Origin of the sequence: Pseudomonas sp. B35(2017), from assembly GCF_002113645.1 — a bacterium.
Classification (GTDB): domain Bacteria; phylum Pseudomonadota; class Gammaproteobacteria; order Pseudomonadales; family Pseudomonadaceae; genus Aquipseudomonas; species Aquipseudomonas ekonensis.
Window position 1 is genome coordinate 226,276 of the sequence record NZ_NEIZ01000001.1, and the last position, 451,235, is coordinate 677,510.

General features: G+C 64.8%; 422 protein-coding genes, 1 other RNA gene, 5 pseudogenes and 1 riboswitch (2 of these 429 only partly in view). Of the genes and pseudogenes, 247 read left to right on the plus strand and 181 right to left on the minus strand.

The genetic code is table 11. The annotated features are described in order from the left end of the window. Positions 1-1,053, minus strand: partial view of a sodium:alanine symporter family protein gene (locus CAG41_RS01040; RefSeq protein ID WP_085579121.1) — the 5' portion only. It extends 387 nt beyond the left edge of the window; the window shows 1,053 of its 1,440 coding nt (coding positions 1-1,053); the start codon lies at positions 1,051-1,053; its stop codon lies beyond the left edge, outside the window. Positions 1,054-1,505: 452 nt separating this feature from the next. Continuing rightward, positions 1,506-2,930, minus strand: coding sequence for an aspartate ammonia-lyase (gene aspA, locus CAG41_RS01045; protein ID WP_085579118.1), 1,425 nt, complete (start codon positions 2,928-2,930; stop codon positions 1,506-1,508). Positions 2,931-3,108: 178 nt separating this feature from the next. On the opposite strand from aspA, the gene CAG41_RS01050 reads away from it, so the two are divergent. The 5 genes from CAG41_RS01050 to CAG41_RS01070 all read left to right on the plus strand — a co-directional run bounded on the left by CAG41_RS01050 (position 3,109) and on the right by CAG41_RS01070 (position 6,959). Beyond that, positions 3,109-4,017 (plus strand): LysR substrate-binding domain-containing protein, encoded by a 909-nt coding sequence (locus tag CAG41_RS01050; protein ID WP_085579116.1) that lies wholly within the window; start codon positions 3,109-3,111, stop codon positions 4,015-4,017. Positions 4,018-4,386: 369 nt separating this feature from the next. Next, positions 4,387-4,878 (plus strand): 5-(carboxyamino)imidazole ribonucleotide mutase, encoded by a 492-nt coding sequence (gene purE / locus CAG41_RS01055; RefSeq protein ID WP_085579114.1) that lies wholly within the window; start codon positions 4,387-4,389, stop codon positions 4,876-4,878. A gap of 10 nt (positions 4,879-4,888) precedes the next feature. After that, positions 4,889-5,971 carry a 5-(carboxyamino)imidazole ribonucleotide synthase gene (locus CAG41_RS01060; protein WP_085579111.1) on the plus strand — a complete coding sequence of 361 codons (1,083 nt, stop codon included), beginning with the start codon at positions 4,889-4,891 and terminating at the stop codon, positions 5,969-5,971. 106 nt (positions 5,972-6,077) lie between these two features. Next, the gene (locus tag CAG41_RS01065) at positions 6,078-6,323 is read left to right on the plus strand and encodes a GlsB/YeaQ/YmgE family stress response membrane protein (RefSeq protein WP_085579109.1); all 246 of its coding nucleotides are present in this window, start codon (positions 6,078-6,080) and stop codon (positions 6,321-6,323) included. Between the two features lie 99 nt (positions 6,324-6,422). Beyond that, positions 6,423-6,959 (plus strand): DUF3299 domain-containing protein, encoded by a 537-nt coding sequence (locus CAG41_RS01070; RefSeq protein WP_085630281.1) that lies wholly within the window; start codon positions 6,423-6,425, stop codon positions 6,957-6,959. Between the two features lie 118 nt (positions 6,960-7,077). On the opposite strand, the gene CAG41_RS01075 is transcribed toward CAG41_RS01070, so the two are convergent. After that, positions 7,078-7,977 carry a D-hexose-6-phosphate mutarotase gene (locus CAG41_RS01075; RefSeq protein WP_085630279.1) on the minus strand — a complete coding sequence of 300 codons (900 nt, stop codon included), beginning with the start codon at positions 7,975-7,977 and terminating at the stop codon, positions 7,078-7,080. Between the two features lie 58 nt (positions 7,978-8,035). Further along, entirely contained in the window at positions 8,036-8,440 is a 405-nt protein-coding gene (locus tag CAG41_RS01080; protein WP_003229628.1) for an acyl-CoA thioesterase, read from the minus strand. A gap of 375 nt (positions 8,441-8,815) precedes the next feature. Between CAG41_RS01080 and CAG41_RS01085 the strand changes: the two genes are divergently transcribed. The 8 genes from CAG41_RS01085 (at position 8,816) to CAG41_RS01120 (ending at position 19,571) form a co-directional block, all read left to right on the plus strand. Beyond that, positions 8,816-10,114 (plus strand): MFS transporter, encoded by a 1,299-nt coding sequence (locus CAG41_RS01085; RefSeq protein WP_085579103.1) that lies wholly within the window; start codon positions 8,816-8,818, stop codon positions 10,112-10,114. 174 nt (positions 10,115-10,288) lie between these two features. Further along, entirely contained in the window at positions 10,289-11,290 is a 1,002-nt protein-coding gene (locus CAG41_RS01090; protein ID WP_085579101.1) for a phosphate ABC transporter substrate-binding protein PstS, read from the plus strand. Between the two features lie 424 nt (positions 11,291-11,714). Continuing rightward, a complete protein-coding gene (locus tag CAG41_RS01095; protein WP_170929993.1) occupies positions 11,715-13,748 on the plus strand; it encodes an ABC transporter permease subunit in 2,034 nt (677 codons plus the stop codon). Between the two features lie 15 nt (positions 13,749-13,763). After that, complete coding sequence (gene pstA / locus CAG41_RS01100) at positions 13,764-15,434, plus strand: phosphate ABC transporter permease PstA (protein ID WP_085630273.1); 1,671 nt, start codon at positions 13,764-13,766, stop codon at positions 15,432-15,434. Between the two features lie 190 nt (positions 15,435-15,624). Next, complete coding sequence (gene pstB / locus CAG41_RS01105; protein ID WP_085579095.1) at positions 15,625-16,458, plus strand: phosphate ABC transporter ATP-binding protein PstB; 834 nt, start codon at positions 15,625-15,627, stop codon at positions 16,456-16,458. 111 nt (positions 16,459-16,569) lie between these two features. Then, the gene (phoU, locus tag CAG41_RS01110) at positions 16,570-17,331 is read left to right on the plus strand and encodes a phosphate signaling complex protein PhoU (RefSeq protein WP_085579093.1); all 762 of its coding nucleotides are present in this window, start codon (positions 16,570-16,572) and stop codon (positions 17,329-17,331) included. Positions 17,332-17,497: 166 nt separating this feature from the next. Next, complete coding sequence (locus CAG41_RS01115; RefSeq protein WP_085579091.1) at positions 17,498-18,460, plus strand: response regulator; 963 nt, start codon at positions 17,498-17,500, stop codon at positions 18,458-18,460. 214 nt (positions 18,461-18,674) lie between these two features. Beyond that, on the plus strand, positions 18,675-19,571 hold the full coding sequence (locus tag CAG41_RS01120; protein WP_085579089.1) for a M23 family metallopeptidase: 897 nt from the start codon (positions 18,675-18,677) through the stop codon (positions 19,569-19,571). 60 nt (positions 19,572-19,631) lie between these two features. On the opposite strand, the gene CAG41_RS01125 is transcribed toward CAG41_RS01120, so the two are convergent. The 3 genes from CAG41_RS01125 to phoB form a co-directional block, all read right to left on the minus strand. Beyond that, positions 19,632-20,972, minus strand: coding sequence for a hemolysin family protein (locus tag CAG41_RS01125; RefSeq protein WP_085579087.1), 1,341 nt, complete (start codon positions 20,970-20,972; stop codon positions 19,632-19,634). A gap of 112 nt (positions 20,973-21,084) precedes the next feature. Then, positions 21,085-22,371 (minus strand): phosphate regulon sensor histidine kinase PhoR, encoded by a 1,287-nt coding sequence (gene phoR / locus CAG41_RS01130; protein ID WP_256576738.1) that lies wholly within the window; start codon positions 22,369-22,371, stop codon positions 21,085-21,087. Between the two features lie 74 nt (positions 22,372-22,445). Next, positions 22,446-23,135 carry a phosphate regulon transcriptional regulator PhoB gene (gene phoB / locus CAG41_RS01135; protein WP_085579082.1) on the minus strand — a complete coding sequence of 230 codons (690 nt, stop codon included), beginning with the start codon at positions 23,133-23,135 and terminating at the stop codon, positions 22,446-22,448. Between the two features lie 149 nt (positions 23,136-23,284). Between phoB and CAG41_RS01140 the strand changes: the two genes are divergently transcribed. Beyond that, entirely contained in the window at positions 23,285-23,668 is a 384-nt protein-coding gene (locus CAG41_RS01140; RefSeq protein WP_085706623.1) for a hypothetical protein, read from the plus strand. A gap of 137 nt (positions 23,669-23,805) precedes the next feature. On the opposite strand, the gene ubiA is transcribed toward CAG41_RS01140, so the two are convergent. Then, positions 23,806-24,696: a 4-hydroxybenzoate octaprenyltransferase gene (gene ubiA, locus CAG41_RS01145; RefSeq protein WP_085638616.1), complete on the minus strand. Its 891-nt coding sequence runs from the start codon at positions 24,694-24,696 to the stop codon at positions 23,806-23,808. Continuing rightward, positions 24,696-25,256, minus strand: a complete 561-nt coding sequence (locus tag CAG41_RS01150) for a chorismate lyase (protein ID WP_085638613.1) — start codon at positions 25,254-25,256, stop codon at positions 24,696-24,698. The genes ubiA and CAG41_RS01150 overlap by 1 nt, the downstream gene beginning before the upstream one ends. A gap of 200 nt (positions 25,257-25,456) precedes the next feature. Here CAG41_RS01150 and CAG41_RS01155 point away from each other — a divergent pair, with 200 nt between their 5' ends. The 3 genes from CAG41_RS01155 (at position 25,457) to CAG41_RS01165 (ending at position 27,259) form a co-directional block, all read left to right on the plus strand. Continuing rightward, positions 25,457-25,624: a rubredoxin gene (locus CAG41_RS01155; RefSeq protein WP_085579074.1), complete on the plus strand. Its 168-nt coding sequence runs from the start codon at positions 25,457-25,459 to the stop codon at positions 25,622-25,624. Positions 25,625-25,644: 20 nt separating this feature from the next. Beyond that, complete coding sequence (locus CAG41_RS01160; protein WP_085706624.1) at positions 25,645-26,793, plus strand: NAD(P)/FAD-dependent oxidoreductase; 1,149 nt, start codon at positions 25,645-25,647, stop codon at positions 26,791-26,793. Positions 26,794-26,983: 190 nt separating this feature from the next. After that, positions 26,984-27,259, plus strand: coding sequence for an HU family DNA-binding protein (locus tag CAG41_RS01165; RefSeq protein ID WP_003213368.1), 276 nt, complete (start codon positions 26,984-26,986; stop codon positions 27,257-27,259). Between the two features lie 103 nt (positions 27,260-27,362). On the opposite strand, the gene CAG41_RS01170 is transcribed toward CAG41_RS01165, so the two are convergent. From CAG41_RS01170 to tssI (CAG41_RS01190), 5 genes are all read right to left on the minus strand, one after another. After that, complete coding sequence (locus CAG41_RS01170) at positions 27,363-28,307, minus strand: phosphatidate cytidylyltransferase (RefSeq protein WP_085706625.1); 945 nt, start codon at positions 28,305-28,307, stop codon at positions 27,363-27,365. Next, positions 28,304-28,903: a 1-acyl-sn-glycerol-3-phosphate acyltransferase gene (locus CAG41_RS01175; protein WP_085579068.1), complete on the minus strand. Its 600-nt coding sequence runs from the start codon at positions 28,901-28,903 to the stop codon at positions 28,304-28,306. The genes CAG41_RS01170 and CAG41_RS01175 overlap by 4 nt, the downstream gene beginning before the upstream one ends. Then, on the minus strand, positions 28,890-29,522 hold the full coding sequence (locus CAG41_RS01180; protein ID WP_085706626.1) for a CDP-alcohol phosphatidyltransferase family protein: 633 nt from the start codon (positions 29,520-29,522) through the stop codon (positions 28,890-28,892). The genes CAG41_RS01175 and CAG41_RS01180 overlap by 14 nt, the downstream gene beginning before the upstream one ends. A gap of 75 nt (positions 29,523-29,597) precedes the next feature. Then, positions 29,598-30,287 carry a DUF2931 family protein gene (locus tag CAG41_RS01185; protein ID WP_085579064.1) on the minus strand — a complete coding sequence of 230 codons (690 nt, stop codon included), beginning with the start codon at positions 30,285-30,287 and terminating at the stop codon, positions 29,598-29,600. Further along, complete coding sequence (gene tssI / locus CAG41_RS01190; protein WP_085706627.1) at positions 30,280-33,609, minus strand: type VI secretion system tip protein TssI/VgrG; 3,330 nt, start codon at positions 33,607-33,609, stop codon at positions 30,280-30,282. Before tssI (CAG41_RS01190) ends, CAG41_RS01185 begins: the two co-directional genes overlap by 8 nt. A 718-nt stretch (positions 33,610-34,327) precedes the next feature. Here tssI (CAG41_RS01190) and tssA point away from each other — a divergent pair. From tssA to CAG41_RS01375, 42 genes are all read left to right on the plus strand, one after another. Then, positions 34,328-35,887, plus strand: a complete 1,560-nt coding sequence (gene tssA, locus CAG41_RS01195; protein ID WP_085579060.1) for a type VI secretion system protein TssA — start codon at positions 34,328-34,330, stop codon at positions 35,885-35,887. Positions 35,888-35,919: 32 nt separating this feature from the next. Beyond that, positions 35,920-36,423: a type VI secretion system contractile sheath small subunit gene (gene tssB, locus CAG41_RS01200; protein WP_008007671.1), complete on the plus strand. Its 504-nt coding sequence runs from the start codon at positions 35,920-35,922 to the stop codon at positions 36,421-36,423. Between the two features lie 28 nt (positions 36,424-36,451). Beyond that, positions 36,452-37,927, plus strand: a complete 1,476-nt coding sequence (gene tssC, locus CAG41_RS01205) for a type VI secretion system contractile sheath large subunit (RefSeq protein WP_085579058.1) — start codon at positions 36,452-36,454, stop codon at positions 37,925-37,927. A gap of 9 nt (positions 37,928-37,936) precedes the next feature. Then, on the plus strand, positions 37,937-38,344 hold the full coding sequence (tssE, locus tag CAG41_RS01210; protein ID WP_085579056.1) for a type VI secretion system baseplate subunit TssE: 408 nt from the start codon (positions 37,937-37,939) through the stop codon (positions 38,342-38,344). Between the two features lie 11 nt (positions 38,345-38,355). Then, entirely contained in the window at positions 38,356-38,880 is a 525-nt protein-coding gene (locus CAG41_RS01215; RefSeq protein WP_085630256.1) for a PAAR domain-containing protein, read from the plus strand. Between the two features lies 1 nt (position 38,881). Further along, positions 38,882-39,562, plus strand: coding sequence for a DUF6695 family protein (locus tag CAG41_RS28520; protein ID WP_085630254.1), 681 nt, complete (start codon positions 38,882-38,884; stop codon positions 39,560-39,562). Continuing rightward, on the plus strand, positions 39,559-39,924 hold the full coding sequence (locus tag CAG41_RS01225; RefSeq protein WP_139834940.1) for a hypothetical protein: 366 nt from the start codon (positions 39,559-39,561) through the stop codon (positions 39,922-39,924). Before CAG41_RS28520 ends, CAG41_RS01225 begins: the two co-directional genes overlap by 4 nt. Before the next feature lies 1 nt (position 39,925). After that, positions 39,926-40,312 carry a hypothetical protein gene (locus CAG41_RS01230; RefSeq protein ID WP_256575667.1) on the plus strand — a complete coding sequence of 129 codons (387 nt, stop codon included), beginning with the start codon at positions 39,926-39,928 and terminating at the stop codon, positions 40,310-40,312. 59 nt (positions 40,313-40,371) lie between these two features. Continuing rightward, complete coding sequence (locus CAG41_RS28115) at positions 40,372-40,665, plus strand: hypothetical protein (RefSeq protein WP_085630252.1); 294 nt, start codon at positions 40,372-40,374, stop codon at positions 40,663-40,665. Continuing rightward, positions 40,655-41,110 (plus strand): hypothetical protein, encoded by a 456-nt coding sequence (locus CAG41_RS01235; protein WP_139834941.1) that lies wholly within the window; start codon positions 40,655-40,657, stop codon positions 41,108-41,110. Before CAG41_RS28115 ends, CAG41_RS01235 begins: the two co-directional genes overlap by 11 nt. A gap of 5 nt (positions 41,111-41,115) precedes the next feature. Continuing rightward, positions 41,116-41,334, plus strand: coding sequence for a hypothetical protein (locus CAG41_RS01240; RefSeq protein WP_085579045.1), 219 nt, complete (start codon positions 41,116-41,118; stop codon positions 41,332-41,334). Continuing rightward, complete coding sequence (locus CAG41_RS01245; RefSeq protein ID WP_085693775.1) at positions 41,331-41,750, plus strand: hypothetical protein; 420 nt, start codon at positions 41,331-41,333, stop codon at positions 41,748-41,750. Before CAG41_RS01240 ends, CAG41_RS01245 begins: the two co-directional genes overlap by 4 nt. Positions 41,751-41,822: 72 nt before the next feature. Then, positions 41,823-43,610, plus strand: coding sequence for a type VI secretion system baseplate subunit TssF (gene tssF, locus CAG41_RS01250; protein ID WP_085579040.1), 1,788 nt, complete (start codon positions 41,823-41,825; stop codon positions 43,608-43,610). Further along, positions 43,574-44,581: a type VI secretion system baseplate subunit TssG gene (gene tssG, locus CAG41_RS01255; RefSeq protein ID WP_085693776.1), complete on the plus strand. Its 1,008-nt coding sequence runs from the start codon at positions 43,574-43,576 to the stop codon at positions 44,579-44,581. Before tssF ends, tssG begins: the two co-directional genes overlap by 37 nt. Positions 44,582-44,592: 11 nt before the next feature. Continuing rightward, positions 44,593-47,250, plus strand: a complete 2,658-nt coding sequence (gene tssH, locus CAG41_RS01260) for a type VI secretion system ATPase TssH (protein WP_085579036.1) — start codon at positions 44,593-44,595, stop codon at positions 47,248-47,250. 10 nt (positions 47,251-47,260) lie between these two features. Continuing rightward, a complete protein-coding gene (locus CAG41_RS01265; RefSeq protein ID WP_085706628.1) occupies positions 47,261-48,781 on the plus strand; it encodes a sigma-54-dependent Fis family transcriptional regulator in 1,521 nt (506 codons plus the stop codon). A 138-nt stretch (positions 48,782-48,919) separates the two neighbouring features. Then, positions 48,920-49,060: a type VI secretion protein gene (locus CAG41_RS01270; protein WP_085579031.1), complete on the plus strand. Its 141-nt coding sequence runs from the start codon at positions 48,920-48,922 to the stop codon at positions 49,058-49,060. A gap of 18 nt (positions 49,061-49,078) precedes the next feature. Continuing rightward, positions 49,079-50,275: a type VI secretion system-associated FHA domain protein TagH gene (tagH, locus tag CAG41_RS01275; protein WP_085706629.1), complete on the plus strand. Its 1,197-nt coding sequence runs from the start codon at positions 49,079-49,081 to the stop codon at positions 50,273-50,275. Between the two features lie 5 nt (positions 50,276-50,280). Continuing rightward, the gene (gene tssJ, locus CAG41_RS01280; protein ID WP_085706630.1) at positions 50,281-50,781 is read left to right on the plus strand and encodes a type VI secretion system lipoprotein TssJ; all 501 of its coding nucleotides are present in this window, start codon (positions 50,281-50,283) and stop codon (positions 50,779-50,781) included. A gap of 2 nt (positions 50,782-50,783) precedes the next feature. Next, positions 50,784-52,115: a type VI secretion system baseplate subunit TssK gene (tssK, locus tag CAG41_RS01285; RefSeq protein ID WP_085579025.1), complete on the plus strand. Its 1,332-nt coding sequence runs from the start codon at positions 50,784-50,786 to the stop codon at positions 52,113-52,115. Positions 52,116-52,120: 5 nt separating this feature from the next. Further along, a complete protein-coding gene (gene icmH, locus CAG41_RS01290; protein ID WP_085579022.1) occupies positions 52,121-52,996 on the plus strand; it encodes a type IVB secretion system protein IcmH/DotU in 876 nt (291 codons plus the stop codon). 13 nt (positions 52,997-53,009) lie between these two features. Then, positions 53,010-56,549, plus strand: coding sequence for a type VI secretion system membrane subunit TssM (gene tssM, locus CAG41_RS01295; RefSeq protein ID WP_085706631.1), 3,540 nt, complete (start codon positions 53,010-53,012; stop codon positions 56,547-56,549). Then, positions 56,549-57,277, plus strand: a complete 729-nt coding sequence (locus CAG41_RS01300; RefSeq protein ID WP_085579018.1) for a PP2C family serine/threonine-protein phosphatase — start codon at positions 56,549-56,551, stop codon at positions 57,275-57,277. The genes tssM and CAG41_RS01300 overlap by 1 nt, the downstream gene beginning before the upstream one ends. Beyond that, a complete protein-coding gene (locus CAG41_RS01305) occupies positions 57,274-58,281 on the plus strand; it encodes a serine/threonine-protein kinase (RefSeq protein WP_085579016.1) in 1,008 nt (335 codons plus the stop codon). The genes CAG41_RS01300 and CAG41_RS01305 overlap by 4 nt, the downstream gene beginning before the upstream one ends. Before the next feature lie 21 nt (positions 58,282-58,302). After that, positions 58,303-60,345 carry a type VI secretion system tip protein VgrG gene (gene tssI, locus CAG41_RS01310; protein ID WP_085706632.1) on the plus strand — a complete coding sequence of 681 codons (2,043 nt, stop codon included), beginning with the start codon at positions 58,303-58,305 and terminating at the stop codon, positions 60,343-60,345. Positions 60,346-60,396: 51 nt separating this feature from the next. Further along, a complete protein-coding gene (locus tag CAG41_RS28735; RefSeq protein ID WP_139834942.1) occupies positions 60,397-63,051 on the plus strand; it encodes an SH3 domain-containing protein in 2,655 nt (884 codons plus the stop codon). Next, positions 63,035-63,865 carry a M48 family metallopeptidase gene (locus tag CAG41_RS01315; RefSeq protein ID WP_085706633.1) on the plus strand — a complete coding sequence of 277 codons (831 nt, stop codon included), beginning with the start codon at positions 63,035-63,037 and terminating at the stop codon, positions 63,863-63,865. Before CAG41_RS28735 ends, CAG41_RS01315 begins: the two co-directional genes overlap by 17 nt. A gap of 516 nt (positions 63,866-64,381) precedes the next feature. Next, a complete protein-coding gene (locus tag CAG41_RS28125) occupies positions 64,382-64,912 on the plus strand; it encodes a hypothetical protein (RefSeq protein ID WP_139834943.1) in 531 nt (176 codons plus the stop codon). Between the two features lie 54 nt (positions 64,913-64,966). Further along, complete coding sequence (locus CAG41_RS28130) at positions 64,967-65,398, plus strand: hypothetical protein (protein WP_139834944.1); 432 nt, start codon at positions 64,967-64,969, stop codon at positions 65,396-65,398. A 7-nt stretch (positions 65,399-65,405) separates the two neighbouring features. After that, a complete protein-coding gene (locus CAG41_RS28135; RefSeq protein ID WP_139834945.1) occupies positions 65,406-65,816 on the plus strand; it encodes a hypothetical protein in 411 nt (136 codons plus the stop codon). Between the two features lie 138 nt (positions 65,817-65,954). Continuing rightward, entirely contained in the window at positions 65,955-66,887 is a 933-nt protein-coding gene (locus tag CAG41_RS01320) for a type IV pilus biogenesis/stability protein PilW (RefSeq protein WP_085706634.1), read from the plus strand. Between the two features lie 37 nt (positions 66,888-66,924). Beyond that, positions 66,925-67,386, plus strand: coding sequence for a hypothetical protein (locus tag CAG41_RS01325; protein ID WP_085706710.1), 462 nt, complete (start codon positions 66,925-66,927; stop codon positions 67,384-67,386). A gap of 20 nt (positions 67,387-67,406) precedes the next feature. Further along, positions 67,407-68,756 (plus strand): lysozyme inhibitor LprI family protein, encoded by a 1,350-nt coding sequence (locus CAG41_RS01330; RefSeq protein ID WP_085706635.1) that lies wholly within the window; start codon positions 67,407-67,409, stop codon positions 68,754-68,756. Between the two features lie 67 nt (positions 68,757-68,823). Further along, positions 68,824-69,312, plus strand: a complete 489-nt coding sequence (locus tag CAG41_RS01335) for a cell division protein (RefSeq protein ID WP_085630227.1) — start codon at positions 68,824-68,826, stop codon at positions 69,310-69,312. After that, on the plus strand, positions 69,305-70,747 hold the full coding sequence (locus tag CAG41_RS01340) for a TIGR01777 family oxidoreductase (RefSeq protein WP_085706636.1): 1,443 nt from the start codon (positions 69,305-69,307) through the stop codon (positions 70,745-70,747). Before CAG41_RS01335 ends, CAG41_RS01340 begins: the two co-directional genes overlap by 8 nt. 9 nt (positions 70,748-70,756) lie before the next feature. Then, entirely contained in the window at positions 70,757-73,207 is a 2,451-nt protein-coding gene (locus CAG41_RS01345) for an alpha/beta fold hydrolase (RefSeq protein ID WP_085706637.1), read from the plus strand. Continuing rightward, positions 73,204-73,713, plus strand: coding sequence for a hypothetical protein (locus CAG41_RS01350; RefSeq protein WP_256582497.1), 510 nt, complete (start codon positions 73,204-73,206; stop codon positions 73,711-73,713). Before CAG41_RS01345 ends, CAG41_RS01350 begins: the two co-directional genes overlap by 4 nt. Before the next feature lie 73 nt (positions 73,714-73,786). After that, the gene (locus CAG41_RS01355; RefSeq protein WP_085706638.1) at positions 73,787-74,218 is read left to right on the plus strand and encodes a hypothetical protein; all 432 of its coding nucleotides are present in this window, start codon (positions 73,787-73,789) and stop codon (positions 74,216-74,218) included. A 28-nt stretch (positions 74,219-74,246) separates the two neighbouring features. Next, entirely contained in the window at positions 74,247-74,624 is a 378-nt protein-coding gene (locus CAG41_RS01360; protein WP_085706639.1) for a hypothetical protein, read from the plus strand. Positions 74,625-74,644: 20 nt separating this feature from the next. Continuing rightward, positions 74,645-75,511 (plus strand): type IV pilus biogenesis/stability protein PilW, encoded by an 867-nt coding sequence (locus tag CAG41_RS01365; protein WP_085706640.1) that lies wholly within the window; start codon positions 74,645-74,647, stop codon positions 75,509-75,511. A 2-nt stretch (positions 75,512-75,513) separates the two neighbouring features. Continuing rightward, positions 75,514-76,269, plus strand: coding sequence for a lysozyme inhibitor LprI family protein (locus CAG41_RS01370; protein ID WP_085706641.1), 756 nt, complete (start codon positions 75,514-75,516; stop codon positions 76,267-76,269). A gap of 122 nt (positions 76,270-76,391) precedes the next feature. Continuing rightward, positions 76,392-77,435, plus strand: a complete 1,044-nt coding sequence (locus CAG41_RS01375) for a hypothetical protein (protein ID WP_085706642.1) — start codon at positions 76,392-76,394, stop codon at positions 77,433-77,435. A 57-nt stretch (positions 77,436-77,492) separates the two neighbouring features. On the opposite strand, the gene CAG41_RS01380 is transcribed toward CAG41_RS01375, so the two are convergent. After that, positions 77,493-77,867: a DUF6124 family protein gene (locus CAG41_RS01380; protein WP_085706643.1), complete on the minus strand. Its 375-nt coding sequence runs from the start codon at positions 77,865-77,867 to the stop codon at positions 77,493-77,495. A 534-nt stretch (positions 77,868-78,401) separates the two neighbouring features. On the opposite strand from CAG41_RS01380, the gene CAG41_RS01385 reads away from it, so the two are divergent. Further along, entirely contained in the window at positions 78,402-78,785 is a 384-nt protein-coding gene (locus CAG41_RS01385; protein ID WP_085578985.1) for a helicase, read from the plus strand. Positions 78,786-78,875: 90 nt separating this feature from the next. Here the strand turns inward: CAG41_RS01385 and CAG41_RS01390 are convergent, their stop codons facing one another. The 6 genes from CAG41_RS01390 to exbB all read right to left on the minus strand — a co-directional run bounded on the left by CAG41_RS01390 (position 78,876) and on the right by exbB (position 85,693). Further along, a complete protein-coding gene (locus CAG41_RS01390; protein WP_085578983.1) occupies positions 78,876-80,276 on the minus strand; it encodes an aminoacyl-tRNA deacylase and HDOD domain-containing protein in 1,401 nt (466 codons plus the stop codon). Between the two features lie 79 nt (positions 80,277-80,355). Continuing rightward, on the minus strand, positions 80,356-82,431 hold the full coding sequence (gene recG, locus CAG41_RS01395; protein ID WP_085578981.1) for an ATP-dependent DNA helicase RecG: 2,076 nt from the start codon (positions 82,429-82,431) through the stop codon (positions 80,356-80,358). Between the two features lie 9 nt (positions 82,432-82,440). Continuing rightward, the gene (locus tag CAG41_RS01400) at positions 82,441-83,370 is read right to left on the minus strand and encodes a hydrogen peroxide-inducible genes activator (protein ID WP_085638577.1); all 930 of its coding nucleotides are present in this window, start codon (positions 83,368-83,370) and stop codon (positions 82,441-82,443) included. 185 nt (positions 83,371-83,555) lie between these two features. After that, complete coding sequence (locus tag CAG41_RS01405) at positions 83,556-84,308, minus strand: energy transducer TonB (protein WP_085655893.1); 753 nt, start codon at positions 84,306-84,308, stop codon at positions 83,556-83,558. Beyond that, a complete protein-coding gene (gene exbD / locus CAG41_RS01410; protein ID WP_085630212.1) occupies positions 84,305-84,733 on the minus strand; it encodes a TonB system transport protein ExbD in 429 nt (142 codons plus the stop codon). The genes CAG41_RS01405 and exbD overlap by 4 nt, the downstream gene beginning before the upstream one ends. 6 nt (positions 84,734-84,739) lie before the next feature. Continuing rightward, the gene (exbB, locus tag CAG41_RS01415; protein ID WP_085706644.1) at positions 84,740-85,693 is read right to left on the minus strand and encodes a tonB-system energizer ExbB; all 954 of its coding nucleotides are present in this window, start codon (positions 85,691-85,693) and stop codon (positions 84,740-84,742) included. Between the two features lie 187 nt (positions 85,694-85,880). Between exbB and CAG41_RS01420 the strand changes: the two genes are divergently transcribed. After that, the gene (locus tag CAG41_RS01420; protein WP_085638563.1) at positions 85,881-86,738 is read left to right on the plus strand and encodes an NAD-dependent epimerase/dehydratase family protein; all 858 of its coding nucleotides are present in this window, start codon (positions 85,881-85,883) and stop codon (positions 86,736-86,738) included. A 131-nt stretch (positions 86,739-86,869) separates the two neighbouring features. On the opposite strand, the gene CAG41_RS01425 is transcribed toward CAG41_RS01420, so the two are convergent. The 6 genes from CAG41_RS01425 to CAG41_RS01450 form a co-directional block, all read right to left on the minus strand. Next, positions 86,870-87,610 (minus strand): hypothetical protein, encoded by a 741-nt coding sequence (locus CAG41_RS01425; protein ID WP_085578969.1) that lies wholly within the window; start codon positions 87,608-87,610, stop codon positions 86,870-86,872. A gap of 73 nt (positions 87,611-87,683) precedes the next feature. Then, complete coding sequence (locus tag CAG41_RS01430) at positions 87,684-88,064, minus strand: RidA family protein (protein WP_065258184.1); 381 nt, start codon at positions 88,062-88,064, stop codon at positions 87,684-87,686. Positions 88,065-88,088: 24 nt separating this feature from the next. Beyond that, a complete protein-coding gene (gene spoT / locus CAG41_RS01435) occupies positions 88,089-90,194 on the minus strand; it encodes a bifunctional GTP diphosphokinase/guanosine-3',5'-bis pyrophosphate 3'-pyrophosphohydrolase (RefSeq protein WP_085578967.1) in 2,106 nt (701 codons plus the stop codon). A 57-nt stretch (positions 90,195-90,251) separates the two neighbouring features. Beyond that, complete coding sequence (gene rpoZ / locus CAG41_RS01440; protein WP_085578965.1) at positions 90,252-90,518, minus strand: DNA-directed RNA polymerase subunit omega; 267 nt, start codon at positions 90,516-90,518, stop codon at positions 90,252-90,254. Positions 90,519-90,685: 167 nt separating this feature from the next. Next, on the minus strand, positions 90,686-91,306 hold the full coding sequence (gene gmk / locus CAG41_RS01445) for a guanylate kinase (RefSeq protein ID WP_085578963.1): 621 nt from the start codon (positions 91,304-91,306) through the stop codon (positions 90,686-90,688). Between the two features lie 10 nt (positions 91,307-91,316). After that, on the minus strand, positions 91,317-92,180 hold the full coding sequence (locus CAG41_RS01450; RefSeq protein WP_085578961.1) for a YicC/YloC family endoribonuclease: 864 nt from the start codon (positions 92,178-92,180) through the stop codon (positions 91,317-91,319). A 269-nt stretch (positions 92,181-92,449) separates the two neighbouring features. Here CAG41_RS01450 and rph point away from each other — a divergent pair, with 269 nt between their 5' ends. Further along, the gene (gene rph / locus CAG41_RS01455; protein WP_085578959.1) at positions 92,450-93,172 is read left to right on the plus strand and encodes a ribonuclease PH; all 723 of its coding nucleotides are present in this window, start codon (positions 92,450-92,452) and stop codon (positions 93,170-93,172) included. A 28-nt stretch (positions 93,173-93,200) separates the two neighbouring features. Further along, the gene (locus CAG41_RS01460; protein ID WP_085630205.1) at positions 93,201-93,569 is read left to right on the plus strand and encodes a DUF4870 domain-containing protein; all 369 of its coding nucleotides are present in this window, start codon (positions 93,201-93,203) and stop codon (positions 93,567-93,569) included. An 85-nt stretch (positions 93,570-93,654) separates the two neighbouring features. Here CAG41_RS01460 and CAG41_RS01465 read toward each other — a convergent pair whose 3' ends face one another. After that, a complete protein-coding gene (locus CAG41_RS01465) occupies positions 93,655-94,434 on the minus strand; it encodes an exodeoxyribonuclease III (protein WP_007920349.1) in 780 nt (259 codons plus the stop codon). Positions 94,435-94,516: 82 nt separating this feature from the next. Here CAG41_RS01465 and pyrE point away from each other — a divergent pair, with 82 nt between their 5' ends. Further along, positions 94,517-95,161: an orotate phosphoribosyltransferase gene (pyrE, locus tag CAG41_RS01470; protein WP_085630203.1), complete on the plus strand. Its 645-nt coding sequence runs from the start codon at positions 94,517-94,519 to the stop codon at positions 95,159-95,161. 105 nt (positions 95,162-95,266) lie between these two features. On the opposite strand, the gene argB is transcribed toward pyrE, so the two are convergent. The 4 genes and pseudogenes from argB to coaBC all read right to left on the minus strand — a co-directional run bounded on the left by argB (position 95,267) and on the right by coaBC (position 99,438). Next, the gene (gene argB, locus CAG41_RS01475) at positions 95,267-96,172 is read right to left on the minus strand and encodes an acetylglutamate kinase (protein WP_085630201.1); all 906 of its coding nucleotides are present in this window, start codon (positions 96,170-96,172) and stop codon (positions 95,267-95,269) included. 17 nt (positions 96,173-96,189) lie between these two features. After that, a pseudogene (locus CAG41_RS01480) lies at positions 96,190-97,593 on the minus strand (phosphomannomutase/phosphoglucomutase); the annotation flags it as partial. Between the two features lie 175 nt (positions 97,594-97,768). Continuing rightward, positions 97,769-98,224: a dUTP diphosphatase gene (gene dut, locus CAG41_RS01485; RefSeq protein ID WP_085578949.1), complete on the minus strand. Its 456-nt coding sequence runs from the start codon at positions 98,222-98,224 to the stop codon at positions 97,769-97,771. A 5-nt stretch (positions 98,225-98,229) separates the two neighbouring features. After that, a complete protein-coding gene (coaBC, locus tag CAG41_RS01490) occupies positions 98,230-99,438 on the minus strand; it encodes a bifunctional phosphopantothenoylcysteine decarboxylase/phosphopantothenate--cysteine ligase CoaBC (RefSeq protein WP_085655890.1) in 1,209 nt (402 codons plus the stop codon). A gap of 136 nt (positions 99,439-99,574) precedes the next feature. On the opposite strand from coaBC, the gene radC reads away from it, so the two are divergent. Further along, positions 99,575-100,249, plus strand: a complete 675-nt coding sequence (gene radC, locus CAG41_RS01495) for a DNA repair protein RadC (RefSeq protein WP_085578945.1) — start codon at positions 99,575-99,577, stop codon at positions 100,247-100,249. Between the two features lie 131 nt (positions 100,250-100,380). On the opposite strand, the gene CAG41_RS01500 is transcribed toward radC, so the two are convergent. Next, on the minus strand, positions 100,381-101,967 hold the full coding sequence (locus CAG41_RS01500) for an ABC transporter substrate-binding protein (protein WP_085638556.1): 1,587 nt from the start codon (positions 101,965-101,967) through the stop codon (positions 100,381-100,383). A gap of 446 nt (positions 101,968-102,413) precedes the next feature. On the opposite strand from CAG41_RS01500, the gene rpmB reads away from it, so the two are divergent. Together rpmB and rpmG are read left to right on the plus strand one after the other, a co-directional pair. Next, on the plus strand, positions 102,414-102,647 hold the full coding sequence (gene rpmB / locus CAG41_RS01505) for a 50S ribosomal protein L28 (RefSeq protein WP_085578941.1): 234 nt from the start codon (positions 102,414-102,416) through the stop codon (positions 102,645-102,647). A gap of 11 nt (positions 102,648-102,658) precedes the next feature. Then, complete coding sequence (rpmG, locus tag CAG41_RS01510; protein WP_003177274.1) at positions 102,659-102,814, plus strand: 50S ribosomal protein L33; 156 nt, start codon at positions 102,659-102,661, stop codon at positions 102,812-102,814. 173 nt (positions 102,815-102,987) lie between these two features. Here the strand turns inward: rpmG and CAG41_RS01515 are convergent, their stop codons facing one another. Then, positions 102,988-103,350: a cupin domain-containing protein gene (locus CAG41_RS01515; RefSeq protein WP_085578939.1), complete on the minus strand. Its 363-nt coding sequence runs from the start codon at positions 103,348-103,350 to the stop codon at positions 102,988-102,990. Positions 103,351-103,586: 236 nt separating this feature from the next. On the opposite strand from CAG41_RS01515, the gene CAG41_RS01520 reads away from it, so the two are divergent. Together CAG41_RS01520 and CAG41_RS01525 are read left to right on the plus strand one after the other, a co-directional pair. Then, entirely contained in the window at positions 103,587-105,080 is a 1,494-nt protein-coding gene (locus CAG41_RS01520; protein ID WP_085578937.1) for an aldehyde dehydrogenase, read from the plus strand. A 182-nt stretch (positions 105,081-105,262) separates the two neighbouring features. Next, positions 105,263-106,408, plus strand: coding sequence for an MFS transporter (locus CAG41_RS01525; protein ID WP_085578935.1), 1,146 nt, complete (start codon positions 105,263-105,265; stop codon positions 106,406-106,408). 39 nt (positions 106,409-106,447) lie between these two features. On the opposite strand, the gene CAG41_RS01530 is transcribed toward CAG41_RS01525, so the two are convergent. Both CAG41_RS01530 and CAG41_RS01535 read right to left on the minus strand, forming a co-directional pair. Next, positions 106,448-108,016 (minus strand): phospholipase D family protein, encoded by a 1,569-nt coding sequence (locus CAG41_RS01530; RefSeq protein ID WP_085706646.1) that lies wholly within the window; start codon positions 108,014-108,016, stop codon positions 106,448-106,450. Positions 108,017-108,076: 60 nt separating this feature from the next. Continuing rightward, complete coding sequence (locus tag CAG41_RS01535) at positions 108,077-109,498, minus strand: PLP-dependent aminotransferase family protein (RefSeq protein WP_085578931.1); 1,422 nt, start codon at positions 109,496-109,498, stop codon at positions 108,077-108,079. A 178-nt stretch (positions 109,499-109,676) separates the two neighbouring features. Here CAG41_RS01535 and CAG41_RS01540 point away from each other — a divergent pair, with 178 nt between their 5' ends. After that, a complete protein-coding gene (locus CAG41_RS01540; protein WP_085578929.1) occupies positions 109,677-109,922 on the plus strand; it encodes a DUF1127 domain-containing protein in 246 nt (81 codons plus the stop codon). 82 nt (positions 109,923-110,004) lie between these two features. Here CAG41_RS01540 and CAG41_RS01545 read toward each other — a convergent pair whose 3' ends face one another. Further along, a complete protein-coding gene (locus CAG41_RS01545) occupies positions 110,005-111,315 on the minus strand; it encodes an FAD-binding oxidoreductase (protein ID WP_085706647.1) in 1,311 nt (436 codons plus the stop codon). 145 nt (positions 111,316-111,460) lie between these two features. Between CAG41_RS01545 and CAG41_RS01550 the strand changes: the two genes are divergently transcribed. Further along, a complete protein-coding gene (locus tag CAG41_RS01550; RefSeq protein WP_085578925.1) occupies positions 111,461-111,814 on the plus strand; it encodes a YkgJ family cysteine cluster protein in 354 nt (117 codons plus the stop codon). A gap of 240 nt (positions 111,815-112,054) precedes the next feature. Here the strand turns inward: CAG41_RS01550 and CAG41_RS01555 are convergent, their stop codons facing one another. Then, complete coding sequence (locus CAG41_RS01555) at positions 112,055-112,543, minus strand: Lrp/AsnC ligand binding domain-containing protein (protein ID WP_003177284.1); 489 nt, start codon at positions 112,541-112,543, stop codon at positions 112,055-112,057. A gap of 155 nt (positions 112,544-112,698) precedes the next feature. Between CAG41_RS01555 and dadA the strand changes: the two genes are divergently transcribed. From dadA to CAG41_RS01585, 6 genes are all read left to right on the plus strand, one after another. Further along, positions 112,699-114,003 carry a D-amino acid dehydrogenase gene (dadA, locus tag CAG41_RS01560; RefSeq protein WP_085578923.1) on the plus strand — a complete coding sequence of 435 codons (1,305 nt, stop codon included), beginning with the start codon at positions 112,699-112,701 and terminating at the stop codon, positions 114,001-114,003. Beyond that, positions 113,975-114,328, plus strand: coding sequence for a RidA family protein (locus CAG41_RS01565; protein ID WP_085706648.1), 354 nt, complete (start codon positions 113,975-113,977; stop codon positions 114,326-114,328). Before dadA ends, CAG41_RS01565 begins: the two co-directional genes overlap by 29 nt. A gap of 94 nt (positions 114,329-114,422) precedes the next feature. Then, the gene (alr, locus tag CAG41_RS01570; RefSeq protein ID WP_085579509.1) at positions 114,423-115,496 is read left to right on the plus strand and encodes an alanine racemase; all 1,074 of its coding nucleotides are present in this window, start codon (positions 114,423-114,425) and stop codon (positions 115,494-115,496) included. Positions 115,497-115,618: 122 nt separating this feature from the next. After that, on the plus strand, positions 115,619-116,167 hold the full coding sequence (locus tag CAG41_RS01575; RefSeq protein WP_007920393.1) for a cupin domain-containing protein: 549 nt from the start codon (positions 115,619-115,621) through the stop codon (positions 116,165-116,167). A 182-nt stretch (positions 116,168-116,349) separates the two neighbouring features. Next, entirely contained in the window at positions 116,350-116,766 is a 417-nt protein-coding gene (locus CAG41_RS01580; protein ID WP_085578918.1) for a cytochrome c5 family protein, read from the plus strand. Positions 116,767-116,901: 135 nt separating this feature from the next. Further along, positions 116,902-118,824, plus strand: coding sequence for an acetyl-CoA hydrolase/transferase C-terminal domain-containing protein (locus CAG41_RS01585; RefSeq protein WP_085578916.1), 1,923 nt, complete (start codon positions 116,902-116,904; stop codon positions 118,822-118,824). A 65-nt stretch (positions 118,825-118,889) separates the two neighbouring features. Here CAG41_RS01585 and CAG41_RS01590 read toward each other — a convergent pair whose 3' ends face one another. Beyond that, positions 118,890-119,462 (minus strand): xanthine phosphoribosyltransferase, encoded by a 573-nt coding sequence (locus tag CAG41_RS01590; RefSeq protein ID WP_085578914.1) that lies wholly within the window; start codon positions 119,460-119,462, stop codon positions 118,890-118,892. A gap of 58 nt (positions 119,463-119,520) precedes the next feature. Continuing rightward, positions 119,521-121,530 carry a DNA helicase Rep gene (gene rep / locus CAG41_RS01595; RefSeq protein WP_085578912.1) on the minus strand — a complete coding sequence of 670 codons (2,010 nt, stop codon included), beginning with the start codon at positions 121,528-121,530 and terminating at the stop codon, positions 119,521-119,523. Between the two features lie 265 nt (positions 121,531-121,795). On the opposite strand from rep, the gene CAG41_RS01600 reads away from it, so the two are divergent. Further along, positions 121,796-123,469 (plus strand): bifunctional diguanylate cyclase/phosphodiesterase, encoded by a 1,674-nt coding sequence (locus tag CAG41_RS01600; protein WP_085630187.1) that lies wholly within the window; start codon positions 121,796-121,798, stop codon positions 123,467-123,469. Positions 123,470-123,611: 142 nt separating this feature from the next. On the opposite strand, the gene CAG41_RS01605 is transcribed toward CAG41_RS01600, so the two are convergent. Beyond that, positions 123,612-125,003, minus strand: a complete 1,392-nt coding sequence (locus CAG41_RS01605; protein WP_085637139.1) for a NorM family multidrug efflux MATE transporter — start codon at positions 125,001-125,003, stop codon at positions 123,612-123,614. A gap of 158 nt (positions 125,004-125,161) precedes the next feature. Between CAG41_RS01605 and CAG41_RS01610 the strand changes: the two genes are divergently transcribed. The 3 genes and pseudogenes from CAG41_RS01610 to CAG41_RS29070 all read left to right on the plus strand — a co-directional run bounded on the left by CAG41_RS01610 (position 125,162) and on the right by CAG41_RS29070 (position 128,241). Next, positions 125,162-126,082 carry a LysR substrate-binding domain-containing protein gene (locus CAG41_RS01610; RefSeq protein WP_085578905.1) on the plus strand — a complete coding sequence of 307 codons (921 nt, stop codon included), beginning with the start codon at positions 125,162-125,164 and terminating at the stop codon, positions 126,080-126,082. 182 nt (positions 126,083-126,264) lie between these two features. Beyond that, a pseudogene (locus CAG41_RS29065) lies at positions 126,265-127,386 on the plus strand (Cache 3/Cache 2 fusion domain-containing protein); the annotation flags it as partial. Positions 127,387-127,518: 132 nt separating this feature from the next. After that, on the plus strand, positions 127,519-128,241 hold the full coding sequence (locus tag CAG41_RS29070; protein WP_371916608.1) for a methyl-accepting chemotaxis protein: 723 nt from the start codon (positions 127,519-127,521) through the stop codon (positions 128,239-128,241). Between the two features lie 358 nt (positions 128,242-128,599). Here the strand turns inward: CAG41_RS29070 and CAG41_RS01620 are convergent, their stop codons facing one another. From CAG41_RS01620 to CAG41_RS01625, 3 genes are all read right to left on the minus strand, one after another. Then, positions 128,600-130,093: a YifB family Mg chelatase-like AAA ATPase gene (locus tag CAG41_RS01620; RefSeq protein ID WP_085581198.1), complete on the minus strand. Its 1,494-nt coding sequence runs from the start codon at positions 130,091-130,093 to the stop codon at positions 128,600-128,602. Between the two features lie 142 nt (positions 130,094-130,235). After that, on the minus strand, positions 130,236-130,400 hold the full coding sequence (locus CAG41_RS28530; RefSeq protein WP_170929951.1) for a hypothetical protein: 165 nt from the start codon (positions 130,398-130,400) through the stop codon (positions 130,236-130,238). Between the two features lie 37 nt (positions 130,401-130,437). Then, complete coding sequence (locus CAG41_RS01625; RefSeq protein WP_371856102.1) at positions 130,438-131,652, minus strand: MFS transporter; 1,215 nt, start codon at positions 131,650-131,652, stop codon at positions 130,438-130,440. A gap of 182 nt (positions 131,653-131,834) precedes the next feature. On the opposite strand from CAG41_RS01625, the gene CAG41_RS01630 reads away from it, so the two are divergent. Continuing rightward, entirely contained in the window at positions 131,835-132,290 is a 456-nt protein-coding gene (locus CAG41_RS01630) for a helix-turn-helix domain-containing protein (protein ID WP_085637136.1), read from the plus strand. 94 nt (positions 132,291-132,384) lie between these two features. Here CAG41_RS01630 and CAG41_RS01635 read toward each other — a convergent pair whose 3' ends face one another. After that, the gene (locus tag CAG41_RS01635) at positions 132,385-132,645 is read right to left on the minus strand and encodes an accessory factor UbiK family protein (RefSeq protein WP_085693793.1); all 261 of its coding nucleotides are present in this window, start codon (positions 132,643-132,645) and stop codon (positions 132,385-132,387) included. Between the two features lie 413 nt (positions 132,646-133,058). Between CAG41_RS01635 and glnK the strand changes: the two genes are divergently transcribed. From glnK to sutA, 4 genes are all read left to right on the plus strand, one after another. Further along, complete coding sequence (gene glnK, locus CAG41_RS01640; RefSeq protein WP_002555808.1) at positions 133,059-133,397, plus strand: P-II family nitrogen regulator; 339 nt, start codon at positions 133,059-133,061, stop codon at positions 133,395-133,397. Positions 133,398-133,432: 35 nt separating this feature from the next. Beyond that, positions 133,433-134,770, plus strand: a complete 1,338-nt coding sequence (locus CAG41_RS01645; RefSeq protein ID WP_085655888.1) for an ammonium transporter — start codon at positions 133,433-133,435, stop codon at positions 134,768-134,770. A 216-nt stretch (positions 134,771-134,986) separates the two neighbouring features. Next, complete coding sequence (locus tag CAG41_RS01650; protein ID WP_085581187.1) at positions 134,987-135,412, plus strand: secondary thiamine-phosphate synthase enzyme YjbQ; 426 nt, start codon at positions 134,987-134,989, stop codon at positions 135,410-135,412. Between the two features lie 101 nt (positions 135,413-135,513). Next, complete coding sequence (gene sutA / locus CAG41_RS01655) at positions 135,514-135,843, plus strand: transcriptional regulator SutA (protein WP_085581184.1); 330 nt, start codon at positions 135,514-135,516, stop codon at positions 135,841-135,843. A gap of 188 nt (positions 135,844-136,031) precedes the next feature. Here sutA and CAG41_RS01660 read toward each other — a convergent pair whose 3' ends face one another. From CAG41_RS01660 to CAG41_RS01685, 6 genes are read right to left on the minus strand one after another with little or no spacing between them, the layout of a single operon-like run. Continuing rightward, on the minus strand, positions 136,032-136,739 hold the full coding sequence (locus CAG41_RS01660; protein WP_085706649.1) for an HAD family hydrolase: 708 nt from the start codon (positions 136,737-136,739) through the stop codon (positions 136,032-136,034). After that, complete coding sequence (xerC, locus tag CAG41_RS01665; RefSeq protein ID WP_085655886.1) at positions 136,736-137,635, minus strand: tyrosine recombinase XerC; 900 nt, start codon at positions 137,633-137,635, stop codon at positions 136,736-136,738. Before xerC ends, CAG41_RS01660 begins: the two co-directional genes overlap by 4 nt. Before the next feature lie 2 nt (positions 137,636-137,637). Further along, positions 137,638-138,363: a DUF484 family protein gene (locus CAG41_RS01670; protein ID WP_085706650.1), complete on the minus strand. Its 726-nt coding sequence runs from the start codon at positions 138,361-138,363 to the stop codon at positions 137,638-137,640. Positions 138,364-138,376: 13 nt separating this feature from the next. After that, complete coding sequence (dapF, locus tag CAG41_RS01675; protein ID WP_085581174.1) at positions 138,377-139,207, minus strand: diaminopimelate epimerase; 831 nt, start codon at positions 139,205-139,207, stop codon at positions 138,377-138,379. A gap of 4 nt (positions 139,208-139,211) precedes the next feature. Then, positions 139,212-140,459 (minus strand): diaminopimelate decarboxylase, encoded by a 1,248-nt coding sequence (lysA, locus tag CAG41_RS01680; protein WP_085581172.1) that lies wholly within the window; start codon positions 140,457-140,459, stop codon positions 139,212-139,214. Positions 140,460-140,468: 9 nt separating this feature from the next. Next, complete coding sequence (locus CAG41_RS01685) at positions 140,469-140,642, minus strand: lipoprotein (protein ID WP_085630167.1); 174 nt, start codon at positions 140,640-140,642, stop codon at positions 140,469-140,471. Positions 140,643-140,914: 272 nt separating this feature from the next. Between CAG41_RS01685 and cyaY the strand changes: the two genes are divergently transcribed. The 3 genes from cyaY (at position 140,915) to rnk (ending at position 142,028) form a co-directional block, all read left to right on the plus strand. Beyond that, positions 140,915-141,247, plus strand: a complete 333-nt coding sequence (gene cyaY / locus CAG41_RS01690) for an iron donor protein CyaY (protein WP_085637132.1) — start codon at positions 140,915-140,917, stop codon at positions 141,245-141,247. Position 141,248: 1 nt separating this feature from the next. After that, positions 141,249-141,461, plus strand: coding sequence for a DUF1289 domain-containing protein (locus CAG41_RS01695; protein ID WP_085637129.1), 213 nt, complete (start codon positions 141,249-141,251; stop codon positions 141,459-141,461). A gap of 156 nt (positions 141,462-141,617) precedes the next feature. Next, positions 141,618-142,028 (plus strand): nucleoside diphosphate kinase regulator, encoded by a 411-nt coding sequence (rnk, locus tag CAG41_RS01700; protein ID WP_085581162.1) that lies wholly within the window; start codon positions 141,618-141,620, stop codon positions 142,026-142,028. A gap of 7 nt (positions 142,029-142,035) precedes the next feature. Here the strand turns inward: rnk and CAG41_RS01705 are convergent, their stop codons facing one another. The 3 genes from CAG41_RS01705 to CAG41_RS01715 form a co-directional block, all read right to left on the minus strand. After that, positions 142,036-144,879: a class I adenylate cyclase gene (locus CAG41_RS01705; RefSeq protein ID WP_085637126.1), complete on the minus strand. Its 2,844-nt coding sequence runs from the start codon at positions 144,877-144,879 to the stop codon at positions 142,036-142,038. A gap of 184 nt (positions 144,880-145,063) precedes the next feature. After that, the gene (locus CAG41_RS01710) at positions 145,064-145,312 is read right to left on the minus strand and encodes a TIGR02647 family protein (protein ID WP_085581158.1); all 249 of its coding nucleotides are present in this window, start codon (positions 145,310-145,312) and stop codon (positions 145,064-145,066) included. Positions 145,313-145,504: 192 nt separating this feature from the next. Then, on the minus strand, positions 145,505-145,789 hold the full coding sequence (locus CAG41_RS01715; protein WP_085581156.1) for a hypothetical protein: 285 nt from the start codon (positions 145,787-145,789) through the stop codon (positions 145,505-145,507). A 123-nt stretch (positions 145,790-145,912) separates the two neighbouring features. Between CAG41_RS01715 and CAG41_RS01720 the strand changes: the two genes are divergently transcribed. After that, positions 145,913-146,593, plus strand: a complete 681-nt coding sequence (locus CAG41_RS01720; protein WP_085693794.1) for a glutathione S-transferase family protein — start codon at positions 145,913-145,915, stop codon at positions 146,591-146,593. Here CAG41_RS01720 and argH read toward each other — a convergent pair. Further along, the gene (argH, locus tag CAG41_RS01725) at positions 146,547-147,941 is read right to left on the minus strand and encodes an argininosuccinate lyase (RefSeq protein ID WP_085581152.1); all 1,395 of its coding nucleotides are present in this window, start codon (positions 147,939-147,941) and stop codon (positions 146,547-146,549) included. The genes CAG41_RS01720 and argH overlap by 47 nt on opposite strands. A 322-nt stretch (positions 147,942-148,263) precedes the next feature. Here argH and CAG41_RS29075 point away from each other — a divergent pair. The 8 genes and pseudogenes from CAG41_RS29075 to rsd all read left to right on the plus strand — a co-directional run. Beyond that, positions 148,264-148,383, plus strand: a pseudogene (locus tag CAG41_RS29075) (sensor histidine kinase); the annotation flags it as partial. Next, positions 148,380-149,126, plus strand: a complete 747-nt coding sequence (locus tag CAG41_RS01730) for a LytTR family DNA-binding domain-containing protein (protein ID WP_085630161.1) — start codon at positions 148,380-148,382, stop codon at positions 149,124-149,126. The pseudogene CAG41_RS29075 and the gene CAG41_RS01730, both read left to right, overlap by 4 nt. Positions 149,127-149,253: 127 nt before the next feature. Next, complete coding sequence (gene hemC / locus CAG41_RS01735; RefSeq protein WP_085581147.1) at positions 149,254-150,195, plus strand: hydroxymethylbilane synthase; 942 nt, start codon at positions 149,254-149,256, stop codon at positions 150,193-150,195. Then, a complete protein-coding gene (locus CAG41_RS01740; RefSeq protein WP_085706651.1) occupies positions 150,192-150,959 on the plus strand; it encodes a uroporphyrinogen-III synthase in 768 nt (255 codons plus the stop codon). The genes hemC and CAG41_RS01740 overlap by 4 nt, the downstream gene beginning before the upstream one ends. Positions 150,960-150,975: 16 nt before the next feature. Then, a complete protein-coding gene (locus CAG41_RS01745; protein WP_085630157.1) occupies positions 150,976-152,121 on the plus strand; it encodes a uroporphyrinogen-III C-methyltransferase in 1,146 nt (381 codons plus the stop codon). After that, positions 152,118-153,356 carry a heme biosynthesis protein HemY gene (locus CAG41_RS01750; protein WP_085581141.1) on the plus strand — a complete coding sequence of 413 codons (1,239 nt, stop codon included), beginning with the start codon at positions 152,118-152,120 and terminating at the stop codon, positions 153,354-153,356. The genes CAG41_RS01745 and CAG41_RS01750 overlap by 4 nt, the downstream gene beginning before the upstream one ends. A gap of 219 nt (positions 153,357-153,575) precedes the next feature. Continuing rightward, positions 153,576-154,118: a disulfide bond formation protein B gene (locus CAG41_RS01755; RefSeq protein WP_085581139.1), complete on the plus strand. Its 543-nt coding sequence runs from the start codon at positions 153,576-153,578 to the stop codon at positions 154,116-154,118. Positions 154,119-154,299: 181 nt separating this feature from the next. Continuing rightward, a complete protein-coding gene (gene rsd, locus CAG41_RS01760; protein WP_085581137.1) occupies positions 154,300-154,770 on the plus strand; it encodes a sigma D regulator in 471 nt (156 codons plus the stop codon). 64 nt (positions 154,771-154,834) lie between these two features. On the opposite strand, the gene CAG41_RS01765 is transcribed toward rsd, so the two are convergent. After that, the gene (locus CAG41_RS01765; RefSeq protein ID WP_085581135.1) at positions 154,835-155,500 is read right to left on the minus strand and encodes an FKBP-type peptidyl-prolyl cis-trans isomerase; all 666 of its coding nucleotides are present in this window, start codon (positions 155,498-155,500) and stop codon (positions 154,835-154,837) included. 192 nt (positions 155,501-155,692) lie between these two features. Between CAG41_RS01765 and CAG41_RS01775 the strand changes: the two genes are divergently transcribed. Beyond that, entirely contained in the window at positions 155,693-156,832 is a 1,140-nt protein-coding gene (locus CAG41_RS01775; protein ID WP_085655881.1) for an AlgP family protein, read from the plus strand. Here CAG41_RS01775 and CAG41_RS01780 read toward each other — a convergent pair. Then, a complete protein-coding gene (locus CAG41_RS01780) occupies positions 156,829-157,290 on the minus strand; it encodes a TIGR02444 family protein (protein ID WP_085581131.1) in 462 nt (153 codons plus the stop codon). The genes CAG41_RS01775 and CAG41_RS01780 overlap by 4 nt on opposite strands. Positions 157,291-157,340: 50 nt before the next feature. Here CAG41_RS01780 and CAG41_RS01785 point away from each other — a divergent pair, with 50 nt between their 5' ends. The 3 genes from CAG41_RS01785 to CAG41_RS01795 all read left to right on the plus strand — a co-directional run bounded on the left by CAG41_RS01785 (position 157,341) and on the right by CAG41_RS01795 (position 160,666). After that, on the plus strand, positions 157,341-159,251 hold the full coding sequence (locus CAG41_RS01785) for an ATP-binding cassette domain-containing protein (RefSeq protein ID WP_085581129.1): 1,911 nt from the start codon (positions 157,341-157,343) through the stop codon (positions 159,249-159,251). Next, positions 159,251-159,832, plus strand: coding sequence for a mechanosensitive ion channel family protein (locus CAG41_RS01790; RefSeq protein WP_085581127.1), 582 nt, complete (start codon positions 159,251-159,253; stop codon positions 159,830-159,832). The genes CAG41_RS01785 and CAG41_RS01790 overlap by 1 nt, the downstream gene beginning before the upstream one ends. Positions 159,833-160,033: 201 nt before the next feature. After that, positions 160,034-160,666: a LysE family transporter gene (locus tag CAG41_RS01795; protein WP_085581125.1), complete on the plus strand. Its 633-nt coding sequence runs from the start codon at positions 160,034-160,036 to the stop codon at positions 160,664-160,666. 97 nt (positions 160,667-160,763) lie between these two features. On the opposite strand, the gene CAG41_RS01800 is transcribed toward CAG41_RS01795, so the two are convergent. The 5 genes from CAG41_RS01800 to CAG41_RS01820 form a co-directional block, all read right to left on the minus strand. Continuing rightward, a complete protein-coding gene (locus CAG41_RS01800) occupies positions 160,764-161,507 on the minus strand; it encodes a penicillin-binding protein activator LpoB (protein WP_085581123.1) in 744 nt (247 codons plus the stop codon). 3 nt (positions 161,508-161,510) lie between these two features. Beyond that, positions 161,511-162,098 (minus strand): penicillin-binding protein activator LpoB, encoded by a 588-nt coding sequence (gene lpoB, locus CAG41_RS01805; RefSeq protein WP_085581121.1) that lies wholly within the window; start codon positions 162,096-162,098, stop codon positions 161,511-161,513. 36 nt (positions 162,099-162,134) lie between these two features. Further along, the gene (locus CAG41_RS01810; RefSeq protein ID WP_085581119.1) at positions 162,135-162,509 is read right to left on the minus strand and encodes a YcfL family protein; all 375 of its coding nucleotides are present in this window, start codon (positions 162,507-162,509) and stop codon (positions 162,135-162,137) included. Positions 162,510-162,524: 15 nt separating this feature from the next. Further along, positions 162,525-163,919, minus strand: a complete 1,395-nt coding sequence (locus tag CAG41_RS01815) for a COG3014 family protein (RefSeq protein WP_085581117.1) — start codon at positions 163,917-163,919, stop codon at positions 162,525-162,527. 188 nt (positions 163,920-164,107) lie between these two features. Further along, the gene (locus CAG41_RS01820) at positions 164,108-165,517 is read right to left on the minus strand and encodes a COG3014 family protein (protein ID WP_085637120.1); all 1,410 of its coding nucleotides are present in this window, start codon (positions 165,515-165,517) and stop codon (positions 164,108-164,110) included. Between the two features lie 144 nt (positions 165,518-165,661). Between CAG41_RS01820 and CAG41_RS01825 the strand changes: the two genes are divergently transcribed. Next, complete coding sequence (locus CAG41_RS01825) at positions 165,662-167,557, plus strand: FTR1 family protein (RefSeq protein WP_085630143.1); 1,896 nt, start codon at positions 165,662-165,664, stop codon at positions 167,555-167,557. Between the two features lie 58 nt (positions 167,558-167,615). On the opposite strand, the gene elbB is transcribed toward CAG41_RS01825, so the two are convergent. Further along, positions 167,616-168,284 carry an isoprenoid biosynthesis glyoxalase ElbB gene (gene elbB / locus CAG41_RS01830; RefSeq protein ID WP_085581111.1) on the minus strand — a complete coding sequence of 223 codons (669 nt, stop codon included), beginning with the start codon at positions 168,282-168,284 and terminating at the stop codon, positions 167,616-167,618. Positions 168,285-168,400: 116 nt separating this feature from the next. On the opposite strand from elbB, the gene CAG41_RS01835 reads away from it, so the two are divergent. Continuing rightward, positions 168,401-169,636, plus strand: coding sequence for a sterol desaturase family protein (locus CAG41_RS01835; protein ID WP_085706652.1), 1,236 nt, complete (start codon positions 168,401-168,403; stop codon positions 169,634-169,636). Here the strand turns inward: CAG41_RS01835 and CAG41_RS01840 are convergent. Beyond that, entirely contained in the window at positions 169,617-170,273 is a 657-nt protein-coding gene (locus CAG41_RS01840; protein ID WP_085581107.1) for a DedA family protein, read from the minus strand. The genes CAG41_RS01835 and CAG41_RS01840 overlap by 20 nt on opposite strands. A 208-nt stretch (positions 170,274-170,481) precedes the next feature. Between CAG41_RS01840 and hemB the strand changes: the two genes are divergently transcribed. Both hemB and ppk1 read left to right on the plus strand, forming a co-directional pair. After that, positions 170,482-171,495, plus strand: a complete 1,014-nt coding sequence (gene hemB, locus CAG41_RS01845) for a porphobilinogen synthase (protein ID WP_085581105.1) — start codon at positions 170,482-170,484, stop codon at positions 171,493-171,495. Positions 171,496-171,513: 18 nt separating this feature from the next. Beyond that, entirely contained in the window at positions 171,514-173,736 is a 2,223-nt protein-coding gene (gene ppk1 / locus CAG41_RS01850) for a polyphosphate kinase 1 (protein WP_085581103.1), read from the plus strand. Between the two features lie 84 nt (positions 173,737-173,820). Here the strand turns inward: ppk1 and ppx are convergent, their stop codons facing one another. Further along, entirely contained in the window at positions 173,821-175,323 is a 1,503-nt protein-coding gene (gene ppx, locus CAG41_RS01855; RefSeq protein WP_085581101.1) for an exopolyphosphatase, read from the minus strand. Between the two features lie 275 nt (positions 175,324-175,598). Between ppx and trxA the strand changes: the two genes are divergently transcribed. From trxA to CAG41_RS01885, 6 genes are all read left to right on the plus strand, one after another. Further along, on the plus strand, positions 175,599-175,928 hold the full coding sequence (trxA, locus tag CAG41_RS01860) for a thioredoxin TrxA (RefSeq protein WP_085581099.1): 330 nt from the start codon (positions 175,599-175,601) through the stop codon (positions 175,926-175,928). A 247-nt stretch (positions 175,929-176,175) separates the two neighbouring features. After that, a complete protein-coding gene (gene rho / locus CAG41_RS01865; RefSeq protein WP_085581097.1) occupies positions 176,176-177,435 on the plus strand; it encodes a transcription termination factor Rho in 1,260 nt (419 codons plus the stop codon). 195 nt (positions 177,436-177,630) lie between these two features. Continuing rightward, on the plus strand, positions 177,631-179,625 hold the full coding sequence (locus CAG41_RS01870; RefSeq protein WP_085706653.1) for an acyltransferase family protein: 1,995 nt from the start codon (positions 177,631-177,633) through the stop codon (positions 179,623-179,625). A 69-nt stretch (positions 179,626-179,694) separates the two neighbouring features. Continuing rightward, on the plus strand, positions 179,695-181,161 hold the full coding sequence (gene ubiD, locus CAG41_RS01875) for a 4-hydroxy-3-polyprenylbenzoate decarboxylase (RefSeq protein ID WP_085581092.1): 1,467 nt from the start codon (positions 179,695-179,697) through the stop codon (positions 181,159-181,161). Further along, the gene (locus CAG41_RS01880) at positions 181,161-182,129 is read left to right on the plus strand and encodes a CDP-6-deoxy-delta-3,4-glucoseen reductase (protein ID WP_085581090.1); all 969 of its coding nucleotides are present in this window, start codon (positions 181,161-181,163) and stop codon (positions 182,127-182,129) included. The genes ubiD and CAG41_RS01880 overlap by 1 nt, the downstream gene beginning before the upstream one ends. Before the next feature lie 196 nt (positions 182,130-182,325). Further along, complete coding sequence (locus tag CAG41_RS01885) at positions 182,326-182,994, plus strand: gamma-glutamylcyclotransferase (protein WP_085581088.1); 669 nt, start codon at positions 182,326-182,328, stop codon at positions 182,992-182,994. Here CAG41_RS01885 and glpT read toward each other — a convergent pair. Then, positions 182,970-184,319, minus strand: a complete 1,350-nt coding sequence (glpT, locus tag CAG41_RS01890; protein ID WP_085581086.1) for a glycerol-3-phosphate transporter — start codon at positions 184,317-184,319, stop codon at positions 182,970-182,972. The two genes, CAG41_RS01885 and glpT, sit on opposite strands and share 25 nt — an antisense overlap. A gap of 224 nt (positions 184,320-184,543) precedes the next feature. Here glpT and CAG41_RS01895 point away from each other — a divergent pair, with 224 nt between their 5' ends. Continuing rightward, positions 184,544-185,173, plus strand: a complete 630-nt coding sequence (locus CAG41_RS01895) for a flagellar basal body-associated protein FliL (protein WP_085581084.1) — start codon at positions 184,544-184,546, stop codon at positions 185,171-185,173. Between the two features lie 15 nt (positions 185,174-185,188). On the opposite strand, the gene CAG41_RS01900 is transcribed toward CAG41_RS01895, so the two are convergent. Next, positions 185,189-186,166 (minus strand): NADPH:quinone oxidoreductase family protein, encoded by a 978-nt coding sequence (locus CAG41_RS01900; protein WP_085706654.1) that lies wholly within the window; start codon positions 186,164-186,166, stop codon positions 185,189-185,191. A gap of 150 nt (positions 186,167-186,316) precedes the next feature. Between CAG41_RS01900 and CAG41_RS01905 the strand changes: the two genes are divergently transcribed. After that, positions 186,317-186,724, plus strand: coding sequence for a flagellar basal body-associated protein FliL (locus tag CAG41_RS01905; protein WP_085581080.1), 408 nt, complete (start codon positions 186,317-186,319; stop codon positions 186,722-186,724). A 180-nt stretch (positions 186,725-186,904) separates the two neighbouring features. Here CAG41_RS01905 and CAG41_RS01910 read toward each other — a convergent pair whose 3' ends face one another. After that, the gene (locus CAG41_RS01910) at positions 186,905-187,357 is read right to left on the minus strand and encodes an EVE domain-containing protein (RefSeq protein WP_085581078.1); all 453 of its coding nucleotides are present in this window, start codon (positions 187,355-187,357) and stop codon (positions 186,905-186,907) included. Positions 187,358-187,553: 196 nt separating this feature from the next. On the opposite strand from CAG41_RS01910, the gene CAG41_RS28535 reads away from it, so the two are divergent. Next, positions 187,554-187,709, plus strand: coding sequence for a hypothetical protein (locus CAG41_RS28535; protein WP_170929950.1), 156 nt, complete (start codon positions 187,554-187,556; stop codon positions 187,707-187,709). 37 nt (positions 187,710-187,746) lie between these two features. On the opposite strand, the gene CAG41_RS01915 is transcribed toward CAG41_RS28535, so the two are convergent. The 4 genes from CAG41_RS01915 to CAG41_RS01930 form a co-directional block, all read right to left on the minus strand. Further along, positions 187,747-188,352, minus strand: coding sequence for a 5-formyltetrahydrofolate cyclo-ligase (locus tag CAG41_RS01915; protein WP_085581076.1), 606 nt, complete (start codon positions 188,350-188,352; stop codon positions 187,747-187,749). A gap of 80 nt (positions 188,353-188,432) precedes the next feature. Next, positions 188,433-188,611: non-coding RNA, 6S RNA (gene ssrS, locus CAG41_RS01920), on the minus strand. 30 nt (positions 188,612-188,641) lie between these two features. Continuing rightward, positions 188,642-188,959 carry a cell division protein ZapA gene (locus CAG41_RS01925; protein ID WP_085581074.1) on the minus strand — a complete coding sequence of 106 codons (318 nt, stop codon included), beginning with the start codon at positions 188,957-188,959 and terminating at the stop codon, positions 188,642-188,644. Continuing rightward, positions 188,956-189,165: a TIGR02449 family protein gene (locus CAG41_RS01930; RefSeq protein WP_085581072.1), complete on the minus strand. Its 210-nt coding sequence runs from the start codon at positions 189,163-189,165 to the stop codon at positions 188,956-188,958. Before CAG41_RS01930 ends, CAG41_RS01925 begins: the two co-directional genes overlap by 4 nt. A gap of 135 nt (positions 189,166-189,300) precedes the next feature. Between CAG41_RS01930 and CAG41_RS01935 the strand changes: the two genes are divergently transcribed. The 9 genes from CAG41_RS01935 to gcvH all read left to right on the plus strand — a co-directional run bounded on the left by CAG41_RS01935 (position 189,301) and on the right by gcvH (position 198,697). Further along, the gene (locus CAG41_RS01935) at positions 189,301-189,861 is read left to right on the plus strand and encodes a YecA family protein (protein ID WP_085706655.1); all 561 of its coding nucleotides are present in this window, start codon (positions 189,301-189,303) and stop codon (positions 189,859-189,861) included. A gap of 27 nt (positions 189,862-189,888) precedes the next feature. Continuing rightward, the gene (pepP, locus tag CAG41_RS01940) at positions 189,889-191,223 is read left to right on the plus strand and encodes a Xaa-Pro aminopeptidase (RefSeq protein ID WP_085581068.1); all 1,335 of its coding nucleotides are present in this window, start codon (positions 189,889-189,891) and stop codon (positions 191,221-191,223) included. Further along, positions 191,220-192,407: a 2-octaprenyl-6-methoxyphenyl hydroxylase gene (gene ubiH / locus CAG41_RS01945; protein WP_085581066.1), complete on the plus strand. Its 1,188-nt coding sequence runs from the start codon at positions 191,220-191,222 to the stop codon at positions 192,405-192,407. Before pepP ends, ubiH begins: the two co-directional genes overlap by 4 nt. Further along, a complete protein-coding gene (locus CAG41_RS01950) occupies positions 192,400-192,885 on the plus strand; it encodes a DUF4442 domain-containing protein (RefSeq protein WP_085581064.1) in 486 nt (161 codons plus the stop codon). Before ubiH ends, CAG41_RS01950 begins: the two co-directional genes overlap by 8 nt. A gap of 9 nt (positions 192,886-192,894) precedes the next feature. After that, on the plus strand, positions 192,895-194,112 hold the full coding sequence (locus tag CAG41_RS01955) for a 2-octaprenyl-3-methyl-6-methoxy-1,4-benzoquinol hydroxylase (RefSeq protein ID WP_170930260.1): 1,218 nt from the start codon (positions 192,895-192,897) through the stop codon (positions 194,110-194,112). A gap of 180 nt (positions 194,113-194,292) precedes the next feature. Further along, complete coding sequence (locus CAG41_RS01960) at positions 194,293-195,297, plus strand: extracellular solute-binding protein (RefSeq protein ID WP_085581060.1); 1,005 nt, start codon at positions 194,293-194,295, stop codon at positions 195,295-195,297. A gap of 111 nt (positions 195,298-195,408) precedes the next feature. Continuing rightward, the gene (locus CAG41_RS01965) at positions 195,409-197,025 is read left to right on the plus strand and encodes an iron ABC transporter permease (RefSeq protein ID WP_085630137.1); all 1,617 of its coding nucleotides are present in this window, start codon (positions 195,409-195,411) and stop codon (positions 197,023-197,025) included. 156 nt (positions 197,026-197,181) lie between these two features. Further along, on the plus strand, positions 197,182-198,264 hold the full coding sequence (gene gcvT, locus CAG41_RS01970) for a glycine cleavage system aminomethyltransferase GcvT (protein WP_085581056.1): 1,083 nt from the start codon (positions 197,182-197,184) through the stop codon (positions 198,262-198,264). 49 nt (positions 198,265-198,313) lie between these two features. Further along, complete coding sequence (gene gcvH / locus CAG41_RS01975) at positions 198,314-198,697, plus strand: glycine cleavage system protein GcvH (RefSeq protein WP_085581054.1); 384 nt, start codon at positions 198,314-198,316, stop codon at positions 198,695-198,697. A 55-nt stretch (positions 198,698-198,752) separates the two neighbouring features. Here gcvH and CAG41_RS01980 read toward each other — a convergent pair whose 3' ends face one another. Next, positions 198,753-199,895: a DegT/DnrJ/EryC1/StrS aminotransferase family protein gene (locus CAG41_RS01980; protein WP_085655873.1), complete on the minus strand. Its 1,143-nt coding sequence runs from the start codon at positions 199,893-199,895 to the stop codon at positions 198,753-198,755. Positions 199,896-200,049: 154 nt separating this feature from the next. Here CAG41_RS01980 and gcvP point away from each other — a divergent pair, with 154 nt between their 5' ends. Next, complete coding sequence (gene gcvP / locus CAG41_RS01985) at positions 200,050-202,923, plus strand: aminomethyl-transferring glycine dehydrogenase (RefSeq protein ID WP_085706657.1); 2,874 nt, start codon at positions 200,050-200,052, stop codon at positions 202,921-202,923. Positions 202,924-203,177: 254 nt separating this feature from the next. On the opposite strand, the gene CAG41_RS01990 is transcribed toward gcvP, so the two are convergent. The 3 genes from CAG41_RS01990 to CAG41_RS02000 all read right to left on the minus strand — a co-directional run bounded on the left by CAG41_RS01990 (position 203,178) and on the right by CAG41_RS02000 (position 205,782). Continuing rightward, entirely contained in the window at positions 203,178-203,495 is a 318-nt protein-coding gene (locus tag CAG41_RS01990) for a DUF2388 domain-containing protein (RefSeq protein ID WP_085581048.1), read from the minus strand. Positions 203,496-203,566: 71 nt separating this feature from the next. Then, complete coding sequence (locus CAG41_RS01995) at positions 203,567-205,351, minus strand: GspE/PulE family protein (RefSeq protein ID WP_085706658.1); 1,785 nt, start codon at positions 205,349-205,351, stop codon at positions 203,567-203,569. A gap of 92 nt (positions 205,352-205,443) precedes the next feature. After that, positions 205,444-205,782, minus strand: coding sequence for a hypothetical protein (locus CAG41_RS02000; RefSeq protein WP_085581044.1), 339 nt, complete (start codon positions 205,780-205,782; stop codon positions 205,444-205,446). Between the two features lie 126 nt (positions 205,783-205,908). On the opposite strand from CAG41_RS02000, the gene CAG41_RS02005 reads away from it, so the two are divergent. After that, positions 205,909-206,373 carry an Lrp/AsnC family transcriptional regulator gene (locus tag CAG41_RS02005; RefSeq protein WP_085581042.1) on the plus strand — a complete coding sequence of 155 codons (465 nt, stop codon included), beginning with the start codon at positions 205,909-205,911 and terminating at the stop codon, positions 206,371-206,373. A gap of 88 nt (positions 206,374-206,461) precedes the next feature. Here CAG41_RS02005 and CAG41_RS02010 read toward each other — a convergent pair whose 3' ends face one another. After that, positions 206,462-207,829 (minus strand): inorganic triphosphatase, encoded by a 1,368-nt coding sequence (locus CAG41_RS02010; protein ID WP_085581039.1) that lies wholly within the window; start codon positions 207,827-207,829, stop codon positions 206,462-206,464. Positions 207,830-207,984: 155 nt separating this feature from the next. Between CAG41_RS02010 and argE the strand changes: the two genes are divergently transcribed. Both argE and argA read left to right on the plus strand, forming a co-directional pair. Further along, the gene (gene argE, locus CAG41_RS02015) at positions 207,985-209,142 is read left to right on the plus strand and encodes an acetylornithine deacetylase (protein WP_085581037.1); all 1,158 of its coding nucleotides are present in this window, start codon (positions 207,985-207,987) and stop codon (positions 209,140-209,142) included. 170 nt (positions 209,143-209,312) lie between these two features. After that, entirely contained in the window at positions 209,313-210,611 is a 1,299-nt protein-coding gene (gene argA / locus CAG41_RS02020) for an amino-acid N-acetyltransferase (protein WP_085581035.1), read from the plus strand. Positions 210,612-210,692: 81 nt separating this feature from the next. On the opposite strand, the gene tauA is transcribed toward argA, so the two are convergent. Beyond that, complete coding sequence (tauA, locus tag CAG41_RS02025; protein WP_371917403.1) at positions 210,693-211,628, minus strand: taurine ABC transporter substrate-binding protein; 936 nt, start codon at positions 211,626-211,628, stop codon at positions 210,693-210,695. 418 nt (positions 211,629-212,046) lie between these two features. Between tauA and CAG41_RS02030 the strand changes: the two genes are divergently transcribed. The 8 genes from CAG41_RS02030 to CAG41_RS02065 all read left to right on the plus strand — a co-directional run bounded on the left by CAG41_RS02030 (position 212,047) and on the right by CAG41_RS02065 (position 219,244). Beyond that, on the plus strand, positions 212,047-213,396 hold the full coding sequence (locus CAG41_RS02030) for an OprD family porin (RefSeq protein ID WP_085706660.1): 1,350 nt from the start codon (positions 212,047-212,049) through the stop codon (positions 213,394-213,396). Between the two features lie 294 nt (positions 213,397-213,690). Then, positions 213,691-214,329 (plus strand): peroxiredoxin, encoded by a 639-nt coding sequence (locus CAG41_RS02035; RefSeq protein ID WP_085581029.1) that lies wholly within the window; start codon positions 213,691-213,693, stop codon positions 214,327-214,329. A 255-nt stretch (positions 214,330-214,584) separates the two neighbouring features. Next, positions 214,585-215,178 carry an NADPH-dependent FMN reductase gene (gene ssuE / locus CAG41_RS02040; RefSeq protein ID WP_085581027.1) on the plus strand — a complete coding sequence of 198 codons (594 nt, stop codon included), beginning with the start codon at positions 214,585-214,587 and terminating at the stop codon, positions 215,176-215,178. 89 nt (positions 215,179-215,267) lie between these two features. After that, a complete protein-coding gene (locus tag CAG41_RS02045) occupies positions 215,268-216,233 on the plus strand; it encodes a sulfonate ABC transporter substrate-binding protein (RefSeq protein WP_085581025.1) in 966 nt (321 codons plus the stop codon). Positions 216,234-216,258: 25 nt separating this feature from the next. Continuing rightward, positions 216,259-217,407, plus strand: coding sequence for an FMNH2-dependent alkanesulfonate monooxygenase (ssuD, locus tag CAG41_RS02050; protein WP_085706661.1), 1,149 nt, complete (start codon positions 216,259-216,261; stop codon positions 217,405-217,407). 9 nt (positions 217,408-217,416) lie between these two features. After that, positions 217,417-218,199 (plus strand): aliphatic sulfonate ABC transporter permease SsuC, encoded by a 783-nt coding sequence (gene ssuC / locus CAG41_RS02055; RefSeq protein ID WP_085693803.1) that lies wholly within the window; start codon positions 217,417-217,419, stop codon positions 218,197-218,199. Further along, positions 218,196-219,002, plus strand: a complete 807-nt coding sequence (gene ssuB, locus CAG41_RS02060; protein WP_085581019.1) for an aliphatic sulfonates ABC transporter ATP-binding protein — start codon at positions 218,196-218,198, stop codon at positions 219,000-219,002. Before ssuC ends, ssuB begins: the two co-directional genes overlap by 4 nt. Positions 219,003-219,028: 26 nt before the next feature. After that, positions 219,029-219,244: a molybdopterin-binding protein gene (locus tag CAG41_RS02065; protein WP_085581017.1), complete on the plus strand. Its 216-nt coding sequence runs from the start codon at positions 219,029-219,031 to the stop codon at positions 219,242-219,244. Between the two features lie 76 nt (positions 219,245-219,320). On the opposite strand, the gene CAG41_RS02070 is transcribed toward CAG41_RS02065, so the two are convergent. Together CAG41_RS02070 and CAG41_RS02075 are read right to left on the minus strand one after the other, a co-directional pair. Then, positions 219,321-219,953, minus strand: a complete 633-nt coding sequence (locus CAG41_RS02070; protein ID WP_085581015.1) for a TetR/AcrR family transcriptional regulator — start codon at positions 219,951-219,953, stop codon at positions 219,321-219,323. Positions 219,954-220,195: 242 nt separating this feature from the next. Next, complete coding sequence (locus tag CAG41_RS02075; RefSeq protein WP_085581012.1) at positions 220,196-221,572, minus strand: glutamine synthetase family protein; 1,377 nt, start codon at positions 221,570-221,572, stop codon at positions 220,196-220,198. A gap of 278 nt (positions 221,573-221,850) precedes the next feature. Between CAG41_RS02075 and CAG41_RS28140 the strand changes: the two genes are divergently transcribed. The 8 genes from CAG41_RS28140 (at position 221,851) to CAG41_RS02110 (ending at position 230,665) form a co-directional block, all read left to right on the plus strand. Beyond that, positions 221,851-222,207 (plus strand): glutamine amidotransferase, encoded by a 357-nt coding sequence (locus CAG41_RS28140; RefSeq protein WP_139831472.1) that lies wholly within the window; start codon positions 221,851-221,853, stop codon positions 222,205-222,207. Between the two features lie 93 nt (positions 222,208-222,300). After that, positions 222,301-223,659, plus strand: a complete 1,359-nt coding sequence (locus CAG41_RS02080) for a glutamine synthetase family protein (RefSeq protein WP_085581010.1) — start codon at positions 222,301-222,303, stop codon at positions 223,657-223,659. Between the two features lie 56 nt (positions 223,660-223,715). Then, the gene (locus tag CAG41_RS02085; protein ID WP_085581008.1) at positions 223,716-225,080 is read left to right on the plus strand and encodes an aspartate aminotransferase family protein; all 1,365 of its coding nucleotides are present in this window, start codon (positions 223,716-223,718) and stop codon (positions 225,078-225,080) included. Positions 225,081-225,252: 172 nt separating this feature from the next. Beyond that, positions 225,253-226,362: a polyamine ABC transporter substrate-binding protein gene (locus CAG41_RS02090; RefSeq protein ID WP_085581006.1), complete on the plus strand. Its 1,110-nt coding sequence runs from the start codon at positions 225,253-225,255 to the stop codon at positions 226,360-226,362. A 188-nt stretch (positions 226,363-226,550) separates the two neighbouring features. Then, positions 226,551-227,648, plus strand: a complete 1,098-nt coding sequence (locus CAG41_RS02095) for a polyamine ABC transporter substrate-binding protein (protein WP_085581004.1) — start codon at positions 226,551-226,553, stop codon at positions 227,646-227,648. Between the two features lie 70 nt (positions 227,649-227,718). Next, a complete protein-coding gene (locus tag CAG41_RS02100) occupies positions 227,719-228,861 on the plus strand; it encodes an ABC transporter ATP-binding protein (protein WP_085581002.1) in 1,143 nt (380 codons plus the stop codon). Further along, positions 228,858-229,778 (plus strand): ABC transporter permease subunit, encoded by a 921-nt coding sequence (locus CAG41_RS02105; protein WP_085581000.1) that lies wholly within the window; start codon positions 228,858-228,860, stop codon positions 229,776-229,778. Before CAG41_RS02100 ends, CAG41_RS02105 begins: the two co-directional genes overlap by 4 nt. Continuing rightward, positions 229,775-230,665 carry an ABC transporter permease subunit gene (locus CAG41_RS02110; RefSeq protein ID WP_085637090.1) on the plus strand — a complete coding sequence of 297 codons (891 nt, stop codon included), beginning with the start codon at positions 229,775-229,777 and terminating at the stop codon, positions 230,663-230,665. Before CAG41_RS02105 ends, CAG41_RS02110 begins: the two co-directional genes overlap by 4 nt. Before the next feature lie 143 nt (positions 230,666-230,808). Here the strand turns inward: CAG41_RS02110 and CAG41_RS02115 are convergent, their stop codons facing one another. Beyond that, complete coding sequence (locus CAG41_RS02115; RefSeq protein WP_085580996.1) at positions 230,809-231,450, minus strand: HD domain-containing protein; 642 nt, start codon at positions 231,448-231,450, stop codon at positions 230,809-230,811. Positions 231,451-231,634: 184 nt separating this feature from the next. Here CAG41_RS02115 and CAG41_RS02120 point away from each other — a divergent pair, with 184 nt between their 5' ends. Beyond that, the gene (locus tag CAG41_RS02120; RefSeq protein ID WP_085580994.1) at positions 231,635-232,600 is read left to right on the plus strand and encodes a GlxA family transcriptional regulator; all 966 of its coding nucleotides are present in this window, start codon (positions 231,635-231,637) and stop codon (positions 232,598-232,600) included. A gap of 125 nt (positions 232,601-232,725) precedes the next feature. Here the strand turns inward: CAG41_RS02120 and CAG41_RS02125 are convergent, their stop codons facing one another. Together CAG41_RS02125 and CAG41_RS02130 are read right to left on the minus strand one after the other, a co-directional pair. Next, complete coding sequence (locus tag CAG41_RS02125) at positions 232,726-235,137, minus strand: penicillin acylase family protein (RefSeq protein WP_085706662.1); 2,412 nt, start codon at positions 235,135-235,137, stop codon at positions 232,726-232,728. Between the two features lie 104 nt (positions 235,138-235,241). Then, complete coding sequence (locus tag CAG41_RS02130) at positions 235,242-235,820, minus strand: DUF6436 domain-containing protein (RefSeq protein ID WP_085580990.1); 579 nt, start codon at positions 235,818-235,820, stop codon at positions 235,242-235,244. Positions 235,821-235,917: 97 nt separating this feature from the next. Here CAG41_RS02130 and CAG41_RS02135 point away from each other — a divergent pair, with 97 nt between their 5' ends. Then, a complete protein-coding gene (locus tag CAG41_RS02135; RefSeq protein WP_085706663.1) occupies positions 235,918-236,865 on the plus strand; it encodes an alpha/beta hydrolase in 948 nt (315 codons plus the stop codon). A gap of 143 nt (positions 236,866-237,008) precedes the next feature. Here CAG41_RS02135 and CAG41_RS02140 read toward each other — a convergent pair whose 3' ends face one another. Further along, positions 237,009-237,761, minus strand: coding sequence for a DUF2059 domain-containing protein (locus tag CAG41_RS02140; RefSeq protein WP_085580986.1), 753 nt, complete (start codon positions 237,759-237,761; stop codon positions 237,009-237,011). A gap of 108 nt (positions 237,762-237,869) precedes the next feature. Between CAG41_RS02140 and CAG41_RS02145 the strand changes: the two genes are divergently transcribed. Together CAG41_RS02145 and CAG41_RS02150 are read left to right on the plus strand one after the other, a co-directional pair. Beyond that, entirely contained in the window at positions 237,870-238,502 is a 633-nt protein-coding gene (locus tag CAG41_RS02145; RefSeq protein ID WP_085580983.1) for a 2OG-Fe(II) oxygenase, read from the plus strand. Between the two features lies 1 nt (position 238,503). Then, complete coding sequence (locus tag CAG41_RS02150) at positions 238,504-238,989, plus strand: DUF523 domain-containing protein (RefSeq protein WP_085655866.1); 486 nt, start codon at positions 238,504-238,506, stop codon at positions 238,987-238,989. Positions 238,990-239,240: 251 nt separating this feature from the next. Here CAG41_RS02150 and CAG41_RS02155 read toward each other — a convergent pair whose 3' ends face one another. Next, positions 239,241-239,819, minus strand: a complete 579-nt coding sequence (locus CAG41_RS02155; protein ID WP_085580981.1) for a transporter substrate-binding domain-containing protein — start codon at positions 239,817-239,819, stop codon at positions 239,241-239,243. A 134-nt stretch (positions 239,820-239,953) separates the two neighbouring features. Between CAG41_RS02155 and CAG41_RS02160 the strand changes: the two genes are divergently transcribed. After that, entirely contained in the window at positions 239,954-240,379 is a 426-nt protein-coding gene (locus tag CAG41_RS02160) for a DUF4399 domain-containing protein (protein ID WP_085580979.1), read from the plus strand. 63 nt (positions 240,380-240,442) lie between these two features. Here the strand turns inward: CAG41_RS02160 and serA are convergent, their stop codons facing one another. After that, positions 240,443-241,672, minus strand: a complete 1,230-nt coding sequence (gene serA, locus CAG41_RS02165; RefSeq protein WP_085580977.1) for a phosphoglycerate dehydrogenase — start codon at positions 241,670-241,672, stop codon at positions 240,443-240,445. 204 nt (positions 241,673-241,876) lie between these two features. Between serA and CAG41_RS02175 the strand changes: the two genes are divergently transcribed. From CAG41_RS02175 to CAG41_RS02190, 4 genes are all read left to right on the plus strand, one after another. Next, positions 241,877-243,271, plus strand: a complete 1,395-nt coding sequence (locus CAG41_RS02175; protein WP_085706664.1) for an FAD-binding oxidoreductase — start codon at positions 241,877-241,879, stop codon at positions 243,269-243,271. A 39-nt stretch (positions 243,272-243,310) separates the two neighbouring features. Further along, on the plus strand, positions 243,311-243,976 hold the full coding sequence (locus CAG41_RS02180) for a fumarylacetoacetate hydrolase family protein (RefSeq protein ID WP_085580972.1): 666 nt from the start codon (positions 243,311-243,313) through the stop codon (positions 243,974-243,976). 289 nt (positions 243,977-244,265) lie between these two features. Beyond that, entirely contained in the window at positions 244,266-245,195 is a 930-nt protein-coding gene (locus CAG41_RS02185; RefSeq protein WP_085580970.1) for an SdiA-regulated domain-containing protein, read from the plus strand. Positions 245,196-245,303: 108 nt separating this feature from the next. Next, positions 245,304-246,221, plus strand: a complete 918-nt coding sequence (locus CAG41_RS02190) for an SdiA-regulated domain-containing protein (protein ID WP_085580967.1) — start codon at positions 245,304-245,306, stop codon at positions 246,219-246,221. Between the two features lie 146 nt (positions 246,222-246,367). Here the strand turns inward: CAG41_RS02190 and rpiA are convergent, their stop codons facing one another. Beyond that, positions 246,368-247,042: a ribose-5-phosphate isomerase RpiA gene (gene rpiA, locus CAG41_RS02195; RefSeq protein ID WP_085580965.1), complete on the minus strand. Its 675-nt coding sequence runs from the start codon at positions 247,040-247,042 to the stop codon at positions 246,368-246,370. A 148-nt stretch (positions 247,043-247,190) separates the two neighbouring features. On the opposite strand from rpiA, the gene ilvA reads away from it, so the two are divergent. Next, positions 247,191-248,705, plus strand: a complete 1,515-nt coding sequence (ilvA, locus tag CAG41_RS02200) for a threonine ammonia-lyase, biosynthetic (RefSeq protein ID WP_085580963.1) — start codon at positions 247,191-247,193, stop codon at positions 248,703-248,705. 39 nt (positions 248,706-248,744) lie between these two features. Further along, a complete protein-coding gene (locus tag CAG41_RS02205) occupies positions 248,745-249,170 on the plus strand; it encodes a DUF2269 family protein (RefSeq protein ID WP_085580961.1) in 426 nt (141 codons plus the stop codon). A 121-nt stretch (positions 249,171-249,291) separates the two neighbouring features. On the opposite strand, the gene CAG41_RS02210 is transcribed toward CAG41_RS02205, so the two are convergent. Then, complete coding sequence (locus tag CAG41_RS02210) at positions 249,292-249,948, minus strand: HAD family phosphatase (protein ID WP_085706665.1); 657 nt, start codon at positions 249,946-249,948, stop codon at positions 249,292-249,294. A gap of 143 nt (positions 249,949-250,091) precedes the next feature. Between CAG41_RS02210 and CAG41_RS02215 the strand changes: the two genes are divergently transcribed. Beyond that, positions 250,092-250,571 carry an RNA pyrophosphohydrolase gene (locus CAG41_RS02215; protein WP_085580957.1) on the plus strand — a complete coding sequence of 160 codons (480 nt, stop codon included), beginning with the start codon at positions 250,092-250,094 and terminating at the stop codon, positions 250,569-250,571. A gap of 22 nt (positions 250,572-250,593) precedes the next feature. Next, a complete protein-coding gene (ptsP, locus tag CAG41_RS02220) occupies positions 250,594-252,873 on the plus strand; it encodes a phosphoenolpyruvate--protein phosphotransferase (protein WP_085580955.1) in 2,280 nt (759 codons plus the stop codon). A gap of 35 nt (positions 252,874-252,908) precedes the next feature. On the opposite strand, the gene CAG41_RS02225 is transcribed toward ptsP, so the two are convergent. Further along, positions 252,909-253,655 carry an NRDE family protein gene (locus CAG41_RS02225; RefSeq protein ID WP_085693806.1) on the minus strand — a complete coding sequence of 249 codons (747 nt, stop codon included), beginning with the start codon at positions 253,653-253,655 and terminating at the stop codon, positions 252,909-252,911. 131 nt (positions 253,656-253,786) lie between these two features. Between CAG41_RS02225 and CAG41_RS02230 the strand changes: the two genes are divergently transcribed. The 3 genes from CAG41_RS02230 to CAG41_RS02240 all read left to right on the plus strand — a co-directional run bounded on the left by CAG41_RS02230 (position 253,787) and on the right by CAG41_RS02240 (position 256,488). After that, positions 253,787-254,569 carry a sulfite exporter TauE/SafE family protein gene (locus CAG41_RS02230; RefSeq protein WP_085580951.1) on the plus strand — a complete coding sequence of 261 codons (783 nt, stop codon included), beginning with the start codon at positions 253,787-253,789 and terminating at the stop codon, positions 254,567-254,569. 81 nt (positions 254,570-254,650) lie between these two features. Further along, positions 254,651-255,466, plus strand: a complete 816-nt coding sequence (gene lgt / locus CAG41_RS02235) for a prolipoprotein diacylglyceryl transferase (protein ID WP_085580949.1) — start codon at positions 254,651-254,653, stop codon at positions 255,464-255,466. A 50-nt stretch (positions 255,467-255,516) separates the two neighbouring features. Then, complete coding sequence (locus tag CAG41_RS02240) at positions 255,517-256,488, plus strand: thymidylate synthase (RefSeq protein WP_085580947.1); 972 nt, start codon at positions 255,517-255,519, stop codon at positions 256,486-256,488. 203 nt (positions 256,489-256,691) lie between these two features. Here CAG41_RS02240 and cadR read toward each other — a convergent pair whose 3' ends face one another. After that, complete coding sequence (gene cadR, locus CAG41_RS02245) at positions 256,692-257,141, minus strand: Cd(II)/Pb(II)-responsive transcriptional regulator (RefSeq protein ID WP_085630098.1); 450 nt, start codon at positions 257,139-257,141, stop codon at positions 256,692-256,694. An 84-nt stretch (positions 257,142-257,225) separates the two neighbouring features. Between cadR and CAG41_RS02250 the strand changes: the two genes are divergently transcribed. The 7 genes from CAG41_RS02250 (at position 257,226) to CAG41_RS02280 (ending at position 266,374) form a co-directional block, all read left to right on the plus strand. Then, entirely contained in the window at positions 257,226-259,565 is a 2,340-nt protein-coding gene (locus tag CAG41_RS02250) for a heavy metal translocating P-type ATPase (RefSeq protein WP_085706666.1), read from the plus strand. 15 nt (positions 259,566-259,580) lie between these two features. Beyond that, positions 259,581-260,444, plus strand: a complete 864-nt coding sequence (locus tag CAG41_RS02255) for a LysR family transcriptional regulator (protein ID WP_085630094.1) — start codon at positions 259,581-259,583, stop codon at positions 260,442-260,444. Positions 260,445-260,654: 210 nt separating this feature from the next. Further along, positions 260,655-261,725 carry a putative 2-aminoethylphosphonate ABC transporter ATP-binding protein gene (locus CAG41_RS02260; protein WP_085580939.1) on the plus strand — a complete coding sequence of 357 codons (1,071 nt, stop codon included), beginning with the start codon at positions 260,655-260,657 and terminating at the stop codon, positions 261,723-261,725. Next, positions 261,725-263,449 carry a putative 2-aminoethylphosphonate ABC transporter permease subunit gene (locus tag CAG41_RS02265; protein WP_085630092.1) on the plus strand — a complete coding sequence of 575 codons (1,725 nt, stop codon included), beginning with the start codon at positions 261,725-261,727 and terminating at the stop codon, positions 263,447-263,449. The genes CAG41_RS02260 and CAG41_RS02265 overlap by 1 nt, the downstream gene beginning before the upstream one ends. Positions 263,450-263,488: 39 nt before the next feature. Next, the gene (locus tag CAG41_RS02270) at positions 263,489-264,511 is read left to right on the plus strand and encodes a putative 2-aminoethylphosphonate ABC transporter substrate-binding protein (protein ID WP_085706667.1); all 1,023 of its coding nucleotides are present in this window, start codon (positions 263,489-263,491) and stop codon (positions 264,509-264,511) included. Between the two features lie 172 nt (positions 264,512-264,683). Continuing rightward, positions 264,684-265,817, plus strand: a complete 1,134-nt coding sequence (locus CAG41_RS02275; RefSeq protein ID WP_085706668.1) for a TIGR03364 family FAD-dependent oxidoreductase — start codon at positions 264,684-264,686, stop codon at positions 265,815-265,817. Further along, positions 265,817-266,374 (plus strand): phosphonate degradation HD-domain oxygenase, encoded by a 558-nt coding sequence (locus CAG41_RS02280; protein ID WP_085580930.1) that lies wholly within the window; start codon positions 265,817-265,819, stop codon positions 266,372-266,374. Before CAG41_RS02275 ends, CAG41_RS02280 begins: the two co-directional genes overlap by 1 nt. 41 nt (positions 266,375-266,415) lie before the next feature. Here CAG41_RS02280 and CAG41_RS02285 read toward each other — a convergent pair whose 3' ends face one another. Together CAG41_RS02285 and CAG41_RS02290 are read right to left on the minus strand one after the other, a co-directional pair. Further along, on the minus strand, positions 266,416-267,792 hold the full coding sequence (locus CAG41_RS02285) for a GTPase/DUF3482 domain-containing protein (RefSeq protein ID WP_085706669.1): 1,377 nt from the start codon (positions 267,790-267,792) through the stop codon (positions 266,416-266,418). After that, positions 267,785-269,164 carry a DUF2868 domain-containing protein gene (locus tag CAG41_RS02290; protein WP_085706670.1) on the minus strand — a complete coding sequence of 460 codons (1,380 nt, stop codon included), beginning with the start codon at positions 269,162-269,164 and terminating at the stop codon, positions 267,785-267,787. Before CAG41_RS02290 ends, CAG41_RS02285 begins: the two co-directional genes overlap by 8 nt. An 85-nt stretch (positions 269,165-269,249) precedes the next feature. On the opposite strand from CAG41_RS02290, the gene CAG41_RS02295 reads away from it, so the two are divergent. Then, positions 269,250-269,762, plus strand: a complete 513-nt coding sequence (locus CAG41_RS02295; protein WP_085706671.1) for a dihydrofolate reductase — start codon at positions 269,250-269,252, stop codon at positions 269,760-269,762. A gap of 40 nt (positions 269,763-269,802) precedes the next feature. On the opposite strand, the gene CAG41_RS02300 is transcribed toward CAG41_RS02295, so the two are convergent. Then, positions 269,803-271,194 carry an L-cystine transporter gene (locus CAG41_RS02300; protein WP_085655856.1) on the minus strand — a complete coding sequence of 464 codons (1,392 nt, stop codon included), beginning with the start codon at positions 271,192-271,194 and terminating at the stop codon, positions 269,803-269,805. A gap of 239 nt (positions 271,195-271,433) precedes the next feature. Between CAG41_RS02300 and CAG41_RS02305 the strand changes: the two genes are divergently transcribed. Next, complete coding sequence (locus tag CAG41_RS02305) at positions 271,434-272,489, plus strand: phosphorylcholine phosphatase (RefSeq protein ID WP_085580920.1); 1,056 nt, start codon at positions 271,434-271,436, stop codon at positions 272,487-272,489. A gap of 222 nt (positions 272,490-272,711) precedes the next feature. Here the strand turns inward: CAG41_RS02305 and ilvD are convergent, their stop codons facing one another. The 5 genes from ilvD to CAG41_RS02330 all read right to left on the minus strand — a co-directional run bounded on the left by ilvD (position 272,712) and on the right by CAG41_RS02330 (position 279,735). Further along, positions 272,712-274,553, minus strand: a complete 1,842-nt coding sequence (gene ilvD / locus CAG41_RS02310) for a dihydroxy-acid dehydratase (RefSeq protein ID WP_085580918.1) — start codon at positions 274,551-274,553, stop codon at positions 272,712-272,714. Positions 274,554-274,809: 256 nt separating this feature from the next. Beyond that, entirely contained in the window at positions 274,810-276,042 is a 1,233-nt protein-coding gene (locus tag CAG41_RS02315; RefSeq protein WP_085706672.1) for an MFS transporter, read from the minus strand. Next, positions 276,035-277,012, minus strand: a complete 978-nt coding sequence (locus CAG41_RS02320) for a diiron oxygenase (RefSeq protein ID WP_085706673.1) — start codon at positions 277,010-277,012, stop codon at positions 276,035-276,037. The genes CAG41_RS02315 and CAG41_RS02320 overlap by 8 nt, the downstream gene beginning before the upstream one ends. Continuing rightward, positions 277,009-278,082 (minus strand): SagB family peptide dehydrogenase, encoded by a 1,074-nt coding sequence (locus tag CAG41_RS02325; protein ID WP_085655853.1) that lies wholly within the window; start codon positions 278,080-278,082, stop codon positions 277,009-277,011. Before CAG41_RS02325 ends, CAG41_RS02320 begins: the two co-directional genes overlap by 4 nt. 456 nt (positions 278,083-278,538) lie before the next feature. After that, positions 278,539-279,735, minus strand: a complete 1,197-nt coding sequence (locus tag CAG41_RS02330) for a class I SAM-dependent rRNA methyltransferase (protein ID WP_085580910.1) — start codon at positions 279,733-279,735, stop codon at positions 278,539-278,541. Positions 279,736-280,017: 282 nt separating this feature from the next. Here CAG41_RS02330 and CAG41_RS02335 point away from each other — a divergent pair, with 282 nt between their 5' ends. The 3 genes from CAG41_RS02335 (at position 280,018) to CAG41_RS02345 (ending at position 282,049) form a co-directional block, all read left to right on the plus strand. After that, complete coding sequence (locus tag CAG41_RS02335; protein WP_170929954.1) at positions 280,018-280,830, plus strand: HDOD domain-containing protein; 813 nt, start codon at positions 280,018-280,020, stop codon at positions 280,828-280,830. A 12-nt stretch (positions 280,831-280,842) separates the two neighbouring features. Next, entirely contained in the window at positions 280,843-281,655 is an 813-nt protein-coding gene (gene mutM / locus CAG41_RS02340) for a bifunctional DNA-formamidopyrimidine glycosylase/DNA-(apurinic or apyrimidinic site) lyase (protein ID WP_085706674.1), read from the plus strand. Positions 281,656-281,725: 70 nt separating this feature from the next. After that, positions 281,726-282,049, plus strand: coding sequence for a multidrug transporter (locus tag CAG41_RS02345; protein ID WP_085637034.1), 324 nt, complete (start codon positions 281,726-281,728; stop codon positions 282,047-282,049). A 106-nt stretch (positions 282,050-282,155) separates the two neighbouring features. Here the strand turns inward: CAG41_RS02345 and CAG41_RS02350 are convergent, their stop codons facing one another. The 5 genes from CAG41_RS02350 to CAG41_RS02370 form a co-directional block, all read right to left on the minus strand. Next, positions 282,156-282,407, minus strand: a complete 252-nt coding sequence (locus tag CAG41_RS02350) for a YfhL family 4Fe-4S dicluster ferredoxin (RefSeq protein ID WP_009683359.1) — start codon at positions 282,405-282,407, stop codon at positions 282,156-282,158. 102 nt (positions 282,408-282,509) lie between these two features. Further along, positions 282,510-282,989 carry a pantetheine-phosphate adenylyltransferase gene (gene coaD, locus CAG41_RS02355; RefSeq protein WP_085580902.1) on the minus strand — a complete coding sequence of 160 codons (480 nt, stop codon included), beginning with the start codon at positions 282,987-282,989 and terminating at the stop codon, positions 282,510-282,512. Positions 282,990-283,104: 115 nt separating this feature from the next. Beyond that, on the minus strand, positions 283,105-284,700 hold the full coding sequence (locus CAG41_RS02360) for a GMC family oxidoreductase (protein WP_085630068.1): 1,596 nt from the start codon (positions 284,698-284,700) through the stop codon (positions 283,105-283,107). 58 nt (positions 284,701-284,758) lie between these two features. Continuing rightward, entirely contained in the window at positions 284,759-285,304 is a 546-nt protein-coding gene (locus tag CAG41_RS02365) for a twin-arginine translocation pathway signal protein (RefSeq protein WP_085580898.1), read from the minus strand. Positions 285,305-285,332: 28 nt separating this feature from the next. Continuing rightward, complete coding sequence (locus tag CAG41_RS02370) at positions 285,333-286,763, minus strand: coniferyl aldehyde dehydrogenase (RefSeq protein ID WP_085637028.1); 1,431 nt, start codon at positions 286,761-286,763, stop codon at positions 285,333-285,335. Between the two features lie 146 nt (positions 286,764-286,909). On the opposite strand from CAG41_RS02370, the gene CAG41_RS02375 reads away from it, so the two are divergent. Further along, positions 286,910-287,581, plus strand: coding sequence for a TetR/AcrR family transcriptional regulator (locus CAG41_RS02375; protein ID WP_085580894.1), 672 nt, complete (start codon positions 286,910-286,912; stop codon positions 287,579-287,581). 30 nt (positions 287,582-287,611) lie between these two features. Then, the gene (locus CAG41_RS02380) at positions 287,612-288,466 is read left to right on the plus strand and encodes a sulfurtransferase (RefSeq protein WP_085580892.1); all 855 of its coding nucleotides are present in this window, start codon (positions 287,612-287,614) and stop codon (positions 288,464-288,466) included. A gap of 178 nt (positions 288,467-288,644) precedes the next feature. Here CAG41_RS02380 and CAG41_RS02385 read toward each other — a convergent pair whose 3' ends face one another. The 5 genes from CAG41_RS02385 to CAG41_RS02405 all read right to left on the minus strand — a co-directional run bounded on the left by CAG41_RS02385 (position 288,645) and on the right by CAG41_RS02405 (position 294,010). Beyond that, positions 288,645-289,481, minus strand: coding sequence for an AraC family transcriptional regulator (locus CAG41_RS02385; protein WP_085630062.1), 837 nt, complete (start codon positions 289,479-289,481; stop codon positions 288,645-288,647). A gap of 4 nt (positions 289,482-289,485) precedes the next feature. Continuing rightward, on the minus strand, positions 289,486-290,484 hold the full coding sequence (locus CAG41_RS02390) for a hydrolase (RefSeq protein ID WP_085580888.1): 999 nt from the start codon (positions 290,482-290,484) through the stop codon (positions 289,486-289,488). Positions 290,485-290,566: 82 nt separating this feature from the next. After that, a complete protein-coding gene (gene rsmD, locus CAG41_RS02395) occupies positions 290,567-291,175 on the minus strand; it encodes a 16S rRNA (guanine(966)-N(2))-methyltransferase RsmD (RefSeq protein ID WP_085637022.1) in 609 nt (202 codons plus the stop codon). Next, positions 291,175-292,662 (minus strand): pitrilysin family protein, encoded by a 1,488-nt coding sequence (locus CAG41_RS02400; protein WP_085706675.1) that lies wholly within the window; start codon positions 292,660-292,662, stop codon positions 291,175-291,177. The genes rsmD and CAG41_RS02400 overlap by 1 nt, the downstream gene beginning before the upstream one ends. Further along, the gene (locus CAG41_RS02405; protein WP_085630058.1) at positions 292,655-294,010 is read right to left on the minus strand and encodes a pitrilysin family protein; all 1,356 of its coding nucleotides are present in this window, start codon (positions 294,008-294,010) and stop codon (positions 292,655-292,657) included. Before CAG41_RS02405 ends, CAG41_RS02400 begins: the two co-directional genes overlap by 8 nt. 344 nt (positions 294,011-294,354) lie before the next feature. On the opposite strand from CAG41_RS02405, the gene ftsY reads away from it, so the two are divergent. The 4 genes from ftsY (at position 294,355) to rpoH (ending at position 298,619) form a co-directional block, all read left to right on the plus strand. Beyond that, positions 294,355-295,962: a signal recognition particle-docking protein FtsY gene (gene ftsY / locus CAG41_RS02410; RefSeq protein WP_085706676.1), complete on the plus strand. Its 1,608-nt coding sequence runs from the start codon at positions 294,355-294,357 to the stop codon at positions 295,960-295,962. Then, positions 295,959-296,630, plus strand: a complete 672-nt coding sequence (ftsE, locus tag CAG41_RS02415) for a cell division ATP-binding protein FtsE (protein WP_085580878.1) — start codon at positions 295,959-295,961, stop codon at positions 296,628-296,630. Before ftsY ends, ftsE begins: the two co-directional genes overlap by 4 nt. Then, entirely contained in the window at positions 296,627-297,652 is a 1,026-nt protein-coding gene (ftsX, locus tag CAG41_RS02420) for a permease-like cell division protein FtsX (protein WP_085580876.1), read from the plus strand. Before ftsE ends, ftsX begins: the two co-directional genes overlap by 4 nt. A gap of 112 nt (positions 297,653-297,764) precedes the next feature. After that, positions 297,765-298,619, plus strand: coding sequence for an RNA polymerase sigma factor RpoH (gene rpoH / locus CAG41_RS02425; RefSeq protein ID WP_085580874.1), 855 nt, complete (start codon positions 297,765-297,767; stop codon positions 298,617-298,619). A gap of 202 nt (positions 298,620-298,821) precedes the next feature. Here rpoH and mtgA read toward each other — a convergent pair whose 3' ends face one another. After that, positions 298,822-299,544 carry a monofunctional biosynthetic peptidoglycan transglycosylase gene (gene mtgA, locus CAG41_RS02430; RefSeq protein WP_085580872.1) on the minus strand — a complete coding sequence of 241 codons (723 nt, stop codon included), beginning with the start codon at positions 299,542-299,544 and terminating at the stop codon, positions 298,822-298,824. A 74-nt stretch (positions 299,545-299,618) separates the two neighbouring features. On the opposite strand from mtgA, the gene CAG41_RS02435 reads away from it, so the two are divergent. The 4 genes from CAG41_RS02435 to trmB all read left to right on the plus strand — a co-directional run bounded on the left by CAG41_RS02435 (position 299,619) and on the right by trmB (position 301,861). Continuing rightward, positions 299,619-299,999, plus strand: a complete 381-nt coding sequence (locus tag CAG41_RS02435) for a DUF423 domain-containing protein (RefSeq protein ID WP_085580870.1) — start codon at positions 299,619-299,621, stop codon at positions 299,997-299,999. A 71-nt stretch (positions 300,000-300,070) separates the two neighbouring features. Then, positions 300,071-300,271 (plus strand): sulfur carrier protein ThiS, encoded by a 201-nt coding sequence (gene thiS, locus CAG41_RS02440; RefSeq protein WP_170929948.1) that lies wholly within the window; start codon positions 300,071-300,073, stop codon positions 300,269-300,271. 60 nt (positions 300,272-300,331) lie between these two features. Beyond that, complete coding sequence (locus CAG41_RS02445) at positions 300,332-301,126, plus strand: thiazole synthase (RefSeq protein ID WP_085630052.1); 795 nt, start codon at positions 300,332-300,334, stop codon at positions 301,124-301,126. A gap of 9 nt (positions 301,127-301,135) precedes the next feature. Then, on the plus strand, positions 301,136-301,861 hold the full coding sequence (trmB, locus tag CAG41_RS02450; protein WP_085580866.1) for a tRNA (guanosine(46)-N7)-methyltransferase TrmB: 726 nt from the start codon (positions 301,136-301,138) through the stop codon (positions 301,859-301,861). Positions 301,862-301,992: 131 nt separating this feature from the next. On the opposite strand, the gene CAG41_RS02455 is transcribed toward trmB, so the two are convergent. The 10 genes from CAG41_RS02455 to CAG41_RS02500 form a co-directional block, all read right to left on the minus strand. Then, on the minus strand, positions 301,993-302,316 hold the full coding sequence (locus CAG41_RS02455; protein ID WP_011336381.1) for a DUF3392 domain-containing protein: 324 nt from the start codon (positions 302,314-302,316) through the stop codon (positions 301,993-301,995). A gap of 22 nt (positions 302,317-302,338) precedes the next feature. Beyond that, a complete protein-coding gene (gene hemW / locus CAG41_RS02460) occupies positions 302,339-303,544 on the minus strand; it encodes a radical SAM family heme chaperone HemW (RefSeq protein WP_085580864.1) in 1,206 nt (401 codons plus the stop codon). Then, complete coding sequence (rdgB, locus tag CAG41_RS02465) at positions 303,541-304,137, minus strand: RdgB/HAM1 family non-canonical purine NTP pyrophosphatase (protein ID WP_085706677.1); 597 nt, start codon at positions 304,135-304,137, stop codon at positions 303,541-303,543. The genes hemW and rdgB overlap by 4 nt, the downstream gene beginning before the upstream one ends. Then, on the minus strand, positions 304,134-304,568 hold the full coding sequence (locus CAG41_RS02470; RefSeq protein ID WP_085630050.1) for a DUF4426 domain-containing protein: 435 nt from the start codon (positions 304,566-304,568) through the stop codon (positions 304,134-304,136). The genes rdgB and CAG41_RS02470 overlap by 4 nt, the downstream gene beginning before the upstream one ends. A gap of 26 nt (positions 304,569-304,594) precedes the next feature. Beyond that, positions 304,595-305,215 (minus strand): methionine biosynthesis protein MetW, encoded by a 621-nt coding sequence (gene metW, locus CAG41_RS02475; protein ID WP_085580859.1) that lies wholly within the window; start codon positions 305,213-305,215, stop codon positions 304,595-304,597. Between the two features lie 7 nt (positions 305,216-305,222). Beyond that, positions 305,223-306,362, minus strand: a complete 1,140-nt coding sequence (locus tag CAG41_RS02480; RefSeq protein ID WP_085580857.1) for a homoserine O-acetyltransferase — start codon at positions 306,360-306,362, stop codon at positions 305,223-305,225. 233 nt (positions 306,363-306,595) lie between these two features. Further along, positions 306,596-306,889 carry a DUF167 domain-containing protein gene (locus tag CAG41_RS02485; protein ID WP_085580854.1) on the minus strand — a complete coding sequence of 98 codons (294 nt, stop codon included), beginning with the start codon at positions 306,887-306,889 and terminating at the stop codon, positions 306,596-306,598. After that, positions 306,889-307,476 (minus strand): YggT family protein, encoded by a 588-nt coding sequence (locus CAG41_RS02490; RefSeq protein WP_085630048.1) that lies wholly within the window; start codon positions 307,474-307,476, stop codon positions 306,889-306,891. Before CAG41_RS02490 ends, CAG41_RS02485 begins: the two co-directional genes overlap by 1 nt. 24 nt (positions 307,477-307,500) lie before the next feature. Continuing rightward, positions 307,501-308,319: a pyrroline-5-carboxylate reductase gene (proC, locus tag CAG41_RS02495; protein WP_085580850.1), complete on the minus strand. Its 819-nt coding sequence runs from the start codon at positions 308,317-308,319 to the stop codon at positions 307,501-307,503. 9 nt (positions 308,320-308,328) lie between these two features. Next, on the minus strand, positions 308,329-309,021 hold the full coding sequence (locus CAG41_RS02500; RefSeq protein ID WP_085580848.1) for a YggS family pyridoxal phosphate-dependent enzyme: 693 nt from the start codon (positions 309,019-309,021) through the stop codon (positions 308,329-308,331). A gap of 56 nt (positions 309,022-309,077) precedes the next feature. Between CAG41_RS02500 and CAG41_RS02505 the strand changes: the two genes are divergently transcribed. Continuing rightward, positions 309,078-310,112, plus strand: a complete 1,035-nt coding sequence (locus CAG41_RS02505) for a type IV pilus twitching motility protein PilT (protein ID WP_085580846.1) — start codon at positions 309,078-309,080, stop codon at positions 310,110-310,112. A 44-nt stretch (positions 310,113-310,156) separates the two neighbouring features. Here the strand turns inward: CAG41_RS02505 and CAG41_RS02510 are convergent, their stop codons facing one another. Beyond that, the gene (locus CAG41_RS02510) at positions 310,157-310,774 is read right to left on the minus strand and encodes a C40 family peptidase (RefSeq protein WP_085580844.1); all 618 of its coding nucleotides are present in this window, start codon (positions 310,772-310,774) and stop codon (positions 310,157-310,159) included. 248 nt (positions 310,775-311,022) lie between these two features. Here CAG41_RS02510 and CAG41_RS02515 point away from each other — a divergent pair, with 248 nt between their 5' ends. Further along, positions 311,023-311,454, plus strand: a complete 432-nt coding sequence (locus CAG41_RS02515; protein WP_085580842.1) for a TM2 domain-containing protein — start codon at positions 311,023-311,025, stop codon at positions 311,452-311,454. A gap of 40 nt (positions 311,455-311,494) precedes the next feature. Here CAG41_RS02515 and CAG41_RS02520 read toward each other — a convergent pair whose 3' ends face one another. From CAG41_RS02520 to gshB, 7 genes are all read right to left on the minus strand, one after another. Then, the gene (locus CAG41_RS02520) at positions 311,495-312,766 is read right to left on the minus strand and encodes a dihydroorotase (protein WP_085580840.1); all 1,272 of its coding nucleotides are present in this window, start codon (positions 312,764-312,766) and stop codon (positions 311,495-311,497) included. Further along, positions 312,763-313,767, minus strand: a complete 1,005-nt coding sequence (locus CAG41_RS02525; RefSeq protein WP_085580837.1) for an aspartate carbamoyltransferase catalytic subunit — start codon at positions 313,765-313,767, stop codon at positions 312,763-312,765. Before CAG41_RS02525 ends, CAG41_RS02520 begins: the two co-directional genes overlap by 4 nt. Before the next feature lie 27 nt (positions 313,768-313,794). After that, positions 313,795-314,298, minus strand: coding sequence for a bifunctional pyr operon transcriptional regulator/uracil phosphoribosyltransferase PyrR (gene pyrR, locus CAG41_RS02530; RefSeq protein ID WP_085580835.1), 504 nt, complete (start codon positions 314,296-314,298; stop codon positions 313,795-313,797). A gap of 81 nt (positions 314,299-314,379) precedes the next feature. Then, on the minus strand, positions 314,380-314,817 hold the full coding sequence (gene ruvX / locus CAG41_RS02535; RefSeq protein ID WP_085706678.1) for a Holliday junction resolvase RuvX: 438 nt from the start codon (positions 314,815-314,817) through the stop codon (positions 314,380-314,382). Then, positions 314,817-315,389 (minus strand): YqgE/AlgH family protein, encoded by a 573-nt coding sequence (locus CAG41_RS02540; protein WP_085580831.1) that lies wholly within the window; start codon positions 315,387-315,389, stop codon positions 314,817-314,819. Before CAG41_RS02540 ends, ruvX begins: the two co-directional genes overlap by 1 nt. 111 nt (positions 315,390-315,500) lie before the next feature. Next, positions 315,501-316,400, minus strand: a complete 900-nt coding sequence (locus CAG41_RS02545) for an energy transducer TonB (protein WP_085580829.1) — start codon at positions 316,398-316,400, stop codon at positions 315,501-315,503. Positions 316,401-316,507: 107 nt separating this feature from the next. After that, complete coding sequence (gene gshB / locus CAG41_RS02550) at positions 316,508-317,458, minus strand: glutathione synthase (protein ID WP_085580827.1); 951 nt, start codon at positions 317,456-317,458, stop codon at positions 316,508-316,510. A gap of 225 nt (positions 317,459-317,683) precedes the next feature. Here gshB and pilG point away from each other — a divergent pair, with 225 nt between their 5' ends. From pilG to madM, 15 genes are all read left to right on the plus strand, one after another. Continuing rightward, positions 317,684-318,085: a twitching motility response regulator PilG gene (gene pilG, locus CAG41_RS02555; protein WP_085580825.1), complete on the plus strand. Its 402-nt coding sequence runs from the start codon at positions 317,684-317,686 to the stop codon at positions 318,083-318,085. Between the two features lie 60 nt (positions 318,086-318,145). Further along, a complete protein-coding gene (gene pilH, locus CAG41_RS02560) occupies positions 318,146-318,511 on the plus strand; it encodes a twitching motility response regulator PilH (RefSeq protein ID WP_003229091.1) in 366 nt (121 codons plus the stop codon). Between the two features lie 10 nt (positions 318,512-318,521). Next, a complete protein-coding gene (locus CAG41_RS02565; protein ID WP_085580823.1) occupies positions 318,522-319,061 on the plus strand; it encodes a chemotaxis protein CheW in 540 nt (179 codons plus the stop codon). 140 nt (positions 319,062-319,201) lie between these two features. Further along, positions 319,202-321,262 carry a methyl-accepting chemotaxis protein gene (locus tag CAG41_RS02570; RefSeq protein ID WP_085580821.1) on the plus strand — a complete coding sequence of 687 codons (2,061 nt, stop codon included), beginning with the start codon at positions 319,202-319,204 and terminating at the stop codon, positions 321,260-321,262. A gap of 20 nt (positions 321,263-321,282) precedes the next feature. Beyond that, positions 321,283-327,180, plus strand: coding sequence for an Hpt domain-containing protein (locus CAG41_RS02575; protein WP_085706679.1), 5,898 nt, complete (start codon positions 321,283-321,285; stop codon positions 327,178-327,180). Continuing rightward, positions 327,173-327,643, plus strand: a complete 471-nt coding sequence (locus CAG41_RS02580) for a chemotaxis protein CheW (protein ID WP_085580817.1) — start codon at positions 327,173-327,175, stop codon at positions 327,641-327,643. Before CAG41_RS02575 ends, CAG41_RS02580 begins: the two co-directional genes overlap by 8 nt. 130 nt (positions 327,644-327,773) lie before the next feature. After that, positions 327,774-329,444: a malonate decarboxylase subunit alpha gene (gene mdcA, locus CAG41_RS02585; RefSeq protein ID WP_085706680.1), complete on the plus strand. Its 1,671-nt coding sequence runs from the start codon at positions 327,774-327,776 to the stop codon at positions 329,442-329,444. Beyond that, on the plus strand, positions 329,444-330,316 hold the full coding sequence (locus tag CAG41_RS02590) for a triphosphoribosyl-dephospho-CoA synthase (RefSeq protein WP_085580813.1): 873 nt from the start codon (positions 329,444-329,446) through the stop codon (positions 330,314-330,316). The genes mdcA and CAG41_RS02590 overlap by 1 nt, the downstream gene beginning before the upstream one ends. Further along, complete coding sequence (locus CAG41_RS02595; RefSeq protein ID WP_085630038.1) at positions 330,316-330,615, plus strand: malonate decarboxylase subunit delta; 300 nt, start codon at positions 330,316-330,318, stop codon at positions 330,613-330,615. Before CAG41_RS02590 ends, CAG41_RS02595 begins: the two co-directional genes overlap by 1 nt. Next, entirely contained in the window at positions 330,608-331,459 is an 852-nt protein-coding gene (locus CAG41_RS02600; RefSeq protein ID WP_085693823.1) for a biotin-independent malonate decarboxylase subunit beta, read from the plus strand. The genes CAG41_RS02595 and CAG41_RS02600 overlap by 8 nt, the downstream gene beginning before the upstream one ends. Further along, entirely contained in the window at positions 331,456-332,241 is a 786-nt protein-coding gene (gene mdcE, locus CAG41_RS02605; RefSeq protein ID WP_085580807.1) for a biotin-independent malonate decarboxylase subunit gamma, read from the plus strand. The genes CAG41_RS02600 and mdcE overlap by 4 nt, the downstream gene beginning before the upstream one ends. After that, the gene (locus CAG41_RS02610) at positions 332,238-332,861 is read left to right on the plus strand and encodes a malonate decarboxylase holo-ACP synthase (protein WP_371856099.1); all 624 of its coding nucleotides are present in this window, start codon (positions 332,238-332,240) and stop codon (positions 332,859-332,861) included. Before mdcE ends, CAG41_RS02610 begins: the two co-directional genes overlap by 4 nt. Then, positions 332,858-333,778 (plus strand): malonate decarboxylase subunit epsilon, encoded by a 921-nt coding sequence (gene mdcH / locus CAG41_RS02615; RefSeq protein ID WP_085636976.1) that lies wholly within the window; start codon positions 332,858-332,860, stop codon positions 333,776-333,778. The genes CAG41_RS02610 and mdcH overlap by 4 nt, the downstream gene beginning before the upstream one ends. A gap of 66 nt (positions 333,779-333,844) precedes the next feature. Continuing rightward, complete coding sequence (gene madL / locus CAG41_RS02620) at positions 333,845-334,261, plus strand: malonate transporter subunit MadL (RefSeq protein WP_085580801.1); 417 nt, start codon at positions 333,845-333,847, stop codon at positions 334,259-334,261. Position 334,262: 1 nt separating this feature from the next. Further along, entirely contained in the window at positions 334,263-335,027 is a 765-nt protein-coding gene (gene madM / locus CAG41_RS02625) for a malonate transporter subunit MadM (protein WP_085580799.1), read from the plus strand. A 58-nt stretch (positions 335,028-335,085) separates the two neighbouring features. On the opposite strand, the gene CAG41_RS02630 is transcribed toward madM, so the two are convergent. Continuing rightward, positions 335,086-336,000 (minus strand): LysR substrate-binding domain-containing protein, encoded by a 915-nt coding sequence (locus CAG41_RS02630; RefSeq protein WP_085706681.1) that lies wholly within the window; start codon positions 335,998-336,000, stop codon positions 335,086-335,088. A gap of 141 nt (positions 336,001-336,141) precedes the next feature. Between CAG41_RS02630 and CAG41_RS02635 the strand changes: the two genes are divergently transcribed. Then, positions 336,142-336,759, plus strand: coding sequence for a hemolysin III family protein (locus tag CAG41_RS02635; RefSeq protein WP_085580795.1), 618 nt, complete (start codon positions 336,142-336,144; stop codon positions 336,757-336,759). A 15-nt stretch (positions 336,760-336,774) separates the two neighbouring features. Here CAG41_RS02635 and CAG41_RS02640 read toward each other — a convergent pair whose 3' ends face one another. Beyond that, positions 336,775-337,692: a LysR family transcriptional regulator gene (locus CAG41_RS02640; protein WP_085636967.1), complete on the minus strand. Its 918-nt coding sequence runs from the start codon at positions 337,690-337,692 to the stop codon at positions 336,775-336,777. Between the two features lie 108 nt (positions 337,693-337,800). Here CAG41_RS02640 and CAG41_RS02645 point away from each other — a divergent pair, with 108 nt between their 5' ends. Both CAG41_RS02645 and CAG41_RS02650 read left to right on the plus strand, forming a co-directional pair. Beyond that, positions 337,801-339,039, plus strand: coding sequence for a D-amino acid dehydrogenase (locus CAG41_RS02645; RefSeq protein ID WP_085655842.1), 1,239 nt, complete (start codon positions 337,801-337,803; stop codon positions 339,037-339,039). A 29-nt stretch (positions 339,040-339,068) separates the two neighbouring features. Then, positions 339,069-339,983: a transporter substrate-binding domain-containing protein gene (locus CAG41_RS02650; RefSeq protein ID WP_085706682.1), complete on the plus strand. Its 915-nt coding sequence runs from the start codon at positions 339,069-339,071 to the stop codon at positions 339,981-339,983. 136 nt (positions 339,984-340,119) lie between these two features. On the opposite strand, the gene CAG41_RS02655 is transcribed toward CAG41_RS02650, so the two are convergent. Then, entirely contained in the window at positions 340,120-340,839 is a 720-nt protein-coding gene (locus tag CAG41_RS02655; RefSeq protein WP_085580787.1) for a 16S rRNA (uracil(1498)-N(3))-methyltransferase, read from the minus strand. A gap of 134 nt (positions 340,840-340,973) precedes the next feature. Continuing rightward, positions 340,974-342,380, minus strand: coding sequence for an adenosylmethionine--8-amino-7-oxononanoate transaminase (locus tag CAG41_RS02660; protein ID WP_085580785.1), 1,407 nt, complete (start codon positions 342,378-342,380; stop codon positions 340,974-340,976). A 221-nt stretch (positions 342,381-342,601) separates the two neighbouring features. Between CAG41_RS02660 and CAG41_RS02665 the strand changes: the two genes are divergently transcribed. The 3 genes from CAG41_RS02665 (at position 342,602) to CAG41_RS02675 (ending at position 345,904) form a co-directional block, all read left to right on the plus strand. Further along, entirely contained in the window at positions 342,602-344,389 is a 1,788-nt protein-coding gene (locus CAG41_RS02665; protein WP_085655839.1) for a flavin monoamine oxidase family protein, read from the plus strand. A 339-nt stretch (positions 344,390-344,728) separates the two neighbouring features. Further along, positions 344,729-345,280 carry a cytochrome b gene (locus CAG41_RS02670; RefSeq protein ID WP_085580781.1) on the plus strand — a complete coding sequence of 184 codons (552 nt, stop codon included), beginning with the start codon at positions 344,729-344,731 and terminating at the stop codon, positions 345,278-345,280. A gap of 30 nt (positions 345,281-345,310) precedes the next feature. After that, positions 345,311-345,904 carry a YceI family protein gene (locus tag CAG41_RS02675; protein WP_085580779.1) on the plus strand — a complete coding sequence of 198 codons (594 nt, stop codon included), beginning with the start codon at positions 345,311-345,313 and terminating at the stop codon, positions 345,902-345,904. 252 nt (positions 345,905-346,156) lie between these two features. Here the strand turns inward: CAG41_RS02675 and CAG41_RS02680 are convergent, their stop codons facing one another. The 4 genes from CAG41_RS02680 to ahcY all read right to left on the minus strand — a co-directional run bounded on the left by CAG41_RS02680 (position 346,157) and on the right by ahcY (position 351,633). Next, a complete protein-coding gene (locus CAG41_RS02680; protein ID WP_085580776.1) occupies positions 346,157-347,992 on the minus strand; it encodes a DEAD/DEAH box helicase in 1,836 nt (611 codons plus the stop codon). Positions 347,993-348,216: 224 nt separating this feature from the next. Then, positions 348,217-349,026: an ABC transporter substrate-binding protein gene (locus CAG41_RS02685; protein ID WP_085580774.1), complete on the minus strand. Its 810-nt coding sequence runs from the start codon at positions 349,024-349,026 to the stop codon at positions 348,217-348,219. Positions 349,027-349,185: 159 nt separating this feature from the next. Further along, positions 349,186-350,031 (minus strand): methylenetetrahydrofolate reductase [NAD(P)H], encoded by an 846-nt coding sequence (gene metF / locus CAG41_RS02690; protein WP_085580772.1) that lies wholly within the window; start codon positions 350,029-350,031, stop codon positions 349,186-349,188. Between the two features lie 192 nt (positions 350,032-350,223). Beyond that, positions 350,224-351,633, minus strand: a complete 1,410-nt coding sequence (gene ahcY / locus CAG41_RS02695) for an adenosylhomocysteinase (RefSeq protein ID WP_085580770.1) — start codon at positions 351,631-351,633, stop codon at positions 350,224-350,226. Between the two features lie 23 nt (positions 351,634-351,656). Next, positions 351,657-351,756, minus strand: a riboswitch (S-adenosyl-L-homocysteine riboswitch). 198 nt (positions 351,757-351,954) lie between these two features. On the opposite strand from ahcY, the gene CAG41_RS02700 reads away from it, so the two are divergent. Then, positions 351,955-352,359 carry an acyl-CoA thioesterase gene (locus CAG41_RS02700; protein ID WP_085580768.1) on the plus strand — a complete coding sequence of 135 codons (405 nt, stop codon included), beginning with the start codon at positions 351,955-351,957 and terminating at the stop codon, positions 352,357-352,359. Between the two features lie 175 nt (positions 352,360-352,534). Beyond that, on the plus strand, positions 352,535-353,416 hold the full coding sequence (locus CAG41_RS02705) for a formate/nitrite transporter family protein (protein ID WP_085580766.1): 882 nt from the start codon (positions 352,535-352,537) through the stop codon (positions 353,414-353,416). Between the two features lie 11 nt (positions 353,417-353,427). On the opposite strand, the gene CAG41_RS02710 is transcribed toward CAG41_RS02705, so the two are convergent. Next, positions 353,428-354,288: a LysR family transcriptional regulator gene (locus tag CAG41_RS02710; RefSeq protein WP_085580764.1), complete on the minus strand. Its 861-nt coding sequence runs from the start codon at positions 354,286-354,288 to the stop codon at positions 353,428-353,430. 112 nt (positions 354,289-354,400) lie between these two features. On the opposite strand from CAG41_RS02710, the gene CAG41_RS02715 reads away from it, so the two are divergent. Next, the gene (locus CAG41_RS02715) at positions 354,401-354,817 is read left to right on the plus strand and encodes a VOC family protein (protein ID WP_085630436.1); all 417 of its coding nucleotides are present in this window, start codon (positions 354,401-354,403) and stop codon (positions 354,815-354,817) included. Beyond that, positions 354,804-356,087 (plus strand): amidase, encoded by a 1,284-nt coding sequence (locus CAG41_RS02720; protein ID WP_085706683.1) that lies wholly within the window; start codon positions 354,804-354,806, stop codon positions 356,085-356,087. The genes CAG41_RS02715 and CAG41_RS02720 overlap by 14 nt, the downstream gene beginning before the upstream one ends. A gap of 62 nt (positions 356,088-356,149) precedes the next feature. On the opposite strand, the gene CAG41_RS02725 is transcribed toward CAG41_RS02720, so the two are convergent. Together CAG41_RS02725 and CAG41_RS02730 are read right to left on the minus strand one after the other, a co-directional pair. Further along, positions 356,150-357,412, minus strand: a complete 1,263-nt coding sequence (locus CAG41_RS02725) for a sodium:proton antiporter (RefSeq protein ID WP_085630024.1) — start codon at positions 357,410-357,412, stop codon at positions 356,150-356,152. Positions 357,413-357,602: 190 nt separating this feature from the next. Next, the gene (locus tag CAG41_RS02730; protein WP_085580758.1) at positions 357,603-358,772 is read right to left on the minus strand and encodes an MFS transporter; all 1,170 of its coding nucleotides are present in this window, start codon (positions 358,770-358,772) and stop codon (positions 357,603-357,605) included. Between the two features lie 217 nt (positions 358,773-358,989). Between CAG41_RS02730 and CAG41_RS02735 the strand changes: the two are divergent. Beyond that, positions 358,990-359,169 (plus strand): annotated as a pseudogene (locus tag CAG41_RS02735) (EamA family transporter); the annotation flags it as partial. A 40-nt stretch (positions 359,170-359,209) separates the two neighbouring features. Continuing rightward, positions 359,210-359,593, plus strand: a complete 384-nt coding sequence (locus CAG41_RS02740) for an MAPEG family protein (RefSeq protein WP_085580756.1) — start codon at positions 359,210-359,212, stop codon at positions 359,591-359,593. A gap of 137 nt (positions 359,594-359,730) precedes the next feature. On the opposite strand, the gene CAG41_RS02745 is transcribed toward CAG41_RS02740, so the two are convergent. After that, positions 359,731-360,915, minus strand: a complete 1,185-nt coding sequence (locus CAG41_RS02745; RefSeq protein ID WP_085580754.1) for a murein transglycosylase A — start codon at positions 360,913-360,915, stop codon at positions 359,731-359,733. 128 nt (positions 360,916-361,043) lie between these two features. Here CAG41_RS02745 and CAG41_RS02750 point away from each other — a divergent pair, with 128 nt between their 5' ends. After that, positions 361,044-361,493, plus strand: a complete 450-nt coding sequence (locus CAG41_RS02750) for a cytochrome c (RefSeq protein ID WP_085581206.1) — start codon at positions 361,044-361,046, stop codon at positions 361,491-361,493. Positions 361,494-361,554: 61 nt separating this feature from the next. Here the strand turns inward: CAG41_RS02750 and CAG41_RS02755 are convergent, their stop codons facing one another. The 4 genes from CAG41_RS02755 to CAG41_RS02770 form a co-directional block, all read right to left on the minus strand. After that, positions 361,555-361,941, minus strand: coding sequence for a DUF1090 domain-containing protein (locus CAG41_RS02755; protein ID WP_085580752.1), 387 nt, complete (start codon positions 361,939-361,941; stop codon positions 361,555-361,557). A 97-nt stretch (positions 361,942-362,038) separates the two neighbouring features. Next, complete coding sequence (ligB, locus tag CAG41_RS02760) at positions 362,039-363,718, minus strand: NAD-dependent DNA ligase LigB (protein ID WP_085580750.1); 1,680 nt, start codon at positions 363,716-363,718, stop codon at positions 362,039-362,041. A gap of 205 nt (positions 363,719-363,923) precedes the next feature. Next, on the minus strand, positions 363,924-365,114 hold the full coding sequence (metK, locus tag CAG41_RS02765) for a methionine adenosyltransferase (protein WP_085580748.1): 1,191 nt from the start codon (positions 365,112-365,114) through the stop codon (positions 363,924-363,926). A gap of 18 nt (positions 365,115-365,132) precedes the next feature. Then, positions 365,133-366,128 (minus strand): metalloregulator ArsR/SmtB family transcription factor, encoded by a 996-nt coding sequence (locus CAG41_RS02770; protein WP_085636948.1) that lies wholly within the window; start codon positions 366,126-366,128, stop codon positions 365,133-365,135. A 271-nt stretch (positions 366,129-366,399) separates the two neighbouring features. Here CAG41_RS02770 and tkt point away from each other — a divergent pair, with 271 nt between their 5' ends. The 6 genes from tkt to fba all read left to right on the plus strand — a co-directional run bounded on the left by tkt (position 366,400) and on the right by fba (position 372,699). After that, positions 366,400-368,397: a transketolase gene (gene tkt / locus CAG41_RS02775; protein WP_085580744.1), complete on the plus strand. Its 1,998-nt coding sequence runs from the start codon at positions 366,400-366,402 to the stop codon at positions 368,395-368,397. Positions 368,398-368,579: 182 nt separating this feature from the next. Further along, a complete protein-coding gene (gene epd / locus CAG41_RS02780; RefSeq protein ID WP_085580742.1) occupies positions 368,580-369,632 on the plus strand; it encodes an erythrose-4-phosphate dehydrogenase in 1,053 nt (350 codons plus the stop codon). Between the two features lie 17 nt (positions 369,633-369,649). Then, entirely contained in the window at positions 369,650-370,813 is a 1,164-nt protein-coding gene (locus CAG41_RS02785; RefSeq protein ID WP_085706684.1) for a phosphoglycerate kinase, read from the plus strand. Positions 370,814-370,847: 34 nt separating this feature from the next. Next, on the plus strand, positions 370,848-371,069 hold the full coding sequence (locus CAG41_RS02790) for a hypothetical protein (protein WP_085580737.1): 222 nt from the start codon (positions 370,848-370,850) through the stop codon (positions 371,067-371,069). 56 nt (positions 371,070-371,125) lie between these two features. After that, entirely contained in the window at positions 371,126-371,458 is a 333-nt protein-coding gene (locus CAG41_RS02795; protein WP_085580735.1) for an MliC family protein, read from the plus strand. A 176-nt stretch (positions 371,459-371,634) separates the two neighbouring features. Beyond that, entirely contained in the window at positions 371,635-372,699 is a 1,065-nt protein-coding gene (gene fba / locus CAG41_RS02800) for a class II fructose-bisphosphate aldolase (protein ID WP_085580733.1), read from the plus strand. A 79-nt stretch (positions 372,700-372,778) separates the two neighbouring features. Here the strand turns inward: fba and CAG41_RS02805 are convergent, their stop codons facing one another. From CAG41_RS02805 to CAG41_RS02815, 4 genes and pseudogenes are all read right to left on the minus strand, one after another. Then, positions 372,779-373,030 (minus strand): transcriptional regulator, encoded by a 252-nt coding sequence (locus CAG41_RS02805; RefSeq protein WP_085580731.1) that lies wholly within the window; start codon positions 373,028-373,030, stop codon positions 372,779-372,781. Between the two features lie 169 nt (positions 373,031-373,199). Beyond that, a pseudogene (locus CAG41_RS29080) lies at positions 373,200-373,319 on the minus strand (DUF6124 family protein); the annotation flags it as partial. Positions 373,320-373,496: 177 nt separating this feature from the next. Then, complete coding sequence (locus CAG41_RS02810; RefSeq protein WP_085580729.1) at positions 373,497-373,850, minus strand: DUF6124 family protein; 354 nt, start codon at positions 373,848-373,850, stop codon at positions 373,497-373,499. A 383-nt stretch (positions 373,851-374,233) separates the two neighbouring features. Then, positions 374,234-374,902: a polysaccharide lyase family 7 protein gene (locus CAG41_RS02815; RefSeq protein WP_085580727.1), complete on the minus strand. Its 669-nt coding sequence runs from the start codon at positions 374,900-374,902 to the stop codon at positions 374,234-374,236. 322 nt (positions 374,903-375,224) lie between these two features. Between CAG41_RS02815 and CAG41_RS02820 the strand changes: the two genes are divergently transcribed. From CAG41_RS02820 to CAG41_RS02830, 3 genes are read left to right on the plus strand one after another with little or no spacing between them, the layout of a single operon-like run. Next, on the plus strand, positions 375,225-377,348 hold the full coding sequence (locus CAG41_RS02820) for a bifunctional diguanylate cyclase/phosphodiesterase (RefSeq protein WP_085580724.1): 2,124 nt from the start codon (positions 375,225-375,227) through the stop codon (positions 377,346-377,348). A gap of 46 nt (positions 377,349-377,394) precedes the next feature. Beyond that, positions 377,395-377,886, plus strand: a complete 492-nt coding sequence (locus tag CAG41_RS02825) for a M48 family metallopeptidase (RefSeq protein ID WP_085580721.1) — start codon at positions 377,395-377,397, stop codon at positions 377,884-377,886. 30 nt (positions 377,887-377,916) lie between these two features. After that, complete coding sequence (locus CAG41_RS02830) at positions 377,917-378,213, plus strand: helix-turn-helix domain-containing protein (protein WP_085580718.1); 297 nt, start codon at positions 377,917-377,919, stop codon at positions 378,211-378,213. 118 nt (positions 378,214-378,331) lie between these two features. Here the strand turns inward: CAG41_RS02830 and CAG41_RS02835 are convergent, their stop codons facing one another. Beyond that, on the minus strand, positions 378,332-378,784 hold the full coding sequence (locus CAG41_RS02835) for a GNAT family N-acetyltransferase (protein WP_085580716.1): 453 nt from the start codon (positions 378,782-378,784) through the stop codon (positions 378,332-378,334). Between the two features lie 255 nt (positions 378,785-379,039). Between CAG41_RS02835 and CAG41_RS02840 the strand changes: the two genes are divergently transcribed. Beyond that, entirely contained in the window at positions 379,040-379,777 is a 738-nt protein-coding gene (locus CAG41_RS02840) for an ABC transporter substrate-binding protein (protein WP_085580714.1), read from the plus strand. Between the two features lie 135 nt (positions 379,778-379,912). Here CAG41_RS02840 and yccS read toward each other — a convergent pair whose 3' ends face one another. The 12 genes from yccS to betI form a co-directional block, all read right to left on the minus strand. Next, positions 379,913-382,096, minus strand: a complete 2,184-nt coding sequence (gene yccS, locus CAG41_RS02845) for a YccS family putative transporter (protein ID WP_085580712.1) — start codon at positions 382,094-382,096, stop codon at positions 379,913-379,915. Between the two features lie 276 nt (positions 382,097-382,372). Beyond that, complete coding sequence (locus CAG41_RS02850; RefSeq protein ID WP_085706685.1) at positions 382,373-383,551, minus strand: NAD(P)/FAD-dependent oxidoreductase; 1,179 nt, start codon at positions 383,549-383,551, stop codon at positions 382,373-382,375. Between the two features lie 81 nt (positions 383,552-383,632). Then, complete coding sequence (dbpA, locus tag CAG41_RS02855; RefSeq protein ID WP_085630434.1) at positions 383,633-385,018, minus strand: ATP-dependent RNA helicase DbpA; 1,386 nt, start codon at positions 385,016-385,018, stop codon at positions 383,633-383,635. An 80-nt stretch (positions 385,019-385,098) separates the two neighbouring features. Further along, positions 385,099-386,526 (minus strand): multidrug transporter subunit MdtD, encoded by a 1,428-nt coding sequence (gene mdtD, locus CAG41_RS02860; RefSeq protein WP_085580708.1) that lies wholly within the window; start codon positions 386,524-386,526, stop codon positions 385,099-385,101. A gap of 135 nt (positions 386,527-386,661) precedes the next feature. Beyond that, the gene (locus CAG41_RS02865; RefSeq protein ID WP_085630016.1) at positions 386,662-387,999 is read right to left on the minus strand and encodes a TldD/PmbA family protein; all 1,338 of its coding nucleotides are present in this window, start codon (positions 387,997-387,999) and stop codon (positions 386,662-386,664) included. After that, positions 387,999-389,441, minus strand: a complete 1,443-nt coding sequence (locus tag CAG41_RS02870) for a TldD/PmbA family protein (RefSeq protein ID WP_085580704.1) — start codon at positions 389,439-389,441, stop codon at positions 387,999-388,001. The genes CAG41_RS02865 and CAG41_RS02870 overlap by 1 nt, the downstream gene beginning before the upstream one ends. A 217-nt stretch (positions 389,442-389,658) precedes the next feature. Continuing rightward, complete coding sequence (locus tag CAG41_RS02875) at positions 389,659-390,000, minus strand: AzlD domain-containing protein (protein WP_085580702.1); 342 nt, start codon at positions 389,998-390,000, stop codon at positions 389,659-389,661. Continuing rightward, entirely contained in the window at positions 389,997-390,719 is a 723-nt protein-coding gene (locus CAG41_RS02880) for an AzlC family ABC transporter permease (RefSeq protein ID WP_085706686.1), read from the minus strand. The genes CAG41_RS02875 and CAG41_RS02880 overlap by 4 nt, the downstream gene beginning before the upstream one ends. Continuing rightward, on the minus strand, positions 390,719-391,717 hold the full coding sequence (locus CAG41_RS02885; RefSeq protein ID WP_085706687.1) for a hypothetical protein: 999 nt from the start codon (positions 391,715-391,717) through the stop codon (positions 390,719-390,721). The genes CAG41_RS02880 and CAG41_RS02885 overlap by 1 nt, the downstream gene beginning before the upstream one ends. Positions 391,718-391,915: 198 nt before the next feature. Next, positions 391,916-393,619 (minus strand): choline dehydrogenase, encoded by a 1,704-nt coding sequence (gene betA / locus CAG41_RS02890; protein WP_085580696.1) that lies wholly within the window; start codon positions 393,617-393,619, stop codon positions 391,916-391,918. Positions 393,620-393,772: 153 nt separating this feature from the next. Further along, complete coding sequence (gene betB, locus CAG41_RS02895; protein ID WP_085580694.1) at positions 393,773-395,245, minus strand: betaine-aldehyde dehydrogenase; 1,473 nt, start codon at positions 395,243-395,245, stop codon at positions 393,773-393,775. A gap of 48 nt (positions 395,246-395,293) precedes the next feature. Further along, positions 395,294-395,914, minus strand: a complete 621-nt coding sequence (gene betI, locus CAG41_RS02900) for a transcriptional regulator BetI (RefSeq protein WP_085581202.1) — start codon at positions 395,912-395,914, stop codon at positions 395,294-395,296. 481 nt (positions 395,915-396,395) lie between these two features. Between betI and CAG41_RS02905 the strand changes: the two genes are divergently transcribed. Then, entirely contained in the window at positions 396,396-398,336 is a 1,941-nt protein-coding gene (locus tag CAG41_RS02905; protein WP_371856101.1) for a BCCT family transporter, read from the plus strand. A 459-nt stretch (positions 398,337-398,795) separates the two neighbouring features. Here CAG41_RS02905 and choV read toward each other — a convergent pair whose 3' ends face one another. From choV to CAG41_RS02920, 3 genes are all read right to left on the minus strand, one after another. Then, complete coding sequence (choV, locus tag CAG41_RS02910; RefSeq protein ID WP_085580689.1) at positions 398,796-399,974, minus strand: choline ABC transporter ATP-binding protein; 1,179 nt, start codon at positions 399,972-399,974, stop codon at positions 398,796-398,798. Beyond that, the gene (choW, locus tag CAG41_RS02915; RefSeq protein ID WP_085580687.1) at positions 399,971-400,816 is read right to left on the minus strand and encodes a choline ABC transporter permease subunit; all 846 of its coding nucleotides are present in this window, start codon (positions 400,814-400,816) and stop codon (positions 399,971-399,973) included. Before choW ends, choV begins: the two co-directional genes overlap by 4 nt. Positions 400,817-400,881: 65 nt before the next feature. Continuing rightward, entirely contained in the window at positions 400,882-401,829 is a 948-nt protein-coding gene (locus tag CAG41_RS02920; RefSeq protein ID WP_085580685.1) for a choline ABC transporter substrate-binding protein, read from the minus strand. Positions 401,830-402,264: 435 nt separating this feature from the next. Between CAG41_RS02920 and CAG41_RS02925 the strand changes: the two genes are divergently transcribed. Both CAG41_RS02925 and CAG41_RS02930 read left to right on the plus strand, forming a co-directional pair. Beyond that, positions 402,265-403,641: an L-serine ammonia-lyase gene (locus tag CAG41_RS02925; RefSeq protein WP_085706688.1), complete on the plus strand. Its 1,377-nt coding sequence runs from the start codon at positions 402,265-402,267 to the stop codon at positions 403,639-403,641. A 664-nt stretch (positions 403,642-404,305) separates the two neighbouring features. Continuing rightward, entirely contained in the window at positions 404,306-405,409 is a 1,104-nt protein-coding gene (locus tag CAG41_RS02930) for a GlxA family transcriptional regulator (protein WP_085580681.1), read from the plus strand. On the opposite strand, the gene aac(6') is transcribed toward CAG41_RS02930, so the two are convergent. The 7 genes from aac(6') to CAG41_RS02965 all read right to left on the minus strand — a co-directional run bounded on the left by aac(6') (position 405,410) and on the right by CAG41_RS02965 (position 411,368). Next, complete coding sequence (gene aac(6'), locus CAG41_RS02935; protein WP_085580679.1) at positions 405,410-405,856, minus strand: aminoglycoside 6'-N-acetyltransferase; 447 nt, start codon at positions 405,854-405,856, stop codon at positions 405,410-405,412. A gap of 55 nt (positions 405,857-405,911) precedes the next feature. Continuing rightward, on the minus strand, positions 405,912-406,172 hold the full coding sequence (locus tag CAG41_RS02940) for a hypothetical protein (RefSeq protein ID WP_085580676.1): 261 nt from the start codon (positions 406,170-406,172) through the stop codon (positions 405,912-405,914). Between the two features lie 384 nt (positions 406,173-406,556). After that, positions 406,557-407,720 carry a gamma-butyrobetaine dioxygenase gene (locus CAG41_RS02945; RefSeq protein WP_085580673.1) on the minus strand — a complete coding sequence of 388 codons (1,164 nt, stop codon included), beginning with the start codon at positions 407,718-407,720 and terminating at the stop codon, positions 406,557-406,559. Positions 407,721-407,744: 24 nt separating this feature from the next. Continuing rightward, positions 407,745-408,221, minus strand: coding sequence for a thioesterase family protein (locus tag CAG41_RS02950; RefSeq protein WP_085580671.1), 477 nt, complete (start codon positions 408,219-408,221; stop codon positions 407,745-407,747). Positions 408,222-408,357: 136 nt separating this feature from the next. Beyond that, the gene (locus CAG41_RS02955; protein WP_085630008.1) at positions 408,358-409,323 is read right to left on the minus strand and encodes an L-carnitine dehydrogenase; all 966 of its coding nucleotides are present in this window, start codon (positions 409,321-409,323) and stop codon (positions 408,358-408,360) included. Between the two features lie 137 nt (positions 409,324-409,460). Then, entirely contained in the window at positions 409,461-410,348 is an 888-nt protein-coding gene (locus CAG41_RS02960) for a 3-keto-5-aminohexanoate cleavage protein (RefSeq protein WP_085580667.1), read from the minus strand. 75 nt (positions 410,349-410,423) lie between these two features. Continuing rightward, entirely contained in the window at positions 410,424-411,368 is a 945-nt protein-coding gene (locus CAG41_RS02965) for a choline ABC transporter substrate-binding protein (RefSeq protein ID WP_085580665.1), read from the minus strand. Positions 411,369-411,561: 193 nt separating this feature from the next. On the opposite strand from CAG41_RS02965, the gene CAG41_RS02970 reads away from it, so the two are divergent. Then, positions 411,562-412,506 (plus strand): GlxA family transcriptional regulator, encoded by a 945-nt coding sequence (locus CAG41_RS02970; RefSeq protein WP_085630006.1) that lies wholly within the window; start codon positions 411,562-411,564, stop codon positions 412,504-412,506. Between the two features lie 166 nt (positions 412,507-412,672). On the opposite strand, the gene CAG41_RS02975 is transcribed toward CAG41_RS02970, so the two are convergent. Then, positions 412,673-413,089 carry a DUF3010 family protein gene (locus CAG41_RS02975; protein WP_085580661.1) on the minus strand — a complete coding sequence of 139 codons (417 nt, stop codon included), beginning with the start codon at positions 413,087-413,089 and terminating at the stop codon, positions 412,673-412,675. Between the two features lie 260 nt (positions 413,090-413,349). Between CAG41_RS02975 and CAG41_RS02980 the strand changes: the two genes are divergently transcribed. Continuing rightward, complete coding sequence (locus CAG41_RS02980; protein ID WP_085630002.1) at positions 413,350-414,315, plus strand: tyrosinase family protein; 966 nt, start codon at positions 413,350-413,352, stop codon at positions 414,313-414,315. Positions 414,316-414,355: 40 nt separating this feature from the next. Here the strand turns inward: CAG41_RS02980 and CAG41_RS02985 are convergent, their stop codons facing one another. Further along, a complete protein-coding gene (locus CAG41_RS02985; RefSeq protein WP_085630432.1) occupies positions 414,356-414,757 on the minus strand; it encodes a lysozyme inhibitor LprI family protein in 402 nt (133 codons plus the stop codon). A gap of 235 nt (positions 414,758-414,992) precedes the next feature. Here CAG41_RS02985 and CAG41_RS02990 point away from each other — a divergent pair, with 235 nt between their 5' ends. The 9 genes from CAG41_RS02990 to CAG41_RS03030 all read left to right on the plus strand — a co-directional run bounded on the left by CAG41_RS02990 (position 414,993) and on the right by CAG41_RS03030 (position 430,616). After that, positions 414,993-415,970 (plus strand): dipeptidase, encoded by a 978-nt coding sequence (locus CAG41_RS02990; protein ID WP_085580657.1) that lies wholly within the window; start codon positions 414,993-414,995, stop codon positions 415,968-415,970. Between the two features lie 74 nt (positions 415,971-416,044). After that, on the plus strand, positions 416,045-416,575 hold the full coding sequence (locus tag CAG41_RS02995; protein WP_085580655.1) for a DUF5943 domain-containing protein: 531 nt from the start codon (positions 416,045-416,047) through the stop codon (positions 416,573-416,575). A gap of 15 nt (positions 416,576-416,590) precedes the next feature. Beyond that, positions 416,591-418,651: a dimethylglycine demethylation protein DgcA gene (gene dgcA / locus CAG41_RS03000; protein WP_085580653.1), complete on the plus strand. Its 2,061-nt coding sequence runs from the start codon at positions 416,591-416,593 to the stop codon at positions 418,649-418,651. A gap of 154 nt (positions 418,652-418,805) precedes the next feature. After that, the gene (gene dgcB / locus CAG41_RS03005) at positions 418,806-420,755 is read left to right on the plus strand and encodes a dimethylglycine demethylation protein DgcB (RefSeq protein WP_085706689.1); all 1,950 of its coding nucleotides are present in this window, start codon (positions 418,806-418,808) and stop codon (positions 420,753-420,755) included. Next, the gene (locus tag CAG41_RS03010; protein ID WP_085629996.1) at positions 420,755-421,975 is read left to right on the plus strand and encodes an electron transfer flavoprotein subunit alpha/FixB family protein; all 1,221 of its coding nucleotides are present in this window, start codon (positions 420,755-420,757) and stop codon (positions 421,973-421,975) included. The genes dgcB and CAG41_RS03010 overlap by 1 nt, the downstream gene beginning before the upstream one ends. Before the next feature lie 10 nt (positions 421,976-421,985). Next, entirely contained in the window at positions 421,986-422,756 is a 771-nt protein-coding gene (locus tag CAG41_RS03015) for an electron transfer flavoprotein subunit beta (RefSeq protein ID WP_085580647.1), read from the plus strand. Between the two features lie 1,106 nt (positions 422,757-423,862). Continuing rightward, positions 423,863-427,315, plus strand: a complete 3,453-nt coding sequence (locus CAG41_RS03020; protein WP_085586766.1) for a GMC oxidoreductase — start codon at positions 423,863-423,865, stop codon at positions 427,313-427,315. Positions 427,316-427,477: 162 nt separating this feature from the next. Continuing rightward, on the plus strand, positions 427,478-429,346 hold the full coding sequence (locus tag CAG41_RS03025; RefSeq protein WP_085706690.1) for a hypothetical protein: 1,869 nt from the start codon (positions 427,478-427,480) through the stop codon (positions 429,344-429,346). 25 nt (positions 429,347-429,371) lie between these two features. Next, complete coding sequence (locus CAG41_RS03030; RefSeq protein ID WP_085586768.1) at positions 429,372-430,616, plus strand: metallophosphoesterase; 1,245 nt, start codon at positions 429,372-429,374, stop codon at positions 430,614-430,616. 107 nt (positions 430,617-430,723) lie between these two features. On the opposite strand, the gene gbcA is transcribed toward CAG41_RS03030, so the two are convergent. After that, entirely contained in the window at positions 430,724-432,016 is a 1,293-nt protein-coding gene (gbcA, locus tag CAG41_RS03035; protein WP_085586769.1) for a glycine-betaine demethylase subunit GbcA, read from the minus strand. Positions 432,017-432,297: 281 nt separating this feature from the next. Here gbcA and gbcB point away from each other — a divergent pair, with 281 nt between their 5' ends. After that, positions 432,298-433,398, plus strand: coding sequence for a glycine-betaine demethylase subunit GbcB (gene gbcB / locus CAG41_RS03045; RefSeq protein ID WP_085586806.1), 1,101 nt, complete (start codon positions 432,298-432,300; stop codon positions 433,396-433,398). 62 nt (positions 433,399-433,460) lie between these two features. On the opposite strand, the gene CAG41_RS03050 is transcribed toward gbcB, so the two are convergent. From CAG41_RS03050 to CAG41_RS03070, 5 genes are all read right to left on the minus strand, one after another. Further along, positions 433,461-434,225 (minus strand): hypothetical protein, encoded by a 765-nt coding sequence (locus tag CAG41_RS03050; protein ID WP_139834946.1) that lies wholly within the window; start codon positions 434,223-434,225, stop codon positions 433,461-433,463. Next, positions 434,222-435,631 carry a hypothetical protein gene (locus CAG41_RS03055; RefSeq protein ID WP_256582506.1) on the minus strand — a complete coding sequence of 470 codons (1,410 nt, stop codon included), beginning with the start codon at positions 435,629-435,631 and terminating at the stop codon, positions 434,222-434,224. The genes CAG41_RS03050 and CAG41_RS03055 overlap by 4 nt, the downstream gene beginning before the upstream one ends. 26 nt (positions 435,632-435,657) lie before the next feature. Then, on the minus strand, positions 435,658-436,143 hold the full coding sequence (locus CAG41_RS03060) for an Hcp family type VI secretion system effector (protein ID WP_085636911.1): 486 nt from the start codon (positions 436,141-436,143) through the stop codon (positions 435,658-435,660). Positions 436,144-436,233: 90 nt separating this feature from the next. Continuing rightward, positions 436,234-437,058 carry an NAD(P)-dependent oxidoreductase gene (locus CAG41_RS03065; RefSeq protein ID WP_085706693.1) on the minus strand — a complete coding sequence of 275 codons (825 nt, stop codon included), beginning with the start codon at positions 437,056-437,058 and terminating at the stop codon, positions 436,234-436,236. A gap of 124 nt (positions 437,059-437,182) precedes the next feature. Continuing rightward, entirely contained in the window at positions 437,183-438,223 is a 1,041-nt protein-coding gene (locus tag CAG41_RS03070; protein ID WP_085586775.1) for a low specificity L-threonine aldolase, read from the minus strand. Between the two features lie 376 nt (positions 438,224-438,599). On the opposite strand from CAG41_RS03070, the gene CAG41_RS03075 reads away from it, so the two are divergent. The 7 genes from CAG41_RS03075 (at position 438,600) to fdhA (ending at position 447,594) form a co-directional block, all read left to right on the plus strand. Further along, positions 438,600-439,853 carry a serine hydroxymethyltransferase gene (locus CAG41_RS03075; RefSeq protein ID WP_085586776.1) on the plus strand — a complete coding sequence of 418 codons (1,254 nt, stop codon included), beginning with the start codon at positions 438,600-438,602 and terminating at the stop codon, positions 439,851-439,853. 20 nt (positions 439,854-439,873) lie between these two features. Then, the gene (locus CAG41_RS03080; RefSeq protein WP_085586777.1) at positions 439,874-441,124 is read left to right on the plus strand and encodes a sarcosine oxidase subunit beta; all 1,251 of its coding nucleotides are present in this window, start codon (positions 439,874-439,876) and stop codon (positions 441,122-441,124) included. 14 nt (positions 441,125-441,138) lie between these two features. Continuing rightward, entirely contained in the window at positions 441,139-441,468 is a 330-nt protein-coding gene (locus CAG41_RS03085) for a sarcosine oxidase subunit delta (RefSeq protein WP_085586778.1), read from the plus strand. Next, positions 441,465-444,482, plus strand: a complete 3,018-nt coding sequence (locus CAG41_RS03090) for a sarcosine oxidase subunit alpha (protein ID WP_085586779.1) — start codon at positions 441,465-441,467, stop codon at positions 444,480-444,482. Before CAG41_RS03085 ends, CAG41_RS03090 begins: the two co-directional genes overlap by 4 nt. Before the next feature lie 127 nt (positions 444,483-444,609). Next, the gene (locus CAG41_RS03095) at positions 444,610-445,242 is read left to right on the plus strand and encodes a sarcosine oxidase subunit gamma (protein ID WP_085586780.1); all 633 of its coding nucleotides are present in this window, start codon (positions 444,610-444,612) and stop codon (positions 445,240-445,242) included. A gap of 79 nt (positions 445,243-445,321) precedes the next feature. Continuing rightward, complete coding sequence (gene purU / locus CAG41_RS03100; protein WP_085586781.1) at positions 445,322-446,179, plus strand: formyltetrahydrofolate deformylase; 858 nt, start codon at positions 445,322-445,324, stop codon at positions 446,177-446,179. A 215-nt stretch (positions 446,180-446,394) separates the two neighbouring features. Beyond that, positions 446,395-447,594 (plus strand): formaldehyde dehydrogenase, glutathione-independent, encoded by a 1,200-nt coding sequence (fdhA, locus tag CAG41_RS03105; protein WP_085586782.1) that lies wholly within the window; start codon positions 446,395-446,397, stop codon positions 447,592-447,594. Positions 447,595-447,669: 75 nt separating this feature from the next. Here the strand turns inward: fdhA and CAG41_RS03110 are convergent, their stop codons facing one another. Next, complete coding sequence (locus tag CAG41_RS03110; RefSeq protein ID WP_085706694.1) at positions 447,670-447,930, minus strand: hypothetical protein; 261 nt, start codon at positions 447,928-447,930, stop codon at positions 447,670-447,672. 75 nt (positions 447,931-448,005) lie between these two features. After that, positions 448,006-448,218 carry a cold-shock protein gene (locus CAG41_RS03115; RefSeq protein WP_085586784.1) on the minus strand — a complete coding sequence of 71 codons (213 nt, stop codon included), beginning with the start codon at positions 448,216-448,218 and terminating at the stop codon, positions 448,006-448,008. Between the two features lie 327 nt (positions 448,219-448,545). On the opposite strand from CAG41_RS03115, the gene CAG41_RS03120 reads away from it, so the two are divergent. After that, complete coding sequence (locus tag CAG41_RS03120; protein ID WP_085586785.1) at positions 448,546-449,100, plus strand: DUF2780 domain-containing protein; 555 nt, start codon at positions 448,546-448,548, stop codon at positions 449,098-449,100. A 1-nt stretch (position 449,101) separates the two neighbouring features. Here the strand turns inward: CAG41_RS03120 and CAG41_RS03125 are convergent, their stop codons facing one another. Further along, positions 449,102-449,989, minus strand: coding sequence for an acyltransferase (locus CAG41_RS03125; RefSeq protein ID WP_085629977.1), 888 nt, complete (start codon positions 449,987-449,989; stop codon positions 449,102-449,104). A 261-nt stretch (positions 449,990-450,250) separates the two neighbouring features. On the opposite strand from CAG41_RS03125, the gene CAG41_RS03130 reads away from it, so the two are divergent. Further along, positions 450,251-450,757 carry an ATP-dependent zinc protease gene (locus CAG41_RS03130; protein WP_085586787.1) on the plus strand — a complete coding sequence of 169 codons (507 nt, stop codon included), beginning with the start codon at positions 450,251-450,253 and terminating at the stop codon, positions 450,755-450,757. 74 nt (positions 450,758-450,831) lie between these two features. Continuing rightward, a protein-coding gene (creB, locus tag CAG41_RS03135) for a two-component system response regulator CreB (protein WP_085586788.1) crosses the window boundary here: on the plus strand, positions 450,832-451,235 show its 5' portion. Its footprint extends 277 nt past the window's final position; 404 of the gene's 681 nt are visible here — the first part of the coding sequence; its start codon is at positions 450,832-450,834; its stop codon lies off the right edge, out of view.

The window sequence follows — 451,235 nt, forward strand, 5'->3', positions numbered from 1 at the left end:
CACGAACAGCGACAGCGCGACGCTCACGAACAGGCGGCCCCAGTCACCGACCACGGCGGCCAGCGAGTTCTGGGTCAGGACGATGCCGTCGCCTTCGAAGCCCGGGGTGTAGAAGCCCGACAGCAGGATCAGCAGCGCGGTGCAGGTGCAGATCACGAAGGTGTCGAGGAACACGCTGAAGGCCTGGACCACGCCCTGGGCGCCCGGGTGCTTCACGGCGGCCACGGCAGCCACGTTCGGCGCACTGCCCAGGCCCGCTTCGTTGGCGAACACGCCACGCTTCACGCCCATGACGATGGCGCTGCCGAGCAGGCCGCCGAAGGCCGGGTCGAGGCCGAAGGCGCTCTTGAAGATGGTTTCCAGCATGGCCGGCACGTGTTCGATCTGGGTGCCGATCACGTACAGGGTCACAGCGATGTAGGCCAGGGTCTTGACCGGCACCAGCAGGTCGGACACCGCGGCGATGCGCTTGATGCCGCCGATGAAGGTGATGGCCAGCAGCACCGCCAGGACGATGCCGGTGTGGCGCGGATCGAAGTCGAAGGCGTTCTGCAGCGAGTGGGTCACGGTGTACGACTGCAGGCCGATGAAGGCGAAGCCGTAGGTGACCAGCAGCAGGATGGAGAACACCACCGCCATGCCTTTGAGCTTCAGGCCGTGCTGGATGTAGTAGGCCGGGCCGCCGCGGTACAGGCCGTCGCCGTCGGCGCGCTTGTAGACCTGGGCCAGGGTGCATTCGAAGAAGCTGCTGGACATTCCGACCAGTGCGGTCACCCACATCCAGAACACCGCGCCCGGGCCGCCCAGGGTCACGGCGATGCCGACGCCGGCGATGTTGCCCGCGCCGACACGGCCGGCGAGGCTGAGCATCAGGGCCTGGAACGAGCTGAGCTGCCCCGCGTTGCCTTTGAGGCTGTCGCGGAACACCGCGAACATGTGGGTGAAGTGGCGCAGTTGAACGAAACGCGAGCGAATCGTGAAGTAGCTGCCGAGCCCGACAATGAGCAGGATCAGTACTTTGCCTGAGAGGAAGTCGTTGATGACTTCTAGCATGGATTTTTCCTCGCTGTTTTTTGTGTAAGCAAATGCTGGAAGGTCGGAAACATCGCGTTACACCGGTGTGCGGGCGGCACAACGGGCGAGGCGATGGTTTCGTCCCGGTTCCATATCGCGGGTTTGTTATTAGTTCGGGTTTCGCATGGGTTTGGGCCTCGTTACCGACGACCGCTCACGCGAAGAGGGGCGGCACTATACCTATCAGTGCGGCGCCCGTCTGCACGGTTGTGGTGCAAGCGACGGAACGTAGGCTTTGAAACACCCGGCGTTACCGGCGCCGGGCTTGTGTGGAGACTGCTCTTTTTTTTGTGCGAGCAATCCCCAGACATACGGGTCTCAGGATCGGAAAGTTAAAAAAAAGGGCTTGGGGAGCAATCCCCAAGCCCTCAAAAGGTGAGAGGTGTCTAGTCCCTCGACCTGGTGAGCGGTACAGCGAATTTCGCGTCGGTTCAGGCTTTGAGCGGAACCAGACGTGGGGCGATCATGTTTTCCGGGCGCAGGATGTCGGCGAGCATGGCGTCGTCGAGCAGGCCTTCTTCGCGCACCAGTTCCAGCACGCCGCGGCCGGTCTCGAGGGCGACGCGGGCGATGCGGGTGGCGTTCTTGTAGCCGATGTACGGGTTCAGCGCGGTGACCAGGCCGATCGAGTGCTCGACCAGTTCACGGCAGCGGGCTTCGTTGGCGGTGATGCCGACGATGCAGTGCTCGCGCAGCATGTCCATGGCGCGTTGCAGCAGGCGGATCGAGTCAAGGATCTTGAAGGCGATCAGCGGCTCCATCACGTTCAGCTGCAGCTGGCCGCCTTCGGCCGCCATGGTCAGCGCCAGGTCGTTGCCGATGACCTGGAAGGCCACCTGGTTCACGGCTTCCGGGATCACCGGGTTGACCTTGCCTGGCATGATCGAGCTGCCTGGCTGGCGCGCCGGCAGGTTGATCTCGTTGATGCCGGTGCGCGGGCCGCTGGACAGCAGGCGCAGGTCGTTGCAGATCTTCGACAGCTTGACCGCGGTGCGCTTGAGCATGCCGGAGAACAGCACGAAGGCGCCCATGTCGGAGGTGGCTTCGATCAGGTCGGCGGCCGGCACCAGCGGCTGACCGCTGATCAGGGCCAGACGCTGCACGGCCAGGGCCTGGTAGCGCGGGTCGGCGTTGATGCCGGTGCCGATGGCGGTGCCGCCCAGGTTCACTTCGGTCAGCACTTCCGGGGCCAGCGTCTTCAGGCGGGCCAGGTCTTCGCCCATGGTGGTGGCGAAGGCGCGGAACTCTTGGCCCAGGGTCATCGGCACGGCGTCCTGCAGCTGGGTGCGGCCCATCTTCAGGACGTGGTTGAATTCTTCACCCTTGGCCGCGAACGCCTGGATCAGGCTGTCGAGGCTGGCCAGCAGCGCGTCGTGACCCAGCAGCAGACCCAGGCGGATCGCGGTCGGGTAGGCGTCGTTGGTCGACTGCGCCATGTTCACGTCGTCGTTCGGGTGCAGGTACTGGTATTCGCCTTTCTGGTGACCCATCGCTTCCAGCGCGATGTTGGCGATCACTTCGTTGGCGTTCATGTTGGTGGACGTACCGGCGCCACCTTGAATCATGTCGACCACGAACTCTTCGTGGAAATCACCGCGGATCAGTCGGGCACAGGCTTCGCTGATGGCAGCGTGCTTGGCTTCGCTCAGATGGCCCAGCTCACGGTTGGCGTCAGCGGCGGCCTGTTTGACCATGGCCAGACCGACCACCAGCTTCGGGTAATGCGAGATCGGAACGCCGGAGAGACGGAAGTTGTTCACCGCTCGCAGGGTCTGGATGCCGTAGTACGCTTGAGCCGGTACTTCGAGGGAGCCAAGCAGGTCGTTTTCTGTGCGGAAAGATGCAGCGGAGGACATGATAGAAATCATCTCGATAGGGACCCGGTCTGTGCCGGAACGCTGCGAATGCTAGGCTTGTGGGAATTTTTGGGCCAATGCTGTTAAACACTGCCCTATGCACATTCGGCATAATGCCCGTGTGACGCCGCTCGCGCGGCAGACGTGTGACCTATTTTGGTGCGCCCCGGAGGGTGTGATGAATCTGGAAAGCAAATGGCTTGAGGACTTCAGTGCCCTGGCCGCCACCCGCAGCTTCTCGCAGGCGGCCGAACGGCGCTTCGTGACCCAGCCGGCGTTCAGCCGGCGGATCCGCAGCCTGGAGGCCGCGCTGGGGCTGACCCTGGTCAACCGCTCGCGCACGCCCATCGAGCTGACGGCGGCGGGCCAACTGTTCCTGGTGACGGCGCGCACGGTGGTCGAGCAACTCGGCGAAGTGCTGCGCCACCTGCACCATCTGGAGGGCGGGCAGGGCGAGGTGATCCAGGTGGCGGCGGCGCACTCTCTGGCGCTGGGCTTCTTTCCGCGCTGGATCGCGCAACTGCGCAACGAAGGCCTGAACATCGCCACGCGGCTGGTGGCGACCAACGTCGGCGACGCCGTGCATGCCCTGCGCGAAGGCGGCTGCGACCTGATGCTGGCCTTCTATGACCCGGATGCGGCGATGCAGATGGACGCGGACATCTTCCCGTCGCTGCACTTGGGCCACACCGAAATGCTCCCGGTGTGCGCGGCGGACGCCAACGGCAAGCCGCTGTTCGACCTGGAAGGCGAGGCGAGCGTGCCGCTGCTGGCCTACAGCGCCGGGGCGTTCCTGGGGCGTTCGGTGAACGGCCTGCTGCGCCAGCGCCAATTGCGCTTCACCACCGTTTACGAGACCGCCATGGCCGACAGCCTCAAGAGCATGGCGCTCGAAGGTCTGGGCATCGCCTGGGTGCCGCAGTTGAGCGTGCGCGCCGAACTGGCCCGCGGCGAGCTGGTGATCTGCGGCGGCCCGCAGTGGCATGTGCCGCTGGAGATCCGCCTGTACCGCTGCGCGCTGGTGCGCAAGGCCAACGTGCGGCTGCTGTGGCGCAAGCTCGAAGGCGGGGCTGCGCAGAGCGCCTGACAAGATTCAATGGGGATGCAACTGATCTGACGCTTGCGCTGCCTGGACTGACGCCATCGCCAGCAGGCTGGCTCCCACAAGGGGGCGGCGCAATGCAGAGCGGTGACCGCCACAATCCAATCCGGGAGCAAGCCTGCTCCCGCAGGGCAATTTGCGGTGCGCAGGCACTGACCTTCGGGTCAATAAAACCGGGGCTTTGCGGCAGATGACAGATGGTCGAGACGGGGGCTGTTTATTGGCTTCTTTGCGGTATACTGCGCGGCCTTCGGCCGGTTTGTCCGGCCATTTTCCGTACAATCAAGCCACGCAACTTGCGTGGCTTGTTGTTTTTGACGCGCCTGCGGGCGCCCAGAGAGAAGAGGCGCGACGATGAGTGCACTGGTTGGCGTGATCATGGGCTCCAAGTCCGATTGGTCCACCCTTAGCCACACCGCCGATATGCTGGAAAAGCTCGGCATCCCCTACGAGGTGAAAGTGGTTTCCGCCCACCGCACCCCGGACCTGCTGTTCCAGTACGCCGAGGAGGCCGAAGGCCGCGGCATCGAGGTGATCATCGCCGGTGCCGGCGGCGCGGCCCACCTGCCGGGCATGTGCGCGGCCAAGACCCACTTGCCGGTGCTGGGCGTGCCGGTGCAGTCGGCCATGCTCTCGGGCGTCGATTCGCTGCTGTCGATCGTGCAGATGCCGGCCGGCGTTCCGGTCGCCACCCTGGCCATCGGCAAGGCCGGCGCGATCAACGCCGCGCTGCTGTCGGCCAGTATCCTGGGCGCCAAGCACCCGCAGTTCCACGCGGTGCTGAAGACCTTCCGCGCCGAGCAGACTGACAGCGTCCTGGACAATCCAGACCCACGCATTGCCTGAGGTTGTTGAGATGAAGATCGGTGTGATCGGTGGCGGCCAGTTGGGCCGCATGCTGGCCCTGGCGGGCACCCCGCTGGGCATGAACTTCGCTTTCCTGGATCCTGCGCCGGACGCCTGTGCCGCCGCGCTGGGCGAACACCTGCGGGCCGACTACGGCGATCAGGACCACCTGCGCCAACTGGCCGATGAAGTCGACCTGGTGACCTTCGAGTTCGAAAGCGTCCCGGCCGAGACCGTGGCCTTCCTTTCTCAGTTCGTGCCGGTGTACCCGAGCGCCGAAGCCTTGCGCATCGCCCGCGACCGCTGGTTCGAGAAGAGCATGTTCAAGGAGCTGGGGATTCCGACCCCGGCGTTCGCCGACATCCAGTCGCAGGCCGACCTGGACGCCGCCGTGGCGGCCATCGGCCTGCCGGCCGTGCTCAAGACCCGCACCCTGGGCTACGACGGCAAGGGCCAGAAGGTCCTGCGCAAGCCTGAGGATGTGGTCGGCACGTTCGCCGAGCTGGGCAGCGTGGCTTGCCTGCTGGAAGGCTTCGTGCCGTTCACCGGCGAAGTCTCGCTGATCGCCGTGCGCGCCCGCGACGGGGAAACCCGGTTCTATCCGCTGGTGCACAACACCCACGACAGCGGCATCCTCAAGCTGTCGGTGGCCAGCACCGATCACCCGTTGCAGGCCCTGGCCGAAGACTACTCCAGCCGTGTGCTGACGAAGCTGAACTACGTCGGCGTGATGGCGTTCGAGTTCTTCGAGGTCGACGGCGGCCTGAAGGCCAACGAAATCGCTCCGCGGGTGCACAACTCCGGGCACTGGACCACCGAAGGCGCCGAGTGCAGTCAGTTCGAGAACCACCTGCGGGCGGTGGCCGGCCTGCCGCTGGGTTCGACCGCCAAGGTCGGCGAGAGCGCGATGCTGAACTTCATCGGCAAGGTGCCGGAGACCGAGAAGGTGCTGGCCATCGCCGATTGCCACCTGCACCACTACGGCAAGGCGTTCAAGGCCGGGCGCAAGGTCGGCCACGCCAACCTGCGCTGCGCCGACAAGGCGACCCTGGCGCAGCAGATCCTCAAGGTCGAGGCGCTGATCGCCGAGTGACGAGAGTTTCATCTGGCGGCGGCGGAACCTTCGGGGGCCGCCGTTCTCTGATGGCAGGATGCCAAAGTCTGGCTAGGCTATAGCCAATCAATCAGAGGGAAATGCCATGGGAATTATCGGTACCATCTTCATCGGCCTGATCGTCGGCCTGCTGGCGCGGTTCCTCAAACCGGGCGACGACAGCATGGGCTGGATCATGACCATCCTGCTCGGTATCGGCGGTTCGCTGGCGGCCACCTACGGCGGCCAGGCCCTGGGCATTTACCACGCAGGCCAGGCCGCCGGCTTCTTCGGCGCGCTGGTCGGCGCGATCATCCTGCTGGTGATCTACGGCCTGATCAAAAAGAGCTGATCCAAAGCGACAAGGCCCTTCCCGCAGATATTGGGGGAAGGGCCGCAATGCTCGGCGATCCGCGACTTCCTTTCACGAGCATTCTCAACGAGCCCCTTCATGCGTCGTCTCCTGTTGACTCTCCTTTTGCTGGGCAGCGGTCTGGCCCACGCCGGCGAACTGCCGGAAACCGACTGGCTGGAACTGATGCCCAAGTCGGATCAGAAAGCCCTCGAAGCCATGCCCGAAATCGACCACAACTCCCCGGAGGCCAACGGCACCTTCACCCAGAAGGGCGGGATGAAGCAGGCCAAGGGCCTGCCGGCGGTGATGTACTCGACCAAGACCGTGGCGTCGATGAACGACAAGCGCATCCGCATCGGCGGTTATCCGGTGCCGCTGGAGTCGGACGCCAAGGGCCGCAGCACCCTGTTCTTCCTCGTGCCGTACCCGGGCGCCTGCATCCACGTGCCGCCACCGCCGCCCAATCAACTGGTGCTGGTGCGCTATCCCAAGGGGCTCAAGCTGGATGACATCTACACGCCGCTGTGGGTGACCGGCACGCTGAAGGTCGAGAAGGTCAGCAACGACCTGGCCGACGCGGCGTATGCGCTGGACGCGGACAAGGTGAAGGTGGTGCAGGAATCGGACCTCTGATCAGCCCGCCAAAATCGCTGTAGGAGCCGACCTGCTGGCGATTGCGTCGTGTCAGTCGATTCATCGTCAACTGACAGACCGCTTTCGCCGGCAGGCTGGCTCCCGCAAGCGGGGTGAATCAGAGAGGTTCGCTGCCGATGCTCACGGCCATGGTGTGGCTGGCGCCGGGCGCCAGGTTCACGATGTCGTCCATCACGTTCGCGGTCTCGATGCACAGCATGCGCTGCCAGCCGTCGTCGGCCATGTCGGCGAATGCGGCGGCGCGGTCGATCCACGGGTTCCAGATCACGGCGGTGCGCGAACCGGTGGCGTTCAGCACGATGCGCCGTTCCCAGGCCGGGTCGTTGATGCTCAGCCGCGGCGGAACATTGAGGTAGATGCGGTCGGTTTCCCCGGCGAACTGCAGGTTGCCTTTCTGGGTGACGGTCTTCCAGTCGTCCAGGGTCTCGATGTAGCTGAGGCCGTCCACGCCTTCGACCTGCACGTCGCGCACGTCGCTGACCGCGAAGTACGTGTGCAGCGCCTGGCTCAGGCTGACGGTGTCGGCGCCGCGGTTGCGGCTGGTCAGGCCGATGTGCAGGCGGTCGTCCAGGCGCAGGGTCAGGGTCAGGTCCACCGGGTGTGGCCACTCGGCGAAACCGCCTTCGGGGCAGGGCAGGGTGAATTCGACCTTCAGGCTTTCGCCTTCGGCCTCGATGCCGCCCAGTTCCCAGTCCGTCGCCCGGACAAACCCGTGGGCGGCGGCCGGTTCGGCGCCGGTGCGCATGGCCTGCACGCTCTGCGGGTTGCGCGCAAATACGCCGAACCACGGCCAGCACACCGGCACGCCGGCGCGGATGCTCTTGCCGGCCTTGAACGCGGCCTTGTCGTTGAGCCAGATCAGCGGCGGCTGGCCGTCGACCTGGTAACTGAGGATGTGCGCGCCTTGCTGGGCCACCAGCACTTCGGCACGGCCGTGGCGGATGCGCCAGCAGTTCAGTTCATCCAGTTTTACGGCTTCGACGTTGGGCGTGTTCATGGGACTGCTCTCGATCAGCGATTCGGGACGGTTATTGACCCGCCGGCGGCCGCAAGGTTTAGCGGGCGCGGGGCGGAACCGAACGGGTACGGCCGCTGCCGTCGATGGCGACGAACACGAACACCGCTTCGGTCACTTTACGCCACTCGCTGGACAACGGATCGTCGCTCCACACCTCGACCATCATCTGGATCGAGCTGCGGCCGATCTCCAGGGTCTGGGTATAGAAGGACAGTTGCGCGCCCACGGCCACCGGCACCAGGAACGCCATGCGGTCGATGGCCACGGTGGCCACCCGGCCGCCGGCGACGCGGCTGGCCATCGCCGTGCCGGCCAGGTCCATCTGCGCCACCAGCCAGCCGCCGAAAATATCGCCGAAGCCGTTGGTTTCGCGGGGAAGCGCGGTGATTTGCAGGGCCAGGTCGCCTTGCGGGATCGGATCTTCTTGTTCGAGCTCTATCATGCCGAGGGTGCCTCTGACCCGTGACTCTTCGTTGGTGATGCGGGTGACGGCCGTCTTCAGGAAAAACGATTCAGCACCGAACATACTACGTTCGTCACGTTTTCCATAAGGCGCCTTTAGGGAAACTCTGCGAAACCGGCTGGCCCGGCACGGTCATGCGGCCAACGGCGTTTTCGCACAGCAACCCCCTACAAGCCGGGGCGAGGTTGCGAGTATATCGGTCGGTAGACTCCGCGACGACCGTCAGGTTCTCATTTCGCCCGCCAAATGCGCCCCTATGTGCTTTTTCGAACAATTTGCTATGGTGCCGAACCTGCCCGAGCCGCAGCCAGCGTTGCTGCGGCGGCAGATCCGACTATAAGAGAAGACCTTGCCATGACCACAGCGCCCTCGAGCCTCGCGCAGTCCGACCAGCCCGCACGACCCCTGACCCGCAACGACTACAAGACGCTGTCGCTGTCCGCCCTGGGCGGTGCGCTGGAGTTCTACGACTTCATCATCTTCGTCTTCTTCGCCACCGTGGTCGGCAAGCTGTTCTTCCCGGCGGACATGCCCGAGTGGCTGCGCCTGATGCAGACCTTCGGCATCTTCGCCGCCGGCTACCTGGCGCGGCCGCTGGGCGGGATCGTCATGGCGCACTTCGGCGACCTGCTGGGGCGCAAGAAGATGTTCACCCTGAGCATCTTCATGATGGCCGTGCCGACCCTGATCATGGGCCTGCTGCCGACCTACGCGCAGATCGGCCTGTGGGCGCCGATCCTCCTGCTGCTGATGCGGGTGATCCAGGGCGCAGCCATCGGCGGCGAGGTGCCGGGGGCATGGGTCTTCGTTTCCGAACACGTGCCCGACCGGCACATCGGCTACGCCTGCGGCACGCTGACCAGCGGCCTGACCGCCGGCATCTTGCTGGGCTCGCTGGTCGCCACGGCGATCAACAGCCTCTATACGCCGGAGCAAGTGGCGGATTACGCCTGGCGGATCCCGTTCCTGCTCGGCGGCGTGTTCGGCCTGTTCTCGGTCTACCTGCGCCGCTGGCTGCACGAGACGCCGGTGTTCGCCGAACTGCAGCTGCGCAAGGCCCTGGCCGAGGAAGTGCCGCTGCGGGCGGTGCTGCGCGACCACCGCGGGGCGATCCTGGTGTCGATGCTGCTGACCTGGCTGCTGTCCGCCGCCATCGTCGTGCTGATCCTGATGACCCCGACCGTGCTGCAGACCGTCTACCACTTCACGCCGACCGTTTCGCTGCAGGCCAACAGCCTGGCGATCGTGTTCCTGAGCGTGGGCTGCATCCTGGCCGGCGCGCTGGCCGACCGCTTCGGTGCCGGGCGCGTGTTCGTGTTCGGTTGCCTGGGCCTCCTGGCCAGTTCGTGGACCTTCTACCACAGCCTGGCGGACCATCCGGACTGGCTGTTCCCGTTCTATGCGCTGACCGGCCTTCTGGTCGGCACCATCGGCGCGGTGCCTTATGTGATGGTCAAGGCGTTTCCGCCGGTGGTGCGGTTCAGTGGCCTGTCCTTCTCCTATAACGTCGCCTACGCAATCTTCGGCGGCCTGACGCCGATGGTGGTCAGCCTGCTGCTCAAGGAGAGCGCAATGGGCCCGGCCTATTACGTGGCGGTGCTGTGCGGCATGGGGATCGTGGTGGGGGCGTGGCTCTGGAGCAAGGGCCGCTGATGTTTTGTCCGCTCCCCATCGAAAGGCGTTTCGGTGTGGGAGCCGGCCTGAAGCATTAAGTAAGACCTGGATGCTGGCCTTTCATCCAATTGTCATATTTCGGCCATAGAGTGTTCATACGGCCTGCCGATACTTGGCCCCGACTTAACACACCCTATCTGCTAGGAGTAAGGCATGAAACTGAAGCGTTTGATGGCGGCCATGACCTTTGTCGCCGCTGGCGTTGCGACCGCCAACGCGGTTGCCGCTGTTGACCCTGCTATCCCGAGCTACACCAAGACCACCGGTGTGTCGGGCAACCTGTCCAGCGTCGGTTCCGATACCCTGGCCAACCTCATGACCCTCTGGGCCGAGAACTACAAGAAAGAATACCCGAACGTAAACATCCAGATTCAGGCCGCCGGTTCCGCCACCGCGCCGCCCGCGCTGACCGAAGGCACCTCCAACCTGGGCCCGATGAGCCGCAAGATGAAGGACACCGAACTGGCTGCCTTCGAGCAGAAGTACGGCTACAAGCCGACCGCCATCCCGGTCGCCGTGGATGCCCTGGCCGTGTTCGTGCACAAGGACAACCCGATCCAGCACCTGACCATGGAACAGGTCGATGCGATCTTCTCGTCCACCCGCCTGTGCGGCGCCAAGACCGACGTGAAGACCTGGGGCGACCTGGGCGTGACCGGCGACCTGGCCAACAAGCCGGTGCAGCTGTTCGGCCGCAACTCGGTGTCCGGCACCTACGGCTACTTCAAGGAAGAGGCCCTGTGCAAAGGCGACTACAAGCCTAACGTCAACGAACAGCCTGGTTCGGCTTCGGTCGTGCAGTCGATCAGCTCCTCGCTGAACGGCATCGGCTACTCGGGCATCGGCTACAAGACCGCCAGCGTGAAGACCGTCGCCCTGTCGAAGAAAGGCAGCACCGACTACATCGAAGACAGCGAAGAAAACGCCCTGAACGGCAAGTACCCGCTGTCCCGCTTCCTGTACGTCTACGTCAACAAGGCCCCGAACAAGCCTCTGGCCCCGCTGGAAGCCGAGTTCGTGAAGCTGGTCCTGTCCAAGCAGGGTCAGGAAGTCGTGGTGAAGGACGGCTACATCCCGCTGCCGGCCAAAGTCGCCGCCAAAGCGCTGGCTGACCTGGGCCTGCAGGAAGGCGGCGCCGAAGTCGCAAAAAAGTAACAAACTGAGTCAGGGGGTGAACCCCGCCTGACTCCCGTGTGGGGCCCGGCCCGCAAGCGGCCCGGCCCCACACTCCCCGAATTCTTCTATCCACCGCCAGTGCCCTGCTGGCGGCGGATTTGGTGCGTCACTGCATTGTCATCTTTCTGTCATACAGGATCGCTAGGGTGTGCGCATGAATGATCTGGCCAATTCCAAAATGACTACGAACCCTCCCAAGCGCATTGACTTCAATACGCCTGAGTTGCAACGCAAGCGCCGCATTCGTGCGCTCAAGGATCGCTTCACCCGTTGGTACGTCCTCGTCGGCGGCCTGGCGGTGCTGGCGGCGATCACCCTGATCTTCTTCTTCCTCGCCTATGTGGTCGCGCCCCTGTTCCAGGGCGCCAGCCTGACCGCGAAAGACACCTTGGCCCCGGCCTGGATGCAGGACGCCGGCAAGCCGCTGATGATCTCGCTGGAAGAGCAGAACCAGGTGGCCATGCGCGTTTCCGACAAGGGCCAGGCCCTGTTCTTCGACATCGACAGCGGCGCCGAACTCAAGCGCGTCGATCTGCCGTTGCCCGCCGGCACTTCCGTGACCTCCATCGGCGAAGACCAGCCGGGCCATCCGCTGGTGGCCGTGGGCCTGTCCAACGGCCAGGCGCTGGTGTTCCGTCACACCTATAAGGTCAGCTACCCGGAAGGCAAGAAAACCATCACCCCGGCGATCGAGTACCCGTACGGCGAAGCGCCGATCGCACTGAACGAGAGCGGCGGCGCGCTGGAGCACGTCAGCCTCAACGCCAACGATTCGACCCTGCTGCTGGCCGGTTCCACCGGTGCGCAGCTGCACGTGCTCGCGCTGACCAGCGAAGAAAACATGATGACCGGCGAAGTCACCAACGAGCAGAAGCGCATCGATCTGCCGCAGATGACTGAGCCTGTGAAGAACATCTTCGTCGACCCGCGCCAGCAGTGGCTGTACGTGGTCAACGGCCGGGCTCAGGCCGACGTGTTCAGCCTGCGCGACAAGAGCCTCAACGGCCGCTACAAACTGCTGGAGGACGGCGAAGCGCAGGTCACCGCCGCCACCCAGCTGGTGGGCGGCATCTCGCTGATCGTCGGTGACTCCAAGGGCGGCCTGGCCCAGTGGTTCATGGCCCGCGACACCGACGGCGAGCAGCGCCTGAAGCAGATCCGCACCTTCCAGATGGGCAAGGCGCCGATCGTGGAAATCGGTGCCGAAGAGCGCCGCAAGGGCTTCGCCGCCCTCGACGCCAGCGGCAAGCTCGGCGTGTTCCACAGCACCGCGCACCGCACCCTGCTGGTCGATCAGGTGGTCGAGGGCCAAGGCCTGTTCGGCCTGTCGCCGCGGGCCAACCGCGTGATCGTCGAGGCCGGCGGCAAGCTGCAGCCGCTGCTGCTCGACAACCCGCACCCGGAAGTGTCGTGGAGCGCGCTGTGGAGCAAGGTCTGGTACGAGAACTACGACGAGCCCAAGTACGTCTGGCAGTCGACCGCCGCCAACACCGACTTCGAACCGAAGCTGAGCCTGTCGCCGCTGACCTTCGGCACCCTGAAGGCCGCCTTCTACGCCATGCTGCTGGCCGCGCCGCTGGCCATCGCCGCCGCGATCTACACCGCCTACTTCATGGCCCCGGGCATGCGCCGCAAGGTCAAGCCGGTGATCGAACTGATGGAAGCGATGCCGACGGTGATCCTCGGCTTCTTCGCCGGCCTGTTCCTGGCGCCGTATGTGGAAGGGCACCTGCCGGGCATCTTCAGCCTGCTGATGCTGCTGCCGATCGGCATCCTGATCGCCGGCTTCACCTTCAGCCGCCTGCCCGAATCGGTCCGCCTGAAGATCCCGGACGGCTGGGAAAGCGCGCTGCTGATCCCGGTGATCCTGTTCGTGGGCTGGCTGTCGTTGTACATGAGCCCGTACATGGAGAACTGGTTCTTCGGCGGCGACATGCGCCTGTGGATCTCCCACGACCTGGGCATCACCTACGACCAGCGCAACGCCCTGGTGGTCGGCCTGGCCATGGGCTTCGCGGTGATCCCGAACATCTACTCCATCGCCGAAGACGCCGTGTTCAGCGTGCCGCGCGGCCTGACCCTGGGCTCGCTGGCCCTGGGCGCCACGCCGTGGCAGACCATGACCCGCGTGGTGATCCTCACCGCCAGCCCGGGCATCTTCTCGGCGCTGATGATCGGCATGGGCCGTGCGGTGGGCGAGACCATGATCGTGCTGATGGCCACCGGCAACACCCCGGTCATGGAAATGAACCTGTTCGAAGGCCTGCGCACCCTGGCGGCCAACGTCGCGGTGGAAATGCCCGAGTCGGAAGTCGGCGGCAGCCACTACCGCGTGCTGTTCCTCTCGGCGCTGGTGCTGCTGCTGTTCACCTTCGTCATGAACACCCTCGCGGAACTGATTCGTCAGCGTCTGCGCAAGAAATACTCGTCGCTTTAAGAAAGGTAGAAGTCTGTGAAACAGAACTCCCTGAAAGGATGGTTCAAGAGCGGCGCCCCGGGCGTCTGGATCAGCGGTGGCGCGGTGTCCATCGCGGTCATCATGACCATTGGCCTGCTGGCGGTGATCGCCGTGCGCGGCCTGGGTCACTTCTGGCCGGCGGACCTGCTCCACGCCAGCTACGACGTGCCGGGCCAGGGCAAGCACCTGGTCATCGGCGAAGTGGTGCAGAAGGAAGAAGTACCCCGCGCCCGCCTCAAGAGCGCCGGCCTGCCGGTGCCGGACGAAGGCCCGGAGTTCATGACCCGTGAGCTGATCAAGGTCGGCAACCGTGACCTGAACGGCAACGACTTCACCTGGACCGTCGGCGAGTGGCTGAACGACCAGACCACGCCGGTCGAGCTGATGGCCGTCGAGCGCCGCGAGTGGGGCAACTTCTACGGCTACCTGGTCAACGTCAAGCAGGACGGCAAGGTCATCGCCGAAGGCGAAGCCGCCTGGCCCGAACTGCAGGCGCGGATCGACCGGGTGAACAAGCTCGCCGCCCAGCTCAAGACCCTGGAGAAGGTCGACATCGGCGCGATCAACGCCGGCCTCGAACGCATCCGCCTGCACGGCCGCAAGCTGGAGCTCGAAGGCAAGCTCGACCCGGCCGCGCAAGCGGACATGGACGCCGAGCGCGCCGAGCTGAACGCCCGTTACCAGGAGGTCGAGGCGCGGCTGTCCGACCTGCACGCGCAGTTCAACCGCGACGCCCTGACCGCCCGCGACGCCAACGGCAAGGAAGTCGAGATCGGCCTGGGCAAGGTGGTTCATGCCTACCAGCCGAACGCCATGGGCACCTTCACCAAGGTCGGCTTCTACTTCAGCAAGGTCTGGGAATTCCTGTCGGACGACCCCCGTGAAGCGAACACCGAAGGCGGGATTTTCCCAGCCATCTTCGGCACCGTGATGATGACCCTGATCATGGCGATGATCGTGACCCCGTTCGGTGTGCTGGCGGCGGTGTACCTGCGCGAATACGCCAAGCAGAACACCCTGACCCGGGTCATCCGCATCGCGGTGAACAACCTGGCGGGCGTTCCGGCGATCGTCTACGGCGTGTTCGGCCTGGGCTTCTTCGTCTACGTGCTGGGCGGCTCCCTCGACCGGTTGTTCTTCCCCGAGGCGCTGCCGGCGCCGACCTTCGGCACGCCGGGCCTGCTCTGGGCGTCCCTGACCCTGGCGCTGCTGGCGGTGCCGGTGGTGATCGTGGCCACCGAAGAAGGCCTGGCGCGGATCCCGCGCACCGTGCGCGAGGGCTCGCTGGCCCTGGGCGCGACCAAGGCCGAGACCCTGTGGAAGATTGTCCTGCCGATGGCCAGCCCGGCGATGATGACCGGCATGATCCTCGCTGTGGCCCGGGCCGCCGGCGAAGTGGCGCCGCTGATGCTGGTGGGCGTGGTGAAACTGGCGCCGTCGCTGCCGGTGGACGGCAACTACCCGTACCTGCACCTGGATCAGAAAATCATGCACCTGGGCTTCCACATCTACGACGTCGGCTTCCAGAGCCCGAACGTCGAGGCCGCGCGGCCGCTGGTGTACGCCACGGCGCTGCTGCTGGTGCTGGTGATCGCGGTGCTCAACCTGTCGGCGGTGTGGATCCGTAACCACCTGCGCGAAAAATACAAAGCACTGGACAGCTAAGGCCGGCACAAATCCTGTGGGAGCTGGCTCGCCAGCGATGGCATCGCGGCGGTGCCAGCGTCAGACCGAGTCGTCTGCATCGCTGGCAAGCCAGCTCCCACAAGGATCGGCGCCCGCCACAGATTTTGCGAAACCCATTGGCCAGGCCAGTGGCATACAGAACCGAATTTGTTAGCACAGGGGACCTCCCATGCAGCACGAAACACATACCCACGGCATCAACATGTCCGCCCTGGGCCGCGACAAGCAGAGCCTGAACCTGGAACAGGAAACCGTAGCCATCGAAGTGCCGGGCCTGAGCCTGTTCTACGGCGAGAAACAAGCGCTGTACGACGTCAGCATGAACATCCCGAAACAGCGCGTGACCGCCTTCATCGGCCCGTCCGGCTGCGGCAAGTCCACGCTGCTGCGCACTTTCAACCGCATGAACGACCTGGTGGACGGCTGCCGCGTCGAAGGCGCGATCAACCTGTACGGCAACAACATCTACCGCAAGGGCGAAGACGTGGCCGAGCTGCGCCGCCGGGTCGGCATGGTGTTCCAGAAGCCCAACCCGTTCCCCAAGACCATCTACGAGAACGTGGTCTACGGCCTGCGCATCCAGGGCATCAACAAGAAGCGTGTGCTCGACGAAGCCGTCGAGTGGGCGTTGAAGGGTGCGGCCCTGTGGGACGAAGTGAAGGACCGTCTGCATGACTCGGCGCTCGGCCTGTCCGGCGGCCAGCAGCAGCGTCTGGTGATCGCCCGCACCATCGCCGTGGAGCCTGAAGTGCTGCTGCTCGACGAACCGTGCTCGGCCCTCGACCCGATCTCGACCCTGAAGGTCGAAGAGCTGATCTATGAACTGAAGTCCAAGTTCACCATCGTCATCGTGACCCACAACATGCAGCAGGCCGCGCGGGTGTCCGACTACACGGCGTTCATGTACATGGGCAAACTGGTGGAGTTCGGCGACACCGACACCCTGTTCACCAATCCGGCGAAGAAGCAGACCGAAGACTACATCACCGGCCGGTACGGCTAGTTCGCAGCTGCGAGCCGCACGTTTCAAGCGGCAAGTAAGGGCGGACCGAGTAAAAAACGAAACAGCTTGCGGCTTGTAGCTTGCGGCTCACAGCTTTTGCGGAGCAAAACCATGATTTCGAAGGAAGGTTTAACCCATCACATTTCCGCGCAGTTCAACGCCGAACTGGAAGAAGTGCGCAGCCACCTGCTGGCCATGGGCGGGCTGGTCGAGAAGCAGGTCAACGACGCGGTCACCGCGCTGATCGAGGCCGACTCGGGCCTGGCCCAGCAGGTGCGCGAGATCGACGACCAGATCAACCAGATGGAACGCAACATCGACGAGGAATGCCTGCGCATCCTGGCCCGCCGCCAGCCGGCGGCGTCCGACCTGCGCTTGATCATCAGCATCTCCAAGTCGGTGATCGACCTTGAGCGCATCGGCGACGAAGCGACCAAGATCGCCCGCCGCGCGATCCAGCTGTGCGAAGAGGGCGAGGCGCCGCGCGGTTACGTCGAAGTGCGCCACATCGGCGATCAGGTGCGCAACATGGTGCGCGACGCGCTGGACGCGTTCGCCCGCTTCGACGCCGACCTGGCGCTGTCCGTGGCGCAGTACGACAAGATCATCGACCGCGAGTACAAGACCGCCCTGCGCGAGCTGGCGACCTACATGATGGAAGACCCGCGCTCTATCTCGCGGGTTCTGAGCATCATCTGGGTGCTGCGTTCGCTGGAGCGGATCGGCGACCACGCGCGCAACATCTCGGAGCTGGTGATCTACCTGGTGCGCGGCACCGATGTGCGCCACATGGGCCTCAAGCGCATGAAGGAAGAAGTTGAAGGCACAAGCGGCGAAACCGCTAATGTTCCGGACGAAGCTGACGATAAGTAAGATTGCCCAAGAAGCACGCCCGGTCCTTTGGCCGGGCGTTTTCGTTTGGGGCGCGAATCGAAAAAGCAGCACCCGCGAACGAAAAGTCCCGGCGTGACTGAAAGGTTTTGGCAAAGTGCCATCATTCAAGCGTTATGCTTGCCGGGATTTTTTTTAGGGGTGTTGGATGAGCAAGATCAGTGTGTTGGTCGTGGACGATGCATCGTTCATTCGTGACCTGGTGAAAAAGTGCCTGCGCAATTACTTCCCGGGGATTCGCACCGAGGACGCCATCAACGGGCGCAAGGCCCAGGCCATGCTGGCCAAGGAAGCTTTCGACCTGGTGCTGTGCGACTGGGAAATGCCGGAGATGTCGGGCCTTGAGCTGCTGAGTTGGTGCCGTGAGCAGGACAACCTCAAGACCATGCCGTTCATCATGGTCACCAGCCGCGGCGACAAAGAGAACGTGGTGCAGGCGATCCAGGCCGGCGTCACCGGCTACGTCAGCAAGCCGTTCACCAACGAGCAGCTGCTGACCAAGGTCAAGCAGGCGCTGAACAAGGTCGGCAAGCTCGACACCCTGATGAACAGCGCGCCGACCAAGATGAACTCGGCGTTCGGCAACGACTCCCTGAGCGCTTTGACCGGCGGCAAGCCGGCCGTGGTCGGCGGCGCCCCGGCCGCGGCGCCTGCGGTCAACCCGTTCGCCAAGCCTGCCGCTGCGCCGGCACCGGCCGCCGCTGCGCCGTCCCGTGGCCTGCTCAACAACGCTCCTGCGCCCAAGGCACCGGCCGCTGCGCCGGCACCGGCCAGCGGCCGCGGCCAGGGCCAACTGCGCCTGCCGAGCGGCACCCAGCAGTGCGTGATCAAGGCCCTGAGCATCAAGGAAGCGCTGTTGGTGGTCAAACGCACCGACAACCTGCCGCAGATCCTCGACAGCGCCGTGCTCGACCTGGAGCAGGGCGAGAACGCCGAAACCGCGCGCCTCAACGGTTACCTGCACGCCGTCGTCGCCCACGAGCCGAAGCCTGACAGCGACTGGCTGCAACTGACCTTCCGCTTCGTCGACCAGGACGCGCAGAAGCTCGACTACCTCTCCCGCCTGATCGCCCGCGGCACGGCGCAGAAGCACTTCGTGCCGGGCGCCTGACCGCCAGGCAGTGGCTGGCGCCATCGCCAGCAGGCTAGCTCCCACAGGGGAGCTGCACCACAGAACCCCTGTGGGAGCCAGCCTGCTCGCGATGGCGTCAACGAAAGCGCCGCCCGTCTCCCCCCTGTGCCACATTTGAAACATCTGTCGGCTAGCCTGGTCTGTCTCAGCTGCTAGGCTCACTTCCAGGCCTTCCTCGACAGAACGTTCGCCCATGCCCCTGCGCCTGCTGTTTTTCTGTGGTCTGTTCATGGCCTCCACCTCGACCGTGGCCATGACGATCTACAAGTCCACCGATGCCAACGGAGTGGTTTCGTACAGCGACCGTCCGAGCAAAGGCTCCCAGGTGTTCGTCTTCCAGGACCGGATGGTCGAGCGCCTGGAGCGCCAGGTGTACCTGGACATCAAGAAGCAGAAGGGCGTGGACGTGGTGTTCGTGCGCAACGACCTGTATGCGCCGGTGGAAGTGGCACTGGCGTTCACCGGGATGAGCAACGTGCGTGGCGCCCCGGCGCAAACGATCCGCCGGGTGCTGCCGGCGCGCAGCAATACCCGGTTGGCGTTGCTGACGGCGGTGTCCGGCGGCAAGCCGCTGGTGTACACGCCGATGTTCCACTATTCCCTGGGCGACCCCGCTGGCGCAGCGCAGAGCTATCGGTATCCGTTTCCCTGGCGCGGCGGGCCGTTCCGCTTAAGCCAAGGTGCCAATGGCGACTACAGCCACTTCGGGCCGAAGAACAGATACGCCATGGACATCGCCATGCCGGTGGGGACGCCGATCATCGCGGCGCGGGCGGGTGTGGTGGTGAAGACCGAGAATTCCCAGAACGGGCGCGGCACCGACCCGTCCGGCAACTTTGTGCGGATCCTGCACGATGACGGCACCATGGGCGTGTACCTGCACCTCAAGCAAAATTCCGTGAGCGTGAAGGAAGGGCAGCGCGTGACGGTGGGCAGCCCTCTGGGACTCTCGGGCAATACCGGCAACAGCAGCGGCCCGCACCTGCACTTCGTGGTGCAGCGCAATACGGGCGAGGGGTTGGTGTCGATTCCCTATCAATTCAAGCAGCCGCTGGGGGCGCTGCCCAACTTTGCGCTGGGCAAGCAGTGAAAGCAGCACTCCTGCACTGAACCTGCAGGAGTGGGATCGGCTCGCCCCCCGGCCAGCCCGTCAATCGAGCATCAGCACCTTGGCCAGGATGATCTTCGGCCCCTTCATCTTCTTGATGATGATCCGCAGGCCTTCCACCTCCAGCACCTCTTCCTCTTCCGGCACCCGCTTGAGGGTTTCGTAGATCAGGCCGGCCAGGGTTTCCGCCTCGATGTGGTCAAGGTCGATGCCCAGCAGGCGCTCGACCTTGAACAGCGGCGTGTCGCCGCGCACCAGCAGCTTGCCCGGCTGGTAGGCGAGGATGCCGCGCTCGGCCTTGCGGTGTTCGTCCTGGATGTCGCCCACCAGCACTTCCAGCACGTCTTCCATGGTCAGGTAGCCGATGATGTTGCCGTCGGCCTCCTCGACCACGGCGAAGTGCGAGCCGCCCTTGCGGAACTGCTCCAGCAGCTGGGACAGCGGCATGTGCCGCGACACCCGCTCCAGCGGACGGGTCAGCTCGGCGAGGTTGAACGACTCCGGAATGTGGTCCAGGGCCGCCAGCTCCAGCAGCAGGTCCTTGATGTGCAGCAGGCCGACGAACTCCTGGCGCTCGCTGTCGTACACCGGGTAGCGGCTGAACTTGTGGCGGCGGAACAGCGCGAGGATTTCCTTGAGCGGGGCGTTGAACTCCAGGGTGATCAGGTCTTCGCGGGAGTTGGCCCAGTCGACCACTTCCAGCTCGCCCATCTCCACCGCCGACGCCAGCACGCGCATGCCCTGGTCGCTCGGATCCTGGCCACGGCTGGAGTGCAGGATCAGCTTCAGTTCTTCGCGGCTGTAGTGATGCTCATGGTGCGGGCCGGGCTCGCCCTGGCCGGCGATGCGCAGGATGGCGTTGGCGCTGGCGTTGAGCAGGTAGATCGCCGGGTACATGGCCCAGTAGAACAGGTACAGCGGCACCGCCGTCCACAGCGACAGCAGCTCGGGCTTGCGGATCGCCCAGGACTTGGGCGCCAGTTCGCCGACCACGATGTGCAGGTAGGAAATGATGAAGAACGCGGTGAAGAACGAGATCGCCTTGACGACCTCGGCCGACTGCACGCCGACGGCGCTGAGCACCGGCTCCAGCAGGTGCGCGAACGCCGGCTCGCCGACCCAGCCCAGGCCCAGGGAGGCGAGGGTGATGCCCAGCTGGCAGGCCGAGAGGTAGGCGTCGAGCTGACTGTGCACGGTGCGCAGGATGTGGCCGCGCCAGCCGTGCTGCTCGGCGATGGCCTCGACCCGGGTCGAGCGCAGCTTGACCATGGCGAACTCCGCCGCAACGAAGAAGCCGTTGAGCAGGACCAGGATCAGAGCGAAGAGAATCATGCCGAAGTCGGCGAAAATGGTTGCGAGGGACAAGCCAGGGGAAGGGTCCATGATGGAGTTTTGCGGGTTCCGTGTGATTCGAAAAATGAGAAGGAGCGCACCTGAAAGGGCAGGCGCAAGTCAGCCAATGTAGCGGCTGACCGGGCGATTGCCTAGTGCGGGCTTACTCGGCGGCGCTGACGGCGCGCGAACGCACCATCTGGGCCGGGGCGAAATGGCAGGTGAACGTGCTGCCGTGGCCGGGCACGCTGCTGATCTCCATGCGGGCGCGGTGGCGCAGCAGCACGTGCTTGACGATGGCCAGGCCCAGGCCGGTGCCGCCGGTGTTGGAGTTGCGGCTGGAGTCGACGCGGTAGAAGCGTTCGGTCAGGCGCGGCAGGTGCTTGTTGTCGATGCCGATCCCGGAATCCTGCACGCTCAGGTGGGCGCCTTGCTCGTCGCCCCACCAGCGGATGCGGATGCTGCCTTCGGCCGGGGTGTACTTCACGGCGTTGAACACCAGGTTGGAGAAGGCGCTGCGCAGTTCCGCCTCGCTGCCCTTGAGCAGGATCCCGCCGTCGGCCTCCAGGCTGATGCGCTGGTTCTTGCTGCCGGACAACTGCTGCGCATCGCTCTTGATCGATTGAAGCAATGCATCGATCAGCACCGGGTGATTGTCGGACGGGTAGTCCGTGGCTTCCAGCTTGGCCAGCAGCAACAGATCGTTGAGCAGGGTCTGCATGCGTCCGCCCTGTTGCTGCATCTGCTGCAGGGCACGGCCCCAGCGCGGGTTCACTTCCTCGACGTTGTCGAGCAGGGTCTCCAGGTAGCCGCAGATCACCGTCAGCGGCGTGCGCAGTTCGTGGGAAACGTTGGCGATGAAGTCCTTGCGCATCTGTTCCAGCTGGTGGATGCGGGTGACGTCGCGCACCAGCATCAGGTGCTCGTTGTTGCCGTAGCGGGTGATGTACAGCTGGATGCGCAGGCGGTCGTTGGTCGGCGAGGGGATTTCCAGCGGTTCGGCATAGCTGTCCTGCTCGAAGTATTCCTTGAAGCGCGGATGGCGCACCAGGTTGGTCACCGGTTGGCCGCTGTCCTGCGGGGTCTTGAGGCCGAGCAGGGTCTCGGCGGCGCGGTTCCACCACTCAAGGTTGCCTTCGCTGTCGAGCATGACCACCGCGTCCTTCAGGGCGGCGGTGGATTCCTGGACGCGGTCGATCACCGCTTGCAGGCGTCCGCGCACCCGTTGGTCGCGGCGTTGCAGGTGGTAGATGCTGTCGAACACCTCGCCCCACAGGCCGTAACCGTCGGGCGGCGCTTCGTCGGGTTGGTGCAGGCGCAGCCATTCGTGCAGGCGCAGCAACTGCTTGAGCGTCCAGGCCAGGTACAGCCCCAGGCCCGCGGCGAGGCTCCAGCCGTAGTGACCGGTGATCAGGCCGATCACCAGGCAGGCGGTGACCAGCAACAGCATGTGGCGAATCAGGGTGCCATGCCAGTTTTGGTTCACGGGAAATGCGGTCCTTGTCTGCTTGGCTGGCGCCGGGCTCAGGCTTTGGTGGAAAACCGGTAGCCGGTGCCGCGCACGGTTTGCACCAGATTTTCATAGGCGTCGCCGAGGGCCTTGCGCAGGCGCCGGATGTGCACGTCGACGGTGCGCTCCTCGACATAGACGTTGCCGCCCCAGACCTGGTCCAGCAATTGCCCGCGGGTGTAGGCGCGTTCCTGGTGGGTCATGAAGAACTGCAGCAGGCGGTATTCGGTGGGGCCCATTTCGGCCGGGCGGCCGTCGATGGTCACGCGGTGGCTGATCGGGTCGAGCAGCAGGCCGCCGACCTCGATCGGCGCTTCGCCGTCGGTGGGGCCTGCGCGACGCAGCACGGCCTTCAGGCGCGCCACCAGCTCGCGGGGGGAGAACGGCTTGGTGATGTAGTCGTCGGCGCCGACTTCCAGGCCCTGGATCTTGTTGTCCTCTTCGCCCTTGGCGGTGAGCATGATGATCGGGATGTCCCCGGTCAGCTCGTCGCGCTTGAGGCGCCGCGCCAGTTCGATGCCGGAGGTGCCGGGCAGCATCCAGTCGAGCAGGATCAGATCCGGCTTGCGGTCGACGATGATGGCGTGGGCCTGCTGCGAGTTCTCGGCCTCAAGGCAGTCGTAGCCGGCCATTTCCAACGCCACGGCGATCATCTCGCGGATGGGCGCTTCGTCGTCGACGATCAGAATGTTCCTGCCAACCATGCCTTAATCCTCTTGTCATTTAACTGTCGTGCGCCGCATTAGATAACGGAATTATTGCAGTCGTGTGACAGTATTCGGCGCCCGGCGATTGTGCAAATCCTGGACTAAGCTCTGAGTTCGAATCCTGACAACCACAAAAGAAGGTTTCCATGACTCAGACGACTGTTTCTTTCAAGGCCCTGCTGATGGCCGCCGCACTCGCACTGCCGGGCCTCGCCATGGCGGCCGAGCCGGCCATGATGAAGGACGGCATGATGGTCGACCACAAAGGCATGACCGTCTACACGTTCGACAAGGACGCCGGCGGCAAGTCGATGTGCAACGGCGACTGCGCCAAGAACTGGCCGCCGATGATGGCGCCGGCGGGGGCCAAGGCCGAAGGCAAGTGGACGGTCATCAAGCGTGACGACGGCATGATGCAGTACGCCTACGACGGCAAGCCGCTGTACACCTTCGTGAAGGATGAAAAGCCCGGGGAAATGAAGGGCGACGGCATGAAGGACGTGTGGCACGTCGTGCACGAGCACAAGTGACCGCTTGATCTTTTCCCTCTGTGGAACCCTGTGGGAGCGGACTTGCCCGCGAAGGCGTCAGGTCAGTCGGCAGATCCGTTGACTGATGCGCCGCCATCGCGAGCAGGCTCGCTCCCACAACGGTTCTGCGCGGCGGCTCAGCGCAGCGCGTAATCCAGCACGATCCCGATGAAGATCGCCATCCCCGCCCAATGGTTGTGCAGGAACGCCTTGAAGCACTTCATCCGGTCGCGGTCACGGGTAAACCAGAATTCCCACGCGAAGCAGCCGGCGGCCGCCAGCAGGCCGAGGTGGAACCACATGCCCAGCCCGAACTTCGACCCGGCCAGCAGCAGGCAGCCCAGCGCCAGCCCCTGCAAGGTCAGGATGATCACCCGGTCGGCATCGCCGAACAGGATCGCCGTGGACTTCACGCCGATCTTCAGGTCATCGTCGCGATCCGTCATCGCGTAATAGGTGTCGTAGCCCACGGTCCACAGCAGGTTGGCGATCCACAGCAGCCACGCGGTCGCGGGCAGCTCGCCGGTCTCGGCGGTGAACGCCATCGGCATCCCCCAGGAAAACGCCGCGCCCAGCACCACCTGCGGGTAATAGGTGTAGCGCTTCATGAACGGATAGGTGAACGCCAGCGCCAGGCCGCCCAGCGACAGCCAAACCGTTGCGGCGTTGGTGCACAGCACCAGCAGAAAACTCACGCCCATCAGCAGGGCGAAGAACGCCAGCGCCTCCTTGGAGCTGATCCGGCCGGCGGCCAGCGGGCGCTCCGCGGTGCGTTTGACGTGGCCGTCGACCTTGCGGTCGGCCCAGTCGTTGATCACGCAGCCACCGGCGCGGGTCAGCACCACGCCGAGGACGAAAATAACGATGTTGGCCAGCGACGGCGACCCCTTGCCGGCGATCCACAGCGCCCACAGCGTCGGCCACAGCAGCAGGTAGATGCCGATCGGCTTGTCCATGCGGGTCAGCTGGATGAAGTCCCAGGCCCGCGGGTTCAGGCGGTTCAGGGACTTGAGCAGGCTCTGGTACATCAGCGGTTCTCCGGTTCGGCGGCGGTGGCGGCCCACAGGCTCGGCAGGAAGACCTCCGCCACCAGCACGCTCAGCGCGCCGCGGTCGAAGCGCGAGCGGCGGCCCCACAGCCCAGGCGCGCGGCACTCGGCGGGCAGCCATTGCTCAGGATAGCGGCAGACTTCGATGGCGCGCCGGCTGAAGGCGTGGTCGCAGAACAGCAGCTCGCCCAGGGAGCGGCTGCCCAGTTCGTCCATGTGCAGGCCGTCGCCCTGCAAGGCGCTGCGCGAGGCCACGCTGCGGGCGAACACCCAAGCCTCGCCGTGGCCGCGCAAGTAAACCTCGCGCACCCAGCCTTCGCTGCCCTCGGCCAGGTCCAGCGCCGCGCATTCGTCGGCGCGCAGGGGCTGCCAGCCTTCGAACAGCGGGGTGATGCTGAAGCCGCCGTCGGACAGGCCGGTCAGGCGGCGGGTCAGGGAGCCTTCGTCGAACAGCCAGTCCGAAACCTTCGGGGCGGGGAGGGGCATCAACTGCGTTTGCGCCAGCCAGAGCGGGGCCGGGCGGGATTCTGTGGGTTGCACAATGAGTCGTTTTTGGCCGCAAATGAGGCGGCGAGCTTACCATGGCAGGCGGCGATATTGATTGATCCGGGTCGCCATTGCGCCGAACAGGCTTGCATCTGCCCGGCACCCCCAGTACAAAACGCCCTGAGCCGGAGGGCAGCGCGACACCATCGACCCTCTGCGCCGACACCCGCCTGAACCTCTGAGGAAACACCGGAATGAAGAAGTGGCAATGTATCGTCTGCGGCCTGATCTACAACGAAGCCGAAGGCTGGCCGGATGACGGTATCGCGGCAGGCACCCGCTGGGAAGACGTGCCTGAGGACTGGCTCTGCCCGGACTGCGGCGTCGGTAAGACGGACTTTGAAATGATCGAAATCAACTGAGAAAACACAAGGAGTAGGGCATGAACGCACCTGTAGTGATCATCGGCACCGGGCTGGCCGGCTACAACCTGGCCCGAGAGTTTCGCAAGCTCGACGGCGACACCCCGCTGCTGCTGATCACCGCCGATGACGGCCGTTCCTACTCCAAGCCGATGCTCTCCACCGGCTTCGGCAAGAACAAGGACGCCGACGGCCTGAGCATGGCCGAGCCGGGCGACATGGCCGATCTGCTCAAGGCCGAAGTGCGCACCCATACCCGCATCAGCGGCATCGACCCGGGCCACAAGCGCCTGTGGATCGGCGAGGAGGCGGTCGAGTACCGCGACCTGATCCTCGCCTGGGGCGCCGAGACCGTGCGCGTGCCGATCGCCGGCGATGCGGCGGACCGGGTGTTCCCGATCAACGACCTCGAAGACTACGCGCGTTTCCGCGCCGCCGTGGACGGCAAGCGCCGGGTGCTGCTGCTCGGGGCTGGGCTGATCGGCTGCGAGTTCGCCAACGACCTGATCCTGGGCGGCTACGAGGTGCAAGTGGTTGCGCCGTGCGAACAAGTCATGCCGACCCTCCTGCACCCGGCCGCCGCTGCGGCCGTGCAGGCGGGGCTCGAAGGCCTCGGTGCGCGTTTTCACTTAGGTCCGGTGCTGGCCCGCCTGCAGAAGGTCGCGGACGGCCTGGAGGCGCACCTGTCCGACGGCCAGGTGATCGCCTGCGACGCGGTGGTGTCGGCCATTGGCCTGCGTCCGCGGATCGACCTGGCGGCCGCCGCCGGGCTGCAGGTCAACCGCGGTGTGACGGTCGACCGTCAGCTCAGGACGTCCCACGCCAACATTTACGCCTTGGGCGACTGCGCCGAGGTCGACGGGCTGAATCTTCTGTACGTAATGCCCCTCATGAGCTGTGCGAGAGCGCTGGCGCAGACCCTCAGCGGCAACCCGACGGAGGTCAGCTACGGGCCGATGCCGATCACTGTGAAGACCCCCGTCTGCCCGCTGGTGGTGTCCCCGCCGCCACGGGGCCGCGAGGGCGTGTGGACGGTCGAGGGGCAGGGCGCCGACGTCAAAGCGCTGTGCCATGACGGCGAAGGCCAGTTGCTGGGCTACGCCCTGACCGGCGCGGCCGTGACCGAAAAACTCGCCCTGAACAAACAACTTCCGGCCCTGCTGGCGTAAATACCGGTCGTTCTGTCGGAATCACCCCGCTTTTGCCCCCACAAAGGTCGCGCGGAGACTGGCGCCGCCCCGAACCGCGTGCCATCCTCACTCCCGTCTGCCGCAGCGTAGAGCCTGCGGCGCCTTGGGCGCTGTTCCAACGAGGACAGCACGGACATAACAACAAAAAACCGTCAAAGGGGCTTCACTAATGCGTAAACCAGAACTCGCCGCCGCCATCGCAGAAAAAGCGGATCTGACCAAAGAGCAGGCCAACCGCGTCCTCAATGCCGTTCTCGAAGAAATCACCGGCGCCCTGCACCGCAAGGACAGCGTCACCCTCGTGGGCTTCGGCACCTTCCTGCAACGCCACCGCGGTGCCCGCACCGGCAAGAACCCGCAAACCGGCGAGCCGGTGAAGATCAAGGCCAGCAACACCGTGGCGTTCAAGCCAGGCAAGTCGTTGAAGGACAGCGTCAATCCGTAATTGAAGTGCGCCCCCGGGAAGAGCGGGGGGGCCGCAGTGAAGAAAGGGCATCACGACCAGGTCGGATGCCCTTTTTTGTGTCTGGCGCAAGGGAAGGTGCGGATCAGGCCGAATAGAAATAGCGGGTCAGGTGGAAGAAGATCGGCGCCGCGAAGCAGATCGAGTCCATCCGGTCGAGCATGCCGCCGTGGCCCTTGATCATCGTGCCCCAGTCCTTGGCGCTCAGGCTGCGCTTGATCGCGGACATGACCAGGCCACCGAGAAAGCCCATGGTCACGATGACCAGCGACATCAGCAGCGCCGCCCAGAAGCTGAACGGCGTCATCCAGAACATGCAGCCGCCGATCAGCGTGGCCGACAGGCCTCCCCCGATCAGACCCTCCACGGTCTTCGACGGGCTCACCAGCGGCGCGACCTTGCGTTTGCCGAACAGTTTGCCGAACACGTACTGCAGGACATCGCTCATCTGCACCACGAAGACCAGGTAGAACAGCAGCAGGGCGTTCTGACCCTGAAAGCCTTGCAGATCCAGCAGCAACAGCGCCGGCGCGTGGCTGATGCAGTAGATGCAGATCATCACCCCCCATTGGATCTTCGCCGTGCGCTCCAGAAAACCTTCGGTTTCCTGGCTCAGGACGGCGATCGCCGGCAGCAGCAGGAACGCATACACCGGCACCAGCAACGTGAACATCGAGTACCAGTGCGTGCCGATCAGCAGGTATTGCAGGGGGATCAGAATGAAAAACGCCGAGAACAGCGCGTTGTGGTCGCCACGCGCAGTGGGCGTCAGCGTGATGAACTCGCGCAGCGCGAACAGGGAAATGAAGCCGAACAGCACGACCGTGGCGTTGGGGCCGAGCAACCAGGACACGAAGAAAACGATGACCATCCCCCACCAGGCGTTCACCCGCTGGTTGAGGTTTTCGATGGTCGCCACCGAGCTTTCGGAGGTGGCCCGCCGGGCCAGGACGCTACCGGTGAGCGAAGCCACGGCCAGCAGGCAGGCAATGGCTGCGAAGAACCAGAGGAATTTGGTTTCCAGACTCATTTCGACAACCTCACGATGGCATCGCGTGCGCGTTCGAGGAACGCCTGCTTTTCTTCGCCGGCAAGGCGTGGCAACGGATCGCCTATGCGGATGGTGCAGATGATCGGTAGCGGCACGTGTTTGCCCTTCGGCATCGAGCGGTGCAGGTTTTCCAGATAGATCGGCACCAGGTCGACCTCGGGGAAGGTCTCGGCCAACCGGAAGATGCCGGACTTGAAGGGGCCTGGCAGCGGCTGGGTGGAACGGGTGCCCTCGGGGAAAATGATGATCGAGTGCCCGGCCCGCACCACGTCGAAAATCGGCTCCAGCACATTGGTGCCCGGCGCAGGGTTGCGCTCAATCAGCACGGCGTTCAGGACGGTTTGGGAAATGTAGGACAGAAAGCGGTTCTTGCCCCAGTAGTCGGCGGCCGCCACAGGCTTCACATCGCGCCGGGCCTGCGCCGGCAGCGCAGCGATGATCGCCAGGGTGTCCATGTGACTGGTGTGATTGGCGAAGTAGATCCGCTGGCGGGTGAGATCAGGCGGGCTTTCCCAGCGGGCCGTCACGCCGATCAGGAATCGCAGCAGCGAAATCAGCGCATTACTGATCCACATGGGCATTCCCCTTCAGTTGCTTGGAGATGGCCAGCGTCCGCGTGACGCAGGTGGCGACCGAACCGACGGCGATGATCAGCAATGCGATCAACAGAGCATGATGGGTGCCGTAAACGCTGGTTTCGAACACGTTCAACAGCAGCGCCACGGTCATCACCGCCATGCGGTGCTGCTTGGCCATCGGCCCCATGAAGCTCTGCTTGAGCCCGAGGGCGCCGCCGAATACCCGCACATAAGCGGTCAGCGCCGCCGCCAGCGCCGCGAACCAGCCAAGGTCCGCTTGGCCGATGGCGTAACCCAACCCGACGATCAACAGGCTGTCCGCCACCCGGTCGGGAAACTCGTTGTACAGGCTGCCGATCGCCGACTGCTTGCCGCCCTCGATGGCCACCATTCCGTCGAACAGGTTGCACAACAAGCGCAGTTGAATGCCGATGATGCAGAAGACCGACCCGGCCACGCCGTTGTCGATCCACAACGTCAGCGCGCCGAAGAGCGCGAAGACCATGCTGACGACGGAAATCTGATTGGGCGAAATGTCCCGCTTCACCAGACCGTCAGTGACCCGCCTCGCCCAACCGGCAGACCGTGTCTTGATGGGCCTTCTGTTTTCATCCATTTGCCAATGTCCTTGTCGGTGCTGCGTTGCAAAAAAAACGGTTACGGGGCGTTGACGGTGTTCGACTGATTTTAGTTACCAGGAACCGTAGGGGATGCCGAATTTTTCTACGTAGGCTTTGGACTCTTCCTGGAAAAAGTAATACTCGCCCAGTGCCTTACCCAAGTGCGGGCCGAGGGGGACAACGCTGGCCTGTTCGCGGGTGACCTCAATTGCCTGAAGGCAGGGGCCGGTGATCCAGACTTTGACGATGCCGCCGGGGGCGAGTCCGACCACTAGCCATTTGCGATGTCTTGTGGCCACTTTTTGATAGGCTCGACAAAACACGTCCTCGCTATTGCGCATCAGCTCGCGGGTGGATTCCGGGATTCTGATGAGGGCGTTGTAGGTCTGAGGCTCGGCGATTGATTGCCAGCGAACATAGAGCAACTCAGGCAGGTTTGCGCCAACGACACGTCGACCTTTGCCTCCCGGGATTTCGGGCCAGCCTGCGGGCTTTCCTCTGAACTCTGCAGGAACACCCTTGCTTAAGGGGCGTGGATATCCTTGAGCGGGTATGCCACTGCCTGCGTTCCCGAAGACCTTCCCGTCAATATCCAGAACTGCGGCTGTCTCTATCCAGACATCCATGTAGTCCGGAGAGTAAAAGTTAAGGCTCCAGGCGTCATAGGGCAGTTTCCGGGCCTTCACGGACGAACAACCTGTCAGCAGGATAGAGAGGAGCAAGACGCAGATCTTCAGGGGGGAGCTGCTTCGTTCAAGCATTGGGATGCACCACGCGAGTGAATTTTTCTGCCGGTCGATTGATGAACACAATGTCCAGATCACTGCTGCCGAAGTTTCTGGCGGCGTTCCAGTTCGCGGACAAATGAATGTAGCGGGTGACGAGTAGCGTCTCTTCTTCGGGAGTGAGGTCGATGCGGCGAGTTTCCCCCAGCGCAAAACGCATCAATTTTGTCGCGATAGGCACCAGTTCTTCCGGTAATGCGAAGCGGCCATCCGGTTCGACGGAAAGAAACGGCACATCATGCTTCACCGCCAACGCACGCATGATCCGCAGATAGATCAATGACAGTTCATTGCGCATTTCCCGCTGACAGCTGACGACAGCGAAGACCCGCTTCCAACGGGTTCTGTCGCCTTTGACGTTCTGTACGACGCGCTTCTCCCATGTGCGTATTTCCAGCGGCAAATCATGAAGATTCAACTGATCCTGCAGACGTCTGAGTTCATATTGCGCAGCCACAAACGCTTTGGATTCATGCAAGGGCAAGCGAACGTCTTCATCGCTTGAGTGCAGTTTGCTGAGCAACACCCGCTCGATGGATCGCGGCAGGTAGCCACCGCCCAGATCGGAATGCACCCCCGGCAACACGATATCCGCAGCATCGGCCTTGTTGAGCGAGAAGTTGTGACGACGCTCATCTCTGGCCACGAGGTGTACGACTTTTTTGGCAATGTCCGGCGCGAGGTACAGATTGAGCCCCGGGTTGACTGCATCGTGGACGCTGAAGTCGCCCGATGAGAGTTTTGCGATGGCGGCAGCGGTATCGAATATGCCAATGAAGTTGATGGTGACATCTGAACGGGTGCTCCAGCTGAAACCCTCAACGAACATGGAGTTTTCGCTGAGTGCTGTTGCTACAAGACTTTTTTGGTCGTTGAAGACGTCATTGGCGAAATGTCTTGCGGCTGCAGCTCCGCGACTGAAGCCGAAAATATCGAATTCTACTTGAGCAACTTTTCGATCCGGATTGGCCTGCTGAAAAAGCTCAATCTGTTCCAGAATCGCGGAAGGGCTCTGTTCGACTCTCGCCAATACTCCCTGGACACCCATCCCTGTCGCCTGCGAGTACAACGAGTCTTCGGCACCGCTGGCAGTGCCGATTCCTTCCAGGTAAACGGGGATGTACGCCATGCGTTCGTCCTCTGCCAAACGGCTCTTGGTATCGTCTCGGTAGAGACCATGAAGCCTCGCCACATTGCTCAAATCATTCCCGTAGCTGTTGTCCGGCGCCCCTCCCTGCCCGTCGTATCCCTGAGTTTCGCAAAACTTCTGAAGGTCTTCTGCTTTCGCCTCCAGCCCCACGTCCCGCGCATGGCACCCGGCAACGCTTTCGCTGTTCAGCCGGTTATTCCCCGTCCCGTCAAAAAACACCCCGATCCGCAGCGTAATCCCGGCAGGTGCCTCATCCTCCAGCTCAACCTCTTCCTCCTCCTCTTCAAGTTCATCTTCAACCGCTGCCTTCGCCCCGGACGCGGGCGCAGCAGCCAGCGCACCGTCCATGCCGGGTAGCCGCCAATCAGCGCCTTCTCCTTCACGCGTCTTGCCCCCGGTCTCGATCTGCGTGCTGCTGAAGATCCCGCCCCCGTCGATCACGATGTGATGCCCGCCAGCCTTCAAGGTGATGCTGGCCCCCGCATCCAGCACCACGCTGGCGCCCGCCCGCAGATGCACTTGTTGGCCGGCCTCCAAGCTGAGGACGCTGCCCACGTCGGTCTGGCTGCGGCCCTTGATCGATTCGCGCCGGTCGCGTCCGACCTCCAGGCGGCAGTCGTTGAGGATCTGCCGCTCCATGTCGCGCTGGGCGCGCAGGTAGATCAGTTCCTGCCCGGCCCGGTCTTCAAGGGTCAGTTCGTGGTAGCCGCCCGTGCGGGGTGTGCTGCAGCTGCGCAGGGTGGTTCGGGTCTTGTGGGCGGGCAGCCGGTAGGGCGTGGGCGTGACCTTGTTGACCACGCAGCCGGTGATCAGCGGCTTGTCCGGATCGCCCTCCAGGAAGGTCACCACCACTTCCATGCCGACGCGCGGAACGGTCACCGCCCCGAAACCGTCTCCGGCCCACGCCGACGACACGCGCACCCAGCAACTGCTGCGCTCGCTGTTGGAGTGCGCCCGATCCCAAGGGAACTCGACCTTCACCCGCCCGTTTTCGTCGCAGTAGATGTCTTCGTCTTTGGGGCCTGTGACCCTTGCGGTCTGGCTGACGAGCGGCGGCCGGCGCGCCGGCAGGGGCGGGCGGTACACCACGTCGGCAGGGGCCGCGGTGAAGGTGTTGCGGTAGCCTCGGGCAAAGTCTTCGCCGGGTTGAATGCCGTGGGGCGCCGTTTCCTCCAGCACCTGGGGTTGCCGGCCCTCGTGCGTCACGCTGAGTAGCAGCCACAGGGCGTTGCATCTTTTCCGGGGATGTCCGCTCAGCTCGAACAGGTGGCCGCTGCGCAGGGGCGGCTGGTCGCTTGCGCCCTCGGCCAGCTCGTAGTCGGCCCGATACCGCTCCAGCGCCTGGCGGGCGAGACGTTTGCCGCGCTTCTCGCCCTCCAGGAGCAACGGATAGCGGTAGTCCTCCAGCGTTGGCTCGAACTCGGCGCGGAAGCGGCTTTCGAGCGTCAGGCTTGGACGATTCAAGTCGTAGTCGCGGCGCGTGACGGCGCTGGTGCGGGTTCTGGCGCTCAAGGAAAACCGTCTGACCACCGGGTGCCCGGCGACCATGCCGCTGTCCGGTCGGTAGGGCGTGGCGGGCAGTGTGATCAGGTACACCGGGTCATCGGTGAACACCAACAGATGGCGATCGGCCGAATGGCGGTGATGCCAGGCGATGCCTTCTTCGGCGCACAGGCGCTGAATGAACGCGAAATCGCTCTCGCCGTATTGGGTGCAATAGTCGCGCGGCGGCAACGGTTGGACATGAAAGGCAAAGGCGTCGGGCTGGATGCCGTGACGTTTGAGGACTTGCGCGATGATCTGCGCGACCGTCAGCCCCTGGAAAATCCGCTGGTCGTGGCTGAACTGCAAGTAGTGCAGGAAGGGCACCAGCGACAGGCCGTAGTGCGTCAGACGCTTTCCCGAGTCACCGGCCGACGCCTCTTCGATATGGCCGTGGATCCCCTCGCCGTGGTGGCCGAACCGGAGGAAGGCCGGCTGGCCGAGCAGGCTTTCCATGTCGAAATCAGGGTGTTCGCTGACCAGCTCGATGCGCAGGGCATAAAGGCCGCTGACCCTTTCGGTGCCGTTGAACGCCAGCACCTGGAAGTCATGGCGGACGCCGGGAATGTGCAGCGTGACGGAGGCGGAATTGACAGTTTCAGACATGCGCGTGTCCCTGGATCGCGGGGAAAACCGGCGTGGTGTCGAAACCGTCCCTGGCCAGCGCACGCCGATGTTTGGCTGCACGCTAACAAGGCGTGAAACATGTTTATGTAAGAAGTGTCCGGCGCTTGAGTCAGACCGATCCGTGTTTCAAAGTGCGGGTTCTGTTTGAGGAAAGGGCTGTAGGAAGAGCGACGGCGGGATATAGCATTCGATGCATGAACCCCCTTTTGCGCAAGGCCTTTGGAACTAGTGGATATATAGGATGCCATCATTGTGATGGCACTTTTATTGTTCCCGATGGTTTTTCACCTTTTGTTCATAGATACCGTCCCATTTTCAGAACCGTCCTACTTCATTTTTTTTCTGGATTTGTCATGCTTTCCGCCCTTACTTGTGGAACGAGCGTGCAGCTGTCCGGTGGCGGTTTCGCGGGCCGCTCTAGGTCGGAGGTTTCGGCCTTGAGGGAGGTAAACGTGGAATATAAACAGGCATCAGGGAAACCCTTGCGGCATATAGGGCAATCTCTTACAGAGCCCAATGAACACTTCGTCTTGTTGTTTAATCGGATGCTTGCTAGTGGCCATCATAGTGATTACGATGCGCGCACTTGAAAGAGCAGAAACTCAATTGGATGAGTCGCTTCACCGCTCTTCGCTACTGTCCCGCGCCGCTGCCATTCCAATGGGCGCACGACCGTAATCCAAACTAAAGGCCATGGATGTCCTACTCGAGCAAACTTTCCGCCCATTACCTCGAACTCGCTAAAGTCTCTGTTTCCAAAGAGAATTTTGCGGGCGAAGACGTTCGCTTCTCGAGCGAATTCGAGGCGCTGGAAAGCGAGCTGGCCAAGGCTTCGTCGATGCACGAAAGCGGCCAGATCGACTGGCTCAAAATCCGCGAAAACAGCGAAACCCTCCTGCGCACCCAGTCCAAGGACCTGCGGGTCGGCGCCTGGCTGACGTGGTCGCTGTACCAGCGCGAATCCTTCCCCGGGCTGCTCGCCGGCCTCGGCCTGCTGCACCATCTGTCGGAAAACAACTGGGCCGACATCCACCCGCTCAAGCCCCGCACCCGGGCCGCCGCCATCGGTTGGCTGGTGCCGCGGTTGGAGCAGGTCATCACCGAAAACGTCGCGATCAAGGAACAGCTGCCGATGTTCCGGCGCCTGTCCGAGCATCTGGACGGCCTCGACGCCGCCTGCAGCCAGCACCTGGGCGACGACGCGCCGCTGCTGCTGCCGGTCAGCCGCCGCCTCAAGACCATGATCCAGCGCGCCGCCGACAACCAGCCGGAGCCCGGCGTGGTCGGCGCGGCGGTGGCCCAGGTCAAGCAGGCCGCCACCCAGCTGTTCACCCCCGGCGCACCGATCGACAACGAGAAAGAGGCCTACAAGGCCCTGCGCGCCCAGCAGGAGAGCGCCCGTCCGCTGTGCGCCTGGTGGCTCAAGCAGAAGGCCACCGACCTGCGCGCCCTGCGCCTGAACCGCACGCTGCTGTGGCTGCCGATCGACGCGGTGCCCGAGCGCAACGCCGAGCAGATCACCGTGCTGCGCAACCTGCCGACGGACAAGCTCAAGGCCTATCAGGACCGTTTCGACCAGGGCAAGTACGCCGACCTGCTGGTGGAGCTGGAGGCGAGCCTGGCGAAGGCGCCGTTCTGGTTCGACGGCCAGCGGATGGTCTGGGAATGCCTGCAGAACCTCAACGCCGAAATGGCCATGCGCGAAGTGGAGATCCACTTCGCGCTTTTGGTTCAGCGCCTGCCCGGCATCGTCGAGCTGCGTTTTCACGACGGCGTGCCGTTCGCCGATCCGGCCACCCGCGCCTGGATCGCCGCCAACGTCATGCCGCACCTGCAGAGCGCCAGCGCGCCGCGCAAGGTCGAGGCCGAGGTCGAGACCCAGCCGGCCTGGGAAAAGGCCCTCGAAGAGGTGATGCCGATCCTGCGCAAGGAAGGCCTGAAGGCCGCCGTGCAGATCCTCAAGCAAGGCCTGCAGGCCGCCCACGGCGGACGGGTGCGCTTCTTCTGGCAGTTCGCCCTGGCGCGCCTGTGCTTCATGGCCAAGAAGTACGAACTGGCCAAGAACCAGCTCGAAACCCTCGATCAGACACTACAGGACTCAGGCCTGCACGCCTGGGAGCCCGATCTTGCGCTGGAAGTGCTGCACCTGCTGCACAGTTGCTGCGAGCTGATGCCGCAGAACCATGCCGTACGTGAACGCAAGGATGAGATTTATCGCAGGCTGTGCCACCTCGACCTCGAAGTGGTACTCGAATAGGCCCCAGGGCCACAACCGCAAGGAGAAAAGCCATGGCCAAAGAAGGCTCGGTAGCCCCCAAGGAACGCATCAACGTCACCTTCAAACCCGCCACCGGCGGTGCTCAGGAAGAGATTGAACTGCCGCTGAAACTGCTGGCGATCGGTGACTACACCCACCGCAAGGACGAGCGCAAGATCGAGGATCGCAAGCCGATCAGCATCGACAAGATGACCTTCGACGAGGTGCTGGCCAAGCAGGAGCTGAGCCTGACCCTGAGCGTGCCGAACCGTCTGCAGGAAGACGGCGAAGCCGACGAGCTGGCCGTGCAGCTGCGCGTCAACTCCATGAAGGACTTCAACCCGGCCAGCCTGGTCGAGCAAGTGCCTGAACTGAAAAAGCTGATGGAACTGCGCGATGCGCTCGTGGCCCTGAAAGGCCCGCTGGGCAACGCCCCTGCGTTCCGTAAAGCCATCGAAGGCGTGCTCGCCGACGACGAATCCCGCGGTCGCGTACTCGGTGAGCTGGGCCTGAACGCCGCAGCCCCGGACGCCTGAGACTCCAGCAGCCAAGGAAGCCAACACAATGAGCACTAGCGCAGCACAACAGAACGCCGCCGAGAACGGCGAATACAGCATCCTCGACAGCATCATCGCCGAGACCCGCCTGACGCCGGACGACGAAGCCTATGACATCGCCAAGCGCGGTGTGTCGGCGTTCATCGAAGAGCTGCTCAAGCCGCAGAACAACGGTGAGCCGGTCAAGAAGGCCATGGTCGACCGCATGATCGCCGAGATCGATGCCAAGCTCAGCCGTCAGATGGACGAAATCCTGCACCACCCGGACTTCCAGGCCCTGGAATCGTCGTGGCGCGGCCTGCAACTGCTGGTGGACCGCACCAACTTCCGCGAAAACATCAAGATCGAAATCCTCAACGTCTCCAAGGACGACCTGCTGGACGACTTCGAAGACTCGCCGGAAGTGATGCAGTCGGGCCTGTACAAGCACATCTACACCGCTGAATACGGCCAGTTCGGTGGACAGCCGGTGGGCGCGATCATCGCCAACTACTACCTGTCCCCAAGCTCGCCGGACGTGAAGCTGATGCAGTACGTGTCCAGCGTCGCCTGCATGTCCCACGCGCCGTTCATCGCCGCCGCCGGCCCGAAATTCTTCGGCCTGGAAAGCTTCACCGGCCTGCCGGACCTGAAGGACCTGAAAGACCACTTCGAAGGCCCGCAATTCACCAAGTGGCAGAGCTTCCGTACCTCCGAAGACGCCCGCTACGTCGGCCTGACCGTGCCGCGTTTCCTGCTGCGCAACCCGTACGACCCGGAAGAGAACCCGGTCAAGTCGTTCGTGTACAAGGAAAACGTCGCCAACAGCCACGAACACTACCTGTGGGGCAACACCGCCTACGCGTTCGGCACCAAGCTGACCGACAGCTTCGCCAAGTTCCGCTGGTGCCCGAACATCATCGGCCCGCAGAGCGGCGGCGCCGTTGAAGACCTGCCTCTGCACCACTTCGAGAGCATGGGCGAGATCGAGACCAAGATCCCGACCGAGGTTCTGGTGTCCGACCGCCGCGAGTACGAACTGGCCGAGGAAGGCTTCATCTCCCTGACCATGCGCAAAGGCTCCGACAACGCGGCGTTCTTCTCCGCAAGCTCGGTGCAGAAGCCGAAGTTCTTCGGCATCAGCGCAGAAGGCAAGGCGGCTGAGCTGAACTACAAGCTCGGCACCCAACTGCCGTACATGATGATCGTCAACCGTCTGGCCCACTACCTGAAGGTCCTGCAGCGCGAGCAACTCGGTTCGTGGAAAGAGCGCACCGACCTCGAGCTGGAACTGAACAAGTGGATCCGCCAGTACGTGGCCGACCAGGAAAACCCGAGCGCCGAAGTCCGTGGCCGCCGTCCTCTGCGCGCTGCGCAGGTGATCGTCAGCGACGTCGAAGGCGAGCCGGGCTGGTACCGCGTCAGCCTGAACGTGCGTCCGCACTTCAAGTACATGGGTGCCGATTTCACCCTGTCGCTGGTCGGCAAGCTGGACAAAGAGTAAGAGCGACTCATGGACGGATACGGCAGCCTTTTCGAACGCCTGAACGGCGACGCGGACCTGCGCGCCGGCTGGAGCCGCGAGGCTTCGGCCATGGCGTCGGTGGCTGCCCATCTGGCCAAAATGCTCAGCACCCGGGCGGGCAGCGTGCAGACGCTGTCCGACTACGGGTTGCCCGATCTCAATGACATGCGCCTGAGCCTGCACGACTCCCTGAGCCAGGCCCGCCTGGCCATCGAAAGCTTCATCGAAGCCTACGAGCCGCGCCTGAGCAACGTGCGTGTCATTTCCCTGCCGCGTGACCACGACCAGCTCCGCCTGTCCTTCAGCATCGAAGGCCTGCTGGAGGTGGACGGTTTCAAGCGTCAGGTCAGTTTCTCCGCGCGCCTGGACGGCAGCGGCCAAGTGAAGGTCAACTAAGGAAATCCCCGATGTCCGGCAAACCCGCAGCCCGCGTCTCCGACCCCACCGCTTGCCCGCTCCCAGGCCACGGCACCAACCCGATCGCCGCCGGTTCCGGTGACGTCTTCTTCGACGGCCTCCCGGCCGCCCGCCAAGGCGATGCCTCGGCCTGCGGCGGCGCCCTGGTCGGCGACCTCGCCACCACGGTGCTGATCAACGGCAAACCGGCCGCGACCGTGGGTTCGGTAGGGGCCCATGGCAACAAGGTTACTGCCGGCTCCGGGACGGTGATCATCGGCAATTCGCATTCGCCGGCGCCGTTTGTGCCGCCGTTGCCGTTGAACATTTTTGGCTTTGACGTTCGGATTCAGTTGATGGATCAAGCGTCAGGAGCGCCGCTCAAAAATGTCTCTTACATCGCCACGCTTGAAGATGGCACAGAGGTGCACGGCAAGACAGATGCGTCTGGATTCTCGAAAGCACTAGGCAAAAAAGCTCAACCACAAAATGTCCAGATATCGGTGAAACCGAACTGGCTTCTAAAAGGGGAGTGAGATGCCTCAAGCCGTCCAGGTAGCGAATGTCGCTACCACACCTGCCGCCGACGTTTCGCCGATTCAGGTTTACTTGACTGCGGATAACGACTTTCTCATCCCTTTGGTCTTTCCCCAGTTCGAAATCCATGTAATGGATGACTACAAGGACACTTGGTTTGGTCAAAAAATCAAAATCGAGTTTCCCAAAGCACCTTTCCTTGGTCATGCAGGTGTTTTGCTAATTAATGGCAAGACAGGTGTTTCTAAATACTATGAATACGGTCGATATAAAGGGCCTGGCCCGGCTGGGCGTGTTCAAAAAGGCAATATTCCGGACGTAAAAATTGTGGCCGGACATATTACAGAATCTTCATTGAAAAAAACGCTTAGGCAAATTTCGATAGCTCACGGCCAATCTGGGAATATCAAAGGTGTCGTGCTTAGAGGCGCCATTTATGCAAACGCTTTGGCATGGTTGGATGGAAAATTTTCTGAGAACAATGACAAGTCACGGAAGCCCTACGATTTAGGGAATCATAACTGCGTAACTTTCGCTGCTGATTTGGCGGAGAGCGTTGGTTTTTCTCCTCCTTTCCGCTCTCGTACAGTTGTTCCAACTGCATATATGGCGCAATTCCAATTGTCTGAAACTGATATTGATTACAATTTTGCTGACGACAAATTGGAAATTGACGAATGAAATTTTTTAAGAAATTAGTCATTTCGCTAATTATTATTTTCTGTCTCCTGATAGTGGCAATATTTGCTCTGTTGGAGCGAGATGACGGAAAGGGGCCTGTTTTGAAAGACCATCCGAATGCTTTTTGGAGTGGCGCGGAAGACGGCGGCTCTTTCTTTGAAATCACCAAGTCGAGCCCGCCAAATTATTACGTAGAAATACGCCATGAAAGCGGGGGGATCTGGTCCAAAGGATGGGTGAGGTATGTCAAGAAGGGCGGAGGCCCGCTTTTGAATGAAGATTTCATGGGTTACGACGGGGGAGAGGATGTTTATTTGCAGGACGAAACTGCATTGAAGTTGAACCCGGAAATGGTGAAGTAGCATGAAGGCATTCGCGTTCCTTAACTTAACAACGGGGGCTGCCCTTGATGTTTCCAGAACCCTTTACCTTGATGGGATTGCGGTGATGATTTATGCGCTAAGGGTCAAGCTAATGATTTTAGCGGCGATAGCGCTCGTACTGCCGTTCTCAATATTTGAGGTGTACGTTGTTTTTACGTCGGGATCTGCTGAGCCATACAGCTATTTCTTGTCAATTCCCTTGGCGATAGTTTCGTTTCTTTTGCTGCAACTGGCGACTGGTTACAGCGTAGTAAAAGGTTGGGCAGTGTGTGGCATGCCGAGAAACTACATCTTTTTGGTTGTCTGGCTGTTGAGCGTGGCTTTGCTGTTCGTTTTGCCTGCGATTTATTCCGGAGGTGAATCTTGAGTGCCTTTGTGCCTTGGGGCGGAGCTGTCTCAAAGAAATCCGTAAAGGGTATCCGTTAAATGCTCCGTACCTTTTATTTCTTGCTTTCAGCTTTGCTGCTGATGGTTTCGTTTGCTGGCACCAAGAGCAAATGGGCGGTTGGCGGACTCGATTTGTACGGGATTTTATTTTTTATTTGCATCGTTGTTTATTTTCCGTTGATGGTCGTTTCTTTTTGTTTTTTTGTGAGTTCGCTGGTCGTGCTTTATAGGACAAGCTGTTTACAGAGAACGCTTTCGCCGTTGGTAGCGTCGGCGACGGGTGCTGTTGCTTTGTATCGGTTTAATTATTGGGTGTTCAATGATGTTTACTAATGCTGGAGAGGTTGGGGTTGCCCAGAATCTTCAATTTATGAAGAGTAAATATCTTTTGCTTGCTGGAGCAGTCCTGGTGGTTTTGTCCTTCTGGACCTGGTATTGCGTCAATGCAATGATCGGCTTTCCCGCAGGCATTACCCAGATCAGTCCCTCCGGTCGATACATTCTGGAAAACGTACGAGTGGGAAAAATTTTTCCATTCGGCGGCATGGCTTACCTCAGGGTCATCGACAGAGAAAACCCTCAAGTCGTCTATCGCACGCCCTTGTATGACACTCAGTCCCTGGACATGAACACAAACGAGACCGAATCCACTGTCGGGATCGTCTGGATATATTTTGATCGCAACAAGAAGTCCTTTGAAATTGCCATGCCGGAATGGGAAGAAAGTTGGATGAACATGTTCATCAGCAATACCCCATACACGCATCTGGAAAATTGAACGATATGGATCGGACGAACGAATTTCAGGGTTACCTGGCCGGTGTCGCCGACAGCGATCTGTTCGGCTGTCTGGCCTTGCTGAGCTTTGTCCTGCTGGTGACTGCCTTGCATCGTGCTGCCCGAGCTTCGCGTGTGCACCGGGTTCTGACGCTGTTCGTCCTGATGATGGTCGTCGCGATCCATGGCACCGGTACCTGGTACCTGAACCTGAGGCCAGCATGAGCCATTCCAGTCGACTTGCCATGTGCCTGTTTGTCCATGCCCTCGGATGCGTGGCCTATGCATTTCTGAATGACGCCGTTGTGCTTGCCTACAAAGGGTTGAACGGCGGCTTCACCTCCAGGGGCGTTGCCGTCGGCATGGCCAGCTACGCGCTTTTCTACATCTTTTTGGCCATCAATCTGATTGTCGCGTTGGTGCCGAACCTGTTCGCCAAGCTACTGCTGCTGTGTCTGATGGTGGGTTTCATCTTGCTTTGGATGCTGCCGGATCAGCCCTTGAGGGCGTTGTTTTATGGCGTGGCTCAGGGCTGCGCCACGTTGCTGTCAATTCTCGCTACTCAGGTCATCGAGTTGCGTTGGGCGGCCCGAAGCATTGCCGGTCGTGTGCAGAACCGGCCAGAAGGCGGTCTCGCATGAACAGTGCAGTCGCAGGACGCAAAACACAGGGCACCACTTACGTGAGCTCCATTACCAGGCAGGTACTTTCCCGTGTCCTTTAACCACTACTACCAAAGCGAACTCACCGCACTGCGCCAACTGGGCCGCCGTTTCGCCGAGCGTAGTCCGGCGTTGGCGCCGTTCTTGGGGCAGGCCGGGCGGGATCCGGATGTGGAGCGGTTGCTGGAAGGCTTTGCGTTCCTGACCGGGCGTCTGCGCCAGAAGCTCGATGACGAGTTGCCGGAGCTCAGCCACTCGCTGATGCAACTGCTGTGGCCGAACTACATGCGGCCGCTGCCGGCGTTCAGCATTCTGCAGTTCGACCCGCTCAAGCGTTCGGGGCCGGCGCTGAAGGTCGAGCGGGACACACCGATCGAGAGCGTGCCGATCGAAGACGTGCGCTGCCGCTTCCGCACCTGCTACCCGACCGAAGTGCTGCCGCTGGACCTGGCCGCGCTGAACTACTCGGTGAAGGGCGACGGCTCGTTGCTCAGCCTGCGCCTGGAGATGAGCGCCGACGGCCACCTCGGCGAGCTGGAACTGAGCAAGCTGCGCCTGCACTTCGCCGGCGAGCGCTACATCAGCCAGATGCTTTACCTGAGCCTTTTGCGCAACCTCGAAGGCATCGAGCTGATCCCGCTGGACGGCGCCGGCAAGCCCATCGACGGGGTCAGCGGCAAGCCGATGGCGTTCAAGATCCCGGGCGACCGGGTCAAGCCGGTGGGTTTCGCCGAAGAAGAGGCGCTGATCCCGTACCCGCTCAACACCTTCCGCGGCTACCGCTACCTGCAGGAATACTTCGCCTTCCAGGACAAGTTCCTGTTCGTCGACGTCAACGGCCTCGACATCCTCAAGGCGCTGCCGGAAGACACGCTCAAGCAGATGCGCGGCCTGGAGCTGCGCTTCGACATCCGCAAGAGCGGGATCATGCGCATGCGTCCGACCCTGGACAACGTGAAGCTGTTCTGCACGCCGATCGTCAACCTGTTCAAGCACGACGCGCTGCCGATCCGTCTCGACGGCAAGCAGGACGAATACCTGCTGCTGCCGGCGGAGTTCGACCTGGAGAACTGCGGCGTGTTCTCGGTGGAGACCGTCACCGGCTGGAAGCCCGGCGGCCTCGGCTACCAGGAGTACGTGCCGTTCGAATCGTTCGAGCACGACCCCAGCTTCGACGTGCCCAACAGCCGTCCGCACTACAGCATCCGCCAGCGCTCGTCCTTGCTGCACGACGGCCTCGACACCTACTTGAGCTTCGGCATCCGCCACACCGAGGCCCACGAGACCCTGTCGATCGAGCTGACGTGCACCAACCAGAACCTGCCGCGCAAGCTCAAGCTCGGCGACATCTGCATGGCCTGCGAAGAGACGCCGGAGTTCCTGAGTTTCCGCAACATCACCCCGGCCACGTCGAGCTTCGCGCCGCCGCTGAACCGTGACTTCCTGTGGAAGCTGATCAGCAACATGTCGCTCAACTACCTGTCGCTGGCCGACGTCAACGCGCTGAAGGTGATCCTGGAGACCTACGACCTGCCGCGCTACTACGACCAGCACGCGGAGAAGGTCAGCAAACGCCTGCTCGGCGGCCTCAAGCACATCAAGCACCATCACGTGGACCGCCTGCACCGTGGGCTGCCGGTGCGCGGCCTGCGCACCGAACTGACCATCGACCCGGAAGGCTACATCGGTGAAGGCGACCTGTTCGTCTTCGCCTCGGTCCTCAACGAGTTTTTCGCGCTTTACGCCAGTCTCAATTCGTTCCACGAACTGCGGGTCAAGAGCACACAGGGAGAGGTGTACCAATGGACACCACGTATGGGTCTGCAGCCCCTGCTCTAAGCGGGCTGACCCGGGCAATACGCGAGTACTCGCTGTTCCAGGCCGTGCTGCTGGTGATCGACCGGCTGCGCGATGCGCACCCGTACCTGAGCGAAGACGACCTGTACGACCAGCTGGAATTCCAGGCCAACCCGAGCCTCGGGTTCCCCGGCTGCGACGTCGACCGCGTGGAGTTCTTCGAAGAGCACGGGCAGATGCGCGCGCGCATGCGCTTCAACCTGATCGGCTTGGTCGGCTCCGGTTCGCCGCTGCCGGCGTTCTACGGCGAACAGGCCCTGGGCGACAGCGAAGAAGGCAACCCGACGCGCAACTTCCTCGACCTGTTCCACCATCGCCTGCAGCGGCTGCTGCTGCCGATCTGGCGCAAGTACCGCTACCGCGCCAGTTTCCAGAGCGGCGCCATCGACCCGTTCTCGTCGCAGCTGTTCGCCCTGATCGGCCTGGGCGGCGACGAGATCCGCAAGGCCAAGGAACTGAACTGGAAGCGCCTGCTGCCGTACCTCGGCCTCCTGAGCCTGCGGGCCCACTCGGCGGCGCTGATCGAAGCGGTGCTGCGGTACTACTTCAAGCACGAGGACCTGGTGATCGAGCAATGCATCGAGCGTCGCGTGGAGATTCTCGATGAGCAGCGCAACCGTCTGGGCCGCAACAACAGCGTGCTCGGCGAAGACCTGGTGCTGGGCGAGCACGTGCGCGACCGCAGCGGCAAGTTCCGCATCCACATCACCGAACTCGACTGGGAGCGGTTCCACGAATTCCTGCCCATCGGCTTCGGTTACCAGCCGCTGTGCGCGCTGGTGCGGTTCACCCTGCGTGACCCGCTCGATTACGACATCCGCCTGGTGCTGCGTCCGGAAGAGATCCGCGAACTGCGCATCGGCGAGAAGAACGACTGTCGCCTGGGTTGGACCAGTTGGCTGGGCTGCGAAAAAGCGGACGGCGTGGTGACCCTGGGCAGCAAAATTCATTAAGGACGTGAGCCATGATCAACGTAGACCTGCAACAACTCATCCAGGCGCTGGACGCCGAAACCCGCCGTGACCTGGAGCGTTCGGCCGAGCGTTGCGTCGCCCGCGGCGGCAGCAAGATCCTGGTCGAAGACCTGCTGCTGGGCCTGCTGGAGCGCCCGAACGGCTTGCTCGGCCGCGCCCTGCAAGACGCCGATGTGGACGCCGGCGAACTGAGCGCCGCGTTGCAGACCCGTGTGGAGCACAGCGCTTCGCGCAACCCGGTGTTCGCCCCGGAGCTGGTGCAGTGGCTGCAGGACGCGTTGCTGGTGGCCAACCTTGAGCTGGGCCAGACCCAGGTCGAGCAGGCCGCGCTGATCCTCGCGCTGCTGCGCAACCCGATGCGCTACGCCGGCAGCCGCTACCAGCCGCTGCTCGCCAAGCTCAACATCGACCGCCTGAAGGAATTCGCCCTGTCGCAGCAGGAGCAACCGGCGGCCGGCGGCAAACCCGCCGTCCAGGGCGAATCGTTGCTGCAGCGCTTCACCCACAACCTGACCCAGCAGGCCCGCGACGGCAAGCTCGACCCGGTGCTGTGCCGCGACGGCGCGATTCGCCAGATGGTCGACATCCTCGCCCGGCGCCGCAAGAACAACCCGATCGTGGTGGGCGAGGCCGGCGTCGGCAAGACCGCCATCGTCGAAGGCCTGGCCTCGCGCATCGCCGCCGGCGAAGTGCCGCAGGTGCTCAAGGGCGTCGAGCTGCTGGCCCTGGACATGGGCCTGCTGCAGGCCGGCGCCAGCGTGAAGGGTGAGTTCGAGCGCCGCCTCAAGGGCGTGATCGACGAGGTCAAAGCCTCGCCGAAGCCGATCATCCTGTTCATCGACGAAGCCCACACCCTGATCGGCGCCGGCGGCAATGCCGGCGGTTCCGACGCGGCCAACCTGCTCAAACCGGCGCTGGCCCGCGGCGAACTGCGCACCATCGCCGCCACCACTTGGGCCGAGTACAAGAAATACTTCGAGAAGGATCCGGCGCTGGCCCGCCGCTTCCAGCCGGTCCAGCTGCACGAGCCGACCGTCAACGAAGCCGTGACCATCCTGCGTGGCCTGGCCCAGGTCTACGAGAAGAGCCACGGCATCTACCTGCGCGATGACGCCGTGGTGTCGGCGGCGGAACTGTCCGCCCGTTACCTGGCCGGCCGCCAACTGCCGGACAAGGCCGTCGATGTGCTCGACACCGCCTGCGCCCGCGTGCGCATCAGCCTGGCCGCCGCCCCGGAAAGCCTGGAGCGCCTGCGCGGCGAGCTGGCCGAAGGTGGCCGTCAGCGTCAGGCCCTGCGCCGCGACGCCGAGGCCGGCCTGCCGGTCGACCACGAAGCGCTGGAGGCGCTGGAAGCGCGTCTGGACGAGGCCGAAGACGAAATGGCCGCGCTGGAAACCCTGTGGACCGAACAGAAGCAACTGGCCGAGCGCCTGCTGGATCTGCGCCAGCAACTGGCCAAGGCCCGCGAAGCGGCGGCGGTCGAGCCGGTGGTGAGCATCGAGGAAGACGCCGAAGGCACCGTGATCGAGACCCTCGTGGCCGAGAGCGATGAGGCCCAAAGCGTCGAGGCGCTGGAGGCCGAGCTGCATGAGACCCACAGCGCCCTGACCGCCGCCCAGGCCAAGGAGCGTCTGGTCAGCTTCGAAGTCTGCCCGCGCCTGGTGGCCGAGGTGATCAGCGCCTGGACCGGCGTGCCGCTGGCGCAGCTGGCCCGCGAACACAACGCCAAGGTCGCGAGCTTCGCCACCGATCTGCGCACCCGCATCCGTGGCCAGGAACAGGCCGTGCACGCCCTCGACCGTTCGATGCGCGCCACCGCCGCCGGCCTGAACAAGCCGGACGCACCGGTGGGCGTGTTCCTGCTGGTGGGCCCGAGCGGCGTCGGCAAGACCGAAACCGCGCTGGCGCTGGCCGACCTGCTGTACGGCGGCGACCGTTTCATCACCACCATCAACATGTCCGAATTCCAGGAGAAGCACACCGTTTCCCGCCTGATCGGTGCACCGCCGGGCTACGTCGGCTACGGCGAGGGCGGCATGCTCACCGAAGCCGTGCGCCAGAAGCCGTACTCGGTGGTGCTGCTCGACGAAGTCGAGAAGGCGGATCCGGACGTGCTCAACCTGTTCTACCAGATCTTCGACAAAGGCGTGGCCAACGACGGCGAAGGGCGTGAGATCGACTTCCGCAACACGCTGATCCTGATGACCTCGAACCTGGGCAGCGACCGCATCAGCGACCTGTGCGAGAACGGCCAGCGGCCGACCGCCGAAGTGCTGGAAGAGACCATCCGTCCGGTGCTGAGCAAGCACTTCAAGCCGGCGCTGCTGGCGCGCATGAAAGTGGTGCCGTACTACCCGGTGGGCGGCCCGGTGCTGCGCGAGCTGATCGAGATCAAGCTGGGCCGTCTGGGCGAGCGCCTGAACCGCCGTCAGCTGGACTTCACCTGGTGCCAGAACCTCGTCGATCACCTGTCCGAGCGCTGCACCCAGAGCGAAAGCGGCGCGCGCCTGATCGACCATCTGCTCGACCAGCACGTGCTGCCGCTGGTGGCTGACCGCCTGCTCGACGCCATGGCCACCGGCGAAAGCCTGCAGCGCGTGCACGCCACCCTCGACGGCGATGCCGGCGTGACCTGCGAGTTCGCCTGAGGTGGGTGTGATGTTCACTCAAGTGCCGCAGCCGCTGCTCTATGCCGAAGCCTTGCTGGCGCAGTTCGCCAGCCTGTCGCGGGCGGCGGACGGAGCTGCGCTGCTGGGTGAGTTCGTGCGCGGCCTGGCGGAACTGAGCGGCTGCGAGCTGACGCAGCTGTACCTGCTCGACGCCACGCACACGTGCCTTGGGATGAACGCCGAATGCCTCGACGGCGTGCTGCAGCCGCGCGAGGCGGCGAGCCTGCCGGCGGACTACAACGGCGAACAGCTGCTGCAGTTCGCGCTGTGCCAGAACCGCGTGGTGTGCCTGAGCGAACTGAGCGGCAGCCTGCACGAGACCAGCTTCCTGCCGGCGACCTCTGCGCCGTGGCAGTCGTTGCTGTGCGTGCCGCTGGTCAACCCGCAGAAGGCGGTCGAAGGGCTGCTGCTGTGCGCCAGCCGCCGCCATGCCGACCTGCAAGGCTTCGCCGACTCCCTCGGCCAGCTCGGCTCGTTCGTGCTCGGCCAACTGCACCTGCTGCAACGCCTGCGGCAACCGGCCTGCGCCACTGAACCGGCCCTGCGCAGCGTTCCGAGCATCAGCGGCTACGGCCTGATCGGCAGGAGCGCGGCGATGCGCCAGACCTACTCGCTGATCGGCAAGGTGCTGCACAGCCCCTACACCGTGCTGCTGCGCGGCGAGACCGGCACCGGCAAGGAGGTGGTGGCGCGGGCGATCCACGACTGCGGCCCGCGCCGCTCCCAGGCGTTCATCGTGCAGAACTGCGCGGCGTTCCCGGAAAACCTGCTGGAAAGCGAGCTGTTCGGCTACCGCAAGGGCGCCTTCACCGGCGCCGACCGCGACCGCGCCGGGCTGTTCGACGCGGCCAACGGCGGCACCCTGCTGCTGGACGAGATCGGCGACATGCCGCTGTCGCTGCAGGCCAAGCTGCTGCGCGTGTTGCAGGAAAGCGAGATCCGGCCGCTGGGCTCCAACGACACCCACAAGATCGACGTGCGCATCATCGCTGCGACCCACCGCGACCTGTCGGTGCTGGTCAGCGAAGGCAAGTTCCGCGAAGACCTGTACTACCGCCTCGCGCAGTTCCCGATCGAACTGCCGGCCCTGCGTCACCGCGAAGGCGACATCCTCGACCTGGCCCGGCACTTCGCCGACAAGGCCTGTGCGTTCTTGCAGCGCGATCCGGTGCGCTGGTCCGAGGCGGCGCTGGAGCACCTGTCCGGCTACAGCTTCCCCGGCAACGTGCGCGAGCTCAAAGGGCTGGTCGAGCGGGCGGTGCTGCTATGCGAGGGCGGCGAACTTTTGGCCGAGCATTTTTCCCTGCGCCTGGAACCGCCGCCGGAAGACGACAGCGGCCTGAACCTGCGCGAACGGCTGGAGCGGGTCGAGCGCACGCTGCTGCTCGACTGCCTGCGCAAGAACGACGGCAACCAGACCCTGGCCGCCCGCGAACTGGGCCTGCCCCGGCGCACGCTGCTGTACCGGCTCGGCCGCCTGAACATCAATCTGGGGGACTTCGATGGCTGACCTGCAATGGCTTGCATCCTCACCGAGGGTGGCGCGAAGGCCCCGATGCAGAGCCTTCGCCAGCACCCCGAACACCTCTTTCAGCGCCGCCCGCAAGGGTCGGCGCTTTGTGCTTTGTCTACACCTGGAGACCCTCTGATGCCTGTACGTCACTGGCAAGCCGTCCTGCTGACCCTCGTCGTTCTATGCGGCCTCGGCGGCTGCAGCGGCAACTACAAATACAACGACAAGGACTATCGCCCATTGGGTGATCCGCAGGCGGCCAATCGCGGCAAGTGACCGCAAGGAGCATCAAACATGGAACTGGTTTTCGAAATGCTGAACACCAAGCAGTTCGTGCCCACCGAACTGTGCCAGAAGACCTTCAAGCAGGCCGGCGGCGTAATCGGGCGGGGCGAGGACTGCGACTGGATCATCCCGGATCGCAAGCGGCACCTGTCCAACCACCACGCGATCGTCAGCTACCGCGAGGGCACGTTTTTCCTCACCGACACCAGCAGCAACGGCGTGCAGGATGGTGAGAGCGGCGCACGCCTGCACAAAGGCGAGCCGGTGCGCATCGAGCACGGCAGCACCTACGTGCTGGGCGATTTCGAGATCCGCGCGCGGCTGGTGCGCGACCCGGCGACCTTCGACGGCGAAGCCGGGCGCCCCCGTGCCGCCGGCAGCATCATCCCGGACGACGCCTTCCTCGACCTCGACCCGCTCAACGCGCTGGAGCAGCAGGAGCGCGTGTACTCGGAGATCGAAGAGCTGCTGGCGCCCAACACCAAGCCTGAGGACTCCCGTCAGCGCGCCGACTACGCCCGCATCGACATGGAAAGCCTGATGGTGCCGGAGCTGATCAGCGAGCCGGCCAAGCCTGAGCCGGCCCCGGCGCCGAAAGCCGTCGAGCGCCAGAGCGAAGGGTTCTGGGAACACTTCGGCGCGGCGCTGGGCGTGGACCTCAAAGGCCTGAGCCACGACGAGCGCGAAGAATTGGCGCTGAACGCGGCGCGCCTGCTCAAGCAGAGCATCGGCGGCCTGCAGCAGAGCCTGCGCACCCGTTCGGAGCTCAAGAACGAACTGCGCCTGGCCCAGACCACCGCCCAGGGCACCAACAAGAACCCGCTGAAGTTCGCGGTGGATGCCGGCGAAGCGCTGGGCATGCTGCTGCAGCCGCACAAGCCGGGGCACCTGCCGGCGGCGCAGGCGGTGTCCCGTGCGTTCCGCGACTTGCAGGCGCATCAGGTGGCCCTGCTGACCGCCAGCCGTGCGGCGGTGCGCGGCACCCTGGAGCACTTCTCGCCGGAGCAGCTGACCCTGCGTTTCGAGCGCGACAACAAGCCGTTGATCGCCACCTCTGGCGGACGCTGGAGAGCCTTCGGCCGTTACCACCAGGCGCTGCGCCAGGACGACGACTGGAGCGAGCGCCTGCTGGCCCGCGACTTCGCCCAGGCCTACGAAGAACAGATCCGCCTGATCTCCACCCTACACACCGATCTTCAAGGATGATGCGCATGCCTCGCCGCTCGACCGCTTTTCTCAAGACGCTGACAGCCTTCGCCGCGCTGGTGCTGCTGGCCGGCTGCTCGTCGCTGACGCCGTATTCGACGATGACCAAGGTCAACCTGAAGCTGACCGGCAGCGATCAGCTGAACCTGGACCTCAATGGCCGGCCTTCGCCGATCGTGGTGCGCCTGTTCGAGCTCAAGCACCCGGTGACCTTCGAAAACGCCGACTTCTTCAGCCTCTACGAACGCGCCAAGGAATCCCTCAACCCGGACCTGGTGGCCAGCGAAGAACTGGAGCTGCGCCCGGGCGAAACCGTCGAGCTCAAGCTCAGCGTGGAGGAGGGCAGCCGCTACGTCGGCATCCTCGCCGCCTACCGCGACCTGTCGGACGCCCAATGGCGCCACACGGTGCAGATCACCCCGGTGGAAATCAACGACGTCGACCTGACCCTCGATCAGGCCGGCATCCGCAATACCCATGACGTGCTGGCCAAGGCGGGTGACTGACCATGAATACCCATAAAGTCATCTGGCAGGAAGGCATGCTGCTGCGTCCGCAGCACTTCCAGCACAACGACCGCTACTACGACCACCAGATGAAGACCCGCACCCAGTTGCTGGGCGGCTACACCTGGGGCTTCCTGAACCTTGAGATCGACCTGCAGTTCCTCAACATGGGCAAGCTTGTGATCAGCGAAGCCTCGGGGATCCTGCCGGACGGCAGCCTGTTCGAGCTCGGCGGCAACACCGAGCCGCTGGCCCTGGACGTGCCGCCGAACACCGGCAACACGCCGATCTACCTGGCGCTGCCGCTGGTCACCGGCAACCACATCGAGGCCCGCCGTCCGGAGCAGTCCGACGTGCTGGCGCGCTACACCGCCTACGAGACCGAAGTGGCCGACTCCAACGCCGGCGACGATTCGGCCAGTCAGGTCAGCTGCGGCCGCCCGGACTTCAAGCTGCTGCTCGGCGAGCAACAGAGCGACCAGGCCTACGTGAAGCTGAAGATCTGCGACGTGCTCGACACCACGCCGGACGGGGTGATCAGCCTCGACCCGGATTTCGTGCCGACCTACATCCAGGCCCACGCCTCCAGCTACCTGCTGTCGTGCCTGAAAGAAGTCATCAGCATGCTCAACCACCGGGGCGACACCATCGCCGAGCGCATCCGCTCCAACGGCAAGGTGGGCGGCGCGGAAGTCGGCGACTTCATGATGCTGCAGCTGATCAACCGCACCGAACTGCTGCTGCGCCACTACCTGGGCCTGGAGCAGGTGCACCCGGAAGAGCTGTACCGCACGCTGCTGACCATGCTCGGCGACTTGGCGACGTTCTCCAGCGAAAACAAGCGCCCGCGCCTGGACAGCCGCTACTCCCACGCCGACCAGGGCGCAAGCTTCCGCAAGCTGATGGAATCGATCCGCCAGGTGCTGTCGATGGTGCTGGAACAGCACGCCATCGAGCTGATCCTGCAGGCGCGCCAGTACGGGATCATCGTGTCGCCGTTGCACGACCACAAACTGCTCGGCTCGGCCTCGTTCGTGCTGGCGGCCAGCGCCAACTGCGACTCCGAAGAATTGCGCCACCGCCTGCCGGCGCACCTCAAGGTCGGCCCGGTGGAGCGCATTCGCCAACTGGTCAACCTGCACCTGCCGGGGATCAAGGTCAAACCGTTGCCGGTGGCCCCGCGGCAGATCGCGTTCCACTCGAACAAAACCTATTTCATCCTCGAACTCAGTTCCGAAGACCTGGCGCAGCTCGAGCGCTCCGGCGGCTTCGCGTTCCACGTGTCCGGCGAATTCGCCGAGCTTGAACTGAAATTCTGGGCCATCAGGAACTGACCGACATGATCAAGGACATGGAACACAACCAGGACGACAAGACCGTCCTGCTCGACCGTCAGGGCCATGGCCCGGCGTCGGGTCCGCTGACCGACTTCGCTGCGCCGCCGCGCTTCGAGCAACTGGAAGAACGGATGATCTACGCCGCGCGCCTGCGCCCGGCGGAAGCCTTCAACATCAGCCTCAATTCGCTGGTGGCGGCGTCCTCCGAACTGCTGTCGGAAGTGGTGCGGCTCAAGCACAGCGAAACCCGCGAAGACCTGTACGCGCTCAACGAGCGCCTGACCGCCGGGCTCAAGCTGTTCGAGGTGCGGGCCCTGCACAACGGCGCCGAAAGCAGCCAGGTGATGGCCGCCCGTTACGTGCTCTGCACCGTGGTCGACGAAGCCGTCGTGACCACGCCGTGGGGCAACGAAAGCGAGTGGTCGCAGATGAGCCTGCTCAGCAGCTTCCACAACGAGACCTTCGGCGGCGAGAAGTTCTTCCAGCTGCTCGACCGGCTGTCGAAGAACCCGGTCAAGCACCTGCCGATGCTGGAGCTGATGTACCTGTGCCTGTCCCTCGGCTTCGAAGGCAAGTACCGGGTGCAGGCCCGCGGCATGCTGGAGCTCGAAGGCATCCGCGACGCCCTCTACCGGCAGATCCGCCAGCTGCGCGGCGACGTGCCGCGCGAGCTGTCGCCGCAGTGGGAAGGCCTGAACGACCAGCGCCGCAACCTGGTGCGCATCGTGCCGGCGTGGATGGTGGTGCTGTTCACCTTCGTCTGTCTGGTGATGATGTTCTCGGGGTTCGCCTGGGTGCTGGGCGAGCAGCGCGACACCGTTCTGCAACCTTATCAGCCGTTTGATCCGGCCGCGGCGGCGCCGCAGTCGCAGCCGTAAACAGGGACGTGTGATGAAAAAGTTTTTCAAGAAAGTCGGCGCCTTCCTGCGCCAGACCTGGGTCTGGACCCTGCTGCTGGTGCTGTTCGTGGCGTTGCTGGTGTGGTTCGTCGGGCCGTTGCTGGCGGTGGCCGACTACAAGTTCTGGGAAGGCTCGACCTCCCGCCTGCTGACCATCAGCGTGCTGTTCCTGATCTGGGGCCTGACCATGGTCTTCGTCAGCTGGCGCGCCGGGATCCGCAAGAAGGCCGTGGAAGAGACCGAAGACGGCCAGGACCGCATCCGCCGCGAAGAGCTGATCGACGAAGAGCAGAAGGAACTGAAGGCGCGCTTTCGTGATGCGCTGAAGACCCTCAAGACCTCGAGCCTGTACCGTGGCCGCAGCGAGCGCTGGCGCAACGACTTGCCGTGGTACCTGCTGATCGGCCCCCAGGGCAGCGGCAAGACCAGCCTGCTGGACTTCTCCGGGCTGGAATTCCCGATCAACAAGATCGACCGCAAGCTGACCCGCGACACCCTCGGCACCCGTCACTGCGACTGGTACTTCGCCGACCACGGCGTGCTGATCGACACCGCCGGGCGCTACATGAGCCAGCCGGACGCGGAAGTCGACGGCAGCGCCTGGACGACCCTGCTGGAGCTGCTGCGCAAGCGCCGCCGCGGCCGTCCGCTGAACGGCGTGCTGGTGACCATCCCGGTGGAGACCCTCACCGGCGGCAGCGAGCAGGACATCGAGACCCTGGCCCGCCAGGTGCGCGGCCGTCTGCAGGACGTGTACCAGAAGCTGCACGTGGATGTGCCGGTGTATCTGGTGCTGAGCAAGGCCGACAAGCTGCTGGGCTTCGACGAATTCTTCGACCAGCTGACCCGCGAGGAAAGCGACCAGGTGCTCGGCACCAGCTTCCGCAAGGATCAGGTCGGCACCGACGTGACCGTGCTGCGCGGTGAATTCGAAGAGCTGCTGCGTCGCCTCAACAGCCAGGTGATCATGCGCATGCACTCCGAGCGCGACACCCAGCGCCGCGGCCGCATCCTCGACTTCCCGCACCAGCTCGGCCAGATCGGCGAGCGCATGTGCCTGTTCGTCGACATGGCGTTCACCGGCAACCGCTACCAGCGGGCCAGCCAACTGCGCGGCTTCTACCTGATCAGCGCTCCGCACCTGACCCAGGAAATGGACTCCGCCACCGCCGGCATCGGCGCCAGCCTGGGCATGAGCGCCGGCGTGCTGCCGACCCTGCGCAGCGGCCGTTCGCGGTTCATCCATCACCTGCTCAGTCGGGTGATCTTCCCCGAGGCCGACCTGGCCGGCCTGGACAAGCGCGAGCGCAGCCGCATCCACTGGGGCCAGCGTGCCCTGTACGTGGGCGCGCTGGGGGCGTTGGCACTGTTCGGCATGCTCTGGACCGGTGGTTTCTCGGCCAACTACGAGCGCCTGGAGAACCTCCGTGCGCTGGCGCAGAACTGGACGCAGCAGCGCACCGCGCTGAGCCCGCGCGACGACGCGATGGGCGTGCTCAAGACCCTCGACACCAGCTACGCCGCCACCCAGGTGTTCCCGAAGAAGGGCGACGTGTCGTACCACGAGCGCTTCGGCCTGTACCAGGGCTCCGACGTCAACCCGGTGGTCAAGGAAGCCTACGAGCGCGAGCTTGAGAAGCAACTGCTGCCACGGGTCGCGACCCAGCTCGAAGGGCAGATCCGCGCCAACATGAAGGACCGCGAAAAGCTGATCAACAGCCTGCGCGCGTACCTGATGCTGAACATGAAGGACCGCCGCGACGCCGCGTGGCTCAAGGACTGGGTCGCCAACGACTGGTCGATGCGCTACTCCGGCAACACCGCGGTGCAGAACGGCCTGACCACTCACCTGGAGCGTCTGCTGCAACAGCCGTTCATCTACCCGCTCAACGAGCAACTGGTGACCCAGGCCCGTCAGGTGCTGCGCAGCGAATCCCTGGCCGCCGTGGTGTACCGCATGCTCCGCGAGCAGGCGCGCAACCTGCCGGACTACCGCTTCAGCCAGCACCTGGGCCCGCAGGGCTCGCTGTTCATCGGCACCGAGTACGTGATCCCGGGGTTCTACACCCTGCAGGGCTATCAGCAGTACTTCTCGGTGCAGGGCTCGGCGCTGGTCACCGACATCCTGCGTGACAACTGGGTGCTGGGCGAAGGCGCGGGCATCAGCGACATGGACCTGCGTCGCCTGATGGTCGAGCTGGAGCAGCTGTACTTCCGCGACTACGCCAACTACTGGAGCGAGGCCGTCGGCCAGGTGGCCCTGCCGCCGATCAACGACGCCGGCGAAGGCGCCGAGCAATTGGCGGGCCTGACCTCGGCCAACTCGCCGGTGCTGGCGCTGCTGTCGGAAGTGCGCGAGAACACCCGCTTCCCGGTGGTCGCCGAGCCGGTGGACGAAGCCGGCGACGCCGCCGATGCGCTGGCCGGGCAGAAGGGCAAGCTGGGCAAGGTCGGCAAGATCGCTTCCGCCGTGGCCGACAAGGCGTCGGCCATGAACGTGGCGAAGAACCTGCCGGACACCGCCAAGAAGTCTCTGCAACGCCGCTTCGAGCCGCTGCACCGTCTGCTGGACGACAACAACGGCCCGGCCGCCGACCTGACCCCGGCCCTCAACGCGCTCAACGACCTGCAACTGCAACTGGCCAGCCTGGCCCGTTCCAGCTCGCCGGAACAAGCCTCGTTCGAGATGGCCAAGACCCGCATGAGCGGCCAGCGCGATGCGCTGACCAACCTGCGCAACGCCTCCGGCCGCCTGCCGCGTCCGCTCAGCGTGTGGTTCAACGTGCTGGCCGAGGACTCCTGGCGCCTGGTGCTCAACGACGCCTACCAGTACCTCAACGGCCGTTACCAGAACGAGCTGTACAGCGTGTACGGCAAGACCATCAGCAAGCGCTATCCGTTCAGCGCCACTAGCACCAGCGACGTGGCGATCAGCGATTTCCGCGACTTCTTCAAGGCCCAGGGCATCGTCGACCGCTTCTTCGACACCTACATGCGTCCGTTCGTCAGCGGCGATCCGGGCAACTACCGGATGCGCAGCGTCGACGGCCACAGCCTGCCGGTGTCCAAGGTCTACCTCGACCAGATGGCCGCGGCGCTGGTGATCCGCCAGAGCTTCTTCTCGATCAACCCGGCCGAGCCGCAGGTGCAGTTCAAGCTGGAGCCGTACACCCTGGATCCGGCGGTCAGCCGCTCCGAGTTCAAGTTCGGCGACAAGGTCATGGAATACCGCCACGGCCCGATCCTGCCGATGTCCTTCAAGTGGCCGACCGACGCTGAAGACGGCCGCACCAGCCTGGTGATGGACAAGATGGCGGGCCGCCCGATCGGCATCGAGAAGAACACCGGCCCCTGGTCGCTGTTCCGCCTGTTCGACCTGATGCAGACGGAATACCTGACCGGCCGCGACGTGCTGGTGCTGAAGGCTGACGTGGGCGGCCTGCGCGCCAACTACCTGCTGACCAGCCAGCGCACGCCGAACCCGTTCGACCTCAGCGTGCTGCGCACCTTCCGCATGCCGGTGCAGCTCTGATGCTGGTGGCCAGCCCTTGGCGCAGCGCGGCCCGCACCGACGCGGGCAAGGTGCGTTCGCGCAATGAGGACGCCTTCCTCGACTGTCCGCAGCAGGGGCTGTGGGCGGTCGCCGACGGCATGGGCGGGCACCAGGGCGGCGACGTCGCCAGCCAGCTGATCGTCGCCAGCCTGGCGGAACTGCCTCAGCAGGACGACTTCGACGAACGCCTCAAGGCCATCCGCCAGTGCCTGCACTGGCTCAACCGGCGTTTGGGGCAGGAGCTGACCGTCACCGCCGGCCGCCACGACAGCATCATGGGCAGCACCGTCGTGGCGCTGCTGGTGGAAGGCAACCGCGCGGCGTGCATCTGGGCCGGCGACAGCCGTTGCTACCTGTGGCGCGGGCAGCGTCTGTATCAACTGTCGAAGGATCATTCGCTGCAGCAGCAACTGATCGACGAGCAGCAGATGAGCGCCGAACAGGCCGCCGCGCACCCGGCGGCCCAGGCGCTGACCCGGGCGGTCGGCGCCGCCGAACAACTGACCCTGGATGTGCTGGAGCTTGAGGTGTATCCGGGCGACGTGTTCCTGCTGTGCAGCGACGGCCTCTACCAGGGCCTGAGCAGCGACGCGATGGGCAACGCCCTGAGCCTGAGCGCGCCGCATGTGGCGCTGGAGCGCCTGTTCGACGGCGCCCTGCGCGGCGCCGCGCGGGACAACCTGACCGCCGTGGTGGTGCGCCAATGAACGGGCTCGAATCCTCGGTCGACGACCTGCTCATGAGCGAAGAGCAGGCCAACAACCTGACCTACTTCGCCTTCGCCAAGTCCCACAAGGCAGAGCCCGCGCTGGCGCCGACCAAGGCCAGCATCGGCGAGCTGCCCCAGATCCTGGCGGGCCGCTACCACCTCGAGCGCCTGCTCGGGGCCGGCGGCATGGGCGCCGTCTACCGGGCGCGGGACCTTTTGCATGAGCAGTTCGGCGATCCCGACCCTTACATCGCGCTGAAGATCCTCGGCGAAGAGTTCGCCGAATCGCCGGACGCCAGCGCCTTGCTCTACAGCGAGTTCGCCCTGACCCGGCGCCTGCGCCACGACAACGTGGTGCGCGTGCACACGTTCGAAGTGGACACCGACTGCCAGCGGGCCTTCATCACCATGGAACTCATGCGTGGCCTGACCCTGGACAAATTGCTCTGCGAGCGGCCCCTGGGCCTGCCGTGGAAAGAACTGCGCGACATTGCGCTGCCGCTGCTCGACACGCTGGCCTGCGCCCACCGCCGCGGCGTGCTGCACGGCGATATGAAACCGAGCAACGTGATGCTCAGCGAAGACGGCCTGCGCCTGTTCGACTTCGGCTTAGGTCAAGCCGAAGAGGGCGTGCTGCCCGGCCTGCCGCACCTGAGCCGCGAACGCTTCAATGCCTGGACACCGGGCTACGCCGCCCCCGAACTGCTGGAGGGCCGGCCGCTGTCGGCCAGCGCGGACGTGTACGGCGCCGCCTGCGTGATCTACGAGCTGGCGGGCGGCAAACACCCGTTCCGTCGCCTGCCTTCGACCCAGGCCCGGGACGAAGGCCTGGACCGCGGCCTGGAGGCCCCGGACAACCTACCGAAACACTGCTGGCCCGCGCTGCGCACCGCGCTGGCCTTCGACGCGGCGCAGCGCACCGTCACTGCCCGCCAACTGCATGAAGCACTGAGCGCCGATCCGTCCTGGCTGCAGCGTCTGGCGCTGCGGCGCCACGGATGACATTCGAACAGGGAGCCCTTTATGTTCAACCCCGCTAACGAAACCCACTTCAGCCTCACCGTCGAAGACTACGTGGGCGACCTGCAAGTGCTGTCGTTCACCGGCACCGAAGGCATCAGCCAGCCGTTCCGCTTCGACCTGGAACTGGTCAGCGAAAACCCCGACCTGGATCTGGAGCAGCTCCTGCACAAGCAGGCCTTCCTCGCCTTCGACCCGCAGGGCTCGGGCATCCACGGCCAGATCTACCGCGTCGCCCAGGGCGACGCCGGCAAGCGCCTGACCCGCTACAAGGTGTCGCTGGTGCCGCAGATGCAGTACCTGCATCACCGCACCAACCAGCGCATCTACCAGCAGATGTCGGTGCCGAAGATCATCGCGCTGATCCTCGACGAGCACGGCATCAAAGCCAACGCCTACAGCTTCCAGCTCAGCCAGAAGTGCCCGGACCGCGACTACTGCGTCCAGTACGACGAGACCGACCTGCACTTCATCCAGCGCCTGTGCGAGGAGGAGGGCATCCACTACCACTTCCAGCACAGCAAGAAGGGCCACCTGTTGGTGTTCGGCGACGACCAGACCGTGTTCCCCGACCTCGGCCAGCCGACCGCGTATGTGCAGGGCAGCGGCATGGTCGCCGAAGAGCCGGTGATCAAGGGCTTCAAGCTGCGCCTGGAAACCCGCACCGGCCGCGTCACCCGCCGCGACTACGACTTCGAGAAGCCGCGCCTGCAACTGGAGGCGGCCTACAAGCCGGACGGAGAAAGCACAGAGCCGGATCTGGAAGACTACGACTACCCGGGCCGCTTCCTCGACCGTGCGCGCGGCAAGTTCCTCAGCCAGCGCGCCCTCGAACGCCACCGCGTCGACTACCGCCAGGCCGAGGGCCGGGGCGACCAGACCAAACTGGTCAGCGGCCACTTCATGGCCCTGTCCGACCACCCGCGCAGCGAGTGGAACGACCTGTGGCTGCTCACCGAGATCGTCCACGAAGGCAAGCAGCCGCAAGTGCTCGAAGAGTCGGTGACCAGCGACACCACCGACAACAAGGACGACTTCCACCAGGGCTACCGCAACCGCTTCCTCGCCACCCCGTGGGACGTCTTCTACCGCCCGGCCCTGGAACACACCAAGCCCCGCGTGCTCGGCAGCCAGACCGCCACCGTCACCGGCCCCAAGGGCGAAGAGATCCACTGCGACCAGTACGGCCGCGTCAAAGTCCAGTTCCACTGGGACCGCGAAGGCCTGGCCGACGACAAGACCAGTTGCTGGCTGCGCGTCTCCAGCGCCTGGGCCGGCGACCGCTACGGCGCCATCTCCATCCCGCGCATCGGCATGGAAGTCCTCGTCACCTTCCTTGAAGGCGACCCCGACCAACCCCTCGTCACCGGCTGCCTGTACCACAAGGAAAACCCGGTGCCCTACGCCCTGCCGGCGAACAAGACCCGCAGCGTCTTCAAGTCCCTCAGCTCCCCGGGCGGCGGCGGGTACAACGAACTGCGCATCGAAGACAAGAAAGGCGCCGAACAGATCTACATCCACGCCCAGCGCGACTGGGACGAAAACATCGAACACGACCAGAAAATCCGCGTCGGGAATGAACGTCACGACACGGTGGTGAAGAACAGCTATACCGAGGTGAAAGCTGAAGAGCACCGCACGACCATCGCGGACCGCAAGATCGAAGCGCGAATGGACGACCACCTGACCGTCGGCCAGAACCAGCACGTGAAACTGGGCACCGCGCAACTGACCAGCGCAGGCAAAGAGATCCACCTCAAGGCCGGCGACAAGATCGTCATCGAAGCCGGCACCGAACTGACCATCCAGGGCGGCGGCAGCTTCATCAAGCTCGACGGCGGCGGCGTGACCGTGGTGGGGCCGGTCGTGAAGATCAATGCCGGCGGGTCGGCTGGCTCGGGCACCGGGATCGGGATCAAGCCGCCGGTGCTGCCGGGGGCGGCGGATAAGGATAAGGCGGGGAGTTTGATGGATCAGGCGTTGGTGAATGCGCCTGAGGAAAAAATCAAACGCAAGCCAAAGCGCATGCTCAATTTTTCCGGTTAAGACATCGACGGCAATCCAAGCCACCAGGGATCAGAATTCAGGTAATTGGTAATGACAGAGACAACGAACAAAGTTCAAAAATGGTCGTATCCCCTGAAAGTAGGGACAGCCGAAGCGACCGATTCACAGCAATACTACGATGCGCTTGCTAAAGCCAAAGCTGGTTTTTACCCAGTAGGAGGTAACGGTCTTTGGCACGGTGGAATTCACTTTGATGAAGATACCGGGCTAGTGAAAGAGCTGACAGAGGTGAGGTGCATCGCTGACGGAGAGGTAGTTGCCTACAGGATTGATGATGTTTACCCCACTTCGGATTATTCGGATACACCATCGGCACAGTTCTCGACTGGTTTCGTTTTGGTCAAACATACGCTGATGCCACCCTCTGCAAGTGCCCCCTCAGCGTCGGCGTCAAGCCCTCAGTCCGTAGCCCCGAGCCTCAATTTTTATAGCCTTTACATGCACCTTCTAGATTGGAAAACCTATAAGGAAAAGCCAACACTCAAAAGGCCAGCCTTTTGGGGGGGCGGTTTGTCCAGGGTGAAATCTGATGCGCCGGATTCAGTGCTGGGCCTTCGTGTTCGCAGTGAGGCTTCTTCGGCAAGCGCCGAATTGGCTGTGCTGCCTAGAGGCACTACGGTCACGGTGAAGTCAGCTCCTAGTACACAAAAATGGTTGGAAATAGAAAGTGTCTCACCCAATGTTTTGGGTTTAGAAACTGGTAGCGGATGGGTCTTTAAAAAGGAGATGAAGCATCTTTCTGGAAATCAATATTTTATTGACAAGGAGGCAAAGGATCCGATTCCAGAATATAAAAACGGGGCAAACTTACGCGATCTGATCTCAGGAAAAATCATCGGTTTTCTACCAGCGGAAACGCAAGTAAAAGTAGTAGAGGGCCCAGGTAAATATAAAAAATTAATCGAGGTTGTTTCCGGAGAGGTTGTACCGAAATTAACAAGTAATGTGAATCCTTCCGGGATTGGAAAAATATATGCCGAGTCGTTGGAACAGCTTAATGAACCCCAGTTGCCAGCGGGAGATGTTTTCGTACTTCCTGTGCCTGTAAAAATAAAAGCTGGGGAGAGAGTTGGATACGTTGGAAAGTATCAAAATAGCGGTGAGGCTGCAAGGGATGTGTTGCATTTAGAAGTTTTTAGTTGTGATGATGTTCCTGCCTTTATAGACAGTTGCAAACCCATAGGAGCTGGGTTGCAGGATGACCAAAAGAAACTTTTAAAGGTTCATGCTGGTGCAAGTCAAATAGTTCCGCATTCGGATGGAGTCAATAATAGTCATCCCCCTGTGGCCTCAGCCAACACGCCTAAAGTTGGGTTTGATACAATCCTTCCTATCGATACTCTAGGTAGATTGTCCGCAGATCGTAAAATTAAGACCGGGGCCAATGGTTCCGATTCTTATTGGTGGAGAGTAGACGGTAAATTTGCTGATGGAGAAGGTCAGCCACTGAATGGCTGGTTGCGTGAGCAAACTTTAATAACAACTGTGCATAGCGGATGGGAGTGGGTCGGTTTTCAATATCTAGAAGAAACGATCACAAATGCTGAGAATCTGGCGGGGCACTTGGATACCCAAAATGCGCTAACCGAATCAGAGTCTAAAAATTATAGCGCTCAGATGAATGCAGCTGACGGTGGTCCCGTTCGTGAATGGCTTTACAAGGTCGTCAATACTGATTCGGATGAAAAGTTGTCAGTGCAGGAAATCAAATCTGCGCTTGCAAAATTTTGGGTCGCACAACCAATTTCACAGTTGATCACAAAGTATGAAAGCGAATGGTTGTGGAAGGAGGAGAAGTGGTCTGAGCTAGATCCTCTTATGGAGGAGTCTCCAGGTGTTGTCAATCCAGACTGGGTTGTGGAGAAAAAACGAATAGAGAAATTGTCTTGGTGGTCACAGTTGGCCAGCAAGCAAGTAGTTACTGGCAACGGCATGATTTGGCATTTTCATCCAGTAGGCCTGTTGAGTAATTTTTATGTTTCCCGAATGAGGCGTGATTACGATTTAGGTACGTTGTCCAGCTTCTATGAAACAGGAGGCCGCGGATCAATTGTTGTATCGGGAGGACAGGGAGATGCTGGTGGCGTATCCTATGGCGCTTACCAGATGACCAGCCAGAGAAAGATTAAGAATCCTGATGGCACTTTCACGACCATTATAGGTGGGACGGTTAAACTTTTTGTAAATTGGAGTGGTATGACATGGGGGAGTGAATTTAACGGGCTCACGCCAGGCTCTGCCGCATTCACTAATAAATGGAAGGAACTTGTTGAAACTAAAGGGCAGGATTTCGTTGATGTAGAACATGGCTATATTAGAGCTACCCACTATGATGTGCAGATTCAGAAAGTGATGTCGGAAACTGGTATAGATCTAAGATATCACTCGCATACTATTAACGATGTGGTTTGGTCTACCGCGGTCCATCATGGGCCAAATAACCCTGTGATTGTCAAAGCAATAAATAGCCTTGGTATTCCCCACGAAGAAACAAAGGCCTATGACGAAAAGCTCATTGATGCTATATATAATGAACGAGGAAGAAAAATAGTTGGAGGGGCACTCAACGGCCAGCTTGCCTATTTTTCCGGTAACTCTTCGGCTGTTCAACAAGGTGTTGCGGATCGTTTTGTATTAGAAAAGCCGAAAGCACAGGGGATCCTAAAAGATGAAAGTGGCTACTAAGTTTGTTCTGATTTCTTGGGCGCTTTTTTTCTCAATGAGTTCAAGCTCTCAAGAGAGGCTTTCATTGTATGTTTCATCATCAGGAAGTGCCGCGATAACGGAAGTTCACGGGCGCACCTCTTTAGTAGTAATGGCTAGTGGTGGTGAGGGTAAGCAGTCGCCCTCTGCAAACTGTGCGCTCTCTGCAAATTTGGAGGCTGTCGAAGGGGGGTTTAAAGGGGAACTCTCACCGTTTTCTACCGAATTTAATAGTTATAGTGATGAGCAAGCTCGTGGGAGACTGTTGCAAGTTAATACGGTTGCTGGAGGTATAGTTATCGCGGACGTAGATTACGTTGGGATCTGTTCTTTAGATAGTAATCTGGTTGATGGCTATAAAGAAATTCCGCAGACTGGTAAGAAGTATAAGCATGTGTTTTCAGTAATGGCAGCGCTTGCTCACTCTGATGCTGTTTCGTTATTTAAAAAAGGTGAAAAACAACAAGCTATTTTTGAGTTGGCGCCTTATGCAGAAAATTACCAGCGATCTTGGTTGGCTGGGAATGGAGAGTCGAGTGAGATCGTATTGTTAATTAATGATTACGCCTATTTTCTGCAGCAAAATAATCAGCCATTAGATTCTATTCCTTTTCTGAACGATATCGTTGGTGCGGATCCTAAACGAGCTGTAGCCTGGCTGAATCTGGCGGACTCAAATTGGATGATTGGTAGGCAAAGTGACGCACAAAAACAGTACTCTGAATACAAAAGACTAATGGTGTCCATGAATAAAAAGTCAAAAATCCCACAGCGAGTTTTTGATAGGGCTAATTAATTAGCTATACACAAAAGGTGAAAGATTTATTTGTGGTTTTGCGCTTAGCGGCTTTGATTTTGGTGCGGCGTTTAAATAGATCTGTCCCGTATATTTCCTAGAATTACGGCTTCGTCTACTCACTATTAGAAGGATCCAACTCTACGCAATGCTAATAACCAGGTTATTGGAGTAGTTGGCGTTCTGCAGCGTTGGGCTCCGCGATATGATCCGAATTTAATTGAAAGTGACCCTTACAATGCTTGTGATAGCGGCGGCTTTTTTTGGGTTTCGACATTTATAAATCAGTCTGGCTCGATGAATATGAATGGACATTGCGATAAGCCTTTTACTCCGGTAATGGTAGGTGCTGTTTCTTCAGTAGTTTACGGAGATAGCAATGGTTATCATGAAGGACAGGGCTTATGCACAATATATTTATCGGTTCCTAAGTGAGTCTAACGATACAAGTCTTACTATGGATTTGAGTACCCCTAGACAGCACGTGATCGTGCAATTTGCAATGAGCCGTCCATCATGAAGAGAATGGCTACTTTGTTTTTTGTATATGTAATTGGTATCGCTTTAGCATATGGGGGCAGTAGAGTCAGCGGCCCGGAATTAGTAGATCTTCCTGAAAAAATACAGTTGAAGATCTCAGCAGATAATGAAGTTGAACTAAAAGACGTTCATTCTTTGCCCGGTGGCACGGTTGGGTTTGATGATGCATATGTAAGTGCGGTGGTGTTTGAGGATGGTATTAAAAATTGCTCTATATTTATATACTCTAGTGGCGGACTGTATGGGGCTTATGATGGCGCTCCGTGTGAGTTTGTAAGTGCAGCTGAAATAGATAGAGATGGCGCGGGGGCGGTGCCGGATGTTTATTATAAGGTCAATGTTTTTTCGTTAAGTCTAGGCGCTGTCGTTAGCGATGTTGTTGCATTCTACTATGATGCGGGAACAAGAAAATTCTGCGAAAGTAAATTATTGGCTGCTTGGAAGATAAATGGGAAAAAGGGCATCCGCCCTAAACTAGTCGATGGTATTTGTGGTGCTGTTGATTAGCGAAGGAATTCAGAAGAACGGGGTGGACTTATTTTTTCGTAAATTGGAGAAAAGGTGACAGTTTTATTTGTGGTGTTGCGCTCAGCGGCTTTGATTTTGGTGCGGCGTTTAAATAGGTCTGTCCCGTATATTTTGAATAGTGCAAGCCCAGGAATTCGGAAAAACTATATAACTAGGAAACAGCAGTATAAGCTTTTTGTTCCGGTTTACGAGTTTATGAAAAGCGAAGTTATTAGGATTTCGGATAAGTCTGATGTGGTTCATCTTTATGGTCATTTGAATTGGGACTCGATGAATCCAAAAATTCAAGATATGGCAATCGATTTAATCTACCGAGGTGATTATACTGGGGATGCAAGGGCACTCATACAGAGGCATATGACAAATAATGATCTGGCTGCATTTTCTGCGGTAATTGGTGATCGTTCCAAATGGGGCAATGTGCCTGTGGAACGGTTTAATAAGCGCGTTGATTATTTGAGGTGATATTTATATGAATTTGTTCAAGTTGGCTCCAGTGTTTTGTGTATTTTTTCTAGGTGGTGCCGCAGCAGCCGTTCCTGATATTGGTCCCGTTTCTGAAGTCGGAGTGGGGCGTATTGGTGATAATGTTGTCAGATATGTAAAAACATTCAATGATTCATGTCTTGAAGTCCAGGTGATCAGCCCAGATAAAAATTGGGAAGTATTATCTTCCGCAAATTTTTGTAAGTTTGAAGGTAAAAAATTTGGCTCGGACTTTGCCGATGCTGGTTTCGAAGATATTACTGTGCAGGAGGATGGCGTTCATATGATACTTAGCGTTACGCCTCTTCAGCCTACGGGAGAGCAACGTAGACGCTGTATTGTTCCAGTGGTCGGCGCACTTATTAAAGAACTTAGTTGTTCTGAGGTTGTTAAGTGATTTATTGAAGTTATTTATAAATCTGCATGATCGAGGCGGCGGATTGGATATGTCGCCTTTCTCAGGTGTAAATTGGACAATGTTACGTAACAGCGAAAGTCTGGAAAGGGACTGGAAAAAGGGACAGTTTAATTTTTTATGATTAAAGTGGCTGTGTTTCTTGTTTTCGTATTCATGGCAACAGTGGCAAGTGCGAACTCTAGCTGCGAGGCTGACCTGAATGGAGATGGAATCTGCGATCCGTATAGTGTTAGCCCACTCGAGGACGACGGCACAATTTCGCGAATCACTATTGATATTGGCGGGAGCAATAAGTCAGTTTCTGGAAACTTTGAGCTTGGAGACGGTGGGTTGTCTGTAGGTTATCTACCAGGTGAATTCTCGTTGCTGCTGGATTTTTATATTCGTAATACTGATCTTGCGCAGTACAGTTTTAAATGGAGTTCGGCGCGCCAAGACTGGGTTCTCTATAAAAAATCTACTTGGGTGGAGCCTAGTAGAGATGAAAAATATACTTTGAGTGGTGAGAGGGCGCCAATTGAATTGCTATTTCCTCAGCAATTTAATGTTCAGCGTATAGCGTGTTGCACCTTGTTTTCTCAATTCTCCGAAAGTGCACCGAATTTTAGCTATTTGAGTGATGAGGCTCAGCTTGCAGAAATCAGGAAAGACTTCAAATATATTCTTAGTAAGCTTCCTCAGGGTGAAGAAGGAGAATTATTTTATAGGCTCGATGATAGCGGGAATAAGGTAAGGAGGAACATTCCCCAAGAGCTGGTGTATGAGCTGACTTTGATTGTTGCTGATGATAATGTCAGGCCTTTAAATGACTATGCTTATTATTTGTATCGCAGTAAAAACAATGTTTTAGCTGCTTTGCTTTTGAGGGAGATCCATAAAAAGTTCCCGGAGAGAGTCGTTGCAACACTAAATTTAGCAGATGTCTATTGGGATATGGGAATGAAATCAGATGCATGTCCGCTTTATAAGGAATACATCGCGAAAATGACAAAAAACGGAAAAAGTGGACGTATTCCACAGGCGGCGAAATCTCGAGAAAACTGCAATTGAGACGAGCCGCGCTTTTCAGTGGGAGTTATGCTTGTACATTCAATTCAAAAATCTAGCAGTGCCACTGCTTGGCCTGATGTGGGCCATCCCGGCATTAGCCGAAACCACTACGTTCAGCCCAACCAAAGGCGTCGAGGCGACTCTGGTTCTCGAGGGCTCCACGCTGAACGTCGCGGTTAAAAGCGAAGCGCATAACGAGTCGTGGACAATCAATTTTGAGGCCGAAAACGAACTCCATGTGCAGGTCGATGATTTCAATTTCGACGGCGCCCAGGATTTCGCGGTCTGGCAGCTTGATGACGGCATGGGCACTTACGGCTACTCCCGGGTGTTCATTTACCACGCCAAAAGCGGCACCTTCGAAGAGTTGCAGCCGGATTGCGGCGATGGCTTTATTAATTTGCGCGTCGACAAAAAGCGTAAGGCGTTGCTCAGCACCTATTGGGACATGAGCATACCCAAGCAATGCATCACCCGGTTCGCCAAACGCCAAGCCTGAATGACTCAAGGAAGAACACAGTGAAACGTTTTGTTTTTGCCCTGCTGGCCGTGCTGCTGCCTGTTTCAGCGGTGTACGCGCAGGATGACTGCAGCCATGTCACCTCTAGTCTGGAAATGGTGCCCTGCTCGGAGGCGGCAAAAAAGGCTGCCGATACGCAGTTGAATGTCAGCTACAAACTATTGATAGCGCGTCTTGAGTCTGATTATCGAGCAGACCCTGCGTTGGGCGCGGAGTACGCGGCGAAGGTTAAAGAGTCACAACGTGCGTGGCTGAAATTGCGCGATGCGAACTGCCCTTTGGAGGCATTCGAGATCGAGGCGGGGGTGCCGGCGCATGTGTTTGCGGTTAACTCGTGCATCGCCAGAATGAGTCGCGAACGCTCGGCGTATCTGGACAAGATCGCGCCTGGACAACCTGAGCAGTCAACCGATAAAAGCGCTGCGTGCCCAGCTGACGACTTCATGCCGTTCCTCGCGGCATTTTCTGCCGATAGCCAATCTCAGCGCAGACTCACAGCAATGACGGTCAAATCGCTCGCGTTGAAACCGACGGCCGAATCCGGCCGTTTCGAACCGATCGTTACAGGTGTGAAGGGGGCCGAGTTGGGCTATCCGTTAATGGCACCCATCCCCTCCCGCGAGATTCCGGGGGTCAAGATACAAGAGCTCGACGATAGCCACTCCATCGTTGTGGATAAGCGCGCAGGTTGGAGCCACGTCAAAGTCTTCAACTTTTCGCGGCAGGCCTGTTGGGTGCTTGAGGGCGTTGAAGACTGGTCGATCAGTGATAAAGATCTGGTCGTTGCGAGCAAACCCAAGCTGAGCAAGGAAGAGAACTTCTGTTACCAACGCGCCGAGGCGTTCGAAGCGTTGGGGGCTCCGGAAGATCAACCGCTCACGGTCGAGTTGTTTGAAGCCACCTTGGAAAATCTGTTGTGCGCAGCACGCTCTGGAGACCCACTCGCCAGTTACAAAGCGGCCATTCTGAGTCTCTCGGGTATGGCGCCGCAGGTGCCGACGAACACGCTGGAGTCTTTATTCAAAGCGGCAGCCACTACGTTGCCCAGCGGTGCGATGGGGCTTTCCGAGTTTTACTGTGACGGCAACGAGCTCACCTCCGACGGGCCCTGCAAAAATCCCGCGCTCGCAGAGCAAGCACTGATGGGCGCCGTGAAAATGGGCAGTGCCATCGCGATCAGCAAGTTGGGATCAACCTTCGCGAGCGGCGAGTGGGGCACCCAAGACGCCTCCCGAGCCATGGCCTGCTATCAACTGGCTCTCGCCCAAGGCTACGAAGGGGCGAACTTCGGTCTGGAGCATCTGCAGAAGAACTCCACCACTGAAATCAAACCCAGTTATTGCTTCTGACAGCCCCCGAAGCCGTACGGTTTTCCTTTAAACTCCCCGCCCTCAAGGAACGCGCTCAGGACACGGAATGCCAGTCCCCTTTTTCTCCCTTCGCCGCGCATGGGTGCTGTGGCTTTACGCCGCTGCGCTGGTGCATTTGCTCGCCGGGCTCACCCTGAGTTGGGCCGGTCATTCCGGTTTGCTTGAGGGCTATTTGCAAACCCTTGAACAGGTTTTCTGGGGCGCCGATGCAGTGCCTGTTGCCGCTCGTGAGCAACAGGTCTGGTGGCTCGCGTTGTTCGGGGCGACGCTGCAAAGCTACTCGCTGTTCATGCTTACCTTGGTGCACATTGGCAATCGCCTGAAAACCCCGCTGGCCTGGGGCGGGTTGATGGCCGGTATTGTTTTGTGGGCGCCGCAGGACATGTTGTTCTCCGTGCAAAAACAGGTGTGGTCGCACCTTTGGTTCGACTGCGCTGCGCTGCTCGTACTGCTGCCGCCGTTGCTCTGGCTCTATCGCCACGACCGCCGAATTTCCTCTTCCCACACTTCTTTGAGTGAGCAAAACCATGCCTGATTTTTCGTTACTGGATTGGGCGCTCGCCTTGCTGATTGCCCAGGCATGCTTGGGAGCGCTCGACACTCTATATCACCACGAACTGACGGTAGCGTTACCGTACCGCCACAGCGCGCGGCTGGAGTTGTCGATCCATGCGCTGCGTTCGTGTTTCTACGGGGTCCTGTTTCTCGGCATGGCGCATCTTGAGTTCCATGGCGCGTGGGCGGTGGTCGTTGCGCTGCTGTTCGCGCTGGAGATCGGTCTTACGCTGTGGGATTTCGTGGTCGAGGATCGAAGCCGCAAGCTACCGGCCATCGAGCGCATCATGCACACGGTGCTGGCGGTCAACGGCGGGGCGTTCTTTGCGCTGTACGGCGTGCAACTGGTGCAATGGGCGAGTCTGCCAAGCGGCTTGAGCGCCGCCGATTTCGGCTGGAAAGGCTGGGTGCTGACGCTGTTTGCGCTGGGCGTGACTGCGTCGGGTATTCGCGATGGCCTGGCGGCGTTACGTATGCAGCGCGAGGGAAAACCCTCCAACCCGTTTGCCGGCGGTGCCTACAAACGTGTGCTGGTCACCGGTGGCACCGGGTTCATTGGTGAAATCCTGGTCAATCAGTTACTCGACGCCGGCCACACCGTCAGCGTGCTGGCCCGTGATCCGTTGAAAGCCGCTTACCTGTTCGACGGCCGAGCACGCTGTGTGCGCTCGCTGAGCAAACTCGGCTATGACGAAACCTTCGACGTGGTGATCAATCTTGCTGGCGCACCGGTCGCCGGCCCGCGCTGGAGTTCCAAGCGGCAGGCCCAACTGCTGGCCAGTCGGGTCAACACAACCGAAGCGCTGATGAACTGGCTGAAGAACGCTCGCCATAAACCCGCGCTGTGGATTCAAGCCTCGGCCATCGGTTTCTACGGTGTGCGTGATGCCAGCGAAAGCCTCGATGAAAACGCCAGCAAGGGCGACGGATTCATGGCCGAGCTCTGTGCGCGTTGGGAGGCTTCGGCACAACCTGCGACGCAGTTTGGCGTGCGTCAGGTGGTGCTGCGCCTCGGCGTGGTGTTCGGGCCGGGCGGTGCGTTGCTTCCGTTGCTGATTCCGTTCCGCTTGGGCTTCGGCGGTCGCATGGGCGATGGCCGGCAGATCATGAGCTGGGTGCACCGCGATGATGTGATCCAGGTGATCGCCCGATCCTTCCACGATGAAAATCTGCGTGGCACCTACAACATGGTCGCGCCCGAAGCCGTCAGCCAGGCAGCGTTCGCCGAGAACGTCGGCAAGGTTCTCAAGCGTCCGGTGTGGTTTCACATTCCCGCAGCGCCAGTGCGTGCGTTGGCCGGGGAAATGGCTCAGCTGTTCTTCGACGGTCAGCGTGTGGTGCCGCAGCGTTTGAGCGAGGCGGGCTACACGTTCCGCTATCCGACCCTCGACACCGCGCTGCGCGATCTGGCCTGAGGATCGCCCATGAGCAAGCCTGTGATGTACCTGCTGGCCGGCAACGGCAGTGCCGCCGATTGGTGGGATGACGCGCTGCCGCATTTTCAGCGGTACGACGTGGTGCCGTTGGAGTTGCCGGGTTTCGGCGCCAACCCGCAGCCACCTTGCGAGGACCTGGCGGATTACGCCAAGACCTTGCTGGCGATGACACAAAAGGGCAGCGCGATCATGGCCGTCGGGGTCAACGCGTTGCTGGTGCTGCATGCGCTGCAACGTCGGCCCGGGCACTTTGCCCGCAGTGTGTTGCTGGCGCCGGTGGGAGCCTTTTTGTGGCAGCGCCGATTGCCGGCGCTGATGTCACCGCTGCCGATCCGCAAGAGCATTCACTGGTTGCTGTCGAACAAACCCACGCTGTTCGCGCGCAAGTTCTCCAACCAGACCTGGACGCCTGCGCAATATCAGCGCATGGGCGCCGGTTATGCGCGCTGCCGTGCGTTTGTGCCGCACTGGGATCTGATCCGTGCCGACACCGCGCTGCCCTTGCTGGAGTGGATCACCGACCCGGTGGAACTGGTCTGGGGCGATCAGGATCAGGTGCTCGGCATCGAACAAGCGGCGGCATGGTCGGCGATTCTTGCGCGCGCGGACCTGACCATCAGCCTCAAACCCGGTTGGGGCCATTACCCGTGGATCGACGCGCCCGCGCCGTTTGCGCAGTGGCTGGAGTCGGGCGAGCGCGGGTTCGTCGCGCATACCAAGGGCGGGCGCTTGCGCCTGGCGGAACTGTCCCGGCAACCGGTGCCGGCGGCGCTGAGCCTTAACGATTGCAACGATTCGCGTCTGCCGGCCTTTCTCGCCAGCCAACCACGGGCGACCTGGGCGGTGCGCTCCTCCAGTTATGGCGAAGATCAGGCCGACTCGGCGAATGCCGGTTTGAGCACGACTTACCTGCGCGAGCCGGCCGCCAACGTGCCGGCGCGCATTGCCGAGCTGACTGCCGAGGGTGTCGAGGAAGTGGTGGTGCAGCGCTTCATCACGCCGCAGGTGTCGGGCATCGCGTTTGTGCGTCATCTGTCGGTGGAGCTCGAATGGGTTGAAGGTCATCTGGAGTCGTTGGCCGATGGCCAGGTCAGCCCGGAGCGGGCGACGCTTTCGCGGCTCGGCGACGCCTGGCGCAGCGGCACGTTCACATCTACCCATGGGTTGACCGAAGACGTGCTGTGGCGCTTTCTCCAGGATGTCTTGCGGGTGTTCCACTACGTGCCCGGCGATGTCGAATGGGCCTGGGACGGCACGCAACTGTGGCTGCTGCAATACCGGCCGATCAGCGACTACGGCTGGCGCCGGCACCTGACGGCCGCCAACATCGCCGAGATCCTGCCGCCGCAACCCAGCGTGCTGGTGGAGTACGCCCAGCGCCGGGCCGCTGCGAGCATTCCGGCGATCATGGCTCGTTGGGATGCGCGGGTGCTGCAGGACAACGAGCCGTTCACGGCTGTGTTTGGCGGCGCGTCCTACATCAACAATGACCTGTTTCTCGCACGGTTGGCCGACTGGGGCATCAGCGCAAGCAGTTACGCCGGTGAAGTCGGCGGCGCGACTCCGCATCTGCCGTGGCGACCGCTGCGGATATTGCGTTCGCTACCGTTGTTCCTGCGCATGCAGCGTATCGCCCGCGGGCATTTGCTGAGCCTTGAGCACGGCTTGCAGCGCTTCGACCGGGAGCTGACCGACCTCGTCACCCAAGGGGCTGACGGTCAGCGACTGGCCGACTGGTTCACCCGGTTTTATGTGTTCGTCGTGCAGGGCAATCTGTGCATCGCCACGGCGCTGGCCAGCAGCGGCGGGGACTGGCTGGGCCGACCGCCCACCGCTTACGACAACCTGGAAAACAGCCCTCACCGGCTGCCGTGGGAGACCGATCCGGCCACATCTCGGCCTGCGTCGAACGAACTGCCGCTGCAGGCGTTCCCGCAATGGTCAGGGCTGATCCGCCTCGCCCATTCGAGCGGCCTGCCGGGCCTGCGTGGTTACTACCTGCAAGTGCGCGAGTGGTACCGCGACAACCTGATGCGCATCTTCTTCCGCCTGCATCATGCTATGCCTCTGGCGGATCGCGAACACTGGTTTGCGCCGCACCCGGACATCCGCACGCGCGACGGCAGCTTCTGGCAGGACGGCCGCGAAGGTGCCGAACAGGCCACCGGATTCATGATTTACCCGGGGCAGGTGCAGGGCATTCTTGGCGAAGACATCTTGCTGGAAGAAACCCTCGATCCGGGGCGTCACGCGCACTATCAGGCCGCGCGGGCGGTGATTGCGCGGATGGGCGGGCGGTTGTCGCATGGTTCGACGTTGTTGCGGGAACTGCGCAAGCCGTCGGCGGTGATGCCGCAGGTGGATCCGGCTTGGGTGGGGTGTGAGGTGGTGTATCGGGATGGTGAGCTGGAACTGATGAATTCGAAGGATGAGAAGTGAAACGACTGCTGGTGTTATGTGTGAGCTGGTTGCCGATGGCGGGAATGGCGGCTGGTGTCTGCAATCAGGAAACTGACTCCAGATATTTCTTTTCGCAATGGTCGGGGAGCAGTGGCGATCCGGAAGACATACTTTCCAGTCTCGATGGAAAGGAGTTTTCTATCGAGCCAGGCCACGTGGTCTTCCGTGGCGACCTAAATGGCGATGGAATTGAAGACTTCATCTTCAATTCCCGTGTAGGTATTGGCTCGTCGATGGACAGCACATTTGCTTTCCTGATCCAGTGCCGCGGTTACTTGAAGTATTTGGGCGGCGATTACTTCGCCGGGGTCAAAGTTCTGGACGGGCCGCCCAAAAGAGGCGGTGAATTCAAGGACATTGAGATCTACTCCTACATCCGGGATAAGAGCGGACGGATTCGCTACAAGGGCGAAGAGGGCATGACCCGGCCACATCTATGGCAATTCAACCCACAGACACAGCGTTATGAAGGTCAGTCCGAGTAGGTTTCAGTTACGGAGTTTCAGCGTGAAAGGATGTTCAGTTCTACTCGGTGGCTTCCTGACTATCGCCACGTCCATGGCTTTCGCCGCCGACCCAGCCTTCAAGGATTACACCGTCACCCCAGTGTTCACCGGGCCCCATCACGAACTGCTGCCGCAAGAAAACAGCAACGCGATGACCGATCAGGATCGTGCACGGGCACTTAAAGGCAAGGTCAACTTTGCCGGTCACTACATCCTGTACCGAGTCGGTTGCGGCGGCAGCACCCTGTGCGGCGAAGTGCTGGATGCGCGTACGGGGGAGGTTGTCGGCGGACTGCCGAATGCATACGACGGCAATACCTTCAGCCTGTCGAACCAGCCTGATAGTCGTCTGCTCATTGTTTCCGGCATTGCGGCCGATACTGAAGAGGACGCGCAGGGTAATGAGTTGGAAAGCCGCTACAGAACCCGCTACTTCGAGTTTGTGAACAACGAGTTTCGGCTGCTGACGTTCAAAGACTTGTAAGCGCCGCCGTTTGATTAAGGATGATTGAATGAACCCCTTTTCCATTCGGCCCATGCTGAATGCACTTCTACTGTTGCCCCTCACTTACGCCATTCCGGCAAGCGCCGAAGCAGGGAGTTGCTACGGCTATCTCACCGAAATGGTCAGGAGCAGCAACTTCCCGTTTCGTTATGTCGGCAAGGACAAGGTCAACCTGTTGATCGACGATGATGATGGTGAAACCGTGCGGGCCCAGGTGCTCTTAGATACGGACGGCACCGGCACCATCGGCTGGATCAAGTACACCCCGGCCACTCGGGTGTTGCTCAATATCTCGGCTGAGCTGGATGAGCCGGTGGAACTGTCATTCGATGCCAAATTCGCCGATGGGTATGCAAGGTGCCTGGCTGGACACCAGGCTGGCTAACAGCAAAAAAAGGACTTTCCATGAATCAGCATCTTCTCGCTCGCAGCCTTAAGTGGGTATTGATGATCGGCAGCCTGTTCAGCGCTCTGAGCGCCTTTGCCGAGGATCCGCCAATAGTCGGTGTCAACGGGCACACGGTGTCGTTTCGGGCTACAGAATGGACGATGCCCGGTGTGAATTCGACTACCGCGTGGTTCACCGCCAATGGCAAAACCTTCCCGCTCTTCGGCGCCGGCATTGGCGCCGATGGGCTCTCCAATATGCTCAGTCCTGACAAGAAAACCTTGCTGCTCGCCCCGGTGATCTTCGGCATGTTGTCGCTCGAAAACGGTGAGGAAAAACTGGAATCGCAACAGCATTGCGTTGTGATCTCCATGGAAAGCGGTTGCGTGCTGGCTGATCGTTGGGCCACTTTTTGTGTCGGCCAATGGAAGGGCAATCAATGGGTTACCGATGACGGTGATGTGCTCACTCCCGCCTTGGAGACTCGATCTCCAAAGGATTTGCTGAAACATGTCTCAAGTAACGAACCGGCGCAGTCCCGCGCCGAATCCATTGCATGGAGCCTGGTCTTTTCAAGTCCAGAGTCCTACATGGCGTGCCATCCACCCGCGCAAAATGTTCAAGCCTATAACGACCTGGGCTTTTACCTGGCCGAGGGCGGTAAAGATGAGCTGGCGCTGAAGTTTTATCGCGGCGTTGAGGCCGTCGGTAAACGCACAGTGCTGATGTTGAACATCGCCGATTCACTCTGGCGCCTTGATCGCAAAGACGAAGCGCAGCGCTATTACAGCCAGTACCGCGATGCAATGAGCGCCGAAGGCAAGGCGCAGAAAATACCTCAACGTGTAGTTGAGCGATCCGCAATTCAGGGAATGAAACATTGAAGATGTTTGTGCGCATTATCACGTTGTTCTTGGGATGCCTGATTGCCTCCTTCGCGATGGCCGAGGACGGCTGCAAAGAAATCACCGTAAGCTCGCAGGTCGATCGATGCGCGGAGGCGGCCCTTAAGGACTCCGATGCACAGCTCAATGCCAGCTACAAGAAGCTGCTGGCGCGATTTGAGTCTCAGCAACGCCGCGATCCTGAGCAGGGCAAGGCTTTGGTCTCCATGGCCAGAGAATCCCAACGCGCCTGGATCAAGCTGCGCGACACCACGTGCCCGCTCGAAGCCACGGAAATTGAGCCGGGGATGGCAGCGCATGTCACGACCATCAACAACTGCATGGCCAGAATGAGCCTGGAACGTGCAGCCTATCTGGACACGATCGTCGCTGATGAGCCGGGGAATGTGGTTGATCTCAATAAGGTGTTCCTGTCCGGTTCCCAGCGCTTCGGCAATGTCGTGGCGCGTTATGTCAGCACCTTTGGCAGCCCTTGCTTGACGGTTCAAATTCTGGCGCCCAACGGCGGTTGGAGAGTGCTTTCCTCCAAACGGTTCTGCAGTTTTGATGGCAAGTCGTTTTGGTCAGACTATGCCGACGCTGGATTTGATGGGCACGTATTTGCGGGCGATGGTTTGCACGTGACACTTCGCCTGACAGAGCTGCGTCCTATCGGCGAAAAGCGCCTCGACTGTGTGATTCCGATTCAGAACGAGCAAGTCAAGGAACTGAATTGCGGCGCGCCTGAGCCACTGTGAAGCAGTCAGTGCAATTGTTTATAAATTGATCAATAGGGAAGTAAGTGAGTTTGGCCAGGCTCTTAAGTTGTATTGGTGCATTGGGATTATTGCTGTGTTCTTTTTCTGCGGTGGCGGAGCCGATGTTCCCGTCTCTCAAGTCGTGCAGGGACGTTGGCAGCGACTGTGCGCTGGCGCTGAAGGACAATTTTCTGGTGGACGCACACTCCGGGCAGCGTCTCTCCGAGACGGCGGAGCCGGCAGGAGCGATGAGTGGCTTTTGGCTGTACCGAGATGGCGAACGCTACATCCTTCAGGAAGAAAATTACTCCCAGTCGAAGACGCGCCGCTGGCTGGTTTTCACCTACGGCAGCGGCAAAGTGGTGCTCGACGGTGCTTATGTTTTCTCGATCGACATTGATATGAGCACCGGATCCTACTGGCATGGCTATGACTGCCGAGGTAATGCCAAGCCGTTCGCCGTGCCAACGCAAGACTCGTTCAGTGAAGTCGCTTTGGAGGCGTTATGCGGGGAGGCCGAAGGCTGGGTCGTCTCGGGCGGGGACACCAAGGTGCCGGTGTCGGCCAAAGGACTGGCCGTCAGTGTTCCCGTTTATCACGCCCGCAATCGTGATGGTTCAGCGACTTACCTGTTCACTGAAAGCGATGTTCCGGATCTTTCGAAACTGGTTTGCCTGTCCAACTGTGCTGATATCGCGAAAACGCCGGAGCGCGTTTCGCAGGAGACGGCGCCGTTGAAGGGCGGGCAGGAAGGAACGTTGTGCTCGGATGACGAAGACATCTACTTCAGCTGCCCGCTGGAGGGCGGCAAGACGGTTTCTGTTTGTGCGCGGGGAAACAGTAAACCCACGGTCGGTTCTGTTCAGTATCGCTTTGGTGTGCCTGGGAACATTGAGATGGTCTACCCGAAGAATGCCATGCCGCCCAAGGGCAAATTCTTCGTTGTGAATGCGTCGGAAGGAAGCGCGAACCTGAACATCATCAAGTTCAAGCGCGGTACGTATACCTACCTCGTTAACCAAGCCTTCGTGAGTTATCTGACAGTGCTAAAGGAGGACAAGGTTGTATTCAGGCAGTGGTGTGACCCAGGGAGTCATTCCTTCATAAACCGGGCTGCGCTTCAAGGCTTGGAGTCGCGACCAAAAAGCGCAGAAGACTTTCGCTAGTCGCTGTTGCCGAGAATCAAGAAAGGGGACCGAACGTCCCCTTTCTGCCGTTCACGCTCAGCCCGCCAACCCCCGCATCTCCCGCAGCTCAAGGTGATCCAGGCTGCCTTCCACCATCAATCGTGCCCCGTCCGCCATTCGGCTGAGCGCCAGGGCGATCGAGCGGCGGGAGCCGTCGAGGTCGTCGGCCAGGTGGGCGGCGATGGCACTGATGGACAGAAGATCCTGTGAGGCGTTGGCCATGAGGGCTTCGGCGTCGTAGTCGGTGGAGACGGTGAAGAGGGCGCCTTTGCGTTTGGGGCGGGGTTCGATGCTGGGGTTGAGGTGGTGGTCGAGGGCGCGTTCGGCGGCTTCGTGGAGTTTTCGGGAGTCCAGGGATTCGTAGGGAGAGGTGGCGACGGTTTCTGGGGGATTGGGTGTTGGTTTGAACATGCCTTTAATTCCGATATGAATTTCTAAAGGAGCTGGCACCTGTTCGCTTGCATTCAAATGGGTGGCAGCCATGCGTAGGTGTGCAAGACCGGGCATATCGGGACCCGGCAGACCCCAATGGGACCTCCCACGCACAGCCGCCATTTGGCGTTCCAGCAAGCATTCGATGCCTGATGGTTGGGCGAGGCGATTGTGGGGCGATATGTACCGGACTTGCACGTCCGTGTCATCGTTTTTTCGGTGACGAACTGAGCTTATCGGTACCTCTACGGCCCGCCTAGTTCACGCACAGCCCCACACTTTGAAGGACGTTTCCGAGAGATTCGCCGGGCAAAAGTGCAAAAGAACCCGGTCGTCAGTCGCTCCTACAGAAATTTGTTTCCATGCATGTAGGCCTTCCCGCATAAACCGTGACTTGGCAGTCATCATGCGAGAAAAGCTCGCCATCGTCTTCCAACGTCACTCGATAGTGGCGTTATCCCATGAATCCCTTACACTCCCCCAGCCGTTCATTTTCCTTTTGAGGCTGTGCGCATGAAATTTCGTTTTCTTCTGTGGATGCTGGGGCTGTTGATGGGCAAGGCCAGTCGGACCAATCCGGCGTTCCAGCAGCAGTTGGGTGACAAGGATCTGGTGTTTCAGCTGCAGACCCTGGACGGCAAGGTGGCGCGGCATTTCGTGGTGAAGGGGCAGCGCATCACCAGCAAGGCCGGGGCGGTGGCGGAGCCGGCGTTTGCGATTGCGTTCAAGGACGCGGCATACGGGTTTGCCACGATGCAGGCCAAGAACAAGCAGCTGGCGTTCATGCAGGGGATTCAGGACAAGTCGATTCAGCTCAAGGGCAACCCGGCGCTGGTGATGTGGTTCCAGGGGTTGACCAAGTATTTGAAGCCTAAGAAGGCCAAGCCTAAGGCTTGATGCGGTCAGGTAGACCGGGTTGGATTCATCGCGAGCAGGCTCGCTCCCACAGGGGTTGTGTAAACCCTGGGGGAGCGGGCCTGTTTTGTTTCAGGCCTGGCTGAACTGCGAAGCCAGTTCGCGCAGCAGGACTTCTGCCTCAAGCACTTTGCTGACGACGTCGTTGGCCTTGTCGCGGGTCAGGCCGACGCGTTCCAGCAGCGCGTCCGGGATGTCTTCGTCGGGGCCGGAGCCGATGCCGCGGGCGCGCAGCAGGCGCACGGCCAGGCACACGAGGTTGGGGTACTCGGCGTAGGCGCCGTCGTAGTTCGGGTCGTGCTGGAAGCGCAGGGCGGTGGCCAGTTCGTCGGGCATGTCCCAGTAGCGCATCAGCCAGGAGCCGATCTGTTCGCGGCTGATGCCCAGCAGGTGCTGTTCCACGAAGCTGTGGCACAGGTGCGGGTTGACCTCCAGGTGCCGGCAGATCAGCGAGAAGTGCGGCGGGAACACGTGGGCCAGCAGCAGGTAGCCGAAGTTGTGCAGCAGGCCGGCAAGGTAGGTCAGGCCGGCTTCAGGGCGCTGGGCGCGCGGCATGGCGCGGGTCAGGCCTTCGATGACGGCGGCGGTGTAGATCGACTGCTGCCAGTACGGCGTGGTGTGTTGCGGGTGGTCCTTGGGCAGGCTCAGGGTCTTGCCGAGGGCCAGGCCCAGGGCCAGGTTGATCACCAGGTCGAAGCCCAGCACGCGGACGATGGCGTCTTCCACCGAGCGGATCTTGCCCGGCGAGGCGTAGTACGGCGACGCCGCCCAGCTCACCACTTGCGCGGCCAGCGCCGGGTCGGTCTCGACCACGCCGGTGATGTCGTCGATGGTGGCGTTGGGGTCGACCCGCAGTTTGATGATCTTTTGCGCGGTCTCGGCCAGCGGCGGGATCTCGATGGTCGCTTCCAGGCGCTGCTGGATGCGCCGTGCGGTGAACGCCTGCACGGCCTGGGTGATTTCCTCGCGGTCGTCGTCCGGGCGGTCGAGGTTGGGCCGGATGCTGCTCAGGGCTTCGCCGAAGTTGGCGGCGCTGGCCTTGGTCAGCATGGTCTTGAAGGCTTCGCTGGTGATTTCCAGCAGCACGCCCGGCTCGCCGGAGTGGATCAGCAGCTTGGGCTCGCGCAGCAGGCTTTCTTCGTAGAGGCACGGCGAGCTGGTCAGCGCCGGCAGGCCCGGCAGCAGGCTCAGGCTGTGCTTGCCGAGCATCTTGTCCAGGCGCTCGGTGGACACGGCGGTCAGGCGACGGCCGGTCAGTTCGGCGAGGCGGTTGAGATCCAGCAGCTGGCTCTGTGGGAACAGCACCATCAGCGCGCCGACGGCGTCGTCCAGCAACACGGCCTGCACTTTGCGCGAGGCGTTGAGGCCGTGGTGGTCGATCACTTCTTCGTAGGCGATGCCGAGTTTGTTGAGCAGCAGCCGAATGACAGACGGAGCGTGCGGGGTGTCGGGGGCGAGAGCAGCTTCGGTCATGGTCTGTATCCGTTTTTGAAACAATGGCAGGAGTATAACCAGCTTGGTCGTCGCGGGCTTTGAGAAACTGCGACGGTGCTCACACTTGGCCGTATTGCTGCCCGTGCCGCAGCCAGCGGTCGAGCAGCGGGCTGACGTGGGTGGGCCAGCGCTCCAGCAGCGCCTGCGCGGCGTCGCGCACGGCGGGCAGCAGGTCGGCGTCGCGCATCAGGTCAGCGACCTTGAATTGCAGCAGGCCGGTCTGGCGGGTGCCGAGCATTTCGCCGGGGCCGCGCAGTTCGAGGTCCTTTTCGGCGATGACGAAGCCGTCGTTGGTCTCGCGCATGATGCCCAGGCGCTGACGACCGATCTGTGACAGCGGCGGGTGGTAGAGCAGCACGCAATGGCTGACCGCGCTGCCCCGGCCCACGCGGCCGCGCAGCTGGTGCAGCTGGGCCAGGCCCAGGCGCTCGGGGTTCTCGATGATCATCAGGCTGGCGTTGGGCACGTCCACGCCGACCTCGATCACGGTGGTGGCCACCAGCAATTGCAGGTGGCCGGCCTTGAATTCGGCCATCACGGCGGCCTTTTCGGCGGGCTTCATGCGCCCGTGGATCAGGCCGACCTTCAGCTCGCCGAGGGCGGCGGTGAGGTCTTCGAAGGTGGTTTCGGCGGCCTGGCAGGTCAGCTCTTCGGACTCTTCGATCAGCGTGCACACCCAATAGGCCTGGCGGCCCTCGGCGCAGGCGCTGCGCACCCGCTCGATGACTTCGACGCGGCGGGTGTCGGTGACCAGCACGGTGTTGACCGGCGTGCGGCCCGGCGGCAGTTCGTCGAGGATCGAGGTGTCGAGGTCGGCGTAGGCGCTCATGGCCAGGGTGCGCGGGATCGGTGTGGCGGTCATGATCAGTTGGTGCGGGCACATCCGCCCGCCGACGCCTTTCTGCCGTAGCGCCAGGCGCTGCTGGACGCCGAAGCGGTGCTGTTCATCGATGATCACCAGGGCGAGGTTCCGGAACTGCACTTCGTCCTGGAACAGCGCGTGGGTGCCCACCACCATTGGCGTGCCGCCGGCGATCTGCTCCAGCGCGGCGGCGCGGTTCTTGCCCTTGAGCTTGCCGGCCAACCAAGCCACTTCGATGCCCAGCGGTTCGAGCCAGCGCTTGAAGGTGAGGTAGTGCTGTTCGGCGAGGATCTCGGTGGGCGCCATCAGGGCGACCTGATAGCCGGCCTCCAGCGCTTGCAGGGCGGCGAGGGCGGCGACCACGGTCTTGCCCGCGCCGACGTCGCCCTGGATCAGGCGCAGCATCGGTTCTTGCTGGCTGAGGTCGTAGGCGATCTCGTTGCCGACCCGCTGTTGGGCGCCGGTGGGGCTGAAGCCGAGGTTGGCCAGGTACTGCGCCGGCAGCCGCGTGGCCTTGGGCATGGCCGGGGCGCGCAGGGAGCGCAGGCTCTCGCGCAGGCGCTGCTGGGACAGCTGGTGGGTCAGCAGCTCCTCGAACGCCAGCCGGTGCTGGGCCCAGTGATGGCCGAGGGCGAGCTCTTCGACGTCGGCGTCGGCGGGCGGGTTGTGCAGGTAGCGGATCGCGTCGGCCAGCGGCGCCAGTTGGTAGTCGCGGGCCAGTTCGGTCGGCAGCCAGTCGGGCAGGCTGGACGGCTTGAGCAGGGTCAGGGTCTGCAGGCAGAGCTGGCGCAGGCGCTGTTGGGTCAGGCCTTCGGTGAGCGGGTAGACCGGGGTCAGGGTCTCATCCACCGGCGGCGGTTCGTCGCCGGTGATGGCGCGGTATTCCGGGTGGTAGATCTCCAGCCCCGACGCGCCGGGCCGGACTTCGCCGTAGCAGCGGATCCGCGTGCCGCGCTTGAGGCCTTCCTTCTGCGCATTGCTGAAGTGGTAGAAGCGCAGGCTCAGGCCGCCGGTGCCGTCCTGCAGGCGCACCACCAGGCTGCGGCGCCGGCCCATGACCACGTCGGCGCCGCTGACGGTGCCTTCGACCACCGCGTCCTGCCCCGGGCGCAACGCCCCGATGGGCACCACGCGGGTGCGGTCCTGGTAGCGCAGCGGCAGGTGGAACAGCACGTCCTGGAGGTTCTCCAGGCCGACCTTGGCCAGTTTCTCGGCCATGGCTTCGCCGACACCCTTGAGTGCCGTCACCGACACTTGCGACAGCTCGCCCATGACGCTGGCTTAACCGGCCGTGACCGCGGCGGCGGGTTTGGCCACGGAGCACAGGCGGATGGAGTCGGCGAGGATCTCGATGGCCTTCGGGCGCGGGAAGCTGGCGCGCCAGGCGATGGCCACGGTGCGGAACGGCACCGGCGCCGACAGCGGCCGCACTTCGATCACGCCGGGGGCGTAGTGGTGGCTGTCGACCGCCGACAACGGCAGGATCGACACGCCCAGGCCCGAGGCGACCATGTGGCGGATGGTTTCCAGGGAGCTGGATTCCACTGTGGTGTGCTTGGCGCCGTCGTTGCCCTTGGTCAGGGTCGGGCAGGCTTCCAGCACCTGGTCGCGGAAGCAGTGGCCTTCGCCGAGCAGCAGCAGGCTCTTGTCGTTGAGCAGGGCGGCGTCGATGGATTCTTTTTGCGTCCACGGGTGCTGGGCCGGCATCAGCACGTAGAACGGCTCGTCGTAGAGCGGTAGGGTCAGCACGTCGGCTTCGTTGAACGGCAGGGCGATGATGATCGCGTCCAGCTCGCCGTTGCGCAGCTTGTCGCGCAGCACGTGGGTGAAGTTTTCTTCGATGTACAGCGGCATCTGCGGGGCGACCCGGTGCAGCTGCGGAATCAGGTGCGGGAACAGGTACGGCCCGACGGTGTAGATCGCACCGACCTTCAGCGGGGCGGTGAGCTGGTTCTTGCCGGCCTGGGCCAGTTCGCGGATGCCCTGGGCCTGCTCCAGCACTTTCTGCGCCTGGGCGACGATGCCTTCGCCGACCGGAGTCAGGCGCACGGCGCTTTTGCTGCGCTCGAAAATCAGCACACCGAGTTCGTCTTCAAGTTTTTTCACGCCCACCGAAAGGGTCGGCTGGCTGACGTGGCAACGCTCGGCCGCATGGCCGAAATGCTGCTCTTGGGCGAGGGTAACGATGTAGCGCAATTCTGTGAGAGTCATGGCAAGCGTCCGTGGGTTTGCGGGCCAAGCATACCGGCTGCAATCGATAGACGCACGTTATCAGACTGAGTGCGGCATGCGACACCGGGCAATGCCGGTTTGGCAGGAATGGATACACAAAAGGCACCTCGCGGTGCCTTTTGTGGCGCAGAACCCATTGGAAGCGGAGCTGCTGTCAGACGAGATCAGCGTCGTTTGTCGATCGTGTACACAAACGGCGCAGTGATTTCGATCGAGCCGTTGCTCAGCATGTCCGTCGGCGGTTTGGGCAGCGGTTGGGCCTTGCGGATCATTTCCAGAGTGGCCCGATCCAGATCGGCATTGCCGGAGCGATCCACCAACTCGAACGACAGCACGTTGCCTTCGCCATCGACCACGAAACGCAGACGGTTGGTGCCAGTCTTGTTCCGCATCCTGGCGCTGTCCGGATACCTTTTGTACTTCTGCAAATGCGCGAGCAGCGTACCTTGCCAGCTGGCCTTGGCCGCCAGTTGCGCCGGCGACGGGCCCGGTGCCGGTTGCGCGGATTTCTCCGTGGGCGCCTGGGTCGGTTGCGTGTCGGCCGGTTTTTCCTCGGAAGGCTTTTCCTTCGGCGGCTCTGGTTTCTCGACCGGTTTGGGCGGCTGAGGCTTGGGCTTCGGCTTCGGCTTGGGTTTAGGCTTGGGCACGGCGATCTCGGCCTTCGGCGCTTCCGCCAGTTTCGGGATCGGCAGTTCCTCGACCGGGGCCGGCGGCTGCGGCGGCGTGACCACTTTCGGCGGTGCGGGCGGCGGCGGTGCGGGCACCGGGGCCAGCTCGACCATCATGGCCTGCGGCGGCAGTTCGATGGGCGGCCGGGCGGTCCAGTTCACTGCCAGCGCGATGGCCAGCGCGTGGACGCCCAGCACCACGGCCAGGCTACCGCCGTAACGCGTCAGCTTATGGCGCGGCTCGATCATTTCTTGGCTGCCGTCTCAAGGCCCACCAGGCCGACCTTCAGGTAGCCGGCGCCGCGCAGCTTGTCCATCACGCTCATCAGGTCGCCGTAGTCCACGCCTTTGTCGGCCTGGAAGAAGATCGTCGTGTCCTTCTTGCCCTGGGTCTTGGCGTCGAGGGCGGCGCCGAGGGTTTCAGGCTTCACTTCGTCGTCGCCCAGGTACAGGCGCTGGTCGGCCTTGACGCTGAGGAACACCGGTTTTTCCGGGCGCGGCGCGGGCTTGGCGGTGGAGGCGGGCAGGTCGACCTTGATGTCCACGGTGGCCAGCGGCGCGGCCACCATGAAGATGATCAACAGCACCAGCATCACGTCGATGAACGGCGTGACGTTGATTTCGTGGTTCTCGGCCAGATCGTCGTCTGCGCCTTCTTTCAAATGCAGGCCCATGGCCGGTTACCCCACTTTCACCATGTGCGGTTGCGAGCTGCGCTCAGGCTGGTGGTCGAGGTCGCGGCTGACCAGCAGCAGCACCTGAGCCGACGCGTCGGACACCTGGGCCTTGTAGCCGGCGATGGAGCGGGCGAACACGTTGTAGATGACGACCGCCGGGATCGCTGCCACCAGGCCCATTGCGGTGGCCAGCAGCGCTTCGGCGATGCCCGGCGCGACGACGGCAAGGTTGGTGGTCTGGGTCTTGGCGATGCCGATGAAGCTGTTCATGATGCCCCACACGGTGCCGAACAGGCCGACGAACGGCGCGGTGGAACCGATGGTGGCGAGCACGCCGGTGCCGTTGCTCATGTTGCGGCCGCAGGCGGCCACCAGACGCTCAAGGCGAAAGCTGACGCGTTCCTTGATGCCTTCCTTTTCGCGGGCGTTGGCCGACAGGCGCATTTCTTCCAGGGCGTCGTGCACCAGCAGGTTGGCCAGGGTGCCTTCCTTCGCGGCGGATACGCTGGCTTCCTTGAGGGAGGCGGCTTTCTTCAGGCTGGCGATCTCGCCGCGCAGACGGCGCTTGGCGCCCATCAGCTCGAAGCCCTTGGCGATCCAGATGGTCCAGGTGAGGATCGAGGCGAGGGCCAGGCCGATCATCACGGACTTAACGACCGCGTCGGCGTTCTGGTACATGCCCCAGGGCGACAGGTCGTGGGCCATGCCCAGGGTGTTGTCCGCTTCGAGGACTTCCGGTTGGTCGGCGGCGCCGGCATCAACGGCCTGGATCGCGTCGGTGGCGGCTGGCGCTGCGGCAGGGGCGGCTGGCGCGGCCTGCTCGGTGGCGGCAGGGGTGGCCTGGGTGTCGGCGAACGCGGCGACCGGCGCCAGCATCAGGCTGAGCAGCAGGGCTGCCGCGGCGCGCCAGGCGCGAGGTCGGTTGGTTGGCGAAGCGGAGGTTTGAATGCGTGTCATGCTGGCCGGACCTGAAGTAGAAAAACGGTGATGCTCTTCCAGGCCTCGAAAGGCCGAGAACAAAGTGGCGTGCATTATTGCAAGTAATTCTTGTTAACAGAAGTAATAGAGTTGCTTTTTTTCCTGCATTGCTAGCCTCTCGTCAGTCGCCGAGGCTAGTCTGGTTCTTTCCGATAGGAGTTTTTCGATGTCTGCGCCTTCTGTTTTGATCGCCGGTTGCGGTGATGTCGGCGGTCGTCTGGCCACGCAATTGCTCGGCGGCGGATGGCAGGTCTACGGCCTGCGCCGCACGGTTTCCCGTTTGCCGGCGGGGGTGCTCGGGGTGGCGGGCGACCTGTTCGGCGAGGCCTGTCCGGCCGGTTGGCCGACTGGTTCGCTGGACTATCTGGTGTTCAGCGCGGCCGCCACCGAGCATGATGAGGCCGGCTACCGCGCCGCCTACGTCGAGGGCCTGCGGCATGTGCTGGGTTGGCTGAAGCAGCACGGCCAGCGGCCCAAGCGAATTCTGTTCGTCTCCAGCAGCAGCGTGTACGGGCAGCAGGACGGGGAGTGGGTCGATGAAGGCGCCGAGACGGTCGCAGCCGGCTATTCGGGGCGGGTGATGCTGGAGGCCGAGCAGGTGGCGTTCGGCAGCGGCATCCCGGCCAGTACCGTGCGCCTGACCGGGATCTACGGCCCCGGCCGGGAATGGCTGCTGACCCAGGTGCGTCGCGGCTATCGGGTGGCGGTCGAGCCGCCGCTGTACGGCAACCGCATCCATGCGGACGACGCGGCCGGACTGCTGGCGTTCCTGCTGGAGGCGGATCGTGGCGGGGCGGCGCTGGATGAGGTGTACATCGGCGTCGATGACGCGCCGGCGCCGTTGGCCGAGGTCGTGGCCTGGCTGCGCGAGTACCTGGGCGTCACCGAATGGGCCGAGGACGCCAGCGTGCGCCGCACCGGCAGCAAGCGGTGCAGCAACGCCCGGGCCAAAGCCCTGGGTTGGGCGCCGACCTATCCGAGCTATCGCGAAGGCTACGCTGCCATTCTTGAAGGGCGCTGCTGACCCCAACGCCAGCAGGCTGGCGCCACAGGGTTCAGCGGCAGCCGCAGATGCTGCGATCGACCGAAATTCCTGTAGGAGCCAGCCTGCTGGCGATGGCGGCAGTGAGGGCGGCGCCGGGATTCAGAAGCGGGTCACTGCTTCTCGAGCAGCCACTTGCGCTCACCCGGGGTGAACTGCGGCTGTTCGTCCGCCAGCGCGGTGTTCACCGCCTGGAAGATCTCCAGTTCCTTGCCCTTGCGCGCAAAGATCCAGTTGTTGCCTTGGCCGTTGAGCTGCAGCCACATGCTGTCGTGGTCGCTGTTCATCGACGCGCAGTCGCCTGCCAGGCACAGGGCGTAGCGGTCGGCGCCGGGCAGGCCGGAGACCTGGCCGTCGGCCTGGAACTGCACGGTGCTGCCTTCGCCCTGGCCGCTGGCGATGGTCCAGTTGCCGCCCAGGTAGGCCGAGTACAGGGCGCGTTCGAAGCTGGCGCCGATGGGCGCGCCGTCCGGCACCGGGATCTGGGCGCGGTCGAACAGCTGTTCCGGTTCGTTTTCGGTGGCGGCCTGTTTCATCTGGCTGCCGTCGCGCTTCAGCTCGCTGCCGGAACCGCCGTAGAAGTCGATTTTCCACGCGCCGGACTGCTCGCCCTGCAAGCGTCCTTCGACATTCTCGAAACCGTTGGTGTAGCGGGCCTGGCCGGCGCGGGTGTTGACGTCCCATTCCAGGTTCGGGCCGTAGGCCTGCAGCGCTTCGCGCAGGGGGCCGCCTTTTGCGGCCGCGTCGATGGCGGTCTGGTTGATCCAGGTGCCGCTGATGTCGCGGTCGGCAGGGTCGCTGGCGCAGCCGCCGAGGAAAACGGCGAGCAGCGAGAGAGCAAGCGCTTTGCGCATGGAGAAATCCTTTCGAAACCTTTTCTTGACGGCAAAGCAGTCGGCGCAGCGTTCGCACGCTGCGCCGTGCGCATTACTCGATGACCAGGATGGCATCCATTTCGACCTGCGAACCCTTAGGCAGGGCGGCGACGCCGATGGCGGCGCGGGCCGGGTACGGCTGTTCGAAATACTTGCCCATGATCTCGTTGACCTTGGCGAAGTGGCTCAGGTCGGTGAGGAAGATGTTCAGCTTGACGATGTCCTTGAACGAACCGCCGGCCGCTTCGGCCACGGCCTTCAGGTTCTCGAACACCTGGACGGTCTGGGCTTCGAAGCCTTCGACCAGTTCCATGGTTTTCGGGTCCAGCGGGATCTGGCCCGACATGTACACGGTGTTGCCGGCCTTGATCGCCTGGGAGTAGGTGCCGATGGCGGCCGGGGCCTTGTCGCTGCTGATAACGGTCTTGGTCATGTATGACTCCTTGTGATGGCGGGCTTAGGCGCGCATGCGGGTGATGCGGATCACCCCGGCCAGGGCGCGCAGTTTCTTGATCACGCGGGCCAGGTGCACGCGGTCGTGGACGCTGACCACCAGCTGGACGACGCTGATGCGGCCGTCGCGTTCGTCCATGCTGATTTTCTCGATGTTGCCGTCGGCGGCGTTGACGCTGCTGGCCAGCAGCGCGATCAGGCCGCGCTGGTGCTCCAGCTCGACCCGCAGCTCGACGTTGAATTCGCCGCTGACATCCTTGGCCCACGAGAGCTGGATGCATTTTTCCGGGTTGTGGCGGATTTCGCTGATGTTGCGGCAGTTGTCCAGGTGCACGACCATGCCTTTGCCCGCCGACAGGTGACCGACAATCGGGTCGCCGGGGATCGGCGTGCAGCATTTGGCGTAGCTGAGCACCAGGCCCTCGGTGCCGCGGATCGCCAGCGGGCCTTCCGGCGCCGGCAGCTGTTCGTCCTCGCCGAGCAGGCGGCGGGCCACCACATAGGCCATGCGGTTGCCCAGGCCGATGTCTTCGAGCAGGTCTTCGATCAGCTCCAGGCGGTACTCGGCGAGCATGGCCTGGATCCGCTCGGCGGAGATGTTCTCCAGCGAGCTGTCGAAACCGTTCAGCACCTTGTTCAGCAGACGCTCGCCCAGGCTGATGGATTCGGAGCGGCGCTGCAGCTTGAGCGCATGGCGGATGTGGGTGCGGGCCTTGCCGGTGACCACGAAGTTGAGCCACGCCGGGTTCGGCCGAGCGCCGGGGGCGCTGACGATCTCGACCGTGGAGCCGCTCTGCAGCGGTTCGGACAGCGGGGCGAGGCGGCGGTTGATCCGGCAGGCGATGCAGCTGTTGCCGACGTCGGTGTGCACCGCGTAGGCGAAGTCGACGGCGGTGGAGCCTTTGGGCAGCTCCATGATCCGGCCTTTGGGCGTGAACACATAGACCTCGTCCGGGAACAGGTCGATCTTCACGCTTTCGATGAATTCCAGCGAGTTGCCGGCGCGTTGCTGCATTTCCAGCACGCCTTTGACCCATTGGCGGGCGCGGGCGTGGGTGCCTTTGGGCTGTTCGTCGCTGCTGGACTTGTACAGCCAGTGCGCGGCGATGCCGTTGTTGGCCATCTCTTCCATCTCGCGGGTGCGGATCTGGATCTCGATGGGCACGCCGTGCATGCCGAACAGCGTGGTGTGCAGCGACTGGTAGCCGTTGGCCTTGGGGATCGCGATGTAGTCCTTGAAGCGCCCCGGCAGCGGCTTGTACAGGTTGTGCACGGCACCCAGCACGCGGTAGCAGGTGTCGACCTTGTCGACGATGATCCGGAACGCGTACACGTCCATGATCTCGTTGAAGGCCCGGCGCTTGCCGCGCATTTTCTTGTAGATGCCGTAGAGGTGCTTCTGGCGGCCGCTGACCTCGCCCTGGATGCCGTCGATGGCCAGGCAGTGGCTCAGGGACTCTTCGATCTTGTTGACGATTTCCTTGCGGTTGCCCCGGGCGCGCTTGACCGCCTGGTAGATCCGCGCGGAACGCATCGGGTGCATGGCCTTGAAGCCGAGGTCTTCGAACTCCACGCGGACCGAGTGCATGCCCAGCCGGTTGGCGATGGGGGCGTAGATCTCCAGGGTTTCCTTGGCGATCCGCCGGCGCTTCTCGCCGGAGAGCACTTCCAGGGTGCGCATGTTGTGCAGGCGGTCGGCCAGCTTGACCAGGATCACGCGGATGTCGCGCGCCATGGCCATGGCCATCTTCTGGAAGTTCTCGGCCTGGGCTTCGGCCTTGGTCTCGAAGTTCATCTGGGTCAGTTTGCTGACCCCGTCGACCAGTTCGGCCACGGTTTCGCCGAACTGCGCCTGCAGCGCCTCTTTGGCGATGCCGGTGTCTTCGATCACGTCATGCAGCATCGCGGCCATCAGGCTCTGATGGTCCATGTGCATGTCGGCAAGGATGCTCGCGACCGCGAGCGGGTGCGTGACGTACGCCTCGCCGCTGCGGCGGCGCTGGCCGTCGTGGGCCTGTTCGGCGTAGAAGTAGGCCCGGCGGACCAGGTTGACCTGGTCCTGGCCGAGGTAGGCCGATAAGCGATCGGCGAGGGCGTCTATGCTCGGCATGATGACTCCTGCCGCAAGCTGTGTTCCCGCGCCGTGCTACGTCGACCAGGCATAGGCTTAGACGGCCTCGTTGGACTCGTCCTCGGTAAATGCAGCGAAGACCGGGTCTTCGGTGACGATTTCTTCGGCGGCGATGAATTCAGGGGTCACGATGCCTTCGGCGATTTCACGCAGGGCGACGACGGTAGGCTTGTCGTTTTCCCATGCGACCTTCGGCTCTTTGCCGCCGGTTGCCAATTGACGGGCACGCTTGGTCGAGAGCATGACCAGCTCAAAGCGGTTATCCACGTGTTCTAGGCAGTCTTCAACGGTTACGCGGGCCATGGTCTTCCTCGTAGCAAATGCGATATGCGCGGTGCCCGGATGGGCGAGCGGACTCGGCAGTTTAAAAAAACACCAGCGATTAGGGAAGCGCTGATTTTTTGACCAGACCCTTCAACGCGCTGCAAGTGCCAATGTAAAGCCCTTGCGGCGCGTTTGGGAAGAGCCGGTCAACCGAGCAGTTCGGCCAACAGTTTGCCGAAACGCACTTGCTGGCGTTTCTGCAGCAGCTGGTTGGAGCGGAAAATCGCTTTCAGGTCGTCCAGCGCATGGGCGAAATCGTCGTTGATGATCACGTAGTCGTATTCGACGTAGTGGCTCATCTCGCTGACCGCCTCGCGCATGCGTCCGTCGATGATCTCGTCGCTGTCCTGGCCGCGGTTGGTCAGGCGCTGGTGCAGGGCTTGCAGCGAAGGCGGCAGGATGAAGATCGAGCGGGCCTGGGGCATCAGCTTGCGCACTTGTTCGGCGCCTTGCCAGTCGATTTCCAGGATCAGGTCATGACCTTCGTCCAGGGTCTGCTGCAGGCGGCTTTGCGAGGTGCCGTAGAAGTTGCCGAACACTTCGGCACGTTCGAGGAAATCGCCGTGTTCGCCCATCTTCACGAACGCTTCGCGGGTCACGAAGTGGTAGTTCACGCCGTCCACCTCGCCCGGACGCATGGCGCGGGTGGTGTGGGAGATCGATACGCGGATTTCCGGGTTGGCGTCGGTCAGCGCCTTGACCAGGCTGCTCTTGCCCGCGCCCGAGGGGGCGGAAATGATGTAAAGGGTGCCGGTGCTGTGGGTCATGGGAATAGCCTTACTCAATGTTCTGCACTTGTTCGCGCATCTGCTCGATCAACACCTTGAGGTTGACCGCCGCCTGGGTGCTGCGCGGGTCGAAGGCCTTGGAGCCCAGTGTGTTGGCTTCGCGGTTGAGCTCCTGCATCAGGAAGTCCAGGCGCCGCCCGGCCGCGCCGCCGGACTTGAGCACGCGGCGGACTTCGATGATGTGGGTGCTCAGGCGATCCAGTTCTTCGGCCACGTCGCTCTTTTGCGCGAGCATGACCATTTCCTGCTCCAGGCGCTGCGGATCCAGCTCGGCCTTCATGTCGGCGAAGCGGTCCAGGACCTTCTGGCGCTGGGTGGCGAGCATCTGCGGAACCAGTTCGCGCAGGGTCGATACGTCTTCTTCGATGGAGGTCAGGCGGTCGTCGATCAACCGGGCCAGCTCCGCGCCTTCGCGCTCGCGGCCGGCCTTGAGCTCCTTCAGGCCCTGGTTGAACAGGGCCAGCGCCTCGGCGTTGAGCGCCTGCGGATCGCTGGCGTCGGCGACCAGCACGCCCGGCCAGGCCAGCACTTCCAGCGGGTTCAGGGCGGCGGGGTTCTTGATCAGGCCGGCGACGGTCTCGGCGGCGGCGACCAGTTGCGCAGCGCGCTCGCGGTCCACCTGCAACGGTTTGCCGGTGCTTTCTTCGGTGAAGCGCAGGGTGCATTCCAGCTTGCCCCGCGACAGGCCCTGGCGCAGCGCTTCGCGCACGGCGCCTTCGAGGTCGCGGAAGGACTCCGGCAGGCGCAGGTGCGGTTCCAGGTAGCGGCTGTTGACCGAGCGCAGTTCCCAGCTCAGGGTGCCCTGGACGCCGGCTTTCTCGACGCGGGCGAAGGCGGTCATGCTGTGCACCATGGTGGTACCTCGCAATGCAGAACGGTGCGGAACCTGCGTTCCGCCTCATCGCTCTCAATGAATGTAAGCCGACTGGCAGCAAAGGCGCAGGATTGTAGCGCAGTGCGGCGGATGCGCCCAAACACACGCTGTGACAAAGGGCTGCAGGCCGTCGGGGACAGGCGTTGCAGGGCCCTCGGTCGTCGGCGGGCATTTTTGACGACTGCCCAGGCGCGGTGCACGGCCCTATAATGCTCCGCAGTTTTCCGTCCCCAGTACAGGTATCTCCTATGAAACGTCCAAGTGGTCGCGCTGCCGATCAGCTCCGCTCGATCCGCATTACCCGCAACTACACCAAGCATGCCGAGGGATCGGTACTGGTCGAATTCGGTGATACCAAGGTCATCTGCACCGTCAGCGTCGAAAACGGCGTGCCGCGATTCCTCAAGGGCCAGGGCCAGGGCTGGCTGACCGCCGAGTACGGCATGCTGCCGCGCTCCACCGGCGAGCGTAACCAGCGCGAGGCCAGCCGCGGCAAGCAGGGCGGGCGCACCCTGGAGATCCAGCGCCTGATCGGCCGTTCCCTGCGCGCGGCCCTGGACATGTCCAAGCTGGGCGATGTCACCCTGTACGTCGACTGCGACGTGATCCAGGCCGACGGCGGCACCCGCACCGCGTCGATCACCGGCGCCATGGTCGCGCTGGTCGATGCGCTGAAGGTGATCAAGAAGCGCGGCGGCCTGAAGGGCGGCGACCCGCTCAAGCAGATGGTCGGCGCCGTTTCTGTGGGCATGTACCAGGGCGAGCCGGTGCTGGATCTGGACTATCTTGAGGACTCCGCCGCCGAGACCGACCTGAACGTGGTGATGACCGGCACCGGCGGCTTCATCGAAGTGCAGGGCACCGCCGAAGGCGCGCCGTTCCAGCCTGAGGAACTGACCGCCATGCTGGAGCTGGCCAAGAAGGGCATGACCGAGATCTTCGAACTGCAGAAGGCGGCGCTGGCCGACTGAGCCGCCGGGCGACCCCAAGGAGGATGCGATGAGTGACGAACAAGAGCTGCAGCCCAGGCCGAGCCACGAGGTGCGCCAGTGGGCCATGTTTTGTCACTTGTCCGCCCTGCTGGGGATCTGGGTGCCGTTCGGCACGCTGATCGGGCCGCTGATCCTGTGGCAGATGAAGCGCGAGACCGATTCGTTCATCGATGCCCAGGGCAAGGAAGCGCTGAACTTCCAGATCACCGTGGCGATCGCCTCGATGGTCTGCTTCCTGCTGATGGTGCTGATCATCGGCTTCGTGCTGTTCGGCCTGCTGGCCATCGGCGCGCTGGTGCTGACGATCATCGGCGGGGTGAAGGCCAACGAAGGGATCGCCTACCGGTATCCGTTCACCTGGCGCCTGATCAAGTAACGATCGACGGTTCCCGCCGGGCAAAGCCTTCAGGCACAAAAAAACCGACAGCGATGTCGGTTTTTTTGAGGCTGCGAAAAGGCGCTCAGATGGTCAGCGTCCAGTCGTAGTCCACGATCAGCGGCGCGTGCTGCGAGAACCGTGGCTGACGCGGCAGGCGTGCGCTGCGCACGAAGCGACGCAAGCCCGGGGTCAGGATCTGGTAGTCGAAGCGCCAGCCGAGGTTGAGCATCTCGGCCTGTTCGTTGTCCGGCCACCAGCTGTACTGGTCGCCTTCGCGGCTGACTTCGCGCAAGGCGTCGACATAACCCATGTTGCCGACGATCTCGTCCATCCAGGCGCGTTCCGGCGCCAGGAAGCCCGGGGATTGCTGGCTGTCGCGCCAGTTCTTGATGTCGAGCTTCTGCTGCGCCACGTACAGCGAGCCACAATAGATGTACTCGCGACGTTTGCGCCGCTGTTTGTCCAGGTACTTGCCGAAGTCGTCCATGAGCTTGAACTTCTGGTTCAAGTCCTCATCGCCGTTCATCCCCGAAGGAAGCAGCAAGGTGGCAATACTGACTTTGTCGAAATCTGCTTGCAGGTAGCGCCCGTAGCGGTCGGCCGTCTCGAAACCGAGACCGCTGATGACAGCCTTCGGTTGCAACCGCGAGTACAAAGCCACACCGCCTTGGGCGGGAACTTCGGCGTCGCAGGCATAAAGGAAGTAGCCGTCCAGTTGGAAGGCTGGGTCGTCCAGTTCAAAGGCGGAGGCACGGGTGTCCTGCAGGCAGATGACGTCGGCATTCTGAGCCTGCAGCCAACTGAGCAAACCTCGCTCGACTGCAGCCTGAATACCATTGACGTTCACACTGATGATCCGCATAAATGGCCCCAAAAATCGCGTGCGTGTATGATACACGGCGTCAAGCTAATTAGCTAAATCCGTGGTATTTGGGGTTTTTTTCATGCAAGCGTATCAGCGCGATTTCATTCGTTTTGCCATCGATCGCGGCGTTTTGCGCTTCGGTGAGTTCACCCTGAAGTCCGGGCGCACCAGTCCTTACTTCTTCAACGCCGGCCTGTTCAACTCAGGTTCCGCGCTGGCCCAGCTGGGCCGTTTCTACGCGGCGGCCATCGCCGACAGCGGCATTTCCTTCGACGTCCTCTTCGGCCCGGCCTACAAAGGCATCCCGCTGGCGGCCACCACCGCCGTCGCGCTGGCCGAACACCACGGCCGCGACCTGCCATGGTGCTTCAACCGCAAGGAAGCCAAGGCCCACGGCGAGGGCGGCAGCCTGGTCGGCGCGCCGCTGACCGGCGACGTGCTGATCATCGACGACGTGATCACCGCCGGCACCGCGATCCGCGAAGTGATGCAGATCATCGCGTCCCAGGAAGGCGCCAAGGCGGCCGGCGTGCTGATCGCCCTGAACCGCCAGGAGCGCGGCAACGGCGAGCTGTCGGCGATCCAGGAAGTCGAGCGTGACTTCGGCATCCCGGTGATCAGCATCGTGTCGCTGAACCAGGTGCTGGAATTCCTGGCCGACGACCCGCAGCTCAAGCAGCACCTGCCGGCCGTCGAGGCCTACCGCGCCCAGTTCGGCGTTTGAACGGGTTCCTTGCAGGCGCGGGCAGGCTCGCTCCTGCAGGGATCTGAGGCAAAAAAAGACCCCGCTCAGCCAGGCTGAGCGGGGTCTTTTCGTTTGCGTGAGCGCTTAAGAACGCTTGCGGTTGCTGATCAGGGTGCCCACACCGGTGTCGGTGAAGATTTCCAGCAGGATCGCATTCGGCACGCGGCCGTCGATGATCAGCGAGCTGCCCACGCCGCCCTGCACCGCTTCCAGCGCGCAGCGGATCTTCGGCAACATGCCGCCGTAGATGGTGCCGTCGGCGATCAGCGCGTCGACTTGCTGGGTGCTCAGGCCGGTCAGTACCTTGCCTTCCTTGTCCATCAGGCCGGCGATGTTGGTCAGCAGCATCAGTTTCTCGGCCTTCAGCGCTTCGGCGACCTTGCCGGCCACCAGGTCGGCGTTGATGTTGTACGACTCGCCGTTCTCACCGACGCCGATCGGCGCGATCACCGGGATGAAATCGCCCTTGACCAGCAGGTTCAGCAGGTCGGTGTTGATCCCGACCACTTCGCCCACATGGCCGATGTCGATGATTTCCGGGGTGGTCATCTCCGGGGTCTGGCGGGTGACGTTGAGCTTTTTCGCGCGGATCAGCTCGGCGTCCTTGCCGGTCAGGCCGATGGCGCTGCCGCCATGCCGGTTGATCAGGTTGACGATGCTCTTGTTGACCTGGCCGCCGAGCACCATTTCCACCACGTCCATGGTGGCGGCGTCAGTGACGCGCATGCCGTCGACGAAGTGGCTTTCGATGGACAGGCGCTTGAGCAGATCGCCGATCTGCGGGCCGCCGCCGTGCACGACCACCGGGTTGATGCCCACGGCCTTCATCAGCACGATGTCGCGGGCGAAGCCGGTCTTCAGCTCCTCGCTTTCCATCGCGTTGCCGCCGTATTTGATCACCAGGGTCTTGCCGACATAACGTCGGATGTAAGGCAGCGCTTCGGACAGGACCTTGGCGGTTTGGGCGGCGGCATCGCGTTCGAGGGTCATTCAGGGCTCCGGGTGAATCAGAACGGTAGTTGGAGATCAGGTGCAACGCGTTTCAGCTGGGCATGGAACACAGCCTTGATGCGTGCAAGTTCTGCCTCGTCATCGGCCTCGAAACGCAGCACCAGCACCGGTGTGGTGTTGGATGCGCGTACCAGGCCCCAGCCTTTGGCGTAGTCGACCCGCACGCCGTCGATGGTGGTCAGGTCCGCGCCTGGGCCCCACTGTGCGTCGTGCAGTGCATCAATGATGCTGAATTTGCTCTCTTCGGTCACATGGATATTGATTTCCGGCGTCGAAACATCGTTCGGGAAGGTCGCGAACAGCGCTTCGGCGGTGGATTTCTCCTGGCTGAGGATCTCCAGCAGCCGCGCGGCGCTATAGATGCCGTCGTCGAAGCCGAACCAGCGCTCCTTGAAGAAGATATGCCCGCTCATTTCGCCGGCCAACAGGGCGCCGGATTGTTTCATCTTCTTTTTGATCAACGAGTGACCGGTCTTCCACATTAGCGACCGGCCGCCGTATTCCTTGATCAGCGGGATGAGGCGGCGGGTGCATTTGACGTCGAAGATGATCTCTGCGTCCGGGTTGCGCGCCAGCACGTCGCGGGCGAACAGCATCAGCAGGCGATCCGGGAACACGATGCTGCCAGCGTCGGTCACCACGCCGACGCGGTCGCCGTCGCCGTCGAAGGCCAGGCCCAGGTCGGCGCCGGTTTCCTTGACCTTGGCGATCAGGTCGACGAGGTTCTCAGGCTTGCCCGGATCCGGGTGGTGGTTGGGGAAGTGGCCGTCCACTTCGCAGAACAGCGGGATCACTTCGCAGTTCAGCGCTTCGATCAGTTGCGGGGCGATCACGCCGGCCGCGCCGTTGCCGCAGTCGACCACGACTTTCATGCGTCGGGCCAGCTTGATGTCCCGGACGATTTCGGTGGTGTAGCGGTCGAGGATCTCGACCTGGGTCACGCTGCCCTGGCCGCTGCTCAGGTCGCCGGTCTTGAGGCGCTCGTGCAGGGCCTGGATTTGCTCGTTGGCGAGGGTGTCGCCGGCGATCATGATCTTGAAGCCGTTGTAGTTCGACGGATTGTGGCTGCCGGTGAGCATCACCGCGGACTTGCCGGCCAGCACGTTGGCGGCGTAGTACAGCACCGGGGTCGGCACCAGGCCGACGTCGCTGACGTGGCAGCCGCTGTCGGCGATGCCTTTGATCAGTTGGGCGACCAGTTCCGGGCCGGACAGGCGCCCGTCGCGGCCGACGGACACGTTCGGCTCGCCTTGGGCCAGGCTCTGCGAGCCGACGGCGCGGCCGATCCAGTAGGCCGTTTCGGCGTTGAGGAATTCCGGCACGGTGCCGCGGATGTCATACGCGCGGAAAATGCTGTCGGGAAGCTTCGGTGCTACTTGGGCGGGGGTGCTCATCGGCGGAAATGCTCCATCTCGAAAGTGGCTGGACGCGCCGGCGACTCACTCGGCGGCAGGCTCAAACTGAAGGGTATGACGGCGTTTTCCGCAGAGAGTTCGTGGTATGAAAGGGCCATGACGCCCCGCCCGGCGTGGCCGCTTGCTGTGGCGAGGGGGCCGACTCCCTCGCCACGAACGGTCACTTGGTGCCGGTATGGCCGAAACCGCCGGTGCCGCGTTCGGTCTCGACGAACTCCTCGACCATCTCGAAATGCGCCTGCACCACCGGCACCAGCACCAGTTGCGCCAGGCGTTCGCCGACGGTCATGGTGAAGTCGGTCTGGCCGCGGTTCCAGCAGGAGACCATCAGCGGGCCCTGGTAGTCGGAGTCGATCAGGCCGACCAGGTTGCCCAGCACGATGCCGTGCTTATGGCCCATGCCGGAGCGCGGCAGGATCAGCGCGGCGAGGTTCGGGTCGCCGATGTACACCGACAGGCCGGTGGGGATCAGCACGGTCTCGCCCGGCTTGATCACGGTGTCCTGTTCCAGCATGGCGCGCAGGTCGAGGCCGGCGGAGCCGGGCGTGGCGTATTGCGGCAGCGGGAATTCGGTGCCGATGCGTGGGTCGAGGATCTTGGCTTGCAAAGCGTGCATGTAAATTAAACCTGGTTCAGCCGTTCGGCGATGAATGTGACCAGTTGGCGGGCGATCTTGCCCTTGCTGGTCTGGGCGAAGACCGTGGCGTGCAGCCCACGGTCGATGACGCTGCAGGCGTTCTCTTCGCTGTTGAAGCCGATGCTCGGGTTGGCGACGTCGTTGGCGACGATCAGGTCGAGATTCTTGTCCTTGAGTTTGCGTGCAGCGTAGTCGAGCAGGTGTTCGGTCTCGGCGGCGAAGCCGACACTGAACGGACGGTCGGGACGGGTGGCGATGGTGGCCAGGATGTCCGGGTTACGTACCATTTGCAGGACGAAACCGTCGCCGCTCGTAGGGTCTTTCTTGAGTTTTTGCGGGGCCACGACTTCCGGGCGGTAGTCCGCGACCGCTGCCGAGGCGATGAAGATGTCGCAAGGCATCGCGGCTTCGCAGGCCGCGAGCATGTCCCGGGCGCTGACCACGTCGATGCGGGTGACGCGGTCCGGGGTCGGCAGGTGCACCGGGCCGCTGATCAGGGTCACGCGGGCGCCGGCCTCCACCGCCGCTTCGGCCAGGGCGAAGCCCATTTTCCCGGAGCTGTGGTTGGTGATGTAGCGCACCGGGTCGATGTTTTCCTGGGTCGGGCCGGCGGTGATGACCACGTGCTTGCCGGTCAGCGCCTGACGCTGGAAACAGTCCGCCGCGCATTGGGCCAGGTCGGTGGCTTCCATCATCCGGCCCATGCCGACGTCGCCGCAGGCCTGGCTGCCGGACGCCGGGCCGAAGGTCTTCAGGCCGCGGCTTTCCAGGAGCTGCAGGTTGGCCTGGGTGGCCGGGTCGCGCCACATGGCCTGGTTCATGGCCGGGGCCACGGCGACGATGGCGTCGGTGGCCAGCACCAGGGTGGTCAGCAGGTCATTGGCGATGCCTTGGGCCAGGCGGGCCAGCAGGTCGGCGGTGGCCGGGGCGATCAGCACCAGGTCGGCCCATTTGGCCAGTTCGATGTGGCCCATCGCGGCTTCGGCGGCAGGGTCGAGCAGGTCGAGGTGCACCGGGTGCCCGGACAGGGCCTGCATGGTCAGCGGGGTGATGAATTCGCTGCCGCCGCGGGTCATGACCACGCGCACTTCGGCGCCCTGGTCGATCAGGCGGCGAACCAGATCGGCGCTTTTATAGGCCGCGATGCCGCCGCCGACGCCCAGAACGATGCGTTTCCGATACAGCCGCTGCATAGGTCTGCCTTTCATTTCATGGATGGTAGCGGTGCGGCACCCCCCTCCCCAGGGGCGGGCCGACCGCCAAAAAAGATGGGCTACGATATCACAGCGTCCGCTATGGAACAGCGGCGCCCACAGACAAGGAATGTGTATGAGTATTCGCGATTGGCCGGCGGCGGAAAGGCCGCGGGAAAAGCTACTTGAGCAGGGCTCCGCGAGCCTTTCGGACGCCGAACTGCTGGCGATCTTTCTGCGCACCGGCGTGTCCGGAAAAAGCGCGGTGGATCTGGCGCGACACCTGTTGAATCAATTCGGCAGCCTGCGTTTCTTGCTGGAGGCTGACCTGAACGCCTTCAGCGGACAATTGGGGCTGGGGCCGGCGAAGTTCGCCCAGTTGCAGGCCGTGCTGGAGATGGGGCGTCGGCACTTGGCGGAACGCATGCGGCGCAAGCCGGCGCTGGAGAGCCCGCAGGTCGTGCGCGATTACCTCAAGGCCATGTTGCGCCACGAGCCGCACGAGGTGTTCGGCTGCCTGTTCCTGGACTCCAAGCACCAGGTGCTGACCTTCGAGACGCTGTTTCGCGGCTCCATCGACAACACGGCCGTGCATCCTCGGGAGATAGTGAAGCGCTCTCTGGCCAATAACGCGGCGGCGGTGATCCTGTGCCACAACCACCCGTCGGGAAATACCGACCCCAGCGAGGCGGATCGCGTGCTGACCAAGCGGCTGCAGAAGGCACTGGAGCTGATCGATGTGCGGGTGCTCGATCACTTCATCGTCGGCGAGGGCGAGCCGCTGTCGATGGCGGAGTGCGGCTGGATGTAGCTGCGCACGGAATCAGCGCAGTCCACTGTGGGAGCGAGCCTGCTCGCGATGGCAGATCGATCAACATCGATGTTGACTGACACGGCGCCATCGCGAGCAGGCTTGCTCCTACAGGGGCGGGGTTGTGTCTGCTATTTCAGGGTGACCTTGGCGTAGTCCTGCCGCCCGAACGGGCTCACCGAGTAACCCTGCACATCCTTGCGTGTGAGCGCGAAGGCGGTCGGGTGCGCCAGCGGCAGCCACAGGGCCTGTTGCTGGATCAGGGCCTGCGCCTGTTCGTAGAGCTTGCTGCGCACACCTTGCTCGCTGGTGGTCTTGCCGGCGCTGATCAAGCGGTCCAGGTCGGCGTTGCAGTACCGGGCGAAGTTGGTGCCGGACTTGACCGCCGCACAGGAAAACTGCGGCGTGAGGAAGTTGTCCGGGTCGCCGTTGTCGCCCGCCCAGCCCATGAACAGCAGGTCGTGTTCGCCGGCCTTGGCCCGACGGATCAGCTCGCCCCATTCGATCACGCGGATTTCCGCCTGGATGCCGATCTCCGCCAGGTCCGACTGCAGCAACTGCGCGCCGAGGCTCGGGTTGGGGTTGAGCAGGCTGCCGGACGGGCGCGTCCAGATGGTGGTCTGGAAACCGTCCTTCAGGCCGGCCTTGGCCATCAGCGCCTTGGCCTTGTCCACGTCGTGGGCGTAGCCGGGCAGGTTCTTCGCGTAGCTCCAGGTGTTGGGCGGGTAGGGGCCGTTGGCGGCCTCGGCGGTGTCTTCGAACACGGCCTTGAGGTAGTTGGCCTTGTCGAAGGCGAGGTTGATCGCCTGGCGCACTTCCGGCTTGTCCAGCGGCGGATGCTGGCTGTTGATGCCGACGAAAGCGGTCATGAACGCGTCGGTCTTTTCTACTTTGAGTGTCGGCTCCTGTTTCGCCGCCTGTACGTCCAGCGGTTTGGGCGACAGGGCGATCTGGCATTCGTTGCGCCGCAGCTTCTGCAGGCGCACGTTGGCGTCCGGGGTAATGGCGAAGATCAGCGGATCCACCGCCGGCTTGCCGCCGAAGTAGTCCGGGTTGGCCTTGTAGCGAACCGAGGCGTCCTTCTGGAAGCGGGTGAACACGAACGGGCCGGTGCCCACCGGCTGGCTGTTGAGCTTGTCCGTCGCGCCGGCCTTGAGCAGCCGGTCGGCGTACTCGGCGGAGTAGATCGAGGCGAAGCCCATGCTCAGGGTCGCCAGGAAGGTCGAGTCCGGATGGTCGAGGGTGAAGCGCACGGTCAAAGGATCCAGGGCGTCGATCTTCTTGATCAGCGCCGGCAGCTGCATCGACTGGGCATGGGGGAAGCCGCTCTGGGCCACCTGGTGCCACGGGTTGGCCGGGTCGAGCATGCGGTCGAAGCTGAACTTGACGTCTTCGGCGCTCAGGTCGCGGGTCGGCTTGAAGTAGTCGGTGCTGTGGAACTTCACCTGCGCACGCAGCTTGAACACATAGGTCAGCCCGTCGGTGCTGACGTCCCAGCTTTCGGCGAGGCTCGGGACGACCTTGCCGCTGGCGGTGTCGAAGTCCACCAGACGGTTCATCAGCACGTCGGCGGAGGCGTTGGTGGTGGTCAGCGAGTTGTACTGCACCACGTCGAACCCTTCGGGGCTGGCCTCGGTGCAGACGCTCAGGGCGGCGGCCTGGGCGAGGGGGCTCAGCAGCAGCGGAGCGAGCAAAAGGGGGAGGGCAGCGAGGCGCATGGTCAGATTCCTTTACAGATCGGAGGCCCATCTGCAAGTGCAGTCTGGAAAAGGCCTACCCTAGTGGGCACGGTTGCAAATGACTATCCCTTTTTGCAATTTCAGGGCCGGGTTTGCGGGGTTTTGGCGGTGGAGGGCGGGGCCGGGGGAGCGGATCGCCGGCATCGCCGCTTTTGTGCGACGAGCGGTCGAAATCCTCGACAGCCTTAATCCAAAGCGTCCGCAGGGGCAAATTCCGGCTTTTTGCCAATTGATTGCACACCGATTGTTGTTGCTCTCGGGTCTTTCTGGTATAAAGCAGCGCTCTTTTCTAGGGGCCCGGTTCCTTCGCTTGTAGGTGTAGCCGGTAAGACCTCTAAAGAATCGCGGCGCCTGGCGCCACAATGACTAGAGATTAAGCGGCCAACCCATGCCGGGTTGGGCATGTGGTTTTAGAGGGCTGAGGCATGTCTAGAGTATGTCAAGTTACCGGTAAGGGTCCGGTAACCGGGAATAACATTTCCCACGCAAACAACAAAACCCGTCGTCGTTTCCTGCCAAACCTGCAGCATCACCGCTTCTGGGTTGAGTCCGAGAAACGTTTCGTGCGTCTGCGCGTATCTGCCAAAGGCATGCGTATCATCGACAAGCGCGGCATTGATGTCGTGCTGGCCGAACTTCGCCGCGACGGCAAGATTTAAGGGAGCTAATCATGCGTGAATTGATTCGTTTGATCTCGAGCGCCGGTACTGGTCACTTCTACACTACCGACAAGAACAAGCGTACTACCCCGGACAAAATCGAGATCAAGAAATATGATCCGGTTGTTCGCAAGCACGTGATCTACAAGGAAGGCAAAATCAAGTAATTGATTTTTCCGACCGACGAAAAAGGCCCGTATCTCACGATACGGGCCTTTTTTGTTGCCCCGGTTTTGGGTTGCCGGTCCGGGCCCCTTCGCGGGCAAGCCCACACCGTGGATCTGTGTGGTGTTCCCTGTGGAAGCCAGCCTGCTGGCGTCAGCTAAAGGGGCGCAGATCCTCAGGCCTTCTGCTCGAAGATCACATAGATCTTGCGGCACGCCTCCAGCACTTCCCAGGTGCCCCGGAAACCGGCCGGAATCACAAAGCGGTCGCCGACGCGCAGGGTCTTGGCGTTGCCGTCGCTGTCGCGCAGCACCGACACCCCTTGCAGGATCTCGCAGTACTCGTGCTCGGTGTAGTTCACCGTCCATTGCCCGACCGCGCCTTCCCACACGCCGACGTTCATTTGCCCGCAAGGGCTGTCGTACTGGTTGAACACCGCCTGCTCGGGGTCGCCCTTGAGCACCTTGGCCGGATCCGGCCGGTAGCGTTCGGCTTCGCTGGCGGTCTGGCTGATGTCGACGACGTTCTGGATGTTCATTGTTGTTGTCTCCTGTGGTGGCGACGCGATGGATTGGAAAGGGCCAAAGTCTATGTTTATTAAATTGAACACCGCAAGGTCGTATCGCGGCCTTATGTCAAATATATTGAAACAAACCCGGCCACTGGTTTAGGGTGGCGGGTGCCCTTGGCCGAAATGCAGGCTGGCCGGGCAGAATTCCTGAGGACGGCCGCGAAGAGCGCGGCGCCCGCATCCAACAAGAGGAGGACACTCGAATGACCACCCTGACTCGTGCCGACTGGGAACAACGCGCCCGCGACCTGAAGATCGAAGGCCGCGCCTACCTCAATGGCGAGTACACCGACGCCGCCTCGGGCGAGACCTTCGAGTGCATCAGCCCGGTCGATGGCCGTCTGCTGGGCAAGATCGCCAGCTGTGACGCCGCCGACGCCCAGCGCGCCGTGGAGAACGCCCGCGCCACCTTCGATTCCGGTGTCTGGTCGCGCCTGGCGCCGACCAAGCGCAAGGCCGCCATGATCCGTTTCGCCGGCCTGCTCAAGCAGCACGCCGAAGAGCTGGCCCTGCTCGAGACCCTCGACATGGGCAAGCCGATCAGCGACTCGCTGTACATCGACGTTCCCGGCGCGGCGCAGGCGCTGAGCTGGAGCGGCGAGGCCATCGACAAGCTCTACGACGAAGTCGCCGCCACCCCGCACGATCAGCTGGGCCTGGTGACCCGTGAGCCGGTGGGCGTGGTCGGCGCCATCGTGCCGTGGAACTTCCCGCTGCTGATGGCCTGCTGGAAACTGGGCCCGGCCCTGTCGACCGGCAACTCGGTGATCCTCAAGCCGTCGGAGAAATCCCCGCTGACCGCCCTCCGCATCGCCGCCCTGGCGGTCGAGGCCGGCATCCCGAAAGGCGTGCTCAACGTGCTGCCGGGCTATGGCCACACCGTCGGCAAGGCCCTGGCCCTGCACAACGACGTCGACACCCTGGTGTTCACCGGTTCGACCAAGATCGCCAAGCAACTGATGATCTACGCCGGCGAATCGAACATGAAGCGCGTGTGGCTGGAGGCCGGCGGCAAGAGCCCGAACATCGTGTTCGCCGACGCGCCGGACCTGCAGGCCGCCGCCGAGTCCGCCGCCAGCGCCATCGCCTTCAACCAGGGCGAAGTGTGCACCGCCGGTTCGCGGCTGCTGGTCGAGCGTTCGATCAAGGACAAATTCCTGCCGATGGTGATCGAGGCCCTGAAGGCCTGGAAGCCGGGCAACCCGCTGGATCCGGCCACCAACGTCGGTGCGCTGGTGGATACCCAGCAGATGAACACGGTGCTGTCCTACATCGAAGCCGGCCACGCCGACGGCGCCAAGCTGGTGGTCGGCGGCAAGCGCACCCTGCAGGAGACCGGCGGCACCTACGTCGAGCCGACGATCTTCGACGGCGTGAGCAACGCGATGAAGATCGCCCAGGAAGAGATCTTCGGACCGGTGCTGTCGGTCATCACCTTCGACACCGCCGAGGAGGCGGTGCGCATCGCCAACGACACGCCGTACGGCCTGGCGGCGGCGGTGTGGACCCAGGACATTTCCAAGGCGCACCTGACCGCCAAGGCCCTGCGGGCCGGCAGCGTGTGGGTCAACCAGTACGACGGTGGCGACATGACCGCACCGTTCGGCGGCTTCAAGCAGTCGGGCAACGGCCGCGACAAGTCGCTGCATGCGTTCGACAAATACACCGAGCTCAAGGCGACCTGGATCAAGCTGTGAACCGTTGAGGGGGCCTGCCCGTCAGACCCCCGAAACAGCAGAGATCCCTTGTGGGAGCGGGCTTGCCCGCGATGGCGGTGTGTCAGTCGGCATTTTTGTGTCTGACCCACCGCCATCGCGGGCAAGCCCGCTCCCACATTGGTTTTGCGGTGCACATAACAATATCCACAGGAGCGTGGAACATGCGTTGGGCGACGTATTTCGCCGTGTTGGCGTCTGTCTTGAGTGTCGGCCTGGCCCTGGGCGTCAGCATGCCGCTGGTGTCGTTGCGGCTGGAGGGCTGGGGCTACGGCTCCTTCGCCATCGGTGTGATGGCGGCGATGCCGGCCATCGGCGTGCTGCTGGGGGCGAAGGTGTCCAGCCATCTGGCGGCGCGCCTGGGCACGGCGAACCTGATGCGCCTGTGCCTGTGGGGCGGGGCGCTGTCCATCGGCCTGCTGGCGCTGCTGCCCAGCTACCCGGTGTGGCTGGCGCTGCGGCTGATGATCGGCGTGATCCTGACCATCGTGTTCATCCTCGGCGAGAGCTGGATCAACCAATTGGTGGTCGAGCATTGGCGCGGGCGACTGGTGGCTCTGTACGGCAGCAGCTACGCGCTGAGCCAACTGTCCGGGCCGCTGCTGTTGGGGGCGCTGGGCACCGAGCACGATTATGGCTTTTGGGTCGGCGTGGGCCTGCTGACCGCTGCGCCCCTGCTGTTGCTCGGCCGCAGCGGGGCGCCGAGCAGCGAGGCCAGCAGCGTGACCTTCGGCGATTTGTTGGGATTTGGCCGGGAACTGCCGGCGATCGCCTGGGCCGTGTCGCTGTTCGCCGCGTTCGAGGCGATGATCCTGACGCTGCTGCCGGTGTATTGCCTGCGCCAGGGCTTCACGGCGGAAATCGCGCTGGCGATGGTCAGCACCGTGGTGGTCGGCGACGCGTTGCTGCAACTGCCGATCGGCGCGCTGGCGGACCGGCTGTCCCGGCGCACGCTGTTCACCGGCTGCGCCATGGTGCTGCTGCTGTCGAGCCTGGCGATTCCGCTGTTGATCGACACCTTGCTGATCTGGCCGCTGTGGGTGCTGTTCGGGGCCAGCGCGGGCGGTCTGTTCACGCTGTCGCTGATCCTGGTCGGCGAGCGTTACCGTGACGATGCGCTGGTGCGGGCCAACGCGCACATCGCGCAGCTGTGGGGCATCGGCTGCCTGGTGGGGCCGCTGGCGGCAGGCGCGGGCAGCCAGTGGATCAGCGGGCACGCGCTGCCGCTGCTGATGGCGGTCGGGGCGTTCGGCCTGGTGATCCTGCTGATGCGCCAGGGGGCGTTCGGCAAGGTGGCCGAGCCGGCCTGACTGATCGCCCCCTGTGGCGAGGCCGCCACAGGGGCGGGCCTAAAGCATCCGCTCAAGGCCCACGGTGGTGCTGAACCAGGCATTGAACCGTCTCCACCAGCTCCCCGGTTCCTGGGTCAGGGTGTGCAGCTTGCCGTCGTCCTCGGTCACCCACACCACCTTGCCGTCCTCCAGCTTCGCTTCGTAGCTCAGCGCCGGCGCCATGCCCTGCAGCGCCAGTTCCCGCACATGGGCGGCCAGGGCCGGGCTGTCCACCAGCACGCCGACCTCGGTGTTCCACAGCACCGAGCGCGGGTCGAAGTTGAACGATCCGATGAACGCTTTCTTGCCGTCGAAGATCATCGCCTTGCTGTGCAGGCTCGAGTCCGAACCCCGGGAGGACGGCCCGTAGAACAGGCGCGGCCCGCTGCCGCCGGTGGCGCCGGGCTGGCGGCGCAGTTCGAAGAGCCTGACGCCGTGCTCCAGCAGCGCCTTGCGGTACGGCGCATAGCCGCCGTGCACCGCCGGCACGTCGGTGGCCTCCAGCGCGTTGGTCAGCAGGCTCACCGAGACGCCGGCATCGGCGCGCCCGGTCAGGTACACCAGCCCCGGCTGGCCCGGCACGAAGTAGGCGGAAATCATCATCAGTTCCTGGCTGACGCCCTTCAGTTCCGGCGCCAGTTGGGTGGTCAGCAGCAACTGCGGATCGGGCTTGTCCTTGGCCAGCACCTTGCTCGGCGCATCCCACAGCGCCTGGTTCCAGGCCCAGATCAGCTCGCGGCGCCAGATGTCCATGCGCGGGTCGGTGCTGTAGGTCTTCAGTTGCCGGTACAGCGCGTGGTTCTGCTTGCGGGTGTCTTCCAGGGATTCTTCCAGGCGGGTGCGGGTGTTCTGCAGGTCCTTGGCCGTCGGCCGGCTGGAGAGGAACTCGTCGACCGGCCGGCTCAGGGCGCTGTTCCAGTACTGGTCGAAGCTGTGCCCCAACTGCTGCGCCACCGGGCCCACGCTGAGCATGTCGATGTCGGTGAAGTTCAGGTTGGGCTCGGCATCGAAATACTCGTCCCCCAGGTTGCGCCCGCCGACGATGGCGGCGGCGTTGTCCGCCAGCCACAGCTTGTTGTGCATGCGCCGGTGCTGCAGCGACAGGTTGAACAGCCGGCCCGCCGCCCGGGTGACGCCGGTGCTGCGGCCCAGGTGCAGCGGGTTGAAGAGGCGGATCTGGATCTGCGGATGGGCCGCGAGCGTGGCGATGACCAGGTCGAGGCCGTCGCTGGTGGTGTCGTCCAGCAGGATCCGCACCCGCACGCCCCGGTCGGCGGCCTTGAGCAGTTCGTCCACCAGCATCCGCGTGCTGACGCCGTCGTGGACGATGTAGTACTGCAGGTCGAGGCTGCTCTGCGCGTTGCGGATCAGCTCGGCGCGTGCGGTGAAGGCTTCGGTGCTGTTGGACAGCAGCCGGAAGCCCGACTGGCCGTTGTGCGGCGCGGCCTGGGCCTGGATCGAGCGGCCGAAGGCGGACGCCGACGCCGGCAGCGCCTGGCTCGGCTCGCGGGGAGCGTCGAGGGTTGCGCAGCCGCCCAGCAGCGCGGTCAGCAACAGCAGAACGGACAGGGGCTGTCTGAAGCTCACGTGGGATCGTTCCGGATGGCGGAGGTGATGGGCATATGGACGCTGAAGGGCCGCGAAAAGTCAGTCGGTCTCGGCCAGCAGGCGGATGGCCGCTGCGCCGACCTTGCGCACCGCGTCTTCGATCTGCGGCGTCGGTTTGGCAGCGTAGTTCATCCGCAGGCAATTGCGGTACTTGCCGGAGGCGGAAAAGATGCTGCCCACGGCGATCTGCACGCCTTGGTCGTGCAGGGCGCGGTTGAGCTTCAGGGTGTCGAAGCCTTCCGGCAACTCGACCCACAGCATGAAGCTGCCTTGCGGGCGGCTGGCGCGGGTGCCGGCGGGGAAGTAGCGGGTCACCCAGTCGATCATCGCGTCGCGGTTGCGCTGGTACTGGGTGCGCATCCGCCGCAGGTGCGGCTCGAAGTGGCCGGCCTTGAGGAATTCGGCGATGGCGATCTGCGGCTGCGGCGCGGTGGAGCCGGTGCTGATGTACTTCATGTGCAGCACCCGCTCCAGGTAACGGCCCGGCGCCACCCAACCGATGCGCAGGCCCGGCGCCAGGGTCTTGGAGAACGAACTGCACAGCAGCACGCGGCCGTCTTCGTCGAAGGACTTGATGGTGCGCGGGCGAGGGTAGGTGTAGGCCAGTTCCCCGTACACGTCGTCCTCGATGATCGCCACGTCGAAGCGCTGCGCCAGGTGCAGCAGGGCGCGCTTGCGTGACTCCGGCATGATGTAGCCCAGCGGGTTGTTGCAGTTGGGCGTGAGCTGGATGACCTTGATCGGCCACTGCTCCAGCGCCAGTTCCAGGGCTTCGAGGCTGATGCCGGTGAGGGGGTCGGTGGGAATCTCCAGCGCCTTCATGCCCAGGCCCTTGAGGGTCTGCATGGCGCCGTGGAAGCTCGGCGAGTCCACGGCGACGATGTCGCCCGGCTCGCAGATCGCATGGATGCTGGTGGACAGCGCTTCATGGCAGCCGGTGGTCACCACCAGGTCGCCGGCGCTCAATTGGCAGCCGGAATCGAGCATCAGCCGGGCGATCTGTTCGCGCAGTTCGAGGGTGCCGTGGATGTTGTCGTAATACAGGCCGGGCATGTCCTGGCGCCGGCTGATCCGGGCGAGGCCGCGCAGCAGCGGTTTCATGGTCGGCGAGGATACGTCGGGCATGCCGCGCCCCAGCTGCACCACGTCCTTGCGCGGCACGGCGCGGATCAGCTCCAGCACCTGGTCCCACTGCGAGATCTCCACCGGGCGCTGCACCGGTCGGCCCACCACGGGCAGATCCGGCAGCTCGCGGCTGACCGGCACGAAATAGCCGGACTTGGGCTTGGGCGTGGCCAGGCCGTTGTCCTCCAGCATCCGGTAGGCCTGCTGCACGGTGCTCAGGCTGACCCCGTGCTCGACGCTCAGGGCGCGCACCGACGGCAAACGGTCGCCCGGCCGGTAGAAGCCTTGTTCGATGCGCGTGCCGAGCAGCTCGGCGAGGTTCACATACAGGGTCATGGCACTGCCTCGTACAGGTGATCCGGTAGACCGGTACAGATGGGGCGAAAATCGACAATTCAGAGCTCAGGACGGCGAATCTGTATGGAGTTAATACAGATGCGTTGAATCTGTAATGCTTTTGCTCGCCCGCGCATCATGGAATCTCTCGCTACCCAAGTAAACAGGAGCAAAGAAAATGAACGGCTTGAGCGATGTGCGGCTGACGTTACACAGTCAGGAACTGGCGGCAGGGCAACAGGACAGCGCGCGCAATGAGGCCCTGCGCAACGCCCCGTCCGGCCTGGGTCGCTGGGGCCTGTTCTGGCACCGTCTGCACACGCGCAGGGCGTTGCTGGGGCTGACGCCGCAGCAGCTCAAGGACATCGGGCTGACCCGGGAGCAGGCGCTGGAGGAGGGGCTCAAGCCGTTCTGGCGGATCTGAGCCTATTCCGGCCCCATCGCAAACAGGCTCGCTCCCGCGGCGAAAGGCGGGAGCGAGCCTGCTTGCGATCAGGGCAAGGCCTTCAGACCAGCTCCTTGAGCCGGTGCCACAGCATCCCCAGCGCCAGCAGCGGCGAGCGCAAATGCTTGCCGCCGGGGAAGGTGATGTGCGGCACCTGGGCGAACAGGTCGAACCCGCCGCCGTGCTGTCCGCTGATGGCTTCGGCCAGCAGCTTGCCCGCCAGGTGCGTGGCGTTCACCCCGTGGCCGGAGTAGGCCTGGGCGTAATACACGTTCGGCCGCCCCGCCAGCCGGCCTATCTGCGGCAAGCGGTTGGCGCCGATGCCGATCATCCCGCCCCACTGGAAATCGATCTTCGCGCCCGCCAGCTGCGGGAACACCTCCAGCATCTTCGGCCGCATGTAGGCGGCGATGTCCTTGGGGTCGCGCCCTGAATAATGGCAGGCACCGCCGAACAGCAGGCGCCGGTCCGCCGAGAGCCGGTAATAGTCGAGCGCCACGCGCTGGTCGCAGACCGCCATGTTCTGCGGCAGCAGCTCATGGGCCTGGGCTTCGCTCAGCGGTTCGGTGGCGATGATGTAGCTGCCGGCGGGCAGCACCTTGCCGCCCAGTTGCGGGTCGAGGCCGTTGAGGTAGGCGTTGCAGCCCAGCACCAGGGTCTTGGCGCGCACCGTGCCCTGGGCCGTGTGCACCCGCACTTCGGGGCCGTGGTCGATGCGGGTGACCGCCGAACGCTCGAACAGCTTGACCCCCGACTGCTGCGCCGCCGCGGCTTCGCCCAGGGCCAGGTTCAGCGGGTGCAGATGCCCGGAGCCCATGTCGATCAGGCCGCCGACGTAGCGTTTGGAACCGACCACGGTGTGCATCTGGTCGGCCGGCAGTAGGCGGGTCTCGTGGCGGTAGCCGAGGCTGCGCAGTTCTTCAGCGTCTTCGGCGAAACCGTCGAGGTCGCGGGGCTTGTTGGCCAGGTCGCAGTAGCCCCAGGTCAGGTCGCAGGGGATCTGGAAGCGTTCCACGCGCCGGCGGACGATCTCCACCGCCTCCAGGCCCATGAGTTTCATCTGGCGCACGCCTTCGGCGCCGATGACGTTGGCGAACTGATCCAGGCCATGGCCGACCCCGCGGATCAGTTGCCCGCCGTTGCGGCCGCTGGCGCCCCAGCCGATCCGGTTCGCCTCCAGCAGCACCACGCTGAGGCCGCGTTCGGTCAGCTCCAGCGCGGTGTTGAGGCCCGTGAAGCCGCCGCCGACCACGCACACGTCCGCGGCCACCTCACCCTGCAGCACCGGATGGTCGGGCTGCGGCAGACTGCTGGCGGCGTAGTAGGAGGCAACGTGGGGCTGGCTCACGGTGGCGTGGGCGCGGGCATTCATGGGCGTCATCCTGAGCGGGTGTCGAGAAAATTTGACGGAGGATAAGCCGGACGCCGGAAGCCGGGCAACACCGGTCGGCCATCGCTGTCTGGATCACGGCTTTTGCGGCACAATCGCCGCCTGTTCCACGTCGGTCATCGCGTCCATGAGCTGCAACAGCCAGAAAATCCGCTCCCTGCGCCAGCAGATCCCCACGTTCGACTGCGTGCCGGGCTGCCACGACTGCTGCGGCCCGGTGACCACCTCCCCGGAGGAGATGGCGCGCCTGCCGCGCAAGACCCGCGCCGAACAGGACGCGGCCATGGACGCCTACAACTGTGTGCACCTGGGGCCCGAAGGCTGCACGGTGTATGACGAGCGGCCGCTGATCTGCCGGCTGTTCGGTACGACACAGACCTTGCCTTGCCCGAACGGGCGCAGGCCTGTGGAATTGATCCATCCGCGGGTGGAGCGGCAGGTGTTCGAGTACATGGCCGAGAACCGGCAGGTGCTGGTTTGAAGCGTTCGCGCTAAATCCGCGGCGACCCCATCGCTGGCAAGCCAGCTCCCACAAGTCTAGCGGTGAGCGTAGATTCTGCGAACACCTATTGACCCTGTGGGAGTGACTTGCCAGTGATAAGGCCGGCCGGCTCAGGCTCTCTTCCCACAAGTCCAGAGGTGAGCGTAGATTCTGCGAACACCTTTTGACCCTGTGGGAGCTGGCTTGCCAGCGATGGGGCCGGATCAGGCACCGCAAATGTCAGTCGGGAATCGGCAGGCTCAGGCTCTCCTTCACCTCTTCCATCACGATGTAGCTCTTGGACTCGCGCACATGGGGCAGCTTGAGCAGGATGTCGCCCAGCAGTTTGCGGTACGAGGCCATCTCGGAAATCCGCGCCTTCACCAGATAGTCGAAATCCCCTGACACCAGGTGGCACTCCAGCACATGGGGCAGTTTCAGCACCGCGCGTCGGAACTCTTCGAAGGTGTCGCCGGATTTGTAGTCGAGGCTGATCTCGACGAACACCAGCAGGCTACCCTTCAAATGCTGAGGGTTGAGCCGGGCGTTGTAGCCCATGATGATCCCCTCGCGCTCCAGCCGCCGCACCCGCTCCGTGCACGGCGTGGTCGACAGGCCGACCTTTTCCCCAAGCTCCGTGAAGGAGATCCGCCCATCCGCCTGAAGGATCCGCAGGATGTTGCGGTCGATCTTGTCCAGCTCGCGTTTGGTCTGAGTGTTGGTACGCATAGGGGATGCGCCTCCGTGAAAAGGGTTTTTGCCGAGAATTGTCGCCAAATATAGGCGCTTATACAGTGAAAAGCACTGGCGATTCTTTCTTACACTGCGCGCATCATTGCTCTGACAACAGGTTCGCGGTCTGGCCGCGGCGAGGGATACAAAAAATGCGCGTCATGGTCTTGGGTAGCGGCGTCATCGGCACCACCAGTGCCTATTATCTGGCCCGCGCCGGGTTTGAAGTCGTGGTGGTCGACCGCCAGCCGGCGGCCGCCATGGAGACCAGCTTCGCCAACGCCGGCCAAGTGTCGCCGGGCTATGCCTCGCCGTGGGCTGCGCCGGGCGTGCCGCTCAAGGCCATCAAGTGGCTGCTGCAGCGTCACGCGCCGCTGGCCATCAAGGCCACTGCCGACATCGACCAGTACCTGTGGATGGCGCAGATGCTGCGCAACTGCACCGCCAGCCGCTACGCGGTGAACAAGGAGCGCATGGTGCGGCTGTCCGAGTACAGCCGCGACTGCCTCGACGAACTGCGCGCCGAGACCGGCATCGCCTATGAAGGCCGCAGCCTGGGCACCACTCAGCTGTTCCGCACCCAGGCCCAGTTGGACGGCGCCGCCAAGGACATCGCCGTGCTGAAGGAGTCCGGCGTGCCGTTCGAAGTCCTCGACCGCGCCGGCATCGCCCGGGTCGAGCCGGCCCTGGCCAACGTCACCGACATCCTGGCCGGCGCCCTGCGCCTGCCGAACGACCAGACCGGCGACTGCCAGATGTTCACCACCCGCCTGGCGGAAATGGCCGCCAAGCTCGGCGTCGAGTTCCGCTTCGGCCAGGACATCCAGCGCCTGGACTTCGCCGGCGACCGCATCAACGGCGTGTGGATCGACGGCAAGCTGGAGACCGCCGACCGCTACGTGCTGGCCCTGGGCAGCTACTCGCCGCAACTGCTCAAGCCGCTGGGCATCAAGGCCCCGGTGTACCCGCTCAAGGGCTACTCGCTGACCGTGCCGATCACCAACCCGGCGATGGCTCCGACGTCGACCATCCTCGACGAGACCTACAAGGTCGCGATCACCCGTTTCGACAACCGCATCCGCGTCGGCGGCATGGCCGAGATCGCCGGTTTCGACCTGTCGCTCAATCCGCGCCGGCGCGAAACCCTGGAGATGATCGTCAACGACCTTTATCCTCAGGGCGGCAACCTGGCCGAGGCGAGCTTCTGGACCGGCCTGCGTCCGACCACCCCGGACGGCACCCCGATCGTCGGCGCCACCCCGTTCAAGAACCTCTTCCTGAACACCGGCCACGGCACCCTCGGCTGGACCATGGCGTGCGGCTCCGGCCGTCTGCTGGCTGACCTTATGGCCAAGAAAAAGCCGCAGATCAGCGCCGAAGGCCTCGACATTTCCCGTTACGGCAACACCACCCAGGAGTCCGCCAAGCATGGCAATCCAGCGCCAGCTCACCAATGAGCGCATGAGTCAGATCGTCACCCACAACGGCACCGTGTACCTGGCCGGACAGGTCGGCGACGACTTCAGCGCCGGGGTCGAACAGCAGACCCGTGACGTGCTGGCCAACATCGAGCGGCTGCTGGACCTGGCCGGCACCGACAAGCACCATCTGCTGTCGGCGACGATCTACCTGAACGACATCGGTGCGCACTTCGCCGCCATGAACGCGGTCTGGGACCAGTGGCTGCCCAAGGGCGTCGCGCCGGCCCGCGCCACCGTCGAAGCGAAGATGGCCCGGCCCGATGTGCTGCTCGAGATCTCGGTGATCGCCGCACAGCCTTGATCCGACGCTGAAAAATCCCTCTCCCGGCGCTGTTGGCGGTCAACGCCAGCCGGCGCCGGTTTTTCTTCCCATGACCGCCCAGAAGTCTGCCGCCATGCGTCCTGCCCGTGCCCTGATCGACCTTCAAGCCCTGCGTCACAACTACCGTATCGCCCGCGAGACCACCGGAGCCAAGGCGCTGGCGGTGATCAAGGCCGACGCCTACGGCCATGGCGCGGTGCGCTGCGCCCAAGCCCTGGAGGCCGAAGCGGACGGCTTCGCCGTGGCCTGCATCGAAGAGGCCCTGGAACTGCGCGCCGCCGGGATCCGCGCGCCGGTGCTGCTGCTCGAAGGCTTTTTCGAGGCCGACGAGCTGGCGCTGATCGTCGAGCACGACTTCTGGTGCGTGGTGCATTCGCTGTGGCAGCTCGAAGCGATCGAGCAGGCGGCGTTGAGCAAACCGGTCACCGTGTGGCTCAAGCTCGACTCGGGCATGCACCGCGTGGGCCTGCATCCCAAGGATTATCAGTCGGCCTACCAGCGGCTGCTGGCCAGCGGCAAGGTGGCCAAGATTGTGCTCATGAGCCACTTCGCCCGCGCCGATGAGCTGCACGAGCAGAGCAGCGCCGATCAGGTCGCGGTGTTCGAGGCCGCCCGCAAGGGCCTGGCGGCGGAAATCAGCCTGCGCAACTCGCCGGCGGTGCTGGGCTGGCCGCAGATCCCCAGCGATTGGGTGCGCCCGGGCATCATGCTGTACGGCGCCACGCCGTTCGAAGAAGCCAACGCCGTGGCCGAGCGCCTGCAACCGGTGATGACCCTCGAATCGAAGGTCATCAGCGTGCGCGAATTGCCGGCCGGCGAGCCGGTCGGCTACGGCGCCCGGTTCATCACCGACAAGCCGATGCGCATCGGCGTGGTCGCCATGGGCTACGCCGACGGCTATCCGCGCCAGGCGCCGACCGGCACCCCGGTGCTGGTGGCCGGCCAGCGCAGCCGCATCCTGGGCCGCGTGTCGATGGACATGCTGTGCATCGACCTGACCGACGTGCCGCAGGCCGGCCTCGGTTCCACCGTGGAGCTGTGGGGCAAAAACATCCTCGCCAGCGACGTGGCCAAGTGGGCCGACACCATCCCCTACCAGATCTTCTGCAACCTGCGCCGGGTGCCGAGGCTCTATTCCGGGGATTGACGCCCCGAAGCCGTCGCCGCCGACCGCATGCCCCTCCGGGGCCCGGGCCCAAGTGTTGTAAATACTGAACGCTGTCGCCATGATAACGCTCACTATCTCTACAACCTCAGGAGGCGCGTGCCTTGGACGTCGGCGAACGGCTGCAATCGATCCGCAAGCTCAAAGGGCTTTCCCAGCGTGAACTCGCCAAGCGTGCGGGCGTCACCAACAGCACCATTTCGATGATCGAAAAGAACAGCGTCAGCCCTTCGATCAGTTCGCTGCGCAAAGTGCTGGGCGGGATTCCCATGTCCATGGTCGAGTTCTTCTCCGAAGAGATCCTGCAGGAAGTCCCGACCCAGATCGTCTACAAGGCCAACGAACTGATCGACATTTCGGACGGCGCCGTGACCATGAAGCTGGTCGGCCGCGCCCACCCGAGCCGGGCCATCGCCTTCCTCAACGAGATCTACCCGCCGGGCGCCGACACCGGCGAAGAGATGCTCACCCATGAAGGCGAGGAAACCGGGATCCTGGTGGAAGGGCGCCTGGAACTGGTGGTGGGCCTGGAAACTTTTATCCTCGAAGCGGGCGACAGCTACTACTTTGAAAGTACCAAGCCGCATCGCTTCCGCAATCCGTTCGATGCCCCGGCGCGACTAATCAGCGCAGCCACGCCGGCGAACTTCTGAACCGAGAGGCGCCAGGCCGTTGCGGCGAAGGCGTGCGAACCGTTTGACCGATGCGCGACAAAACCCCTTCAACTTTGGGGTTGTTTCAGTGTGGCGGGCTTACCGCTATACTTGCGCCCGCCTGCGAACCGTGGCCGCAGGCGTGAATAGCCACCATTGAGGGTGAACGCGTGAACCTAATTATGAAAATGCTGGCCGCACCAGCAACCGTACTGGCCCTCTGGGCTGCCAGCGCTCAAGCTGCGACCAACGACGATATCGCCAAACGCCTCGAGCCGGTCGGCCAGGTCTGCGTTCAGGGTCAGGAGTGCAAGGGGATGGAAGTCGCCGCAGCCGCAGGCGGCGGTGGCGGCGCGAAGACGCCGGACGAAGTGATCGCCAAGCACTGCAACGCTTGCCATGGCTCCGGCCTGCTGGGTGCGCCGAAGATCGGCGACACGGCGGCGTGGAAAGACCGCGCCGACCACCAGGGTGGCCTCGACGGCATCCTGGCCAAGGCCATCACCGGCATCAACTCGATGCCGCCGAAGGGCACCTGCGCCGATTGCTCCGACGCCGAGCTCAAGGGCGCGATCCAGAAGATGTCCGGCCTGAAGTAAGGCCCCGCATCCTCGAAAAAACCGTCTTCGGACGGTTTTTTTGTGCCCGCGATCCGGCTCTGAGGCTGGTCATTGCAGCAATCTGGCGGCAAGCTCGGTCGTACCTCTATTCATGGAACGGGCGGGAGGCTTCAGATGGTGCAGCTGTGTTCGATCGAACAGGCCGTGGACGATGTGCTGGCGCGGTTGCCGGCGCATATCCACATGGGCCTGCCGCTGGGGCTGGGCAAGCCTAACCGCTTCGTCAATGCGCTGTACCGGCGCATCAAGGGCCTGCCGCAGCGCCGGCTGACGGTCTACACGGCCCTGTGCCTAGGCCGTCCAGCCCTGGGCGACGGTTTGCAGAAGCGCTTCCTGGAGCCCTTCGTGGAGCGGGTCTTCGGCGATTACCCGGAACTGGAGTTCCTCGCCGACCTGCGCCGCGACAGCCTGCCGGCCAACATCCGCATCGAGCAGTTCTTCATGCAGCCCGGCAGCCTGCTGCACAGCACGCAGGCACAGCAGGACTACGTCAGCAGCAACTACAGCCACGCGGCCCGCGACATCAACGCCGCCGGGCTGAACCTGGTGGCGCAGTTGCTGGCCAGCAGCAGTGAGCATCCCGACCGCCTGAGCCTGAGCTGCAACCCGGACATCACCCTCGACCTGCTGCCGATGATCGCCAAGCGCCGGGCCGCCGGGGAAACCATCCTGCTGGTGGGCCAGGTGCACACCGAGCTGCCGTACATGCCCGGCGACGCCGAGGTGGACATCGACACCTTCGACCTGCTGGTCGACGAGAAGGACAGCAGCACGCTGTTTTCCACGCCGAACATGCCGGTGGGGTTTCAGGATCATTTCATCGGCCTGCACGCCAGCGCGCTGGTGCGCGACGGCGGCACGCTGCAGATCGGCATCGGCTCGATGGGCGATGCGCTGACCGCCGCCCTGCTGGCGCGCCAGGCCGACAACGCCGGATACCGCAGCCTGTTGGCCGAGGTGAACCTCAGCCCGTGGGCGCGGCTGATCGAGGGCGAGGGCGGTCTCGAACCGTTCGCCAAGGGCCTGTACGGTTGCAGCGAAATGTTCGTCAACGGCCTGCTGGTTTTGGCGGAGGCGGGGATCATCCGGCGCAAGGTCTACCCGGATGTGCCGACCCAGGAACAGGCCAACGCCGGCACCCTCGATGAGGCCGCGCAATCCGACGGCGTTTCGGTGCACGGCGGCTTCTTTCTCGGGCCGCGCAGTTTCTACGAGCGCTTGCACGAGCTGTCGCACGGTAAGCGCCTCGAATTCGACATGACCCGCATCAGTTACATCAACGAGCTGTACGGTCAGGAAGCGCTCAAGCGCCTGCAGCGCCTCGATGCGAGGTTCATCAACACGGTGTTCACCATGACCCTGCTCGGTGCCGGTGTGGCCGACCAGTTGGAGGACGGGCGGGTGCTCAGCGGCGTCGGCGGGCAGTACAACTTCGTTGCCCAAGGCCACGCGCTGGAGGGGGCGCGGTCGATCCTGCTGCTGCGCAGCTGGCGCGAGGCCGGCGGCGAGGTCAGTTCGAACATCGTCTGGGAGTACGGCCACTGCACGATTCCGCGGCACCTGCGCGATATCGTGGTGACCGAGTACGGCATCGCCGACCTGCGCGGCAAGTCCGACGCGGCGGTGATCGAGGCCTTGCTGAACATCAGCGACTCGCGCTTTCAGCCGGAGCTGACCGAGCGGGCGCAGAAGGCCGGCAAACTGCCGAAGGATTTTCGCCTCGATCCGCGTTTCGCCGACAACACCCCGCAGCGTTTGCAGGGGATGGCCGCGCGGCATCCGAACCTGTTTCCGGAGTATCCGCTGGGGTGCGATTTCACCGAGACCGAACGGGATCTGCTGCGGGCGCTGAACTGGCTCAAGAGCAAGTTCAAGCTGAGCGAAGTCCTTGAGTTGGGGAAAGCGGCGCTGGATGCGCCGCAGGCGTCGGCGTTCCCCGCGCACCTTGAGCGGATGCGACTGACAGCCCCGGAGGGCCTCAAGGAAGACCTGTTCCAGCGCCTGCTGCTCACCGGCCTGAAGGCCACCGCGCAATGAGATCAGCAGCCAAAACAACTGTGGGAGCCAGCAGGCTGGCTCCCGCAAGGGCACTGCTGTGCGGGTTACTCGATGAAGGTGACGACGCCGTCCTTCAGCGATTTGACCCGGGCCAGCGATTCGACGCGGTAGCCCTGGGAGTCCAGCTCGGCGCGGCCGCCCTGGAACGACTTTTCGATGACGATGCCCAGGCCCGCCACGGTGGCGCCGGCCTGTTTGATGATCGAGATCAGCGCCTGGGACGCTTTGCCGTTGGCCAGGAAGTCGTCGATGATCAGCACGCGGTCGCTGCTGGTCAGGTGACGGGGGGAGATGGCCACGGTGCTTTCGGTCTGCTTGGTGAACGAGTACACGGTCGCCGACAGCAGGTTCTCGGTCAGGGTCAGGGACTGGTGCTTGCGGGCGAAGATCACCGGCACGCCCAGGTTCAGGCCGGTCATGATCGCCGGGGCGATGCCCGAGGCTTCGATGGTGACGATCTTGGTGATGCCCGAATCCTTGAACAGCGCGGCGAATTCGTCGCCGATCAGCTTCATCAGGGCCGGGTCGATCTGATGGTTCAGAAAGGCGTCGACTTTCAGGACCTGGTCGGAAAGCACGATGCCTTCTTCGCGGATTTTCTTGTGCAGTGCTTCCATGAAGCGTTCCTCTACTGGCGCCGTGTGCGCCGAAGGTCTAGTAAAAAAGTGGTCGATTCTAACGCTTTAGCATCGCGCGTATATCAGCCAATGCGTTGTTGCCCCGCACGGCCTTGACTTCGGTCGGGGTGTCATCGTTGCCTTCCCAGGCCAGGTCGTCCGGCGGCAGCTCGTCGAGGAAGCGGCTCGGGGCGCAGTCGACGATCTCGCCGTACTGCTTGCGCTTGGCGGCGAAGGTGAAGGCCAGGGTCTGGCGGGCGCGGGTGATGCCCACGTAGGCCAGGCGGCGTTCCTCTTCGATGGTGTCGGCCTCGATGCTGGAACGGTGCGGCAGGATTTCCTCTTCCATGCCCATGATGAACACGTAAGGGAACTCCAGGCCCTTGGACGCGTGCAGGGTCATCATCTGCACGCCCTCGGCGCCGTCTTCCTCTTCCTGCTGGCGTTCGAGCATGTCGCGCAGCACGAGTTTGCCGATGGCGTCCTCGACGGTCATCTCGCCGTCTTCGTCCTTCTCCAGGGTGTTCTTCAAGGCTTCGATCAGGAACCAGACGTTGCTCATCCGGTAGTCCGCGGCCTTGTCGCTGGAACTGTTGGTGCGCAGCCAGTTCTCGTAGTCGATGTCCATGACCATGCTGCGCAGGGCCGAGATCGGATCCTCGCCGGCGCACTGCTCGCGCACCTTGTCCATGAAGCGCTTGAAGCGCGACAGGCGGTCGGTGAAGCGGCTGTCCAGGTGTTCGCCCAGGCCGATCTCGTCGGTGGCGGCGTACATCGAGATCTTGCGCTCGGTGGCGTAGTTGCCGAGCTTCTCCAGGGTGGTGGAGCCGATTTCCCGGCGCGGCACGTTGATCACCCGCAGGAAGGCGTTGTCGTCGTCCGGGTTCACGATCAGGCGGAAGTAGGCCATCAGGTCCTTCACTTCCTGGCGGCCGAAGAAGCTGTTGCCGCCGCTCAAGCGGTACGGTACCTGGTGGTGCTGCAGCTTCAGCTCGATCAGCTTGGCCTGGTAGTTGCCGCGGTAGAGGATCGCGAAGTCGCTGTAGGGCCGGTCGGTGCGCAGGTGCAGGCTGAGGATCTCCATGGCCACCCGCTCGGCCTCGGCGTCCTCGTTGCGGCAGCGGATCACGCGGATCTCGTCGCCGTGGCCCATCTCGCTCCACAGCTGCTTCTCGAACTCGTGGGGGTTGTTGGAGATCAGCACGTTGGCGCAGCGCAGGATGCGGCTGGTGGAGCGGTAGTTCTGCTCCAGCATCACCACTTTGAGCGACGGGTAGTCTTCCTTGAGCAGCATCAGGTTTTCCGGCCGCGCGCCGCGCCAGGCGTAGATCGACTGGTCGTCGTCGCCCACCACGGTGAACTGGTTGCGCTTGCCGATCAGCATCTTCACCAGCAGGTACTGGCTGGCGTTGGTGTCCTGGTATTCGTCCACCAGCAGGTAGCGCACCTTGTTCTGCCACTTTTCGAGGATGTCGGCGTGGCCCTCGAAGAGCTTCACCGGCAGCAGGATCAGGTCGTCGAAGTCCACCGCGTTGAACGCCTTGAGCGTGCGCTGGTAGTGGGTGTAGACGATGGCGGCGGTCTGCTCCTTGGGGTTGCGCGCGTTCTCCAGGGCCTGGGCCGGCAGGATCAGGTCGTTCTTCCAGGCGCCGATCATGTTCTTGATCTCGTCGACGCCGTCGTCGCCCGAGTATTCCTTCTGCATGATGTCGGTCATCAGCGACTTGACGTCGGTCTCGTCGAAGATCGAGAAACCGGGCTTGTAGCCCAGGCGCTCGTGCTCCTTGCGGATGATGTTCAGGCCCAGGTTGTGGAAGGTGCTGACCGTCAGGCCGCGGCCTTCGCCGGCGCGCAGCAGGGTGCCGACCCGCTCCTTCATTTCGCGGGCGGCCTTGTTGGTGAAGGTCATCGCGACGATGTACTGGGCGCGGATGCCGCAGTTCTGGATCAGGTGCGCGATCTTGCGCGTGATCACGCTGGTCTTGCCGGAGCCAGCGCCGGCGAGCACCAAAAGAGGGCCGCCGACGTAGTTCACGGCCTCTTGCTGCCGGGGATTGAGTCGGGACATACGGAAATTCGGGAGTCGTTGACGAAATGGGGCGGCATTTTAACAGGCTCAGCGAATTGTGCCGCACCTGTCCGACTTGTGACGCAGCACGCGGTTACAGTTTGCCGGTTTTGATACTTTCACGCAGGATGTGCGGAGATTTTGCGTCTAATGTTCTCATTCGTGACACAAAACGACGATTTGATAACCGATGTCATTTGGTCATTGGCCGGCGCAACGGCATAATGCCCGCCGCCCACATCATTGCAGAGTCTAGGGAGTCAGCTTGTCTACGCCTGTCGAACCCTTGCGTTTGCTGCTGCTGGCCGAAGAGCCGGCCTGGACAGCGTTGTTGCGCGAGTGCCTGGCGCCGATGGGCAGCTCGGCGGTGCTGATCGGCGCGCCGGACTGGGATTCGGTCAGCCGCCTGTTCGAAGACAACCGCCACGCGGTGCTGCTGACCGTGCCGGCCCTGCAGCCGGCGCCCGGACGCTGCAGCCTGCCGACGGTGCTGCTTCTGGAGCACGAGCCGGCGAACCCGCCCGACGGCGTCAGCGACTGGCTGGTGCGCGACGCGCTCGACACCGGCATGCTGCGCCGCTGCCTGCGCCATGTGCGCGAGCGGGGCGTGCTGGAGAACACCCTGCAGCGTTTGGCCGAACAGGATCCGCTGACCGGGATCGCCAACCGCCAGGGTTTCCAGACGTTGCTCACGGCCCGCTTGGCCGAAAACGACGGCCGCGGCCTGGCCCTCGGGCACCTGGACCTGGACAACTTCCGCCACGCCAACGACGCCCTCGGCCACCAGGCCGGCGACCGCCTGATCCTGCAGGTGGTGGCGCGGCTCAAGAGCCAGCTGGAGGCCGGCGATCAGCTGGCCCGGCTGGGCAGCGACGAATTCGCCCTGCTGATCGACACGCGCCGCGCCCCGCAGCGCGCCGAGTGGATGGCCGAGCGCATCACCGAAGCGCTGGCCGAACCCTACTGGATCGACGGCGAGAGCCTGCTGATCGGCTCCAGCCTGGGCATCGCCCATGCCCGCGCCCATGCCGGCGCCGACCCGCTGATGTGGCATGCGCACATCGCCATGCAGCAGGCCAAGAGCACCCAGGGCTGCACCTTCCATATCTTCAACGAACGGATCAACCGCAACGCGCGGAGCATGGCCGACCTGGAAAGCGAGCTGCGCCGGGCCTTGCGCCGCGACGAACTGGAACTGCACTACCAGCCGCGCCTGAACCTGGCGGACGGGCAGATCGTCGGCCTCGAGGCCCTGGTGCGCTGGCGCCACAGCGAGCGCGGGCTGCTGCCGCCCAGCGAGTTCGTGCCGCTGGCCGAGCAGAGCGGGCTGATCGTGCCTTTGGGCTACTGGGTGATCTCCCGGGCCCTGCGCGACATGCAGGCCCTGCGCGAACACGGCCTGCCGGCGCTGCACATGGCGATCAACCTGTCGTTCCGCCAGTTTCAGGACAGCCAGCTGCTGCCCACCCTCAGCCGCCTGATCGCCGAACGCGGCGTCGAGGCCCAGTGGCTGGAGTTCGAACTCACCGAAACCGCCGTGATGCGCCGCAGCGACCTGGTCAAGCAGACCATGGACGCCCTCGGCCGCCTCGGCGTGCGCTTCTCGCTGGACGACTTCGGCACCGGGTTCTCCTCGTTCGTGCACCTCAACAGCCTGCCGATCACCTTGCTCAAGATCGACAAGAGCTTCGTCGGCGGCATGGAACAGCGCGAAGAGAACCGCAAGCTGGTGCACGCGATGATCAACCTGGCGCACAACCTGCACCTGGAAGTGGTGGCCGAAGGGGTGGAGACCCCTGAACAGATGGCGTTGCTGCGCGGGTACGGTTGCGACCAGGTGCAGGGCTACCTGATCAGCAAGCCGCTGCCGCTGGCGGAGCTGGTGGCTTACCTCACGGTCGGTTCCGGCGAAGAGCCGGCGCTGGACGTCGTGGTCTGAGCGGACCACTCCGGCAGGTGCAGTGCTTCGGCTGAGGCCAGCGCCAGCAGGCTGGCGCCCGCAGAGAACTGCGGGGCACCGCTAAACCCTGTGGGAGCCAGCCTGCTGGCGATGGCGCCAGTCCAGACGCCGCGTGAATAGATCATTCAGCCTGGGCGACCGCGAACGAATCCGAAGGCTCGTGCCGGATCATCCGCTTCATCTTCCACTCGAACCCCAGCGTCAGGCACACCGCCGCGCACGCCAGCCCCAGCGCCAGGCCCCACCAGACGCCGGTCGGCCCCCAGTGCAGATGGAACGCCATCAGCCACGCCGCCGGCGCGCCGATCAGCCAGTAGCAGCCGAGCCCGACCAGAAACGTGGTCTTGGCGTCCTTGAGCCCGCGGATGCAGCCCATGGCGATGGTCTGCACGCCGTCGAACAGTTCGAACCACGCCGCCACCATCAGCAGGCTGACGGCCAGGCGGATCACCTCGGCGAAGGCCGGGTCGTCATGATCCAGGAACAGGCCCACCAGCGGATCCGGCAACAGCCAGAACACCATGGCGAAGCACAGCATCACCGCCGCGCCGAAGGCGATCCCGACCCGCCCGGACATCCGCGCGTCGAGCAATTGTCCGGCGCCGTAATGCTGACCGATGCGCATGGTGATCGCGTAGGACAGCCCCGCCGGCACCATGAACGCCACCGAGACGATCTGCAGGGCGATCTGGTGCGCCGCCAGTTGCGTGCTGCCCATGGTGCCCATGCACAGCGCGGCGAAGGCGAACAGCCCGACCTCCACGGCGTAGGTGCCGCCGATCGGCAGGCCCAGGCGCCACAGTTCCTTGAGGTATTGCCGGTTGAGGCGCGACAGGCCCTGGCGCAGCGGGTAGGCGTCGTAGGCCGGATGCCGGCGGATGTGCCAGGCCAGCGCCAGCGCCATGCAGTTGGCGACGATCGCCGTGACCAGGCCGATGCCGGTCAGCCCCAGCTTCGGCAGGCCGAACAGTCCGGTGATCAGCGCGTAGTTGAGCAGGAAGTTGGCCACGGTGCCGGCCAGGCTGATGACCATCACCGGCGTCGCCCGACCGATGGCGCTGGTGAAGCCACGCAGGGCCATGAAGCTCAGGTAGCCGGGCAGGGCGAACGGCAGGGCCAGCAGGAACTGCCCGGCGGCGTTGACGTTGGTTTGGGTCTGGCCGAACAGCAGCAGCACCGGCTTGAGGTTCCACAGCAGCAGACCGGCGCCGAGGGCCATCAGCCAGGCCAGCCACAGCCCGGCCTGGGTCAGCCGCGCGGCGCCGAGGATGTCGCCGGCGCCCTGACGGATCGCCACCAGGGTGCCGACCGCCGCGATCACGCCGATGCAGAAGATCGACACGAACGAATAGCTCGCCGCGCCGAGGCCGCCGCCGGCCAGGGCCTCCGGGCTCAGGCGCGCCATCATCAGGGTGTCGGTCAGCACCATCAGCATGTGCGCCAACTGCGAGGCGATCAGCGGCCCCGCCAGCCGGAGGATGGCCCAGAGTTCGGTACGCACGGGACGCTGCATGGTCGTCACATCCTTTTAATCGAGGGAGCAAGAGACCGTCGATTCTCGCGGTTCGGCGGGGTTGGCACAAAGGGATAAAAAGGATGGGTGGCATGATTAAAACTCATCCAGGGGCATTTCTGCTAAGTTGACGCCATCCCGCAACCGGAGCCTTGTCTATGTCCCGTCGTCTGCCGCCCTTGTATGCCCTGCGCGCATTCGAAGCAGCGGCGCGGCACAGCTCGTTCACCCGCGCCGCCGAAGAGTTGTCGATCACTCAGAGTGCGGTCAGCCGGCATGTCCGCACGCTCGAGGAGCACTTCGCCTGCCGGCTGTTCCACCGCAGCGGCCGCAACCTGCAGCTGACCGAATCGGCGCGCCTGCTGTTGCCCGGCATCCGTGAAGGTTTTGCGGCGCTGGAGCGGGCCTGCAATACCTTGCGCGCCGAAGACGACATCCTGCGCATGAAAGCCCCGTCGACCCTGACCATGCGCTGGCTGCTGGCGCGGCTCAGCCGGTTCCGCCATCTGCAGCCGGGCAACGAGGTGCAGTTGACCAGTGCCTGGATGGACGTGGATTCGGTGGACTTCAACAACGAACCGTTCGATTGCGCCGTTCTGCTCAGCGACGGGCATTTTCCCCCGGACTGGGAAGCCAGCCTGCTGTTCCCGGAAGAACTGATCCCGGTGGGCGCGCCCAACCTGCCTGATGACCGGCCCTGGGACGCGGCGCGGCTGGCCGCCACCGAACTGCTGCACCCGACCCCCGACCGGCGCGACTGGCGCAGTTGGCTGGAGCGCATGGGCCTGTCCGAGCAGGTGTCGCTCAAGGGCGGGCAGGTGTTCGATACCCTGGAGCTGGGAATGATCGCAGCGGCACGGGGCTACGGCGTATCGATGGGCGACCTGCTGATGGTGGCCGAGGACGTGGCCCAGGGACGGCTGAGCCTGCCGTGGCCCACCGCCGTCGCCAGCGGCCTGAACTACTACCTGGTGTGGCCCAAGACCCGTCCGGGCGGTGAACGTTTACGCCGCCTCAGCGATTTCCTTCAGGGCGAAGTCCGGGCGATGGAACTGCCGCAGGTCGCGCGCTTGAGCTGAATCGTTCGAGCCACCACAATGCCGGCCCTGGGGCATAACCCTGTTGTGCGCTCAAGTATTCGTTTTCACAGCCGAATACGTCCAAGTGGAACCGTCGTGCCGGTCCACGATACACCCCCATTATTAGAATATTTTCCGAGCCGTGATCAGGGAGGATCCGCAGGCCCGGCCAGGAGCTGTCCATGTCTCAACCCCGCGCCCGGATCGCCTCGCAGCTGGGCCTCGCGCTCGCCGTGATACTGGCGGTCGTCATCAGCGGCAGTACGGTGTTCGCCTTGCGTTCGCTGGATTCGGCCAACCTCGCCACCCGTGAAGAGCACCTGGCCAGCGAGGCGCGCCTGCTGGCCGACCAACTGAGCACCTTCCACGGCACGCTGCGCGAAAGCACCCAGCGCCTGAGCGGGCTGTTCGAGAAGCGCTTCAGCGCGGGCCTGAGCATCCACCCGGACGAACCGGTGACCGTCGCCGGCACCCGCACGCCGGGCCTGCACCTGGGCGGTGAGGTGTTGAACAACAACTTCAAGGAAGTCGACGAGTTCAAGCAGATGACCGCCGGCGTCGCCACGCTGTTCGTGCGCAGCGGCGAAGACTTCATCCGCGTCAGCACCTCCCTGAGCAAGCAGGACGGCACCCGGGCCATCGGCACCGTGCTCGACCACGCCCACCCGGCCTACGCGCGGTTGATGGCGGGGCAGGGCTATGTCGGCCGCGCCTTGCTGTTCGAGCGCCTGTACATGACCCAGTACACCCCAGTGCGCGACGCTGGCGGCAAGGTGATCGCCGTATTGTTCGTCGGCTTCGACTATACCGATGCGCAGAACGCCCAGTTCGACAACCTCAAGCGCTTCCGCATCGGCCAGACCGGCTCGTTGGCGCTGCTGGACGAGCAGGGCAAATGGCTGGTGGCCCCGGCCGGCGTGCAGGCGCCGGAGCAAGCGGTGTCGGTGGTCGCCGGTCTGGCGAAGACCCCGGGCAAGGGCCGCTTCTGGAGCGACAGCGCCGAAGACTTCTACAGCATCGCCGTACCGTTCGACGGCGGGCCGTGGTCGGTGGTGGCGAGCATGCCGAAAAGCGAGATCCGCGCCGTGACCTGGAGCGTCGGCACGCAACTGGCCATCGGCAGCCTGCTGGCGATGCTGCTGGCGGTGGGTTCCGTGGTCTGGCTGCTGCGCAGCAAGCTGCAGCCGCTGGGGGATCTGGTGCGGCAGGCCGAGGCGCTGGGCGCCGGCGACCTGAGCGTGCGACTGGACGTTTCGAGCAACGACGAGATCGGTCAGCTGGCCCGCGCCTTCAACCAGATGAGCCAGGCCCTGTCGACCATGGTCGAGCACATCCGCCGTTCCTCCGAAGAGGTCAACCGCCGGGCCCAGGCGCTGTCGGGCTTGTCCGGCGGCGCGTACGAAGGCATGGAGCAACAGTCCGGCGAAATCACCAGCATGGCGGGCGCGGTCGAGGAGTTCAGCGCCACCTCGCTGAACATCGCCGACAACATGGGCAACACCCAGCGCCTGGCCCAGGAAAACGCACAGCAGACCCAGATCGGCCGCACCTCGATGGAAGAAGCGTCTTCGTCGCTGGAGCAGATCGCCGGCGCGCTGAACACCACCGCGACCGTCATCAACACCCTCGGTCAGCGTTCCCAGGAAATCGGCGGCATCGTCAGCGTGATCACCGCGATCGCCGAACAGACCAACCTGCTGGCGCTCAACGCCGCCATCGAAGCGGCCCGCGCCGGCGAACAGGGTCGCGGCTTTGCGGTGGTGGCCGACGAGGTGCGCAACCTGGCTTCGCGCACCCGTCAGGCGACCGACGAGATCTCCGGCATGATCCAGAGCATCCAGCAGGAGACCGGCAACGCCATCAGCACCATGGAGCAGGGCAATGCGCTGATGCAGGAAGGCCTGTCGCGCAACGCCAACGTCGCCTCGGCCCTGGCGCGCATCGACGAGCAGAGCCGCTCGGCGGGCCAGCAGTTCGCGGCGATCACCACCGCGACCCAGGAGCAGAGCAGCACCGCGACCCTGCTCAGCAGCAACCTGCAGAGCATCGCGCTGGCCAACAGCGAACAGCGGGAAGTGGTGTCCAACCTTGCGGTCACCGCCAAGGAGTTGGAGAAGCTGGCGGCGGATCTGCGCTCCGAGGTCGACCGCTTCCGCTGAGTCGCCCCCGCCATCGATGCGCCGGACAGACCGCCATCGCCAGCAGGGCTGGCTCCCACAGTTCTAGCCGCCTCACCGCGCGCCCTGTGGGAGCGGGCTTGCCCGCGATGGCGGCGGAACATCCGACATCGTTGTGCCGGACAGACCGCCATCGCCAGCAGGCTGGCTCCCACAGTTCTAGCCGCCTCACCGCGCGCCCTGTGGGAGCGGGCTTGCCCGCGATGGCGGCGGAACATCCGACATCGATGTGCCGGACAGACCGCCATCGCCAGCAGGCTGGCTCCTACAGTTTTGCCGGCACCTCCAATCCCCTGTGGGAGCGAGCCTGCTCGCGATGGGCCCGACGCGGTTCCCGCCCCTACTGCGTCGCCGGCCGGTACTGCAGCGCCTCCGCCAGATGCTCGCGGCGGATGCCGTCGCAGCGTTCGAGGTCCGCCAGCGTCCGCGCCACCTTGAGCAGGCGGTGCGCCGAGCGCAGCGACAGCGTCAGGCGCTCGCAGGCCGATTCCAGCCACGCCTCGTCGGCTGTGGATAACCCGCAATGGCGCCGCAGCCCCGGCAAATCCAGAAAGGCATTGGCGCACCGTTGGCGCTTCTGCTGGCGCTCCCGGGCCTCGGCCACTTGCCCGGCGGCACTGGCGCTGTCCTCCCCCGGTTTCACCAGCGGATTCAACGCCGTGGCTTCCCGCGCCACCGTCAGGTGCAGGTCGATCCGGTCCAGCAGCGGCCCCGACAACTTGTTGCGGTAGCGCTGCACCATGTCCGGCGTGCAGGAGCAACGGCCGGTGGGTTCGCCAAGATATCCACAGGGGCACGGGTTCATCGCCGCCACCAGTTGAAAGCGCGCCGGAAAGCGCACCCGTTCCTTGGCCCGGGCAATCACGATGTGGCCTGACTCCAGCGGCTCGCGCAGCACCTCCAGCACCTTGCGGTCGAACTCCGGCAGTTCGTCGAGGAACAGCACGCCGTGGTGGGCAAGGGTGATTTCCCCGGGCTGCGGTTTCGAACTGCCGCCCACCAAGGCCGGCCCGGACGCCGAGTGGTGCGGCTGGCGGAAGGGGCGCTGCGGCCAATGGGTCAGCGGCGCGCCGTTGGCGACCGACTGGATGGCCGCGACCTCCAGCGCTTCGCTTTCGGTCAGCGGCGGCAGCAGCCCCGGCAAGCGGCTGGCCAGAAGCGTCTTGCCGGTGCCCGGCGGTCCGCTGAACAACAGGTTGTGGGCGCCTGCCGCGGCGATCAGCAAGGCGCGCTTGGCGGCCGCCTGGCCTTGCACCTCGTTGAGGTCGGGGTAGGGTTTGGCGGCGTGGATCAGGCCGTCCGACACGTACGGCTCGACCGGCGTGTGCCCGTTGAAGTGCGCCACCGCCTGCAACAGGTGATCCACCGCGATCACCTTCAGCCCCGACGCCAGGCACGCTTCCTCGGCGTTGGCCCGCGGCACCACCAGCGAGCGGCCGGCCCTGCGCGCCGCCAGCGCCGCCGGCAGCACCCCGCGGACCGGGCGCACGGCGCCGGACAGCGCCAGTTCGCCCAGGCACTCCACGTCGTCCAGGGTCAGGGTCGGCACCTGTACGCTGGCCGAAAGGATGCCCAGGGCGATGGCCAGGTCGAACCGCCCGCCGTCCTTGGGCAGGTCCGCCGGGGCGAGGTTCAGGGTGATCCGCCGCGCCGGAAACTGCAGCCCGGAATTGATGATCGCGCTGCGCACCCGGTCCTTGCTCTCCTTCACCGCCGTCTCGGGCAGGCCGACCATGGTCAGCGACGGCAGGCCGTTGGCCAGATGGACTTCGACGGTGACGGCGGGGGCCTCCACGCCGATCTGGGCGCGGCTGTGGACGATGGCGAGGGACATGGGCGTTCCTTGAAATGGGCGGGCCGCTTCCTGCGGTGCTTCAAGGGTAGACGGGGGAAACGGATCCGGCGGCGGGCGCGGGGCGGCAAACCTTCACCGGATGTTGCGGCAGGCGTCTTCCCGGACGCCTGCCGTTTCAGCCCTAAGTGCGCGCAGGCCGCGCCAGCACAGCGTTGCGGATGCGCGGCCCGTAGAGGCCGACGATGAGGCCGAGGACGATCAGAATCACCGCCAGCACTTTGTTCAGCGGCACGCTTTCGTTGTACGCCACGATGGCCGCGATCAGGACGGCCAACGCTACGTGCAATGGCTCAACGGTGGTTTGCCTCCGGGGAGGACGAGGGTTATCGCGCGGCGGAAGTCCGGTTCAGGCATGCCCAGTACAGCAGCGCGACGCCGCTGATGGCGGCGCCGAGCAGGCACACGTTCACCCAGCCGTAATGGGCGTAGGTGTAGGTGGCCGCTACGGCGCCCAGGCCGCTGCCGACCGAGTAGAAGCACATGTAGGCGCCCGCCAGGCGGCTTTGCGCGTCGGGCCGGGCGGCGAAGATCAGGCTCTGGTTGGTCACGTGCACCGCTTGCACGGCGAAGTCCAGCAGCACCACGCCGATGACCATGGCCAGCAGCGAGCTTTCGACGAACGCGGTGGGCAGCCAGGACAAGGTCAGCAGCGCCAGGGCGATGCCGGTGGTGCGGTTGCCCAGGCCCCGGTCGGCCAACTGTCCCGCCTTGGCGGCGGCCAGGGCACCGGCGACACCGGCCAGGCCGAACAGGCCGATCTGGGTGTGCGACAGCGACAGGGGCGGCGCGCTCAGCGGCAGCACCATCGAGGTCCACAGCACGCTGAACGCGGCAAAGATGAGCAGGGCGAAGGTGCCCCTGACGCGCAGGGTGCGTTCGCTCAGGTACAGCTGGAAGACCGAGCGCAGCAACTGCCGGTAGCCGCCGGCGGCCGGTGGCGCGGCGGACGCCGGCAGGGTGCGGTGCAGCACCAGCGCCATGCCGGCCATCAGGGCGGCCGAGACGAAATACACACCGCGCCAACCCGCCAGGTCCGCCACGGCGCCGGAGACGAAGCGGGCCAATAGAATGCCCAGCACCACGCCGCTGGTGACGGTGCCGATGGCCTGGCCGCGCTGTTCCGGGCTGGCCAGGGCGGCGGCGTAGGCGACCACCACCTGCACCACCACGGCCATCAAACCCACCAGCACCATCGCGCCGAGCAGCGTGAGCCAGTCCTGCGACAGGCCGACCGCGCAGAGGGCGACGGCGGACGTCAGCATCTGCGTCAGGATCAGTCGCTTGCGGTTGAGCAGATCGCCCAGCGGCACGATGAACAGCAGCCCCGCCGCGTAACCGGCCTGGGTGGCGGTCACCACGACGCCGATGGCGCCGGGCGCGACCGCAAGGCTCGCGGCCATGGACTCCAGCAGCGGCTGGGCGAAATACACGTTGGCCACCGCCATGGCGCAGGTGATGGCGAACAGCAGCGTCCGGTAGCGGCCGAGCGTCGGCGCCGGGCGTTCCCGAGCAGCCAGGGCAGCGGTCTCGCGATCCATTGTCGAGGGCGTTTGAGAATCCGGCATCGCGACATCCATCCTTGAGCTGATGTGGTTTCGAAACAAAACCGATGCGTGGATTTTTACCCAATCAAGTTTTAATATGCAACCAGTTGTTCGAAGCACTTACCCTGACGCCCGCAGCGTCTTTTTTCCTTCTTGCCGATTGAATCCGGAGACCCATGGCCCGACAGCAGCAACTGGCGCAAAGCGAATGCCCCGTGGCCCGAACGCTCGAAGCCATCGGCGACCGCTGGGTGCTGATGATCATCCGCGACGCCTTCGACGACGTCCGCCGGTTCACGGAATTCCAGAAACGCCTGGGCCTGGCCCGCAACATCCTCACGGTCAAGCTCAAGATGCTGGTCGAGTTGGGGGTGTTCGAGGTGCAGCCGGCGTCCGACGGCAGTGCCTACAAGGAATACGTGCTGACCGAAATGGGGCGCTCCGTGTTTCCCATCGTGGTCAGCCTGCGCCAGTGGGGGGAGCGCTTCCTCTTCAAGGAAGGCGAGTGCCATTCGGTGCTGCTGGACGACGAACTGTCGGAACCGATCGAGACCCTTGCGGTCCGCTCAAGGTCGGGCAAGGTGCTGTCTCCGGCCGATTGCCACCGGCGGGTGGTCAAGCGCGGCGCCTGAGGCGCGGGACGCCTTCACCGGATACGCGAACCCCACACCGGAAGGTGTGGGGTTTTTCATGGGCTGCCGATCCGTAGCCCGGCAGGCTGCGGCCTCACTCGGTCGGCGGGTTCAGCTTCGCTTCGAGCTCCGCCACTTTTGCCTCGAGGCTTTCGAGGCGGGCGCGGGTGCGGGCGAGCACCACCATCTGGCTGTCGAACTCTTCGCGGCTCACCAGGTCCAGTTTGCTGAAGGCGCTCTGCATCAGCATCTTGAACTGGCTTTCGATTTCGGCTTTGGGCAAGGGCGTGTCGCCGCTGAACAGACGGGAGGCGGTGCCGCTCAGGGCGTCGAGGAAGTCTTTGGGCGCGAGCATGGGAAATGTCCTGGAAACAATGGCCGGCAGTGTATCACGCAGTGTCTATAGTCATTGGCGCCGGCAGGGATGCACGCTTTTCGCGCAAGCGGCCGGACGGCGGCGCACCGTTGTTGTGCGTATCCCCGATGCCATTTAAGTGATGGCCTCTGCCGACGCGGCCAAGGGATTGAAATCAGTGGGTTTTGGCAAGGTGGCAAGCTTTCTGCTTAGTCGGTGGTGACCCATGCACTGATGCAGTCGCTGTGATGAATGCAGTGCGGCAGGCGGAGCGGGGAGTTTCGTCTGATGCGGTTAGCTGGCGTCGGTCGGGCCGGGAGGGCCGACGATGCGTTACAAAGCCAGGCACTGCGCTTAGACTTGAGTCGGGTTTGTTTTCCTGGGGCAAGTCCACCAATTCGGGAGAGAGTTTCATGAAGCTAGTCACTGCCATCATCAAGCCGTTCAAGCTGGACGACGTGCGCGAGTCGCTGTCCGAAATCGGCGTGCAGGGCATTACCGTCACTGAAGTCAAAGGCTTCGGCCGGCAGAAGGGTCACACCGAGCTGTACCGCGGCGCGGAATACGTGGTCGATTTCCTGCCCAAGGTGAAGATCGACGTCGCCATCGACGACAAGGACCTTGACCGGGTCATCGAGGCGATCACCAAGGCCGCCAACACCGGCAAGATCGGTGACGGCAAGATCTTCGTGGTCAATCTGGAACAGGCGATCCGCATCCGTACCGGCGAAACCGATACCGACGCCATCTAAGCCGCCACAAACCCAACGCCCCAGGAGAAAACAAAATGACTCTGCGTAAATTCGCAGGGCTAGGAGCCCTGTTGCCTATCGTAATGCCCGGCCTGGCCATGGCGGCAGACGAAGCGGCGGCCCCGGTCCTCAATTCCGGCGACACGGCCTGGATGCTCACCTCCACGGCCCTCGTGCTGTTCATGACCATCCCCGGCCTCGCGCTGTTCTATGGCGGCATGGTCCGTTCGAAAAACATCCTTTCCGTGATGATGCAGTGCTTCGCCATCACCGGTCTGATCAGCGTCCTGTGGGTCATCTACGGCTACAGCATCGCGTTCGACACCACCGGCATGGAGCAGGGCGTCGTCAACTTCAACTCCTTCGTCGGCGGCTTCGGCAAGGCGTTCCTCGCCGGCATCACCCCGGCCAGCCTGACCGGCCCGGCAGCGCTGTTCCCCGAGGCGGTGTTCGTCACCTTCCAGATGACCTTCGCGATCATCACCCCGGCGCTGATCGTCGGTGCGTTCGCCGAGCGGATGAAGTTCTCCGCCATGCTGGTGTTCATGGGCATCTGGTTCACCGTCGTCTATGCGCCGATCGCGCACATGGTCTGGTCCGGCAACGGCGGCCTGATGTGGGACTGGGGCGTGCTCGACTTCGCCGGCGGCACCGTGGTGCACATCAACGCCGGTGTGGCCGGCCTGATCGCCTGCCTGGTGCTGGGCAAGCGCAAAGGCTTCCCGACCACCCCGATGGCGCCGCACAACCTGGGTTACACCCTGATGGGCGCGGCGATGCTGTGGATCGGCTGGTTCGGCTTCAACGCCGGTTCCGCCGCCGCCGCCAACGGCACCGCCGGCATGGCGATGCTGGTCACCCAGATCGCCACCGCCGCGGCGGCGCTGGGCTGGATGTTCGCCGAGTGGATCACCCACGGCAAACCGAGCGCACTGGGTATCGCCTCGGGCGTGGTGGCTGGCCTGGTGGCGATCACGCCGGCCGCCGGCACCGTCGGCCCGATGGGGGCGCTGGTGATCGGCCTGGCGGCGGGCGTGGTCTGCTACTTCTGCGCCACCAGCCTGAAGCGCAAGCTCGGCTATGACGACTCCCTGGACGCCTTCGGCGTGCACGGCATCGGCGGCATCCTCGGCGCGATCCTCACTGGCGTGTTCGCCGCACCGTCGCTGGGCGGTTTCGGCACCGTCACCGACATCGCGGCGCAGGTCTGGATCCAGTGCAAGGGCGTCGGCTTCACGGTGATCTACACCGCGGTCGTGACCTTCGTCATCCTCAAGGTGCTGGACGCAGTGATGGGTCTGCGGGTGACCGACGAGGAAGAGTCGGTGGGCCTGGACCTGGCTCAGCACAACGAGCGCGGCTACAACCTGTAAGCCTGCTACCTTAAAAAATTGCCCGGTCCGCCGGGCATTTTTTTGTCCGGAATTTGTCATCCGTGACACCGTCGGAAGGTTTTCGCGTGCGGCTTCGGCGCCGTCGAAGGCAGGGGTGTTTATGCGGCCAATGGCTTACACCGCTGAAGGAATATTAGGGCCTTTGTTTTTTTCCAGAGCGCGCTAGAATGCGCCCCGAAACGTGCGGAGAACTGTATGTGGCAACAGACTCTGATAACCCTGCGGGCACGGCCCCGGGGCTTTCATCTGGTGACGGACGAGTTGCTGGCCGGCCTGCCCGGACTCAAGGCATGCAAGGTCGGTCTGTTGCATCTGTGGCTGCAGCACACCTCGGCGTCGTTGACTGTCAACGAGAACGCCGATCCGGCGGTACGTCGCGACTTCGAACGGTTTTTCAATCGTCTGGTCCCACAAGGAACGGACGGCTATGAGCACAACGACGAAGGCCTGGACGACCTCCCGGCGCACTTCAAGGCCAGCGTGCTGGGCTGTCAGTTGAGCCTGCCGGTTTCGGCGGGAAAGCTGGCGCTGGGCACCTGGCAAGGCGTTTACCTGGGTGAGCACCGCGATCATGGCGGTGCCCGCAAAGTCCTCGCCACCCTCCACGGTGAAGGGGCATGAGCCGCTGGTCAGCAGCGGCGGATGATTTTTTCCGGCGACTTTCGACAGTTGCCTAAGCTGGTCTATAACTAATCTGCTTTTCGCAAGTCATGAGGTAGAACATGAGCGACGATGATCTGGAAAACGACGACCTCGAAGTAGGCGACGAAGACGATACCGAAGAAGGTCTGGAAGCGGCGGCCGACGATGTCGCCGAGGACAGCGATGACGGCGGCGATGCACCTGCCCCGGCCGCTAAAGGCAAGGCCAAGGCTGCGGTCTCGGTCGACGAGCTGCCGAGCATGGAAGCCAAGAACAAGGAACGCGATGCCCTGGCCAAGGCCATGGAAGAATTCCTTGCCCGTGGCGGCAAAGTGGTTGAGGTGGAGGCCAACGTGGTCGCCGACCCGCCCAAGAAGCCCGACAACAAGTACGGCAGCCGCCCTATCTGAGGCGCGTCGCCCGCTTGCCGAAAAAGCCCGCCGTCGCTGCGGGCTTTTTCATGGGCGGCTGAAAGAGGTGGCAACGGGTTTTTGAGCCATCCCTTGTGGGAGCCAGCCTGCTGGCGATAGCAGTGGATCTGTCACCACCATCGGGCAGGCCCGATCGCCGGCAGGCTGGCTCCTGCATGGGCGTGGCATCAGTGGGAGAGGGCATTCCAGCGTGCGAGCACGGCCGGCAGGTCGGTCAGGCTGCGGATCTCTGCGTCCGGCAGGCGCTCCGCTTCCCAGGCCTTGCCCGCCGGGTTGAACCAGATCGCCCGCAGCCCGGCCTGCTGCGCCCCGGCGATGTCGTCCCCCGGGTGGTCGCCGATGTGCACCGCCGCCTCGGCGCTCACGCCGCCGCGCTGCAAGGCTTCATGGAACAGCCGCGCATCCGGCTTGGCGATGCCGATGTCTTCGGCGCACAGGGCGAACTTGAAGTAGTCGGCCAGCCCCAGCCGGCGCACGTCGGCGTTGCCGTTGGTGACCACGCCCAGGGCATAGTGGTTGGCGAGGATCTCCAGCACCGGCTCGACCTCGGGGAACACCTCGATCTGGTGCCGTGCGTGGAGGAACACTTCGAAGCTCTTGTCCGCCAGGCCCGAGGCCTCGCCATGGGCGTAGCCGGCCTCTTCCAGCGCATGGAACAGCACCCGCCGACGCAGCGCGCTGATGCGGTGCTTGAGCCCGGGCTCGCCGGCCAGCACCCGTTCGCGGATGGCCCACAGGTGCTCCACCGGCACCGCGCCCAGGTTCGGCGCATGTTCGCCGAGCCATTGGCGCAGCACCGCTTCGGCGCTGAGGATCACCGGAGCGGTGTCCCACAGGGTGTCGTCGAGGTCGAAGGTGATCAACTGGATGCTCATGAATCCTCGCCTTTGGTGCGTTTGGCCCGTGGATGGGCGCTGTCGTAGACCGCCGCCAGGTGCTGGAAGTCCAGGTGGGTGTAGATCTGGGTGGTCTTGATGTCCGAGTGGCCGAGCAACTCCTGCACGGCGCGCAGGTCCTGCGATGACTCCAGCAGGTGGCTGGCGAAGGAATGCCGCAGCATGTGCGGATGCAGGTTCTGCCCCAGCTCCCGTTCGCCGGCGAGCTTGACCCGCACCTGGATCGCCCGGGGGCCGAGGCGCCGGCCTTGCTGGCTGACGAACACGGCGTCGTCCGCCGGATTGGCCAGGGCGCGCAGCGGCAGCCAGTGCTCCAGCGCTTCGCGGGCCTTGGCGCCCACCGGCAGCAGGCGGGTCTTGCTGCCCTTGCCGAGCACCTGGACCATGCCGTCGGCGAGGTCGAGCTGGTCGAGGTTCAGGCCCGTCAGCTCCGACAGGCGCAGGCCGGAGGAATAGAACAGCTCCAGGATCGCCTGATCCCGGCGGGCCATGAAGTCGTCCTCCACCGCGCCTTCGAGCAGTTGCAGCGCTCGGTCGGTGTCGAGGGTCTTGGGCAGGCGGCGCTCGCCCTTGGGCGGCGTCAGGCCGGTGGCCGGGTCGTGGTCGCAGAGGCCTTCACGGTTGAGGAAGTGATAGAGCCCGCGCACCGCCGACAGCAGGCGGGCGAGGCTGCGCGAGGACTGGCCCTGGGCGTGGAGGCGGGCGATCAGGCTGCGCAGGCGCTGGATGTCCAGCGCCTGCCAGCTGCCGATGTTCTGCTTGGCGCACCAGCCGAGCACCTTGTCGAGGTCGCGGCGGTAGGCCGACAGGGTATGGGGCGACACCTGCCGCTCACTGCGCAGGTGTTCGCAGTAAGCGTCCAGTTGCCGTTCCATGTTCAGCGCACCTTGCGCAGGGAGCTGTTGACCCGTGGCAGCACGCGGCCCATGACTTCGGCGATGTAGCTCAGGAACAGCGTGCCCACCGAGCTCTTGTAGTGCTGCGGGTCGCGGCTGGCGATGGCGAGGATGCCGTGGATGCCTTGATGGCTGACGGCGACCACGGCGGTGGAGCCGATCTGCTTGCGCTGCTCCTCGCCGAACAGGAAGTCCAGCTCATGCTCGCGCAGACTGCCGCTGACGCTCTTGCCCTCGGTGAGCAGGCCGCCGATGGCGGTCTGCGCGTCGGCGTGGGTCACCCAGCGGCCTACCGGCGCCGGGTTGTCGCCGAGCAGGATCAGGCTCACGAACGGCACCTGGAACTCCTGGCGCAGGCTGTCCTCGACGCTGATCACCACGTCTTCGAGGGTCGCGGCGTCCATCAGCGCGAGGATCAGGCGCCGGGTCTTCTCGAACAGCCGGTCGTTGTCCCGGGCGACGTCCATCAGGTGCGAGAGGCGATGGCGCATCTCGATGTTGCGTTCGCGCAGGATCGCCATCTGGCGCTCGACCAGCGACACGGTGTCGCCGCGCCGGTGGGGGATGCGCAGGGACGGCAGCAGTTCCTCGTGTTCGGCGAAGAAGTCCGGATGGGCCTCCAGGTAGGCGGCGACGGCGGCCGCCTCCAGGTTTTCGGCGGCGGATCCGGCGGACGGTCTGGCGGGGGCTTGAGGCTTGTCGGTCATGGCTTCTGCTCGCTCAAAGACGCACTTGTCCTTCGTATACACGCACTGCCGGACCGGTCATCAGCACCGGTTGGCCGGGGCCTGCCCATTCGATGGACAGGCGCCCGCCCGGCAGGTCGATCGACAGCGGCGAATCCATCCACCCCTGGCTGATCGCGGCCACTGCAGCGGCGCAGGCGCCGGTGCCGCAGGCCTGGGTTTCCCCGGCGCCGCGCTCCCAGACGCGCAACTGCGCGCGGTGGCGGTCGATGACCTGGAGGAAGCCGACGTTGACCCGTGCCGGAAAGCGCGGGTGGTGTTCGATCTTCGGCCCCAGCTCATGCACCGGTGCGCTGTGGATGTCTTCCACGCGCAGCACGGCATGCGGGTTGCCCATCGACACGGCGGCGATGTCGACGGTGACGCCGTCGACCTGCAGCGGATAGCTTTGGGCCTGGGCCTGTGCATCGAACGGAATGTCGGCGGGCACCAGGCGCGGGGCGCCCATGTTCACGCCGATCTGGCCGTCGTTGCGCACGTCCAGCTCGATGATGCCGCCCTTGGTCTCGACGCGGATCCGACGCTTGGCGGTCAGGCGCTTGTCGAGCACGAAGCGGGCGAAGCAGCGGGCGCCGTTGCCGCACTGTTCCACTTCCGAGCCGTCGGAGTTGAAGATCCGGTAACGGAAGTCCACGTCCGGGTTGCTGGGCGCCTCGACGATCAGCAACTGGTCGAAACCGATGCCGGTGTTGCGGTCGCCCCACTGTTTGGCGTGTTTGGGCTGAATGTGCGCGTGCTGGCTGACCAGGTCGAGGACCATGAAGTCGTTGCCCAGGCCGTGCATCTTGGTAAAACGCAGCAGCATGGGGTCACTCCGGCAGCAGGCTTTCGCCGGCATACAGCTCGGCCACGGTTTCGCGGCGGCGCACTTCGAAAACTGAGTCACCGTCCACCAGCACCTCGGCGGCGCGGCCGCGGGTGTTGTAGTTGGAGCTCATCACGAAGCCATAGGCACCGGCCGAATGCACGGCCAGCAGGTCACCCTCTTCGAGGGCCAGTTCGCGTTCCTTGGCCAGGAAGTCGCCGGTCTCGCAGATCGGCCCGACCACGTCGTAGGTCCGCGCCGCGGTGTCGCGCGGGCGCACGGCGGCGATGTCCATCCAGGCCTCGTACAGGGCCGGGCGGATCAGGTCGTTCATGGCCGCGTCGACGATGGCGAAGTCCTTGTGCCCGGTGTGCTTGAGGTACTCGACACGGGTCAGCAGGACGCCGGCGTTGGCGACGATGTAGCGGCCCGGCTCGAACATCAGCGCCAGGTCGCGGCCGGCGAGGCGTTCGCGCACAGCCTTGACGTAGTCGCCGGCCAGCGGCGGCTCTTCGTCGCGGTAGCGCACGCCGAGGCCGCCGCCCAGGTCGATGTGGTGCAGGTGGATGCCGCAGTCGCCGAGGCGGTCGACCAGGTCCAGCACGCGGTCGAGGGCGTCGAGGAACGGCGCCAGGGTGGTCAGCTGCGAGCCGATGTGGCAATCGACGCCGATCACGTCCAGGTTCGGCAGGTGCGCGGCGCGCACGTACACGTCTTCGGCGTCGGCGATGGCGATGCCGAACTTGTTCTCTTTGAGGCCGGTGGAGATGTACGGATGGGTGCCGGCATCGACGTCGGGGTTCACGCGCAGCGAGACCGGTGCGCGGACGCCCAGCTCGGCGGCCACGGCCTGGAGGCGCTCCAGCTCGTCGGTGGACTCGATGTTGAAGCAGTGCACGCCGACTTCCAGGGCGCGGCGCATGTCGTCGCGGGTCTTGCCGACGCCGGAGAACACGATCTTGTCGGCGCTGCCGCCGGCGGCCAGCACGCGTTCCAGCTCACCGCGGGAAACGATGTCGAAACCGGCGCCGAGACGGGCCAGGACGTTCAGCACACCGAGGTTGGAGTTGGCCTTGACCGCGAAGCAGACCAGGTGCGGCATGCCGGCCAGCGCATCGGCGTAGGCCCGGTACTGGGCCTCGATGTGGGCGCGGGAGTAGACGTAGGTCGGCGTGCCGAAGCGGTCGGCGATGGCGGACAGCGCCACGCCTTCCGCGAACAGCTCCCCGCCACGGTAGTTGAAAGCGTCCATGGCGATCCCTTAGTAGACGTCGTGCTTGTGTGCCTTGGAAGCAGGCTGATGCTGCGACGACTTGGCTTGCTCGGTCGGGTCCTGATCTTCGTCGGGCAGGTACAGCGGGCCTTTTTGACCGCAGGCCGAGACGAGGCAGGCAACCGCGACGAGCGCCGCGAGGGAAGAGATCAGGCGCTTCATGGCGAAATCCTTGAAAATGCGTTAATTGCGCCGGAGTATACCGGCGACCCGGCGGATTGCCTATGCGACGGGGTTCCCGTCCGGCGGGGCCTGTTGCGGCGGCGCAAGCGACTCCTGCGGCGCCCTGGCCGGCGCCGTCGCCAGCAGGCTGGCTCCCACAGGAATCGAGGGAGGCCGTGGAACCCGCCCGGTCGTTATTCTTTGCAATCGGGCGCCGTCGCTCGTATCTTGCGGCCCTTGAGCCTGATCCGTCATTTCCCGAGGTTGCCGCAATGAGTCTGTCCGAAGCCCGTTTCCACGATCTGGTCGATGCCACCCAGCAGGCGCTGGAGGACATCTTCGACGACAGCGACCTGGACCTGGACATGGAGAACTCGGCCGGTGTGCTGACCGTCAAGTTCGACAGCGGCAGCCAATTGATCTTCAGCCGCCAGGAGCCGCTGCGCCAGTTGTGGCTGGCCGACCGTTCCGGCGGTTTCCACTTCGACTACGACGAGCAGGCCGGCAAGTGGGTGTGCGAGAAGACCGAAGAGCTGCTGGGCGAAATGCTCGAACGCATCGTCTGGGAGCGCGCCGGCGAGAAGCTCGACTTCGACGAGATCTGAGATGAGCACCGAGATCCGGCCTGCCAAGCCGCTCTACAGCAACGTCAGCCCGGCGGTGCCTTCGCCGTGCAGCGGTGTCTGCCGGCTGGACGAGCAGAAAGTCTGCCTGGGCTGTTTCCGCCATGTCGAAGACATCCGCGAATGGCGCTCGGCGGATGACGAACGCCGCCGGGTGATCTGCGCGCAGGCGGTGGCCCGCAAGGCCCGGGCCTGACCGGCGCAGGTTTGTGTCCGGCTTTGGGTGGCTTGTATATTTTTTGAGCTGTGATAGTGTCCGGACACGCCTCAACCCATCGAGGCCCGGTAAGAACCCCGTCTTTTTTGGCGGGGTTTTGCTTTTTTGCGCAGAAGAAAGGAGTCTGCCCGGATCATGACCGCACCATCCATCACCCTTACCCGTCTGGACGTGCAACGTCTGGAGCAGCTGATCGACAGATTGCCTGAAGGCACCCGTGGCGTTGATGAGTTGCAAACCGAACTGGACCGCGCCGAAACGCTGGTGAGCCACGATGACGTGCCCGCCGACGTCGTCACCATGAATTCCCGCGTGCACTGCCGCGAGGAAGGCAGCGGCAAGGACTACCACCTGACCCTGGTGTATCCGAAACACGCCAACGCCGACGAGGGCAAGATCTCGATCCTGGCGCCGGTGGGCAGCGCGCTGCTGGGACTCAAGGTCGGCCAGCACATCGACTGGCCGGCGCCGGGCGGCAAGACCCTGAAGCTGACTCTGCTCGAAGTCGAGTCGCAGCCGGCCAACGGGGGCGACTTCCCGGTGTGACCCCGCCTCAGGCCTGTTCGAGCGCCTCGTTCAGGGCGCGCTCCAGGTCGGCCTTGTAGCGCAGGTAAAGATTGCTCGAACTCTGCCCGTCCCCGAGCAGGCCCGACAGGTCCAGGTCGGTGATGTAGCAGCGGTAGCGTTCGGTTTCCCGGCGCTGGCCGATGATCTCTCGGGCGACCACGCCGAACAGCTGGTCGCCGTGCTCCAGCTCGCTGAATTCCCGTTGGTTGCAGTACAGCGTGACCTGCACCTGACCGGGTGCGGCCTTGCCGATGATGGCCTGCACGTCGTAGTACGGTTCGTCGGCCGGGGTCTGCGGCGCCGCCCGCGCTTCGACCCGCCGCGCCCGTCCGGGGCCCTGGGGCAATAACTGGTAATACAAAATCTCGAGGTCGGGGGCCGGGCCCTGATCCATCGGTGCCTGCGTCTCGCGGCGGAACTGGATCGATTGCAGGAAGCGCTGCAGCGGCACCAACAGGCTCTGCTCGTCGTGGTAGGGCAAATGCTGCTGCCACAGCGCGTTGAACTCATCCAGCACGTACAGCTCGGCCTGCCGTTCGGTCACCCGGTAGAACACCTGAATGCATTCGGGTTGGCCCATGGGCAGGATCAGCGCGAGGTCGTGGTCCTCCAGCGCCATCGGATCCAGGTGCAGGGGGCTGTAGTGCGGCAGCTCTTCGCCCAGGTAATCCAGCAGCGCGGGCAAGGTGGCGAGCGCCGCGTGGCTGACCTGGCCCGGCACCAGCTCCAGGACGTGATAGTGCTGCTGGACCTGGATGAGGTAGCGGTGGTTGAGTCCGCTGAGCAGCAGGGTCTGGGCGGTGTCGAGAATCTCTTCCACCCGCCGGGCGATGAACTGCGCGCGGTTGTGGCAGAAGCAGCGCACCCGCAGCTTCGGCTGCCGGGCGCCGGTCGGCAGGTTGTTCAGGTAGTCGCGCAGGCAGTCGAGCAGGGCGTGGGGGCCGTCGAAGCGGTTGACCAGCACCTCGTTCCAGCTGTTGAGCGTGACCTGGTCGAGCGTCAGCACCAGGTTCTCGCGCACCCCGGCGTAGCTCAGGGAGTCGGTGCGCTCGGTGGTCATCAGGATGTTCAGGTCGCGGTGGTGCTTGAGCGGATCGACGCCGACGTTGACCAGCAACAGCACCTCGCTCGGCACGCTGGCGTGCAGCAGCGGTTCTTCGGCGACGGTGGGCAAGGGCAGGACGATGCTCTGCTGCAGGCTGCCGAGCAGGTTGAACAGCTCGAACTCGCTCAGGTCGCTGGTGCCGGGGTGCAGCGCCAGGCGGGTGCTGCTGTCGATCACGCCGTTGCGGTGGCACCAGGTCAGCAGCTCCAGCAATTCGCGGCTACGCTTGATCGGTGCGAAGTGCTCCCATTCCAGCGCCGTGAGGCTGCCGTTGTACAGGCCCCATTGGGTCTGCCCCGGTTCTTTCTTGTTGGGCGACTGCACCAGGGTCAGGGTGTCTTCGGCCAGGTCCGGGGCGATGCCGGGGTTGATGAATTCGATCTTGTCGGCCTTGCGCTCGAAGGCCGCGTACAGCCGCCGGCCCAGCACATTGAGGTCGCGTTTGTTGATCAGGCTGACGGTCTGCTCGGTGCGGGCGAAGCGGGTCAGGAAGCGGTAGCTGTAGTTCAGCTCGTTGACCAGCGCCAGGCGCTCGGCGCTGACCTGGCGCACTTTCCATTGGCTGCGGCTGTCGAGCAGCGCCAGTTGCCGACGGTCCCAGTGCCATTCGTCGGCCAGGCGCTCGAGCAGCGAGCGCTGCCAGCTCTGGGTGCGGGTGTTGCCGGTGAGCTTGCGGTTGACCTTGAGGTACAGCGCCCGGCGCACCAGTTCCAGCCGCTCCGGTTCGTTGCGTGCCGTGAGGTATTCCTCGATCCGCCGGTACACCACCATGTACGGATCCAGCTCGTCCAGGTCCAGCCGGTTGGCGAACACCGCCTGCTTGAAGCGCAGGCTCAGGCACTGCACGTGCGGGTGCTCGCTGGCGTAGACCTCGGTCAGCAGCAGTTTGAGCACCGACTTGTAGGGCGATTCGATGCCCTTGAACAACTGCCACAGCCCGGCGCCGATGAACTCCCCCGGCGGGATGTGCGCCAGGTGGCCGAGGTCGAGGGTTTCGTCGGTGCGGATGAAACGCTTGGAGATCAGGGTGTGGGTGTACTGCGCGTAGGCGCTTTCCTCATAGACCGGCACCAGCCACCAGATCGGCGTGCGGCCGGCCAGCCAGATGGCCGTGCGGTAGAACTCGTCCAGCAACAGGTAGTGCTGGGTGGTGCCGCAGTCTTCGGAGCTCAACTGGCTGTCGCGCTCGCCTTTGACGAAACGGGCCGGGTCGATCAGGAAGAAGTGCGCCTCGGCGCCCTGGCTCGCGGCCCAGGCTTCGAGGGCCTGGCACTTTTTGCGCAGCTCGGCCAGTTCGCTGTCGCCCAGGTCCGGGGCATGGCAGACCCACACGTCCATGTCGCTCTGGTCGGCCTGGGCCAGCGTGCCGAGGCTGCCCATCAGGAACAGGCCGTGGATCGGCCGGGGCGGGTTGCTGCCGTGGCGCGGCTTGTAGGAGAACGACCGGGTCAGGCGCTGGGCCTCGGTGAGCGTGTCGGCGTCCGGCTCATAGTTCGACAGCCCTGCCGGCGTGCTGCCCGACACATAGCCGGGCAGCAGGGGATGGTTGACGTGGAAGAACAGCGGCAACAGGGTCAGCACGCTTTGCTGACGGGGCGAAAGCCCTTCCCGTGCCCGGTCCAGGCGGCCTTCGTTGAGTTTGAGGAAGCGTGCGCGCAGCTGGCTGAGCACCTTGCGGTCGATGCCTTCGTCCAGGTCGGGGCGGATTTCGTGGGTGCGGGGCATGTCGGCTCGCAGGGCTCGGGGGCAGAGGGGCTCGCAATGCCGGGGAGTTTAGCGCCTGGGCGGGGGAATCATTAAGCTGAATTTGTTTTTTGGCGCCATTTTTCCAGCGCCGGCACCGGCAGGCCGCCGGGCTGGCCCGCGGAAAGCCCGTGGCAGGGGTTTCCGTGGGCAATGGGGGAGAAGGTCAGGCGGTTTCTTCGGCGACGTCGAGGATGGTCAGCAGACTCTGCACGTGTTCTGCGGCATCGCGGCCCAGGCTGGTCAGGTAGCCACCGTCGACCTGGTCGATGAGTTCTTTCTGGAACAGGCTCTTGGCGGCGGCGATGTGTTTCGGGGCGGCGGTCTGATGAATCTTCAGACCTTCCTGGGAACTGTCCAGGTTGAAGAGTGCGAGGACTTCCAGTTCGGCAACCAACTCAGGGGTAAGCGACATAAGGACTCCAGACTTTCTAGGAATTGAGCGACAGCGCCCCTAAGGTGAACCTGCCGTTGCGGCCTGTCCAGTGCCGCCGACCGGGTTTTTTCCTTCTTGGGGGTGGAGTCCAGTGTAGTCAGGCGCCGGCGCCGGGCCGCAGAGATGGGTGACAAATTGTGTGGGAGCGGGCGCGCTCCCACTGGGTCGGGCTCACTGCTTTTCCGGCGGCAGCTCAGGGAGCGCGCGCAAGGCCGTCTCGTACCACTGGGTGTCGAACGCCCGGTCTTCGTCGAGCATGGCGTCGATCTCGTAGGCCAGCACATGGGCCATCAGGTTGAGGATGTCCTCGCGTTCGTAGCCGACCAGGGTCAGCTTGTTGAACGTGGCCTTGGCCGCCGGCGGGTTCTCGCTTTCGATCTGGTTCTCGACGGCCTCGATCAGGGTGGACTCGGTGAAGGCTTCTTCGTCGTTGTCGATGTCGGTTGGCTCGCTCATGGCAGGCTCCTGTGCAAAAGGCGTCAGTCTACCCTCATTCAGCGCCGTGATGCCGGTGGCGCGAATCCCCCGCAGGATCTATAAACAGGCACTGCCCACCCCGCACGGCCTGGAGGCTATGTGATGTTCAAACTGTACGGATTCGCTGTCAGCAACTACTACAACATGGTCAAGCTGGCGCTGCTGGAGAAAGGCCTGCCCTTCGAAGAGGTCACGTTCTACCCGACGCAGACCCCGGAGGCACTGGCCATCAGCCCCCGCGGCAAGGTGCCGGTGCTGGGGGCCGGCCCCGGCTACATCAATGAGACATCGGTGATCCTCGAATACCTCGAACAGACCGGCCAAGGTGCGCCGCTGCTGCCTGCCGACCCGTTCGAGCGGGCGCAGGTGCTGGCGCTGGCCAAGGAGATCGAGCTGTACATCGAGCTGCCGGGCCGTGCCTGCTACGGCGAGGCGTTCTTCGGCGCGACGGTGCCTGAGGCGATCAAGGAGAAGACCAAGGCCGAACTGCTGCTGGGCTTCGCCGCCCTGGGCCGGCACGGCAAGTTCGCGCCGTACGTGGCGGGCGACCGCCTGAGTGTGGCGGATCTGTATTTCCTGTACAGCGTACCGCTGGCCTGCGCGGTCGGACAAAAGCTGTTCGGGGTGGATCTGCTGGCAGAGATGCCGAAGGCCAAGGCGCTGCTGGAACAGCTGGAGGAGAATCCGCACGTGCAGAAGATCGCGGCGGACAAGGAAGCGGCGATGCCTTTGGCCCTTAGCGGGCGGCGAGCAGGGCCTGGCCGCGGGCCACGGCAGCCTTGACCTGGGCCGGTGCGGTTCCGCCGATGTGGTCACGGGCGTTGACCGAGCCTTCCAGGGTCAGCACGGCGAACACGTCCTGTTCGATCTGGTCGCTGAACGTGCGCAGTTCTTCGAGGCTCATTTCCGCCAGGTCCTTGCCGGTGTCCACGCCGTACTTCACCGCATGGCCGACGATTTCGTGGCAGTCGCGGAACGGCAGGCCGCGGCGCACCAGGTAGTCGGCCAGATCCGTGGCGGTGGAGAAGCCGCGCAGGGCTGCCTCGCGCATCATCGCGTGCTTGGGCTTGATCGCCGGCACCATGTCGGCGAACGCGCGCAGCGAGTCGCGCAGGGTGTCGGCGGCGTCGAACAGCGGTTCCTTGTCTTCCTGGTTGTCCTTGTTGTAGGCCAGCGGCTGGCCTTTCATCAGGGTCAGCAGGCCCATCAGGGCGCCGAACACGCGGCCGGTCTTGCCGCGCACCAGCTCCGGCACGTCGGGGTTCTTCTTTTGCGGCATGATCGAGCTGCCGGTGCAGAAGCGGTCCGGCAGGTCGATGAACTGGAACTGCGCGCTGGTCCACAGCACCAGCTCTTCGGAGAAGCGCGACAGGTGCATCATCGCGATGCTGGCCGCCGAGCAGAATTCGATGGCGAAGTCGCGGTCCGACACGTTGTCCAGCGAGTTGCCGCCCACGGCGTCGAAGCCCAGCAGCTGCGCGGTGTATTCGCGGTCGATCGGGTACGTGGTGCCGGCCAGCGCGGCGCTGCCCAGCGGCATGCGGTTGGTGCGCTTGCGGCAATCGGCCAGGCGCTCGTAGTCGCGGCTGAGCATTTCGAACCAGGCCAGCATGTGGTGGCCGAAGGTCACCGGCTGAGCGGTCTGCAGGTGGGTGAAGCCCGGCATGATGCTGCCGGCTTCGCGCTCGGCTTGCTCCAGCAGGCCTTTCTGCAGGCGGGTGATCTCGGCCAGGATCAGGTCGATCTCGTCGCGCAGCCACAGGCGGATGTCGGTGGCGACCTGGTCGTTGCGGCTGCGGCCGGTGTGCAGCTTCTTGCCGGTGATGCCGATGCGGTCGGTCAGGCGGGCTTCGATGTTCATGTGGACGTCTTCCAGGTCCACGCGCCAGTCGAACTGGCCGGCCTCGATCTCGCCCTGGATGGTCTTCAGCCCGTCGATGATGCTGTCGCGCTCGGCATCCGTCAGCACGCCGACCTTGGCCAGCATGGTGGCGTGGGCGATCGAGCCCATGATGTCGTGGCGATACAGGCGCTGGTCGAAAGTGACGGAGGCGGTGAAGCGGGCGACGAAGGCGTCGACGGGCTCACTGAAGCGGCCGCCCCAGGACTGATTGGTCTTGTCAGTGCTCATGAATTCGCTCGTATCGGCTTGGAGAAAGAAGGCTGCAAATGCTGGCGCGGATGATAACAGGGTTGCCGATCCTGTCGCTGACACTGGTCGAAACGTTTTTTTCTCATCCCCTGCGCCACAATCGCCGCCGTCGCCGTCGCGATTTGCGCAACGATATTTTCCGATTGAGCAATGTCGGCCCGACGAACGTCTACAGTTGGACTGAAGGGTCGGCGCAAATGCGGTTCGGGCGCCGGCCAAGAAAAAGAGAGGGGTGGGAGCTTTGGCCATCGGCAAGCCCTGCGCAAGGCGCAGGATCCGGGCACCGGCAAATTTTGCCGGCCGACGTACGGCACTTTTCGGCGTCCGCGCTAGTCTTAGCGTGGTTCGCGGTGACGGACGTCACTCCACCTGTCTACGCTATCCTTGTGCGAGACTCACGCAGGAATCCAGCGCAATATGAATGTCCTGATCGTTGATGACGAACCCTTGGCCCGCGAGCGCCTCAGCCGAATGGTGAGCGAACTCGGGGGTTACACTGTCCTGGAGCCCAGCGCCACCAATGGCGAAGAGGCGCTGGCCCTGATCGACAGTCACAAGCCGGATATCGTGCTGCTCGATATCCGCATGCCGGGCCTGGATGGCCTGCAGGTCGCTGCCCGTCTGTGCGAACGAGAAACCCCGCCCGCCGTGGTGTTCTGCACAGGTTCCGATGAATTTGCCGTGGAGGCCCTGAAGGCCGGTGCCGTGGGCTATGTGGTGAAACCCGTGCGAACCGAACACTTGCAGGATGCCCTGAAAAGGGCCGAACGTCCCAACCGGGCCCAGCTCTCGGCCCTGACCCGTCCCGCCGCCGAAAGCGGCAACGGTCCGCGCAGCCACATCAGCGCCCGGACCCGCAAAGGCATCGAGCTGATTCCCCTGGATCAGGTGGTGTACTTCATCGCCGACCACAAATACGTGACCCTGCGCCACGAGCACGGCGAAGTCCTGCTGGACGAGCCGCTCAAGGCGCTGGAGGACGAGTTCGGCGAGCGCTTCGTGCGGATCCACCGCAACGCCCTGGTGGCGCGCGAGCGCATCGAGCGGCTGCAGCGCACGCCGCTGGGGCACTTCCAGCTCTACCTCAAAGGCCTGAACGGCGATGCCTTGATCGTCAGCCGCCGGCATGTGGCGGGCGTGCGCAAGATGATGCAGGGGCTCTGACCCGGCGTCCGTCGCTTCTTTCTGTCAGGCACACGGGCCAGGGAGGCCGTGCGCTTGCTGATTCAAGTCAAAGTGGATTTGGCTGAGCTGTTATCATCCGCCGTATCTATTCAGTACGGATTGATCCATGTCCTCTCGCGAAATCCGCATCGCCACCCGCAAAAGTGCTCTGGCCCTCTGGCAGGCCGAATTCGTCAAAGCCCGTCTGGAAGCGGCCCACCCGGGGTTGCAGGTGACGCTGGTGCCCATGGTCAGCCGCGGCGACAAGCTGCTCGACTCGCCGCTGTCGAAGATCGGCGGCAAGGGGCTGTTCGTCAAGGAACTGGAAACCGCGCTGCTGGAGAACGAAGCCGACATCGCCGTCCACTCGATGAAGGACGTGCCGATGGATTTCCCCGAGGGCCTGGGCCTGTTCTGCATCTGCGAGCGTGAAGACCCGCGTGACGCCTTCGTCTCCAACACCTACGCCAGCCTCGACGCGCTGCCGGCCGGCAGCATCGTCGGCACGTCCAGCCTGCGCCGCCAGGCCCAATTGCTGACCCGCCGTCCGGATCTTGAGATCCGCTTCCTGCGCGGCAACGTCAACACCCGTCTGGCCAAGCTCGACGCAGGCGAGTACGACGCCATCATCCTCGCGGCGGCCGGCCTGATCCGTCTCGGCTTCGAAGACCGCATCACTTCGGCGATCAGCGTCGACGACAGCCTGCCCGCCGGCGGCCAGGGCGCCGTGGGCATCGAATGCCGCAGCGCCGACCGCGAAATCCATGCCTTGCTGGCGCCGCTGCATCACGCCGACACCGCTTCGCGGGTGACCGCCGAACGTGCCCTCAACAAACACCTGAACGGCGGCTGCCAAGTGCCGATTGCCTGCTACGCCGTGCTGGAAGGCGATCAGCTGTGGCTGCGCGGCCTGGTGGGCGAACCGAGCGGCGGCAAGCTGCTCAGCGCCCAGGCCCGGGCCCCGCGCGAGGCGGCCGAGTCGCTGGGCGTGCAGGTCGCCGAAGACCTGCTCGGCCAGGGCGCCGACGACATCCTCAAGGCAGTGTACGGCGAGGCAGGTCACGAGTGACCGGCTGGCGCCTGCTGCTGACCCGTCCGGCGGATGACTGCACGGCGCTGGCCGAGGTGTTGGCGCAGCAGGGGATTTTCAGCAGCTGCCTGCCGCTTTTGGAGATCGTCCCTTTGGCGGTCTCTGACACAATGCGCCGGACCCTGGGGCAACTGGCGCAGTGCGCTGCGGTGATCGTGGTCAGCAAACCGGCGGCGCGCCTGGCCGTGCAACTGCTGGACGCTTGCGCAGACGTGCCGCCGTCGTTGCCCTGGTTCAGCGTCGGCGCGGCGACGGCGCAGATTCTGAAGGACCGGGGGCTGGACACCCACTTCCCGGACGAGGGCGACGACAGCGAAGCACTGCTGCGCCTGGAGCGCTTGCGCGAGGCGGTGGCGCGGCCCGGTTCGCGGGTGCTGATCCTGCGCGGCGAGGGCGGGCGCGAGCTGCTCGCCGAGCGCCTGCGCGCGCTTGGTGCTAGTGTCGAGTATCTGGAGCTGTACCGCCGCGACCTGCCGGTCTGCGCGCCAGGGGAGCTGACGCGCAGGATCGGATCGGAACGCCTGAACGGGCTGGTGGTCAGCAGTGGACAGGGTTTCGAGCACCTGCGCCAATTGGCCGGCGACGCCTGGCCCGAGGTGGCGCAGTTGCCGTTGTTTGTTCCAAGCCCAAGGGTCGCCGAACAGGCGCGTGCCGCCGGGGCCCGAACAGTTGTGGATTGCCGCGGCGCCAGTGCCGCGGCCTTGCTGACGGCGTTACGGGAGCATCCCGTGCCCGTTCTCTAATGCAAAGGATGGATACGTGAGCGAAACAGCCTTGCCTAAAGATGATGTTCAACCTGTGATCGATGCACCGGTTGACGTACCACCACCACCGGCCCGGGAACCGCGTCGGGGAAACGGACTGGCCATCGTGGCATTGCTGCTGGGCGCCGCCGGCGTCGCGGTCGGCGGCTGGGGCGTGTGGCAGGTGCGTCACCTGCAGGCCGACACCCGGCAGCAGTTGGACCAGGTGCAGGCGCTGAACGATCAGGCGCAGTCGCTCAAGCTCAACGAGCAGCGCCTGACCGAACGTCTCGGGCAATTGCCGGGCGCCGACGAGCTCGATGAGCGCCAGCGGCTGGTGACGCAGTTGCAGGGCGATCAGCAACGTCTCAACCAGCGTCTGGAAACCGTCCTCGGCGCCAGCCGCAAGGACTGGCGACTGGCCGAGGCCGAGCACCTGCTGCGTCTGGCCAGCCTGCGCCTGTCGGCGCTGCAGGACGTCAGCAGCGCCCAGGCCTTGGTGCAGGGCGCCGACGAGATCCTGCGCGAACAGAACGATCCCGGTTCGTTCGCCGCCCGCGAGCAAGTGGCGAAAACCCTGGTGGCCCTGCGCAGCACCGCGCAGCCGGACCGCACCGGCCTGTTCCTGCGCCTGGGCGCCCTGCGCGATCAGGTCATCGAACTCACCGAACTGGCGCCCGAGTACAAGGACCGCGGCGAATCCCTGCTGGGCCTGACGGCCGACGGCGACGGGGCCAGCCGCTGGGCGCAATGGTGGGATCAGGTCTCGCGGTACATCCGCATCGACTTCAACGCCGACAAGAACGTGCGGCCGCTGCTGGCCGGGCAGAGCCTGAGCCAGGTGCGCCTGGCCCTGAGCCTGGCGCTGGAGCAGGCGCAGTGGGCAGCGCTCAACGGGCAGGCGCCGGTGTACGCCCAGGCGCTGGCCGAGGCGCGGGACGTGCTCAAGGGCAACTTCAATCCGGACAACCCGCAAAGCAAAATCATGCTGGAGCAAGTGGCCGAGCTGAGCCAGCAGCCGGTGACGGTCAGCACGCCGGATCTGGCCGGCACCCTGAGCGCGGTGCAGGCCTATCTCGAGCGGCGCAACGTCAATGCCGAAGACTCGGTCAAGCCGTTCGCCAAACCGGCCGCCGGCACGGCGCAGGAGGCCACGCCATGAAGCGCCTGTATGTGATCGTGTTTCTGGCCATCGCCGTCACGGCGGCGCTGGGTCTGGCGATCGCCCAGCATTCCGGTTACGTGCTGGTCGCGTACAAGAGCTTCCGCTATGAGTCGAGCCTGTGGGCGACCCTGGCGCTGGTGGCGGTTCTGTGGCTGCTGATCTGGGCCGTCAAGGCGCTGGTCGAGCTGGTGCTGACGTCCGGCGGGGTGGTCAACCCGTGGTCGCGGCGCAACCGCAGCCGGCGCGTGCAGGTGGCGATCGAGCACGGGCAGCTGGATCTGGCCGAAGGCCGCTGGGCCAGCGCCCAGCGTCACCTGTACCGGGCCGCCGAAGCCGAGCGCCAGCCGTTGCTGTATTACCTCGGCGCCGCCCGTGCCGCCAACGAGCAGGGCAACTATGACGAATGCGACCGTTTGCTGGAGCGCGCCCTGGAGCGTCAGCCCCAGGCCGAACTGGCGATCGCCCTGAGCCACGCGCAGTTGCAGACCGACCGCGGCGACACCGACGGCGCCCTGGAAACGCTGCAGGCCATGCACGGGCGCCATCCCCACAACGCCCAGACCCTGCGCCAGTTGCAACGGCTGCATCAGCAGCGCGGGGAATGGTCGGCCGTGATCCGGCTGTTGCCGGAACTGCGCAAGGACAAAGTCTTGCCGCCGGCCGAACTGACGGAGCTGGAGCGCCGTGCCTGGGGCCAGAACCTGTCGCTGGCGGCCCAGCGTGAAGAGGACGGCACGGTCGGCCAGCAATCCCTTGAGCGGGCCTGGCAGCAGCTCACCTCCGCCCAGCGTCAGGAGGCGCCGCTGGTGCTGGCCTACGCCGAGCAGTTGCGTCAGTTGGGCGCGCAGGTCGAGGCGGAAGAAGTGCTGCGCAATGCCCTCAAGCGCCAGTACGACAGCCACCTGGCGCGCCTGTACGGTCTGGTGCGCGGCAACGATCCGGCGCGTCAGTTGCAGACGGCGGAGGGGTGGCTCAAGGAACATCCCGCCGATCCGAGCCTGCTGCTGACGCTGGGTCGCCTGTGCCTGCAAGCCAGCTTGTGGGGCAAGGCGCGGGACTACCTGGAAAGCAGCCTGCGCACGCAACGCAACCCGGAGGCCTGTGCCGAACTCGCCCGCCTGTTGGCCCGTCTCGGCGACACCGAGCGCAGCAATCAGCTGTTCCAGGAAGGGCTGGGCCTGCTGGATGACCGTCTGCTGGCCGCACCGTTGCCGGTGCCGGCCCGTGCCTGAAGGAGTGACGGGGAGCGTGCTCCCCGTTAACGCCCGACGCCAGAAAAGTTACTGCTGATCTGGGTCTTAGGCAGCGTCCTACACGGGACTACATCTAATCCTCTCGCACCTGTCGGGATTTCCCTACACCTCTGGTGAAGTGTCGGCAGTGCCCCGCCTTGAAAGGCCGGCGCGCTTTCCTCTACCGTAACTGCCTGTCTTTACTGTTGCGGATAAGCCATGTCGTTGACCTGCTCACGCTCCCTGTTTTTCATGGCTTTCATGGCAGGGGCTCTGGCCCTGGGGGCTTCCTACTACCTCGAATACACGGTCGGCCTGACGCCTTGCCATCTGTGCCTGGTGCAGCGCCTGTTCCTGGTCGCGCTGTTCGTCTGCTGCGGTGTGGCGGCGGTGCATGGGCCGCGGCGGGTGGGCCTGTCGCTTTACTGGATGTCGGCGCTGGCCGCCAGCGCCGGGGGCATGACCGCCGCCTGGCGCCAGGTGCTGTGGCAGAGCGACCCGCTGCACCAGTTGGCGAACTGCATACCGGCCCCAGAAACGCCGCTGTCGTGGATGTGCGCGCTGTCAGGCATGTTCAACGACCACGGCGACTGCGCCGAGATCTCCTGGACGCTGTTCGACCTGAGCATTCCGGAGTGGAGCCTGCTGTTTTTCCTCGGCATGTCGATCCTGGCGGTCTACCAGCTCTTGCGTCTGCTCTGGGGCGCGGTGCAGCGTCCGTTCGGCGGCGAAGCGTCGCACCGGCTGTTGATTCGGGATTAAACGCTTGTATGAACTTTGTCGCCTGCGTACCTTGAAGCCACTGGCCTGCGGGAATAATCTGGCCCGCACGTGTCATTGCAATTCAGTTGCTCAATGACGCTCTGCCCGGCAGCCTCCGAATCCGTTTTCACAAGAGGGGCGCGGGTGTAGAGCAGTGACCCACAAGGGAAGAGAGATCGCCATGCTCGAAAGTTGTCAGAGTGCTCAGGAACGTTGGGGTGGAGTTCATCAGCTGATCGACCGCTGGCTCCAGGAGCGTGAGGAGCTGGTGACCGCGTTCAGCAAACTGCGCGATGCCAAACCCGCGTTCGCCGACAAGTCGAAGAACGGCCGGTTCTGCCAGATCCTCGTCGATTACGTGTCCGCTTGGCACTTCGAAGTGCATGAACAATTGAGCGATGAAGCCAAGGCGTTCCATGACAAGCGCGGGCTGAAACTTGCGGAGCAGATCGGGCCGCGCATCGACGAGATCACGCAGCTTGCCCTGGACTTCAATGACCACTGCCACAAGGGCCAGTGCAATGACACCGAGCGCTTCGCGGAAGAGCTGAAGAATCTGGGCGTGCTGTTGCACGAACGCTTCGAGCTGGAAGACTGCCTGATCGAAGTGCTGCACAACGCCCACAAGGAAGAAGCCCCGGTTCAGGCCTGACGGCGACCCTTGGGCAAGACACACAGAACGGTGCGCCATGGCGCACCGTTTTTCGTTTGCGCGGTCAGCCGGTCGCGCCCTTCAATTCGACCTCGAACACCAGCGGCGTGAACGGTGCGATCAGGTCGCCGGCACCGTCCGCGCCGTAGGCCTGATCGGAGGGGATCACCAGTCGCCATTTCGCGCCCACCGGCATGTTCTGCAACGCGGTGCGCCAGCCGGCGATCACGCTGTCGAGGTTGAACCACTGCGGCTGCGTGTTCTGGTCGAACACGGTGCCGTCCGGCAGCCGGCCGACGTACAGCACCTGCACCTTGCCGTCGGGGCCGGCCTTGGTGCCGGTGCCGGGCGCAAGCTCGGTCATCAGGATGCCGTCGGCCAGTTCCTTCACGCCGGGCTTGGCCTTTTCGGCGGTGAGGAAGCGCTGTTCGTTTTCCATCGCGGCCTCGCTCGAAGGCTGCGATGCCTGCTCGGCGTTGCGCGATTCGTGGTCGGCCAGGATCTGCTCGATCCGCGCCTCGCTCAAGGCCAGCGGCTTGCCTTGGTAGGCCTGCTGCAAACCGTCGATCAACGCCTGAAGCTGCAGTTGCGGCACCTCCTGGCGCAGGCGTTCGCCGAGGCTGGCGCCCAGGCTGTAGGCCAGGTCATGGGCATCGTTCGCAGTGGTTTTCTCGTCGGCCTGGGCGACGGAAAAAACCAGGCAGAGGGATAAAAAAAGGTAGCGCGGCATGGGCACTCTCCATCCTGAATTGCGGTGGATTATGCCAGCGCAGACACCTGCAACGGTGAACTGCTTTTGTCTGTGCGCAGAAGTTTTGCGCAGCGCTGCAACCGAGCGCTTTCGATACTGTCAACATGCCCTAGCGGCGGTAGCAGCAGAGGTCTAGTATGAGCCGCACTCACGTCAGCCAGGAGGTAAACCATGTCGGCCACCAAGAAGCCCGTAAACACTCCGTTGCACTTACTCCAACAGCTCTCGGGCAGCCTGCTCGAACATCTGGAAAACGCATGCTCCCAAGCCTTGGCTGATGCTGAAAAACTGCTCGCCAAACTGGAGAAGCAACGCGGCAAGGCGCAAGAGAAACTGCACAAGTCCCGCACCAAACTGCAAGACGCCGCCGCCGCCGGCAAAGCCAAGGCGCAGGCCAAGGCCAAGTCGGCCGTGAAGGAACTCGAAGACCTGCTCGACGCGCTGAAGGGCCGTCAGTCCGACACCCGCAGCTACATCCTGCAACTCAAGCGCGATGCCCAGGAAAGCCTGAAACTGGCCCAAGGCGTGGGTCGTGTGCAGGAAGCCGCCGGCAAGGCGCTGTCTGCCCGTACGGCCAAACCGGCAGCCGCCGCACCGGCCAAGAAAGCCGCCGCCAAACCGGCTGCGAAACCCGCTGCAAAACCTGCCGCCGCCAACACCGCTGCCGCCAAGGCACCGGCCAAGCCTGCCGCGAAACCTGTAGCCGCCAAAGCGCCGACGAAGGCTGCCGCCAAACCTGCCGCGAAGAAACCGGCAGTGGCCAGCACCGCCAAGCCTGCGGCCAAACCCGCCGCTAAACCTGTGGCCAAGGCTGCCGCCAGCAAGCCGGCCGCCGCTAAACCGGTAGCCGCCAAAGCCGCCCCGGCGAAGACCGCAGCCGCTAAACCCGCAGCGAAACCTGCCGCGAAACCCGTAGCCAAGCCAGCGGCGAAACCCGCAGCGAAACCGGCTGCGAAGACCGCTGCCGCGAAACCTGCCGCCAAGCCGGCCACCGCCAAACCCGCAGCCAAACCTGCGGCAAAAGCGCCTGCCAAACCTGCCGCTGCGGCGAAGCCTGCGACCACCGCCGCCAAGCCTGCGGCTGCAAAACCTGCGGCCAAGCCAGCCGCCAAACCAGCAGCCAAACCTGCCGCGAAAAAACCGGCCGCCGCCAAGCCTGTCGCCAAGCCGGTGACCGCTGCCGCCGCCAAGCCGGCCGCTGCTGCACCTGCAGCCGCCACCGCCCCAACCGCCGCCACCCCGACCAGCGCACCCACACCTGCGCCGGCCGCCGTGTCGAGCGTCGCCAGCACCCCGACCAGCGCCTCCTAAGCGCCGGCCGCCGCGACGCGCAGCACCCGCAGCGCGTCGCGGTTCAGGTTGGCCGCCTCGCCGGCCAGGCCTTCGAGCCAGTCGCTCGACTCTTTCGAGTTCCGCGCCCAACCCTGGGCCACGCCTTCCAGCCGCGACAGCAGCGCGCGCTCCGCTTCCAGTTCCAGCCCCTTGATCTGCTCCCGCATGCCCTTGAGCAGCGGGTCGGTGTCGGCCGCGTCTTTCCATTGCAGGCGCAGTGCCCGAAGCGGTTGGACCACGTCGCGGTCCCAAGGGTCGGTGATGTGCCGAAGCTGGTGCACGCGCCCGTCGTCGCAGGTCGCGTCTCGTTGTTCAAGCCACAGGCCGCACAGCATCAGGCACACGTTCGCCCCCGCCGATTGCAGGCGCAGGCAGGCGGCCTCCACGTCCGGACGGGCGTAGACGGCCAGGGCAAAGCTCCACAGGTCAGAGGACATCGTGCTACTCGCGCCAGTTGCGGGCGAAGCTGGTAGACTCCGCCGCCATTATGATCCGACTTCAGAACCTGACTTTACAGCGTGGCCCGCAGCGTCTGCTAGAAGACGCCGAGCTGACCCTGCACGCCGGCCACAAGGCCGGTCTCATCGGTGCCAACGGCGCCGGCAAATCCAGCCTGTTCGCCTTGCTGCGCGGCGAGCTGCACCCGGACTCGGGTGACTGCCTGCTGCCGGCCGACTGGCGCATCGCCCACATGCGCCAGGAGGTCGACACGCTCGAACGCCTGGCGGTCGACTACGTGCTCGACGGCGACGTGCGCCTGCGCCAGGTGCAGCGCGACCTCGCGGCGGCCGAAGCGGCCCATGACGGCGAGGCCCTGGCCCGCCTGCACGCCGAACTCGACAGCGCCGACGGCTACACCGCCGATGCGCGTGCGCGCAAGTTGCTGGCCGGCCTCGGTTTCACCAATGAGCAGATGGATCGTCAGGTAGGAGATTTCTCCGGTGGCTGGCGGATGCGTCTGAACTTGGCGCAGGCTTTGATGTGCCCGTCGGATCTGCTGCTGCTCGACGAACCGACCAACCACTTGGATCTCGACGCGATCATCTGGCTGGAGGAGTGGCTCAAGGGCTACCCCGGCACCCTGCTGCTGATTTCCCACGACCGCGACTTCCTCGATGAAGTCGTCGATCACGTGGCCCATGTCGACCAGCGTAAGCTGGTGCTCTACCGCGGCGGCTACACCGCGTTCGAACGCGCCCGCGCCGAGCGCCTGGCCCAGCAGCAACAGGCCTACGAGAAGCAGCAGGCGCAGCGTGCGCATATGGAAAGCTACATCGCCCGGTTCAAGGCCCAGGCCACCAAGGCCCGTCAGGCCCAGAGCCGGATCAAGGCCCTGGAGCGGATGGAAGAGCTGTCGGCGGCCCACGTCGATTCGCCGTTCGACTTCGTGTTCCGCGAGTCGACCAAAATCTCGAGTCCGCTGATCGACCTGTCCGACGCCCGCCTGGGCTACGGCGAAAAGACCATCCTGGAGAAGGTCAAGCTGCAGCTGACCCCGGGGGCGCGGATCGGCCTGCTCGGCCCCAACGGCGCGGGCAAGTCGACCCTGATCAAGAACCTCGCCGGCGAGCTTGCGCCGCTGGCCGGGCGCCTGACCCGCGGCGAGAACACCGTGGTCGGCTACTTCGCCCAGCACCAACTCGACTCGCTGGACGCCAAGGCCAGCCCGTTGCTGCATCTGCAGCGTCTGGCGCCGACCGAACGCGAACAGACCCTGCGCGACTTCCTCGGCGGTTTCGACTTCCGCGGCGGGCGGATCGACGAGCCGGTGCTGAACTTCTCCGGCGGCGAGAAAGCGCGCCTGGCCCTGGCGCTGATCGCCTGGGAGCGGCCGAACCTGCTGCTGCTCGACGAACCGACCAACCACCTGGACCTGGAAATGCGCCTGGCCCTGACCATGGCATTGCAGGAGTTCAGCGGCGCCGTGCTGGTGGTGTCCCACGACCGGCACCTGCTCAAGAGCACCACGGACAATTTCTACCTGGTGGCGGACGGCAAGGTCGAAGAGTTCGACGGCGACCTCGACGACTACGCCCGTTGGCTGGTGGACTACCGCCAGCGCAACGCACCGGTCAGCAGCACGCCGGTGAACCCGGACAAGACCGACAAGAAGGCCCAGCGCCAGGCCGCCGCCGCGTTGCGCCAGCAACTGGCGCCGCACAAGCGCGAAGCCGACAAGCTCGAAGCGGAGCTGGGCAAGCTGCACGAGAAGCTCGCCAAGGTCGATGCCAGCCTCGGCGACAGCGACATCTACGACCCGGCCCGCAAGAACGAACTGCGTGACCTGCTGGCCGAACAGGCCAAGCTGAAAGCGCGGGAAGCCGAGCTGGAAGAGGCGTGGATGCAAGCGCTGGAAACCCTGGAAAGCATGCAGGCGGAGCTGGAGACGCTGTCTTGATGGAGGCGTTCAAGCTGCCGCTGCCGGCGGTGTGGGTCGAGCCGATCTGGCTCGGCGTGCAGATCCTGCTGATTCTGCTGGCCGCCTACTTCGCCCAGCGCTTCGTCGCCAAATGCCTGACCCGCCTGGGCGAGCGTTACCCGTTCCCGCCGCAGTTGCTGATGCCGCTGCGCGGCGGCCTGCGCTGGCTGATCATGGGCAGCGCGCTGATCTTCGTGCTGGAGCGCCTCGGGGTGTCGGCCACCGTGCTGTGGACGGCGCTGTCCGGTTTCGTCGCGGTGGCGGCGGTGGCGTTCTTCGCCATGTGGAGCGTGCTGTCGAACCTGCTCTGCGCGATCCTGATCTTCACCGTCGGCCCGTTCCGCCTGGGCGATGTGGTCGAGCTGGTGGACACCACCGACAAGCCCGGGGTGAAGGGGCGGGTGGTGGCGATCAACCTGCTGTACACCACGCTGATCGAGGCCGAGGAGCTCGGCACGGGCAGCGCCATGGTGCAGGTGCCCAACAGCCTGTTCTTCCAGCGTTCGGTGCGGCGTTGGCGGGGCAGCGATGTGTTTCCTTCCAGCGGGTTCGAGAAGTAAGTCTTCTGTCCTGCGTCGCCTGGGCTGGCGCCATTGCCAGCAGGCTGGCTCGCACAGGTCATGTGGCGTCGGCAAGGTGAAGGCGCCATCGGCCCGTAAACGTTGGTCGGCAAGCTGCAACATCCTGCAAAAAATCGGTGGTCATCCGCCCGGATCCGCATTAGCTTGGACGTCTGTCACGAGTCTGAGTCGAGGTGTGCGATGGAGTTTCAAACATGGCTGGCGTTCTTCGCCGCCTGTTGGGTGATCAGCCTGTCTCCGGGCGCCGGCGCGATCGCGTCGATGTCCAGCGGTCTGCAGTACGGTTTCTGGCGCGGTTACTGGAACGCCCTCGGCCTGCAACTGGGGCTGGCCCTGCAGATCGCGATCGTCGGCGCCGGCGTCGGCGCGATCCTGACGGCCTCGGCCACGGCGTTCTACGCGATCAAGTGGTTCGGTGTGGCCTACCTGGTCTACCTGGCGGTCAAGCAATGGCGTGCGCTGCCCAGCGACATGAGCGACGATGCCGCCGTGCGGCCGATCGGCAAGCCGATGGCGCTGGTGTTCCGCGGGTTCCTGGTGAACATCAGCAACCCCAAGGCCCTGGTGTTCATGCTGGCGGTGCTGCCGCAGTTCATCGACCCCCATGCGCCGCTGCTGATCCAGTACCTGGTGATCGGCGCGACCATGATCTGCGTCGACCTGATCGTCATGGCCGGCTACACCGGCCTGGCCTCGAAGGTGCTGCGCCTGCTGCGCACGCCCAAGCAACAGAAGCGCATGAACCGTACCTTCGCCGGGCTGTTCATCGGCGCGGCGGCGTTCATGGCGACGCTGCGCAAAGCCGCCGCCTGAATCCTGCGGCCACAAAAAAAAGGCGACCTGTTCAGGTCGCCTTTTTTTGGCTCGGGATCCTTCCCCGCCGCGGGTGCTTCCCTGCGTCAGCGGGCAATCACTTGAGGATCACCGGCGCCGTGTCGCGCGGCAGGTTGTTGCGCTGCTGCGGCTCGCGCGGCTGCTCGTAACCGCCACCGCCGAGTTGCATGCTCAGTTGCCCGGCCACGTCCTCGCCCAGCGCCTTGGACACGTCACGCACCACCCGCGGGCGGTTCAGCGAGATCTTGATGTCGCGGCCGTTCACCAGTTTGGTGTCCTGCGCTTCGCCCATCGCCGTGAAGGCCGAAGTGATCTCGTAGGTCTTGGTGTTGATCAGGCTGAAGTCCGCCACCAACGTCAGGCCCAGCACGGCCGAGTAGCTGTCGGTGTGGGCCAGCTCGTTCATGTCCTGGGTGAAGTCGATGTCCGACACGGTGCCGAACAGCACGTAGTCGGCGCCCTTGAAGTTACCCGCCTTGATCCGCTTGATGACGTCGTAGACGTCGCCCTTGGACGAGGCGGTGTAGGGCGTGCCCTGCACCAGTTGGAACATCCCGGTGCGCAGGATCTCACCCTTGATGTCGCCGGTGAATTTGCGCAGCTCGCCCTGCTCGATGTAGCTGGTGGTGGCCTCCAGCTCGTTGTAGCTCGAAGAGCCGCTCGCGCTGTAGTAACCCTCGCGGTAGTTGTTCTGGGCCGAAACGATGTGGATGTACTGCTCCACACGCTCCTGGTACGCCAGGTCCGTCACCGCGACTTTCGGGGCCGCTTGCGCGCCGAACGCGCAAGCCAGGGCCATCATGCCAATCCATGCGCGCATCGGTTAACGCTCCGTGGTTTTGCGGATCTCTTTTTCGTCCATCCACTCGGCCAGACCGCTTTCGACGTCGATCAGTTGCAGGCTGAATTTGTAGAAGACGTCCTTGTAGTCGCTGCTGCGCTTGACGATCGAGCTGATCGAGCCTTCCAGGCGGTACTTGGCGGCGATCATGTTGCCGGTCTTGGCCACGGTGCTCTTCTTGTACAGGCCGCTCTGGTTCTGCAGCTTGAGCTGGTCGACCTGGCTCTGCATCGCGGTGTTGTCGCTGGCGAAGCGGGCGGTGCCGGACTTCATCAGCTGGGTCTTGATGCTGGTGGTGATCTCGCGGGTGTCGATGTACTCGCTGGTCTTGTTCTTCACGTCGTAGACCTGAACCACAGGACGGCCCTGCAGGATGCCGGACTGGGCCAGGGAGCGGGTCATCGACTCGGCGATCATCTGCAGGTCGGTGGAGCCGAATTCGTTGGTCACGGTCTCGACGGCCTTGGTATCGCCGTAGCTGATGTTCTTGCTGCCCAGGGTCGGCGAGGTGTTGGCGCAGCCGGTGGCCAGCAGGGCGAGGACGGCGATGCAGGAAAAGCGTGCAAACATGGGAATGCTCTCTAAATCGGGAATGGGGTGTCGGGCTTAAGGCGTCTTGAGTTCCAGGCGGAAGTCCACAGCCTTGGGCGTCGGGGCGATGGCCTGGATGAAGCTGGTCTGGGCGCCGTACATCATCTGGCTTTTCCAGACTTCTTCTTCGGCGACCGGGAAGCCTTCAGGGCCGAGCCAGGCGAAGCGGTAGTAGAACGTCTTGTTGCTGTTGAGGGTGTTGCTCAACTGCACGTTGACGGTCATGAAGCCGTTCTCGCGGGCCACGCGCATGGCGCCGACCACAATGTGCTTCTGCGGGCCCATGGCCACGACCTTGCTCGCGGCGCTGCCCGGTTCCGGTGGCGGCGGGGTGGCGCAGCCGCTCGCCAACAGGGCGAGGGCGGCGACGGCGAAGAGTTTGAAACGCATGCAAAGACTCCGTTCTTAAGGTTGTTTGAGGCTGGCCACGGCGGTAGCGTTGGCGCCCGGGATCACGTGGGCGGCGTTGCCGGCGGCGAACACCTGGCTGCCGACGGCGCGCAGAGTGATGACCTGGTATCGCTGATCGACGGTGACCTTGACCTGCGAGCCACCGGCCACGCTTGGCAGGGTCACCTGGTGCTCACCCTTTTTCAGGCGCAGGCGCACCACTTGGGTGGTGTCCGGCAATGTGCGCCACGTACGGGTATCGGCACCTTCGAGCACGGCTGAAGAGATGCCCACCGCCAGGCCCGCCAGCGGGTTGGTTTCGTTGAGCTTCTTCTGCGCCGCGCCTTTGGTGATCGCCCGCACGGCGGTGCGCACGATGATCCCCGGCATGTCGTCGCGCAGGGCGCGGCGGGACATGGCGGTGGTGCTGTTGAGGGCGGTGAGGTCCAGTTGCCGGCCGTCTACGCCGATCTGGGCGAAGGGGGCGGTGGAGGTGTCCGGCTTGATGACCGGGAACGACAGCGGGGTGATCACCAGGTTGTTGTCGATCGGCAGCGGCAACGGCACGCGGATCGAGTCGCGGGCCGGCGCCAGGCCGCTCTGCACCACGATCAGGATGTCGCTGTCGTCGGACTTGGCCGGCTTGTCGAGGTCGACCAGCGCCTGTTCCAGCAACGGTGTGTTCGGACGCAGCTCGGCGGCCTTGCGGTAGCCCGGCGCGGCCAGGTCCTTCTCGCCCAGCGCTTCATAGACGAAGCCGGCCAGGTAATGGCTGAACGCACTCTGGTAGCTGTTCTTCAGGCCGACCACTTCCGGCGCGTCGAGGCTGGCGACCGGGTAGCCCTGCAGATCCTTGTACTGGGTCTTGATGCCTTCCTTCTCGGCCTCTTCCTCGCTCTTGAGGTATTCCTTGTCGCGCAGCTCGGCGATCACCGCTTCGCGCTCGTGGGTCTTCTTGATCGCGGTGCGGGCGCCGTCGAAGTCGTTGACCGCCAGCAGGTTGAGGGCCATCTGGGTGGTCAGCATGACCTTTTCGTAGTCGTAGCCTTCGTAGCGGCGCACCTTGTCGTTGACCAGGAAGCTGCCGAACTGGGCCAGGTACTTGTCGGTGTCGAGCTTGACCGAGTCTTCCCACTTGCCCACCACCTGGTCGGCGGCGGTCCAGGCGCCCTGGCTGCCGGACAGGTCGCCCTTGGCGCGCAGCAGTTCGCCTTTCTCGAAGTAGTAGAGCAAGTCCTTGTCGGGACCGGTGTTGTTCTTTTCCAGCAGGGTCAGGGCGGCGTCGACGTTGCCGGCGGCCAGTTGCTGGTTGGTCTGGGCCAGTTCGGAATCGTAGTTGCGAAACGCCGAACAGCCGGACAGCAGGGTGACGGCGCTGAGCGCGAGCAGGGTGGGAGCGCGGAATGCCATGGGGGTACTTCTTCCATGAGTGGCGACAGCCCCGGTGCGGGTCGGGCTGCAGGGACCGATCGGCAGGGGTGTTGGCGTCCTGCCGATTCCTCATCAAAAGAGGAGCTTTAATGCCGTTTCGCGATAGCGAGGGCGCGGCATTATAGGTCCGCGGTGCTGGCTATGTAATAGCTTTTTAATTTCACTAGTTAGTGAGGTGCCATTACTTGTGTCGTGTTCGATACCGCCTGCGGCGGCACGTAGGCCGCGCCGATGATGAACGCCAGATCGCCGAACGCCCGTAGGTTGATGACCTGATGATCCTGGTCGATGCGCACCGTGATCGGCGGCGTGCGCTTGGCGTTGGGCAGGACGAGGGTGTGCTCGCCCTTTTTCAGGCGCAGGCGCGCCACCAGGGTCTTGTCCGGCAGCGTGCGCCAGGTGCGGGTGTCGGCTTCCTCGAACGGATCCTTGGCGGTCACCGTCAGCGAGGCCTTGGCCGGGTTGCGCTCGTTTTCGTTGGCCTGCCCGATCGCGGCCATGTTGGCGCGGAACATCGCGGCGGAAATGATCGCCGGCATGTCGTCGCGCAGGGTGCGCACCGCCATGTCGGTGACGCTGTTGACCTGGGCCAGCGAGCGTTTGCGGCCGTCCACCGTGAGGTGGTCGAACTTGGGCGTGACCGCGTCCGGGATCATCACCGGAAACGAGATCGGCGCGACGATGACCAGGTTCTCGTTGAGCCGCACGGGAATCGGCACGGTGACGGAAGCCCGGGCCGGCGCCAGGCCGCTCTGCACGACAATCAGGACATCGCTTTCGCCGGCCTTGGCCGGCGGTTTGTCGAGGTTGCGCAGCGCCTGTTCGAGAAAGGGGAGGTTGGGCCGCAGTTCGATCGCCTGCCGATAGCCCGGCGCGGCCAGGGTCCGTTCCCCCAGCGCTTCATAGGTGAAGCCGGCCAGGTAATGGCTGAACGCGCTCTGATATCCGTTTTTCAGCTCGATGACCGCCGGCGCCTCCAGGGTGGTCACCGGATAGCCCTGCAGGTCCTTGTAGTGCAGCCGGGTGCCTTGGGCCTTGGCCTGGTTCTCGACCTCTTCGTACTGCCGTTCGCGCTGGCTGGCGATCAGCGTTTCGCGCTCGTGGGTCTTCTTGATGTCGGCCCGCGCACCGTCGAAGTCATTCATCGCCAGTTGGTTGAGGGCCATCTGGGTGGTCAGCATGACCTTTTCGTAATCGTAGCCGTCGTAGCGCTGCAGCTTGTCGTTGACCAGCATCATGCCCATTTCCTTGTAGAAGCGGTTGAGCAGCTTCACCGGGGCGGACGGCACCGCTTCTTCGCGGCGGACAATCATCTGGTCGGCGCTGCGCCAGGTCGCCTGACTCTCCGGCAGGGCATTGCCGAGGCTGAGGACGGCGCCTTTCTCGAAATAATAGAGCAGGTCCTTGTCTTCCCATGGGTTGTTCCGCTCGATCAGGTACAGCGCGTTGTCGAGGTTGCCCATCATCAGCTGGTCGTTGGTCTGCTGCATTTCCAGGTCGTAGTTGCGGTAGGCGGCACACCCGCCCAGTTGCGCCAGAAGGCTGAACAGCAAGGGAAGCAGCAGGCAGTGGCGCATGGGAAACGGTTCTTCCTTGAGCGTTGGGGTGGCGCATTATAGGGACGGGTGCTGGCCATGTGCTTTGCATCGGCAAGAAAGCTTGAGGGAAATGCGTTCGACGTGAACAATATGTAACTTCGCATTTCCATTTGAGACTCATTCATGACTGCCGCGTCCCGATTCCTGGCCTGGCTGGTGTTCCCGTTTTGCGTGCTGGGCAGCGTCGACCTGCTGGCCGATACCGTGGAAGGCGCGCCGCAGGCGCTGCACCTGCTCGATTACATCAGCGCCGACTACCCGCCGACGGTGGCGGCCGGCAAGGTCATCGACGACGCGGAATACCGTGAGCAGCTGGAATTCACCCAGGTGCTGCAAGGGCTGATCGCGGCCATGCCGGCCAAGCCCGAGAAGGCCGGGCTGGAGCAGGGCGTCAGCGCGTTGCGTGGGGCCATCGCGGCCAGGCAGGACGGCGCGGATGTCGCCCGCCAGGCCCGGCAGCTCGGCGCGCAACTGGCGGTGGCCTACGAGGTCAGCCAGGCGCCGGTGATCACCCCCGATCCGACCCGCGGCGCGCCGCTCTACGCCCAGCACTGTTCGGTCTGCCACGGCGAGACCGGCGCCGGCGACGGCCCGGCGGGCGTCGGCCTGACGCCGGCCCCGGCCAATCTGCGCGACGCCGTGCGCATGGATCGCCTGAGCCTGTACGCGATCTACAGCACCCTCGGCCAAGGCGTCGAAGGCACCGACATGCCGGCCTTCGCCGACCAGCTCGACGACCGTCAGCGCTGGGACCTGGCGACCTACATCGCCCAGTTCAGCGCAGATTCGGCCGTGCCGAAATCCGAAAAGACCTACAACATCGCCGACCTGGCCCGTCAGACCCCGGCCGAAGTGCAGGCGGCCGAAGGCCCGCAGGCCGCTGCGGTGTTCCGCGCGCAGCGGGCGCAGCCGCCGCAGGTCAAGCGCGGCCCGGCGCAGTTGCTCGACTACACCGCCGCGACCCTGGACAAAAGCCTCGCCGCCTATCGTGCCGGCGAACGCGACCAGGCCTACGACCTGTCGGTGGCCGCCTATCTCGAAGGCTTCGAACTGGTCGAAAGCTCCCTGGACAACGTCGACGCCAACGTGCGCAAGGACACCGAGAAGTCCCTGATGGCCTACCGGCAGTCCCTGCAGGACGGCTTGCCGGTGGCCCAGGCCGAACAGCGCCTGGACGCGGCCAAGGCCAAGCTCAAGGCGTCCGCCGGCCTGCTGGGCAGCGATGGCCTGAGCTGGTCGCTGAGCTACATTTCCGGGCTGCTGATCCTGCTGCGCGAAGGGCTGGAAGCGATTCTGGTGCTGGCGGCGATCCTCGCGTTCCTGCGCAACACCGGCCAACAGTCGGCGGTGCGCAGCGTCAACGCCGGTTGGGGCCTGGCCTTGCTGGCCGGCCTCGGCACCTGGGCGCTGGCGGCGTACGTGATCGATGTCAGCGGTTCCCAGCGCGAGCTGCTCGAAGGCGCCACCGCGCTGTTCGCCGCCGTGATGGTGCTGTGGCTCGGAGTGTGGATGCACGACCGCCGTCACGCGGCGGCCTGGCAGGACTACATCAAGCAAAGCCTGGTGGGCGGCGGCGGGCGCTTCGGTTTCGCGGTGCTGGCGTTCTTCTCGGTGTACCGCGAACTGTTCGAGGTGATCCTGTTCTACGAAACCCTGTGGCTGCAGGCCGGCCCCGCCGGGCATGACGCCGTGCTGGCGGGCGGCGCTACGGCGCTGGTGCTGCTGGTCGGCCTGGCGTGGGTGATCCTGCGCGGCTCGGCGAAACTGCCGCTGGCGCTGTTCTTCAGCATCAACGCCGGCCTGCTGTGCGCATTGTCGGTGGTGTTCGCCGGGCATGGCGTGAAGGCGTTGCAGGAGGCGGGCATCTTCGGCACGCGGCCGGTGGCGTTCTTCGAGTTCGACTGGCTGGGGATCCATGCCGACGCCTACTCGCTGACGGCCCAGGCCGTGGCGATCGCGGCGATCATCATTCTTTACGGCCGCAGCCGGGTGGCGGAGAAGCGGCGGGCGACGGCCTGACCCCAGAAGGCAGGGTGGCGAAGGAGCAAGCTCCCTCGCCACAAAGGGGCGCTTGCGCTCAGGCGTCGTTCTCGTGGGTCAGTTCCAGCACGCGGTCGACCAGCTTGTTGATCCCCGAAGCCGCCTCGCCGATCGATTTCGCCAGCATGTAGGCCGGGGTGGTCACCAGTTTGCGTGCCTTGTCTTCGACGATGTCGGTCACCGCGCAGTCTTCGTGGGTGGCGCCCATCTTGCCGATGGCCGCTGCGGTGTCGGCGTCGTTGCCGATGGTGCAGGTCACGCCCGGGCCGTAGATCTTCGCCGCCAGCGCCGGCGAGATGCAGATCAGCCCCACCGGCTTGCCCGCTTCGGCAAAGGCTTCGGCCAGGGCCAGCACCTCAGGCTGCACGGTGCAGCCGGGGCCTTCGACGGCGAAGTCGGACAGGTTCTTCGCCGCACCGAAGCCGCCGGGCACGATCAGCGCGTCGAAGTCCTCGACGTCGGCCTCGCGCAGGTCCTTGACCTCGCCGCGGGCGATGCGCGCCGACTCCACCAGCACGTTGCGCGACTCGGGCATCTCTTCGCCGGTCAGGTGGTTGATCACATGCCGTTGCGCGATGTTCGGGGCGAAGCACTGCACCTGGGCGCCGCGCTGGTCGAGGCGCAGCAGGGTGATGACGCTTTCGTGGATCTCGGCGCCGTCGTACACGCCGCAGCCGGACAGGATCACTGCGATTTTCTTGCTCATGGGGCTTTCTCCAGATTCATGGCGTTAAATGTCCACTAATTTGTCACTCGTTGCCATAGGGATAATTCGCGGCTACACCTAGGATCTGTCCTCAAAGATCACGATCAGGGCGCGTCATGGATTTCATTCTGTATGCGGTACCGTTCTTCTTTGTGCTGATCGCGGCGGAGCTCGTCGCCGACCGCTGGCGCGGGGTGAGCAACTACCGCGTGGCCGATGCGGTGAACAGCATCAGCACCGGCGTGCTGTCGACCACCACCGGCCTGTTGACCAAGGGCGTGGGGCTGGTGACCTATGCGTTCGCCCTGGATCACATGGCCCTGCTGCGGCTGCCGGCCGACAGCGTCTGGGTCTGGGTGTTCGCCTTCGTGTTCTATGACTTCTGCTACTACTGGCTGCACCGCATGGGCCATGAGCGCAACATCCTGTGGGCCGCCCACTCGGTGCATCACCAGAGCGAGGACTACAACCTTTCCACGGCCCTGCGCCAGACCAGCACCGGGTTCCTGTTGAGCTGGATCTTCTACCTGCCGATGGCGCTGGCCGGGGTGCCACTGCCGGTGTTCGTCAGCGTGGCGGCGCTGAACCTGCTGTACCAGTTCTGGGTGCACACCCGGCACATCCCCAAGCTCGGCTGGTTCGAGGGGTTCTTCGTCACGCCGTCCAACCATCGGGCCCACCATGCGCAGAACGCTCTCTATATGGACCGCAACTACGGCGGGGTGTTCATCGTTTGGGACAGGCTGTTCGGCTCGTTCCAGGAAGAGGACGACAACGAACCGGTGATTTTCGGCGTGACCACGCCGCTGGCGAGCTGGAACCCGCTGTGGGCCAACCTGCAGTTCTATGCGCAATTGTGGGACGACGCGCGCCGCACGCGCAGCAGATGGGACAAGCTGCGGATCTGGTTCATGCGCACCGGCTGGCGCCCGGCGGACGTGGCGGCGCAGTACCCGATGAGCAAGCCGGATCTGAGCCAGTTCCGCAAGTTCGAGGTGCCGCTGGACGGCCGCCAGCAGTGGTACGTGGTGCTGCAGTTCGGCGTCTACATTGCGTTGGGCAGCTACCTGATGAACCTTGAGCACAGCCTGCCCGCCGGTGCGCTGGTGCTCGGCTGGGGCGCGGTGGCGCTGGGGCTGTTCGCGTTGGGCACGGCGTTGGAGAATCGCCCGTGGGCGTTGCGGGTGGAGCTGCTGCGGCTGGCCTCGAACCTGCCGCTGGTGTGGCTGGCGCCGCTGGTGGGGCTGTGGCCGGCCAGCCCGGTGGCGTGGATCGGCCTGCTCAGTTACACCTTGCTCAGCGGCATCGGCCTGTACTGCTGCCGCCAGCGGCTCACTCGGCTGGCGTCTTAGGCGTCTTGGTCTCGGCCGCGCTGGCCAGTTCGGCCTTGCGCCGCTCGGCCTTGGCGGCCTGTTCGTCTTCGTAGACCTGCTTGGCCAGCCGCGCGTTCTTGAAGCGCCGGCGCAGCCACAGCAGCAGGCCCAGCACCAGCAGGCCGCCGAGCACCCACAGTTCGTACTTCTTGATGCTGCCCAGCATGCCTTCGAGCACGGCGCCGAAGTGATACGCGGCGGCGGCCAGCGCGGCGGCCCAGATGGCCGCGCCGATGCCGTTGAGCAGCAGGTAGCGTCCCGGCGGATAGCCCGACAGGCCGATCGCCACCGGCATCACGGTGCGCAGGCCGTAGACGAAGCGGAAGCTCAGCACCCAGATGTCCGGATGCTTGCGGATGTGCTCCAGCGCCCGGTCGCCCATCATCTGCCAGCGCGGCTTGCGCGCCAGCAGCTTGCGCCCGTGCTTGCGGCCCAGGAAGTACCACAGCTGGTCGCCGGCGTAGCTGCCGAAGAACGCCACGACCACCACCAGGTTGATGTCCATGTAGCCACGGAACGCGAGGAAGCCCGCGAGCACCAGGATGGTTTCGCCTTCGAAGAACGTGCCGAGAAACAAGGCAAAGTAGCCGAAGTCATGCAGAAGTTGTTGGAGCATTGTCTGGGTGCTGGCGAAATGAACGCGCAGCCTAACCCTTCGGACACATTCAGGAAAGTGTCGAAATGTGTCTCGACGTGAACAATTCCTACACTGACAATGGAATGCGACTACCTGTCACAGGGGTGCACATAACTGTAATACGACCGTCATAATGGCCGCTTATAACTGTCACGCTCGCCCGTCTGCGCGGGCTCAGGAGTCTGCCGTGAGCTTTACCCCTGCCAACCGCTTGTTCCCAGCCACCCGCCTGCGCCGCAACCGCCGTGACGGGTTTTCCCGTCGGCTGGTGCGTGAAAACGTGTTGACGGTCGACGACCTGATCCTGCCGGTGTTCGTGCTCGACGGCGAGAACCGCCGCGAAGCCGTGGCCTCGATGCCGGGCGTGGAGCGCCTGACCGTCGACCTCCTGCTGGAAGAGGCGGCCAAGTGGGTCGAGCTGGGCATTCCGGCGCTGGCGCTGTTCCCGGTCACCCCGCCCGGGCTCAAGTCCCTCGACGCCGCCGAGGCCTGGAACCCTGAAGGCATCGCCCAGCGCGCCACCCGGGCCTTGCGTGCGCGGTTCCCGGAACTGGGCGTGATCACCGACGTCGCCCTGGATCCGTTCACCACCCACGGCCAGGACGGCATCCTCGACGAAAGCGGCTACGTGCAGAACGACATCACCGTCGATGCGCTGGTCAAGCAGGCGTTGTCCCATGCCGAGGCCGGCGCCCAGGTGGTGGCTCCGTCGGACATGATGGACGGGCGCATCCAGGCGATCCGCGAGGCCCTGGAAGTGGCCGGCCACGTCAACGTGCGGATCATGGCCTACTCGGCCAAGTACGCCAGTGCCTATTACGGGCCGTTCCGCGACGCGGTGGGCTCGGCGGCGAACCTGGGCAAGGCCGACAAGGCCTCCTATCAGATGGATCCGGCCAACAGCGACGAAGCCCTGCACGAAGTGGGCGCCGACTTGTCTGAAGGCGCGGACATGGTGATGGTCAAGCCGGGCATGCCGTACCTGGACATCCTGTTCCGGGTGAAGGATGCCTTCAAGGTGCCGACCTTCGTCTATCAGGTCAGCGGCGAATATGCCATGCACATGGCGGCGATCCAGAACGGCTGGTTGAGCGAAGGCGTGATCCTCGAATCCCTGACCGCCTTTAAACGTGCGGGCGCTGATGGCATCCTGACTTACTTTGCTGTCCGTGCCGCCCAATTGTTACGAGAGCAGAAATAGCCCTCCCAGGAACATTCGATGAATACCGAAGGACTCACTGAAGTTGCCGTAAAAGACGCTCAACCCGTGGTCGAGCAGATCACCGAGACGCCACCGGAGCTCGAGCCCGCGCCACCCGCGCCGGCCGCCGAAGCCGCCGCGGCCCCGGTGATCGCGATTCCGGGCCTGGATGACAGCAGCCTGTACATCCACCGGGAATTGTCGCAACTGCAGTTCAACATCCGCGTGCTGGAACAGGCGCTGGACGAGTCCTATCCGTTGCTGGAGCGGCTGAAGTTCCTGCTGATCTTCTCCAGCAACCTCGACGAATTCTTCGAGATCCGCGTCGCCGGCCTCAAGAAGCAGATCACCTTCGCCCGTGAGCAGGCCGGCGCCGACGGCCTGCAGCCGCACCAGGCCCTGGCCCGGATCAGCGAACTGGTGCACGGCCACGTGGACCGCCAGTACGCGATTCTCAACGACATCCTCCTGCCGGAGCTGGAAAAGCACCAGATCCGCTTCATCCGCCGGCGCTACTGGACCACCAAGCTCAAGACCTGGGTGCGCCGCTATTTCCGCGACGAGATCGCGCCGATCATCACCCCGATCGGCCTTGACCCGACGCACCCGTTCCCGCTGCTGGTGAACAAGAGCCTGAACTTCATCGTCGAGCTCGAAGGCATCGACGCCTTCGGCCGCGACTCGGGCCTGGCGATCATCCCGGCGCCGCGCCTGCTGCCGCGGATCATCAAGGTGCCGGAAGAGGTCGGCGGCCCGGGCGCCAACTACGTGTTCCTGTCGTCGATGATCCACGCCCACGCCGATGACCTGTTCCAGGGCATGAAGGTCAAGGGCTGCTACCAGTTCCGCCTGACCCGCAACGCTGACCTGGCGCTCGACTCCGAAGACGTCGAAGACCTGGCCCGGGCCCTGCGCGGCGAGCTGTTCTCGCGCCGCTACGGCGACGCGGTGCGCCTGGAAGTCGCCGACACCTGCCCTAAGCATCTGTCCGACTACCTGCTCAAGCAGTTCAACCTGAGCGAGACCGAGCTGTATCAGGTCAACGGCCCGGTCAACCTGACCCGCCTGTTCAGCATCACTGGCCTGGACAGCCATCCGGAGCTGCAGAACGCCCCGTTCACCCCGCAGATCCCCAAGCTTCTGCAGAACAGCGAGAACATTTTCAGTGTGGTCAGCAAGCAGGACATCCTGCTGCTGCACCCGTTCGAGTCGTTCACGCCGGTGGTGGATCTGCTGCGCCAGGCGGCCAAGGATCCGCACGTCCTGGCGGTGCGCCAGACCCTTTACCGCTCCGGCGCCAACTCGGAAATCGTCGATGCCCTGGTGGACGCGGCGCGCAACGGCAAGGAAGTGACCGCGGTCATCGAGCTGCGCGCGCGCTTCGACGAAGAGTCCAACCTGCAGCTGGCCAGCCGTCTGCAGGCGGCCGGCGCGGTGGTGATCTACGGCGTGGTCGGCTTCAAGACCCACGCCAAGATGATGCTGATCCTGCGCCGCGAGCAGGGTGAGATCGTGCGCTATGCCCACCTCGGCACCGGCAACTACCACGCCGGCAACGCCCGCCTTTACACCGACTACAGCCTGCTGACCTCCGACGATGCCCTGTGCGAAGACGTCGGCAAGCTGTTCAGCCAACTGATCGGCATGGGCAAGACGCTGCGCATGAAGAAGTTGCTGCATGCGCCGTTCACGCTGAAGAAGGGCATGCTCGACATGATCGCCCGCGAGACGCAGTTCGCCCTCGACGGCAAGCCGGCGCACATCATCGCCAAGTTCAACTCGCTGACCGATCCGAAGATCATCCGCGCGCTGTACAAGGCCAGCCAGTCCGGCGTGCGCATCGACCTGGTGGTGCGCGGCATGTGCTGCCTGCGTCCGGGCATCGCCGGGGTATCGCACAACATCCACGTGCGTTCGATCATCGGCCGCTTCCTGGAGCACACCCGGGTGTTCTATTTCCTCAACGGCGGCGAGGAGCAGATGTTCCTCTCCAGCGCCGACTGGATGGAGCGCAACCTCGACAAACGGGTCGAGACTTGCTTCCCGGTGGAAGGCAAGAAGCTGCTGACCCGGGTCAAGAAGGAGCTGGAGCTGTACCTGACCGACAACACCCACAGCTGGAGCCTGCAGTCGGACGGCCGCTACATCCGCAACACGCCGACGGGCAACCAGAACCCGCGCAGCGCCCAGGCGACGCTGCTGGAGCGGCTGGGCAGCCCGATCCTGCCGGTCAGCAGCTGACCGACGGCCAGGCACAAAAAAGGCGATCCCTCGGGATCGCCTTCTTGTTTCGCCGGTTTCCTGCGGCGGGTCGGTCGCCACCGGTCAGTGGACGGTCAGCACGATCCCGACCCGCGTCAGCCACTCCGCCTCCAGGGCGAAGTCCGCCTGGGTCAGCTGGTTGTCGTCCAGCCAGTGTTCCGGGAACTCCACATCGAGGGTGTCGCCGTTGGCGTGCAGCGCCACTTGCGGCATCGCCTGGGTGCCGCGGATGTGGTGGAACAGGATGGCGAAGCGCAGCAGCACGCACAGGCGGATCAGCTTGATGCCGTCGTCGTCGAACTCGGCGAACTTGTCCTTGGGGATGTTGCGGCGGTGGCCGCGCACCAGCAGCGCCAGCATCTGCTGGTCCTCGCGGGAGAACCCGGCCAGGTCCGAGTGCTCGATCAGGTAGGCGCCGTGCTTGTGGTAGTGGTAGTGGGCGATGTCGAGGCCGACTTCGTGCACTTTCGCCGCCCAACCCAGCAGTTCGCGCCAGATGCCGTCCTCCAGGTCCCAGTCCGCGGCGACCTGGTCGAAGGCGTGCAGGGCCTTGCGCTCGACCCGCGCCGCCTGTTCCAGGTCGACGTGGTAGCGCTCCATCAGCGACGTCAGGGTGCGCTCGCGCACGTCTTCGTGATGGTGGCGGCCCAGCAGGTCGTACAGCACGCCTTCGCGCAGCGCGCCTTCGCAGTGATCCATGCGCTTGAGTTCGAGGGCGTCGAAGATCGCCTCGAGAATCGCCAGGCCTGCCGGGAAGATCGCCCGGCGGTCAGGCTTGATGCCTTCGAAGTCGATCTTGTCCGCGTCGCCGAGCTTGAACAGCCGGCGCTTGAGCCAGGCCAGGCCTTCGGCGTTGACCTCGCCCGAACCGTGGCCGCCGGCCTTCAGCGCCAGGCCGATGGCGCGGATGGTGCCCGAGGAGCCGATGGCCTCGTCCCAGGTCAGGCGGTGCAGGGCGTGCTCGATGCTCATGATCTCCAGCCGCGCCGCCGTGTAGGCCTGGGCGTAGCGGGCCGGGGTGATCTTGCCGTCCTTGAAGTAGCGCTGGGTGAAGCTGACGCAGCCCATCTGCAGGCTTTCGCGCAGCAGCGGCTCGAAACGCTGGCCGATGATGAATTCGGTGCTGCCGCCGCCGATGTCGGCCACCAGGCGCTTGCCCGGCGTGTCGGCGAGGGTGTGGGAGACGCCCAGATAGATGAGGCGCGCTTCTTCGCGGCCGGAGATGACCTCCACCGGATGGCCGAGGATCTCTTCGGCGCGGTGGATGAACTCGACGCGGTTGCGCGCCTCGCGCAGGGCGTTGGTGCCGACGATCCGCACGGCACCCAGGGGCATGCCGTTGATCAGTTGGGCAAAGCGCTTGAGGCAGTCGAGCCCGCGCTGCATCGATTCTTCGTTGAGGTGGCGCTCTTCGTCGATGCCGGCGGCGAGCTGGACCTTCTCCCCGAGGCGTTCGAGAATGCGGATCTCGCCGTTCTGGGCCTTGGCCACGACCATGTGGAAGCTGTTGGAGCCCAGGTCGATCGCGGCGATCAGGGACAGATTCTTGGCTTGGTTCTGGGGCATGGTCAGGGGGTCTCGGTCGATAACCCCGACATCGTGCCACGATCAAACGCCGCCGCCAACGCGCAGGGGCCAAACCCTTGATCCTGCGCAGATTCGCGCAAGATCCTTGGCCGACCTGAGCTGCCGCCTTTCGCCGGGGCCCCGGCGACGCGCGGTTTGAGCTATACCCAAACTCATGAGCCACCATAGCGAGACTCAATCATCTGCGGCTTCCTGAACAGGGGAAGGGCGGCTATGATGGGCCACGTTTTTTTGCTTACAACCTGGAGAATTCCATGAGCAGCGATCTGATCAAACACGTTAGCGACGCTAGCTTCGAAGCTGACGTACTCAAGGCCGAAGGCGCTGTCCTGGTCGACTACTGGGCTGAGTGGTGCGGCCCGTGCAAGATGATCGCTCCGGTCCTGGACGACATCGCCGCCGAGTACCAGGGCAAGGTGACCGTCGCCAAGCTGAACATCGACGAGAACCAGGAAACCCCGGCCAAGCACGGCGTGCGCGGCATCCCGACCCTGATGCTGTTCAAGAACGGCAACGTCGAAGCGACCAAGGTCGGCGCGCTGTCGAAGTCCCAGCTCAAGGCTTTCCTCGACGCCAGCCTCTGAGCGCCGCTGTAAAGTCCGCTGAAAAAGGCCCCGCAAATTGCGGGGCTTTTTGCTTATTCAGGGCTAGACGCTCCGAAACTCAGGTGATACATTCGGCCCCGCACTGGTTTCTCCACTGCCCCCTGCTAGCCGTCGCCGACGCACTCCTTTCGAACAAGTACGCGATCCTGTCGCCTTCTCCGCGGCGCGGCCTCATTAAGCCAAAAGCTTAATTTCCCCCCTCTATAAATGATTACGTCATTCCTATATGAATCTGACTGAACTCAAGCAAAAGCCGATTACCGACCTGCTCCAGCTGGCCGAAGACATGGGCATAGAAAATATGGCCCGTTCGCGCAAGCAGGACGTGATTTTCTCCCTGCTGAAAAAGCACGCGAAAAGCGGTGAGGAAATCTCCGGTGATGGCGTGCTGGAGATTCTCCAGGACGGCTTCGGCTTCCTGCGCTCCGCTGACGCTTCCTACCTCGCAGGTCCCGACGACATCTACGTCTCGCCGAGCCAGATCCGCCGTTTCAACCTGCGCACCGGCGACACCATCGTCGGCAAGATCCGCCCGCCGAAGGAAGGCGAGCGTTATTTCGCCCTGCTCAAGGTCGACACGATCAACTTCGACCGTCCTGAGAACGCGAAGAACAAGATTCTGTTCGAGAACCTGACCCCGCTGTTCCCGAACGTGCGCATGAAGATGGAAGCCGGCAACGGTTCCACCGAAGACCTGACCGGTCGTGTGATCGATCTGTGCGCGCCGATCGGCAAAGGCCAGCGTGGTCTGATCGTGGCGCCGCCGAAGGCCGGTAAAACGATCATGCTGCAGAACATCGCAGCGAATATCGCCCGTAACAACCCGGAAGTTCACCTGATCGTGCTGCTGATCGACGAACGTCCGGAAGAAGTGACCGAAATGCAGCGCACCGTGCGCGGCGAAGTGGTCGCCTCGACCTTCGACGAGCCGCCGACCCGTCACGTGCAAGTGGCCGAAATGGTGATCGAGAAGGCCAAGCGCCTGGTCGAGCACAAGAAGGACGTGGTGATCCTGCTGGATTCCATCACCCGTCTGGCCCGCGCCTACAACACCGTGATCCCGAGCTCCGGCAAGGTGCTGACCGGTGGTGTCGATGCCCACGCCCTGGAGAAGCCTAAGCGTTTCTTCGGCGCGGCGCGCAACATCGAAGAAGGCGGCTCGCTGACCATCATCGCCACTGCGCTGGTCGAGACCGGCTCGAAGATGGATGAAGTGATCTACGAAGAGTTCAAGGGCACCGGCAACATGGAGCTGCCGCTGGACCGCCGCATCGCCGAGAAGCGTGTGTTCCCGGCCATCAACATCAACAAGTCCGGCACCCGCCGCGAAGAGTTGCTGACCGCCGACGACGAGCTGCAGCGCATGTGGATCCTGCGCAAGCTGCTGCACCCGATGGACGAAGTCGCGGCCATCGAGTTCCTGGTCGACAAGCTGAAGACGACCAAGACCAACGACGAATTCTTCCTGTCGATGAAGCGCAAGTGACATAGACGGTCGAGTCCGAAAAGTGGCGCCCTGCGGGGCGCCATTTTTTTGCCTGTTTTTTTGTCTGGGCGATGGGAGGTTCGCGATCTGGTATGGTCAGTGACTGGGCATAACAACAGGCAGCGAGTGCGGGCGGCTCATGGAGAGCGTCGCGGCTGCACAGAAAACAACCATCTGATCGGCATTGAACAAATTATGAGCACTCTCGCTTATCGAAGGGATATCGACGGCTTGCGCGCAGTCGCGGTGATCGCCGTTGTGCTGTTCCATTTCGGGGTTCCGGGCTTTACCGGCGGTTTTGTCGGCGTGGACGTGTTCTTCGTGATTTCCGGCTACCTGATCACCTCGATCATCTGGAACCAGCGCCAGGCCGGGCGCTTCAGCTTCGTCGACTTCTGGGCCCGGCGCGCCCGGCGGATCCTGCCGGCGCTGTTTGCGATGATACTCGCCGTGCTGGCGGTGGGCTGGTTCCTGCTGGCGCCAAAGGACTACGAAGAGCTGGGGCGCTCGGTGCGCTACCAGGTGATGTTCGTCTCCAACCTGCTGTTCATGCGGCAGGACGGCTACTTCGATGTCGCCTCCGACCTCAAGCCGCTGCTGCACACCTGGTCGCTGGCGGTGGAGGAGCAGTTCTACATTCTCTTCCCATTGCTGCTGACTGTGCTGTCCGGGCGCCTGAAGCACTGGCGGCTGGCGCTGTTCGGCGTGTTGCTGGTGTCCTTCGGTCTGAGTGTCTGGGCCGTCAGCCACCACCCGGAAAAAGCCTTCTTCCTGCTGCCCATGCGCGCCTGGGAACTGCTGGCCGGAGCGATGCTGGCGGTGGCGCCGAAAAGCGCCTGGCGCTTGAAGCCGATGGCGGCGCAGGGCCTGAGCCTGCTCGGCCTGACCCTGATCCTGCTGGCGGTGTTCGGCTACGACAAGGCCACGCCGTTCCCCGGTGTGGCGGCGCTGCTGCCGGTGCTGGGCGTGGTGGCGCTGATCCTGGCCAACGGGCACCGCCGGACCTGGGTCGGCGAGCTCCTGAGCAGCCGGTTGATGGTCGGTCTCGGCCTGGTGTCGTATTCCTGGTACTTGTGGCACTGGCCGGTGTTCGTGTTCTCCAGCTACGCCAGTGTCGATGAGCCGGGCGCGTTCGACACCCTGGGCCTGATTCTGCTGACGCTGGTGTTGGGCTATCTGTCCTGGAAATTCGTCGAGACGCCGTTCCGCGAGCGTCGCCTGCTCGCCGGCCGTCGGCAGATCCTGCTGGCCGGTGCCTGCGGCGTGCTGGTGATCGGCCTGGCCGGACAGAGCCTGCGCTGGACCGACGGCTTGCCGTGGCGCCTGTCCGAGCAGGCGCTGCAGTATGCCAAGGGGCGCGAGTGGCGGCCGGAGCTGATGGCGTGCCTGGCCGACGACAAGACGCCGGACGACAAATTGTTCTGCCATTACGGCGCCGCGAACGGCCCGGCCCGCACCTTGGTCTGGGGCGACAGCCACGCCACCGCGCTGATCCCGGTGTTCGACGACGGCGCCAAGGCCCATGCCGTGAGCGTGATGCTGGCCAGTTCCCCCGGTTGCGTGCCGGTGCAGGGCCTCGAGCATGACGCCCGCTGCGCGCGCTTCAACCAGCGGGTCGAGCATGCCCTGGCGCCGCCGGTGAGCGACGTGGTGTTGGTGGCGCGCTGGAGCCTCTACCTCTACGGCGACGCCAAGGGCGATCTGGCCCACGCCCTGAAGGCCGCCGACGGGCACTACGACCGCGCCGTCGCCGAGCAGCGCCTGGCCGATGGCCTGCGGGCGCGGGTGGCGCAGCTGCGGGCCGGCGGGCATCGGGTCTGGCTGGTGAAGGAGGCGCCGCTGCAGGCTTTCAGCCCGCCGTACCGGCTCACGCGCCTGGCGATGCTCAACCGCCCGGTGGACGATGTCGGCCTGGCGCTCGGCGAGCACCTCAAGCGGCAGACTTTCATCAGCGGGCTGTTCGCCCAGCTGGCGCAGGATCCGGCGGTGCGGGTGGTGGATCCGGCGCCGCGGCTGTGCGACGCGGAAGGTTTTTGCCGCGCCGAACTCGACGGCCATTCCTTGTACACCGACGACAATCACCTCTCGGAAGTCGGCGCGCGGTTCGTGGCGCCGGTCCTCGAACCGTTGTTCGTCGGCCTGCAGGCCGGGGCGAACCTTCGCAAAGGGCAGGCCAATGCAGCCAAGTGAGGCCTGACGGGCTGCCAGCGGGCGGCATAGCAGGTAGGATGTACGCCTATTTTGAGGGTGCCATCGTCAATGAAATTCAAGGATCTTCGGGATTTCGTGCAGCAGCTTGAGCAGCGCGGAGAGTTGAAACGCATCCAGGTGCCCGTCTCGCCGGTGCTGGAGATGACCGAGGTGTGCGACCGCACCCTGCGGGCCAAGGGGCCTGCGCTGCTGTTCGAGAATCCGACCGGCTTCGACATCCCGGTGCTCGGCAACCTGTTCGGCACCCCGCAGCGGGTGGCGATGGGCATGGGCGCCGAGTCCACCGACGAACTGCGCGAGATCGGCAAGCTGCTGGCGTTCCTCAAGGAGCCCGAGCCGCCCAAGGGCCTGAAGGATGCGTGGTCGAAGCTGCCGATCTTCCGCAAGATCATCGCGATGGCGCCGAAGGTCGTGAAGGACGCGCCGTGCCAGGAAGTGGTCATCGAGGGCGACGACGTCGACCTGGCTACACTGCCGATCCAGCACTGCTGGCCGGGCGATGTCGCGCCGCTGATCACTTGGGGCCTGACCGTCACCAAAGGCCCGAACAAGGATCGCCAGAACCTGGGCATCTACCGTCAGCAGGTGATCGGCCGCAACAAGGTCATCATGCGCTGGCTCAGCCACCGGGGCGGGGCGCTGGACTACCGCGAGTGGTGCGAGAAGCATCCGGGCCAGCCGTTCCCGGTGTCCGTGGCCCTCGGCGCGGATCCGGCGACCATCCTCGGCGCGGTCACGCCGGTGCCGGACAGCCTCTCCGAATACGCCTTCGCCGGCCTGCTGCGCGACAGCCGCACGGAACTGGTGAAATGCCGCGGCAACGACCTGCAGGTGCCGGCCACCGCCGAGATCATCCTGGAAGGCGTGATCCACCCGGGCGAGATGGCGGACGAAGGCCCTTACGGCGACCACACCGGCTACTACAACGAGGTGGACAGCTTCCCGGTGTTCACCGTCGAGCGCATCACCCACCGCATCAAGCCGATCTACCACAGCACCTACACCGGCCGGCCGCCGGATGAGCCGGCGATCCTCGGCGTGGCGCTGAACGAAGTGTTCGTGCCGATCCTGCAGAAGCAGTTCCCGGAGATCACCGACTTCTACCTGCCGCCCGAGGGCTGCTCGTACCGCATGGCCGTGGTGACGATGAAGAAGTCGTATCCGGGGCACGCCAAGCGCGTGATGCTGGGTGTCTGGTCGTTTTTGCGACAGTTCATGTACACCAAGTTCGTTATCGTCACCGACGACGACATCAACGCCCGGGACTGGAACGACGTGATCTGGGCCATCACCACGCGCATGGACCCCAAGCGCGACACGGTGATGATCGACAACACGCCCATCGACTACCTCGACTTCGCCTCGCCGGTGTCGGGGCTGGGGTCGAAGATGGGGCTGGACGCCACCCACAAGTGGCCGGGCGAGACCACTCGCGAATGGGGCCGCGTCATCGTCAAGGACGACGCCGTCACCCAACGGATCGATGCCATCTGGAATCAGTTAGGAATAGATTGATGCGTGTAACCCTTCAGCCCTCCGGAGCGGTGCTAGAGATACGGCCCGGCGAGCGGATTCTCGATGGTGCGCGGCGCCTGGGCTACGAATGCCCGCAGAGCTGCCGCAACGGCAATTGCCATGTGTGCGCGGCGCTGCTGGTGGAAGGCCGGGTCGAACAGGCCGGCAAGGTGCATGACCACGGCGAGTTCTACACTTGCATAGCGGAGCCGCTGGAAGACTGCATCGTGCTGTGGGATGGCGTGCTCGCGCTGGGAGAGTTGCCGGTGCGCAGCCTGTCGTGTCAGGTCGTCGAATGCCGGGACGTCGGCGGCGATACCTGGCGGGTGCGCCTGCGGGCGCCGGCCGGCAAGCCGCCGCGCTACCACGCCGGGCAGTACCTGATGATCGAGCGCGAGAACGGCGAGAAATCGGCGTTCTCCATGGCCTCGGCGCCCCACGCCGGCCGCGACCTGGAGATCCACGTGCTGGCGCGTGAGAACAGCGCGCTGAGCCTGATCGACCAGCTCCAGCGCAACCCGCTGGTGCGCGTCGAGCTGCCGTTCGGCGACACCCACCTGGCCGAACTGCCCGAGGGGCCGCTGGTGCTGATCGCCGCCGGCACCGGCATGGGCCAGATCCACAGCCTGATCGAACACTGCCGGGCCAACGGCTTCAAGCACCCGGTGCACCTGTATTGGGGCGTGCGCCGGCCGGAAGACTTCTACCGCATCGAACATTGGGACGAATGGCTGAAGTTGCCCAACCTGTTCCTGCACAAGGTCGTCAGCGATCAATGCGGCTGGGAAGGGCGCTGCGGGATGCTGCACGAAGCGGTGTGCGAAGATTTCCCCGACCTCAAGGCCTTGCACGTCTATGCCAGCGGCTCGCCGGCCATGGTCTACGGCACGCTCGATGCGCTGGTCGAGGCCGGGATGGACGCCCATCAGATGCGCGCCGACGTGTTCGCCTACGCTCCTCGGGGATAAGTTCGATATACCTCCATATATAGCCGATCGGTATTTATGTAATTGCATGAATACCGGTAGGTTATATACCAATCCGGCAATGGATGAATGAAAGCGCCGGGCACTTCAATTGCCTTAAAACATATGTGCCTTATTGTTACAGCGGTGCGTTCTATTTAGTAATTCTTCACCCGCGGGGAGCTGAACGCTATTCGCCATGAGCGCCATCGAAAACGGTTTTTCGCATCCGGCTTACCCTCCGCGGCTCGATCTCGGGCCGCAGCTGACCCACGAACAGCTTCTCCTCTCCATGCAATCGACCATGGCGCGCCACAAGGGCGGGCCGGTGTGGCTGTTCGCGTACGGATCGCTGATCTGGCGGCCGGAATGCACGGCGGTCGAACGGGTGCGCGGGCGGGTGCACGGCTATCACCGCGGCCTGTACCTGTGGTCTCACGAGCACCGCGGCACGCCGGAGATGCCGGGGCTGGTGTTCGGCCTGGATCGTGGGGGCTCGTGCAGCGGCTTCGCCTACCGGTTGCCGGAAGACAATCTCGACAGCGCACTGTATGCCCTGTGGAAACGCGAGATGCCGTTTCCGTCCTACCGGCCGCACTGGCTCAATTGCCGTCTGGAGGATGGCAATCAGGTTCAGGCGTTGGGGTTCGTGTTGGAGCGGCACCTGCCCAGCTATGCCGGCAACCTGCCGGACCATGTGCTGAGCCAGGTGTTCGAAAGCGCCTGCGGGCGCTACGGCACGACGCGCGACTATGTCGAGCAGACCGCCCACGCCCTGCGCAGCCACGCCATGCCAGACCGCAATCTGGAGGCGCGGCTCAGGCGCTGCCGGTCACAGGCCGATCAGGCGAGCGCTTCGCGGCTCTGACTGGCGGCTTGCTTGTGCAGCAGGGTCGGGGCCAGGAAGGCCATCGACAGCAGGCAGGCGCCCACCAACAGCACGAAACCGCCGTCCCAGCCGAAGTGGTCGACGGTGTAGCCCATCGCGGCGCTGGCCGCGACCGAACCGCCCAGGTAACCGAACAGGCCAGTGAAGCCCGCTGCGGTGCCGGCGGCTTTCTTCGGCGCCAGTTCCAGCGCCTGCAGGCCGATCAGCATGACCGGGCCGTAGATCAGGAAGCCGATGGAGAACAGGGCGATCATGTCGACGGTTGGGTTGCCGGCCGGGTTCAGCCAGTACACCAGGGTCGCCACGGTCACCAGGGCCATGAACACCATGCCGGTCAGGCCGCGGTTGCCGCGGAAGATCTTGTCCGACATCCAGCCGCACAGCAGGGTGCCCGGAATCCCCGCCCACTCGTAGAAGAAGTACGCCCACGACGTCTTGTCGACGTCGAAGTGCTTGGCTTCCTTGAGGTAGGTCGGCGCCCAGTCCAGCACGCCGTAGCGCAGCAGGTAGACGAACACGTTGGCCATGGCGATGTACCAGAGCATTTTGTTGCGCAGCACGTACTTGACGAAGATTTCCTTGGCGCTGAATTCGTCTTCGTGGCTGGCGTCGTAGCCTTCCGGGTAGTCGTTCTTGTACTTCTCGATCGGCGGCAGGCCGACCGACTGCGGGGTGTCGCGCATGGTGATGAAGGCGAACGCCGCCACCGCCAGGGCCACCGCCGCCGGGACGTAGAACGCGGCGTGCCAGTCGTTGAACAGGCCCATGCCGACCAGGAACAGCGGGCCGATCAGGCCGCCGCCGACGTTGTGCGCCACGTTCCACACCGACACCACGCCGCCGCGCTCCTTCTGCGACCACCAGTGCACCATGGTGCGTCCGCTCGGCGGCCAGCCCATGCCTTGGGCCCAGCCATTGATGAACAGCAGGATGAACATCATGGTCACGCTGGAGGTCGCCCATGGCGCGAAACCGAAAATGAACATCACCCCGGCGGACACCAGCAGGCCGAACGGCAGGAAGTAGCGCGGGTTGGAACGGTCGGACACCAGGCCCATGAGGAACTTGGACAGGCCGTAGGCGATGGCGATGGCCGACATCGCCAGGCCCAGGTCGCCGCGGCTGTAGCCTTGGTCGATCAGGTACGGCATGGCCAGGGAGAAGTTCTTGCGCAGCAGGTAGTAGCCCGCGTAGCCGAAGAAGATGCCGGCGAAGATCTGCCAGCGCAGGCGTCGGTAGGTACTGTCGATTTTTTCTTCAGGCAGGGGAGCCTGATGTGCGGCAGGTCGAAAGAAAGCAAACATTCAAGAGCTCCAGAATTCTTGTTTTGACTGCGGATGTGAATGTTACAGTTTCGTTACCGAAAATAGCACCGCCTGCCATCCGCAAAACAGCGGAAATGTTGGAAAACGCACGTTCTTTTACGAACCTGTCGCTCAGCTGTAAGAACGGGGCGTTTTCACCACGTGTGAACATCGGGCGGCTTAGACTCGCGATCCGTCGACCGACTGTTCTGCAGAGATGAATGATGGCTTTGAAGGTGCGCATGCTTGTGGTCCGCCTGCTGGTGGCGGCCGTTCTCACCGCCGGCTTGCTGGCGCTGGTCTTCACTGACCATCCCGGGCATTCCGGTTTGCGCAATGCCACGGTGCTGATCATCCGGCATGCCGAGAAGCCCGACGTCGGAACCGAACTCAACGCCCGGGGCGAGCAGCGTGCCGCGGCCTATGCCGATTACTTCAACCCGCTGGAGCTGGATGGCCAGGCGCTGACGCCCCAGCGCCTGCTGGCCGCCGGCGATAGCCCCGAAAGCGTCCGCTCGCGCCTGACCCTGACCCCGCTGGCCCGGCGTCTGAACCTGTCGGTCGAGCAGCCCTACATCAACGGCGATGTCCATGACTTGGTGAAATTGCTGCGCAAAGGCAACAAGGCGCCGACGGTGCTGATCGCCTGGCACCACGGGCACATCGACAAGCTGATCAAGGCGTTCGGCGGCGACGCCACGGCGCTGATGGGCCAGCGCAAGTGGCCGGACGGGGTCTACGACTGGGTGATCGTCCTGCGTTTCGACGACAAGGGGCGACTCATTCCGTCACGCAGCGAGAAGGTCCAGGAGCACCTGCTGCCGGGTGACGGAGCGATGTCGCCCCGGATCTGACGGTACTTTGCCGGCTCAGCGCACCTGCACCACCACCTTGCCCACCGCCTTGCGCTGGCCCAGGTCATTGATCGCCTGCGCCGCCTCGCTCAGCGGATACACCTGCGACACCAGCGGCTTGAGCTTGCCTTCGGCGAACCAGCCGAACAGTCGCTGGAAGTTCGCGGCGTTGTCCTGGGGCTGGCGTTGGGCGAAGGAGCCCCAGAACACGCCGAGCACCGCAGCGCCCTTGAGCAGCGCGAGGTTGACCGGCAGTTCAGGGATGCGTCCGCTGGCGAAACCCACCACCAGCAGGCGGCCGTTCCAGGCGATGGCGCGGATGGCCTGGTCGAACAGGTCGCCGCCGACCGGGTCGTAGATCACGTCGGCGCCCTGGCCGTCGGTGAGGCGCTTGATCTCGTCCTTGAGGCTGGTTTCGCTGTAGTTGATCAGTTCGTCGGCGCCGGCGGCCTTGGCCACCGCGAGCTTCTCGGCGCTGCTGGCGGCGGCGATCACCCGGGCGCCCAGGGCCTTGCCGATTTCCACGGCGGCCAGGCCGACGCCGCCGGACGCGCCGAGCACCAGCAGGGTTTCGCCCGGTTGCAGGTTGCCGCGCTGGGTGAGGGCGTGCATCGAGGTGCCGTAGGTCATGCTGAAGGCGGCGGCCGTCCTGAAGTCCATCGACGGCGGGATCGGCAGCGCGTTGTAGCCCGGCACCGCGACCTGCTCGGCGAAGCTGCCCCAACCGGTCAACGCCATCACCCGGTCGCCGACCTTGAGATGGTTGACCTTCTCCCCGACTTCACGCACCACGCCGGCCGCTTCGCCGCCCGGCGAAAACGGGAAGGGCGGCTTGAACTGGTACTTGCCCTCGATGATCAGCGTGTCCGGGAAATTGACCCCGGCGGCGTGCACCTCCAGCAGGATTTCGTTCTTCTTCGGGGCAGGGCTGGCGACCTCTTCCAGCACCAGCGATTCGGCAGGGCCGAAGGCTTTGCACAGCACGGCTTTCATCAGGGCTATTCCTTTGGGAGTGATGGCCGATAAGTGTAGGTGTGGCCGTCGACGGGTCAACGAGCATGCCCGGCCCTGATAGTCCGCCATAAGCTTGTGCTTGCGCGGCGGGCCGTTATGCTAGGCCGCAAACCGGATAAGGAGCGAATTGTGAAAGCGTGGATCATGTTGTTGCTGGCCCTGTCTCTGCCTGTGGCAGCGCTGGCCGAAGAAGCCAAAGAAGGCGAGGCGCCGAAGGTCAACTACATCACCCTGAGCCCGCCGTTCGTGGGCAACTACGGGCTGGACGGCACGCCGAAGCTGAAGGTCTACAAGGCCGACGTGGCGCTGCGCGTGACCGGCGAGGAATCGACCAAGCTGGTCAAGGCCAACGAGCCGCTGATCCGCAATCAACTGGTGGCGCTGTTCGCACAGCAGTCGACCGAGACCATGAACAGCCTCGAAGCCAAGGAAAAGCTGCGTCAGGAAGCGTTGAAGCAGACCCAGCAGGTGATGAACGACGAAACCGGCAAGCCGGTGGTCGAGGATCTGCTGTTCAACAACCTGATCATTCAGTAAATGACGGGGTGACTGCGCCGGCCTCATCGCTTGCAGGCAAGCTCCCAAAGGTTTTGGTGGTGACGCAGATCCTGCATGCATCCGCTATACCCTGCGGGAGCCAGCCTGCTGGCGATGGCGCCAGTCGAGGCGCCGCCGGGCAGCATCGATCGCAAGGCATTCTTTGCGCCGACGAACGGCTCAAGGCTTGAGCGCAACCACCGCCGCCCACTGCTGCGGCGTCACCGGCATCACCGACAGCCGCGAGCCTTTCTGCACCAGCGGCATTTCCGCCAGCGCGGTCTGCTGCTTCAGGTAATCGAGCTTGAGCACCCGGGCGAACGTCTCGACGTGCTCCACATCGATCGCGCTCCAGGCGTTTTTCTCGGGTGTGGCCTTCGGGTCGTAATAGTGGCTTTCCGGCTCCAGCGCCGTCGGATCCGGGTAGGCCGCCTGAACGATCCGGCCGATCCCGGCAATGCCCGGCTCCGGGCAGCTGGAGTGATAGAAGAAGAACAGGTCGCCGACCGCCATGGAACGCAGGAAATTGCGCGCCTGATAGTTGCGCACGCCGTCCCAGCGCGCCTTGCCGAGCTGCTGCAGGCCTTTGATCGAGAGCTCGTCGGGTTCGGATTTCATCAGCCAATAGGCCATGGTTCTTGCTCCTCGCAGGGGTCGTCGGGCAGGTCGTCGGCAATTTTATGACAAACCGACGGTCGGTTGACGTCAGCGTTTGCGCGGCGGTTCACGTTGTCGCAAAATGCCGGCCTTTAAAGCTTGACGCTGCTGCACGGCTACGAACGGAAACCGCTGCTGTCATCGTGATGATGTGCCTTGAGGGGGGCAATCGATGAAACGCAAACCGGATTTGCTTTGGACATTGGTGATCTTGTTCGGTCTCGGCGTCGTGACCACCGGTTATGCGCAGAGCCTGTGGGCCAACAAGGCCGACGCACCGGTCGAAGTGGCGCAGCAGGTCCAGCAGTCGACCGCCTTCAAGCGCTGAACCCCTTCTTGCGACGCTGCCTTTTCCCTCGCGGCGTCTATTCTGCGACGTACCACGCCTTGTCCGTCACCGTGCCCTGCAACGGCACATCCCAGCTGGCCTGCGCCAGACGCCCCACTTTCTGACATTCATGGGCCAGCCCCAGCAGCACCGGCTTGCGCCAGTTCTTGCGCCGAGCGAGGTAGGCCAGGCTGCGGTCGTAGAAGCCGCCGCCCATCCCCAGGCGTCCGCCGACATCGTCAAACCCCACCAACGGCAACAGCACCAGGTCCAGCGCCCAGATCCTGCGCTGGCGGGCCGGGTTGATCCGCGGTTCGAGGATGCGGAAACGGTTGGGCGCAAGCTTCTCGCCGGGGCGGATGCGCTGGAACACCATCTTGGTCCGCGGCCAGGCGCTGAGCACCGGCAGGTAGGTGGCCTTGCCCCGGCGCTGGGCGGCGCGCAGCAGCAGGCGCGGGTCGATTTCGCCGTCGGTGGGCAGGTACAGGGAAACATGCTTGGCGCGGCGGAACTGCGGGTGCTGCGCCAATTGCCGGTACAGGCCTTCGGCGGCCTCGCGTTGCTGGCTCGGCGTCAGCGAGCGGCGGGCCTTGCGCAGCTGTCGGCGCAATTGGGGGCGGGTCGGCGGCGCGGGTTCGGTCATGGTTCGGCTTCGGCGAAGGGGTGCGAAAACGTACGCATAAAAAATCCGATGCCGGCATGCACCGGCATCGGATTCGAATCAGGCTCCCCGGATGAGCCGCTGTCGACTTAGCCCTTGAACCCGAGAGTTCAAGGTGGAGGATGCAGTAGGCTTTAAGGCTTTCCGTCTGGCGGACATGCACACCAGCCCAACGTGCAACCCCCAGGGTAGTGCAAATCGGCTCAGGGACATCGTCAACTGGCAAGCACCCCAGGGAGTGCCGCGAGTATACCTCAAGCGTCCCGGCGAATCAGCCCTTGCTGACGTCCGGATCGGTGGCCAGCACCAGATCGACGCGTTCGAGCAGGTCGCGCACCTGCTCGCGGGTCGAGCCGCTGGCCTGCAGGGCCGGGCGGTCTTCCTTGTGCAGCAGGTCGTGGGTGATGTTCAGCGCGGCCATCACGGCGATGCGGTCGGCGCCGATGACCTTGCCGCTGCTGCGGATCTCGCGCATCTTGCCGTCCAGGTAGCGGGCGGCGCTGATCAGGTTGCTGCGCTCTTCCTGGGGGCAGATGATCGAATACTCTTTGTCGAGGATCTGCACGGTGACGCTATTGCTTGAACTCATGAGTCTTGCTCCAGGGCCTTGAGACGCGAAATCATCGATTCGACCTTACGCCGGGCGATTTCGTTTTTTTCAATGAGATGCGCGCGTTCCTCGCGCCAGGTCTTTTCCTGAGCTGTTAAGAGTGCGTTTTGCCTCTTAAGTTGCTCGACTCGGTCAATCAGCAGTTCGAGTCTGGCCATCAGCGCTTGCAGGTCGATGTCTTCCATTGTGTCCACTGATTTCGTGTCTGACGGAGGCGGGCGCCTGGCTGGCGGTCAGCCTTTAATGGTCTTGGCGGGTCTGTCGATGTAGGATACAAGGCCTTCATTCTAGACATAGCGCCGTCTGGCGCCTAGCTGCCCATGCCCATTCAGAATTCCCCTTATCAAGCCTTCGCCACCCTGCTGAGCGCCAGTGGCCATCCCGTCTCGCCCGCCGAACTGCACGGCCTGCTGCTCGGCCGCAGCTGCGCCGGCGCCGGCTTCGACGTCGACGGCTGGCTGAGCGACGTGGCCTCCCTGCTCGAGACCGAGCCTGGGGACAACGTGCGCAACGCCCTGATCGGCCTCCAGGAAATGGTCAAGAGCGAACTGACCGGCGAAGACATGGCCGTGGTCCTGCTGCTGCCGACCGACGACGCGCCGCTGGCCGAACGCGCCGCCGCGCTGGGCCAGTGGTGCCAGGGCTTCATTTCCGGTTTCGGCCAGAACTCGCCCGACCGCAGCAGCCTGAGCACCGAAACCACTGAAGTGCTGCAGGATCTGGTCGCGATCTCCCAGGTTCAGGATGCGCTGGAAGACTCCGAAGACGGCGAGAGCGACTACATGGAAGTCATGGAGTACCTGCGGGTCGCTCCGCTCTTGCTGTTCACCGAAACCAACAAGCAGGTTGGCGCACCGGCCGCCAAGCCTTCTCTGCACTGATCGCCGAACAGGGACGTCCGTCTGCCCATGATCCATATCCCGAAAGCGGAGTACGGCCGTCGCCGCAAGGCGTTGATGGCGCAGATGGAACCCAACAGCATCGCCATCCTGCCCGCCGCCGCGGTGGCCATCCGCAACCGCGACGTCGAGCACGTGTACCGCCAGGACAGCGACTTCCAGTACCTGAGCGGCTTCCCCGAGCCCCAGGCCGTGATCGTCCTGATGCCCGGCCGCGAGCACGGCGAATACGTGCTGTTCTGCCGTGAGCGCAACCCCGAGCGCGAGCTGTGGGACGGCCTGCGCGCCGGCCAGGAAGGCGCGGTCCGCGACTACGGCGCCGACGACGCGTTCCCCATCACCGACATCGACGACATCCTGCCGGGCCTGATCGAAGGCCGCGACCGGGTGTACACGGCCATGGGCAGCAACCCGGAGTTCGACCGGCACCTGATGGACTGGATCAACGTGATCCGCTCCAAGGCCCACCTCGGCGCCCAGCCGCCGAACGAATTCGTTGCCCTGGATCACCTGCTGCACGACATGCGCCTGTATAAATCGGCGGCGGAAGTGAAGGTGATGCGCGAGGCCGCGCGGATCTCGGCCCAGGCCCACATCCGGGCGATGCGGGCAGGCCGGCCCGGCCTGCACGAGTACAGCCTGGAAGCCGAGCTCGATTACGAGTTCCGCAAGGGCGGGGCGAAGATGCCGGCCTACGGCTCGATCGTCGCCGCCGGGCGCAACGGCTGCATCCTGCATTACCAGCAGAACGATGCGCTGCTCAAGGACGGCGACCTGGTGCTGATCGACGCCGGCTGCGAGATCGACTGCTACGCCAGCGACATCACCCGCACCTGGCCGGTCAACGGCAAGTTTTCCGCCGAGCAGAAGGCGATCTACGAGCTGGTGCTGGCCTCCCAGGAAGCCGCGTTCGCGCAAATCGCCCCGAACCGGCACTGGAACCAGGCGCACGAAGCCACGGTGCGGGTGATCACCGCCGGGCTGGTGGAGCTGGGGCTGTTGCAGGGCGAGGTCGACGAGCTGATCGCGTCCGAAGCCTACAAGGCCTTCTATATGCACCGCGCCGGGCATTGGCTGGGCATGGATGTGCACGACGTCGGCGAGTACAAGGTCGGCGGCGAATGGCGGGTGCTGGAGGTCGGCATGGCGCTGACCGTGGAACCGGGCATCTACATCGCCCCGGACAATCTGAACGTGGCGAAGAAATGGCGCGGCATCGGCGTGCGCATCGAGGACGACGTGGTGGTGACCAAGAACGGTTGTGAAATCCTGACCGGCGGCGTGCCGAAGACCGTCGCCGAGATCGAGGCCCTGATGGCGCAGGCCCGGGCGGACGCGGCATGAGCCGGGTCAATCTGGCGATCATCGGCGGCGGCCTGGTCGGCGCCAGCCTGGCGTTGGCCCTGCAGGCCGGAGCCAAGGCCCGGGGCTGGAAAATCGTGCTGATCGAACCGTTCGCCCCCGGCGACACCTGGCAGCCGAGCTACGACGCCCGGTCGTCGGCGCTGTCGTTCGGCTCGCGGCAGATCTATCAGCGGCTGGGCGTGTGGCAGGAGATCTCCCGCCGCGCCGAGCCGATCAAGCAGATCCATGTGTCCGACCGCGGACGCTTCTCCACCGCCCGCCTGTCGGCGATGGAGGAGGGCGTGCCGGCCCTCGGTTACGTGGTGGAGAACGCCTGGCTCGGCCAGTGCCTGTGGCAGCACCTGGACAAGGACGTGATCAGCTGGCGCTGCCCGGCGGAGGTCACGCGCCTGGAGCCTTTGCCCGACGGTTACCGCCTGACCCTCAACGACGAGACCACGGTCGAATGCGACCTGGCGGTGCTCGCCGACGGCGGCCGCTCCGGCCTGCGCGAGCAGTTGGGCATCAACGTGCGCAAGCGTCCGTACAACCAGAGCGCGCTGATCGCCAACATCACCCCGAGCGAAGCGCACAACGGCATGGCCTTCGAGCGCTTCACCGATGACGGCCCGATGGCCTTGCTGCCGCTGCCGGACAACCGCTGCGCACTGGTCTGGACACGGCTGGGGATGGACGCGCAGCGCCTGACCGGCCTCAGCGAGCGGGATTTCCTCAGCGAACTGCAAGGTGTGTTCGGCTATCGCCTCGGCACCCTGAAGCAGGTCGGCGCCCGGCACCTGTACCCGCTGGCGCTGGTGGAGGCCGAAGAGCAGGTGCGCCCGCATTTGGCCGTGCTCGGCAATGCCGCCCACAGCCTGCACCCGATCGCCGGGCAAGGCTTCAACCTGTCTTTGCGCGATGCCGATGCGCTGGCGGCCGCGCTGCTGGCCAGCGACAAGCCGTTGGGTGACTTCGCCACGCTGCAGGCTTACCGTGAACGCCAACGGCTGGATCAAACCCTCACCGTGGGCTTCTCCGACCAGGTCACCCGCCTGTTCGGCAGCACCCAGCCTTTGGTGGCGCTGGGGCGCAACATCGGCCTGCTCGGCCTCGATCTGCTGCCGCCGGCCAAGCGCTGGTTCGCCCGCCAGGCCATGGGGCTGGGGACGCGGCCGGATGCGTAAGTGGCTGATGCGCCGCTTCGGCAAGGCGCGGCTGATGCGCTGGTTCCTGACGTTCTACCCGCCGTATCTGGGCGCCGGCGTCCGGGTGCGGCACATCAGCGATGACTTTCGCGACATCCGGGTGTCGATGGGGTTGGGCTGGCACAACCGCAACTACGTCGGCACCCAGTTCGGCGGCAGTCTGTATTCGATGGTCGACCCGTTCTTCATGCTGATGCTGATGGAGAACCTCGGGCCGCGCTACATCGTCTGGGACAAGGCCGCCGACATCGATTTCATCTCACCGGGCAAGGGCCCTGTGTTCGCAAGGTTCAGCATCGACGACGCGCTGCTGGACGACGTCCGCCGGCAGACCGCCAACGGCGACAAGTACCTGCCGCAGTTGCAGGTCGACATTCATGACGGCGCCGGCACCCTGGTGGCGCGGGTCGGAAAAACCCTTTACGTGCGGCTCAAGCCGCAAGCGAGACAGGCCTAAAGCATGGAAATGCGCGCAGATCTGCTGATTGTCGGAGCCGGAATGGTCGGCAGCGCCTTGGCGCTGGCGTTGCAGGGCAGCGGGCTGGAAGTCCTGCTGCTCGACGGCAGCCCGTTGAGCGTCAAACCCTTCGATGCGCAGGCGCCGTTCGAACCGCGGGTCAGCGCCCTGTCGGCGGCCAGCCAGCGCATCCTCGAGCGCCTGGGCGTGTGGGGCGGCATCGTCCAGCGCCGCACCAGCCCCTACACCGACATGCACGTCTGGGACGGCAGCGGCACCGGGCAGATCCATTTCTCGGCCAGCAGCGTGCACGCCGGCGTGCTCGGCCACATCGTCGAGAACCGCGTGGTGCAGGACGCCTTGCTCGACCGTCTGCACGACTGCGACCTGGGCCTTCTGGCCAATGCCCGGCTGGAGCAGATGCGCCGCTCCGGCGACGACTGGCTGCTGACCCTGGCCGACGGCCGCACCCTGCGCGCGCCGCTGGTGATCGCGGCGGACGGCGCCCACTCGGCGGTGCGCCGCCTGACCGGCGTCGCCACCCGCGAATGGGATTACATGCACCATGCCATCGTCACCAGCGTGCGCAGCGCCAAGCCGCACCGGATGACCGCCTGGCAGCGCTTCACCGACCACGGCCCGCTGGCGTTCCTGCCGCTTGAGCGTGACGGGCAGCAGGACTGGTGCTCGATCGTCTGGTCGACCACCCCAAGCGAGGCCGAGCGCCTGATGGCGCTGGATGAAACGGCGTTCTGCCGGGAGCTGGAGCGGGCGTTCGAAGGCTGCCTGGGCGAGGTCGTCAGCGCCGACCCACGCCTGTGCGTGCCGTTGCGCCAGCGGCACGCCAAGCGTTACGTGGCCGAAGGCCTGGCGCTGATCGGCGATGCGGCGCACACCATTCACCCGTTGGCCGGGCAGGGCGTGAACCTCGGTTTCCTCGACGCCGCCGTGCTGGCCGAGGTGCTGCTGCAGGCGGCCGAACGCGGCGAACGCCTGGCGGACGTGAAAACGCTGAGCCGCTACGAACGCCGGCGAATGCCGCACAACCTGGCGCTGATGGCGGCGATGGAAGGCTTCGAGCGCCTGTTCCAGGCCGATCCGCTGCCGCTGCGCTGGCTGCGCAACACCGGGCTGAAGATGGTGGAGCAGATGCCGGAGGCCAAGGCACTGTTCGTGCGTCAGGCGCTGGGGCTGACCGGGGACTTGCCGGACCTGGCCAAGGCCTGAGAAAGGGATGGCGGCTGACCCGCCGCCATCGCCAGCAGGCTGGCTCCCACCCGGATGCGGGGTGATGGCGAATCCCGGGCTGTGCAACATCTGGTAACTCCTTCGAACAGCGTTCGATTGAGTCGGTAAATGTGAGTCCTTATCATTTGGCCCACTTTTCCCGACCGAGAGACCGCTCCCATGTTGGCACCCAAGCGTCTTCTGACCGCACTGGCCCTGACCCTGATCGGCAGCACCGCCGCCCAGGCCGCTGACGAGGTGGTGGTCTACTCCTCGCGCATCGACGAACTGATCAAGCCGGTGTTCGACGCCTACACCGCCAAGACCGGAGTGAAGATCAAGTTCATCACCGACAAGGAAGCGCCGCTGATGCAGCGGATCAAGGCCGAAGGCGACAACGCCGTCGCCGACCTGCTGCTGACCGTCGACGCCGGCAACCTCTGGCAGGCCGAGCAGATGGGCATTCTCCAGCCGTTCACCTCGAAGGCCATCGACGCCAACATTCCGCAGCAGTACCGCGCCTCCAGCCATGCCTGGACCGGCCTGAGCCTGCGTGCCCGCACCATCGCCTACTCCACCGAGCGGGTGAAGCCGGGCGAACTGACCACCTACGAAGCCCTGGCCGACAAGAACTGGGAAGGCCGCCTGTGCCTGCGCACGGCGAAGAAGGTCTACAACCAGTCGCTGACCGCCACGATGATCGAGACCCACGGCGCCGAGAAGACCGAGAAGATCCTCAAGGGCTGGGTCAACAACCTGTCCACCGACGTGTTCTCCGACGACGTCGCGGTGCTGGAGGCGATCAACGCCGGCCAGTGCGACGTGGGCATCGTCAACACCTACTACTACGGCCGCCTGCACAAGCAGAAGCCTGACCTGCCGGTGAAGCTGTTCTGGCCGAACCAGGCGGACCGCGGCGTGCACGTCAACCTGTCGGGCATCGGCCTGACCAAGCACGCGCCGCACCCGGAAGCGGCCAAGGCGCTGGTGGAGTGGATGACCACGCCTGAGGCGCAGAAGATCTTCGCCGACGTGAACCAGGAGTTCCCGGCCAACCCGGCGGTGAAACCGTCCGAGGAAGTGGCGGCCTGGGGGCAGTTCGTGGCCGACACCCTGCCGGTGGAAGTGGCGGGCAAGCGCCAGGCCGAGGCGATCCGCATGATGGACCGGGCCGGCTGGAACTGATACCGACCATTCCCGTACCCTGCGTCGCATCGCCGAAAGCGTGACGCAGCGCGTCACAGAATGTGTGCCCACGCCGAGCGTGGGCACAGTCATTTGAACGAGAGTCTTTACTTGGCCCACCCCGCCCAACGCCGCTGGTATCCCATCGTCTTCGCCATCGCCGCGCTGGTGCTGCTGCCCCTGAGCGTCCTGCTGCTGTCGTGGCAGAGCGTCGATGCGCAGATCTGGTCGCACCTGTGGGACACCCAGATGCCGCGCCTGTTGGGCAACACCCTGACCCTGGTGCTCGGCGTCGGCGTCGGCGTGACGCTGTTGGGCGTGAGCCTGGCCTGGCTCACCAGCCTGTGCGAGTTCCCCGGCCGGCGCTGGCTCGACTGGGCGCTGATGCTGCCGTTCGCGGTGCCGGCCTACGTGCTGGCGTTCGTGTTCGTCGGCCTGCTGGACTTCGCCGGCCCCGTGCAGACGTTGATGAGGGAGTGGTTCGGCAGCGGCCTGCGCCTGCCCCGGGTGCGCTCCACCGGCGGGGTGATCGTGGTGCTGGTGCTGGTCTTCTATCCCTACGTCTACCTGCTGGCGCGCACCGCGTTCCTGGCCCAGGGCAAGGGCCTGATGGAAGCGGCGCGGGTGCTCGGCCAGTCGCCGTGGCAGGCGTTCTGGCGGGTGGCGCTGCCGATGGCGCGGCCGGCCATCGGCGCGGGCGTGGCGCTGGCGCTGATGGAGACCCTGGCGGATTTCGGCGCGGTGTCGGTGTTCAACTTCGACACCTTCACCACCGCCATCTACAAGACCTGGTACGGCTTCTTCAGCCTGTCGAGCGCGGCGCAGCTGGCCAGCCTGTTGCTGCTGGCGGTGATGCTGGTGCTGTACGGCGAGCGCCGTGCGCGCGGCGCCAACCGGGCAGGCAACGAGCGGCCGCGGGTCAAGGCGCTGTATCACCTGCGAGGCCCCAAGGCCTGGGCGGCGACCGGGTGGTGCGTCCTGGTGTTCGCTTGCGCGTTCGTCATCCCGGTGCTGCAACTGGCGGTGTGGTTCTGGCGGCGCGGGCGGTTCGACCTGGATGAGCGCTACGCCGGACTGATCCTGCACACGCTTTACCTGGGGGCGCTGGCGGCGCTGATCACCGTCGGTGTGGCGCTGCTGCTGGCCTTCGCCCGGCGCCTGGCGCCGACGCCGGCGATCCGCTCCGGCGTCAGCCTCGCCAACCTCGGCTACGCCTTGCCCGGGTCGGTGCTGGCGGTGTCGATCATGCTGGCCTTCAGTTACCTGGACCGGGTGCTGGTGATTCCGCTGTCGGCCTGGTTGGGCGGGGCGGGCAAGCCGTTGCTGCTGGGCAGCCTGGCGGCGTTGCTGTTGGCGTACCTGGTGCGCTTCATGGCGGTGGCCTACGGGCCGCTGGAAAGCAGCCTGGCGCGTATACGGCCTTCTTTGCCCGAAGCGGCACGTAGCCTCGGGGTGGGTGGGCCGCGGTTGTTTTTCAAAGTGTATCTGCCGCTGTTGCTGCCGGGCACGTTGAGCGCAGCGCTGCTGGTGTTCGTCGATGTGCTCAAGGAAATGCCCGCGACCTTGCTGATGCGCCCGTTCGGCTGGGACACGCTGGCGGTGCGGATCTTCGAGATGACCAGCGAAGGCGAGTGGGCGAGGGCGTCGTTGCCGGCGCTGACCCTGGTGCTGGTCGGGCTGTTGCCGGTCATCGGCCTGATCCGCCGTTCGGCCCACCGAAACGGCTAGGTGCCAGCCCCGTGCCTTGCGGCTACAATGCGCGGCATTCGGTGCGGTCAGTCTGACAGAAACAGTTGCTGAGATCGGCTCAAGGCCTTGTGTTCCAAGGCTTTCATCCTGTGCAGCGGCTGCCCGCGCCTTCGCCACGCCCGGAAGGAGAAACCCATGGGACAGCGTACGCCTCTGTATGACCTTCACCTCGCCCTCGGCGCGAAGATGGTCGATTTTGGCGGTTGGGACATGCCACTGCATTACGGCTCGCAGGTCGAGGAGCACCACGAGGTGCGCCGCGATTGCGGGGTGTTCGATGTTTCCCACATGACCGTGTTCGATGTCACCGGCCCCCAGGCCAAGGCCTGGCTCCAGTACCTGCTGGCCAACGACGTCGAACGCCTGCACAGCCCCGGCCGTGCGTTGTACAGCGCCATGCTCAACGAGCGCGGCGGCATCGTCGACGACATGATCGTCTACCGCCTCGACGACGGTTACCGTCTGGTGGTCAACGCCTCCACCCGCGACCAGGACCTGGAGTGGATGCAGGCGCACCTGCCCGGCCTCGACGTGCGCCTGCGCGAGCGTCCCGAACTGGCGATGCTCGCCATCCAGGGCCCGCAGGCCCGGCACAAGGTGGCTGAACTGGTGAGCCAGTCCCGCGCCAACCTGATCCATCACCTCAAGCCCTTCGAAGGTCGCGCCGACGGCGAGTGGTTCATCGCCCGCACCGGCTACACCGGCGAGGACGGGCTGGAGATCGTCCTGCCGGCCGCCGAGGCGCCGGGTTTCTTCAACGACCTGGTGGGCGCTGGCATTTCCCCCATAGGCCTGGGCGCCCGCGACACCCTGCGGGTCGAGGCCGGCATGAACCTGTACGGCCAGGACATCCACCAGGACGTTTCGCCGCTGGCCTCGAACATGGCTTGGAGCATCGCCTGGGAGCCGGCCACCCGCCGCTTCATCGGCCGCGATGCGCTGGAGGCCGAAAGGGCCGCCGGCGTGCAGCACAAACTGGTGGGCCTGGTGCTGGAGGAGCGCGGCGTTTTGCGCGCCCATCAGGTGGTGCGCATCGCCGATGTTGGCGAAGGGGAGATCACCAGTGGTAGTTTCTCTCCTACGCTGAGCAAGTCGATCGCCCTGGCGCGTCTGCCGATGGCGACCGCCGACCGCGCCGAAGTGGAAATCCGCGGCAAATGGTATCCGGTGCGGGTGGTCAAGCCGACCTTCGTGCGCCACGGCAAAACCTTGATCTAATCTATTGCGGCGGGTACGACCGCTGACCTAATCCTTGAGGACACCGAAGATGAGCAATATCCCCGCCGACCTGCGTTACGCCGAAAGTCATGAATGGGCCCGCCTGGAAGCCGACGGCACCGTCACCGTGGGCATCAGCGACCACGCCCAGGCTGCGCTGGGCGACGTGGTGTTCGTTGAGCTGGCTGAAGTGGGCAAGGTCTTTGCCGCCGGTGATGCGGCCGGCGTCGTCGAGTCGGTGAAAGCTGCCTCCGACATCTACGCGCCGGTGGGCGGCGAGGTGATCGCGGTCAACGAAGAACTGGCCGATTCGCCGGAGCTGCTGAACGAAGAACCTTACGACTCGTGGATCTTCAAGCTCAAGCCAAGCGACAAGTCCGAGCTGGACAAGCTGCTCGACGCCGCCGCCTACAAGAAGGAAATCGGCGAGTAACCCCAGCGCGACACCCCGAAGCCCCGATCCGTCGGGGCTTTTTCATGCCCGCCGTTCAGGCGCCGCGCAGCACGGCCTTCACCGCCGCCACCGAGCGTTCGACGTCCGCCAGGGTCATGGCGGTGAACATCGGCAGTGACACGATCAGCCGGCCGACCCGTTCCGCCACCGGCAGCATGCCTTCCTTGAAGCCGCGCTCGCGGTACAGGCTCAGCAAGTGGATCGGCGGGTAGTGGTAGCCGATGCCGATGCCCAGGGCCTGCATCTGCTCCATGAAAGTCGCCCGCGCCGGCTGCCCGTCCTGGCGTTCCGGCAGCACCAGCTGGAACAGGTGCCAGTTGCTGTTCTCGAAGTCCGCCGGGGGCAGCTGTGCGCCGAAGGTCGCTTCGAAGTCGTCGCCGAAGCAGCGGAAGTAGTGCCGGGCGAGTTCGCGCCGGTGCGCGGTCAGGGCCTCGATGTGGGCGAACTGGCCCAGGCCGATGGTGGCGGCCACGTCGGTCATGTTGAACTTGCCGCCCAGCACATCGACGTCCAGACCGTCGAAGCCGTTGCGGGTGACGCCCTGCAAGCGGTACTTCTCCGCCAGCCGCGCCTCTTCGGGGGTGTTGAGCACCAGGCAACCGCCCTCGGCGCAGGTGACGTTCTTGTTCGCCTGAAAGCTGAACGACACGAAGTCCCCGGTGGCGCCGATGCGCCGGCCGTTCCAGCTGGAGCCCAGGGCCTGGGCGGCGTCTTCGACGATGCGCAGGTTGTGCCTGCGGGCGATGGCGTACAGGCGCTCCATGTCCACCGGCAAGCCGGCCAGGTATACCGGGATGACCGCTTTGGTGCGCGGGGTGATCGCCGCTTCCAGCCGGTCAAGGTCGATGTTGCGGGTCACCGGGTCGATGTCGGCGAACACCGGTGTCGCCCCGACCTCCAGGATCACGTTGGCGGTGGCCACCCAGGAGATCGGCGTGGTGATCACCTCGTCCCCGGGGCCGATGCCGGCGATGCGCAGGGCGATCTCCATGGTGCAGGTGCCGGAGTTGAACGTGCGCACCGGGCGCCCGCCGAAGTAGTCTGACAGTTGCGCTTCGAAGGCCTGGACCTTCGGCCCGCTGGTGATCCAGCCCGAGCGCAGCACATCGCCCACAGCGGCGATGGTGGCGTCGTCGATGACAGGTTTGGAGAACGGCAGGAACGGAGGTTGGCTCATGGGGATCGGTCGTCCATTGGTGGGGCCGGATGCAGGCTGCACAGCATGCGCCTGCCCGGCGCGTCGCGCCAAGCCGTCCGTGACGGCATCGGCTGCTATGCTGGTTTGACCGTGTCGCATTGACGCCGAGCGCCAGCCAAGAAGAGAGCCCGTCATGTCCAAGATGCCGTCCTTGAGCCAGTTACGCGACCCCCAGGCCTTCCTCCGTCGCCACCTGGGCCCCGATGCCGCCGAACAGCAGGCGATGCTCGACAGCCTGGGCCTGGGCAGCCGCGTCGAACTGATCGAGCAGACGGTGCCGCCGGGCATCCGCCTCAACCGTGAACTGGATCTGCCGCCGGCGCTGGACGAACAGGCGGCCCTGGCGAAGCTGCGCGGGTACGCCGAGCAGAACCAGGTCTGGACCAGCCTCATCGGCATGGGCTACCACGGCACCGTCACCCCGGCCGTCATCCTGCGCAACGTGCTGGAGAACCCCGGCTGGTACACCGCCTACACGCCGTATCAGCCGGAGATCGCCCAGGGCCGGCTCGAAGCGTTGCTCAACTTCCAGCAACTGATCATCGACCTGACCGGCCTGGAACTGGCCAACGCCTCGCTGCTCGACGAAGCCACCGCCGCCGCCGAGGCCATGGCGCTGGCCAAGCGGGTGGCGAAGTCCAGGAGCAACCTGTTCTTCGTCGACGAGAATTGCCACCCGCAGACGATTTCCGTGGTGCGCACCCGGGCCGAAGGCTTCGGTTTCGAGCTGATTGTCGAGGCTGTGGATAACCTCAAGCAGCATCAGGTGTTCGGCGCCTTGTTCCAGTACCCCGACACCCACGGCGAAGTCCGCGACCTGCGGCCGCTGATCGACCACCTGCACGCGCAGCAGGCGCTGGCCTGCGTGGCCGCCGATCCGCTGAGCCTGCTGTTGCTGACCCCGCCGGGCGAACTGGGCGCGGACGTGGTGTTCGGCTCCAGCCAGCGCTTCGGCGTGCCGATGGGCTACGGCGGCCCGCACGCGGCGTACTTCGCCACCCGCGAGGAGCACAAGCGGGCGATGCCGGGGCGGATCATCGGGGTGTCGAAGGACGCCCGCGGCAACGTCGCACTGCGCATGGCCCTGCAGACCCGCGAGCAGCACATCCGCCGGGAGAAGGCCAACTCGAACATCTGCACCGCCCAGGTGCTGCTGGCCAACATCGCCGGGTTCTATGCGGTGTACCACGGGCCGGAGGGCCTCAAGCGGATCGCCCAGCGGGTGCACCGGCTGACGTGCATCCTTGCCGCCGGTCTGGCCCGGCATGGCGTCGACCGGGTCAACGACCACTTTTTCGACACCCTCACGCTGGAGGTGGGCGGCGCGCAGACCGCGATCATCGAAAGCGCCAAGGCCGCGCAGATCAACCTGCGGATCCTCGGCCGCGGACGGCTGGGCCTGAGCCTCGACGAGACCTGCGACGAACAGACCGTGGCGAAATTGTTCGATGTGCTGCTGGGGGCCGATCACGGCCTGAGCGTCGAGGCGCTCGACGCGGAGAACGTGGTGTCCGGGATCCCTGACGCCCTGCAGCGCAGCACGCCGTACCTGCGCCACCCGGTGTTCAACGCCCACCACAGCGAAACCGAGATGCTGCGCTACCTCAAGCAGCTGGAGAACAAGGACCTGGCGCTCAACCAGTCGATGATCCCGCTGGGCTCCTGCACCATGAAGCTCAACGCCACCAGCGAGATGATCCCGATCACTTGGCCGCAGTTCGCTCATCTGCACCCGTTCGCCCCCCGGGAGCAGGCAGTCGGCTACACGCTGATGATCGAGGAGCTTGAGCGTTGGCTCTGCGCGATCACCGGGTTCGACGCGATCTGCATGCAGCCCAACTCCGGCGCCCAGGGCGAATACGCCGGGCTGCTGGCGATCCGCAAATACCACGAGAGCCGGCAGCAGGGCGGGCGCGACATCTGCCTGATCCCGTCCTCGGCCCACGGCACCAACCCGGCGTCGGCGCAGATGGCGGGGATGCGGGTGGTGATCGTCGAATGCGACGACGCCGGCAACGTCGACCTGGACGACCTCAAGGCCAAGGCGGCCGAGGCGGGCGAGCGGCTGTCCTGCCTGATGGCGACCTACCCCTCGACCCACGGCGTGTACGAGGAGGGCATCGGCGAGATCTGCGAAGTGATCCACCGGCACGGCGGCCAGGTGTACATGGACGGCGCCAACCTCAACGCCCAGGTCGGGCTGGCCCGGCCGGCGGACATCGGCGCCGACGTGTCGCACATGAACCTGCACAAGACCTTCTGCATTCCCCACGGCGGCGGCGGGCCGGGCATGGGCCCGATCGGCGTGCGGGCGCACCTGGCGCCGTTCGTCGCCAACCATCCGGTGGTGCCGCTCGACGGCCCGCAACCGCAGAACGACGCGGTGAGCGCCGCGCCGTGGGGCAGCGCGAGCATCCTGCCGATCAGCTGGATGTACATCGCCATGATGGGGCCGCAACTGGCGGACGCCAGCGAAGTGGCGATCCTGGCGGCCAATTACCTGGCCCGGCACCTGTCCGGCGCCTTTCCGGTGCTGTACACCGGCCGCAACGAACGGGTGGCCCACGAGTGCATCCTCGACCTGCGGCCGCTCAAGGCCCTCACCGGCATCAGCGAGGAGGACGTCGCCAAGCGTCTGATGGATTACGGTTTCCATGCGCCGACCATGTCCTTCCCGGTGCCGGGCACGCTGATGGTCGAACCGACCGAGAGCGAGTCGAAGGCCGAACTGGATCGGTTCATCGGCGCCATGCTCAGCATCCGCGCGGAAATCACCGAAGTGCAGAACGGTAACTGGCCGGCCGAGGACAACCCGCTCAAGCACGCGCCGCATACCTTGGCGGACATCACCGGGGTGTGGGAACGGCCCTACAGCATCGAGCAGGGCATCACCCCGGATGCGCACACCAAGGCGCACAAGTACTGGCCGGCGGTGAACCGGGTGGACAACGTCTACGGCGACCGGAACCTGTTCTGCGCGTGCGTGCCGGTGGACGACTACCGCTGAGCCCCTGTGGTCGCTGGCGGTGGGTCAGGCACGGGTGATGCTGGATGTGCCGGCCTCATCGCTTGCAGGCAAGTTCCCACAGGTCTTTGCGGTGGCCGCAGATCCTGCATGCGCTCCGCGCACTTTGTGGGAGCCAGCCTGCTGGCGATGGCGTCAGCCCAGGCCCCACAGGGCGAAACCCACCCAGTCGTTCCCGCAGAAACGCGGGCAAAAAAAATGCCGCTCCCGGGAGCGGCATTTCTGTGGGGCAAGGCTTACTCGGAAGCCACGGCGTTCTTCGCCAGGATCGCGTTCGCCAGTTCCATGTCCGACGCCTGCAGGCCCGGGTTGTCGGCGCGGACCTTCTGCATCGCGGCTTCCAGGTACGGGCCGCGGATGCTGCCTTCGCTGGCGACGAAGCTGCCGGCATCGTCTTGGGCGGCGACGATCAGTTTGTGGTCCTTGAAGGTCAGGTAGGTCGAGCCGGTGGTGGCGCCGGACGAGATGACGTTACGCCAAAAGCTGTCGGCCATCGCTGAACCAACGGGAAGGGACAGCAGGGCAAGGGTGGCGACAGCAAGTTTGAGACGCATGGTGGATGACTCCGCTGGGGGGTGATGACTGTGCCGTTGGATCGCCGCTCCCGGGTCGAGTTCCGTGACGGCTAGCGCTGCTCGCTCTGCGGCGTCACCCGCAGCACTTCCTCGATGGTCGTCAGCCCCGCCGCGACCTTCTGCGCCCCCGACAGCCGCAGGCTGCGCATGCCTTCCTTGAATGCCTGGCGCCGGATGGCCGTGAGGTCGGTGTCGGGGGTGATCAGGGCCTTGAGGCCGTCGCTCAGTTGCATGATCTCGTAGACGCCGGCCCGTCCGTGGTAACCGGTGTCGCGGCATTCCAGGCAGCCGACGGAGCGTTGCGCGTTGCCCGGCAGCGGCGCCTGCCATGGCCGGGTCAGGGACTGCCAGCCGTCGTCGTCGAGGGTGAGCGGCGCCTTGCAGTGCGGGCACAGGGTGCGCACCAGGCGCTGTGCCATGACCCCGAGCACCGTGGCCTTGATCAGGTAATGCGGCACGCCGAGCTCCAGCAGGCGGCTGATGGCGCTGGGCGCGTCGTTGGTGTGCAGGGTCGACAGCACCAGGTGCCCGGTGAGGGCGGCCTGGATCGCCATCTCGGCGGTTTCCAGGTCGCGGATCTCGCCGATCATGATGATGTCAGGATCCTGCCGCATCAGCGCCCGCACGCCGGCGGCGAACCCCAGGTCGATGTTGTGCTGCACCTGCATCTGGTTGAACGCCGGCTCGACCATCTCGATCGGGTCTTCGATGGTGCAGAGGTTGACCTGGGGCGTCGCCAGCTTCTTGAGCGTGGTGTAGAGCGTGGTGGTCTTGCCCGACCCGGTGGGCCCGGTCACCAGGATGATGCCGTTGGGCTGGCGGGTCATGTCCTGCCAGCGGCGCAGGTCGTCGGCGGAAAAGCCCAGCTGGTCGAAGTCCTTGAGCAGCACTTCGGGGTCGAAGATCCGCATGACCATCTTCTCGCCGAACGCCGTGGGCAGGGTCGAGAGGCGCAGCTCGACCTCGCCGCCGTCCGGGGTCTTGGTCTTGACCCGGCCGTCCTGGGGCTTGCGCTTTTCGGCGACGTTCATCCGGCCCAGGCTCTTGAGGCGGCTGACGATGGCCATCGTCACCTGCGGCGGGAACTGGTAGACGTTGTGCAGCACGCCGTCGATGCGAAAGCGCACCGTGCCTTGCTCGCGGCGCGGCTCGATGTGGATGTCGCTGGCCCGCTGCTGGAACGCGTACTGGAACAGCCAGTCGACGATGTTGATGATGTGCGCGTCGTTGGCGTCCGGCTCCTGGTCGCTGGCGCCGAGGTTGAGCAACTGTTCGAAGTTGCCCAGGTGGCCGCCCTGCTGGTCGGCGCTGCTGGCGCCGCTGACCGACTTGGCCAGGCGGAAGAACTCGACGCTCAGGCGCTGGATGTCCGCCGGGTTGGCCACCACCCGCTTGACCGGCAGCTTCAGCACGTGGGTCAGGTCGGCCTCCCAGCCCCGGACGTAGGGCTGGGCGCTGGCCACGGTCACCGCGTCGCGGTCGACGGCCACCGCCAGGATCCTGTGGCGCTGGGCGAAGGCGTAGGACATCAGCGGAATGACGGCCGCCACGTTGATCTTCAACGGGTCGATGCGCAGGTACGGCTGGCCGGCCTGCTGGGCCAGCCACAGGGTCAGGCCTTCCAGGTCCAGGTGCCGGCCCGGGCGGCTGAGGTCGTCCAGCTGCTGGCCGGCGATGAACTCCAGCGGGTGCAGGGGGTTGTGGGCGCCTTGGCGGCGGCGCGCGTTCAGCGCCTGTTCGGCGGCGTCCTGACTGATGAAGCCCTGGGCCACCAGTTCACGCAAGACATCGTTGAGATCCAGCCAGCGATCCTGAGCGGCGAGTTGAACGGACATGCGGACACCTTTTGAACGACAGTGCGCCAAAGGATAGCCGCGGCCCCGCAGACCGTTGGGCCACTACCGGGCGCAAGCCGTTTCGGGATCTTTCAGCCAGCCGCCTGCACCGGTGCCGTCCGCGCCGCATCGGCATTGTGCAGCGTGACCGAACAGACGCTGACCAGGTTGCCCAGCTTCTGCGCGATCACCTGGGCGCGGTGCCAGCTCAGCCCGCCCATGACGATGTCGATCGACAGCAGGTCGTCCAGCCGCTGCAGGTTGAACTGTTCAGGCGTCAGGCATTGCAGGGCGAACAGGTTCAGCACGCGCACCGGCAGATCCGGTTCGGCTTCGGCGAGGATCCGGTATTGCGCCAGGCAATGGGCGTTGCGCGCGCTCCACGCATCGGCGCGGGGCGAGGGGGTGTTCACGGCTTCGAGGTGGGGCATGGCGGCTCTCCGGATTCGGTGGAGAAATTTTTGCACGCTGCGCCGGGCATTTCTTATCTAAGATGGGCAAATTGGCGGATTGGCCGACAGGTTCTATTTCGCATCTGATGATTGTGAGGATTATTTATGCACAGCGAGCTGGACAGCTACGACCGGCGCATTCTCGCCCTGCTGCAAGCGGACGCTTCCTTGTCCAGCGCGCAGATCGCCGAACAGGTGGGGCTGTCGCAGTCACCCTGCTGGCGGCGGATCCAGCGGATGAAGGAGGAGGGGATCATCCGCGGCCAGGTGACCTTGCTCGACCGCAAGAAGATCGGCCTGAACACGCAGATCTTCGCCCAGGTGAAGCTCAACGCCCACGGCCGCTCGAACTTCACCGAGTTCACCGAGGCGATCCGCGGCTTCCCGGAGGTGCTGGAGTGTTACGTGCTGATGGGGGCGGTGGACTTCATGCTGCGCATCGTCGCGGCGGACATCGAGGCGTACGAGCGGTTCTTCTTCGAGAAGCTGTCGCTGGTGCCGGGGATTCAGGAGGTGAATTCGATCGTGGCGCTGTCGGAGATCAAGTCGACCACCAGTCTGCCGGTCTGAGGGTCTTCGTCGAGGGGGAGAGCCTCACCGCGAGCAGGCTCGCTCCCACAGGGGATTTGTGGGAGCGGGCCTGCCGGCGATGGCGGGATCACAGGCGCAGCAGGGTCTTCCAGGCGCGGTTCTGATAGACCGCGATCGCCTGATGCTTGCGGGCATCGAGCGCTTCGTCGGTGATCGGCTGGTTGGCCAGTTGCGCCAGTTTGTTCAGTTCGCCGTACAGGCGATCCATTTCGGCGATCTCCAGCACGTCGCGCGCGTGGTGCAGCCACACCTGGATGCGCTCGATGCGCGGCAGCTGTTCGGCCAGGTCTTCCGGCTGCTGCTGGTAGCGCTGCAACTGCAGCGAACCGGCTTCTTCGCTCAAGAGGCGAGGCAGCCAGCTCTGCAACTGGGCCGAGCCCTGGCGGTCGCCGCGGGTGGTGCGTTGGGCGGTCCAGCCGCGGGCCAGCAGCCAGCGTGAGGCGTTCAGCGAGAACAGGCCCCAGCGCGGGTCTTCCAGCTCTTCGAGGAACTGTTCCGGCGCGGCCTTGCGCACGTCTTCGTCGTCCAGGCCGGCCTGCACCAGCGGGCGCCAGTCTTCCAGCAGGGCGTCGAGCGCCGCGCGCAGGTCGTGGGTCGACGGTCGCGGCGCGGCCTGGCCGAGGCTGCTGAGCAGGGCGCGCAGTTCCGCCAATTGTTCGACCCAGTCCTGCAGCAGGCGCCAGTGGCCGTTGAAGCGATACTGTTCGGCCAGCCGCTGGCTGCTGCCGAGCAGGTGCCAGCCCAGGGCGGCGAACGCGTCGTCGAGCGGGGTCTCGGCGGTCAGTTGCGGCGCCGGCAGGCTCAGCGAGTAGCTGCCGGCGTCGTACAGGCGGTAGCCGCGCTCGGCCTTGCTGATGTCGCACGGCATCAGGGCCAGGGTCTCGGCCAGTTCGGCGGCCAGTTCCAGCAGCGCGGCGGGTTCGCCTTCGCGCAGTTCCAGTTCCAGCTCGCAGATTTCTTCTTTCTGTTTGCCGACCACCACGTGGCCCAGGTCGAGGGCGGCTTCGATGACCACCTTGGCCTTGCCGCGGCCCCAGGCGATCTCGGCGCGCTCGCGGACGAAATCGGTGGTGAAGATCGGCTTGAGGGTTTTCTTGTCCAGTTCCGCGAGGGACTCGGGCCAGCATTCGCCGTCGAGCTTCTTCACATCGAGCTTGGCCTTGGCCAGGTGCCAGTCGTACTCGTTGCGCTCGGACAGGCCGGCGACGCTCTGGCCGCGGGTCTTGAGGGTCTGGATCACTTCGTCGCCGTCCTTGCGCAGGCGCAGGGCGACCTTGGCCTGGGCCAGGTCGCGCTCGGGGGTGTCGAAGTACTGGTTCATCAACTCACGGCGTTCCCAGCCATTTTTGTTGCGTTTTTTCAGAAGCGGGTGCTCGCGCAGGGCGGCGAGGGTTTCGCGGCTGACGCGGAGTTTGATTTCGGTTTCTTTCTGCATGGCCGGAAAATCCAGGATCGGGAGCGCAGCCGGGGGATGCGCGGCTGCCAAGGCCGTGCAGTGTACAGGACTCACGGGGGCTGCGCCTTGCGGCGGTTTATTCCGGGCGCCGGATGGCTCTATGATGGACTTCAATCCGGGAGTGGGAGCCAGCGATGCCTTTGCCGTCCATGAAAGACCAGTTCGCCGCGCTGATCGCCGTGCCGTCGGTCAGTTGCACCCAGCCCAGCCTGGACCAGTCCAACCGGGCCGTGATCGATCTGCTGGCGGGATGGCTGGGCGATCTGGGGTTCGCCTGCGACATCCAACAGGTCAGCCCCGGCAAGTTCAACCTGCTCGCCAGCTTCGGCAGCGGCCCCGGCGGCCTGGTGCTGGCCGGGCACAGCGACACGGTGCCTTACGACGACGCGCTGTGGCAGACCGACCCGCTCAAGCTCACCGAGGCCGACGGCCGTTGGATCGGCCTGGGCAGCTGCGACATGAAGGGCTTCTTCGCCCTGGTCATCGAAGCCGTGCAACCGCTGCTGGAGCGGCCGTTCAAGCAACCGCTGCTGATCCTCGCCACCTGCGACGAGGAAAGCTCGATGGCCGGCGCCCGGGCCCTGGCCGAAGCCGGGCGGCCGCTGGGGCGGGCGGCGGTGATCGGCGAACCCACCGGGCTCAAGCCGATCCGCCTGCACAAGGGCGTGATGATGGAACGCATCGACATCCTCGGGCAGAGCGGCCATTCGTCGGATCCGCGTCTGGGCCACAGCGCCCTGGAGGCCATGCACGACGCCATCGGCGAGCTGCGCGGCCTGCGCCTGTTGTGGCAGCGCGAGTTCAACAATCCGCAGTTCAGCGTGCCGCAGCCGACCCTCAACTTCGGCTGCATCCACGGCGGCGACAACCCCAACCGCATCTGCGGCCAGTGCTCGCTGGAGTTCGACCTGCGGCCGCTGCCGGGCATGGATCCCAAGGTGCTGCGGGCCGAGATCCTGCAGAAGCTCAATCCGGTCGCCGAGCGGCACCGGGTGAAGATCGACTACCGGCCGCTGTTCCCTGAGGTGCCGCCGTTCGAGCAGGCCGAAGGGAGCGAACTGGTGCGCATCGCCGAGAAGCTTACCGGCCATGCCGCCGAAGCGGTGGCGTTCGGCACCGAAGCGCCTTATCTTCAGCGCCTGGGCTGCGAGACCCTGGTGCTGGGTCCGGGCGACATCGCCTGCGCGCACCAGCCGGGCGAATACCTTGAAATGTCACGTCTGCAGCCTACCGTGCAACTGTTGCGGCAATTGATTGAACATTACTGCCTGACCCCGGACAAAAACCTGTAGGCACCCGCTGTGTTTTATCCGGACAAACGCGGTAAATTGCCGCCAATCCAACCCGTATTCATGAGGAGAGCGCGCGTGTCGCCAAGCCTGTTCCGACGATAACCATCAGCCCGCTGTGCGTTTTCCGTTCCGCCCCTTTTCCGGCTGCTATTTATTACAGGCCCAGGTTCATGCCCGAATACGTCAATTGGCTTCGTCACGCGTCCCCTTATATCAATGCCCATCGCGACTGCACCTTCGTCGTCATGCTGCCCGGCGACGGCGTGGAGCATCCGAACTTCGGCAACATCGTCCATGACATCGTGCTGCTGCACAGCCTCGGCGTGCGCCTGGTGCTGGTGCACGGCTCGCGCCCGCAGATCGAGGCGCGCCTGGCCGCCCGCGGCCTGACCCCGCATTACCACCACGGCATGCGCATCACCGACGCCGCCACCCTGGAATGCGTGATCGACGCCGTCGGCCAGCTGCGCATCGCCATCGAGGCGCGCCTGTCGATGGACATGGCCTCCTCGCCGATGCAGGGCTCGCGCCTGCGGGTGGCCAGCGGCAACCTGGTCACCGCGCGGCCGATCGGCGTGCTCGAAGGCGTCGACTACCACCACACTGGCGAAGTGCGCCGGGTCGACCGCAAGGGCATCAACCGCCTGCTGGACGAGCGCTCCATCGTGCTGCTGTCGCCGCTGGGCTACTCGCCGACCGGCGAGATCTTCAACCTGGCCTGCGAAGACGTCGCCACCCGCGCCGCCATCGACCTGGGGGCCGACAAGCTGCTGCTGTTCGGCGCCGACCTGGGCCTGATCGACGAGCACGGCCACCTGGTGCGTGAACTGCGTCCGCAGCAAGTGCCGGCGCATCTGCAACGCCTGGGCAGCAACTATCAGGCGGAACTGCTCGACGCCGCCGCCGAAGCCTGCCGCGGCGGCGTGGCCCGCAGCCATATCGTCAGCTATGCCGAAGACGGTGCGCTGCTCACCGAGCTGTTCACCCGTGACGGCGGCGGCACGCTGGTGGCCCAGGAGCAGTTCGAGTTGGTGCGCGAGGCGGCCATCGAGGACGTCGGCGGCCTGCTCGACCTGATCAGCCCGCTGGAGGAGCAAGGGATTCTGGTGCGCCGTTCCCGCGAGGTGCTGGAGCGCGAGATCGAGCAGTTCAGTGTGGTCGAGCGTGAAGGCATGATCATCGCCTGTGCGGCGCTGTACCAGATCGCCGATTCGGACGCCGGCGAGCTGGCGTGCCTGGCGGTCAACCCGGAGTACCGCCACGGCGGCCGCGGCGACGAGCTGCTGGAGCGCATCGAGACCCGCGCCCGTGCACAGGGGCTCAAGACCCTGTTCGTGCTCACCACCCGCACCGCGCACTGGTTCCGCGAGCGCGGGTTCGAGCCGAGCAGCGTCGAACGCCTGCCGGCGGCGCGGGCGTCGCTGTACAACTATCAGCGCAATTCGAAGATCTTCGAAAAGAGCCTGTGACCGCGTCGTTCCCATCGCGGGTGGGCCCGCTCCCGCCAGGATCGCATCGGTCCTGTGGGGGCGGGCTTGCCCGCGAAGCGTTTAGGGTGCGACAAACTTCGCGCTGACATACGGCGAGTAATCCGCCAGCACCGTCTCGACCTTGCCCTGTTCCTTCAGGAACTTCGCCGTCTCGCCGATCGCCTTCGCCGTGCCGCCGTCCAGCAGCGCGGCGGTCTGCTGCGCCCGGGCGTCGGGGAACGCCGAGCCGGCGAGCAGTTCCGGCACGTCCGCTGCGTTGGCACCGGTCAATTTGGCGATTTTCTGCACCGGCGCCGAGTCGGCGGTCCAGCTGTCTTTATGCGCGGCGTAGTCGGCGAACGCGTCCAGCGTCACCTTGGCGAACCGGGCCACCACGTCCGGGTGTTTCTCGGCGTAGTCCTTGCGCGCGACCCAGACCTCGAAGGTCGGCGCGCCCCACTGGCCGACCTGCGCGGCGTCGGTCAGGGTCTTGCCGGTCTTGCGGATTTCCCCCAGCGCCGGCGACCAGACGAACGCGCCGTCGATGTCGCCGCGCTTCCAGGCCGCCGCGATCTCGGCGGGCTGCAGGTTCACCACCTTGACCTTGGAGGCGTCCAGGCCCCAGTGCTTGAGCGCACCGAGCAGGCTGTAGTGGGAGGTGGAGACGAACGGCGTGGCGATGGTCTTGCCGATCAGGTCCTGGGGTGTGTCGATGCCGCTGCCGTTGCGCACCACCAGGGCTTCGGCGCTGTTGATCTGGGCCGACACGATGAACGCCACGATCGGCAGGTGGCGCGAGGCGGCCGCCGCCAGCGGGCTGGAGCCGAGGTTGCCGATCTGTACGTCGCCGGAGGCGATGGCTGTCACAACTTCCGGGCCGCTGTTGAAGCGGCGCCAGTCGATCTTCTCGCCGAGGGCCTTTTCATAGGTGCCGTCGGCCTGGGGCACCTTGCTCGGGTCGATGCCGGTCTGATACCCGACCGTGAGACCGGATGCCTGGACAGAAAAAGAAATCATCGCCGACACACAAACTGTAACAAATTGACTAGATAGTGCGCGTTTAGCCATCATGGCGTCGCCTTTTCGAAAGGGATTGACGTATTGGGGTTGTGTCAACGCTAATCGATCTAAAAAAAGGCGACAAAATACCGTTTAGGAATGAGCTTAGGCGCCGATACGTTGTAGCCCGGCGTGGTGGCCAGTGGATGGCAATATTCCATAATGGTATTAAAAAGAATCAATAAATTCTTTTTGGCTGTATCAGGAAATCATTACCCTGCAGGGACCGAATCACTGCGATTAGACCTTGGTCGTAGGCGCACAAGGTTGCGATTGACTTGTCAGTCACGGTCTGGCGCTAATCGCGCATCTTAGGATCCAGGGGCATCAGACCCCGGACCAGGAACACAAGAATTAGAAACGAGAGGAGCGTTACATGAACAAGTCCACCTTGGCCCTGGCTGTGGCCGTAGGGGTTTTGGCGCAGCAGGCAAGCGCCGCCGGTTTCATCGAAGACAGCAAGGCCACCTTGGGGCTGCGTAACTTCTACATCAACACCGACAACCGTGACTCCGGCACCAAAGCCGCAGGCGCCCAAAGCAAGAACGAAGAATGGGGCCAGGGCTTCGACCTGCGCTTCATCTCCGGCTACACCCAAGGCACCGTAGGCTTCGGTCTCGACGCCATCGGCCTGCTGGGCGTGAAGCTGGATTCGGGCGGCGGCACCAACGGCGCCACCGCGACCTCCTACGGCGGCACCGTGTTCCCGAGCAAGTCCAACGGCGAAGCCGTGGACAACTTCTCCAGCCTGGGCCTGACCGCCAAGGCCAAGATCTCCCAGACCGAACTGAAGCTGGGCACCCTGCAGCCTAAGAACCCGGTCATCGTGACCAACGACGGCCGCATGCTGCCGCAGACCTGGCAGGGCGGCCAGATCACTTCCGGCGAGATCAAGGACCTGACCCTGGTCGGCGGTCAGATCGAAGCCGTGAAAGGCCGTAACTCCAGCAACAACGAGAACCTGTCCGTCGGCGGTGCGAACGCTCGTGTGGCCAACAGCAACAAGTTCTACTACGCCGGTGGTGACTACAAGCTCACCAAAGACCTGACTGCCCAGTACTACTACGGCAACCTGGAAGACTTCTACAAGCAGCACTTCCTGGGTCTGGTGCACAACTGGGCAATCGGCCCGGGCGTGCTGAAGTCCGACTTCCGCTACTTCCACAGCAGCGATGACGGCAAGAACGGCAACACCGCGGCCTACTTCGGCAACGGTAACTACGTCGGCAACGTCAGCGGCAAAGGCCCGATCGACAACAACCTGTACAGCGGCCTGTTCCTGTACACCGTTGAAGGTCACACCTTCGGTGGCGGCTACCAGGTGTCCAACGGCAGCTCCGACTTCCCTTGGCTGAACCAGGGCGATGGCTCGTCGAACTACACCATCACCGACATGCAGATCCAGAAGTTCGGCCGTGCCGGCGAGAAAACCTGGCAGGCGCGCTACTCGTATGACTTCGCCAAGATCGGTGTGCCTGGCCTGACCGCCGGCATGGTCTACCTGCGCGGCAGCGACATCGACACCGTGGGTTCCAACCGCCGCGAAAACGGCAATGGCGCCTCCGAGTGGGAACGCGACCTGACCATCGGCTACGTCGTGCCGGAAGGCCCGCTGAAGAACCTGGGCCTGATGTGGAAAAACGCCACCTGGCGCAACGACATCCCAGGTCAGCGTGACCAGGATGAAAACCGCCTGATCGTCAGCTACTCGATCCCGCTGCTGTAATAGCACGCCCGAGTCGCCGATGAAAAAAAGCCCCGTCCGGCATTGCGCCGGACGGGGCTTTTGCGTTTCGGGTCGGGCCCACCCCCGTAGACCCTTCCCGAGGTTTCCCTCTTTACTGCAACTCAAGGCCTTCTCGAACCTTGGGGCCGATGGTGGTCGCGATGCTTGGAGGCGTCCAGTGAACAGATGTTTAATATTTCTGTTTGATCTAAATATCTAGTTATTTATTCTTTTTCAGAAGATCAAAAGCCGAGCTACAGTTGTCTTCTCCACCCACTCATCAGGAGCAGCACCATGAGCCTCAGACTCGGCGACATCGCCCCCGATTTCGAACAAGACTCCAGCGCCGGCAAGATCCGCTTCCATGAATGGCTGGGCGACAGTTGGGGCGTGCTGTTTTCCCACCCGGCAGACTTCACCCCGGTGTGCACCACGGAACTGGGCTTCACCGCCAAGCTCAAGGATCAGTTCGCCCAGCGCGGCGTGAAGGCCATCGCGCTGTCGGTGGATCCGGTGGACTCGCACCACAAGTGGATCGAAGACATCAACGAAACCCAGAACACGGTCGTCAATTTCCCGATCCTGGCCGACGCCGACCGCAAGGTGTCCGACCTCTACGACCTGATCCACCCCAACGCCAGCGACACCCTCACCGTGCGCTCGCTGTTCGTGATCGACCCGAACAAGAAGATCCGCCTGACCATCACCTACCCGGCGAGCACCGGGCGCAACTTCCACGAGATCCTGCGGGTGATCGACTCGCTGCAGCTCACCGATAACCACAAGGTGGCCACCCCGGCCAACTGGCAGGACGGCGACGAGGTGGTGATCGTGCCGTCGCTCCAGGATCCGGAAGAAATCAAACGGCGCTTTCCCAAGGGCTATCGGGCGATCAAGCCGTACCTGCGCCTGACGCCGCAGCCGAACAAGTGATTCCCCGGAGCGTGCCTGCCCGCGATGAGGCCGGCCCGTTCGACGCAGACTTCAAGTGCAGTACCCGCAAAGCAGGGTTTCAGGCCGTTTCGACGGCCTGTTTTTTTGCCTGGAGGAAATGATCGCGCATATCTCTACAGGGAATAACCAAATGAATAAATATGATTTATGGATATATAAATGAGCTGGTAAGGTCACTCCATCAAGCGAGACCGCAACCCGCGAATCGCCCGCAACAGGCAAGGAATCATTTGAATGCTGGTGGTATCGCTAGGAGGCAGTCCCAGCCAACGCTCCCGTTCCGGGGTGTTGCTGGAGCGTTCGCAACGCTGGTTGCAGCAGCACGGTGTGGAGGTGGTGAGTTACCAGGTGCGGGACTTTCCCGCCGAGGATCTGCTCCACGCCCGTTTCGACAGTCCGAAGGTGCTCGACCTGCTGCGGCAGATCGAAAACGCCGACGGCCTGCTGATCGCCACGCCGGTGTACAAGGCCTCGTTTTCCGGCGCACTGAAGACCGTGCTCGACCTGCTGCCCGAACGAGCCCTGAGCCACAAGATCGTCTTGCCGATGGCTACCGGCGGCAGCATCGCCCACATGCTGGTGGTCGACTACGCCCTCAAGCCGGTGCTGTCGGCCCTCAAGGCCCAGGAAATGCTGCAGGGCATCTTTGCCGAAGACAGCCAGATCGCCTATGGCGAAGGCAGTGCCCAGCCGCAGCTTGCGCCGGCGCTGGAGCAGCGGCTGCATGAAGCCCTGGAACTGTTCGTCGCGGCCATGGCCCGCCGTCCCCAGCCTCTGGTGCCGGGCCTGCTGAACGAACGTCTGCTGAGTGCCCGCTGGAGCATTTGAGCTTCACCCGAATCTGACATCACTGGCCTTACTCGCCCGCCAACGGGCAAGCAGGTGCAGCCAAAACCAACTGCAAAAAGGAGAGCGCTATGCGCACTGTATTTTTGCGTCGCGGTCTGGTCGCTCTGTTTGCTGCGGCTGTGTCCTTCGGCGCCATCACCCAGGCCCAGGCCGAGACGTTGCGGATCGGCTATCAGAAGTACGGCACGCTGGTGCTGCTCAAGGCCAAGGGCACCCTGGAAAAGCGTCTGGCCGCCCAAGGCGTGGACGTGCAGTGGACCGAGTTCCCCGGCGGTCCGCAATTGCTGGAAGGCCTGAACGTCGGCTCGATCGACTTCGGCGTCACCGGCGAAACCCCGCCGGTCTTCGCCCAGGCCGCCGGCGCCGATCTGCTCTACGTGGCCTATGAGCCGCCGGCGCCGGACAGCGAATCGATCCTGGTGCAGAAGGACTCGCCGATCAAAACCGTCGCGGATCTGAAAGGCAAGAAAGTCGCGTTCAACAAGGGCTCCAACGTCCATTACCTGCTGGTGCGCGCCCTCGAAGACGCCGGCCTCAAGTACAGCGACATCCAGACCGTCTACCTGCCGCCGGCCGATGCCCGTGCGGCGTTCGAACGCAACAGCGTCGACGCCTGGGTGATCTGGGATCCGTACCAGGCCGCCGCCGAACAGCAATTGCAGGCGCGCACCCTGCGCGACGGCAAAGGCCTCGTCGACAACCACCAGTTCTACCTGGCGACCAAACCCTACGCCCAGAAGCATCCCGAGGTGATCACCGCCCTCGTGGAGGAAGTGCGCGCGGTCGGCGAATGGTCCAAGGCCAACCCCGAAGACGTCACCCGCCAAGTCTCGCCGCTGCTCGGCCTGCCGGCGGACATCACCCTGACCTCGGTGAAGCGCCAGGGTTACGGCGCGCTGTTCCTGACGCCGGACGTGGTCGCCGCGCAACAGAAAATCGCCGACACCTTCTTCCAGCTCAAGCTGATCCCCAAGCCGCTGAGCATCAAGGACGTGATCTGGACCCCGCCGGCCGCCGTGGCCAAGGCACCTTAACTCGAATTCCCAAGGAGACCACTCCATGAGCCTCAACATTTTCTGGTTCCTGCCTACCCACGGCGATGGCCATTACCTTGGCACCGCCGAAGGCGCCCGCGCCGTCGACCACGGCTACCTGCAGCAGGTCGCGCAAGCGGCGGACCGCCTGGGCTTCGGCGGCGTGCTGATCCCCACCGGCCGTTCCTGCGAGGACTCCTGGCTGGTGGCCGCATCGCTGATTCCGGTGACCCAGCGCCTGAAGTTCCTGGTGGCCCTGCGCCCCGGGATCATTTCCCCGACGGTGGCGGCGCGTCAGGCGGCGACGCTGGACCGGCTGTCCGGCGGCCGCGCGCTGTTCAACCTGGTGACCGGCGGCGACCCGGAAGAGTTGGCCGGCGACGGCCTGTTCCTCGATCACGAAGCGCGTTATCAGGCCTCGGTGGAGTTCACCCGGATCTGGCGCCGGGTGCTGGAAGGCGAAACCGTGGACTACGACGGCGAGCACATCAGCGTGAAGGGCGCCAAGCTGCTCTATCCGCCGATCCAGCAGCCGCGTCCGCCGCTGTACTTCGGCGGCTCGTCGGCGGCGGCCCAGGACCTGGCCGCCGAGCAAGTGGAAATGGTGCTGACCTGGGGCGAACCGCCGGCAGCGGTGGCCGAGAAGATCGAACAGGTTCGCGCCAAGGCCGCCAAGCTCGGCCGCACCGTGCGCTTCGGCATCCGCCTGCATGTGATCGTGCGCGAAACCAACGCCGAAGCCTGGCGGGCGGCGGACCGGCTGATCTCGCACCTGGACGACGACACCATCAAGCGGGCCCAGGCCTCACTGGCGCGGTTCGACTCGGTGGGCCAGCAGCGCATGGCCGCGCTGCACGGCGGCAGCCGCGACAACCTGGAAGTCAGCCCGAACCTGTGGGCCGGTGTCGGCCTGGTGCGCGGCGGGGCCGGCACGGCGCTGGTCGGCGACGGCCCGACCGTGGCGGCCCGGGTGAAGGAGTACGCGAACCTGGGCATCGACACCTTCATCTTCTCCGGTTATCCACACCTCGAAGAGTCGTACCGGGTGGCCGAGCTGCTGTTCCCCCACTTGGACATCGAACGGCCGGAGGTGCCGAAAAGCGCCGGTTACGTCAGCCCGTTCGGCGAGATGGTGGCCAACGACATCCTTCCCAAAGCCGCGTCCCAGAGCTGAGGCGTCGCCATGAAGAAGCTTATCCACAGCCTTGCGCCCTGGGCGTTGCCGGTGCTGTTGCTGGCGGTGTGGCAGTTGTCGGTGTCGGCCGGTTGGCTGTCGACGCGGATCCTGCCGGCGCCGGTGGCGGTGGTCGAGGCCGGCGTCAGCCTGGTGCGCAGCGGCGAGATCTGGACGCACCTGGCGATCAGCGGCTGGCGCGCCGCGCTGGGCTTCACCATCGGCGGCGGCATCGGCCTGGCGCTGGGCTTCATCACCGGCCTGTCGAAGTGGGGCGAGCGCCTGCTCGACAGCTCGGTGCAGATGATCCGCAACGTGCCGCACCTGGCGCTGATCCCGTTGGTGATCCTGTGGTTCGGGATCGACGAGTCGGCGAAGATTTTCCTGGTGGCGCTGGGCACGCTGTTCCCGATCTACCTCAACACCTACCACGGCATCCGCAACGTCGATCCGGCGCTGGTGGAGATGGCCCGCAGCTACGGCCTGTCCGGGTTCGGCCTGTTCTGGCAGGTGATCCTGCCGGGGGCGCTGCCTTCGATCCTGGTGGGGGTGCGTTTCGCGCTGGGCTTCATGTGGCTGACGCTGATCGTGGCCGAAACCATCTCCGCCAGCTCCGGCATCGGCTATCTGGCGATGAACGCCCGGGAGTTCCTGCAGACCGACGTGGTGGTGCTGGCGATCCTGATGTACGCGGTGCTCGGCAAGCTGGCCGATCTCGCGGCCCGGGGGCTGGAACGTGTGTGGCTGCGCTGGCATCCGGCCTATCAGTCGGTGAAAGGAGGTGCGGCATGACCGCTCAACAGCCTCCGCGCCTGCTGCGCGGGATCCCGCTGGCGCTGCGCAACCTGCAAAAGACCTTCGGCGCGCGGCAGGTGCTGCGCGACATCGACCTGCACATCCCGGCGGGGCAGTTCGTCGCGGTGGTCGGGCGCAGCGGTTGCGGCAAAAGCACCTTGCTGCGTCTGCTCGCCGGCCTCGACCGGCCCACCGGCGGCGACCTGTTGGCCGGCGCGGCGCCGCTGAGCGACGCGCGGGAAGACACCCGCCTGATGTTCCAGGAAGCCCGGCTGCTGCCGTGGAAGCGCATCATCGACAACGTCGGCCTGGGCCTCAAGGGCGACTGGCGGGCCCAGGCGCTGCAAGCGCTGGACGCGGTGGGCCTGGCGGACCGGGCCGATGAGTGGCCGGCGGCGTTGTCGGGCGGGCAGAAGCAGCGCGTGGCCCTGGCCCGGGCGCTGATCCACCAGCCGCGCCTGCTGTTGCTCGACGAGCCGCTGGGCGCGCTGGATGCCCTGACCCGGATCGAAATGCAGCAACTGATCGAACGCCTCTGGCAGCAGCACGGCTTCACCGTCTTGCTGGTGACCCACGACGTCAGCGAGGCGGTGGCGGTGGCCGACCGGGTGATCCTGATCGAGGACGGCGAAGTCGGCCTCGACCTGGCCGTGGAGCTGCCGCGCCCGCGGGTGCGCGGTTCGCACCGGCTGGCGGCGCTGGAAACCGAAGTGCTCAACCGCGTGTTGTCCCTGCCCGGCGAACCGCCGGCGCCGGAACCTGTTTCACCCTTGCCCACGCAATTGCGCTGGGCCCAATAACGCAAGCAAACGACAGGAACCATGCCATGACCATCAAAGCCATCAACGTACGCAACCAGTTCAAAGGCACCATCAAGGAAATCGTCCTGGGCGACGTGCTGTCGGAAATCGACGTGCAGACCGCCTCCGGGATCGTCACCTCAGTGATCACCACCCGCTCGGTCAAGGAGCTGGAACTGGACGTGGGCAGCGAAGTGATCGCCTTCGTGAAGTCCACCGAGGTGTCCATCGCCAAGTTGTGAGGCTGTGGATACAGACAACCCCGAAGGGTGCGAACCCTTCGGGGTTTTTTGTGCCTGGCTTGAGTGGGGCAGGGCCCTAGAGAACCCGCTTGGGCAGGTACGGCGGCAGGTACAGCCCGATGTAGGCATCGAACACCCGCATCCCTTCCTCGGCCATGCGCGGGGTGATCTGCCCGTGCTGCTGCACCGAGCGGGCGTAGACCCGGTCGCCCAGTTCCATGGCCAGGGCGAACACGTCCACATCGTCCGGCAGTTTCGGCAGTTCGAAATGGCGGTCGAACAGCTTGTGCATCAGGTCGCCCAGTTCCAGGTCGTGCTGGCGGTCGGCCTGGGTGACCTCGGTGAGGCCGTGCTGGGCCAGGATCAGTTGGCGGGCGGCGGCGTCCTGGTCGTAGATCTCCAGCATGCGCTGCTCGACCAGCCGCGACAGGTCGCGCCAGTCGCGCAGGGCCTCGTGGTCGATGGGCAATTGCAGGCAGGCGCGGAACGCGGCGTGGACATCCGCCGTGAGCCCTTCGAGCAGCGCCGGGACGCTGGCGAAGAAATGGTAGACGGAGGAGGGCGGGATCTGCGCGCGCTCGGCGACGCTGTAGATCGACAGGCTGCCCACGCCCTCGGCGGCCAGCAACGTGCGCGCGGCATCGAGTATCGAGTCGATCCGCGCTTGGCTGCGGGCACGGGGTTTGCGGACGGGGGCGGGGCGCGTCATGGAAGTCTCCTGCGGGGCAGCGGGCATTGTACGAGGCAGCCTGTGCGTTGTCTGCCCGGACGCCATCGCTGCGGTGCGGCGACCCGACAAGCCAGCTCCCACAAGGTCCCGGGATAAACACATATTGTGTAAGCACCATTAATCCCTGTGGGAGTTGGCTTGCCAGCGATCCGCCGCAGGCGGCCATAAAAAAACGCCGTCGGCTGACTCAGCCGACGGCGTTCTCGATCACCGCAATCCGCTTAGACGGTATGCAGGTACCAGTTGTACTCAAGGTCGGAGATGGAGTGCTCGAACTCCTCCAGCTCGCTTTCCTTGCACGCGACGAAGATGTCGATGTACTTCGGATCGATGTACTTGGCCATCACCTCGCTGTCGTCCAGCTCGCGCAACGCGTCGCGCAGGTTGTTCGGCAGGCTCTGCTCGTTCTGCTCGTAGCTGTTGCCTTCGGTCGGGGCCGGCGGCTCGATCTTGTTGGTCAGGCCGTGGTGCACGCCCGCCAGCACCGACGCCATCAGCAGGTACGGGTTGGCGTCGGCGCCCGCTACGCGGTGCTCAAGGCGTACCGCGTCGGCGGAGCCGGTCGGCACGCGCAGGGCCACGGTGCGGTTGTCCAGGCCCCAGCTCGGCGAGTTCGGCACGTAGAACTGCGCGCCGAAGCGACGGTACGAGTTGACGTTCGGGCAGAGGAAAGCCATCTGCGCGGGCAGGGTCTCGAGCACACCGCCGATCGCGTGACGCAGCGCGGCGTTCTGCTCGGGATCCTCGCTGGCAAAAATGTTTTTGCCATCCTTGTCGAGTACCGAAATGTGCACATGCAGGCCGTTGCCCGCCTGGCCCGGGTAGGGCTTGGCCATGAAGGTGGTGTCCATCTCATGGTCGTAGGCGATGTTCTTGATCAGGCGCTTGAGCAGCACTGCGTAGTCGCATGCCTTGATCGGGTCGGCGACGTGGTGCAGGTTGACCTCGAACTGCGCCGGGGCGCTTTCCTTGACGATGGCGTCGGCCGGGATGCCTTGCTCCTTCGCGCCTTCGAGGATGTCCTGGAGGCAGTCGACGTATTCGTCGAGGTCGTCGATCAGGTAGACCTGGGTCGAGTGCGGGCGTTTGCCGGAGATCGGCGAGCGCGGCGGCTGCGGACGGCCGTTCACGTTCTCCTGGTCGATCAGGTAGAACTCAAGCTCGAACGCGGCGCAGATGGTCAGGCCCAGTTCGTCAAACTTTGCGACAACTTGACGGAGCACTTCGCGCGGGTCGGCGAAGAACGGATCGCCTTCGAGTTCGTGCATGGTCATCAGCAGCTGCGCGGTCGGGCGCTTCTGCCAGGGTTCGTTGCACAGGGTATCGGGGATCGGATAGCAGATGCGGTCCGCGTCGCCGATGTCCAGGCCCAGGCCGGTGCTTTCCACCGTCGAGCCGTTGATGTCCAGGGCAAACAGGGAGGCCGGCAGGTTGATGCCTTTCTCGTAAACCTTGTGGAGGCTGGTGCGTTCGATGCGCTTGCCGCGCACCACACCATTCATATCCGCAATCAGAAGGTCGACGTACAGAACCTCAGGATGTTCCTTAAGGAACGCGTTCGCTTCGTTGAGCTGAACGGCACGCGGGGGTACCGACATGATGCAACACCTTTTTTGTTAAAAATATCAATCATTGATCTTTTCGGGTTTCAGTCAACCCGAACGGCCTGCCGAAGTCAAGCGAGGCCTTTTTTGCCCTAAAAAAGCGCCACGGGGGCATTTATGGGGCGCTTTGGGGCTTTTTTTTGTCCGCGGAATTCACGCCACCCGCGGGCTTGAGCAGGCCGTGTTGTATTTTTTACGGGGGTGTTGTGTAAAAAAATGAACAAGGCTAAGCTCGGGTCAAACCCATAACAGCAATAATACCGGGGTGCTTCATGTCTCGCCTGCCGATCATCGGCGTCACCGACGGCTTCCAGCCGTCTGGCCAGCATGCTCATCACATCAGTGGCGACACGTCCGTGCGCAGCGCGGCCGGCAAGGCTCGTGGCCTGTCGAAGGGACTCCTGTCCCCGGCGGGAAAAGCGTCGGCGTCCGGTATTGAGGACGCACGCGGCGGCATCCCCTTCAGCGGTTCTCCTTTCAATATAGATCGCTTTCATTCCTCCGGCCTGTGCGGTGCCCGGCGCGGTGCACACGATTCTGCACACCCAAGGTTCGCACAGGAAATGCAACGCCAGCGTAAAGGGCAGGTAAGCTCCTCCTTCATTGTCGATGCGCGGTGCCCGGCGTAAGCCGGCACTGCGCGCACGCAAGCCCCCTTTAACGCGACGCCCCGTGCGTCAAACAAGGCCTGACACGCGTCAGGCGACAGCCCAGAGGCACTTATGAGCACCAACCTCGACCAGCTCACCGATTGGTTGAAAGACCACAAGATCACAGAAGTCGAATGCATGATCAGCGACTTGACCGGCATCACCCGGGGCAAGATCTCGCCGACCAACAAATTCATCGCCGAAAAGGGCATGCGCCTGCCGGAGAGCGTGCTGCTGCAGACCGTGACCGGCGACTACGTCGAAGACGACATCTATTACGAACTGCTCGACCCGGCGGACATCGACATGGTCTGCCGTCCCGACCAGAGCGCGGTGTACCTGGTGCCGTGGGCCATCGAGCCGACCGCCCAGGTGATCCACGACACCTACGACAAGCAGGGCAACCCCATCGAGCTGTCGCCGCGCAACGTGCTCAAGAAAGTCCTGAAGCTCTATGCCGACAAGGGCTGGCAGCCGATCGTGGCGCCGGAGATGGAGTTCTACCTGACCAAGCGCAGCGACGACCCCGACTATCCGCTGCAGCCGCCGGTGGGCCGCTCCGGGCGTCCGGAGATCGGCCGCCAGTCGTTCTCCATCGAGGCGGCGAACGAATTCGACCCGCTGTTCGAAGACGTCTACGACTGGTGCGAACTGCAGGAGCTGGACCTGGACACCCTGATCCACGAGGACGGCACCGCGCAGATGGAAATCAACTTCCGTCACGGCGACGCGCTGTCCCTGGCCGACCAGATCCTGGTGTTCAAGCGCACCATGCGCGAAGCCGCGCTCAAGCACGACGTGGCCGCGACCTTCATGGCCAAGCCGATGACCGGCGAACCGGGCAGTGCGATGCACTTGCACCAGAGCATCATCGACATCGAGACCGGCAAGAACATCTTCTCCAACGAAGACGGCACCATGAGCCAGCTGTTCCTGCACCACATCGGCGGCCTGCAGAAGCTGATCCCCGAGCTGTTGCCGCTGTTCGCGCCGAACGTCAACTCGTTCCGCCGCTTCCTGCCGGACACCTCGGCGCCGGTGAACGTGGAGTGGGGCGAAGAGAACCGCACCGTGGGCCTGCGCGTGCCGGATGCCGGCCCGCAGAACCGCCGGGTGGAGAACCGCCTGCCGGGCGCCGACGCCAACCCGTACCTGGCCATCGCCGCGAGCCTGCTGTGCGGCTACATCGGCATGGTCGAGGGCTTCAACCCGAGCGCGCCGGTGGTGGGCCGCGGCTACGAGCGCCGCAACCTGCGCCTGCCGCTGACCATCGAGGATGCCCTGGAGCGCATGGAGAAGAGCGCCACCATCGAGAAATACCTGGGCAAGAACTTCATCACCGGCTACGTCGCGGTCAAGCGGGCCGAGCATGAAAACTTCAAGCGCGTGATCAGTTCGTGGGAGCGCGAATACCTGCTGTTCGCCGTCTGACGCGCCCGGCGCGGCCGTCGCACGCCGCGCCTTCACCGATAACAAGGAGAATTGGCATGACCAGCAACAACCCGCAAACCCGTGAGTGGCAAACCTTGAGCAGCGAGCATCACCTGGCTCCGTTCAGCGACTTCAAGCAGTTGAAGGAGAAGGGCCCGCGGATCATCACCAATGCCAAGGGCGTGTACCTGTGGGACAGCGAGGGCAACAAGATCCTCGACGGCATGGCCGGCCTGTGGTGCGTGGCCATCGGCTACGGCCGCGACGAACTGGCCGACGCCGCCGCGAAACAGATGCGCGAGCTGCCGTACTACAACCTGTTCTTCCAGACCGCCCACCCGCCGGCGCTGGAACTGGCCAAGGCCATCGCCGACGTGGCGCCCGAGGGCATGAACCACGTGTTCTTCACCGGCTCCGGCTCCGAAGGCAACGACACCATGCTGCGCATGGTCCGCCACTACTGGGCGATCAAGGGCCAGCCGAACAAGAAAGTCATCATCAGCCGCAAGAACGGCTACCACGGCTCCACCGTGGCCGGCGCGAGCCTGGGTGGCATGACCTACATGCACGAGCAGGGCGACCTGCCGATCCCGGGCATCGTCCACATCGCCCAACCGTACTGGTTCGCCGAAGGCGGCGACATGACCCCCGAAGAGTTCGGGATCTGGGCGGCCAACCAGCTGGAAGAGAAGATCCTGGAGATCGGCGTGGACAACGTCGGCGCCTTCATCGCCGAGCCGATCCAGGGCGCGGGCGGCGTGATCATTCCGCCGGACACCTACTGGCCGCGCATCAAGGAGATCCTCGCCAAGTACGACATCCTGTTCGTGGCGGACGAAGTGATCTGCGGCTTCGGCCGTACCGGCCAGTGGTTCGGCAGCGATTTCTACGGCCTCAAGCCGCACATGATGACCATCGCCAAAGGCCTGACGTCCGGCTACATCCCGATGGGCGGCCTGATCGTGCGCGACGAAGTGGTGGCGGTGCTCAACGAGGGCGGCGACTTCAACCACGGCTTCACCTACTCCGGCCACCCGGTGGCGGCGGCGGTGGGGCTGGAGAACATCCGCATCCTGCGCGAAGAGAAGATCATCGAGCGCGCCCACGAGGAAACGGCACCGTATTTGCAAAAGCGTCTGCGCGAACTCAACGATCACCCGCTGGTGGGGGAAGTGCGCGGGGTCGGCCTGCTGGGGGCCATCGAGCTGGTGCAGGACAAGGCCACCCGCAAGCGCTACGAAGGCAAGGGCGTGGGCATGATCTGCCGCCAGTTCTGCTTCGACAACGGGCTGATCATGCGCGCCGTGGGCGACACCATGATCATTGCCCCGCCGCTGGTGATCAGCAAGGCGGAAATCGATGAGCTGGTGACCAAGGCGCGCAAGTGCCTGGACCTGACCCTGAGTGCGTTGCAAGGCTAAGTGCTAGGCTCTTTGCGTGGGTGCCGCCGGCATGCGCGCACGGAGCTGTCAGAAAGGCCGGTCTTTCCTTGAAAGACCGGCCCGGATCTTGCCAGACTAGCCGCGGTTCCGGTTGTCGGGGTTCGGCCGCTGAACAAAGTGGTTCAAAAAAGAAAAATTTGGAGCATGACGCATGAAGGCATTAGGTAAAAAGCTTGCTGGCAAGACACTGCTCGCCCTGTCCGTGGCGGGCATGATGGCGGGTGCGGTCCACGCGGACGACAAAGTGCTGCACGTCTACAACTGGTCGGACTACATCGCGCCGGACACCATCGCCAACTTCGAGAAGGAGTCGGGGATCAAGGTCGTCTACGACGTGTTCGACAGCAACGAGACCCTGGAAGCCAAGCTGCTGGCGGGCAAGTCCGGCTACGACGTGGTCGTGCCGTCGAACAACTTCCTGGCCAAGCAGATCAAGGCCGGCGTCTACCAGGAGCTGGACACCTCCAAGCTGCCGAACTGGAAGAACCTGAACCAGGACCTGCTCAAGGCCGTGTCGGTCAGCGACCCGGGCAACAAGCACGCCTTCCCGTACATGTGGGGCTCGATCGGCATCGGCTACAACCCGGAGAAGGTCAAGGCGGCGCTGGGCACCGACAAGATCGATTCCTGGGACGTGCTGCTCAAGCCTGAGAACATCGCCAAGCTCAAGGGCTGCGGCGTGAGCTTCCTCGATTCGCCGACCGAAATGATCCCGGTCGCGTTGCATTACCTGGGCCTGCCGACCGACAGCCAGAAGAAAGACGACATCAAGAAGGCCGAGGAACTGTTCCTCAAGATCCGTCCTTCGATCACCTACTTCCACTCCTCCAAGTACATCTCGGACCTGGCCAACGGCAACATCTGCGTAGCGGTCGGCTACTCGGGTGACGTGCAGCAGGCCAAGTCCCGTGCCGCCGAGGCGGGTGACAAGGTGAAAGTCAGCTACGCCATTCCGAAGGAAGGCGCTGGCAGCTTCTTCGACATGGTCGCCATTCCGAAGGATGCCGAAAACGTTGAAGGCGCCTACAAGTTCATGACCTTCCTGCAGAAGCCTGAAGTCATGGCCGGCATCACCAACGCCGTACGCTTCCCGAACGGCAACGCCGCCGCCACGCCACTGGTGGAGAAGGACATCACCAGCGATCCGGGCATCTACCCGCCGGCGGACGTGCAGGCCAAGCTGTATGCGATCGCCGACCTGCCGGCCGCGACCCAGCGTGAGCTGACCCGCAGCTGGACCAAGATCAAGTCCGGCAAATAAGCCGGTTTGAGGCAGCGACCGCTGGCCGTCGTCCCCGCGAGGGCGGCCAGCGGCGCAATTAAATGACTGAAAGTTTTGCTTGAACGGTTTTTCGAGGGTAAGTTGCGCGCCGGTTTTGTTGCCGGGCAGCCACGGCTGTCATGCAATGCGGGGCAACTTGGGCCCAACTGATTTTAGAGGACCTTCACTTGCCTATTTTTTCTTCGTTGCGCAATGCCCTGCTGGCCGCAGTCGGCCTGACCTTCGCTGTCGGAGCCCAGGCCGCCGGTACGGTGCATATTTATAACTGGTCGGACTACATCGGCGAGACCACCCTGGCGGACTTCCAGAAGGCCACCGGGATCAAGCCGGTCTACGACGTGTTCGACTCCAACGAAACCCTGGAAGGCAAGCTGCTGGCCGGCCGCACCGGCTACGACGTGGTCGTGCCGTCGAACCACTTCCTGGGCAAGCAGATCAAGGCAGGGGCGTTCCAGAAGCTCGACAAGTCCCAGCTGGGCAACTACGGCAATCTCGACCCGGCGCTGCTCAAGCGCCTGGAGCAGAACGACCCGGGCAACCTGTATGCCGTGCCGTACCTGTGGGGCACCAACGGCATCGGCTACAACGTCGACAAGGTCAAGGCCGTGCTGGGCGTCGACAAGATCGATTCCTGGGGCGTGCTGTTCGAGCCTGAGAACATCAAGAAGCTGCAGAGCTGCGGCGTGGCGTTCCTCGACTCGGCCGACGAAATGATGCCGACCGTGCTCAACTACCTGGGCCTGGACGCCAACAGCACCAGCGAGGCCGACTACAAGAAGGCCACCGAGAAGCTTTTGGCGGTGCGTCCGTACGTGACCTACTTCCATTCCTCCAAGTACATCACCGACCTCGCCAACGGCGACATCTGCGTGGCGGTCGGCTTCTCCGGCGACATCTTCCAGGCCAAGCACCGCGCCGAAGAGGCCAAGAAGGGCGTGAACATCGCCTACGCGATCCCGAAAGAGGGCGGTGCGCTGTGGTTCGACATGCTGGCGATCCCCAAGGATTCGACCAACGTCAAAGAGGCCCATGCCTTCATCAACTACCTGCTCAAGCCTGAGGTGATCGCCCAGGTCAGCGACTACGTCGGTTACGCCAACCCCAACCCGGGGTCGGACAAGCTGATGGAACAGTCCATCCGCACCGATGAGGCGGTCTACCCGCCGCAGGCCATCCTCGACAAGCTCTACGTGTCGAAGGAATTGCCGCCCAAGATTCAGCGTTTGATGACCCGCAGCTGGACCACGGTCAAGTCGGGCAAATAACTTCAAGGATCAAACTATCCAGCGTTCGTCTTGCGTGGGCGAACTGCACATTCTGTTGGGAGTTTCGTAAATGGCAGTTGCCTCCGGCGCCTACAAGAAAGCCCTCGAGGGCGACCAGACACCGAAACAGGTGCTGGTCAAAATCGACCGGGTCACGAAAAAGTTCGACGAGACGGTTGCCGTGGACGACGTGTCCCTGGAAATCAAGAAGGGCGAGATCTTCGCCCTGCTCGGCGGCTCGGGATCGGGCAAGTCCACCCTGCTGCGGATGCTGGCAGGCTTCGAACGGCCCACGGAGGGGCGCATTTTCCTCGACGGCGTCGACATCACCGACATGCCGCCGTACGAGCGTCCGATCAACATGATGTTCCAGTCCTATGCGCTGTTCCCGCACATGACCGTGGCGCAGAACATCGCCTTCGGCCTCAAGCAGGACAAGATCCCGTCCGCCGAGATCGACGCCCGCGTGGCCGAGATGCTCAAGCTGGTGCAGATGAGCCAGTACGCCAAGCGCAAGCCGCACCAGCTCTCCGGCGGCCAGCGTCAGCGTGTGGCCCTGGCCCGTTCGCTGGCCAAGCGGCCCAAGCTGCTGCTGCTCGACGAACCGATGGGCGCGCTGGACAAGAAGCTGCGCTCGCAGATGCAGCTGGAACTGGTGGAGATCATCGAGCGCGTGGGCGTGACCTGCGTGATGGTGACCCACGACCAGGAAGAGGCCATGACCATGGCCGAGCGCATCGCGATCATGCACCTGGGCTGGATCGCCCAGATCGGCAGCCCGATCGACATCTACGAAACCCCGACCAGCCGCCTGGTCTGTGAATTCATCGGCAACGTGAACATCTTCGAAGGCGAAGTGATCGACGACGCCGAAGGCCACGCGACCATCACCTGCAAGGACCTGGACCGGCAGATCTACGTCGGCCACGGCATCAGCACCTCGGTGCAGGACAAGTCCGTGACCTACGCGATCCGTCCGGAGAAGCTGCTGGTCACCGCCGACATGCCGACCTGCGAGTACAACTGGTCCAGCGGCAAGGTGCACGACATCGCCTACTTGGGCGGCCATTCGGTGTTCTACGTCGAGCTGCCGAGCGGCAAGCTGGTGCAGTCGTTCGTCGCCAACGCCGAGCGCCGCGGCCAGCGTCCGACCTGGGGCGACCAGGTCTACGTGTGGTGGGAAGACGACAGCGGCGTGGTGCTTCGCTCATGAACATGCGCAAACTCAAGCGTCGCCTCAACCGGATCGTTCCCGGTGGCCGCCAGCTGGTGATCGGGGTTCCGTTCATCTGGCTGTTCCTGTTCTTCATGCTGCCGTTCTTCATCGTCCTGAAGATCAGCTTCGCCGAAGCCGACGTGGCCATCCCGCCGTACACCGAGATCTACAGCTACGCCGAGCAGAAGCTGCAGCTGCTGCTGAACCTGGGCAACTACGCGATGCTGGGCGACGACGAGCTGTACCTGTCGGCCTACCTCGGCTCGCTGAAGATGGCGTTCTTCAGCACGCTGCTGTGCCTCCTGATCGGCTATCCGATGGCCTATGGCATCGCCACCGCGCGCAAGGAAACCCAGACCGTGCTGGTGCTGCTGATCATGATGCCGACCTGGACGGCGATCCTGATCCGCGTCTATGCGTGGATGGGCATCCTCAGCAACAACGGCCTGCTCAACGGCTTCCTGATGAGCATGGGCTTTATCGATGAGCCGCTGCAGATCCTCAACACCAACCTTGCGGTGTACATCGGCGTGGTCTACTCGTACCTGCCGTTCATGATCCTGCCGCTCTACGCCAACCTCGTGAAGCATGACCCGAGCCTCCTGGAGGCCGCGTCCGACCTGGGCTCGAGCACCTTCAACAGCTTCTGGAAGATCACCGTGCCGCTGTCCAAGAACGGCATCATCGCCGGCTGCATGCTGGTGTTCATTCCGGTGGTGGGCGAGTTCGTGATCCCTGAACTGCTCGGCGGCCCCGAGACGCTCATGATCGGCAAGGTGCTGTGGCAAGAGTTCTTCAACAACCGCGACTGGCCGGTGGCCTCCGCCCTGGCGGTGGTGATGCTGGCGATCCTGATCGTGCCGATCATCCTGTTCAACCGCAGCCAGGCCAAGGAAATGGAGGGTAAAGAATGAAGCGCTTCCGTTTCTCCAGCCTGATGCTGGTGCTGGGCCTGCTGTTCATCTACCTGCCGATGCTGATCCTGGTGATCTACTCGTTCAACGCCTCGAAGCTTGTGACGGTGTGGGGCGGCTGGTCGGTGAAGTGGTACGTCGGCCTGCTCGACAACAGCCAACTGATGGGTTCGGTGGTGCGCTCGCTGGAGATCGCCTGCTACACCGCGATCGCCGCCGTGGCGCTGGGTACGCTGGCGGCGTTCGTGCTGACCCGCATCACCCGCTTCAAGGGCCGCACGCTGTTCGGCGGCCTGGTCACCGCGCCGTTGGTGATGCCTGAGGTGATCACCGGCCTGTCGCTGTTGCTGCTGTTCGTGGCCATGGCGCAGATGATCGGCTGGCCCCAGGAGCGCGGCATCGTCACCATCTGGATCGCCCACACCACGTTCTGCGCGGCCTATGTGGCGGTGGTGGTGTCGGCGCGCCTGCGCGAGCTGGACCTGTCGATCGAAGAGGCGGCGATGGATCTCGGCGCGCGGCCGTGGAAGGTGTTCATCCTGATCACCATCCCGATGATCGCGCCGTCGCTGGCGGCGGGCGGCATGATGTCGTTCGCCCTGTCGCTGGACGACCTGGTGCTGGCCAGCTTCGTGTCCGGCCCCGGCTCGACCACGCTGCCGATGGAAGTGTTCTCGGCGGTGCGCCTGGGCGTGAAGCCTGAGATCAACGCCGTGGCCAGCCTGATCCTGCTGGCGGTGTCGCTGGTGACCTTCCTGGTCTGGTTCTTCAGCCGCCGTGCCGAGGAAGCGCGCCGCAAGGCGATCCAGCAAGCCATCGAGGAAAGCGCTGCCGATTCGTGGAAGCAACCGGACGTGCGCCGCTCGGCCACCCCGGAAGTGGCTTGAATCCGGGGGAGATCACAGTTCTGTGGTTGTCCCCAATCCCTGTGGGAGCGGGCTTGCCCGCGATAGCGGTCTGACATTCAACAAATTTGTTGGCTGTTATGACGTCATCGCGGGCAAGCCCGCTCCCACAGGTTTTTATGTGATCAGGAAATCCACGGTGAGTGGCGGATGACCTCGACGAAGTTCATCGGCTTGAACCCCGGTTCCTGATCCTTCAGCACATCGGTCTTCACGTTGCCGAACGTGGTCTGCGGGCGGTGGCGCAAGCCGTCGGCGAACGCGCAGATGATGCACTCCTTGAACCCCTCGCCCCGCGGGTGCGCATGCACCACGGCTTCGCGCTGCACGTGGGTGAACGCGGCGTAGTCCATGCCCAGCACGTCCATCTCCACGCCGGCGGTCACCAGCGCCACGGTCGGGCGCAAGTGCTTGGGCACGCCCGGGGTGGTGTGCAGGGCGATCGACAGCCACACCTGCTCGATGTCGTCGTCGCTCAAGCCGTAGGGCTTGAGGAAGGCTGCGGCCGCGTTGGCGCCGTCGACCTCGAAGCGCTCGTCGTCGCTGCGGTGGCCTTCGACCAGGCCCAGGTCATGGAACATCGCGCCGACGTAGAGCAGCTCCGGGTCGTAGGCCAGTTGCCGGCGTTCGCCACTCAGCGCGCCAAACAGGAACACCCGGCGCGAGTGGTGATAGAGCAGGTCGGACTCGATGTCGCGGATGTATTCGGTGGTGGCGCGGGCCAGTGCGCTGTCGGGGATGCTGATGCCGGCGATGGTGGTGCTCATGGGAGTCGTCCTCGTGGAAAACGCCGTGGCGGCGCTGATGGACAAAGTCTGTTCCCCGGCCCGGAACGGGACAATCGACCCATGGCTGCGATCCTTGCCAATGCGCCTGCAAATCGTGCCAGCTCGCTTCCGGAGCGCGGATTGGCTAAGGTTTGGGCCCTCGCCACAGGGATTTGCCTGAACCATGAACAGAACCGTCGCCATCGTGGTGTTCCCCGGCGTGCAGTCGCTGGATGTCACGGGCCCCATGGACGTGCTGGCCGAGGCCGGGCGCTTTCTGGCGCCGGAGGATCACTACCGCCTGGAAGTGATCGGCACCGAAACCGGGCCGGTGCGCTGCTCCAACGGCTTGGCGCTGACCCCCGACCGGCATTTTCGCGAAGCGTCGCAAACCTACGACCTGCTGCTGGTGGCCGGCGGACCGCAATTGCCGTTCACAACCTTCGGCGAGGCGTTCGATGGCTGGCTGCGCGAGGCCTGCGGGCGGGCGCGGCGCTTCGGCTCGATCTGCAACGGTGCGTTCATGCTGGCCCGTGCCGGCCTGCTGGAGGGGCGCACGGTGACCACCCACTGGAACGATGCCCAGGCCCTGGCGCAGCTGTGCCCGCAGGCCCGGGTCGAAGCGGACCGCCTGTATGTCGAGGACGGCGCGCTCTACACCTCGGCCGGGGTGACGGCGGGGATCGATCTGACGCTGTATCTGCTGGCGCGCGACCACGGCGCGGACGTGGCGCTGAACGTGGCCAAGCGCCTGGTGGTGTTCACCCAGCGCGCCGGCGGCCAGTCGCAGTTCAGCCCGTTCCTGACGCCCCACGCCGAGCCGACGTCGGCGGTCGCGCAGGTGCAGCAGTATGTGCTGGCCCATCTGGACGGGAACCTGGCCATCGCTGACCTGGCGAAGGCCGCGAACATGAGCGCACGCACGTTTTCCCGAGTGTTTGCCCGTGAGGCGCAGGTCACCCCGGCGGAGTTCGTCGAACGGGCACGGGTGGATGCGGCGCGGGTGATGCTGGAGAGCACGGCCTTGCCGCTCAAGACCGTCGCCTACCGGTGCGGCTTCCGTGATGCGCAGCACATGCGCAATGTGTTCAACCGCAGGCTCGGCGTGACGCCGCTGCAGTTCCGGCAGCACTTTGCGTTGCAGGTCTGAGGGGCAGGGGCGATCCGGCGGGCCTCATCGCGGGCAAGCCCGCTCCCACAGTGGTCTTCGGTGATCCGCGATACCTGTGGGAGCTGCGGTGTGACGACTCGACTTGCCAGGCGCCGCGCTGAAGGTTACTGGGCCGCCCGCGCCGGCAGCAGCTTGAGGGTGCTGCGGGTGTTGGCCGTCACTTCCTCGTCGCTGAAGTGCGCCTGCACGTACATCCCGTCCACGTAGGCCTCGGCCTGATCGTCGTAGTGGCTGTCGAACGGCACGCCGCTCTGGCCCACCGGGTTGATGGTGAGGCTGTGGGCCGGGTCGGCGAAGTCGATCAGGCGCCGGGTGGACGGCCCGTAGGTGACCGGCCACGGCGCCGGGCCGATCTTCGCCGAGAGGTTGTTCGGCACCTCGTGGCTGCCCGGCGCGGCGTAGGGGCCGACGTTGAAGATCCGATCCAGCGGCTTCTGCTGGCCCAGCGGGTGGCCGTGGGTCAGGGTGTGCGCCGTGCCCCACTGCCAGCGCGCCGGGTCGTCGCCCAGGGTCTGCTTCAGGTGCGCCATGCTGGCCTGCCAGGCCGCCTTGACGGTGTCGGCGCGGGTTTCCTTTTCCGGGGTGGCGCGGTTGTCCCACCACGGTGAGTCGGCGTTCGCCGCCAGGCGCGGCAACGCGGCGTCGATCACCCGGGTCGACAGCAGCGTCTCGAAGAAGTCGTTGCCCAGCTCATCGCGCATCGCCGCGTCGGCGAGGTCGTACAGGAACTGGTTGAACACCGTCGCGCTGACCGAATCCAGCGGATAGTCGCCTTGCCACTGGGCCAGTTGCCCGATCAGCTTGAGCTGCGCCGGGTCGCTCACCACCTCACGCAGGACCGGCAGCAGCGGCGCCAGCAGGCGCGGCCCGTAGGCGGTGGCGGTGCCCAGCTGCAGCTTCTGGTTGGCCTCGTTGTCCCACTTCACGGACTTGTCGGCGAGCTGGCGGTTGAGCTGCTGGCCACGGTCGGCCAGGTTGTAGTAGCCGGGGATCTCCAGGCCGGTGGGCGACACCGGCTGGAAGTTGGCCGACACGATGTAGCCCCGCGCCGGGTTCTCTTCCTGGGGGTTGGCGCTGAAGGGGTAGTAGCCGTCCTTGTCCGCCTGGCTGCTCGCGCCGTCGAGGATGAAGCCCGGCTTCACCCCGGCCGGACGCTTGGGCAGCAGGGCCGCCGCCCACCAGCCGATGTCGCCTTTGGCGTTGGCATAGACGATGTTCAGCCCCGGCGCCTGCACCTTGGCCGCCGCGGCGCGGGCCTTGGCCAGCGTGTCGGCGCGGTTGAGCTGGTAGAAACCGTCGAGGATCGGGTTGGGCGTTTCGAGGAAAGCCCACCACATGGCGATGGGTGTCTTGCCGGCGGCGGTGCCGAGGGCGTCGTTGACGATCGGGCCATGGGGCGACTGGCGCAGGGTGACGGTCACCGGCGCCTGGCCTTTCACCGCGATCTGCTGCTCGCTGCTGACCATGTCCGTCCACTGGCCGCGGTGCCAGACCTGGTTCGGGTTGTCCGGGTTGACCTTTTCGGCCACCAGGTCCAGGTCGTCGTTCTGGAACATGGTCAGGCTCCAGCCGAAGTCCAGGTTGTGCCCCAGGAACGCGAACGGCACCAGCGCCTGGTGATAGCCGTACAGCTCGAAGCCCGGCGCCGACAGCTGCGCCTCGTACCACACCGCCGGCACCGAGAAGCGGATGTGCGGATCCCCGGCCAGCAGCGGCTTGCCGCTCTTGCTGCGGCTGCCGGCGACCGCCCAGGCGTTGCTGCCTTCGAACTGCGGCAGGCCGTGGTCGATCAGCGCCTGTTCGCTGAGTCGGGCGAGGGCGTTCAGGTCTTGCCAGTCGCTGGCGGCCAGGGCCAGCGCCGAAGGGCTGCGCCCCTTGGCCAGCACACCCTTGGGCTGCCAGTCGAGGTCGAAGACATTCAGGTAGTCGGCGCCGAGCCGGTCGCGCACGTAGGTCAGCAACGGCTCGGTGCGAAACGCCGCCGCGAAGCTGTACGCCATGTAGCCGGCGACGCTGATGCTGTCTTCGGCGGTGAACGGCCGCTTGGGGATGCCCAGCACGTCGAACTCGAGGGGGGCGGCGTGGCTGTCCTGATACTGGTTGATGCCGTCCAGATAGGCTTCCAGGGCCTTCCACGCCGGTGACTGGCGGTCGAGGCCGGCGACGTAGCTGGCGGCCCGTTCGCGGATGCGCAGGCTGCGGAACAGCTTGTCGGTGTCGAGCAGCTTGGGCCCCAGCACTTCGGCCAGCTCGCCTCGGGCCAGGCGGCGCATGGCTTCCATCTGGAACAGCCGGTCCTGGGCGTGCACGTAGCCGAGGGCGCGGTAGAGGTCGGTTTCGCTTTCGGCGCGGATGTGGGGGACGCCGCGTTCGTCGTAGCGCACGGTCACCGAGCCTTGCAGGTTGCGCAGCGCCATCTGGCCCTGACGCGTCGGCTGCTTGCTGTACACGTAGCCGCCGGCGGCGACGAGCAGCGCGACGATGAGCAAGGCAAGAACGGTGAAGACGCGTTTCATGGTGACTCCTTGTGCGTTCGGGATCCCCGCCCATGGGGGCCGTCAACAATTAGCACAGACCTTGTGCGCCGTGCATCGCTGTCTTTCGAAAAGTCCGGAATGCCTTAAGGCCCGGTCGCCGGCCACGGACAATAGCAGCCGACCGCCAGCGTGTGGGTGGCGTTGACCGGGCGGTCTTCGCTGAGCGCATTGAGGATCGGTTCGATGAAGCTGTTGGCGGAGTTGCAGGTCAGGCCTTCGCTGTACGGCCCGAAGTATGCCAGCTTGCCGCTGCGGTCCCAGATCGCCACCGCCGGGCTTGCGGGGATCTGTTCGGCGCCGGGCAGCGCGTCGAGGGTCTTGAGGTTGCCGAGGCCGGCGGGCAACTGGCCGTGGCTGCCGGCCTTCTGCACCGCGAAGAACTCCACGCCCTTGGCGCTGAAGCGCTCGACCATCTCCGTCAGGTGCTGCTGGTTGCCGACGTTGCACGGGCAGGCGGGATCCCAGAAATGCACCAGGCGGATGCTGCCGGGACCGGCGAGGTCGTCCGGCAGGCGCAGCGGATCGCCGGAGAACACCGCCGTGTGTGAGCTGAAGGCGCGCAGGTAGCGGCCCTGGAACCAGTCGTACGCCGCCCACAGCACCCCGGCGCACACGAGCGCGAGCAGGCTGGCGAACAGGGCGGTGCGGTAGGGCGGACGCATGGTTTTCGATCCTCGAAGGCCGGCTAGCTTGCCATGCCTGCCGCGACAGATGAATATCGCAGGCCGATAAAGTCTGTTCACCGTTCTGGAAGTGCCCATGTCTGCGACCTTCAACCCCGATCATCTGCGTGCCGGCCTGCGGCCCCTGGCCCAGTGGCAGCCGCTGTCGGACGAGGCCAAGGCGTACCAGCGGTTCTACCGCACCGACTTCCCCGAGCGCGACGTGTGGCGCGGCATAGGCCGCTTCGAGGTGGACGGCTACGAACTGGTCAGCCATTGCTGGTGGCCGGAGACCGCCAAGGGCACGCTGTTCCTGCTCCACGGCTTCTACGACCACACCGGGCTCTACCGGCATGTGATCGCTTGGGCGCTGGACCAGGGCTTCGCGGTGATCGCCTGCGACCTGCCGGGGCACGGGCTGTCGAGCGGCGAGCGGGCGAGCATCCGCGACTTCTCCGAGTACCAGGACGCCCTGCACGGGCTGTTCGCCGAGGCGCGCTCGATCGCCTTGCCGCAGCCGTGGCACCTGTGCGGGCAAAGCACGGGTGCGGCGATCGTGGTCGATCATCTGCTCGACCAAAGCGTCGAGAGCCCCGCCCAGGGCCAGGTGATCCTGCTGGCGCCGCTGGTGCGGCCGCGGGCCTGGGGCTGGTCGCAGCTGAGCTACTACCTGCTGCGGCCCTTCGTCCGGGGCATCGCCCGGCGCTTCAGCGAGAACACCAACGATCCTGCGTTCCTGCCGTTCCTGCAGGCCGACCCGCTGCAGCCAAAGCGTTTGCCGACGAAGTGGGTCGGGGCGCTGTCGCGCTGGATCGAGCGCATCGAATACGCCAAGAAGAGCCCGCGCCGGCCGCTGATCGTCCAGGGCCAGGCGGACATGACCGTGGACTGGCCGCACAACCTTCAGGTGCTGAAGTGGAAGTTCGACCGGCCGCAGATCCTGATGCTGCCGCAGGCGCGGCATCACCTGGCCAACGAGGTGGTGGAGATGCGCGAGGAGTATTTCGAGTTCCTGAGCAAGCGGATCAAGGGCAACCAGCGGTAGCGGCCTTCCGGGCGCCATCGCGGGCAAGCCCGCTCCCACAGGTTTCGAGGCGTACACAAGGTTTTTGAACGACCGCGATCACTGTGGGAGCGGCGGTGCGACGATTCGACTTGCCCGCGATAGGGCCCGGAAGGCGATACGGATCACTGGCCGAGGTTCGACGCGCTCTGGCCGACCGCCAGCCCCGCCCGGATCGCCGCCAGCGCCGCTTGGTAATAGGCCTTGCCCTCGGCGGACTCGGCGAAGGTCGCGAACTCTTCCAGCTCTTCGTCCGACAGGTCGCGGTAGACGTACAGCAGCGTGTTGTTCAGGTCGGCGCCGATCTGCTCCATCAGCCGCTGACGCTGGCCGTCGAGCATGCCCTGGGCCTGGCCGGCGCCGAGCAGGCCGGGAATCATCGAGCTGAGGCTGTCGGCCGCCACACCGGCGATCGCCAGGCTGACTTCGGCGCCGGCCTCGCGGGCGGGCAGCGCCTGGGCCAGGTGCCCGATGATCAGCAGGCGGCTGTCGCTGGCCGGCATCTTCGGCAGGCCTTTGGCGTTCTTCGCCAGTTGGTCGCGGCGGGTTGCCAGCAGCTCGGCGGCGACGATCTTCTTGCCCAGCGGCGACTGGAAAAAGGACAGGGCCGGTTTCGGGTCGGCGAGGTTCTGGCGCAGTTGCGCTTCGGCGCGCCGATCCACGGACTGAGGGGCGAAACGCTGGTTGCTGTTGTTGACCAGGGCCTGGAACACCGCCGGCGGCAGGCTGTTCTGATAGCGCTGCTGCGCGGCGCTCAGGGCGTCGTTGAAATGCGCGCGCTGTTCCGGCCAGCCGGCGACCTTGTACAGCTGGTCGTGGCTGTCTGCCCAGGCGGGCAACACGCAGAACATCAACAGTGAGAAAAACAAACGGCGCATAAGGACTCCTGTCAGCAGCCGACTATTCTCCGTGCGGTGCCGGTACTTGTCGAGAATTCGTATCAGGCCGCCGCGTGGCTCTGTCGGATTTCTCGCCGCCGGCATACTATGCGCGCCATGCCCATATCCTCTGATCACCCGCTGCTGCTGCGCATCGTCGACGACCTCGCCGACCATGGCTGGTCGCAGCAGAACATTTTCCTGCCCCAGGACCTGACCCGCGCGTTGGCGGCCGAGTGCCGCAAGCGCGCGGCCGAGGGCGAACTGGCACCGGCGGCGGTCGGGCGCGGCGCCTCCACGGAAGTCCGCGAAGGCATTCGCGGCGACCACATCCAATGGCTCGAACCGGGCCAGGACGCGGCCAGCGACCGCTACCTGAACCTGATGGACAGCCTGCGCGAGGCGCTCAACCGCGGGCTGTTCCTGGGCCTCGAAGACTTCGAGTGCCACTTCGCCCTGTACCCGCCGGGGGCGTTCTACCGCCGGCACGTCGACCGTTTCCGCGACGACGACCGGCGTGCGGTCTCGGCGGTGATCTACCTCAACGACGCCTGGCTGCCGGAGGACGGCGGCCAGCTGCGCATGTACCTGGACGACGAACGCATCCACGACGTGCAGCCCACGGGCGGTTGCCTGGTGGTGTTCCTCTCCGGCGACGTGCCCCACGAAGTGCTGCCGGCCAACCGCGAGCGCCTGTCGCTGACCGGCTGGTTCCGCCGCCGCGGCAACGAGCCGTTCTGAGATGGAGCGGATCCTGGTCAGCCGCTGCCTGCTCGGCCACCCCGTGCGTTACGACGGCGGGGCCGGCGGGCCGTTCGGGCTGCTGGAGCAATGGGTGGCCGAGGGGCGCGTGGTGCCGACGTGCCCCGAGGTGGCCGGCGGTCTGCCCACGCCCCGGGCGGCGGCGGAGATCCCAGGCGGGCAGGGCGGTGAAGTGCTGGACGGCACCGCCGCGGTCATCACCACCGACGGCGAGGACGTCAGCGCGCAGTTCCTGTCCGGGGCGCAGCAGGCCCTGGAGCTGGTGCGCCGCCACGGCATCCGGATCGCCGTGCTCAAGGCCAACAGCCCGTCCTGCGGCAACCGGCTGACCTATGACGGGACGTTCAGCGGGGTGAAGGTCTCAGGCGAAGGGGTCACCGCGGCGCTGCTCAAGCGCCACGGCGTGCAGGTGTTCAGCGAACTGGAGCTGCCGCAGGCCGCCGAGGCCCTGGCAACGCTCGACTGACCTGCGGCGCTCCCGCTGCCGCCATCGCCAGCAGGCTGGCTCCCACAGATCCGGTGCCCAAGCACAAAACCTGTGGGAGCCGGCTTGCCGGCGATTGGGCCGGCCCCTCCGACATCACCGGCGCCTGACCCCATGCCTTCGCGGGCGAACCCCGCTTCTGCGTTGACCGCGGACGCTGCACTCAGCCTGGATCCTTGTGGGAGCCAGCCTGCTGGCGATGGCGTCCGCCAAGGCGCCGCAGGGCTACAGGCTCATGGGTTTTCGGCAGGCTGCTCCAGCCACTTCTGCGTCAGCGTCGCCAGCCGGCCGTCCGCCTTGATCCGCTGCAACGCGTTCTCCAGGCTCGCGTGGAACGCCGGGTTGCCTTTCTGGTACGGAATCGCCAGCGCCACCGGCGCTTCGTCCTTAGGCTTGCCCTCGGTCAGGGCCTGCACCAGCACCAGCGGGCGCGGCTGCTCGTCCTTCTTGGCCAGCCACCGCGGGTTGACCTGGCCGTAGGGTTCGCTGACGTCGAAACGATCCTTGAGCGCCGGGGTCAATGCCATGTGGTTGAGGGCGATGTCGTACTTGCCGCTTTCGACGCCCTGGAGCAGGTCGCTTTCGTCGGTGACGGTGAAGTCGGCCCGCACATCCAGTTCGTTGGCCAGCAATTGCCCCAGCTCGACCTCGAACCCCGCGAGCGTGTCGCCGTCCTTGAAATTGAAAGGCGGTGTATTAGCCTCAAGGGCGATGCGCAACTCGCCGCGGTCGTTGATGTCATCCATCAGTTCGGCATGGGCCAGGGGGCTCAGAAGGGGAAGCAGGCAGATCAGGCCAGGCAGGAAACGCATGGTCACTCCTTTGAAATCATTGTCGCGGCCTGATGTTCAGGCTCGCTTTGCTATGGTTGACGAGTGCCTTCGACAACGAATGGTCATGAAGTTGTCATGACCGCGCGGATTTTACGGAAAAACTGGAGAAGAGAATGAAAACATTCATGTCACGTGCTGCTTTGGCTGGTTTGCTGATGGGCGTTTCGGTGCTGGCCAGTGCGGCCACGCCGGCGCCGAAGGGAGCCGAAGTGTTCATCGTTTCTCCCGAGGACGGAGCCACGGTTTCGCAGACCTTCACCGTCAAGTTCGGCACCAAGGATGTCGCGCTGGCACCGGCTGGTGATGCCACGCCGAATACCGGTCACCACCATCTGCTGATCGACGCCAAGGAGACTGTTCCGGTCGGCGCAGTGGTGCCGACCGACGCCAACCATATGCATTTCGGCAAGGCCCAGACGTTCGCAGAAATCAAACTCGCTCCGGGCCAGCACACCCTGCAGCTGGAGCTGGGCGACAAGAACCACATGGCGTTCGACCCGCCGATCGTTTCGGAGAAGATCACCATCACGGTGAAATGACGGTTCTGCGGGCATGAAAAAGGGAGCTCCGAGGAGCTCCCTTTTTTGTTGCTCAGCGACCGGTCAGAACAGCACGCGGCTGCGGATGGTGCCGTTGACGTGCTGCAGCTTCTCTTGCGCCAGCTCCGAGTACTCGGCGTCGACGTCGATCACCACGTAGCCGACCTTCTCGTTGGTCTGCAGGAACTGACCCGAGATGTTGATGCCGTTTTCGGCGAAGACCTTGTTGATCTCGCTCATCACGCCCGGGACGTTCTCGTGGATGTGCAGCAGACGGTGCTTGCCCGGGTGGGCCGGCAGGGCCACTTCCGGGAAGTTCACGGACGATACCGACGTACCGTTGTCGCTGTACTTGACCAGCTTCTCCGCCACTTCCAGGCCGATGTTGGCTTGCGCCTCGGCCGTGGAGCCGCCGATGTGCGGGGTCAGGATCACGTTGTCCAGGCCGCGCAGCGGGCTTTCGAACTCTTCGTCGTTGGAGCGCGGCTCCACCGGGAACACGTCGATGGCGGCGCCGATCAGGTGCTTGTCCTTGATCGCGGCGGCCAGGTGGTCCAGCTCGACCACGGTGCCGCGGGCGGCGTTGATCAGGATGCCGCCCTTCTTGATGGCGCGGATTTCCTTCTCGCCGATCATCCACTGGGTGGCGGCGGTTTCAGGCACGTGCAGGGTGACGATGTCGGACATGCCCAGCAGCTCGTGCAGGTTGCCGACCTGGACGGCGTTGCCCAGCGGCAGCTTGGTCACGGTGTCGTAGAAGTACACCTGCATGCCCAGGCCTTCGGCCAGGACCGACAGCTGGGTGCCGATGGAGCCGTAGCCGACGATGCCCAGCTTCTTGCCGCGGATCTCGAAGGAGTTGGCCGCGGACTTGATCCAGCCGCCACGGTGGCAGGAAGCGTTTTTCTCGGGGATGCCGCGCAGCAGCAGGATCGCCTCGGCCAGCACCAGTTCCGCCACGGAGCGGGTGTTGGAGTACGGCGCGTTGAACACGGCGATGCCGCGCTCGCGGGCCGCTTCCAGGTCGACCTGGTTGGTGCCGATGCAGAAACAGCCCACCGCCACCAGCTTCTTCGCGTGATCGAAGATCTCTTCGGTCAGTTGGGTGCGCGAGCGGATGCCGATGAAGTGAGCGTCAGCGATCTTTTCCTTGAGCTGGTCTTCCGGCAGGGAGCCTGTGAGGTACTCGATGCTGGTGTAGCCCGCCGCCTTGAGGACGTCGACAGCCGATTGGTGGACGCCTTCGAGGAGAAGGAACTTGATCTTGCTCTTGTCGAGAGAAGTCTTGCTCATCTGCGTAAACCTGTATCCCGGAGAAAAATGGCAGGAAATGGTCAACAGATGCTGACCCGGACGGCAGGAAAGCCGTCGCCGCAGAACCGCCGTTGGGCACTGGCCTGCGGGGTCGGTATGCTAGCATAGCCACCCCGCTAATCACTCATTCCTGCGACGTGAAGCGTCTTCAGGATGACCATGAATTGTTCGAGAGTTCTGTCGATGACCAATCCTGCCCTGATTGATGAACTGAAGACCCTGGTCGAGCCCGGCAAAGTCCTCACCGACGCCGACTCCCTGAACGCATACGGCAAGGATTGGACCAAGCATTTCGCCCCGGCGCCGAGCGCCGTCGTGTTCCCCAAGACCATCGAACAGGTGCAGGCCATTGTGCGCTGGGCCAATGCGCACAAGGTGGCGCTGGTGCCGTCGGGCGGGCGCACCGGGCTGTCCGCCGCCGCGGTGGCGGCCAACGGCGAGGTGGTCGTGTCGTTCGACTACATGAACCGCATCCTCGACATCAACCTCACCGACCGCACCGCCGTCTGCCAGCCGGGAGTGGTCACCGAGCAACTGCAGAACGCCGCCGAAGAGCATGACCTGTACTACCCGGTGGACTTCGCCTCCGCCGGTTCCAGCCAGATCGGCGGCAACATCGGCACCAATGCCGGCGGGATCAAGGTCATTCGCTACGGCATGACCCGCAACTGGGTGGCGGGCATGAAAGTCGTCACCGGCAAGGGCGACGTGCTGGAACTGAACAAGGACCTGATCAAGAACGCCACCGGCTACGACCTGCGGCAGCTGTTCATCGGCGCCGAAGGCACCCTGGGCTTTGTGGTCGAGGCCACCATGCGCCTGGACCGGGCGCCGAAGAACCTGACCGCGATGGTGCTCGGCACCCCGGACTTCGACTCGATCATGCCGGTGCTGCACGCCTTCCAGGGCAAGCTCGACCTGACCGCGTTCGAGTTCTTCTCCGACAAGGCGCTGGCCAAGGTGCTGGGCCGCGGCGACGTGCCGGCGCCGTTCGAGACCGACTGCCCGTTCTACGCGCTGCTGGAGTTCGAGGCGACCACCGAAGAGGTGGCCAACCTGGCCCTGGAGACCTTCGAACACTGCGTGGAGCAGGGCTGGGTGCTCGACGGCGTGATGAGCCAGAGCGAAACCCAGCTGCAGAACCTGTGGAAGCTGCGCGAGTACATCTCCGAAACCATCTCCCACTGGACGCCGTACAAGAACGACATTTCGGTCACCGTGGCGAAAGTCCCGGCGTTCCTCCAGGAAATCGACGCGATCGTCGGCAAGCACTACCCGGATTTCGAGATCGTCTGGTTCGGCCACATCGGCGACGGCAACCTGCACCTGAACATCCTCAAGCCGGACAACCTGAGCAAGGACGAGTTCTTCGCCAAGTGCGCCACCGTCAACAAGTGGGTGTTCGAGACCGTCGAGAAGTACAACGGCTCGATCTCCGCCGAACACGGCGTGGGCATGACCAAACGCGATTACTTGACCTACAGCCGCTCGCCGGCGGAAATCGAGTACATGAAAGCGGTCAAGGCGGTGTTCGACCCGAACGGCATCATGAACCCGGGCAAGATCTTCGCGGTTTGAGCGCAACCCTTGTGAATCAATGAAGGCAGGAGTCGGTAAATGAGCTATCAGCACCAATACGTCGACGGTACGCGGATTCACTTCCCGTTGGGGAAAGTGGTGTGCATCGGCCGCAACTACGCCGAACACGCCAAGGAACTGGACAACCCGGTGCCCACCGAGCCGTTGCTGTTCATCAAGCCCGGCAGTTGCGTGGTGCCGCTGGAGGGCGGGTTCAAGATTCCGACCGAGCGCGGTTCGGTGCACTACGAGGCCGAGATCGCCGTGCTGATCGGCAAGCCGCTGTCCACCCGGCCGAGCCGCGAGGAAGTGCTGGACGCCATCTCCGGCTTCGCCCCGGCGCTGGACCTGACCCTGCGCGACAAGCAGGCCGAGCTCAAGTCCAAGGGCCTGCCGTGGGAAATCGCCAAGTCCTTCGACGGTGCGGCGGTGATCGCCCCGTTCGTGGCCGCCGGCACCTTCGCCGACCTGACCGACATCGGCATCCGCCTGACCATCAACGGTGAAGTTCGCCAGGACGGCAACAGCAGCGCGATGCTCAACCCGATCGTGCCGATGATCCAGCACATGGCAGGCTGCTTCTCGCTGCAGGCCGGCGACGTGATCCTCACCGGCACGCCGGTGGGCGTCGGGCCGCTGAACGTCGGCGACGACATCGTGCTGGAGTTGCCGGGCGCCAGCCGCTTCACCAGCAGCGTGCGCTGATCCGTCATTGCCGCTGACGCCATCGCCGGCAGGCAGGCTCCCACAGGGTCTTGGAGCCTGTCAGGTATCTTGCGGATATCGGGGGGCCTCTGTGGGAGCCAGCCTGCTGGCGATTCGCTGGATCAGCCACCGCAAGGGATGGATCGGTGCAGCGGCCCCCACAGGCAAGGCGATCCCGCCATTTGCCGTTTTTTTCACATCCTGTACGGATAATTCCGGTCATTCTGGCGTCTGAGCCGGCCCCTTTGTGCTATTACCCATAGCCTGAATTTTCGGAACGCGTCCTCTGATGTCATCTCAATCGCTGCCCAAGCTCAAATCCGCCCGCCGCCCGCGGTTCGTCATGCGTGGGTATTCCTGGCTGCTGCTGGTGGGCGCCGTCGCTTATGGCCTGGCGTACGCCATGCACTGGGACGACCGGGGCCTGCTGTGGGTGCAGGAGCGTTTCGAGAGCGCCGCCGAGCAGAAGGAAAGCATCTGGCTGCCCGACTACCGCGCGGTGATCGACGCCAAGCTGTTGCCGGGGATGGAAAAGGACGAGGCGTCGGATCTCTCCTACGACCCGCAGACCAAAACCCTGTTTTCGGTGATGGGCAAGAACCCTTTCCTGGTCGAGCTGACCCTGCAGGGCGATGTGCTGCGCAAGATGCCGCTGGTGGGCTGGAGCAATCCGGAAGGCGTCACCGTGATGGAGAACGGCCTGCTGGCCATCGTCGACGAACGCGACCACCTGCTGTCGATCGTCAAGGTCGACGCCGCCACCCGCGAACTCAAGCGCGACGACTATCCGAAGTACGACCTGGGCCCGTCCAAGGATCAGAACAAGGCGTTCGAGGCCATCACCTGGGACAAGCGCAACCAACGCCTGCTGCTGGGCGAGGAGCGTCCGCCGGCGTTGTTCACCTGGAGCAGCGACGGCAGCCAGGCCCTCAAGGGTGACAAGCAGAAGCTGCCGAGCGACGAGCTGGACCTGCGCAACCTCTCGGCCTTGGCCGTCGACCCGCGCACCGGCCACACCCTGGTGCTGTCCGCCGATTCGCACTTGCTGCTGGAGCTGGACGAAAAGGGCGAGCAGGTCAGCTTCATGACCCTGCTCGGCGGCTTCAACGGCCTGAAGAAAACCATCCCCCGCGCCGAAGGCGTGACCATGGACGAGGCGGGTACGCTGTACATCGTCAGCGAGCCGAACCTGTTCTATCGCTTCGAAAAGCAGAAGTGACCCCGGCGCCCCAGGCGCGCGGTTGTCCTCACGGGCCGGCGGCCATTAAGCTTCAGTTCAGACGGGCGTGATATTCCATCCGCCCGTTTTGATTCCGAGCCCGTCCGCATGCGCCGATTCGCCCGTCCCAAACCCCTGTTCATTCTGCTGTCCGCGGTGGCCTTGATCGCGTTGATCGCCGTCGGCCAGTACCTGCGCCTGTTCGAACGGGCCTGGTTCAACCTGCATGCGCTGTGGCAGCCGCACAGCGCCGAGGCCATCGGCCTTGACCGCTACCGGGTGGACGTCGAGGCGAAAACCATCGACGGGCTGGACGACGATGTGTCGGCCCTGACCTACGATCCGGTGCGCAACAGCCTGTTCACCGTCACCAACAAGAACGCCGAGCTGATCGAACTGTCGCTGGACGGCCGGATCCTGCGCCGGGTGGCGCTGATCGGCTTCGGCGATCCGGAGGCGGTGGAGTTCATCAGCGCCGACACCTACGTCATCACCGACGAGCGCCAGCAGCGGCTGATCAAGATCCACCTCGAGCAGGACACCACGTTCCTCGATGCGGCCGATGCGGAGCAGATGACCCTCGGCGTGCACATGAGCGGCAACAAGGGGTTCGAAGGCCTGGCCTACGATTCGGTGGGCAAGCGCCTGTTCGTGGCCAAGGAGCGGGACCCGATGCTGATCTATGAAGTGCACGGCTTTCCCCACTTCAATCCGGAGAAGTCCTACGCCGTGCACGTGATCAACAACCCCAAGCGCGACGCCGGGATGTTCGTGCGGGACCTGTCGAGCCTGCAGTACGACGAGCGCAGCGGCCATCTGCTGGCGCTGTCCGACGAGTCGCGGCTGATTCTGGAACTGGATGTGGACGGGCGCCCGTTGAGCACGATGTCGCTGAGCGGGGGCCGGCAGGGCCTGAAGAAGACCGTGCCGCAGGCCGAAGGCATTGCGATGGACGATGACGGGACGCTGTACCTGGTGAGCGAGCCGAACCTGTTCTACGTCTTCAAGAAGCCTGCGCAAAACTGATTCGCACCCAAAAACACTGTGGGAGCGAGCCTGCTCGCGATGAGGGAGTTTCAGTCACTGAACAGGTCGACTGACACACCGCTATCGCTGGCAAGCCAGCTCCCACAGGTTTTTCATCTGCCCAGAAGAATGTGGGCAGTTTCGGGTTACTCAGCCTTCAGGGTTTTCACGCCTTCGCTGGTGCCCAACAGCAGCAGGTCCGCCGGACGCGCCGCGAACAGGCCGTTGGTGACCACGCCGACGATGGCGTTGATCTGCGCTTCCAGTTCCACCGGGTTGGTGATCTGCAGGTTGTGCACATCGAGGATGATGTTGCCGTTGTCGGTCAGCACGCCTTCGCGGTAGACCGGGTCGCCGCCGAGCTTCACCAGTTGGCGGGCGACGTGGCTGCGGGCCATCGGGATGACTTCCACCGGCAGCGGGAACGCGCCGAGCACCGGCACCAGCTTGCTGGCGTCGGCGATGCAGATGAAGGTTTGCGCCACGGCGGCGACGATCTTCTCGCGGGTCAGGGCCGCGCCGCCGCCCTTGATCAGGTTCAGGTGGGCATCGCTTTCGTCGGCGCCGTCGACGTAGAACTCCAGGTTGCTCACGGTGTTGAGCTCGTACACCGGGATCCCGTGGCCCTTCAGGCGCGCGGCGGTGGCTTCGGAGCTGGCGACCGCGCCGTCGAACGCGCCCTTGTGCAGGGCCAGGGCGTCGATGAAGCAGTTGGCGGTGGAGCCGGTGCCGACCCCGACGATGCTCTTGTCGTCGAGTTTAGGAAGGATGAAGTCGACGGCGGCCTGGGCCACGGCCTGTTTGAGTTGATCCTGGGTCATGCGGGCTCCGGAAGCGGGCAAGGTAAGAACGGAAAGGCCGGCATTATAGCCCCAAGCCGGGGTAAAACCTCGGGATTCGTGTGGTCGTGCGGCCAAAAGCCGGGTTAGACTCCTTGGCCCTGCCCAACCCGCCCAGTGATGCCTTCCGATGCTCGAACAGTACGTCAAAAAGATCCTCACCTCGCGCGTTTACGACGTTGCCGTAGAAACCCCGCTGCAGAACGCCCGCCAGCTCTCCGAGCGGCTGGGCAACGACATCTGGCTCAAGCGCGAAGACTTGCAGCCGGTGTTCTCGTTCAAGATCCGCGGGGCCTACAACAAGCTGACCCAGCTGACCGACGAAGAGCGCGCCCGCGGCGTGGTCACCGCCTCGGCGGGCAACCATGCCCAGGGCCTGGCCCTGGCGGCCAAGGTGCTGGGGGTGAAGGCCACCATCGTGATGCCCAAGACCACCCCGGAGATCAAGGTCGAAGGCGTGCGCTCACGGGGCGGCAAGGTGGTGCTGCACGGCGACTCGTTCCCGGAGGCGCTGGCCTATTCGCTGAAGCTGGTCGATGAGAAGGGCTACGTCTACATCCACCCTTACGATGATCCGCACACCATCGCCGGGCAGGGCACCGTGGCGATGGAGATCCTGCGCCAGCACCCGCAGCCGCTGGACGCGATCTTCGTGCCGGTCGGCGGCGGCGGGCTGATCGCCGGCATCGCGGCGTACGTGAAGTACCTGCGCCCGGACATCAAGGTCATCGGCGTCGAGCCCGACGACTCCAACTGCCTGCAGGCGGCGATGGCGGCGGGCGAGCGCGTGGTGCTGCCGACGGTGGGCATCTTCGCCGACGGCGTGGCGGTGGCCCAGATCGGCCAGCACACCTTCGACATCTGCAAGGACTACGTCGATGAGGTGATCACCGTCAGCACCGACGAAATCTGCGCGGCGATCAAGGACATCTACGACGATACCCGCTCGATCACCGAACCTGCCGGCGCCCTGGGCGTGGCCGGGATCAAGAAGTACGTCGAGCAGCGCGGCGTGGCCGGCAAGACCTTCGTCGCCATCGACTCCGGCGCCAACGTCAACTTCGACCGCTTGCGCCACGTGGCCGAGCGCGCCGAACTGGGCGAGGGCCGCGAAGCGATCATCGCCGTGACCATCCCGGAGAAGGCCGGCAGCTTCAAGGCGTTCTGCGAGGCCATCGGCAAGCGCCAGATCACCGAATTCAACTACCGCTACAGCACCGGCAGCGAAGCGCACATCTTCGTCGGCGTGCAGACCCACCCGGACAGCGACCCGCGCAGCGCGCTGCTGGCGAGCCTGACCGAACAGGGCTTCCCGGTGATCGACCTGACCGACAACGAACTGGCCAAGCTGCACATCCGCCACATGGTCGGCGGGCGCGCGGCGCAGGTGGTCGACGAGGTGGTGCTGCGCTTCGAGTTCCCGGAGCGTCCGGGGGCGCTGTTCAACTTCCTCAACAAACTGGGCGGGCGCTGGAACATCTCGATGTTCCACTACCGCAACCACGGCGCGGCGGACGGCCGGGTGGTGGCGGGCCTGCAGGTGCCGCACGAGGAGCGCCACCTGGTGCCGGCGGCGCTGGAGGCGATCGGCTACCCGTACTGGGACGAGAGCGACAACCCGGCCTATCAGCTGTTTCTCGGCTGAGCGGCTACGCTGATGGGCAGGCCATAAGGAAACCGGATCATGGAAACGTTGACTGCACTCAAGGTGGCGCACACGGCGGCGACGGCCGTGTTGTTGCTCGGCGCGCTGGGCCTGGGCGCCTGGGTGTTCCTGGCGCGGCGCAAGGGTGACGCCACCGCGGGCAGCCGCACGCTGCAGCGGCCGCGGGTGTTCGTCTGGCTGCTGATGGCGCTGGCGCTGCTGAGCATGCCGTTCACCGGCTGGTGGATGGTGCATCTGGTGGGCTGGCCGCTGGGGCAGACCTGGCTGCTGGCCTCCAGCGTGCTCTACACCGTGGCGGCGCTGGCGTGGTTCTGGCTGCTGGTGCGGCTGAACCGGCTGCGCAAGGCGCCGGGCGGGGTGGGGCGGTTCAGCCTGGCCTTGGCGCTGTTCGGCCTGGTCTGCTTCGTGGCGATTGCCGGGTTGATGGGGGCCAAGCCTGTCTGAGGCCTTGAACCCGGGGTGAGCCAATCGCTGGCAAGCCAGCTCCCACAGGGCTCTCCAGTGTTCACTGGGTCTGTGTTCGCCGCAGAACCTTGTGGGAGCTGGCTTGCCAGCGATGGCGGCATCAGCCGCGCAGGCTGAGCACAGGCCAACCCCGCTTCTCGGCCTCGGCCCGCAGGTTCGGATCCGGATCCACCGCCACCGGGTTCGTCACCTGCTCCAGCAGCGGCAGGTCGTTCATCGAGTCGCTGTAGAAGTAACTGTCCTCCAGCGAATGCCCGGTCTCTTCCAGCCAGCGGTTCAACCGCGTCACCTTGCCTTCACGGAAACACGGCACGTCGGTGCTGCGCCCGGTGTAGCGGCCGTCCTGCATCTCGCACTCGGTGGCGATCAGGGTCTCGACGCCCAGGCGCACGGCAATCGGCGCGGTGACGAAACGGTTGGTGGCGGTGATGATCACCAGTTTGTCGCCGGCGTCGCGGTGCCGCTTCAGCAGTTCCAGCGCCTTGGGCAGCATGATCGGCTCGATGCAGTCGCGCATGTAGTCGCTGTGCCATTGGTCGAGCACGGCCATTTCGGTGCGGCCGAGGATCTCCAGGCAGAAGTTCAGGTACGCGGCGTTGTCCAGCTGGCCGGCCAGGTAATCCTGGTAGAACTCGTCGTTGCGCGTCTTGTAGGCGACCGGGTCGAGGAAGCCGCGTTCGCACAGGTAGTCGCCCCAGGCGTGATCGCTGTCGCCGCCCAGAAGGGTGTTGTCCAAATCGAAGAGTGCCAGGCGCATTGCAGTTACCCGCTGAAAAGTCAGTGAAAAGGGGACAAGAATACGGTCTTTTCACAAGAGTGCACATAAGCTGGGAACCTTCGTTGCCGCCTTCACGACCTTTGTGGAACAATGCGGCGACATGCGTTTGCGAGGTTGTTGCCGTGATCGACCCCGATGGTTTCCGCCCCAATGTCGGGATCATTCTGACGAATGACGCCGGCCAGGTGCTATGGGCCCGCCGTATCAATCAGGACGCCTGGCAGTTTCCGCAAGGGGGGATCAACCCCGACGAGACGCCGGAAGACGCCTTGTACCGCGAGCTGAACGAAGAAGTGGGCCTGGAGCGCGAAGATGTTGAAATTCTCGCCTGTACCCGGGGCTGGTTGCGCTATCGTTTGCCGCAACGCCTGGTGCGGACCCACAGCCAGCCGCTGTGCATCGGCCAGAAGCAGAAGTGGTTTCTCCTGCGCCTGATCTCCAACGAGCAGCGGGTGCGGATGGATTTGACCGGTAAACCGGAGTTCGATGGCTGGCGCTGGGTCAGCTATTGGTATCCGTTGGGCCAGGTGGTGACATTCAAGCGCGAGGTGTACCGGCGCGCCCTCAAAGAGCTTGCCCCGCGCCTGCTGGCGCGCGACTGACGACGGAGTTCGACCCCGAGCCATGCTCAATACGCTGCGCAAGATCGTCCAGGAAGTTAACTCCGCCAAGGATCTCAAGGCGGCGTTGGGGATTATTGTGTTGCGCGTCAAAGAGGCCATGGGCAGCCAGGTCTGCTCGGTCTACCTGCTCGACCCCGAGACCAACCGCTTCGTGCTGATGGCCACCGAGGGCTTGAACAAGCGCTCGATCGGCAAGGTCAGCATGGCGCCCAACGAAGGTCTGGTCGGCCTGGTCGGCACGCGTGAAGAACCCCTGAACCTCGAAAACGCCGCGGACCACCCGCGCTACCGCTACTTCGCCGAGACCGGCGAGGAGCGCTACGCCTCGTTCCTCGGGGCGCCGATCATCCACCACCGCCGCGTCGTCGGCGTGTTGGTCATCCAGCAGAAAGAACGCCGCCAGTTCGACGAAGGCGAAGAAGCCTTCCTCGTGACCATGAGCGCCCAGCTCGCGGGCGTGATCGCCCACGCCGAGGCCACCGGCTCGATCCGCGGCCTGGGCCGTCAGGGCAAGGGCATCCAGGAAGCCAAGTTCGTCGGCGTGCCGGGGTCGCCGGGTGCGGCCGTCGGCACCGCGGTGGTCATGCTGCCGCCGGCGGACCTGGACGTGGTGCCGGACAAGGCCGTCGCCGACATCGACGCTGAGCTTGCGCTGTTCAAGAACGCCCTCGAAGGCGTGCGCGCCGACATGCGCGCCCTGTCGGCCAAGCTGGCGACCCAGCTGCGCCCCGAAGAGCGCGCGCTGTTCGACGTCTACCTGATGATGCTCGACGATGCCTCGCTGGGCAGCGAAGTCACCACCGTGATCAAGACCGGCCAATGGGCCCAGGGCGCCCTGCGCCAGGTGGTCACCGATCACGTCAACCGTTTCGAACTGATGGACGACGCCTACCTGCGGGAGCGGGCCTCGGACGTCAAGGACCTGGGCCGCCGCCTGCTCGCCTACTTGCAGGAAGAGCGCCAGCAGAACCTGGTCTACCCGGAAAAGACCATCCTGGTCAGCGAAGAACTGACGCCGGCCATGCTCGGCGAGGTGCCGGAAGGCACGCTGGTCGGCCTGGTCTCGGTGCTCGGTTCGGGCAACTCCCACGTCGCGATCCTGGCCCGGGCCATGGGCATCCCGACGGTGATGGGCCTGGTCGACCTGCCGTACGCCAAGGTCGACGGCATCGAAATGATCGTCGACGGCCACCGCGGCGAGGTCTACACCAACCCCGGCGAAGTGCTGCGCAAGCAGTTCGCCGAAGTGGTGGAAGAAGAGAAGCAGTTGGCCCTGGGCCTGGACGCGCTGCGCGACCTGCCGTGCGTGACCCTCGACGGGCACCGTATGCCGCTTTGGGTCAACACCGGCCTGCTGGCGGACGTGGCCCGCGCCCAGAAGCGTGGCGCCGAAGGCGTCGGCCTGTACCGCACCGAAGTGCCGTTCATGATCAACCAGCGCTTCCCGAGCGAAAAGGAACAGCTGGCGATCTACCGCGAGCAGCTCGCCGCGTTCCATCCGCAGCCGGTGACCATGCGTACCCTGGACATCGGCGGCGACAAGGCGCTGTCGTACTTCCCGATCAAGGAGGACAACCCGTTCCTGGGCTGGCGCGGCATCCGCGTCACCCTCGACCACCCGGAGATCTTCCTGGTGCAGACCCGCGCGATGCTCAAGGCCAGCGAAGGCCTGAACAACCTGCGGATCCTGCTGCCGATGATCTCCGGCATCCACGAGCTGGAAGAGGCGCTGCACCTGATCCACCGGGCCTGGGGCGAGGTGCGCGACGAGGGTACCGACGTGCCGATGCCGCCGGTGGGGGTGATGATCGAGATTCCGGCGGCGGTGTACCAGACCAAGGAACTGGCGCGGATGGTGGACTTCCTGTCCGTCGGCTCCAACGACCTGACCCAGTACCTGCTGGCCGTGGACCGCAACAACCCGCGGGTGGCCGACCTCTACGACTACCTGCACCCGGCGGTGCTGCAGGCCTTGCAGATCGTGGTGCGCGACGCCCACGCCGAAGGCAAGCCGGTGAGCATCTGCGGCGAAATGGCCGGCGACCCGGCGGCCGCGGTGCTGCTGATGGCGATGGGCTTCGACAGCCTGTCGATGAACGCCACCAACCTGCCGAAGGTGAAGTGGATGCTGCGTCAGATCAACCTGAGCAAGTCCAAGGACCTGCTGGCGGAGCTGATGACCATCGACAACCCGCAGGTCATCCACAGCTCGCTGCAGCTGGCCCTGAAGAACCTGGGGCTGTCGCGGATGATCAACCCGGCGCCGGTCAAGACCGCCTGAGGGCATGTGGCGAGGGAGCGAGCGCCTTCGCCACGTCAGAGGCTCAGGTCCACCTCCCCGAGATGCCCGCCGAACGGGCCGAAGCTGCGCTCCACGATCCGGCGCGTGCCGTCCGCCTGCACGATCAGCGCCGTGCTCGCCCGCGTCCCGTAGCTCTGGCTGGCGATGAACACGCTCGACAGCAGCGACTCGGTCGTCCGTCCCACGCCGGTGTCCGGCAACTCCGCCTCCGGCGCCGGCTGCGCGTCGGCCAGCAGCGCCAGCAACCGTTCGGGCTGCGGATCGTCCAGCGCCGCGCTCAGGGCCGCCTTGGCCTTGAGCAGTTTCGGCCAGGGCGTGTCCAGCCCGGCGTTGGACAGTCCGTAGACCCCTGGCGGCAGCATCACCGGCTCCGTGTCGCGGGCGTTGAAGTGCCACAGTTCGTGGGCGTTGCCCAGCAGCAGGTTGAACCCGGCGTACTGCGCCGAGCGTTCGACGACATCGGCCAGATAGTCGTCGATCGACAGCTCCCCGGTCAGGAACCCGGCCACCAGCCCGCCCCGTGAGCGCTGCGCCGGCGGCTGGCCGGGGTCGCGGATGTTGGTCAGCGCCGCGAACCGGCCGTGGGCGCTCAGGCCCAGCCAGGTGCCGCCTGCCTCAAGGTCTCGCCCGGCGTGGACATGAGGCGCCTCCGGCCAGGGGGCCAACGGCAGGCTGGGCCGGGCGTAGAACTCGTCGCGGTTGGCCGCGACGATCAGCGGCTGGGCATGATCCGGCCGCCAGGCGAAAACGATCAGGCACATAAGGTTGTCCTTGTGCGTTTTTTGCTCACTTTACGCAGTCATCGTCCGCGCATCCATCGCAAGTGGAGCCCGAGGCCACGCATCCGTTACCATGCCGCTCCGGTTTTAGGGACGCGTCGGGGGAGGCGGTCATGGAATTTCTGCTCTATCTGGCGTTGGGCGCCTGCGCAGGCGTGCTGGCTGGGCTGTTCGGGGTCGGCGGCGGGATCATCATCGTCCCGGTGCTGGTGTTCAGTTTCACCCTGCAAGGCTTCGATCCGTCGATCCTGACGCACCTGGCGGTGGGCACGTCGCTGGCGACGATCATCTTCACCTCGGTCAACGCCGTGCGCGAGCACCACCGCCGGGGCGCGGTGCGCTGGCCGATCTTCGTCTGGATGACGGTCGGCATCCTGGTCGGCGCCGGCCTGGGCGCGCTGACTGCCGAAGCGATCTCGGGGCCTCACCTGCAAAAGATCATCGGCGTGTTCGCCCTGGTGATCGCCGCGCAACTGGCCCTGGAGGCCAAGCCCAAGGCCAGCCGCACGGTGCCGGGCAAGCTCGGCCTGACCGTGGCCGGCAGCGTGATCGGCTGGGCCTCGGCGATCTTCGGCATCGGCGGCGGCTCGCTGACCGTGCCGTTCCTGACCTGGCGCAGCGTGCCGATGCAGCAGGCGGTGGCGACATCGTCGGCCTGCGGTTTGCCGATCGCGGTGGCCAGTGCGATAAGTTTCATGATTCTGGGCTGGCACGATCCGCTGCTGCCGGCCCATAGTCTCGGTTTCGTGTACCTGCCGGCGCTGTTGGGGATCGCCCTGACCAGCATGGTCTTCGCCCGCCTCGGCGCGCGCCTGGCCCACAAACTGTCGCCGAAGTTGCTCAAACGCCTGTTCGCCGCTTTGCTGTTCTGCGTGGGCCTGAACTTTCTGTTGTGAGCCGGCGCAATCCTGACTTAATCCTGAGGTGGCAGCGTCCCCCGGGAATGTTGAAGACCTGAACTCTAACGAGGAGTCGCAATGCTGCCTTACCCGCAGATCGACCCGGTGGCGGTTGCCATCGGTCCGTTGAAAATCCACTGGTACGGGCTGATGTACCTGATCGGCATCGGCGGCGCGTGGCTGCTGGCGTCGCGCCGGCTCAACCGTTTCGACCCGACCTGGACGAAGGAGAAGCTCTCCGACCTGGTGTTCTGGCTGTCCATGGGCGTGATCGTCGGCGGGCGCCTGGGCTACGTGCTGTTCTATGACCTGAGCGCCTACCTCGCCAACCCGACGCTGATCTTCGAGGTGTGGAAGGGCGGCATGTCGTTCCATGGCGGCTTCATCGGCGTGATGCTGGCGGCGCTGTGGTTCGGCAAACGCAACAACAAGTCGTTCTTCCAGCTGATGGACTTCGTCGCGCCGATGGTGCCGATCGGCCTGGGCGCCGGGCGCATCGGCAACTTCATCAACGCCGAGCTGTGGGGCAAGCCGACCGACGTGCCGTGGGCGATGATCTTCCCGCCGTTCAGCGATCCGGCGCAGTTGCCGCGTCACCCGTCGCAGCTTTACCAGTTCGCCCTCGAAGGCGTGGCGCTGTTCCTGATCCTCTGGCTGTTCTCGCGCAAGCCGCGTCCGACCATGGCCGTCTCCGGCATGTTCGCGCTGTTCTACGGGATCTTCCGGTTCATCGTCGAGTTCGTCCGCGTGCCGGACGCGCAACTGGGCTACTTGGCCTGGAACTGGCTGACCATGGGCCAGGTGCTGTGCGTGCCGATGATCGTCGGCGGGCTGTTCCTGATCTGGCTGGCCTACCGTCGCGCGCCGGCGGCGCCGGTCGCTCCGACGGCTTAACATACGGACCCCGGCGCTGGACGCCGGGGCTCAAAGGAAACAGGTAACCCATGAAGCAATATCTTGATCTGGTGTCCCACGTCATCAACAACGGCACCAAACAGGCCAACCGTACCGGAGTGAACACCATCAGCTTTCCGGGCGCCATGCTGCGCTTCGACCTGCAGGAAGGCTTTCCGGCGATCACCACCCGCAAGATGGCCTTCAAGTCGGCCATCGGCGAGATGTGCGGTTTTCTGCGCGGGGTGAACAACGCCGCCGAGTTCCGGGCGCTGGGCTGCAAGGTCTGGGACCAGAACGCCAACGAGAACGCCCAGTGGCTGGCCAACCCGTTCCGTCAGGGCGAGGACGACCTGGGCGAGATCTACGGCGTGCAGTGGCGCAAATGGCCGGCGTACAAGCAGATCCCGCTGAGCAACGCCGCCGCCATCGAGCAGACCCTGAGCCAGGGCTACCGGCAGATCGCCGAGGGCGAAGAGGACGGCCAGGCCTACGTGGTGCTGTACAAGGCCATCGACCAGGTGCGCCAGTGCGTCGACACGATCATCAAGGATCCGGGCAGCCGGCGCATCCTGTTCCACGGCTGGAACTGCGCCCAGCTCGACGAGATGGCCCTGCCGCCGTGCCACCTGCTGTACCAGTTCCACCCGAACGTCGAGACCAAGGAAATTTCCCTGACCCTCTACATCCGTTCCAACGACCTGGGCCTGGGCACGCCGTTCAACCTCACCGAAGGCGCCGCGCTGCTGAGCCTGATCGGCCGCCTGACCGGCTACACGCCGCGCTGGTTCACCTATTTCATCGGCGATGCGCACGTCTACGAGAACCACCTGGACATGCTCAACGAACAACTCAAGCGCGAGCCGTTCGCCATGCCGAAACTGAAGATCTCCGACCGCGTGCCGGAATTCGCCAAGACCGGCGTGTACCAGCCGGAGTGGCTGGAACTGGTCGAGCCAAGCGACTTTTCCCTGGAAGGCTACGAGCACCATGCGCCGATGACCGCGCCGATGGCGGTCTGAGGCCCGGCTCCGCAGAGCCTGGGCTGACGCCATCGCCAGCAGGCTGGCTCCCACAAGGAGTTCGGTTGGATGCTGGGGTGGCGTTCACTGCAAGACAATGTGGGAGCGAGCCTGCTCGCGATGACGGTGTGTCAGCCAAGGATGGATCGGCTGACAGACCGCTATCGCTGGCAAGCCAGCTCCCACAGGGATATTCGGTGATCTTAATGGCCGTGGCTGCGGCCCACATGGGAGTGTTCCACTTCCGTCGCGACAACCCCGCCGCTCACTTCAAGCCGCTGCAGAATCCCGCACTGATCCGCCTCCGGCCCTTCGCCGCAGCGCTGGCGCAGGTCGAGCAGTTGCGCCTGCAAGGCCAGCAGGCCGTCGATCCGCGCCTTCACGTGCTGGATGTGCTCGTCGATCAAGGCGTTCACGCTTTCGCATTGGTCCTGCGGGCTGTCGCGCAGGGTGAGCAAGGCGCGGATCTCTTCGAGGGTCATGTCGAGGGTGCGGCAGTTGCGGATGAAGGTCAGCCGCTCGGCGTGGGCCTGGGTGTAGACCCGGTAGTTGCCGTCGCTGCGGGCCGGTTCCGGCAGCAGGTTTTCGCGTTCGTAGTAGCGGATGGTCTCCACGGCGCAGTCGGTGAGTTTCGCCAGTTCTCCGATCTTCATGACGGCAATCTCCAAAAGGGTGCTTGACCCTATAGTGGCTACAGGGTCTTTACTTGGCAACAGGCACCTTCATGGACGCGACCGATGAGCGATTCCCTGCACACCCACAGCCACAAACCTGGCGACGAACACGATCACCAGCATGATCACGATCATGGCCACAGCCCGAAACTGCAGCCTGTGCATAAACACGATCACGGCGGCGACGCCTGCTGCGGATCGAAGGTTTTCACGCCTGCGCCTGTTCATTCGAATGAAGATTCCTGCTGCGGATCGAAAGCCGCCATGCCTTCGCTGATTCAATTGAGCGAGGCGCCGAGCGCCGACGCCCGGCTGAGCAGTTTCCGCATCGAGGCGATGGACTGCCCGACCGAGCAGACCCTGATCCAGAACAAGCTCGGCAAGCTGGCCGGCATTCAGCAACTGGAGTTCAACCTGATCAACCGCGTCCTCGGCGTGACCCACACGCTGGCGGACACCGCGCCGATCACCGAGGCGATCAAGTCCCTGGGCATGCAGGCCGAACCGCTGAAGGCCGGCGTCGAGACGCCCGCCCCGGCGCCGGTGAAAAAGCACTGGTGGCCGCTGGCGCTGTCCGGCGTCGGTGCGCTGGCGGCGGAGGTCATCCATTTCACCAATGCCGCGCCGACCTGGGTGGTGGCGATCGTCGCGCTGGTGTCGATCCTCAGCGGGGGCCTTGGCACCTACAAAAAGGGCTGGATCGCCCTGAAGAACCGCAACCTCAACATCAATGCCCTGATGAGCATCGCCGTGACCGGCGCCGTGCTGATCGGCCAGTGGCCGGAAGCGGCGATGGTGATGTTCCTGTTCACCGTGGCCGAGCTGATCGAGGCCCGTTCGCTGGATCGGGCGCGCAATGCCATCAGCGGCCTGATGCAGATGACGCCGGAGCAAGCCACTGTGTTGCAGGCTGACGGCAACTGGGCCGAACGTGAGGTCAAAGGCATCGAACTCGGGGCCCGGGTGCGGGTCAAGCCCGGTGAGCGCATCGCCCTCGACGGTGAAGTCGTGAGCGGCAGCTCGACCATCGACCAGGCACCGATCACCGGGGAAAGCCTGCCGGTGGAGAAGACCGTCGGCGACAAAGTGTTCGCCGGCACCATCAACCAGGCCGGTTCCCTTGAGTACACCGTGACTGCGGCGGCCAACAACTCGACCCTGGCGCGGATCATCAACGCCGTCGAACAGGCCCAGGGCGCGCGGGCGCCGACCCAGCGCTTCGTCGACCAGTTCTCGAAGATCTACACCCCGGCGGTGTTCATCCTCGCGCTGGCCGTGGCGGTGATCCCGCCGCTGTTCATGGGCGCGGCGTGGTTCGACTGGATCTACCGCGCACTGGTGCTGCTGGTGGTGGCGTGCCCGTGCGCCCTGGTGATCTCCACCCCGGTGACCATCGTCAGCGGCCTGGCGGCCGCGGCGCGCAAGGGCATCCTGGTCAAGGGCGGCGTGTACCTGGAGGGCGGCTTCAAGCTCGACTACCTGGCCCTGGACAAGACCGGCACCATCACCCACGGCAAACCGGTGCAGACCGATTACCTGTCGCTCGACCCGACCGCCGAAGCGCTGGCCCCGGCCATCGCCGCGGCACTGGCCGGGCGTTCCGACCACCCGGTGTCGCTGGCCATCGCCAACGCCGCTGTGGATAAGAACCTGATCCTGCCGCTTGTGGATAACTTCACCGCCCTGGCCGGTCGCGGGGTGAAGGGCGAGGTGGACGGCCAGACTTACCACCTGGGCAACCACCGCCTGGTGGAAGAGTTGGGCCTGTGCTCGCCGCAGCTGGAAGAAAAGCTGTTCGCGCTGGAGAAACAGGGCAAGTCCGTGGTGCTGCTGCTCGACCGCTCGGGCCCGCTGGCGCTGTTCGCCGTGGCCGATACGGTCAAGGACACCAGCCGCGAAGCCATTCGCCAATTGCACGATTTGGGCGTGAAAACCCTGATGCTCACCGGCGACAACGTCCACACCGCCCAGGCGATCGCGGCGCAGGTCGGCATCGACCAGGCCAAGGGCGACCTGCTGCCCACCGACAAGCTGCAAGCGATCGAAGACCTGTATGCCCAGGGCCACCGGGTCGGTATGGTCGGCGACGGCATCAACGACGCCCCGGCGCTGGCCCGGGCCGAAATCGGCTTCGCCATGGCGGCGGCCGGCACCGACACCGCCATCGAAACCGCCGATGTCGCCCTGATGGACGACGATCTTCGCAAGATCCCGGCATTCATCAGCCTGTCGCGCAACACAGCGACAATCCTCAAGCAGAACATCGCGTTGGCGCTGGTGATCAAAGCGATCTTTCTTGGGGTAACCTTCGCCGGGGTCGCCACCATGTGGATGGCGGTGTTCGCCGACATGGGCGTCAGCCTGCTGGTGGTGTTCAACGGTTTGCGCCTGCTGCGCAAGTAAGAGAGAGGGGCGGTTGTGCTGAGTGCCGAGCTGAAGGCGTTTTACATGGTGGCCCGGTTGGGCAGCATCACGCTGGCGGCAAAGAAGCTGGGCCTGAGCCAACCGACCGTGACCACCCAGATCCGCCATCTGGAGAGCCAATACTCGGTGGAGCTGTTCTACCGCGGCGGCCGGCGCCTGAGCGTCAGCGACGAGGGCGCGCGGCTGCTGCCGATGGTCAAGGCGCTGCTGCAGCAGGAAGCCGACATCGAGTTCTTCCTGCGCAACAGCGGTCAGGTGCAGGGCACGCTGCGCATCGCCGCCACCGCGCCGTATTACATCCTCGACCTGGTGAAGGCGTTCCGCGAGCGTCTGCCTCAGGTGGAGGTGTCGGTGGAGATCGGCAACTCCCAGCAGGTGCTCGAAGCGCTGGAGGACTACCGGGTGGACGTCGCGGCCTCGTCGCAGTTGCTGGAGGACGCGCGGCTGATCCGCCGGGTGCTCGGCAGCGACCCGCTGGTGCTGGCGGTGCATCGCGACCATCCGCTGGCGGCGCATGACCATGTGACGCTGAGCGCGCTGGCCGGGCATACCCTGCTGATGCGCGAGTCCGGCTCGACCACCCGGCGCCTGACCGAAGAGCTGCTGGCCGGCGCCGGCGTGAGCTTCGGCCCGCTGCTGGAGATCGGCAGCCGCGAGTCGATCCGCGAGGCGGTGCTGCGCAACATCGGCATCAGCATCATCGCCCGCCAGGAAGTGCCCCACGATCCGCAGCTGCGGGTGCTGACCCTGGAGAACGCGCCGCAGATCCCCGAGTATCTCTACTGCCTGAAGGAACGCAAGAATGCGCGCTTGCCGGCGGCGTTTCTGGGTTTGGCACAAGAGATGTCCCCAGCCTGAGGCTTTTCGGTGCCTGTGCCGGCCTCCTCGCCAGCAGGCTGGCTCCTACATTGAAATGCGTTCCCCTGTAGGAGCCAGCCTGCTGGCGATGGCGGCGGGCCGGACAACCCAAATCCATGAATACCACTATCGGCCGTTTTTGCCCGGCTGCCATATGACGGACGCATTACAACCCTAGGATGGCCCCCATCTGCTCGATGAGGCCTGTCCATGAACCCTGCAACCGTCCTGACCACTCCCGGCGCACCGATGAAAGTGCGCAACGTGCAAAAGCGCTTCGGCGCGTTCACGGCGCTGGACAACGTCTCCCTCGACGTGGCCGCCGGCGAGCTGGTGTGCCTGCTCGGCCCGTCGGGCTGCGGCAAGACCACCTTGCTGCGCTGCATCGCCGGCCTGGAGAAGCAGGACAGCGGAGAGCTTTACCTCGGCGAGCGCGACGTGTCCCACCTCGCGCCCCAGGCCCGGGACTACGGCATCCTGTTCCAGTCCTACGCACTGTTCCCCAACCTGACCGTCGAAGCGAACATTGCCTACGGCCTGGCCGGCAGCGGCCGCGACGAAGTGCGCCGCCGGGTCGGTCAGATGCTGGAGCTGGTGGGCCTGGTCGGCAGCGAGAAAAAGTACCCCGGCCAACTGTCCGGCGGTCAGCAGCAACGGGTCGCCCTGGCCCGGGCATTGGCGCCGTCGCCGTCGCTGCTGCTGCTCGACGAGCCGATGTCGGCCCTCGACGCCCGGGTGCGCGAGCACCTGTGCACCGAACTGCGCCAACTGCAGCGGAGCCTCGGCATCACCACCCTGATGGTCACCCACAACCAGGACGAAGCCATGCTGATGGCCGACCGCATCGCCGTGATGCACAACGGCAAGGTCGAGCAGTACGCCACGCCCCAGGAGATCTACGACCGCCCGGCCACGCCGTTCGTCGCCGAATTCGTCGGCCAAGGTAACTGGCTGCCGTTCCAGCGCAGCAGCGACAGCCACGCGCGGGTCGGCGGGATGAACCTGCGTCTGGCCGACGGCAGCGTCCACAGTCCTTCCGGCCGCCTGTTCTGCCGTCCGGAAGCGATCAGCGTCAATCCGCTGGTGCACGAGGAAAACCTGTTCCCGGCCAAGGTGCGTGAGATCACCTTCCTCGGCAACCGCTGCCGCATGAGCTTCGAACTCGACCAGTTGCCGGGCCATGCGCTGCTCGCCGAACTGGCCCCGGAAGCCATGCCGCGCCTGGGCGCACAGCAGATCATGGTGGCCCTGCCGCCGCGCAGCCTGCAGGTGTTCGCCTGATGAGCGCGAACATGGCGCTGCCGCTACCGCACAAGCAGGCGCGGCAGGTGTCCGGGGCCGAGGTCGGCGACCGGATCTTCGTGCTCGGCGGCAAGCTCCTGTTGCTGGTGCTGCTCGGGGTGGCGGTGCTGCTGCCGCTTTTGGCGATCTTCTGGCGCGGCTTCAGCAGCGAAGCCGGGCAGGGCGGCGGCTGGCTCGCCGCGAAAGAACTGGTGAGCAGCGACAATTTCCACTGGCTGCTCGGCAACAGCCTGAAGGTTTCCCTAAGCGTCGCGGCCATCGTCGTACCGCTGGCCTACCTGTTTGCCTACGCCTTGCAGCGCACGTTGATTCCCGGCAAAGGCCTCTGGCGCGGGATTTCGTTGCTGCCGCTGATGGCGCCATCGATGCTGCCGGGGATTGCGCTGGTCTATCTGTTCGGCAATCAGGGCCTGCTGCGCGGCCTGCTGTCGGACAACATTTACGGTTTCTGGGGGATTGTTCTGGGTGAGGTGATCTACACCTTCCCACACGCTTTGATGATCTTGCTGTCAGCCCTGTCGCTGGCGGATGCGCGACTGTTCGACGCTGCGTCGAGCATGGGCGCCAGTCCTGCAAAAGCCTTCCGCAGCATCACTTGGCCCGCGACCCGTCAGGCCGTGTTCGCCGCGTTCTGTCTGGTGTTCACCCTGACCATCACCGATTTCGGTGTGCCGGTGGTGGTCGGTGGCGACTATCAGGTGCTGGCGCTGGAAGCCTACAAAGCGGTGGTCGGCCAGCAGCAATTCGGCCGCGGCGCGTTGATCGGCATGGTGCTGCTGCTGCCGGCGCTGTTCAGTTTCGGCGTCGATGCCTGGTTGCGTCGCCGTCATGGCGACGCCATGAGCGGTCGCGCCCAGGTGTTCAAACCGGCACCGTCTAAGAAGCGCGATGTCTTTTATCTCAGCGTTGTCCTGCTGATCAGCGCAGCGTTGCTGCTGGTGTTCGGCATGGCCGTGTTCTCGTCGCTGGTGAAGTTCTGGCCGTACAACCTGTCGCTGTCGCTCAACCATTACCGGTTCGACGAGACCGCCGGCGGCGGCTGGCTGGCCTACGGCAACAGCCTGAAGATGGCGCTGGGCTCGGCGCTGATCGGCAGCGCGTTGATCTTCACCGGCGCCTACCTGATGGAAAAGACCCGCAGCCAGCGCGGGCTGAATCTGACGCTGAGGATGCTCAGTTTCGTACCGATGGCGGTGCCGGGGCTGGTGCTCGGTCTGGGTTACGTTTTCTTCTTCAACCTGACCGGCAACCCGCTGCACGTGCTGTACGGAACCATGACCCTGCTGATCGTCTGCACCATTGCTCACTATTTGACCACTGCGCAGATGACTGCCACCACCGCGCTGCGCCAGCTCGACGCCGAGTTCGAAGCCGCCGCGCTGTCGCTGAAAGCGCCGCTGTACCGCCATTACCTGCGGGTGACCGTGCCGATCTGCCTGCCGGCGCTGCTGGACATCGTGCGCTACCTGTTCGTGTCGGCGATGACCACCGTGTCCGCCGCGATCTTCCTCTACAGCCCCGACACCATCCTCGCGGCGGTGGCGGTGCTGAACATGGACGACGCCGGCAACGTCGGCGGCGCAGCGGCGATGTCGACCCTGATTCTGTTCACCTCGGCAGGCGTGTCCTTGCTGCTGGCGTGGGCTTCGCGCGGCTTGCTGCGCCGTTCCCAGGCCTGGCGGCAGACCCCGCCCGGCCATTGATTGCCGTCCCATCCCCTCAACTCAAGACAGGAAAAGATCATGTTCAAGCCTATGGCCCTGGCCGCCGCGCTCGCCGCTTTCAGCCTGAATGCCTTCGCGGCGAAAACCGAGTTGACGGTGTACACCGCCCTCGAAGCCGAACAGCTCAAGACCTACAAGGAAGCCTTCGAGAAGGCCAACCCGGATGTCGAGATCAAGTGGGTGCGCGACTCCACCGGGATCATCACCGCCAAGCTGCTGGCCGAGAAGGAGCGCCCGCAGGCCGACGCGGTCTGGGGCCTGGCGGCGTCGAGCCTGGCGATCCTCGACCAGCAGGGCATGCTGCAAAGCTATGCGCCGAAGGATCTGGGCAAGATCGGCGGCAACTACCGCGATGCCGCCAATCCGCCAGCCTGGGTGGGCATGGACGTGTGGGCGGCGACCATTTGCTTCAACACCGTCGAGGCCCAAAAGCAGGGCCTGAGCAAGCCGGTGAGCTGGCAGGACCTGACCAAGCCTGAGTACAAGGGCAAGATCGTGATGCCGAACCCGGCCTCGTCCGGCACCGGTTTCCTCGATGTCAGCGCCTGGCTGCAGACCTTCGGCGAGAAGCAGGGCTGGGCCTACATGGACGGCCTGCACCAGAACATCGGCCAGTACGTCCATTCCGGCTCCAAGCCGTGCAAGCTGGCGGCGGCGGGGGAATTCCCGATCGGCATTTCCTTCGAATACCCGGCCGTTCAGCTCAAGCGTCAGGGCGCGCCGCTGGACATCATCCTGCCGAAGGAAGGCCTGGGCTGGGAGATCGAGGCCACCGCCGTGATCAAGGGCACCGCCCATGAAGAGGCGGCCAAGAAGCTCGCCGACTTCTCCGCAAGCCCGGCGGCCATGGAGCTGTACAAGGAAAACTTCGCCGTGCTCGCCCAGCCGGGCATCGCCAAGCCGCAGACCGAACTGCCGGCGGACTACGAGCAGCGCCTGATCAAGAACGACTTCGCCTGGGCCTCGAAGAACCGCGACGAGATCCTGACCGAGTGGCGCAAGCGCTATGACGGCAAGTCCGAGAAAGTCGCCGCCAAGTAAGATTTTCATCGACTGACAGGGCCCCATCGCCGGCAAGTCGAATCGTCGCACGCAGCTCCCACATTGGCCGGTGTGAAACACACATTGTGTGGACACCACCAAACCTGTGGGAGCTGCGGTTCGACGATTCGACTTGCCAGCGATGGCGGTCTCTCATTCAGAGCACCTCTCAATGACACAACACAAAGACTTGCTGATCGTCGGCGCCGGCATCCTGGGCCTGTCCCACGCCTATGCCGCCGCCCGGCGCGGCCTCAAGGTCAGCGTCTTCGAGCGTACCGCCACGCCCCTCGGGGCGTCGGTGCGCAATTTCGGCCAGGCGCTGGTCACCGGCCAGCCGCCGGGGCCGATGCTGGAGCTGGCCAAGGCCAGCCGCGAGATCTGGGGCCGGTGGGCGCAGCTCGCCGGCCTGCAACTCAAGCGCAACGGCTCGTACCTGTTCGCCCGCACCGAGGCGGAAGAACAGTTGCTGGAAGCCTTTTGCGCCGGCCGCGCCGTCGAGCACGGCTACCGCGTGGAGCTGCTGCGCGGTGCCGCCCTGCATGACCTGTACGGCGGCCGGTTCAGCCATCACCGCGCCGCGCTGCACGGCCTGGACGACCAACAGCTGTACTCGCGCGAAGCGATCCCGGCGCTGATCGACTGGCTGCGCCGCGAGCTGGGCGTCGAGTTCCACTTCTCGGCCCTGGTGCGCGACGTCGAACCGGGGCGCCTGCACAGCACCGCCGGCACGTTCACGGCCAGGCAGATCATCGTCTGCTCCGGCCACGATTATCAGACCCTGCTGGCCGAGCCCATCGCCGCCCTCGACCCGCAGGTCTGCCGCCTGCAGATGCTGCGCGCCCGGCCGCAGGCCAGCCTCGACCTGCAGCACGCGCTGCTCACCGGCCTCAGTTGCGTGCACTACGGCGCCTTCGCCGACCTGCCGGAAGCGGCGGCGGTGCAGGCGCAGATCCTGCGCGAGACGCCGCACCTGCACGACAACGGCATTCACCTGCTGATCAGCCCCACGTCCCAAGGCGAACTGATCATCGGCGATTCGCACCATTACGGCAGGGATCCGTCGCCGTTCAACGCCGAACAGGTGGACGACTGGATGATCGGCCTGGCCGAGCACACCCTCGGCTGCAAGGTACAGGTGGTCGAGCGCTGGCAGGGCGTCTACGGCGCCCGCGGGCCGGGGCCGTTTTCGTTCCTGCGGCCGGCGCCGGGGCTCGGCGTGGCGCTGATGCACACCGGCGTGGGCATGAGCGTCGGCCCGGCCATGGCCGAGCGCAATGTCGCGCAACTGCTGGAGGAGGTCTGATGGGCCGCCACGAACAGGTGATCGCCGAGGTGTTCGGGCTGTACGAACGCTTCGGTGCCAGCGACTACATCGGCGAGCCGGTGTCGCAGATCGAGCACATGTCCCAGGCGGCGCAACTGGCCATGGCCGAAGGCTTTGACGACGAAGTGGTGCTGGCGGCGTTCTTCCACGACATCGGCCACCTGTGCGCCGAGGGCGCGCAGAGCATGGGCGGCTACGGCGCGGTCAGCCACGAACGCCTCGGCGCCGATTACCTGCGCGAGGCGGGGTTCAGTGAGCGTGTCGCGCGGCTGGTGGAGTATCACGTGCAGGCCAAGCGCTATCTGACGCTCAGGGAGACGGGCTATCACCAACGCCTGAGCGAAGCCAGCCGGCGCACCTTGGCGTATCAGGGCGGGGTGATGACGGAGGCCGAAGCTGAGGCGTTCGAGCGCGATCCGTTGTGCGCCGTCAGCCTGCGGATGCGCCAGTGGGATGAGCTGGCGAAGGAGACGGCGGTGCCGGTGGTGGATCTTCAGTTGCTGAAGGAGAAGGCGGCGCGGGTGTTGGCCGGCTGAACCGCTGAACCGCAGGGCCGCCATCGCCAGCAGTCTGGCTCCTACAGATCGGCGGCCAGTGAGTCGATCTGCCCCTGTCGTTCGGCCTGATTGAGCTTGGGGTGCGGATTGAGCGACGACCACTGCGGATGTGCGCGGGCCTTGATCAGGGCCTCGGGCAGTTTGCCTTGGCGCCAGGTCTCGTCCTGGGAGGCGGCGACCTGAACGGCATCCATCGCCGCATGGCCCCGGGCGTTCAGGGCCAGCAGCAACTGGCGCTGACGCAACGCCAGCAGGCGCAGCACGTTGTCGTCGACCGTCAGCTCGCGCTGCCCTTTGAGCTTGCCCAGCAAGCGGTTGCCGTAGCTGCGGGCGGTCTGCAGGGCGCCGCCGGCAATCGCGCCGGCCAGGGCCGCGGCGCCGAGGGTGATGCCGCCCACCAGCAGATCGACTCCGGCCCCGGCGGCCGCACCGGCCGCGAGGCCGCCGCCGACCCGCACGCCCAGTTGCTTCAGGGTTTCGGGGTTGAACAGGTCATCGCCCCAGCGCCCGTCCAGCAGCGGCAGGTCGCTGGCGGCGGCATCCTGCACGCGGAAGGCATAGAGCTTGAGCAGCGCCTCGACGCAGCGCTGTTCGCGCTGGCGCACGGCCTGGCGCAGTTCGCTGATGGCTTGCTGTTCCTGTGCGGCTTCGCTGGCCACGCTGCGCCGGCAGGCGGCGCAGTCGATCAACAGCTCGGCGATCAGGCGCGCGGCACTCTGTTGGCGGGCGAGGCGTTGGGCCTGCTGGTCGGCGATCAGGCGCTCCAGTTGCGGCCGGGCATTCTCCAGCAGCAGCGCCAGGCTTTCGTACAGCCGCCGTTCGCCGTCCTCCGGCGGGGCGACGCTGTCGAAGCGCACCAGCGCATGCAGGCCAAGACGCGCCAACGCTTCGCGCCATTGCGGCTCGCGGTGGTCGGCGCTGCTGACGAAATTCAGCACCGGCAGCAGCGGTTTGCCGCAGCCGGCCAGCACCTCCAGCTCGTCCCGGTATTTGGCCAGCACCGGTTCGCGGGCATCGATCACGTACAGCCCGGCGTCGGAGGCGAGCAGTTGCCGCAACACCTTGGCCTCTTGCTCGAAACGTTGGCGCGCCTCGCTGCCGTCGAGGAACCGCGCCAGCCGCGCCGGGCCGTCGAGGCGTTCGCCGGGGCGTTCCAGCCGTTCGAGAAAATCCAGCAGGGCGATGGCGTCTTCCAGGCCCGGGGTGTCGTAGAGGTCGAGCAACGGTTCGCCCTCCACCGACAGCCGTGCGCCCTCGACGTGCCGGGTGGTGCTGGGGCGGTGCGAGACTTCGCCGAAGCCGACGTCGCGGGTCAGGGTGCGCAGCAGCGACGTCTTGCCGACGTTGGTGTGGCCGACCACGGCCAGTTTCAGCGGGGCCTTCCAGGCTTCAGTCATGACCGTGCTCCAGCCAGCCCATCGGGGCGCAATCGGCGAACGGCAGCTCCAGCTGCTGCAGCGCCACGTGCCAGTCGCCGAGGCGTTCGGCGTCCAGCGCTTGGCCTTGAGGCGCCTGCAACAGCCAGACGCGGGTGGCGGCGGCGTTGCGCGCCAGCTCGGCGATCAGCGCCAGGCTGCCGCGGTCCGGCGAACGCCGGGGATCGCAGGCAATGGCCAGACGTGCGGGCGGGAAGCGGGTCAGCTGTTCAAGCAGGCGGTGCCGGGATTCGCGGCTGTCGAGGATGCCGGCGTCGCTGACGCCTTTGGGCAATGCCGGCGGCCACGGGCGCTGGTCGTCCAGCTCGATCGCCACCAGCAGCGCCCCTTCGCTGACCTCTGCGCCGACGGCGCTTTCGACCCGGTGCAGGTGCTCCGGCGCCGCGTCGTTGATGCCTAGGCGTTCGCTGCTGGGCATCAGGCGTTCACGCAGTTGGGCGTAGCCGGGCAGGTTCAGGTCCAGGTGCAGGCGGGCGCGTCCGCGGTTCCAGCGCCAGCGGCACAGCAGCATCAGGATCAGCCGCGGCAGCACGCCGTAGATCAGCACCGCGCCGACCAGCCAGATGGCCCAGGCCTGGCGCACCAGCGCCCGGTTGTAGTCGCCGTCCAGGCCGACGCGGATCATGTCCACCCGTGGCGCGCTCCAGCCCAGGGCATGGGGGACGGCGGTCAGGGCATCGGTCAGCGCCGCGAAGAAGTCGGCGCCCAGCAGGGTGCTTTCCCAGATGAAGTCGTATTGCCGGGTCGCCATCAACAGCACCAGCATGATCAGGGCGCTGAGCATGATCAGCAGCCAGAGCCCGTTGACCAGCGTGCCGATGGCCCAGCGGTTGAGCCGGTGCCGTTGCAGGAGCAGCATCAGCGCCGGCGGCAGTTGGGCGGCCTTGGCGTCCCGGGCGAGTTTCTCGCTGAGCCACATCCACAGGCGGCCCAGCGCCGCGCTGTGCTCCCCGGCAAACACCAGGCCGACCGCCCAGCTCAGCAGCAGAATCAGGTTCAGCCCGAGCAACGTGCCCAAGGCCCAGAAAATGTTGACCGGCCCGAGGCCGTTGCCCAGCGCGGAAAACGCCATGCCCGCCCCGGTGATGCAGGCCAGCGCCGCCATCAGCAGCACCGCCAGGCGTGCGCCTTGCAGCCAGTGCTTGAGCGCGGCGGTCAGCCCGTCGCGCTCGGCCAACCACAGCGCCCGGCGCTGGATGCGCCCCGGCAGGTCGCCGCCGGCCGCGCGGGCCAGGCGATTGGCTTCCAGATCGTCCAGGGGACCTGCGTGTTCTTCGCGCAGGCGCATGGTTTCGGTGAGCCAGAGGTTTTGCAGTGGAGTCAGTTCAGTCACGCGGCATCCCGTTGCTTGATTGAGCCGTGAGCATAACCGCTGCGGCGCTTATCGGGGCAAGCGCGGCTCTGCTATCCTCGCCGGCATGACTAAATCACTCCCCCTCAGCCTGATCGCAGCCCTCGGCGAAAACCGTGTGATCGGCATCGACAACAGCATGCCCTGGCACCTGCCGGGGGACTTCAAATACTTCAAGGCCACGACGCTCGGCAAGCCAATCATCATGGGCCGCAAGACCTGGGATTCGTTGGGTCGTCCGTTGCCGGGCCGTCTGAACATCGTGGTCAGCCGTCAGGCCGGCCTGGAGCTGGAAGGCGCGGAAGTCTATCCGTCGCTGGAGGCCGCCGTGGCGCGTGCCGAAGCGTGGGCGAAAGAGCAGGGCGTCGACGAGTTGATGCTGATCGGCGGTGCGCAGTTGTATGCGCAGGGGCTGGCGCAGGCGGATCGTTTGTACCTGACCCGCGTGGCACTGAGCCCGGAAGGGGATGCGTGGTTTCCGGAGTTCGATCTGAACCGGTGGAAACTGGTGTCGAACGTGCCGAATCCGGCTGAAGGCGACAAGCCGGCCTACCACTTCGAAGTCTGGGAAAAAGCCTGAATCTGCGGCGAGGGAGCACGCTCCCTCGCCGCAACGTCAATCAAGCCTGAGCAAGCTCCGCATGCTCATCGGCCTCCAGCAGCGCCTTGTCGGTCTGCTGCATCACTTGGCTGGTGATCGCCCCGGCGGTGATCGAACCGCTCACGTTCAATGCCGTGCGGCCCATGTCGATCAGCGGCTCGACCGAAATCAGCAACGCCACCAATGACACCGGCAAGCCCATGGCCGGCAGCACGATCAGCGCCGCGAACGTCGCGCCGCCGCCCACGCCCGCCACACCGGCCGAGCTCAGGGTCACGATGGCCACCAGCGTGGCGATCCACAGCGGATCCAGCGGGTTGATGCCCACGGTCGGCGCCACCATTACCGCCAGCATGGCCGGATAGAGGCCGGCGCAGCCGTTCTGGCCGATGGTCGCGCCGAACGAGGCGGCGAAGCTGGCCACCGACTGCGGGATGCCCAGACGGCTGGTCTGCGCCTCGATGCTCAGCGGGATGGTCGCCGCGCTGGAGCGGCTGGTGAAGGCGAACGTCAGCACCGGCCAGATCTTGCGGAAGAAGCGCAGCGGGTTGATCCCGGCCGCCGACACCAGCACGCCGTGCACGACGAACATCAGGCCCAGGCCCAGGTACGACACGACCACGAAGCTGCCCAGCTTGATGATGTCCTGCAGGTTGGAGCCGGCCACCACCTTGGTCATCAGCGCCAGCACGCCATACGGGGTCAGCTTCATCACCAGGCGCACCAGGCGCGTCACCCAGGCTTGCAGGGTGTCGATGGCGTTGATCACTTTCTGGCCTTTGTCGGCGTCATCCTTGAGCAGCTGCAGCGCAGCCATGCCCAGGAACGCGGCGAAGATCACCACGCTGATGATCGAGGTCGGCTTGGCCCGCGCCAGGTCGGCGAACGGGTTCTGCGGGATGAACGACAGCAGCAGCTGCGGCACGTTGAGGTCGGCGACCTTGCCGGCGTAGTCGGTCTGGATGGTTTGCAGGCGGGCCATTTCCTGGGTGCCGGCCACCAGGCCTTCGGCGGTGAGGCCGAACAGGTTGGTCAGGCCGATGCCGATCAGCGCGGCGATCGCGGTGGTGAACAGCAGCGTGCCGAGGGTCAGGAAGCTGATCTTGCCCAGCGACGAGGCGTTGTGCAGACGGGCCACGGCGCTGAGGATCGAGGCGAACACCAGCGGGATCACGATCATTTGCAGCAGTTGCACGTAACCGTTGCCCACCAGGTCGAACCAGCCGATCGAGGCTTTGAGCACCGGGTCGCCGGCACCGTAGACGGTGTGCAGCGCCACGCCGAAGCCCACGCCGAGCGCCAGCGCGAGCAGGACTTTTTTCGCCAGGCTCCAGGAGCTATGGCGGGTTTGCGCCAAGCCGAAGAGCAGGGCGAGGAACACCAGCAGATTGAGGATCAGCGGCAGATTCATGAGGACTCCCGAAAAGACGTTGCCAGCAGCCTTCCGGGGCCGCTGCGAACCGGAAAGCCTAACAGCTTGATTTGCAATGAATTAATACCGAAATCGCAGGGTGTCCGTCGTTTTTGGAATAAGCGCATGTCGCATCCACGATGCAACTGGCGCAAAAAAGACGCACGCGGTCGCTGACAGACGGGAACTGTCACACTGATTTGTTAGCGTCGATTCCTTTCAACCGGGGAGAAACGCTGATGAAATTCGCACCGACATTTCTGGCTGCCGCACTCTGCCTTGGCCTCGCTGGCCAGGCGCTCGCCACCGACTTGAAGCACTGGCCCGCGGATCAGGCCAAGGCCCTGGACGCGATGATCGCGGCCAACGCTAACAAGGGTAACTACGCGGTGTTCGACATGGACAACACCAGTTACCGCTACGACCTTGAAGAGTCGCTGCTGCCGTTCATGGAAAACAAGGGCCTGATCACCCGGGACAAGCTCGACCCCTCCCTGAAGCTGATGCCGTTCAAGGACACCGCCGACCATAAGGAAAGCCTGTTCAGCTACTACTACCGCCTCTGCGAAGTCGACGACATGGTCTGCTACCCCTGGGTGGCGCAAGTGTTCTCCGGCTTCACCCTCAAGGAACTCAAGGGCTACGTCGACGAAATGATGGCCTCGGGCAAGCCGGTGCCGGCCACCTATTACGAAGGCGACGTGGTCAAGAAGCTCGACGTCAACCCGCCGAAGCTCTTCACCGGCCAGCAAGAGCTGTACAACAAGCTGATGGAGAACGGCATCGAGGTCTATGTGATGACCGCCGCTTCGGAGGAACTGGTGCGCATGGTCGCGGCGGATCCGAAGTACGGCTACAACGTCAAGCCGCAGAACGTCATCGGCGTGTCGCTGCTGCTCAAGGACCCCAAGACCGGCGAGCTGACCACCGCCCGCAAGCAGATCACCGCCGGCAAGTATGACGAGAAGGCCAACCTCGGCCTGGAACTGACCCCGTACCTGTGGACCCCGGCCACCTGGATGGCCGGCAAGCACGCGGCGATCCTGACCTACATCGACGAGTGGAAGAAGCCGGTGCTGGTGGGTGGCGACACCCCGACCAGCGACGGCTACATGCTGTTCCACGATGTCGACGTGGCCAAGGGCGGCATCCACCTATGGGTCAACCGCAAGGACAAGTACATGAGCCAGCTCAACGGCATGATGGCCAAGCACGCCGCGGCCCAGGCCAAGGAAGGCTTGCCGGTGACGGCGGACAAGAACTGGGTGATCGTCAAGCCGGAAGAGATCCAGTAAGCCGCGGTCCTGGGCGGTTCCTGGGGGCGCTACGGTCTTGAGCCTGTGGCGCCTCGACGGGCGCCATCGCCAGCAGGCTGGCTCCCACAGGGATCCCGGCTGAATGCGGAATCTGCGGCCACCGCCATCCAATGTGGGAGCCAGCCTGCTGGCGATGGCGTCAGCCCAGGCAAAAAAATGCCCCGCACATGGCGGGGCATTTTTATGCGCGACGGTTAAGCATTACAGCCCGTCGAGCATCGCCTTGTTGCGCACCGCACCCTTGTCGGCGCTGGTGGCGAGCAGGGCGTAGGCCTTCAGGGCGGTGGTCACCTTGCGCGGACGCTGTTCGGCCGGCTTCCAGCCTTTCTTGTCCTGCTCGACCCGGCGCGCGGCCAGTTCTTCATCGCTGATCAACAGGTTGATCGAACGGTTCGGGATGTCGATCAGCACCTTGTCGCCGTCCTGCACCAGGCCGATGGCGCCGCCCGCCGCCGCTTCCGGCGAAGCGTGGCCGATGGACAGGCCCGAGGTGCCGCCGGAGAAGCGGCCGTCGGTGAGCAGGGCGCAGGCTTTGCCCAGGCCCTTGGACTTCAGGTAGGAGGTCGGGTAGAGCATTTCCTGCATGCCCGGGCCGCCTTTCGGGCCTTCGTAGCGGATGATGACGATGTCGCCTTCCTTCACTTCGTCGGCGAGGATGCCGCGCACGGCGCTGTCCTGGCTTTCGAAGATCTTCGCATTGCCTTCGAAGACCAGGATCGACTCGTCGACGCCGGCGGTCTTCACCACGCAGCCGTCCAGCGCGATGTTGCCGTACAGCACGGCCAGGCCGCCTTCTTTGGAGTAGGCGTGCTCGACGCTGCGGATGCAGCCGTTCTCGCGGTCGTCGTCCAGGGACGGCCAGCGGGTGGACTGGCTGAACGCGGTCTGGGTCGGAATGCCGGCAGGGCCTGCCTTGAAGAAATGGTGCACGGCCTCGTCGTTCGTCTGGGTGATGTCCCACTTGGCGATGGCTTCTTCCATGCTGCGGCTGTGCACGGTCGGCAGGTCCGTGTGCAGCAGGCCGCCGCGGGCCAGCGAACCGAGGATGCTGAAGATGCCGCCGGCGCGGTGCACGTCTTCCATGTGGTACTTCTGGATGTTCGGCGCGACCTTGCACAGCTGCGGCACCTTGCGCGACAGGCGATCGATGTCGCGCAGGTCGAAGGCGATCTCGGCTTCCTGGGCGGCGGCCAGCAGGTGCAGGATGGTGTTGGTCGAACCGCCCATGGCGATGTCGAGCATCATGGCGTTCTCGAACGCCTTGAAGTTGGCGATGTTGCGCGGCAGCACCGACTCGTCGTTCTCGCCGTAGTAGCGCTTGCACAGCTCGACGATGGTGCGGCCGGCCTCGAGGAACAGCTGTTCGCGGTCGCTGTGGGTGGCCAGGGTCGAACCGTTGCCCGGCAACGCCAGGCCCAGGGCCTCGGTCAGGCAGTTCATCGAGTTGGCGGTGAACATGCCGGAGCACGAGCCGCAGGTCGGGCAGGCGCTGCGCTCGTACTCGGCGACCTTCTCGTCAGAGGCGCTGGAGTCGGCGGCGATCACCATGGCGTCGACGAGGTCGAGGCCGTGGCTGGCCAGTTTGGTCTTGCCGGCTTCCATCGGGCCGCCGGAGACGAAGATCACCGGGATGTTCAGGCGCAGGGCGGCCATCAGCATGCCTGGGGTGATCTTGTCGCAGTTGGAGATGCAGACGATGGCGTCGGCGCAGTGGGCGTTGACCATGTATTCGACGGAGTCGGCGATGATCTCGCGGCTCGGCAGCGAATAGAGCATGCCGTCGTGGCCCATGGCGATGCCGTCGTCCACGGCAATGGTGTTGAATTCCTTGGCGACGCCACCGGCCCGTTCGATTTCGCGGGCGACCAGTTGGCCCAGGTCCTTGAGGTGGACGTGGCCCGGCACGAACTGGGTGAAGGAGTTGGCGACGGCGATGATCGGCTTCTTGAAGTCGTCATCCTTCATCCCGGTGGCGCGCCACAGTGCGCGGGCGCCGGCCATGTTGCGGCCGTGGGTGGAAGTCTTTGAACGGTAATCAGGCATTGGAGCACTCCGGGCGGCTAATCAGGTACTAAAGGGGAGTGAGCTTCTGTTGACGTCCGGAACACCCGAAAATGGCCGTGTGTCCTGATGCTGCCGATGACTTTGCGGGATCGCCGCTTGCCTCAGCCTGAGCTCATAAACCCGCCGGGGATGAATGGCGATGAATCCCGCGATTCTACACCGCTGGCGTCTGGAGGGAATGGCGCAAAACGCTGTTCGGCCGCCGAGGGCGCCTGCGGGATGACGGCCGGCGGTTTCAGTCGCGGCCCGGCTGCGCGACGGCGCCGTGACGAAGGCCTTCGGCCCGGCGGTTGATGCGGGCGTTCAGCCCCAGCGCCACGCCGCCGAGGATCAGGAAGCAGCCGCCGAGGGTGGGTTGCAGGTCGGCCGGGCTCAGGCTGATCAAGGCGCTGATCGCCCCGCCGCAGATGAAGACCAGGGTGCTGCCGGCCGAGGCCGAGGTGCCCGCGTGCTCGGGATAAAGATCCATGGCCCGAGAGGTGGCCGCTGGCCGGACGATGGTGGTGCCGGCGGTGCAGATCAGCATCGGCACCAGCACCGTCGCCGGGGTCAGCGCAAAGCCCGAAGGCAGGCACAGCAGGGCCAGGCCGGCCAGCAGGATCAGGCCCAGCCCTGCGGTGATCTGCCGGGCGGGCGTGATCCGTCGGCTCAGCACGGTGGCGACGATGCCCCCCAGCACATAGGCGGCGCCGTAGACCAGCAGGACAAGGGAGAACTCATAGGCGGACAGTTGCAGGCGGTCCATGAAGATCAGCGGCGAAATCACGATGAACGAGAAGTGGCAGGCGAAGGCGAAGGCCGATATCAGCCAGTAACCGACGAAGTCGAAATCGCCCAGCACCCGGCGGTAGGTCAGCAGGAAGTGCGCCGGGGCACCTGCGGCCGTCGGACGGCCCCCTGGCAGGAACAGCCCCGCCTTGAGCAGCACCACCGAGGCCAGCGCCGCGAATGCCCAGAAGCTGGCGCGCCAGCCGAAGGCGGATTGCAGCAGGGTGCCGGCCAACGGTGACACCGAGATGAAAAGACCACCTGCGGTGACCATCAGGATCCGCAACCGGTCACGTTCCTCCCCGTCGAACAGGTCCTGCACCAGGGCCTGGGACAGCACGAAGCAACCGCAGCCCGCCGCCTGCACCACCCGGAACGCCAGGAACAGCGCGTAGTCGCGGGACAGCAGGCAACCGACGGCGCCGAGGATCGAGACCGCGATGCCGGCCAGCAGCAGGCACTTGCGCCCGATCACGTCCGACAGCGGGCCGATCAGCAACTGGGAAAAGGCGATGCCCACGGCGAACACGCTGATCGACAGCGCGATGTCCGTGGGCGTGCGCCGGAAATGCTCGGCCAGGGCCGGAAACGACGGCAGCAGGACATCCAGCGGAAACACGCCGAGCAGCACCATCGCCAGCAACAGGCCCACGGCCCAGCGACGTTGGCGGGCGGTCGCCGCCGGAGTTCCTTCATTCATCGATCAGTCCTGCCTTGGCGAAGAGTCTGCGGTTTTGGGGCAACGCGAAGAATCCGGCCTTTGTCAGCGCCGCGAGGGTGGCGACGGCGCCTGCGCGGGCGCGGCGCCGGTTGGCCTGGGCGGTGGCCGACTCGGCGACGATGTCCGTGGCGGTTTCTTCCTCGATCCCGGCGCTGCGCAGGCTCTGGAGCAGCCAGGCCTCGTCGACCTCGAAGAAGATCCCGATGACCTCCAGCAGCGTTCTTGCCGTGAACGTCCTTTTGCGGGTGTTCATGGTCAGCCAGAGGTAATGGAACACCTCGGCGAAGTAGCGGCTGTGACGGGCCTCGTCGCCCAGATGGTCGCGCAGCATGTCGTCGACGCAGGACACCAGGCTGTCACGGCAGACGTCGAGCAGCTCGCGGGCGATGAGGGTCTCCGAGACGAAGCCGAGCAGGAACCACGCCAGCGGCCGGCTGTGCTGCGGTGTGCGTTCGATCAGGGCGTTGAGCCGGGTGATCCGCCGGGGCATGGCCGGACGCTGGGTGAAGCCATAGTGCGCGGCGATCTGTTCGGCCAAGCGGTTGGAGAACAGCGCGTGATACCCCTCGTCCGTGTAGAGCTGGAGCGCGGCGGTCTTCATGCGCGGGGGCACGTAGGCGGGGATCTCGCCATGGACGATGGTTTCCACCGCTCGGTTGACGATGCGGTGTTCGAGCAGGGTGGTGTAGTCGAGAAAGTGCACCAGGTGGTTGGCGGTCAGGCGGTGGATGACCTCGCGCCCGGCTGCTTCGATGGCCGGATGGGCCAGGTACGGCAGGAAGCCTGGGGGAAACCAGTGGCGGGACTCCAGTTGCCGCGCAAGGTCCGCTGGCAACGGGTAGTCATGGCGGCTGACCCGCACCGAGGCGCGGGTGTCCCATTCTCCCAGCGTGAAGCGCAGCGCCCAGGACACCGGCGGTTCGGCCGGGACATCGAGCAGTCGGGTCATGGATTCACCGCCCGTGGGTCCAGCAGGTCCCTCAGTTCCCGGCACATGGCCTGGCCATCGCTGTTGCCGCAGCCGACGAAGAACAAGGGCTGTTCAGGGCTGCCTTCGAGGTTGAGCAGGGTTTCGACCGGGCCGTCGGCGAACGCACCGGTCAGCCAGGTGTTGAGGCCCAATGCCGTGGCCACCAGTTGAAAGGTCTGGGACAGATGGCCGGCCTCGACGAATGCCATCCGGTAAGCCCGTGAGTGGGGGTATTTCCACCAGAGCCGGTCGAACCGGGCGGTGATGAACAGGCCCAGCGGCAGATCGTTGATGAAGTGCTGGCCGCACAGCAGGTTGCCCAGTGCCGAGTCGGGCAGCGGGTTCGTCAGGCTCAAGGTGTGCTGCGCCGGATGGTAGGCATAGACGCCTTGCGCCAGGCCGCTGACGTTCTGAACCAACAAGAGGCCTTCGCAGGCGTTGAGCCCGCCGCCGGACGGGCTGCTGCGCCGTGCCGTCATGCCCGGGGCGGCGCTGTCGTCGCAGATGCGTTCGCGCAGATGGCCGAGCGTCAGGTACAGCAGGGTGCTCAGGTCGGTGAGCGCCACGGGGGCCTGGGTGAAGGAGCGGCAGGTCTTCCGGTCAAGCAGCGTGGTGTGCAGATCGGCGCCGGCCAACCGGGACGGTTCGGGCAGGGTGACGTGCGCCAGGGTGTCCGGCGGTGTCCGGGTGTCGCCGGGCGCTGGCGTGGCCAGCACGTCGGTGCAATGTTCCAGGTATTGCCTGGACCATTCTTGAATGTTCTGTGGGGGGTGTTCGAAAGGGATGTTTTGGGTGCCGATGTGGTAGATCCTGGAAAGTTCGTCCCATCCCCATTCCGGTGTGTCGGTTTTTGAAGCAGTTAATATTCCGGCTGCCAGAAGTTGTGTGTCTATGATGTTGCTGTCGTCGAAGTTGTTCGGGTTTTCTATAAGTTGCGCGAGGCGAGTCGAATAACGGATATCGAGTTCGTGTTGCGTGTGGTCTTTATAGTTCCAGACAATTTGTGCGGGCGGCTTCGGCAATATGAAAACATGAGGGTTGATGTGCATGAGGCGATTCACTCTGTGCTGTGAGCCTTTGAAGACGCCGGAGTGCCGGCACGCTCCGGCGTCTTCATTTACTTAGCGGGCTTTAGGGGCGACCAGAAAAGCCAGGTTTGCGATTTTGTTGGTTTCCAGAGTGATTGCTTTCATTTGATGAACTCCTTGTTCATTGGTAATTGAAGTCACCTCGTGGTGACAGCTCAATCATAGTTTGTAATGGATTGTTGGCAAGCGGATATTCAGTAGGAATGTTCCAGTAATTTTGTCGGAGCGCTTACCGGTCGAGTTTGGACTTGTAAGTTGTTTCTTGTTGGGTGTTTCTTTTAATGAAATATCCTGCACGTCTGTAGGAAAGAACATGTAGGAAGGAACATGTGGGAAGTTCGATGAGGCAGGGCGGGACGCAGGCCAAAAGCAAAACGGGGAGCCCATGGGCTCCCCGTTTTGCTGTCCGGCCGCGTATCAGCTGTTGGGCAGCAGGCGGCAGGTGATGCTCTTGATGTAGCGGGTTTCCGGGATGGCCGGGTGCACCGGATGGTCCGGGCCCTGGGCGCCGCGCTCCAGCAGTTGGATGTTGCGGTCCAGGTGGCGGGCGCTGGTCAGCAGGATGTTCTGCAGGTCGTCTTCCGGCAGGTGCATCGAGCACGACGCGCTGACGAGGATGCCGTCCTTGGTCAGCAGGCGCATGGCCTGCTCGTTCAGGCGGCGGTAGGCGCCTTCGCCGTTCTTCAGGTCTTTCTTGCGTTTGATGAACGCCGGCGGGTCGGCGACGATGACGTCGAAACGCTCTTCGCTGGCCTTGAGTTCCTTCAGGGCTTCGAAGACGTCGCCTTCGATGCAGGTCATCTTGTCGGCGAAGCCGTTCAGCGCGGCGTTGCGCTCCACGCCGTCGAGGGCGAAGCCCGAGGCGTCGACGCAGAACACTTCGCTGGCGCCGAACGCGCCGGCCTGCACGCCCCAGCCGCCGATGTAGCTGTACAGGTCCAGCACGCGCTTGCCTTTGACGTACGGCGCCAGGCGCGCGCGGTTCATGCGGTGGTCGTAGAACCAGCCGGTCTTCTGGCCGCCGATGACCGGGGCTTCGAACTTCACGCCGTTCTCTTCCAGCGGCACCCACTCCGGCACCACGCCGAACACGGTTTCGACGTAGCGCTCCAGGCCCTCGGCATCGCGGGCGGCCGAGTCGTTCTTGAACAGGATGCCGCTCGGCTTGAGCACCTGGGTCAGCGCGGCGATCACGTCGGCCTTGTGGGCTTCCATGGTGGCCGAGGCGAGCTGCACCACGAGGATGTCGCCGAAACGGTCGACCACCAGGCCCGGCAGCAGGTCGGAGTCGCCGTAGACCAGGCGGTAGAACGGCTTGTCGAACAGGCGCTCGCGCAGGGACAGGGCCACGTTCAGGCGGTGCACCAGCAGCGACTTGTCCAGCGCCAGCTTGGCGTCCCGGGACAGCAGGCGGGCGCAGATCAGGTTGTTCGGGCTCATCGCCACGATGCCCAGCGCCTTGCCGCCGGCGGCTTCGAGCAGGGCCTGGTCGCCGGCCTTGAAGCCGTGCAGCGGGGTGGCGGCCACGTCGATTTCGTTGCTGTAGACCCACAGGTGGCCGGCGCGCAGGCGACGGTCGGCGTTGGCTTTGAGGCGCAAGCTAGGCAGGGACATGACGTCGCTCCGGAAAAAAAGAGCGGGAGTATACCGTGTTGCGCGCGGCGCGGGCCGCAGGAGCGATGAATCACCCGCCGCAGGCGAACCGGCCACACATTTTGCGTACGCCGCCAGGCGCAATCGACGGGGTGGTCTTCAATGAAAGATTTGGCCGATCTGCCCTGCGATGTGTCGTTCGTCGGTTTTTAGGGGTTAGAATCGCCGCCTGTCCCAGAGTGTGTACTTATGTCCCAAGAGCTGACCACCGAACAGATTCAACAGTCCCTGCAGGGCATCAGCGTGCCCGCGCAACCGCAGATCATGGTGGATCTGCAAATGGAGCAGTACATGCCCGACCCGGACCTGGAGACGATCGCCAAGCTGATCTCCCAAGATCCCGGCATGTCCGGCTCGCTGCTGAAGATCGTCAATTCGCCGTACTACGGCCTGAGCAACAAGATCACCTCGATCAAGCGCGCGGTGAACCTGTTGGGCAGCCGTTCGATCATCAACCTGATCAACGCGCAGTCGATCAAGGGCGAGATGAACGACGACACCATCGTCACCCTCAACCGTTTCTGGGACACGGCCCAGGACGTGGCGATGACCTGCCTGACCCTGGCCAAGCGCGTCGGCACCGAAGCGTGCGACGAGGCCTATGCGCTGGGCCTGTTCCATGACTGCGGCGTGCCGCTGATGCTGCAGCGCTTCCCCGACTACATGTCGACGCTCGAAGAGGCCTACGCCAGCGCCAGCGCCGAATGCCGGGTGGTGGACACCGAAAACCGCGTGTACAACACCAACCATTCGGTGGTCGGCTACTACACCGCCAAGTCCTGGCGCCTGCCGGAGCACGTCAGCAACGCCATCGCCAACCACCACAACGCGCTGGCGATCTTCAGCGACGAGTCTTCGCGCAACAACCAGATGAAGAACCTGCTGGCGATCCTCAAGATGGCCGAGCACATCTGCGCCTCCTACCGGGTGCTGGGCAACCAGGCCGAAGACCATGAGTGGAACTGCGTAGGTCCTTTGGTGCTCGACTACGTCGGCCTGTCCGAGTATGACTTCGAGACCCTCAAGCAGACGATCCGCGAACTCGGCGCCCATTGATTCGAGAACGACATGCCTGAATTGCCGGAAGTCGAGACCACCCGCCGGGGCATCGCCCCGCACCTGGAGGGCCAGCGGGTCAGCCGGGTGATCGTGCGCGAGCGCCGTCTGCGCTGGCCGATCCCCCAAGACCTCGATGTGCGGCTGTCCGGCCAACGCATCGTGCAGGTCGACCGGCGGGCCAAGTACCTGCTGATCAACGCCGAGGTCGGCACGCTGATCAGCCATCTGGGCATGTCGGGCAACCTGCGGCTGGTGGAGGCGGGGTTGCCGGCGGGCCGGCATGAGCATGTCGACATCGAACTCGAATCGGGCCTGGCCCTGCGCTACACCGATCCGCGCCGGTTCGGCGCCATGCTCTGGAGCACCGATCCGCTGCACCACGAGCTGCTGATCCGCCTGGGGCCTGAGCCGTTGACCGACCTGTTCGACGGCGAGCGGCTGTTCCAGCTGTCGCGGGGGCGGTCGATGGCGGTCAAGCCGTTCATCATGGACAACGCGGTGGTGGTGGGCGTGGGCAACATTTACGCGACCGAAGCGCTGTTCGCCGCCGGCATCGATCCGCGCCGCGAAGCCGGGGGCATTTCCCGGGCGCGCTACCTGAAGCTGGCCATCGAGATCAAACGCATCCTCGCCGCCGCCATCGAGCGCGGCGGCACCACGCTGCGCGACTTCATCGGCGGCGATGGCCAGCCGGGGTATTTCCAGCAGGAGCTGTTCGTCTACGGCCGCGGCGGCGAGCACTGCAAGGTGTGCGGCACCGGGCTGCGGGAAATCAAGCTCGGCCAGCGCGCAAGCGTCTGGTGCCCGCGCTGCCAGACCTGAGGCAAAACGGCTGAAAAGCTCCTACGGTCTATAGTGAGGTGTCTCACTGTTCAGCCCGAAGGATCGTGCCATGAAATCCCTTCCTGCCCTGCTCATCGCACTGTCGCTGTGTGCCAGCCTGCCCGCCCGGGCGACGGAGGGTGGCAGCGGCGATCCGCGCTACGCCCTCCAGAACCCGCCGGCCTACGCCATGATCGGCGACCTGCTGATCGCCCGGCCGTTGCTGACGGTGGCGACGGTGATCGGGGCGGGGGTGTTTGTCGTGTCGTTGCCGTTCACGGCCTTGGGCGGCGGGATCGGCGATGCCGGAGAGGCGCTGGTGGTGGCGCCGGCGAAAGCGGCGTTCGCGCGGTGCCTGGGGTGCACGGGGGAGGGGTTCGAACAGCGTGAGTGAACTGTTCCGGGTGGTCGGTGACGCTATCGCCAGCAGGCTGGCTCTCACATGGGATCTGCGCCCAGTGGGAGCCAGCCTGCTGACGATGAGGCCGATAGGGCCCGGATCAGGCCTTGCCGGTGATCCGGCGGTACTTGGCCATCAGTTGCTCTTCGGTTTCCGGATGGGCTTCGTCCAGCGGGATGCAGTCCACCGGGCAGACCTGCTGGCACTGCGGCTCGTCGTAGTGGCCCACGCACTGGGTGCACAGGTTCGGGTCGATCACGTAGATCTCTTCGCCTTGGGAAATGGCCTCGTTCGGGCACTCGGGTTCGCAGACGTCGCAGTTGATGCAATCGTCGGTGATGATCAGGGACATGCTAACTCCAGCCGGGGCGGCAGGCCCGGGCGCTATCTATCAGTGCGCGCAATTGTGCCGCATTGGCGCCTGCAGTGCACGCAGGCGCCGTTTGAACGGTCGTCACTTCTTGAAGCGCAGGGTCAGGGCCTCGGCCACGGCCGGGTGGACGAACTTGCTGATGTCGCCGCCCAGGGCCGCGATCTCGCGCACCAGGGTCGAGGAAATGAACGAATAGCGCTCGGACGGGGTGAGGAACAGGCTTTCCACGTCCGGGGCCAGTTGGCGGTTCATGTTGGCCAGCTGGAATTCGTACTCGAAGTCCGAGACCGCCCGCAGGCCGCGCAGGAATACGTTGGCGTTCTGCTCTTTGGCGAAGTGCGCCAGCAGCGTCGAGAAACCGACCACTTCCACGTTCGGCAGGTGCTTGGTGACCTCGCGGGCCAGCTCGACCCGTTGCTCCAGCGGGAACAGCGGGTTTTTCTTCGGGCTGGCGGCCACGGCGATGACCACATGGTCGAACAGGCGCGAGGCGCGTTCGACCAGGTCGCCATGGCCCTTGGTGATAGGGTCGAAGGTTCCTGGGTACAACACTCGGTTCATCGCGTCGTCCTGGCGGGAATCCGTTGGGGAGTCGGATGGTATCGCAGCCGTCCCGGTCGGCCAAGTCGCCTGTTGGGTAAGAAAGCACTATAGACGTCGGGGAAACGGCGCCCTTTCATGGGTTCTTCAGCCGTTCGGCTAGGGCCGTCGCCAGTTGCGCGGTCAGGCCGTACACCGACAACTGCGGGTTGGCGCCGATGCTGGTGGGGAACAGCGAACCGTCGTGGATCGACAGGTTGCCCAGCTGGTGATGCCGGCCGAGGCTGTCGGCGACGGCGGTCTTCGGGTCTTCGCCCATCGCGCAGCCGCCCATGACATGGGCGCTGCCCAGGCGCGTGCGGTACAGCGCAAGGTCCAGGCCGTCGATCATTGCGCGGGCCTCGGCCAGGCTGTCCACGTAGCGCGCATCGGCGTGCATCGGCATCACGGCCTTGGCGCCGCCGGCGAACTGGATCTCGGCCATGCTGTGGAACGCCCGGCGCAGGCCTTCCCAGGTGTGGGGCGAAACCGGGTAGTCGAGCACCGGCGAGCCGTCGCCGCGCAGCTCGACCGTGCCGCCGGGGCTGTCCGGGTGGAAGCCGTCGCGGAGCAGGGCGAGCATCGCGTGGGTCTTCGGCAGGTCGGCCATGTGCTGCGCGTTGTCCCGGCCGAAGCCGCCGAGCAGGGTCGCGGCCAGCGCCGGGTGCAGCGGCGGCACTTCGAGCTTGTAGCCCATGGGGCCGGTGGTGCCGTCCTTCCACTGGAAATGGTCGGAGTAGATCGACTGCGGCGCGCCGTAGAACGGGTTGATCACCTCGTCGAAGCGCCCGGCGGACATGTTCACCAGGTGCAGGAACGTGCGCTGGCCCAGGCGCCCGTGCGGATCCGGCGCCTGCGAGCGCATCAGCAGCGCCGGGCTGTTGATGCCGCCGCCGGCCAGCACGTAGTGCCGCGCCTTGACCGTGACCGTGCGCCCGGTCGGCGCCACGCAGCGTTCGTCCATCGCCACGCATTGCAGGCCGGTGACCTTGTCGCCGCTCATCAGCAGTTTTTCCGCCCGGGCCAGGTACAGCAGTTCTGCCCCCTTTTCCAGGGACGCGGGAATGGTCGTGACCATCATCGACTGCTTGGCGTTGGTCGGGCAGCCCATGCCGCAGTAGCCCAGGTTCCAGCAGCCGCGCACGTTGCGCGGGATCACGTGCCAGCTGTAGCCGAGCGCCTCGCAGCCCTTGCGGATCACGTCATTGTTGGCGTTGGGCGGAACCAGCCACGGGGCGATGCCGAGGCGCTGCTCCATTTTCTCGAACCACGGCGCCATCTCGGCGGGGCTGTGGCCCTTGACGTTGTGCTCCTTGGCCCAGTGCTCCAGGGTCGGCTCCGGGGTGCGGAAGCTCGACGTCCAGTTGACCAGCGTGGTGCCGCCCACCGCCCGGCCCTGAAGGATGGTGATCGCGCCGTCCTTGCTCAGGCGGCCGATGCCTTCCTGGTAGAGGCTGCTGTAGGCCTGGTCCTCCAGCAGTTTGAAGTCGCTGCTGGTCTTGAGCGGCCCCTCTTCGATCAGCAGTACCTTGAGGCCGGCGGCGCTGAGGATCTCCGCGGTGGTGCCGCCGCCGGCACCGCTGCCGATGATCGCCACGTCGGCTTCCAGTGTCAGGTCGTCGGTCAGCTGCGCGCCGTTGTGGGTCTTCCAGCCGCGGGCGAGGCCTTCGCGGAACGGGTCGGGTACGGGCATGTTCAGGCTCTCTTATTGTTGACTGCCGGACGGCAGGGTTCGGCGGCGGCGACGCGGTTCAGACAGAGGGCGGGCCGGGATAGCCGCAATGGGCCCAGGACTCGGCGCGCTTGTACCAGGCCATCATCACCATCTGCAGCAAGGAGCTGTGGCCCATGCGCAGCAGGCTCAGCGAGCTGTTCCGCCAGCGTTCGAGGAAGTGCCGGACGGCCTCCGGTTCGGCGTTTTCCCAACTGCCCCAGATCCCGGTCAGCGGGCCCCGGGTCACGACCATGCCCAGCACGTCGAACAGTTGCCGGCTGAGCTTGAGCATTTCCGGCGAGAGATGGTCGAGGCCGTGGTCGAGCGACTGGAGGGTGTCCTCGACGGCGGCGGCCATTTTGTCGGCGGCCACGGCGCCGTCGAGCATCACCGGGATCAGGGCGCGCAGGAACGGCAGGTCGTTGCTGCGCAGCGCGGCATAGCCGCTGGCCGGCACGCTGGACGAACAGCCGCTGAGGCTGGCGCCCAGGCCGGCGGTGGCGAGGAACGCCGTGGCGCCGAGGCTGAACTTCAGCAGGCCGCGGCGCGACAGCGCAGGTGTTTCGGTCAGGCTTGGGTGCATTGTTGTTATTACCCGGCGGTGACGGTGGTCAGCGAATGAACAGTTTCTGGATCAGTTTCTGGATCGCTGTGCCGTAGGGCGGGTAGATCAGCTTCGCGGCGTTGAAGCGCTGCTTGACCAGCACGCCCTTGGCCTTGCTGAACGTCAGGAACCCCTCGTGCCCATGGTAGTGGCCCATGCCGGACGGGCCGATGCCGCCGAACGGCATGTCGTCCTGGGCCACGTGCAGCAGCGTGTCGTTGAGGCAGACGCCGCCGGAGTGGGTCTCGTGCAGCACGCGTTCCTGTTCGCGCTTGTCGTAGCCGAAGTAGTAAAGGGCCAGAGGACGGGGTCGCCGGTTGATGTAGGAGAATGCCTGTTCCACATCCCGGTACGGCACGATCGGCAGCAGCGGGCCGAAGATCTCGTCCTGCATCACGGTCATGTCGTCGCTGACGTTCAGCAGCAGGCTGTGGGGCATGCGCCGGCCCTGGCCCTGCTCGAACAGCGGAATCAGCAGCGCGCCCTTGCCGGTGGCGTCGCTGAGGTAGCCGTTGAGCCGAGCCAACTGGCGCTCGTTGATGATCGCGGTGTAGTCCGGGTTGTCGGCCAGGGTCGGGTAGAACCGGTGCGCGACCTGGCGGTAGGCTTCGACGAAGGCGCCGACCCGGTCTTCCGGCACCAGCACGTAGTCCGGAGCGACGCAGGTCTGGCCGGCGTTGATCATCTTGCCGAAGGCGATGCGTTCGGCGGCGTCCTTGAGCGGCACGTCACGGGACACGATGGCCGGGGACTTGCCGCCCAGCTCCAGGGTCACCGGCGTGAGGTTTTCCGCCGCCGCGCGCATCACGTGCTTGCCGATGCTGGTGGCGCCGGTGAACAGTAGGTGGTCGAAACGCAGTTTCGAGAACGCGACGCCGACGTCCGACTCGCCGAGCACCACGCACACCAGGTCTTCGGGGAAGATCCGCGCCAGCAGGGCCTTGAGCAGCAGGCCGGTGGCCGGGGTCGATTCGCTGAGCTTGAGCATCACCCGGTTGCCCGCCGCGAGCGCGCCGGTCAGCGGGCCGATGGCCAGGAACAGCGGGTAGTTCCACGGCACGATCACGCCGACCACGCCCAGCGGCTGGTACACGACCTTGGCCGAGGCCGGCTGGAAGGCGAGGCCGACCTTGCGCCGCGACGGTTTCATCCAGCCCTTGAGGTGACGGCTGGCGTAGTGGATGCCGTGCAGGCTGGGCATCAGCTCGGCGATCAGGGTTTCGTCGGCGCTGCGGTGGCTGAAGTCGGAGCTGATCGCGTCGACCAACGCCTGCCGTTCATCGCTGAGCAGGTCGCGCAGGGCCTTGAGCCATTGCTGGCGCTGGGCGGCGGGTGGCATCGGGTTGGCGGCGTAGGCGGCCCGTTGCGCGTCGAACAGCCGGTTGAGCTCTTCCAGCGGCTGTTGCAGCGATTGCAGGTAGGCGATATCGGCAGTCATTGTCGGCTCCGGTTTTGTTGTCGTGAGGAACTTTTTAGAGTCTATGCTCTAGAAAGTCAATTCACTTCCTGGCGCGGCAAGGTTTTATCCCGTTCCGGATAGGTCGTAAGATGCCCCTCAACGCACTCTGAATTAAAGCTCAAGCCATGGCCCCACGGATCAAAACCAGCGAGCGCATCGTGCAGAACAGCCTCGAGCTGTTCAATCAGCAGGGCGAGCGCAGCATCAGCACCAACCACATCGCCGCCCACATGGAGATCTCTCCGGGCAACCTGTACTACCACTTCCCCAACAAGCAGGCGATCATCGCCGTGCTGTTCAGTGAGTACGAAACCCTGGTGGACAGCTTCCTGCGCCCGCCCCAGGGGCGCCCGGCCACGGTCGAGGACAAGCGCTACTACCTCAAGGAGCTGCTGTCGGCGATGTGGCGCTACCGGTTCCTGCACCGCGACCTGGAACACTTGCTCGACAGCGATCCCGACCTGGCGGCGCGCTACCGGCGCTTTTCCCAGCGCTGCGTGATCCAGGGCACGGCCATCTACGAGGGGTTCGTCGCCGCCGGGATCCTGAAGATGGACCGGGTGCAGATCGAATCCCTGACCCTCAATGCCTGGATCATCCTCACCTCTTGGGTGCGGTTCCTGTGCACCACCCGCGAGAACGCCAAGCACCTGAGCGAACAGGCCGTCAAACGCGGCGTGTACCAGGTGCTGGTGCTGGAGGCTGGGTTCGTCACCGAGCAGGCGCGCGACGAGGTCAACGCCCTGTTCGACGAGTTCTACGTGCCGCTGGCCCAGGCCCTCGAAGAAACGCCGTAACCCCTTCTTTTGAACAAGGAGTCGTCCGCTATGCCGATTGCGCAACTGATCAGCCCTCAAGCGCTGGATGCCCGCAAGGATCAGCCGGGACTGGTGATCCTCGATTGCCGCTTTGCCCTGGAGGATCCGGACTACGGCCAGCGCAGCTACGCCGAGGGGCACATCGCCGGGGCGCATTTCGCCGACCTTGAGCGCGACCTCAGCGGCCCGGTGGTCAAGGGCGTGACCGGTCGCCATCCGCTGCCGGAGCCGGCGGCGCTGGTGGAGCGCCTGCAAGCGTTCGGCATCGATGCCGGCAGCGACATCGTGCTCTACGACGACGGCCCCGGCGCCTACGCGGCGCGGGCCTGGTGGCTGCTGGCGTGGCTGGGCAAGCGCGACGGCGTGTTCATCCTCGACGGCGGGCTCAAGGCCTGGCACGCCGCCGGGTTGCCGCTGAGCCTGGATCCGCCGTCGACGTTCCGCGGCAGCTTCAGCGGCCAGCCGGACCTGCGCTTGCTGCTAAGCGCCGCGCAACTGCAGCAGCGCCTGGGCCAGAGCGGCCTGACCCTGCTCGACGCCCGGGCCCTGCCGCGCTTCAAGGGCGAGGTGGAGCCGATCGATCCGGTCGCCGGCCACATCCCCGGCGCGCAATGCGCGGCGTTCACCGACAATCTGGGCAGCGACGGCAGGTTCCTGCCGGCCGACCGGCTCAAGCAGCGCTTCGCGGCGCTGCTCGGCGACCGCTCACCGGGCGAACTGGTGGCCTACTGCGGCTCCGGGGTGACGGCGTGCCATAACCTGTTCGCCTTGTGCCTGGCCGGCTATCCGTTGGCCGAGCTGTATGCCGGTTCCTGGAGCGAATGGATCAACGACCCGGCCCGGGGCATCGCCACCGGCGAGTGACCGGCGGCGCCTTGACTGGCGCCATCGCCAGCAGGCTGGCTCCAACAGAGGATTGCGGTTGAATGCAACTCCTTGTTCGCCGCAGACCCTGTGGGAGCCAGCCTGCTGGCGATGGCGTCCGGTCAGGCAGCACTGCACTGACTGACATACCGCTCAAGGCGAGGCGGCAAGGTGCGTTTCAGCGCGCCAGCGAATGCCGTGCGCTGCGGTACGCCGCCGGCCCCACGCCATAGACCTGCTTGAACTGCCGGCTCAGATGGCTCTGGTCGGCAAAGCCCAGTTGCGCGGCGACCTCCACCGGCAAGCAGCCGCCTTGCAGCAAGCCCCGGGCGCGGGCGATCCGTTGCTGCATCAGCCAGGTGTGGGGCGGCATGCCGGTGGCGCGGCGGAACACCCGGGCGAAGTGGAAGGGCGACAGGTTCACCGCCGCCGCCAACTCCTCCAGTGAAGGCGGCGCCGCCAGTTGCGCGTGCAGCAGCTCCTTGGCGCGGACCACCGCCCGATGTTCCTTGCCCGGATTGCCTGCGACCGGCACTGCCGCATGTCGTTGCAAGAGCTGCAGCATCAGCTCGCGCCATGCCGTTTGCTGCTGCAGCGCAGTGGCCGGGCTTTCCAGCAGGCGATGCAACTGGCAGAAACCGGCGACCAGGTCCGGGTCGCGGTACAGCGTCGCCCCGAAGGCCGGCAGCGGCGCGGTCGGCAGTTCGAGCTCTTCCAGCAGTGACAGGATCTTGCCGGTGTCGGGATAGAACGCCCGGTACAGCCAGCCGTCGTCGGTGCCCTTGTGGCCGGTGTGCAGCTCGTCCGGGTTGATCAGCACCAGGGTGCCGCTGCCCGCCAGGTGTTCGGCGCCGCGGTAGCGGTAGCGCTGGGCGCCGGCCATGATCATGCCGATCACGTAGCCGTCGTGGACATGGGGCGCGAAGCGCTGGTCGATGTAGCGCGCCGACAGCAGCTCGATCCCGGCCAGCGGCTCGGTCTGCCAGAAACGGATCGATTCGCCCGGGCCGCTCATGCCGTCAACCGCGCCCGGCCGCGGTCAGCCACTGCGGGATGCGCCGTTCCAGGTAATAGCCGGGCTGGCGCAGCGTGCCGTCGACGAAACCGACATGGCCGCCCCGGGCCTGCAGTTCGAAACGGGTCGAGGCGGACAGCTCGGCGGCCTGCGGCAGACTGTGGGGGAACACGAAGGGGTCGTCCGCCGCCTGGATGATCAGGGTCGGGGTGCGGATCTCGCCGAGGAAGTAACGGCTGGAGGCGCGGCGGTAGTAGTCCTCGGCGTCGGCAAAACCGTTCAGCGGCGCGGTCACCCGGCCGTCGAAGTCCCAGAAGGTGCGCATGTTCTCCAGCGAGCCTAAGGCCGCCAGCGTCGCCAGGCCGTCTTCGCGGCCGTCGTGCTGGAACCGGCGCTGCTTGTTCTTGATGTAGGCGACCATCTCGCGCATGAAGTGCGCCTGGTAGACCTTGGAGAAGCCTTGGCCGATGCGGTCGGCGCACTGGTCGAGGCGAAACGGCACCGACACCGCCACCGCACCGAGCACGCCGCTGGCGCTGCCGGTCTCCCCCAGGTGCTTGAGCAGGACGTTGCCGCCCAGGGAGTAGCCGACCGCATACAGAGGCGCCAAGGGCCGCTTGGCCTTCAGGTGGCGGATGGCTTCGGCCAGGTCTTCGCTGGCGCCGGAATGGTAGCTGCGCGCCAACAGGTTCGGCTCGCCCGAGCAGCCCCGCCAGTTCAGCGCGACGCTGGCCCAGCCCTGCGCGGCGAGGGCCGCCTGGATCCCGGCGACGTACGGCGAGTTGGACGAGCCGGTCAGCCCGTGCAGCACCAGCACCAGCGGCGCCTCGGCGCTGTGGGGGCCGTGCCAGTCGAGGTCGAGGAAGTCGCCGTCGTCGAGCCACAGCCGTTCGCGCTGGCGGTCAAGGTGCACGGTCTTGCGCCACAGCGGCCCCCACAGTGTCTGCAGGTGCGGATTGCCGAGGCCGAAGGCGGGGGTGAACGGTTCAGGTGAGGCGGACACGACGATTCTCGATGCGGCGTTGGGGCAAACCCTGTTGTGGCGACGGAGCAAGCACCCTCGCCACAGGGTGTTCAGTGCGTTGTCAGCCGGCGACCGGGGCCATGCGCTGCCACAGCGCGTAATGCACCTGCCCGGACTTCTGTTCGCGGTGCAGGCGCCAGTTGCCCGGCAGGCCGAGGGTCGACGGCGCGCTTTCGCTTTCAGTGTAGATCCACGCATCGGCGGCCAGCCACTGCCGTTCCTCCAGCAGGGCGCACACCGCCGGCAGCAGGTTCTGGTTGAACGGCGGGTCGAGGAACACCAGGTCGAACGCGCGGGCCGGCTGGGTCTCCAGGTAGCGCAGCGCGTCGGCGGTCTGCACCTGGCCGGTGGTGCAGCGCAGGGTGCCCAGGTGCTCCTTGAGGCTGGACACCGCGACATGGCTGGCGTCCAGCGCCTGGCCCATGGCCGCGCCACGGGACAGGGCCTCAAGGAACAGCGCGCCGCTGCCGGCGAACGGGTCGAGCACCTTGGCCCCCGGCACGTACGGCATGAGCCAGTTGAACAGGGTCTCGCGCACCCGGTCCGGCGTCGGGCGCAGGCCTTCGACGTCGGGGAAGCTCAGTTTGCGGCTGCGCCATTCGCCGCCGATGATGCGCAGCTGGTTCACGCCGTTGTGTTGGCGCTGGGGGGATTTCTTCTGCTGGGCCATTAATGCTCCGGAACCCCGAGCGGCTGCTCGGCGGGTTTGTCAGATGGGGCCGGTAACGGCTTTTGCGGCACGGTCGGGCCAGCGCTGACGATGACCAGCTTGTCCGTGCTCAGGTGTTTGTTCATCGCATCCTTGACCTGCTCGACCGTCAGGCTCTGGGACTGGCGCATGAAGTCGTCCAGGTAGCTCAGCGGCAGGTTGTAGAAGCCCATGGCGCCGAGCTGGCCGACGATGTCGGCGTTGCTGGCGGTGGACAGCGGGAAGCTGCCGGCCAGTTCGCGCTTGGCGTCGTCGAGCTCTTTTTGGGTCGGGCCGCTCTTGAGGTAGTCGGCCAGCACGTCCTGCACCAGTTTAAGGGTGCCCTCGCTCATCTCGGCGCGGGTCTGCAGGTTGATCATGAACGGGCCCCGGGCCTGCATCGGGCTGAACGCCGAGTACACGCCGTAGGTCAGGCCGCGCTTCTCGCGCACTTCGCTCATCAGCCGGGTGCCGAAACCGCCGCCGCCCAGGATCTGGTTGCCCATCGACAGCGCCGCGTAGTCCGGGTCGTCACGGTCGATGCCCAGCTGCGCGAGCATCAGGTTGGTCTGCTTGGACGGGAACTCGATGTGGCCGACGCTGGCCTTGGGCTCCTGCGGCGGGGCGATCTTCGCCAGCGCCGGGCCCTTGGGCAGGGCGGCGGACACCTGGTTGGCGATGGCCTCGGCCTCGCTGCGCGACAGGTCGCCCACCAGGGCGATCACTGCGTTGCCGGCGGCGTAGGCCTTGGCGTGGAAGTCGCGCAGCTGCGCCAGGGTGATCTTCGGCACGCTCTGGGCATCGCCGTCGCTGGCGTGGGCATACGGATGATCGCCGTACAGGCGCTTCATCAGTTCCAGGCTGGCGAGCTTGCCGGGGCTTTGCTTCTGGTATTCGAAGCCGGCGAGCAGCTGGTTCTTGATGCGGGCGAAGGAGTCGGCGGGGAAGGTCGGCTTGCCCACCACGTCGCAGAACAGCTTGAGCGCCGGCTCGCGCTTGTCCGCCGCGCTCAGGCTGCGCAGCGAGGCGATGGCCATGTCCTTGTAGGCGCCGTTGCCGAAGTCCGCGCCCAGGCCTTCAAAGCCCTGGGCGATGGCGCTGACGTCCTTGCCGGCCACGCCTTCGTTGAGCATGGCGTTGGTCAGCACGGCCAGGCCCGGCGCGTTGCCGTCCTGGCTGCTGCCGGCGGAGAAGATCAGGCGCATGTCGAACATCGGCAGCTCGCGGGCCTCGACGAACAGCACCCGGGCGCCTTCGGCGGTGTGCCAGGTCTGCACGTCGAGCTTGCGGCTGGCCGGGGCCTTGCCGTCCAGTTCGGCCAGCGACTGGAGTTTCTGGCTGGACTTGGCGTTGTCCAGCGCTTCGCTGGCGCCGGTCTTGTCGCCGGGGGCGAAGTACAGCGCGCTGGCGCCGATCAGCGCCGCGGCGAGCAGGCCGAGCATCAGGCGTGGGGTTTTGCGCTCACTCATGAGTCGTCTCCAGGGGCAGGACATGGGCGACGCTGAGACGTTCGCGGGTGAAATACAGTTTGGCGGCGTTCTGGATGTCTTGCGGGGTGACGCTTTCCAGGTCGGCGAGTTCGGTGTCCATCAGTTTCCACGACAGGCCGACGGTCTCCAGCTGGCCGATGGCGCTGGCTTGGCTGGTGATCGAGTCGCGCTCGAACACCAGGCCGGCGATCACTTGGGCGCGCACCCGCTCCAGTTCTTCGGCGGACGGCGCGGTGGTCTTCAACTGTTCCAGCAGTTTCCACAGGCCGGCCTCGGCCTGGGCCATGGTCTTTTTCTTCTGGGTGTTGGGCGTAGCGGACAGGGTGAACAGGCTGTCGCCGCGGGTGTAGGCGTCGTAGCTCGACGCGCCGCCGGACACCAGCTCCTCGCCGCGCTCCAGCTGGGTCGGGATGCGCCCGCTGTAGCCGCCGTCGAGCAGGGCCGAGATCAGGCGCAGGGCGTTGACCGAGCGCTTGTCGTCGGCGGTGGACAGGCTCGGCACGTTGAAGGCGAGCATCAGGCTGGGCAGTTGCGTCTGCACATGCAGGGTGATCTGGCGTTCGCCGGGTTCGGCCAGCTCCAGCGGCTTCTTCGCCGGCGGCACATCGCGCTTGGGGATCGGCCCGAAGTAGCGCTGGGCGAGGGTCTTCACCTCGTCCGGGGTGACGTCGCCGACCACCACCAGGGTGGCGTTGTTCGGCACGTACCAGGATTCGTACCAGTGGCGCAGCTCCTGGACCGTCATCCGGTCGAGGTCGGCCATCCAGCCGATGGTCGGCGTGTGGTAGCCGCTGGCCGGGTAGGCCATGGCCTTGAAGCGTTCGAAGGCCTTGGACATCGGCTTGTCGTCGGTGCGCAGGCGGCGCTCCTCCTTGATGACCTCGATCTCCTTGGCGAACTCCTCCGGCGGCAGGCGCAGGCTGGCCATGCGGTCGGCTTCCAGCTCGAAGGCCACGCCCAGGCGGTCGCGGGCCAGCACCTGGTAGTACGCGGTGAAGTCGTCGCTGGTGAAGGCGTTCTCTTCGGCACCCAGGTCGCGCAGGATCAGCGAGGCTTCGCCGGGGCCGATTTTCTCGCTGCCCTTGAACATCATGTGTTCGAGGGCGTGGGACAGGCCGGTCTGGCCCGGGGTCTCGTAGCTGGAGCCGACCTTGTACCAGACCTGCGACACCACCACGGGCGCGCGGTGGTCTTCGCGCACGACGACCTTCAGGCCGTTGTCGAGGGTGAATTCATGGGTCGGTTGCGGGTCGGCCGCCAGGGCCGACAAGGGCAGGCAGACGGTGCCGAGCAGCAGGCCGGCGGCGCGGCGGGCGAGAGCGTTCATTGATTTTCAAACCTGTTGTGCTGCCCGCTTGGCCTTAGCCTAGGCGGGCGAGGAGGTGCTAGGATACTGATCCGTTTTACCGGCGGCCACGCCTATCGGGTCCGCAGACTTGTTCGGGCTGTATGGGTTCGCGGCAAAAGGCTTTGGTTTCTCAGCTAAACTTTGCCTTTTCGCCGATTTTGCCGGTTTAGTCCTTCGTTAAGACGATTCTTTTGAGGTGCCGCGGGCGCCTCGACAACAGGTTGCGCGTGAACAAGCTGGATCAAACACAGTCTGTTCTGCATCGAATATTCAATTGCCGGGGCGCCTGATGGCGCGTCGCTACCGTGAGATAGCCGTCCTCCATGTTTGGTTCCAACGACGACAAGAAGAACCCAGCTGCCGCTGGCGAGAAGAAAAGCCTGTTCGGATGGCTGCGCAAGAAGCCGGCGGCCGAACAGCCGGCGGCCGCGCCTGAGCCGGCCCCGGCACCCGTAGCGCCAGAGACGCCGGTTGTCCCGCCGGTCGCCGAGCCCCTATCGCAGCCAGTGCCGCAGCCGTCGGCCCAAGCCGCGCCTGAACCTGCTGCTGCCCCTGAGCTGCCGTTGGCCCCGGCCAAAGAGCCCTGGCTGACCCTGCCCGTGGCGGAAGAGCCGGTGGCGCTGGTCGAAGAGACCGTGGCCCACGTGACGCCGCCGATCCCAGCGGCGCCTGCCGCTTTCGCCCCAGAGCCGGTGGCGGCGCCGGTCGTTCCTGAGGTGCCGGTGGTGGCCGAGCCGGCCGCTCCCGTCGTTCCTCCCGCAACCCCTTACGTAGCCCCTCCCGTAGCGCCTCACGTAGCCGCGCCGGTTGCGCCGGCCGTCGAAACGCCCGAGCCTGCACCTGCACCTGCACCTGCACCTGCACCTGCACCTGCACCTGCACCTGCACCTGCACCTGCACCTGCACCTGCACCTGCACCTGCACCGGTTGCCGTGGCGCCGGTCGCGGCCGTTGCAGCCGTCGAAGCGCCGGCCGAACCGCCGCGCACCGAAGAAGCCAAGGCCGGTTTCTTCGCCCGCCTCAAGCAAGGCCTGTCCAAGACCAGCGCCAGCATCGGCGAGGGCATGGCCAGCCTGTTCCTCGGCAAGAAAGCCATCGATGACGACCTGCTCGACGAGATCGAGACCCGCCTGCTGACCGCCGACGTCGGCGTCGAGGCCACCTCGGTGATCATTCAGCGCCTGACCCAGAAGGTCGCCCGCAAGGAGCTGGCCGACGCCGACGCGTTGTACAAATCCCTGCAGGCCGAACTGGCCGCGATGCTCAAACCGGTCGAGCAGCCGCTGAAGATCGCCTCGCAGGCCAAACCGTACGTGATCCTCGTGGTCGGCGTGAACGGCGCCGGCAAGACCACCACCATCGGCAAGCTGGCCAAGAAGCTGCAGCTGGAAGGCAAGAAGGTCATGCTGGCCGCCGGCGACACCTTCCGTGCCGCAGCGGTGGAGCAGCTGCAGGTCTGGGGCGAGCGCAACCGGATCCCGGTGATCGCCCAGCACACCGGCGCCGACTCGGCCTCGGTGATCTTCGACGCCGTGCAGGCCGCCAAGGCCCGGGGCATCGACGTGCTGATCGCCGACACGGCCGGTCGCCTGCACACCAAAGACAACCTGATGGAAGAGCTGAAGAAGGTTCGCCGGGTGATCGGCAAGCTCGACGCCGACGCGCCGCACGAAGTGCTGCTGGTGCTCGACGCCGGCACCGGCCAGAACGCCATCAACCAGGCCAAGCAGTTCAACCAGACCGTCGCATTGACCGGCCTGGCCCTGACCAAGCTCGATGGCACCGCCAAGGGCGGAGTGATCTTCGCCCTGGCCAAGCAGTTCGGCCTGCCGATCCGCTACATCGGCGTCGGTGAGGGCATCGACGACCTGCGCACCTTTGAAGCCGAACCCTTTGTCCAGGCCTTGTTTGCCGAGCGGGAGCGTTCATGATTCGATTCGAACAGGTCGGCAAGCGCTACCCGAACGGTCACGTCGGCCTGCATGAGCTGAGCTTCCGTGTCCGCCGTGGCGAATTCCTGTTTGTCACCGGCCATTCCGGCGCCGGCAAATCCACCTTGCTGCGCCTGCTGCTGGCGATGGAGCGTCCCACCAGCGGCAAGCTGCTGTTGGCCGGGCAAGACCTGAGCACCATCAGCAACGCGCAGATCCCGTTCCTGCGCCGGCAGATCGGCGTGGTCTTCCAGAACCACCAGCTGCTGTTCGACCGCACGGTGTTCAACAACGTCGCGCTGCCGCTGCAAATTCTCGGGCTGTCCAAGGCCGAGACCGCCAAGCGCGTCGACTCGGCGCTGGAGCGCGTGGCGCTGTCGGACAAGGCCGACCTGTACCCGGGCGACCTCTCCACCGGTCAGCAACAGCGCGTGGGCATCGCCCGCGCCATCGTTCACCGTCCGGCCCTGCTGCTGGCGGACGAACCCACCGGTAACCTCGATCCGCGCCTGGCGGCCGAGATCATGGGCGTGTTCGAAGACATCAACCGTCTGGGCACCAGCGTGCTGATCGCCAGCCACGACCTGGCCCTGATCGCCCGCATGCGTCACCGCATGCTCACCTTGCAGCGCGGCCGATTGATCGGCGACGGGGAGGCCGGCGTATGAGCGCGACTCGCAGTCCGAAGGTTTCCGAACGGGTGGCCCCCAAGGCCGCCGATCCGCAGCCGCCGAAGAAAAAGGCCAGCCATGACGATGACGGCCCGGATTTCGCCACGCTGTTCCGCGCTTGGCTCGAAAGCCACCGGGCCAGCTGGGTCGACAGCCTGCGCCGCCTCGGCAAGCAGCCGATCGGCAGCTTCTTCACCTGCATGGTGATGGCGGTGGCGCTGAGCCTGCCGATGGGCCTGTCGCTTCTGCTGAACAACATCGAACGCCTGGGCGGCTCGTGGCAGCGGGCGGCGCAGATTTCGCTGTACCTGCAACTCGACGCCAGCCCGGAGCAGGGCGAGTCGCTGCGTGACCGGATCAAAGGCATGCCGGGCGTCGCCGAGGCCGAGTACGTCGGTCGCGACCAGGCGCTGGAAGAGTTCCAGCAGCAGTCCGGCCTGGGCGAGGCCCTGCGCGAGCTGCCGGAAAACCCGCTGCCCGGCGTGGTGCTGGTGACGCCGAAGGAAGTCGACAAGGCGAACCTGGAAGCATTGAGACAAACACTTTCCGAACTGCCCAAGGTACAGCAGGCGCAACTTGATCTAGTCTGGGTCGAGCGTCTGGCCGCCATCCTCAAGCTGGGCGACCGTTTCGTGTTCGGGCTGACGGTGCTGCTGGTTTCCGCATTACTTTTGGTGATAGGCAATACCATTCGTCTTCATATCGAAAACCGCCGCACAGAGATAGAAGTGATTAAACTCGTCGGCGGCACCGACAGCTATGTGCGGCGTCCCTTCCTTTATATGGGGGCGTTGTACGGCTTCGGTGCGGGGGTTCTGTCCTGGGGTGTCCTGGCGTTCGGCCTGGACTGGCTGAACGACGCGGTGGTCGGGCTGGCCGGCCTGTACGGCAGCGATTTCGCGCTGGCCGGCGTGCCGGTCGCCGACGGTCTGTCGCTCTTGCTTGGCGCGGTGCTGTTGGGTTATATCGGTGCATGGATTGCAGTCGCACGTCATCTCAGGGAGCTGGCGCCGAAGTAGAATCTTTTTGCGCGTGATTGACCTCACGGTTTCAAGGGGAACTTGTTCAGCGGTTCCCGGTCAATTTTCGCAGTGCCAATGGCACGAGTATGTAAGTGGGAGGTTTTTTCGCATGACCAATTCTTTGCAGCCTGCGTACGCGTTGGTTCCGGGTGCGAACCTGGAAGCCTATGTGCACACCGTCAACAGCATTCCGTTGCTGTCGCCGGAGCGGGAGCGTGAACTGGCCGAGAGTCTCTACTATGAGCAGGATCTTGAGGCGGCTCGGCAGATGGTGCTCGCCCACCTGCGGTTTGTCGTACACATTGCCCGCAGCTATTCTGGCTACGGTCTGGCTCAGGCCGACCTGATCCAGGAAGGCAACGTCGGCCTGATGAAGGCCGTGAAGCGTTTCAACCCGGAAATGGGCGTTCGTCTGGTGTCCTTCGCGGTGCACTGGATCAAGGCCGAGATCCACGAGTTCATCCTGCGCAACTGGCGGATCGTGAAGGTCGCGACCACCAAGGCCCAGCGCAAGCTGTTCTTCAACCTGCGCAGCCAGAAGAAGCGTCTGGCCTGGCTGAACAACGAGGAAGTCCACCGTGTGGCGGAAAGCCTCGGCGTCGAGCCGCGGGAAGTGCGTGAGATGGAAAGCCGTCTGACCGGCCACGACATGGCCTTCGACCCGGCCGCGGAAGCGGACGACGACAGCGCTTTCCAGTCGCCGGCCAACTATCTGGAAGACCACCGGTACGACCCGGCCCGTCAACTGGAAGACGCCGACTGGAGCGACAACTCCAACCACAACCTGCACGAAGCGCTGGAAGTGCTGGACGAACGCAGCCGTGACATCCTCTACCAGCGCTGGCTGGCGGAAGAGAAGGCCACGCTGCACGACCTGGCGCAGAAGTACAACGTGTCGGCCGAGCGTATCCGTCAGCTTGAGAAAAGCGCGATGAACAAGCTCAAGTCGTCGATTGCCGCATGACCGGCCGCCCGGCATAAGAAAACGCCCCGATCAGCGATGATCGGGGCGTTTTCGTTTGTGGCCCTGTCCAGGTGAAGCCCTGCGGTGATTGGGCTGACGCCATCGCCAGCAGACTGGCTCCCACATGGGGGAGGGCGGCTGAATGCAGCATTCGTGTTCGCCGCGGGATCCTGTGGGAGCCAGCCTGCTGGCGATGTCGGCCTTACTGGGTCCAGGGCGCCCGGCGCGAATCGTTCAGGCCCAGCAGATAGCTGTCTCCGCCCAACTGGTTCATCTGCTGGCGGATCCAGCTCGCCCGGCGCAGGACGTACGGGCTCGGGCGGCTGGCGCTCCAGGCCCGCGGGTTGGGCAGCACGGCGGCGAGCAGGCTGGACTGCTGGCGCGACAGCGAGCGGGCGCCGGTGCCGAAGTGATGCCGTGCCGCCGCCTCGGCGCCGAACACGCCGTCGCCCCACTCCGCGCTGTTCAGGTACACCTCAAGGATCCGCTGCTTGGGCCAAAGCACTTCGATCAGCGCGGTGAACCAGGCCTCCAGCCCTTTGCGCAGGTAGCTGCGGCCCGACCACAGGAACAGGTTCTTCGAGACCTGCTGGCTCAGCGTGCTGGCGCCGCGGATCGAGCCGCCCAGTTCGTTGTGGGCCAGCGCCGCGCGGATCGCGCTGATGTCGAAGCCCCAGTGCTCGGGGAATTTCTGGTCTTCCCCGGCGATCACCGCCACCTTGAGGTCGTCGGAGATCTCGTCCCACGGTTTCCAGGTGCGCTGCAGGTCGATGGGCTCGCCGTCGACCCAGGACTCGACCTTGCGTTCGACCATCAGCGCCGTGCCCGGCGGCGGCACGAAGCGGAACAGCACGACCAGCAAGACACTGCCGCCCGCGAACCAGAGCAGCGCCTTCGACAGGCGACGGAAAAATGAACGCAGCATAGAGATGGCTTGGCCGAACCGGATGAGCGGGCCATTATACAGACCCTGCCGACCGAGTCTGACTGGAGTTCTTCATGCTGCGTAGCTTTCTGATGCTGGCCGCTTTTTTCGGCTTCACCGGTGTCGGCCTGGGCGCGTTCGCCGCCCACGGCCTGAAAAGCCGCCTGACCCCCGAGTACCTGGCGATCTTCCACACCGGCGTCACCTATCAACTGGTTCACGCCTTGGCGCTGTTCGGCGTGGCGCTGCTGGCCACCCAGGTGCCGGGGCGTCTGGTCGCCTGGGCCGGTGTCTCGTTCAGCATCGGCATCCTGCTGTTCTCCGGCAGCCTGTACCTGTTGACCACCGTCGGCATCGGCAAGCTCGGCATTATTACCCCGTTCGGCGGCCTGGCCTTCCTGGTCGGCTGGGTGTGCCTGGGGCTGGCCGCCTGGCGTTTGCCGCTGACCGCTTGACGCTTGGTGCTGACCTTTAGGTCATGATCGGGCTAGAATGCCAGCCCCTAAAAATGATGGCGGCATCGCGCATGCGCATTCAGTTGAACGGCGAATCCTATGAACTGCCCGACGGTGAGACCGTTGCGGCCCTGCTGACCCGTCTGGAACTGACCGGACGCCGGGTGGCGGTCGAGCTCAATCTGGATATCGTCCCGCGCAGCCAGCATGCCGAGACCACGCTCAACGACGGCGACAATGTCGAAGTGGTGCACGCCATCGGCGGCGGCTAGTCCCGCCGGCCCCGTGGCCCGGCCATCCTGCAAGACCCTCACCTTTGAAGAGGATTTCCCATGAGCATCGTTCGCAGCGACAAGCCTTTCGTTCTGGCCGGTCGTACCTACCAGTCGCGTTTGCTGGTCGGCACCGGCAAGTACCGTGACATGGAAGAGACCCGTCTGGCCATCGAGGCCTCGGGCGCCGAGATCGTCACCTTCGCCGTGCGTCGCACCAACCTCGGCCAGATCGAGGGCGAACCGAACCTGCTCGACGTGCTGTCGCCGGACCGCTATACCTTCCTGCCGAACACCGCCGGCTGCTACGACGCGGTCGAGGCCGTGCGCACCTGCCGCCTGGCCCGTGAGCTGCTCGACGGCCACAACCTGGTGAAACTGGAAGTGCTGGCGGACCAGAAGACCCTGTTCCCCAACGTGATCGAAACCCTCAAGGCCGCCGAAACGCTGGTCAAGGAAGGCTTCGACGTGATGGTCTACACCAGCGACGACCCGATCGTCGCCCGCCAGCTGGCGGAAACCGGCTGCATCGCGGTCATGCCGCTGGCCGGCCTGATCGGCTCGGGCCTGGGGATCTGCAACCCGTACAACCTGCAGATCATCCTGGAAGAGGCGAACATCCCGGTGCTGGTGGATGCCGGTGTCGGCACCGCTTCCGACGCCGCCATCGCCATGGAACTGGGCTGCGACGCCGTGCTGATGAACTCGGCCATCGCCCACGCCCAGCAGCCGGTCATGATGGCCGAAGCCATGAAACACGCGATCGTCGCGGGCCGCCTGGCCTACCTCGCCGGCCGCATGCCGAAAAAACTCTATGCCAGCGCCTCTTCGCCGCTGGATGGTCTGATCAAGTAAGAGCCATTGATGACTGAATCGAACGACACGCCAATCCAGACGGAAGAAGGCGACGAGCGCCAACACCGCCGCATCAAGAGTTTCGTGATGCGCGCCGGGCGCATGACCGAAGGCCAGCAGCGCGGCCTGGAGCAGGGCGCGCCGAAGTTCGTGCTGCCGCTGGCCGACGCGCCGGTGGATTACGATCAGGTGTTCGGCCGCTCGGCGCCGCGCTCGCTGGAGATCGGCTTCGGCATGGGCCACTCGCTGCTGGAAATGGCGGCGGCGGCGCCGGAGCAGGACTTCATCGGCGTGGAGGTTCACCGTCCGGGTGTCGGCGCGTTGCTCAACGGCGTGCTGACCCAAGGCCTGAGCAACGTCCGCGTCTACGACTGCGATGCGATCGAAGTGCTCAACCGCTGCGTGGCCGACAACAGCCTCGATCGCCTGATGCTGTTCTTCCCGGACCCTTGGCACAAGAGCCGTCACCACAAGCGCCGCATCGTTCAGGCGTCCTTCGCTGAGCTGGTGCGCAGCAAGCTGAAGGTCGGCGGCATCCTGCACATGGCCACCGACTGGGAGCCGTATGCCGAATACATGCTGGAAGTGATGAATGTCGCCCCGGGCTATCGCAACCTCGCCGAAGACGGCAAGTGCGTGCCGCGCCCGGCCGAACGTCCGATCACCAAGTTCGAACGCCGCGGCGAACGTCTTGGGCATGGCGTGTGGGACCTGAAGTTCGAAAAGCAGTCCTGACTCAGGCTGTAGATAAACCTGTGGGAGCTGGCTTGCCAGCGATGACGGCATAACATTCAACATCATCGTCGACTGTTGCGCCCCCATCGCTGGCAAGCCCGCTCCCACAAGTTTTTATGGCGTACTCAAAGTCAGCGGCGATCCGCGACCACGCCGATCAATACGAGCACCACCAGCAACACCGGCGCCAGGCTGTAGTTGTTGAACTGGCTCAGCCCCTTCACGACCCACGGCGTGGCGTAGATCAGCGCCGCGCCGCTGCCGATCATGCACAACAGGGCCATCAGCGGGACGCGCAAGGCGCCGGCGATGCTGCCCAGGCGTTGCTCGACCCAGCCCTTGAAGTCGGCGCCGAACAGCACCAGCAGGCAACCCACCAGCGCCAGGGCGATTTCCGAAAGGTTGCTGCGGCTCCACCGGGAGACGGTGGCGAGCAGGTCGAGTATCAGATCCATGCGGGTTTCCTTAGGGCTGAAATCAGCTCAGAAATGTCTGCAGCAAGTCGTTGAGAAAGAGTTGTCCGCGCTCGGTGGCCGCCAGACGTGACGGTTCGACCTGCAGCAGGCCGCTTCGTTCGGCTTCGCGGCGGCCTTCGGCCAGCGTCTCCAGCGGCAGGCCGGTGCGTTCCGGGTACAGGCGCGATTCGACGCCGGCGGTCAGGCGCAGGGCGTTCATCAGGAATTCGAACGGCATTTCGTCGTCGGTCAGGGCCTTCTCGCCGGCCTGAAAGCTTTTGGCCGGGTTGAGGTAGTCCTTCGGCAGGCGGGTTTTCCAGGTACGCACGATGCGCCCGTCCGGATGGCTGAGCTTGCCGTGGGCGCCGGCGCCGATGCCGATGAAGTCGCCGAAGCTCCAGTAGTTGAGGTTGTGCCGCGCCGCCCGGCCGGGCTGGGCATAGGCCGAGACTTCGTACTGCGCGTAGCCATGCTCGGCCAGCAGCGCCTGCCCGGCTTCCTGGATGTCCCACAGGGTGTCGTCTTCCGGCAGCACCGGCGGCTGGTTCCAGAACACCGTGTTCGGCTCCAGCGTCAGCTGATACCAGGAAATGTGCGTCGGCTTCAGCGCGATGGCTTGGCGCAGATCGCTCAGGGCATCGTCCAGTGACTGGTCCGGCAAGCCGTGCATCAGGTCGAGGTTGAAGTTATCGAACCCGGCCTGGCGCGCCATGCCGGCGGCACGCACCGCTTCGTCACCGTTGTGGATACGGCCAAGGGCCTTGAGCTTTTCCTGCTGGAAGCTCTGGATACCGATCGACAGGCGATTGATCCCCAGTTTGCGGTAGGCGACGAACTTCTCTTGCTCGAAAGTCCCGGGGTTGGCTTCCAGGGTGATTTCGATGTCCTCGGCAAACGGGATGCGTTGTTTGACGCCTTCGAGCAAGCGGCCCAGTGCTTCGGCACTGAACAGGCTCGGCGTACCGCCGCCAAAGAAGATCGAACTCAACTCACGGCCGTACACCGCGTGCAGATCCTGATCCAGGTCGGCAAGCAACGCGTCGACGTATTCCTGTTCCGGCAGCACCGGGCTGGCGGTGTGGGAGTTGAAGTCGCAATACGGGCATTTGCGCACACACCACGGGATGTGGATGTACAGCGCCAGGGGCGGCAGCGTCGGCAACGGCGCCCGAGGCGAAGAGGCGGCGCCACCGACGATCAGTGGCGACGCAGAAGAATCACGGGTCATTTCAAGCCCAGACGCTGGCGCAGCAGATCCATTGCACGGGCGCGGTGGCTGATCTGGTTCTTGTCGCTCGGGCTCAGTTCGGCGCTGGACACGTTACGCTCCGGCACCCAGAACAGCGGGTCGTAGCCGAAACCGTGTTCACCGCTGGCGGCGGTCAGGATGCGCCCTTGCCACAGGCCTTCGCAGAGGATCGGCAGCGGATCGTCGGCGTGACGCACCAGCGCCAGCACGCAGACGAACTGTGCGCCGCGCTCGGCTTCAGGCACATCCTTCAAGGCGTCGAGCAGTTTGGCGTTGTTCGCCGCGTCGCCCTTGCCGTCGGCGTAGCGCGCCGAGTAGATGCCCGGCGCACCGCCGAGGAAATCCACCGCCAGACCCGAATCGTCGGCCAGCGCCGGCAGCCCGGAGATGCGCGCGGCATTACGGGCCTTGAGGATCGCGTTCTCGACGAACGACAGGCCGGTTTCTTCCGGCTCCACGCTGCTGAACTCGCCGATCGAGCGCAATTGCACCGAGTCGCCGAGCATGGCCTGGAGTTCCTTGAGTTTGCCGGCGTTATGGCTGGCCAGTACGAGTTGCTTGAGATTGATCATTGGCCAGGGAAAAGCTCTTGGTTGAAATTGATGGTGTTGATCTTGTCGTCGGTCTGCACCTTGATCTCGAAGGTGCGGGTTTCCTGTTGTTCCACCGGGTATTGGGCAATGTAGTAGATCGCGCCCTGTTCGGTGATCTGGCGGAAGGTCAGCGGCACGCTCTGGCTGGTCAGATCCTTGACGGTGCCGGTGACATGGGCGATCAGCGGTTTGCCGTCCTTGATTACCGAGACATTGATCACGCCTTGATACTTGCTGCGGATCAGATCGGCAGCTTTGGCGATGTCCGGTTGCAGGAACGTCGAGTTGAAGGTGTTGTAGTGCACCGTCACGTCGCCGAAGGTTTCCTGGCGTTCGCTCTTGATGACGTCGGCAGCCATGGCCGAGAGGCTCAGGCAGGCGGCCAACAGCGTGGTAATCAGGCGTCCCATGTTCGTTCTCCTCGCAATGTCGTGGTTCAGACCGCGATTCTGTGATCCTGCAGCGCCGGGCTGCTGACGCGGTAGATGCCGATCTCACCTAACAGATTAGGCCATAGCTTACTGGCCCACCCGTGGCGGTGCTGTTGATCCACGGCAAGCCGATCAATGACCTTCGCCTCACGTTCGCGGCAAAGTTCCTCAAAGTCCTCGAAGGTGCAGAAGTGGATGTTCGGCGTGTTGTACCAGGTGTACGGCAGGAACTCCGACACCGGCATCCGCCCCTTGCTCGCCAGGTACCAGCGGCAGCGCCAGTGGCCGAAGTTGGGGAAGGTGATGATGCACTGGCGGCCGACCCGCAGCATTTCGTCGAGGATCTTGTCCGGGTAGTGCACCGCCTGCAGGGCCTGGGTCATCACCACGATGTCGAAGCTGTTGCTGGCGAAGTTGCCCAGGCCCTTGTCCAGATCCTGCTCGATGACGTTGATGCCCTTGGCCACGCACTCGGCAATGTTGTCCGGGTCGTTTTCCAGACCGTAGCCGGTGACCTGCTTGTGGTCGCGCAGCCAGGTCAGCAGTTCGCCGTCGCCGCAGCCGAGGTCGAGCACGCGGCTGCCGGCGGGGATCCATTCCTGGATGATTTCCAGATCGGCTCTCATGTCTTCCTCAAAGCGTGATGCGGTTCATGTAGTTGCCGAACGCCTGCAGATAGCGCGGGATCGGAATCAGGAAGGCGTCGTGGCCCTGGGGCGCGTCGATCTCCAGGTAGCTGACGTCCTTGCGCGCCGCCATCAGCGCGTCCACCAGTTCCCGCGAGCGGGCCGGGGAGAAGCGCCAGTCGGTGGTGAACGACATCACGCAGAACTTGGCCTTCGCGCCTTCGAAGGTTTTCGCCAGGTTATCGTCGAAGTTCGCCGCCGGATCGAAGTAATCCAGCGCCTTGGTCATCAACAGGTAGGTGTTGGCGTCGAAGCGGCCGGAGAACTCTTCGCCCTGATAGCGCAGGTAGCTTTCGACCTGGAATTCGACGCTGTGGAAGTCGTAGTTGAGCTTCTCGCTCTTGAGGCCCCGGCCGAATTTCTCGCCCATGGAGTCGTCGGACAGGTACGTGATGTGCCCGACCATCCGCGCCAGCATCAGGCCGCGCTTGGGGATCACGCCGTGTTCCTGGAACGAGCCGCCGTGGAACTCCGGGTCGGTGAGGATCGCCTGGCGCGCCACTTCGTTGAAGGCGATGTTCTGCGCCGACAGCTTGGGCGCCGAGGCGATGGCCAGGCAGTGGCGCACACGGTCCGGGTAGGTGATGGTCCATTGCAGCGCCTGCATGCCGCCGAGGCTGCCGCCGATCACCGCCGCCCACTGGGTGATGCCGAGGCGGTCGGCCAGGCGCGCCTGGCTGTGCACCCAGTCTTCGACGGTGAGCACCGGGAACTCGGCGCCGAACGGCTTGCCGGTGTCCGGGTTGACGCTGCTCGGGCCGGTGGAGCCGTTGCAGCCGCCGAGGTTGTTCAGGCTGACCACGAAGAATTTGTTGGTGTCGACCGGCTTGCCGGGCCCGATGCAGCTGTCCCACCAACCGGGCTTGCGGTCGTCGGGGCTGTGGTAGCCGGCGGCGTGATGGTGGCCGGACAGGGCGTGGCAGATCAGCACGGCGTTGCTCGCTTGGGCGTTCAGCGTGCCGTAGGTTTCGTAGATCAGGTCGTAGGCGGCCAGCGAACGGCCGCAGGCCAGGGCCAGCGGTTCGCTGAAGTGCGCCGTTTGCGGCGTCACCAGACCAACAGAATCGGGGGGAAAGGCAGCTGGCATCGACCCTGCTCTCGTTGAAATGAGGCGTAAGTCTAAAGACCGGTGGGGTCAGCGGCAAGCAACCGTCGGGCCTGATTTCACCCGTTGGGTGGGCGTTGTGAAACCCTGCGTCGCAATTGTGGTGCCGCTCAAACGGTGGGAGCCAGCCTGCTGGCGATGGCGCCTTCGCAGACGCCATCGCCAACAGGCTGGCTCCCACAGGAATCTCGGTCTGATGCTGTCGGGGCGGTGGGTCAGGCCGGACGCACCAGCCCCGGCAAGTCGGGCAATGTCTTGGGCGAGCACACCCGCACCCGCTTCTGCCGGTTCAGCTCGCCGGCGACCAGGCTGACCTGGCTCTTGGAGACCCCGAACGCCTTGGCCAGGAATCCCATCAGATAGGCATTGGCCTTGCCTTCGACCGGCGGCGCGGTCAGGCGGATCTTCAGGCGGTCGCCGTGCAGCCCGGCGAAATCATCGCTGCGGGCTGCAGGTTGCAGGTGGCACTCCAGGATCAGGTCGTCGCCGTCCCAGCGGAACCAGGCCATCAGATCAGGCCGAACAGTTCCCGCGGCATCAGGGCGTAGTAGGCCAGGCGCGGGATCAGCCAGCTCTGCAGCAGTTGCAGGACGATGAAGGCGAAGATCGGCGAGATGTCCAGGCCGCCCAGGTTCGGCACCAGGCGGCGGAACGGCGCGAGCACCGGCTCCGTGATCTGCTGCACCAGCTCGGCGCCGGGGTTGTGGCTGCCCGGCGCGACCCAGGACAGCACCACGCTGATGATCATGGCCCAGAACAGGATCTTCAGGAACAGCGCGAAGATGCCGATCAGCGCCCACGGCACCAGGAACAGCACATCGACCTTGTAGCCGCTGAGCAGCAGGATCACGGCGAACAGCAGCATCTGCACCACGAGGGCCAGCACCAGCGACGACATGTCCAGGCCGAACAGGCTCGGGATGAACCGGCGCAGCGGCTTGAGCAGCGGTTGGGTGGCCTTGACCACGAACTGGCAGAGCGGGTTGTAGAAGTTCGCCCGCACCAGTTGCAGGATGAAGCGCATCAGGACGACCAGCAGGTACAGGCTGCCCAGGGTCTGGATCACGAAAATGGCAGCGTCGTTGAGTCCAAGCATTGTTGATTCCTTATGAAGTGCTGATCAGCGGCCCAGTTGCTCGGCCATTTCGGCCGAACGGTGCGCGGCGGCGCCGAGGGCCTTTTCCACCAGGGCTTCGAAGCCGTCGGCCTGGAACGATTTGATGGCGGCTTCCGTGGTGCCGGCCGGCGAGGTCACGCGGCGGCGCAGTTCGGCGGCGTCGACGTCGCTGGACACGGCCATGTGCGCGGCGCCCAGGGCGGTCTGCAGGGTCAGGCGCTCGGCGGTTTCCTTCGGCAGGCCGAGCTTGACGCCGGCGGCGGTCATGGCTTCGATCAGCAGGAAGAAATAGGCCGGGCCTGAGCCGGACACGGCGGTCACGGCGTCCAGTTGCTGCTCCTGCTCCAGCCACAGGGCGATGCCCACGGCGGACAGCAGTTCTTCGGCCTGCTGGCGCTGCGCGGCGCTGACGGCGGCGGTGGCGTACAGGCCGCTCACGCCCTGGCGCAGCAGCGCCGGGGTGTTGGGCATGCAGCGCACGATCGGCTGCTCGCCGAGCCAGGCGGTCATGCTGGCGCAGGTGATGCCGGCGGCGATGGACACCACCAGCTGGTTCGGCTTGAGGCTCGGGCGGATCGCTTCGCACACGGCCTTCATGGCCTGGGGCTTGACCGCCAGCACCACCACGTCGGCGCCGTCGATGGCCTGGGCGTTGTCGGCGAAGGTGTCGATGCCGTGTTCGGCGCTGACCCGGGCGCGGGTCTCTTCGCCCGGATCGCTGGCGCGGATCCGTCCCGCTTCCAGACCCTTGGCCCGCAGGCCGCCGATCAGGCTGGCCGCCATGTTGCCGGCACCGATAAAGGCAATGCGTGTATCGCTCATGTCAGGTCCTTATTGAGAAATGTGGCCGTAGTCGCGGGCGCCGAACAGGGCGGTGCCGATACGGACCCAGGTGGCGCCCTGGGCGATGGCCGACTCGAGGTCGTGGCTCATGCCCATGGAAAGGGTGTCGAGGGGCAGGTCGAGGCTGGCCTGCAAGCGCTGCACGGCGGCGAAGGCGGCGTCCTGGGCGGCCCGGTCTTCGGTCGGCTCGGGGATCGCCATCAGCCCGCGCAGCTTCAGGCGCGGCAATTGGCTGATGGCCTGCGCCAGGGCGGGCAGGTCGGCCGGGGCGCAGCCGGACTTGCTGGCTTCGCCGCTGACGTTGACCTGGATGCAGATGTTCAGCGGCGGCAGGTCGGCCGGGCGCTGCTCGGACAGGCGTTGGGCGATTTTCAGACGGTCCACGGAGTGCACCCAGGCGAAATGCTCGGCGATCGAGCGGGTCTTGTTCGACTGAATGGGGCCGATGAAGTGCCAGATCAAGGGCAGGTCGGCCAGTTCCTGCTGCTTGCCCAGGGCTTCCTGCAGGTAGTTCTCGCCGAAGTCCCGCAGGCCGGCGGCATAGGCTTCACGCAGGGCCCGGGCGGGTTTGGTCTTGCTCACGGCCAGCAGCCGGACGCTGTCTTCGCCGCGTCCGGCGGCCTGGGTCGCGGCCTGGATGCGCGACCCGACGTTGAAAATGTTGTCTGCTATCGTGGACATCAAGAGGCGCCGGCGGTCTGAGGGTTCGCGGCATTCTACTGGAATTGGGGGACGCTATGGATATCACCGAACTGCTGGCCTTCAGCGCCAAACAGGGCGCTTCCGACCTGCACCTGTCGGCCGGCCTGCCGCCGATGATCCGCGTGGACGGCGACGTGCGGCGGATCAATCTGCCGGCGCTGGACCACAAGCAGGTGCACGAGCTGATCTACGACATCATGAACGACACCCAGCGGGTGGACTTCGAGAAACATCTGGAAACCGACTTCTCCTTCGAAGTGCCCGGCGTCGCGCGGTTCCGGGTCAACGCGTTCAACCAGAACCGCGGCGCCGGCGCGGTGTTCCGCACCATCCCGTCCAAGGTGCTGACCATGGAGGACCTGGCCATGGGCGACGTCTTCCGCAAGATCACCGACGCCCCACGCGGCCTGGTGCTGGTGACGGGGCCCACCGGTTCAGGCAAGTCCACCACCCTGGCGGCGATGATCGACTACCTCAACACCCACCGCCACCATCACATCCTGACCATCGAAGACCCCATCGAATTCGTCCACGAATCGCGCAAATGCCTGATCAATCAGCGTGAAGTCCATCGCGATACCCGCAGTTTCGCCACGGCCCTGCGTTCGGCGCTGCGCGAAGACCCGGACGTGATCCTGGTGGGCGAGATGCGCGACCTGGAAACCATCCGCCTGGCGCTCACCGCCGCCGAGACCGGGCACCTGGTGTTCGGCACCCTGCACACCACTTCGGCGGCGAAGACCATCGACCGGGTGGTGGACGTGTTCCCCGGCGACGAGAAATCGATGGTGCGCTCGATGCTGTCCGAGTCGTTGCTGGCGGTGGTGTCGCAGACGCTGATCAAGAAGATCGGCGGCGGGCGGGTGGCGGCCCACGAGATCATGCTCGGCACCTCGGCGATCCGTAACCTGATCCGCGAGGACAAGGTGGCGCAGATGTACTCGGCGATCCAGACCGGCGGGTCGCTGGGGATGCAGACCCTGGACATGTGCCTGAAGGAGTTGGTGACCAAGGGGTTGATCAGCCGCGAGCATGCGCGGGAGAAGGCGCGCACGCCGGACAATTTCTGAGGGGGAGGTGTGCGGTGAGGGAGCAGGCTCCCTCACGGCGGGGCTCAGCGCTGGACGACGCGCATCTGCTTGGGTTCTTTGGGCAGTACGCGCTTGGCGACGACGTAGTGCTGTTCCCAGTACGGCTTGTTCAGCGTGTCGATGCTCACGGCCTTGCCGCGGCGCGGGGCGTGGATGAAGCGGTCGTTGCCCAGGTAGATGGCGACGTGGTTGACCCGGCGGCTCTTGATGTTGAAGAAGATCAGGTCGCCCGGCTTCAGGTCCTTGCGCTCGACCTTCTCGCCATGGCCGCTGGCCATTGCGTTGGAGGTGCGGGGCAGGTCGAAGGTGGCGTCGTTGAACGCGTACTTCACCAGGCCGCTGCAGTCGAAGCCTTTGCTCGGGCTGCTGCCGCCCCAGCGGTACGGCGTGCCGAGGACGTTCACCGCGCGGCTCAGGACGTTGCTGCTTTCCTTGTTCGCCATCGGCGGCACGACCTTGCTGTGGCCGTTGCTGCTGAGCGTGGTGTGCTTGCTCTGCTTGCCCTTGTTCGACGGAGCAGACGCATGGGATTTGGGGGTGTAGCCGTTGACGTTGGGAAGTCGTTGCTCACGGTTGGTGGCGTGGGCGGCCAGTGGCATCAGTAGGCAAATGGTCAGCCATGTCTTGAAAAATGGACGCATTAGGCAGGGCTCTTGTGTGTTAGCGCGCAACTTTATAACAGCTTTTTTGTCCCTTCCGAGGCCGTTGGTCGATTCGAACAGGGGGCAACGGAACCAAACAAGCGGCAAATGGACGCCATTGTCGGACAGAAGTCAGGTGCTATAAGGCTTTGACGGGGAACACGGTAGCATTTGCCGTACGTCGGCTACCTGTAAAAAAGTCACAAAGAATTAAAGAATATTTATCTATTGCGTGAATCGAGGTCTTCATGAACCGCTATCAACCGCCGGGCGCGAACCAGGACACCCACAGCAAAGTGATCGGCTACCTGCTGTGGATTTTCGGCTTCACTGGCGCTCACCGCTTCTATTACGGCAAGCCCGTGACCGGGACGATCTGGTTCTTCACCTTCGGCCTGCTCGGCATCGGCTGGCTGATCGACGTGTTCCTGATCCCGGCGATGGACCGCGAGGCCGACCTGCGCTTCACCGCCGGCCCCATCGAATACAACGTGGCGTGGATCCTGCTGACGTTCCTCGGGGTGTTCGGCGTGCACCGCATGTATCAGGGCAAGTGGATCAGCGGATTGCTGTACCTGCTGACCGGCGGGCTGTTCTTCATCGGTGTGCTGTATGACTTCTGGACGCTGAACGACCAGGTTTCGCTGCGTAACCAGCAGAACCGCAGGGCCTTCCAGTGAAACGAATTGCGGCGAGGGAGCAAGCTCCCTCGCCGCAGGGTTACGCCTGGTGGCTGATCCGGCCGTCCACCAGGGTGTAGCGCACCACGCCCGGCAGGCTGTGGCCGATGAACGGGCAGTTCTCGCCCTTCGACAGCCAGGCTTCGCCGGCCACGGTCGACGCCTTCGGATCGAACAGCACGATGTCCGCCGCGCCGCCCACCTCCAACTTGCCCGCCGGCAGGCGCAGGGCCTCGGCAGGGCCGGCGCTCAGGCGCGCCAGCAGGGTCGGCAGGTCCAGCAGACCGTCCTCCACCAGTGTCATCGCCAGCGGCAGCAACAGCTCGACGCTGCTGATGCCCGGTTCGGTGGCGCCGAACGGCGCCAGTTTGGCGTCGCGCTCGTGGGGCTGGTGATGGCTGGAGATCGCCGAGACCACGCCGGACTTCACCGCTTCGCGCAGGCCGTCGCGGTCGGCGCGGGTGCGCAGCGGCGGCTGGACGTGGTAGAGGCTGCTGAAGTCGATCAGCGCCTCGTCGGTGAGAATCAGTTGATACAGCGCCACGTCCGCCGTGACCTTCAGGCCGCGGGCCTGGGCCTGGGCGATCAGCGCCACGCCCCGGGCACTGGTGAGCTGGCTGAAGTGCGCGCGCACGCCGGTCTGCTCCACCAGCAGCAGGTCCCGGGCCAGGGCCACGGTCTCGGCGGTCTCCGGGATGCCCGGCAGGCCGAGGAAACTGGCGGTGGCGCCTTCGTGGGCCAGGCCGCCGTCGGCCAGGTCGTGATCCTGGGAGTTGAAGATCACCGTCAGGTCGAAGGTCGCGGCGTAGTCCAGCGCCCGGCACAGGGTGCGGGTGTTGCCGAAGCTCTTGAGGCCGTTGCCGAACGCCACGCAGCCGGCGTCGCGCAGGGCCGCAAGCTCGGCCAGTTGCTCGCCGTCCAGGCCTTTGCTCAGGGCGCCGATGGGGAACACCTTGGTGTTGCCGGCCTCGCGGGCGCGGTCGAGGATCAGTTCGGCCACGGCGGAGGTGTCGAGCACCGGTTTGGTCTTCGGCGGGCAGCACAGGCTGGTCACGCCGCCGGCCGCCGCCGCGCGGGTTTCGCTGGCGATGGTGCCTTTGCGGCTGTAGCCCGGCTCGCGCAGGGCGACGTTGAGGTCCACCAGCCCCGGAGCGGCCACCAGGCCTTGGGCGTCGATGGTTTCCACGGCGGCGAACCCCGCCGGGGCGGCGCCGAGGGCGACGATCTTGCAGGCTTCGACGTGAATGTCGGTGACGCGGTCCAGGCCGCTGGCCGGGTCGATGACGCGTGCGCCGAGAATGCTGAGCTTCACTGGGCGTTCTCCTGCTCGAATTGGCGCTGGGCGGTCTGTCCGCTCATGGCCATGGACAGCACGGCCATGCGGATCGCGATGCCGTAGGTGACTTGGTTGAGGATGACCGAGTGCGGGCCGTCGGCCACCGCCGACTCGATCTCCACCCCGCGGTTGATCGGTCCCGGGTGCATGACGATGCAGTCGGGCTTGGCCCCGGCCAGGCGCGCGGTGGTCAGGCCGAACAGGCGGTAGAACTCGCCCTCGCTCGGCAGCAGGCCGCCGGTCATGCGCTCGCGCTGCAGGCGCAGCATGATCACCACGTCGACGTCCTTCAGGCCTTGGGCCATGTCGGTGTAGACCTTCACGCCGTACTGCTCGATGCCGATCGGCAGCAGGGTCTTGGGTGCGATCACGCGGATGTCCCGGCAGCCGAGGGTCTTGAGGGCGAGCATGTTCGAGCGCGCCACCCGCGAGTGCAGGATGTCGCCGACGATGGCCACCGAGAGGTTCTCGAAGCTGCCCTTGTGCCGGCGGATGGTCAGCATGTCGAGCATGCCCTGGGTCGGGTGGGCGTGGCGGCCGTCGCCGCCGTTGATGATCGCCACCTGCGGGCAGACGTGCTCGGCGATGAAGTGCGCGGCGCCGGAGTCGCCGTGACGCACGACGAACATGTCGGCGGCCATGGCTTCCAGGTTGCGCAGGGTGTCGAGCAGGGTTTCGCCCTTGCTGGCCGACGAGGTCGACACGTTCAGGGTGATCACGTCCGCCGACAGCCGCTGGGCCGCCAGTTCGAAGGTGGTGCGGGTGCGGGTGGAGTTCTCGAAAAACACGTTGCACACGGTCTTGCCGCGCAGCAGCGGGACTTTCTTCACCGCCCGGGCGCCGACTTCGAGGAACGAGTCGGCGGTGTCGAGGATTTCCGTCAGCAGCTCGCGGCGCAGGCCGTCGAGCGAGAGGAAGTGGCGCAGCTGGCCCTGGTCATTGAGCTGCAGCGGGCGCTTGGTGTCTAGAGGCGTCATCGCGAAGGGGACTCTCAATAGGGCGGATTAAAAGGCAAGGTCTTGCAGTTCGAGGTTCAGCTCAGGGCCGGACAGCTTGACCCGCTCGTGGGCGGCCAGCTTCAGCGTGGCGCCGACCACGTTCGGGCGGATCGGCAGCTCGCCGGCGTCCAGGTCCAGCAGGCAGACCAGGGTCACGCTGGCCGGGCGGCCGTAGTCGAACAGTTCGTTCATGGCGGCGCGGATGGTGCGCCCGCTCATCAGCACGTCGTCGATCAGCACCAGGTGCTGGCCTTCGATCTCGAAGGGCAGGGCCGAGGGGCGCACCTGCGGGTGCAGGCCGTTCTGGCTGAAGTCGTCGCGGTAGAAGGAGACGTCCAGGGTGCCGAGCGGCGCATCGCTGCCCAGTTCCTTGAGCAAGGCCTGGGCGACCCAGACGCCGCCGGTGCGGATGCCGATGAAACGCGGCTCGCCGATGCCGCGCGCGTCCAGGTGCGCCTTGAGGCGGGTCGCCATCTGGCTGATCAGATCGGCGGGATTGGGCAGGCTCATGGTTGCTCCTTCTCGGGGGCGGGCCGGCGCGTGTGGACGGCGGCCCGGGTCGTAGCCAAAAGAAAAGCGCCGAAGCGCTTGTCAGGATTCAAACAATGCGGTGTTTTCGTCGAGCCAGCCCTGCAGCAGCAGGGCGGCGGCGATGGCGTCCACCGGGTTGTCGCGGTAGCTGCCCTTCTGGCCGCCGCGGGCCATCCGCTCGCCCTTGGCCTCGAAGGTGGTCAGGCGTTCGTCGTGGGTATAGAAGGGCAGGTTGTAGCGGCTGTTGAGGCGGCGGCCGAACTTCTCGGCGCGCTCGCACATCTCGCTGGGCGTGCCGTCCATGTTCAGCGGCAGGCCGACCACCACGGCGTCGGGTTTCCATTCCTTGATCAGCGCTTCGACCTGGTTCCAGTCGGGCACCCCGTTCTGCGCCCTCAGGGTGCACAGCTCGCGGGCCTGGCCGGTGATGACCTGGCCGACCGCCACGCCGATCGAGCGGGTGCCGTAGTCGAAGCCGAGGATAAGGCGCAAAGCCATCAGGCGTGCCCCGCCTGGCTGGTCAGCAGGCTCAGGTTGATGCCCAGGTGCTTGGCGGCGGCTTCCAGGCGCAGGTCGCTGCGGGTGCTGAACAGGACGTCGGCGTCGTACGGGCAGGTCAGCCAGGCGTTGTCGGCCAGTTCGGCCTCAAGCTGCCCCGCTTCCCAGCCGGCGTAGCCGAGGGTGATCAGGCTCTGTTGCGGGCCGACGCCGTCGGCGATGGCGAACAGCACGTCCTGGGAGGTGGACAGCGCCAGGTGGCCGTCCAGTTCGACGGTGGCCTGGAAGGTCTGCCCCGCCGGATGCAGGACGAAGCCGCGGTCGGTCTGCACCGGGCCGCCGATGTAGATCGGCACGTGCTGGCAGCGTGCCGGCGGTTCGATGTCCGGGCGCAGTTGCTCCAGGATGTCGGCCAGGTTCAGCTCCTGCGGTCGGTTCACCACCAGCCCCATGGCGCCATTGGCCGTGTGCTCGACGATGTAGGTCAAGGTGTGGGCAAAGTTGGGGTCGGCCATGTGCGGCATGGCGATCAGGAAGTGATGCTTGAGGTAGCTGGGGCTGACGTTTTTCATGTGCGCTAGTGTGGCGGTCAAGGGGCGAACTGACAAGCCGGGGATGCTGACAAGTGCGCCCTGCGGTGCCCTTGATGGCGTCTTTGCGGGCAAGCCCGCGAAGGCGTTCCGTCAGTTGCTGGACAGGCGGTCGCCCCGGGCGAATTTCCAGGTGCGGATGATTTCCAGCCGATCGATGTCCGACAGGTCCCCGGTGAACGGCGCAAACGGCGCCGCCAGGCGGACGATGCGCTGGGCGGCCTGGTCCAGCAGCGGCTGGCCGGAGGACTCCAGCACCATCACCTCATACAGCGATCCGTCGCGGTTGATCGACACCATCAGCCGCAGGTTGCCGTAGATCTGCTGGCGCCGTGCCTCGTCGGGGTAGTTGAGGTTGCCGATGCGCTCGACCTTCTTGCGCCATTCGTCCTTGTACCAGGCGCCCTTGTCGCGCATGGTCGAGGCGGCGCTCAGGCGGTGGATCCGCGGGCGCTTGGCGTACAACTGCTGTTCGTGGGCCAGTTCGGCCTCAAGACTGGCGATGTCGCTGGACAGCTGCGAGCTGTCGAACGTCGGCGCGTCGACCGCCGGCCGGGTCTCGGTCTTGGTCTCTTCCTTTTTGGTCGGCGCCTTCTGCGGCTTCGGCGCGACCGTGGTCACGGCGGCCTTGGGCGCCGCTTCCTTCACCTCGGCCTTGGCGGCGGGGGGCGGGGTGATCTTCTTGACCTGGTTGTCCTGGAACGGCGCGACCTCGGTGGTCTTGGGAATCGCCTTCTTGTCCAGCGTACCGCTGCCTTCCTGGTTTTCCTGGGCGAGGAAATCCGCCTTGGCGGGCTTCTTCTCGCTCTTGAACGTGGCGAGGGTGATTTCCAGGGTCTTGCTGATCTGCTTGGGCTCGACCATGGTGAAGCCCACGCCCAGCAGCAGCGCCAAATGGATCAGCGCCGCCAGGAACAGGGTAAATCCGAGGCGATCGACCGGGCGCACGCCGGTGTGGGCGAGTTCTGCGGGCAGATCGGACGGAAGCGTCATGACAAGGAAACCAACATCGCGTTTTTCACAGGCCGCGCATGATAACGCAATGTTGGTCGTACGCCTTGGGCTTCAGGCATCAAGCGACAGGCTGCATGTGACGCACATCAAGCCTGCAGCTTTTTCCAGATGGCCTCCATCAGCAGACCGCCGATGTCGGTGCCGAAGGCGTTGTCGATTTCGCGGATGCAGGTCGGGCTGGTGACGTTGATCTCGGTCAGGTGCTCGCCGATCACGTCCAGGCCGACGAACAGCAGGCCCTTGGCGCGCAGGGTCGGGCCGACCTGGGCGGCGATCCAGCGGTCTTTGTCGGTCAACGGGCGGGCTTCGCCCCGGCCGCCGGCCGCCAGGTTGCCGCGGGTTTCGCCCTGGGCCGGGATCCGCGCCAGGCAGTAGTCCACCGGCTCGCCGTCGATCATCAGGATGCGCTTGTCGCCGTCCTTGATGGCCGGCAGGTACGCCTGGCCCATGATCTGCTGGGTGCCGAGGGCGGTCAGGGTCTCCAGGATCACCGACAGGTTCGGGTCGCCCGCGCGGTGGCGGAAGATCGACGTGCCGCCCATGCCGTCCAGCGGCTTGAGGATCACGTCGCCATGCTGGGCGGCGAACTCGCGCAGCACGTCGGCGCGGCGGCTGACCACGGTCGGCGGCGTGCACTGCGGGAACAGCGTGGCGAACAGCTTCTCGTTGCAGTCGCGCAGGCTCTGCGGCTTGTTGACCACCAGCACGCCGGCGCTTTCGGCCTGCTCGAGCAGGTAGGTGGAGTACACGAACTCCATGTCGAACGGCGGATCCTTGCGCATCAGGATCACGTTCAGGTCGCTGAGGAGCGAATCCTGCTCCTGGCCCAGCTCGAACCACTTCTGCGGGTCGGCGAACACCTTCAAGGGCTTCATCCGTGCCCGGGCCTGGCCCTCGGCCTGGTACAGGTCGCGCTGCTCCATGTAGAACAGTTCCCAGCCGCGTTTCTGCGCGGCCAGCAGCATGGCCAGCGAGCTATCCTTTTTATAGGAGATGCTGGCGATGGGGTCCATCACAATCCCGACGCGAACGCTCATGGGGTTTTCCTCGAAAATGGGCTACCGAAACGGTGCGGAAAAAGTGGCGTCAGAGTGGCGCCGGGCGGGTTTGCGGTCAAGGGAAAACCCGTCGATAGATTGCATGGGGAGACTGTGCTAAAAAGGCTGCCATACCGGGCTGGCCCTTGAACGGCAAGGGTTTGCAGCCGGCAGTCATCGCAAAACGGACATATTGATTCGCAAAGGCGACGGTAGAGCCCCCTTATGGAACAGCAGTCCAGCGCCTTGAAGGTCATGGTGATCGACGACTCGAAAACGATTCGCCGCACCGCCGAGACCTTGCTGAAAAACGCAGGGTGCGACGTCATCACGGCGGTCGACGGTTTCGAGGCGTTGGCCAAGATCGTCGACAACCATCCGGACATCGTTTTCGTGGACATCATGATGCCGCGTCTGGATGGTTATCAGACCTGCGCTTTAATCAAGAACAACAGCGCGTTCAAGGCAACGCCGGTGATCATGCTGTCGTCCCGCGACGGGCTGTTCGACAAGGCCAAGGGGCGGATTGTCGGTTCCGACCAATTCCTGACCAAGCCGTTCAGCAAGGAAGAGCTGCTCGACGCGATAGCGGCCCATGTGCCGGGCTTTGCCGCAGTGCTGCAGTGAGACACGTACAAGGACGCGCGGCCAGCGGGCCGGGCGTCGACAAGAAAAATGGGGAAGACCATGGCTCGTATCCTGATCGTCGATGATTCGCCGACCGAAATGTACAAACTGACCGGCATGCTGGAAAAGCACGGCCATGAGGTGCTCAAGGCCGAAAACGGCGCCGACGGCGTGGCCCTGGCCCGTCAGGAGAAGCCCGACGCGGTGCTGATGGACATCGTCATGCCCGGCCTCAACGGCTTCCAGGCCACCCGCCAGTTGACCAAGGATGCCGAGACCAGCCACATCCCGGTGATCATCATCACCACCAAGGACCAGGAGACCGACAAGGTCTGGGGCACCCGCCAGGGCGCGAAGGACTACCTGACCAAACCGGTCGAGGAAGACACCCTGATCAAGACCCTGAACAACGTGCTGGCCGGTTGAGCGCGCAGCCATGAGCGGGTCGCTGACCGCGTTCGAGCTGCTGTGGCAGATGGACCTGCGCTGCCGGTCGCTGGCGGCGCAGCTGCCGTCGCCGCCGGCCAGCCGGGACCTGTGGAGCGGCATCGGCTTCCGCCTGGGCGAGCACTGGTACGTGACGCCCATGGGCGAGATCAGCGAAGTGCTTCCTGAACCGCGCTTCACCCAGTTGCCGGGGGTCAAGCCGTGGGTCAAGGGCGTCGCCAACCTGCGCGGGCGGCTGTTGCCTGTGATGGACCTGTGCGGCTTCTTCGGCCATGAGCTGTCGCCGTTGCGCAAGCAGCGGCGGGTGCTGGTGGTGGAGCACCGGGAGGTGTTCGCCGGGCTGCTGGTCGATGAGGTCTTCGGGCTGCAGCATTTCGAGCAGGACAGCTTCGAGCCGTTGCCGATCAGTGAGCGGCAGGGTGCGAAGGCCGGGTTTCTCAAGGGGCACTTCCGGCGCGAACAGGACTGGCGGGTGTTCAGCCTGTTTGCCCTGGCGCAGTCCCCGGGGTTCATGAACGTCGCAATATAGCCGCAACAACAGAGCGCCCCTGTGGGAGCGGGCTTGCCCGCGAATGCGGTCTGACATTCAACATTGAGGCTGGCTGAGCCGCCCTTTCGCGGGCAAGCCCGCTCCCACAGGTCTGTGGCGAGTTTCGAAGGCGAGGACCGATGACAAAAGCAAAACCAGGCATGCCCGCAGAAGGCTCGCGCAGCCGCTCGCAGATCATCGTGCTGTTCATCGCGCTGATCGTGTTCATCATGCTGCTGTTCGCCAACTTCGCGTACCTCAACACCCAGGCCAACTACGACAAGCAGTACATCGGTCACGCCGGGGAGCTGCGGGTGCTGTCCCAGCGCATCGCCAAGAACGCCACCGAAGCCGCCGCCGGCAAGGCCGCCGCGTTCAAGCTGCTGAGCGATGCGCGCAACGACTTCGCCCAGCGCTGGGGCTACCTGAAGAAAGGCGACGCGGCCACCGGCCTGCCGCCCGCGCCGTCCACCGTGCGCCCGGAGATGCGCGCCGTGCAGCTGGACTGGGAGCGCCTGCTGAAGAACGCCGACGCCATCCTGTCCAGCGAACAGACCGTGCTCTCCCTGCACCAGGTGGCGGCGACCCTGGCCGAAACCGTACCGCAGCTGCAGATCGAATACGAGAAGGTCGTGGAGATCCTGCTCCAGCGCGGCGCCCCGGCGGGGCAGGTGGCTATGGCCCAGCGCCAGTCGCTGCTGGCGGAGCGGATCCTGGGAGCGGTCAACACCGTGCTGTCCGGCGACGAGAACTCGCAGCAGGCCGCCGATGCCTTCGGCCGCGACGCCACCCGGTTCGGCCAGGTGCTCAACGGCATGCTGCAGGGCAACCCTTCGCTGAAGATCAGCCAGGTCGAAGACCGCGACGCCCGGGCGCGGCTGGGCGAGATCGCCGAGCTGTTCCAGTTCGTTTCCGGTTCGGTGGACGAGATCCTCGAAACCTCGCCGGAACTGTTCAAGGTGCGCGAGTCGGCGACCAACATCTTCAGCCTGTCGCAGACCCTGCTCGACGAAGCCTCGCACCTGGCCAGCCGCTTCGAGAACCTGGCCGGCGGGCGCAGCACCGACACCATCGGCGGCTATGTGCTGGGCCTTTTGGCGCTGGCGTCGATCATCCTGATCGGCATGGTCATGGTGCGCGAGACCAACCGTCAGTTGCGCGAGACCGCCGAGAAGAACGAACGCAACCAGAACGCGATCATGCGTCTGCTCGACGAAATCGAAGACCTGGCCGACGGCGACCTGACGGTGACCGCGTCGGTGACCGAGGACTTCACCGGCACCATCGCCGACTCCATCAACTATTCCGTCGACCAGCTGCGCGACCTGGTGGCGACCATCAACCTCACCGCCGGCCAGGTCGCCGCTGCGGTGCAGGAGACCCAGGCCACCGCGATCCACCTGGCCCAGGCCTCGGAGCACCAGGCCCAGCAGATCGCCGAAGCCTCCAACGCGATCAGCGACATGGCCCAGTCCATCGACCAGGTGTCGGCCAACGCCGCCGAATCGTCGGCGGTGGCCGAACGTTCGGTGGACATCGCCAACAAGGGCAACGAGGTGGTGCACAACACCATCCACGGCATGGACAACATCCGCGAGCAGATCCAGGACACCGCCAAGCGGATCAAGCGCCTGGGCGAGTCGTCCCAGGAGATCGGCGACATCGTCAGCCTGATCGACGACATCGCCGACCAGACCAATATCCTGGCGCTCAACGCCGCGATCCAGGCGTCGATGGCCGGCGATGCCGGGCGCGGCTTCGCCGTGGTCGCCGACGAGGTGCAGCGCCTGGCCGAGCGTTCCTCCGCCGCCACCCGGCAGATCGAGACGCTGGTGCGGGCGATCCAGGCCGACACCAACGAGGCGGTCATCTCCATGGAGCAGACCACCACCGAAGTGGTGCGCGGCGCACGCCTGGCGCAGGACGCCGGGGTGGCCCTGGAAGAGATCGAAGGCGTGTCCAAGACCCTCGCCGCGCTGATCCAGAGCATTTCCAACGCAGCGCAGCAGCAGACCTCGTCGGCCGGGCAGATCTCCCTGACGATGAACGTGATCAAGCAGATCACCTCGCAGACCTCGTCCGGCTCCACCGCCACCGCCGACAGCATCGGCAACCTGGCGAAAATGGCCAGCCAGCTGCGCCGTTCGGTGTCCGGCTTCACCTTGCCGACGACGCCGGCGCCGGCAACGGACAAAGCGTGAGGCCGGCGGACGGAGCGGTCATGGGCGACCGGCACGACTATGTGGCCCTGGAATGGGTCAAGGGCGAGATCGCCGAAACCCTGAGGCTGGCGCACCAGGCCATCGAAGCGGTGCTCGACGAACCGTCGTCCGTCCCCGGGCTGGACGAGTGCCTGGCCTGCATCCATCAGGTGCACGGCAGCCTGCAGATGATCGAGTTCTACGGCGCGGCGCTGCTGGCCGAAGAGATGGAGCAATTGGTCGAGGCCCTGCGCGAGGGCCGCGTCAGCCACCGCGAAGAAGCCCTGCACCTGCTGCTGCAAGCCATCGGCCAGTTGCCGGTCTACCTCGACCGCGTGCAAGGCGCCCGGCGCGACCTGCCGCTGGTGGTGCTGCCGTTGCTCAACGACCTGCGCAGCGCCCGTGGCGAAAGCCTGCTGTCGGAGACCAGCCTGTTCAGCCCGCATTTGCCCGACAGCCCGCCGCTGGACGCCGAGACCCTCAAAGGGCTTGAACCGCCGGACCTGCCCAACGTGCTGCGCAAGCTGCGCCAGACGCTGCAGATGGCCCTGGTCGGCCTGCTGCGCGAACAGGACGACCAGACGCACCTGGCTTACCTAGCCAAAGTCTTCCTGCGCCTTGAGGCGCTGAGCGGCGCCGCGCCGCTCAGCCCGTTGTGGCAGGTCGCCTCGGCGCTGGTCGAGGGCATGCGCGAAGGGCGGATCGCCAACAGCCCGGCCTTGCGCAGCCTGTTCAAGGACGCCGACAAGGAACTCAAGCGCCTGCTCGACCAAGGCATGCCGGCCCTGAACCGGCCGCCCCCGCCGGAGCTGCTCAAGAGCCTGCTGTTCTACATCGCCAAAGCCGAACATCCCACCGGGCAGATGCTGACCATGAAAGACCGCTACTCCCTGGACGACGCGCTGCCCGACAGCGCGATGGTCGACGAAGAGCGCGCGCGCCTGGCCGGCCCCGACCGCGATGCCATGCGCTCGGTGCTGGTGGCGCTGTGCGAAGAGCTGGTGCGGGTCAAGGAGCGCCTCGACCTGTTCGTGCGCAGCGACCGCCAGCACGTCTCGGACCTGGACAGCCTGCTGGCGCCGCTGCGGCAGATCGCCGACACCCTGGCGGTGCTCGGCTTCGGCCAGCCGCGCAAGGTGATCATCGACCAGTTGGCGGTGGTGCTCGGCCTGGCCCAGGGCCAGCGCGTACCGAACGACGCCACGCTGATGGACGTCGCCGGCGCCCTGCTGTACGTCGAGGCGACCCTGGCCGGCATGGTCGGCACGGTCGAGCCGCAGGATCCGGACGACAGCCGCCTGCCCACCACGGACCTGACGCAGATCCACCAGATCGTGATCAAGGAAGCGCGCATCTGCCTGCAGCAGGCCAAGGACATGATCGTCGACTACATCGAGGCCGACTGGGACCGCCAGCCGCTGCAGCCGCTGCCGGAGCTGTTGACCCAGGTGCGCGGCGCGCTGGCGATGATCCCGCTCAGCCGTGCGGCGAGCCTGGTCGAGGCCTGCAACGGGTTCATCCGCGAGCGTTTGCTGCTCGACCCGCACGAGCCCGGCTGGCAGCAGCTGGACAGCCTGGCCGATGCCATCGCCAGCCTGGAATACTGCCTCGAACGCTTGGGCGATGACCCGCAGGCCGCCACCGAACCCTTGCTGGACGTGGCGCAGAAGAGCCTCGCCAAGCTCGGCTACTTCCCGGACGAACCCTATGTGCCGGTGCTGGCCGACGTGGTCAGCCCCGTTGACGCGCAGGCGATGCAGGATCGCCAGGCCCTGGACGATCCCGGGATCGTGCAGTCGCTGGCCGAGGTGCTGGCCAGCCCGGTGTCGGCGGTCAACCCGCCGGCGCAGACCACCCCCGAAAGCCTGTTGCCGCCGCCCGCCGATGAACCGCCGGTGGACGACGAGCTGCGCGAGGTGTTTCTCGAAGAGACCGACGAGGTGCTCCAGGTGCTGGGCGAGTGCCTGCCGCGCTGGTCGGCCGACCCCGGCGACCGCGCGGCCCTGAGCGAACTGCGCCGGGCCTTCCACACCCTCAAGGGCAGCGGCCGCATGGTGCGCGCGCTGATCCTCGGCGAACTGGCCTGGGCCGTGGAGAACCTGCTCAACCGCGTGCTGGAGCACAGCGTCGAGCCTGCTCCTGCGGTGGGCCAGGTGCTGACGGACTGCCTGCAACTGCTGCCGGAGCTGATCGCCGAATTCGCCGCCAACGCCCAGCGCCAGCGCAGCGATGTCGATCGGCTCGCCGCCCGGGCCCATGCCCTGGCCAGGGGCGATGCGCCGCCGGCCGCCCCAGGCATGAAGGACACCGCCGCGACGGATCCGCTGCTGCTGGAGATTTTCCGCAACGAGGCCGAAACCCATCTGGCCAGCCTCAACCGCTTCCTCGACCAGGCGGCCGAGCATGTGCCGCTGCCGGCCAGCGACGAATTGCAGCGCGCGCTGCACACCCTCAAGGGCAGCGCGTCGATGGCTGGCGTCTTGCCGATCGCCGAACTGGCGGCGCCGCTGGATCACCTGGCCCGGGAGTTCAAGGCCCACCAGCTGGCGCTGGATCTGGACGAAGTGGAACTGCTGCTGGAGGCCGAAGGGCTGCTGCGCATCGGCCTGCGTCAGTTGGGCAACGATCCGCTGGCGCCGATCGTCGGTGCGCAGTCGCTGATCAAGCGCACCGAGACCTTGCTGGCGGAACGGCTGGCGTCGATCCTCGACGGGCCGAGCGGCGGACTGCGGGTCAAGCGCGATCCGCAGTTGATCAACGACTTTCTGGCCCAGGGCATGGACATCTTGCTCGACGCCGAAAACCTCCTGCAGCGTTGGCAGCGGCACCCCGGCGAACGCCAGGAACTGAGCGCGCTGCTGGATGAGCTGACCACCCTGGGCGAGGCCGCGCACCTGGCCGACCTGTTGCCGGTGGACGTGCTGTGCGAAGCCTTGCTCGACCTCTACGGTGCCGTGGAGGAAAGCAGCCTGGCGGTCAGCGAGGCGTTCTTCGAGCAGGCGCAGTTGGCCCACGAAGCGCTGATCAACATGCTCGACGAACTGGCCGCCGGCCAGGAAATCACCCCGCAGCCCCAGCGCATCCGCGCCTTGCACGAGTTGCTCGACCAGAGCCTGGATCCGGCGTCCATGGGCCTGATCCGCAGCGACGGCAGCCGCACCCTGAGCATCCGCGAACTGGGCAGCGCCACCGCCGAACTGAACAAGGCCGCCGCCGGCAACGGGCCGGACGACGAGATCGTCGAGATCTTCCTGGAAGAGGCGGTGGACCTGCTCGACAGCGCCGGGCAAGCCCTGCGCCGCTGGCTGGCGGATCCTGCCAACGGGGCGCCGCTGCCGTCGCTGCAACGGGACCTGCACACCCTCAAGGGCGGCGCGCGGATGGCCGAGGTCGATGCGGTCGGCGATCTGGCCCAGGAGCTGGAGACCGTCTACAAGGGGCTGGCGGAGCGCCGTCACCGCCACAGCGATGCCTTGGGGCAACTGCTGCGTCAGTGCCATGAGCGGCTGGCGCTGCAGCTCGGTCACCTGCACGACCGGCAGCCGCCGGAACCGGCGCAGGCGCTGATCGAGGCGCTGCGCCGGTTCCGCCAAGGCGAGCCCGAGGCGCACCCGGTGCCGGCCGTCCACGAGGAGAGCGCCGGTCACGACCCGGAGTTGCTGGAGGTGTTCCTCGACGAAGGTTCCGACATCATCGAGAGCTCCGGCGCGGCCCTGACCCGCTGGCAGGCCGACCCCGGCAACCGCCAGGAGGTCGAAACCCTGCTGCGCGACCTGCACACCCTCAAGGGCGGTGCGCGGATGGTGGAGATCGGCCCCATCGGCGACCTGGCCCATGAGCTGGAAAACCTTTACGAACGCCTGTCCGCCGGCACGCTGCAGCCGGGGGCCGAGCTGTTCGCGCTGGTGCAGCGCAGCCACGACCGTCTGGCCCAGATGCTCGACGCGGTGCGCGCCGGGCAGCCTTGTCCGCCGGCGGACCGGCTGATCAATGCGATCCGCGACTTCAGCCACCCGGCGGCGCCGCAGGCCGCGGCCCCGGTGCCGGCCGTGCCGGTGAAGGCCGAACCCGCCGCCGCGGCCGCCGACAGCGGCGCGGACATGGTCAAGGTGTCCGCCGAACTGCTCGACGATCTGGTCAACCTGGCCGGCGAAACCTCGATCGTGCGCGGGCGGATCGAGCAGCAGGTCAGCGACGCGCAGGTGGCGCTCAATGAGATGGAAACCACCATCGAACGGATGCGCGACCAATTGCGCCGCCTCGACACCGAGACCCAGGGGCGCATCCTCAGCCGTCAGCAGGTGGACAACGAGCGGCTGGGCTACGAAGAGTTCGACCCGCTGGAGATGGATCGCCATTCGCAGCTGCAGCAGCTGTCCCGGGCGCTGTTCGAGTCCGCCTCGGACCTGCTGGACCTGAAGGAGACCCTCGACCGGCGCACCCGCGACGCGGAAAACCTGCTGCAGCAGCAAGGCCGGATCAACTCCGAACTGCAAGAAGGGCTGATGCGCACGCGCATGGTGCCGTTCGAACGGATGCTGCCGCGCCTCAAGCGCATCGTCCGTCAGGTGGCCGAGGAACTGAACAAGGATGTGGCCTTCACCGTCGGCAACGCCGAAGGCGAAATGGACCGCAACGTGCTGGAACGCATGGCGGCGCCGCTGGAACACATGCTGCGCAACGCCGTCGACCACGGCCTGGAGCCTGCCGACGTGCGGCTGGCGGCGGGCAAGCCGGCCCAGGGGCAGATCACCCTCGACCTGTCCCGGGAGGGCGGCGACATTGTCTTCGACATCCGCGACGACGGCGCCGGGGTGCCGCTGGACGCGGTGCGGCGCAAGGCGGTCAAGCGCGGCCTGCTGGCGCCGGACGCCGAGATCAGCGACCGCGACGTGCTGCAGTTCATCCTGCAGCCGGGGTTCTCCACCGCCGAGAAGATCACCCAGATCTCCGGGCGCGGCGTGGGCATGGACGTGGTGCACGAAGAGGTGCGCCAGTTGGGCGGCACCATGAGCATCGATTCGGTGCCGGGGCAGGGGGTGCACTTCCGCATCCGCCTGCCGTTCACGGTGTCGGTCAACCGGGCGCTGATGGTGCAGTGCGGCGACGATCAGTACGCGATTCCGCTGAACACCATCGACGGCATGGTGCGGGTGCCGCCGAACGAACTGGAAGGGCACTTCCGGCTCGACCCGCCGGTGTACGAGTACGCCGGCCAGCGCTACGAACTGTGCTACCTGGGCGAGCTGCTCAAGACCGTCCCCCGGCCCAAGCTGCTGGGCCAGAGCCTGCCGCTGCCGGTGCTGCTGGTGCAGTGCAACGAGCGGCATGTGGCGGTGCAGGTGGACGCCATGGCCGGCACCCGCGAGATCGTGGTCAAGAGCCTGGGCCCGCAGTTCGCGGCGGTGCAGGGGGTGTCCGGGGCGACCATCCTCGGCGACGGCCGGGTGGTGCTGATCCTCGACCTGCTGGCGCCGATCCGCGCGATGCAGGCCCGTCTGCCGCAACGGCCGGCGCAGCCGGACATCGACAGCGAACCGCAGCGGCCGGTGCTGGTGCTGGTGGTGGACGACTCGGTCACCGTGCGCAAGGTCACCAGCCGCCTGCTGGAGCGCCACGGCATGAACGTGCTCACCGCCAAGGACGGGGTCGATGCGATGCTGCTGCTCGAAGAGCACCTGCCCGACGTCATGCTGCTGGACATCGAAATGCCGCGCATGGACGGCTTCGAAGTGGCGACCCGGGTGCGCGGCGACGAGCGCCTGCAGCACCTGCCGATCATCATGATCACCTCGCGCACCGGGCAGAAGCACCGCGACCGCGCCATGGCCATCGGCGTCAACGAATACCTCGGCAAGCCGTACCAGGAATCGGTGCTGCTCGACAGCATCGCCCAATGGAGCAAGAGACATGCATGAGCGGCGTCATAACCCGCGCACCAGCCAGCTCACCGGCCTGCTGCTGCCGCTGGCCGACCGCAACCTGATCCTGCCGAACGTGGCGGTGGCCGAGCTGATCGACTACCAGGCCGGCGCCTTCGACCTCGACACGCCGCCGTGGTACCTGGGCCGGGTGACCTGGCGCGAGCGGCAGATCCCGCTGCTCAGCTTCGAGTCGGCCTGCGGCAACCGGATCGTCATCGGCGAGCGGGCGCGGATCGTTGTCCTCAACGCCTTGGGCGGCCTGCCGCAGCTGCGCTTCATGGCCCTGCTGGTGCAGGGGATCCCGCGCTCGTGCAAGCTCGACAGCCAGTTGAGCTACGTGGATGTGCCGCTGTGCGCGCTGGAGCAGGCGGCGGTGCAGGTGGGCGACCAGGTGGCGAAAGTGCCGGATCTGCTGGGGCTGGAGAAGCTTTTGGTGGAGGCCGGGCTCACCGATTGACCCGGACGCTCCCGGCGCCCACGGCCTCAACCATTACGCTGACCGTAACGGTTCGCCGCGCTGCTTGATTGATGCTCCCTCCGCCCGCTCCTAAGGTTGGCTCCACGACAGCGAACCCCGTGGAGTGAGCATGACAACAACAATGACCCCCGACCCGCGCTGGACGCGGCGGCGTGACGAGAAGCGGCGTCGCCTCGACCGGGTGAGCGGCCTGGCCGACGGTACGGTGCTGCCGACCGAGCGGATCGTCGCGGCGCTCGAAGCGCTGATCCTGCCCGGCGACCGAGTGGTCCTGGAGGGCAACAACCAGAAGCAGGCGGACTTCCTGTCCCGGGCCCTGGCCAAGGCCGACCCGTCGAAGCTGCACGACCTGCACATGATCATGCCCAGCGTCGGCCGCTCCGAGCACCTGGACCTGTTCGAGCGCGGCATCGCCCGCAAGCTGGACTTCTCTTTCGCCGGCACCCAGAGCCTGCGCATCAGCCAGTTGCTGGAGGACGGCCTGCTGGAGATCGGCGCGATCCACACCTACATCGAACTCTATGCGCGGCTGGTGGTGGACCTGACGCCCAACGTGGTGCTCTCGGCCGGCTTCATGGCCGACCGCGCCGGCAACATCTACACCGGCCCCAGCACCGAGGACACCCCGGCGCTGATCGAGCCGGCGGCGTTCAGCGACGGCATCGTCATCGTCCAGGTCAACCAATTGGTGGACGACGTCAGCGAATTGCCCCGCGTCGACATTCCTGCCTCGTGGGTGGATTTCGTGGTGGTGGCGGACAAGCCGTTCTACATCGAGCCGCTGTTCACCCGCGACCCCCGGCACATCAAGCCGGTGCACGTGCTGATGGCGATGATGGCGATCCGTGGCATCTACGAAAAACACAACGTGCAGTCGCTCAACCACGGCATCGGCTTCAACACCGCCGCCATCGAGCTGATCCTGCCGACCTACGGCGAGTCCCTGGGCCTGAAGGGCAAGATCTGCCGCAACTGGACGCTCAACCCACACCCAACCCTGATCCCGGCCATCGAAAGCGGCTGGGTCGAGAGCGTGCATTGCTTCGGCACCGAGCTCGGGATGGAGCAGTACATCGCTGCCCGCCCGGACGTGTTCTTCACCGGCCGCGACGGCTCGCTGCGCTCCAACCGGATGTTCAGCCAACTGGCGGGGCAGTACGCGGTGGACCTGTTCATCGGCGCCACGTTGCAGGTCGACGGCGACGGCCATTCCTCCACCGTCACCCGCGGGCGCCTGGCCGGTTTCGGCGGTGCGCCGAACATGGGCCACGACCCCCGCGGCCGCCGTCACGGCACCCCGGCCTGGCTGGACATGCGCCACACCGATTCGGCGCAGCCGATGCTCGAACGGGGCAAGAAACTGGTGGTGCAGATGGTCGAGACGTTCCAGGAGGGCGGCAAGCCGACCTTCGTCGAGACCCTCGACGCCGTGGACGTGGCGAAAAAGAGCGGCATGCCGCTGGCGCCGGTCATGATTTACGGCGACGACGTCACCCACTTGCTCACCGAAGAAGGCATCGCCTACCTGTACAAGGCCCGTTCGCTGGACGAGCGCCGGGCGATGATCGCGGCGGTGGCCGGGGTCACCGCCATCGGCCTGCGCCATGACCCGAAAGACACCGAGCGCCTGCGCCGCGAAGGCCTGGTGGCCTTGCCCGAAGACCTCGGCATCCGCCGCACCGACGCCACCCGCGAACTGCTGGCGGCCAAAAGCGTGGCCGACCTGGTCGAGTGGTCCGGCGGCCTCTACAACCCGCCCGCCAAGTTCAGGAGTTGGTGATGCACGCACTCCATCCGCAAGCGAAACCCGTCAGCCTGGCCGAGCGCCTGGCGGACCTGGCGGTGGACGCGCTGATCGACGAGGCCGACCTGTCGCCGAAACCGGCCCTGGTCGACCGTCGCGGCAACGGCGCCCACACCGATCTGCACCTGGGGCTGATGCATGCCTCGGCGCTGGCGCTCTGGCCGGCCTTCAAGGAAATGGCCGAAGCCGCCACCGAGACCGGAACGATTGACCTGGCGTTGCGCGAAACCGTCGGCCGCATCGGCCGTGAAGGCGAACAGGCGATGCTGGCCACCACCGGCGGCGTCAACACTCACCGCGGCGCAATCTGGGCCTTGGGCCTGCTGGTGACGGCCGCGGCGCTGGCGCCTGAATCCAACGGTGCCGGTGCGGTCGCCCTGCGCGCCGCGCGCCTGGCGCTGCTGGAGGACCGTCATGCGCCGCGTCCGTTGAGCCATGGCGCCCAGGTCGCCCTGCGCTACGGCGCCCGTGGCGCCCGCGAGGAAGCGCAACTGGGCTTTCCGGCGGTCACCGGGCGCGGCCTGCCGCAGCTCGAACGCAGCCGCGCCGCCGGCCACGGCGAGCAGAACGCCAGGCTCGACGCCTTGCTGGCGATCATGACCGGCCTGGCCGACACCTGCGTGCTGTACCGCGCCGGGGAACCCGGCCTGCACGCCATGCAGCGCGGGGCCCAGGCCGTGCTCGACGGCGGCGGCAGCGCCAGCCTGGCCGGCCGCCGGCATCTGCACGCGCTGGACCGGCAACTCATCGCATTGAATGCCTCGCCCGGCGGCGCCGCCGATCTGCTCGCCGCCACCTTGCTGCTCGACCGGATCGGTCACGGCGGCATCCTTCAGGGAGCGTATTGATGGAAACCCTATCGTTTGAATTCCCCGCCGGTCAGCCGCCGCGCGGACGTGCCTTGGTGGGCTGCGTCGGCTCCGGCGATCTGGAGGTGCTGATCGAACCGGGCCTGGCCGGCACGCTGTCGATCAGCGTGCAGACCTCGGTCAACGGCAGCGGGCAGCGCTGGCGGCATCTGTTCGCGCGGATGTTCGACGGCACGGTGCCGCCGGCCATGAATATCGAGATCCACGACTTCGGCGCCACCCCCGGCGTGGTTCGCCTGCGTCTGGAACAAGGCTTCGAGGAGATCGGCCATGACTGACAGCGCAACGTTGCTGAACAAGCACAGCTTCGTCGAGCTCGGTGCGCGGCAACGGGCCAAGGCCTTGCTCGACGCCGGCACCTTCCGCGAGCTGCTCGACCCGTTCCAGCGCGTCATGTCGCCGTGGCTGGAGCGCCAGGGCGTCGTCCCTCAGGCCGACGACGGCGTGGTGATCGCCAAAGGCAGCCTCGACGGCCTGCCGGTGGTCGTTGCCGCCATCGAAGGCGCGTTCCAGGGCGGCAGCCTCGGCGAGGTCGGCGGGGCGAAGATCGCCGGCGCGCTGGAACTGGCCGCCGAAGACAACCGCAACGGCGTCCCGACCCGCGCCGTCCTGCTGCTGGAGACCGGCGGCGTGCGCTTGCAGGAGGCCAACCTGGGGCTGGCGGCGATTGCCGACATCCATGCGGCGATTGTCGACCTGCAGCAGTACCGGCCGGTGGTCGGCGTGGTGGCCGGCAGCGTCGGCTGCTTCGGCGGCATGTCGATCGCCGCCGGCCTGTGCAGCTACCTGCTGGTGACCCAGGAAGCCCGGCTGGGCCTGAACGGGCCGCAGGTGATCGAGCAGGAAGCCGGCATCGCCGAGTACGACTCGCGGGACCGGCCGTTCATCTGGAGCCTGGCCGGCGGCGAGCAGCGTTTCGCCAGCGGGCTGGCGGACCGCTACGTGGCCGATGACGTGGCGCAGATTCGCGGGCAGGTCGCCGACCTGCTGCACCAGGGCCTGCCGGCGCACCCGCGCAGCCGGCGCGCCGAGTGGTTTTTGCAGCGCCTGGCGAGCCTGGACGCCGAGGCGCAGATCGAACCCTCGGTGGTTCGCGACCTGTATCAAGGAGAGCGTTCATGAGCGGAATATCCCTGCGGGGCCTGAACTGGTTCAACGCATTGAGCGGCGGTGCGCTGGCGCTCGAAGGCTTGCCGCCGTCGCTGCGGGTGGCGGACGTCGCGCTGGGCCGTCTGCTGGCGGTGGTGGCCGATCCGGACAACCGTTTTCCCCGCGCCCGTCAGGGCGAGGTCGGCCTGCTGGAGGGCTGGGGCCTGGCCAAGGCCGTGGACGACGCCGTTGTGGCCGACCGCGACGCATCTCACAAACGGGCCCTGATCGCCATCGTCGATGTGCCGAGCCAGGCCTACGGCCGTCGCGAAGAGGCCCTCGGCATCCATCAGGCGTTGGCCGGGGCGGCGGACAGCTATGCCCGAGCACGCCTGGCCGGGCACCCGGTGATCGCGCTGCTGGTGGGCAAGGCCATGTCCGGGGCGTTCCTGGCCCACGGTTATCAGGCCAACCGCTTGATCGCCCTGCGGGATCCGGGGGTGATGGTGCACGCGATGGGCAAGGCTTCGGCGGCGCGGGTGACCTTGCGCAGCGTCGAGGAACTGGAGGCGCTGGCGTCCAGCGTGCCGCCCATGGCTTACGACATCGACAGCTACGCCAGCCTGGGCCTGCTGTGGGAAACCCTGTCGGTGGCGCAGACCGAACAGCCGACGGCGGAGGATCTGGCGCGGGTGAGCGAATGCCTGCGGCAGGCCATCGCCGATGTGTCGTCGGCGGACCTGGGCGGGCGCCTCGGCGCGGCCAACCGCGCCGCGTCGAGCCGGGTGCGCGAACTGCTGAGGGCGCAGTGGTGAGCCTGTCCTGGCCGCTGCCCCACGATCTGCTCTGGGGCATGACCCCGGCGCAGCTGCCGGCGCAGGCGCCGCTGTGGGCGGTCGAGTCGTTGCGCGCCGGCCATCCGGTGGTGGTGCGGCGTGCAGAGGGCGCACCCGGTCAGGTTGCTGTTGGCCTGCGCGGTGCGGCGCGGGAGCAGCGTTGGGCGGCGTTCATGGCGGCCGATTCGGTGGTGCGCCGGGTCAGTCCGGAGGCGCTGTGCCACGTCGACAGCCCCCGTGACCTGCCGGCGATGCGGGCGCTCAGGCAGCTTCGCCCGCTGCTCGACGACGGCGGCTGGGCCTGGGGCGTCAGCGGCAGCGCCGGGTTCGAACTGGCGAGCGGGTTTGCCGCGATGCACGCCGGCAGCGACCTCGACCTGATCCTGCGCACGCCGCAGCGGTTGCCCCGTCATCAGGCGCGCCAGTTGCTGGCGCTGCTTGAGCGTGCGGCCTGCCGGATCGATCTGCAGTTGCAGACGCCGTCCGGGGCGGTGGCCCTGCGTGAGTGGGCGGGCGCTTCGGCAAGGGTGCTGCTCAAAAGTGCGCAGCGGGCGTACCTGGTCAGCGATCCGTGGAACCCGCAGGAGCTGGCGGCGTGAGCAGCCTGCTGGTGTTCCCCGGCCAGGGCGCGCAGCAGCCGGGCATGCTCCGGCCGTTGCCCCGGCAAACGCTGGCGGAGGCCAGCGATGCGCTGGGCGAAGACGTCACGCGGCTGGACTCGCCGCAGGCCCTGCGCACGACACGGGCGGTTCAGCTCTGCCTGCTGATCGCCGGCGTGGCGGCGGCCCGGCAACTGCTGCAGGACGGTGCGCAGGTGGATTATGTCGCCGGCCTGTCCATCGGCGCCTACCCGGCGGCGGTGGTGGCGCAGGCGTTGAGCTTCGGCGATGCGTTGCGCCTGGTCAGCCTGCGCGGCGAACTGATGCAGCAGGCCTATCCGCAGGGCTTCGGCATGACCGCCATCACCGGCCTGCCTCCGGAGGCCGTGGAAGCGCTGGTCGCGCAGGTGCACAGCGGCGAATCCCCGGTCTACCTGGCCAACATCAACGCCGACAGCCAAGTGGTGATCGCCGGCTGCGACCCCGCGATGCACGCGGTGGCGGAGCTGGCGCGCCGCCGTGGGGCGGGCCTGGCGAAACGGCTGGCGGTGAGCGTGCCGTCGCACTGCCCGCTGCTGGAGGGGCCCGCGCAGGTGCTGGCCGACGCGTTCGCCGCCGTGCCGGTGCAGGCGCCGAAGATCGCTTACCTGAGCGGCAGCCGTGCGCGTCCGCTCACCAGGCCCGAAGCCCTGCGCGACGACCTGGCCTTCAACATGTGCCGTGTGGTGGACTGGCGCGGCACCGTGCAAGGCGCCTATGAGCGCGGCGTGCGGCTGCAGATCGAACTGCCGCCCGGCGCGGTGCTGACCGGGCTGGCGCGCCGGGTGTTCGAGCAAGGCACGGTGATCGCCTTCGACGGCGCCCGGCCCGACACCCTGCAGGCGCTGCTGCGTGAGGAGGAGGGCCGCCGACCCTAGACCACCCGACTTCAGGCTTCGAACAACAAAAACAACATCCGACGATGCAACTTGAGGACTGCGACAATGATTATTTACGGTGTGGCGCTGCTGGCGATCTGTACGCTGGCAGGGGTGATCATGGGTGACCTGCTCGGCGTGCTGCTGGGGGTCAAATCCAATGTCGGCGGGGTCGGGATCGCCATGATCCTGCTGATCTGCGCACGGCTGTGGATGCACGGGCGCGGCGGCATGACCAAGGACTGCGAGATGGGCGTCGGCTTCTGGGGCGCCATGTACATTCCGGTGGTGGTGGCGATGGCCGCGCAGCAGAACGTCGTCACCGCGCTGCACGGCGGCCCGGTGGCGGTGCTGGCGGCGATCGGTTCGGTGGTGGTCTGCGGCTGCACCATTGCCCTGATCAGCCGCACGAACAAGGGCGAGCCGTTGCCGGACGAGCCGGCAGAGCCGGCCCCGATGGCCGCCCCGGCGGGAGGTCGCTGACATGTGGGATCTCATCGAGAAAGGTCTGGAGCACAACGGTCTGGTCACCGCGTTCGCGTTCGTCGGCGTGATCATGTGGGTGTCGGTGATTCTCTCCAGGCGCCTGACGTTCGGGCGCATCCACGGTTCGGCCATCGCCATCGTCATCGGCCTGGTGTTGGCCTGGGTCGGCGGCACGCTGACGGGCGGGCAGAAGGGGCTGGCGGATCTGACCCTGTTCTCCGGCATTGGCCTGATGGGCGGGGCGATGCTGCGGGACTTCGCCATCGTCGCCACGGCGTTCGAGGTGCAGGCCACCGAGGCGAGGAAGGCCGGGCTGATCGGCGTGGTCGCGCTGCTGCTGGGCACGGTGCTGCCGTTCATCGTCGGTGCGTGCATGGCCTGGGCCTTCGGCTACCGCGACGCGGTCAGCATGACCACCATCGGCGCCGGGGCGGTGACCTACATCGTGGGGCCGGTGACCGGCGCGGCGATCGGCGCGACGTCCGACGTGATGGCGCTGTCGATCGCCACCGGGCTGATCAAGGCGATCCTGGTGATGGTCGGCACCCCGGTGGCGGCGCGCTGGATGGGCCTGGACAACCCGCGCTCGGCGATGGTGTTCGGCGGCCTGGCCGGCACCGTCAGCGGCGTGACCGCGGGACTGGCGGCGACGGACCGGCGGTTGGTGCCCTACGGCGCGCTGACGGCGACGTTCCACACCGGGCTGGGCTGCCTGCTGGGGCCTTCGGTGCTGTTCTTCATCGTGCGCGGGATCGTCGGCTGACGTCGGGTGCCGGGTTGCCCTCAATCGCCAGCAGGCCGGCGATCGGGGGCGCCCGGCCTCAGGCCTGGCGGTTGGCGTACATCCGGCACTCCGCCAGCAACGCCAGCAGGTTCGGGTCGCGTTCCTTGGCCTTGAGGAACACCACGCCGATGTGCTGCTGCAACCGGTACTTTTCCTGCAACGGGATCAGTTTCACCCGGTTTTCGTACACCGCCGCGATCCTCCCCGGCAGCAGCGCATAGCCCACCCCGGAACTGACCATGCTCAGCAGGGTGAAGATGTCGTTGACCTGCATCGCCACCTTCGGCTCGAACCCCGCCTGGCGGAACACCCGGATGCCGTCCTGATGGGTGGCGAAGCCTTGGGTGAGGGTGATGAAGGTCTCGTCGCGCACGTCGGCCAGGTCGACCTCGCTGCGTTGGGCGAACCGCGAGTCGGCCGGGGAGGCCAGGAAAATGTCGTCGGAGAACAGCGGGATCTGTTCGCAGTCCGGGTCGCTGACGCTGTCGTCCAGCGATACCAGGATCGCATCGACCTCCATGTTCTTGAGCTTGTAGAGCAGGTCGATGTTCGAGCCCAGGATCAGGTCGATGTTGAGTTCGCTGCGGCGGATCTTCAGGCCCATGATCAGTTGCGGCACGGTCTTCACCGTCAGCGAGTAGAGGGAGCCCAGCTTGAAGCGTTCGGCGGAGAACCCGGCGGCCTCGCGGGTCAGGCGCACGCTCTCGACCACGTCCTGGATCAGCTTCTGCGCCCGCTCCTCCAGCACGTAGGCGCTTTCCAGCGGCGTCAGGTTGCGTCCCTCGTGCTTGAACAGCGGGCAACGCAGGGCGCTCTCCAGCGAGTGGATGGCGCGGTGCACGCTGACGTTGCTGGTCTGCAGCTCGGCGGCGGCCCGGGCGAGGTTGCCGGTGCGCATGAAGGCGAGGAACACCTCGAGTTTTTTCAGGGTCAATTCTTCGTCGATCAGCATGGCGCGGACTCTTCTTGATATCGGTCGATTGTGCCCAATTAACCGGACAGGCGCAGGCCCGCGTCGAACCGAAACATTGCGCTTTTACGCTCAAGGCCCGAGCCTTGCGCGCGGCGGTCATGAATCTGAGGTCAGCGACACATGTATCACGGGGAAAAACTCAACGCCTGGACGCACCTGGTCGGGGCGGTGGCGGCCTTCATCGGCGGGATCTGGCTGGTGGTGATCGCCAGCCTGGACGGCAGTCCGTGGAAGATCGTCAGCGTGGCAATCTACGCCTTCACCTTGCTGGTGCTGTACAGCGCCTCGACCGTGTACCACAGCGTGCGGGGGCGCAAGAAAGCGATCATGAAGAAGGTCGATCACTTTTCGATCTACCTGCTGATCGCCGGCAGCTACACGCCGTTCTGCCTGGTGACGCTGCGCGGGCCGTGGGGCTGGACGCTGTTCGGGATCGTCTGGGGGCTGGCGCTGATCGGCATCCTGCAGGAGATCAAACCGCGCTCGGAGGCGCGGATCCTGTCCATCGTGATCTACGCGGTGATGGGCTGGATCGTGCTGGTGGCGGTCAAGCCGCTGCTCGATGCGCTGGGGCCTGCGGGTTTCGCCTGGCTGGCCTCGGGCGGCGTGCTGTACACCGTGGGCATCATCTTTTTCGCCCTCGACCACCGGCTGCGGCATGCCCACGGGATCTGGCACCTGTTCGTGATCGCCGGGAGCCTGCTGCACTTCGTGGCGATCTGGTTTTACGTTTTGTAGGCGCCGGCCTGCCGATCAGTGTTGTGCGGCGCCCGGGCCACCGAGCTGTTCCCGGGCCCGGCGGCTGAAGATCTCCAGCAAGTCGCTCAGCGCATGGGGCGGCGGTTCGCTGGCGCGGATCACCGCGTACAGGGTGATCGGCAGCGGCGGGGCCAGCGGCCGCAGCGTCGTGGTCGCCGGGGCGGCGCCGAGGGCGGTGAACGGGTCGATCACTGCGACGCCGGCGCCGGACTCCACCATCGCCCGCGCCAGCGAGTAAGTCTGCACGGCGATGCGCACCCGAGGCGGCGGCTCCACCGCTTCGAGGTAACGGTCGAGCCGGGCGGCCAGCGGGTCGGCGCTGGACAGGCCGATCAGCGGCGCGTCCGCCAGCGCCGTCAGCGGCAGCGGCCGGCCGGCGTCCTCCGGCGGCCAGAACCCCTTCGGCGCCAGCGCCACCAGCACCCCCGACGCCAACGCCTGGGCTTTGAGCCCCGGATGGTCGGGCAGTTGCAGGGTCAGGGCCACGTCCACCTCGCGCATCAGCAGGTTCTGCGTCAGTTCGCGGCTGTGGGCGCTGGACAGCTCGCAGGCGATGTCCGGCCAGCGCACCGTCCATTCGTGGATGGCCGGCGGCAGCAGCGACAGCGCCAGGGCCGGGGTCGCGCCGATCCGCAGGCTGCGGCCGGGCGTGCGGCGCAGGCTCTGGGCCAGGCGCCGCACGCCTTGCAGGCTTTCGCTGACCTTGTCGACTTCGCGCTCCAGCTCCAGCGCTTCCGGGGTCGGCTGCAGCTTGCCGCGCACCCGCAGGAACAGGGCGAAGCCCAATTGCTGTTCGGCGTGCTGCAGCACTTTGGTCACCGCCGGCTGCGAGACATGCAGCAGCTGCGCGGCGGCGCTGACCGAGCCGGTCTGGCGGATGGCCTGGAAGACCTCGATGTGACGTAGGCGCATGGCAAGTCCATAACCTTTGCTTATGGGTCTGGCATCTTTATTCATTGTCCGGCGCCTGTCACCTGGCACTAACCTCGGCCTCGTCTTCACGAACGGTTAAGGACGGACATGGCTCAGCGTGTGTGCATCATCGGCGGCGGCGTGATCGGCCTGGCAACGGCCTATGCATTGGTGCGCGACGGCTTGCGGGTGACGGTGGTCGAGGCCCGCGACAGCTTCGGCGCCGAGACCAGTTTCGCCAACGGCGGACAGTTGTCCTACCGCTACGTCGCGCCGCTGGCCGACGCCGGCGTGCCGTGGCAGGCCCTCGGCTGGATGCTGCGCGGCGACTCGCCGCTCAAGCTGCGCCCGCGCCTGGATCCGCAGCAGTGGCGCTGGATGGCGGCGTTCCTGGCCGCCTGCCGCAGTTCGGTGAACCGTGAAAACGCCGCGCACCTGCTGCGCCTGGCGCTATTGAGCCAGCGCACACTGAAGGCCTGGCGCGAGGAGGACGGCCTCGCCGGGTTCCACTGGCGGCGCAACGGCAAACTGGTGACGTTCCGCGATGCCGGCCGTTTCGCCCAGGCCCGCCGGCACCTGGCCGACCCCCGGCAGCAGCAGGTGCTGAGCGCCGCCGAGTGCGCGCAGCTGGAACCGGCGCTGGCCGACGGGCCATTCGTGGGCGGGATCCATACGCCGGACGAGGAAGTCGGCGATTGCCACGGCTTTTGCCGGCAACTGGCGGCGCGGCTGGAGGCCTCCGGGTTGTGTGAGTTTCGCCTGGGCCGGACGGTGACCGGCCTGCGCCACCGCGACGCAGAGGTCACGGCCATCGAATTGGGCGACGAGATGCTGGCGGTCGATCAACTGGTGATCGCCGCCGGCCACCGCAGCCCGCTGCTGGCGCTGCCGGGTCTGCGCCTGCCGCTGTACCCGCTCAAGGGCTACAGCCTGACCGTGCCGATCGGCGAGGGGCATCGGGCGCCGGACGTGAGCATCACCGACTACGACCGCAAGATCGTCTACGCCCGGATCGGCGAACAGCTGCGGGTGGCGGCGATGGTCGACATCGTAGGCTTCGACCCGGCCGTGGATCCCGCGCGGTTGGCCCTGATCCGGCGCCAGGCCCGCGACACTTTCCCCGAGGCCGGCGATTACGGCGCCGCCGTGGAATGGGCCGGCATGCGTCCGGCCACCCCCACCGGCGTACCGCTGCTGGGCGCCACGGCCTACCGCAACCTGTGGCTGAACCTGGGCCACGGCGCGCTCGGGTTCACCCTGGCCTGCGCCAGCGGGCAACTGCTCAGCGAGCTGATCGGCCAGCGCCGGCCGTCCATCGACCTGCACGGCTTCAATCCCCACGCCTGAACCCCGAACACCCACAACGGAGAACAACAATGCAAAAAATCACGTTGCTCGGCTGCACCCTCGGTCTGTTGCTCGGCGCTCAAGCCCAAACCCAAGCCCACGCCGGCGAAGCACCGCTGAGCGGCACGCTGGCCAAGATCGCCGGCGCCAATAGCATCACCCTGGGCTACCGCGACGCCTCGGTGCCGTTCTCTTACATAGGGGACAACACCGGCCAGCCGATGGGCTACTCGGTGGAGCTGGCGGGCAAGATCGTCGAACGCATCCGCCAGCAACTGGCGTTGCCGGAGCTGAAGGTGAAATACAACCTGGTGACCTCGCAGACCCGCATTCCGCTGGTGCAGAACGGCACCGTCGACCTGGAGTGCGGCTCCACCGGGGTGACGGCCGAGCGCCAGAAGCAAGTGGCGTTCTCCTACGGCTTCATCTACGTCAAAGGACAGCTGCTGACGGCCAAGGACAGCGGCATCCAGCGCTTCGACGACCTGCGCGGCAAGAACGTGGTGACCACCGCCGGCACCACCAACGAGCGCTACCTCAAGAGCTACAACCTCAACCACAAGCTCGACATGTTCGTGATCAGCGCCAAGGACCACGGCGAAGCGTTCCAGATGCTGCAGTCGGGGCGGGCGGCGGCGTTCTACATGGACGACGCGCTGCTCTACGGCGAACGGGCCAAGGCCCGGGATCCGCACAATTGGGTGGTGGTGGGGGAGGAGCAGTCGCGGGAGATCTACAGCTGCATGGTGCGCAAGGATGACCCGCCGTTCCTGGCGCTGGTCAACGGGGCGTTGGGGGATTTGTACGCGTCGGGCGAGATCAACGGGATCTACCGCAAATGGTTCGAACAGCCGATCCCGCCGAAGGGCCTGAACCTGGAGTTTCCGATGACCGTCGAGCTGAAGGCGATCATCGCCAGGCCGGTGAGCGATCCGGTGCAGTGACCGGCTTCAGGCCCGTGTGCCGCCCATCGCGGGCAAGCCCGCTCCCACAGGTATTTGTGGCGTATGCAATGCTTGTGAGCGACAGGGAACACTGTGGGAGCGGGCTTGTTCCGGGCGGCGATCCGACGATGGCGCTCTAGAAGTCACCCCAAAGTTGCTGGGCCACCGCCAGCGCCACCACCGGCGCGGTCTCGGTGCGCAGCACCCGCGGGCCGAGACGGGCGGCATGGAAACCGCCGGCCTTGGCCTGCTCGACCTCGGCCTCGGACAACCCGCCCTCCGGCCCGATCAGGAACGCCAGGCTCGCTGGTTTGGCGTGGCTCACCAGCGGCTCCGCCACCGGGTGCAGCACCAGTTTCAGGTCGGCCTCGGTCTGCTTCAGCCAGTCGGCCAGCAGCACCGGCGGATGGATCACCGGCACCCGCGAGCGGCCGCACTGCTCGCAGGCGCTGACCGCCACCTGGCGCCAGTGCAGCAGGCGCTTGTCGGCGCGTTCGTCCTTGAGCCGCACTTCGCAGCGCTCGCTGAAGATCGGGGTGATCTCGTTCACGCCCAGTTCGGTGGCCTTCTGGATTGCCCAGTCCATCCGCTCGCCGCGCGAAAGGCCCTGACCGAGGTGGATGCTCAGCGGCGATTCCGGCTGGCCGGCGAACTGCTCGTCGATGCGCACCGTCACGCGCTTCTTGCCGACCTCCGCCAGTGCGCCGAGGAACTCCTGGCCGGAACCGTCGAACAGCTGCACCGCATCGCCCTCGGTCATGCGCAGCACACGGCTGATGTAATGCGCCTGGGCTTCGGGCAGTTCGTGCTCGCCGAGGCTCAGGGGGGCGTCGATGAAGAAGCGGGACAGTCTCATGCGGGGTCTCTGTAAAAGGTGTGGGGCGTACGCAGCGGCTGTTCTGTGGGAGCGAGCCTGCTCGCGATGGCGACGACGGGGTTCGTCAGACGAACCGAGGTGCATTCATCGCGAGCAGGGGGACTCTGCGGCAATCAGCCCGGATCGCGGAAGCCGGGGTGGAAGTCCTTCGGCACCGCCACGCTGACGCTGTCGCGGGTGGCGATGTCGATCCCTTCGCCGGCGACTTCGGCGAGGAAGTCGATCTGCTCCGGCGTGATCACATACGGCGGCAGGAAATACACCACGCTGCCCAGCGGACGCAGCAGCGCGCCGCGCTCCAGCGCATGCTGGAACACTTTGAGGCCGCGGCGCTCCTGCCAGGGATACGCCTCTTTCGAGGCCTTGTCCTTGACCATCTCGACCGCCAGCACCATGCCGGTCTGGCGCACTTCGGCGACGTGCGGGTGATCGGCCAGGTGCGCGGTGGCCGACGCCATGCGCCGGGCCAGCGCCTGGTTGTTCTCGATCACGTTGTCCTGCTCGAAGATGTCCAGGGTCGCCAGCGCCGCCGCACAGGCCAGCGGGTTGCCGGTGTAGCTGTGGGAGTGGAGGAAGGCGCGCAGGGTCGGGTAGTCGTCGTAGAAGGCGCTGTAGACCTCATCGGTGGTCACGCACGCCGCCAGCGGCAGGTAGCCGCCGGTCAGGGCCTTGGACAGGCAGAGGAAGTCCGGGCGGATGCCGGCCTGCTCGCAGGCGAACATCGTGCCGGTGCGGCCGAAGCCGACGGCGATCTCGTCGTGGATCAGGTGCACGCCGTAGCGGTCGCAGGCCTCGCGCAGCAGCTTGAGGTACACCGGGTGGTACATGCGCATGCCGCCGGCGCCCTGGATCAGCGGCTCGACGATCACCGCCGCGACGCTGGCATGGTGCTCGGCCAGGGTCTGCTCCATCGCGGCGAACATGTTGCGCGAGTGCTCCTCCCAGCTCATGCCTTCGGGGCGCAGGTAGCAATCGGGGCTGGGCACCTTGAGGGTGTCCAGCAGCAGCGCCTTGTAGGTCTCGGTGAACAGCGGCACGTCGCCGACCGACATCGCCGCCACGGTTTCGCCGTGGTAGCTGTTGGTCAGGGTGACGAAGCGTTTCTTGTCAGGCTGGCCGCGGTTGAGCCAGTAGTGGAAGCTCATCTTCAGCGCGACTTCGATGCAGGACGAACCGTTGTCGGCGTAGAACACCCGGTCCAGCCCTGGCGGCGTCATCTTCACCAGGCGTTCGGACAGCTCGATCACCGGCTGGTGGCTGAAGCCGGCGAGGATCACGTGCTCCAGCTGGTCGACCTGATCCTTGATCCGCTGGTTGATGCGCGGGTTGGCGTGGCCGAACACGTTGACCCACCAGGAACTGACGGCATCGAGGTAGCGTTTGCCGTCGAAGTCTTCCAGCCAGACGCCTTCGCCGCGCCGGATCGGGATCAGCGGCAGCTGTTCGTGGTCTTTCATCTGGGTGCAGGGGTGCCACAGGACCTTGAGGTCACGCTGCATCCACTGGTCGTTCAGGCCCATTTCCGGTCTCCTCGGGACGGCTCGCGCCTGGCGCGGGCAAACAATCGCGCAAGCCTATGCAATGCGTCGCGCCGGGACAACCCATTGTGTCGATTGAGCTACTTTACTTGGGGCGATAGACGTCGCTGGCGGCGTTTTGATGGCTGACGTATTCTTCGCGGTTCTCTGGGTCGCCTGACCCGAAAAACCGTTTTTTCCCGTGTATTTCCGGAGTTCGCTGAATGTCTGTCGGTTGGCTGCGCGCCTGTGCGCTGGTGGTGTTGGGGCTGTTCAGCGTTTCGGCGCTGGCCAAGGATAAAACCGCGATCGTGATCGGCGGCGGCCTGTCGGGCCTGACCGCCGCCTACGAGCTGCAGAACAAGGGCTGGCAGGTCACCCTGCTGGAAGCCAAGCCGAGCATCGGCGGCCGTTCCGGCATGGCCACCAGCGAGTGGATCGGCAACGACAAGACCCAGCCGGTGCTGAACAAGTACGTGTCGACCTTCAAGCTGAGCACCACGCCGGCCCCTGAGTTCGTGCGCACGCCGGGCTACCTGATCGACGGCGAGTACTTCTCCGCCGCCGACCTCGCCGCCAAGCAGCCGGCCACGGGCGATGCGCTCAAGCGCTACGAGAAGACCCTGGACGACCTGGCGCGCTCGATCGACGATCCGCAGAACCCGGCGTCCACCAACACTCTGCATGCCTTGGACCAGATCAACGTGTCCAGCTGGCTCGACAAGCAGAACCTGCCGGCCACCGCCCGCCAGCTGATCAACCAGCAGATCCGCAGCCGCTACGACGAGCCGTCGCGCCTGTCGCTGCTGTACTTCGCCCAGCAGAGCCGGGTGTACCGCGGCGTGTCCGACCGTGACCTGCGCGCCTCGCGCCTGGTCGGCGGCAGCCCGGTGCTGGCCCAGGCCTTCGTCAAGCAACTGAAGACCATCAAGACCAACTCGCCGGTGTCGGCTATCACCCAGGACAAGGACGGCGTGACCGTCAAGGTCGGCGCGGTCGGCTACCAGGCCGACTACGTGGTGCTGGCGGTGCCGCTGCGCGCCCTGAGCAAGATCCAGCTGACCCCGGCGCTGGACGCCCAGCACCAGGCGGCGATCAAGGGCACCAACTACGGCTGGCGCGACCAGATCATGCTCAAGTTCAAGACGCCGGTGTGGGAAAGCAAGGCGCGGATGTCCGGCGAGATCTACAGCAACACCGGCCTGGGCATGCTCTGGGTCGAGCCTGCGCTCAAGGGCGGGGCGAACGTGGTGATCAACCTGTCCGGCGACAACGCGCGGGTGATGCAGGCGTTCGGCGACAAGCAGATGGTCGATCAGGTGCTGATCCGTCTGCATGCGTTCTATCCGCAGGCCCGCGGTTCGTTCACCGGCTATGAGATCCGCCGCTACAGCACCGACCCGTCCACCGGCGGTTCGTACCTGGCCTTCGGCCCGGGCCAGATCAGCAAGTTCTGGCGCCTGTGGGAACAGCCGCTGCAGCGGGTGACGTTCGCCGGCGAGCACACCGACACCCTGTATCCGGGCACCCTGGAAGGTGCGCTGCGCACCGGCCAGCGCGCCGCCGGCCAGGTCGAAGACCTCGCGGCGGGCAAATCCTTCGCGCCGGTCAAGGTCGGCCCGACAGCCGCGGCCGCTGCGGTGGCGGCCGGTGCGGCGGGTGGCGCCGTGGCGGCGAAGAAGGGCAACTTCTTCACCAACCTGTTCGGCGGTTCGGACGACGACAAGAAGCCTGAGCCGGTGAAGGCCCCGGAGCCTGCGCCAGCCCCGGCTCCAGCTCCGGCGCCTGCGCCGACCCCGGCACCCGCGCCTGCTCCGGCGGAAGCGCCGAAGCCTGCGGCCCCTGTGAAGGCCGAGCCGGCGAAGAAGGCCGCCAGCAAGCCGGCGGCGAAGAAACCGGCGGCCAAGACCGAGGCGAAAAAGCCTGCGGCCAAGGCACCGGCGAAAAAGGCCGAGCCGGCCAAGAAGCCTGCGGCCAAACCGGCGGCAAGCACCGAGGCCAAGACGCAGTAAGGCTTTGGCTTGAATGAAGAAGCGCGGCTCATGGGCCGCGCTTTTTTTTGCCTGTCAGAGCGTCATCGCGAGCAGGCTCGCTCCCACATTCGAACGGATCTGTTCAGTTGAACAGCAATCCCTGTGGGAGCCAGCCTGCTGGCGATCGGGCCCGTACCGGCCATGAATTTCTCTGATCTCCCCACCAACATCCCGTCACACTTTCGCCTTTAATCTTTCCTTAACTCGCCACTTACAGACTCTTGATCGTATTTCTCGATATTTCAAAGCAAAATTTTCCGCTTTAATTCGATAGATAAGTCGATAGTCTTGGTTCGCAGTTCTCACAGGATTTGGGCAATGCAGCTACGTAACTCTTCTTCGCGCTACGGTTGGGTCAGCATCTTCATGCACTGGGGTGTGGCGCTGGCGGTCTTCGGGCTGTTCGCGCTGGGCTTGTGGATGGTGGGGCTGGATTATTACAGCAGCTGGCGCAAAGACGCGCCGGACCTGCACAAGAGCATCGGCCTGGTGCTGCTGGCGGTGATGGTGCTGCGGGTGCTGTGGCGCTTCGTCAGCCCGCCGCCGCCGACGCTGCAGAGCTACAGCCGGATGACCCGCATCGGCGCCAAGTTCGGCCATGCGTTCCTGTATTTCGGCCTGTTCGCCGTGATGATCGCCGGTTACCTGATTTCCACCGCAGACGGTGTCGGGATCCCGGTGTTTGGTTTGTTCGAAGTTCCTGCCCTGGTGTCCGGACTACCGGACCAGGCTGACACCGCCGGTGCGATTCACCTGTACCTGGCCTGGGCGCTGGTAATTTTTTCCGGCCTCCATGCGTTGGCTGCATTGAAGCACCACTTTATCGATCGTGATGCGACCCTCACCCGAATGCTGGGCCGCAAAGCCTGAACTCAACCTCGACTCAAAGGAAAAGAAAGCATGTTGAAAAAGACTCTGGCCGCTCTGGCCATCGGCTCCGCTGTGCTGTCCGCCAACGTGATGGCCGCTGACTACACCGTCGACAAGGAAGGCCAGCACGCCTTCGTCGACTTCAAGATCAGCCACCTGGGCTACAGCTTCATCACCGGTACCTTCAAGGACATCAGCGGCAAGTTCAGCTTCGACGCCGCCAAGCCAGAAGACAGCAAGATCGAGTTCGACGTGAAGACCGCCAGCGTGTTCACCAACCATGCCGAGCGTGACAAGCACATCGCCAGCAAAGACTTCCTGGACGTGGGCAAATACGCTGACGCCAAGTTCGTCTCCACCAGCGTCAAGTCCACCGGCAAGAACGCCGCCGGCAAAGACACCGCCGACGTGACCGGCGACCTGACCCTGCACGGCGTGACCAAGCCGATCGTGGTCAAGGCCGTGTTCCTGGGCGAGGGCAAGGATCCGTGGGGCGGCTACCGCGCTGGCTTCGAAGGCACCACCAGCATCAAGCGTTCCGATTTCGGCAAGATGATGGACCTGGGCCCGCAGTCCGACAACGTCGACCTGTACATCTCGTTCGAAGGCGTGAAAGCGAAGTAACTTTCGCCCGATGCGCAAAATAACCCTGGCCTTGCGGCCAGGGTTTTTTTTGCCTTGCGGATGACTGCCGTCGCCGCAGCACCCCTGTGGGAGCCAGCCTGCTGGCGATAGCGGTGGGTCAGTCGGCAAATGCCTTGGACATGCCGGCCCCAGCGCCAGCGGGCTGGCTCCCACAAGGGGCAGGATCGCCCATGGCTTTTGCAAAAATGCCCCGGTTCTTGCGAACCAGGGCATTTTTTCAGCGGCGCGAGATCAGCGGTTGCGGGTCAGCAACGCCGGTTTCTCGCCACGCGGGCGGCTCGGCAGTTGATCGAGCTGCTCAGGGGTCGGGAAGCGGTCGGCCTTGGACTCCTTGTGCATGATCTTCGGCCCGGTGCTGCGCGGGTTCTGCACGGCCGGTTCGGCGCGGGAGCCTTCGTCGCGGTTCGGACGGCGGTTGCGCGACTCGTCGCGGCGGCCCTGGCCGTCACGGGACGAACCGCTGCGCGATCCGCCGCCGCCATTGCGTGGCTGGCCGTTCTGGCGGCCCTGGGACTGGCCGTTGCGCGGTGCGCCGGAGCCCTGGCCTTGGCCGGAACCGCCGGGACGACGGCCGCGGCCCGCTGCCGGAACCTGCTTGGGCACGTAGTCGACGCGGTTGCCGAAGTTGTCGATGTCGTCGTCGAGGAACTCGTCCGGGGCGCGGTCAGGGGCCGGGCGCGGCGGCTGGCTCGACTGACGCTGCTGACGGCTGCCTTCACGTTGCTTCGGCTGGCGGGCCGGACGCTCGCCGCGCTCGGATTTCTCGCCGGAAGCGGACTTGTCCTTTTCCTTGCCCTTGTCTTTGCCTTTGTCCTTGCGGCCGCCGCCGTTCTGGCCTTCGCCGCGCGGGCTGCGGGCGTTGCGCGGGTTGCGGCCGTCGGGACGCTCGCGGGTCTCCGGCTTCTCGGCTTCCACGGCGCTGGCATCGAAGCCCATCAGGTCGCCGTCGGCGATCTTCTGCTTGGTCATGCGCTCGATGCTCTTGAGCAGCTTCTCTTCGTCCGGCGCGACCAGCGAGATCGCCTCGCCCGAACGGCCGGCCCGGCCGGTGCGGCCGATGCGGTGCACGTAATCTTCGTCGACGTTCGGCAGCTCGTAGTTGACCACGTGGGGCAGTTGGTCGATGTCCAGGCCACGGGCGGCGATGTCGGTGGCCACCAGGATGCGCACTTCGTTGGCCTTGAAGTCGGCCAGGGCCTTGGTGCGGGCGTTCTGGCTCTTGTTGCCGTGGATCGCCACGGCCGGCAGGCCGTGCTTGTCCAGGTATTCGGCCAGGCGGTTGGCGCCGTGCTTGGTGCGGGTGAACACCAGCACCTGTTCCCACGCGCCGGCGGTGATCAGGTGGGCCAGCAGCGCACGCTTGTGGCTGGCCGGCAGGCGGAACACGCGCTGTTCGATGCGCTCGACCGTGGTGTTCGGCGGCGTGACTTCGATGCGCTCAGGGTTGTGCAGCAGCTTGCCGGCAAGGTCGGTGATGTCCTTGGAGAAGGTCGCCGAGAACAGCAGGTTCTGGCGCTTGGCCGGCAGGCGGGCGAGGACTTTCTTCACATCGTGCACGAAGCCCATGTCGAGCATGCGGTCGGCTTCGTCCAGCACGAGGATCTCGACGTGGGACAGGTCGATGCTGCCTTGGCCGGCGAGGTCCAGCAGACGGCCGGGGCACGCCACCAGCACGTCCACGCCACGGGCCATGGCCTGGACCTGCGGGTTCATGCCGACGCCGCCGAAGATGCAGGCGCTGACGAACTTGAGGTCACGGGCGTAGATCTTGAAGCTGTCGTGCACCTGGGCCGCGAGTTCGCGGGTCGGGGTCAGCACCAGCACGCGCGGCTGGCGCGGGCCGTGGCGCTGGGACTTGTCCGGGTGACCGTTGGGGAACAGCCGCTCCAGGATCGGGAGGGCGAAACCGCCGGTTTTACCGGTACCTGTCTGTGCCGCGACCATCAGGTCGCGACCTTGCAACACGGCGGGAATGGCCCGCTGTTGCACCGGAGTAGGCTCGGTATAGCCCGCGTCTTCGATAGCGCGAACCAAAGCCTCGGAGAGACCGAGGGAAGCAAAGGACATGAGTAATCCTGTTTTTTAGTTAGGGCTGGGCCCAATGGGAGTCTTGCCTGGCGCGAACCGCGTTTAACGTGACGCGGTCCCGTCCGGTCCTGCGGCGCATCCGAAGGCTCGTCCGGAGCGCTCGCGCGGGCTGAAAAGCTGCGCTGTAGCGGGTCGGGAGGCCTGTTACGGATCCGGGCGTCCGGGCGTGAGCCTGGCGGGAACGCCGGAGTATAACAGAGCAATCACTGTGCGCTGCGTTCCTGCTGCTCAACGGCCTTGCCGGCGGTGCTGGCGCTTTCCAGCGGCGCGGCGGCAGGGGCCGCTCCGTAGCGTGCGCTGAGCTCGGCGTAGGCCGGTTCGCGCTTGAACCGCTTGAGTTCGGCGCCGAAACGCTGCACCAGCAGATCCATCCCGGCGTTGCGCCGCACGGCCAGGTACTGGCTCTGGCGGCTGATGACCGTCGGGTTCTCGGTGATCTGGTCGCGGATCTCCAGTTGGTCCAGCAGGTGCTGGCCGACCCGGCGATCGGTGATCAGCAGGTCGATGCGCCCGCGCACCAGTTTGCCGAAGTTGGCCTCGTGGGTCGGGGCCGGTTCCCGGGTGAACAGCGGCGATTCGCTGAAGTCCTGGCTGTACAGGTAGCCGGGGGAGGTGCCGACGGTCAGGCCCTTGAGTTCGTCGAGGGTGCGGAACGGGTGCGGCCGCTCGTTGGCGTAGAACATCACGAATTCCACCACCGACAGCGGCTCGCTGGGGTAGAGCAGGGTGGCGTCGCGCTCGTCGCTGTGGAAGATGTCCAGCGCACCGTCGGCCTGGCCGGTCTCGAGCATCGACAGGCAGCGCTTCCAGGGCAGGAACTGCCATTCGACCTCGATGCCCAGGCGTTTGAAGACGATGGCGGTGGCTTCGTAGTCCAGCCCCAGGTTCTTGCCGCCGTCCTCATAGACGTAGGGCGCCCAGGGCTCGGTGACAATACGCAATTTCTCGCCCCGGGCGGCGAAGCTCAGGCAAGCGAAAACCAGCACGGTGAAAAACTGCGCGATCAAAGGCATGACTGGAGAGTACGACGAGAATCGGGAAAGAGCCAGAAAGCGGCGGCAGAAGCTCTGTTTCGGGCGTTGAAAGCAAAAAATCGCAGTTGCGAAAACTTCCGTAGGCGTTTTCCCAAACTGCGATTTCCCTTCTTGCTTGCCCCGTGAAGCTGACTGCCGTTAGCGCGGCAGCTTCAGGTTGTTCCACACCGCCAGGCTCGGTTCGGCCTGGTTCAGGGTGTAGAAGTGCAGCCCCGGCGCACCGCCCTGCAGCAGGCGTTCGCACATGTCGGTGATGACCTGTTCGCCGAAGCCTTGAATGCTTTGGGTGTCATCGCCGTAGGCTTCCAGCTGCTTGCGGATCCAGCGCGGGATTTCCGCGCCGCAGGCATCGGAGAAGCGCGCCAGTTTGCTGTAGTTGGTGATCGGCATGATCCCCGGCACGACCGGGATGTCCACGCCCAGGGCCTTCACGCGGTCGACGAAGTAGAAGTAGCTGTCGGCGTTGAAGAAGTACTGGGTGATCGCGCTGTCGGCGCCGGCCTTGGCCTTGCGCACGAAGTTGGCGATGTCGTCCTCGAAGTTGCGCGCCTGCGGATGCATCTCCGGGTAGGCGGCGATTTCGATGTGGAAGTGGTCGCCGGTCTCTTCACGGATGAATTCGACCAGCTCGTTGGCGTGGCGCAGCTCGCCGCTGGCCATGCCCATGCCGGACGGCAGGTCGCCGCGCAGGGCGACGATGCGGTTGATGCCCGCAGCCTTGTACTGGCTCAGCAAGCCGCGCAGGTCGGCCTTGCTGTCGCCGACGCACGACAGGTGCGGGGCGGCCGGGACTTTGACTTCGCTTTCCAGCTGCAGGACGGTGTTGAGCGTGCGGTCACGGGTCGAACCGCCAGCGCCGTAGGTGCAGGAAAAGAAGTCAGGGTTGTAGGTGGCCAACTGACGGGCAGTGGCGAGGAGCTTTTCATGCCCAGCATCGGTCTTGGTCGGGAAGAACTCGAAGCTGTAGCGACGTTCTTGGGACATGGAGGGAGCCTCCAGCTGCAAGCCGCAAGCTTTGGGCCGCAAGAGAAGCGGAGATGCGCTGATCCCTTGTGCCGCAGGCCTGTTGCCTGAAACTGTTCTGAAATAGTGGCGGAGCCCTCAGGCCTCGCACGGCAAGTTCGGCTTTTGGCCTTGCTTGCCGCTTGAAGCCTGAGGCTCGCAGCTGCTCGTGTCTTAGTAGCGGTAAGCGTGCGGCTTGAACGGGCCTTCGACGGTCACGCCGATGTAGTCAGCCTGTTGCTTGGTCAGCTGGGTGACCACGCCGCCGAAGCCGCGCACCATTTCCAGGGCCACTTCTTCGTCGAGTTTCTTCGGCAGCACTTCCACGGTCAGGCGCTCGGCTTTCTGGGCCGGCGACAGGTCGGCGTACTTCTGGCCGAACAGGAAGATCTGCGCCAGCACCTGGTTGGCGAACGAACCGTCCATGATGCGGCTCGGGTGACCGGTGGCGTTGCCCAGGTTCACCAGACGGCCTTCGGCCAGCAGGATCAGGTAGTCGTCGTTCTGCGCGTCGAAGGCGCCTGGGCCGGTGCGGTGGATCTTGTGCACCTGTGGCTTCACTTCTTCCCATGCCCAGTTCTTGCGCATGAAAGCGGTGTCGATTTCGTTGTCGAAGTGACCGATGTTGCAGACGACGGCGCGCTTCTTCAGGGCCTTGAGCATGTTGGCGTCGCACACGTTGACGTTGCCGGTGGTGGTCACGATCAGGTCGATCTTGCCCAGCAGCGCCTTGTCGATGCTCGCTTCGGAACCGTCGTTGATGCCGTCGATGAACGGCGAGACCAGTTCGAAGCCGTCCATGCAGGCCTGCATGGCGCAGATCGGGTCGACTTCCGACACCTTGACGATCATGCCTTCCTGACGCAGGGACTGGGCCGAGCCCTTGCCCACGTCACCGTAGCCGATGACCAGCGCTTGCTTGCCGGACAGCAGGTGGTCGGTGCCGCGCTTGATGGCGTCGTTCAGGCTGTGACGGCAGCCGTACTTGTTGTCGTTCTTGGACTTGGTTACCGAGTCGTTGACGTTGATGGCCGGGATCTTCAGCTCGCCCTTGGCCAGCATGTCCAGCAGGCGGTGAACGCCGGTGGTGGTCTCTTCGGTCACGCCGTGGACGCGGTCCAGCACCTGCGGGTACTTCTTGTGCAGCAGCTCGGTCAGGTCGCCGCCGTCGTCGAGGATCATGTTGGCGTCCCATGGCTGGCCATCCTTCAGGATGGTTTGCTCCAGGCACCACTCGTACTCTTCTTCAGTCTCGCCTTTCCAGGCGAAGACCGGGATGCCGGCGGCGGCGATGGACGCGGCGGCCTGGTCCTGGGTGGAGAAGATGTTGCAGGACGACCAGCGCACTTCGGCACCCAGGGCGACCAGGGTCTCGATCAGCACGGCGGTCTGGATGGTCATGTGGATGCAGCCGAGGATCTTGGCGCCTTTGAGCGGCTGCTCGGAAGCGTACTTGCGGCGCAGACCCATCAGGGCAGGCATTTCCGATTCGGCGATGATGGTTTCGCGACGGCCCCAGGCAGCCAGGGACATGTCGGCGACCTTGTAGTCGGTGAAATCTGCAGGCGTGATTACAGCGCTCATGAAGAGCCTCCATTCGTAATGTATGCGAATGGGCGCCGTTGTGCGTTTGGTGTCCGGCGCAAGGCCGGTCAACGCCCCATCCGAGCCTGACAGGTGGAACCTGCTGCAGCGCCCCTCGGACAGGTGGCGGGAAAACGGTAGCGCGTGAAGGTTACCGTTTTGAAACGGGGGCGATTATAGCCGTCTAGACTGATCTTCCAAAGGGTTTCTGTCGGCCAAATGAAGATTGCCAATGATGGCCATAGCGGATGGCTCATGGAGCGTGACTGTTCGGTCTGACATGATGGCGACCATCATTCGGCAAGACGCTCAGGAGTGAAGATGAATTTCCACACCCGCAAGTGGGTAAAACCCGAAGACCTCAATCCCAACGGCACCCTGTTCGGCGGCAGCCTGCTGCGCTGGATCGACGAAGAGGCGGCGATCTACGCCATCGTCCAGTTGGGCAACCAGCGCGTGGTGACCAAGTACATCTCCGAGATCAACTTCGTCAGTGCCTCGCGCCAGGGCGACATCATCGAACTGGGCATCACCGCCACCGAGTTCGGCCGCACCTCGATCACCCTCACCTGCGAAGTGCGCAACAAGATCACCCGCAAGAGCATCCTGACCGTGGAGAAGATGGTCTTCGTCAACCTCGGCGAAGACGGCCTGCCGGCGCCGCACGGGCGCACCGAGATCAAGTACGTCAAAGACCAGTTCAAGGATGACGTGCCGGTCCAGTAAGACCGGTTTCGCTCCCATCGCGGGCAAGCCCGCTCCCACAAGGACAGCGCTGCTCCCTGTGGGAGCGGGCTTGCCCGCGATGGCGGCCGCACAGTCACGAAGATTCTCCAGGCCGGTGAACAGTCCCGAGCGGCGCGGGTCGTAGCTAAACAACCCTGCCACCGGATTGCCTGCCATGACCACTCCGACAGACGGCAAGACCCCGGATCTTTCGCCCAAGGAACGGCACGAAGTCGAGAAGAGCCAGCCGCCCCGCGCGGCCGTGCTGCACGAAATCATCCGCACCCAGGGCGACCAGGAACTGGAGCGCAGCATCGCCGCGCTGTGGTGGTCGGCGCTGGCGGCGGGCCTGACCATGGGCCTGTCGCTGATGGGGATGGGCCTGCTCAACTCACGCCTGCCCGAAGGCGACGAGTTCAAGGTGATCGCCAGTTTCGGCTACTGCGCAGGCTTCCTCGCGGTGATCCTCGCGCGCCAGCAACTGTTCACCGAAAACACCCTGACCGCCGTGCTGCCGGTGATGACCCGACCGACCCTGGGCAATGTCGGCCGCCTGGTCCGGCTGTGGACGGTGGTGCTGGCCGGCAACCTGTGCGGCACGTTGCTGGTGGCCTACGTGATGCTCGAACTGCCGATCTTCGACAGCAAGACCGACGAGGCCTTCCTTGAGATCGGGCGCAAGGTCATGGAGAACCACGCCAGCCAGATGTTCGCCAAGGGCATCGTTTCCGGCTGGATGATCGCCACCATGGTCTGGATGATCCCGTCCATGGAGAGCGCGAAGATGTGGATCATCATCCTCATCACCTACCTCATGGCCTTGGGTGACTTCACCCACATCGTGGTCGGCTCGGCGGAAGTGTCGTACCTGGTGTTCGCCGGCGAACTGCCGTGGAGCGATTTCTGGGCGGTGTTCGCCGGGCCGACGCTGGCGGGCAACATCATCGGCGGCAGCTGCATCTTCGCCCTGATCAGCCATGCGCAGATCCGCAGCGAGAGCGGCGCACCGACACCCGACGCCCCTGAAGAAGACCGGGGCGAGTCGAAGAAGGATTGAGTGCGCTCAGGCTAGGCACTTGAAAGCGTCTTGCACAAGGCGCTGATCATGTTCGGCCGATCGGTCTGGGCAGGGCTGATCAGCACAATCTCTCGGTCGTATCGGTCAGAACCAATCGGGCTCACCGCACATTGATGACCCCATTGTTCAAAGCCGGACCAAAGGGGTACGAGGCTCACGCCCATCCCGCCTGTCACGAGCATGGCAATGGTCTCCAGCGCATCAAGATCGACCAGCGGCGTCGGCGTCAGTCCCTGATCCGCCAGATATTGCTCGGCATGCCGTCCGCCCCACGCGTCAGGGTCATAGCGGATGTAGGGCTGGCTCATCAGTTGTGCGGGGATGCTTTGCGTGGACTTCTCCTTTGACAGAAACACCAGCGGTTCTTTGCGCAGGGACACCACTTGCAGCGCTTTGGGCAACTCGAACGGTGGAACCACGAGGATTGCCGCATCCACCTCAGCCGAGAGCAGGGCTTGATACAACGACCGCGATGTTCCCGGCACGATCACTGGCGTCAGCCCCGGCGCCAGCTCGGTCAGTGCTCGCAGTGCTCCCGGCAACAGCCCGGTCAGAACCGTGGAGATTGCGCCGATGCGCAACTGTCCCGTCAGCCCTGCGACGTCGGCATCTCCCGCCAATAGCGCTACTTCACGAACGATGCGCCTGGCCCGGGGCAGTAAATCGAGGCAGGCCTGGCTCGGCTTGGCGGCGTGGCCGACGCGGGACAACAGCTCAAAGCCGAGTTGCCGTTCGAGCGCGAGAATGCGCTGGCTGATCGCTGCGGCCGTCAACCCTTCGACACGCGCGGCATTGGCAATCGAGCCACACTCGACGACGGTGATCAGACTTCTCAGATAGCGCGAGTCCATAAGAAATGCTTTCGATGGTGAAAAGAATTACAGGCTATCTGTTTTGATGAAAACCGCACAGTCTTCAACCGTTGAGAGGTTTCTCTCGTCCGGCGATCGTCAGGAGTTCTTTATGCAGTCGATTTTCCATCTTGCTATGCATGTCCGTGATTTGCAGGTTACGCGCCAGTTCTATGGGGATTTACTGGGGTGCGAAGAGGGGCGCAGCACTGACTCCTGGGTCGATTTCAATTTTTTCGGGCATCAATTGTCGTTGCATCTGGGCGAGCCTTTTGCAGTCAGTAACACCGGTAAGGTTGGTGATCACGACGTGCCGATGCCGCACCTTGGCGTGATCCTCGAAATGTCGGACTGGCGCGTTTTGAGAGATCGCTTGATCGAGGCCCAGGTGCAGTTTGTTCTGCCACCCGGCATTCGTTTTGCCGGCCAGCCCGGCGAGCAGGCAACCATGTTTTTCCTCGATCCCGCCGGAAACCCGATCGAGATAAAAGGCTTCACTGACCTGCAGGGTATCTATGCGCAATTTTAATCAGATGGACGCGAGCGATATTTCCGAGAGCGTTCGGTCGCAGGCCGTGAGCGCAGAGTCGGTCGCCGAGCATTTTCTGGGCTGTGTCGAAGCGCGGGAGCTCAGCATAAAAGCCTTTGCAGCGTTCGACCCGGGTCAGGTGCGCGCTCAAGTTCGCCAGTTGAACAATGGCCACTTCAAAGGCCCTCTCGCCGGCGTGCCCGTGGGCATCAAAGACATCTTCGACACCGCCGATCATCCCACGGGGTTTTACTCCCCGATCTATGCGGACAACCGTCCTTCACGTGACGCACACGTTGTGGCGCTGTTGCGTCAGGCCGGCGCGGTGATCATGGGCAAGACCCACACCACCGAATTCGCCTACATGCACACTGGGCCGACCCGCAATCCGCATGATCTCGAACGGACGCCGGGAAGCTCCAGTGCCGGCTCGGCGGCGGGGATGGCGGCCGGGTTTTTCCCGATCGCCTTGGGCACGCAGACTGCCGGGTCGTTGATCAAACCCGCCTCGTATTGCGGACTGTATGCTTTCAAACCGACCTATGGGCTGGTTTCTCTGGAGGGGGTAAAACCGCTGGCGCCGAGTTTTGACACGGTGGGCTGGTACGGCCGCTCGGTTCGTGACCTGCAACTGTTGGCTGAGGTGTTGATCCCCGGCATTGCGCAGCGTACTGATGAGCGTCGTCCAGGCAAGTTCGGCTTCTGTCGTACAGCGCGCTGGGATCAGGTCGATGAGGACATCGCCAGATCGCTGGACGCTGCCGTTGAAGATCTGCGCCGGGCCGGACATCAGGTGAGTGAGGTGGAGTTGCCGCAGGCGTTTGCGACGGTATTCGATGACCATTTGCTGATCAACGATTGCGAGGGGGCGCGGTCACTGGCCAAGGAGCTGCAAGCGCGACCTGAGCTGCTCAGCGATGAAGTGTTGGCCATGATCGAACGGGCCCGCCAGACAACGTGGGAGCAGGAGTCTGCGGCGAAGAAGCGCCTGGCAACTTTGGCTCCTGTGCTTGAAGCCCTATTCAAACCGTTTGATGCCATGCTCGGTGCGAGCTGCGGCATCGTCGCCCCGTTGGGCCTTGGCGCGACCGGGCCTTCCGATTTCAGTAAGTTCTGGATGGCGTTCGGTTTACCTCAGATCAACATCCCGCTCGTGCGCAATGCCGGGGCGTTGCCGGCTGGCCTGCAAATGATTGGCGGTTTCAGAGACGACAGCATTCTTTTGCACGCGGCCGAGCAGGTGGAGGCGGTACTGAGAGCGGCGGACTGATGAAGGAGATATTGCGAGTGCCGTCGCAGCGCGGGTGCGCTGCGACGGAGTCCGATCCAGTGTCAGTGCGCAACATTGGCCGTGGCGGTGTCTTGTGGAGTCGTCACCCTACGGACAACCCGGCCAATGGTCAGGCCCTGCACCAGAATCGATGACAGCACGACGATGTAGGTGATGCTCAGCAACAAATCCCGTTCAGCGCCCAGCGGCAGCGACAGGGCCAGCGCCACCGAGACGCCGCCGCGCAGGCCGCCCCAGGTCAGGATCCGGATGGTGCCGCGCGGCACCGTGCGCCAGCGCCGCAGCAGGACGATGGCCGGGGCCACGGTGAGCAGGCGCGACAGCAGGATCGCCAGCGCCAGCAGACTCGCCGCCGCCACGTGCAGCCAGTTGAACGGCAGCAGCAACAGCTCCAGGCCGATCAGCGCGAACAGCAGAGCGTTGAGCATGTCGTCGAGCAGCTCCCAGAAACCGTCCAGGTACTTGCGGGTCATGTCGTTCATCGCCAGGTTGCGCCCCAGGTTGCCGATGATCAGGCCCGCCACCACCATCGCGATGGGCGCCGAGACGTGCAGTTCGGTGGCCATGGCCGAGCCGCCGATCACCAGCGCCAGGGTCAGCATCACTTCGATCTGGTGCTGCTCGATGCTCTTGATCATCAGGTACACCAGGTAGCCGATCAGACCGCCGAACAGCACGCCGCCGATGGCCTCGTGGGCGAACAGCAGGGCCGTGGCGCCGAGGGTCGGGGTCTCGCCCAGCTGCGCGATGCCCAGCAGCACGGTGAACACCACGACGGCGGTGCCGTCGTTGAACAGCGATTCGCCGACGATGGTGGTCTTGAGCGGCTTCGAGGCGTTGGCGGTACGCAGCACGCCGAGTACCGCGATCGGGTCGGTGGGGGAGATCAGCGCGCCGAACAGCAGGCAGTAGAGGAAGCTCACGTGCCAGCCGAACAGGGCAAAGATGTAATAGGCGAGGCTGCCGATCACGGCGGTGGCGATCAGCACGCCGAACGTGGCCAGCAGGCCGATGGGCCAGCGGTAGCTGCGCAGGTCGTTGAGGTTCACGTGCAGGGCGCCGGCGAACAGCAGGAACGACAGCATCCAGTTCATCAGCAGGTCGCCGAAGTCGATCTGGCCGATCAATTGCTGCACGCGCTCTTCAAGGCCCGGGTAGCCGAGAAAGCTCAGGCCTTGCAGCAGCAGGGAAAACATCAGTGCGGTGACCATCACGCCGATGGTCGGCGGCAGGCCGATGAAGCGGAAGTTCACGAAGGTCAGGAGGGTGGTGAGGCAGATAAACGCAGCAACGAGTTCAAGCATCCGGGGTCCTTTGGATGGGAGATGGAAGAGGCGCGTCCGATACTTGGACGCAAGGGTTGGATGGGCTGGCGCCGCTCAGGGGCACATGAGGCCGTCTGGGGTGAGGGAGCTTGCTCCCGCCGGCCCGCATGCAATTTTCCTTCGGGCGGGAGCGAGCGCCCCCGCCACGGGGATTGCGGCAGCCGGTGCTTCAGCCGCAGGCATTGACCGCAGCCATGCGCCGGCGTTGCAGATAAATGAAGAAAAGCGCCGCCAGCACGGTGAGCACGCCGACCAGGGCACCGGTCCACGGGAGGTCCGCCAGGTCCGCGCCGCTGGCCACCACCAGCCCGCCGATCCACGCGCCCGACGCGTTGCCGAGGTTGAAGGCGCTCTGGTTCAGGGTCGAGCCGAGGTTCGGTGCTTCGTGGGCCTGGTCGATGATCAGCAGTTGCAGGATCGGGCACAGGGCGAAGGCGAATACGCCCCACAGCACCAGGGTGATCGCGGCGGGCACCGCCGAGCGGCTGGTCTGGCTGAACGCCGCCAGGATCACCACCACCGCCAGCGCCACGCCCACCAGCGACGGCAGCAGGCGGCTGTCGGCCAGGCGGCCGCCGAGCATGCTGCCGCCGGTCAGGCCGACGCCGAACAACAGCAGCATCACTGTCACGCCGTGGGGGCTGATGCCGGTGACGTCCTGCAGGATCGGCGCGATGTAGGTGTACACGCTGAACAGGCTGGTGGATGCCAGCACGCTCATGCCCAGCGCCAGCAGTACGTTGGCCTTGCCCAGCACCTTGAACTCGCTGGCGAGGTCGGCGCGCTCCATCGGAATGTGCTTGGGCAGCCACAGCCACTGGGCGAGGGCGGCGATCACACCAATGGCGGCCACGGCCCAGAAGGTCGAACGCCAGCCGGCGAACTGCCCGAGCGCGGTGCCCAACGGCACGCCGAGCACGTTGGCCAGGGTCAGGCCGGTGAACATCAGCGCGATCGCCTGGGCCCGTTTGTTCGGCGCCACCAGGCCGGCGGCGACCACCGAACCGATGCCGAAGAACGCCCCGTGGCACAGCGCGGTGACCACCCGGGCGGCCATCAGGGTCGCGTAGTTCGGGGCCAGCGCGCAGAGCACGTTGCCGAGGATGAACATCAGGGTCATGCCCAGCAGCGTCGCCTTGCGCGGCATGTTGGCGGTGCCGACCGCCAGGACCGGCGCGCCGAACACCACGCCCAGGGCGTAGCCGGTGATCAGCAGGCCGGCGTGTGGGATGCTCACGGCGAGGTCGCGAGCGACGTCGGGCAGCAGGCCCATGATGACGAATTCGGTGGTGCCGATGCCGAAGGCGGCAGCGGCCAGTGCAAGCAAGGCGAGTGGCATGCGCAAGGTCTCTGTCGGTAGTCTTGACGCTTCGTTCAGGCAGGCGCAGGCCGACGGCCGGTCTCGGGCGGAGAACGGGTCAGGCAGTCATTGTTGGAATAGGTCTGTGCGCAACCGAGTGCGGCGTGGTCGCGTGCAGTATAAACAGCTGCGGCCCCATCGCGAATCAATAATATGACTAATTGCCCGCGGCCCTTGCGCAGCGCCGGCAAAGCCCTACGCTCTGGTGCTGTGGGCGGTGCAGCTGGGTTCGATCGCCGAAGCGGCGGCGCTGCGGGAAATCAGCCTGATCCTGGGGGTGCTGTTCGGCATGCGCTGCCTCAAAGAACCTTTCGGCCGGCCACGGCTCTTAGCCTGTGGGCTGGTGCTGATCGGCAGGCTGGAGATGAAGCTCTGATCCGCCCGCCATTCGAACGACACGAAAAAGGGACTGCGCTATGACCGTGGCTTTGTGGTGTGTATTGATCGCGATTTTCCTGCCGTACCTGTGCACCGCCGTGGCCAAGGCCGTCGGCGGCTACAGAATGAGTGACAACCATGATCCCCGGGACTTTCTGGAGAGCCTCAACGGCCTGGCTCGGAGGGCCCATGCGGCGCAGCTGAACAGCTTCGAGGTGACGCCGGCCTTCGTCGCCGCCGTGATCGTCGCGCACCTCGTGGGCACGGCCGAGCTTGTGACGGTGAATGTGCTGGCGGTGCTGTTCATCACCAGCCGCCTGCTCTACATCATTTGCTACCTGGCGGACTGGGCGGTGCTGCGGTCGCTGGTGTGGCTCGTGGGGATGGGGTTGATTGCCGGGTTCTTCATTGTGTCGGCCTGAGCCTTGGGGAGGCTGACGGCCTCATCGCGAGCAGGCTCGCTCCCACATTGATTGGCAGTGACCGGGCCCCTGTGGGAGCCCGCCTGCTGGCGATGGCGTCAGTGACGGCGCCGCCGGGCTCCCACAAGGTTCGGCGGTCAGGACTTGCCCTTGACCGTATCGGCCACCTGCGGCACTTGCGGCAGCGCCGTGCCTTTAGGCCAGAGCATCCAGATCTGCCCCTGCTGCTTCATGTCCCCGGCCAGTTGCCCCGCCGCATCGCCGGTGCCCCAGAACAGGTCCGCGCGCACTTCGCCGGCGATGGCGCCGCCGGTGTCCTGTGCGGCCACCGGGCGCACCAGGGCGGTGCCGTCCGGGCGGGTGGTGGACAGCCACAGCAGGCTGCCCAACGGAATCACCTTGCGGTCCACCGCCGCGCTGTAGCCGGCGGTCAGCGGCACGTTCAGCGAACCGCGCGGGCCTTCGTCGCTGTCCGGGTTGCGGGTGAAGAACACATAACTGGGGTTGCTGCCCAGCAGCTCCGGGATGCGCGACGGGTTGGCCTTGGCCCAGTCGCTGATGGCGCCCATGGTGACGTCTTCCTTCTTCAGCTCGCCCTGTTCCACCAGCCAGCGGCCGATCGGGCGGTACGGGTGGCCGTTCTGGTCGGCGTAGGCGATGCGCAACTGGCGTCCGTCGTCGGTCTGGATCCTGCCCGATCCCTGGATCTGCAGGAACTGCAGGTTCATCGGATCGGTCAGCCAGGCCACCACCGGCGCATTGACGCCTTTGCTCTCGATGGTCGCCGCGTCGTCGTAGGGCTTGAGCACCCGGCCGTCGAGGCGTCCGCGCAGGCGCTTGCCCTTGAGTTCGGGGTACACGCTGTCCAGCGACACGATGATCATGTCGTCAGGCACGCCGTACACCGGGACGTTCGCCGTGGCGGTCTGGGTCAGGCTGCCGGGGTAGACCGGCTCGTAGTAGCCGGTGATCAAGCCGTTGGGGTTGTCGTTCTCGGCGCGCAACCCGTAGACGTCGAGGTTTTGCTTGAGGAACGCGCGGATGCTGCCGGCGCTCTGCGGGACATCGGCCGCCGCCGCGCAGGTCTTGCCCCAGACCGGGTCGGCCTTGAGCCGGTTGCACGCGCTGCGCCACGAACCGAAGCCGGCCACCAGGTCGTTGTCGGACACGGCGGGCAGCGCCTCCCAGGTGGCGCTGGAGTAAGTGGCGAGGGCGTGGGTCTTGGGCTTGGCCGTGTCGCCCCCGGTGCAGCCGGCGAGGATCGCCAGCAGCGGCAGGGTTGCGAAAAGCGGATGACGCCAGGCCTTGAAGCGGCTGTTCATGGAGTGGTTCCTGTGCCGGTTGCGTGAATGCTCCATGCGTTCAGGCAACCCGTATTTTTAATAGGGCTATTGGTGTTTGGCGGCCGCGCGAGGATACTGGCCGCCATTTTTCCGTGACCGAAGCCACCATGACACTCAAAAGAATCTCTGTTGCTTTGCTGGCCTGTCTGACCCTGTCCGCCTGCGGCGGCGTCGACCCCAACTCTCCGCTGGGCCAGCGCAAGGCGATCTTCAAGCAGATGCTCAAGACCGGCGAAGACCTGGGCGGCATGCTGCGCGGGCGCATTCCCTTCGACGGGGCGAAATTCGCCGACGGCGCGGTGAAGCTCGATGCGCTGTCCCATGAGCCGTGGAAGCACTTCCCGCAGGTGCGCGAAGAGGATCACACCAGCGCCAAGGACGATGTCTGGCAGAGGCAGGCGCGTTTCCAGGAAATGGCCCGCACCCTTGAGGCGGCCACCGGTGAACTGGTGATCGCCAGCCAAGTGCAGCCCTACAAGGCCAGCAACCTGGGGCCAGCGGTGCAGAAAGTCGAAGATGCGTGCAGTGCCTGCCATAAAGAGTTTCGCGATCACTGATAGCTGACGCGGTTGAATGACCGTGGCGAGGGCGCTTGCTCCCTCGCCGCAGTGGCTCTCGTTACTTGTCCAGTTCGTCCAGCGCCTGCTGCAATTCCTTGCGGGACTCGGCCAGCTTGTTCTTGCGCTTGTCGATCTTCTCCGGGTCGCCCTTCTTCATGGCCTTGTCGAGGTCGGCCTGGCGTTTGCTCACTTCGTGCTTGGCCTCCAGCACCTTGTTTTCGCGTTCCTTCTTCAGGCCGGCGTCGGTGCAGTGATCGGTGACTTCGCGCAGGGCGGTCTCCAGGCCGGCCTGCTGGTCGGCGTTGCCGTGGGCCTTGGCCTGTTCGATCTGGGTGACGATGTTCTGCTTCTTGGCGGCGCAGCCGGTGAGTTCCGGCGCTTCCTCGGCGGCCATCAACGGGGCGGCCAGGAATCCGCATAGGGTCAGCAGGGCAAGCGATTTCATAAAGGCTCCATGCGCTAAGGCATTCGGTTCGGTGGTGCGCTGCGCTGTTGGAGCGCCCCGACGGACATTGGGTTCCCGGCGTGCCGGGAGGCTGTGTTCAGAAGCCGTCGATGCCGGCGGCTTGCAGGGTGTCGCGCAAGGCCAGCACCTGCGGGTCGCGGAAAAAGGCGCTCAGTTGCGCCGCGCGGCCGGGACCGATGCCGGGTTCTGCCTGCCATTGTTCGGTGTCGCGTTGCGCCAGCTCGTGCCAGGTGCCGTCCAGCGGTGCCTGTCCGGTCGGCGGCATTCCCAAGGCTTTGAGCCAGGTGGCGAACGGCCGCTGGCGGGCTGTGTGAAAACTGTCCAGCAGGCGGGCGCCGCTGCGCTCGCCGAAGCCGGGCATGTTAGCAAGCTCCGGCCCCTCGAGGGTCAACCAATCCAGCAGGCCGGTCAGGCGGCCTGTTTCCAGAAGTTTCTCCCAGGTGCCGCGACCGACATGGGGCAGCCCCAGCCCCTGCTTGCCGCCGAGCCAGGTCAGGCGGGCGAGGAACTGGCTTTCGCAGCCGGGCGTCGGTCGCCAGCAGCTCAAGGCGTGGAAATCGGTTGCCTGCGGAACGGCCAGCTCGACACGCTCGGCCGCGCGCAGGACGACGCCGTCTAGCCGGGGGATGGTCAGGCCGGCCAGGCTGACCGCGACCTGGTCGCCGGGGCGGATGTCCAGCGCCTGCCAGCGCTGGAACGAGCTGACGCTGACCCGTCGGATCTGCCGGTCGTCCAGCCGCACCGGCGCCAGCTCAAGCACCGGTGTGATGCGCCCCGTACGCCCGATCCTGAAATCGACCTTGCGCACCTCGGCCAGGGCCTGGGCGAACGGGTACTTCCAGGCAATGCCCCAGTGCGGCGGCCGTGCCTGCCAGCGCTCGGCCGACGGGCGCCGGTCCTGACGCAGGACGACGCCGTCCGTGGCGAACGGCAACGGCGTGCGGAACCAATGCTCGCGCCATGCCTGGGCGTCGGCAAAGCGTTCGAGGGTGTGGGTGTAGGGCGCGGTCGCGGCGAATCCCAGGGCGGCCAGCGTCGAGAGCCTTTCGGACAAGGCCGAAGGCCCCTGCGGCCAGTCCCAGACGAACAGCCCTATACCGCCGGCCTCTTCGGCGCCCAGATCCTTGCGGCCCATCAGGCCGGCGACGGTGGCGCGGGCGTTGCGGCCGCCGTCGCGGGACTGAACGTGGTCGCTCAGGCGCCAATAGAGTTCGCCCTGCACCAGCAGATCCACCGGTTCGGTCAGTTGCCGGGGAATGGCGGCGATCTTCTGCGCCGACGCTGTCCAGTCCTGGCCCCGGACTCCGTCGCCGCGGCTGATGGCCTGGTGCAGTCGCCCGCTGCGGTAGATCAGCGTGACCGCGACGCCGTCGACCTTGGGTTGAATCCAGAGGCCTTCGCGGTCGCGCAGCCAGGCTTCGACGTCTTTGCCGTCGTGGCGTTTGTCCAACCCGGTGTGGGCGATCGGGTGAGTGACGGGGCCTGTGGCCGTGCGCAGCGGGTTGGCCGGTGACGGAAGGCCGAAGCACCGGCGCCATTCGTCCAGGCGCAAGCGCGACTGGTCGTAGAGCCCGTCGGCGATCAGCGCCCGGCCTTCGCGGTGGTAGGCGTCGTCCCAGCGGTCGATCTGCCTTTGCAGGACGGCGGTTTCGGTGCGGGCCTTTTCCGGTGGCCAATCGGGGCAGTCGTCGGCGAGGGCGTTCGGGAGGATGAGCATCAACAGCAGTGGGAGCAGCAGGGGCATTGCAGCGGGCATCGTGAGCGTCCTTGCTCAAGGGGAACGCTTGAAGGGTAGGCGGGGAATCCGGGGGGCGTCGGGCGGGTGTTTTTCGGGCTGTTTCCGGATGGACAGATGCGGGCTTTCGGTTGGGGCGCTGCCCGAAGCGGGGAGGGAACCTGCAGGCATGAAAAAGCCCCGCAGGGCGTGAGCCGTGCGGGGCTTTTCGTGTCGCCTGGAGGTGTTACAGGCCGGCGGCGGAACGCAGGGCGTCGGCGCGGTCGGTCTTTTCCCAGGTGAAGGTGCTGAAGGTGTCGTCGCCGACGGTCTTGGTCTGCGGAGCGCGACCGAAGTGACCGTAGGCTGCGGTTTCCTGGTACATCGGGTGCAGCAGGTCCAGCATGGTGGTGATGGCGTAAGGACGCAGGTCGAACACTTCACGCACCAGTTTGATGATCTTGTCATCGCTGATCTTGCCGGTGCCGAAGGTGTTCAGCGAGATCGAAGTCGGCTGGGCCACGCCGATCGCGTAGGACACCTGGATCTCGCAGCGCTCGGCCAGGCCGGCGGCGACGATGTTCTTGGCCACGTAACGGCCGGCGTACGCAGCGGAGCGGTCAACCTTGGACGGGTCCTTGCCGGAGAACGCGCCGCCGCCGTGACGGGCCATGCCGCCGTAGCTGTCGACGATGATCTTGCGGCCGGTCAGGCCGCAGTCGCCCACCGGGCCGCCGATGATGAACTGGCCGGTCGGGTTGATGTGGAACTGGGTGTCCTTGCTCAGCAGTTCGGCCGGCAGCACGTGCTTGACGATCAGCTCCATCACGCCTTCGCGCAGGTCGTTGTACGACACTTCCGGGTTGTGCTGGGTCGACAGCACCACGGCGTCGATGCCGACCACTTTGCCGCCTTCGTAACGGCAGGTGACCTGGGACTTGGCGTCCGGACGCAGCCAAGGCAGCAGGCCCGACTTGCGGGCTTCGGCCTGGCGCTGCACCAGTTGGTGCGAGAAGGTGATCGGGGCCGGCATCAGCACGTCGGTCTCGTTGCTGGCGTAGCCGAACATCAGGCCCTGGTCGCCGGCGCCCTGGTCTTCAGGCTTGGCGCGGTCAACGCCCTGGTTGATGTCGGGGGACTGCTTGCCGATGATGTTCATCACGCCGCAGGTGGCGCCGTCGAAGCCGACGTCGGAGCTGGTGTAGCCGATGTCGCAGATCACGTCACGGACGATCTGCTCCAGGTCGACCCAGGCGCTGGTGGTCACTTCACCGGCAACGATGGCCACGCCGGTCTTGACCAGGGTCTCCACCGCCACGCGTGCGTGCTTGTCCTGGGCAATGATGGCGTCCAGCACTGCATCGGAAATCTGGTCGGCGATTTTGTCCGGATGCCCTTCAGACACGGACTCGGAGGTGAAGAGGGAGTATTCGCTCATCTCGATGTTTTCCTGAATTTACCGATGGTGAGTGTCGCCAGCCGGCCGCTGAAAGTGGCGGACCTGGATCTGGAAACCATTACGTAAGCCTACATAGAGGCTGTCCCCGGGAACGAGTCCCGCAGCGGTGGCCCAACGGGCCAAATCGTCCTGTTCAAACCCCAACCACAGATCACCGCAGGCCTCCCTGGCCCAGCTCTGGTTGTGGCTGCATAACTCTGTCACGAGCAGGCTACCGCCCGGTTGCAGCAGGCTGGCCATGTGCTTGAGCGCTTCGGCCGGCGCGGCGAAATGGTGCAACACCATGTTCAATACCACGCAATCGGCCTGAAGGCTCACACCGTTCAATGCATCGGCCAATTGCAGGCTGACGTTAGCCAGCCGTTCACGAACGCATACCTGACGCGCCAGTTCGAGCATCGCCGCGCTGTTGTCCAGTGCGGTTACCGTGCCGAAACGGCGGGCCAGTTCCGGCAGGAAGGCTCCATCGCCGGGGCCGACTTCGATGGCCGTGGCAGCGCCGCCGAAGTTCAGTTTGTCGAGCAGGGCCAGCACGCTGTCGCGGTACTGCGGCAGGCCTGCGATCAAGTCTTGCTGGGCGCGGAATTTCTCCGCCACCCGTGCGAAGAAGTCCTGGCTGGCCGCCGCCCGTTGCCCGTGCACCTGGGCGATCCGCGCCTGCACGTCGTCCGGCAGGGCCAGGTTGTCGACTTCTTCTAACAATGCCGCGTGCAGCGTGCCGCCCAACAGTTCGGTGTGGGGCAGGGCGCGGCGGTAGAAAATCGCGTTGCCTTCACGGCGGGTCGCCACCAGCTCCGCCTGGGCCAGCACCTTGAGGTGATGGCTCATGCCGGACTGGCCGATGCCGAAGATCTGCGCCAGCTCCAGCACGCCGAACGAGTCGTTGGCCAGCGCCCGCAGCACGTTCAGCCGCAGCGGATCGCCGCCGGCCTTGCACAGGGCCGCCAGGTCGTCGCAGGCGTCATGGCGAATCGTAGGCACGCGTAAGTTCATAGGGGCAGCAGTCTAGTGACGGCCGGAAAGCATCGCAAGATCAATATCAAAAAGTTTTGATATTGATCGATGGGTGGTGTTTCCCACGCAATGGTTAACGTTACAGACGGGCGGCGGAAAGGATTCACCCGCCGAAAGCGCCGCCCGGCAGGGGAAAAACGTCTTCAGATGACTATCTGTCATTGCCCCGAGGCGTCCGGGTGAGGGAAAATGCTCGCCTTTTTTCCGTTTCGATTTTTCACCTTCAGCTTCAGAACCCAGGAGATCAGCGATGCCTAGCCGTCGTGAGCGTGCCAACGCCATTCGTGCCCTCAGCATGGATGCCGTGCAAAAAGCCAACAGCGGCCATCCCGGTGCCCCTATGGGTATGGCGGATATCGCCGAGGTGCTTTGGCGCGATTACCTCAAGCACAACCCGAGCAACCCGTCGTTCGCCGACCGTGACCGCTTCGTGCTGTCCAACGGCCACGGCTCGATGTTGATCTACTCGCTGCTGCACCTGACCGGCTACGACCTGTCGATCGACGACCTCAAGGCGTTCCGCCAACTGCACAGCCGCACCCCGGGCCATCCGGAATTCGGCTACACCCCGGGCGTCGAGACCACCACCGGTCCCCTGGGCCAGGGCCTGGCCAACGCCGTGGGCTTCGCCCTGGCGGAAAAGGTGCTGGGCGCGCAGTTCAACCGTCCGGGCCACAACATCGTCGACCACCACACCTACGTGTTCCTGGGCGACGGCTGCATGATGGAAGGCATTTCCCATGAAGTCGCTTCCCTGGCCGGCACCCTGGGCCTGGGCAAGCTGATCGCCTTCTACGACGACAACGGCATCTCCATCGACGGCGAGGTCGAAGGCTGGTTCACCGACGACACGCCGAAGCGTTTCGAGTCCTACAACTGGCAGGTGATCCGCAACGTCGACGGCCACGATCCGGAAGAGATCAAGACCGCCATCGACACCGCGCGCAAGAGCCCGCTGCCGACCCTGATCTGCTGCAAGACCACCATCGGCTTCGGTTCGCCGAACAAGCAAGGCAAGGAAGACTGCCACGGCGCCCCGCTGGGCGACGCGGAAATCGCGCTGACCCGTGAAGCCCTGAAGTGGAACCACGGCCCGTTCGAGATCCCGGCCGACATCTACGCCGAGTGGGACGCCAAGGAAGCCGGCCGCGCCGTCGAAGCCGATTGGGACCTGCGCTTCGCTGCCTACTCCGCCGCGTTCCCGACCGAAGCCAACGAACTGGTGCGTCGCCTGAGCGGCGAGCTGCCGGCCGACTTCTCCGAGAAGGCCGACGCCTACATCGCCGAAGTGGCGGCCAAGGGCGAAACCATCGCCAGCCGCAAGGCCAGCCAGAACGCCCTGAACGCGTTCGGCCCGCTGCTGCCGGAAGTGCTGGGCGGCTCGGCTGACCTGGCCGGTTCCAACCTGACCCTGTGGAAAGGCTGCAAAGGCGTCAGCGCCGAGGACGCCAGCGGCAACTACATGTACTACGGCGTGCGCGAGTTCGGCATGACCGCGATCATGAACGGTGTCGCCCTGCACGGCGGCCTGGTGCCTTACGGCGCGACCTTCCTGATGTTCATGGAATACGCCCGCAACGCCGTGCGCATGTCGGCCCTGATGAAGCAGCGCGTGATCCACGTCTACACCCACGACTCCATCGGTCTGGGCGAAGACGGCCCGACCCACCAGCCGATCGAGCAGCTGACCAGCCTGCGCAGCACGCCGAACCTGGACACCTGGCGTCCGGCCGACGCCGTCGAATCGGCAGTGGCCTGGAAAAACGCCCTGGAGCGCAAGGACGGCCCGTCGGCGCTGATCTTCTCCCGCCAGAACCTGCAGCATCAGTCCCGCGACGCGATCCAGATCGCCGACATCAGCCGCGGTGGCTACGTGCTCAAGGACTGCGCAGGCGAGCCTGAGCTGATCCTGATCGCCACCGGCTCCGAAGTCGGCCTGGCCGTCCAGGCCTTCGACAAGCTGACCGAGCAGGGCCGCAAGGTTCGCGTGGTGTCGATGCCGTGCACCAGCGTGTTCGACGCCCAGGACGCCGGCTACAAGCAATCGGTCCTGCCGCTGCAGGTCGGCGCGCGCATCGCCATCGAAGCGGCCCACGCCGACTTCTGGTTCAAGTATGTGGGTCTGGAAGGCCGCGTGATCGGCATGACCACCTACGGCGAATCGGCACCGGCTCCGGCGCTGTTCGAAGCGTTCGGCTTCACCCTGGAGAACATCCTGGGCCAGGCCGAAGAGCTGCTGGAAGACTAAGGCACACGGCGGTGACCTCCCGGTCACCGCAATTCCCTGTGGGAGCTGGCTTGCCAGCGATAGAGTCCGTTCAGTCAGCACATAGGTTGAAGCGGATGGCCCCTATCGCTGGCAAGCCAGCTCCCACAAGGGCTGTGTCGCACATAAGCATTGCGTCTGGTCTGCGTATTATCGAGAACCCCATGCCTCAACCGCGTCCCTACAAAGTTGCACTCAACGGCTACGGCCGGATTGGTCGTTGCGTCTTGCGTGCGTTGTTCGAGCGAGGCGAGAAGGCCGGGTTCGAGATTGTCGCGATCAACGACCTGGCCGACATGGCCAGCATCGAATACCTGACACGCTTCGACTCCACCCACGGCCGGTTTCCCGGCGAAGTGAAGGTCGACGGCGATTGTCTGCACATTAACGGCGACTGCGTGAAGGTGTTGCGCAGTCCCACCCCCGAAGGCATCGATTGGGCGTCCCTGGGCGTCGATCTGGTGCTCGAATGCTCCGGCGCCTGGCACACCCGCGGCGACGGCCAGCGCTTTCTCGACGCCGGCGCGCCGCGGGTGCTGTTCTCCCAGCCGATGGCCAGCGAGTCGGATGTCGACGCCACCATCGTCTACGGCGTCAACCAGGACTGCCTGACCGGCGCCGAGCGCCTGGTGTCCAACGCCTCCTGCACCACCAACTGCGGCGTGCCGCTGCTGCGCCTGCTGGACCGGGCGGTGGGGCTGGAGTACGTGTCGATCACCACGATCCACTCGGCGATGAACGATCAGCCGGTCATCGACGCCTATCACCACGAAGACCTGCGCCGCACCCGTTCGGCGTTCCAGTCGGTGATTCCGGTGTCCACCGGCCTTGCGCGCGGCATCGAGCGCCTGCTGCCGGAACTTGCCGGGCGAATTCAGGCCAAAGCCGTACGCGTGCCGACGGTCAACGTGTCCTGCCTCGACATCACGATGCAGACCGCGAACGACACCGACGCCGCCGAGGTCAACCGGATCCTGCGCGACGCCGCCACCGCCGGCCCGCTCAAGGGGTTGCTGGCCTACACCGAGCTGCCCCATGCCAGTTGCGATTTCAACCATGACCCACATTCGGCCATCGTCGATGCCAGTCAGACCCGCGTCTCCGGCCCACGGCTGGTGAACATCCTGGCCTGGTTCGACAACGAATGGGGTTTTGCCAACCGAATGCTGGACGTTGCAGAGCACTATCTGCAGACAGCGATTCCAACAAACAAGTAATCCAGGAAGTGCGACCCATGACCGTGTTGAAGATGTCCGACCTCGATCTGCAAGGTAAGCGCGTATTGATCCGCCAAGACCTCAACGTCCCAGTCAAGGACGGTGCAGTCACCAGCGATGCGCGCATCCTGGCTTCGCTGCCGACCATCAAGCTGGCCCTGGAGAAAGGCGCGGCGGTGATGGTCTGCTCGCATCTGGGCCGTCCGACCGAAGGCGAGTTCTCCGCCGAGAACAGCCTCAAGCCTGTCGCCGACTACCTGAGCAAGGCTCTGGACCGCGAAGTGCCGCTGGTGGCCGACTACCTGGGCGGCGTTGACGTCAAGGCCGGCGACATCGTGCTGTTCGAGAACGTGCGCTTCAACAAGGGCGAGAAAAAGAACGCCGACGAACTGGCCCAGCAATACGCCGCCCTGTGCGACGTGTTCGTGATGGACGCCTTCGGCACCGCCCACCGCGCCGAGGGTTCGACCCACGGCGTGGCCAAGTTCGCCAAGGTCGCCGCCGCAGGCCCGCTGCTGGCCGCCGAACTGGACGCGCTGGGCAAGGCCCTGGGCGCGCCGGCCAAGCCGATGGCCGCCATCGTTGCCGGCTCCAAGGTCTCGACCAAACTGGACGTGCTGAACAGCCTGAGCCAGATCTGCGACCAACTGATCGTCGGCGGCGGCATCGCCAACACCTTCCTGGCGGCGGCCGGTCACCCGGTCGGCAAGTCCCTGTACGAGCCGGATCTGCTGGACACCGCCCGCGCCATCGCCGCCAAGGTCAGCGTGCCGCTGCCGGTGGACGTGGTGGTGGCCAAGGAATTCGCCGAAACCGCCGCCGCCACCGTCAAGCTGATCGGTGACGTGGCCGCCGACGACATGATCCTGGACATCGGCCCGCAGACCGCAGCCAACTTCGCCGAACTGCTGAAATCGTCGAAGACCATCCTGTGGAACGGCCCGGTCGGCGTGTTCGAGTTCGACCAGTTCGGCAACGGCACCAAAGTGCTGGCCCAGGCCATCGCCGAAAGCGCCGCGTTCTCCATCGCCGGCGGCGGCGACACCCTGGCGGCCATCGACAAGTATGGCGTGGCCAGTGATATCTCCTACATTTCCACCGGTGGCGGCGCGTTCCTCGAATTCGTCGAAGGCAAGGTGCTGCCGGCCGTCGAAGTCCTGGAAAGCCGGGCCAAGGCCTGAGGCCGCCCGATTGGCCAGGCAAAGGAGTGTTCACATGGTCAAGTCGTTAGCGCTGTTGCTGCTGACCGCTGCGCTGGCCGCCTGCGGGAGCCACCCGCAGGCCGACGCGCAGCCGGACGCCGGCGAGGCGCACAAGGGCTGCTACCAGGCCGACTGGCAAGCCGAAACCAACCCGGTGCTGAACAAGCGCTCGGGGCCGGAAGGCCTGGACAAGTACGAGACGCAAACCCCGGCCAAGGAACAGGGCTGTCCTTGACGGGGCTGACCTTTAACTCAGGGCCGGCGGCGTGCGCCGTCGGTCGAGGAACACGGATGAAAGGCTTGATCGCCGTTGCGGCGTTGGGATTGTTGGGCGGTTGCGCGCAGTTGGGGCTGTTTCAGCCATCCGCACCGGCGGACGACTGGACAACCTGGACCTGCGACAGCCAGGCCAAGGTGCTGTGGCGCTACACCGATGCCGGGCGCAAGGAAGTCGACGTGCGCCTGGGCGGCGGCGACCAGGTCTACCGCCTGAAGGAAGAGCCGGGCGCGTCGGGTGCGCTGTACAGCGACAACATGCTGGCGTTTCACATCAAGGGTGAGGAAGGCCTGGTCTACTGGGTCGCCACCAATGATCTGATCGGCCGGGGCTGCAAGGCGCAGTGACACGATTGAACGGATGCGCAGAGGTCCGATGCAGGGGTCTTTGCCGTTCACAGGATTTTGGCAACACCGAATCACCGGACCGGGCCTCGACCCCCGATCCGCAATCACTTGAATAGCCGCCGCCGCTCCGGCAGGCTGGCACGATTAACGACCCTAAACCGGGAGAGACACACACAATGGCACTCATCAGCATGCGCCAGATGCTGGACCACGCAGCCGAATTCGGCTACGGCGTTCCGGCCTTCAACGTCAACAACCTTGAACAAATGCGCGCCATCATGGAAGCCGCTGACAAGACTGACTCCCCGGTGATCGTCCAGGCTTCGGCCGGTGCCCGCAAATACGCAGGTGCCCCGTTCCTGCGTCACCTGATCCTGGCGGCCATCGAAGAATTCCCGCACATCCCGGTGTGCATGCACCAGGACCACGGCACCAGCCCTGACGTCTGCCAGCGCTCCATCCAACTGGGCTTCAGCTCGGTGATGATGGACGGTTCCCTGGGCGAAGACGGCAAGACCCCGACCGACTACGAATACAACGTGCGCGTCACCCAGCAGACCGTGGCCATGGCCCATGCCTGCGGTGTTTCGGTGGAAGGTGAGCTGGGCTGCCTGGGCTCCCTGGAAACCGGCATGGCCGGTGAAGAAGACGGCATCGGCGCCGAAGGCGTGCTGGATCACAGCCAGATGCTGACCGACCCGGAAGAAGCCGCCGACTTCGTCAAGAAGACTCAAGTTGACGCCCTGGCCATCGCCATCGGCACCAGCCACGGCGCCTACAAGTTCACCAAGCCGCCGACCGGCGACGTGCTGGCCATCGACCGCATCAAGGAAATCCACAAGCGCATCCCGAACACCCACCTGGTGATGCACGGTTCCTCGTCGGTTCCGCAAGAGTGGCTGGCGATCATCAACCAGTACGGCGGCGACATCAAAGAAACCTACGGCGTACCGGTCGAAGAGATCGTCGAAGGCATCAAGCACGGCGTGCGCAAGGTCAACATCGACACCGACTTGCGCCTGGCGTCCACCGGTGCGATGCGTCGCCTGATGGCCACCAACCCGAGCGAGTTCGACCCGCGCAAGTTCTTCGGTGAGACCGTGAAGGCCATGCGTGATGTGTGCATCGCGCGTTACGAGGCTTTCGGCACTGCCGGTAATGCTTCGAAGATCAAACCGGTTTCGCTGGAAGGGATGTATCAGCGTTATTTGAAGGGTGAGTTGAACGCTAAGGTTAATTGAGACTGGCGTTGAGCTGATTCAAAAGAAACCCGCCGAGAGGCGGGTTTTTTGTGGGCGCTGAGAAACCAGCCAGAGATTTTTACTCGAACAATCCCTCTAGCTCTTCAAGGGTCGGCATGCCCGCCGGAACGACGGTGAGTTCGCAATCGAGAGCGCACAATGCGCGAGCGTAGGCGATCATGCCGACAGATAGGGTGCCTTTCTCGATAGCAATCACTTTGTATCGCGTCAATCGCGCGAGTTCGGCAAGTTGCGCCTGGGTCAGGCCGAGAGCGATACGTTTTCCGCGTATCTGAGCACCAAGTCGGCTGACGAGCAGAATATGATCCATGTGTCGTTAACGTAACATTCGTGAGGGAGTGTTCTTTAAACGGAACACTGAGTTTGATCGAGCTTACGCCTGTGACGATCGAGCGAATGACACCCATAACGGACATTTCCAGTACCGATTGGGCAAAAGTCCGTTACAGGTAACATTTCTCACTGGGTTCCAACCCCAATCACACCTTTAACTCAACATGATCCAGCGCCTGATTCACCGCCAACTCTCCGAGCATCACCACTTGGGCGATGCCCAACGCGGTCTTGCGATAAGGCGTGTCGAGAGTGGCGGCGAAGTTGGGAGAAAGGGGAGAAAGGGGACGGATTTATTTACTGATTAAATAAATCTGTCCCCTTAATACTGAAACGGCTGGCAGGTTGGCATTCACTCTTTCATTTGTGCATCGCTACAGAAAACCCACCGATTGGCGGGTTTTCGATGGCGTAAGTCAGGTGCGTGTCATCCGGTTCGAGCGCTACAGCTTCGGCTCAACGTTATCCAACGCCTGATTCACGGCCAATTCTCCCAGCATGACCAGTTGCGCAATGCCCTGGGCCAGTTTGCGGTGCGGGGTGTCGAGCAGGGTGGTGAAGTGGTCGAGCATGGCGCTGGCCGAGCCGAGGTTTTCGCTGGCGTCGGCCAGCAGGGATTCGGTGGTGTAGGCCGGGTTGGCGAAGTACATGGGGTCGTGGGCGGGGTAGGTGGGCGTGACGGGATTGAGGTAGTGGTCGAGGGCGCGTTCGGCGGCTTCGTGGAGCTTGCGGGAATCGATGGATTCGTAGGGGGAGGCGGGATCGGTTTCAGGTGGGTGCGGTGTCGATTTGATCATTGATGGTTTCTCGGATTGGGCCGCAACCATCTCGCTACTAAACGGAGGGTGGCGGCTGTACGCAAGTTAGTAGACCGGGCAAAACCACCAAATCCCGGCGCACCCGAAGGCGCCATGCGCACAGCCACCATCAAGTGCAGGCGAAGGCCTGACGGGATGACGCTTGTACGGTGGTGGAAGTGCCGGGCTACTAAACCCGATCACTGGAAATCAGTGACGCGAACCAAGTTACCGAGGGCCCCCCAGGCGCACAAGCCGGCGGATTCTGGCGTACCGGTAGGCAGCGGCGCAAGCCGTTGTAGGCCTGGGGACGTAACGCCGGGTGTCTGTAAACGGGTGCGTTTAAGCGCGCTGTCCAAGTCCGGAAATCCCTCGTCACAGGATTACTTGTTGTGATCAATGTCGAGCTTGGAAAACGTCACCTGCCCGCCCTCGCTGGTGTAGCCGGTGTTGTCCTGCACATACACCCCGGCCTTGAAATACAGCGGCTTGTTGCGCCAGGTCGCGCTGATCTGCGAATCCCATTGATAGCCCGCCGCGCTGACGCCCAAGGCGCCGCCGGGGCTCAGGTGGATGAGGTAGTTGAACTCGCGATCCAGTTTGATCCCGGTGGCGAGGGTGATGACCCGGCTTTCGTCCTGATCGGGGTGGGTGCGCAACTTGATCACCAAGTTGCCGGTTTCGGTTTTGCTTTTGTATTGGTATTCGAGCTTGAGCATCGGCTTCTGGCTTTCGTAGGCGTGGATCTGGCCGATGACGATCTTGCCGGAGCTGGGCACCTTGTTCACCGCCAAAGTGGCGCGCAGCAGGTTGTCGGCGTCGGGGTAGTACCAGTTGCGCAGGGTGCCGTTGCTGTAGGTCTCGCGCAGTTCGGTGCGCGGGTAGATGGCGTTTTCGGTTTTGGAGCCGGTGACCGGCGACCAGAAGAACAGCGTGCCGGTGTCGGAGTGGAAGTACTGGTCCTTGAAGCCGTTCACCAGTTTGGCGGTGTCGACGGTGTACGGCGGGTTGCCGACGGGAACGCTGAGGTTCCAGGTTGCGAGGTCGATCATGTCGGTGCTTCCGCTGATTTTCGCTGCACGCGCGTGCCAGAAGCTCTAGCCCGCGCCTTTCGGGGGCGGCCTTTATAAGCGCAAGGGTGTTTTTTGTTAACGCCCGCTCGGCGGATGATTGGCGCCAACATCCTGTCGAAGTGCCATCCTTCCCGGTTTCCGGGGGCTTCAGCGACGACCGTTAGTCGGCTACTCAAGCGTTTGCTTGGGTGATGGCCCTGTGATAGCTACAGCTTTTGCCGATCCCGGACTAGAGTGATGGCTCAGTAGGTGTACGGTTTTTCACCGGAATCCCGTCTGACGTCCCGACAAGAGAAGCAGCATGGAATGCGCGCAACCACAGCCAGGTGAAGGCAGCTCAGTCCTTTTGATCGTTGATGATTACCCTGAAAACCTGATCAGCATGCGGGCGTTGCTGCAACGCCAGGACTGGCAGGTGATGACGGCCGCCTCAGGCTTCGAGGCGCTGAACCTGTTGCTTGAGCACGACATCGACCTGGTGCTGCTGGATGTGCAGATGCCGGGCATGGACGGTTTCGAGGTCGCGCGGCTGATGCGCGGCAGCCAGCGCACGCGCCTGACGCCGATCATTTTCCTGACCGCCAACGAGCAGTCCCAGGACGCCGTGATCAAGGGCTACGCCAGCGGTGCGGTGGATTACCTGTTCAAGCCCTTCGACCCGCAGATCCTCAAGCCCAAGGTGCAGGCGTTGCTGGAGCACCAGCGCAACCGGCGGGCCTTGCAGCGCCTGAGCCAGGACCTGGAGATCGCCCGGGCGTTCAACGCCTCGGTGCTGGACAATGCGGCGGAGGGGATCCTGGTGTTGGCCGAGGACGGCTTGATCCGGTTCGCCAACCCGGCGATCTCCCGGCTGCTCAATGCTCCGGTGCAGGAACTGCAAGGTCAGGAGTTTCTCGATTTCCTGCAAAAGCCTCACATTCCCTTGTGGGCCGATTCCGATTTTTACGTGAGCTACAAGCGCGGCGAAACCCTGCGCCTGCACGACGCCTTGCTGCGCACCGCGCCGGGCCAGCAGGTGCCGGTGGCGTTGTCCTGCGCGCCGCTGCCCACCGAACAGCATGCGATGGTGGTGACGGTGCTGGACATGTCGGTGGTGCGCCACCTGCATCAGCAGCTGGAGTTCCAGGCCGTCACCGACCCCTTGACCGGGCTGCTCAACCGGCGCGGCTTCTACCAGACCGTCGAGAACCTGCTGCTGCGCGGCGAGCGCAGCGACAGCGCCTGGGTGCTGATGTACCTGGACCTCGACGGCTTCAAACGGGTCAACGATTCCCTCGGCCACGATGCCGGCGACCGGGTGCTGCGCTGGGTGTCCGAGCAGTTGAAGGCGTGCCTGCGCCCGTTCGACATCCTGGCGCGGATGGGCGGGGACGAGTTCACGGCGCTGCTGGACCTGGAGTTTCCCGAGCAGGCGGCGAAGATCGCGGAGAAGCTCATCGAACGGGTGTCGATCTGTCAGCAGATCGAGGGCATGGACGTCACGTTGGGTGCCAGCATCGGCATCGCCACTTACCCGGATTGCGGCAACAGCGTCGATGGGTTGCTGCGCGCCTCGGACATCGCCATGTACGAGGCCAAGCGCGCCGGGCGTCAGCAGTACCGCTTCTACGACCCGGAGATGAACGGCCGGGCGCGCTCGCGGCTGATGCTGGAAGAGAGCGTGCGCACCGCCATCGAGAACCTCGACTTCAATCTGGTGTACCAGCCGCAGGTGGCGATCGCCGACGGGCGGATCCGCGGCTTCGAGGCGTTGCTGCGCTGGCACCATCCGAGCGCCGGCGACGTGCCGCCGGGCCTGTTCCTGCCGTTGCTGGAGGAAGCGCAGCTGATCAGCCGCCTCGGCAGCTGGATCTACCACCACAGCGCCGGGCAGCGGAAGGCCTGGCAGGCGCAGTTCGACGAGGACCTGGTGCTGGGCGTGAGCCTGAGCAACACCCAGTTCGGCCTGCCGAACCTGGTCACCGAGCTGCGGCAGGTGCTGGAACGTCATGGGTTGAAGCCACGGCAGTTGGAGGTGGAAGTCACCGAAGAGGCGCTGACGGTCAACCCGGACGACACGCGCAAGCAACTGCGCCTGTTGCGCAACCTCGGGGTGCGGGTGGCGCTGGACGACTTCGGCTCCGGCGCGTGCTCCTTGGCGCACCTGCGCGACCTTGAGCTGGATACGCTGAAGCTCGACCGACACCTGATCGCCCGATTGCCGGACTCGGCGCGGGACGCCTCGCTGGTGCGCAGCGTGCTCGAACTGAGCAAGGAGTACGGCCTGCTGGTGATCGCCGAGGGTGTCGAGACCCTGGCGCAGTACCGATGGCTGCAGGCCCATGGCTGCGAATACGTGCAAGGCTTCCTGGTGGCGCGGCCGATGGTCGCCGACGAGACCGTGCGGTTTGCCCAGCCGTTCGACTGGGGCGCGTTGGTCGGTTGAATTCGCTACACTGGCGGCCTTTCCATGAGCCCGTACCGCCAGCCCCATGACTGCGTTGAAATACCTCCAGGCCTATCCCGTGCAACTGCAGGATCAGGTGCGCCAGCTGATCGCCGACGGTCGCCTCGGCGACTACCTCGACCAACGCTACCCCGACCGTCACGACGTGCAGAGCGACAAGGCCCTGTACGGCTACGCGCTGGAGCTGAAGCAGGAATACCTGCGCAACGCCCCGGCCATCGACAAGGTGCTGTTCGACAACCGCCTCGACCTGACCCACCGCGCCCTTGGCCTGCACACCACGGTGTCGCGGGTGCAGGGCGGCAAGCTCAAGGCCAAGAAGGAAATCCGCATCGCCTCGCTGTTCAAGGAGGCCGCGCCGCAATTCCTGAAGATGATCGTGGTGCACGAACTGGCGCATTTCAAAGAGTCGGACCACAACAAGGCGTTCTACAAGCTGTGCGAGCACATGTTGCCGGGCTATCACCAGATCGAGTTCGACCTGCGGGTGTACCTGACCTGGCGGGATCTGCAGTAGCGATCAACTGACGCGACAAGGAGTGTGTGGATGGACGTGAGCAAGACCAAGAGCAGTTTCTACCGCCGTCTGTACGTGGCGTACCTGATCGACAGCGGCCTGGCCAGCAGCGTGCCGGCGCTGACCGACGCCACCGGCATGCCCCGGCGCACGGCGCAGGACACCATCGCGGCGCTGGCGGACCTGGACATCGTCTGCGAGTTCGAGCAGGAAGAGGGTGCGCGCAACCATGCCGGGCGCTACCGGATCCGCGAGTGGGGGGCGATCGACCGAGGGTGGATCGAGCGCAACCTGCGGCAGATCAAGGCGGTGCTGGAGTATCCCTGAGTGCTGCGGTGAGCGGGCCGGCCCCATCGCCAGCAGGCTGGCTCCCACAGGTTCTGTGCCAGGCGCAACAGTGTGGGAGCAACGGTCTTGATCCTGCGGCGATCCGACGATGAGGCCCTCAGGCCCGGCGCATGCCGATGTGCGGAATGTCGTCTTCGAGGTATTCCTCGCCTGCCACGGCGAACCCGTAACGCCCGTAATACCCTTGCAGGTGTGCCTGGGCCGACAGGTAGACCGGCACCTGCGGCCAGTGCTTTTCGGCCTGCTTCAGCGCCTGTTCCATCAGGGTGTGGCCCAGGCCTTTGCCGCGCCCTGACGGCGCGGTGAGCACGCGGCCGATCACCACGTCGCCGCCCTGGGACTGCGGATCCAGCAGGCGCAGGTAGGCCACCAGCTCGTCGCCTTCCCAGCCCATCAGGTGGCAGGTGTCGCCTTCCAGGTCCTGGCCGTCGGGGTCCAGGTAGGCGCAGCGCTGTTCGACCACGAACACTTGCGAGCGTAGCTTCAGGATGGCGTACAGCTGCTCCTTGCCCAGATCGCTGTGATGTTTGCAGACCCACTCGATTGTCATTGTCCGGTTCCTTGATTGGCGTCGCCCGATACTAAGCGCCGGGCCGGAATCTGTCTGCATGGCGCATAAATCTGTGACAAAGACCAAAATGCCATCATTCCGTCCTCGCGGTTCCGAGTTCTTTGTGTAATCTGCTGGTAAGCGCTGTGCACTGGCTGCAATGAGCTAATGTTAGGGCCTGGGATGCGCGTCCACAGGCCTTGGGGTTTTGACTGAAAACACGCCGGGCAGCCCGCCCGCTAAGGATTTTCAAGCATGCCGCGATTGCATCGAGCCTTTGCTTTGATCGGATTGCTGTTGCTGGGCCAAAGCGCTGCCGCGGACAAGCTGCGCCTGGTGTTCGATGTCTGGCCGCCGTTCACCGACGAAACGCTGGCCAACGGCGGGCTGGCCACGGACATCGTCAGCACGGCCCTGTCCCGGGCCGGGTATGCCAGCAGCTATGAACAGGTGCCGTGGGCGCGGGCCTTGCTCGGCGTCGGCGAGGGCCGCTACGACGTGCTGGTCAACGCCTGGTACAACGACGAGCGGACCAAGCTTGGGCAGTTCTCCGGCGAGTACCTGCTCAACCGCGTGCGGTTCCTCAAGCGCAAGGACATGCCACTGGAATACAGCAGTCTGGAGGAACTGCACACCTACCCGATCGCGGTGGTGCGCGGTTACGCCTATTCGGCGCCGTTCGACGCCGACACCGCGTTGCAGAAGGTGCCGGTGCACAACTTCGCCATGGCCGTGCGCATGCTGGCGGCGGACCGGGTCAAGCTGACGCTGGAGGACGAGTACGTCGCGCGCTACTACCTGGCCCGCGAAGCGCCGAAGGTGCGCAACGCCGTGGAATTCCTGCCCAAGCCCCTGAGCGAGAACAGCCTGCACATCCTGGTGAGCCTGAAGAACCCGCAGCACGAGCAGATCGTGGCCGGGTTCGACCGGGAGATCGCGGCGATGAAGGCTGACGGCAGCTACGACAAGTTGCTCAGGCAGCATGGCATGTGAGCCCTGATCCGGAATCCGCTGTGCGGTTGATGGCCTCATCGCCCAGCAGGCAGGCTCCCACAGTGGACTGTATTCCAGTCTTCAAAGGTGGGAGCCAGCCTGCTGGCGATGACGCCATGAAAGGCGCCGCAGGACTCAGGCCTCGCCGGTGTCCTTGATCAAATGCGCCGCCAGGGTTCGCAACGGGCCCAACTGACGGCAGATCAACGCCAGTTGCGTCTGCACCAGCCGCTGCCCCTCATCGATCTCGTCCGGCATCTGCTCCAGCGCGTTGGCCAGCGCTTCTTCCTCGTCGCTCTGGATCGCGATCGGCTGCTTGCTCGCCAGGCCCTGGGCGATGTCGTCGATGCTGGCGGCCAGGCTGACGCCGGCGCCGTCGATCAGGTGCTCGCGTACGTCCTCCGGCAAGCGGGTTTCCCGGTGCGCGCCCAGGCCCGAGAGATAACTGAGCAGGGTGTGCGACAGCACCAGGAAGCGGAACCCGACGTCGGCCTCCTTACGGAAATGCCCAGGCTCCATGAGCATGTTCGCCAGGGTGGTGGACAGCGCCGCGTCGGCGTTGTGCGCGTTGCGCCGGGCCAGCCGGTAGGCGAGGTCGTCGCTCTTGCCGGCGGCGTACTGCTGCATGATCTGGCGCAGGTAGATGCTGTTGCAGGTCAGGGTGTTGGCCAGCACCTTGTTCAGGCGCCGGCCCTGCCAGTCCGGCAGGAACAGGAACACCGCCAGGCCCGCGATCAGGCTGCCCAGCAGGGTGTCGAGCAGGCGCGGGACGAACAGGCCGTAGCCGTCGCCCACCTGGTTGAAGCAGAACAGCACCATGATGGTGATCGCCGCGGTCGCCACGGTGTAGCGCGTGGTGCGGTTGGTGAAGAACACCACGCCGGCGGCGATGGCGAAGCACGACTGCACCAGCGGGCTGGGGAACAGGTCGAACAGCGCCCAGGCCACGGTCAGGCCGATGGCGGTGCCGAGGATCCGCTGGCCGAGCTTGCGCCGGGTGGCGCCGTAGTTCGGCTGGCAGACGAACAGCGTGGTGAGGATGATCCAGTAGCCCTGCGAAGGGTGGATCAGGTGCACCATGCCGTAGCCGATGCTCAAGGCCAGCGGCAGGCGCAGGGCGTGGCGGAACAGCAGCGAGGTCGGCGTCAGTTGCGTGCGCAGGCGCGTCCACACGTCCTTGAGGTTGCGCGGCGAACGGTCGAGCAGGCTGCTGTCGGTGGCGTCGGCCAGGGCGTCGGGGTTGCTGGCGTCGCTGAGCAGGCGGTCGAGGGTGCCGAGGTTGGCCGCCAGCGCCCGCAGCGAACGCAGCAGGCCGCGCCAGGCCGGGTTGCTCTGGATGCGCAGGTGTTCGAGGGAGGCGTGCAGGTCGCCCAACGCTTCGGCGAAGCTGGCGTCGTAGATGAACGGCTGGCGCATCTGGATCGATTCGGCCAGCGCCCGGCAGGCCTTGCCTTGCTGGCGCAGCAGGCGCTGGCAGCGGAACAGCACGTCGCTGTGGAAGAACGCGTCGGCCAGGGCGTTGTACGGATAGTGCGAGGAACTGGCGCGCTCGTGGATGTCCTGGGCCAGGAAGTACAGCTTCAGGTAGCGGCTGACCTTGGAGCCTGGGCGACCGTTGCCGACCCGGTGCAGGATGATTTCCTTGGCGGTGTTGAGCGCCGCCACCACCCGGCCGTTCTGCTGCGCCAGCTCCAGGCGCCGGGCCTCGACGTCCAGTTGGCGGATCGGCTCGAACAGCGAGGCCTTGAGCTTGAGGTAGTAGCCCAGCTCGCGGAACAGCCGCGCCAGGCTCTGCTGCACCGGCTGGTTGGAGAACAACGCCTGCCACAGCACCGACAGCAGCCCGTACCACGCGGCGCCGGCCACCAGCAGCATCGGTTCGTGCCAGAAATCGCTGACCGCGCCGCCGCGCTGGTCGACGCCGATCATCGTGTACACCGACAGGATCAACGTCGCCGAGGCGATCGCCCCGTAGCGCTCGCCCAAGGCGCCGAGCATGGTCAGGCCGAAACTGGCCAGCGCCAGGGCGATGACGAACACGACGGGGTAGGGGAACAACAGCTCCACCGACAGCGCGGCGACGCTGAAGCAGACCAGCGTCACCGCCAGCGCGTTGAGGCGGCCTTGCCAGCTGTCGTCGGTCTCGGCCAGGGCGCTGGCGATGATCCCCAGGAACAGCGGGATCAGCAGCCCCATTTCATCCTGGAACCAGCACAGCGCCATGCTGCCGGTCAGGGCGATGAACACCCGCACGCTGTAGCTGAACTTGTCCAGCGCCCACAGGCGCCGCAAAGACTGACGAAACGAGGTCGAGGACATGAAATGCGAAGGCCTTCCGAGGCGATGCCGCTAAATTGAGCCAGTAATGACGCCGACGCAATGGCGCCGATCACATCGGACAGCAAAAAGTGTTCCTTGCATTGGTTTTGCCAAGCTCAATGTCCGAGGTTGGCAAAGAAACCTGTGGGAGCTGCGGTGCGACGATTCGACTTGCCAGAGATGGCTGACTGTCAGGCAACTACGATGTTGGCTCTACCGGCCTTATCGCTGGCAAGCCAGCTCCCACAGAAATTGCGTTTCATGTTTGAAAACGGATCAGACGTACTGCGCCGCCGCGTAGCCCGAGGCCCAGGCCCACTGGAAGTTGAAGCCGCCCAGGTGCCCGGTGACGTCGAGCACTTCGCCGACGAAGTACAGGCCCGGGCTTTTCAGCGATTCCATGGTCTTGGACGACACTTCCCGAGTATCGACGCCGCCCAGCGTGACTTCGGCGGTGCGGTAGCCCTCGGTGCCCGCCGGCACGACTTTCCAGCTGCCGAGCTTGTCGGCGATGTCCGCCAGCTCCGCGTGGGTGTACTGCTTCATCGGCTTGGAGGTGAACCAGTTGTCCGCCAGCAGGGTGGCCATCTTCTTGGTGAAGATTTCCCCGAGCAGGGTCTTCAGTTCGCTGTTCGGGCGTTCGGCCTGCTGCTGTTGCAGCCAGCCGGCGGCGTCGTGGTCCGGCAGCAGGTTGATCTCCACCGTGTCGCCGGATTCCCAGAACGACGAGATCTGCAGGATCGCCGGGCCGCTGAGGCCGCGGTGGGTGAACAGGATGTTCTCGCGAAAGCTCTGGCCGTTGCAGCTGACCAGGCAATCGACCGAGGTGCCCGACAGTTCGCCGCACAGGTCCTTGAGCTGGTCGGTGATGGTGAACGGCACCAGCCCGGCGCGGGTCGGCAGCAGTTCGTGGCCGAACTGCCTGGCCACCTGATAGCCGAAGCCGGTGGCGCCCAGGGTCGGGATCGACAGGCCGCCGGTGGCGATCACCAGCGACTGGCACTGGACCTGGCCGAGGGTGGTGTCGAGCAGGTAGCCGCCTTCGGTCTTCTCGATGGTCTGGATCGAGGTGTCCAGGCGCAGTTCGACGCCCACTTGGTCGCACTCGTCGAGGAGCATGCCGAGGATGTCGCTGGACTTGTTGTCGCAGAACAGCTGGCCGAGCTTCTTCTCGTGGTACGGCACGCCGTGCTTGGCGACCAGGCCGATGAAGTCCCACTGGGTGTAGCGGGCCAGGGCGGATTTGCAGAAATGCGGGTTCTGCGACAGGAAATTGCCGGGCTCGGTGTACATGTTGGTGAAGTTGCAGCGCCCGCCGCCCGACATCAGGATTTTCTTGCCGGCCTTGTTCGCGTGGTCGAGCAGCAGCACCTGGCGCCCACGCCCGGCGGCGGTCAGGGCACACATCAAACCGGCGGCGCCGGCGCCAATGATCACGACTTCGGTAGAGCGCAAAACGGTGTCCTCACACAAATTTCAAAATCACCGGAACCCCCTGCAGGAGCGGGCAGGCTCGCTCCTACAGGTGTGTTGCTCTTACAAAATTCGCACCCGCAGCGAACGGCCCTTGATCTTGCCGCTGTTGAGCCGCGCCAGGGCCTGTTTGGCGATGCCGCGCTCCACCGCCACGTAGGCCTGGAAGTCGAAGATCGCGATCTTGCCCACCTGGGCGCCGGGGATGCCCGCGTCGCCGGTGAGGGCGCCGAGGATGTCGCCCGGACGCACCTTGTCCTTGCGCCCGGCGGCGATGCACAGGGTGCTCATGGCCGGCAGCAGCGGGCCGCCGCCCTGGGACTTGAGGTTGTCCACCTGATCCCAGTTCAGCGGGGCCTTCTGGCGCTCTTCGATGGCCCGTGCGCGGTGCGCTTCCGACGGCGCCACCAGGCTGACCGCGATGCCTTTCTCGCCGGCCCGGCCGGTGCGGCCGACGCGGTGGATGTGGACTTCGGAGTCGCGGGCCAGTTCGACGTTGATCACCATGTCCAGCGCATCGATGTCCAGGCCGCGGGCGGCGACGTCGGTGGCCACCAGCACCGAGGTGCTGCGGTTGGCGAACATCGCCAGCACCTGGTCGCGGTCGCGCTGCTCCAGGTCGCCGTGCAGGCCGACGGCCGAGATGCCCTTGGCGGTCAGGTGGTCGACGGTCTCCTGCACCTGCTGCTTGGTGAAGCAGAACGCCACGCAGGAGGCCGGGCGGAAGTGGCCGAGCACCTTGGTCACCGCGCTCAGGCGATCTTCGGGGGCGATCTCGTAGAAACGCTGTTCGATCTGGCTGTCGTCGTGCAGGGCCTCGACCTTCACCTGCTGCGGATCGCGCATGAAGTTCGACGCCAGCTGCTTGATGCCCGCCGGATACGTGGCGGAGAACAGCAGCGTCTGGCGGCGCGCCGGGGTCTGGCCGAGGATGTCTTCGATGGCGTCGTAAAAGCCCATGTCGAGCATGCGGTCGGCTTCGTCCAGCACCAGGGTGTTGAGGCCGTCGAGCACCAGGGTGCCCTTGCTCAGGTGCTGCTGGATGCGCCCCGGCGTGCCGACGATGATGTGCGCGCCGTGCTCCAGCGAAGCGATCTGCGGGCCGAAGGGCACGCCGCCGCACAGGGTCAGCACTTTGATGTTGTCTTCGGCGCGGGCCAGGCGGCGGATTTCCTTGGCCACCTGGTCGGCCAGCTCGCGGGTCGGGCACATCACCAGCGCCTGGCAGCCGAAGTAGCGCGGGTTGATCGGGTTCAGCAGGCCGACGCCGAACGCGGCGGTCTTGCCGCTGCCGGTCTTGGCCTGGGCGATCAGGTCCAGCCCCTTGAGGATCACCGGCAAGCTCTGCGCCTGGATCGGCGTCATCTGGGCGTAACCGAGGGAGTCGAGGTTAGCCAGCATGGCGGCGGACAGCGGCAAAGTGTTGAAAGCGGTGGCGATGGTGGTCACGGGACGGGCCTGCAAAACAAAATGTCGCGCAGTGTACCAGCACCGTGCCACTTTCCTCGAAAGTTCTGGACGAACAGCGGTCAATGTTCGATGTGCTGCTCCGCGCTGCGCACGCGCCGCCCGTCGTCCTTCGACAGCTGGGAGAAGATCGTGGCCGCCAGCATCGCCATCACGCCCACCGTCACGAACGTCAGCTGGAACGCGCCCAGGACGGTGTCGACGCCGTCGTTGCCGATCTGCGCGGTGAACCCGCCCAGCAGCGCGCCGGCGCAGGCCACGCCCAGGCTCAGCGACAGCTGCGCCACCACCGACAGCAGGCTGTTGCCGCTGCTGGCGCTGGCGTCGTCGAGGTCGATCAGGGTCACGGTGTTCATGGCGGTGAACTGCAGCGAATTGATCGCCCCCAGGATCGCCAGCAGGCACAGCAGCAGCCAGTACGGCGTCTGCTCGCTGACCAGGCCCATGCTCGCCAGCATGATCCCCAGCGCCAAGGTGTTGCCGGTGAGCACGATGCGGTAGCCCAGGCGCTCGATCAGCGGCCGCGCCACCCACTTGGCGACCATCGCCGCAGCGGCCAGCGGCAGCATGCTCATCCCGGCCTGGGACGGCGAATAGCCCAGCGCCACCTGCAGCAGCAAGGGCACCAGGAACGGCAGGGCGCCGCTGCCCAGGCGGGCGAACAGGTTGCCGAGGATGCCGACGGCGAAGGTGCGGGTCTTGAACAGCGACGGCGCGAACAGCGGATTGTCGATGTGCCCGGCGCGCAGCCAGTAGGCCGCCAGGCACGCCAGCCCGGCGAACAGCAGCAGCATCACCCGCAGGTGCGGCAGGTGCAGTTCGCCCAGGCCTTCCATGGCGATGGTGATCAGGATCATCGCCGCGCCGAACAGCACAAAGCCCATGCTGTCGAAGCGCGTGCGCTCGCTGCCGCGCAGGTCGGGGATGAACTTCCACACCGCGTAGCAGCCGATGACGCCCACCGGCAGGTTGATCAGGAAGATCCAGTGCCACGTCAGGTACTCCACCATCCAGCCGCCCATGGTCGGGCCGATCAGCGGGCCGAGCAGGCCGGGGATGGTGATGAAGCCCATGATCCGCACCAGTTCGGAGCGCGGGTAGGCGCGCAGCACCACCAGCCGTCCGACCGGCAGCATCAGCGCGCCGCCCAGGCCCTGGATCACCCGGGCGCCCACCAGCATGCTCAGGCTGCCCGACAGCGCACAAAGCAACGAGCCGAGGCTGAACAGCAGGATGGCGCCGAAGAAGATCTTCTTGGTGCCGAAGCGGTCGGCGATCCAGCCCGAGGCCGGAATCAAGAGGGCCACGGTGAGCATGTAGGCGATGACCACGCCCTGCATGCGCAGCGGGTCTTCGGCCAGGTCCTGTGCCATGGCGGGCAGGGCGGTGTTGAGGATCGTCCCGTCGAGGGACTGCATGAAGAAAGCGATGGCCACGACCCACGGCAACCAGCGGGCGGTGATGGCGTCAATCGGCGTGCGGTCGGGCATGGAACCTCTTGCGATGGTCGGGTAACCGGACAACCTGCGGGGGCGGGCCGGCCTGCGAAGAGGCCGTTTCATCCGACATCCCTGTCGATTGACCCACCGCTTTGGCGGCCAAGCCCGTTCCCGCAGGTCTTGTGTTTACAGGGTCAGCGTCAACCGGCTGACCAGCGCCCCCGGCAACAGCGCCGAAGACGTGTTGCGCTGGCTGTACGTGCTGGCCGACAGCAGCAGTTCCCGTTCGGCGGTCAGGGCTTCCAGCTGCGAACCCAGCAGGCTGTAGGCGCTGTCGTCGAAGCGCATGGTGCTGACCGGCGCCTGGATCCGGCCGTCCTCGACCCAGAAGGTCGCGAAGCGGGTCATGCCGGTCAGGCGCGCCGCCGGTTGGTCCGAGTAGTTCAGGTACCACAGGTTGCTGATGTACAGCCCGGTGCCCAATTGCTTGAGGATCTCGTCCTGGGGCAGTTGGCCTGCGGCCATGTTCAGCGCGCTCGGCGCTTCGCCGCCGCCGGCGCCGTTGGCGGCCAGGCCGTATTCGGCGGCGCTGCGCGAGCCCACCAGACGGTCGCCGGCCTTGCCTTCGACGATCAGGCGCAGGTCGCTGCGCGGATAGCCTTCACCGGAAAACGCCGGGCTCAACGAGCCGCTGACCTGCTCGTCGACGCAGACCAGCGGGCTGAAGGCCTGATCGCCGGCATACAGCTTCTGCAGCGGGCTGCTCTTGCTGGCGATCGACTGGGCCGAGAATCCACCCCAGCTGAGCATGCCCATGATTTCCTCCAGCGCCGCCGGCGCCAGGTACGCCCGGTACTGCCCCGGCGCCAGGGTGCGCAGCGGCCGGCCGAGAAATTCCAGTTGCTCGCGGGCCTGGGCGAAGCGCTGGGCGAAGCCTTCGCGGCTCCAGTCGTGGCCGGCGTAGCTGGCCTTCACGGCCTGGCCGTTGTCGTGGAACAGGCTGAAGTCGAAATTGAAGCTGTTGGCCTGGTGCCAGCCGAACGCCCCCGAGGAGCTGGCGAAACCGCGGCTGATCGGCCCGGCGGCATAGAAGCCCACCAGATCCAGGCCGGCGGCGGCTTCGGTGATCTGCGCCACCACGTCTTCGGTGTCCGGCAGGGGATGTTCCTGCACGCTCTGGCTCTGCCAGCGGTTGTGGTTGAGCAGCAGGTACGGATCCTGCGGCAGCAGCGGCACGGTCTCGCGAAGCTGCTGCAGGCCCTCGGCCAAGCGTTGCAGGTCGGTTTCCGGCTCGCCGGACAGGGTGATCTGCAAGTCCGCATGGCGGCCGTCGTCGATCAGTTTCAGCCCGATGTTGGCCTGCTGCACCTGCCCGGCCTGACGCACCTTGGCGTGGTTGAAACGCACGAACGCCGAGGACTCGGCGGCGTAGCTGAGGGTGAATTGTTCCGGTTCGCGCACGGCGTCATGCAGCCAGTCGACCAGCGCCTTGAAGGCGGCGCTTCCGTTCCTGGAAATACTCATCAGGCGTCTCCCCCAAACACATCAACGTTGCTGAATACGCAGGCCGGCGAGGCGTGGCCGACGCGGATCACCTGGTTCGGCTCGCCCTTGCCGCAGTTGGGCGTGCCCAGCACGCGGGTGGTGCCGGCGTCGCCGACGGCGCGCAGGCTCTTCCAGAAGTGCGCGGAAATGCCCCGGTAGTTCGGGTTCTTCACCACGCCCTTGAGTTCGCCGTTCTCGATCAGTTGGCCCCACTCGCAGCCGAACTGGAATTTGTTGCGGGCATCGTCGATCGACCATGAGCGGTTGGTGCTCATGAGGATGCCGTGCTCGATGCCGTTGATCAGTTGCGCCAGCGACTGGTCGCCCGGCTCGATGTTGAGGTTGGCCATGCGGTCGATGGGCGGGCGGTTCCAGCCGCAGGCGCGGCTGTTGGCGACGCCGTCGAGGCCGGCGCGGAACTGCGACAGCGCCCCGCCCAGCGGCCGCACCAGCAGGCCTTCGCGGATCAGGAACTGCTTGCTGGCGGCGCTGCCGTCATCGTCGTGGCCGTAGCTGGCCAGCTCTTCGGGAATGTCCGGGTCGAAGGTCACGTTGAGCAGCTTCGAGCCGTACTGCAGGGTGCCGAAGTCGGCGGCGGTGACGAAACTGGTGCCGGCGTAGTTGCGTTCGTCGCCCAGGATCCGGTCCAGCTCCAGCGGGTGGCCGATGGACTCGTGGATCTGCAGCATCATCTGGTCGGGCATCAGCAGAAGGTCGCGCGGCCCTTGCGGGGCGTTCGGCGCCAGCAGCAGCTGCAGCGCCTGGTCGGCCACTTGCGGGCCGGCGCCGATCAGGCCGCAGCGGCGCACCACGTCCATGCCGCCCTGCTGGCCGAAGTTCTCCCGGCCCAGGCTGCGGGTCTGGCTGTCGTTGCCGTCGTAGGCGGTGACGTCCAGGCCCGGGTAGATGAAGCGCTGGGCCTGGCGCAGTTCGGCGCCGGCGCTGCTCAGGTAGATCTGCTCGACATGGGTGATGCCCAGGCTCACTTCCCAGTTCACCAGGCGCTCATCCTTTGGCACCGAGGCGGACTCCGCGCCGAGCAGCTCGAAGCATTCGCTCAGGGACGGGAGGGGTTGGTCGAGGTGGGGCGAGAAGTAGTCGGCGCGGTCGCCGGACACCGGCTGCTCGCGCAGGTCGAGCAGGGCGTGGGGCTTGAGCCGCCGGGCCTGCTGTTCGGCGCGGTCGAGGGCGGCCTGCAGGCCCTGCTGCGACAGGTCGTTGGTGGCGGCGTAGGCTTCGACGCCGTTGACCCGCACGGTGAGCATCGCACCTTCGTCGCGGCGCAGGCTCGGCGGCTCGGCGACGTTCTTGCGCACCGACAGGTACTGGCCGGACTCGCGCACATAGCGCAAGGAAAAGAATTCGGCACCCGTGCGCAGGGCAGCGAAGCGCTGCTTGAGCCGGGGGTGGAAATCGAACATTCGGAAACCTCCTTGTCATGGAGTAGCGGCGAAGCGGATTCGGCGGGGAGGGGTGATGCGATGGGGCGAGGACTAGAGTAGGCCTGCGTGGGGGTAGGATCAAGGGCATTGCGAGAGAGGCAAAATGCTCTCTGAATGTCAGACGTTGTACCTGACAGGTGAGGGTTCGTGAGCCTGCCAGGCTCACGAGGGTCACTTGGAGGGGTTGCCGGGCGCTTCAGCTGCTCAAATGAAACGCGAGCAGGTAAATCGCCAGGCTGCCCAGGAAGCTCGGCAGAATCTGCCTGGTCTTCGCGACGACGACGAACGTTCCCGCCAACAGCAGTATCTTCAGCGCATCGAGAACCTGAAACTGCTGCAACAGGCTCGGGCCGTCTAGCTTTCCAAACGCCGTGTCGTAGACGATCACTCCTAGCATGGCTTGAGCGCTGTAACTGACGAATCGATAGAAAGAACCCTGGGTACGGGTTAATGCAGGTGCATTTTTGAAGGCAAACGGCAGTGCGCGAAATGCAAACGCCGTCAGTGCGCCAAAGCCGATCAGCAACCAAATCGTCATCGGGAAGCCAATCCTTGGGTCGAGCCATTTTCAATCATCACGATCAGACCGCCGATCAGAAAGGGTGTGATTAACAGGTTGTAGTCCTTGAGCAGCAACACGAGCAGTGGAGCGCTGACGAAACCGAGCCAATAGCTGGACACCTCCCCATGGTTCGGCCAGTGCTTGCCGGCCAGCGCCGTGAACTGAAGGGGCAGCAGCATTGTTATGGCGGCGGCGATGACCGGCGAAGTGAGCCCAGCACCCGCGACAAACCCGATCCAGGTGCAGACTGCCGAAACAGCGAAGATGGGGGTGCCCACCCCGATGAGATAGGCGAACGGAAACTCCGCGTTTTGCTTGAAGCGCGTTATGCATGCAGTGAAGACCGAGGGTGTGAACAGAATGAGCGAAGCTAGGATCTTTCCCGTCGGCGTTTCCTTGAAGTAGGGCGCCAGCGTCGTTGAAAGCAAGACGAAGCGAGCATTGAGCGCCAACACGATCGGTATCAGAAACCATCCCTCGCTATGGTTCTGAATGAGCAGGAACTGCAGTGGCGTAGAAAAGATCAACAAGGTCGTCGCAAGGGTCTGATTCAATGTCAGTGCTTGGGCCGAACCCGTCATGCCGATCGACAGGTACAGAAAGATGAACGCGACCCCGAAGGTGATCGAGTCGCGGCCTCCTTCTCCAAGCGCCTTGGCGAAAGGCGAGAGAGCGGTCTGTTGGTCACCCTTCATCACGCGGCTTCCAGCGCGGCGTATTTATCCTCAAGCGAGTAGTACTGCTTGCGGGGCCCTTTGCTGCGAAACAGTAGGCGTGGCGTCGTGCTGTATGTCGAGTTTGCCGTCTGTGAGCGAACCTCATCCGCGCTGATGTTCAGTATGGGGCGCGCGTGCAGGATCTTGTGATTGGCAACGATCAGGAAGGTGCCAGTCTGTGCGGTGGAGACATTGCTCTTGGCGGTTGAGATATTGGCCCTGATCTTGTCCAGAACTTGTTGGCCGCCATTGATTGCTCGCATCCGTTCACCGCAATGGGTATCGATGCGGAAATCCAGTGAAAACTGGTAGCCATATGTTTCGCTGTATTCAACGATGTTTCGGATTCGCTTTTTCGAGCCGTCGACATTCTTTCCGGAAATGAATTCCGCTTGCGTGCTCAGGAGCGTTTCAATGTCTTCGTCATCAAGGCATTGAAGTAAGTCAGCAGGGTAGTAATAAGCGGTCGGTGTATGGGTGGTGTCACGGCAAACGGTGAGCGCAAGATAGTCGACGTTCAGGCTTTCATAAAGGTCATCAGAGTGCGGAGTGATGTCACCGTACCCATTTCCCCATTCGCGGTACTTTTCGGCGCTCGGTTTCAGGTACAGCGCCTTGTGGTCTTCATATTCGTACTTAATGTCTGTCAGGTGGAACAGATCGGCCAGTGCCTCATGGACGGTCAGCGCCAGTTCTGGAGAGTCGGTCGTGAATATGTTGGTGATGCAGACCGCCGCCACGCCGCTCTTGGCGATGCCGACTTTGCCGAAGTAGGCGATGTGGTCAGGATGGAGATAGGTCATGAAAATATTCGTAAGCTCTATCTTGAGCGTATGAATATCCCTTTCTTTGTTTTTGCTCCACCACGACTCAATGGTTCCGCTGATGTAGTCGAAGTCTAGCGAGATGGTTTTTTCGTTGGAGATTTCGTGTCGAAAGAATTCAACGGAGTTGTATTGGTCTTTATGGCTGCGCACGGTTGGCCTTCCTTGGTGGGTGATTTTCTGGCGCGCATATTAGTGTTTTTGATAGACGGGTAAAGAATGTAATTGTTGCGGTTTTTGTTTTCTTGGAGAGTGTCTTTTTGGAAGCTTTCTTATATGAGAATCGAAATTAAAAAGCCGCCAGTTTCGCGGGGAAACTGGCGGCTTTCGTTTGCGCTGACAGTTGAGCCGTCAGTGCGCTGCGGAGCTCACTTCACGCAGCGGCTTGCCTTTGACCGGCGCATCGCCGGCCACGTAGTAGGCGGCCTTGCTGCGCGGCAGCGGCTGACGGCCGCGGATCTTGTCGGCGATTTTCTCGGCCATCATGATCGTCGGCGCGTTCAGGTTGCCGGTGGTGATGATCGGCATGATCGAGGCATCGACCACGCGCAGGCCCTGCATGCCGTGGACGCGGCCCTGGCCGTCGACCACCGCCATCTCGTCGGTGCCCATCTTGCACGAGCAGGACGGGTGGAACGCGGTTTCGGCGTGCTCGCGGATGAACTTGTCCAGCTCTTCATCGGTTTGCACTTCGATGCCCGGGCTGATCTCGCGGCCGCGGAAGGCGTCCAGCGCTGGCTGCTGCATGATTTCGCGGGTCAGGCGGATGCCGTCGCGGAATTCCTGCCAGTCCTGCTCGGTGGCCATGTAGTTGAACAGGATGCTCGGGTGCTGGCGCGGATCCTTGGACTTGAGCTGGATGCGGCCGCGGCTCGGCGAGCGCATGGAACCCATGTGCGCCTGGAAGCCGTGCTCCTGCACGCCGTTGCTGCCGTTGTAATTGATCGCCACCGGCAGGAAGTGGTACTGGATGTTCGGCCAGGCGAACTCAGGACGGGTGCGGATGAAGCCGCCGGCCTCGAACTGGTTGCTGGCGCCGATGCCGGTGCCGTTGAACAGCCACTCGGCACCGATGGCCGGCTGGTTGTGCCACAGCAGCGACGGGTACAGGGACACCGGCTGGGTGCAGGCGAACTGCAGGTACAGCTCCAGGTGGTCCTGCAGGTTCTCGCCGACGCCCGGCAGGTCGTGGACCACCGGAATGTCGAGGCTTTCCAGCAGCTTCGCAGGGCCCACGCCGGAACGCTGCAGCAGTTGCGGCGAGGCGATGGCGCCGGAGCAGACGATGACTTCCTTGCGCGCCTTGGCTTCGACGCGCTCTTCGGCGGAGCCGACCAGGTAACGCACGCCGACCGCACGCTTGCCTTCGAACAGCACTTTGTCGGCCAGGGCGTGGGTGACGATGGTCAGGGTCGAGCGCTTCTTGGCGGTGTCCAGGTAGCCGCGGGCGGTGGAGGACCGGCGGCCTTTCGGCGTCACGGTGCGGTCCATCGGGCCGAAGCCTTCCTGCTGGTAGCCGTTCAGGTCTTCGGTGCGCGGGTAGCCGGCCTGCACGCCGGCTTCGACCATGGCGTGGAACAGCGGGTTGTTGCCGGCCTTCGGCGTGGTCACGCTGACCGGGCCTTCGCCGCCGTGGTAGTCGTTCGGGCCGATGTCGCGGGTTTCCGCCTTGCGGAAATACGGCAGGCAGTCCAGGTAGGACCAGTCTTCCAGGCCCGGCAATTGCGCCCAGCCGTCGTAGTCCATCGCGTTGCCGCGGATGTAGCACATGCCGTTGATCAGCGACGAGCCGCCCAGGCCCTTGCCGCGGCCGCATTCCATCCGGCGGCCGTCCATGAACGGCTCAGGATCGGTTTCGTAGGCCCAGTTGTAGCGGCGGCCCTGCAGCGGGAAGGCCAGCGCGGCCGGCATCTGGGTACGGAAGTCGAGACGGTAGTCCGGGCCGCCGGCTTCGAGCAGCAGGACGGTGACGCCCTCGTCTTCGGTCAGGCGGGTGGCCAGGGTGTTACCGGCCGAGCCGGCACCGACGATGATGTAATCGAATACTTGGGACATTGAATGCACCCTCTTTGAAGTTGGTCAGATCAAGGCCGGATGAGTGCTGCGCACTCAATCGACAGCAGGCTGGCTCCCACAGGGGTACGCATTCCATTGTGGGAGCGAGCCTGCTCGCGAAGGCGACCTCGCGAGCAATGAAGGACTCGGGTCTCAGAACACCGAGACGTAATCGCCCAGCTCGACCTGTACCGATTTGATGCGTGTGTAGTTGGTCAGCGAGCTGATGCCGTTCTCGCGGCCGACGCCCGACTGCTTGTAGCCGCCGACCGGCATCTTCGCGTCGGACTCGCCCCAGGCGTTGATCCAGCAGATGCCCGCTTCCAGCTGATGAATCACGCGGTGGGCGCGGTTCAGGTCGCGGGTGACGATGCCGGCGGCCAGGCCGAAGTCGGTGTCGTTGGCGCGGCGGATCACTTCTTCTTCGGTTTCGTAGGTCAGGATCGCCATGACCGGGCCGAAGATCTCTTCGCGCACGATGGTCATGTCGTCGGTGCAGTCGGTGAACACGGTCGGTGCCACGAATGCGCCCTTGGCGAAGTCGCCGTCGGTCATGCGCTCGCCGCCGCACAGCACGCGTGCGCCTTCTTCCTTGCCCTTGGCGATGTAGCCCAACACGCTTTCCATGTGGGCGAAGCTGACCAGCGGGCCGAAGTTGGTGTTTTCGTCTTCAGGGTTGCCGACGCGGATGCGGGCGACGCGCTCGACGATCTTGGCTTCGAAGGCCGCTTTCAGGTGGCTCGGCACGAACACGCGGGTGCCGTTGGTGCAGACCTGACCGGAGCTGTAGAAGTTGGCCATCATGGCGGTGTCGGCGGCGCGGTCCAGGTCGGCGTCGTCGCAGATGATCAGCGGGGACTTGCCGCCCAGTTCCATGGTCACGTCCTTCAGGGACGAGGCCGAGGCGCTGGCCATGACTTTCTTGCCGGTGTCGGTGCCGCCGGTGAAGGAGACTTTCTCGATGCGCGGGTGCTCGGTCAGCCAGGTGCCGACTTCGCGGCCGCTGCCGGTCAGGACGTTGAACACGCCGTTCGGCAGGCCGGCTTCGGTGTAGATCTCGGCCAGTTTCAGGGTGGTCAGCGAGGTGACTTCGCTCGGCTTGAAGATCATCGCGTTGCCGGCGGCCAGGGCCGGGGCCGATTTCCACAGGGCGATCTGGATCGGGTAGTTCCACGCGCCGATGCCGGCGACCACGCCCAGCGGCTCGCGGCGGGTGTAGACGAAGGAGGTGTCGCGCAGCGGGATCTGCTCGCCTTCGATGGCCGGCACCAGGCCTGCGTAGTATTCCAGCACGTCGGCGCCGGTGACGATGTCGACGTACTTGGTTTCGGAGTAGGCCTTGCCGGTGTCCAGGGTTTCCAGCGCAGCCAGCTCATCGTTGCGCTCGCGCAGGATGTCGACGGCGCGGCGCAGGATGCGCGAGCGCTCCATGGCGGTCATCGAGGCCCAGATCTTCTGGCCCTTTTCGGCGCTGACCACGGCGCGCTCCACGTCTTCCTTGGTGGCGCGCTGCACGTGGGCGAGGACTTCGCCGTTAGCCGGGTTGATGGCTTCGAAGGTGGCATCGCTGCCGGCGTCGGAGTACGCGCCATCGATGTAGAGTTTTTGCAGTTCGAAACGGGCCATAAAGTCCTCGCAAGTGCATGAGTGGTTGGCTGCCGCCATGGCGGCGGTTCAGGGGCCGAGCGTTTTCTGTGTGCTCTGGCTCGCCTGCTTGGCCAGTTGGAAGTCCATGTATTCGTAAGCGATCCGTTGCGCCTGCTCGGTGTCGAAAGCGTCTCCCGACAGCGCGCCGCGCAACCACAAGCCGTCGATCAACGCTGCCAGTCCGCGTGCGGCGTTGCGCGCCTCTTCGAGCGGCAACGCGCGGCGGAACTCGCAGCACAGGTTGGAATACAGACGGTGATCGTTGATCCGCTGCAACCTGTGCAAAGACGGCTGGTGCATGCTGGTGGCCCAGAAGGCCAGCCAGGTTTTCATTGCCGGGCCATTGACCTGGCTGGCGTCGAAGTTGCCTTCGATGATCACCTGCAGATGAGCCCGGGGGCTGTTGTCTGCCAGCGCCTGACGGCGCGCGGTGACGCTCTCGCTGAGGGCGGTCATCAGATACCGCATCGTGGCGGCGATCAGGCCGTTCTTGTCCTGAAAGTAGTGACTGATGATGCCGTTCGAGACACCGGCCAAACGGGCGATCAGCGCAATGCTGGCGTCCCCCATCCCGACCTGGTCGACGGCCTGCAACGTGGCTTCGATCAGTTGTTGGCGGCGGATGGGTTGCATACCGACCTTGGGCATCTTGCACATCTCCTTAGGCCTTCCGGCAGCCGCGCAACGGCTGTCGGATCGAGGGCCAGTCTATTTTGTTTTGATTGAACGTTCAATCAACAAAGAATAAGATCTGCGACAAATCGTCGCTGCCTACAGGTTTTTCCTACGTGTAAATGGCGATAAACCGACATCCGAAAATGCTCGAAACCTGCGTGGGGCAAGGCGCGGTTCGGCGTTCGATGGACGTGTTGAATGGGCAAGACGCTTGGGGCCAGGTTTCGGATGAATGTCCGGATCATGGCCACGACGGCGATTCGCGGTGCCATCTCTGCAGGTTCGGGCTTTTTCGGGGTGTCTTTATATCACCCGCCGGTCGGCTGCCAACTCACCGATTGGTCGGGTTCCGTGTTGCCTTGTGTTCTTCTCTCGCACTGCCTGGAGCATTTGTGCCATGAGTTCTGCCTCGCTAATAAAGACCCCGCCCGAGAAGGTGACGGTCAACGGTTGGGTGTTCTACACCTCGACCGCGCTGATTCTGCTGTTGACCGCCATCCTGATCGCCGCCCCGCAAGAGGCGGGCAGGTTGCTCGGTGTGGCCCAGGCCTGGCTGTCCCGCAGCTTCGGCTGGTACTACATGGTGGTGATCGCCGCCTATCTGGTGTTCGTGGTGGGGCTGGCGTTTTCGTCCTACGGCAAGCTCAAGCTGGGCAGCAAGGACGATACCCCCGATTTCAGCTACGGCGCCTGGGCGGGGATGCTGTTCTCGTCGGGCATCGGCATCTCGCTGCTGTACTTCGGCGCCTCCGAGCCGCTGGACCACTACTTCAACCCGCCGGAAGGCGCTTCGGCCACCAACCTGGCCGCGCGTCAGGCGGTGCAGCTGACGTTCCTGCACTGGGGCCTGCACGGCTGGGCGATCTACGCCCTGGTCGGCCTGGCCGTGGCGTACTTCGCTTACCGTCACAACCAGCCGCTGGCCTTGCGTTCGGCGCTGTACCCGCTGGTCGGCGAGCGTTGGGTCAAGGGCGGCGCCGGTCATGCGGTGGACGGCTTCGGCATGTTCGTGACCCTGCTGGGCCTGGTGACTAACCTGGGCATCGGTTCGCTGCAAGTGGCGTCGGGCCTGGAAAACCTGTTCGGCATGGAGCACAGCAACACCAACCTGCTGATCGTGATCATCGTGATGAGCACCGTGGCGACCATCGCCGCCGTGTCCGGTGTGGAGAACGGCATCCGCCGCCTGTCCAACCTCAACATCATGCTGTTCAGCGGCCTGCTGATCTTCGTGCTGCTGTTCGGCCCGACCCTGCACCTGCTCAACGGCTTCGTGCAGAACATCGGCGACTACCTCAACGGCGTGGTGCTCAAGACCTTCGATCTCTACGTGTATGAAGGCGACAGCGCCAAGTCCGACCGCTGGCTGGGCCTGTGGACTCTGTTCTACTGGGCCTGGTGGATCTCCTGGGCGCCATTCGTGGGCATGTTCATCGCTCGCATCTCCCGTGGCCGCACCGTGCGCGAACTGGTGGCCGGCGTGCTGCTGATCCCGCTGGGCTTCACCCTGGCATGGCTGTCGATCTTCGGCAACTCGGCGCTGGACCTGGTGATGAACCAGGGCGCGGTGGAACTGGGCAAGACGGCGCTGGAACAGCCGTCGATGGCGATCTATCAGTTGCTTGAGCATTACCCGGCGTCGAAGGTCGTGATCGGTGTGTCGATCTTCGTCGGCTTCGTGCTGTTCCTGACCCCCGCCGACTCCGGCGCGGTGATGATGGCCAACCTTTCGTGCAAGGGCGGCAACGTCGACGAAGACGCCCCGCACTGGCTGCGGATCTTCTGGTCGGTCGTGATCACCCTGGTGACCATCGGCCTGCTGTTCGCCGGCAACTTCGAAGCCATGCAGACCATGGTGGTGCTGGCCGGCCTGCCGTTCTCGGTGGTGCTGGTGTTCTTCATGTTCGGCCTGCACAAGGCGATGCGTTCGGACGTGCAGATCGAGCAGGAGCAAGCGGAGCTGGCGGCCCGTGGCCGTCGCGGCTTCAGCGAGCGCCTGACCCAGCTGGACCTGCAGCCGAGCCAGTCGGTGGTTCAGCGTTTCATGGACAAGCACGTCACTCCGGCGCTGGATGACGCCGCCGCGCAGTTGCGCGCCCAGGGCCTGGAAGTGCAGACCCTGCTGGGCAAGTCCAAGCGCTGCATGGGCGTGCGCGTCGAGATGGAAGAGGGCAACCCTTTCGTCTACGAAGTGAGCCTGGACGGCTACCTGGCGACCCCGACCGAGTCGGCCCAGTCCGACGAGGCGCGCCAGCGTTACTACCGCGCCGAGGTGTACCTGCACAACGGCAGCCAGGACTATGACCTGATGGGCTTCACCCAGGACCAGATCACGCGGGATGTGCTTGATCAGTTCGAAAGCCATCGGCAGTTGCTGGGTCGGGTGTATAGCTAAGCGGTAAGCGGTAAGCGGTAAGCGGTAAGCGATAAGCGATAAGCAACAAGCGGTGCGGTGTTTCGGTCTGGGATGCCGCGCCGGCTTCATCGCCAGCAGGCTGGCTCCTACAGGGGAGTGTGGGGCTGGCTTGTTGGGGAAGGGGGCTTAAGGCCTCACCGCAGACGCGCAAAAACAAAGACGCCGCGATCGATTCGCGGCGTTTTTGCGTTTGGGGGTAATGCTTCTGCGACTGATGGGACGCATCGTGGCGAGGGCGTTTGTCGGATCGCCCGCACCGTCCCGGTCGACTGCGCAGCAGTCGTAAACCTGGATCGCGGCGGCGCTTTGCCCGGGGCCGCTTCGCGAGCCGGCGGGACGGTGCGGCGATCCAACAAGCGCTCTCGCCACAACTACATTCCCTGCACCAACAAAAACGCCGCGATGATTCGCGGCGTTTTCGTGTCCGTGGCCTTTCCTTTACCCCAGGTTCTTGCCGAGCAGCGCGTGGTACAGCTCGCTGTCGCCGAGGATCCCCACCACGTGGTTGTTGTCGTGCAGCACCAGTTTGTTGCCGGTCTGGTAGCGGATCTGCAGCGCTTCGCGCATGCCGATGTTGGAGTCCACCAGGGTCGGGCGGCGGTCGAGGGCTTCCACGGCCTGGCCCGGCACCCAGTTCTGCAGGTCGAGGGTCGAGCCGTTCTTGCGGGCGCCCTTGATGGTGTTGCCTTCGGCCAGGTCCAGCCACGAGTCGCCGCCCGGATCCAGGCACACCGAACCGTTGATGCGCTTGCAGTTGTCCAGGGTGCGCATCAGGCTGCGGCCGCACAGCACGTTCAGCGGGTTGGTGTGGGCGACGAAGGTGCGCACGTAGTCGTCCGCCGGGTTCAGCACGATCTCTTCCGGCACGCTGTACTGGATGATCCGGCCGTCCTTCATGATCGCGATGCGGCTGCCCAGCTTCAGCGCCTCGTCGAGGTCGTGGCTGACGAACACGATGGTCTTGCTCAGCTTGCGCTGCAGTTCCAGCAGTTCGTCCTGCAGGCCCTGGCGGATCAGCGGGTCGAGGGCCGAGAACGGCTCGTCCATCAGCAGGATGTCGGCGTCCATCGCCAGCGCACGGGCCAGGCCGACCCGCTGCTGCATGCCGCCGGAGAGTTCGTCCGGCTTCTTGTTGCGCCACTGGGTCAGGCCCACCAGCTCAAGCTTGTCGTCCACCAGCTTGCGCCGTTCCTTTTCCGGACGGCCCTGCATCTCCAGGCCGAAGCTGATGTTCTCGCGCACCGTCAGCCAAGGCATCAGGGCGAACTTCTGGAACACCATGGCGATGCGCTTGGTGCGCATCATCTTGAGTTCCGCAGGGGTGCAGGAGGCGATGTCGATCTGCTTGCCTTCATGCTCGACGAACAGCTTGCCGCGGCTCACGGTGTTGAGGCCGTTGATGCAGCGCAAGAGGCTCGACTTGCCGGAGCCGGACAGCCCCATCAGCACGCAGATCTCGCCTTTGTTGATGTCCAGGCTGGCCTTTTCCACACCGACGATCTGGCCGGTCTTCTTCAGGATCTCGTTGCGGGTCATGCCCTGGTCGAGCAGCTTGAGCGCCTCGCGCGGATCCTTGGAGAAGATGACGTCTACGTTGTCGAATCGAATAATGCTCATGCATCACCCCCTACTTTGCCTTCGGGCTGTTTGCAGATCCGGTCGAGCATGATCGCCAGCAGGACGATCGCCAGGCCCGCTTCGAAGCCCAGGGCGATATCGGCAGTGTTCAGTGCGTTGACCACCGGTTTGCCGAGTCCGTCGGCGCCCACCAGTGCCGCGATCACCACCATCGACAGCGACAGCATGATGCACTGGGTGATGCCGGCCGCGATGCTCGGCATGGCGTGGGGCAGTTCGATCCGTGACAGCAGTTGGCGACGCGAGCAGCCGAAGGCCTTGCCGGCGTCCATCAGTTCTTGCGGGACATCGCGGATGCCCAGGTAGGTCAGGCGGATCGGCGCGGCGATGGCGAACACCACGGTGGAGATCAGGCCCGGCACCACACCCAGCCCGAAGAGGGTCAGGGTAGGAATGAGGTAAACGAAGGTCGGTACGGTCTGCATCAGATCGAGCACCGGACGCATTAAAGTGTAGAACATCGGCTTGTGCGCCGCGACGATGCCCAGCGGCACGCCGATGACCACGCAGACCAGGGTCGCGAACATGACCTGGGCGAGGGTTTCCATGGTTTCCTGCCAGTACCCCAGGTTGAGGATCAGCAGGAAGGAGGCGACCACGAACGCGGTCAGGCCCCATTTGCGCTGGATGTAGTGGGCCAGCAGGGCGATCAGGCCGATCAGCGCCAGCGGGTTGAACCAGGTCAGCGCAAACGTCACGCCGTGGATCATCGTTTCCAGGGTCGCGGCGATGGCGTCGAAGGTGCTGGCGCCGTGTTGCGTCAGCCATTCGACGAAGCCTGCGATGTACTGGCCTAAAGGGATTTTCTGATCAATCAGCATGGTAGTGAACGTCCGCATGCAAGGAAATAACAGCCCGGGCGGGCGAACCCGCCCGGCGTAAGCGATTACTGATTCAGCTTGGCTTTCACGGCCTCCAGGCCAGGTTTACCGTCAGTGGTGGTCACGCCAGCGAGCCAGGTATCGAGCACCTGTGGATTCTTCTTCAGCCAGGCCTTGGCGGCCGCCTCAGGCTTCATTTTGTCGTCCAGGATGTTGCCCATCAGTTCGCTTTCCATGTCGACGGTGAACTCCAGGTTCTTCAGCAGCTGGCCGACGTTGCCGCACTCTTGGACGTAGCCCTTGCGGGTGTTGGTCGCTACGGTGGCGGCGCCGAAGTCGGGGCCGAAGAAGTCGTCCCCGCCGGTCAGGTATTGAATCTTGAAGCGCTTGTTCATCGGGTGCGGCGCCCAGCCGAGGAACACCACGGCGGTGTCGCGCTTCTGCGCGCGGTCGACCTGGGACAGCATGCCCGCCTCGCTGGATTCCACGACCTTGAAGCCGGCGTCCTTCAGGCCGAAGGCGTTCTTGTCGATCATGCTCTGGATCAGGCGGTTGCCGTCGTTGCCCGGCTCGATGCCGTAGATCTTGCCGTCCAGTTCCTTCTTGAACTTGGCGATGTCGGCGAAGTCGTGCAGGCCCTTGTCGTACAGGGCCTGGGGCACGGCGAGGGTGTACTTGGCGCCCTTGAGGTTGGTGCGCACCGTCTCGACGGTGCCGGCATCGCGGTAGGCCTTGATGTCGTTTTCCATGGTCGGCATCCAGTTGCCCAGGAACACGTCCATGTTCTTGCCGTCGGCCAGGGACTTGTAGGTCACCGGCACGGAGATCATGGTGGTCTTGGTCTTGTAGCCGAGGGCGTTGAGCACGACGCTGGTGGTCGCGGTCGTCGCGGTGATGTCGGTCCAGCCGACATCGGAGAAGTTCACGGTGCTGCATTGCGCCGGTTCGGCGGCCTGAGCCAGCAGCGGCAGACTCAGCATGGCGGCCAACAACAACGACGGGGAACCTTTCATGAATGGACTCCTTGGTGTTTTTTTCGGCAGTGTTCCGATTGGACCACCGCACTTATGGGTTGCGGTTGGGTGGCGTTCTGAAAACAGCTCTACCGCGGCGCCTTTCAATCGAGTCATAACGATCATGTACCAGTGAAAATCTGACGCCTACAGGGTGCGTCGTATCCAGTACAGGGATGGTCGCATCCAGTGTCGGTGACGTCGTTTACAGCTTTTTTCGGCCCTTTTGGCGTGTCTGAACCGCAGAAAAACGGCGCAGGAACGGGCGTAAAGCGGTACGGCGTTGGTGGACATGAGTGCGTCGGTGCCAGACGCCGGGCGCGCCGGGAAAAGCTTGATGATGCGGGCATCCCGGCGGAACGCAGCTTGAGCGTAGCAGCTCCGCCAGCGGGCGTTTCGCGCCCCCGAACGGCATCCTTGAGGAGCTTCGCAGCAATGGCTATCAGCGTTTTCGACCTGTTCAAGATCGGCATCGGCCCGTCCAGTTCCCACACCGTCGGCCCGATGCGCGCCGCCGCCCTGTTCGTCGGGTCGCTGCGCGACAGGCACCTGCTGGAACAGGTGCGTCGCGTCGAGGTGCAGCTGTACGGCTCGCTGTCGGCCACCGGTATCGGTCACGGCAGCGACAACGCGGTGATCATGGGGCTGATGGGCGAATGGCCGGACGCCATCGACCCGTCGCTGATCGGCCCGCGGATCCAGGCCCTGCGCGAAACCCACACGCTGTTGCTCGACGGACGGCTGTCGGTGCCATTTATATGGACACGGGACATGCGCCTGATCGACGAGAACCTGCCGTTCCACCCCAACGCCATGACCCTGGTCGCCGAAGGTGATCACGGCGAGCTGTACCGCGACACCTACTATTCGGTCGGCGGCGGGTTCGTGGTGGACGCGGCGCAGGCCGCCAGCGGCGTGGCGGACCTGGACCGGACGGAATTGCCTTACGACTTCTCAAGCGCAGTGGAGCTGCTGGAGCTGTGCAAGAAACACAACCTGCGGGTGGCCGAGCTGATGATGGCCAACGAAAAGGCCTGGCGCAGCGAAGAGGAAATCCGCGCCGGCCTGATGAAGCTCTGGCAGGCGATGCAGGATTGCGTTGAGCACGGTCTGAAGCACGAAGGCATCCTGCCCGGCGGCCTCAATGTGCGCCGGCGCGCAGCCAAGCTGCACCGCAGCCTGCAGGAACTGAACAAACCCAACGTGATCGGCTCGACCCTCAGCGCCATGGAGTGGGTCAACCTCTATGCACTGGCGGTCAACGAAGAGAACGCCGCCGGCGGGCGCATGGTGACGGCGCCGACCAACGGCGCGGCGGGGATTGTTCCGGCGGTGCTGCACTACTTCATGAGGTTCAGCGAAGCGGTGACCGACGCCAATGTCGTCGACTACTTCCTGGGGGCCGCGGCGGTGGGCATCCTCTGCAAGAAGAACGCCTCGATCTCGGGCGCCGAAGTCGGCTGCCAGGGCGAGGTCGGCTCGGCCTGCGCGATGGCGGCGGCGGGCCTGGCCGAAGTGCTGGGCGCAACGCCGGAGCAGTTGTGCAACGCGGCGGAGATCGGCCTGGAGCACAACCTGGGTTTGACGTGCGACCCGGTGGGCGGGCTGGTGCAGGTGCCGTGCATCGAGCGCAACGCGATCGCGGCGGTCAAGGCGATCAACGCGGCGCAGATGGCGTTGCGGGGCGACGGGCAGCATTTCATTTCCCTGGACCGGGTGATCCGTACCATGCGCGACACCGGTGCGGACATGCACGACAAATACAAGGAAACCTCACGGGGTGGGCTGGCGGTCAGCGCGGTCGAGTGCTGAGACCGCGTCGCCCCCATCGCTGGCAAGCCAGCTCCCACAGTGATTTGGGTGAATGCAGGATTTGTGAACACCCCGGCAGGCTGGCTCCTACAGTTATTCGGGTGAGCACAGTATTTGTGAACAACCCAAAAAGCTGTGGGAGCAGACAGGCCAGCTTCCACAGTGAATCGGGTGTACACAGGATTTGTGAACGACCGGAAAACCTGTGGGGGCTGGCTTGCCAGCGATAGCGCCAGACCAGTCAAAACTGCGCACCCAGGGAGCACTGGCCGCCCACCGCGCCACCTTTTGGCGCGTCGCAATCAGACAAGAACCATTCCCGTCCGGGCGGCGCCGTGCGCGCCCGCGACCGTCCGTCCGCCGTGCCATGGGTGACACTGCGCCGCACCGGCCCCCGGGCCAGTTCCCACAAGTGCTACCGATTTGCTCACACCCTGCGGGGCAGTGCTTTCGCCGCCACTGATGGCTCTTCACACGACCTTTCGTCAGGCGTCTTGAATAGACGCTCCGCGACGTCGTTTTCAGGAGTTATTGAACGCGCATTCAATTTCAGGCACGGCAATTGCTCTGTCATAACAAAGCCCCGTCTCGCGCAAGAGAACGACGGCAATAACAAGAGCCTCCGCCTGAGGCCATCACCCGCTTTGTGTGAGGAGATACCGCGATGACGTCGTTCAACTCCGGGGCTCAACCCCAGAACCGTGCGCCTCAATCCATCGGCTTCCTGCTGCTGGACAATTTCACGCTGATTTCCCTGGCTTCCGCAGTCGAACCGCTGCGCATGGCCAACCAGTTGTCCGGACGCGAGCTGTACCGCTGGACCACCCTCACCGTAGACGGCGGCCAGGTCTGGGCCAGCGACGGCCTGCAGATCACCCCCGACGCCTCCATGCACAAAGCCCCGCCGATGGACACCGTGATCGTCTGCGGCGGCATCGGCATCCAGCGCACCGTGACCCGTGAACACGTCTCCTGGCTGCAGGGCCAGGCGCGCCAGTCGCGCCGCCTCGGCGCCGTGTGCACCGGCAGCTGGGCCCTGGCCTGCGCCGGCCTGCTCGACGGCTTCGATTGCAGCGTGCACTGGGAATGCCTGGCGGCGATGCAGGAAGCCTTCCCGCGCGTGGCCATGAGCACCCGCCTGTTCACCCTCGACCGCAACCGTTTCACCAGCTCCGGCGGCACCGCGCCGCTGGACATGATGCTGCACCTGATCAGCCGCGACCACGGCCGCGAACTGTCCGCCGCGATCTCGGAGATGTTCGTCTACGAGCGCATCCGCAACGAGCAGGATCACCAGCGCGTGCCGCTCAAGCACATGCTCGGCACCAACCAGCCGAAGCTGCAGGAAATCGTCGCGCTGATGGAAGCCAACCTGGAAGAGCCGATCGACCTCGACGAGCTGGCGGTGTACGTCTCGGTGTCCCGGCGTCAGCTGGAGCGCCTGTTCCAGAAGTACCTGCACTGCTCGCCGTCGCGCTACTACCTCAAGCTGCGCCTGATCCGCGCCCGGCAACTGCTCAAGCAGACGCCGATGTCGATCATCGAGGTGGCGTCGGTCTGCGGATTCGTGTCCACGCCGCACTTCTCCAAGTGCTACCGCGAGTACTTCGGCATTCCGCCGCGGGACGAGCGCGTAGGCTCCAACACCGCCCAGCAGGTGGCGATGCTGCCGCTGCCGCAGGCCATCGTGATGTCGCCGCTGTCGGGACCGCTGTCGGCGTTGAGCCAGGCGCGCAACGAATCGACGTTCGCCAGCGTGAGGCTCTGATCAGAGCGGGCGCCTGAAGTACACGACGCGCTCGGTTTCCTCGAAGCCGAGCGCCTTGTGCGTCGCCTGGCTGACCAGGTTGTCGAGGCCGGTGTCGGAAGCCATTTCCACGCAGCCGTTTTCCCGTCCCCATTGCGCCACCTGCTCGATCAACCGGGCGGCCACGCCGTGGCGGCGCTGCTGCGGCACCACGTAGATGCCTTCCAGGAACACCACCGGCGAGCTGTCGGTGCCGTTGACGTAATCGGAGCGTAATGAGGCTTCGGCGAGGCCGACGGGATGGTTTTGCGTGTCGTAGGCAACGAAGTTGATATAGCGTTGCGGCGCCTTCAGCTGCTGCTCGATGTCGTCGCGGTGCTCGTGTTCCGGCGCATCGGGCCAGAGCGCCTGGCGTAAGGGCAGCCAGCCCGGTTGTTCGCTGGACTGGCAGGTCTGGATAAAGAACATCGGCGTTCGCTCGTGGTGATCGTCAAGGCCACCACTCTAGCAAACGCCCGGGATCTCAGACGCGGGTCTGTTGGTACTGCGCCAGCGCCGGCAGCAACTGCTTGTCGATGGCTTCACGCACGATCGGCTGGATGCTCGCGCTGCTGGTGTACATCTGCTTGACCATGGTGCGCAGGGTATTGGCCCGTACATCGTCCAGACCGCGAACGGCGCACTCGCAGGCCTGCTGGGCCGTGGAGCCCGACGGCACTTCGAATCCCAACGACTTGAGTTGGCCCAACAGGTCTTCCTGATCGATCAAATCGGCATACATCATGACGCGGATCCTTCTTTGGCAACGGAGGTCGTGGCTCGATTCTGGTAGGCCTGCCGAGGCGCGGCAAGGGTGTTTTGTCGCGGTGTCCACATTGGCTATGAGCATGTCGTTTTCGGCTAACTTGCGCGCCCAGGGAGTGGGCACACTGATCCCAGCTCGCTTCACGAAGGTTTGGTCACCCTCGCACGGCAGCTCCTCAACAGTACCCTCGCCCCGATCCTGTCACGGCTTGCATCGGGGCTTTTTTTGCCTGCCGGCTGGTAAGTCCGCGGTGGTTTCATCGCCAGCAGGCTGGCTCCCACAGGAGCGGGGCGACCACCAGTTTCGTGGGCACCGCTGATCCTTGTGGGAGCCGGCCTGCCGGCGATGAACGATGACGCGGTTTCAGCGCTGCAGCACCAGAATCCGCGACAGCAGCTCGTCCCGGTCGATGTAGCAGCCCTGGAAATGCCGGGCCCCGCTGGCCGGGTCGAACGCGTTGCGCGCGTGCAGGGTGCGGCGGTTGTCGAAGCACCACAGCTCGCCCGGATTGAGCCGCCGCATCACCCGAAAGCGCGGTTCGCGGGTCATGGCGATGAAGCGCCGGTAGGCCCGGTACAGCAGCGGCATCTGCTCCACCGACGTGTCGAACGCCCCGCGCAGGAAGTTGGCCATGCGGATCTCGGCCACGTGACCCAAGGCGTCCAGCGCAATGATCGGCGCCAGCCGGCGATAGTCGCTGTGGCGATCCTTGTTGCGAAACTCCACGGGGATGTCGCACAGGGCCTGGAACGACGGGGGATCCTCCCGGCGCAGCGCCTCGGCGATGGCGAACCCGTCGACGAAAATGCTCTCGCCACCCTCGGCGTCGTTCACCAGGCAATGCAGGAACTGCAGCCCCGGTTGCAGCTCGCGGGTCGGCAGGTCCGTGTGCAGCGGCAGGTTGAAGGCAGTGTAGGCGTTGCTGTCGGCATCGGCCTTGGACTGCACGTTGAACAGCACACCGAAATTGCTCTCGCGGATGAACGAAATGCGCTGGGCGACCGCCTTCAGCGAGCCGGGTTCGGTGGGCACGCCGCGCACCTGGGTCAGGCCGATGTCGCGCACCGCCAGCAGCCAGTGCAGCAGCGCGTCGTTGTCGTTCATCAGGGCGGCGTAGTCGAACACCGGCAGTTGCAGGTCGCTGCGCCAGAGGAAGGGCCGGGGCTTGGCGGCGAGGCGTTCGGCGCGGGATTCGTCGTCGTAGGCGTGGGCCCGCAGCCAGCCGGGGTCGAAGCGGCTGAGGTGGCCGTCCTGCCAGTCGATGAGCAGGCGGCCGTCGCTGTCGATGCGGGCGGCGGCGGGTTCCAGCGAGGACGAGGCGTCGACGATCTCGAACACCTGCTCGCGGGTGACGCTGTACACGCACTGCGGGCACGGGCAGTTGTCCCGCAGCCAAGCGTGGTGGAACGGGCTGACCCGCCCGTCGGCCCATTCGGCCAGGACGCGGTCCGCCAGACGCTGCACGCCGTTCAGCGCGCTGATCAACGGATAGGTACGGAAATCGGCTACGGCGGCAACGGTGTTCATGGCGGCTCCTTGCGATGGACGGGTTTACCGGGCGGGGGGCAGGGCGATGACCCGGCCGATGTACTCCGGCGCGGGCAGGTCGGCCTGTTCCGCGACGAGGGCTTGCAGGCGTTCCAGCGTCGGCGGGCTGAACGGCGCCGAACGGGGGCCGGCGAGGTCGACGTGGAGCAGCATCTGCTCGTTGCCGGCCAAGGCCTTGTCGCCGCCGCTCAGGTGCAGGCTGTGGTAGAGGTGCAGGCGCTTCTGGTCGTGGCCGATGATCTGTGTGCGCACCTCGACTTCGGCGTCGAGCTTCACTTCGTGCAGGTAGTTCAGGTGCAGTTCGAGGGTGAACAGCGACTGGCCGCTGGCTTCGCGGTTGCCGCTGTCCATGCCCAAGTGATCCATCAGGGCGTCGGTGGCGTAGCTGAAGATCAGCAGGTAGAAGGCGTCGCGCAGGTGGCCGTTGTAGTCGACCCACTCCGGGAGGATGCGGGTCTGGTAGGTGGTGAGGGCGGGCATGCTGCTGGCTCCGGCAAAAGGGGTGAGTGGACGGCCGCCTTCGCGGGCCAGCCCGCTTCCACAGGGAACCACATCCCACTGTGGGAGCGGGCTGGACCGCGAAGGGGCCGGTACTGCTGGCCTCGGTCTGCGGGGCCTACTCGCTGAAACTCATGCCGTGCTTCTGCTTGGTGGCCTTGACCGCCTCCAGCACCGCCAGCAGGCAATCGTCACGATAGCGCTCCAGCGCCGAAATGCTGTGTCGGCCCAATTGGTCGCTGGTGCCGTCCACCACGTCGTCGATCAGCTTGTCGGTCAGCTCCGGTGCCGGCAGGTAGGTCCACGGCAGCTTCAGTGCCGGGCCGAACTGCGACATGAAGTGGCGCATGCCCGCATCGCCGCCGGCCAGGGTGTAGGTCAGGAAGGTGCCCATGAACGACCAGCGCAGGCCCGCGCCGAAGCGGATCGCGTCGTCGATCTCGCCGGTGGTCGCCACGCCGTCGTTGACCAGGTGCAGCGCCTCGCGCCACAGCGCTTCGAGCAGACGGTCGGCGATGAAGCCCGGCACTTCCTTGCGCACGTGCAGCGGGCGCATGCCGAGGGACTCGTAGACCTGCATGGCCGCCTGAACCGCTTCGGGCGCGGTGTTCTTGCCGCCGACCACTTCCACCAGCGGCAGCAGGTAGACCGGGTTGAACGGGTGGCCGACCACGCAGCGTTCCGGGTGGGTCGAACTCTCGTAGAACTCGCTGGGCAGCAGGCCCGACGTGCTGGAGCCGATCAGGGCGTTCGGCTTGGCCGCTGCGCTGATCTTGCTGTGCAGCTCCAGTTTCAGTTCCAGGCGCTCCGGGGCGCTTTCCTGGATGAAATCGGCGTCGCGCACGCATTCCTCGATGGTGGCGACGAAGCGCAGGCGATCTTGCGAGGCGCCGGGCGCCAGGCCGTTCTTCTCCAGCGCGCCCCAGGCGTTGGCCACGCGCTTGCGCAGGGCCGCTTCGGCGCCGGGCGCCGGATCCCAGGCCACGACGTCGAGGCCATGGGCGAGGGCGCGGGCCACCCAGCCGCTGCCGATGACGCCGCTGCCCAAGGCAGCGAAGGTTTTGATGTCGGTGATAAAGCTCATGCTGATGTCCTGAAGTGGGCTTAAAAAACTGTGGGAGCGAGCCGGCCCGCGAACGCTTCGGGTCGATTGACGAAGAGGCTTGCGGCGTACCGGCCTCTTCGCAGGCAAGCCCGCTCCCACAGGGGGAAAGGGGTGGATCAGCCGCGCCGGGTCAGGCCCATTTTCTGGCGGCCCTCGGCCGGGGTCAGCACGCGGGCGCCGAGGCGGCTGAGGATTTCGGTGGCGCGTTCGACCAGTTGGCCGTTGGTCGCCAGCACGCCTTTGTCCAGCCACAGGTTGTCTTCCAGGCCGACCCGCACGTTGCCGCCCAGCAGCACCGCTTGCGCCGCCATCGGCATCTGCATGCGGCCGATGCCGAAGCCGGCCCACACCGCGTCGGCCGGCAGGTTGTCGACCATGGCCTTCATGGTGGTGGTGTCGGCCGGGGCGCCCCACGGGATGCCCAGGCACAGCTGGAACAGCGGGTTGTCGAGCAGGCCTTCCTTGATCATCTGCTTGGCGAACCACAGGTGGCCGGTGTCGAAGATCTCAAGCTCGGCCTTCACGCCCAGCTCGGTGATGCGCTTGGCGCCGGCCCGCAGCTGCGCCGGGGTGGAGACGTAAATGGTGTCGCCGTCGCCGAAGTTCAGGGTGCCGCAGTCCAGGGTGCAGATTTCCGGCAGCAGCTCTTCGACGTGGGCCAGACGGGTCAGCGGGCCCACCAGGTCGGTGTTCGGGCCGAACTCCATCGGCCGCTCGCCCGGGCCGATCTCCAGGTCGCCGCCCATGCCGGCGGTGAGGTTGACGATGATGTCGACGTCGGCTTCGCGGATGCGCTCCATCACTTCGCGGTACAGCGCCACGTCGCGGCTGAACTTGCCGGTCTGCGGGTCGCGGACGTGGCAGTGCACGACCGTGGCGCCGGCCTTGGCCGCTTCCACGGCGGCTGCGGCGATCTGTTTCGGGGTGACCGGCACGTGGGGGCTCTTGGCGGTCGTGTCGCCAGCACCGGTGAGTGCGCAGGTGATGATGACGTCGTGGTTCATGGTGCGGTTTCCTTCAGGCGTGAGGGGTCTGTCCGCAGCCCGCGGCGGGCTGCGGAACGGTTTTTCGGTTGCGGTCTATTTGCTGGTGAGCTGGAGGTTCTCGGCGGCCGGCTTGCCGTCGAAGGTCGTGACGCCTTCAAGCCAGCGCTGCTTGTCCTGGGGGTGATCCTTGAGCCATTGCTTCGCCGATTCGAAGGCGTCCTTGTGGTCGAGCAGCGGCTGCATCATGCGGCTCTCGTCTTCGGCGCTGAACGTCAGGTTGCTCAGCAGGCGGCTGACGTTCGGGCACTGCTCGGCGTATTTCGGCGCGGTGACGGTCCAGACGGTGGCCATGCCTTCGTTCGGGCCCAGGGCGTCGTCGCTGCCGGTCAGGTAGGTCATCTGCACGTTGACGTTCATCGGGTGCGGCGCCCAGCCGAAGAACACCACGGCCTCCTTGCGGCGCACGGCGCGGTCCACGGCGGCGAGCATGCCGGCCTCGCTGGACTCCACCAGCTGGAACTTGCCCAGGCCGAACTGGTTCTTGGCGATCATCGCCTTGATCTGGGTGTTGGCGCCGGAGCCCGGTTCGATGCCGTAGATCTTGCCGCCCAGCTCTTTCTCGAACTTGGCGATGTCGGCGAAGGTCTTCAGGCCCTTGTCGGCCAGGTAGGTCGGCACGGCGAGGGTGGCGCGGGCGTCCTTCAGGCTCGGCTCGGCGAGCACCTTGACCTGGTTGGCGTCGACGAACGGAGTGATGGTCTGGGTCATCAGCGGGTTCCAGTAGCCGAGGAACAGGTCCAGGCGCTGGTCGCGGATCCCGGCGAAGACGATCTGCTGGGACGCGCTGGTCTGCTTGGTGCTGTAGCCGAGGCCGTCGAGCAGCACCTGGGCCATGGCGCTGGTGGCGATCACGTCGGTCCAGTTGACCACGCCCATGCGCACGTTCTGGCACGCGGCGGGCTCGGCCGCCATGACGCCGGTGCTCAACAAGGCGGTGGCGCTGAGTGAAAGGACGCAGCGGCTGATCAGTCGTTTCATGTCGGGTTCCTCGGCAGGTCGTTATTGTGGGGCCCGGTGTCTGTTGCGCCGGTGATGCCAAAACTACGCAGCAACGCGCCGGCGAAAACGCACTGCGGCGACCGACTCTTGCACTGCAGCGACCTGTCCTCTTGAATGCCGCCGACAACTGGCGTATCAACGTTGCACGCTACCCGCCCACCGAGTGCGCGCCATGTCCCAGGATTTCTACTTTCTGTTGATGCCGGGTTTTTCGGCCATCGGGTTCATCTCCGCGATAGAGCCGCTGCGGGTCGCCAACCGCTTTCGCGGCGAGCTGTACCGCTGGCACGTGCTGAGCGCCGACGGCGGAGCGGTGCTGGCGAGCAACGGCATGTCGGTGAACGCCGACGCAGCGTTGGAGCCGCTGAAAAAAGGCGCGACGTTGCTGGTGGTGGCCGGGTTCGAGCCGCTGAAGTTCGCCACCCCCGCGCTGGAGCACTGGCTGCGGCGCCTGGACAACGAAGGCGTGACCCTGGGCGCCATCGACACCGGCAGCTTCGTCCTGGCCGAGGCCGGCCTGCTCGACGGCCACCGCCTGACCCTGCACTGGGAGGCCATCGACGCCTTCCGGGAGTCCTATCCGCAGTTGAGCGTCACCCAGGAGCTGTTCGAGATCGACCGCCGCCGCATCACCTCGGCCGGCGGCACCGCGTCCATCGACCTGATGCTCGACCTGATCGCCCAGGCCCACGGCCCGCAACTGGCGATCCAGGTCAGCGAGCAATTTGTGTTGGGAAGGATCCGTCCGCGCAAAGACCACCAGCGCATGGAAGTCGCCACGCGCTACGGCATCAGCAACAAGAAGCTGGTGCAGGTGATCGGCGAAATGGAACAGCACAGCGAACCGCCGCTGACCACCCTGGAGCTGGCGGAATCGATCAAGGTGACGCGGCGCCAGCTGGAGCGGCTGTTCCGCCTGCACCTGAACGACACGCCGAGCAATTTCTACCTGCGCCTGAGGCTGGAGAAGGCCCGGCAACTGCTGCGCCAGACCGACATGAGCGTGCTGGAGGTCAGCATCGCCTGCGGGTTCGAATCACCGTCGTATTTCACCCGCAGCTACCGGGCACGGTTTGCCCGCTGCCCAAGGGAAGACCGGCGCACCGCCCAGGCCTGAGTGACTGCACGCAAGACCGATGTGGGAGCCGGCCTGCCGGCGATGGCGGTGAGTCAGGCAATCGGGATGTCGGCAGTGCCGGCCTCATCGCTTGCAGGCAAGCTCCTACAGGTTGCGTGGTGGGCGGGGATCCCACAATTGACCGGCAGTGGCCGGGAAGGAAAGGTTACTTCTTCAGCAACGCCGCGCACGCCGTCCTGTACGCCTCGTGCTGATACTTGTTCAGCGTGCCCGGCAGCTCGACGTTGTGCTTCTTGGCCTGGGCGTTGACGGTCTGCGGCGACAGCAGCGTCACCTCGCAGCCATCCAGCAACTGGAACACGCCCTCGATCTTGAACGTGGTCGGCCCGCCGGCGAACTCGCCCTTCTTGCTGCGCTTCTTGATCGCAATGCGATCAATCGAATTCTCGCGCACGAACGACGCCACCTGCGCGGCGAACAGCCGGACGTTGGCGGTCTCGTCGTCATCGTCGAGGGCGATTTTCTTGGTGCCCAGCGCAACATGGTGAAGGCTCGCCCCGTCAAGGGACGCCACGGCGATGATCGCTTCGCTGCCTTTGATTTCGATGCCGCAGATGTTCATGTGAATCCTTTGATTGGCCTGAGGCGTGCAGCTTACAGCGCCAGGCGACGGGGTGCGTCGCCGAATGCCGTCTCGGCTGCCCTGCGGCTGTCCGGATCGTCCTGGAAGTGTCCCTCGACGCGTCTTCCGGCAGGGTCGACCGTTCATCTGAAAACAAGATCGACCTGTTACTTGTGACAGTGGTCGCCTGCGTTCATGCCTCTTAGATTGGCGTGAAGCCACCTTCGGCCGAAAGCTGCCTCAGGCAAAGGAGTCGTGCCATGATCATCAGGAAAAACGTTCGTTCGCTGACGTTCGAGGAGCGTTCGGACTACATCAGGGCTGTTCTGGAGCTCAAACGAATAGGGCGCTATGACCGTTATGTGCATTGGCATCACGAAATGATGGTGCCGACGGTGCGTCCATGGGAGCCGCAGGATCCCGAGTACCGGAACGGCGCGCACCTTGGTCCGGCGTTTCTGCCTTGGCACCGGGAAATGCTGATGCAGTTCGAGTCCGACTTGCGCACCGTCAGCCCCGATGTCGCCTTGCCGTACTGGGATTGGACCGAAGACGCCGACGACCCGGAGAACTCGCCGATCTGGTCAGAGCTATGGATGGGCGGCAATGGAGACCGCGGCGATCATGACCGGGTGCAGACGGGGCCCTTTGCCCATCAGTACGGAAACTGGCCGGTTCCAGCCTATCCCGAAAATGGAGAGACGGAACCTGGCCTCAAGCGTCAGTTCGGTGTTTCAGTCGCATCACTGCCGACGCTTGCCGATGTGCAAATGGCGATGGACGAGTGGCTGTACGACACACCGCCTTACGATTCCGGGCCGTATACCCGAGGGTTCCGCAACCGGTTGGAAGGGTGGGTCACGCGGCGGGGCGATCCGCAGGTCACCACTGCCGGTTCGCAATTGCACAACCGCGTCCACCTGTGGATAGGTGGCAACATGTTGGCCATGACTTCGCCTGAAGATCCGGTGTTTTTCCTGCACCATTGCTTCATCGACAAGGTCTGGGCCGAGTGGCAGGCGCAGATGGCACTGGACCACCCGCAGTGGGCGCCCCATTACGCGCCGGTCATGGAGGGGCCGCCCGGCCACAACATCGATGATGCGCTCGCGCCCTGGACAAGGACGGTGAGGCATGTCTTGAACATTCAGGATCTGGGCTACGAATACTCGCCGGTCAAGCAGTTGCACAAACGCCCCTTCAAATCGCCTTTCATGGCGCCCTGAGGGACGCACGGTTCCCGCGCCGCAGGCGCAGGAACCGGCCTCACTCCTGCCCGATCGACTCCAGAAACTCCGACCGCTCGTCGCTCATCCGCGCCACGCAGTCGTTCTGCGCGATCTTGAACGCCTTGCTGCCTTCGGTGGCCGGGAAGGCCTCGACGGCGCAGTCGGCGTCGCGGGTCTTGAGCCATTGCTGCTGGGCGGACTTGAGCTTGGCGGTGATGTCGGCCAGTTGCCCGGCGTTCTTGCCGTAGGCGGTCTGCATGCGCTCGTTCAGGCTCTTGTAGTTGTCCTTGAGCAGGTCTTCGGCAGTGGTGCGGCTGTAGGTGGAGCATTCCAGGGTCTGGACGTCGTTTTCCACCGCGTCGCACGGGTTGCTGTCGGACTCTTCGGCGGCGTGTGCGCCGGTCGCAATCAGGGCCAGGGCCAGGAAGATCGATTTCATTGGGGTCGCCGCTCTAATCCAGTGGTGTGTGCGAGATGCGCAAGATTCTGGCTCAAGCTCGCGGCCTTGAACAGGTGGCCGGTCGGGCCGGTCGGCGACCCTTTGTCGCGGATTGACGCTTTCGGTGATTCCCCTGTCGTTTTTGCACCGGAACGACCCGGGCCCTAGGCATATGCTGGTCCCAAAGCGCCGGCAGACGATTCGGCGCAGGAATCGCCAATAAGGGGACAGCCTGATGAGCCCAGCCGAACTACACGCCGACAGCATCGTTATCGACGGTCTGATCATTGCCAAATGGAACCGCGAGCTGTTCGAAGACATGCGCAAGGGCGGTCTGACGGCGGCCAACTGCACCGTGTCGGTGTGGGAGGGCTTTCAGGCCACGGTCAACAACATCGCCGCCAGCCAGAAGCTGATCCGCGAGAACAGCGACCTGGTGATGCCGGTGCGCACCACCGCCGACATCCGCAAGGCCAAGGAGCTGGGCAAGACCGGCATCCTCTTCGGCTTCCAGAACGCCCACGCCTATGAGGACCAGATCGGCTACGTCGAGGTGTTCAAGCAGCTGGGCGTGGGCATCGTGCAGATGTGCTACAACACCCAGAACCTGGTGGGCACCGGCTGCTACGAGCGCGACGGCGGCCTGTCGGGCTTCGGCCGCGAGATCGTCGCCGAGATGAACCGCGCCGGTGTGATGTGCGACCTGTCCCACGTCGGCTCCAAGACCAGCGAGGAAGTCATCCTCGAATCGAAGAAGCCGGTCTGCTATTCCCACTGCCTGCCGTCGGGGCTCAAGGAGCACCCGCGCAACAAGTCCGATGCGGAACTGAAGTTCATCGCCGACCACGGCGGCTTCGTCGGCGTGACCATGTTCGCGCCGTTCCTGGCCAAGGGCATCGATTCGACCATCGACGACTACGCCGAAGCCATCGAATACACCATGAACATCGTCGGCGAAGACGCCATCGGCATCGGCACCGACTTCACCCAGGGCCACGGCCAGGACTTCTTCGAGTACCTGACCCACGACAAGGGCTACGCCCGCCGCCTGACCAACTTCGGCAAGATCATCAACCCGCTGGGCATCCGCACCGTCGGCGAGTTCCCGAACCTGACCGAAACCCTGCTCAAGCGCGGCCACTCCGAGCGGGTGGTGCGCAAGATCATGGGCGAGAACTGGGTGAACGTCCTCAAGGACGTCTGGGGCGAGTAAGCCGCTTCCCGAATACTTTCCCCCGGCCGTCCGCGCCGGGGGCAACACCAAAATTTTTCTGGAGTTAAGTTTCCATGGCCAAGATCGCCCCGCAATTGCCAATCGAAGTCGACAGCGAGACCGGTGTCTGGACGTCCGACGCCCTGCCGATGCTGTATGTGCCGCGCCATTTCTTCGTCAACAACCACATGGGCATCGAGGAAGTGCTGGGCGCCGAAGCCTATGCCGAGATCCTCTACAAGGCCGGCTACAAGTCCGCCTGGCACTGGTGCGAGAAAGAAGCCGAATGCCACGGCCTGGAAGGCGTCGCGGTGTTCGAGCACTACATGAAGCGCCTGTCGCAGCGCGGCTGGGGCCTGTTCAAGATCCAGGACATCGACCTCGACAAGGGCACCGCCAGCGTCAAGCTCGAACACTCGGCGTTCGTCTATGTGTACGGCAAGGTCGGGCGCAAGGTCGACTACATGTTCACCGGCTGGTTCGCAGGTGCCATGGACCAGATCCTCGCCGCCCGCGGCAGCAAGGTCCGCACTGTGGCCGAGCAGGTCTACGGCGGTTCCGAAGAAGGCCACGACGACGGCCTGTTCACCGTCAAGCCGTTGTAAGTCGAGGAATCCGCCATGGCTTTCGAAGCAATGTTCCAGCCGATCCAGATCGGCAAACTGACCATCCGCAACCGCGTGCTCAGCACCGCGCACGCCGAGGTCTATGCGACTGACGGGGGCATGACCACCGAGCGCTACGTCAAGTACTACGAAGAGAAAGCCAAGGGCGGCATCGGCCTGGCGATCTGCGGCGGTTCGTCGGTGGTGGCCATCGACAGCCCGCAGCAGTGGTGGAGTTCGGTGAACCTGTCCACCGACCGGATCATCCCGCACTTCCAGAACCTGGCCGACGCCATGCACAAGCATGGCGCCAAGATCATGATCCAGATTACCCACATGGGCCGCCGCTCCCGCTGGGACGGCTACAACTGGCCGACCCTGATGTCGCCGTCGGGCATCCGCGAACCGGTGCACCGCGCCACCTGCAAGACCATCGAGCCGGAAGAGATCTGGCGGGTGATCGGCAACTACGCCCAGGCCGCGCGCCGGGCCAAGGCCGGCGGCCTGGACGGCGTCGAGCTGTCGGCGGTGCACCAGCACATGATCGACCAGTTCTGGAGCCCGCGGGTCAACAAGCGCACCGACGAATGGGGCGGCACCTTCGAGGGCCGCATGAAGTTCGGCCTGGAGGTGCTCAAGGCCGTGCGCGCCGAGGTCGGCGACGACTTCTGCGTGGGCATGCGCATCTGCGGCGACGAGTTCCACCCGGACGGCCTGTCCCACGAGGACATGAAGCAGATCGCCAAGTACTACGACGACACCGGCATGCTCGACTTCATCGGCGTGGTGGGTTCGGGCTGCGACACCCACAACACCCTGGCCAACGTGATCCCCAACATGAGCTACCCGCCGGAGCCTTTCCTGCACCTGGCGGCCGGGATCAAGGAAGTGGTCAAGGTGCCGGTGCTGCACGCGCAGAACATCAAGGACCCGAACCAGGCCACCCGCATCCTCGAAGGCGGCTACGTGGACATGGTCGGCATGACCCGCGCCCACATCGCCGACCCGCACCTGATCGCCAAGATCAAGATGGGCCAGGTCGACCAGATCAAGCAGTGCGTGGGCGCCAACTACTGCATCGACCGCCAGTACCAGGGCCTGGACGTGCTGTGCATCCAGAACGCCGCGACCTCCCGCGAATACATGGGCGTGCCGCACATCATCGAGAAGTCGGCAGGGCCGAAACGCAAGGTGGTGATCGTCGGTGCCGGCCCGGCAGGGATGGAAGCTGCCCGTGTGGCGGCCGAGCGCGGCCACGACGTGACCCTGTTCGAGAAGAAGGAATTCATCGGCGGCCAGATCACCACGGCGGCCAAGGCGCCGCAGCGTGACCAGATCGCCGGCATCACCCGCTGGTTCCAGCTGGAGCTGGCGCGCCTGAAAGTCGACCTGCGCCTGGGCGTGGCGGCGGATGCGCCGACCATCATGGATCTGCGTCCGGACATCGTGGTGCTCGCCGTCGGCGGCCATCCGTACCTGGAGCAGAACGAGCACTGGGGCGCCGCCGAAGGGCTGGTGGTCAGCAGCTGGGACGTGCTCGACGGCAAGGTCGCGCCGGGCAAGAACGTGCTGGTCTACGACACCATCTGCGAGTTCACCGGGATGTCGGTCGCCGACTTCCTCGCCGACAAGGGCAGCCAGGTCGAGATCGTCACCGACGACATCAAGCCGGGCGTGGCCATCGGCGGCACGTCGTTCCCGACCTACTACCGCAGCATGTACCCCAAGGAAGTGATCATGACCGGCGACATGATGCTGGAGAAGGTCTACCGCGAGGGCGACAAGCTGGTGGCGGTGCTGGAGAACGAATACACCGGCGCCAAGGAAGAGCGGGTGGTGGATCAGGTGGTCGTCGAGAACGGCGTGCGCCCGGACGAAGAAATCTACTACGCGCTCAAGGAAGGCTCGCGCAACAAGGGCCAGATCGATGTCGAGGCGCTGTTCGCGATCCAGCCGCAGCCATCGCTGAGCCAGGCGGGGGACGGCTACCTGCTGTTCCGCATCGGCGACTGCGTGGCCCAGCGCAACACCCATGCGGCGATCTATGACGCGCTGCGGCTGTGCAAGGACTTCTGAAGACTTGCACACAACCCTGTGGGAGCGGGCTTGCCCGCGATAGCGGTGGATCAGTCGATGAAAATGTGACTGACAGAATGCATTCGCGGGCAAGCCCGCTCCCACAGTAACCGCAGACCGTGTTTCTCCAGGCTGTACTGGTGGGAGCTTCACCATGTTGAACACCCTTCTTCCGATCCTGCTGTTCGCGGCCATCGCCCTCGCGGTGTTGGGCGCGTTGCGGCGGGTGGCCATGTGGCGCCGGGGCCGTGCCTCGAAGGTCGACCTGATCGGCGGCCTGTTCGCCATGCCCAAGCGCTACATGGTCGACCTGCACCACGTGGTGGCGCGGGACAAATACATCGCCAACACCCACGTCGCCACGGCGGGCGGGGCGGTGGCGTCCATCGTGCTGGCGATCCTGGTGCACGGCTTCGGCCTGCACAACCGCATCCTCGGCTACGCGCTGCTGCTGATGACAGCCGTGATGTTCGTCGGCGCGGTGTTCGTCTACCGCCGTCGGCTCGACCCGCCTTCGCGCCTGTCCAAAGGCCCGTGGATGCGCCTGCCGAAAAGCCTGCTGGCGTTCTCGGCCTCGTTCTTCCTGGCGACCTTGCCGGTGGCCGGCATCCTGCCGCAGGACTTCGGCGGCTGGGTGCTGGCGGCCATCCTGGGCATCGGTGTGCTGTGGGGCGTGTCGGAGCTGTTCTTCGGCATGACCTGGGGCGGACCGATGAAACACGCCTTCGCCGGTGCCCTGCACCTGGCCTGGCACCGCCGCGCCGAACGCTTCGGCGGCGGTCGCTCCACCGGCCTCAAGCCGCTGGACCTCAACGATCCGGATGCGCCGCTGGGCGTGGAGAAACCGAAGGATTTCACCTGGAACCAATTGCTCGGCTTCGACGCCTGCGTGCAGTGCGGCAAGTGCGAAGCGGCGTGCCCGGCGTTCGCCGCCGGCCAGCCGCTGAACCCGAAGAAGCTGATCCAGGACATGGTCGTCGGCCTGGCCGGCGGCAGCGACGCGAAGTTCGCCGGCAGCCCGTATCCGGGCAAGCCCGTCGGCGAGCATTCGGGCAACCCGCACCAGCCGATCGTCAACGGCCTGGTGGACGCCGAGACCCTGTGGTCGTGCACCACCTGCCGCGCCTGCGTCGAGGAATGCCCGATGATGATCGAGCACGTCGATGCCATCGTCGACATGCGCCGTCACCTGACCCTCGAAAAGGGTGCGACCCCGAACAAGGGCGCCGAGGTCCTGGAGAACCTGATCGCCACCGACAACCCCGGCGGTTTCGCCCCGGGCGGGCGGATGAACTGGGCGGCGGACCTGAACCTTGACGTGCTCGGCGAGAAGAAATCCACCGACGTGCTGTTCTGGGTCGGCGACGGTGCCTTCGACATGCGCAACCAGCGCACCCTGCGCGCCTTCGTCAAGGTGCTGAAGGCGGCGAAGATCGACTTCGCCGTGCTGGGCCTCGAAGAGCGCGACAGCGGCGACGTGGCCCGGCGCCTGGGCGACGAGGCGACATTCCAACTGCTCGCCAAGCGCAACATCCAGACCCTGGCCAAGTACCGCTTCAACCGCATCGTCACCTGCGACCCGCACAGCTTCCACGTGCTGAAGAACGAGTACGGCGCCTTCGACGGCAACTATCTGGTGCAGCACCACAGCACCTACATGGCGGAACTGATCGGCGACGGCGCGCTGAACCTGGGCCAGCACAAGGGCGACAGCGTGACCTATCACGACCCGTGCTATCTGGGCCGCTACAACGGCGAGTACGAAGCGCCGCGCCAGGTGCTGCGGGCCCTGGGCATCGAGGTCAAGGAAATGCAGCGTTCCGGCTTCCGTTCGCGCTGCTGCGGCGGCGGTGGCGGGGCGCCGATCACCGACATTCCGGGCAAGCAGCGGATCCCCGACATGCGCATGGAAGACATCCGCGAAACCGGCGCTGCCCTGGTGGCCGTGGGTTGCCCGCAGTGCACGGCGATGCTCGAAGGCGTGGTCGAACCGCGTCCGTTGATCAAGGACATCGCCGAACTGGTGGCCGACGCGCTGCTGGAGGAGTCCGCCTCGGGCAAGCCCGCCGCCCCGGCCAAACGTGAACCTGCGGAGGCCCACTGATGAGCGACATTATCCGCCGCGATCCGCGCGCCGAATGGATCGCACGCAACCGTCTGCATCCGCTGCACGCAGCCATGCAACCGGCGCAGCACAGCTGGATGGGCCCCCACGGGATCGTCCGCAAGAACCCCCACGGCGTCGGCTTCATCGGCCCCAACGGCATCAAGCGCATCGACCGCAGCGGTGCCCAGCAGGGCGGGGCGGCCAAGCGCTCGGCCGCCGTGGAAGTACAGTTGCCGCTGCACCAGGTGCCGACACCGGCGTTCTACATCAGCGTGGTGCCGGACATGGTCGGCGGCCGCCTGAGCAGCCACGACCGCGACCTGCTGGGCCTGGCCCGTCAGTTGGCCGGCCAGGACGGCGCGGTGCTGGCGGTGGTGTTCGGCGAGCACAAGGAAAGCGCCTTCGCCACGGCGGGCGTCGACCGCCTGCTGGTGCTCGAAGGCGAGCAATTCAACGGTTATGCACCGGAGCAACGGGTGCAGGGCCTGCGGGCTGTGGATAACCAGTTCGCTCCGCGCCACTGGCTGCTGCCCGACAGCCGCAGCGGCGGCGGCGAACTGGGCCGGCGCTTTGCCGCAGCCCTGGGCGAACGCCCGGCGACGCGGGTGTGGCAAGTCAAGGATCAGGAATGCACCGGCCGCGCCGGGGCAGGCCTGCAGGACCTCGTCCGGCCGCTGGCGCGGCTGATCCTGGCCTCGGCCGAATGCGCCGAGCCGGTCAGCGAGACCCGCCACGAAGCGTTGCCGGTGGAGTTATCCACAAGCGTTGCCCGCAGCCTGTCGCGCATTGAGGATCTGGGCGCGGTGGCGGTGGATCCGGCGGCGATCCCGATGGCCGAGGCGGAGTTCATTTTCTCCGGCGGCAACGGGGTCAAGGACTGGGATCTTTTCCACAGGACGGCCGCCGCCCTCGGCGCCACCGAAGGCGCTTCGCGGGTGGCGGTGGACGATGGCTTCATGTCCCGCGACCGCCAGGTCGGCGCGTCCGGCACCTGGGTCACCGCCCGGGTGTACGTGGCGGTGGGGATTTCCGGGGCGATCCAGCACCTGCAAGGCATCGGTGCCTGCGACAAGGTGGTGGCGATCAACCTCGACGCCGGCTGCGACATGATCAAGCGCGCCGACCTGTCGGTGATCGGCGAGAGCGCCGAGGTGCTGCAGGCCTTGATCGCGGCGGTGGAAGCCTGGCGCAACGGCGCCAAACGTGATGCGGCTTGAGGAAAGGGTCATGAACGCGAAAGTCATCAGTCTGGTTTCAATCGGCGCCCACCCGACCTCGGGCCGGCCGCGCCGCGCCGAGCAGGACGCCCGGGCCGTGGAGCTGGGCCTGCAACTGGCCGGGGACGGCCTGCAAGTGCTGCACGCCGGCGACATCGCCGAGCCTGCGCTGCGCGCCTACCTGGGCATGGGCCTGGAGCAGATGCACGTGCTGGAGCAACCGGCGGGGGCGGACGCGCTGCCGGCGCTGACCGACTACCTGCGCGGGGCCGGGGCCCAGGTGGTGCTCACCGGCAGCCAGGCGGAAACCGGCGAAGGTTCGGGGATGCTGCCGTTCCTGCTGGCCGAAGGGCTGGGCTGGCCGCTGGTGGTGGGGCTGGCGCAGGTCGAATCGATCGACGGCGGCTCGGCGCTGGTGCTGCAAGCGCTGCCGCGCGGGCAGCGGCGGCGGCTGAAGGTGCGCCTGCCGTTTCTGGCCACTGTGGATAACGCCGCGCCCAAGCCGCGGCAAAGCGCCTACGGGCCGGCCCGGCGCGGTGTGCTGCAACCTGAAGACGTCGAAGTGGTGGACGACGGCCTGTTGGCGGCAGCGACGCTGCAACCGGCCAAGCCGCGCCCGAAGCGGCTGAAGGTGATCAAGGCCAAGAGCGGCGCCGACCGGATGAAGGCCGCCACGGCCAAGGCCAGCGGCGGGGGTGGACAGGTGCTCAAGGGCGTCAGTGCCCAGGCGGGGGCCGAGGCGATCCTCAAGCTGTTGATCGAAGAGGGAGTGGTTCGCTGAATCCCCTGGGGGCGCAGTGGCGCTCTCACTGACGCCATCGCCAGCAGGCTGGCTCCCACAGGGGTTGTGGTGCAGCTGAAAATTGTGGGAGCCAGCCTGCTGGCGTTGCGGCCGACGAGACATTTGCTCCCACAGGCTTTACCCACAATCCCTGTTGGCGATTCTGTGGATAACATGTTCACCCCTCCCCAGACCCCACGCCAATCAAGCCCTGCAGCCCTGCGATCAAAAAACGATCAGCCTAAGTCACGGTTTTTTCGGCCTTTTTCCCATGACGGCCGACGAAAGTTTCCCCCAATCTCTGTTGGCCCTTTTGTGGATAAGATGTTCGCTCTCGGCTGAAAGCCCCACAGAACGTGGCTTGCAAGGCGCTGATCAAAAAACGTTCAATTCAGCCTTCGCATACACAAAACGCCTTCAACGGCCGGTTTATTCAACAGCCTGGGCGCTTTTCCACAGCAATCTCAAAGTTACCCCCGAACTCTGTTGGCGCTTCTGTGGATAAGGTGTTTGCCATACGCTGAAAGCCACGTTCTGCGTGGCTTGCAATGATCTGATCAAAAAATGATCATTGCGCGCGTTCGCGTATCGTCCTGAATAATCCACGGTTTTTCCTCGCCGAAAGCCCCCGTTTCTGTGCGGATTGTCCGCAGTTGTCCCCATTTGCTGTGGGTGGTCATGTGGATAACTTGTTCGCCAAACCGCGAAAGGCCCGCCGGGCTTAGTCCAAATGGCAATTGATCAGATTTCATACAGTTCTAAGGGCCTGCCTTGACTTCGATCCGGCGGCTGTCTTCACTCCAATGGCACAAGGACAGCCGTCACTTATCCACATCCGGTTCAGGGAGAACGCCGTGATGGATAGCCATTCACCCCGCCCGCTCCCCGTTCCCTGTGTGCCGCGCACTGCGTGGCCGGCACCCCGGCCGCGCAAACGCACGCTGCGCCGCGCCGCCAACCAGCGCGCCCGTCTTTAGCGCTTTTGCAATGCCCACTGCCCAAACCGCCGTACTGCCGCCGGCTCCGTCCGGAGGCCAGGTGCCGTTCGCCCCATGATCGCAGGCAGCCGCAGAGTTGCCCCGTCAGCCTGAGAGAGGAACCTACCCATGTCACGGATCGCAACGCCCATCAGTGAGATCAAGGAACACTACGACGTGATCGTCATCGGTTCGGGGTACGGCGGCGGCATCGCCGCCTCGCGCCTGTCCCGGGCCGGCAAGAAGGTCTGCCTGCTGGAGCGCGGCCGGGAAATCCGCCCCGGCGAGTACCCCAACACCATGATCGCCGCCACCGAAGAGCTGCAGGTGCACGACCCCGACGGCCACATCGGCTCGCGCACCGGGCTGTTCGACCTGCACGTCAACGCCCAGCAGAACGTGGTGGTCGGCTGCGGCCTGGGCGGCACGTCGCTGATCAACGCCAACGTCTCCCTGGAGCCTGAGCCGGGCGTGTTCGAGGATCCGCGCTGGCCGCCGGAAGTGCGCGCGCACCGCGACACCCTGCTCAAGGACGGCTACGCCCGGGCCCGCGAGATGCTCAAGCCCAACCCTTACCCCGCCTCCGCACCGAATCTGCCCAAGCTCGACGCCAACAAGAAGTCCGCCGATTTCCTCAAGCAGGGCGCGCATTTCTACAAGCCGCCGATCAACGTGACCTTCGACAAGCTGCCCAACAACACCAACCATGTCGGCGTCGAGCAGCTGCCGTGCAACCACTGCGGCGACTGCGTGTCGGGCTGCAACAACAAGGCCAAGAACACCACGCTGATGAACTACCTGCCGGACGCCTGGAACCACGGCGCGGAGATCTTCTGCCAGGCCCAGGTGCGGCACCTGGAGCGCGACGGCGACGGCTGGATCGTGCACTTCCAGTACCTGGACAGCGGCCGCGAGAAGTTCTCGGCGCCGACCCTGTTCGTCAAGGCCGACATCGTCGTGGTGTCCGCCGGCACCCTGGGTTCCACCGAAATCCTGCTGCGTTCGCGCGACAAGGGGCTGGTGATGTCCGGTCAGCTCGGCGAGAACATGAGCGGCAACGGCGACATCCTTGGCTTCGGCCACAACTGCGAGCAGACCGTCAACGGCATCGGCTTCGGCGCGCACTCGGCCAAGGAACTCAAGCCGGTGGGGCCGTGCATCACCTCGATCATCGACATGCGCACCGAAGGCGACGTCAGCAGCCGCATGGTCATCGAGGAAGGCTCGATCCCCGGTGCCCTGGGCCGGCCGATGGTGCCGGCGATGGCCGGGTTCGCCGAAGCGCTAGGCAAACCCACCGACGACAGCTTCAGCGGCAAGGTGAAATACAAGGAACGCGAAACCGAAAGCTTCCTGCGCGGCCCGTACCATGGCGCGCTGCACAACATGCAGACGTACCTGATCATGAGCCACGACAGCGGCCAGGGGCGGATGGTGCTCGACAGCAAGGATCAGCTGCGCATCGACTGGCCCGGCGTCGGCGAGCAGGACAACTTCAAGATCGGCAACGAGCGCCTGCACCAGAGCACCAAGGCCCTGGGCGGGATCTGGGTGGAGAACCCGATCTGGACCAAACTGCTCAAGCACAGCATTGTGTCGGTGCACCCGCTGGGCGGCTGCGTGATGGGCCAGGACGCGGCGCAAGGGGTGGTCAACCACAAGGGCCAGGTGTTCAGCGGCGCCAGCGGCACCGACGTCTACGCCAACCTGTACGTGACCGACGGCGCGGTGATCCCCACCTCCCTGGCGGTCAACCCGCTGCTGACCATCTCCGCCGTGAGCGAGCGCAACATGGGCCTGCTGGCCGCCGACCGCGGCTGGCACATCGACTACACCTTGCCGTCGGCGCCGCGCAAGCAAGTGGCGCCGCCGACCCTCGGCGTGCAGTTCACCGAGACCATGAAAGGCTACTTCTCCCGGGCGTTCACCGCGGCGCAGAGCACGGACCTGAAAGTCTACGAGGCGGCGGCCAAGCGCGGCGAGGCGGACAACTCGCCGATCGACTTCACCCTGACCATCACCGCCAACGACCTCAACCGGATGATCAAGGAGCCGACGCACGCCGCGACGATCGTCGGCACGGTGATCGCCCCGGCGCTGTCGCCCGAGCCGCTGACCGCCAGCAATGGCGTGTTCAACCTGTTCGAACAGTTCGAGCAGCAGGTCGACACACGGCACATGAAATACGACATGAAGCTCACCGCCGAGGACGGCAACGACTACTTCTTCAGCGCGTTCAAGACCGTGCCGGAGGACAACGGCGTGCTGAACATCTGGCACGACACCAGCACCCTGTACGTCACCCTGTACCGCGGGCCGGACAAGTCCGGCGAGGTGATCGGCTCCGGGGTGATGCACATCAAGCCGGCGGACTTCGCCAAGCAGATGACCACCATGAAAGTGCTCAACGCGCGCAACGAGCGTGAGCGCATCGAGGGCCTGGCGCGGTTCGGCAAGTTCTTCGCCGGGATCCTCTGGGAAAGCTACGGCGGGGTGTTCGCCGGGGACATCTACTTCAACCCCGACGCGCCGCCGCGGCTGAAGCGGCCGCTGGACGCGCCGACCCCGGAGGTGCATTTCTTCCCCACCGAGGATGGCGTCCAGCTGCGCCTGACCCGCTACCGGGCCGGCAGCAAGGGTCCGGTGATGCTGGTGCACGGGCTGGGCGTGGGATCGAACATCTTCTCCACCGACACCATCCAGACCAACCTGCTGGAGTTCCTCTGCAAGCACGACTACGACGTGTGGCTGCTGGATTTCCGGGTGAGCATCCTGCTGCCGGCGAGCAAGAAGGAATGGAACGGCGACCAGATCGCCCAGTACGACTTCAAGGCCGCCATCGGCCAGATCCGCCGCGAGACCGGGGCCAAGGACGTGCAGTGCGTGGTGCACTGCTACGGCGCGACCACATTCTTCATGTCGCTGCTGGCCGGCCTTCAGGACGTGCGCTCGGTGGTCTGCTCGCAGATCGCCGCCGACACGGTGGTCGCCACCGCCACGGGGCTCAAGGCCGGGCTGCACCTGCCGGGCATGCTCGACGCCATCGGCGTCAAATCCCTCACGGCCTACGCCGACAGCAAGGAGAACTGGTTCAACAAGCTGTACGACAAGGCCCTCAACGGCTACGCCAGGATCGAGGCCCAGGGCTACTGCACCAACCCGGTGTGCCACCGCATCACGTTCATGTACGCCTCGCTGTACCGCCACGACACCTTGAACGAAACCCTGCACGAGAACCTGCATGAGCTGTTCGGCGAGTCGAACATGCAGACCTTCGAGCACCTGGCGCTGATCGTGCGCAAGGGCCACCTGGTGGACTTCAAGGGGCACGACGTGTACATGCCGCACTTCGAGCGGCTGAGCATGCCGATCTGCTTCATCAGCGGCGCCGACAACCAGTGCTACCTGCCGGAAAGCACGCTCAAGACCTACGAGCGGGTGTGCAAGGTGCATGGGCCGGAGCGCTACAGCCGGCATGTGGTGCCGGGCTACGGTCACATCGACTGCATGTTCGGCAAGAACGCCGTGGTGGACGTGTACCCGATCATCCTTGAACACCTGGAGAAGACCGCCCTCGGTTGACGGGGCCGCATCGGCCGCTTCGCGGGCAAGCCCGCTCCCACAGGGATCTGCGCCGAGCGCAGATCCCGAGTGAGGCTCCGCGCTCCTGCGGGAGCGGGCTCGCACGCGAAGGCGGCGCATCAGGCGCTGCACCTTCGGGATCCGCACAAGGAAATGGATGATATGGACAGCTATCTGCGCTGGTTTCAACGCTTCATCTGGCTCGGCATTCTGATGAACATGGTGTTCGCGATCCCGGCGCTGTTCGCGCCGGGGCTGCTGACATCCGTGGTCGGCCTGCCGCCCCAGCTCTCCGACCCGTGGCTGGAGAACGCCGGGATGCTGCTGGTGGGCATCAGCGTGTTCTACATGCCGTCGGGCTTCAACGCGCCACGCTATGTGGTGCACTCCTGGCTGTGCGTGCTGACGCGGCTGATCGCCGTGGCGTTCTGGATCTACCTGATCAACACCAGCAGCCAAGGCTCGGTGTTCGTGCCGATGCTGATGGGCGACCTGAGCTTCTTCCTGATCCTGGGCATCCTGCTGTACCTGGGCAGCGCCCCGGAGAACCGGCCGCTACCGCTGCTGTGCGCCGGCTGGCGGGAATGGCAGGCGGGCTGGGCCCGGCGCTGGCAGAACCACGGGTTCAAGGTGGCCACGTTCGTGGTCGTGGCGCTGCTGGCGTTCATCGGCTACCAGACCTGGTACCAGATGCTGCGGGTGGTGCCGGAGCAGGAGTACGCCTCCGACGAAGACCACTACAAGTACGCCGCCATCGGCCTGGGCATCGAGGCGCGGATCCCGTACTACCTGTTTTCCGTGCTGCCGCAGATGTGCCCCGAGAAGATGCCGAAACCCGGCGGCTGGGAAGTCTTCGGCTTCCTGTTCGAGAACGGCAAGGACTTGCCCATCGGCATGGCCAAGCGGCAGATCGGCTACCCGACCGTCGAACCCAACTGCGCGCTGTGCCACACCGGCTCCTACCGGGCCAACGCCAGCGACGTGGCGATCAACGTGCCGAGCGCACCGGCCAACACCCTGCAGCTGCAGGCGTTCCAGTGGTTCGCCTACGATTGCGCCAGCGACCCGAAATTCACCACCGACGCGGTGATGGCGGCGATCAACGCCAAGTTCCAGCTGGGCTTCTTCGAGCGCCTCTACAACCGCTTCCTGATCATCCCGATGGCCAAGACCGCGTTGCTCAAGCAGAAGCAGGCCTACGCCTGGCAGAAACTGCGTCCGGCCCAGGGGCCGGGGCGCACCGACACCTTCAACCCGACGAAGATGGTGGTGTTCGGCTTCCCGGACGACTCGACCATCGGCACCGTCGACCTGCCGCAGGTGTGGAACCAGAAGCCGCGCGAGTCGATGTACCTGCATTGGGACGGCAACAACAACAAGATCCACGAGCGCAACTACGCGGCGGCGATGGCCGTGGGCGCGACGCCGCAATCCGTGCTGCCGCCCAGCTTCAACCGCGTGACCAATTGGCTGCTCGGGCACAAGGCGCCGGCCTGGCCGTGGGCGCTGGATCAGGCCAAGGTCGCCCAGGGCAAACCGATCTGGGAAACCAACTGCGCCGGTTGCCATGACTTCGGCCGCACCGACACAGGCCAGGTCACCACCAACATCGACCAGCTGGGCACCGACCCGCACCGCCTCGACTCGTTCACCACGGGGCTGGTCGCCGCGTTCCACACCTTCAAGACACCGCCGTTCGACTTCGGCGCCTACCGCAAGACCCAGAGCTACAGCAACACACCCACCGACGGCATCTGGCTGCGGGCGCCGTACCTGCACAACGGTTCGGTGCCGACCCTGTGGGACCTGCTGCAGCCGCCTGAGAAACGGCCGCAGGTGTTCTACACCGGCTCCGACGTCTACGACCCGGTCAACGTCGGCTTCGTCACCAGCGGCGCGCAGATGAAGGCCTCGGCGGACTTCAAGTACGACACCCGCCTGGAGGGCAACCACAACAGCGGCCACCTGTACGGCACGCAACTGTCGGACGTGGACAAGCGCGCCCTGATCGAATTCATGAAAACCCTGTGAACCCTTACGGATAGAGGATTTCGCCATGTCAGCGGTCGGTCATCTGAAGCACGAGTACGACAAGGTCAAGGTGCGCCTGCACGGCTTGCTCACGCGCATGGAAATGGCCTGGATGAAACTGGTCAGCGAGCTGGAGCCCAAGGAGTTCGAGGCGATCATCACGCTGCTCAAGCGCGGCCACGATCAGGCGCAGTACGTGCTCAAGCACGGCGAACTGCCGGACGACGAGCCGGCCGTGCCGTGGGAACTGGCCCACGGCTTGTCGATCCTGCGCATCGGCAACGCCACGCCGCTGCCGCAGTCCACCGATCAATTGCAGACCCGCGTGCTCAAGGACGGCACGCTGCTGGGGTGCCGCAAGTGGGAACTGCTGGATCTGCTGTGGAGCGAGGCGCTGCTCAAGTGGATCGAGAACCTGCGCCATCACGCGACCTTCGGCACCGATCCGGCCATGGTGAAAATGGAGCGCGACGTGACCCTGGCGATCGCCGGCGACTGGGGCACCGGGCCGTTCAACAGCCATGCGCCGGCGGTGTCGGTCGCCAACCAGATGCAACTGGCCAATGCCGACTTCACCATCCACCTGGGGGATGTGTACTACGCCGGCACCCACTCCCAGGAAGACACCGACATGGCCGGCTGGCCGATGGGTACCCACGGCTCGTTCACGCTCAATTCCAACCACGAGATGTACAGCGGCGCCCACGGTTACTTCAAGGAACTGGCGCACCGTTTCCCCGGGCAACAGGGCACCAGCTACTTCGCGATGTACAACGATGACTGGCTGATCGTCGGGCTGGACACGGCGTATGCCTCCGACGTGATGAACCTGTACATGGACGGCACCCTGAACAAGCCGCAGATCGAGTGGATGAAAGGCCTGCCCAAACGCAAGAAGCTGATGGTGCTCAGTCACCACCAGGGCTTCGACATCACCGGGCACCACAAGACCGCGCTGTATCAGCCGGTCTGCGATGCGCTCGGCCGTGAACCGGACTACTGGTATTGGGGGCATCTGCACAACGGCATCGTCTACGCGCCCCAGGGCGGGCTGCATGCGCGCTGCGCCGGGCACGGAGCGATTCCGTACGGGGTGACCAGCCAGCTGGACGGGCATTCGCGGGTGCTGTTTTCCGAGACCAAGAACGCCCAGGATCCGTCGTATCCGCTGCGGGTGCTGAACGGTTATGCGAGGGTGCGGTTGGTGGGCGAGGAGATCTTCGAGGAGTTCATCGGTGAGGATGGCTCGGTGAGGTGGTCATCCAGGTGATGCGGTAAGGGGGAGGGGCCCATCGCCAGCAGGCTGGCTCCCACCGGGGATTCTCTGTGCATCGGAGATCCCCTGTGGAAGACGGCCTGCCAGCGATGCTTTTGCCTTTAGCCTTGCACCGGCACGCCTTTGAGGTACGGCGCAGGCTCGGCGCCGAGGTTGCTCAGCATGCGCTCGCTGTACCAGTCCACGAAGTTGACCACGCCGAACTCGTAGGTCTTGGAGTACGGGCCCGGCTGGTAGGCCGTGGAGTTGATGCCGCGCTGGTTCTCTTCGGCCAGGCGCCGGTCCTGGTCGTTGGTGGCGTCCCACACCTTGCGCATGCGCTCGACGTCGTAGTCCACGCCTTCGACCGCGTCCTTGTGCACGATCCACTTGGTGGTGACCATGGTTTCCTGGGCGCTGATCGGCCACACGGTGAACACGATGATGTGGTCGCCCATGCAGTGGTTCCACGAGTGCGGCAGGTGCAGGATGCGCATCGAGCCCAGGTCCGGGTTCTTGATCCGGCCCATCAGCTTGGCGCAGCCCTGCTTGCCGTCCATGGTCATCGACACGGTGCCCTTGAGCAGCGGCATGCGCACGATGCGGTTGCGCAGGCCGAAGCTGGCGTGGGCGTAAGGGATCTTCTCGGCTTCCCAGGCGGCGGCGGAGGCGGCGACATGGTCCTTGAACGCCTGGTCGGCGCGGGGGTCGGTGACGTCGTCCCATTCCAGCAGGGTTTTGAGCAGCTCAGGGTGCGAACCGTTGCAGTGGTAGCACTCGCGGTTGTTCTCCAGCACCAGTTTCCAGTTGGCCTTCTCCATCAAGGTGGTCTGCACCGCCACCTTGGTGTTCTCCATGTCGTAGGGTTCCATGTAGTGGTTCAGGGTCGACAGGAAGTCGTCGATGGCCGGCGGGTTCTCCGCCAGGCTGATGAAGATGTAGCCGCCGGCGGTCTTCACGTTCACCGGCTTGAGGCCGTACTGGTTCATGTCGAAGTCGGCGCCCATCTCGGTGCCGGCGAACAGCAGGCGGCCGTCCAGCTCGTAGGTCCACTGGTGGTAGTGGCAGACCAGTTTGGCGACCTTGCCCTTGTCGCTGGTGCACAGGCGCGAGCCGCGGTGGCGGCAGACGTTGTGGAACGCATGCACCACGCCCTCGGCGCCGCGGATCACGATGATCGGGTTCTTGCCGATCTGCAGGGTCAGGTAGTTGCCCTTGGCCGGGATCTCGCAGGTCATGCCGGCGATCAGCCATTCCTTCTGGAAGATCTCCTGCATGTCGATGTCGAACAGGCGCTCGTCGCTGTAGAACGGCTGCGGCAGCGAGAAGGTGCGCTCGCGTTCCTGAAGCATTTGCGCGGTGGCCTTGCGTGCGGGTTCCAGCGGATCGCCCAGGCTGAGTTTTGCGGTGTCCATCGATTCGTCCTCATGGCCATTCTGCGGGCCGGTGAAAGTGGCTGATCAGGTGTGCTGCGCAAGGTGCTGCAAATCGTCGTTATGTGGAGCCGAGTGTGGGGCCGGCGCAGCCCGCAACCTTATCCATGGGCGACATGGCGCAATCTGATCCCGACGCGCAAGCCCCGGTGGTTGGGGGCTGGTCGCGATAAGCATGTGAATGTCGCGGATAGGTAAACGCACGGTTTGCGCCATGCGCAGAATCGCCACATGAAGGCCGACCGTCGGCCGTGGAGAACAGCATGTCCAACAACTTCCTGAATCCGGTCACCACCCAGACCTGGGCCAATGGCCGGCACATAGTCCGTTGCGTCAAAGTCATCCAGGAAACCTGGGATGTGCGCACGTTCTGCTTCATGGCCGACCAGCCGATCATGTTCTTCTTCAAGCCGGGCCAGTTCGTGACCCTGGAGCTTGAGATCGACGGCCAGCCGATCATGCGTTCCTACACCATCTCCAGTTCGCCGTCGGTGCCCTACAGCTTCTCGGTGACCATCAAGCGCGTGCCGGGGGGCAAGGTCTCCAACTGGCTGCACGACACCCTGCACGAAGGCCAGGAACTGGCGGTGCACGGGCCGGTCGGGCTGTTCAACGCCATCGACTTCCCAAGCCCGAAAGTGCTGTACCTGAGCGGCGGCGTCGGCATCACCCCGTGCATGTCCATGGCGCGCTGGTTCTACGACACCAACGGCAACGTCGACATGTCGTTCATCCACAGCGCCCGCTCGCCCAAGGACATCATCTATCACCGCGAGCTGGAGCACATGGCCTCGCGGATCGACAACTTCAGCCTGCACCTGATCTGCGAGAAGCACGGGCTGGGCGAGCCATGGGCCGGCTACCGCGGCTACCTCAACCACAAGATGCTCGAACTGATGGTGCCGGACTTCCTCGAGCGCGAAGTGTTCTGCTGCGGCCCGACGCCGTACATGAACGCGGTCAAGCGCCTGCTGGAGAACGCCGGCTACGACATGAAGCGCTACCACGAGGAGTCCTTCGGCGCCACGCCGCCGGAAGCCCAAGCCGATGCCGTGGAACAGGCCGAACAGGCAGCGGAAGCGCCGGCGGTCGATGCGGCGGACCTGCACCTGGTGGAGTTCACCTCCTCGGACAAGAGCATCCGCGTGGCCCCGGGCGAAACCGTGCACGCGGCGGCGGCCAAGGTCGGCCTGATGATCCCCAAGGCCTGCGGCATGGGCATCTGCGGCACCTGCAAGGTGCTCAAGCTCGGCGGCGAGGTGGAGATGGACCACAACGGCGGGATCACCGAGGACGACGAGGCCGAGGGGTACATCCTGTCGTGCTGTAGCGTGCCGAAGGGGGATGTGCGGATTGAGTTTTAAGTCGGATTGTTTGCACTTGGGCCGATCTCCTCAGCGAGGAGGTCGGCTGGAATACTGCGACTTCAAACCAGTTCGGACATGGCGAGCAAGGCAAAGCCCGCGAACGTAAAGCCAAATATTCGCTGGTATTGGTTCAGTCTAAGCAGGACGCGTTTGAGCTTTGGGGGAAAACTCTTAACGTCTCTTGCGCTTACTTTGCCTTGGGATATATATCGTGAGGGGTTTTTGAGGATGCCAAAGATCTCTCCTAACATATAGATGCGCCCCCCTAAACCCGACTGCCATAACATGAGCAGAGACGGGGTGATCGAGCTTCTTTCAAAGCTGTTGAGGATTAATTCCAGCTTTTCCTTGGCGACATAAAGCAAAATCCCATTGACTGATAAAAGGCCTATGAAGCTCACTATGGCCATAATCACTATTGGGTCTTTTACGATGTCGTGCATGTGCTCTGTGGATGCGAATAGTCCCAGGCACATCATCATTGCGAAAAAAATTAAAACGAGTCTGTATAAGGTGATTAAGTCTTTCTTGAGTTTTTTGGGGAAGTTTTCGAAGTCCTTCGCGCAAAGTGTTCCGGTGTGAATATAAAACGCTGGGTTTCTCATGATGGCGAACACTTCGCCCATCATGCGAATTCTGCTCCAGGTTCCTCCTTGCCAAAGTATTATTATTTTGCTCGAAATCGAACTGTTTGTTAGGTGGCCTAGTATAGTTTCGGTTTTTGTTTTGGCGATATATAACATTGCCCCTGTCAGGGTAAATAGGCCGATGAAGTCTACAATGCCAACAAGCAAAAATATTAAATCTGAAGTGCGGAGGGTCATTTAACCGCCTCGTATACTTTCTCTGCGATCCGATCACCGCCTTTCTCGCCAAAAGTTCCGCCGGCATAATTTCCGACTCCTGCCAATAGAGCAGCGCAAAGGACAGTGCCGAGTCCGCCAGTCGGGAGACCAACTCCTACGCAGATCGTTGAGGCACTCAAACTCACGAGCGCGCCGGCGGCTATTCCGCCACCCACTCCACCCAAAAAGCTTCCGGTCTCCGTGAACTTCACTTTTTCACACGCTTCGATGCTTCCATTCGCGCAAACTTCCTGAACCTTCATCACCGACGCACTACCTCCCACCGCCGTGCCGATCCAACCGCCATATTTGACGTATTGCGACGCGTTGGTGACGGCCTGGAAATGAGTGGCGTAACCGGGAATCTGGCTGATGCAGCCGGCCTTTCTCCAGCGATGGATCAGGTGTGGGTTATCGATACCTAAGGCGGTTTTCAGGTTTGGGTAGTCAGGGAGGTTGAGGGTTTCTCTGGTGAGTCGGGTCAGTTGGCCATCAAGACCTTTGAGCAATTGCGCCCGCTGTTTTTTGAAGTCTTTTGAATTCAGGCTCCCATTCGCCTCAAGGGTATTGGTATGCAAGATCTCGATGTCGTTCAGAATGCTTTTTATACCGTCCAGATGATTGGCCGCTATGGCCGTGACGACGCCAATCACTTTCGATTGATCCGAGAGTGCGCCCTGAATAACGCCGTAGTTCTGCGCCATGAAATCCGCCTCTTCCACCGTCAACGGTGCTAGCGCCGTGCTCACGGTACGTGCGGTCTCCATCAGCAACGATTCCTCATAGGTGCACTGCTGATTGCCCGGATCGCTCAAAACAATCAGTGACCCGGCCTTCACCACGTCCTCCAGCGGATTCAGGCGTTTGAAGGTGGCGATGACATTGGGCTTGGGCGACGGGAACAGGCGCGCCTGCAGCGCCTCGGCGGGCAAGCTTTTGGGCACGATGTAGAACCCCGGCTCAACAGGCGCCGGCACCTCCTGCGGCCAGAGCTCGCTGGGGAAGAACCGCAGGTCGTTGACGGGGTGCGGGGACGGGCCGGACATCGCAGCCAGGCGCGACACGTTCAGGTTCTGCCGGTGGACGGCCCGCAGCAGCCGTTCCGGATCGGAATGGGCTGCGGGCTGCGCGGACAACGACCTGGCCCTCGCCGGGCGGGGGTTGCGCGACAGGATCCGGGACTGGTTCAGCAAGTCCCGCTGTTCCTGCGCAAGGGCCAGGATCCCTTGCTCCGGGTTCAGGTGGCCGGCGGCCACTTCATCGGCGATGCGCTTGGCGTAGCGTGCGACCTGTTGGGTGAACCGCACGCGCGCCATGCCGAAGGCCAGATGGCGGGCGCCGCTGGTCAGGGCCTGGCCCAGCAAGCGGCCGGCGGCGTCCTGCACGTCACTGGGATCGGATGGCCGTGGGCTCAACCCATTTCGCCCCACGAGGTGCAGCCGGTGGTGCCGGCGATGTGGTGCACCCAGCTGATGCCGCGGTAACGGATGGCCAGCTGTTCCTGGGGCTGGGCGTCGTTCTGCAGGATGACGTGCGGCACATCCTGCGAGAGCTCGGCGAGGACGGCGCCGTCGAGGGCGATCGTATAGAACTTTTCCTGCTGGCCTTGGGGCGAGGTGCGATACAGGCTGATCGTGCACTCCAGCTCTTCGCTGTTCGAATGGGCCTGGGCCAGCAGCGGGGAGGACTTGTCCAACGCTTTGGTGATGATCACCGGTTGGTGGACGGCCTTGCCGAGGTTGTTGTCGCGGCGCATTTCATGGCTCAAGGCAAGCACCATGATTTCGTCGGTATGGGCGGATTGGTAGCTGTTGCCCACGGACTCCGGGGTCGAGCAGCCCGCTGAAATGAGGCCTTGTGTCTTGCCGGTGATGGTCATGTAGGCAGGGTTCGCCATAGCCTTCGCTCCTTGAATGTGGAGCGGGCAGTCTATGAGGAACCCTGTTTACTTGATGTCGGACGAGGCGTAGTCCGATTCTGAAATTGCTCAGTCGATGAACAGGTCGGGCATCAGTTTGGCGTCGCTGTCCGGTTCGAAGCGGTAGTGGCCGAAGTCGGTCGCGCCGTGTTCGCGCAGGATCTCCTCGTCGATCAGCAGGCGCCCGGTGATCTGCCGCCCGCTGCTGCTCAAGATGGCGTGGGCCGCGTCCGCCATGATCGCCGGGGTGCGCGCATGCTTGAACGACTCGCGGTTGCCCAGCTGAAACTCGATGGCCGCCGTGGCGATCATGGTCTGCGGCCACAGGGAGTTGACGCTGATGCCGTGGGCGGCGAATTCCTCGCTCATGCCCAGGGTGAGCATGCTCATGCCGTACTTGGTGACGGTGTAGGGGCTGTATTGGGCGAACCATTTTGCCGCGAGGTTCAGCGGCGGCGACAGGTTGAGGATGTGCCCGGCGGATTTTTTCAGGTAGGGCAGGGCGGCCTGGCTGCACAGCAGCACCGCGCGGGTGTTGATCTGGTGCATCAGGTCGAAGCGCTTGAGCTCGATGTGGGCCACGCCGGTGAGCTTGATCGCCCCGGCGTTGTTCACCAGGGCATCGATGGCGTCGAAGCGTTCGTTGGCCTGGGCCAGCGCCTGGCGCACGGCGTCTTCGTCGCGCACATCCACTTGCAGGGCCAGCGCCTGGCCGCCGGCCGCCTCGACTTCCCGGGCCACGCTGTGGATGGTGCCGGGCAGTTTCGGGTGGGGCTCGGCGCTCTTGGCCGCGATCACGATGTTGGCCCCGTCCTTCGCGGCCCGCAGCGCGATCTCGCGCCCGATGCCACGGCTGGCGCCGGTGATGAACAGGGTCTTGCCTTTGAGGGACATGCGTTCGCTCCTGCTTGTTGTTATGTGAGCGGAAAGGCTCGACACACACTGTAGACCAGGCAGGAGGGCGTGCAGGGGCGGGGGCTTGCGGCGAGGGAGCAGGCTCCCCCGCCACAGGGGCGTGTTACGCGGTCATCACCTCGCGGATGTCCCGCGCCAGCTCGCGCACCCGCTCTTCTTCGGTGTCCCACGAGCACATGAACCGTGCGCCGCCCTTGCCGATGAAGGTGTAGAAGCGCCAGCCCCGGGCGGTCAGCGCGGCGAGGGCCGGCTCCGACAGTTGCAGGAACACGCCGTTGGCCTGCACCGGGAACATCAGCTCGACGCCCGGGATGTCGCTGACCAGCTCCGCCAGCAACTGCGCGCAGCGGTTGGCGTGGCGGGCGTACTTGAGCCAGGCGTCGTTCTCCAGGATGCCGACCCACGGCGCCGACAGGAAGCGCATCTTCGAGGCCAGCTGGCCGGCCTGCTTGCAGCGGTAGTCGAAGTCTTCGGCCAGTTCGTGGTTGAAGAACAGGATCGCCTCGCCGACCGCCATGCCGTTTTTCGTGCCGCCGAAGCACAGCACGTCGACGCCGGCCTTCCAGGTCAGGTCCGCCGGCGAGCAGCCCAGGAACGCGCAGGCGTTGGAGAAGCGGGCGCCGTCCATGTGCAGGTTCAGGCCCAGTTCCTTGCAGGTGGCGCTGATGGCGCGCACTTCGTCCGGGGTGTAGACGCTGCCGACCTCGGTGGCCTGGGTCAGGGTCACGACGCGGGGCTTGGGGTAGTGGATGTCCTGGCGCTTGAGGGCGATCTCGCGGATCGAGGCCGGGGTCAGCTTGCCGTTCTCGGTGCCGGCGATCAGCAGCTTGGAGCCGTTGGAGAAGAACTCCGGCGCGCCGCACTCGTCGGTCTCGACGTGGGCGGTCTCCGAGCAGATCACGCTGTGGTAGCTCTGGCACATCGAGGCCAGGGCCAGGGAGTTGGCGGCGGTGCCGTTGAAGGCGAAGAACACCTCGCAATCGGTCTCGAACAGCCTGCGGAAATGGTCCGAGGCGCGGGCGGTCCATTCATCGTCGCCGTAGGCGCGCTGGTGGCCCTGGTTGGCCTGTTCCATGGCGGCCCAGGCCTCGGGGCAGATGCCGGAATAGTTGTCGCTGGCGAATTGTTGGCTCTTGTCGGTCATGGCCGGCTTCCGTGATCGGGGCACTTGTGGTGACCCGTTGGTCAATGAGGGTACGCACTGTACCGAAGATCGTCCGGGGCGCGCACGGGATGTCGCTTGCGGAACTGTACAGCGATGCCGTCCGGCCTGCACCACCGATCCATGTGGGAGCCAGCAGGCCGGCTGCCACAGGTCGGCGGTGCGGCGGGCATCGCCAGGCGTCGGGCCTTGCGTCTGGCCCGCCGGTTTCGCGCCATGTCGTAAACGCGCCTTTGCGTGGCGTCCGTAGGCATTTGACGTGTCCGAACCGGTCATACCATCGCATCCAAAGGGCACCGCCGAAACGCCGGTGCCTGACCGAGACGAATGGCGCACAGACGCCGCTGGGAGAGACGCGATGTTCAGCAAGCAAGACCGGATCCAGGGTTACGACGATGCACTGCTGGCGGCGATGAATGCCGAGGAGCAACGTCAGGAAGATCACATCGAGCTGATCGCGTCCGAGAACTACACCAGCAAGCGCGTCATGGAGGCCCAGGGCAGCGGCCTGACCAACAAGTACGCCGAAGGCTATCCGGGCAAGCGCTACTACGGCGGCTGCGAGCACGTGGACAAGGTCGAGGCCCTGGCCATCGAGCGCGCCAAGCAACTGTTCGGCGCCGATTACGCCAACGTCCAGCCGCACTCCGGCTCCTCGGCCAACAGCGCCGTGTACCTGGCCCTGCTGCAGGCCGGCGACACGATCCTGGGCATGAGCCTGGCCCACGGCGGCCACCTGACCCACGGCGCCAAGGTGTCGTCCTCGGGCAAGCTGTACAACGCCGTGCAGTACGGCATCGACACCGCCACCGGCCTGATCGACTACGACGAAGTCGAGCGCCTGGCCGTCGAGCACAAGCCGAAGATGATCGTCGCCGGCTTCTCGGCGTACTCCAAGACCCTCGACTTCCCGCGTTTCCGCCAGATCGCCGACAAGGTCGGTGCGCTGCTGTTCGTCGACATGGCCCACGTGGCCGGTCTGGTGGCGGCGGGCCTGTACCCGAACCCGATCCCGTTCGCCGACGTGGTCACCACCACCACCCACAAGACCCTGCGCGGCCCGCGCGGCGGCCTGATCCTGGCCAAGGCCAACGAAGAGATCGAGAAGAAGCTCAACGCCGCCGTGTTCCCCGGCGCCCAGGGCGGCCCGCTGATGCACGTCATCGCCGCCAAGGCCGTGTGCTTCAAGGAAGCGCTGGAGCCCGGCTTCAAGGCGTACCAGCAGCAGGTGATCGAGAACGCCCAGGCGATGGCGGGCGTATTCGTCAAACGTGGCTACGATGTAGTGTCCGGCGGCACCGACAACCATCTGTTCCTGGTCAGCCTGATCCGTCAGGGCCTCACCGGCAAGGACGCGGATGCGGCGCTGGGCCGTGCCCACATCACCGTGAACAAGAACGCCGTGCCGAACGACCCGCAGTCGCCGTTCGTCACTTCGGGCCTGCGCATCGGCACCCCGGCGGTGACCACCCGCGGCTTCAAGGTGACCCAGTGCGTGACGCTGGCCGGCTGGATCTGCGACATCCTCGACAACCTCGGCGACGCCGACGTCGAGGCCAACGTCGCCCAGCAGGTCTCGGCCCTGTGCGCTGACTTCCCGGTTTATCGCTGAGCGGTTCTGGAGTAATGACTATGCAACGCTATTCGGGCTTCGGCCTCTTCAAGCACTCCCTCAGCCACCATGAGAACTGGCAGCGCATGTGGCGCACGCCGACCCCGAAAAAGGTCTACGACGTGGTCATCGTCGGCGGCGGCGGGCACGGCCTGGCGACCGCCTACTACCTGGCCAAGGAGCACGGCATCACCAACGTGGCCGTGGTCGAGAAGGGTTGGCTGGGCGGCGGCAACACCGCCCGCAACACCACCATCGTGCGTTCCAACTACCTGTGGGACGAGTCGGCGCATCTGTACGAGCACGCGATGAAACTGTGGGAAGGCCTGTCCCAGGACCTGAACTACAACGTGATGTTCTCCCAGCGCGGCGTCTACAACCTGTGCCACACCCTGCAGGACATCCGCGACTCCGAGCGCCGGGTCAGCGCCAACCGCCTCAACGGCATCGACGGCGAACTGCTCGACGCCAAACAGGTGGCGGACGAGATCCCGTACCTGGACTGCTCCAAGAACACCCGCTACCCGGTGATGGGCGCCACCGTCCAGCGCCGCGGCGGCGTGGCCCGCCACGATGCCGTGGCCTGGGGCTTCGCCCGTGCGGCCGACGCCCTGGGCGTGGACCTGATCCAGCAGACCGAAGTGATCGGTTTCCGCAAGGAAAACGGCGTGTGCATCGGCGTGGAGACCAACAAGGGCTTCATCGGCGCCAAGCGCGTCGGCGTGGTCACCGCCGGCAACTCCGGCCACATGGCCAAGCTCGCCGGCTTCCGCCTGCCGCTCGAATCCCACCCGCTGCAAGCGCTGGTGTCCGAGCCGATCAAGCCGATCATCGACAGCGTGATCATGTCCAACGCCGTGCACGGCTACATCAGCCAGTCCGACAAGGGCGACCTTGTGATCGGCGCCGGCATCGACGGCTACAACGGCTACGGCCAGCGCGGCTCGTACCCGGTGATCGAGCACACCATCCAGGCCATCGTCGAGATGTTCCCGGTGCTGTCCCGCGTGCGCATGAACCGCCAGTGGGGCGGCATCGTCGACACCACCCCGGACGCCTGCCCGATCATTTCGAAAACCCCGGTGCCGAACATGTTCTTCAACTGCGGTTGGGGCACCGGTGGCTTCAAGGCAACACCTGGCTCGGGCAACGTGTTTGCCGCGAGTCTGGCCAAGGGTGAGATGCACCCGCTGGCCGCACCTTTCTCCATCGACCGTTTCCACAACGGTGCGTTGATCGACGAACACGGCGCTGCGGCTGTCGCCCACTAACAGGAGAAATCCCCATGTTGCACATCTTCTGTCCTCACTGCGGCGAACTGCGCTCCGAAGAGGAATTCCACGCTTCCGGCCAGGCGCACATCCCGCGTCCGCTGGATCCGAACGCCTGCACCGACGAGCAGTGGGGCGACTACATGTTCTTCCGCGACAACCCACGCGGCCTGCACCATGAGCTGTGGGACCACGTCGCCGGTTGCCGCCAGTACTTCAACGTCACCCGCGACACCGTGACCTACGAGATCCTCGAAACCTACAAGATCGGCGCCAAGCCGCAATTCACCGACAAGGCCGACAGTCCGAAAGCGGCCGCGCAGGCTCTGGGAGAGAAGGTATGAGCCAGATCAATCGCCTGTCCAACGGTGGACGGATCGACCGCAACAAAGTGCTGAGCTTCACCTTCAACGGCCAGAGCTACAAGGGTTTCGAGGGCGACTCCCTGGCGTCGGCGCTGATCGCCAACGGCGTCGACATCATCGGCCGCAGCTTCAAGTATTCCCGGCCGCGCGGCATCTTCGCCGCCGGTGCCGAAGAGCCGAACGCGGTGCTGCAGATCGGCGCCACCGAAGCCACCCAGATCCCCAACGTGCGCGCCACCCAACAGGCGCTGTACCAGGGCCTGGTCGCCACCAGCACCAACGGTTGGCCGAGCGTGAACAACGACATGATGGGGATCCTCGGCAAGGTCGGCGGCAAGCTGATGCCGCCGGGCTTCTACTACAAGACGTTCATGTATCCGCAGTCGTTCTGGATGACCTACGAGAAGTACATCCGCAAGGCCGCCGGCCTCGGCCGCTCGCCGACCGAGAACGATCCGGACAGCTACGACTACATGAACCAGCACTGCGACGTGCTGGTCGTCGGCGCCGGCCCCGCAGGCCTGGCCGCCGCGCTGGCCGCTGCGCGCAGCGGCGCCCGGGTGATCCTGGCCGACGAGCAGGAAGAGTTCGGCGGCAGCCTGCTCGACTCCCGCGAAAGCCTCGACGGCAAGCCTGCCGTGGAGTGGGTCGCCGGCGTCATCGCCGAGCTGAAGAACACCCCGGACGTGCTGCTGTTGCCGCGCGCCACGGTCAACGGCTACCACGACCACAACTTCCTGACCATTCACGAACGCCTCACCGATCATCTCGGTGACCGTGCGCCGATCGGCCAGGTGCGCCAGCGCATCCACCGGGTGCGCGCCAAGCGCGTGGTGCTGGCCACCGGCGCCCATGAGCGTCCGCTGGTCTACGGCAACAACGACGTGCCGGGCAACATGCTGGCCGGCGCGGTCTCGACCTACGTGCGCCGTTACGGCGTGGCGCCGGGCAAGAAGCTGGTCCTGAGCACCAACAACGACCACGCCTACCGCGTGGCGCTGGACTGGCTCGACGCCAGCCTGCAAGTGGTGGCGATCGCCGACGCCCGCAGCAACCCGCGCGGTGCGCTGGTGGAAGAGGCACGCGCCAAAGGCATCCGCATCCTCACCGGCAGCGCCGTGATCGAGGCCCGGGGCAGCAAGCGCGTGACGGCCGCCCGCGTGGCCGCCATCGATGTGAAAGCCCATGCCGTGACCAGTCCCGGCGAATGGCTGGACTGCGACGTGATCGCCAGCTCCGGCGGCTACAGCCCGGTGGTTCACCTGGCGTCGCACCTGGGCGGCAAGCCGGTCTGGCGTGACGACATCCTCGGCTTCGTGCCGGGCGAAGCGCCGCAGAAACGGGTGTGCGTCGGCGGCATCAACGGTGTCTACGGCCTCGGCGATTCGCTGGCCGACGGTTTCGAGGGCGGCGCCCGCGCCGCCAGCGAGGCCGGTTTCACGGTGGTCGAAGGCACCTTGCCCAAGGCCCTGAGCCGTCTGGAGGAAGCGACCCTGGCGCTGTTCCAGGTGCCCCACGAGAAAGGCACCGCCCGTGCGCCGAAGCAGTTCGTCGACCTGCAGAACGACGTCACCGCCGCCGCCATCGAACTGGCGACCCGCGAGGGCTTCGAGTCGGTCGAGCACGTCAAGCGCTACACCGCGCTGGGCTTCGGCACCGACCAGGGCAAGCTGGGCAACATCAACGGCCTGGCCATCGCCGCCCGTTCGATGAACATCACCATCCCGCAGATGGGCACCACGATGTTCCGTCCGAACTACACGCCGATCACCTTCGGCGCCGTGGCCGGCCGGCATTGCGGGCACCTCTTCGAGCCGGTGCGCTTCACCGCGCTGCACGCCTGGCACCTGAAGAACGGCGCCGAGTTCGAGGACGTCGGCCAGTGGAAACGCCCTTGGTACTTCCCGAAGAACGGCGAAGACCTGCACGCGGCGGTCAAGCGCGAGTGCAAGGCCGTGCGCGACAGCGTCGGCCTGCTGGACGCCTCGACCCTGGGCAAGATCGACATCCAGGGCCCGGACGCCCGTGAGTTCCTCAACCGCGTGTACACCAACGCCTGGACCAAGCTCGACGTGGGCAAGGCCCGCTACGGCCTGATGTGCAAGGAAGACGGCATGGTCTTCGACGACGGCGTGACGGCGTGTCTGGCCGACAACCATTTCGTCATGACCACCACCACCGGCGGCGCGGCCCGCGTGCTGCAGTGGCTGGAGCTGTACCACCAGACCGAGTGGCCGGACATGAAGGTGTACTTCACCTCCGTCACCGACCACTGGGCGACCATGACCCTGTCGGGCCCCAACAGCCGCAAGCTGCTGAGCGAAGTCACCGACATCGACCTGGACCGCGACGGCTTCCCGTTCATGACCTGGAAGGAAGGCCTGGTCGGCGGCGTGCCGGCCCGGGTGTTCCGGATCTCGTTCACCGGCGAGCTGTCGTACGAAGTCAACGTGCAGGCCGACTACGCCATGGGCGTGCTGGAAAAGATCGTCGAGGCCGGCAAGAAGTACAACCTGACCCCGTACGGCACCGAGACCATGCACGTGCTGCGGGCCGAGAAGGGCTTCATCATCGTCGGCCAGGACACCGACGGCTCGATGACCCCGGACGACCTGAACATGGGCTGGTGCGTCGGCCGCACCAAGCCGTTCTCGTGGATCGGCCAGCGCGGCATGAACCGTGAGGACTGCGTGCGCGAGCAGCGCAAGCAACTGGTGGGCCTCAAGCCGATCGACCCGAACCAATGGCTGCCGGAGGGCGCGCAACTGGTGTTCAACACCAAGCAGGCGATCCCGATGACCATGGTCGGCCACGTGACCTCCAGCTACGCGCACAACTCCCTGGGCTATTCGTTTGCCATGGGCGTGGTCAAGGGCGGCCTCAAGCGCCTGGGCGAGCGGGTGTTCGCGCCATTGGCCGACGGCCGCGTGATCGAGGCGGAGATCGTTTCTTCGGTGTTCTTCGATCCGAAAGGCGATCGCCAGAACATTTGAGACACCACAGTCCCTGTGGGAGTGGGCTTGTCGGCCCGCGGCATCGCCGCGATAGCGTCAGACCGACACACCGCTATCGCTGGCAAGCCAGCTCCCACAGGAACACAGAATTCAGAAAGGGTGCTTTATGACCGCAGCCAATGTGTACCAACAACGCCCGACCACCGGGGCCAAGGCCGAGTCGTCGCTGCATCATGCCGACCTCGCCGGACTGGTGGGCAAGGGCCGCAAGAACGCCGGCGTGACCGTGCGCGAAAAGAAACTCCTGGGCCACCTGACCCTGCGCGGCGACGGCCATGACGCCGCCTTCGCCGCCGGCGTGCACAAGGCCCTGGGCATCGAGCTGCCGGGCGCCCTGAGCGTCATCGTCAAGGGCGAGACCAGCCTGCAGTGGATGGGCCCGGACGAGTGGCTGCTGATCGTGCCGAGCGGCGAAGAGTTCGCCGCCGAGCAGAAGCTGCGCGAGGCGCTGGGCGACCTGCACATCGCCATCGTCAACGTCAGCGGCGGCCAGCAACTGCTCGAACTGAGCGGGCCGAACGTGCGTCAGGTGCTGATGAAGTCCACCAGCTACGACGTGCACCCGAACAACTTCCCGGTGGGCAAGGCGGTCGGCACGGTGTTCGCCAAGTCGCAGCTGATGATCCGCCACACCGCCGAAGACACCTGGGAGCTGCTGATCCGCCGCAGCTTCTCGGACTACTGGTGGCTGTGGCTGCAGGATGCCGCCGCCGAATACGGCCTGAGCGTCCAGGCCTGATCGTCATCCCCCTGCGGGAACGGGCTTGCCCGCTCCCGCAGGGGCGCAACGATTATCAAAGTTTCAGGAGCGATCCCTTATGAGCCGCGCCCCGGATACATGGATTCTGACCGCCGACTGCCCCAGCGTCCTCGGCACGGTGGACGCGGTCACGCGTTTTCTCTACGAGCAGGGCTGCTACGTCACCGAGCACCATTCGTTCGATGACCGGCTCTCGGGCCGGTTCTTCATCCGCGTGGAGTTCCGCCAGCCCGACGGCTTCGACGAGCAGTCGTTCCGCGCCGGCCTCGCCGAGCGCGGCCAGGCGTTCGGCATGGTCTTCGAACTGACGGCGCCGAACTACCGGCCAAAAGTGGTGATCATGGTCTCCAAGGCCGACCACTGCCTCAACGACTTGCTCTACCGCCAGCGCATCGGCCAGTTGTCGATGGACGTGGCGGCGGTGGTGTCCAACCACCCGGACCTCAAGCCGCTGGCCGACTGGCACCAGATTCCCTACTACCATTTCCCCCTCGACCCCAACGACAAACCGGCCCAGGAGCGCCAGGTGTGGCAGGTGATCGAGGAGGCCGGCGCCGAACTGGTGATCCTCGCCCGCTACATGCAGGTGCTGTCGCCGGAACTGTGCCGCAAGCTCGACGGCAAGGCGATCAACATCCACCACTCGCTGCTGCCGGGCTTCAAGGGCGCCAAACCGTACCACCAGGCCTACAACAAGGGCGTGAAGCTGGTCGGTGCCACGGCGCACTACATCAACAACGACCTGGACGAGGGGCCGATCATCGCCCAGGGCGTCGAGGCCGTGGACCACAGCCATTACCCCGAAGACCTGATCGCCAAGGGGCGCGACATCGAGGGCCTGACCCTGGCGCGGGCCGTGGGCTATCACATCGAGCGGAGGGTGTTCCTCAACGCCAACCGCACGGTCGTTCTTTAGATTGGTTTCGCTGCGTTGCGGCGGTCCGACAAGCCAGCTCCTACAGGGATTTGTGTCGTACACAGATCTTGAACCCATCAGGGATCCTGTGGGAGCTGGCTTGCCAGCGATGAGGCCATAACAGGCGACACAAGATTCAGCATCTGTACCCGAGCACTCAACGCGCGGCCTGCCTGGGCGGCGCGGTTCCATAAAAACAACAGCGAGGTGAAAGCATGTCTGGCAATCGTGGTGTGGTGTATCTCGGCGCTGGCAAGGTCGAAGTGCAGAAGATCGACTATCCGAAAATGCAGGATCCGCGCGGCAGGAAAATCGAGCACGGTGTCATCCTGCGTGTGGTTTCCACCAACATCTGCGGCTCCGACCAGCACATGGTGCGCGGTCGCACCACCGCCCAGGTCGGGCTGGTGCTGGGCCATGAGATCACCGGCGAGGTGATCGAGAAGGGCAGCGACGTCGAGAGCCTGAAGATCGGCGACCTGGTGTCCGTTCCGTTCAACGTGGCCTGCGGGCGCTGCCGTTCCTGCAAGGAGCAGCACACCGGCGTCTGCCTGACCGTCAACCCGGCCCGCGCCGGCGGTGCCTACGGCTACGTCGACATGGGCGACTGGACCGGCGGCCAGGCCGAGTACGTGCTGGTGCCGTACGCCGACTTCAACCTGCTGAAGCTGCCGGACCGCGACAAGGCCATGGAGAAGATCCGCGACCTGACCTGCCTGTCCGACATCCTGCCGACCGGCTACCACGGTGCCGTGACCGCCGGCGTAGGTCCGGGCAGCACCGTGTACATCGCCGGCGCCGGCCCCGTCGGCCTGGCTTCGGCCGCCTCGGCGCGCCTGCTGGGCGCGGCGGTGGTGATCGTCGGCGACGTCAACCCGATCCGCCTGGCCCACGCCAAGGCCCAGGGCTTCGAGATCGTCGACCTGTCCAAGGACGCGCCGCTGCATGAGCAGATCGCTGCGCTGCTGGGCGAGCCGGAAGTCGATTGCGCGGTGGACTGCGTCGGCTTCGAAGCCCGTGGTCATGGCCACGACGGCGTGAAACAGGAAGCCCCGGCCACGGTGCTCAACTCGCTGATGGGTGTGGTACGTGTCGCCGGCAAGATCGGTATTCCGGGCCTGTACGTGACTGAAGACCCGGGCGCTGTCGACGCCGCCGCGAAAATGGGCAGCCTGAGCATCCGCTTCGGTCTGGGCTGGGCCAAGTCCCACAGCTTCCACACCGGGCAAACCCCAGTGATGAAGTACAACCGCCAGCTGATGCAGGCGATCATGTGGGACCGCATCAACATCGCCGAAGTGGTGGGCGTGCAGGTCATCAGCCTCGACCAGGCGCCGGAAGGCTACGGCGAGTTCGATGCGGGCGTGCCGAAGAAGTTTGTGATCGATCCGCACAAGCTGTTCAGCGCGGCCTGAGGCCAGAGCGGCAAAAGGAAAACGGCGCCTGAGGGGCGCCGTTTTTTGTTTGTCGACGGGAAATAGGAGCAGGCGTCAGGCGGTGTCAAAGTTGTCTTCCTCTGTCGCGTCAGACTCCAGCCGGATATCGATGGCGTACCACTGACCGTTGTCTCCGCGCACCAGTTCGTACGTGACGGTTTGCCCGGCCTTGATCCGCTTCATCAGCGGATCCGACGGGTCGATGCAAAAGACGATGGAAGGGGAGGACAGATTGGCCTGCATCGCCCACTCCTCTGGCGCGTCCGCCATCTCGGCCTTGTTCGGTTCATCGCAGTCGCGCCAACGTCTCTCCATCGCCGCCTCTCCCGTATGGGTTACCCGCGCCTGCGGTGGGACAGACGCGGAGTGGTGCGCCGGTTCAAGGGTGCCTCAGTCTTTGACTTGAACCTTGTCCGCTTGCATGCCTTTTTGTCCTTGTACGGCCTCAAACGTTACTTTCTGACCTTCCTTGAGGCTTTTGAAGCCGCTGCCCTCAATGGCTCTGAAATGCACGAAGAGATCCGGGCCGGATTCCGGGGTGATGAACCCGTAACCCTTTTCATCGTTGAACCATTTGACTGTACCGTCCTGTCTGATTGCCATGCTCTGCACTTCCTGCTCGCTTGACTGAATAACGGGTCGGCCGCCTTCGTCAGGCGGGCGTACCCTTTCCGAGACCGCAGATTCAATGTAGGTGAGGATCCGCCATCGGGTAACTGTCAGATATGACAGTCCTTTAGTGCATTTCTTGATAGTCGCCGACGGTGTTATCGCTGACCGGCAGCGGCGCCCTGAGGTCCTTTTCACGATGTATGGACACCGGCAAGCGGAATATGGCCGTACCGCCCCGGAACATGCCGGCGGCTGCCCGGTCAAACCGGCAGTTTCGCTGCCCGCAGGGCGGCTTTGATGCCACAAGAGGATGTCTGAATGAAAATTTCGCGCGGTATTGCCCTGGCCTCGCTGATGGCGCTGGCCGGCCCCGTGTTCGCCGGTTTCAGCCTGAACGACGTGGCGGGCGCGGTGGCGGGCATGCAGGGCGGCGACAAGGCCGCGGACGCTGCGCCGACCTCGCAGACCGCCGGCCTGCTCAACGCCCTGGGCGCGTTGAACGTCACCCCGCAACAGGCGGTGGGCGGCACCAGCGCCATGCTGGGGCTGGCGAAGAACCAGCTCAGCAACACCGACTACTCGGAGCTGGCCAAGAGCGTGCCGGGCATCGACCAGCTGTCGGGCGGGGCCGGCAACCTGGCCATGCTGAGCGGGCTGTTGGGTTCTTCGGGCAAGTCCGCCGGGCTGGACAACGCCCTGGGCAACGTCAAGGACACCAACGACCTGAACAACGCCTTCGGTGCCTTGGGCATGGACAGCGGCATGGTCGGCCAGTTTGCCCCGGTGCTGCTGCAGTTCCTCGGTCAGCAGGGCGTCGGCGGCCCGCTGCTGCAGAGCCTGGGCAGTATCTGGGGCACCGGCGCCGGCAGTTGAGTCAGCGGCGTTCGTTCTTCAGTTCGGCGATGCGCCGATCCTTCAAGGTCCAGAGCTGGTTGACCCAGCCCTGGACCTTTTCGCGAAAGGCCGGGTCGTTCTCGTAGTCGCCCTGCCACAGGGCCGGATCCAGCTCGCGGGTCTGGATGTCGATGATCACGCGGGGCACGTTGCCGCTGATCAGATCCCAGAACCCCGGGATCTTCTCTTGCGGGTAGACCACGGTCACGTCGAGGATCGCGTCCAGCTGTTCGCCCATCGCCGCCAGCACGAACGCCACGCCGCCGGCCTTGGGCTTGAGCAGGTGGCTGAACGGCGATTGCTGCTGGGCGCTCTTGGCCGCGGTGAAGCGGGTGCCTTCCAGGTAGTTGACCACGGTCACCGGCTGGCGCTTGAACAGTTCGCACGCGGCCTTGGTGATCTCCAGGTCCTTGCCGGCCAGTTCCGGGTGCTTGGCCAGGAACGCCTTGGTGTAGCGCTTCATGAAGGGGTAGTCCAGCGCCCACCAGGCCAGGCCCAGGAACGGCACCCAGATCAGCTCTTTCTTGAGGAAGAACTTGAAGAACGGCGTGCGCCGGTTGAGGGTCTGGATCAGCGCCGGGATGTCGACCCAGGACTGGTGGTTGCTGACCACCAGGTACGAGGTGTCGCCGCGCAGGTCGTCGCCGCCGCGGATGTCCCACTGCGTGGGGATGCACAGGCGGAAGATCAGCTTGTCGATCTCCGCCCAGGTCTCGGCGATCCACATCACCGCCCCCGAAGCGACGTCGCGCAGGCGTCCCGGCAGGATCAGCTTGAGCAAGGCGAACACCATCAGCGGGCCGAACAGCGCCAGGGTGTTGAGCAACAGCAGCAGGGTGACGAGACAGCCGGTGAGCAGGCGGCGCATAAGCGACTCTATGAAAGCGGATGGGCGCGCCATGATAAGTGGCTTCGGGCGACAGGCCAAATCGTCGGTGACAAATGTTTCACCTGTGCGCGGGTAGGGTTGATCCCTGGTGGCGAGGGCGCCTGCCTCCGCCGGCTGCGCAGCCGTCCCGGCGCCAGCAGGCGCCCTCGCCGCAGAGGCCGGCGCGTGATCAACTATTGTGATTTTCAGCGGTCTAGAGTTCGGCGTCTGACGCCCCCATTTCCCAAGGAAGCCCTCAACGTGAAATCCCTCCTTGCATTGCTTTCCCTGGTGGCCTTGCCGGTCATGGCCGCCGAACCGACCCTGTACGGTCGCTACGAATACATCGCGCTGCCGGAAATCGGCGGCCAAGTGCTCAAGGCGAAGATGGATACCGGCGCACTGACCGCGTCGCTGTCGGCCAAGGACATCGAGACCTTCACCCGCGACGGCGACGAGTGGGTGCGCTTTCGCCTCGCCACCAAAGGCGCCGACAACAAGGTCTACGAGCACAAGGTGGCGCGGATCAGCAAGATCAAGAACCGCTCCGAGGAGGAAGGCGAAGAGGGCGACAGCGTCGAGGTCGCCAAGCGTCCGGTGGTCGACCTGGAGCTGTGCCTGGGCAACGTCAAACGCACCGTGGAGGTCAACCTGACCGACCGCAGCAGCTTCAACTATCCGTTGCTGATCGGGGCCAAGGCCTTGCGCGAGTTCGGCGCGGCGGTGAACCCGGCGCGGCGCTTCACCGCCGACAAGCCCGATTGCTGATGCCGAAGTGGTCTCATTGACGTAAGGCGAGGCTTGGGGCACCGTTCGCGCACCAATCCACAGGCTCGGACGCCATGCCTCACATTCTGATTGTCGAAGACGAAGCGGCGATTGCCGACACGCTGATCTTTGCCCTGCAAGGCGAGGGGTTCACCACCACGTGGCTGAGCCTCGGCGCCGCGGCGCTCGCCCATCAGCGCCAGACCCCGGCCGACCTGATCATCCTCGACATCGGCCTGCCGGACATCAGCGGTTTCGAGACCTGCCGGCAACTGCGCAGGTTCTCGGAAGTGCCGGTGCTGTTCCTCAGCGCCCGGGACGCCGAGATCGACCGGGTGGTGGGCCTGGAGATCGGCGCCGACGACTATGTTGTCAAGCCGTTCAGCCCCCGGGAAGTCGCGGCGCGGGTACGGGCGATCCTCAAGCGCATGGCCCCGCGCCCGGCCGTCGAGGCCGCCTCGGCCCTGTTCCGCATCGA

Bases quoted from the DNA above. Each gene is read 5' to 3' on its own strand.
- aspA (WP_085579118.1), bottom strand. From the start codon at position 2,930: ATGTCCTCCGCTGCATCTTTCCGCACAGAAAACGACCTGCTTGGCTCC.
- CAG41_RS01050 (WP_085579116.1), top strand. From the start codon at position 3,109: ATGAATCTGGAAAGCAAATGGCTTGAGGACTTCAGTGCCCTGGCCGCC.
- purE (WP_085579114.1), top strand. From the start codon at position 4,387: ATGAGTGCACTGGTTGGCGTGATCATGGGCTCCAAGTCCGATTGGTCC.
- CAG41_RS01060 (WP_085579111.1), top strand. From the start codon at position 4,889: ATGAAGATCGGTGTGATCGGTGGCGGCCAGTTGGGCCGCATGCTGGCC.
- CAG41_RS01065 (WP_085579109.1), top strand. From the start codon at position 6,078: ATGGGAATTATCGGTACCATCTTCATCGGCCTGATCGTCGGCCTGCTG.
- CAG41_RS01070 (WP_085630281.1), top strand. From the start codon at position 6,423: ATGCGTCGTCTCCTGTTGACTCTCCTTTTGCTGGGCAGCGGTCTGGCC.
- CAG41_RS01075 (WP_085630279.1), bottom strand. From the start codon at position 7,977: ATGAACACGCCCAACGTCGAAGCCGTAAAACTGGATGAACTGAACTGC.
- CAG41_RS01080 (WP_003229628.1), bottom strand. From the start codon at position 8,440: ATGATAGAGCTCGAACAAGAAGATCCGATCCCGCAAGGCGACCTGGCC.
- CAG41_RS01085 (WP_085579103.1), top strand. From the start codon at position 8,816: ATGACCACAGCGCCCTCGAGCCTCGCGCAGTCCGACCAGCCCGCACGA.
- CAG41_RS01090 (WP_085579101.1), top strand. From the start codon at position 10,289: ATGAAACTGAAGCGTTTGATGGCGGCCATGACCTTTGTCGCCGCTGGC.
- CAG41_RS01095 (WP_170929993.1), top strand. From the start codon at position 11,715: ATGCAGGACGCCGGCAAGCCGCTGATGATCTCGCTGGAAGAGCAGAAC.
- pstB (WP_085579095.1), top strand. From the start codon at position 15,625: ATGCAGCACGAAACACATACCCACGGCATCAACATGTCCGCCCTGGGC.
- phoU (WP_085579093.1), top strand. From the start codon at position 16,570: ATGATTTCGAAGGAAGGTTTAACCCATCACATTTCCGCGCAGTTCAAC.
- CAG41_RS01115 (WP_085579091.1), top strand. From the start codon at position 17,498: ATGAGCAAGATCAGTGTGTTGGTCGTGGACGATGCATCGTTCATTCGT.
- CAG41_RS01120 (WP_085579089.1), top strand. From the start codon at position 18,675: ATGCCCCTGCGCCTGCTGTTTTTCTGTGGTCTGTTCATGGCCTCCACC.
- CAG41_RS01125 (WP_085579087.1), bottom strand. From the start codon at position 20,972: ATGGACCCTTCCCCTGGCTTGTCCCTCGCAACCATTTTCGCCGACTTC.
- phoR (WP_256576738.1), bottom strand. From the start codon at position 22,371: ATGCTGTTGCTGGTCACCGCCTGCCTGGTGATCGGCCTGATCACCGGT.
- phoB (WP_085579082.1), bottom strand. From the start codon at position 23,135: ATGGTTGGCAGGAACATTCTGATCGTCGACGACGAAGCGCCCATCCGC.
- CAG41_RS01140 (WP_085706623.1), top strand. From the start codon at position 23,285: ATGACTCAGACGACTGTTTCTTTCAAGGCCCTGCTGATGGCCGCCGCA.
- ubiA (WP_085638616.1), bottom strand. From the start codon at position 24,696: ATGTACCAGAGCCTGCTCAAGTCCCTGAACCGCCTGAACCCGCGGGCC.
- CAG41_RS01155 (WP_085579074.1), top strand. From the start codon at position 25,457: ATGAAGAAGTGGCAATGTATCGTCTGCGGCCTGATCTACAACGAAGCC.
- CAG41_RS01160 (WP_085706624.1), top strand. From the start codon at position 25,645: ATGAACGCACCTGTAGTGATCATCGGCACCGGGCTGGCCGGCTACAAC.
- CAG41_RS01165 (WP_003213368.1), top strand. From the start codon at position 26,984: ATGCGTAAACCAGAACTCGCCGCCGCCATCGCAGAAAAAGCGGATCTG.
- CAG41_RS01170 (WP_085706625.1), bottom strand. From the start codon at position 28,307: ATGAGTCTGGAAACCAAATTCCTCTGGTTCTTCGCAGCCATTGCCTGC.
- CAG41_RS01175 (WP_085579068.1), bottom strand. From the start codon at position 28,903: ATGTGGATCAGTAATGCGCTGATTTCGCTGCTGCGATTCCTGATCGGC.
- CAG41_RS01180 (WP_085706626.1), bottom strand. From the start codon at position 29,522: ATGGATGAAAACAGAAGGCCCATCAAGACACGGTCTGCCGGTTGGGCG.
- CAG41_RS01185 (WP_085579064.1), bottom strand. From the start codon at position 30,287: ATGCTTGAACGAAGCAGCTCCCCCCTGAAGATCTGCGTCTTGCTCCTC.
- tssI (WP_085706627.1), bottom strand. From the start codon at position 33,609: ATGTCTGAAACTGTCAATTCCGCCTCCGTCACGCTGCACATTCCCGGC.
- tssA (WP_085579060.1), top strand. From the start codon at position 34,328: ATGTCCTACTCGAGCAAACTTTCCGCCCATTACCTCGAACTCGCTAAA.
- tssB (WP_008007671.1), top strand. From the start codon at position 35,920: ATGGCCAAAGAAGGCTCGGTAGCCCCCAAGGAACGCATCAACGTCACC.
- tssC (WP_085579058.1), top strand. From the start codon at position 36,452: ATGAGCACTAGCGCAGCACAACAGAACGCCGCCGAGAACGGCGAATAC.
- tssE (WP_085579056.1), top strand. From the start codon at position 37,937: ATGGACGGATACGGCAGCCTTTTCGAACGCCTGAACGGCGACGCGGAC.
- CAG41_RS01215 (WP_085630256.1), top strand. From the start codon at position 38,356: ATGTCCGGCAAACCCGCAGCCCGCGTCTCCGACCCCACCGCTTGCCCG.
- CAG41_RS28520 (WP_085630254.1), top strand. From the start codon at position 38,882: ATGCCTCAAGCCGTCCAGGTAGCGAATGTCGCTACCACACCTGCCGCC.
- CAG41_RS01225 (WP_139834940.1), top strand. From the start codon at position 39,559: ATGAAATTTTTTAAGAAATTAGTCATTTCGCTAATTATTATTTTCTGT.
- CAG41_RS01230 (WP_256575667.1), top strand. From the start codon at position 39,926: ATGAAGGCATTCGCGTTCCTTAACTTAACAACGGGGGCTGCCCTTGAT.
- CAG41_RS28115 (WP_085630252.1), top strand. From the start codon at position 40,372: ATGCTCCGTACCTTTTATTTCTTGCTTTCAGCTTTGCTGCTGATGGTT.
- CAG41_RS01235 (WP_139834941.1), top strand. From the start codon at position 40,655: ATGTTTACTAATGCTGGAGAGGTTGGGGTTGCCCAGAATCTTCAATTT.
- CAG41_RS01240 (WP_085579045.1), top strand. From the start codon at position 41,116: ATGGATCGGACGAACGAATTTCAGGGTTACCTGGCCGGTGTCGCCGAC.
- CAG41_RS01245 (WP_085693775.1), top strand. From the start codon at position 41,331: ATGAGCCATTCCAGTCGACTTGCCATGTGCCTGTTTGTCCATGCCCTC.
- tssG (WP_085693776.1), top strand. From the start codon at position 43,574: ATGGACACCACGTATGGGTCTGCAGCCCCTGCTCTAAGCGGGCTGACC.
- tssH (WP_085579036.1), top strand. From the start codon at position 44,593: ATGATCAACGTAGACCTGCAACAACTCATCCAGGCGCTGGACGCCGAA.
- CAG41_RS01265 (WP_085706628.1), top strand. From the start codon at position 47,261: ATGTTCACTCAAGTGCCGCAGCCGCTGCTCTATGCCGAAGCCTTGCTG.
- CAG41_RS01270 (WP_085579031.1), top strand. From the start codon at position 48,920: ATGCCTGTACGTCACTGGCAAGCCGTCCTGCTGACCCTCGTCGTTCTA.
- tagH (WP_085706629.1), top strand. From the start codon at position 49,079: ATGGAACTGGTTTTCGAAATGCTGAACACCAAGCAGTTCGTGCCCACC.
- tssJ (WP_085706630.1), top strand. From the start codon at position 50,281: ATGCCTCGCCGCTCGACCGCTTTTCTCAAGACGCTGACAGCCTTCGCC.
- tssK (WP_085579025.1), top strand. From the start codon at position 50,784: ATGAATACCCATAAAGTCATCTGGCAGGAAGGCATGCTGCTGCGTCCG.
- icmH (WP_085579022.1), top strand. From the start codon at position 52,121: ATGATCAAGGACATGGAACACAACCAGGACGACAAGACCGTCCTGCTC.
- tssM (WP_085706631.1), top strand. From the start codon at position 53,010: ATGAAAAAGTTTTTCAAGAAAGTCGGCGCCTTCCTGCGCCAGACCTGG.
- CAG41_RS01300 (WP_085579018.1), top strand. From the start codon at position 56,549: ATGCTGGTGGCCAGCCCTTGGCGCAGCGCGGCCCGCACCGACGCGGGC.
- CAG41_RS01305 (WP_085579016.1), top strand. From the start codon at position 57,274: ATGAACGGGCTCGAATCCTCGGTCGACGACCTGCTCATGAGCGAAGAG.
- tssI (WP_085706632.1), top strand. From the start codon at position 58,303: ATGTTCAACCCCGCTAACGAAACCCACTTCAGCCTCACCGTCGAAGAC.
- CAG41_RS28735 (WP_139834942.1), top strand. From the start codon at position 60,397: ATGACAGAGACAACGAACAAAGTTCAAAAATGGTCGTATCCCCTGAAA.
- CAG41_RS01315 (WP_085706633.1), top strand. From the start codon at position 63,035: ATGAAAGTGGCTACTAAGTTTGTTCTGATTTCTTGGGCGCTTTTTTTC.
- CAG41_RS28125 (WP_139834943.1), top strand. From the start codon at position 64,382: ATGAAGAGAATGGCTACTTTGTTTTTTGTATATGTAATTGGTATCGCT.
- CAG41_RS28135 (WP_139834945.1), top strand. From the start codon at position 65,406: ATGAATTTGTTCAAGTTGGCTCCAGTGTTTTGTGTATTTTTTCTAGGT.
- CAG41_RS01320 (WP_085706634.1), top strand. From the start codon at position 65,955: ATGATTAAAGTGGCTGTGTTTCTTGTTTTCGTATTCATGGCAACAGTG.
- CAG41_RS01335 (WP_085630227.1), top strand. From the start codon at position 68,824: ATGCCAGTCCCCTTTTTCTCCCTTCGCCGCGCATGGGTGCTGTGGCTT.
- CAG41_RS01340 (WP_085706636.1), top strand. From the start codon at position 69,305: ATGCCTGATTTTTCGTTACTGGATTGGGCGCTCGCCTTGCTGATTGCC.
- CAG41_RS01345 (WP_085706637.1), top strand. From the start codon at position 70,757: ATGAGCAAGCCTGTGATGTACCTGCTGGCCGGCAACGGCAGTGCCGCC.
- CAG41_RS01355 (WP_085706638.1), top strand. From the start codon at position 73,787: ATGGCTTTCGCCGCCGACCCAGCCTTCAAGGATTACACCGTCACCCCA.
- CAG41_RS01360 (WP_085706639.1), top strand. From the start codon at position 74,247: ATGAACCCCTTTTCCATTCGGCCCATGCTGAATGCACTTCTACTGTTG.
- CAG41_RS01365 (WP_085706640.1), top strand. From the start codon at position 74,645: ATGAATCAGCATCTTCTCGCTCGCAGCCTTAAGTGGGTATTGATGATC.
- CAG41_RS01370 (WP_085706641.1), top strand. From the start codon at position 75,514: ATGTTTGTGCGCATTATCACGTTGTTCTTGGGATGCCTGATTGCCTCC.
- CAG41_RS01375 (WP_085706642.1), top strand. From the start codon at position 76,392: ATGTTCCCGTCTCTCAAGTCGTGCAGGGACGTTGGCAGCGACTGTGCG.
- CAG41_RS01380 (WP_085706643.1), bottom strand. From the start codon at position 77,867: ATGTTCAAACCAACACCCAATCCCCCAGAAACCGTCGCCACCTCTCCC.
- CAG41_RS01385 (WP_085578985.1), top strand. From the start codon at position 78,402: ATGAAATTTCGTTTTCTTCTGTGGATGCTGGGGCTGTTGATGGGCAAG.
- CAG41_RS01390 (WP_085578983.1), bottom strand. From the start codon at position 80,276: ATGACCGAAGCTGCTCTCGCCCCCGACACCCCGCACGCTCCGTCTGTC.
- recG (WP_085578981.1), bottom strand. From the start codon at position 82,431: ATGGGCGAGCTGTCGCAAGTGTCGGTGACGGCACTCAAGGGTGTCGGC.
- CAG41_RS01400 (WP_085638577.1), bottom strand. From the start codon at position 83,370: ATGACTCTCACAGAATTGCGCTACATCGTTACCCTCGCCCAAGAGCAG.
- CAG41_RS01405 (WP_085655893.1), bottom strand. From the start codon at position 84,308: ATGATCGAGCCGCGCCATAAGCTGACGCGTTACGGCGGTAGCCTGGCC.
- exbD (WP_085630212.1), bottom strand. From the start codon at position 84,733: ATGGGCCTGCATTTGAAAGAAGGCGCAGACGACGATCTGGCCGAGAAC.
- exbB (WP_085706644.1), bottom strand. From the start codon at position 85,693: ATGACACGCATTCAAACCTCCGCTTCGCCAACCAACCGACCTCGCGCC.
- CAG41_RS01420 (WP_085638563.1), top strand. From the start codon at position 85,881: ATGTCTGCGCCTTCTGTTTTGATCGCCGGTTGCGGTGATGTCGGCGGT.
- CAG41_RS01425 (WP_085578969.1), bottom strand. From the start codon at position 87,610: ATGCGCAAAGCGCTTGCTCTCTCGCTGCTCGCCGTTTTCCTCGGCGGC.
- CAG41_RS01430 (WP_065258184.1), bottom strand. From the start codon at position 88,064: ATGACCAAGACCGTTATCAGCAGCGACAAGGCCCCGGCCGCCATCGGC.
- spoT (WP_085578967.1), bottom strand. From the start codon at position 90,194: ATGCCGAGCATAGACGCCCTCGCCGATCGCTTATCGGCCTACCTCGGC.
- rpoZ (WP_085578965.1), bottom strand. From the start codon at position 90,518: ATGGCCCGCGTAACCGTTGAAGACTGCCTAGAACACGTGGATAACCGC.
- gmk (WP_085578963.1), bottom strand. From the start codon at position 91,306: ATGACCCACAGCACCGGCACCCTTTACATCATTTCCGCCCCCTCGGGC.
- CAG41_RS01450 (WP_085578961.1), bottom strand. From the start codon at position 92,180: ATGGTGCACAGCATGACCGCCTTCGCCCGCGTCGAGAAAGCCGGCGTC.
- rph (WP_085578959.1), top strand. From the start codon at position 92,450: ATGAAACGTCCAAGTGGTCGCGCTGCCGATCAGCTCCGCTCGATCCGC.
- CAG41_RS01460 (WP_085630205.1), top strand. From the start codon at position 93,201: ATGAGTGACGAACAAGAGCTGCAGCCCAGGCCGAGCCACGAGGTGCGC.
- CAG41_RS01465 (WP_007920349.1), bottom strand. From the start codon at position 94,434: ATGCGGATCATCAGTGTGAACGTCAATGGTATTCAGGCTGCAGTCGAG.
- pyrE (WP_085630203.1), top strand. From the start codon at position 94,517: ATGCAAGCGTATCAGCGCGATTTCATTCGTTTTGCCATCGATCGCGGC.
- argB (WP_085630201.1), bottom strand. From the start codon at position 96,172: ATGACCCTCGAACGCGATGCCGCCGCCCAAACCGCCAAGGTCCTGTCC.
- dut (WP_085578949.1), bottom strand. From the start codon at position 98,224: ATGCACGCTTTGCAAGCCAAGATCCTCGACCCACGCATCGGCACCGAA.
- coaBC (WP_085655890.1), bottom strand. From the start codon at position 99,438: ATGCAGCGGCTGTATCGGAAACGCATCGTTCTGGGCGTCGGCGGCGGC.
- radC (WP_085578945.1), top strand. From the start codon at position 99,575: ATGAGTATTCGCGATTGGCCGGCGGCGGAAAGGCCGCGGGAAAAGCTA.
- CAG41_RS01500 (WP_085638556.1), bottom strand. From the start codon at position 101,967: ATGCGCCTCGCTGCCCTCCCCCTTTTGCTCGCTCCGCTGCTGCTGAGC.
- rpmB (WP_085578941.1), top strand. From the start codon at position 102,414: ATGTCTAGAGTATGTCAAGTTACCGGTAAGGGTCCGGTAACCGGGAAT.
- rpmG (WP_003177274.1), top strand. From the start codon at position 102,659: ATGCGTGAATTGATTCGTTTGATCTCGAGCGCCGGTACTGGTCACTTC.
- CAG41_RS01515 (WP_085578939.1), bottom strand. From the start codon at position 103,350: ATGAACATCCAGAACGTCGTCGACATCAGCCAGACCGCCAGCGAAGCC.
- CAG41_RS01520 (WP_085578937.1), top strand. From the start codon at position 103,587: ATGACCACCCTGACTCGTGCCGACTGGGAACAACGCGCCCGCGACCTG.
- CAG41_RS01525 (WP_085578935.1), top strand. From the start codon at position 105,263: ATGCGTTGGGCGACGTATTTCGCCGTGTTGGCGTCTGTCTTGAGTGTC.
- CAG41_RS01535 (WP_085578931.1), bottom strand. From the start codon at position 109,498: ATGACCCTGTATGTGAACCTCGCCGAGCTGCTCGGCACGCGCATCGAA.
- CAG41_RS01540 (WP_085578929.1), top strand. From the start codon at position 109,677: ATGAACGGCTTGAGCGATGTGCGGCTGACGTTACACAGTCAGGAACTG.
- CAG41_RS01545 (WP_085706647.1), bottom strand. From the start codon at position 111,315: ATGAATGCCCGCGCCCACGCCACCGTGAGCCAGCCCCACGTTGCCTCC.
- CAG41_RS01550 (WP_085578925.1), top strand. From the start codon at position 111,461: ATGAGCTGCAACAGCCAGAAAATCCGCTCCCTGCGCCAGCAGATCCCC.
- CAG41_RS01555 (WP_003177284.1), bottom strand. From the start codon at position 112,543: ATGCGTACCAACACTCAGACCAAACGCGAGCTGGACAAGATCGACCGC.
- dadA (WP_085578923.1), top strand. From the start codon at position 112,699: ATGCGCGTCATGGTCTTGGGTAGCGGCGTCATCGGCACCACCAGTGCC.
- CAG41_RS01565 (WP_085706648.1), top strand. From the start codon at position 113,975: ATGGCAATCCAGCGCCAGCTCACCAATGAGCGCATGAGTCAGATCGTC.
- alr (WP_085579509.1), top strand. From the start codon at position 114,423: ATGCGTCCTGCCCGTGCCCTGATCGACCTTCAAGCCCTGCGTCACAAC.
- CAG41_RS01580 (WP_085578918.1), top strand. From the start codon at position 116,350: ATGAAAATGCTGGCCGCACCAGCAACCGTACTGGCCCTCTGGGCTGCC.
- CAG41_RS01585 (WP_085578916.1), top strand. From the start codon at position 116,902: ATGGTGCAGCTGTGTTCGATCGAACAGGCCGTGGACGATGTGCTGGCG.
- CAG41_RS01590 (WP_085578914.1), bottom strand. From the start codon at position 119,462: ATGGAAGCACTGCACAAGAAAATCCGCGAAGAAGGCATCGTGCTTTCC.
- rep (WP_085578912.1), bottom strand. From the start codon at position 121,530: ATGTCCCGACTCAATCCCCGGCAGCAAGAGGCCGTGAACTACGTCGGC.
- CAG41_RS01605 (WP_085637139.1), bottom strand. From the start codon at position 125,003: ATGCAGCGTCCCGTGCGTACCGAACTCTGGGCCATCCTCCGGCTGGCG.
- CAG41_RS01610 (WP_085578905.1), top strand. From the start codon at position 125,162: ATGTCCCGTCGTCTGCCGCCCTTGTATGCCCTGCGCGCATTCGAAGCA.
- CAG41_RS29070 (WP_371916608.1), top strand. From the start codon at position 127,519: ATGGCGGGCGCGGTCGAGGAGTTCAGCGCCACCTCGCTGAACATCGCC.
- CAG41_RS01620 (WP_085581198.1), bottom strand. From the start codon at position 130,093: ATGTCCCTCGCCATCGTCCACAGCCGCGCCCAGATCGGCGTGGAGGCC.
- CAG41_RS01625 (WP_371856102.1), bottom strand. From the start codon at position 131,652: ATGGATCGCGAGACCGCTGCCCTGGCTGCTCGGGAACGCCCGGCGCCG.
- CAG41_RS01630 (WP_085637136.1), top strand. From the start codon at position 131,835: ATGGCCCGACAGCAGCAACTGGCGCAAAGCGAATGCCCCGTGGCCCGA.
- CAG41_RS01635 (WP_085693793.1), bottom strand. From the start codon at position 132,645: ATGCTCGCGCCCAAAGACTTCCTCGACGCCCTGAGCGGCACCGCCTCC.
- glnK (WP_002555808.1), top strand. From the start codon at position 133,059: ATGAAGCTAGTCACTGCCATCATCAAGCCGTTCAAGCTGGACGACGTG.
- CAG41_RS01645 (WP_085655888.1), top strand. From the start codon at position 133,433: ATGACTCTGCGTAAATTCGCAGGGCTAGGAGCCCTGTTGCCTATCGTA.
- CAG41_RS01650 (WP_085581187.1), top strand. From the start codon at position 134,987: ATGTGGCAACAGACTCTGATAACCCTGCGGGCACGGCCCCGGGGCTTT.
- sutA (WP_085581184.1), top strand. From the start codon at position 135,514: ATGAGCGACGATGATCTGGAAAACGACGACCTCGAAGTAGGCGACGAA.
- CAG41_RS01660 (WP_085706649.1), bottom strand. From the start codon at position 136,739: ATGAGCATCCAGTTGATCACCTTCGACCTCGACGACACCCTGTGGGAC.
- xerC (WP_085655886.1), bottom strand. From the start codon at position 137,635: ATGGAACGGCAACTGGACGCTTACTGCGAACACCTGCGCAGTGAGCGG.
- CAG41_RS01670 (WP_085706650.1), bottom strand. From the start codon at position 138,363: ATGACCGACAAGCCTCAAGCCCCCGCCAGACCGTCCGCCGGATCCGCC.
- dapF (WP_085581174.1), bottom strand. From the start codon at position 139,207: ATGCTGCTGCGTTTTACCAAGATGCACGGCCTGGGCAACGACTTCATG.
- lysA (WP_085581172.1), bottom strand. From the start codon at position 140,459: ATGGACGCTTTCAACTACCGTGGCGGGGAGCTGTTCGCGGAAGGCGTG.
- CAG41_RS01685 (WP_085630167.1), bottom strand. From the start codon at position 140,642: ATGAAGCGCCTGATCTCTTCCCTCGCGGCGCTCGTCGCGGTTGCCTGC.
- cyaY (WP_085637132.1), top strand. From the start codon at position 140,915: ATGAGTCTGTCCGAAGCCCGTTTCCACGATCTGGTCGATGCCACCCAG.
- CAG41_RS01695 (WP_085637129.1), top strand. From the start codon at position 141,249: ATGAGCACCGAGATCCGGCCTGCCAAGCCGCTCTACAGCAACGTCAGC.
- rnk (WP_085581162.1), top strand. From the start codon at position 141,618: ATGACCGCACCATCCATCACCCTTACCCGTCTGGACGTGCAACGTCTG.
- CAG41_RS01705 (WP_085637126.1), bottom strand. From the start codon at position 144,879: ATGCCCCGCACCCACGAAATCCGCCCCGACCTGGACGAAGGCATCGAC.
- CAG41_RS01710 (WP_085581158.1), bottom strand. From the start codon at position 145,312: ATGTCGCTTACCCCTGAGTTGGTTGCCGAACTGGAAGTCCTCGCACTC.
- CAG41_RS01715 (WP_085581156.1), bottom strand. From the start codon at position 145,789: ATGAGCGAGCCAACCGACATCGACAACGACGAAGAAGCCTTCACCGAG.
- CAG41_RS01720 (WP_085693794.1), top strand. From the start codon at position 145,913: ATGTTCAAACTGTACGGATTCGCTGTCAGCAACTACTACAACATGGTC.
- argH (WP_085581152.1), bottom strand. From the start codon at position 147,941: ATGAGCACTGACAAGACCAATCAGTCCTGGGGCGGCCGCTTCAGTGAG.
- CAG41_RS01730 (WP_085630161.1), top strand. From the start codon at position 148,380: ATGAATGTCCTGATCGTTGATGACGAACCCTTGGCCCGCGAGCGCCTC.
- hemC (WP_085581147.1), top strand. From the start codon at position 149,254: ATGTCCTCTCGCGAAATCCGCATCGCCACCCGCAAAAGTGCTCTGGCC.
- CAG41_RS01750 (WP_085581141.1), top strand. From the start codon at position 152,118: ATGAAGCGCCTGTATGTGATCGTGTTTCTGGCCATCGCCGTCACGGCG.
- CAG41_RS01755 (WP_085581139.1), top strand. From the start codon at position 153,576: ATGTCGTTGACCTGCTCACGCTCCCTGTTTTTCATGGCTTTCATGGCA.
- rsd (WP_085581137.1), top strand. From the start codon at position 154,300: ATGCTCGAAAGTTGTCAGAGTGCTCAGGAACGTTGGGGTGGAGTTCAT.
- CAG41_RS01765 (WP_085581135.1), bottom strand. From the start codon at position 155,500: ATGCCGCGCTACCTTTTTTTATCCCTCTGCCTGGTTTTTTCCGTCGCC.
- CAG41_RS01775 (WP_085655881.1), top strand. From the start codon at position 155,693: ATGTCGGCCACCAAGAAGCCCGTAAACACTCCGTTGCACTTACTCCAA.
- CAG41_RS01780 (WP_085581131.1), bottom strand. From the start codon at position 157,290: ATGTCCTCTGACCTGTGGAGCTTTGCCCTGGCCGTCTACGCCCGTCCG.
- CAG41_RS01785 (WP_085581129.1), top strand. From the start codon at position 157,341: ATGATCCGACTTCAGAACCTGACTTTACAGCGTGGCCCGCAGCGTCTG.
- CAG41_RS01790 (WP_085581127.1), top strand. From the start codon at position 159,251: ATGGAGGCGTTCAAGCTGCCGCTGCCGGCGGTGTGGGTCGAGCCGATC.
- CAG41_RS01795 (WP_085581125.1), top strand. From the start codon at position 160,034: ATGGAGTTTCAAACATGGCTGGCGTTCTTCGCCGCCTGTTGGGTGATC.
- CAG41_RS01800 (WP_085581123.1), bottom strand. From the start codon at position 161,507: ATGCGCGCATGGATTGGCATGATGGCCCTGGCTTGCGCGTTCGGCGCG.
- lpoB (WP_085581121.1), bottom strand. From the start codon at position 162,098: ATGTTTGCACGCTTTTCCTGCATCGCCGTCCTCGCCCTGCTGGCCACC.
- CAG41_RS01810 (WP_085581119.1), bottom strand. From the start codon at position 162,509: ATGCGTTTCAAACTCTTCGCCGTCGCCGCCCTCGCCCTGTTGGCGAGC.
- CAG41_RS01815 (WP_085581117.1), bottom strand. From the start codon at position 163,919: ATGGCATTCCGCGCTCCCACCCTGCTCGCGCTCAGCGCCGTCACCCTG.
- CAG41_RS01820 (WP_085637120.1), bottom strand. From the start codon at position 165,517: ATGCGCCACTGCCTGCTGCTTCCCTTGCTGTTCAGCCTTCTGGCGCAA.
- CAG41_RS01825 (WP_085630143.1), top strand. From the start codon at position 165,662: ATGACTGCCGCGTCCCGATTCCTGGCCTGGCTGGTGTTCCCGTTTTGC.
- elbB (WP_085581111.1), bottom strand. From the start codon at position 168,284: ATGAGCAAGAAAATCGCAGTGATCCTGTCCGGCTGCGGCGTGTACGAC.
- CAG41_RS01835 (WP_085706652.1), top strand. From the start codon at position 168,401: ATGGATTTCATTCTGTATGCGGTACCGTTCTTCTTTGTGCTGATCGCG.
- CAG41_RS01840 (WP_085581107.1), bottom strand. From the start codon at position 170,273: ATGCTCCAACAACTTCTGCATGACTTCGGCTACTTTGCCTTGTTTCTC.
- ppk1 (WP_085581103.1), top strand. From the start codon at position 171,514: ATGAATACCGAAGGACTCACTGAAGTTGCCGTAAAAGACGCTCAACCC.
- ppx (WP_085581101.1), bottom strand. From the start codon at position 175,323: ATGCCCCAGAACCAAGCCAAGAATCTGTCCCTGATCGCCGCGATCGAC.
- trxA (WP_085581099.1), top strand. From the start codon at position 175,599: ATGAGCAGCGATCTGATCAAACACGTTAGCGACGCTAGCTTCGAAGCT.
- rho (WP_085581097.1), top strand. From the start codon at position 176,176: ATGAATCTGACTGAACTCAAGCAAAAGCCGATTACCGACCTGCTCCAG.
- CAG41_RS01870 (WP_085706653.1), top strand. From the start codon at position 177,631: ATGAGCACTCTCGCTTATCGAAGGGATATCGACGGCTTGCGCGCAGTC.
- ubiD (WP_085581092.1), top strand. From the start codon at position 179,695: ATGAAATTCAAGGATCTTCGGGATTTCGTGCAGCAGCTTGAGCAGCGC.
- CAG41_RS01880 (WP_085581090.1), top strand. From the start codon at position 181,161: ATGCGTGTAACCCTTCAGCCCTCCGGAGCGGTGCTAGAGATACGGCCC.
- CAG41_RS01885 (WP_085581088.1), top strand. From the start codon at position 182,326: ATGAGCGCCATCGAAAACGGTTTTTCGCATCCGGCTTACCCTCCGCGG.
- glpT (WP_085581086.1), bottom strand. From the start codon at position 184,319: ATGTTTGCTTTCTTTCGACCTGCCGCACATCAGGCTCCCCTGCCTGAA.
- CAG41_RS01895 (WP_085581084.1), top strand. From the start codon at position 184,544: ATGGCTTTGAAGGTGCGCATGCTTGTGGTCCGCCTGCTGGTGGCGGCC.
- CAG41_RS01900 (WP_085706654.1), bottom strand. From the start codon at position 186,166: ATGAAAGCCGTGCTGTGCAAAGCCTTCGGCCCTGCCGAATCGCTGGTG.
- CAG41_RS01910 (WP_085581078.1), bottom strand. From the start codon at position 187,357: ATGGCCTATTGGCTGATGAAATCCGAACCCGACGAGCTCTCGATCAAA.
- CAG41_RS28535 (WP_170929950.1), top strand. From the start codon at position 187,554: ATGAAACGCAAACCGGATTTGCTTTGGACATTGGTGATCTTGTTCGGT.
- CAG41_RS01915 (WP_085581076.1), bottom strand. From the start codon at position 188,352: ATGACCGAACCCGCGCCGCCGACCCGCCCCCAATTGCGCCGACAGCTG.
- CAG41_RS01925 (WP_085581074.1), bottom strand. From the start codon at position 188,959: ATGAGTTCAAGCAATAGCGTCACCGTGCAGATCCTCGACAAAGAGTAT.
- CAG41_RS01930 (WP_085581072.1), bottom strand. From the start codon at position 189,165: ATGGAAGACATCGACCTGCAAGCGCTGATGGCCAGACTCGAACTGCTG.
- CAG41_RS01935 (WP_085706655.1), top strand. From the start codon at position 189,301: ATGCCCATTCAGAATTCCCCTTATCAAGCCTTCGCCACCCTGCTGAGC.
- pepP (WP_085581068.1), top strand. From the start codon at position 189,889: ATGATCCATATCCCGAAAGCGGAGTACGGCCGTCGCCGCAAGGCGTTG.
- ubiH (WP_085581066.1), top strand. From the start codon at position 191,220: ATGAGCCGGGTCAATCTGGCGATCATCGGCGGCGGCCTGGTCGGCGCC.
- CAG41_RS01950 (WP_085581064.1), top strand. From the start codon at position 192,400: ATGCGTAAGTGGCTGATGCGCCGCTTCGGCAAGGCGCGGCTGATGCGC.
- CAG41_RS01955 (WP_170930260.1), top strand. From the start codon at position 192,895: ATGCGCGCAGATCTGCTGATTGTCGGAGCCGGAATGGTCGGCAGCGCC.
- CAG41_RS01960 (WP_085581060.1), top strand. From the start codon at position 194,293: ATGTTGGCACCCAAGCGTCTTCTGACCGCACTGGCCCTGACCCTGATC.
- gcvT (WP_085581056.1), top strand. From the start codon at position 197,182: ATGGGACAGCGTACGCCTCTGTATGACCTTCACCTCGCCCTCGGCGCG.
- gcvH (WP_085581054.1), top strand. From the start codon at position 198,314: ATGAGCAATATCCCCGCCGACCTGCGTTACGCCGAAAGTCATGAATGG.
- CAG41_RS01980 (WP_085655873.1), bottom strand. From the start codon at position 199,895: ATGAGCCAACCTCCGTTCCTGCCGTTCTCCAAACCTGTCATCGACGAC.
- gcvP (WP_085706657.1), top strand. From the start codon at position 200,050: ATGTCCAAGATGCCGTCCTTGAGCCAGTTACGCGACCCCCAGGCCTTC.
- CAG41_RS01990 (WP_085581048.1), bottom strand. From the start codon at position 203,495: ATGCGTCTCAAACTTGCTGTCGCCACCCTTGCCCTGCTGTCCCTTCCC.
- CAG41_RS01995 (WP_085706658.1), bottom strand. From the start codon at position 205,351: ATGTCCGTTCAACTCGCCGCTCAGGATCGCTGGCTGGATCTCAACGAT.
- CAG41_RS02000 (WP_085581044.1), bottom strand. From the start codon at position 205,782: ATGCCCCACCTCGAAGCCGTGAACACCCCCTCGCCCCGCGCCGATGCG.
- CAG41_RS02005 (WP_085581042.1), top strand. From the start codon at position 205,909: ATGCACAGCGAGCTGGACAGCTACGACCGGCGCATTCTCGCCCTGCTG.
- CAG41_RS02010 (WP_085581039.1), bottom strand. From the start codon at position 207,829: ATGCAGAAAGAAACCGAAATCAAACTCCGCGTCAGCCGCGAAACCCTC.
- argE (WP_085581037.1), top strand. From the start codon at position 207,985: ATGCCTTTGCCGTCCATGAAAGACCAGTTCGCCGCGCTGATCGCCGTG.
- argA (WP_085581035.1), top strand. From the start codon at position 209,313: ATGCCCGAATACGTCAATTGGCTTCGTCACGCGTCCCCTTATATCAAT.
- tauA (WP_371917403.1), bottom strand. From the start codon at position 211,628: ATGATTTCTTTTTCTGTCCAGGCATCCGGTCTCACGGTCGGGTATCAG.
- CAG41_RS02030 (WP_085706660.1), top strand. From the start codon at position 212,047: ATGAACAAGTCCACCTTGGCCCTGGCTGTGGCCGTAGGGGTTTTGGCG.
- CAG41_RS02035 (WP_085581029.1), top strand. From the start codon at position 213,691: ATGAGCCTCAGACTCGGCGACATCGCCCCCGATTTCGAACAAGACTCC.
- ssuE (WP_085581027.1), top strand. From the start codon at position 214,585: ATGCTGGTGGTATCGCTAGGAGGCAGTCCCAGCCAACGCTCCCGTTCC.
- CAG41_RS02045 (WP_085581025.1), top strand. From the start codon at position 215,268: ATGCGCACTGTATTTTTGCGTCGCGGTCTGGTCGCTCTGTTTGCTGCG.
- ssuD (WP_085706661.1), top strand. From the start codon at position 216,259: ATGAGCCTCAACATTTTCTGGTTCCTGCCTACCCACGGCGATGGCCAT.
- ssuC (WP_085693803.1), top strand. From the start codon at position 217,417: ATGAAGAAGCTTATCCACAGCCTTGCGCCCTGGGCGTTGCCGGTGCTG.
- ssuB (WP_085581019.1), top strand. From the start codon at position 218,196: ATGACCGCTCAACAGCCTCCGCGCCTGCTGCGCGGGATCCCGCTGGCG.
- CAG41_RS02065 (WP_085581017.1), top strand. From the start codon at position 219,029: ATGACCATCAAAGCCATCAACGTACGCAACCAGTTCAAAGGCACCATC.
- CAG41_RS02070 (WP_085581015.1), bottom strand. From the start codon at position 219,953: ATGACGCGCCCCGCCCCCGTCCGCAAACCCCGTGCCCGCAGCCAAGCG.
- CAG41_RS02075 (WP_085581012.1), bottom strand. From the start codon at position 221,572: ATGTCGGTACCCCCGCGTGCCGTTCAGCTCAACGAAGCGAACGCGTTC.
- CAG41_RS28140 (WP_139831472.1), top strand. From the start codon at position 221,851: ATGTCTCGCCTGCCGATCATCGGCGTCACCGACGGCTTCCAGCCGTCT.
- CAG41_RS02080 (WP_085581010.1), top strand. From the start codon at position 222,301: ATGAGCACCAACCTCGACCAGCTCACCGATTGGTTGAAAGACCACAAG.
- CAG41_RS02085 (WP_085581008.1), top strand. From the start codon at position 223,716: ATGACCAGCAACAACCCGCAAACCCGTGAGTGGCAAACCTTGAGCAGC.
- CAG41_RS02090 (WP_085581006.1), top strand. From the start codon at position 225,253: ATGAAGGCATTAGGTAAAAAGCTTGCTGGCAAGACACTGCTCGCCCTG.
- CAG41_RS02100 (WP_085581002.1), top strand. From the start codon at position 227,719: ATGGCAGTTGCCTCCGGCGCCTACAAGAAAGCCCTCGAGGGCGACCAG.
- CAG41_RS02105 (WP_085581000.1), top strand. From the start codon at position 228,858: ATGAACATGCGCAAACTCAAGCGTCGCCTCAACCGGATCGTTCCCGGT.
- CAG41_RS02110 (WP_085637090.1), top strand. From the start codon at position 229,775: ATGAAGCGCTTCCGTTTCTCCAGCCTGATGCTGGTGCTGGGCCTGCTG.
- CAG41_RS02115 (WP_085580996.1), bottom strand. From the start codon at position 231,450: ATGAGCACCACCATCGCCGGCATCAGCATCCCCGACAGCGCACTGGCC.
- CAG41_RS02120 (WP_085580994.1), top strand. From the start codon at position 231,635: ATGAACAGAACCGTCGCCATCGTGGTGTTCCCCGGCGTGCAGTCGCTG.
- CAG41_RS02125 (WP_085706662.1), bottom strand. From the start codon at position 235,137: ATGAAACGCGTCTTCACCGTTCTTGCCTTGCTCATCGTCGCGCTGCTC.
- CAG41_RS02130 (WP_085580990.1), bottom strand. From the start codon at position 235,820: ATGCGTCCGCCCTACCGCACCGCCCTGTTCGCCAGCCTGCTCGCGCTC.
- CAG41_RS02135 (WP_085706663.1), top strand. From the start codon at position 235,918: ATGTCTGCGACCTTCAACCCCGATCATCTGCGTGCCGGCCTGCGGCCC.
- CAG41_RS02140 (WP_085580986.1), bottom strand. From the start codon at position 237,761: ATGCGCCGTTTGTTTTTCTCACTGTTGATGTTCTGCGTGTTGCCCGCC.
- CAG41_RS02145 (WP_085580983.1), top strand. From the start codon at position 237,870: ATGCGCGCCATGCCCATATCCTCTGATCACCCGCTGCTGCTGCGCATC.
- CAG41_RS02150 (WP_085655866.1), top strand. From the start codon at position 238,504: ATGGAGCGGATCCTGGTCAGCCGCTGCCTGCTCGGCCACCCCGTGCGT.
- CAG41_RS02155 (WP_085580981.1), bottom strand. From the start codon at position 239,819: ATGCGTTTCCTGCCTGGCCTGATCTGCCTGCTTCCCCTTCTGAGCCCC.
- CAG41_RS02160 (WP_085580979.1), top strand. From the start codon at position 239,954: ATGAAAACATTCATGTCACGTGCTGCTTTGGCTGGTTTGCTGATGGGC.
- serA (WP_085580977.1), bottom strand. From the start codon at position 241,672: ATGAGCAAGACTTCTCTCGACAAGAGCAAGATCAAGTTCCTTCTCCTC.
- CAG41_RS02175 (WP_085706664.1), top strand. From the start codon at position 241,877: ATGACCAATCCTGCCCTGATTGATGAACTGAAGACCCTGGTCGAGCCC.
- CAG41_RS02180 (WP_085580972.1), top strand. From the start codon at position 243,311: ATGAGCTATCAGCACCAATACGTCGACGGTACGCGGATTCACTTCCCG.
- CAG41_RS02185 (WP_085580970.1), top strand. From the start codon at position 244,266: ATGTCATCTCAATCGCTGCCCAAGCTCAAATCCGCCCGCCGCCCGCGG.
- CAG41_RS02190 (WP_085580967.1), top strand. From the start codon at position 245,304: ATGCGCCGATTCGCCCGTCCCAAACCCCTGTTCATTCTGCTGTCCGCG.
- rpiA (WP_085580965.1), bottom strand. From the start codon at position 247,042: ATGACCCAGGATCAACTCAAACAGGCCGTGGCCCAGGCCGCCGTCGAC.
- ilvA (WP_085580963.1), top strand. From the start codon at position 247,191: ATGCTCGAACAGTACGTCAAAAAGATCCTCACCTCGCGCGTTTACGAC.
- CAG41_RS02205 (WP_085580961.1), top strand. From the start codon at position 248,745: ATGGAAACGTTGACTGCACTCAAGGTGGCGCACACGGCGGCGACGGCC.
- CAG41_RS02210 (WP_085706665.1), bottom strand. From the start codon at position 249,948: ATGCGCCTGGCACTCTTCGATTTGGACAACACCCTTCTGGGCGGCGAC.
- ptsP (WP_085580955.1), top strand. From the start codon at position 250,594: ATGCTCAATACGCTGCGCAAGATCGTCCAGGAAGTTAACTCCGCCAAG.
- CAG41_RS02225 (WP_085693806.1), bottom strand. From the start codon at position 253,655: ATGTGCCTGATCGTTTTCGCCTGGCGGCCGGATCATGCCCAGCCGCTG.
- CAG41_RS02230 (WP_085580951.1), top strand. From the start codon at position 253,787: ATGGAATTTCTGCTCTATCTGGCGTTGGGCGCCTGCGCAGGCGTGCTG.
- lgt (WP_085580949.1), top strand. From the start codon at position 254,651: ATGCTGCCTTACCCGCAGATCGACCCGGTGGCGGTTGCCATCGGTCCG.
- CAG41_RS02240 (WP_085580947.1), top strand. From the start codon at position 255,517: ATGAAGCAATATCTTGATCTGGTGTCCCACGTCATCAACAACGGCACC.
- cadR (WP_085630098.1), bottom strand. From the start codon at position 257,141: ATGAAGATCGGAGAACTGGCGAAACTCACCGACTGCGCCGTGGAGACC.
- CAG41_RS02250 (WP_085706666.1), top strand. From the start codon at position 257,226: ATGAGCGATTCCCTGCACACCCACAGCCACAAACCTGGCGACGAACAC.
- CAG41_RS02260 (WP_085580939.1), top strand. From the start codon at position 260,655: ATGAACCCTGCAACCGTCCTGACCACTCCCGGCGCACCGATGAAAGTG.
- CAG41_RS02265 (WP_085630092.1), top strand. From the start codon at position 261,725: ATGAGCGCGAACATGGCGCTGCCGCTACCGCACAAGCAGGCGCGGCAG.
- CAG41_RS02270 (WP_085706667.1), top strand. From the start codon at position 263,489: ATGTTCAAGCCTATGGCCCTGGCCGCCGCGCTCGCCGCTTTCAGCCTG.
- CAG41_RS02275 (WP_085706668.1), top strand. From the start codon at position 264,684: ATGACACAACACAAAGACTTGCTGATCGTCGGCGCCGGCATCCTGGGC.
- CAG41_RS02280 (WP_085580930.1), top strand. From the start codon at position 265,817: ATGGGCCGCCACGAACAGGTGATCGCCGAGGTGTTCGGGCTGTACGAA.
- CAG41_RS02285 (WP_085706669.1), bottom strand. From the start codon at position 267,792: ATGACTGAAGCCTGGAAGGCCCCGCTGAAACTGGCCGTGGTCGGCCAC.
- CAG41_RS02295 (WP_085706671.1), top strand. From the start codon at position 269,250: ATGACTAAATCACTCCCCCTCAGCCTGATCGCAGCCCTCGGCGAAAAC.
- CAG41_RS02300 (WP_085655856.1), bottom strand. From the start codon at position 271,194: ATGAATCTGCCGCTGATCCTCAATCTGCTGGTGTTCCTCGCCCTGCTC.
- CAG41_RS02305 (WP_085580920.1), top strand. From the start codon at position 271,434: ATGAAATTCGCACCGACATTTCTGGCTGCCGCACTCTGCCTTGGCCTC.
- ilvD (WP_085580918.1), bottom strand. From the start codon at position 274,553: ATGCCTGATTACCGTTCAAAGACTTCCACCCACGGCCGCAACATGGCC.
- CAG41_RS02315 (WP_085706672.1), bottom strand. From the start codon at position 276,042: ATGAATGAAGGAACTCCGGCGGCGACCGCCCGCCAACGTCGCTGGGCC.
- CAG41_RS02320 (WP_085706673.1), bottom strand. From the start codon at position 277,012: ATGACCCGACTGCTCGATGTCCCGGCCGAACCGCCGGTGTCCTGGGCG.
- CAG41_RS02325 (WP_085655853.1), bottom strand. From the start codon at position 278,082: ATGCACATCAACCCTCATGTTTTCATATTGCCGAAGCCGCCCGCACAA.
- CAG41_RS02330 (WP_085580910.1), bottom strand. From the start codon at position 279,735: ATGTCCCTGCCTAGCTTGCGCCTCAAAGCCAACGCCGACCGTCGCCTG.
- mutM (WP_085706674.1), top strand. From the start codon at position 280,843: ATGCCTGAATTGCCGGAAGTCGAGACCACCCGCCGGGGCATCGCCCCG.
- CAG41_RS02345 (WP_085637034.1), top strand. From the start codon at position 281,726: ATGAAATCCCTTCCTGCCCTGCTCATCGCACTGTCGCTGTGTGCCAGC.
- CAG41_RS02350 (WP_009683359.1), bottom strand. From the start codon at position 282,407: ATGTCCCTGATCATCACCGACGATTGCATCAACTGCGACGTCTGCGAA.
- coaD (WP_085580902.1), bottom strand. From the start codon at position 282,989: ATGAACCGAGTGTTGTACCCAGGAACCTTCGACCCTATCACCAAGGGC.
- CAG41_RS02360 (WP_085630068.1), bottom strand. From the start codon at position 284,700: ATGCCCGTACCCGACCCGTTCCGCGAAGGCCTCGCCCGCGGCTGGAAG.
- CAG41_RS02365 (WP_085580898.1), bottom strand. From the start codon at position 285,304: ATGCACCCAAGCCTGACCGAAACACCTGCGCTGTCGCGCCGCGGCCTG.
- CAG41_RS02370 (WP_085637028.1), bottom strand. From the start codon at position 286,763: ATGACTGCCGATATCGCCTACCTGCAATCGCTGCAACAGCCGCTGGAA.
- CAG41_RS02375 (WP_085580894.1), top strand. From the start codon at position 286,910: ATGGCCCCACGGATCAAAACCAGCGAGCGCATCGTGCAGAACAGCCTC.
- CAG41_RS02380 (WP_085580892.1), top strand. From the start codon at position 287,612: ATGCCGATTGCGCAACTGATCAGCCCTCAAGCGCTGGATGCCCGCAAG.
- CAG41_RS02385 (WP_085630062.1), bottom strand. From the start codon at position 289,481: ATGAGCGGCCCGGGCGAATCGATCCGTTTCTGGCAGACCGAGCCGCTG.
- rsmD (WP_085637022.1), bottom strand. From the start codon at position 291,175: ATGGCCCAGCAGAAGAAATCCCCCCAGCGCCAACACAACGGCGTGAAC.
- CAG41_RS02400 (WP_085706675.1), bottom strand. From the start codon at position 292,662: ATGAGTGAGCGCAAAACCCCACGCCTGATGCTCGGCCTGCTCGCCGCG.
- CAG41_RS02405 (WP_085630058.1), bottom strand. From the start codon at position 294,010: ATGAACGCTCTCGCCCGCCGCGCCGCCGGCCTGCTGCTCGGCACCGTC.
- ftsY (WP_085706676.1), top strand. From the start codon at position 294,355: ATGTTTGGTTCCAACGACGACAAGAAGAACCCAGCTGCCGCTGGCGAG.
- ftsE (WP_085580878.1), top strand. From the start codon at position 295,959: ATGATTCGATTCGAACAGGTCGGCAAGCGCTACCCGAACGGTCACGTC.
- ftsX (WP_085580876.1), top strand. From the start codon at position 296,627: ATGAGCGCGACTCGCAGTCCGAAGGTTTCCGAACGGGTGGCCCCCAAG.
- rpoH (WP_085580874.1), top strand. From the start codon at position 297,765: ATGACCAATTCTTTGCAGCCTGCGTACGCGTTGGTTCCGGGTGCGAAC.
- mtgA (WP_085580872.1), bottom strand. From the start codon at position 299,544: ATGCTGCGTTCATTTTTCCGTCGCCTGTCGAAGGCGCTGCTCTGGTTC.
- CAG41_RS02435 (WP_085580870.1), top strand. From the start codon at position 299,619: ATGCTGCGTAGCTTTCTGATGCTGGCCGCTTTTTTCGGCTTCACCGGT.
- thiS (WP_170929948.1), top strand. From the start codon at position 300,071: ATGCGCATTCAGTTGAACGGCGAATCCTATGAACTGCCCGACGGTGAG.
- CAG41_RS02445 (WP_085630052.1), top strand. From the start codon at position 300,332: ATGAGCATCGTTCGCAGCGACAAGCCTTTCGTTCTGGCCGGTCGTACC.
- trmB (WP_085580866.1), top strand. From the start codon at position 301,136: ATGACTGAATCGAACGACACGCCAATCCAGACGGAAGAAGGCGACGAG.
- CAG41_RS02455 (WP_011336381.1), bottom strand. From the start codon at position 302,316: ATGGATCTGATACTCGACCTGCTCGCCACCGTCTCCCGGTGGAGCCGC.
- hemW (WP_085580864.1), bottom strand. From the start codon at position 303,544: ATGACCCGTGATTCTTCTGCGTCGCCACTGATCGTCGGTGGCGCCGCC.
- rdgB (WP_085706677.1), bottom strand. From the start codon at position 304,137: ATGATCAATCTCAAGCAACTCGTACTGGCCAGCCATAACGCCGGCAAA.
- CAG41_RS02470 (WP_085630050.1), bottom strand. From the start codon at position 304,568: ATGGGACGCCTGATTACCACGCTGTTGGCCGCCTGCCTGAGCCTCTCG.
- metW (WP_085580859.1), bottom strand. From the start codon at position 305,215: ATGAGAGCCGATCTGGAAATCATCCAGGAATGGATCCCCGCCGGCAGC.
- CAG41_RS02480 (WP_085580857.1), bottom strand. From the start codon at position 306,362: ATGCCAGCTGCCTTTCCCCCCGATTCTGTTGGTCTGGTGACGCCGCAA.
- CAG41_RS02485 (WP_085580854.1), bottom strand. From the start codon at position 306,889: ATGGCCTGGTTCCGCTGGGACGGCGACGACCTGATCCTGGAGTGCCAC.
- CAG41_RS02490 (WP_085630048.1), bottom strand. From the start codon at position 307,476: ATGCTTGGACTCAACGACGCTGCCATTTTCGTGATCCAGACCCTGGGC.
- proC (WP_085580850.1), bottom strand. From the start codon at position 308,319: ATGAGCGATACACGCATTGCCTTTATCGGTGCCGGCAACATGGCGGCC.
- CAG41_RS02500 (WP_085580848.1), bottom strand. From the start codon at position 309,021: ATGTCCACGATAGCAGACAACATTTTCAACGTCGGGTCGCGCATCCAG.
- CAG41_RS02505 (WP_085580846.1), top strand. From the start codon at position 309,078: ATGGATATCACCGAACTGCTGGCCTTCAGCGCCAAACAGGGCGCTTCC.
- CAG41_RS02510 (WP_085580844.1), bottom strand. From the start codon at position 310,774: ATGCGTCCATTTTTCAAGACATGGCTGACCATTTGCCTACTGATGCCA.
- CAG41_RS02515 (WP_085580842.1), top strand. From the start codon at position 311,023: ATGAACCGCTATCAACCGCCGGGCGCGAACCAGGACACCCACAGCAAA.
- CAG41_RS02525 (WP_085580837.1), bottom strand. From the start codon at position 313,767: ATGACGCCTCTAGACACCAAGCGCCCGCTGCAGCTCAATGACCAGGGC.
- pyrR (WP_085580835.1), bottom strand. From the start codon at position 314,298: ATGAGCCTGCCCAATCCCGCCGATCTGATCAGCCAGATGGCGACCCGC.
- ruvX (WP_085706678.1), bottom strand. From the start codon at position 314,817: ATGGCTTTGCGCCTTATCCTCGGCTTCGACTACGGCACCCGCTCGATC.
- CAG41_RS02540 (WP_085580831.1), bottom strand. From the start codon at position 315,389: ATGAAAAACGTCAGCCCCAGCTACCTCAAGCATCACTTCCTGATCGCC.
- CAG41_RS02545 (WP_085580829.1), bottom strand. From the start codon at position 316,400: ATGACGCTTCCGTCCGATCTGCCCGCAGAACTCGCCCACACCGGCGTG.
- gshB (WP_085580827.1), bottom strand. From the start codon at position 317,458: ATGAGCGTTCGCGTCGGGATTGTGATGGACCCCATCGCCAGCATCTCC.
- pilG (WP_085580825.1), top strand. From the start codon at position 317,684: ATGGAACAGCAGTCCAGCGCCTTGAAGGTCATGGTGATCGACGACTCG.
- pilH (WP_003229091.1), top strand. From the start codon at position 318,146: ATGGCTCGTATCCTGATCGTCGATGATTCGCCGACCGAAATGTACAAA.
- CAG41_RS02565 (WP_085580823.1), top strand. From the start codon at position 318,522: ATGAGCGGGTCGCTGACCGCGTTCGAGCTGCTGTGGCAGATGGACCTG.
- CAG41_RS02570 (WP_085580821.1), top strand. From the start codon at position 319,202: ATGACAAAAGCAAAACCAGGCATGCCCGCAGAAGGCTCGCGCAGCCGC.
- CAG41_RS02575 (WP_085706679.1), top strand. From the start codon at position 321,283: ATGGGCGACCGGCACGACTATGTGGCCCTGGAATGGGTCAAGGGCGAG.
- CAG41_RS02580 (WP_085580817.1), top strand. From the start codon at position 327,173: ATGCATGAGCGGCGTCATAACCCGCGCACCAGCCAGCTCACCGGCCTG.
- mdcA (WP_085706680.1), top strand. From the start codon at position 327,774: ATGACAACAACAATGACCCCCGACCCGCGCTGGACGCGGCGGCGTGAC.
- CAG41_RS02590 (WP_085580813.1), top strand. From the start codon at position 329,444: ATGCACGCACTCCATCCGCAAGCGAAACCCGTCAGCCTGGCCGAGCGC.
- CAG41_RS02595 (WP_085630038.1), top strand. From the start codon at position 330,316: ATGGAAACCCTATCGTTTGAATTCCCCGCCGGTCAGCCGCCGCGCGGA.
- CAG41_RS02600 (WP_085693823.1), top strand. From the start codon at position 330,608: ATGACTGACAGCGCAACGTTGCTGAACAAGCACAGCTTCGTCGAGCTC.
- mdcE (WP_085580807.1), top strand. From the start codon at position 331,456: ATGAGCGGAATATCCCTGCGGGGCCTGAACTGGTTCAACGCATTGAGC.
- madL (WP_085580801.1), top strand. From the start codon at position 333,845: ATGATTATTTACGGTGTGGCGCTGCTGGCGATCTGTACGCTGGCAGGG.
- madM (WP_085580799.1), top strand. From the start codon at position 334,263: ATGTGGGATCTCATCGAGAAAGGTCTGGAGCACAACGGTCTGGTCACC.
- CAG41_RS02630 (WP_085706681.1), bottom strand. From the start codon at position 336,000: ATGCTGATCGACGAAGAATTGACCCTGAAAAAACTCGAGGTGTTCCTC.
- CAG41_RS02635 (WP_085580795.1), top strand. From the start codon at position 336,142: ATGTATCACGGGGAAAAACTCAACGCCTGGACGCACCTGGTCGGGGCG.
- CAG41_RS02640 (WP_085636967.1), bottom strand. From the start codon at position 337,692: ATGCGCCTACGTCACATCGAGGTCTTCCAGGCCATCCGCCAGACCGGC.
- CAG41_RS02645 (WP_085655842.1), top strand. From the start codon at position 337,801: ATGGCTCAGCGTGTGTGCATCATCGGCGGCGGCGTGATCGGCCTGGCA.
- CAG41_RS02650 (WP_085706682.1), top strand. From the start codon at position 339,069: ATGCAAAAAATCACGTTGCTCGGCTGCACCCTCGGTCTGTTGCTCGGC.
- CAG41_RS02655 (WP_085580787.1), bottom strand. From the start codon at position 340,839: ATGAGACTGTCCCGCTTCTTCATCGACGCCCCCCTGAGCCTCGGCGAG.
- CAG41_RS02660 (WP_085580785.1), bottom strand. From the start codon at position 342,380: ATGGGCCTGAACGACCAGTGGATGCAGCGTGACCTCAAGGTCCTGTGG.
- CAG41_RS02665 (WP_085655839.1), top strand. From the start codon at position 342,602: ATGTCTGTCGGTTGGCTGCGCGCCTGTGCGCTGGTGGTGTTGGGGCTG.
- CAG41_RS02670 (WP_085580781.1), top strand. From the start codon at position 344,729: ATGCAGCTACGTAACTCTTCTTCGCGCTACGGTTGGGTCAGCATCTTC.
- CAG41_RS02675 (WP_085580779.1), top strand. From the start codon at position 345,311: ATGTTGAAAAAGACTCTGGCCGCTCTGGCCATCGGCTCCGCTGTGCTG.
- CAG41_RS02680 (WP_085580776.1), bottom strand. From the start codon at position 347,992: ATGTCCTTTGCTTCCCTCGGTCTCTCCGAGGCTTTGGTTCGCGCTATC.
- CAG41_RS02685 (WP_085580774.1), bottom strand. From the start codon at position 349,026: ATGCCTTTGATCGCGCAGTTTTTCACCGTGCTGGTTTTCGCTTGCCTG.
- metF (WP_085580772.1), bottom strand. From the start codon at position 350,031: ATGTCCCAAGAACGTCGCTACAGCTTCGAGTTCTTCCCGACCAAGACC.
- ahcY (WP_085580770.1), bottom strand. From the start codon at position 351,633: ATGAGCGCTGTAATCACGCCTGCAGATTTCACCGACTACAAGGTCGCC.
- CAG41_RS02700 (WP_085580768.1), top strand. From the start codon at position 351,955: ATGAATTTCCACACCCGCAAGTGGGTAAAACCCGAAGACCTCAATCCC.
- CAG41_RS02705 (WP_085580766.1), top strand. From the start codon at position 352,535: ATGACCACTCCGACAGACGGCAAGACCCCGGATCTTTCGCCCAAGGAA.
- CAG41_RS02710 (WP_085580764.1), bottom strand. From the start codon at position 354,288: ATGGACTCGCGCTATCTGAGAAGTCTGATCACCGTCGTCGAGTGTGGC.
- CAG41_RS02715 (WP_085630436.1), top strand. From the start codon at position 354,401: ATGCAGTCGATTTTCCATCTTGCTATGCATGTCCGTGATTTGCAGGTT.
- CAG41_RS02720 (WP_085706683.1), top strand. From the start codon at position 354,804: ATGCGCAATTTTAATCAGATGGACGCGAGCGATATTTCCGAGAGCGTT.
- CAG41_RS02725 (WP_085630024.1), bottom strand. From the start codon at position 357,412: ATGCTTGAACTCGTTGCTGCGTTTATCTGCCTCACCACCCTCCTGACC.
- CAG41_RS02730 (WP_085580758.1), bottom strand. From the start codon at position 358,772: ATGCCACTCGCCTTGCTTGCACTGGCCGCTGCCGCCTTCGGCATCGGC.
- CAG41_RS02740 (WP_085580756.1), top strand. From the start codon at position 359,210: ATGACCGTGGCTTTGTGGTGTGTATTGATCGCGATTTTCCTGCCGTAC.
- CAG41_RS02745 (WP_085580754.1), bottom strand. From the start codon at position 360,915: ATGAACAGCCGCTTCAAGGCCTGGCGTCATCCGCTTTTCGCAACCCTG.
- CAG41_RS02750 (WP_085581206.1), top strand. From the start codon at position 361,044: ATGACACTCAAAAGAATCTCTGTTGCTTTGCTGGCCTGTCTGACCCTG.
- CAG41_RS02755 (WP_085580752.1), bottom strand. From the start codon at position 361,941: ATGAAATCGCTTGCCCTGCTGACCCTATGCGGATTCCTGGCCGCCCCG.
- ligB (WP_085580750.1), bottom strand. From the start codon at position 363,718: ATGCCCGCTGCAATGCCCCTGCTGCTCCCACTGCTGTTGATGCTCATC.
- metK (WP_085580748.1), bottom strand. From the start codon at position 365,114: ATGAGCGAATACTCCCTCTTCACCTCCGAGTCCGTGTCTGAAGGGCAT.
- CAG41_RS02770 (WP_085636948.1), bottom strand. From the start codon at position 366,128: ATGAACTTACGCGTGCCTACGATTCGCCATGACGCCTGCGACGACCTG.
- tkt (WP_085580744.1), top strand. From the start codon at position 366,400: ATGCCTAGCCGTCGTGAGCGTGCCAACGCCATTCGTGCCCTCAGCATG.
- epd (WP_085580742.1), top strand. From the start codon at position 368,580: ATGCCTCAACCGCGTCCCTACAAAGTTGCACTCAACGGCTACGGCCGG.
- CAG41_RS02785 (WP_085706684.1), top strand. From the start codon at position 369,650: ATGACCGTGTTGAAGATGTCCGACCTCGATCTGCAAGGTAAGCGCGTA.
- CAG41_RS02790 (WP_085580737.1), top strand. From the start codon at position 370,848: ATGGTCAAGTCGTTAGCGCTGTTGCTGCTGACCGCTGCGCTGGCCGCC.
- CAG41_RS02795 (WP_085580735.1), top strand. From the start codon at position 371,126: ATGAAAGGCTTGATCGCCGTTGCGGCGTTGGGATTGTTGGGCGGTTGC.
- fba (WP_085580733.1), top strand. From the start codon at position 371,635: ATGGCACTCATCAGCATGCGCCAGATGCTGGACCACGCAGCCGAATTC.
- CAG41_RS02805 (WP_085580731.1), bottom strand. From the start codon at position 373,030: ATGGATCATATTCTGCTCGTCAGCCGACTTGGTGCTCAGATACGCGGA.
- CAG41_RS02810 (WP_085580729.1), bottom strand. From the start codon at position 373,850: ATGATCAAATCGACACCGCACCCACCTGAAACCGATCCCGCCTCCCCC.
- CAG41_RS02815 (WP_085580727.1), bottom strand. From the start codon at position 374,902: ATGATCGACCTCGCAACCTGGAACCTCAGCGTTCCCGTCGGCAACCCG.
- CAG41_RS02820 (WP_085580724.1), top strand. From the start codon at position 375,225: ATGGAATGCGCGCAACCACAGCCAGGTGAAGGCAGCTCAGTCCTTTTG.
- CAG41_RS02825 (WP_085580721.1), top strand. From the start codon at position 377,395: ATGACTGCGTTGAAATACCTCCAGGCCTATCCCGTGCAACTGCAGGAT.
- CAG41_RS02830 (WP_085580718.1), top strand. From the start codon at position 377,917: ATGGACGTGAGCAAGACCAAGAGCAGTTTCTACCGCCGTCTGTACGTG.
- CAG41_RS02835 (WP_085580716.1), bottom strand. From the start codon at position 378,784: ATGACAATCGAGTGGGTCTGCAAACATCACAGCGATCTGGGCAAGGAG.
- CAG41_RS02840 (WP_085580714.1), top strand. From the start codon at position 379,040: ATGCCGCGATTGCATCGAGCCTTTGCTTTGATCGGATTGCTGTTGCTG.
- yccS (WP_085580712.1), bottom strand. From the start codon at position 382,096: ATGTCCTCGACCTCGTTTCGTCAGTCTTTGCGGCGCCTGTGGGCGCTG.
- mdtD (WP_085580708.1), bottom strand. From the start codon at position 386,526: ATGCCCGACCGCACGCCGATTGACGCCATCACCGCCCGCTGGTTGCCG.
- CAG41_RS02865 (WP_085630016.1), bottom strand. From the start codon at position 387,999: ATGAGTATTTCCAGGAACGGAAGCGCCGCCTTCAAGGCGCTGGTCGAC.
- CAG41_RS02870 (WP_085580704.1), bottom strand. From the start codon at position 389,441: ATGTTCGATTTCCACCCCCGGCTCAAGCAGCGCTTCGCTGCCCTGCGC.
- CAG41_RS02875 (WP_085580702.1), bottom strand. From the start codon at position 390,000: ATGACGATTTGGTTGCTGATCGGCTTTGGCGCACTGACGGCGTTTGCA.
- CAG41_RS02880 (WP_085706686.1), bottom strand. From the start codon at position 390,719: ATGAAGGGTGACCAACAGACCGCTCTCTCGCCTTTCGCCAAGGCGCTT.
- betA (WP_085580696.1), bottom strand. From the start codon at position 393,619: ATGTCCCAAGTATTCGATTACATCATCGTCGGTGCCGGCTCGGCCGGT.
- betB (WP_085580694.1), bottom strand. From the start codon at position 395,245: ATGGCCCGTTTCGAACTGCAAAAACTCTACATCGATGGCGCGTACTCC.
- betI (WP_085581202.1), bottom strand. From the start codon at position 395,914: ATGCCCAAGGTCGGTATGCAACCCATCCGCCGCCAACAACTGATCGAA.
- choV (WP_085580689.1), bottom strand. From the start codon at position 399,974: ATGAGCATTATTCGATTCGACAACGTAGACGTCATCTTCTCCAAGGAT.
- choW (WP_085580687.1), bottom strand. From the start codon at position 400,816: ATGCTGATTGATCAGAAAATCCCTTTAGGCCAGTACATCGCAGGCTTC.
- CAG41_RS02920 (WP_085580685.1), bottom strand. From the start codon at position 401,829: ATGAAAGGTTCCCCGTCGTTGTTGTTGGCCGCCATGCTGAGTCTGCCG.
- CAG41_RS02925 (WP_085706688.1), top strand. From the start codon at position 402,265: ATGGCTATCAGCGTTTTCGACCTGTTCAAGATCGGCATCGGCCCGTCC.
- CAG41_RS02930 (WP_085580681.1), top strand. From the start codon at position 404,306: ATGACGTCGTTCAACTCCGGGGCTCAACCCCAGAACCGTGCGCCTCAA.
- CAG41_RS02940 (WP_085580676.1), bottom strand. From the start codon at position 406,172: ATGATGTATGCCGATTTGATCGATCAGGAAGACCTGTTGGGCCAACTC.
- CAG41_RS02945 (WP_085580673.1), bottom strand. From the start codon at position 407,720: ATGAACACCGTTGCCGCCGTAGCCGATTTCCGTACCTATCCGTTGATC.
- CAG41_RS02950 (WP_085580671.1), bottom strand. From the start codon at position 408,221: ATGCCCGCCCTCACCACCTACCAGACCCGCATCCTCCCGGAGTGGGTC.
- CAG41_RS02955 (WP_085630008.1), bottom strand. From the start codon at position 409,323: ATGAGCTTTATCACCGACATCAAAACCTTCGCTGCCTTGGGCAGCGGC.
- CAG41_RS02960 (WP_085580667.1), bottom strand. From the start codon at position 410,348: ATGAACCACGACGTCATCATCACCTGCGCACTCACCGGTGCTGGCGAC.
- CAG41_RS02965 (WP_085580665.1), bottom strand. From the start codon at position 411,368: ATGAAACGACTGATCAGCCGCTGCGTCCTTTCACTCAGCGCCACCGCC.
- CAG41_RS02970 (WP_085630006.1), top strand. From the start codon at position 411,562: ATGTCCCAGGATTTCTACTTTCTGTTGATGCCGGGTTTTTCGGCCATC.
- CAG41_RS02975 (WP_085580661.1), bottom strand. From the start codon at position 413,089: ATGAACATCTGCGGCATCGAAATCAAAGGCAGCGAAGCGATCATCGCC.
- CAG41_RS02980 (WP_085630002.1), top strand. From the start codon at position 413,350: ATGATCATCAGGAAAAACGTTCGTTCGCTGACGTTCGAGGAGCGTTCG.
- CAG41_RS02985 (WP_085630432.1), bottom strand. From the start codon at position 414,757: ATGAAATCGATCTTCCTGGCCCTGGCCCTGATTGCGACCGGCGCACAC.
- CAG41_RS02990 (WP_085580657.1), top strand. From the start codon at position 414,993: ATGAGCCCAGCCGAACTACACGCCGACAGCATCGTTATCGACGGTCTG.
- CAG41_RS02995 (WP_085580655.1), top strand. From the start codon at position 416,045: ATGGCCAAGATCGCCCCGCAATTGCCAATCGAAGTCGACAGCGAGACC.
- dgcA (WP_085580653.1), top strand. From the start codon at position 416,591: ATGGCTTTCGAAGCAATGTTCCAGCCGATCCAGATCGGCAAACTGACC.
- dgcB (WP_085706689.1), top strand. From the start codon at position 418,806: ATGTTGAACACCCTTCTTCCGATCCTGCTGTTCGCGGCCATCGCCCTC.
- CAG41_RS03010 (WP_085629996.1), top strand. From the start codon at position 420,755: ATGAGCGACATTATCCGCCGCGATCCGCGCGCCGAATGGATCGCACGC.
- CAG41_RS03015 (WP_085580647.1), top strand. From the start codon at position 421,986: ATGAACGCGAAAGTCATCAGTCTGGTTTCAATCGGCGCCCACCCGACC.
- CAG41_RS03020 (WP_085586766.1), top strand. From the start codon at position 423,863: ATGTCACGGATCGCAACGCCCATCAGTGAGATCAAGGAACACTACGAC.
- CAG41_RS03025 (WP_085706690.1), top strand. From the start codon at position 427,478: ATGGACAGCTATCTGCGCTGGTTTCAACGCTTCATCTGGCTCGGCATT.
- CAG41_RS03030 (WP_085586768.1), top strand. From the start codon at position 429,372: ATGTCAGCGGTCGGTCATCTGAAGCACGAGTACGACAAGGTCAAGGTG.
- gbcA (WP_085586769.1), bottom strand. From the start codon at position 432,016: ATGGACACCGCAAAACTCAGCCTGGGCGATCCGCTGGAACCCGCACGC.
- gbcB (WP_085586806.1), top strand. From the start codon at position 432,298: ATGTCCAACAACTTCCTGAATCCGGTCACCACCCAGACCTGGGCCAAT.
- CAG41_RS03050 (WP_139834946.1), bottom strand. From the start codon at position 434,225: ATGACCCTCCGCACTTCAGATTTAATATTTTTGCTTGTTGGCATTGTA.
- CAG41_RS03060 (WP_085636911.1), bottom strand. From the start codon at position 436,143: ATGGCGAACCCTGCCTACATGACCATCACCGGCAAGACACAAGGCCTC.
- CAG41_RS03065 (WP_085706693.1), bottom strand. From the start codon at position 437,058: ATGTCCCTCAAAGGCAAGACCCTGTTCATCACCGGCGCCAGCCGTGGC.
- CAG41_RS03070 (WP_085586775.1), bottom strand. From the start codon at position 438,223: ATGACCGACAAGAGCCAACAATTCGCCAGCGACAACTATTCCGGCATC.
- CAG41_RS03075 (WP_085586776.1), top strand. From the start codon at position 438,600: ATGTTCAGCAAGCAAGACCGGATCCAGGGTTACGACGATGCACTGCTG.
- CAG41_RS03080 (WP_085586777.1), top strand. From the start codon at position 439,874: ATGCAACGCTATTCGGGCTTCGGCCTCTTCAAGCACTCCCTCAGCCAC.
- CAG41_RS03085 (WP_085586778.1), top strand. From the start codon at position 441,139: ATGTTGCACATCTTCTGTCCTCACTGCGGCGAACTGCGCTCCGAAGAG.
- CAG41_RS03090 (WP_085586779.1), top strand. From the start codon at position 441,465: ATGAGCCAGATCAATCGCCTGTCCAACGGTGGACGGATCGACCGCAAC.
- CAG41_RS03095 (WP_085586780.1), top strand. From the start codon at position 444,610: ATGACCGCAGCCAATGTGTACCAACAACGCCCGACCACCGGGGCCAAG.
- purU (WP_085586781.1), top strand. From the start codon at position 445,322: ATGAGCCGCGCCCCGGATACATGGATTCTGACCGCCGACTGCCCCAGC.
- fdhA (WP_085586782.1), top strand. From the start codon at position 446,395: ATGTCTGGCAATCGTGGTGTGGTGTATCTCGGCGCTGGCAAGGTCGAA.
- CAG41_RS03110 (WP_085706694.1), bottom strand. From the start codon at position 447,930: ATGGAGAGACGTTGGCGCGACTGCGATGAACCGAACAAGGCCGAGATG.
- CAG41_RS03115 (WP_085586784.1), bottom strand. From the start codon at position 448,218: ATGGCAATCAGACAGGACGGTACAGTCAAATGGTTCAACGATGAAAAG.
- CAG41_RS03120 (WP_085586785.1), top strand. From the start codon at position 448,546: ATGAAAATTTCGCGCGGTATTGCCCTGGCCTCGCTGATGGCGCTGGCC.
- CAG41_RS03125 (WP_085629977.1), bottom strand. From the start codon at position 449,989: ATGCGCCGCCTGCTCACCGGCTGTCTCGTCACCCTGCTGCTGTTGCTC.